Source organism: Streptomyces sp. NPDC002884 (genome assembly GCF_040295245.1).
Lineage (GTDB): Bacteria > Actinomycetota > Actinomycetes > Streptomycetales > Streptomycetaceae > Streptomyces.
The window spans coordinates 115344-573023 of sequence record NZ_JBEOVB010000003.1 but is presented as its reverse complement, the minus strand read 5'-3'; the positions used below and the strand labels follow the sequence as shown (position 1 = coordinate 573023).

398 protein-coding genes, 7 pseudogenes and 3 riboswitches (2 of these 408 running past the window's edge) are annotated in these 457680 nt (G+C 72.6%); of the genes and pseudogenes, 208 read left to right on the top strand and 197 right to left on the bottom strand.

Annotated features, from left to right (window positions below; translation table 11 throughout):
* The 3 genes from ABT070_RS09910 to ABT070_RS09900 all read left to right on the top strand — a co-directional run.
* Positions 1-333: the 3' portion of an acyl-CoA carboxylase subunit beta gene (locus tag ABT070_RS09910; protein ID WP_351757224.1), read on the top strand. Its footprint begins 1311 nt before the window's first position; only the last 333 of its 1644 coding nucleotides appear in the window; its start codon lies off the left edge, out of view; it ends in the stop codon at positions 331-333.
* Positions 334-428: 95 nt separating this feature from the next.
* Positions 429-1631: an acyl-CoA dehydrogenase family protein gene (locus ABT070_RS09905; protein ID WP_351757222.1), complete on the top strand. Its 1203-nt coding sequence runs from the start codon at positions 429-431 to the stop codon at positions 1629-1631.
* 155 nt (positions 1632-1786) lie between these two features.
* A complete protein-coding gene (locus ABT070_RS09900; protein ID WP_351757219.1) occupies positions 1787-2755 on the top strand; it encodes a zinc-binding dehydrogenase in 969 nt (322 codons plus the stop codon).
* Between the two features lie 244 nt (positions 2756-2999).
* On the opposite strand, the gene ABT070_RS09895 is transcribed toward ABT070_RS09900, so the two are convergent.
* On the bottom strand, positions 3000-3281 hold the full coding sequence (locus tag ABT070_RS09895; protein WP_351757217.1) for an SHOCT domain-containing protein: 282 nt from the start codon (positions 3279-3281) through the stop codon (positions 3000-3002).
* Between the two features lie 239 nt (positions 3282-3520).
* Here ABT070_RS09895 and ABT070_RS09890 point away from each other — a divergent pair, with 239 nt between their 5' ends.
* From ABT070_RS09890 to ABT070_RS09870, 5 genes are all read left to right on the top strand, one after another.
* Positions 3521-3952, top strand: coding sequence for a DUF7144 family membrane protein (locus ABT070_RS09890; protein ID WP_351757214.1), 432 nt, complete (start codon positions 3521-3523; stop codon positions 3950-3952).
* A 304-nt stretch (positions 3953-4256) separates the two neighbouring features.
* Positions 4257-5096, top strand: coding sequence for an SDR family oxidoreductase (locus tag ABT070_RS09885; protein ID WP_351757211.1), 840 nt, complete (start codon positions 4257-4259; stop codon positions 5094-5096).
* A gap of 111 nt (positions 5097-5207) precedes the next feature.
* On the top strand, positions 5208-6596 hold the full coding sequence (locus tag ABT070_RS09880; protein WP_351757380.1) for a cytochrome ubiquinol oxidase subunit I: 1389 nt from the start codon (positions 5208-5210) through the stop codon (positions 6594-6596).
* A complete protein-coding gene (locus ABT070_RS09875) occupies positions 6593-7642 on the top strand; it encodes a cytochrome d ubiquinol oxidase subunit II (RefSeq protein ID WP_351757210.1) in 1050 nt (349 codons plus the stop codon). Before ABT070_RS09880 ends, ABT070_RS09875 begins: the two co-directional genes overlap by 4 nt.
* Positions 7639-8232, top strand: a complete 594-nt coding sequence (locus ABT070_RS09870; RefSeq protein WP_351757207.1) for a gluconokinase — start codon at positions 7639-7641, stop codon at positions 8230-8232. Before ABT070_RS09875 ends, ABT070_RS09870 begins: the two co-directional genes overlap by 4 nt.
* 5 nt (positions 8233-8237) lie before the next feature.
* Here ABT070_RS09870 and ABT070_RS09865 read toward each other — a convergent pair whose 3' ends face one another.
* From ABT070_RS09865 to ABT070_RS09855, 3 genes are all read right to left on the bottom strand, one after another.
* Entirely contained in the window at positions 8238-9992 is a 1755-nt protein-coding gene (locus ABT070_RS09865; RefSeq protein ID WP_351757205.1) for a cation:proton antiporter, read from the bottom strand.
* 44 nt (positions 9993-10036) lie between these two features.
* Positions 10037-10492, bottom strand: a complete 456-nt coding sequence (locus ABT070_RS09860) for a DUF6325 family protein (RefSeq protein ID WP_451099532.1) — start codon at positions 10490-10492, stop codon at positions 10037-10039.
* 110 nt (positions 10493-10602) lie between these two features.
* A complete protein-coding gene (locus ABT070_RS09855; RefSeq protein WP_351757202.1) occupies positions 10603-11565 on the bottom strand; it encodes a DUF389 domain-containing protein in 963 nt (320 codons plus the stop codon).
* A gap of 100 nt (positions 11566-11665) precedes the next feature.
* Here ABT070_RS09855 and ABT070_RS09850 point away from each other — a divergent pair, with 100 nt between their 5' ends.
* From ABT070_RS09850 to ABT070_RS09840, 3 genes are all read left to right on the top strand, one after another.
* The gene (locus tag ABT070_RS09850; RefSeq protein WP_351757200.1) at positions 11666-12598 is read left to right on the top strand and encodes a cyclase family protein; all 933 of its coding nucleotides are present in this window, start codon (positions 11666-11668) and stop codon (positions 12596-12598) included.
* Between the two features lie 174 nt (positions 12599-12772).
* Entirely contained in the window at positions 12773-14368 is a 1596-nt protein-coding gene (locus ABT070_RS09845; protein ID WP_351757197.1) for a GMC oxidoreductase, read from the top strand.
* 52 nt (positions 14369-14420) lie between these two features.
* On the top strand, positions 14421-16238 hold the full coding sequence (locus ABT070_RS09840) for a glycoside hydrolase family 15 protein (RefSeq protein ID WP_351757195.1): 1818 nt from the start codon (positions 14421-14423) through the stop codon (positions 16236-16238).
* Here the strand turns inward: ABT070_RS09840 and ABT070_RS09835 are convergent.
* The 4 genes from ABT070_RS09835 to ABT070_RS09820 form a co-directional block, all read right to left on the bottom strand.
* Positions 16189-17493 carry a chloride channel protein gene (locus tag ABT070_RS09835; RefSeq protein ID WP_351757374.1) on the bottom strand — a complete coding sequence of 435 codons (1305 nt, stop codon included), beginning with the start codon at positions 17491-17493 and terminating at the stop codon, positions 16189-16191. The genes ABT070_RS09840 and ABT070_RS09835 overlap by 50 nt on opposite strands.
* A gap of 223 nt (positions 17494-17716) precedes the next feature.
* Positions 17717-18190: a hypothetical protein gene (locus tag ABT070_RS09830; RefSeq protein ID WP_351757192.1), complete on the bottom strand. Its 474-nt coding sequence runs from the start codon at positions 18188-18190 to the stop codon at positions 17717-17719.
* Positions 18191-18271: 81 nt separating this feature from the next.
* Positions 18272-18409 carry a hypothetical protein gene (locus ABT070_RS09825; RefSeq protein WP_351757189.1) on the bottom strand — a complete coding sequence of 46 codons (138 nt, stop codon included), beginning with the start codon at positions 18407-18409 and terminating at the stop codon, positions 18272-18274.
* 101 nt (positions 18410-18510) lie between these two features.
* Entirely contained in the window at positions 18511-21714 is a 3204-nt protein-coding gene (locus ABT070_RS09820; RefSeq protein ID WP_351757187.1) for an AfsR/SARP family transcriptional regulator, read from the bottom strand.
* 179 nt (positions 21715-21893) lie between these two features.
* Here ABT070_RS09820 and ABT070_RS09815 point away from each other — a divergent pair, with 179 nt between their 5' ends.
* Complete coding sequence (locus tag ABT070_RS09815) at positions 21894-24017, top strand: ATP-binding protein (protein ID WP_351757184.1); 2124 nt, start codon at positions 21894-21896, stop codon at positions 24015-24017.
* A 28-nt stretch (positions 24018-24045) separates the two neighbouring features.
* Here ABT070_RS09815 and ABT070_RS09810 read toward each other — a convergent pair whose 3' ends face one another.
* From ABT070_RS09810 to ABT070_RS09795, 4 genes are all read right to left on the bottom strand, one after another.
* Entirely contained in the window at positions 24046-24561 is a 516-nt protein-coding gene (locus ABT070_RS09810) for a hypothetical protein (protein WP_351757182.1), read from the bottom strand.
* On the bottom strand, positions 24561-25784 hold the full coding sequence (locus ABT070_RS09805; RefSeq protein ID WP_351757179.1) for a hypothetical protein: 1224 nt from the start codon (positions 25782-25784) through the stop codon (positions 24561-24563). Before ABT070_RS09805 ends, ABT070_RS09810 begins: the two co-directional genes overlap by 1 nt.
* Before the next feature lie 110 nt (positions 25785-25894).
* The gene (locus ABT070_RS09800; RefSeq protein ID WP_351757176.1) at positions 25895-26254 is read right to left on the bottom strand and encodes a hypothetical protein; all 360 of its coding nucleotides are present in this window, start codon (positions 26252-26254) and stop codon (positions 25895-25897) included.
* Positions 26255-26444: 190 nt separating this feature from the next.
* Positions 26445-27119, bottom strand: a complete 675-nt coding sequence (locus ABT070_RS09795; protein WP_351757174.1) for a TetR/AcrR family transcriptional regulator — start codon at positions 27117-27119, stop codon at positions 26445-26447.
* 40 nt (positions 27120-27159) lie between these two features.
* On the opposite strand from ABT070_RS09795, the gene ABT070_RS09790 reads away from it, so the two are divergent.
* From ABT070_RS09790 to ABT070_RS09725, 14 genes are all read left to right on the top strand, one after another.
* The gene (locus ABT070_RS09790; RefSeq protein WP_351757172.1) at positions 27160-27846 is read left to right on the top strand and encodes a class II aldolase/adducin family protein; all 687 of its coding nucleotides are present in this window, start codon (positions 27160-27162) and stop codon (positions 27844-27846) included.
* Positions 27847-27886: 40 nt separating this feature from the next.
* Positions 27887-28816: a carbohydrate kinase family protein gene (locus ABT070_RS09785; RefSeq protein ID WP_351757170.1), complete on the top strand. Its 930-nt coding sequence runs from the start codon at positions 27887-27889 to the stop codon at positions 28814-28816.
* A 280-nt stretch (positions 28817-29096) separates the two neighbouring features.
* Positions 29097-29597, top strand: a complete 501-nt coding sequence (locus ABT070_RS09780; protein ID WP_351757167.1) for a DoxX family protein — start codon at positions 29097-29099, stop codon at positions 29595-29597.
* Between the two features lie 11 nt (positions 29598-29608).
* Complete coding sequence (locus ABT070_RS09775; RefSeq protein ID WP_351757165.1) at positions 29609-30415, top strand: NAD(P)-dependent oxidoreductase; 807 nt, start codon at positions 29609-29611, stop codon at positions 30413-30415.
* Positions 30416-30848: 433 nt separating this feature from the next.
* Entirely contained in the window at positions 30849-31745 is an 897-nt protein-coding gene (locus ABT070_RS09770) for a glutathione S-transferase C-terminal domain-containing protein (protein WP_351757163.1), read from the top strand.
* Positions 31746-31811: 66 nt separating this feature from the next.
* A riboswitch (SAM riboswitch) is annotated at positions 31812-31931 on the top strand.
* A 396-nt stretch (positions 31932-32327) separates the two neighbouring features.
* Positions 32328-33308, top strand: a complete 981-nt coding sequence (locus ABT070_RS09765) for an amino acid ABC transporter permease (protein ID WP_351757161.1) — start codon at positions 32328-32330, stop codon at positions 33306-33308.
* The gene (locus ABT070_RS09760; RefSeq protein ID WP_351757159.1) at positions 33305-34108 is read left to right on the top strand and encodes an amino acid ABC transporter ATP-binding protein; all 804 of its coding nucleotides are present in this window, start codon (positions 33305-33307) and stop codon (positions 34106-34108) included. Before ABT070_RS09765 ends, ABT070_RS09760 begins: the two co-directional genes overlap by 4 nt.
* Before the next feature lie 97 nt (positions 34109-34205).
* Positions 34206-35228 carry a transporter substrate-binding domain-containing protein gene (locus ABT070_RS09755; RefSeq protein ID WP_351757157.1) on the top strand — a complete coding sequence of 341 codons (1023 nt, stop codon included), beginning with the start codon at positions 34206-34208 and terminating at the stop codon, positions 35226-35228.
* A 76-nt stretch (positions 35229-35304) separates the two neighbouring features.
* Positions 35305-36054, top strand: a complete 750-nt coding sequence (locus ABT070_RS09750) for a GNAT family N-acetyltransferase (protein WP_351757154.1) — start codon at positions 35305-35307, stop codon at positions 36052-36054.
* Between the two features lie 11 nt (positions 36055-36065).
* Complete coding sequence (locus ABT070_RS09745; protein WP_351757152.1) at positions 36066-36197, top strand: putative leader peptide; 132 nt, start codon at positions 36066-36068, stop codon at positions 36195-36197.
* A 121-nt stretch (positions 36198-36318) separates the two neighbouring features.
* A complete protein-coding gene (locus tag ABT070_RS09740) occupies positions 36319-37521 on the top strand; it encodes an LLM class flavin-dependent oxidoreductase (RefSeq protein WP_351757149.1) in 1203 nt (400 codons plus the stop codon).
* A gap of 19 nt (positions 37522-37540) precedes the next feature.
* On the top strand, positions 37541-38917 hold the full coding sequence (locus tag ABT070_RS09735) for an NtaA/DmoA family FMN-dependent monooxygenase (RefSeq protein WP_351757147.1): 1377 nt from the start codon (positions 37541-37543) through the stop codon (positions 38915-38917).
* Positions 38914-40005: an LLM class flavin-dependent oxidoreductase gene (locus tag ABT070_RS09730; RefSeq protein ID WP_351757145.1), complete on the top strand. Its 1092-nt coding sequence runs from the start codon at positions 38914-38916 to the stop codon at positions 40003-40005. The genes ABT070_RS09735 and ABT070_RS09730 overlap by 4 nt, the downstream gene beginning before the upstream one ends.
* Positions 39998-41146, top strand: a complete 1149-nt coding sequence (locus tag ABT070_RS09725) for an LLM class flavin-dependent oxidoreductase (RefSeq protein ID WP_351757144.1) — start codon at positions 39998-40000, stop codon at positions 41144-41146. The genes ABT070_RS09730 and ABT070_RS09725 overlap by 8 nt, the downstream gene beginning before the upstream one ends.
* A 110-nt stretch (positions 41147-41256) precedes the next feature.
* On the opposite strand, the gene ABT070_RS09720 is transcribed toward ABT070_RS09725, so the two are convergent.
* The 5 genes from ABT070_RS09720 to ABT070_RS09700 form a co-directional block, all read right to left on the bottom strand.
* Positions 41257-42369 (bottom strand): phosphotransferase enzyme family protein, encoded by a 1113-nt coding sequence (locus ABT070_RS09720; RefSeq protein WP_351757141.1) that lies wholly within the window; start codon positions 42367-42369, stop codon positions 41257-41259.
* Positions 42366-43139, bottom strand: a complete 774-nt coding sequence (locus tag ABT070_RS09715) for an ABC transporter ATP-binding protein (protein WP_351757138.1) — start codon at positions 43137-43139, stop codon at positions 42366-42368. The genes ABT070_RS09720 and ABT070_RS09715 overlap by 4 nt, the downstream gene beginning before the upstream one ends.
* Entirely contained in the window at positions 43136-43906 is a 771-nt protein-coding gene (locus ABT070_RS09710; RefSeq protein ID WP_351757135.1) for an ABC transporter permease, read from the bottom strand. Before ABT070_RS09710 ends, ABT070_RS09715 begins: the two co-directional genes overlap by 4 nt.
* The gene (locus tag ABT070_RS09705; RefSeq protein WP_351757132.1) at positions 43903-44955 is read right to left on the bottom strand and encodes an ABC transporter substrate-binding protein; all 1053 of its coding nucleotides are present in this window, start codon (positions 44953-44955) and stop codon (positions 43903-43905) included. The genes ABT070_RS09710 and ABT070_RS09705 overlap by 4 nt, the downstream gene beginning before the upstream one ends.
* A gap of 135 nt (positions 44956-45090) precedes the next feature.
* Positions 45091-46014 carry an ABC transporter substrate-binding protein gene (locus ABT070_RS09700; protein WP_351757130.1) on the bottom strand — a complete coding sequence of 308 codons (924 nt, stop codon included), beginning with the start codon at positions 46012-46014 and terminating at the stop codon, positions 45091-45093.
* Between the two features lie 430 nt (positions 46015-46444).
* Between ABT070_RS09700 and ABT070_RS09695 the strand changes: the two genes are divergently transcribed.
* Entirely contained in the window at positions 46445-47359 is a 915-nt protein-coding gene (locus ABT070_RS09695; protein ID WP_351757128.1) for a sulfurtransferase, read from the top strand.
* A 12-nt stretch (positions 47360-47371) separates the two neighbouring features.
* Here ABT070_RS09695 and ABT070_RS09690 read toward each other — a convergent pair whose 3' ends face one another.
* Together ABT070_RS09690 and absR1 are read right to left on the bottom strand one after the other, a co-directional pair.
* The gene (locus ABT070_RS09690) at positions 47372-48829 is read right to left on the bottom strand and encodes an MFS transporter (protein WP_351757125.1); all 1458 of its coding nucleotides are present in this window, start codon (positions 48827-48829) and stop codon (positions 47372-47374) included.
* Between the two features lie 196 nt (positions 48830-49025).
* Positions 49026-50111, bottom strand: coding sequence for a beta-glucuronidase AbsR1 (gene absR1, locus ABT070_RS09685; protein WP_351757122.1), 1086 nt, complete (start codon positions 50109-50111; stop codon positions 49026-49028).
* A 95-nt stretch (positions 50112-50206) separates the two neighbouring features.
* Here absR1 and ABT070_RS09680 point away from each other — a divergent pair, with 95 nt between their 5' ends.
* Complete coding sequence (locus ABT070_RS09680; protein ID WP_351757120.1) at positions 50207-52198, top strand: LuxR C-terminal-related transcriptional regulator; 1992 nt, start codon at positions 50207-50209, stop codon at positions 52196-52198.
* A 22-nt stretch (positions 52199-52220) separates the two neighbouring features.
* Here ABT070_RS09680 and ABT070_RS09675 read toward each other — a convergent pair whose 3' ends face one another.
* Positions 52221-54800 carry a CHAT domain-containing protein gene (locus tag ABT070_RS09675; protein WP_351757371.1) on the bottom strand — a complete coding sequence of 860 codons (2580 nt, stop codon included), beginning with the start codon at positions 54798-54800 and terminating at the stop codon, positions 52221-52223.
* A gap of 249 nt (positions 54801-55049) precedes the next feature.
* On the opposite strand from ABT070_RS09675, the gene ABT070_RS09670 reads away from it, so the two are divergent.
* From ABT070_RS09670 to ABT070_RS09660, 3 genes are all read left to right on the top strand, one after another.
* Positions 55050-56486, top strand: a complete 1437-nt coding sequence (locus ABT070_RS09670; RefSeq protein ID WP_351757118.1) for a S8/S53 family peptidase — start codon at positions 55050-55052, stop codon at positions 56484-56486.
* Positions 56487-56556: 70 nt separating this feature from the next.
* The gene (locus tag ABT070_RS09665; protein WP_351757115.1) at positions 56557-57132 is read left to right on the top strand and encodes an RNA polymerase sigma factor; all 576 of its coding nucleotides are present in this window, start codon (positions 56557-56559) and stop codon (positions 57130-57132) included.
* Positions 57133-57146: 14 nt separating this feature from the next.
* Positions 57147-57635 (top strand): hypothetical protein, encoded by a 489-nt coding sequence (locus ABT070_RS09660; RefSeq protein ID WP_351757113.1) that lies wholly within the window; start codon positions 57147-57149, stop codon positions 57633-57635.
* 528 nt (positions 57636-58163) lie between these two features.
* Here ABT070_RS09660 and ABT070_RS09655 read toward each other — a convergent pair.
* Entirely contained in the window at positions 58164-58964 is an 801-nt protein-coding gene (locus ABT070_RS09655; RefSeq protein ID WP_351757112.1) for an N-formylglutamate amidohydrolase, read from the bottom strand.
* Between the two features lie 205 nt (positions 58965-59169).
* On the bottom strand, positions 59170-61389 hold the full coding sequence (locus tag ABT070_RS09650; protein ID WP_351757109.1) for an NADP-dependent isocitrate dehydrogenase: 2220 nt from the start codon (positions 61387-61389) through the stop codon (positions 59170-59172).
* Between the two features lie 207 nt (positions 61390-61596).
* On the opposite strand from ABT070_RS09650, the gene ABT070_RS09645 reads away from it, so the two are divergent.
* Entirely contained in the window at positions 61597-63147 is a 1551-nt protein-coding gene (locus ABT070_RS09645; RefSeq protein ID WP_351757106.1) for a M1 family metallopeptidase, read from the top strand.
* A gap of 27 nt (positions 63148-63174) precedes the next feature.
* Here ABT070_RS09645 and ABT070_RS09640 read toward each other — a convergent pair whose 3' ends face one another.
* The 3 genes from ABT070_RS09640 to ABT070_RS09630 form a co-directional block, all read right to left on the bottom strand.
* On the bottom strand, positions 63175-64272 hold the full coding sequence (locus ABT070_RS09640) for a mechanosensitive ion channel family protein (protein ID WP_351757104.1): 1098 nt from the start codon (positions 64270-64272) through the stop codon (positions 63175-63177).
* A gap of 201 nt (positions 64273-64473) precedes the next feature.
* Positions 64474-66024, bottom strand: a complete 1551-nt coding sequence (locus ABT070_RS09635) for an amino acid permease (protein ID WP_351757101.1) — start codon at positions 66022-66024, stop codon at positions 64474-64476.
* A gap of 166 nt (positions 66025-66190) precedes the next feature.
* Positions 66191-67228: a hypothetical protein gene (locus ABT070_RS09630; RefSeq protein ID WP_351757098.1), complete on the bottom strand. Its 1038-nt coding sequence runs from the start codon at positions 67226-67228 to the stop codon at positions 66191-66193.
* A 310-nt stretch (positions 67229-67538) separates the two neighbouring features.
* Between ABT070_RS09630 and ABT070_RS09625 the strand changes: the two genes are divergently transcribed.
* From ABT070_RS09625 to ABT070_RS09615, 3 genes are read left to right on the top strand one after another with little or no spacing between them, the layout of a single operon-like run.
* Positions 67539-68978 carry an FGGY family carbohydrate kinase gene (locus tag ABT070_RS09625; RefSeq protein ID WP_351757095.1) on the top strand — a complete coding sequence of 480 codons (1440 nt, stop codon included), beginning with the start codon at positions 67539-67541 and terminating at the stop codon, positions 68976-68978.
* Positions 68975-70339, top strand: coding sequence for an FAD-dependent oxidoreductase (locus tag ABT070_RS09620; protein ID WP_351757092.1), 1365 nt, complete (start codon positions 68975-68977; stop codon positions 70337-70339). Before ABT070_RS09625 ends, ABT070_RS09620 begins: the two co-directional genes overlap by 4 nt.
* On the top strand, positions 70336-71595 hold the full coding sequence (locus tag ABT070_RS09615; RefSeq protein WP_351757089.1) for an NAD(P)/FAD-dependent oxidoreductase: 1260 nt from the start codon (positions 70336-70338) through the stop codon (positions 71593-71595). Before ABT070_RS09620 ends, ABT070_RS09615 begins: the two co-directional genes overlap by 4 nt.
* 24 nt (positions 71596-71619) lie before the next feature.
* Here the strand turns inward: ABT070_RS09615 and ABT070_RS09610 are convergent, their stop codons facing one another.
* Positions 71620-72543 carry a lysylphosphatidylglycerol synthase transmembrane domain-containing protein gene (locus tag ABT070_RS09610; RefSeq protein ID WP_351757087.1) on the bottom strand — a complete coding sequence of 308 codons (924 nt, stop codon included), beginning with the start codon at positions 72541-72543 and terminating at the stop codon, positions 71620-71622.
* Between the two features lie 258 nt (positions 72544-72801).
* On the opposite strand from ABT070_RS09610, the gene ABT070_RS09605 reads away from it, so the two are divergent.
* The gene (locus ABT070_RS09605) at positions 72802-74682 is read left to right on the top strand and encodes an ABC transporter ATP-binding protein (RefSeq protein ID WP_351757369.1); all 1881 of its coding nucleotides are present in this window, start codon (positions 72802-72804) and stop codon (positions 74680-74682) included.
* A 56-nt stretch (positions 74683-74738) separates the two neighbouring features.
* Here ABT070_RS09605 and ABT070_RS09600 read toward each other — a convergent pair whose 3' ends face one another.
* Both ABT070_RS09600 and ABT070_RS09595 read right to left on the bottom strand, forming a co-directional pair.
* A complete protein-coding gene (locus ABT070_RS09600; protein ID WP_351757084.1) occupies positions 74739-75608 on the bottom strand; it encodes an SCO6745 family protein in 870 nt (289 codons plus the stop codon).
* Positions 75609-75775: 167 nt separating this feature from the next.
* The gene (locus ABT070_RS09595) at positions 75776-77122 is read right to left on the bottom strand and encodes a jacalin-like lectin (RefSeq protein ID WP_351757082.1); all 1347 of its coding nucleotides are present in this window, start codon (positions 77120-77122) and stop codon (positions 75776-75778) included.
* Positions 77123-77579: 457 nt separating this feature from the next.
* Between ABT070_RS09595 and ABT070_RS09590 the strand changes: the two genes are divergently transcribed.
* The 4 genes from ABT070_RS09590 (at position 77580) to ABT070_RS09575 (ending at position 81435) form a co-directional block, all read left to right on the top strand.
* The gene (locus tag ABT070_RS09590; RefSeq protein ID WP_351757079.1) at positions 77580-78386 is read left to right on the top strand and encodes an MBL fold metallo-hydrolase; all 807 of its coding nucleotides are present in this window, start codon (positions 77580-77582) and stop codon (positions 78384-78386) included.
* 1 nt (position 78387) lies between these two features.
* Positions 78388-78798 carry a nuclear transport factor 2 family protein gene (locus tag ABT070_RS09585; RefSeq protein WP_351757076.1) on the top strand — a complete coding sequence of 137 codons (411 nt, stop codon included), beginning with the start codon at positions 78388-78390 and terminating at the stop codon, positions 78796-78798.
* Positions 78799-79076: 278 nt separating this feature from the next.
* Entirely contained in the window at positions 79077-80693 is a 1617-nt protein-coding gene (locus ABT070_RS09580) for a sulfite oxidase (RefSeq protein ID WP_351757074.1), read from the top strand.
* A gap of 82 nt (positions 80694-80775) precedes the next feature.
* On the top strand, positions 80776-81435 hold the full coding sequence (locus ABT070_RS09575) for a fasciclin domain-containing protein (protein ID WP_351757071.1): 660 nt from the start codon (positions 80776-80778) through the stop codon (positions 81433-81435).
* A gap of 125 nt (positions 81436-81560) precedes the next feature.
* On the opposite strand, the gene ABT070_RS09570 is transcribed toward ABT070_RS09575, so the two are convergent.
* The 4 genes from ABT070_RS09570 to ABT070_RS09555 all read right to left on the bottom strand — a co-directional run bounded on the left by ABT070_RS09570 (position 81561) and on the right by ABT070_RS09555 (position 86550).
* The gene (locus ABT070_RS09570) at positions 81561-82475 is read right to left on the bottom strand and encodes a YihY/virulence factor BrkB family protein (protein WP_351757366.1); all 915 of its coding nucleotides are present in this window, start codon (positions 82473-82475) and stop codon (positions 81561-81563) included.
* Between the two features lie 285 nt (positions 82476-82760).
* Entirely contained in the window at positions 82761-84182 is a 1422-nt protein-coding gene (locus tag ABT070_RS09565) for an RICIN domain-containing protein (protein ID WP_351757068.1), read from the bottom strand.
* A 107-nt stretch (positions 84183-84289) separates the two neighbouring features.
* Positions 84290-85792, bottom strand: coding sequence for a cryptochrome/photolyase family protein (locus tag ABT070_RS09560; RefSeq protein WP_351757065.1), 1503 nt, complete (start codon positions 85790-85792; stop codon positions 84290-84292).
* A gap of 296 nt (positions 85793-86088) precedes the next feature.
* Complete coding sequence (locus tag ABT070_RS09555; RefSeq protein ID WP_351757063.1) at positions 86089-86550, bottom strand: hypothetical protein; 462 nt, start codon at positions 86548-86550, stop codon at positions 86089-86091.
* A 333-nt stretch (positions 86551-86883) separates the two neighbouring features.
* On the opposite strand from ABT070_RS09555, the gene ABT070_RS09550 reads away from it, so the two are divergent.
* From ABT070_RS09550 to ABT070_RS09540, 3 genes are all read left to right on the top strand, one after another.
* Positions 86884-88803, top strand: coding sequence for an ABC transporter ATP-binding protein (locus tag ABT070_RS09550; protein ID WP_351757060.1), 1920 nt, complete (start codon positions 86884-86886; stop codon positions 88801-88803).
* A gap of 263 nt (positions 88804-89066) precedes the next feature.
* Positions 89067-89486, top strand: coding sequence for an aspartate 1-decarboxylase (gene panD, locus ABT070_RS09545; RefSeq protein WP_020127501.1), 420 nt, complete (start codon positions 89067-89069; stop codon positions 89484-89486).
* Between the two features lie 38 nt (positions 89487-89524).
* Positions 89525-89872: a GNAT family N-acetyltransferase gene (locus ABT070_RS09540; RefSeq protein WP_351757058.1), complete on the top strand. Its 348-nt coding sequence runs from the start codon at positions 89525-89527 to the stop codon at positions 89870-89872.
* Between the two features lie 474 nt (positions 89873-90346).
* Here the strand turns inward: ABT070_RS09540 and gnd are convergent, their stop codons facing one another.
* Entirely contained in the window at positions 90347-91786 is a 1440-nt protein-coding gene (gnd, locus tag ABT070_RS09535; RefSeq protein ID WP_351757056.1) for an NADP-dependent phosphogluconate dehydrogenase, read from the bottom strand.
* 198 nt (positions 91787-91984) lie between these two features.
* On the opposite strand from gnd, the gene ABT070_RS09530 reads away from it, so the two are divergent.
* Entirely contained in the window at positions 91985-93229 is a 1245-nt protein-coding gene (locus ABT070_RS09530; protein ID WP_351757054.1) for a transglycosylase family protein, read from the top strand.
* Here ABT070_RS09530 and ABT070_RS09525 read toward each other — a convergent pair.
* The gene (locus ABT070_RS09525) at positions 93219-94463 is read right to left on the bottom strand and encodes a DMT family transporter (protein ID WP_351757051.1); all 1245 of its coding nucleotides are present in this window, start codon (positions 94461-94463) and stop codon (positions 93219-93221) included. The two genes, ABT070_RS09530 and ABT070_RS09525, sit on opposite strands and share 11 nt — an antisense overlap.
* Positions 94464-94690: 227 nt before the next feature.
* Here ABT070_RS09525 and ABT070_RS09520 point away from each other — a divergent pair, with 227 nt between their 5' ends.
* The 5 genes from ABT070_RS09520 to ABT070_RS09500 all read left to right on the top strand — a co-directional run bounded on the left by ABT070_RS09520 (position 94691) and on the right by ABT070_RS09500 (position 101004).
* On the top strand, positions 94691-95467 hold the full coding sequence (locus tag ABT070_RS09520) for a (2Fe-2S)-binding protein (RefSeq protein ID WP_351757048.1): 777 nt from the start codon (positions 94691-94693) through the stop codon (positions 95465-95467).
* Between the two features lie 38 nt (positions 95468-95505).
* Positions 95506-96657, top strand: a complete 1152-nt coding sequence (gene glgA / locus ABT070_RS09515; RefSeq protein ID WP_351757045.1) for a glycogen synthase — start codon at positions 95506-95508, stop codon at positions 96655-96657.
* A 51-nt stretch (positions 96658-96708) separates the two neighbouring features.
* On the top strand, positions 96709-97929 hold the full coding sequence (gene glgC / locus ABT070_RS09510) for a glucose-1-phosphate adenylyltransferase (RefSeq protein WP_351757042.1): 1221 nt from the start codon (positions 96709-96711) through the stop codon (positions 97927-97929).
* A gap of 104 nt (positions 97930-98033) precedes the next feature.
* Positions 98034-99392 (top strand): wax ester/triacylglycerol synthase family O-acyltransferase, encoded by a 1359-nt coding sequence (locus ABT070_RS09505; protein WP_351757039.1) that lies wholly within the window; start codon positions 98034-98036, stop codon positions 99390-99392.
* 103 nt (positions 99393-99495) lie between these two features.
* On the top strand, positions 99496-101004 hold the full coding sequence (locus tag ABT070_RS09500; RefSeq protein ID WP_351757036.1) for an SDR family NAD(P)-dependent oxidoreductase: 1509 nt from the start codon (positions 99496-99498) through the stop codon (positions 101002-101004).
* On the opposite strand, the gene ABT070_RS09495 is transcribed toward ABT070_RS09500, so the two are convergent.
* Together ABT070_RS09495 and ABT070_RS09490 are read right to left on the bottom strand one after the other, a co-directional pair.
* The gene (locus tag ABT070_RS09495; RefSeq protein WP_351757034.1) at positions 100983-101801 is read right to left on the bottom strand and encodes an SDR family oxidoreductase; all 819 of its coding nucleotides are present in this window, start codon (positions 101799-101801) and stop codon (positions 100983-100985) included. The two genes, ABT070_RS09500 and ABT070_RS09495, sit on opposite strands and share 22 nt — an antisense overlap.
* 25 nt (positions 101802-101826) lie before the next feature.
* Positions 101827-102276: a hypothetical protein gene (locus ABT070_RS09490; RefSeq protein WP_351757031.1), complete on the bottom strand. Its 450-nt coding sequence runs from the start codon at positions 102274-102276 to the stop codon at positions 101827-101829.
* A 484-nt stretch (positions 102277-102760) separates the two neighbouring features.
* Between ABT070_RS09490 and ABT070_RS09485 the strand changes: the two genes are divergently transcribed.
* Positions 102761-102934, top strand: a complete 174-nt coding sequence (locus ABT070_RS09485; RefSeq protein WP_020127513.1) for a hypothetical protein — start codon at positions 102761-102763, stop codon at positions 102932-102934.
* Positions 102935-102998: 64 nt separating this feature from the next.
* On the opposite strand, the gene ABT070_RS09480 is transcribed toward ABT070_RS09485, so the two are convergent.
* Positions 102999-104342, bottom strand: coding sequence for an amidase (locus tag ABT070_RS09480; protein WP_351757027.1), 1344 nt, complete (start codon positions 104340-104342; stop codon positions 102999-103001).
* Positions 104343-104432: 90 nt separating this feature from the next.
* Entirely contained in the window at positions 104433-105149 is a 717-nt protein-coding gene (locus ABT070_RS09475) for a FadR/GntR family transcriptional regulator (protein WP_351757025.1), read from the bottom strand.
* 184 nt (positions 105150-105333) lie between these two features.
* Here ABT070_RS09475 and ABT070_RS09470 point away from each other — a divergent pair, with 184 nt between their 5' ends.
* From ABT070_RS09470 to ABT070_RS09455, 4 genes are read left to right on the top strand one after another with little or no spacing between them, the layout of a single operon-like run.
* A complete protein-coding gene (locus tag ABT070_RS09470; protein WP_351757022.1) occupies positions 105334-106089 on the top strand; it encodes an SDR family NAD(P)-dependent oxidoreductase in 756 nt (251 codons plus the stop codon).
* Positions 106086-107054: an aldo/keto reductase gene (locus ABT070_RS09465; protein WP_351757020.1), complete on the top strand. Its 969-nt coding sequence runs from the start codon at positions 106086-106088 to the stop codon at positions 107052-107054. The genes ABT070_RS09470 and ABT070_RS09465 overlap by 4 nt, the downstream gene beginning before the upstream one ends.
* Positions 107051-107365 carry an L-rhamnose mutarotase gene (locus ABT070_RS09460; protein WP_351757018.1) on the top strand — a complete coding sequence of 105 codons (315 nt, stop codon included), beginning with the start codon at positions 107051-107053 and terminating at the stop codon, positions 107363-107365. Before ABT070_RS09465 ends, ABT070_RS09460 begins: the two co-directional genes overlap by 4 nt.
* Entirely contained in the window at positions 107362-108186 is an 825-nt protein-coding gene (locus ABT070_RS09455) for an amidohydrolase family protein (protein WP_351757016.1), read from the top strand. Before ABT070_RS09460 ends, ABT070_RS09455 begins: the two co-directional genes overlap by 4 nt.
* Here the strand turns inward: ABT070_RS09455 and ABT070_RS09450 are convergent.
* A complete protein-coding gene (locus ABT070_RS09450) occupies positions 108174-109595 on the bottom strand; it encodes a lipase maturation factor family protein (protein ID WP_351757014.1) in 1422 nt (473 codons plus the stop codon). The genes ABT070_RS09455 and ABT070_RS09450 overlap by 13 nt on opposite strands.
* 141 nt (positions 109596-109736) lie before the next feature.
* Here ABT070_RS09450 and ABT070_RS09445 point away from each other — a divergent pair, with 141 nt between their 5' ends.
* The 3 genes from ABT070_RS09445 to ABT070_RS09435 all read left to right on the top strand — a co-directional run bounded on the left by ABT070_RS09445 (position 109737) and on the right by ABT070_RS09435 (position 113270).
* On the top strand, positions 109737-110225 hold the full coding sequence (locus tag ABT070_RS09445) for a hypothetical protein (protein WP_351757011.1): 489 nt from the start codon (positions 109737-109739) through the stop codon (positions 110223-110225).
* A gap of 62 nt (positions 110226-110287) precedes the next feature.
* Positions 110288-112375 carry a SpoIIE family protein phosphatase gene (locus ABT070_RS09440; RefSeq protein ID WP_351757008.1) on the top strand — a complete coding sequence of 696 codons (2088 nt, stop codon included), beginning with the start codon at positions 110288-110290 and terminating at the stop codon, positions 112373-112375.
* Positions 112376-112406: 31 nt separating this feature from the next.
* A complete protein-coding gene (locus ABT070_RS09435) occupies positions 112407-113270 on the top strand; it encodes an Fpg/Nei family DNA glycosylase (protein WP_351757007.1) in 864 nt (287 codons plus the stop codon).
* Positions 113271-113383: 113 nt separating this feature from the next.
* On the opposite strand, the gene ABT070_RS09430 is transcribed toward ABT070_RS09435, so the two are convergent.
* From ABT070_RS09430 to ABT070_RS09420, 3 genes are all read right to left on the bottom strand, one after another.
* Positions 113384-114046 carry a zf-HC2 domain-containing protein gene (locus ABT070_RS09430; RefSeq protein WP_351757004.1) on the bottom strand — a complete coding sequence of 221 codons (663 nt, stop codon included), beginning with the start codon at positions 114044-114046 and terminating at the stop codon, positions 113384-113386.
* Between the two features lie 141 nt (positions 114047-114187).
* Positions 114188-114703, bottom strand: coding sequence for a hypothetical protein (locus ABT070_RS09425; RefSeq protein ID WP_351757001.1), 516 nt, complete (start codon positions 114701-114703; stop codon positions 114188-114190).
* A 156-nt stretch (positions 114704-114859) separates the two neighbouring features.
* Positions 114860-115408: a sigma-70 family RNA polymerase sigma factor gene (locus ABT070_RS09420; RefSeq protein WP_351756999.1), complete on the bottom strand. Its 549-nt coding sequence runs from the start codon at positions 115406-115408 to the stop codon at positions 114860-114862.
* Between the two features lie 222 nt (positions 115409-115630).
* On the opposite strand from ABT070_RS09420, the gene ABT070_RS09415 reads away from it, so the two are divergent.
* Complete coding sequence (locus ABT070_RS09415) at positions 115631-116782, top strand: CapA family protein (protein ID WP_351756997.1); 1152 nt, start codon at positions 115631-115633, stop codon at positions 116780-116782.
* Positions 116783-116815: 33 nt separating this feature from the next.
* Here the strand turns inward: ABT070_RS09415 and ABT070_RS09410 are convergent, their stop codons facing one another.
* Positions 116816-117289 (bottom strand): universal stress protein, encoded by a 474-nt coding sequence (locus tag ABT070_RS09410; protein WP_351756995.1) that lies wholly within the window; start codon positions 117287-117289, stop codon positions 116816-116818.
* An 88-nt stretch (positions 117290-117377) separates the two neighbouring features.
* Here ABT070_RS09410 and lysX point away from each other — a divergent pair, with 88 nt between their 5' ends.
* Together lysX and ABT070_RS09400 are read left to right on the top strand one after the other, a co-directional pair.
* Complete coding sequence (gene lysX / locus ABT070_RS09405; RefSeq protein ID WP_351756992.1) at positions 117378-120644, top strand: bifunctional lysylphosphatidylglycerol synthetase/lysine--tRNA ligase LysX; 3267 nt, start codon at positions 117378-117380, stop codon at positions 120642-120644.
* Positions 120645-120759: 115 nt separating this feature from the next.
* A complete protein-coding gene (locus ABT070_RS09400; RefSeq protein WP_351756989.1) occupies positions 120760-121599 on the top strand; it encodes a polysaccharide deacetylase family protein in 840 nt (279 codons plus the stop codon).
* A 33-nt stretch (positions 121600-121632) separates the two neighbouring features.
* Here ABT070_RS09400 and ABT070_RS09395 read toward each other — a convergent pair whose 3' ends face one another.
* Positions 121633-122301: a class F sortase gene (locus ABT070_RS09395; RefSeq protein WP_171400940.1), complete on the bottom strand. Its 669-nt coding sequence runs from the start codon at positions 122299-122301 to the stop codon at positions 121633-121635.
* Positions 122302-122634: 333 nt separating this feature from the next.
* Here ABT070_RS09395 and ABT070_RS09390 point away from each other — a divergent pair, with 333 nt between their 5' ends.
* A complete protein-coding gene (locus ABT070_RS09390; protein ID WP_351756986.1) occupies positions 122635-123141 on the top strand; it encodes a hypothetical protein in 507 nt (168 codons plus the stop codon).
* A gap of 110 nt (positions 123142-123251) precedes the next feature.
* Here ABT070_RS09390 and ABT070_RS09385 read toward each other — a convergent pair whose 3' ends face one another.
* The 3 genes from ABT070_RS09385 to ABT070_RS09375 form a co-directional block, all read right to left on the bottom strand.
* Complete coding sequence (locus ABT070_RS09385; RefSeq protein ID WP_351756983.1) at positions 123252-123788, bottom strand: hypothetical protein; 537 nt, start codon at positions 123786-123788, stop codon at positions 123252-123254.
* A gap of 233 nt (positions 123789-124021) precedes the next feature.
* Complete coding sequence (locus tag ABT070_RS09380; RefSeq protein WP_351756981.1) at positions 124022-124786, bottom strand: bestrophin-like domain; 765 nt, start codon at positions 124784-124786, stop codon at positions 124022-124024.
* A 21-nt stretch (positions 124787-124807) separates the two neighbouring features.
* On the bottom strand, positions 124808-125449 hold the full coding sequence (locus ABT070_RS09375; RefSeq protein ID WP_351756978.1) for a hypothetical protein: 642 nt from the start codon (positions 125447-125449) through the stop codon (positions 124808-124810).
* 285 nt (positions 125450-125734) lie between these two features.
* Here ABT070_RS09375 and ABT070_RS09370 point away from each other — a divergent pair, with 285 nt between their 5' ends.
* The 3 genes from ABT070_RS09370 (at position 125735) to ABT070_RS09360 (ending at position 130124) form a co-directional block, all read left to right on the top strand.
* Entirely contained in the window at positions 125735-126712 is a 978-nt protein-coding gene (locus tag ABT070_RS09370; protein WP_351756975.1) for an SCO0930 family lipoprotein, read from the top strand.
* Positions 126713-127179: 467 nt separating this feature from the next.
* Positions 127180-127992 carry an SAM-dependent methyltransferase gene (locus ABT070_RS09365; protein ID WP_351756972.1) on the top strand — a complete coding sequence of 271 codons (813 nt, stop codon included), beginning with the start codon at positions 127180-127182 and terminating at the stop codon, positions 127990-127992.
* Entirely contained in the window at positions 127989-130124 is a 2136-nt protein-coding gene (locus ABT070_RS09360) for a putative bifunctional diguanylate cyclase/phosphodiesterase (protein ID WP_351756969.1), read from the top strand. Before ABT070_RS09365 ends, ABT070_RS09360 begins: the two co-directional genes overlap by 4 nt.
* Positions 130125-130214: 90 nt before the next feature.
* On the opposite strand, the gene ABT070_RS09355 is transcribed toward ABT070_RS09360, so the two are convergent.
* The gene (locus ABT070_RS09355; RefSeq protein ID WP_351756967.1) at positions 130215-131060 is read right to left on the bottom strand and encodes a LysR family transcriptional regulator; all 846 of its coding nucleotides are present in this window, start codon (positions 131058-131060) and stop codon (positions 130215-130217) included.
* Between the two features lie 123 nt (positions 131061-131183).
* Here ABT070_RS09355 and ABT070_RS09350 point away from each other — a divergent pair, with 123 nt between their 5' ends.
* Complete coding sequence (locus ABT070_RS09350) at positions 131184-132068, top strand: NAD(P)H-binding protein (protein ID WP_351756964.1); 885 nt, start codon at positions 131184-131186, stop codon at positions 132066-132068.
* Between the two features lie 15 nt (positions 132069-132083).
* Here ABT070_RS09350 and ABT070_RS09345 read toward each other — a convergent pair whose 3' ends face one another.
* Complete coding sequence (locus tag ABT070_RS09345) at positions 132084-133547, bottom strand: APC family permease (protein ID WP_351756962.1); 1464 nt, start codon at positions 133545-133547, stop codon at positions 132084-132086.
* A gap of 156 nt (positions 133548-133703) precedes the next feature.
* On the bottom strand, positions 133704-134588 hold the full coding sequence (locus ABT070_RS09340) for a LysR family transcriptional regulator (RefSeq protein ID WP_351756960.1): 885 nt from the start codon (positions 134586-134588) through the stop codon (positions 133704-133706).
* 131 nt (positions 134589-134719) lie between these two features.
* Here ABT070_RS09340 and ABT070_RS09335 point away from each other — a divergent pair, with 131 nt between their 5' ends.
* The 6 genes from ABT070_RS09335 (at position 134720) to ABT070_RS09310 (ending at position 141230) form a co-directional block, all read left to right on the top strand.
* A complete protein-coding gene (locus ABT070_RS09335) occupies positions 134720-135391 on the top strand; it encodes a succinate dehydrogenase (protein ID WP_351757363.1) in 672 nt (223 codons plus the stop codon).
* A gap of 2 nt (positions 135392-135393) precedes the next feature.
* On the top strand, positions 135394-137352 hold the full coding sequence (locus ABT070_RS09330) for a fumarate reductase/succinate dehydrogenase flavoprotein subunit (protein ID WP_351756958.1): 1959 nt from the start codon (positions 135394-135396) through the stop codon (positions 137350-137352).
* Positions 137349-138098, top strand: coding sequence for a succinate dehydrogenase/fumarate reductase iron-sulfur subunit (locus tag ABT070_RS09325; protein ID WP_054241185.1), 750 nt, complete (start codon positions 137349-137351; stop codon positions 138096-138098). The genes ABT070_RS09330 and ABT070_RS09325 overlap by 4 nt, the downstream gene beginning before the upstream one ends.
* Before the next feature lie 319 nt (positions 138099-138417).
* Positions 138418-139191, top strand: coding sequence for a GNAT family N-acetyltransferase (locus ABT070_RS09320; RefSeq protein WP_351756955.1), 774 nt, complete (start codon positions 138418-138420; stop codon positions 139189-139191).
* Positions 139191-140117, top strand: a complete 927-nt coding sequence (locus ABT070_RS09315) for a lysophospholipid acyltransferase family protein (protein ID WP_351756952.1) — start codon at positions 139191-139193, stop codon at positions 140115-140117. The genes ABT070_RS09320 and ABT070_RS09315 overlap by 1 nt, the downstream gene beginning before the upstream one ends.
* A gap of 45 nt (positions 140118-140162) precedes the next feature.
* A complete protein-coding gene (locus tag ABT070_RS09310; RefSeq protein WP_351756949.1) occupies positions 140163-141230 on the top strand; it encodes an NAD-dependent epimerase/dehydratase family protein in 1068 nt (355 codons plus the stop codon).
* On the opposite strand, the gene ABT070_RS09305 is transcribed toward ABT070_RS09310, so the two are convergent.
* From ABT070_RS09305 to rpmF, 3 genes are all read right to left on the bottom strand, one after another.
* Positions 141151-143625: an ATP-binding cassette domain-containing protein gene (locus ABT070_RS09305; protein WP_351756947.1), complete on the bottom strand. Its 2475-nt coding sequence runs from the start codon at positions 143623-143625 to the stop codon at positions 141151-141153. The genes ABT070_RS09310 and ABT070_RS09305 overlap by 80 nt on opposite strands.
* Positions 143626-143750: 125 nt before the next feature.
* On the bottom strand, positions 143751-144764 hold the full coding sequence (locus ABT070_RS09300; RefSeq protein ID WP_351756944.1) for an LLM class flavin-dependent oxidoreductase: 1014 nt from the start codon (positions 144762-144764) through the stop codon (positions 143751-143753).
* A gap of 82 nt (positions 144765-144846) precedes the next feature.
* Positions 144847-145017, bottom strand: coding sequence for a 50S ribosomal protein L32 (gene rpmF / locus ABT070_RS09295; protein ID WP_351756942.1), 171 nt, complete (start codon positions 145015-145017; stop codon positions 144847-144849).
* Between the two features lie 105 nt (positions 145018-145122).
* On the opposite strand from rpmF, the gene ABT070_RS09290 reads away from it, so the two are divergent.
* Complete coding sequence (locus ABT070_RS09290; protein WP_351756941.1) at positions 145123-145611, top strand: phosphatase domain-containing protein; 489 nt, start codon at positions 145123-145125, stop codon at positions 145609-145611.
* A 131-nt stretch (positions 145612-145742) separates the two neighbouring features.
* Here ABT070_RS09290 and ABT070_RS09285 read toward each other — a convergent pair whose 3' ends face one another.
* The gene (locus ABT070_RS09285; protein WP_351756939.1) at positions 145743-145958 is read right to left on the bottom strand and encodes a dodecin; all 216 of its coding nucleotides are present in this window, start codon (positions 145956-145958) and stop codon (positions 145743-145745) included.
* A 230-nt stretch (positions 145959-146188) separates the two neighbouring features.
* On the opposite strand from ABT070_RS09285, the gene ABT070_RS09280 reads away from it, so the two are divergent.
* Positions 146189-147448, top strand: a complete 1260-nt coding sequence (locus tag ABT070_RS09280) for an extracellular solute-binding protein (RefSeq protein ID WP_351756936.1) — start codon at positions 146189-146191, stop codon at positions 147446-147448.
* 81 nt (positions 147449-147529) lie between these two features.
* On the opposite strand, the gene egtD is transcribed toward ABT070_RS09280, so the two are convergent.
* The 4 genes from egtD to egtA are packed head-to-tail and all read right to left on the bottom strand — an operon-like array spanning position 147530 to position 151948.
* The gene (egtD, locus tag ABT070_RS09275) at positions 147530-148492 is read right to left on the bottom strand and encodes an L-histidine N(alpha)-methyltransferase (protein WP_351756933.1); all 963 of its coding nucleotides are present in this window, start codon (positions 148490-148492) and stop codon (positions 147530-147532) included.
* Positions 148489-149280, bottom strand: a complete 792-nt coding sequence (gene egtC, locus ABT070_RS09270) for an ergothioneine biosynthesis protein EgtC (RefSeq protein WP_351756930.1) — start codon at positions 149278-149280, stop codon at positions 148489-148491. The genes egtD and egtC overlap by 4 nt, the downstream gene beginning before the upstream one ends.
* Positions 149280-150650: an ergothioneine biosynthesis protein EgtB gene (gene egtB, locus ABT070_RS09265; RefSeq protein WP_351756927.1), complete on the bottom strand. Its 1371-nt coding sequence runs from the start codon at positions 150648-150650 to the stop codon at positions 149280-149282. The genes egtC and egtB overlap by 1 nt, the downstream gene beginning before the upstream one ends.
* Positions 150647-151948 carry an ergothioneine biosynthesis glutamate--cysteine ligase EgtA gene (gene egtA / locus ABT070_RS09260; protein ID WP_351756924.1) on the bottom strand — a complete coding sequence of 434 codons (1302 nt, stop codon included), beginning with the start codon at positions 151946-151948 and terminating at the stop codon, positions 150647-150649. The genes egtB and egtA overlap by 4 nt, the downstream gene beginning before the upstream one ends.
* 308 nt (positions 151949-152256) lie before the next feature.
* Between egtA and ABT070_RS09255 the strand changes: the two genes are divergently transcribed.
* Positions 152257-153117 (top strand): TIGR02452 family protein, encoded by an 861-nt coding sequence (locus ABT070_RS09255; protein WP_351756921.1) that lies wholly within the window; start codon positions 152257-152259, stop codon positions 153115-153117.
* Here the strand turns inward: ABT070_RS09255 and ABT070_RS09250 are convergent.
* The 4 genes from ABT070_RS09250 to ABT070_RS09235 form a co-directional block, all read right to left on the bottom strand.
* Positions 153102-153548 carry a type II toxin-antitoxin system PemK/MazF family toxin gene (locus tag ABT070_RS09250; protein WP_351756918.1) on the bottom strand — a complete coding sequence of 149 codons (447 nt, stop codon included), beginning with the start codon at positions 153546-153548 and terminating at the stop codon, positions 153102-153104. The genes ABT070_RS09255 and ABT070_RS09250 overlap by 16 nt on opposite strands.
* A gap of 44 nt (positions 153549-153592) precedes the next feature.
* Positions 153593-154975, bottom strand: a complete 1383-nt coding sequence (locus tag ABT070_RS09245; RefSeq protein WP_351756916.1) for a flotillin family protein — start codon at positions 154973-154975, stop codon at positions 153593-153595.
* A gap of 135 nt (positions 154976-155110) precedes the next feature.
* Entirely contained in the window at positions 155111-155329 is a 219-nt protein-coding gene (locus ABT070_RS09240; RefSeq protein WP_351756914.1) for an NfeD C-terminal domain-containing protein, read from the bottom strand.
* A 2-nt stretch (positions 155330-155331) separates the two neighbouring features.
* Positions 155332-156780 carry an amidase gene (locus ABT070_RS09235; protein WP_351756911.1) on the bottom strand — a complete coding sequence of 483 codons (1449 nt, stop codon included), beginning with the start codon at positions 156778-156780 and terminating at the stop codon, positions 155332-155334.
* Positions 156781-157028: 248 nt separating this feature from the next.
* On the opposite strand from ABT070_RS09235, the gene ABT070_RS09230 reads away from it, so the two are divergent.
* Positions 157029-158417, top strand: coding sequence for an AbfB domain-containing protein (locus ABT070_RS09230; protein WP_351756908.1), 1389 nt, complete (start codon positions 157029-157031; stop codon positions 158415-158417).
* A 79-nt stretch (positions 158418-158496) separates the two neighbouring features.
* On the opposite strand, the gene ABT070_RS09225 is transcribed toward ABT070_RS09230, so the two are convergent.
* The 5 genes from ABT070_RS09225 to ABT070_RS09205 all read right to left on the bottom strand — a co-directional run bounded on the left by ABT070_RS09225 (position 158497) and on the right by ABT070_RS09205 (position 163611).
* Positions 158497-159825, bottom strand: coding sequence for a DUF3500 domain-containing protein (locus tag ABT070_RS09225; RefSeq protein ID WP_351756905.1), 1329 nt, complete (start codon positions 159823-159825; stop codon positions 158497-158499).
* Between the two features lie 166 nt (positions 159826-159991).
* Positions 159992-161347, bottom strand: coding sequence for a sensor histidine kinase (locus tag ABT070_RS09220; protein ID WP_351756902.1), 1356 nt, complete (start codon positions 161345-161347; stop codon positions 159992-159994).
* 15 nt (positions 161348-161362) lie between these two features.
* Positions 161363-161674, bottom strand: a complete 312-nt coding sequence (locus tag ABT070_RS09215; protein WP_351756900.1) for a hypothetical protein — start codon at positions 161672-161674, stop codon at positions 161363-161365.
* Positions 161671-162396 carry a response regulator transcription factor gene (locus ABT070_RS09210; RefSeq protein WP_351756897.1) on the bottom strand — a complete coding sequence of 242 codons (726 nt, stop codon included), beginning with the start codon at positions 162394-162396 and terminating at the stop codon, positions 161671-161673. The genes ABT070_RS09215 and ABT070_RS09210 overlap by 4 nt, the downstream gene beginning before the upstream one ends.
* A 93-nt stretch (positions 162397-162489) precedes the next feature.
* Positions 162490-163611, bottom strand: a complete 1122-nt coding sequence (locus tag ABT070_RS09205) for a PP2C family protein-serine/threonine phosphatase (RefSeq protein WP_351756895.1) — start codon at positions 163609-163611, stop codon at positions 162490-162492.
* A gap of 317 nt (positions 163612-163928) precedes the next feature.
* Here ABT070_RS09205 and ABT070_RS09200 point away from each other — a divergent pair, with 317 nt between their 5' ends.
* Complete coding sequence (locus tag ABT070_RS09200; protein ID WP_351757361.1) at positions 163929-164348, top strand: hypothetical protein; 420 nt, start codon at positions 163929-163931, stop codon at positions 164346-164348.
* A gap of 74 nt (positions 164349-164422) precedes the next feature.
* Here the strand turns inward: ABT070_RS09200 and ABT070_RS09195 are convergent, their stop codons facing one another.
* Complete coding sequence (locus tag ABT070_RS09195; protein WP_351756892.1) at positions 164423-164878, bottom strand: MarR family winged helix-turn-helix transcriptional regulator; 456 nt, start codon at positions 164876-164878, stop codon at positions 164423-164425.
* A gap of 172 nt (positions 164879-165050) precedes the next feature.
* Between ABT070_RS09195 and ABT070_RS09190 the strand changes: the two genes are divergently transcribed.
* Positions 165051-166508 carry an MFS transporter gene (locus tag ABT070_RS09190; RefSeq protein WP_351756889.1) on the top strand — a complete coding sequence of 486 codons (1458 nt, stop codon included), beginning with the start codon at positions 165051-165053 and terminating at the stop codon, positions 166506-166508.
* A gap of 72 nt (positions 166509-166580) precedes the next feature.
* Here the strand turns inward: ABT070_RS09190 and ABT070_RS09185 are convergent, their stop codons facing one another.
* From ABT070_RS09185 to ABT070_RS09165, 5 genes are all read right to left on the bottom strand, one after another.
* Complete coding sequence (locus ABT070_RS09185) at positions 166581-167222, bottom strand: response regulator transcription factor (protein WP_351756886.1); 642 nt, start codon at positions 167220-167222, stop codon at positions 166581-166583.
* Entirely contained in the window at positions 167219-168469 is a 1251-nt protein-coding gene (locus tag ABT070_RS09180) for a sensor histidine kinase (RefSeq protein ID WP_351756884.1), read from the bottom strand. Before ABT070_RS09180 ends, ABT070_RS09185 begins: the two co-directional genes overlap by 4 nt.
* An 89-nt stretch (positions 168470-168558) precedes the next feature.
* Positions 168559-169704 carry an ABC transporter substrate-binding protein gene (locus ABT070_RS09175; RefSeq protein WP_351756881.1) on the bottom strand — a complete coding sequence of 382 codons (1146 nt, stop codon included), beginning with the start codon at positions 169702-169704 and terminating at the stop codon, positions 168559-168561.
* 221 nt (positions 169705-169925) lie between these two features.
* The gene (locus ABT070_RS09170; RefSeq protein ID WP_351756878.1) at positions 169926-170915 is read right to left on the bottom strand and encodes a helix-turn-helix domain-containing protein; all 990 of its coding nucleotides are present in this window, start codon (positions 170913-170915) and stop codon (positions 169926-169928) included.
* A 552-nt stretch (positions 170916-171467) separates the two neighbouring features.
* Positions 171468-172442, bottom strand: a complete 975-nt coding sequence (locus ABT070_RS09165) for an alpha/beta hydrolase (protein ID WP_351756875.1) — start codon at positions 172440-172442, stop codon at positions 171468-171470.
* A 242-nt stretch (positions 172443-172684) separates the two neighbouring features.
* On the opposite strand from ABT070_RS09165, the gene ABT070_RS09160 reads away from it, so the two are divergent.
* Positions 172685-173692, top strand: a complete 1008-nt coding sequence (locus ABT070_RS09160; RefSeq protein ID WP_351756872.1) for a TerC family protein — start codon at positions 172685-172687, stop codon at positions 173690-173692.
* Here ABT070_RS09160 and ABT070_RS09155 read toward each other — a convergent pair.
* The gene (locus ABT070_RS09155) at positions 173682-174629 is read right to left on the bottom strand and encodes an FkbM family methyltransferase (RefSeq protein WP_351756869.1); all 948 of its coding nucleotides are present in this window, start codon (positions 174627-174629) and stop codon (positions 173682-173684) included. The two genes, ABT070_RS09160 and ABT070_RS09155, sit on opposite strands and share 11 nt — an antisense overlap.
* A 336-nt stretch (positions 174630-174965) precedes the next feature.
* Between ABT070_RS09155 and ABT070_RS09150 the strand changes: the two genes are divergently transcribed.
* Entirely contained in the window at positions 174966-175847 is an 882-nt protein-coding gene (locus tag ABT070_RS09150; protein WP_351756866.1) for an LLM class F420-dependent oxidoreductase, read from the top strand.
* A 216-nt stretch (positions 175848-176063) separates the two neighbouring features.
* Here ABT070_RS09150 and ABT070_RS09145 read toward each other — a convergent pair whose 3' ends face one another.
* Positions 176064-176627, bottom strand: coding sequence for an NADPH-dependent FMN reductase (locus tag ABT070_RS09145; RefSeq protein WP_351756863.1), 564 nt, complete (start codon positions 176625-176627; stop codon positions 176064-176066).
* A 118-nt stretch (positions 176628-176745) separates the two neighbouring features.
* Between ABT070_RS09145 and ABT070_RS09140 the strand changes: the two genes are divergently transcribed.
* Entirely contained in the window at positions 176746-177435 is a 690-nt protein-coding gene (locus ABT070_RS09140; protein WP_351756860.1) for a TetR/AcrR family transcriptional regulator, read from the top strand.
* On the opposite strand, the gene ABT070_RS09135 is transcribed toward ABT070_RS09140, so the two are convergent.
* Both ABT070_RS09135 and ABT070_RS09130 read right to left on the bottom strand, forming a co-directional pair.
* On the bottom strand, positions 177419-178567 hold the full coding sequence (locus tag ABT070_RS09135) for an FAD-dependent oxidoreductase (RefSeq protein ID WP_351756858.1): 1149 nt from the start codon (positions 178565-178567) through the stop codon (positions 177419-177421). The genes ABT070_RS09140 and ABT070_RS09135 overlap by 17 nt on opposite strands.
* Positions 178564-179235 (bottom strand): TetR/AcrR family transcriptional regulator, encoded by a 672-nt coding sequence (locus ABT070_RS09130; RefSeq protein ID WP_351756856.1) that lies wholly within the window; start codon positions 179233-179235, stop codon positions 178564-178566. The genes ABT070_RS09135 and ABT070_RS09130 overlap by 4 nt, the downstream gene beginning before the upstream one ends.
* A gap of 116 nt (positions 179236-179351) precedes the next feature.
* On the opposite strand from ABT070_RS09130, the gene ABT070_RS09120 reads away from it, so the two are divergent.
* From ABT070_RS09120 to ABT070_RS09110, 3 genes are read left to right on the top strand one after another with little or no spacing between them, the layout of a single operon-like run.
* Complete coding sequence (locus ABT070_RS09120; protein ID WP_351756854.1) at positions 179352-180401, top strand: LacI family DNA-binding transcriptional regulator; 1050 nt, start codon at positions 179352-179354, stop codon at positions 180399-180401.
* A 25-nt stretch (positions 180402-180426) separates the two neighbouring features.
* Positions 180427-181605: a 4-hydroxybenzoate 3-monooxygenase gene (locus tag ABT070_RS09115; protein ID WP_351756852.1), complete on the top strand. Its 1179-nt coding sequence runs from the start codon at positions 180427-180429 to the stop codon at positions 181603-181605.
* A 39-nt stretch (positions 181606-181644) separates the two neighbouring features.
* Entirely contained in the window at positions 181645-183081 is a 1437-nt protein-coding gene (locus ABT070_RS09110; RefSeq protein WP_351756850.1) for an aldehyde dehydrogenase family protein, read from the top strand.
* 32 nt (positions 183082-183113) lie between these two features.
* Here the strand turns inward: ABT070_RS09110 and trxA are convergent, their stop codons facing one another.
* Positions 183114-183518, bottom strand: a complete 405-nt coding sequence (gene trxA, locus ABT070_RS09105) for a thioredoxin (protein ID WP_351756848.1) — start codon at positions 183516-183518, stop codon at positions 183114-183116.
* A gap of 143 nt (positions 183519-183661) precedes the next feature.
* Between trxA and ABT070_RS09100 the strand changes: the two genes are divergently transcribed.
* Positions 183662-185080 carry a dihydrolipoyl dehydrogenase family protein gene (locus ABT070_RS09100; RefSeq protein ID WP_351756846.1) on the top strand — a complete coding sequence of 473 codons (1419 nt, stop codon included), beginning with the start codon at positions 183662-183664 and terminating at the stop codon, positions 185078-185080.
* Positions 185081-185105: 25 nt separating this feature from the next.
* Here ABT070_RS09100 and ABT070_RS09095 read toward each other — a convergent pair whose 3' ends face one another.
* Positions 185106-185750 (bottom strand): peptide deformylase, encoded by a 645-nt coding sequence (locus ABT070_RS09095; RefSeq protein WP_351756843.1) that lies wholly within the window; start codon positions 185748-185750, stop codon positions 185106-185108.
* Positions 185751-185910: 160 nt separating this feature from the next.
* On the opposite strand from ABT070_RS09095, the gene ABT070_RS09090 reads away from it, so the two are divergent.
* The gene (locus ABT070_RS09090; RefSeq protein ID WP_351756841.1) at positions 185911-187308 is read left to right on the top strand and encodes a PepSY-associated TM helix domain-containing protein; all 1398 of its coding nucleotides are present in this window, start codon (positions 185911-185913) and stop codon (positions 187306-187308) included.
* A gap of 64 nt (positions 187309-187372) precedes the next feature.
* On the opposite strand, the gene ABT070_RS09085 is transcribed toward ABT070_RS09090, so the two are convergent.
* From ABT070_RS09085 to ABT070_RS09055, 7 genes and pseudogenes are all read right to left on the bottom strand, one after another.
* Positions 187373-187744: a tetratricopeptide repeat protein gene (locus tag ABT070_RS09085; RefSeq protein ID WP_351756839.1), complete on the bottom strand. Its 372-nt coding sequence runs from the start codon at positions 187742-187744 to the stop codon at positions 187373-187375.
* 65 nt (positions 187745-187809) lie between these two features.
* The gene (locus tag ABT070_RS09080; protein WP_351756836.1) at positions 187810-188262 is read right to left on the bottom strand and encodes a winged helix DNA-binding protein; all 453 of its coding nucleotides are present in this window, start codon (positions 188260-188262) and stop codon (positions 187810-187812) included.
* Positions 188263-188264: 2 nt separating this feature from the next.
* The gene (locus tag ABT070_RS09075) at positions 188265-188747 is read right to left on the bottom strand and encodes a MarR family winged helix-turn-helix transcriptional regulator (RefSeq protein WP_351756833.1); all 483 of its coding nucleotides are present in this window, start codon (positions 188745-188747) and stop codon (positions 188265-188267) included.
* A gap of 149 nt (positions 188748-188896) precedes the next feature.
* Positions 188897-189463 carry a universal stress protein gene (locus ABT070_RS09070; RefSeq protein ID WP_351756830.1) on the bottom strand — a complete coding sequence of 189 codons (567 nt, stop codon included), beginning with the start codon at positions 189461-189463 and terminating at the stop codon, positions 188897-188899.
* Positions 189464-189663: 200 nt separating this feature from the next.
* Positions 189664-191982 carry a 5-methyltetrahydropteroyltriglutamate--homocysteine S-methyltransferase gene (gene metE, locus ABT070_RS09065; protein WP_351756827.1) on the bottom strand — a complete coding sequence of 773 codons (2319 nt, stop codon included), beginning with the start codon at positions 191980-191982 and terminating at the stop codon, positions 189664-189666.
* Positions 191983-192147: 165 nt separating this feature from the next.
* A riboswitch (cobalamin riboswitch) is annotated at positions 192148-192384 on the bottom strand.
* A gap of 119 nt (positions 192385-192503) precedes the next feature.
* Positions 192504-192683, bottom strand: a pseudogene (locus tag ABT070_RS09060) (3-hydroxyacyl-CoA dehydrogenase family protein); the annotation flags it as partial.
* 89 nt (positions 192684-192772) lie between these two features.
* A pseudogene (locus ABT070_RS09055) lies at positions 192773-193178 on the bottom strand (STAS domain-containing protein).
* Between the two features lie 117 nt (positions 193179-193295).
* Here ABT070_RS09055 and ABT070_RS09050 point away from each other — a divergent pair.
* Complete coding sequence (locus ABT070_RS09050) at positions 193296-193817, top strand: ATP-binding protein (protein ID WP_451099576.1); 522 nt, start codon at positions 193296-193298, stop codon at positions 193815-193817.
* Between the two features lie 54 nt (positions 193818-193871).
* Here the strand turns inward: ABT070_RS09050 and ABT070_RS09045 are convergent, their stop codons facing one another.
* Entirely contained in the window at positions 193872-195245 is a 1374-nt protein-coding gene (locus ABT070_RS09045; RefSeq protein WP_351756824.1) for a M1 family metallopeptidase, read from the bottom strand.
* A gap of 232 nt (positions 195246-195477) precedes the next feature.
* Entirely contained in the window at positions 195478-196074 is a 597-nt protein-coding gene (locus ABT070_RS09040; RefSeq protein ID WP_351756821.1) for an NADPH-dependent FMN reductase, read from the bottom strand.
* Positions 196075-196186: 112 nt separating this feature from the next.
* Here ABT070_RS09040 and ABT070_RS09035 point away from each other — a divergent pair, with 112 nt between their 5' ends.
* The 3 genes from ABT070_RS09035 to ABT070_RS09025 all read left to right on the top strand — a co-directional run bounded on the left by ABT070_RS09035 (position 196187) and on the right by ABT070_RS09025 (position 201067).
* A complete protein-coding gene (locus tag ABT070_RS09035; protein WP_351756820.1) occupies positions 196187-197023 on the top strand; it encodes a helix-turn-helix domain-containing protein in 837 nt (278 codons plus the stop codon).
* Positions 197024-197268: 245 nt separating this feature from the next.
* The gene (locus ABT070_RS09030; RefSeq protein ID WP_351756818.1) at positions 197269-197784 is read left to right on the top strand and encodes a hypothetical protein; all 516 of its coding nucleotides are present in this window, start codon (positions 197269-197271) and stop codon (positions 197782-197784) included.
* On the top strand, positions 197777-201067 hold the full coding sequence (locus ABT070_RS09025; RefSeq protein WP_351756815.1) for a CHAT domain-containing tetratricopeptide repeat protein: 3291 nt from the start codon (positions 197777-197779) through the stop codon (positions 201065-201067). Before ABT070_RS09030 ends, ABT070_RS09025 begins: the two co-directional genes overlap by 8 nt.
* 9 nt (positions 201068-201076) lie before the next feature.
* Here the strand turns inward: ABT070_RS09025 and ABT070_RS09020 are convergent, their stop codons facing one another.
* Entirely contained in the window at positions 201077-202021 is a 945-nt protein-coding gene (locus ABT070_RS09020) for a hypothetical protein (RefSeq protein ID WP_351756813.1), read from the bottom strand.
* A complete protein-coding gene (locus ABT070_RS09015) occupies positions 202018-202404 on the bottom strand; it encodes a hypothetical protein (RefSeq protein WP_351756810.1) in 387 nt (128 codons plus the stop codon). Before ABT070_RS09015 ends, ABT070_RS09020 begins: the two co-directional genes overlap by 4 nt.
* Before the next feature lie 151 nt (positions 202405-202555).
* On the opposite strand from ABT070_RS09015, the gene ABT070_RS09010 reads away from it, so the two are divergent.
* Positions 202556-203119, top strand: coding sequence for a hypothetical protein (locus ABT070_RS09010; protein ID WP_351756807.1), 564 nt, complete (start codon positions 202556-202558; stop codon positions 203117-203119).
* Positions 203120-203336: 217 nt separating this feature from the next.
* On the opposite strand, the gene ABT070_RS09005 is transcribed toward ABT070_RS09010, so the two are convergent.
* The 3 genes from ABT070_RS09005 to ABT070_RS08995 form a co-directional block, all read right to left on the bottom strand.
* Positions 203337-204302 (bottom strand): pirin family protein, encoded by a 966-nt coding sequence (locus tag ABT070_RS09005; protein WP_351756804.1) that lies wholly within the window; start codon positions 204300-204302, stop codon positions 203337-203339.
* Positions 204303-204379: 77 nt separating this feature from the next.
* A complete protein-coding gene (locus ABT070_RS09000; RefSeq protein WP_351756803.1) occupies positions 204380-204868 on the bottom strand; it encodes a hypothetical protein in 489 nt (162 codons plus the stop codon).
* A 1-nt stretch (position 204869) separates the two neighbouring features.
* On the bottom strand, positions 204870-205349 hold the full coding sequence (locus ABT070_RS08995; RefSeq protein WP_351756800.1) for an ATP-binding protein: 480 nt from the start codon (positions 205347-205349) through the stop codon (positions 204870-204872).
* A gap of 129 nt (positions 205350-205478) precedes the next feature.
* On the opposite strand from ABT070_RS08995, the gene ABT070_RS08990 reads away from it, so the two are divergent.
* Both ABT070_RS08990 and ABT070_RS08985 read left to right on the top strand, forming a co-directional pair.
* Complete coding sequence (locus tag ABT070_RS08990) at positions 205479-205709, top strand: DUF397 domain-containing protein (RefSeq protein WP_307166638.1); 231 nt, start codon at positions 205479-205481, stop codon at positions 205707-205709.
* Positions 205710-205804: 95 nt separating this feature from the next.
* A complete protein-coding gene (locus ABT070_RS08985) occupies positions 205805-206731 on the top strand; it encodes a helix-turn-helix domain-containing protein (RefSeq protein ID WP_351756798.1) in 927 nt (308 codons plus the stop codon).
* A gap of 11 nt (positions 206732-206742) precedes the next feature.
* Here the strand turns inward: ABT070_RS08985 and ABT070_RS08980 are convergent, their stop codons facing one another.
* On the bottom strand, positions 206743-207561 hold the full coding sequence (locus ABT070_RS08980; RefSeq protein ID WP_351756795.1) for an SAM-dependent methyltransferase: 819 nt from the start codon (positions 207559-207561) through the stop codon (positions 206743-206745).
* Between the two features lie 174 nt (positions 207562-207735).
* Between ABT070_RS08980 and ABT070_RS08975 the strand changes: the two genes are divergently transcribed.
* The 3 genes from ABT070_RS08975 (at position 207736) to ABT070_RS08965 (ending at position 209940) form a co-directional block, all read left to right on the top strand.
* Positions 207736-208455: a helix-turn-helix transcriptional regulator gene (locus ABT070_RS08975; RefSeq protein ID WP_351756792.1), complete on the top strand. Its 720-nt coding sequence runs from the start codon at positions 207736-207738 to the stop codon at positions 208453-208455.
* Complete coding sequence (locus tag ABT070_RS08970; protein ID WP_351756789.1) at positions 208452-209426, top strand: threo-3-hydroxy-L-aspartate ammonia-lyase; 975 nt, start codon at positions 208452-208454, stop codon at positions 209424-209426. Before ABT070_RS08975 ends, ABT070_RS08970 begins: the two co-directional genes overlap by 4 nt.
* A 154-nt stretch (positions 209427-209580) precedes the next feature.
* On the top strand, positions 209581-209940 hold the full coding sequence (locus tag ABT070_RS08965; RefSeq protein WP_351756786.1) for a cupin domain-containing protein: 360 nt from the start codon (positions 209581-209583) through the stop codon (positions 209938-209940).
* Positions 209941-209971: 31 nt separating this feature from the next.
* Here the strand turns inward: ABT070_RS08965 and ABT070_RS08960 are convergent, their stop codons facing one another.
* Together ABT070_RS08960 and ABT070_RS08955 are read right to left on the bottom strand one after the other, a co-directional pair.
* Positions 209972-211324, bottom strand: a complete 1353-nt coding sequence (locus tag ABT070_RS08960) for a vWA domain-containing protein (RefSeq protein WP_351756783.1) — start codon at positions 211322-211324, stop codon at positions 209972-209974.
* Entirely contained in the window at positions 211321-212178 is an 858-nt protein-coding gene (locus tag ABT070_RS08955; protein WP_351756780.1) for an AAA family ATPase, read from the bottom strand. Before ABT070_RS08955 ends, ABT070_RS08960 begins: the two co-directional genes overlap by 4 nt.
* 123 nt (positions 212179-212301) lie before the next feature.
* Between ABT070_RS08955 and ABT070_RS08950 the strand changes: the two genes are divergently transcribed.
* Positions 212302-212880, top strand: coding sequence for a hypothetical protein (locus ABT070_RS08950; protein WP_351756777.1), 579 nt, complete (start codon positions 212302-212304; stop codon positions 212878-212880).
* Between the two features lie 2 nt (positions 212881-212882).
* Here ABT070_RS08950 and ABT070_RS08945 read toward each other — a convergent pair whose 3' ends face one another.
* On the bottom strand, positions 212883-213728 hold the full coding sequence (locus ABT070_RS08945) for an NAD(P)H-binding protein (RefSeq protein WP_351756775.1): 846 nt from the start codon (positions 213726-213728) through the stop codon (positions 212883-212885).
* Positions 213729-213831: 103 nt separating this feature from the next.
* On the opposite strand from ABT070_RS08945, the gene ABT070_RS08940 reads away from it, so the two are divergent.
* Positions 213832-214197 (top strand): winged helix-turn-helix transcriptional regulator, encoded by a 366-nt coding sequence (locus ABT070_RS08940; RefSeq protein WP_351756772.1) that lies wholly within the window; start codon positions 213832-213834, stop codon positions 214195-214197.
* A 16-nt stretch (positions 214198-214213) separates the two neighbouring features.
* On the opposite strand, the gene ABT070_RS08935 is transcribed toward ABT070_RS08940, so the two are convergent.
* From ABT070_RS08935 to rhaI, 6 genes are all read right to left on the bottom strand, one after another.
* Entirely contained in the window at positions 214214-214858 is a 645-nt protein-coding gene (locus ABT070_RS08935) for a LutC/YkgG family protein (protein ID WP_351756770.1), read from the bottom strand.
* Complete coding sequence (locus tag ABT070_RS08930; protein ID WP_351756767.1) at positions 214855-216339, bottom strand: LutB/LldF family L-lactate oxidation iron-sulfur protein; 1485 nt, start codon at positions 216337-216339, stop codon at positions 214855-214857. The genes ABT070_RS08935 and ABT070_RS08930 overlap by 4 nt, the downstream gene beginning before the upstream one ends.
* A complete protein-coding gene (locus ABT070_RS08925; RefSeq protein WP_351756764.1) occupies positions 216336-217091 on the bottom strand; it encodes a (Fe-S)-binding protein in 756 nt (251 codons plus the stop codon). Before ABT070_RS08925 ends, ABT070_RS08930 begins: the two co-directional genes overlap by 4 nt.
* Positions 217092-217164: 73 nt before the next feature.
* A complete protein-coding gene (locus ABT070_RS08920) occupies positions 217165-218601 on the bottom strand; it encodes a rhamnulokinase (RefSeq protein ID WP_351757355.1) in 1437 nt (478 codons plus the stop codon).
* A gap of 5 nt (positions 218602-218606) precedes the next feature.
* On the bottom strand, positions 218607-220646 hold the full coding sequence (locus tag ABT070_RS08915; protein WP_351756761.1) for a bifunctional aldolase/short-chain dehydrogenase: 2040 nt from the start codon (positions 220644-220646) through the stop codon (positions 218607-218609).
* Between the two features lie 142 nt (positions 220647-220788).
* Positions 220789-221949 (bottom strand): L-rhamnose isomerase, encoded by a 1161-nt coding sequence (gene rhaI / locus ABT070_RS08910; RefSeq protein WP_351756758.1) that lies wholly within the window; start codon positions 221947-221949, stop codon positions 220789-220791.
* A gap of 261 nt (positions 221950-222210) precedes the next feature.
* On the opposite strand from rhaI, the gene ABT070_RS08905 reads away from it, so the two are divergent.
* From ABT070_RS08905 to ABT070_RS08860, 10 genes are all read left to right on the top strand, one after another.
* Positions 222211-223728, top strand: a complete 1518-nt coding sequence (locus tag ABT070_RS08905) for a sugar ABC transporter ATP-binding protein (protein WP_351756756.1) — start codon at positions 222211-222213, stop codon at positions 223726-223728.
* On the top strand, positions 223725-224819 hold the full coding sequence (locus tag ABT070_RS08900) for an ABC transporter permease (RefSeq protein WP_351756753.1): 1095 nt from the start codon (positions 223725-223727) through the stop codon (positions 224817-224819). Before ABT070_RS08905 ends, ABT070_RS08900 begins: the two co-directional genes overlap by 4 nt.
* Positions 224812-225804 (top strand): ABC transporter permease, encoded by a 993-nt coding sequence (locus tag ABT070_RS08895; protein WP_327186554.1) that lies wholly within the window; start codon positions 224812-224814, stop codon positions 225802-225804. Before ABT070_RS08900 ends, ABT070_RS08895 begins: the two co-directional genes overlap by 8 nt.
* A gap of 34 nt (positions 225805-225838) precedes the next feature.
* On the top strand, positions 225839-226921 hold the full coding sequence (gene rhaS / locus ABT070_RS08890; protein ID WP_351756751.1) for a rhamnose ABC transporter substrate-binding protein: 1083 nt from the start codon (positions 225839-225841) through the stop codon (positions 226919-226921).
* A gap of 47 nt (positions 226922-226968) precedes the next feature.
* Entirely contained in the window at positions 226969-227289 is a 321-nt protein-coding gene (locus ABT070_RS08885; RefSeq protein WP_020127639.1) for an L-rhamnose mutarotase, read from the top strand.
* A 74-nt stretch (positions 227290-227363) separates the two neighbouring features.
* Positions 227364-228788, top strand: a complete 1425-nt coding sequence (locus ABT070_RS08880) for a BNR repeat-containing protein (protein WP_351756748.1) — start codon at positions 227364-227366, stop codon at positions 228786-228788.
* Positions 228789-228879: 91 nt separating this feature from the next.
* On the top strand, positions 228880-229920 hold the full coding sequence (locus ABT070_RS08875; RefSeq protein ID WP_171401049.1) for a LacI family DNA-binding transcriptional regulator: 1041 nt from the start codon (positions 228880-228882) through the stop codon (positions 229918-229920).
* A gap of 126 nt (positions 229921-230046) precedes the next feature.
* Positions 230047-231348, top strand: a complete 1302-nt coding sequence (locus ABT070_RS08870) for an alpha/beta fold hydrolase (protein WP_351756745.1) — start codon at positions 230047-230049, stop codon at positions 231346-231348.
* Positions 231349-231377: 29 nt separating this feature from the next.
* A complete protein-coding gene (locus tag ABT070_RS08865) occupies positions 231378-232121 on the top strand; it encodes a PIG-L deacetylase family protein (protein ID WP_351756742.1) in 744 nt (247 codons plus the stop codon).
* Positions 232122-232147: 26 nt separating this feature from the next.
* A complete protein-coding gene (locus ABT070_RS08860) occupies positions 232148-232999 on the top strand; it encodes a pentapeptide repeat-containing protein (protein WP_351756739.1) in 852 nt (283 codons plus the stop codon).
* Here ABT070_RS08860 and ABT070_RS08855 read toward each other — a convergent pair.
* Positions 232961-234592 carry a cytochrome P450 gene (locus ABT070_RS08855; protein ID WP_351756736.1) on the bottom strand — a complete coding sequence of 544 codons (1632 nt, stop codon included), beginning with the start codon at positions 234590-234592 and terminating at the stop codon, positions 232961-232963. The genes ABT070_RS08860 and ABT070_RS08855 overlap by 39 nt on opposite strands.
* A gap of 107 nt (positions 234593-234699) precedes the next feature.
* Here ABT070_RS08855 and ABT070_RS08850 point away from each other — a divergent pair, with 107 nt between their 5' ends.
* Entirely contained in the window at positions 234700-235314 is a 615-nt protein-coding gene (locus ABT070_RS08850) for a TetR/AcrR family transcriptional regulator (RefSeq protein WP_351756733.1), read from the top strand.
* 169 nt (positions 235315-235483) lie between these two features.
* Entirely contained in the window at positions 235484-236209 is a 726-nt protein-coding gene (locus ABT070_RS08845; protein ID WP_351756731.1) for a DUF2470 domain-containing protein, read from the top strand.
* Here ABT070_RS08845 and ABT070_RS08840 read toward each other — a convergent pair.
* Together ABT070_RS08840 and ABT070_RS08830 are read right to left on the bottom strand one after the other, a co-directional pair.
* Entirely contained in the window at positions 236177-237361 is a 1185-nt protein-coding gene (locus tag ABT070_RS08840; protein ID WP_351757352.1) for a lactonase family protein, read from the bottom strand. The genes ABT070_RS08845 and ABT070_RS08840 overlap by 33 nt on opposite strands.
* Before the next feature lie 454 nt (positions 237362-237815).
* A complete protein-coding gene (locus ABT070_RS08830; protein WP_351756729.1) occupies positions 237816-239069 on the bottom strand; it encodes an FUSC family protein in 1254 nt (417 codons plus the stop codon).
* Between the two features lie 181 nt (positions 239070-239250).
* Here ABT070_RS08830 and ABT070_RS08825 point away from each other — a divergent pair, with 181 nt between their 5' ends.
* From ABT070_RS08825 to ABT070_RS08805, 5 genes are all read left to right on the top strand, one after another.
* Positions 239251-239898, top strand: a complete 648-nt coding sequence (locus ABT070_RS08825; protein ID WP_351756726.1) for a TIGR03086 family metal-binding protein — start codon at positions 239251-239253, stop codon at positions 239896-239898.
* Between the two features lie 368 nt (positions 239899-240266).
* The gene (locus tag ABT070_RS08820; RefSeq protein WP_351756724.1) at positions 240267-240956 is read left to right on the top strand and encodes a calcium-binding protein; all 690 of its coding nucleotides are present in this window, start codon (positions 240267-240269) and stop codon (positions 240954-240956) included.
* 294 nt (positions 240957-241250) lie between these two features.
* Positions 241251-242213: a phosphotransferase family protein gene (locus tag ABT070_RS08815; RefSeq protein WP_351756723.1), complete on the top strand. Its 963-nt coding sequence runs from the start codon at positions 241251-241253 to the stop codon at positions 242211-242213.
* Positions 242214-242305: 92 nt separating this feature from the next.
* The gene (locus tag ABT070_RS08810; protein WP_351756720.1) at positions 242306-243598 is read left to right on the top strand and encodes an ROK family transcriptional regulator; all 1293 of its coding nucleotides are present in this window, start codon (positions 242306-242308) and stop codon (positions 243596-243598) included.
* Between the two features lie 184 nt (positions 243599-243782).
* Positions 243783-244046, top strand: a complete 264-nt coding sequence (locus ABT070_RS08805; RefSeq protein WP_351756718.1) for a hypothetical protein — start codon at positions 243783-243785, stop codon at positions 244044-244046.
* Between the two features lie 122 nt (positions 244047-244168).
* Here the strand turns inward: ABT070_RS08805 and ABT070_RS08800 are convergent, their stop codons facing one another.
* From ABT070_RS08800 to ABT070_RS08790, 3 genes and pseudogenes are all read right to left on the bottom strand, one after another.
* Positions 244169-245131 (bottom strand): SDR family NAD(P)-dependent oxidoreductase, encoded by a 963-nt coding sequence (locus ABT070_RS08800; protein WP_351756716.1) that lies wholly within the window; start codon positions 245129-245131, stop codon positions 244169-244171.
* Positions 245132-245480: 349 nt separating this feature from the next.
* A pseudogene (locus ABT070_RS08795) lies at positions 245481-245893 on the bottom strand (HAD family hydrolase).
* A gap of 58 nt (positions 245894-245951) precedes the next feature.
* Positions 245952-246992, bottom strand: a complete 1041-nt coding sequence (locus ABT070_RS08790; protein WP_351756714.1) for a PHP domain-containing protein — start codon at positions 246990-246992, stop codon at positions 245952-245954.
* A 96-nt stretch (positions 246993-247088) separates the two neighbouring features.
* Here ABT070_RS08790 and ABT070_RS08785 point away from each other — a divergent pair, with 96 nt between their 5' ends.
* A complete protein-coding gene (locus tag ABT070_RS08785) occupies positions 247089-247325 on the top strand; it encodes a hypothetical protein (RefSeq protein ID WP_351756711.1) in 237 nt (78 codons plus the stop codon).
* Between the two features lie 6 nt (positions 247326-247331).
* Here the strand turns inward: ABT070_RS08785 and ABT070_RS08780 are convergent, their stop codons facing one another.
* Positions 247332-247808, bottom strand: coding sequence for a VanZ family protein (locus tag ABT070_RS08780; RefSeq protein WP_351757349.1), 477 nt, complete (start codon positions 247806-247808; stop codon positions 247332-247334).
* Here ABT070_RS08780 and ABT070_RS08775 point away from each other — a divergent pair.
* A complete protein-coding gene (locus ABT070_RS08775) occupies positions 247759-248121 on the top strand; it encodes a hypothetical protein (RefSeq protein ID WP_351757383.1) in 363 nt (120 codons plus the stop codon). The genes ABT070_RS08780 and ABT070_RS08775 overlap by 50 nt on opposite strands.
* 177 nt (positions 248122-248298) lie before the next feature.
* Here the strand turns inward: ABT070_RS08775 and ABT070_RS08770 are convergent, their stop codons facing one another.
* Entirely contained in the window at positions 248299-248979 is a 681-nt protein-coding gene (locus ABT070_RS08770; RefSeq protein WP_351756708.1) for a DUF4230 domain-containing protein, read from the bottom strand.
* 429 nt (positions 248980-249408) lie between these two features.
* On the opposite strand from ABT070_RS08770, the gene ABT070_RS08765 reads away from it, so the two are divergent.
* Positions 249409-250362 carry a ribose-phosphate diphosphokinase gene (locus ABT070_RS08765; protein WP_351756706.1) on the top strand — a complete coding sequence of 318 codons (954 nt, stop codon included), beginning with the start codon at positions 249409-249411 and terminating at the stop codon, positions 250360-250362.
* A gap of 155 nt (positions 250363-250517) precedes the next feature.
* On the opposite strand, the gene ABT070_RS08760 is transcribed toward ABT070_RS08765, so the two are convergent.
* Together ABT070_RS08760 and ABT070_RS08755 are read right to left on the bottom strand one after the other, a co-directional pair.
* The gene (locus tag ABT070_RS08760) at positions 250518-250898 is read right to left on the bottom strand and encodes an anti-sigma factor antagonist (protein WP_351756703.1); all 381 of its coding nucleotides are present in this window, start codon (positions 250896-250898) and stop codon (positions 250518-250520) included.
* A gap of 191 nt (positions 250899-251089) precedes the next feature.
* The gene (locus ABT070_RS08755) at positions 251090-251554 is read right to left on the bottom strand and encodes a MarR family winged helix-turn-helix transcriptional regulator (protein WP_351756700.1); all 465 of its coding nucleotides are present in this window, start codon (positions 251552-251554) and stop codon (positions 251090-251092) included.
* A 104-nt stretch (positions 251555-251658) separates the two neighbouring features.
* On the opposite strand from ABT070_RS08755, the gene ABT070_RS08750 reads away from it, so the two are divergent.
* On the top strand, positions 251659-253113 hold the full coding sequence (locus ABT070_RS08750; protein WP_351756698.1) for an aldehyde dehydrogenase family protein: 1455 nt from the start codon (positions 251659-251661) through the stop codon (positions 253111-253113).
* A gap of 30 nt (positions 253114-253143) precedes the next feature.
* The gene (locus ABT070_RS08745) at positions 253144-254250 is read left to right on the top strand and encodes an NAD(P)-dependent alcohol dehydrogenase (RefSeq protein WP_351756695.1); all 1107 of its coding nucleotides are present in this window, start codon (positions 253144-253146) and stop codon (positions 254248-254250) included.
* A 7-nt stretch (positions 254251-254257) separates the two neighbouring features.
* Here ABT070_RS08745 and ABT070_RS08740 read toward each other — a convergent pair whose 3' ends face one another.
* The gene (locus ABT070_RS08740; RefSeq protein ID WP_351756693.1) at positions 254258-255208 is read right to left on the bottom strand and encodes an NADP-dependent oxidoreductase; all 951 of its coding nucleotides are present in this window, start codon (positions 255206-255208) and stop codon (positions 254258-254260) included.
* A 71-nt stretch (positions 255209-255279) separates the two neighbouring features.
* Here ABT070_RS08740 and ABT070_RS08735 point away from each other — a divergent pair, with 71 nt between their 5' ends.
* Together ABT070_RS08735 and ABT070_RS08730 are read left to right on the top strand one after the other, a co-directional pair.
* Complete coding sequence (locus ABT070_RS08735) at positions 255280-256236, top strand: GlxA family transcriptional regulator (RefSeq protein WP_351756690.1); 957 nt, start codon at positions 255280-255282, stop codon at positions 256234-256236.
* Between the two features lie 74 nt (positions 256237-256310).
* A complete protein-coding gene (locus ABT070_RS08730; protein WP_351756687.1) occupies positions 256311-257165 on the top strand; it encodes a hypothetical protein in 855 nt (284 codons plus the stop codon).
* A 7-nt stretch (positions 257166-257172) separates the two neighbouring features.
* Here the strand turns inward: ABT070_RS08730 and ABT070_RS08725 are convergent, their stop codons facing one another.
* Entirely contained in the window at positions 257173-257736 is a 564-nt protein-coding gene (locus tag ABT070_RS08725; protein ID WP_351756684.1) for a TetR/AcrR family transcriptional regulator, read from the bottom strand.
* The gene (locus ABT070_RS08720; RefSeq protein WP_054241086.1) at positions 257733-258095 is read right to left on the bottom strand and encodes a DUF1304 domain-containing protein; all 363 of its coding nucleotides are present in this window, start codon (positions 258093-258095) and stop codon (positions 257733-257735) included. The genes ABT070_RS08725 and ABT070_RS08720 overlap by 4 nt, the downstream gene beginning before the upstream one ends.
* A 138-nt stretch (positions 258096-258233) precedes the next feature.
* Between ABT070_RS08720 and ABT070_RS08715 the strand changes: the two genes are divergently transcribed.
* Both ABT070_RS08715 and ABT070_RS08710 read left to right on the top strand, forming a co-directional pair.
* Entirely contained in the window at positions 258234-258698 is a 465-nt protein-coding gene (locus tag ABT070_RS08715) for a pyridoxamine 5'-phosphate oxidase family protein (RefSeq protein WP_351756681.1), read from the top strand.
* A 73-nt stretch (positions 258699-258771) separates the two neighbouring features.
* The gene (locus ABT070_RS08710) at positions 258772-259164 is read left to right on the top strand and encodes a VOC family protein (RefSeq protein ID WP_351756678.1); all 393 of its coding nucleotides are present in this window, start codon (positions 258772-258774) and stop codon (positions 259162-259164) included.
* A 174-nt stretch (positions 259165-259338) separates the two neighbouring features.
* Here ABT070_RS08710 and ABT070_RS08705 read toward each other — a convergent pair whose 3' ends face one another.
* Together ABT070_RS08705 and ABT070_RS08700 are read right to left on the bottom strand one after the other, a co-directional pair.
* Positions 259339-259638 (bottom strand): DUF4235 domain-containing protein, encoded by a 300-nt coding sequence (locus ABT070_RS08705; protein ID WP_351756675.1) that lies wholly within the window; start codon positions 259636-259638, stop codon positions 259339-259341.
* Between the two features lie 110 nt (positions 259639-259748).
* Positions 259749-260193: pseudogene (locus tag ABT070_RS08700) on the bottom strand (glutathione S-transferase C-terminal domain-containing protein); the annotation flags it as partial.
* A gap of 126 nt (positions 260194-260319) precedes the next feature.
* Between ABT070_RS08700 and ABT070_RS08695 the strand changes: the two are divergent.
* A complete protein-coding gene (locus tag ABT070_RS08695) occupies positions 260320-261315 on the top strand; it encodes a cation diffusion facilitator family transporter (RefSeq protein ID WP_351756673.1) in 996 nt (331 codons plus the stop codon).
* Between the two features lie 171 nt (positions 261316-261486).
* Here the strand turns inward: ABT070_RS08695 and ABT070_RS08690 are convergent, their stop codons facing one another.
* Both ABT070_RS08690 and ABT070_RS08685 read right to left on the bottom strand, forming a co-directional pair.
* Positions 261487-261936 (bottom strand): nitroreductase family deazaflavin-dependent oxidoreductase, encoded by a 450-nt coding sequence (locus ABT070_RS08690; protein WP_351756671.1) that lies wholly within the window; start codon positions 261934-261936, stop codon positions 261487-261489.
* Positions 261937-262079: 143 nt separating this feature from the next.
* Positions 262080-262703: a LysE family transporter gene (locus tag ABT070_RS08685; RefSeq protein ID WP_351756668.1), complete on the bottom strand. Its 624-nt coding sequence runs from the start codon at positions 262701-262703 to the stop codon at positions 262080-262082.
* Between the two features lie 384 nt (positions 262704-263087).
* Between ABT070_RS08685 and ABT070_RS08680 the strand changes: the two genes are divergently transcribed.
* From ABT070_RS08680 to ABT070_RS08665, 4 genes are all read left to right on the top strand, one after another.
* Positions 263088-264320: a cytochrome P450 gene (locus tag ABT070_RS08680; protein WP_351757346.1), complete on the top strand. Its 1233-nt coding sequence runs from the start codon at positions 263088-263090 to the stop codon at positions 264318-264320.
* Positions 264321-264329: 9 nt separating this feature from the next.
* A complete protein-coding gene (locus ABT070_RS08675) occupies positions 264330-264530 on the top strand; it encodes a ferredoxin (protein ID WP_351756665.1) in 201 nt (66 codons plus the stop codon).
* A 318-nt stretch (positions 264531-264848) separates the two neighbouring features.
* Positions 264849-266825 (top strand): M20/M25/M40 family metallo-hydrolase, encoded by a 1977-nt coding sequence (locus tag ABT070_RS08670; protein WP_351756663.1) that lies wholly within the window; start codon positions 264849-264851, stop codon positions 266823-266825.
* 52 nt (positions 266826-266877) lie between these two features.
* Positions 266878-268893, top strand: a complete 2016-nt coding sequence (locus ABT070_RS08665) for a M36 family metallopeptidase (RefSeq protein ID WP_351756660.1) — start codon at positions 266878-266880, stop codon at positions 268891-268893.
* Here ABT070_RS08665 and ABT070_RS08660 read toward each other — a convergent pair.
* Positions 268863-269441: a TetR/AcrR family transcriptional regulator gene (locus tag ABT070_RS08660; protein WP_351756657.1), complete on the bottom strand. Its 579-nt coding sequence runs from the start codon at positions 269439-269441 to the stop codon at positions 268863-268865. The genes ABT070_RS08665 and ABT070_RS08660 overlap by 31 nt on opposite strands.
* Before the next feature lie 114 nt (positions 269442-269555).
* Here ABT070_RS08660 and ABT070_RS08655 point away from each other — a divergent pair, with 114 nt between their 5' ends.
* Complete coding sequence (locus tag ABT070_RS08655; RefSeq protein ID WP_351756654.1) at positions 269556-270017, top strand: nuclear transport factor 2 family protein; 462 nt, start codon at positions 269556-269558, stop codon at positions 270015-270017.
* Positions 270018-270026: 9 nt separating this feature from the next.
* Complete coding sequence (locus tag ABT070_RS08650) at positions 270027-270542, top strand: flavoprotein (protein WP_351756651.1); 516 nt, start codon at positions 270027-270029, stop codon at positions 270540-270542.
* A gap of 1 nt (position 270543) precedes the next feature.
* On the opposite strand, the gene ABT070_RS08645 is transcribed toward ABT070_RS08650, so the two are convergent.
* The 5 genes from ABT070_RS08645 to ABT070_RS08625 form a co-directional block, all read right to left on the bottom strand.
* The gene (locus ABT070_RS08645; protein ID WP_351756648.1) at positions 270544-271338 is read right to left on the bottom strand and encodes an MBL fold metallo-hydrolase; all 795 of its coding nucleotides are present in this window, start codon (positions 271336-271338) and stop codon (positions 270544-270546) included.
* Positions 271339-271394: 56 nt separating this feature from the next.
* Positions 271395-272192, bottom strand: a complete 798-nt coding sequence (locus ABT070_RS08640; RefSeq protein WP_351756645.1) for an alpha/beta hydrolase — start codon at positions 272190-272192, stop codon at positions 271395-271397.
* A gap of 54 nt (positions 272193-272246) precedes the next feature.
* Positions 272247-273059: an alpha/beta fold hydrolase gene (locus ABT070_RS08635; protein ID WP_351756642.1), complete on the bottom strand. Its 813-nt coding sequence runs from the start codon at positions 273057-273059 to the stop codon at positions 272247-272249.
* Between the two features lie 22 nt (positions 273060-273081).
* Positions 273082-273906, bottom strand: a complete 825-nt coding sequence (locus tag ABT070_RS08630) for an alpha/beta fold hydrolase (protein WP_351756639.1) — start codon at positions 273904-273906, stop codon at positions 273082-273084.
* A gap of 100 nt (positions 273907-274006) precedes the next feature.
* Positions 274007-276754 carry a helix-turn-helix transcriptional regulator gene (locus ABT070_RS08625; RefSeq protein ID WP_351756636.1) on the bottom strand — a complete coding sequence of 916 codons (2748 nt, stop codon included), beginning with the start codon at positions 276752-276754 and terminating at the stop codon, positions 274007-274009.
* A 174-nt stretch (positions 276755-276928) separates the two neighbouring features.
* Here ABT070_RS08625 and ABT070_RS08620 point away from each other — a divergent pair, with 174 nt between their 5' ends.
* On the top strand, positions 276929-277897 hold the full coding sequence (locus ABT070_RS08620) for an aldo/keto reductase (protein WP_351756633.1): 969 nt from the start codon (positions 276929-276931) through the stop codon (positions 277895-277897).
* 82 nt (positions 277898-277979) lie between these two features.
* Here the strand turns inward: ABT070_RS08620 and ABT070_RS08615 are convergent, their stop codons facing one another.
* Positions 277980-278804, bottom strand: coding sequence for a phytanoyl-CoA dioxygenase family protein (locus ABT070_RS08615; RefSeq protein ID WP_351756631.1), 825 nt, complete (start codon positions 278802-278804; stop codon positions 277980-277982).
* 69 nt (positions 278805-278873) lie between these two features.
* Here ABT070_RS08615 and ABT070_RS08610 point away from each other — a divergent pair, with 69 nt between their 5' ends.
* Both ABT070_RS08610 and ABT070_RS08605 read left to right on the top strand, forming a co-directional pair.
* Positions 278874-279833, top strand: coding sequence for an AraC family transcriptional regulator (locus ABT070_RS08610; RefSeq protein WP_351756628.1), 960 nt, complete (start codon positions 278874-278876; stop codon positions 279831-279833).
* A 302-nt stretch (positions 279834-280135) separates the two neighbouring features.
* Positions 280136-282139 (top strand): RICIN domain-containing protein, encoded by a 2004-nt coding sequence (locus ABT070_RS08605; RefSeq protein ID WP_351756625.1) that lies wholly within the window; start codon positions 280136-280138, stop codon positions 282137-282139.
* 10 nt (positions 282140-282149) lie between these two features.
* On the opposite strand, the gene ABT070_RS08600 is transcribed toward ABT070_RS08605, so the two are convergent.
* Together ABT070_RS08600 and ABT070_RS08595 are read right to left on the bottom strand one after the other, a co-directional pair.
* Positions 282150-283445, bottom strand: coding sequence for an SLC13 family permease (locus tag ABT070_RS08600; protein ID WP_351757343.1), 1296 nt, complete (start codon positions 283443-283445; stop codon positions 282150-282152).
* 72 nt (positions 283446-283517) lie between these two features.
* Positions 283518-285887 (bottom strand): SpoIIE family protein phosphatase, encoded by a 2370-nt coding sequence (locus tag ABT070_RS08595; protein WP_351756623.1) that lies wholly within the window; start codon positions 285885-285887, stop codon positions 283518-283520.
* Positions 285888-286187: 300 nt separating this feature from the next.
* Here ABT070_RS08595 and ABT070_RS08590 point away from each other — a divergent pair, with 300 nt between their 5' ends.
* The gene (locus ABT070_RS08590) at positions 286188-289274 is read left to right on the top strand and encodes a glycoside hydrolase family 2 TIM barrel-domain containing protein (RefSeq protein WP_351756620.1); all 3087 of its coding nucleotides are present in this window, start codon (positions 286188-286190) and stop codon (positions 289272-289274) included.
* Between the two features lie 321 nt (positions 289275-289595).
* Here ABT070_RS08590 and ABT070_RS08585 read toward each other — a convergent pair whose 3' ends face one another.
* Complete coding sequence (locus ABT070_RS08585) at positions 289596-290162, bottom strand: cysteine hydrolase family protein (RefSeq protein WP_351756617.1); 567 nt, start codon at positions 290160-290162, stop codon at positions 289596-289598.
* 216 nt (positions 290163-290378) lie between these two features.
* Between ABT070_RS08585 and ABT070_RS08580 the strand changes: the two genes are divergently transcribed.
* From ABT070_RS08580 to ABT070_RS08565, 4 genes are all read left to right on the top strand, one after another.
* Entirely contained in the window at positions 290379-292619 is a 2241-nt protein-coding gene (locus tag ABT070_RS08580; RefSeq protein WP_351756615.1) for a glycoside hydrolase family 9 protein, read from the top strand.
* Between the two features lie 127 nt (positions 292620-292746).
* Positions 292747-292992 carry a hypothetical protein gene (locus tag ABT070_RS08575; protein WP_171401099.1) on the top strand — a complete coding sequence of 82 codons (246 nt, stop codon included), beginning with the start codon at positions 292747-292749 and terminating at the stop codon, positions 292990-292992.
* Positions 292993-292995: 3 nt separating this feature from the next.
* A complete protein-coding gene (locus tag ABT070_RS08570) occupies positions 292996-293373 on the top strand; it encodes a hypothetical protein (protein WP_062643323.1) in 378 nt (125 codons plus the stop codon).
* A 438-nt stretch (positions 293374-293811) separates the two neighbouring features.
* Positions 293812-295443: an RICIN domain-containing protein gene (locus ABT070_RS08565; protein WP_351756610.1), complete on the top strand. Its 1632-nt coding sequence runs from the start codon at positions 293812-293814 to the stop codon at positions 295441-295443.
* A gap of 82 nt (positions 295444-295525) precedes the next feature.
* On the opposite strand, the gene ABT070_RS08560 is transcribed toward ABT070_RS08565, so the two are convergent.
* The 3 genes from ABT070_RS08560 to abmR all read right to left on the bottom strand — a co-directional run bounded on the left by ABT070_RS08560 (position 295526) and on the right by abmR (position 299191).
* A complete protein-coding gene (locus tag ABT070_RS08560; protein WP_351756607.1) occupies positions 295526-296695 on the bottom strand; it encodes a lactate 2-monooxygenase in 1170 nt (389 codons plus the stop codon).
* 91 nt (positions 296696-296786) lie between these two features.
* A complete protein-coding gene (locus tag ABT070_RS08555) occupies positions 296787-298394 on the bottom strand; it encodes a purine-cytosine permease family protein (RefSeq protein ID WP_351756604.1) in 1608 nt (535 codons plus the stop codon).
* 158 nt (positions 298395-298552) lie between these two features.
* On the bottom strand, positions 298553-299191 hold the full coding sequence (gene abmR / locus ABT070_RS08550; RefSeq protein WP_351756601.1) for an ATP-binding transcription factor AbmR: 639 nt from the start codon (positions 299189-299191) through the stop codon (positions 298553-298555).
* Between the two features lie 357 nt (positions 299192-299548).
* Between abmR and ABT070_RS08545 the strand changes: the two genes are divergently transcribed.
* A complete protein-coding gene (locus tag ABT070_RS08545; protein ID WP_351756598.1) occupies positions 299549-299983 on the top strand; it encodes a protease inhibitor in 435 nt (144 codons plus the stop codon).
* A gap of 170 nt (positions 299984-300153) precedes the next feature.
* On the opposite strand, the gene ABT070_RS08540 is transcribed toward ABT070_RS08545, so the two are convergent.
* The 9 genes from ABT070_RS08540 to ABT070_RS08500 form a co-directional block, all read right to left on the bottom strand.
* A complete protein-coding gene (locus tag ABT070_RS08540; protein WP_351756595.1) occupies positions 300154-300351 on the bottom strand; it encodes a CDGSH iron-sulfur domain-containing protein in 198 nt (65 codons plus the stop codon).
* A complete protein-coding gene (locus ABT070_RS08535) occupies positions 300332-300961 on the bottom strand; it encodes a HemK2/MTQ2 family protein methyltransferase (protein WP_451099596.1) in 630 nt (209 codons plus the stop codon). The genes ABT070_RS08540 and ABT070_RS08535 overlap by 20 nt, the downstream gene beginning before the upstream one ends.
* Positions 300962-301006: 45 nt before the next feature.
* Positions 301007-302023, bottom strand: coding sequence for an iron-containing redox enzyme family protein (locus tag ABT070_RS08530; RefSeq protein ID WP_351756592.1), 1017 nt, complete (start codon positions 302021-302023; stop codon positions 301007-301009).
* Positions 302024-302228: 205 nt separating this feature from the next.
* Positions 302229-303242 carry a Ppx/GppA family phosphatase gene (locus tag ABT070_RS08525; RefSeq protein ID WP_351756589.1) on the bottom strand — a complete coding sequence of 338 codons (1014 nt, stop codon included), beginning with the start codon at positions 303240-303242 and terminating at the stop codon, positions 302229-302231.
* Between the two features lie 181 nt (positions 303243-303423).
* Positions 303424-304926: an MFS transporter gene (locus ABT070_RS08520; RefSeq protein WP_351756586.1), complete on the bottom strand. Its 1503-nt coding sequence runs from the start codon at positions 304924-304926 to the stop codon at positions 303424-303426.
* Between the two features lie 259 nt (positions 304927-305185).
* Positions 305186-308029, bottom strand: a complete 2844-nt coding sequence (locus tag ABT070_RS08515; protein WP_351756583.1) for an NHLP bacteriocin export ABC transporter permease/ATPase subunit — start codon at positions 308027-308029, stop codon at positions 305186-305188.
* 1 nt (position 308030) lies between these two features.
* Positions 308031-310253: an NHLP family bacteriocin export ABC transporter peptidase/permease/ATPase subunit gene (locus ABT070_RS08510; protein WP_351756580.1), complete on the bottom strand. Its 2223-nt coding sequence runs from the start codon at positions 310251-310253 to the stop codon at positions 308031-308033.
* On the bottom strand, positions 310250-311056 hold the full coding sequence (locus tag ABT070_RS08505) for an HlyD family efflux transporter periplasmic adaptor subunit (RefSeq protein WP_351756577.1): 807 nt from the start codon (positions 311054-311056) through the stop codon (positions 310250-310252). Before ABT070_RS08505 ends, ABT070_RS08510 begins: the two co-directional genes overlap by 4 nt.
* 86 nt (positions 311057-311142) lie before the next feature.
* Positions 311143-311358 carry a type A2 lantipeptide gene (locus ABT070_RS08500; RefSeq protein ID WP_351756574.1) on the bottom strand — a complete coding sequence of 72 codons (216 nt, stop codon included), beginning with the start codon at positions 311356-311358 and terminating at the stop codon, positions 311143-311145.
* 1024 nt (positions 311359-312382) lie between these two features.
* Here ABT070_RS08500 and ABT070_RS08495 point away from each other — a divergent pair.
* Positions 312383-313876, top strand: coding sequence for a S1 family peptidase (locus ABT070_RS08495; RefSeq protein WP_351756571.1), 1494 nt, complete (start codon positions 312383-312385; stop codon positions 313874-313876).
* Positions 313877-313948: 72 nt separating this feature from the next.
* On the opposite strand, the gene ABT070_RS08490 is transcribed toward ABT070_RS08495, so the two are convergent.
* Positions 313949-316105, bottom strand: coding sequence for a SpoIIE family protein phosphatase (locus tag ABT070_RS08490; protein WP_351756568.1), 2157 nt, complete (start codon positions 316103-316105; stop codon positions 313949-313951).
* A 613-nt stretch (positions 316106-316718) separates the two neighbouring features.
* Here ABT070_RS08490 and ABT070_RS08485 point away from each other — a divergent pair.
* The 7 genes from ABT070_RS08485 to ABT070_RS08455 all read left to right on the top strand — a co-directional run bounded on the left by ABT070_RS08485 (position 316719) and on the right by ABT070_RS08455 (position 323593).
* Positions 316719-319229 carry a SpoIIE family protein phosphatase gene (locus ABT070_RS08485; RefSeq protein ID WP_351756565.1) on the top strand — a complete coding sequence of 837 codons (2511 nt, stop codon included), beginning with the start codon at positions 316719-316721 and terminating at the stop codon, positions 319227-319229.
* Positions 319230-319280: 51 nt separating this feature from the next.
* Positions 319281-319619 carry a DUF6479 family protein gene (locus ABT070_RS08480; protein WP_351756562.1) on the top strand — a complete coding sequence of 113 codons (339 nt, stop codon included), beginning with the start codon at positions 319281-319283 and terminating at the stop codon, positions 319617-319619.
* Entirely contained in the window at positions 319616-319798 is a 183-nt protein-coding gene (locus ABT070_RS08475) for a hypothetical protein (RefSeq protein WP_351756559.1), read from the top strand. The genes ABT070_RS08480 and ABT070_RS08475 overlap by 4 nt, the downstream gene beginning before the upstream one ends.
* Positions 319799-319865: 67 nt before the next feature.
* A complete protein-coding gene (locus ABT070_RS08470) occupies positions 319866-320933 on the top strand; it encodes a glucose-1-phosphate thymidylyltransferase (protein ID WP_351756556.1) in 1068 nt (355 codons plus the stop codon).
* Positions 320930-321898: a dTDP-glucose 4,6-dehydratase gene (gene rfbB / locus ABT070_RS08465; protein WP_351756553.1), complete on the top strand. Its 969-nt coding sequence runs from the start codon at positions 320930-320932 to the stop codon at positions 321896-321898. The genes ABT070_RS08470 and rfbB overlap by 4 nt, the downstream gene beginning before the upstream one ends.
* Positions 321895-322803 carry a dTDP-4-dehydrorhamnose reductase gene (gene rfbD, locus ABT070_RS08460; RefSeq protein ID WP_351756550.1) on the top strand — a complete coding sequence of 303 codons (909 nt, stop codon included), beginning with the start codon at positions 321895-321897 and terminating at the stop codon, positions 322801-322803. The genes rfbB and rfbD overlap by 4 nt, the downstream gene beginning before the upstream one ends.
* Positions 322790-323593 (top strand): class I SAM-dependent methyltransferase, encoded by an 804-nt coding sequence (locus ABT070_RS08455; RefSeq protein WP_351756547.1) that lies wholly within the window; start codon positions 322790-322792, stop codon positions 323591-323593. Before rfbD ends, ABT070_RS08455 begins: the two co-directional genes overlap by 14 nt.
* Here the strand turns inward: ABT070_RS08455 and rfbC are convergent.
* Together rfbC and ABT070_RS08445 are read right to left on the bottom strand one after the other, a co-directional pair.
* Entirely contained in the window at positions 323583-324182 is a 600-nt protein-coding gene (rfbC, locus tag ABT070_RS08450; protein WP_351756544.1) for a dTDP-4-dehydrorhamnose 3,5-epimerase, read from the bottom strand. The two genes, ABT070_RS08455 and rfbC, sit on opposite strands and share 11 nt — an antisense overlap.
* Before the next feature lie 4 nt (positions 324183-324186).
* The gene (locus ABT070_RS08445) at positions 324187-326118 is read right to left on the bottom strand and encodes a glycosyltransferase family 2 protein (RefSeq protein WP_351756541.1); all 1932 of its coding nucleotides are present in this window, start codon (positions 326116-326118) and stop codon (positions 324187-324189) included.
* Positions 326119-326270: 152 nt separating this feature from the next.
* On the opposite strand from ABT070_RS08445, the gene ABT070_RS08440 reads away from it, so the two are divergent.
* The gene (locus tag ABT070_RS08440; RefSeq protein ID WP_351756538.1) at positions 326271-326774 is read left to right on the top strand and encodes a metallophosphoesterase family protein; all 504 of its coding nucleotides are present in this window, start codon (positions 326271-326273) and stop codon (positions 326772-326774) included.
* Between the two features lie 153 nt (positions 326775-326927).
* Here ABT070_RS08440 and ABT070_RS08435 read toward each other — a convergent pair whose 3' ends face one another.
* Positions 326928-328052 carry an XdhC family protein gene (locus ABT070_RS08435; protein WP_351756535.1) on the bottom strand — a complete coding sequence of 375 codons (1125 nt, stop codon included), beginning with the start codon at positions 328050-328052 and terminating at the stop codon, positions 326928-326930.
* 203 nt (positions 328053-328255) lie between these two features.
* On the opposite strand from ABT070_RS08435, the gene ABT070_RS08430 reads away from it, so the two are divergent.
* Entirely contained in the window at positions 328256-330118 is a 1863-nt protein-coding gene (locus tag ABT070_RS08430; RefSeq protein WP_351756532.1) for a cellulase family glycosylhydrolase, read from the top strand.
* Between the two features lie 78 nt (positions 330119-330196).
* Here the strand turns inward: ABT070_RS08430 and ABT070_RS08425 are convergent, their stop codons facing one another.
* Entirely contained in the window at positions 330197-331453 is a 1257-nt protein-coding gene (locus ABT070_RS08425; RefSeq protein WP_351756529.1) for a YncE family protein, read from the bottom strand.
* A gap of 180 nt (positions 331454-331633) precedes the next feature.
* On the opposite strand from ABT070_RS08425, the gene ABT070_RS08420 reads away from it, so the two are divergent.
* Together ABT070_RS08420 and ABT070_RS08415 are read left to right on the top strand one after the other, a co-directional pair.
* On the top strand, positions 331634-332296 hold the full coding sequence (locus ABT070_RS08420) for a TetR/AcrR family transcriptional regulator (RefSeq protein WP_351756526.1): 663 nt from the start codon (positions 331634-331636) through the stop codon (positions 332294-332296).
* A complete protein-coding gene (locus tag ABT070_RS08415; RefSeq protein ID WP_351756523.1) occupies positions 332275-335079 on the top strand; it encodes a P-loop NTPase fold protein in 2805 nt (934 codons plus the stop codon). Before ABT070_RS08420 ends, ABT070_RS08415 begins: the two co-directional genes overlap by 22 nt.
* A gap of 11 nt (positions 335080-335090) precedes the next feature.
* Here ABT070_RS08415 and ABT070_RS08410 read toward each other — a convergent pair whose 3' ends face one another.
* Positions 335091-336326 carry a glycosyltransferase gene (locus tag ABT070_RS08410; protein WP_351756520.1) on the bottom strand — a complete coding sequence of 412 codons (1236 nt, stop codon included), beginning with the start codon at positions 336324-336326 and terminating at the stop codon, positions 335091-335093.
* A 207-nt stretch (positions 336327-336533) separates the two neighbouring features.
* Between ABT070_RS08410 and ABT070_RS08405 the strand changes: the two genes are divergently transcribed.
* Together ABT070_RS08405 and ABT070_RS08400 are read left to right on the top strand one after the other, a co-directional pair.
* On the top strand, positions 336534-338492 hold the full coding sequence (locus tag ABT070_RS08405; protein WP_351756517.1) for a ricin-type beta-trefoil lectin domain protein: 1959 nt from the start codon (positions 336534-336536) through the stop codon (positions 338490-338492).
* A 145-nt stretch (positions 338493-338637) separates the two neighbouring features.
* Positions 338638-339411 (top strand): hypothetical protein, encoded by a 774-nt coding sequence (locus tag ABT070_RS08400; protein ID WP_351756514.1) that lies wholly within the window; start codon positions 338638-338640, stop codon positions 339409-339411.
* A gap of 317 nt (positions 339412-339728) precedes the next feature.
* Here the strand turns inward: ABT070_RS08400 and ABT070_RS08395 are convergent, their stop codons facing one another.
* Positions 339729-340094, bottom strand: a complete 366-nt coding sequence (locus ABT070_RS08395; protein WP_351756511.1) for a nuclear transport factor 2 family protein — start codon at positions 340092-340094, stop codon at positions 339729-339731.
* Between the two features lie 171 nt (positions 340095-340265).
* Here ABT070_RS08395 and ABT070_RS08390 point away from each other — a divergent pair, with 171 nt between their 5' ends.
* Positions 340266-340565: a hypothetical protein gene (locus tag ABT070_RS08390; RefSeq protein ID WP_351756508.1), complete on the top strand. Its 300-nt coding sequence runs from the start codon at positions 340266-340268 to the stop codon at positions 340563-340565.
* 66 nt (positions 340566-340631) lie between these two features.
* Here ABT070_RS08390 and ABT070_RS08385 read toward each other — a convergent pair whose 3' ends face one another.
* The gene (locus ABT070_RS08385) at positions 340632-342386 is read right to left on the bottom strand and encodes an ABC transporter ATP-binding protein (RefSeq protein ID WP_351756505.1); all 1755 of its coding nucleotides are present in this window, start codon (positions 342384-342386) and stop codon (positions 340632-340634) included.
* A gap of 173 nt (positions 342387-342559) precedes the next feature.
* Here ABT070_RS08385 and ABT070_RS08380 point away from each other — a divergent pair, with 173 nt between their 5' ends.
* The 3 genes from ABT070_RS08380 to ABT070_RS08370 all read left to right on the top strand — a co-directional run bounded on the left by ABT070_RS08380 (position 342560) and on the right by ABT070_RS08370 (position 345326).
* Positions 342560-343645 carry an S-(hydroxymethyl)mycothiol dehydrogenase gene (locus ABT070_RS08380; protein WP_351756502.1) on the top strand — a complete coding sequence of 362 codons (1086 nt, stop codon included), beginning with the start codon at positions 342560-342562 and terminating at the stop codon, positions 343643-343645.
* Positions 343645-344274, top strand: coding sequence for an MBL fold metallo-hydrolase (locus ABT070_RS08375; RefSeq protein WP_351756499.1), 630 nt, complete (start codon positions 343645-343647; stop codon positions 344272-344274). Before ABT070_RS08380 ends, ABT070_RS08375 begins: the two co-directional genes overlap by 1 nt.
* 137 nt (positions 344275-344411) lie before the next feature.
* Complete coding sequence (locus ABT070_RS08370; RefSeq protein WP_351756496.1) at positions 344412-345326, top strand: SDR family oxidoreductase; 915 nt, start codon at positions 344412-344414, stop codon at positions 345324-345326.
* A 4-nt stretch (positions 345327-345330) separates the two neighbouring features.
* Here the strand turns inward: ABT070_RS08370 and ABT070_RS08365 are convergent, their stop codons facing one another.
* Positions 345331-345867: a hypothetical protein gene (locus ABT070_RS08365; protein ID WP_351756493.1), complete on the bottom strand. Its 537-nt coding sequence runs from the start codon at positions 345865-345867 to the stop codon at positions 345331-345333.
* Positions 345868-345967: 100 nt separating this feature from the next.
* Between ABT070_RS08365 and ABT070_RS08360 the strand changes: the two genes are divergently transcribed.
* Entirely contained in the window at positions 345968-347248 is a 1281-nt protein-coding gene (locus tag ABT070_RS08360) for an MFS transporter (protein ID WP_351756490.1), read from the top strand.
* Here ABT070_RS08360 and ABT070_RS08355 read toward each other — a convergent pair.
* On the bottom strand, positions 347226-348626 hold the full coding sequence (locus ABT070_RS08355) for a pyridoxal phosphate-dependent decarboxylase family protein (RefSeq protein ID WP_351756487.1): 1401 nt from the start codon (positions 348624-348626) through the stop codon (positions 347226-347228). The genes ABT070_RS08360 and ABT070_RS08355 overlap by 23 nt on opposite strands.
* A 234-nt stretch (positions 348627-348860) precedes the next feature.
* Here ABT070_RS08355 and ABT070_RS08350 point away from each other — a divergent pair, with 234 nt between their 5' ends.
* On the top strand, positions 348861-349556 hold the full coding sequence (locus tag ABT070_RS08350) for a L,D-transpeptidase family protein (RefSeq protein WP_351756484.1): 696 nt from the start codon (positions 348861-348863) through the stop codon (positions 349554-349556).
* Between the two features lie 48 nt (positions 349557-349604).
* Here the strand turns inward: ABT070_RS08350 and ABT070_RS08345 are convergent, their stop codons facing one another.
* The 4 genes from ABT070_RS08345 to ABT070_RS08330 are packed head-to-tail and all read right to left on the bottom strand — an operon-like array spanning position 349605 to position 354099.
* On the bottom strand, positions 349605-350807 hold the full coding sequence (locus ABT070_RS08345; RefSeq protein WP_351756481.1) for a Gfo/Idh/MocA family protein: 1203 nt from the start codon (positions 350805-350807) through the stop codon (positions 349605-349607).
* 14 nt (positions 350808-350821) lie between these two features.
* The gene (locus ABT070_RS08340; protein ID WP_351756478.1) at positions 350822-352168 is read right to left on the bottom strand and encodes an ABC transporter substrate-binding protein; all 1347 of its coding nucleotides are present in this window, start codon (positions 352166-352168) and stop codon (positions 350822-350824) included.
* Between the two features lie 11 nt (positions 352169-352179).
* Positions 352180-353118 carry a carbohydrate ABC transporter permease gene (locus ABT070_RS08335; RefSeq protein ID WP_351756475.1) on the bottom strand — a complete coding sequence of 313 codons (939 nt, stop codon included), beginning with the start codon at positions 353116-353118 and terminating at the stop codon, positions 352180-352182.
* Between the two features lie 15 nt (positions 353119-353133).
* Positions 353134-354099, bottom strand: coding sequence for a carbohydrate ABC transporter permease (locus ABT070_RS08330; protein WP_351756472.1), 966 nt, complete (start codon positions 354097-354099; stop codon positions 353134-353136).
* Positions 354100-354272: 173 nt separating this feature from the next.
* On the opposite strand from ABT070_RS08330, the gene ABT070_RS08325 reads away from it, so the two are divergent.
* Together ABT070_RS08325 and ABT070_RS08320 are read left to right on the top strand one after the other, a co-directional pair.
* On the top strand, positions 354273-355433 hold the full coding sequence (locus tag ABT070_RS08325) for an ROK family protein (protein ID WP_351756470.1): 1161 nt from the start codon (positions 354273-354275) through the stop codon (positions 355431-355433).
* Between the two features lie 112 nt (positions 355434-355545).
* Positions 355546-355716 carry a hypothetical protein gene (locus ABT070_RS08320; protein WP_351756467.1) on the top strand — a complete coding sequence of 57 codons (171 nt, stop codon included), beginning with the start codon at positions 355546-355548 and terminating at the stop codon, positions 355714-355716.
* A 72-nt stretch (positions 355717-355788) separates the two neighbouring features.
* Here ABT070_RS08320 and ABT070_RS08315 read toward each other — a convergent pair whose 3' ends face one another.
* The 3 genes from ABT070_RS08315 to ABT070_RS08305 all read right to left on the bottom strand — a co-directional run bounded on the left by ABT070_RS08315 (position 355789) and on the right by ABT070_RS08305 (position 358602).
* Positions 355789-357171 carry a S1 family peptidase gene (locus ABT070_RS08315; protein WP_351756464.1) on the bottom strand — a complete coding sequence of 461 codons (1383 nt, stop codon included), beginning with the start codon at positions 357169-357171 and terminating at the stop codon, positions 355789-355791.
* Between the two features lie 67 nt (positions 357172-357238).
* Positions 357239-357490, bottom strand: coding sequence for an SAM-dependent methyltransferase (locus ABT070_RS08310; RefSeq protein WP_351756461.1), 252 nt, complete (start codon positions 357488-357490; stop codon positions 357239-357241).
* A 35-nt stretch (positions 357491-357525) separates the two neighbouring features.
* Positions 357526-358602 carry a hypothetical protein gene (locus ABT070_RS08305; protein ID WP_451099610.1) on the bottom strand — a complete coding sequence of 359 codons (1077 nt, stop codon included), beginning with the start codon at positions 358600-358602 and terminating at the stop codon, positions 357526-357528.
* Between ABT070_RS08305 and ABT070_RS08300 the strand changes: the two genes are divergently transcribed.
* From ABT070_RS08300 to ABT070_RS08270, 7 genes are all read left to right on the top strand, one after another.
* On the top strand, positions 358601-359779 hold the full coding sequence (locus tag ABT070_RS08300; RefSeq protein WP_351756455.1) for a MalY/PatB family protein: 1179 nt from the start codon (positions 358601-358603) through the stop codon (positions 359777-359779). The two genes, ABT070_RS08305 and ABT070_RS08300, sit on opposite strands and share 2 nt — an antisense overlap.
* A gap of 215 nt (positions 359780-359994) precedes the next feature.
* Complete coding sequence (locus tag ABT070_RS08295) at positions 359995-361326, top strand: sugar ABC transporter substrate-binding protein (RefSeq protein WP_351756452.1); 1332 nt, start codon at positions 359995-359997, stop codon at positions 361324-361326.
* Complete coding sequence (locus ABT070_RS08290) at positions 361323-362237, top strand: carbohydrate ABC transporter permease (protein ID WP_351756449.1); 915 nt, start codon at positions 361323-361325, stop codon at positions 362235-362237. The genes ABT070_RS08295 and ABT070_RS08290 overlap by 4 nt, the downstream gene beginning before the upstream one ends.
* Entirely contained in the window at positions 362234-363178 is a 945-nt protein-coding gene (locus ABT070_RS08285; protein ID WP_351756446.1) for a carbohydrate ABC transporter permease, read from the top strand. Before ABT070_RS08290 ends, ABT070_RS08285 begins: the two co-directional genes overlap by 4 nt.
* 49 nt (positions 363179-363227) lie before the next feature.
* Entirely contained in the window at positions 363228-364136 is a 909-nt protein-coding gene (locus ABT070_RS08280; RefSeq protein WP_351756443.1) for a 5-dehydro-4-deoxyglucarate dehydratase, read from the top strand.
* Complete coding sequence (locus ABT070_RS08275; protein ID WP_351756440.1) at positions 364133-365389, top strand: glucarate dehydratase family protein; 1257 nt, start codon at positions 364133-364135, stop codon at positions 365387-365389. Before ABT070_RS08280 ends, ABT070_RS08275 begins: the two co-directional genes overlap by 4 nt.
* A 26-nt stretch (positions 365390-365415) precedes the next feature.
* Positions 365416-365796 (top strand): PPOX class F420-dependent oxidoreductase, encoded by a 381-nt coding sequence (locus ABT070_RS08270; protein WP_351756437.1) that lies wholly within the window; start codon positions 365416-365418, stop codon positions 365794-365796.
* Positions 365797-365862: 66 nt separating this feature from the next.
* Here the strand turns inward: ABT070_RS08270 and ABT070_RS08265 are convergent, their stop codons facing one another.
* The 4 genes from ABT070_RS08265 to ABT070_RS08250 form a co-directional block, all read right to left on the bottom strand.
* Positions 365863-368652 (bottom strand): alpha/beta hydrolase, encoded by a 2790-nt coding sequence (locus ABT070_RS08265; protein WP_351756434.1) that lies wholly within the window; start codon positions 368650-368652, stop codon positions 365863-365865.
* Positions 368653-368830: 178 nt separating this feature from the next.
* Positions 368831-369244 (bottom strand): Zn-ribbon domain-containing OB-fold protein, encoded by a 414-nt coding sequence (locus ABT070_RS08260; protein WP_351756431.1) that lies wholly within the window; start codon positions 369242-369244, stop codon positions 368831-368833.
* 197 nt (positions 369245-369441) lie between these two features.
* Positions 369442-370164 carry a TetR family transcriptional regulator gene (locus ABT070_RS08255; protein ID WP_351757337.1) on the bottom strand — a complete coding sequence of 241 codons (723 nt, stop codon included), beginning with the start codon at positions 370162-370164 and terminating at the stop codon, positions 369442-369444.
* A 121-nt stretch (positions 370165-370285) separates the two neighbouring features.
* Positions 370286-371134 carry a bifunctional methylenetetrahydrofolate dehydrogenase/methenyltetrahydrofolate cyclohydrolase gene (locus ABT070_RS08250; RefSeq protein WP_351756428.1) on the bottom strand — a complete coding sequence of 283 codons (849 nt, stop codon included), beginning with the start codon at positions 371132-371134 and terminating at the stop codon, positions 370286-370288.
* Positions 371135-371396: 262 nt separating this feature from the next.
* Here ABT070_RS08250 and ABT070_RS08245 point away from each other — a divergent pair, with 262 nt between their 5' ends.
* Positions 371397-372224: an ATP-grasp domain-containing protein gene (locus tag ABT070_RS08245; protein WP_351756425.1), complete on the top strand. Its 828-nt coding sequence runs from the start codon at positions 371397-371399 to the stop codon at positions 372222-372224.
* 57 nt (positions 372225-372281) lie between these two features.
* Positions 372282-373154: a peptidoglycan-binding domain-containing protein gene (locus tag ABT070_RS08240; RefSeq protein ID WP_351756421.1), complete on the top strand. Its 873-nt coding sequence runs from the start codon at positions 372282-372284 to the stop codon at positions 373152-373154.
* Between the two features lie 286 nt (positions 373155-373440).
* Here the strand turns inward: ABT070_RS08240 and ABT070_RS08235 are convergent, their stop codons facing one another.
* The 6 genes from ABT070_RS08235 to ABT070_RS08210 all read right to left on the bottom strand — a co-directional run bounded on the left by ABT070_RS08235 (position 373441) and on the right by ABT070_RS08210 (position 382433).
* On the bottom strand, positions 373441-375822 hold the full coding sequence (locus ABT070_RS08235) for a SpoIIE family protein phosphatase (protein WP_351756418.1): 2382 nt from the start codon (positions 375820-375822) through the stop codon (positions 373441-373443).
* Positions 375823-375923: 101 nt separating this feature from the next.
* Positions 375924-376304: a hypothetical protein gene (locus tag ABT070_RS08230; protein WP_310432568.1), complete on the bottom strand. Its 381-nt coding sequence runs from the start codon at positions 376302-376304 to the stop codon at positions 375924-375926.
* Between the two features lie 302 nt (positions 376305-376606).
* Positions 376607-377530: a MurR/RpiR family transcriptional regulator gene (locus tag ABT070_RS08225; protein ID WP_054241013.1), complete on the bottom strand. Its 924-nt coding sequence runs from the start codon at positions 377528-377530 to the stop codon at positions 376607-376609.
* 98 nt (positions 377531-377628) lie between these two features.
* Entirely contained in the window at positions 377629-379287 is a 1659-nt protein-coding gene (locus tag ABT070_RS08220) for a glycosyltransferase family 39 protein (RefSeq protein WP_351756413.1), read from the bottom strand.
* Between the two features lie 96 nt (positions 379288-379383).
* On the bottom strand, positions 379384-381300 hold the full coding sequence (locus tag ABT070_RS08215; RefSeq protein ID WP_351756410.1) for a phosphatase PAP2 family protein: 1917 nt from the start codon (positions 381298-381300) through the stop codon (positions 379384-379386).
* Between the two features lie 224 nt (positions 381301-381524).
* On the bottom strand, positions 381525-382433 hold the full coding sequence (locus tag ABT070_RS08210) for a BadF/BadG/BcrA/BcrD ATPase family protein (RefSeq protein WP_351756407.1): 909 nt from the start codon (positions 382431-382433) through the stop codon (positions 381525-381527).
* A gap of 308 nt (positions 382434-382741) precedes the next feature.
* Here ABT070_RS08210 and ABT070_RS08205 point away from each other — a divergent pair, with 308 nt between their 5' ends.
* The 6 genes from ABT070_RS08205 (at position 382742) to ABT070_RS08180 (ending at position 391048) form a co-directional block, all read left to right on the top strand.
* Complete coding sequence (locus ABT070_RS08205; RefSeq protein ID WP_502990160.1) at positions 382742-383887, top strand: ROK family transcriptional regulator; 1146 nt, start codon at positions 382742-382744, stop codon at positions 383885-383887.
* Between the two features lie 278 nt (positions 383888-384165).
* A complete protein-coding gene (locus ABT070_RS08200) occupies positions 384166-385494 on the top strand; it encodes an extracellular solute-binding protein (RefSeq protein WP_351756401.1) in 1329 nt (442 codons plus the stop codon).
* 116 nt (positions 385495-385610) lie between these two features.
* Entirely contained in the window at positions 385611-386522 is a 912-nt protein-coding gene (locus ABT070_RS08195; protein ID WP_351756398.1) for a carbohydrate ABC transporter permease, read from the top strand.
* Positions 386519-387421 (top strand): carbohydrate ABC transporter permease, encoded by a 903-nt coding sequence (locus ABT070_RS08190; RefSeq protein WP_267022999.1) that lies wholly within the window; start codon positions 386519-386521, stop codon positions 387419-387421. The genes ABT070_RS08195 and ABT070_RS08190 overlap by 4 nt, the downstream gene beginning before the upstream one ends.
* A 2-nt stretch (positions 387422-387423) precedes the next feature.
* Positions 387424-389142: a hypothetical protein gene (locus ABT070_RS08185; RefSeq protein ID WP_351756394.1), complete on the top strand. Its 1719-nt coding sequence runs from the start codon at positions 387424-387426 to the stop codon at positions 389140-389142.
* Between the two features lie 73 nt (positions 389143-389215).
* Positions 389216-391048: a hypothetical protein gene (locus tag ABT070_RS08180; RefSeq protein ID WP_351757334.1), complete on the top strand. Its 1833-nt coding sequence runs from the start codon at positions 389216-389218 to the stop codon at positions 391046-391048.
* An 88-nt stretch (positions 391049-391136) separates the two neighbouring features.
* Here the strand turns inward: ABT070_RS08180 and ABT070_RS08175 are convergent, their stop codons facing one another.
* Positions 391137-391778 carry a nucleoside/nucleotide kinase family protein gene (locus tag ABT070_RS08175; protein ID WP_351756391.1) on the bottom strand — a complete coding sequence of 214 codons (642 nt, stop codon included), beginning with the start codon at positions 391776-391778 and terminating at the stop codon, positions 391137-391139.
* Positions 391779-391841: 63 nt separating this feature from the next.
* Between ABT070_RS08175 and ABT070_RS08170 the strand changes: the two genes are divergently transcribed.
* The 4 genes from ABT070_RS08170 (at position 391842) to prcB (ending at position 396421) form a co-directional block, all read left to right on the top strand.
* A complete protein-coding gene (locus tag ABT070_RS08170; protein ID WP_351756388.1) occupies positions 391842-392237 on the top strand; it encodes a nuclear transport factor 2 family protein in 396 nt (131 codons plus the stop codon).
* 100 nt (positions 392238-392337) lie between these two features.
* The gene (locus ABT070_RS08165; protein ID WP_351756385.1) at positions 392338-393114 is read left to right on the top strand and encodes a beta-phosphoglucomutase family hydrolase; all 777 of its coding nucleotides are present in this window, start codon (positions 392338-392340) and stop codon (positions 393112-393114) included.
* Positions 393104-395446, top strand: coding sequence for a glycoside hydrolase family 65 protein (locus ABT070_RS08160; RefSeq protein ID WP_351756382.1), 2343 nt, complete (start codon positions 393104-393106; stop codon positions 395444-395446). Before ABT070_RS08165 ends, ABT070_RS08160 begins: the two co-directional genes overlap by 11 nt.
* Before the next feature lie 87 nt (positions 395447-395533).
* The gene (prcB, locus tag ABT070_RS08155; protein ID WP_351756379.1) at positions 395534-396421 is read left to right on the top strand and encodes a proteasome subunit beta; all 888 of its coding nucleotides are present in this window, start codon (positions 395534-395536) and stop codon (positions 396419-396421) included.
* 58 nt (positions 396422-396479) lie between these two features.
* On the opposite strand, the gene ABT070_RS08150 is transcribed toward prcB, so the two are convergent.
* Positions 396480-397439, bottom strand: a complete 960-nt coding sequence (locus tag ABT070_RS08150) for a hypothetical protein (protein WP_351756376.1) — start codon at positions 397437-397439, stop codon at positions 396480-396482.
* Between the two features lie 11 nt (positions 397440-397450).
* The gene (locus ABT070_RS08145; RefSeq protein WP_351756373.1) at positions 397451-398923 is read right to left on the bottom strand and encodes an APC family permease; all 1473 of its coding nucleotides are present in this window, start codon (positions 398921-398923) and stop codon (positions 397451-397453) included.
* 343 nt (positions 398924-399266) lie between these two features.
* Between ABT070_RS08145 and ABT070_RS08140 the strand changes: the two are divergent.
* Positions 399267-399497, top strand: a pseudogene (locus ABT070_RS08140) (DUF5709 domain-containing protein); the annotation flags it as partial.
* A gap of 54 nt (positions 399498-399551) precedes the next feature.
* Here ABT070_RS08140 and sthA read toward each other — a convergent pair.
* On the bottom strand, positions 399552-400955 hold the full coding sequence (gene sthA / locus ABT070_RS08135) for a Si-specific NAD(P)(+) transhydrogenase (protein ID WP_351756370.1): 1404 nt from the start codon (positions 400953-400955) through the stop codon (positions 399552-399554).
* 72 nt (positions 400956-401027) lie between these two features.
* Positions 401028-401234, bottom strand: coding sequence for a hypothetical protein (locus ABT070_RS08130; RefSeq protein ID WP_351756367.1), 207 nt, complete (start codon positions 401232-401234; stop codon positions 401028-401030).
* Positions 401235-401373: 139 nt separating this feature from the next.
* On the opposite strand from ABT070_RS08130, the gene ABT070_RS08125 reads away from it, so the two are divergent.
* Positions 401374-403626: an MMPL family transporter gene (locus tag ABT070_RS08125; RefSeq protein ID WP_351756364.1), complete on the top strand. Its 2253-nt coding sequence runs from the start codon at positions 401374-401376 to the stop codon at positions 403624-403626.
* On the opposite strand, the gene ABT070_RS08120 is transcribed toward ABT070_RS08125, so the two are convergent.
* On the bottom strand, positions 403583-404674 hold the full coding sequence (locus tag ABT070_RS08120) for a PP2C family protein-serine/threonine phosphatase (RefSeq protein ID WP_351756361.1): 1092 nt from the start codon (positions 404672-404674) through the stop codon (positions 403583-403585). The two genes, ABT070_RS08125 and ABT070_RS08120, sit on opposite strands and share 44 nt — an antisense overlap.
* Positions 404675-404904: 230 nt before the next feature.
* On the opposite strand from ABT070_RS08120, the gene ABT070_RS08115 reads away from it, so the two are divergent.
* Entirely contained in the window at positions 404905-405792 is an 888-nt protein-coding gene (locus ABT070_RS08115) for a GNAT family N-acetyltransferase (RefSeq protein WP_351756358.1), read from the top strand.
* 153 nt (positions 405793-405945) lie between these two features.
* On the opposite strand, the gene ABT070_RS08110 is transcribed toward ABT070_RS08115, so the two are convergent.
* The 3 genes from ABT070_RS08110 to ABT070_RS08100 form a co-directional block, all read right to left on the bottom strand.
* Positions 405946-406836, bottom strand: coding sequence for a Gfo/Idh/MocA family protein (locus tag ABT070_RS08110; protein WP_351756355.1), 891 nt, complete (start codon positions 406834-406836; stop codon positions 405946-405948).
* 123 nt (positions 406837-406959) lie between these two features.
* On the bottom strand, positions 406960-407160 hold the full coding sequence (locus tag ABT070_RS08105; RefSeq protein ID WP_351756352.1) for a hypothetical protein: 201 nt from the start codon (positions 407158-407160) through the stop codon (positions 406960-406962).
* A gap of 71 nt (positions 407161-407231) precedes the next feature.
* Positions 407232-408647 carry a type III PLP-dependent enzyme domain-containing protein gene (locus ABT070_RS08100; protein ID WP_351756349.1) on the bottom strand — a complete coding sequence of 472 codons (1416 nt, stop codon included), beginning with the start codon at positions 408645-408647 and terminating at the stop codon, positions 407232-407234.
* Between the two features lie 409 nt (positions 408648-409056).
* Here ABT070_RS08100 and bdeA point away from each other — a divergent pair, with 409 nt between their 5' ends.
* The 14 genes from bdeA to ABT070_RS08030 all read left to right on the top strand — a co-directional run bounded on the left by bdeA (position 409057) and on the right by ABT070_RS08030 (position 428263).
* Positions 409057-409977 carry a bis(hydroxyethyl) terephthalate hydrolase gene (gene bdeA / locus ABT070_RS08095; RefSeq protein ID WP_351757331.1) on the top strand — a complete coding sequence of 307 codons (921 nt, stop codon included), beginning with the start codon at positions 409057-409059 and terminating at the stop codon, positions 409975-409977.
* Positions 409978-410213: 236 nt separating this feature from the next.
* Complete coding sequence (locus ABT070_RS08090) at positions 410214-413501, top strand: helix-turn-helix transcriptional regulator (protein WP_351756346.1); 3288 nt, start codon at positions 410214-410216, stop codon at positions 413499-413501.
* A 108-nt stretch (positions 413502-413609) separates the two neighbouring features.
* On the top strand, positions 413610-415013 hold the full coding sequence (locus ABT070_RS08085) for an RsbRD N-terminal domain-containing protein (RefSeq protein WP_351756343.1): 1404 nt from the start codon (positions 413610-413612) through the stop codon (positions 415011-415013).
* Positions 415014-415344: 331 nt separating this feature from the next.
* Positions 415345-416229, top strand: a complete 885-nt coding sequence (locus ABT070_RS08080) for a hypothetical protein (protein WP_351756341.1) — start codon at positions 415345-415347, stop codon at positions 416227-416229.
* A gap of 80 nt (positions 416230-416309) precedes the next feature.
* Complete coding sequence (locus ABT070_RS08075; protein ID WP_351756338.1) at positions 416310-418511, top strand: bifunctional polysaccharide deacetylase/glycosyltransferase family 2 protein; 2202 nt, start codon at positions 416310-416312, stop codon at positions 418509-418511.
* Entirely contained in the window at positions 418508-419779 is a 1272-nt protein-coding gene (locus tag ABT070_RS08070; protein ID WP_351756336.1) for an acyltransferase family protein, read from the top strand. Before ABT070_RS08075 ends, ABT070_RS08070 begins: the two co-directional genes overlap by 4 nt.
* Positions 419780-420084: 305 nt before the next feature.
* Entirely contained in the window at positions 420085-420867 is a 783-nt protein-coding gene (locus ABT070_RS08065; protein ID WP_351756333.1) for an ABC transporter ATP-binding protein, read from the top strand.
* Entirely contained in the window at positions 420864-421814 is a 951-nt protein-coding gene (locus ABT070_RS08060) for an ABC transporter ATP-binding protein (protein WP_351756330.1), read from the top strand. Before ABT070_RS08065 ends, ABT070_RS08060 begins: the two co-directional genes overlap by 4 nt.
* Positions 421811-422707, top strand: a complete 897-nt coding sequence (locus ABT070_RS08055) for a branched-chain amino acid ABC transporter permease (RefSeq protein WP_351756328.1) — start codon at positions 421811-421813, stop codon at positions 422705-422707. Before ABT070_RS08060 ends, ABT070_RS08055 begins: the two co-directional genes overlap by 4 nt.
* Positions 422700-423812 (top strand): branched-chain amino acid ABC transporter permease, encoded by a 1113-nt coding sequence (locus tag ABT070_RS08050; RefSeq protein WP_351756325.1) that lies wholly within the window; start codon positions 422700-422702, stop codon positions 423810-423812. The genes ABT070_RS08055 and ABT070_RS08050 overlap by 8 nt, the downstream gene beginning before the upstream one ends.
* A complete protein-coding gene (locus ABT070_RS08045) occupies positions 423809-425086 on the top strand; it encodes an ABC transporter substrate-binding protein (protein ID WP_351756323.1) in 1278 nt (425 codons plus the stop codon). The genes ABT070_RS08050 and ABT070_RS08045 overlap by 4 nt, the downstream gene beginning before the upstream one ends.
* Before the next feature lie 169 nt (positions 425087-425255).
* Positions 425256-426116 (top strand): aldo/keto reductase, encoded by an 861-nt coding sequence (locus ABT070_RS08040; protein ID WP_351756320.1) that lies wholly within the window; start codon positions 425256-425258, stop codon positions 426114-426116.
* A 26-nt stretch (positions 426117-426142) separates the two neighbouring features.
* A complete protein-coding gene (locus ABT070_RS08035; protein WP_351756318.1) occupies positions 426143-427912 on the top strand; it encodes an ABC transporter ATP-binding protein in 1770 nt (589 codons plus the stop codon).
* Between the two features lie 30 nt (positions 427913-427942).
* Positions 427943-428263, top strand: coding sequence for a DUF5133 domain-containing protein (locus ABT070_RS08030; RefSeq protein WP_502990159.1), 321 nt, complete (start codon positions 427943-427945; stop codon positions 428261-428263).
* Positions 428264-428328: 65 nt separating this feature from the next.
* On the opposite strand, the gene tgmB is transcribed toward ABT070_RS08030, so the two are convergent.
* From tgmB to ABT070_RS07995, 7 genes are all read right to left on the bottom strand, one after another.
* The gene (gene tgmB, locus ABT070_RS08025) at positions 428329-429315 is read right to left on the bottom strand and encodes an ATP-grasp ribosomal peptide maturase (protein WP_351756312.1); all 987 of its coding nucleotides are present in this window, start codon (positions 429313-429315) and stop codon (positions 428329-428331) included.
* A 16-nt stretch (positions 429316-429331) separates the two neighbouring features.
* Positions 429332-429523 (bottom strand): putative ATP-grasp-modified RiPP, encoded by a 192-nt coding sequence (tgmA, locus tag ABT070_RS08020; RefSeq protein ID WP_020129087.1) that lies wholly within the window; start codon positions 429521-429523, stop codon positions 429332-429334.
* A 222-nt stretch (positions 429524-429745) separates the two neighbouring features.
* On the bottom strand, positions 429746-430033 hold the full coding sequence (locus ABT070_RS08015; protein WP_351756309.1) for a DUF1232 domain-containing protein: 288 nt from the start codon (positions 430031-430033) through the stop codon (positions 429746-429748).
* Between the two features lie 164 nt (positions 430034-430197).
* Positions 430198-432312, bottom strand: a complete 2115-nt coding sequence (locus tag ABT070_RS08010; RefSeq protein WP_351756307.1) for a xanthine dehydrogenase family protein molybdopterin-binding subunit — start codon at positions 432310-432312, stop codon at positions 430198-430200.
* Entirely contained in the window at positions 432309-433304 is a 996-nt protein-coding gene (locus ABT070_RS08005; RefSeq protein ID WP_351756305.1) for an FAD binding domain-containing protein, read from the bottom strand. The genes ABT070_RS08010 and ABT070_RS08005 overlap by 4 nt, the downstream gene beginning before the upstream one ends.
* A 51-nt stretch (positions 433305-433355) precedes the next feature.
* On the bottom strand, positions 433356-433916 hold the full coding sequence (locus tag ABT070_RS08000; RefSeq protein WP_351756303.1) for a (2Fe-2S)-binding protein: 561 nt from the start codon (positions 433914-433916) through the stop codon (positions 433356-433358).
* A 112-nt stretch (positions 433917-434028) separates the two neighbouring features.
* Positions 434029-435222, bottom strand: coding sequence for a hypothetical protein (locus ABT070_RS07995; protein ID WP_351756300.1), 1194 nt, complete (start codon positions 435220-435222; stop codon positions 434029-434031).
* A gap of 399 nt (positions 435223-435621) precedes the next feature.
* Here ABT070_RS07995 and ABT070_RS07990 point away from each other — a divergent pair, with 399 nt between their 5' ends.
* The 4 genes from ABT070_RS07990 (at position 435622) to solA (ending at position 439405) form a co-directional block, all read left to right on the top strand.
* Positions 435622-436698 (top strand): enoyl-CoA hydratase/isomerase family protein, encoded by a 1077-nt coding sequence (locus ABT070_RS07990; RefSeq protein WP_351756297.1) that lies wholly within the window; start codon positions 435622-435624, stop codon positions 436696-436698.
* Positions 436699-436768: 70 nt separating this feature from the next.
* Positions 436769-436922: riboswitch (cobalamin riboswitch) on the top strand.
* Between the two features lie 35 nt (positions 436923-436957).
* The gene (locus tag ABT070_RS07985; RefSeq protein ID WP_307166805.1) at positions 436958-437179 is read left to right on the top strand and encodes a CbtB domain-containing protein; all 222 of its coding nucleotides are present in this window, start codon (positions 436958-436960) and stop codon (positions 437177-437179) included.
* A gap of 24 nt (positions 437180-437203) precedes the next feature.
* On the top strand, positions 437204-437965 hold the full coding sequence (locus ABT070_RS07980; RefSeq protein ID WP_351756295.1) for a CbtA family protein: 762 nt from the start codon (positions 437204-437206) through the stop codon (positions 437963-437965).
* Between the two features lie 351 nt (positions 437966-438316).
* Complete coding sequence (gene solA / locus ABT070_RS07975; RefSeq protein WP_351756294.1) at positions 438317-439405, top strand: N-methyl-L-tryptophan oxidase; 1089 nt, start codon at positions 438317-438319, stop codon at positions 439403-439405.
* A gap of 117 nt (positions 439406-439522) precedes the next feature.
* Here the strand turns inward: solA and ABT070_RS46250 are convergent.
* The 4 genes and pseudogenes from ABT070_RS46250 to ABT070_RS07960 all read right to left on the bottom strand — a co-directional run.
* Positions 439523-439621: pseudogene (locus ABT070_RS46250) on the bottom strand (DNA-binding response regulator); the annotation flags it as partial.
* 59 nt (positions 439622-439680) lie between these two features.
* A pseudogene (locus tag ABT070_RS07970) lies at positions 439681-440103 on the bottom strand (MMPL family transporter); the annotation flags it as partial.
* 354 nt (positions 440104-440457) lie between these two features.
* Positions 440458-441438 carry an NADPH:quinone reductase gene (locus ABT070_RS07965; RefSeq protein WP_351756291.1) on the bottom strand — a complete coding sequence of 327 codons (981 nt, stop codon included), beginning with the start codon at positions 441436-441438 and terminating at the stop codon, positions 440458-440460.
* Positions 441435-442025: a PadR family transcriptional regulator gene (locus ABT070_RS07960; protein ID WP_351756288.1), complete on the bottom strand. Its 591-nt coding sequence runs from the start codon at positions 442023-442025 to the stop codon at positions 441435-441437. Before ABT070_RS07960 ends, ABT070_RS07965 begins: the two co-directional genes overlap by 4 nt.
* A gap of 210 nt (positions 442026-442235) precedes the next feature.
* On the opposite strand from ABT070_RS07960, the gene msrA reads away from it, so the two are divergent.
* Positions 442236-442748, top strand: a complete 513-nt coding sequence (msrA, locus tag ABT070_RS07955) for a peptide-methionine (S)-S-oxide reductase MsrA (RefSeq protein WP_351756285.1) — start codon at positions 442236-442238, stop codon at positions 442746-442748.
* A 531-nt stretch (positions 442749-443279) separates the two neighbouring features.
* A complete protein-coding gene (locus ABT070_RS07950; RefSeq protein ID WP_351756283.1) occupies positions 443280-444851 on the top strand; it encodes a protein kinase domain-containing protein in 1572 nt (523 codons plus the stop codon).
* A gap of 19 nt (positions 444852-444870) precedes the next feature.
* On the opposite strand, the gene ABT070_RS07945 is transcribed toward ABT070_RS07950, so the two are convergent.
* Positions 444871-445293, bottom strand: coding sequence for a MarR family winged helix-turn-helix transcriptional regulator (locus ABT070_RS07945; RefSeq protein WP_351756280.1), 423 nt, complete (start codon positions 445291-445293; stop codon positions 444871-444873).
* A gap of 62 nt (positions 445294-445355) precedes the next feature.
* Between ABT070_RS07945 and ABT070_RS07940 the strand changes: the two genes are divergently transcribed.
* The gene (locus tag ABT070_RS07940; RefSeq protein ID WP_351756278.1) at positions 445356-446117 is read left to right on the top strand and encodes an alpha/beta fold hydrolase; all 762 of its coding nucleotides are present in this window, start codon (positions 445356-445358) and stop codon (positions 446115-446117) included.
* Between the two features lie 15 nt (positions 446118-446132).
* Here the strand turns inward: ABT070_RS07940 and ABT070_RS07935 are convergent, their stop codons facing one another.
* Together ABT070_RS07935 and ABT070_RS07930 are read right to left on the bottom strand one after the other, a co-directional pair.
* Positions 446133-446690 carry a chloramphenicol phosphotransferase CPT family protein gene (locus tag ABT070_RS07935; protein WP_351756275.1) on the bottom strand — a complete coding sequence of 186 codons (558 nt, stop codon included), beginning with the start codon at positions 446688-446690 and terminating at the stop codon, positions 446133-446135.
* 115 nt (positions 446691-446805) lie between these two features.
* A complete protein-coding gene (locus tag ABT070_RS07930) occupies positions 446806-447168 on the bottom strand; it encodes a DoxX family protein (protein WP_351756272.1) in 363 nt (120 codons plus the stop codon).
* Positions 447169-447370: 202 nt separating this feature from the next.
* Between ABT070_RS07930 and ABT070_RS07925 the strand changes: the two genes are divergently transcribed.
* Positions 447371-448222 carry a LysR family transcriptional regulator gene (locus ABT070_RS07925; protein ID WP_351756270.1) on the top strand — a complete coding sequence of 284 codons (852 nt, stop codon included), beginning with the start codon at positions 447371-447373 and terminating at the stop codon, positions 448220-448222.
* A gap of 675 nt (positions 448223-448897) precedes the next feature.
* On the opposite strand, the gene ABT070_RS07920 is transcribed toward ABT070_RS07925, so the two are convergent.
* The 3 genes from ABT070_RS07920 to ABT070_RS07910 all read right to left on the bottom strand — a co-directional run bounded on the left by ABT070_RS07920 (position 448898) and on the right by ABT070_RS07910 (position 451473).
* Positions 448898-449914, bottom strand: a complete 1017-nt coding sequence (locus tag ABT070_RS07920; RefSeq protein WP_351756267.1) for a DNA-directed RNA polymerase subunit alpha — start codon at positions 449912-449914, stop codon at positions 448898-448900.
* A gap of 412 nt (positions 449915-450326) precedes the next feature.
* On the bottom strand, positions 450327-450665 hold the full coding sequence (locus ABT070_RS07915) for a nuclear transport factor 2 family protein (protein ID WP_351756266.1): 339 nt from the start codon (positions 450663-450665) through the stop codon (positions 450327-450329).
* A 148-nt stretch (positions 450666-450813) separates the two neighbouring features.
* Entirely contained in the window at positions 450814-451473 is a 660-nt protein-coding gene (locus ABT070_RS07910) for an MSMEG_1061 family FMN-dependent PPOX-type flavoprotein (RefSeq protein WP_351756264.1), read from the bottom strand.
* 234 nt (positions 451474-451707) lie between these two features.
* On the opposite strand from ABT070_RS07910, the gene ABT070_RS07905 reads away from it, so the two are divergent.
* The gene (locus tag ABT070_RS07905) at positions 451708-453516 is read left to right on the top strand and encodes a RecQ family ATP-dependent DNA helicase (RefSeq protein ID WP_351756262.1); all 1809 of its coding nucleotides are present in this window, start codon (positions 451708-451710) and stop codon (positions 453514-453516) included.
* A 330-nt stretch (positions 453517-453846) separates the two neighbouring features.
* Positions 453847-454332: a roadblock/LC7 domain-containing protein gene (locus ABT070_RS07900; RefSeq protein ID WP_351756260.1), complete on the top strand. Its 486-nt coding sequence runs from the start codon at positions 453847-453849 to the stop codon at positions 454330-454332.
* A 50-nt stretch (positions 454333-454382) separates the two neighbouring features.
* On the opposite strand, the gene ABT070_RS07895 is transcribed toward ABT070_RS07900, so the two are convergent.
* Positions 454383-455033: a hypothetical protein gene (locus tag ABT070_RS07895; protein WP_351756258.1), complete on the bottom strand. Its 651-nt coding sequence runs from the start codon at positions 455031-455033 to the stop codon at positions 454383-454385.
* A 188-nt stretch (positions 455034-455221) separates the two neighbouring features.
* Here ABT070_RS07895 and ABT070_RS07890 point away from each other — a divergent pair, with 188 nt between their 5' ends.
* Positions 455222-456853, top strand: coding sequence for a serine/threonine-protein kinase (locus tag ABT070_RS07890; RefSeq protein ID WP_351756256.1), 1632 nt, complete (start codon positions 455222-455224; stop codon positions 456851-456853).
* A 22-nt stretch (positions 456854-456875) separates the two neighbouring features.
* On the opposite strand, the gene ABT070_RS07885 is transcribed toward ABT070_RS07890, so the two are convergent.
* Positions 456876-457680 carry the 3' portion of a serine hydrolase gene (locus ABT070_RS07885; protein WP_351756254.1) on the bottom strand. It continues 791 nt past the right edge of the window, so the window shows 805 of its 1596 coding nt (coding positions 792-1596); its start codon lies off the right edge, out of view — the gene reads right to left on this strand; its stop codon occupies positions 456876-456878.

Here is a 457680-nt window from a genome sequence, read left to right as displayed (position 1 = left end):
TACGGCGCCATGGGCTCCAAGCACCTCGGCGCCGACGTCAACCTGTCCTGGCCGACCGCGCAGATCGCCGTGACGGGCGCGGCGGGAGCCGTCGGCATCCTCTACCGCAAGGAACTGGCGGCACTCGAGGGCGACGAACTGGCGCAACGCCGTGCCCAGTTGGTGCGTGAGTACGAGGACCAGGCCACGCCCTACGCCGCGGCCGACCGCGGTTACGTCGACGCGGTCATCCAGCCGTCGCGCACCCGGGCGCAGATCGGATGGGCGCTGCGGCTCCTGGAGACCAAGCGCGCGGAAGGGCCACCCCGCAGGCACGGGAACATCCCGCTCTGAGCGGGACGCGGCCCCGGGCGGGGACGCGAGGCAACGACGGGAAACACAGCGGGACCCGGACCCGACAGCCGACGGACCGAAAAGGGCGTACACAGATGAGTCTCCCCGAAAGCGCTACGCACTCCGAGTCGCCGAAGACACCCGATCCCCATGACTTCCTGGCCCTGGACGACGAACTGGGCCCCGCCGAGCGGGACGTGCGCGACACGGTGCGCGCCTACGCGACGACCGAGCTCCTGCCGCACGTCGCCGACTGGTACGAGCGCGGGGAGCTGCCCCGGTCGATCGCCAAGGAACTCGGCGCGCTCGGGCTGCTCGGGATGCAGTTGGACGGCTACGGCTGCGCCGGGCTCTCGGCCACCGCCTACGGCGTCGCCTGCCGCGAACTGGAGGCGGTGGACTCCGGACTGCGCAGTTTCGTGTCCGTGCAGGGCTGCCTCGCCATGTGCGCCATCCACCGCTGGGGCAGCGAGGAGCAGCGGAAGGAGTGGCTGCCCCGCATGGCCGCGGGCGAGGCGCTCGGCTGCTTCGGCCTGACCGAACCGGAGTCGGGCTCCGACCCCGGCTCGATGCGTACGTCCGCCCGTCGCGACGGGGACGACTGGGTGATCAACGGCACCAAGGCGTGGATCAACAACGGCACCCTCGCGGACGTCGCCGTGATCTGGGCACACGCGCGGGACGAGGTGCGCGCCTTCCTCGTGCCCACCGACACAGCGGGATTCACCGCCGAGGAGATCACCCGCAAGCTCGCCCTGCGGGCCTCGAACACCGCCGTCCTCACCCTGGACGAGGTGCGGGTCCCCGCTTCGGCCGCCCTTCCCGGGGCCCACGGTCTGAAGACGGCGTTCTCGTGCCTGAACGAGGCCCGCTTCGGCATCGTCTGGGGTGTGGTCGGCGCCGCTCGCACCTGCTACGCCAGCGCGCTCGACTACGCCGCCGGCCGTGAGCAGTTCGGCCGCTCGCTCGCCTCCTTCCAGCTCTCCCAGCGCAAGCTCGCGGACATGGTGGTGCACGTCAATCACGCCGGGATGACCGCGCTGCGGCTGGCCCGGCTGAAGGAGTCCGGCCGGCTGGCGCCCACGCAGCTCAGCCTCGGCAAGCTCGCCAACGTGCGCGCCGCGACCGAGGTCGCCCGCACGGCCCGCAGCATCCTCGGCGCCAACGGCATCACCCTCGAATACCCGGTGATGCGGCACATGGCCAACCTGGAGGCCGTGCTCACGGTCGAAGGGACCGAAGAGGTCCACACCCTCAGCATCGGCCGTGCGGTCACCGGCGTTCAGGCGTTCCGCTGACGGTCCCGAGCGTGACGCTGCCGTCCGGCAGCACGTGACACCCGCCCCCCCCGCGTACGACGAGGAGTTGCCATGCAGCGGCGCGACATTCCACCACCCCTTCGCCCAACGGGCCATCGCCCGCGGCGCACGAGCCGGGGCAGGAGGGCGGGAAGGTGAAGGCTGTCTACGCGGCACGTCCCGACGCCGAGGACCCGCTGGCCGCGCTGGTCGTCGGCGAGCGTCCCGATCCCGAGGTGCCCGACGGCTGGTCGCTCGTCCGGGTCAGGTCCGTCTCCCTCAACCACAAGGATCTGTGGACCCTGAGGGGTGTCGGCCTGAACCACGACAAGTATCCGCGGATCCTGGGCTGCGAGGCGGCGGGGGAGGACCCCGACGGCCGGCGCGTGGCGCTCTATCCCGTACTGGAGTCCCCGCCGGGCACCGCGGACGAGACCCTGATCCTGCCGGCCGCGCAACTCGTCGGCGCCCGGCCGGGCACGCTGGCCGAGTACATCGCCGTGCCCGCGGCCAGCCTGCTGCCGGTCCCGGACCAGCTGGCCTGGGAAGAGGCGGCCTGCCTGATCTGCACCTGGCTGCCGGCGTACCGCATGCTGTTCACCAAGGCCAGGCTGCAGCCCGGCGATTCGGTGCTCGTGCAGGGCGCCGCCGGCGGACTCTCCACCGCGCTGATCGCGCTGGGGGTGGCCGGCGGACTCCGGGTGTACGCCACCAGCCGTACTGCCGCCAAGCGAGAGCTGGCCAGGCGCCTGGGCGCCCACGAGGTGTTCGAACCCAAGGCGCAACTGCCCGAACAGGTGGACGCCGTCATCGACAGCGTCGGCCGGGCGACATGGACGCACTCCCTGCACAGCGTGCGCCCCGGCGGCACGGTCGTCGTCGCCGGCGCCACGTCCGGGGACGTCTCGCCGGCCCGGCTGCACCGGGTCTACTTCCACCAGGTCAACATCGTCGGGTCGTTCAGCGGCACCCGGGACGAATACGCGCGGATGCTGAGGCTGATGCACACCACGGGAATCCGGCCCCTCGTGGACGACGTCATGCCGCCCCAGGACGCGCGCGCGGCGTTCAAACGCCTGCTGGACGGCGACGTCCGGGGAAACCTCGTACTGAGCTGGCCGTAGGGTGCGCGGCGCGGCGCGCGGGTCGTGCGCCCGGCCGTCGCGAGGGCGCACCGCCACCCGACCCGAGACACGACACGGCACGCACGGCACGGCACGACACCGAGGCTGCCCGGCGACCGGCTCGCCGCCGGGCAGCCGGTGCGCACCGGGATCGACGTCATGCCCCACGGGGACACACACGGGGACGCCCACTGAGACGTCCACTGAGACGACCACGGGGAGGGGGACGGGGACGGGGACGGATTCAGGACTCGAGGATCCTGCGCTTCTGGTCCTCGAACTCGGCCTCGGTGAGGACACCCTGGGTCTTGAGCTCCCCGAGCTGCTTCAGCTGGTCGATCTTGCTGCTCATGTCGGCCGGCTGGGCGGGCGGGGGAGCGGCGGCCGGCGCCGGCTGCGGCGCGGCCGGCTGAGCGTCCTGCTGGGCCCAGCGCCCTTGCTGGCGGCGTGACACGCGGTTCGACACGGCGGTCGCGGTACCGGCCACTACGGCTGTGCGGGCGACCCCGCGGAGGAGACCTGGCACGGCGGTTTCCTTTCTCGCCGGAGACCTGCGAAAGGGACGGCTTTCCCCGCCGACGCGCGACGGTCGGCGCGCCGGACACCCCCATTGGACCACCGTCGGATTTCCCTCGCACGTCGGCCGGGGCGCCGAACTGCGCGCATACCGGTGTTCTGCCGGTTTGTGCTTCTCATGGCAAGCTGATAAGTGGGCGACCGAACGGCCACCTGTCAGTGGCGATATGCGTGTGGGAGGAGCCCGAAATGACCGCGACCGGAGTGCACCACGGACACGGAACGGCGAGCGGCGGCGGGGCGTGGGTGTCCGGCTGGACCGGCTTCGCCGGGGTCATGATGATCTTCGGTGGGGTGATGGCGATATTCCAGGGAATTGCCGCCATCGCCCAGGACGACGTCTTTGTCGTCACCAATGGCTACGCCTACAACTTCAACCTGACCAGCTGGGGCTGGATCCATCTCGTCCTCGGCGTTCTGGTCGCGCTCGCGGGCATCGCTCTGTTCCGTGGCGCGGTGTGGGCACGCGTCGTCGGCGTCGCGGTGGCCGGTCTGTCGATGATCGCCAATTTCATGTGGCTGCCTTACCAGCCCGTGTGGGCCATCGTGCTGATCGCCGTGGACGGTTTCGTCATCTGGGCGCTGTGCATCGGGACGGGCCGGGACGCCCGCACCGAGTAGCCCCCGCGCGCGGCCCGTCCGATCGGCCCGCCCCAACAGCCGCCTGACCAGCCCGTTCGACCAGATCGTTCGACCAGCCGGTGCGCGCCGGCCGGTCGGAGCGGCCGGTCCGAGCGGGCCGTGCGTCGCGGGCGACCGGCCGGCGCCTTCGGCGCCCGTTGGGCCGTTCGCGCGGGCAGGGACCCCGGGCGGCTGACGGGAGACGTGCCACCGTGCCGTACCGGTCCACGCGTGTTTTCGTTGTCGGGCGGATTCCTCTGAATGTCCGCCGAATGTCCGCGCCGGCACGCACAGGGAGACACGAGTGGAAACCAGCGGCAGTGACGGTCGCCAGCCCCTTGCCCCGCTGCTCCTGAAAGGGCAGAAGGCACTGGTGACGGGCGCGAATTCCGGCATCGGAAAGGCCACCGCGATCGGCCTCGGACGGGTCGGCGCCGATGTGGTCGTGAACTATGTGGCGGGGCGGGAAGCCGCGGAAGAAGTCGTGCGGGAGATCGAGGGATTCGGCGTCCGCGCCTATGCGCACGAGGCCGATGTGTCCCAGGAGGACCAGGTCGTCGACATGGTCTCCCGAATGGTCGAGGAGTTCGGGACCATCGACATCATGGTCGCCAACGCGGGACTCCAGCGAGACGCCCCCGTGACCGACATGACCATGGAGCAGTGGCACAAAGTACTGGACGTGAATCTGACCGGACAGTTCCTCTGCGCACGCGAGGCGACCAAGGAATTCATGCGGCGCGGAGTCGTCCCGGAGGTCTCCCGGTCCGCCGGGAAAATCATCTGCATGAGCTCGGTCCACCAGCTCATCCCCTGGACGGGCCATGTGAACTACGCGTCGTCCAAGGGCGGGGTGCAGATGCTCATGGCGACCCTCGCGCAGGAACTCGCCCCGCACCGGATCCGGGTGAACGCCGTCGCTCCGGGAGCGATCCGCACGCCGATCAACCGCAGCGCCTGGGACACCCCCGAAGCCGAGGCCGACCTGCTCCGGCTCGTCCCCTACCACCGCGTCGGCGACCCGGACGACATCGCGAACGTGGTGGCCGCGCTGGCCTCCGACCTCTTCGACTACGTGGTGGGGACGACGCTCTACGTCGACGGCGGAATGACGCTGTTCCCCGGGTTCGCCACGGGCGGCTGAGACCCGCCACGCCTCAGCCATCCGGGACGAGCCACCGAGGACCATGTGAACAGCGCGATCGACCACTTTCTGGCGGACGGCCCCGCACAGCTGCTGCCGGCCCGGGAGCTGATGGCCTTCACCCTGGGCTCCCACATCCTGCTCGTGCCCTTCGGCGTGGCCCTGCCCGCCATCACCCTCCTGATGCACTACCGCGGACTGCGCAAGGGCGACGCCGTCGCCCTGCTGCTCGCGCGTCGCTGGTCGGCGGTCATGGCCGTCCAGTTCGCCATCGGCATCGTGACCGGCACCGTCCTCTCCTTCGAACTCGGCCTGCTGTGGCCGGGGATGATGGGCCGGTGGGGCGATGTCTTCGGCCTCGGCTTCGGGGTCGAGGCCTGGGCGTTCTTCCTCGAGGCGATCCTCATCGCCATCTACCTGTACGGCTGGCGCCGGCTCAAGCCGTGGACGCACTTCTGGCTCGGCCTGCCCCTGCCGCTCGCCGCCCTGATGGGGGCGTTCGGCATCGTGGCCGCCAACTCCTGGATGAACACCCCGAGCGGCTTCACCCTCGACGCGTCCGGCGACCCGGTGGACGTCGACGTACGCAGGGCGATCTTCACGCCGATGTTCGGCCCGGAGTACTGGCACTTCGTGGTCGGAGTGGTGCTGACCGCCGGCTATGTCGTCGCCGGGGTGTACGCGGTCGGCTGGCTGCGGGGCCGCCGGGACCGCTACCACCGGCTCGGCTTCACCGTGCCGTTCACCGTCGCCGCGATCCTGACCCCCGTGCAGTTCGTGCTCGGGGACTCGATCGCCCGCTCCGTCTTCCACAAGCAGCCGGTGAAGTTCGCGGCCACCGAGATCGTCTGGAAGACCGACACCCATGTGCCGGAGTACATGTTCGGGCGTCTGCATTCCGACGGGACGATCACCGGCGGGATCAAGATCCCCCAACTGGACTCGATCCTCGCCGGTTTCAGCCCGAGCACCAAGGTGACGGGCCTGTCCTCGGTCCCGGCGAGCGACCGCCCGACGGCCATTCAGGCCACGATCGCGCACTGGGCGTTCGACATCATGGTGACCATCGCGAGCCTGCTCGCCCTGCTCGCGCTCTGGTACGGCTGGTGCTGGCTGCGCCGCCGTGACCTGCCCGGGTCACCGTGGTTCTTCCGGTGCGCGGCGCTGGCCGGCGGGGCCTGTCTGCTGACCGTGGAGTGCGGCTGGATCACCACCGAGGTGGGCCGTCAGCCCTGGATCGTCTACCAGAACATGCGGGTCGCGGAGGCGGTGACGGACACCCGTGCCTCGACCCTGTGGACGATGCTCGGCATCGTCATGGTGCTCTACGTCCTCGTGTTCGGCGCCTTCCTGACCGTCCTGCTGAGGATGAGCAGACGGTGGCGGCTGGCCGACGAGGGCGCCGGCACGGCAGCCGCCACCGGGGACGTGGAGGGCGACACCCCCTACGGGCCCCGGCCGTTGTCCACGACCGGGGGCAGGGACGGGGGCGGCACATGACCGAGGACGCCGTCGCCTGGGTGCTGCTGGCCGTGGTGGCCGCCTACGCGTGTGCCGGCGGCACGGACTACGGCGCCGGATTCTGGGACCTGCTCGCGGGCGGCACCGAGCGGGGCAGGCGTCCCAGGTGGCTCATCGACCACGCCATGGAACCGGTGTGGGAGACCAACAACGTCTGGCTCATCTTCGTCCTGGTCATCATGTGGACCGGCTTCCCGGTCCTCTTCCAGACGGTCTTCACGGCCATGTGGCTGCCGCTGGCGCTGGCCGCCGTGGGACTCGTCCTGCGCGGCGCCGGGTTCGCCCTGCGCAAACCCACGCAGCGCATCGCCGGGCGCAGGGTCTACGGCGCCGTCTTCGCCGTCTCCTCGCTGCTGACGCCCTTCTTCCTCGGCGCGGCGGTCGGCGGGCTGGCCACGGGCCGGGTGGCTCCCGGCACGAAGGCGACGGCCGACGCGTGGTCCAACGGGACGTCCGTGATCGCCGGCCTGCTGACCGTCGCCGCGACCGCCTTCCTGGGGGCGGTGTTCCTGACCGCCGACGCCCGCCGCTTCGACGCCGCCGACCTGGTCGGATACTTCCGGCTGCGGGCCTGGTGCAGCCTCGGCGCCCTCGCCGTCCTGGCGGTCGTCGGCCTCGTCGTCACCCGCGACGACGCGCGCTACGTCCACGACGGGCTGACCAGCGGAATCGGCCTCGTTCTCGTCCTGGTCGCGGTCGCCGCCGCGGCGGCCACCGCCGGGCTGCTGTACCGCACCGCCACGGGATGGGCGAGGATCACCGCCGTCGGCAGTGTGGCCCTCGTCGTCGTGGCGTGGGGGCTGGCCCAGCGGCCCTATCTCATCCCCACCTCGCTGACCGTGTCCGAGGCGGCCGGTGCGCCGACCACGCTGCGCTGGCTGCTGCTGGTCACGGCCATCGCCGTGGTGCTCGTCGGACCGCCTCTCGTCCTGCTCTACCGGCTGGACACCGCCGGGGCCCTCCAGCCCCTGACCGAGGCGGACCTGCGGCGGACGTCGGCCGGACGGGAGCCCGAGAGCCCGTGACCGGCGGCGGGGAGCAGAGGGGAGGGGACCCGGCGCGCGGGGAGCCGGTGCGCGGGGCCGGGCTGGGGCCGCCGATCGTGCTGGTCCTCGGCGTGTCCGGTTCCGGGAAGACCACCGTCGGCAGAGCGGTCGCCGAGCGGCTCGCGGTGACGTTCGTCGAGGGCGACGGCTTCCACAGTGCCGCCGACATCGCCAAGATGACCGCCGGTCACCCTCTGGACGACGAAGACCGCGAGCCCTGGCTGCGGGCCCTCGCCGACCGCGTCCGGCACGCCGCCGAGGCCGGGGAGGGGCTGGTCCTCGCCTGCTCGGCCCTCAAGAGGGCGTACCGCGACGAGCTCAGGGCGGCCGCCGGCGGCCGGCTCTGGTGCCTCTACCTGGCCCTGGACCGGGACACCGCACGGGACCGCGTGTCCCGGCGCACCGGCCACTTCATGCCCGCCCGGCTGGTCGATTCGCAGTTCGCGACGCTGGAGCCACTGGAACCGGACGAGCCGGGCCTGACCCTGGACGCCACAGCCGGTCCCGGGGCCGAGCTCGCCCGGGTGCGGGCCGCCGTCGCCTCCTTCGAGCGGTCCACGGGCCGCTGACGGGGTCAGCCGCTCAGCAGTACGGCGACGTCTCCCGGCTGCGGCGCCGGGCCGCCGGCCCCGGTGACGGGGAGGAGCCGGCCGTCGCCCCGCACCAGGAACAGCATCCGGGGTCCGGCCGGGAGCGGGCCGTCGCCGTCGAAGCGATGCGTCACGACGCGGGCGCCCCGGGCGTGACGCCGTGCCAGTTCGGGCCCGGTGAGGTCCGGATCGAAGAGCACCTCACCACCCGCGTAGGGCGTGATGACGCCCTGGCTGCCCGCGGACGGCCGCAGCCGGTGGACCGTGCCCTCGACGCCGTCCTCGAGACGCGTGGCCGCCAGCGCGTTGAAGTCGTCCTCGCCGGTGAGCAGCAGGACCCCGGTGAGACCCTCGAGCTCCGCGCCCTCGCCCGTGGCCGCGGCGAACAGCTCCCCGGGGGCGAGTTCGATGCCGGCGGCCCCGATGCTGTCCCGCTCCGCCTCGCGTCCCGCCCACATCACCACCTCCAGCCCGGCCGACCGCAGGGCCCGCCCCAGATCGACCACCCATGGATCCCCGCCCACGAGCAACGGCCGCGAGCGCGCCGAGCGCACCACGCCCAGCCGCCCGGCCACCCGCGCCGCGCTCAGCCCGTACAGCGTGACGGTGGCGACGATCACCACGAACGTGGCCGGCAGGATCTTCGCGGCGCCGCCGACGCCCTGGTCCACCAGCGTGGCCGAGAACGTCGAGGCGGTGGCCGCGGCCACGATCCCGCGCGGCGCCATCCACCCCAGGAAGCCCCGTTCCCCGGCCGACAGATCGGTGCGCCACGCCGACACGGCCGCCACCAGCGGGCGGACCACGAGCACCAGGACCGCCACGAGCCCCAGCGTCGGCAGCACCACATGCCGCAGCGACGCGGGGCTGACGGTGGCCGAGATCGAGATGAAGAGCAGCCCGATGACCAGGTCCACGAGGGTCTCGAAGAACGGCCTGCGCGCCGTGACGCCCGCGCCGGGCAGGTTCGCCACCGCCAGTCCCATCAGGACGGCGGCGATGAGTCCCGTGTCGTCCCGGACGACGTCACAGACGGCCGCCACGCCGACCACCGCGGCGAGCTGCACCGTGGTGGCGAGCACCTCCCCGAGCCGGAGCCTGCGCAGCGCCACCGTCAGTACGGCCGCTCCGACGACGCCTCCCACCACCCCCACCGCCGTACTGACGGCGAAGGGGCCGACCCTGCTGCCGAAGCCGCCGGGCCCGCCGGCCGTGACCGCGTGGAAGACCAGCGCGCCCAGGATGCCGCCCACGGGATCGATCAGCGACCCCTCCCAGACGAGGATCCGCCGCAGTCGCTCCGTGGGGCGGACGAAGGCGAGCAGCGGGCCGACGACCGTCGGCCCGGACACGACGAGGATCGCGCCGAGCATCACGGCCGCGCCCCATGACATCCCGAGGAACGGCATGGCCACCAGCGCCGCCGAAGCGCCGGTGAACAGCGCGCCGAACCAGATGAGCCGCACCACGACCCGGCGGGTGTGGGCTCGGAAGCTCCTCAGGTCCAGGCCGAGTCCGGCGTCGTAGAGGATCACCGCGACGGCCAGCGAGACCAGCGGGGAGAAGGTGCTGCCCAGGAGCCGCTCGGGGTCGACGTCGTCGGTCAGCGCGCCCGCGGTGAATCCGACGGGGAGCAGGACGATCAGCGCGGGGATACGCAGCCGGCTCGCCAGCACCTGGGAGCCGACGGCCAGCACGACGATCAGGCCGAGGCCGAGGAATACCTGGTCTTCCGTCACCGCGACGGGTTCTCTGCGCTACGGAGTCTCTGCGCCGCGGAGTTCTACGCCCCCGGCGGCCGGACGTCGTCCGTCTCGTCCAGCGCGGCCAGGACGGCCGGGACCGGGATCCGCCCGGAGGCGACCAGCTGCGCACCGCCGCGTCGCAGGGCGGTGGCGAACGGCGCGGCCCACAGGTTCTCGTAGACCAGGATCGCCGCGGAGTTGCCGGCGCCCAGAGCGCCGCCGGCCTCCTCGATGTCGTCCTGGCCCAGCAGGCCGGAGGACGCGCCCTCGAACACGGCCAGGTCCAGAAGTCCGTCGCCGGTGAGGTCGGCGATCTCCATGCCCACGACGGATCCGTCCTCTTCCTTCCGGACGAACAGCAGATCGAGGATCCGGATGAGGCCGCGGTCCACCAGATCGACCAGCAGGGGGAACCCCTCGCCGGTCATGCGGCTTCCGGGAAACTCGACGACGACATAGTCGATCGGTCCCATTTCGACGAATTCATCGCTCACGGCTTCACCCCTGCGTGGTCACGGCGTTCAGCGTCCCCCTGCCCTCGGACCTCATTGCAGCACCGGACGGAGGCGGCCGCACCTCGGTACGCCGCTCACCCGTGCCGCGCCTACGCGGTCCGCCCGGCCGCGCGACCGTGCCGGCGTTCGCCCACCCGCCGCCAGAGGGCCCGCTGGCACTTGAGCGTGCCGGTCCCGACCACGATCAGTACGAAGATGTTGAGCAGCAGTTGGAGCAGCGAGCCCCAGGCCTCGTCCCAGCTGGCGAACGCCACGGAGACCCCGATGTCCGCCCCCGCCGGGATCGTGGTCACCGAGATGAAGACGCCGAGCAGCGCGCTCGTCCGGGCCTCCGTGAGCGAGACGATGCCGACGACCCCGGCCAGCACCGCCACCACGGCCGAGAAGAAGTTGGGGGTGTTGATCAGGTTCGAGACGGGCCGCACCCCCAGCTCGAAGGCCTCCGGCTGGAACCCGAAGCCGCGGACGAGAAGGGCGAACAGGAACGTCGCGGCGATGGCCAGCAGGAAGCCCACCAGCAGCGCCAGGAGACCCTGCGCGATCCTCGGCCGGGAACGGTTGTCGATGCCGAGGGCGACGCTGATGATGGCCCCGTACTCGGGGCCGACCACCATGGCCGCGACGATGAGGATCTGCGAGTTGGTGATGATGCCCACCGCGCCGATGAGCCCGGCGATGACCAGGAACAGGTAGAAGCTCGGGGGATAGCTGCCCTCGGCCCGGATCCGGGCCTCCGCCTGCTCCCACACCGGGGCGCGCGGCCGCGCCCCGAGTTCCTTGGCCCAGGTCCTGGCCGCGAGATCCGAGAACGCCGTGTCCACCGGGTCGAGGATGATGGAGCCACGCCGTTCGAGGCCGAGCTCCCGCAGCCCGCGCAGCACCTCGTTCGCGACTCCGGTCAGGACGTCGCACTGGATGGCGTCACCGTCGGGGTTGCGTACGCGGCCCGGCTGAAGGTGCAGGTTCAGGACGCACGGCTCGGCGCCGAGCAGGGCCATGGCGCGTTCGGTGAGGTCCGGCGGGCACACCGCCCGGACACGGATCATGTCCATCCGGACCTCCGCGGATCGGTTCGCTCACCTATTAACGCGGCGGTCCCCGAGCCCGGCAACTCGGCGTGCGGGGGCCCCGGATCTGCCCGAGGGTGGGGGCATGCGGACGACCGGCGAGCTGAGCGAGGCCGACTTCCGGCGTCTCTACCGGCACCTGCGCGACACGTCCCCCGGCGGCGCCGCCGCCCGGGGCGCCCTGGACACGATCACCGGGGAACACGTACGGGCCGCCGTACGCGAGGTGCGGTCGGGGCGTACGGTGTCGCTCGCCGCGCCCGTGAACACCCTTGCCGGACCGGACGACGCCGACCCGGCCGAACACCGGCTCACCGCCCCGCCCGACGGTGAACCCGGTTCGAGCGGCCTGGAGTTCGCCCGGGACCGCTTCGCCATGAACGTCCACGGTGACGTGGACAGCCACCTCGACGCGCTGTGCCACGTCGTCTACGACGGCACCCTGCACGGCGGCGTGCCGGCGGCGGACGTGCTGTCGCCGGACGGAGCGAGCGCCCTGTCCGTCGACCTCGCCCGCGACGGCATCGTCGGACGCGGGGTCCTCCTCGACATCCCCCGGCTGCACGACGTCCCCTGGCTCGAACCGGGAGCGCAGGTGCGGGCCGAGGACCTCGCCGCCGCCGAGGCACGGCAGGGCGTCCGGGTCGGCCGCGGCGACATCCTGCTCGTACGGGTCGGCCACCGCCGGCGCCGCGAGGAGCTCGGTCCCTGGGACGTGGCCGCCGCCCGTGCCGGACTCCACCCGACGGCCATGGAGTTCCTGGCCGAGCGGGAGGTGGCCGTACTCGGCGGTGACGGCAACAACGACAGCGCGCCCAGCGCGGCCCGGGGCGTCGCGTTCCCGGTCCATGTGCTGGGCATCCACGCCATGGGACTGCACCTGCTGGACTACCTGCGGTTCGAGGACCTCGCGCCGCTCTGCGCTCGGGAAGGCCGCTGGTCGTTCCTCTGCGTCATCGCCCCGCTCCGGCTGCCCGCGGCCACCGGCTCTCCCGTCAATCCGCTCGCGATCCTGTGAGAGCGGCCGGTCCGCCCACGCACGCGTACCGAGACGGCGCCGCGTACCGGCCCCCCGGTTCACCCGACCGGCCCAACTCGCCGGAAACATCGCCCGGAGATACGTTGGTGGTCGGGTCCGACGGCCCATTCACCCCGCAGGACCGGCGCGCATTCTCCGAGGACGGTGGCCGGCATGACCGACGCGCGGTACTACGACGTCATCATCATCGGCACAGGGGCGGGCGGCGGCACCCTCGCCCATCGGCTGGCACCCACCGGAAAACGGATCCTCCTCCTCGAACGCGGTGGCTATCTTCCCCGGGAACGGGACAACTGGGACTCCACCGCGGTCTTCGTCAAGGGGAAGTACCGGGCCCCGGAGTTCTGGTACGACAAGGACGGGAAGGAGTTCCCGCCCGAGGTCAACTACTACGTGGGAGGCAACACCAAGTTCTACGGCGCCGCGCTCTTCCGGCTGCGTCCCGAGGACTTCGGCGAGCTCCGCCACCACGACGGCGTGTCTCCCGCCTGGCCCCTGGGCTACGAGGAGTTCGAGCCGTACTACACGCAGGCCGAACACCTCTACCTCGTCCACGGCCGGCACGGCGAGGACCCCACCGAGGGCCCCACCGGCGCCCAGTACGCCCACCCGCCGGTCCAGCACGAGCCGCGCATCCAGCAACTCAGCGACGACCTGGAGAAGCAGGGGCTGCATCCGTTCCACCTCCCGATCGGGGTGAACCTCACCCAGGACGACCAGGGCCGGGCCACCCGCGACAGCGCCTGCATCCGCTGCGACCGGGTCGACGGATTCCCCTGCCTGGTCGGCGCGAAGTCCGACGCACAGGTCATCTGTGTCGACCCCGCCCTGGAACACGCCAACGTCGAGATGGTCACCCATGCGGACGTGCGGCGGCTGGAGACGGACGCGACCGGCCGCAGCGTCACCTCGGTCGTCGCCACGGTGGGGGAGCCGGGAGACGGGGACGCGGCCACCGTGGAGTTCCGCGCCGACATCGTGGTGGTCGCCTGTGGAGCCGTCAACTCCGCAGCCCTGCTGTTGCGTTCGGCGAACGACCGGCATCCGCGGGGACTGGCCAACAGCTCGGACGTGGTCGGCCGGCACTACATGCGGCACAACAACCTGGCCCTGATGGCCGTGTCGAGGGAACCGAACGACACCAGGTTCCAGAAGACGCTGGCGCTGCACGACTGGTATCTGGGGTCCGACGACTGGGACTACCCCCTCGGCGGCATCCAGATGCTCGGCAAGTCCGACTCCGAGCAGATCCACGGCGAAGCGCCCCGCTGGGCCGGGTCCGTGGCCCCCGACATGCCCTTCGAGGTACTCGCCCACCACGCCGTCGACTTCTGGCTGTGCGGAGAGGACCTGCCCGCCGCCGGCAACCGCGTCACCCTGGACCGGGACGGCGGCATCCACCTGGCCCTGGACGAGAAGAACAACATCGCGGGACTGAACCGCCTGCGACACGAACTCCAGCGCATGCTCGGCCACTTGGGCATGAGCGAACACCATCTCCTGTCGCACAGCATCTATCTGCACAAGGGCATGCCCATCGGCGCCACCGCGCACCAGGCGGGCACGGTCCGCTTCGGCGACGACCCCGCCGGCTCCGCCCTCGACGTCCACTGCAAGGCCCACGACCTGGACAACCTCTACGTCGTCGACACGAGCTTCTTCCCGAGCATCGGGGCGGTCAACCCCTCGCTGACCGCCATCGCCAACGCCCTGCGCGTCGGCGACCACCTCGCGGAGCGGCTGCGATGACCTCCGGCCACCCGTCCGACGGCCGCGGCTGAAGCCGCCTGAGGAGAACGCCATGGACCGCTACCCGCCCATCGCCGACCACGGGCTCGTCGGGGACCTCCAGACCGCCGCGCTGGTCTCGTCCCAGGGCGTGATCGACTGGTTCGCCGCGCCGCGCTTCGACTCGCCCAGTGTCTTCGCCGCGCTGCTCGACCACGACGGCGGCGGGTACTTCCTCCTCGCGCCAGACCATCCCGAAGGGTCCTGGAAGCAGCTCTACTACCCGGACACCGCCGTCGTGGTGACCCGGTTCATGTCCCCCGACGGGGTCGGCGAGATCATCGACCACATGCCGGTCCTGCCGGGCCCGACGGCCACCGACCGGCACCGGCTGGTGCGCGTCGTACGGACCGTGCGCGGCACCGTGCACTTCCGGCTCGAATGCCGCCCGCGGTTCGACTACGCGCGGGCGTCCCACGAACTCGACCTGACACCCGACGGGGCGACGTTCCGCGCCCCGGGGGCGACCGCCCACCTCCAGGGCACCGTTCCGCTCGAACGGGACGGGAACGACGTCCGGGGCGCCATCACCCTCCAGGCCGGGGAGACGGCGGCCGTCGTGTTCACCGTGTGCGCGCCGGGCGGGGAGGCGCCCCCGCCCCCGACCACCGAGAGCGTCACCGACGGGCTCTGGGAGAACGTCGACTTCTGGCAGAAGTGGGTGCGCACCTCGCGTTACCGCGGCCGCTGGACGGAGATGGTGCACCGCTCGGCCATCACGCTCAAGCTCCTCACGTACGCCCCCTCGGGCGCACCGGTCGCCGCCGCGACGATGGGCCTGCCCGAACAGGTCGGCGGCGAACGCAACTGGGACTACCGCTACACGTGGGTGCGGGACGGCTCCCTGTCGGTGCGGGCCCTGCTCGACCTGGGCTTCGTCGAGGAGGCCACCCGCTTCACCCACTGGCTCGGCGACCGCCTCGCCGCCCGCGAGGGACCGGACGAGGAACCCCTCCAGATCATGTACCGCGTCGACGGCGACCCCCATCTGACCGAGGAGATCCTGGGACACTTCGAGGGCTACCGCGGCTCCGCCCCCGTCCGGGCGGGCAACGCGGCCTCCGACCAGTTGCAGCTCGACATCTACGGCGAGGCCCTCTACGCCCTCGCCGAGAGCCGCCAGATCGGCGAACAGGCGGGCTACCACGGCTGGAAGGGCCTGTCCCGCATGCTGGACTGGCTCGCCGACTCCTGGGACCGGCCCGACGAGGGGATCTGGGAGACCCGGGGCGGCCGCAAGGACTTCACCTACAGCCGCGTGATGTGCTGGGCCGCCTTCGACCGCGGTCTGAGGCTGGCCGCCGAATTCAGCAGGCCCGCGGACACCGCGCTCTGGACCCGGGCCCGGGACGCGATCCTCGAACAGGTCATGGAACGGGGCTGGGACGACAAGCAGCAGGCTCTCGTCCAGCACTACGGCGGTGACGTCCTGGACGCCTCCCTGCTGCTGGCCCCCCGGGTCGGATTCATGTCGCCGCGCAGCCCCGGCTGGCTCAACACCCTCGACGCGATGGACCGCGTCCTCGTCTCCGACAGCCTCGTCTACCGCTACGACCCCGAGGCGTCCCCCGACGGCCTGCGCGGCTCCGAGGGCACGTTCAGCCTCTGCACGTTCCTCTACGTCGACGCCCTCGCCCGCGCCGGGCGGCTGCCCCAGGCCCGCTACACCTTCGAGAAGATGCAGACGTACGCCAACCATGTCGGCCTGTTCGCCGAGGAGATCGGCCCCAGCGGGGAGCAACTCGGCAATTTCCCGCAGGCCTTCACGCATCTCTCCCTGATCATGGCCGCGACGACGCTGGACGAGGCCCTCGACGCGATCCCGCGGTGAAGGCGGGGATCCCCGGTCCCTGCGGCAGCAGTTCGGTGGTCACGAACGCCACCACCGCGGCGAGCACGATCACCGGCACCGACCCCGAGTGGCCCACGACGAGGACGACCAGCACCACACAGCTGACGGGCAGCCGGAGCGCGGCGGCGGACGCGGCCGCCATGCCCGCCGCCATGCCCGGCACCACACCGAGCCCCAGCAGGGGCGAGAGCAGCACACCCATCGCACCGCCCAGGAACAGCGAGGGGAAGACCGGACCGCCGCGAAGGCTGCCCAGACAGAGCGCGTACGCGAGGGCCTTGAACACCAGGACCGCCACCAGGCTGCCGATCGGCCACGCGTGCGGGTCGGCGGCGAGCTGGGCCAGGGTGGCCTGGCCGGACAGCGAGACCTCCGCGGGCGAACGGCCGGTGGCGACCGCGTAGAGCGCCGCGCAGCAGGCGGCGGCGAGGGCGCAGAGCACCGTGTTGCGCAGCGGACGCGCGGCGACGAAACCCGCCGTGATGCGGCCTCCGACGATGACCCAGTGGATGACGGCCCCGATGACGACGGCCATCAGGACCGACCACACCACGTCCCCGGTGTCGAGGACCGGGGGAGCGGGCAGTCCGATGCTGAGGCTTCCGGTCTGCAGCCCGGTCCAGTTGCCGAAACCGGTGAACACGATGGAGCCGACTCCGCTGGCCAGCAGGGCGGGCAGCATCACGGCGAACAGCTGGGGGCCGCCGACCCCGGCCACCTCCATGAGGAGCACGGCCGCGACGAGCGGGCTGCCGAAGATCGCGGAGATGGCCGCGGCGGAGCCGGCGGCACCGAGCAGCGCCGTGCCCGCCTCGGTCGCGGGGGCGCGGACGAGGTCCCTGAAGACCAGCGCCAGGCCGCCGCCGAGGGCGATCATCGGGGCCTCGGGCCCCAGCGCGGCGCCCAGCGGCAGGCTGGCCAGCGCGGCGAGCATCACACCGGGCAGGGCGGCCTTCGTCGCCCCTCCCGGGTGGAGGCCGGCCGCCGGGATGTGACCGCCCCTGCCGGGAAACCGCATGACGACCAGCGCCACGACCACACCCGACAGCAGGGCCGGCGGAAGCGGCCACCACCAGGGCGGGTCCGTCCACCCGAGATGGTGCGGCCAGTCCACCCAGAGCAGGTTCTCCAGCTCATGGAGCAGGACGAGAAACCAGAACGCTGCCAGCGACACCGGGATCCCGATCACACCGCAGAACACCAGCGCCCGCCGGTACTCGGGCCGGCGCAGCATGTCCCGCAACTGGTCGGCTTCCTGCGGCTGGTTTCCCGGAGCGGTCCCCGCGTCTTCGCGCTTCGGCTCGCTGATGGGTCTTCTCCCGGTTCGGCTCGGAGACAGTGCGGCTTGGGGCAGCGCGAGAGTACTCACCGGATCGCGCGATGCCCCTGCGAGCCACGCGGCATCGCCCGGAAACCCTCCGGGTCGGCGTAGCGGCCGCGGCCGGTCGGCGGCGTCCTCAGTCCGGTGGGGGCGGGGTGTCCGCGCCGGGATCCGCCTGGGGCGGGGCCGGGGTCGTGAAGGAGAGGCCGGAGAAGTCACGGCCCTGGAGGACCGGGCCGGTGAAGGTGCCGCCGCTGATCTCGCTGTGCACGTCGCCGGTGTGCACGTCTCCGGTGTGCAGCGAGCCGGCCAGTTCGTGCCACCGCCGCAGACCCGTCCGGAAGTCCGTGTCCCCCGCCGCCCGCACCGCGAGTGCCGTGCTCAGCGCGCGGGCCAGGGCCGCGTCGTCCGGGGCCGCGGCCAGCCGGACCAGTTCCGGTTGCGCCGAACCCGCCGCCGGGGCACCGGTGCTGCCGTCGCCGTCGCCGTCGCCGTCCCGCCGGAACGGGCGCCGCACGAGTGCGCTCAGCGCCGCCCAGGCCTGTCGGCCGGCCTCGCCGCCGGCTCCCCCCGCCAGCGCCGCCAGCAGCGCCACCGATATCGGTTCCAACCCCGCACCGCCCTCATGTGTTGGATGGGTGGGGTGGCGGCGTGTGCTGCCACCCCGGTGCGCCGACCGACCCTCAGCGGGTCACATCATGATGCACCTGTTCGTGTCGACCGCCGCGGTCGAGGCGAGCTCGGCCGCCGAAGCATTTGGCGCGGTCACGCCAAAAATAGCGACAGTGGCGAGACCGGTGACGACGGCCAGTCGACGAATTGTGCTCACGTGAACGGTACCTCTCCATGATCGATTGAACTCTTGCGGAGTGGACCGTATATGACCGTCGGCTTGTAGGGGTAATTGAACGAGGTTCACTGGTTGCGTGTTTAATTACCGCCGGGTTCGAACGTCTGTCGCGGTAAGGCCCGTGCTGCGGCGGTGCCTCCTACCGCGCGCCGTACGTCCTCCAGAGTGCTTTCCGTCCTGGCTTTCTCGTCGACGTCGTGCGTGCGCTCGGCCAGGGAAAGGGCGACCTCCAGATGTTCTTCCGCCGCATCGAACCGGCCCGCTGCGAAATGCGCCTGCCCGATGTGGCGCAGTGCCTGGATCTCCTGGTGCGCGGCGCCGATCGGACGGGCGATGTCGAGGGCCTCCAGGAAGTGCCGTACGGCCTTCTCGGCGTCCCCCGCTTTCCGGTGCGCCTCGCCCAGACCGATCAGTGTGTCGGCCTGGCTCTTACGGTCGCCGAGCGCGCGGAATTCCGCGAGAGTCTCCTGGTAAAGCGGGAGGGCCGCGGCGGTGTCACCCGATTCCGTGAGGACATCGGCCAGGCTGCCGCGCACGGTGGCGCGGTCGTAGCGGTTCCCGGAATGCTCGAGGAACGCCAGTGATTCCTCGAACGACCGGCGCGAGGATTCCAGGTCTCCGCGGCGCAGCTGCAGGTCTCCGATGTTGTTGAGCGTTTTGCCGAGCGCCGCGTGATCGCCCGCCTCGGTGAATCCGCTGAGCGTCTTCTCGAAGTGTTCGAGCGCACGGTCGTGTTCCCCGAGAAAGAGCAGCGTGACCGCCATGTTGTTGTGCAGGCGCGCACGGTCCAGGGAATCTCCGGATATCGCGGTGATGGCGAAGGACTTCTGGAAGAGGACGAGCGCCGCCTGATGGTCGCCCCTGTGCCAGTTCAGGGTGCCGAGCGTGCGCAGCACCTCGGCCTCCGCCTCCTCGTCCCCCGTCGCGCGGGCGATCCGCAGCGCCCGGTCGCCGCTCTCGGCGGCCTCCGGGTAGCGCGCGGTGTGCGCGTGCACGGCGCTGAGGTGCAGCAGGGCACGGCACAGCGCGGCCTGCTCGCCGGTCCCGGCCCAGTGCTCGACGGCCGATTCCAGGACGGCCTCGGCGTCGAGCCAGTGGCACTCCTCGTCGAGGAAACCGGCCAGGGCGTAGGCGAGTCGGGCGGCGGCGCCGGGACGGCCCTGGCCACGCGCCCGGTCCTCGGTGGCCAGCAGGTTCGGTCGCTCGGCGGCCAGCCAGGACCGCGCGGCCCCGGCGTCGGGCCAGTCCGGCAGCCGTACGCCGGGGCCGCGCTCCGGGGGCGGTGCGGGCCTGGTGCGGCGGGGGTACGCCAGCCGGTCGGCACGGTCGGCGGCGGCGACGTAGAAGTCCGTCAGGCGCCGCAGGACGCCGGCCCGGTCCTCGTCGGTGTCGTCGGCGAGGGACCTGGAGTGGCCGTACTCGCGCAGCAGGTCGTGGAACCGGTACCGGTCCGGGGCCGGCTCGCGGAGCAGATGGCAGGCCAGCAGTGACTCCAGCACGCGTTCCGCGGCGGCCGGGCGCAGGTCCAGCGAGGCGGCCGCCGAGTCCACCGTGAAGTCCGGTCCGGAGTGCAGACCGAGCCGGCGGAACGCGGCGCGCTGTTCCGGCGTGAGGGTCCGGTACGTCAGGTCGAAGGCCCGCAGCAGTTCCTGCTCGGCGTCCCTGATCTCGCCCAGCCGGCCCTCGGTACGGGTCAGGCGCTCGGCCAGGGCGCCGAGCGTCCACGCCGGATGGGCACGGAAGCGGCTCGCGACCAGCTCGATCGCGAGCGGGAGATGGCCGCACAAGCGGACGATCCGGGTGATCTCCCGGATGTCCAGGGTGCGTTCCTCGCCCGCGCACACGCGGAACAGGGCGATGGCGTCGTCGGCCGGCAGCACGTCGAGCGGGATGTGCCGGGTCTGCGGCAGGCCCGTCAGCCGGCGTCGGCTCGTGATGATCGTCAGGGAGGGCGAGCCGCTCGGCAGCAGCGGCCGGATCTGGTCGGCGCTCACCGCGTCGTCCAGGACGATCACCGCCCGCCGCCCGGCCAGCATGGTCTGCCACAGCGCGCTGCGGCCCTCCAGCTCGACCGGGATGGTCTCCGCCGGCGTGCCGAGCAGCCGCAGCAGGGTGGCCAGGGCCGCGCCGGGACCCAGCGGCTCACCGACGGGGGAGTGGCCCCGCAGGTCCACGTACAGCTGGGCGTCCGGGAACCGCTCGGCCAGCCGGTGCGCGCCGTGCACCGCCACGGCGGTCTTGCCGACCCCGGCCATACCGCTGACGGTGGTGACGGACTCCGGGCCGGCCACCCGGCCGCCGTGCTCCGCCGTCGTGTCCACCGCCGCGCCCAGGGCCCGCAGTTCGGCGAGACGGCCGATCAGCGGCGGCTGACGCGGCAGGAACCTCGGCGGACCCGGGCGGGCCGGCGGCGGGGCCGCGGCCGTGCGGGGCGTGGCCGTGCGGGGTGTGGCCGGGCGGCCCCGGACGAGATCGGCGGCCGGAGCGCGATCCAGGATCCCGCGGTGGATACGGTCCAGCTCGGCGCCCGGGCCGGAGCCGTACTGCGTCATCAGCAGCCGGCGGGTCTCCTGGTGCACCCGCAGCGCGTCGGTGTACCGGTCGCCGCCGTAGTACGCCAGCATCAGCTGACCCGCCAGCGTCTCGTCGCCCGGATACCGGTCGACCAGGGCGGACAGCTCGGCGCTCACCTCCGGGTACCGGCCCAGCCGGAGGCAGGCGCCGAGGCGGGAGACGGTGGCGTTCAGCCGCCGCTCCGTCAGCGTCCGGCGTGTGGTCTCGGCCCACAGACCGGGCAGCCCGGCCAGTGCCTCGCCCCGCCAGAGGCGCTCCGCGCGGTCGAGGAGGGCGGCCGACCGCTCGTCGTCACCGTCCGCGGCGGCGGCCCCGGCCCGCGCCACGAGCTGCTGGAACCGGTGCCAGTCGACGGACTCGCGGGCGGCCTCCAGCGTGTAGGTGTGGGCCCGGCTGACGATGCGCGGCGCACCCACGGACGACGGGCCGGCCGACCGGAGCCGTCTGCGGAGCCGCGAGACATAGCTGTGCGCGTTCTCCCGCGCGTGCGGCGGCGGTTCACCGTCCCAGAGCCGGTCCATGAGCACGCCCAGCGCCACCGGCCGTCCCACGTCCAGCACCAGCAGGCCCAGCAGGGCCCGCTCCTTGTCCGAGCCCAGCTCCACCCGTCGGCCGTTCGCGCGCAGACCCACCGGGCCCAGTACCTCGAATTCCACCAGCGCCTCCCGCTGGTCCGGCCGTTCGACGACCATGGCACCGGGAAGACGCATGCCGTGGGGCGAAGAGCATGACAGGGAGCGGGAGGGGTTCCAAGAGGGGCCGGTCGTGCTGGCCGAATCGCTTCCTTGCCGGAGCTCCGACGCCCGTGGCCTGCATCGTCGAGGGCCCACCGGGGGTAGGACCACCTTGATCGATGTAGCGGGCAACCGGTCGGAGGGGGACGAGCGGTATGAGTGCGGCACGGGAGGACGACCAGGGGAGAGCGAGCAGCAACAGCATCGGGGGATCGGCCCGGTTCTACGGACCGACCGTCCAGGCCCGTGACATCCACGGCGGCATCCAGGTCCGGACCGCCCCGCCGCAACCCCCGCCGACACCCCGTCAACTGCTGCCCGTGCCTGCGCACTTCACCGACCGGCGGGACGAGCTGGAGGCCCTGGACCGGCTGCTCACGCGGCAGGCGGACGCCGGGGCCCGGCAGCCGCTGATCGTGGTCAACGGGCCGGCCGGCATCGGGAAGACCACCCTGGTCTCCCGCTGGCTGCGCCGGCACGAATCCGCCACCCCCGACGGCCAGTTGCACGCCGATCTGCGCGGCCACGCGGCGGGCGGCCCCGCGGGCCCGGGCGAGATCCTCGGCCGGTTCCTGCGGTCGCTCGGCGCCTGGGCGGTCCCCGTCGACCTGGCGGAACAGGCGTCCCTGTGGCGGTCCGTCACCGCGGAACTCCGCGTCGCGGTGGTGCTGGACAACGCCTTCTCCGCGGCACAGATCCGGCCGTTGTTGCCGGGCGGGCCCGGCAGCCTCGTCGTCGTGACCAGTCGGCACCGGCTGACCGGACTGCGGCTGGACGGCGCGGAGTTCCACCGGCTGCGGGCGCTCGGCCCCGCCGCCGGGGTGGAGCTGTTCCTGCGCGGCGTCGGCGAGCGCCGGGTCGCCGGGGAACTGCCCGCCGTGCGCCAGGTCGTGGACCTCTGCGCGGGGCTGCCCCTCGCGGTGTGCCTCGCCTCCGCCCGGCTGGCCGCCCGCCCCGGACAGCCGGTCGCCGCACTGGCCGACGCGCTCACACCGGACGTCGGTCGGCTGGCCGCGCTGGAAGTCGAAGGGGAGGCGACCGTGCGCAAGGCCCTGGACGCGTCGTACGCGGTGCTGGGACCGGAGGCCGCCCGCCTGTACCGGGCCCTCGGACTGCTGCCCCTGCCCGACTTCGACGTCCGGACTGCCGCCGCGGCATGCGCGGAGTCCCTCGACTGGGCGGAACGCCGGCTGGACGAACTCGTCGAGGCCAACATGCTGGAGGAGGTCGGGCCGGACGCGCTCCGCTTCCACGACCTCGTCCGCGTGCACGCCCGCGACCGCGCGGTCCTGTCCGACTCCGAGGCGGACCAGGAACGCACCCTGCGGCGGGTCGCCGACCGGCACCTCCTGACCGCGACCGAGGCCCAACGCCTCATCACGCCGATCCAGTTCACCCTGCCCCGGACCTACGCGCACCCCAGCCCGCTGCCCCCGCCCTTCAGCGACGACCGCGGTGCCCTCGGCTGGCTGCACGAGCGACGCGGCCACCTCATGGCGATCCTCCGCCTGGCCGTCGAGCGCGGCTGGCACGCCACGGCCTGGCAACTCGTCGACGCCATGTGGCCGTTGTTCCTGCGACTGCGCCACTACGACCTGTGGATCGAGGCCCACCGTATCGGTCTGGAGGCCGCCCGCCGCGACGGACACCGGGAGGCCGAACGCCAGATGCTCAACTCCGGGGCCATCGGTCTGAGCGCCGCCCGCCGGCTCGACGAGGCCGTGGAGTGGTACACGGCGGCCCTGTACGCGGCACGCGACGGCGAGGACCCCCGCGACGAGGGACAGGCGCTGCTCGGCCTCGGCAACTGCCACCACGAGGCGGGGCGGCTCACCGAGGCCGTGGCGCACCTGAACCGCGCGGTGGCGACCTGGGAGGAGTGCGGCTACCCGCGCGGGGTGGCGCTCGCCCGGATCACGCTCGGCGAGGTCGCCCTCGCCGCACACGACCCCGAACGGGCCGTCACCTGCTTCGCCCGGGCCCGGCAGGGACTCCTGGAGGCGGCCGACCCGCACGACGCGGCCCGGGCCCTCGCCTTCCTCGGCCGGGCCCGCGCCCGGACCGGCGAACACGCCCTGGGCGCCGAGCAGTTGACGGAGGCGCTCGCGGTCTTCACCGCCTCGGGCGCCGTCCACTGGCAGGCCCGCACGCTGGAGATGCTCGGCGACACCGCACGCGAGCGGGGCGAGGACACGGCCGGCGACGAGTTCCACGCCCGCGCCCTCGCCCTGTACGAGACCACCAGCCCGGCGGACGCCCGCCGACTCCGGCGCGTCTAGCGACCGACGCGCCCGGGCTCCGGCCTGCTCACCCGTCGTGCGTCACGCGGATGTCCTCGATGTCCCGCAGGGTGTGTCCCGCCACCAGCCAGGCGTGCAGACAGGACGCCAGCAGGGGCTGGTCCGGGGGCACCCGGTGCGCCAGCCGCACGACCGTGCGGCTCGTCCCGTCGACGACCGCCCAGCCGCCCCCGGTCAGCGGCGCCGCGGCCAGCGCGCACCCCGGCCGGTCGGCCATGAGGTCGGCCAGCCGGCGCGCCGCCTCGGCGTACGGGCGCGGAAGCCGGTCGTGCAGCACATCGGCGCAGACCGGCCGGTGGACTCCGGGGTACGGCCCGGCGTCCGCGGCGACGTGCTCGTCCGTACCGTCCCCCGGCCCGTCCGCGCCGGGCGGGACCCCGGGCTCCGGGAGACCGACCCGGGCGCGTACGTCGTAGTCGCTCCCGGACGACCGGACGCGCAGCGACAGGTCCGCCGCCGGGTCGCTTCGCGGACCCCCGGGGCAGGGCGGCGACGCCCGCAGCCGGACGGAGACGAAGCGCATCACGCCGGCACCTCCCGCCGCCCGCGCGCCCACGCGTCCAGCGGCGGCGGCTCGGGCAGGGGGACCGTCAGCGGCTCGTGGGCCGGCCGGCCCAGACCCAGCAGGCGGTACATCAGCCGCCGCATGTTGCGGTTGAAACGGCCGGGTTCCGAGGTGATCCGCGAGGCGATCGCCGCGTACTCCTCCCGGCGGTACTCGGCGGCCGTGTACTGGAGCTGGCCGACGAGCGGGTGGGCGGGCGAGAGCGCCGGCGCGGTCACCGCGAGGGTGGCGGCGGGCGAGGCGGGGTTGATCTCCCGGGCCGGTGAACCGGCCAGCAGGATCGGCGCGCCGGTGAGCGTGCCGTACAGCGTCACCGAACCGTGGTCGCCGATGATCCAGTCCGCGGCGATCAGGACACTGCGCCAGTCCGCCTCCGGTGGCACGAGGGCGATGCCCGGCTCGGCGCAGCGCGCCAGCCACGCCCTGACCTGCCAGGAACCGTGCCCCGACCACACGTTGGGATGGACCAGGACGACGGACCGGAACCGCCCCGCCGGCAGCTCGGCGACCAGCCGGGGCAGCAGCGCCTCGAACCGGCCGAAGGAGGAACGCGCCCCCCAGGTCGAGGCGACCACCACCAGCTTCTCGCCGTCCGCCAGGCCGAGGGCCCGGCGGTACCGGGTGCGCAGCGGCAGGCTGGCCGCGATCCGGTCGTGCGCCGGGTCGCCGACCACATGGGTGAGCGGGAGCACTTCCGGGCAGTGCCGTTCCAGTTCGGCCAGTTCGGCGTGGTGGGGCACCGCCACGGCGGCGGGCAGCCGGCCGCCGGGGACGAGGTCCGCCCTGCGCAGCCCCGCCACACCCGGCTGCTCCACCGAGACCAGCCGCTTGAGGTAGTTGGCCCCGTGCGACATCGCGATCACCGGCCCGGAGATCCTCTCGACGCCCCGCGGCCCGGCGGCGAGGGCCAGGTCGAACCGCATCCGCACCGCCTCGTCCCACGGCAGCACCGCGCCTCCCAGCCCCTGGAGGTAGCGCGGGACCTCGTCGCCGAACACGTGCGGCGGCGCCGTGAACACCACCTGCACCCTGAAGTCGGCCTCCAGCAGCGACAGGACCTCGACCAGCCGCTTGCCGTAGGTCAGGGTGTGCACGACGACCAGCACCAGCTTGCGCTCGACGAGTGTCAGCCACTCGCGCCCCTCTGCCGATGCCTCCGTACTCTGCCGTAACGCCGACATGAAGACCCCCGTCGTCCGTGCGGGACCGGCGCGGTCCCGTCTGGCGGCTGTCTGCCCCCGCGGACGGACGGAAGGCCTGCCGGGACCTTGCGGAAACCTTGCGGCGGGCGTCACGGGAACACGTGCACCACCTCGATCTCGCCCACGACATGGGCGTTGAACTCGTCCAGCTCCTCGGCGGGCACCCACAGTTCGAGGATCGTCCGGCCACCCGCCTGCCGGACCGGATACCTGCGCAGGAACGCGGAGTCGACCTCGAACCGGGTGACGTAGCCGGCGCCGTCGTGCTTGACGTTCCAGTCCCGGGCGATCCTGATGGCGTAGTCCTCGTTCAGTACCGGGTAGAAGACCGGCTGCTCGGGCAGCCGGGGCGGCCAGGCCCGCCAGGCGAGCTCACGCACCAGCTCCAGCTCCACGGGGCCGGTGGGACGCCAGAGGGTCGTGGTGGCTCGGGGGTGCTGCCTGGTCATGGGATTCGCTCTCCGGTACGGCGACCGCCCGCGCGGTCGGGTGCGGGCCCCGGCGCCATGCACCGGTCCACGGGGTGCGGGCCCCGACGCCATCGACTGGTCCACGGGGGCGGCCACCGACGCTATCCACTGGTCCACGGGGGCGGCCACCGACTTTAGGCTCCCGCCGGGCCGTCCGGGCGGACGGCCGTCACGGTGACCGCCGCTCGTGGCGCGCGACGACCTCGGTGAGGTAGCAGCGCAGCATCGCCTTCGCCTCGTCGAGGAGGTCGGTGTCGCCCTCCGGGGCGCGGCGGAAGGCCTCCTGGGCGAGGGCGTCGGCGGCGAGGATCGCGGCGTGGCAGGCCCGCGCGAGCGTCTCGTCGTCGCGGGCGACGCCCAGCGCGAGCAGCACCCGGCGGATCCCGTCGGCCATCCGCCGCTTGTGCTCACGGTCCGCGGCTCGTGTCCGCTCGGTCAGCCCGCTGCCGAACCACAGCGCGCGGAAGCCGTGTTCGGTGCGGTAGACGCGGGCGAACGTGTCGATGAGCACGCCCACGGGATCGTCCCACCGCTCCCGCCCCGCCGTCCGGACCAGATCGTCCATGACGTCCTCGAGGCGGGCGAAGTAGCCCGCCGCGAGGGCGTCGATGATCGCGTCACGGTCGGGGAGGTACTGGTACAGCGAGCCGACCGACACCTTCGCCTCGGCCGCGACCCGTGTCGTGGTGAGCGCCTCGACGCCGTCGCCGACCAGGATCCGCTCGGCGGCCTCCAGCATCAGGGCCAGCCGTGCCTTGCTGCGCGCCTGCCGCGGCGTGCGGCGCAGGGGGGTGCCCCCGTCGGGACCCGTGGTCGACTGGGCCAAGGAACTGCCTCCAAACATGAACGTGACTTTGTTTCACGTTTACGCTACCTTCGCGCCCATGACCGCCTCAAGCTCGGCGCTGAGTCAGGAGCGGGCCGCTGTCGCGGACGTCTGCCGGCGCCTGGGGGCCGAAGGCCTCCTCATCGGCACGGCCGGCAACGTGAGCGTACGCGTCGGGGACCGGGTCGCGATCACCGCGACCGGAGCGGTTCTCGCCGAACTCACCCCGGAGCAGGTGACCGTGGTCGACCTGGACGGCGAGGTCGTGGCCGGAAGCCTGCGGCCGACCTCGGAGCTGGAGCTGCACCTCGGGGTCTACCGCCGCTACGGCGCCGGCGCGGTCGTCCACACCCACGCCCCGATGGCCACCGCGGTCTCCTGCGTGCTCGATGAACTGCCGTGCATCCACTACCAGTTGCTCGCGCTCGGCGGCACGGTGCGGGTCGCGCCCTACGCCACGTTCGGCACCCCCGAACTCGCCGAGTCGGTGCTCGCCGCGCTCGACGGCCGCAGCGCCGCCCTGCTGGCGAACCACGGCGCGGTCACCCACGGGACGACCCTCGACAAGGCCGTCGAGAACGCGCTGCTCCTCGAATGGGCCTGCGGCGTCTACCAGCGCGCGGCCGCCATGGGCCGGCCCCGCTTTCTCGACGAACAGCAGCAGCTCGCCGTGATCGAGGCGGCGATCGCCCGCGACTACGGCACCACGCACCCCGTACCACCCGCGCAGGAACAGAGCCGATGAAGCCGCCGAGGCCGCCGAGGCCGATGAAGGGGGAAAGCCGATGAAGGTCTTCACCATGGGCGTACACGTCCTGGACGTACTGGTGCGGCCGGTGCAGGAGATACCCGAGGGCCAGGGCGCGACGCTGGTCGACGACATCCGGATGACCGCCGCCGGGACCGCGGGCGGCACCGCCCTCACCCTCGCCAAGCTGGGCGCGCAGGTGCGCAGCGCCGGCGCCATCGGCTCCGACCCGACCGGTGACATGCTGGTGCAGCTGCTCGGCCGGGCGGGCATCGACACCGAGTTCCTCGTCCGCCGCACGGACACCGCCACCTCCGCGAGCGTCCTGCCGATCCGGCCCAACGGCGACCGTCCCTCGCTGCACCTGCTCGGCGCCAACATCACCTACGGTCTCGACGACGTGCCCTGGGACGCCCTCGCCGAGGCCGACCATCTCCACCTGGGCGGACCGGAGCTGATCGGCGTCGAGGTCGCCACGCGCATCCTGTCGTACGCCAGGGAACACGGCGTCGTGACCTCGGTGGACCTGCTCGCCCCCGGTGTCCTCGGCAGCTTCGAGCAGATCGAGGCGGCCCTGCCCCACATCGACCATCTGCTGCCCAACGAGGACCAGGTGCTCGGCTTCACCGGCGAGAGCGACCTGCTGACCGGCGCGCGCAAGCTCCTCGGCGCCGGTGCGGGCGTCGTCGCCGTCACGCGCGGCGGCGACGGCGCGCTCGTGGTCACCGCGGACGGCGCGGAGCCGGTCCCCGCCTTCGTGGTCGACGTCGTCGACACCACCGGGTGCGGCGACGCCTTCTCGGCCGGCTATCTGCGGGGCGTGAGCCTCGGCCGTACGCCGAGCGACGCCGCCGTCCTCGGCAGCGCCGCCGCCGCACTCGTCGCCCAGGGGCTCGGCAGCGACCACGGCGACTTCGACCTCGCGGCCGCCGACTCCTTCGCCGCGACGGCCAAGTCCCGCACCTGAGGGGAGACCGGCGGCGCGCGTTCCGCCGGGAGGGGGCGGGGGCGTCACCTCCCGGGGAGGCCGCCGGCCGCACAGATGGGGGCGAACCGGTCCGACAGGCGCACGGAGCTCGCTTCCATGTTCACCGGAGCCCCACGGGTGGTACGCCACGAGCAGGCGGGCGCGGGCGCGACACCGGCGCCGGCCGTACCGCTCGCGCTCACCGCCGGCACGTGCCCGCCTTCGTCGAGGAGCGCGCGTCGGGGGTGCGGGCGCTTCCGACGGAGAAGGGGACATGGCCATGAGTGGGGCTTCGGACACCGCACTGCTGCTCGTACGGGTCGTGCTGGGTGTGGTGATGGTGGCGCACGGCTGGAACCACTGGCGTGGCGGAGGCGGTATATCCGGCACCGCCGGCTGGTTCGGCGGGCTCGGACTCACCCGTCCGAGACTCCAGGCGTGGCTCAGCGTTCTCACCGAACTCGGTGCGGGCGTCCTGCTGCTGGCGGGCTTCCTCACCCCACTGGCCTGCGCGGCGGTGCTGTCCGTGATGCTGGTGGCGGGCCTGCTCGCGCACCGCCGCAACGGCTTCTTCGTGTTCAAGGAGGGCTACGAGTACGTCCTCGTCCTGGGTGTCCTCGCGGTGGCCCTGGGGGCGTGGGGGCCGGGGGACTACTCGGTGGACGAGGCCGCGGACATCGGTGTGACCGGATGGGCGGGCGCCGGTGCGGTGCTCGGGGTGGGCGTCGTCGCGACGGCCGGTCTGCTGGCGGTGTTCTGGCGCCCGCGGAACGAGAGTTGAGGAGGCCTCCCGTGCGCGTCGGCTTCATCGGACTGGGCGGCCAGGGCGCGCCCATGGCCCGCCGGATCGTCGAGGCGGGCTTCGCGACCACGCTGTGGGCCCGCAACCCCGTCGGCCTCGAACCGTTCGCCGGCACGGCCGCGGGGACCGCCGGCTCACCGGTCGAACTGGCCGCCGCCAGCGATCTGGTGTGTCTGTGCGTGGTGGCCGACGCGGATGTGGAGCAGGTCGCCTCCGGCGTACTGGAGGGGCTGCGGCCCGGCGGGGTGATCGCGGTGCACTCCACCGTCCATCCCGACACCTGCCGCCGCCTCGCCGAACGCGCCGCGACGCAGGGCGTGTCCGTGCTGGACGCTCCGGTCAGCGGCGGCGGACGGGCCGCGGAGCAGGGCACCCTGCTGGTCATGGCGGGCGGGGACCCGGAGGTGTTCGCCTCCTGCCGGCCGGTGTTCGCCACCTACGGCGATCCGGTCGTCCATCTGGGCCCCGTCGGCTCGGGGCAGGTCGCCAAACTGCTCAACAACACACTGTTCACGGCTCAGTTGGGACTGGCCGCCGACACCCTCGCGCTCGGCGAAGCCCTGGGTCTCGATCCGGTGGTCCTCGGCCGCGTCCTGCGTCGAGGCAGCGCCGCCGGCTTCGCGCTGGAGCGGGTCGCCGACGCGGGCGGCACTCTCGACCGTATCGGCGCGCACGCGGGCGCGCTGCTGGCCAAGGACGTACGCCTGCTGGGCGAGGTCGCGAACGCGGCCGGCCCGGCCGGGCGGGATGCGGTCCGGGACGCCGCCCGCGCGGCCCTGGACGCCATGGGGCGGTGAGGGGGACACCCGGCTCCCGGGGCTCCCTTCCCGGCAGCCCGGGTACCGCCCCGGTACCCGTCCCGCACCCGACCGGTACTCACCTGGTGGACGCCCTCTTGACGGAGGCCCGGGGCGGATCGACACTCGATCCGGGAATCCTAGTGAACGGGTAGGGAAACAATGGGGCGACAGGAGCCGATCACCGGCCGCGCGAGCCGCACGGCGGGGTCGTCGCCCCTTCTCACCTCCCGCCGTCACATCGACCTGAAGCGCGTCTGCAGCGCCATCAGGTTCCAGGACTGAGCCGGGCCCGTCCCCGCGCCGAACCGCACCGGCGGTGTCCCCTGGACGCGGCCGCACCCGGCACGAGCGGACGAGGTCCGCACCTCCCTCTTCGACGTCGCATCCGCCGCGCGCACGTCCCTCGTGCGTCCCGCCCCCGGGGAGAGTCATGTCCGTCACACCACTGGCCGCCCACCTGTCCGCCCGGCCCACCGCCGCCTTCCGGGGCCGGATCGGCCGGGACGCGCGCAGCGGCCACTACGCGGTGCCGCGCCGCTACCGCCTCCACCTGGCGGCGGCCGACCCCGACTGTCTGCGCATCGCCGTCACCCACAGCCTCCTCGGCCTGGACAAGGCCTGCCCCGTCACCTTCCTGCCCGCCGTCCCCGACTGCCCCGACGGAGGCCACTCGGCGCTGCGTCCGCTGTACGACGCCAGCGCGCACCGGTACACCGGACCCGCCCTCGCGCCGGTGCTCAGCGACGACTGGTCGGGGCGCATCGTCAGCAGCCACGGCCCCGACATCGCCCGCGACCTGGCCCGGCGGTTCGGCGGCGGCCGGCCCACCCTGTACCCGTGCGGCGCGGAGTCGCAGATCGAGGCCGTCGAGCGGATGTGCGCCCAGGGCATTGAGGAGGCGGCCCAGCGCGCCGGGGCGGCCGACACCGAGGAGGCGGAGCGCACCGCCGCCCTCGACACGCTGCTCACCACGCTCGGGGTGCTGGAGCGCGGGCTCGGCGCCCACGAGTACCTGATCAGCGATCAGATCACCGCCGCCGACGTCGAGTTGTGGGTCGCCCTGGTCCAACTCGACACCGTGCACCGCTACCACCTCGACGCGGCCGCCGTGCACCGCATCGCCGACCACCCCGCCCTGTGGGCCTACGCCCGCCGGCTGGCCGCTCACCCGGCCTTCGGCGCCCATCTCGACCTGGACGCCATCGCCCGCCGTCACCACGCCCGTTGCCAGGGCCTGGAGGCCGCCGGCGCCGCCGTCCAGATCCTGGACTGGGAGACCCACGCGGCGGACGGTTCGGCGGTCCGACCGCAGGTCAACCGGCCCTGACCCGGTCCATCCACCGGACCGCCGTTGACATTCGTTCGGGCAACTGTCTTACTTACGGCCCAGAACGGTCATGAGCGTCAGCGACAAGCCCTGGCTAGCTGACCGGCAACCCTCGCTCCGCGGTGGGGTGCCCCAGGTGACGACCGGACCGACGTTTCGGTAATGACGTATCGGTAAGCGCGATGGCCCCTCAGGGGCCGGAACAGTGATGGTGACGGACATGTACGCAGCTCATCGGACGGCGCCGCGTCGCCCCCGGGGCTGCGTACGGCCGTACCTCGACATCCTCGTCGCCAACCGCGCCGTCGACCTCCTGCGCGTGAACAGCGCACTGTGTACCGCACCGGGCCGTGCCCGCTGTCGGGGCTGAACGAACCCCTCGCACCGCAGCCCCGCCGCCGCGTTCCTGACGAACACCGCCCGAGCGGTGTGCCGTTGTCCGCCCCACCCCGGTCTCCTGTACGCATCCGTGCGCCATGCCCTGTTCGCGCCCCCGGAGCGGTCCCCACCGCCCCGCCGGGACGCGTCCGGCCACGCACGTCCGCCGTGACCCGGGGTGTCCGACTCCCGCCGGAGCCCCTCATGAGTGAACCCCCAGGCGCCGTGACCCTCGCCGAGGCCGCGCCCGCCATCGACGTCCCGTCCGAGAAACTGACCGCCCAGCGCGTCCAGCCGCTGCGCAGGCCCGGCCGCTGGATCGCCACCGCCGTGGTCCTGGTCCTGGTGGCGCAGTTCACGCACGGACTGATCTCCAACCCCTTCTACCAGTGGGACCGCTTCGGCTACTGGTTCCTGCGGCCGGTGATCCTCGACGGACTGCTGATCACCCTGGAAGTGGCCGCCTACAGCGCGGTCCTGGGCCTCCTCGGCGGCATCCTGCTCGCCCTCGCCCGGCTCTCGAAGAGCCCGGTGCTGCGCGCGGTCAGCTGGACCTACGTATGGGCGCTGCGCTCCATCCCGCTGATCGTGGTGCTGCTCTTCCTCTACAACTTCAGCGCCCTGTACCAGACCCTGAGCGTGGGGGTTCCCTTCGGTCCGGCGTTCTTCCGCTTCGACGAGTCCCGGCTGGCCACCGACATGGTGATCGCCGTCATCGGCCTCAGCCTCAACGAGGCGGCCTACGCCGCCGAAGTGGTCCGCGGCGGCATCCTCTCCGTCGACCAGGGCCAGCACGAGGCGGCCGCCGCGCTCGGCCTGCCCAAGCGCTACCAGTTCTGGAAGATCGTCTTCCCGCAGGCGCTGCGGTCGATCACGCCGAACTACGTCAACCAGCTGATCGGCCTGGTCAAGTCCACCTCGCTGGTCTTCTACGTGTCGCTGCTCGACCTGTTCGGCACCGCGCAGACCATGGGGGCCACCTACCCCGGCGACATCGTGCCGCTGCTGCTGGTCGTCACCGTCTGGTACCTGATCCTGACCAGCCTCGTCTCCGTCGTCCAGTTCTACGTCGAGCGGTACTACGCCCGGGGCGCCACGCGCTCCCTGCCGCCGACGCCGTTGCAGAAACTGCGGACCGGTCTCACCGACCTGCGGGGCCGCATCCGCCGGGAGGCCGCCGTATGACCACCGACACCGTGCAGAGCGCCGACACCGCCGGGATCGTGCCCGCCGCCGTCGAGGTGCACGACGTGCACAAGTGGTACGGCGCCCACCGGGTCCTGGACGGCGTGAGCCTCACCGTGCGGCCCGGCGAGGTCACCGTGATCCTCGGCCCGTCCGGCTCCGGCAAGTCCACCCTGCTGCGGGTCGTCAACCACCTGGAGAAGCCCGAGATCGGCTACGTCAGCGTCAACGGCGAGCTGATCGGCGTCCGCCGCAACGGCGACCGGCTGCGCGAACTGAGCGAACGGGCCATCCTGACCCAGCGCAGCCGGATCGGCTTCGTCTTCCAGAACTTCAACCTCTTCCCGCACCTGACCGTGCTGGACAACGTCGCCGCCGCGCCGGTCGCCACCGGGCGACTCGCCAAGTCCGCCGCCCTGGAACTGGCCCGCGAACTCCTCGACCGGGTGGGCCTCGCCGACAAGGCCGGCGCCTACCCCCGGCAGCTGTCCGGCGGCCAGCAGCAGCGCGTCGCCATCGCCCGCGCCCTCGCGCTGCGCCCCGGCGTCATCCTCTTCGACGAGCCCACCTCCGCCCTCGACCCCGAGCTCGTCGGCGAGGTCCTCGCGGTCATCAAGGACCTGGCGACCAGCGGCACCACGCTCGTCATCGTCACCCACGAGGTCGGTTTCGCCCGCGAGGTCGCCGACCGGGTCGTCTTCATCGACGAAGGGAAGATCGTCGAGCAGGGCCCGCCCAGCGAGGTCCTCGACAAACCGCAGCACGAGCGGACGCGGGACTTCCTCAGCAAGGTGCTCTGACACCGAGCTCGGCACGGCGCGCCGGCCCCGACGCGCCCCCCTGACTTCCCCCCACGCCACCACCCTCTCACCAGCACACCAGTCACAAAGGACGGCCATGTCTGCCCACTTCACCCGACGCAGCCTGATTCGCGGCATCACCGCGGCGACCGCGGTCGCCACCCTCGCCACCGGGCTCGCCGCCTGCGGAGGTGACAGCGAGGCCGCCACCACGACCGACAGCGCCGCCGGCAGCGTGACGATCGGCCGGGTGTCCAACGGCGCCGCCGAGGAGACCGCGCTGAAGGTCTCCGAGGTCAAGTCCATCAGCGCCGGACTGCCCGACGCGATCAAGAAGAGCGGCAAGCTGAACATCGGCATCGGCGCCCTGCCCTCCGGCTTCGCCCCGCTCGCCTACGTCGGCGACGACCAGAAGACCCTCACCGGTGCCGAGCCCGACCTCGGCCGTCTGGTCGCCGCGGTCCTCGGCCTGAAGTCGGAGACGAAGAACTTCACCTGGGAGAACCTCTTCGTCGGCATCGACAGCGGCAAGGTCGACGTCGGCTTCTCCAACATCACCGACACCGAGGAGCGCAAGAAGAAGTACGAGTTCGCCTCCTACCGCCAGGACAACCTCGGCTGGGAGGTCAAGAAGTCCAGCACGTGGAACTTCGACGGCAACTACGAGAACCTCGCCGGTCTGACCGTCAGCGTCGGCTCCGGAACCAACCAGGAGAAGATCCTCCTGGAGTGGAAGAAGAAGCTGGAGTCCGAGGGCAAGAAGCTCACCGTCAAGTACTACCCGGACCGCAACGGCATCTACCTGGCGCTCGCCAGCGGCAAGATCGACGCGTACTTCGGCCCCAACCCCGGCATCGCCTACAACGTCTCCCAGACCGCGGGCAAGGCCAACGCCACCCGCAACGCGGGCACGTTCTCCGGCGCCGGCGAGACGCTCCAGGGCCTGATCGCCGCCACCGCCAAGAAGGACAGCGGTCTCGCCGAGCCGGTCGCGGCGGCCATCAACTACCTGATCGAGCACGGTCAGTACGCCAAGTGGCTGGCCGCCTACAACCTCTCCAACGAGGCCGTCGCCAAGTCCGAGATCAACCCGCCCGGGCTGCCGCTGGACAACTCCTGACCGGTCGTCATGACGGTCGTGACACATGCAGGTTGAGTTAAGAACGCCAGGAACGACAGGAAGGGACTCCGCCTCCGTGGCCAGCCCGATCGACCTCCGCGGAGGCGGAGCTCCGACCGTCATCCACCCGCACCCCCTCGACAACGCCGTCTGGGCCGCGCTCGACGGCCCGCACGCCCACCTCGCCGACCGGGTCGGCCGCGCCGCGCGCTACCCGGCCGACGTCTACGACTTCGCCGCCGTCGCCGACCCCCGGGACCCCGCCGCCTGGGCCGACCTGCTCACCCTCGTCGGCCCCGGAACGGCCGTACGCATCAAGCCCGTCGACCGCGTACCCGACGGCTGGGAGGTGACCGGCGGGGGAGAGGGCGTCCAACTCGCCGCCACCGAGGCGTTCCGCACCGAACCCGAGCCCGAGGCCGTACGCCTCGGCCCCGACGACGTGCCGGAGATCCTCGACCTCGTCGCCCGCACCCGCCCCGGCCCCTTCCTGCGGCGGACCGTCGAGCTCGGCACGTACCTCGGCATCCGCCACCGGGGCCGCCTGGTCGCCCTGGCCGGCGAGCGGCTGCGACTGCCCGGCTGGACCGAGATCAGCGCCGTCTGCACCGACCCCGACCGGCGCGGCCAGGGCCTGGCCACCCGGCTGATCCGCGCGGTCGGCGCCGGCATCCGCGAGCGCGGCGACACCCCGTTCCTGCACGCCGCCGCCGGCAACACCCCCGCGATCCGCCTGTACGAGTCCCTCGGCTTCGCCCTGCGCCGCCGATCGACCATCGTCTCGGTGCGCACACCGGGAACATCCGCCGAGGCCGGGGCGTTCTGAGTCATGACGCGATGTGTCAGGCGCCGTCCGGCGCCCGGAAAGAGGGAGGTGCGGACGTGACCCACAAACGCCACGCCGTACACCTGCACTCCCGGCCCCACATCGACCTCCAGCGCGTGGCCGGCGCGCTCTGTTGCTCCTGATCCTTCCCCAGCCTTCGGCCGGGGGGACCCCCGTCTCACCGGGCCCGCCCCCCGCCCTGTGCCCGCGCAGTCCCTGCGCGCAGGCCGGCGCTCTCGTACGGACCTCCAGGAAGGCACCCTCGTGTCCCCGACCTCCTCCTCCCCGCTGCATCTCGCCGTCGCTCTGGACGGCACCGGCTGGCACCCCGCCTCCTGGCGCGAGCCCGTCGCCCGACCCCGTGAGCTGTTCACCGCCGGCTACTGGGCCGACCTGGTCGCCGAGGCCGAGCGCGGACTGCTCGACTTCGTGACGATCGAGGACGGCCTCGGCCCGCAGTCCTCCCACTTCCTCGACCCGGACGACCGCACCGACCAGGTGCGCGGCCGGCTCGACGCCGTTCTCGTCGCCTCCCGCGTCGCCCCGCTGACCCACCACATAGGCCTGGTGCCGACCGTGGTGGCCACGCACACCGAGCCGTTCCATCTCTCCAAGGCGATAGCCACCCTCGACTACGTGAGCGCCGGCCGCGCCGGCCTGCGCGTCCAGGTCAGCGCCCGTCCCGCCGACGCCGCCCACTTCGGCCGCCGCACGATCCCCCGGATCGAGGTCTACGAGGCCCCGGCCACCCAGGACCTGGTGACCGACCTGTTCGACGAGGCCGCCGACTACGTCGAGGTCGTGCGCCGCCTCTGGGACAGCTGGGAGGACGACGCGGAGATCCGGGACGTGGCGACGGGCCGCTTCGTCGACCGCGACAAACTGCACTACATCGACTTCGAGGGCCGCCACTTCAGCGTCAAGGGACCCTCCATCACCCCGCGCCCGCCGCAGGGCCAGCCCCTGGTCAGCGCCCTCGCGCACGACACGGTCCCGTACCGCCTGGTGGCCCGCGCCACCGACGTCGGGTACGTCACCCCGCACGACACCGACCAGGCCCGGGCGATCGTCGCCGAGATCCGCGCCGAACAGGAGCGGGCCGGCCGGGCCGCCGAGCCGCTGCACGTCTTCGCGGACCTGGTCGTCTTCCTCGACGACGACCCCGCCGAGGCCGCCGCCCGACGCGACCGCCTCGACGCCCTCGCCGGCGAGGAGTACCGCAGCGACGCCCGGGTGTTCGCCGGCTCGCCCGCCCAACTCGCCGATCTGCTGCAGGACTTCCAGGCGGCGGGCCTGACCGGGTTCCGGCTGCGCCCCGCCGTCGCGGGCCACGACCTTGCGGCCATCACCCGGGGCCTCGTCCCCGAACTCCAGCGCCGCGGCGCCTTCCGCCGCGCCTACGAGGCCGACACCCTGCGCGGGCTGCTGGGCCTGCCCCGCCCCGCCAACCGCTACGCCGCCGTCTGAGCGGGAGGGACACCCCACCATGAGCAAGCCCCAGAAGCAGATCCACCTCGCCGCGCACTTCCCCGGCGTCAACAACACCACCGTGTGGAGCGACCCGCGGGCCGGCAGCCATATCGAGTTCAGCTCCTTCGCCCACTTCGCGCGGACCGCCGAACGCGCCAAGTTCGACTTCCTCTTCCTCGCCGAGGGGCTGCGCCTGCGCGAACAAGGCGGCAAGATCTACGACCTGGACGTGGTCGGCCGCCCCGACACCTTCACGATCCTCGCCGCGCTCGCCGCCGTCACCGAGCGCCTCGGCCTGACCGGCACCATCAACTCCACCTTCAACGAGCCCTACGAGGTGGCCCGCCAGTTCGCCAGCCTCGACCACCTCTCCGACGGCCGCTCCGCGTGGAACGTCGTCACCTCCTGGGACGCCTTCACCGGCGAGAACTTCCGCCGTGGCGGCTACCTCCCGCAGGACGAGCGCTACGCCCGCGCCAAGGAGTTCCTCGCCACCACGGGCGAGCTCTTCGACTCCTGGCGGGGTGACGAGATCGTCGCCGACCAGAGCACCGGCACCTTCCTCCAGGACGCCAAGGCCGGTGCCTTCGTCCACGAGGGCCGGCAGTTCGACATCCAGGGCCGGTTCAACGTCCCGCGCAGCCCCCAGGGCCGCCCGGTGATCTTCCAGGCCGGGGACTCCGACGAGGGCCGCGAGTTCGCCGCCTCGTCCGCCGACGCGATCTTCAGCCGGTACGCGGCCCTCGACGCCGGGCAGGCCTTCTACACCGACGTCAAGTCACGCCTGGCCAAGTACGGCCGGCGCGCCGACCAACTGCTGATCCTGCCCGCCGCGAGCTTCGTCCTGGGCGACACCGACGCCGAGGCCGAGGAGATCGCCAAGGACGTGCGCCGCCAGCAGGTCAGCGGCGCCACCGCCCTCAAGCACCTGGAGTTCGTCTGGAACAGGGACCTGTCCGGCTACGACCCGGAGGGCCCCCTGCCCGACATCGACCCGGATCTCGGCGAGAGCCACATCGCGCGCGGCCGCGCCCAGGTCCGGATGTACCGCGACCCGCTGGCCACGGCCCGCGAATGGCGGGAGCTCGCACAGGCCAACAACTGGTCGATCCGCGACCTGGTCATCGAGACCGGCAACCGCCAGAACTTCGTCGGCTCCCCGGCCACCGTCGCCAGGACCATCAACGACTACGTGCAGGCCGACGCCGCCGACGGCTTCATCCTCGTCCCGCACATCACCCCGAGCGGCCTCGACGCGTTCGCCGACAAGGTCGTCCCGCTCCTCCAGGAACAGGGCGTCTTCCGCACCGAGTACGAGGGCACCACGCTCCGGGACCACCTCGGCCTCGCGCACCCGGACGAGACGGGCGCCGCCGAGCGGGTGGCCTCGTGAAGTTCCTCGCCATCACCCTGATCGTGCACCGCCCGGACCCGGTCACCGGCGTCCTGAAGCCGACCCGGGACCGCTTCCGCGAGGTGCTCGACAACGCCCTGCTCGCCGAGGAACTCGGCTTCGACGGCTTCGGGGTGGGGGAGCGGCACGAGCGGCCGTTCATCTCCTCCTCCCCGCCGGTGGTGCTGAGCCACATCGCCGCCCTCACCCGCCGCATCCGGCTCTTCACCGCCGTGACGACCCTCAGCCTCCTCGACCCGGTGCGCGCCTACGAGGACTACGCCACCCTCGACCACCTCTCCGACGGCCGCCTGGAACTGATCATCGGCAAGGGCAACGGCGCCGCCCAGCGCGAGCTGTTCCAGGTCACGCCCGACGACCAGTGGGAGCGCAACGCCGAGAGCTACGAGGTGTTCCGGCAGATCTGGCGCCAGGACAAGGTCACCGCGGCGACCCGTTTCCGTCCGGAGCTGACGGACGCGGAGGTGTGGCCCCGGCCGTACCAGCGGCCCGTCCGGGTCTGGCACGGCAGCGCCACCAGCAAGGAGTCCGTCGACCTGGCCGCCCGCTACGGCGACCCGCTGTTCTCGGCGAACGTCACCCACCCCATCGAGCCCTATGCCGAGCTGATCCGGTACTACCGGGAGCGCTGGGAGCACTACGGCCACGACCCGGGCGCCCTCGCGGTCGGCGCCGGCTCGGCGGGACTGTACGTGGCGCGCACCTCCCAGGAGGCCGCCGAGGCCTACCGGCCGGTCTTCGAGGGCACGCTCGCCTTCCAGAGACAGGCCGGCCTGCCCGTCGTCTTCGAGACGCTGGAGGACTTCGTCGAGCGCAGTTCCGCCCTGATCGGCAGCCCGCAGCAGGTCGTCGACAAGGTGCACCGCTACCACGAGCGGTTCGGCCACAGCGTGCTGCATGTGCACGCCGACGCCGGCGGCCTGACCGAACCCCAGCACCGCGACTCGCTGGAACTGTTCCAGTCGGAGGTGGCGCCCGTGCTCCGCAAGGACATACCGGACCCGCCGTTCGACTGGGGTCCGGTGCTTCCCACACCGTCGAACACCGAGGAGCCGGCCCGTGCCTGAGATCCCCCTCGGCGTGCTCGACCTGGTCCCGATCTCCTCGGGCTCGACGGCCGCGGACGCCCTGCGCAACTCCATCGACCTGGCCCGGCACGCGGAACGGCTCGGCTACGCCCGCTACTGGTTCGCCGAACACCACCTCAACCCCGGTGTCGCGGGCACGTCCCCGGCCGTCGTCCTGGCCCTGACAGCGGCCGCCACCTCCACCATCCGGCTCGGCTCCGGCGCCGTACAGCTCGGTCACCGCACCGCCCTGTCCACGGTGGAGGAGTTCGGTCTGATCGACGCGCTGCACCCCGGCCGCTTCGACCTGGGCCTGGGCCGCTCCGGCGGCCGTCCGCCGGGGGAGCAGGCGAGCCCGCCTGCCGCGGCCACCCCGGTCGTCGACGGCCGTGCCCCGAACGGCCTGCTGATCCCGCCGCGCTTCTCCTTCGAACGCCTCCTCGGCTCGCCCCGGATCGCCCTCCAGCGCAGGCTGCTCCTCCTGCCGGAGGCCACCTCGCAGGACTACGCCGAGCAGATCGACGACATCCTCGCCCTGCTGGCCGGTACCTATCGCTCCCCGGAGGGCGTCGAGGCACATGTCGTACCGGGCGAGGGCGCCGAGGTCGACGTATGGATCCTGGGCAGCAGCGGCGGCCAGAGCGCCGAGGTCGCGGGCGCCCGCGGTCTGCGCTTCGCCGCGAACTACCACGTCAGCCCGGCCAGCGTCCTGGAGGCGGTCGACGGCTACCGGGCCCGTTTCAAGCCCTCGGCGTCCCTCGACGCGCCCCATGTCAGTGTCTCCGCCGATGTCGTCGTCGCCGAGGACGACGCCCGTGCCCGTGAACTCGCCACCGGCTACGGCCTGTGGGTGCGCAGCATCCGCACCGCCGAGGGCGCGATCCCGTTCCCGACCCCGCAGGAAGCGCGCGCCCACATCTGGACCGACGAGGACCGCGCACTCGTCCAGGACCGGATCGACACCCAGTTCGTCGGCTCCCCGGCCCGGGTCGCCGACCACCTGGAGCAGCTCCAGGAGGCCACCGGCGCCGACGAACTGCTCGTCACCACCATCACCCACGACCACACGGACCGTGTCCGCTCCTACGAACTCCTCGCCGAGGAGTGGCGCCGCAGGGGTCACTCCGCCCCGTCGAGCTGATCCACCACCCGCGTTCCCGCCACCACCGGCGTTCCCACGCACCGCCGGTACGTGAGCCCGTCGGCGCGGCCGGCCTCGCCGCCGCCGCGCCGACGGCGCACACCCGACGCCTACCGCAGGGTGCGCGCCGCGGATCCCCCGCGCTCCACCCCGGCGGCCCCGGCCACGACGTCCAGCAGGCGTCCGCCGTCCTCGCCGGCGAACCACTCGGCGTGCCCCACGCAGTACTCGTACGCCAGCCGGGCGTTCTCCGCGGACCGGGTGACGCCGTGGAAGTAGCCCAGCTCGGACAGCGCGAACTCGGCGTGCACCAGCGGCAGCAGCTCGGGCAGCGCGGCCGACTCGGCGGGGGTGAGCGGTCGTACGGACCGGTAGCCGTCGACGAGCGCGGTCACGTCCTCCTCCCGCACCGGGTAGCCGGGCCGGAGCCACTGCACGGCGTTGCGTTCGATCGCCGTGGCCAGGTCGTGCACGGCCGTCGTGCGGTCGCTCATGCCGAAGTCCAGGACGGTGCGGACCTGTCCGTCGCCGTCCCACAGCAGGTTGGAGGCGTGCCAGTCGTTGTGGGTCCACAGGGGTTCCAGGCCGGCCAGATGGGGCGCGAGCCGTTCGTGCAGCGGCAGCAGCACCCGCCGGACGTCCTCGCGCCACGGGAACCGCCGGATTCCCGAGGCCAGTTGGGGCCGCTCGTCCAGAAAACGTGCCAGCGCGCCCCAGGGATCCTGCGCCGCGAACACCGTGAACGAGGCGACGAGCGGCTGCACCCGGCGCCGCGGCGCGTCGAACCCCCGTGCCGCCAGGTGCAGCCGGGCCAGCGCCTCGCCCGCGGCCGTGGCGTGCGCGCGGGACCGGAAGGGCGACCAGGACAGCGCGTCCCGGTACAGGTCCTGCCCGGCGCCGGCCGAGTGCACCTCGTACGTCCACGTGCCGCGGGCCGCCGAGTGCAGCACCTCCACCACCGGTGCGCCGTGCTCGCGCAGGTGCCGCAGGAAGGCGTGCTCCTCCGCCAGCCCTTCCGGGGAGCGCACGCCGACGTGGTGCCGCTTCACGAACAGCCGCCGTCCGTCCCGCTCGACGACGGCCGCCGCGGACAGCGGGCGCGGGCTGCGCCACACCACCCGGGCGCCCGCCCCGACGACGTCCGTCACCTCGTCGTCGGTCAGCGGCGCCCAGTCGGGCTCGACCGGGTCGGTGCCCAGGCCGTGGGCCAGATGCGCACTCATCCCGTACGCACCCCCGCCGGCACCGTCGGTGTGCCGCGCAGCGCCTCCAGGACCCGGCGCTCGGTGGCCGCGAACCCGGGCGCGGTGAACTCCTCCGCCCCGCGCGAGCGGGCCGGCGGCACCTCCACGCGGGCGACGACACCGGCCGGACGCGGCGACAGGACGTGCACGGTGTCCGCGAGCAGCACCGCCTCGCGGATGTCGTGGGTGACCAGCAGCACCGTCCACCGGTGGCGCTCCCACATCTGCGCCAGCCACAGCTGCATCTCGGTGCGGGTCAGCGAGTCCAGCGCCCCGAACGGCTCGTCCAGCAGCAGCACCGGACGCTCCAGGACGACCGTGCGCAGCAGCGCGGCCCGCTGCCGCATCCCGCCGCTGAGCTGCGAGGGGTACGCCTTCTGGAAGCCGTCGAGGCCGAAGTCGGCGAACAATGCGTCGGCCCGCGCCCGGGCCTCCTTCTTGCGCACGCCCTGCGCCTCCAGGCCGAGCGCGGTGTTGTCCAGCACGGTCCGCCACGGGAACAGCAGGTCCTTCTGCGGCATGTAGGCGACCTTGCCGGACTCCACCCCGGCCGGTTCGCCCTCCACCAGCACCTGTCCGGTCGTCGGCCGGTCGAGCCCCGAGACGAGGTTGAACAGCGTGCTCTTGCCGCTGCCGCTCGGCCCGATCACGGCCGCGAACTCGCCCGGCTCCACCGACAGTTCGAGGTCCCGCAGGACCTCCAGCGAGCCGAAGGACTTCCCGACCCCCTCGATACGCAGACTGCTCATGACCTCTCCTCCCGCTGCGCCCGCTCCCACGGCAGTACCAGCCGCTGCAGGAGGCAGGTCGCCCCGAACAGCGCGATGCTCAGCGCCGCCGTCACGCCCACCGCCGCGAACACCAGGTCCGTGCGGAACGCGCTCTTCTGCGCCTGCATGTAGATCCCGAGCCCGGCCTCCGCGCCGGCGTACTCCGCGAACACCGCGCCGACGACGGCGTAGGTGATGCTCACCCGCAGCCCGGCGAAGAAGTACGGCATCGCGCTCGGCACCCGCACCAGCCGGAACGTCCGCAGCCGGCCCGCGCCCAGCGAGCGCAGCAGCCGCATCGCCTCCCGGTCGGTCGCGGCGAACCCGGCGGCCAGGTTGGCGGCCAGCGGGAAGAACGTCGTCAGCGTCACCACCAGCATCTTCGGCAGCAGCCCGAAACCGAACCAGATGATGAGCAGGGGCGCCACGGCGACGATCGGGATGGTCTGCGAGGCGACCAGGAGCGGGTACAGGCCCCGGCGGGCGGCCGCCGAGAAGTCCAGGAGGACGGCGACCAGCCACGCCGCCGCGAACGAGAGCGCGAAGCCGAGCAGGGTCTCCTGGAGTGTGGGCACGGTCTGCGCCCACAGGTCCGCGCGGCTGGCCCAGCCCTGCTCCAGCACCCGCGCCGGCGACGGCAGCATCGTCGGATCGACGTCCGCGCCGGTCACGTACAGCTGCCAGCCGCCGACCACGACGGCCAGCACCAGCAACGGCGGCCACAACGACCGCAGCAGCGACCTCACTTGGCGCTCCCGGCGTCCTTCGAGGCCGGCAGGTAGGCGTTGGTGAAGAACGACCCGGCGTCCGGGGCCTCGGTCAGCCTGCGGCCGTTCGCGTCGCTCAGCAGCCCCGCCCGGTACTCGAAGTCGGCGAAGGCCTGCCAGCGCTCCTCGCTCTGGGTGCCGATCGTGCCGTCGGCGGCCCTGTAGTACTCCTTGGCGAGCAACTCCTCGCTCTTGCGCACGAGTTCGGTGTTGGTGAGCACGCTCTTGTTGGCGTCGACGAGCAGGTCCGCGGCCTGGTCGGGGTGGTCGGCCGCGTACCTGTACCCCTTGTCGACGGCGGCCAGGAACTTCTTCGCGACCGCCGGGTTCTTCTTCAGGAACCGGTCGGAGGACGCGAGGAGCGTCGAGTAGATCGCCGGGAAGCCGTAGTCGGACAACTGGAAGTTCTTCAGCGGCTTGCCGCTCAGTTCCGCCTCCAGCCCCTCCCAGGTCGGCATCGGCATCGCGAAGTCGGCCTTGCCCGCGTAGAGCGCCGCGTACGCCGAGGTGCTGAGGGTGACCTGCTTGAAGTCCCCCTTGCCGCCCGCGTTCTGGATCACCTTCTGCAGGAGCGGCTTCTCGTAGGGCGCGCCGAAACCGGCGTACGTCTCGCCGTCCAGGTCCTTCGGGGACGTGATGTCCGTACGGCCGGCGCGCACCGCGATGGTGACGTTCGTCTTCTGGGTGACGGCGTAGACGGAGGTGATGTCCTGCCCGGCGGCGCGCGCCGTGGTGACGCCCTCCTGGTACGAGACGCCGAAGTCGGCCTTGTGGCTCGCGATCAGCGTCTCGGGCGCGGTCGAACCGTAGGGCACGATCTTCAGGTCGATGCCGGCGGCCTTGAACCAGCCCTTCTGCTGGGCGACGTAGATCCCGGTGTGGTTGGTGTTCGGGGTCCAGTCCAGGGCGAGGGTGACGGTCGTGGTGCCGTCCTTGGCGGCGGCGTCGGCCGAGGGGTCCGCCGAGCAGCCGGTGGCGGCGAGGACGGCCGACGCGGCGAGGACGGACAGGGCGGTACGGCGGTGCATGAGGGTTCCTTCGGGGGCGAGGGGGGTCGGGGCGGCGTCGGCGCGGTCACGCCCGGCGACACAGCGCGCTGTCCACCCGCTTGAAGTCGACGGCCAGCCGCCGGGTCAGCCCCCGCGCCTGGCAGGACAGGACACTCATGCGGTCACGGCCGGCAGCAGCGCGTTGGTGAAGGAGCGGTCCCAGTCCCGGTCGTGCGCGAGGGCGCCGTGCTCCGCGAGCCAGTGCGCGTACGGACCCGTGCGCGTCGGATCGATCACTCCCCAACGGCCCTCCGGGTCCGTCCAGGTGGGTGCGACCAGGGCGAGGGAACGGGCTATCAAGGGGCGGGGGAAGTAGGGAATGACCCCTTCGAGCAGCTCCAGCGTCCGCTCGGTGTCCTGCGCCGCGGCCGCGTAGCCCCGGGCCGTGACGGCGAGGAAGTCCCGTACGAGAGACGGCTGTTCGGCGAGCAGGCGCTCGTTCGTGCCCAGCAGGTAGCTGTGGTAGCGGGGTGCGCCGATCTCGTCGACCGGCCAGGTCACGCGCTGCTCCTCGGGGAGGTCGCCGCGCAGCGCGTCCCAGGACCAGTAGGTGCCGAAGGTGGCGTCGGCCTCGCCCGCCGCGATGTCGTCTACGGTCAGCTCGCGTGTGCCCGCGTCGATCATGAGCACCGCGTCCGGGTCGCCGCCGTCGGCCGCCACCAGATGACGGACCATGGCCAGCCCGCGCGGGGTCGGATTGAGGGCGACGCGACGACCCGCGAGCTCACGGGGGCGGGTGATGCCGCTGGACGCGGTGGTCTGGATCGCCTCCAGACCCCGGTGGTTGACGGCGGCCACGGCGATCAGCGGCTGGCCGTGCGCGGCCCGTCTGGCCAGCAGCCGGTTGGGCGGGAAGACGCCGAAGTCCACCTCGCCGCGGGCCAGGTACTCCAGGGTGTCGCCGCGTCCCGGATCCTGGACCACGAGTTCCACGTCCAGCCCGGCCTGCGCGAACCAGCGGTGGGCACGGGCCACATAGAAACCGGAGGAATTGGGCCAGGGATGGAAATAGTCGAGCATGACCCGGATGTGCGGCATGAGGGAACTCCGAAGGCGGCGCGCGAGAACGCGGAAGAGTGGCGGGGGGGGGGAGGGAGAGCGCGGTGTGCGGGGCGGTGCGCGGTCAGACGGACCGGTGACAGCGGCATGCGCGGCAGCTGCACGTGCGACAACAACAGGAGCTGCCCGCCGGGGTGGAGGCCACCGGAGGCTTCGGCTCTACTGCTGCGGACACGTGAACTCCTACGCGGGGCGCCGGGGCGCGTTTCGTGCGGTCGGCGTCCCCATGGGGACCGCGTTCGACGAACGGATCCCAGACGCCCTCTCAGCCCGTCCGGGGAGGGGCTCCCGCGTAGATGGCCGAAACCATAACGGCAGCCGACGGTCCTCGCGCAACCTTGATCCGATATGTGAGACGGCCATGATCAGTGGGTAAGACGCCCAGCTCACGGGCGTACCATCGGCCGCCATGACCACCTCCCCGCTGCCCGGCCCCCTCGTCGACGACACCTGGCTGGCCGCCCGGCTCGACGACCCCGGGCTGGTCGTCCTCGACGCCACGGTGCTGCTCCCGTCGCCCCGGCACGACGGCGACCACCGCTGTGCGAGCGGCCGCGAGGGATGGGTCCGACGACACCTCCCCGGCTCCCGGTACGCCGACCTGACGGGGGACCTCGCCGACCCGGACGCGCCCTACCACTTCGCGGTGCCGGGCCCGGAGGCCCTGGCCGACGCGCTCGCCCGACTCGGCGTGGGGGAGGGGAGCGCGGTGGTCGTGTACGACACCGGGGGCGGGATCTGGGCGGCCCGGCTGTGGTGGATGCTGCGGGCGGTCTCCGTGCCGGCGGCCGTGCTCGACGGCGGCCTGGCGGCCTGGGAGTCGGCGGGCCGGCCGCTCGCGTCCGGCGAGGACACGGTGCCGGCTCCCGAGGTGACCCCCGTGACCCCCGTCCCGCGTCCCGGAGTGTGGACGGATGTCCACGAAGTGGGGGCCATCAGCCGGGGCGAGCGGCCCGGCACGCTGGTCTGCGCGCTGCCCGCGGGCGGCTTCGACGGATCGGTCCCCACCCGGTACAGCCGACGCGGACACATCCCCGGGAGCCGCAGTCTTCCCGGTCGCGAACTCCTGGACGCCGAGGGGCGCCTGCTGCCCGCGGCCGACCTCGCCGCGCGCGTCGGCGCCGTTCTCGACACCATCGACACGCCGGTCGTCCTGTACTGCGGCGGTGGCATCTCGGCCGCCGGGGTGGCCCTCGCCCTCACCCTGCTGGGGCGCGAGGACGTGTCCCTCTACGACGGTTCCCTGGAGGAGTGGTCGAAGGATCCGGCGCGACCGCTGGAGCCGGGCGGCGTGTCGCGGACACGTCCGGGACAGGGCGACTGACCCGCCGACGGCCTACGGCGCCCCGCTCGACGTACGGTCCGCGGCCCCCGCCCGGCCCCGCACCCGCCCCGCGCCGGACGGAACGCGCTGCAGCGCCGCACTCACCGGCAGGGCCGCCGCCAGCAGGCCAGCGCAGACGACCGACGCGAGTGCGAACGCCGTCCTCGGCGCGCCCTCCGCGCCGGCCGAACCCCGCAGGTAGATCCCGGAGACCGCGCTGAGGCACACGGCCGCCGCGATCCGCTGGGTCATCTGGAGGATGCCGCCCGCCACCCCGGCCGCCTCGGCCGGGGCGTGCTGGAGGACGCGCGCCTGGTTGGGGGAGACGGTCAGACCGGCCGCGGCCCCCGAGGCCACCTGGACCGCCGCCAGTACGAGCGGCAGCGCGCCGAGCGGCAGCGTCATCGCCGCCAGCGCGCCGCCCAGCAGGGCGAGGACGCCCACCGCAAGACCGAGGGTGACGGCATGGGCGCCGATCCGCCGCACCACCCGCCAGGCCACCGCCGACGACACCCCCATCGCGACCGCCGACGGGAGTGTCACGGCCGCCGTGGTGAGCGCCGAGAGACCGAGCCCGCTCTGCAGGAACAGGGTCAGCACCAGCCCGGCCGCCAGGGACGAGCCGAAGTTCGCCATCGCCACCAACGTGCCCAGCGTGTACGGCGCCGAACGGACCAGCGAAGGGTGCACCAGCGGCACCCGCCCCCGCCGGACCCGCCACCACTGGCCCAGCACCAGCGCGCCCGCCGCGAGCAGCGCCGCCGCCCCCCACAGCACGGCCGCGCCGCCGCTGTCCGGCGTCGTGATGAACGGCAGCATCAGGGACAGGGTCAGCGCGGCCACGCACACCAGTCCCCACAGGTCGAGACGGCCGGGCGCCGCGACCCGCCGGGGCGGCGGCAGCCGGCGTGCCGCCAGCCACAGGGTGACCGCTCCGCACGGCGCGCTCAGCAGCAGACACAGCCGCCAGCCCGTCCCGGGACCGCACAGCGCGACCAGCGCCCCGCCGAGCGCCGGACCCAGCGCCGCCGCGACCCCGCCGGTGACCGCGTACAGGCCGAGGGCGCGGGCCCGGTCCAGGCCGTGGAAGACGTCCTGGAGGGTGCCGATCACCTGGGAGTTGACCAGTCCGGCGCCCGCCCCCTGCACCAGCCGGGCCACCACCACCGTGGCCGGGTGGGTGCCGGTGGCGGCGACCAGGCCGCACAGTACGAACGTCGAAAGGCCGATCAGGAACAGGTGTTTGCGACCGCGTACGTCACCCAGGCTGCCGCCCGGTATGAGGGCGAGCCCGAAGGCCAGCGAGTAGCCGGAGACGATCCACTGCACGTCGGTGGCGCCGGCGGACAGTGACTGGCGCAGCGCGGGAACGGCGATGTTGAGGACCGACTGGTCCAGCAGGGTCGTCGCCCCGGCTGCCAGACAGACCGTCAGTACCCGCCGGGCCGCGCGATCATCTCCCGGAAGCATGCCGTCATGCTCACACCGGCCGGACGCTCCTGTCGCCGTCCCGGCCGGCCTGTTCGCACGATGGAAACACGCCGGGCGGACCCGCCCGCCGACGGCGGGCCCGGTGTGGCCGGGGACGCGTCCCCCTCCCCCGAAGGCGACGCGTCCCCGGCGCTTCCCCCGGCGCCGGACTGTGGTCTCTGGGCGGCCTGCCGGCTCACCAGCACATGACCGCCGTCTCGCCCGAACCCCAGCCGGAGTACAGGCGTACGCGGACGAAGTAGCGGCGGTCCCGGACGAGCCGGACCCTGATCGTGGCGTTGTGCGGAGCGCCTCCGTCGTCGTGCCCCGCGAGGAACCGGGGCTCGCCGTCCCGCTCCTCGAAGACCACGACCATGGAGTCGCTCTCCCCGAAGGTGGCGAAGGTGTACTCGCGGGTCTCGCGCGGCTCGACGGTGAAGTCGACCTGCTCGCCCGGACCCAGCGACAGCGGCGCCGAACGGAACGGCACCAGCGCGGGCGGCCGTGCCGCGTCGGGCGGCGGATACCAGCCGAGGACGAACTCCTTGTCCAGCGGCGACAGCCCGCCGGCCGGACGCACACCCCCGCGGAACTGCTCCGGCTCCAGGATCAGCCCCGCCGAGAAGGGGTACTCCATGACGGACTGCGAGTCCCACACCGACCCGTTCACCTCGGCCGGATCCAGCTTGCGCAGGATGTTGAACCAGGTCCGCTCCCGGCTCCAGTGGTTGGGCGGGCCCGCCAGATCGGCGTACACGGCCTCGTCGTCCCAGTGCAGACCGGCGAACGGGCTCTGGTGTTCGTGCTGCATGCCGAGCGCGTGTCCGATCTCGTGCAGGGCCGTCGCGCGCTCCCCGGGCGCGGTCAGGTCCCAGCCGAAGTTCATGGTGCGCTCGTTGAGACCGGCCGACAGCGCGTCCCGGCCCACCGCCGACCAGGAGCCGTCACCCGGCTGGAACCCGATGCGCAGCTCCGCCTCCGAGCGGTCGGCGACCTCGGCGAAGGACACCCCGATGCCCAGCTCCCGCCACTCGCGGAAGCAGTCCCGCACGACCTCCCGCTGGTTCTCGCCGCCGACCCACGACACCCAGCGGGTCCCCCCGGAGCCCGGCAGGGCGATGACCGACCCGTCGCTCTCGCCGTCGAGGAAGCAGTAGTGCAGCACCGTGCCGTTGACCCACATCCGCCGCCCGCTCATCAGCGCGCCGAGCCGCTCGGCGGCCAGCCCCGGCGCGAACGCGGGGACCGACTGCTGGGCGAGCGAGCAGTAACGGGCGGTCATGGGTTCCAGGTTGCCGTGCGGACCGCCGCCCGGCCTGAGTCGGGGGCTACTCAAGTCGCCCTGTATCAGGCGTGAGTATGCCGACTCTCCTAGGTGTGACGACGATCGGACCGCACGCCGGGACCCTGCGACTGCCGTGGCCGTTCACGGGCCGCGACGAGGAACTGGAGCTGGTCCGCCGCTCCTTGGCGGTGGGCCGGCCCGGGATGGTGATCACCGGACCGGCGGGCTGCGGCCGCACCCGGCTGGCCATGGAGGCGGTGCGCGGCACCGACTGCGCCCGGGTGGCGGGCACCCCCGGGACGCGCGACCTGCCGTTCTCCGCCTTCGCCCATCTGCTCCCCGAGACGGTCACCCTGCACAGGGCGGTCCAACTCCTCTCCGGGGTACGGCAACTGCTGGTCGACGACGCGCATCTGCTGGACGACGCCTCCGCCGCCCTGCTCCACCAGCTGGCCGTCCAGGGCCGCACCCGGCTGCTCGTCCTCGTCACCGACGGGGCCCGCCCGCCCGGCGCCGTCTGCCGGCTGTGGACCGGCGAACTGCTGCCCCGCCTCGCCCTGGAGCCACTGCCCCGCGAGGACACCGCCCCGCTCCTCGACGCCGGCGCCGACGGCCCCCTGGAGCCCCTTGCCGCCAATCGCCTGTACCGGCTGTGCGGGGGCGACCTGCGCCTCCTGCGCGACCTGCTGGACGCGCTGCGCGAGCGGAGCCTGCCGGCCAGGGACGAGGACACCGACGAGCGGACCTGGCGCGGCCCGATCCCGGTGACCCCGGCCCTGCGGGAACGCGCCGCCGCCGTGCTCGGCCGCACCTGCCCCGACGAACGCGAGATCCTCGACCGGCTCGCCTTCGCCGAACCGCTGCCGCTGGCGGCGGACTCCCTGGACCTGCGGATCCTCGAACGTCTGGAGGCGGACGGCCTCCTCGACGTCGACGACGACGAGACCGTCCGCCTGGCCCACCCCCTGCACGGCCCGGTGCTGCGCGCCGAGACCGGCCGGCTGCGCGCGAGACGGCTCACCGGCCGACGACGGTCCACCGCGTCCGCCCTCGACACCGAGGCGGCCGAGCTGACCCGCCGCATCGGGCGGGCCGACGTCCGCACGACGCCCACGCCCGTGGGGGAGTGGCTCGTCGCGGAGGGGGAACCGGTATCGGCGCGGTACGCCGCCGTCCGCGCGCGGTTCTCACGGCTGCGGGGAGAACTGCGCGAGGCGGCGGCCTGGGCGCGCGAGGGCCTGGCCACCACCCCGCAGGACCACGACTGTCGCACCGAACTCGCCCTGGCCGCCGTCCAGTCGGGCGAGACGGGCCCGCCGATCGACCTCCTCGCCGAACACCCCGGCACAGCGGCATGGCCGGCGGCCGCCCGCGGAGACCTCGACACGGCCGTGAAGAACCTCGCACACACCGCCCCGCCCCCCGGCGCGGCTGCCGCCCCCGCCGACGGCGCCGGTACCGGCATCCGCGACACCCGGGCGACCCCGGCCCCGCCGGAAGCGAGCTCCGCACGCACCGCCGACGACTCCCGCACGGGCAACACCCCCCGCGCGGCCGACGCCCCCGGCCCGGCCCCCGACCACCCGGCCCCCGACGCCTACACCGCCTACGACGCCGTACGCCTCGGCGCTCCCCGGCACGCCGTCCGGTTCCTCCCCCCGGACGGCTCCTTCGCCCGGCACGCCCGCGCGCTCGCCGGGGGCGACGGACCCGCGCTGGACCTGGCGGCCGCCGAACTGGAGGAGCGCGGATTCCTGCTCTTCGCGGCCGAGGCGTACGCGCAGGCGGTACGCGTCCACCGGGACGCCGGCGCGGCCCGCACCGCCCGTACGCGTGCCGTCGCCCTGGCCCGGCGCTGCCAGGGCGCCCGTACCCCGGCCCTGTCCGGCCTGGTCCTGGGCGAACTCACCGCCCGGCAACGGCAGATCGTCACCCTCGCCGCGGCCGGCCTCAGCAACCGGCAGATCGCCGAACGCCTCACCCTGTCCGTCCGGACCGTCGGCAACCACCTCTACGGCGCCTACACCCGGCTCGGCGCCGGCGACCGCGGCGCCCTCCCGTGGCTGGTGGACCAGCCTGCCTGAACAGGCCGGGCCCGGAGCCGTCTCACGCCGCGCCGAACGCCGTGAACGCCCAGCCCGTCGCCTGGTGCAGCGCGTCGTCCGGCAGCGCGGCGCGCGCGTCCCGCAGCGCCTCGGCCAGCGAGAGTCCCGCGCTGACGCCCTTGTGCAGAGCCAGCATCAGCGGGACGACCGCCGCGTCGTTGACGGGAGCGCTGCTCGCCAGCACACCCGCCGTGCCCAGCGGCAGCAACGCCGTCACCAGGCCCAGGAGTTCGTCCGCGCCGACCGAGGCGAGCCGGGCGGTGTCGCAGCTGGAGAGGATGATCCGGTACGGGCTGCGGGCGAGCCGCTCGAAGTCGTGGACGATCAGCGGTCCGTCCGCCATCCGCAGCGACGAGAACATCGGACTGTCGCCGCGGAACGTGCCGTGCGCGGCGATGTGCGCGAGCGCGGCACCGTCCAACTCCTGCAGCACGCGCGCCACATGGGCGTCGTCCTGCTCCAGCACGATCGGCCTGCCGTACCGCCCGGCGACCTCCGGCACCTCCGCTCCGCCGGTCGCCAGCCCCGGACCCCGTACCAGGACCTGCCGGCCGCCCGGGGGCGGTTCGGTCCCCCGCGCGCGCAGCCAGCCGCTGGCCGACGGCGACACACTGACCACGCGCTCCCGCAGCGACGGCAGCAGCGCCCACGGCACCCGGTGCAGCCGGGCCGGCGGCACCACCACCAGCGGACCCGGGCCCAGGTGCCGCGCCGCCTCGCCGAGCAGCAGTTCCTCCAGCTTTCGTCCCGCCGCCTCCACCACCGGCAGCCGGCCCTCCGCGCCGGGGTGGGCCAGCCGCCGCAGCCCGGCCTGTACGTGTTCGGCCTCCCGCTCCGCCTCGGCCAGCAGCCCGCCCGCGAACCGGCGCACCCGCCCGCCCCCGCACAGCAGCACCTGAACCCGCCCGTCCAGAACGGCCAGTTCGACCAGCCGTCCCTCCCCGAGCCGCTCCAGCAGCCGGCCCGCGTCGAACCGGTCGCCGCCGAACCGGTCGCCGCCCCAGGGCGTGACGCCGCGGATGTGCAGGGTCCGGGAACGGATCTCCCGCTCCAGACGCCGCTGTTCACGCTCCAGCGTCGGCACCGGCCGGCCGTCCATCCGGGCGGCCTCCGCGCGGGCGGCGATCACCCGGAAGGCGGTCATCCCGCTCAGCAGCGCCGGGTCGGCCGGCGGCCGGGTGGGCGGCGTCGACAGCGCCGTGGCCCGCCACCGCTCGCTCCACACCAGCAGCTGCCGTGGCCCGCCCCGCTCCAGACTGACCTCCTGGGCCAGCGCGGCGAGTTCGGCGCCCTGCGCGGTGGCCCGGGCCCGCAGCTCCGAGGCGCCCAGCGTCGTCCGGTGGTCGTCGAGGACGTCGAGCCCGCGGCGGCAGGCCTCCAGCACGCCACGGTCCGAGCCGGTGGCCCGCGCCCACAGCGCCTGGGCCGCCCAGCCCGTCATCCGGGCCAGCGGCGGCCCGCTGCGCCGGCTGCGGGCCGCGATCTGGAGATACCGTTCGGCGTCCGTGGTCCAGTTCAGGTCCAGTGCGATCCGGCCCGCGAGCAGCCAGGCCTCCGGTGAGGCCGGCGCCTGGAAGGCGGCCAGCCGTTCGGCGAGCCTCGCGGCGTCCGCGACCAGCCGCCCCGAGCCGCGTCCGGTGGCCACCCGGGCCTCGATCAGCACCAGCCGGGCGTGCGTCTCCCACCAGGTGCGCCGCTGGCCCGCGAAGAGCCGCTCGGCCACCGCCGCGCGCGCGATCGCCGTCCCCGGATCGCCCGCCAGCCGCGCCGCCCTCGCGGCTGTCAGCAGCAGCTCCGCCTTGCGGGTGGACTGGCCTCCGATACGGTCCAGGACCCCGATCGCCGCGTCCGCCTCGGCGAGCGCCTCCGGCGCGAGTCCGGCGGCCATCAGGACCTCGCAGCGCCGGATGTTGAGCATGAACGTCGGCGTGCCGAGCTTGGCGTACCGCTCCTCCGCCTCGTCGAGGAGCCGCAGCGCGGCCGGCACGTCGCCGGAACGGAAGGCGGCCAGCCCCCGGCTCTCCACCGCGTCCGCCTTGTCGTGCTCCTGGCCGGTGGTGTCCCACAGCGCCTCGGCCGCCGTGAAGTCCGCCTCCGCCCGGTCCACCGCCCCGAGCGCCAGGTGCACGGTGGCGCGCAGGGTGAGGGCGCGCGCCGTCCAGATGACGTCGTCGGCCTGACGCAGCACGGGGATCGTCCGGCGTACGTCCTCCAGTGCCTCGCGATGATGGCCGAGGACCCACAAGGAGTAGGCCCGCCGGTACATCACCCGCGCGCGGGTGTGCCCGGTCCCGCGCTCGACCCCCCGCTCGAAGGCGGCGAGCCCCTGCCGGGTGCGGCCCGCGTGCACCAGCGCCACGCCGAGCGTGCCGAGGACGTCCGCCTCCCGCTCGGCCGAGTCCGCGCGCGCCGCGAGGTCCCGGGCGCGCCGCAGATGGTCGAGGGCGAGACGCATGTCGCCCCAGTCCCGCTGCCAGATGCCGATCACCTGGTGGGCGACCGAGGCGTGCAACGGCGTCGGGTCGGTGCCGAGCACTCCTCGCGCCCGCGACAACGCGTCGCCCGGGGCGGCGAACACCATCGGCAGCAGTTCGAGAACCGAGTCGTTTCCCGCTGTCACTCCACGGATGGTAGTGCTCCGGCCTGCACGCCACACCGGTTCGGCACCGTATCCACCAGTAACAATTGGACGTCGCGTCAACGGACTCGGCACCGTGAGGGGGCGCGCGGCCGCAACCGCACCACCCCCATCTGCCGTCGCACCACCTGTATCAGACGGCCGTCCGGCGGGTCTTGCTGTCGACCACCGGCTGTAGGGGGAGGACACGCCATGGCACCACAGCGATTCCACGAGCAGTTCGACCACATCCAACGCTCGCTGCCCGACGTCCCGTTGGCGATGGGACCGGACGACTCCGCCGAGTTCATCTACGAGAAGGGCGTCGTCCTCGCACGCGACGGCGAGGAGGCCCGGGTCGTCGAGGACGCCGTCCGCTCGCACTTCACCGCGACCGAGGGCCTGGTCCCGGACCATGTGCGCCGGGCGGGCCCGGAGACCAACCGCTCGGGCATCACCCGCATCCGGGTCGGCGACGCCGGCGAGGGCGGCCTCGGCACCGACCGCACCGTCGCGGGGGCCCTGCGCGCGCTGCGGGAGACGGAGGGCCGCGCGGGCCGCCGCCTGGTCAGCCGCAACCACCTGGTGTCGATCGCCGTCAACGCCTGCCCCGGCGACGAACCGGTGCCCGCCCCGCGCAGCGCCACGCCCAACCCCTCCGCGGCACCGGCCGCCGGCGCCGCGGCGGGGGAAGAGGGCGCGGACGCCGTCGGCGTGCTCGTCGTGGACACCGGCCTGACCCACGACTACCGCTCCTACCCGCTGCTGGCCCGCACCGAGGGCGACGCCCAGGTCAGGGAGACCGACGAGGACGGGATCCTCCAGCAGTACGTCGGCCACGGCACGTTCATCGCCGGGCTCGTCGCGGCCGTCGCGCCGCACACCGACGTCACCGTACGGGGCACCCTCAACGACGCCGGCGCGATCCTGGAGTCCGAGTTCGGCGAGCGGCTCTTCGACGCCGTCGAGGACGGCTGGCCCGACATCCTCAGCCTCTCCGCGGGCACCTCCAACGGCCGGGTCGACGGCCTGCTCGGGGTGGCCGCCTTCATGGAGGAACTCCGGTCCCGGGACACCCTGTTGGTCGCGGCCGCCGGCAACAACGGCAGCGCCGCGCCGTTCTGGCCCGCCGCCTACGCCGCGCTGCCCGACTACGCCGACGCGGTGCTGTCGGTGGGCGCGCTGCGCGGCGACGGCGAGTTCGGCGCCTGCTTCAGCAACCACGGCCCCTGGGTGAAGGTCTACGCCCCCGGCGAGCGCCTCACCGGCCCCCTCAGCGGGTTCGACACCCCCGTCCCGTACGTCTACCAGCACTCCACCTACGAGGCCTGCCGCTACGGCTTCACCTACTCCTGCACCTGCCGATCCCCGCGCCACACCGGCGTGTTGAGCGAGGCGCAGCAGGTCACCCCGGGCAAGCCGGACCAGGTGATGTTCGAGGGACTGGCGTCCTGGAGCGGCACGTCCTTCGCGACCCCCCTGGTGGCCGGGCTGGTCGCGGCCCACATGACCGCACACCGGCTGACCGATCCACGGGCCGCCGCCCGCCGGCTCCTCGACACCGGTTCCGAGTTCGCGGAGGTGCGGGGCGCGCACGTACCGGCACTGCTTCCGCCCACCTGGCGACCGGCCCAGGTCGGTCCGGCGTGAGGGCGGCATGACGTCCGAGAGGGGCCCCGCCACGGCGTACGATGACAGGCCGTACACGAGGGGTGGGGCCGTGGACCGTACTGATGTCGGCGCGCTCGTCCAGTCCGCCGTCGACGGTGACACGGCGGCCTGGAAGGCGCTGGTGGACGGGCTGAGCCCGTTGGTGTGGTCGGTCGTACGCGCGCATCGGCTCTCCGACGCCGACGGGCACGAGGTGTACCAGACCGTGTGGTTCCGCTTCGCCCAGCATCTCGGGCGGATCCGCGAGCCGCACAAGGCCGGTGCGTGGCTCGCGAGCACCGCGCGCAACGAGTGCCTGAAAGTGATCAAGAGTTTAAGGCGGCTGACCCCGACCGACGATCCCCTGCTGCTCGACCGGGCCAGCGAGGAGCTGACTCCCGAGCAGTCGGTCCTCGACTCGGAGGAGGCGGCCGCGCAGAGCGAGCGGGTGCGGTTCCTGTGGCAGGAGTTCGAGGCGCTCGGCGAGCGCTGCCGGCAGCTGCTGCGGGTCCTGATCGCCTCGCCGCCGCCCAGTTATCAGGAGGTGTCGGCCGCCCTGGGCATCGCAGTCGGCAGCATCGGACCGATGCGCCAGCGATGTCTGCGCCGCCTGCGCGCCCGACTCGACGCACGGGGAGCCCTGTGAACGGCATGAACGGTATGAACGACGACGAACAGGACGACATCTTCGGCGAAGTCCCCTTCGTCGACGAGGAGTTCGACCACGACCGGCTGGAGGAGGAACTCCGCCAGGCCGCCGCCATCCTGGACCCGGTTCCCGCCGAGCTGCGGCGGGCCGCCATCGAGGCCTACGCGCTGCACGACCTGGACGCGCGGATCGCCGAGCTGACCTTCGACTCGCTGGTCGACGCCATCCCGGTGCGGGGCGCGGTGGACGTGCCACGGATGCTGACCTTCCACACGGGTGCGCTGACGGTCGACGTCGAGGTGACCGACGAGGGGCTGATGGGTCAGCTGCTGCCGCCCCAGTCGGCCTCGATCGAGGTCCTGCACGGCCCCCGGGCGGGCGCCTCGCTCACCGCCGACGACATGGGCCGCTTCGCCTGCGACACACCTCCGGGCGGCCCGTTCGCCCTGCGGCTGCGGACCGGCGCGGAGGTGGTCGTGACGGAGTGGCTGCGCGCCTGAGCCCGAAGCCGACGGGCGGGCTCTACGCCCGCCCGGGCAACGGCCTTCCGCCGCGAGGCGGCCTGCCGGGCCGCGACCGTGGGCCACAGCCCCGGCAGCAGCCCGCCGACGTGCCCACCGCCGACGTGCCCACCGGCGACGCGTCCACCGCCGGCGCGTCCACCGGCGACGCGTCCACCTGCGGCGCGGGTCCCGACGGGTCTGAGCGGCGCTCTCCTGTGCCGGTCGGCCCGGCCGCCTGCCGGCGACGCGTCCACCTGCGGCGCGGGTCTCGGCAGGCCTGAGCGGCGGTTTCCACGGTGGCCCGGCCCGGCAGTCGGCCGATGCTCGTCCACCGGTGTGCCCATCCGCCTCGGGGCCCGGCAGGGCGGCACGGCGGTCTCCACCGCCGGTCTTCACTGCCGATGTCCACGGCCGGTCGCCACGGCCGGTCGCCACGGCCGATGTCCACTGCCGGTGTCCGTGGCTGTGCCGTCCGCCGTCTCCGGGATCCGCCCGTCCGCCCGGTACGGGTGTGCGGGCCGGAGGTCAGGCGGTGACGGTGTCCACGAGGGTCGCGAGCGCCGAGGCGAGCCGGGTGAGTCCCGCCCCGGCCGGTCCGCCCGGCTCGGTCATGTACGTGTCCCGCCGGACCTCGACCATGAGCGCGCTCACCCGCGGCTCCTTCCCGTAGTGCTCCAGGGGCACATAGGCCCCGGCGAACGGGCTGTCGAGCCCGATCTCCCCCGCCGCCTCCCCGAACGCCTTCCGCGCGGCGGCGAGCAGCTCGGGCGGGGTGTGGAAGGCGTCGGTGCCCAGGCAGACCGGCGGCCGCGGCCCCTCACTGTGCAGCTCGTAGGGCAGCGGCTCGGTGGGGTAGGAGTGCACATCGACGACCACGGCCCGTCCGACGGCCGCCAGCCGCTCGGCGACGGCGTCGGTCATCGCCCGAGCGTACGGCCGGAAGTAGCGGGCGACGAGCGGCTCGGGATCGGTCTCCCGCGGTCGCAGCACCTCGCGGTGCGTGGTCCGCGTGTACACGGCCCCCATGCCGACGGCCAGCATCTCCTCGCGCTCGTCCGGGAACCGCTCCGGATCGACGACCAGCCGCGACAGCCGGTTCACGAACCGCCAGGGCGTCACCGACGCCAGCCGCGCCGCCGCCTCGGCGATCTCCGCGGTGTGCGAGTCGGTGATGTGGTCCAGCTCCCGCTCCAGCGCCCCGTCGTCCAGCACGATGCCCGCCCGCACCCCGGCCGGTATCTCCCGCGCCGAGTGCGGCACATGAAGGATCACCGGCGAGCCGGCGGCGCCGGGGAGGAGGGAGAAGGACGGTGCGGCAGGGGTCACGAGGCTGCTCCGGACGTTGTCGACGGCATGGCGAGTGATCAAGATGCCATACCGGCACCTCGGAGCGATCCGTACGGCCGCCGGGGAGGGGGCGCGGTCGCGGGGCGGGACCGGCGCGCCGGGGCACGGTCCGGGGGCGGCGTCGGACGCACGTCCGCCCCGGCCGGGAAGGCCCGGTCGGGGCGGAGGCGGGTGCTGCGGGGCGTCAGCTCAGGGACGCCAGAGCCTCGTTCCAGGTGGTCGACGGGCGCATGAACGCCGCCGCCTTCGCCGGGTCGGGCTGGTAGTAGCCGCCGATGTCGGCGGGCTTGCCCTGGACGGCGTTCAGCTCGTCGACGATGGTCTGCTCGTTCGCCGCGAGGGTCTCGGCGAGCGGGGCGAAGGCCTTCGCCAGGTCCGCGTCGTCGGTCTGCGCGGCCAGCTCCTGCGCCCAGTACAGGGACAGGAAGAAGTGGCTGCCGCGGTTGTCGATGCCGCCGACGCGACGGGTCGGGGACTTGTCCTCGTTCAGGAAGGTCGCCGTGGCGCGGTCGAGCGTGTCGGCCAGGATCTTGGCGCGGGTGTTGCCGGTGAAGTCGGCGTACTGCTCGAGGGAGGGCACGAGCGCGAAGAACTCGCCCAGCGAGTCCCAGCGCAGGTAGTTCTCCTTGACCAGCTGCTGGACGTGCTTCGGCGCGGAGCCGCCGGCGCCCGTCTCGAACAGACCGCCGCCCGCCATCAGCGGGACGACCGACAGCATCTTGGCGCTGGTGCCCAGCTCCAGGATCGGGAACAGGTCCGTCAGGTAGTCACGCAGGACGTTGCCGGTCACCGAGATGGTGTTCTCGCCGCGGCGGATGCGCTCCACCGACAGCTTGGTGGCCTCGACCGGCGCGAGGACACGGATGTCCAGGCCCTCGGTGTCGTGCTCCGGCAGGTACGCCTCGACCTTGGCGATCAGGTTCGCGTCGTGGGCGCGGGTCGCGTCCAGCCAGAAGACGGCCGGGTCGCCGGTGGCGCGGGCGCGGGTGACGGCCAGCTTCACCCAGTCCTTGATCGGCGCGTCCTTGGTCTGGCAGGCGCGGAAGATGTCGCCGGCGGAGACCGTCTGCTCGATCACCACGTCGCCGGCCCGGTCGACGAGGCGGACCGTGCCGGTGGTCGGGATCTCGAAGGTCTTGTCGTGGCTGCCGTACTCCTCGGCCTTCTGCGCCATGAGGCCGACGTTCGGGACGGAGCCCATGGTCGACGGGTCGTAGGCGCCGTTGGCGCGGCAGTCGTCGAGCACGGCCTGGTAGACGCCGGAGTACGAGGAGTCCGGCAGCACCGCGAGGGTGTCGGCCTCCTGGCCGTCCGGGCCCCACATGTGGCCGGAGGTGCGGATCATGGCCGGCATCGAGGCGTCGACGATCACGTCGGACGGCACGTGCAGGTTGGTGATGCCCTTGTCGGAGTCGACCATGGCCAGCTCCGGGCCCTCGGCGAGCTCGGCGTCGAAGGAGGCCTTGATCTCGGCGCCCTCCGGCAGGGACTCGAGGCCCTTGTAGATGCCGCCGAGACCGTCGTTCGGGGTCAGCCCGGCCGCGGCGAGCGTCCGGCCGTACTGCGCGAAGGTCTTCGGGAAGAAGGCGCGCACCACGTGACCGAAGATGATCGGGTCGGAGACCTTCATCATCGTGGCCTTGAGGTGCACGGAGAACAGCACGCCCTCGGCCTTGGCCCGGGCGATCTGCGCGGTGAGGAACTCGCGCAGCGGCGCGACGTGCAGGACGGAGGCGTCGACGACCTCGCCCGCGAGGACCGGTACCGACTCGCGCAGCACCTTGGTGGAGCCGTCGTCGCCGACCAGCTCGATCCGCAGGGAGCCGGCCTCGGAGATCACGACCGACTTCTCGGTGGAGCGGAAGTCGTTCTCGCCCATGGTCGCGACGTTGGTCTTCGACTCCGACGACCAGGCGCCCATGCGGTGCGGGTGGGTCTTCGCGTAGTTCTTGACCGACGCGGGGGCGCGGCGGTCGGAGTTGCCCTCGCGCAGGACCGGGTTCACGGCGGAGCCCTTGACCTTGTCGTAGCGGGCCTGGATGTCCCGCTCCTCGTCGGTCTTCGGGTCGTCCGGGTAGGCCGGCAGCGCGTAGCCCTGGGCCTGGAGCTCGGCGACCGCGGCCTTGAGCTGCGGGATCGACGCCGAGATGTTCGGCAGCTTGATGATGTTGGCCTCGGGCGTCTTGGCCAGCTCACCGAGCTCGCTCAGCGCGTCCGGGATGCGCTGGTCCTCGGTCAGGTACTCCGGGAACAGGGCGATGATCCGCCCGGCCAGCGAGATGTCCCGCGTCTGGACGGCGACACCCGCCTGCGAGGCGTACGCCTGGACCACCGGCAGGAAGGAATACGTCGCCAGGGCCGGGGCCTCGTCAGTGTGCGTATAGATGATGGTCGAGTCAGTCACCGGGTGCTCCGCTCCACGTCTGCAACATTGCTCGACATCAAGATATCTCGTGACCGGCGCCGGCTCGACAGGGGTCTCCTCACACCTGGCGATGTCCGGATGTCCTCCCGGTGCAACCGAAGCGGCTGTTTTCGCGGTCATGGAGGTAGATCTCGACCTCATCCGACGGCCGGACCGACCACCCGGCCGCCCGAGCGAAAGCGGACCATGAGATATCGCAGCAGAGTGACGGCCCCGGCGGCCGCGCTGATCGGCACGGCGGCAGCAGTCCTGGCCGGGGGAAACGCGGCCTACGCGGACACGGACACCGAGCCCGGTGACGCCCCGGGCCCCGAGACCCTCGGCGACCCCGTCTTCCCGGCCCTCGGCAACGACGGGTACCGCGTCGGCGCCTACCACCTCGACTTCTCGTACGACCCCTCGACCACGCTGGTCGACGCCACGGCGACCCTGGAGCTGCGCACCACCCAGGCTCTCGGCCGCTTCTCGCTGGACGCCCTGGGCCTGGACATACGCACGGTCCGCGTCGACGGCCGCACGGCCACCTTCGAACAGGTGGACGAGAAGCTGCGGATCACCCCCGCCCGGCCGCTGCCCGCCCGGGCCCGGGTCACCGTGTGCGTGACCTACACGGCTGATCCGCGCCGCGCGCTCGCGCACACCGCGTGGGTCCCGACGGCGGACGGGTTCGCGATCTGTCCCCAGCCGGACTCGGCGCACACCGTCTTCCCCTGCAACGACCACCCGTCGGACAAGGCGGACTTCACCTTCCGCATCACCGTCCCCGCCGCCCTGCGGGCCGTCGCGAGCGGCTCGCTCGTGTGCACCGAGGACCTGTCCGGCGACCGCACCGCGTACACCTACCGCTCCCGCTCGCCGATCGCCACCGAACTGGTGCAGATCACGGTCGGCGACTACGTCGTCAAGGAGCGGAGCGGCCCGCACGGACTGCCGCTGCGCGACGTCGTCCCGGCCGCGCGGGCCGAGGCCCTGGAGCCCGCCCTCGCGCTCACCCCCGGCCTGGTCGAGTGGCTCGAGGCACGGCTGGGCGCCTACCCGTTCGAGACGTACGGACTGCTGCCCTGCAACTCCGACGACCCGAACGCCTTCGACTTCACGGGCCTGGAGACCCAGACCCTCACCCTGTACAAGCCGAACTACCTGCTCCAGGCGGAGCCGAAGATCGGCTCGCACATGATGCACGAGCTGGTCCACTCCTACTTCGGCAACAGCGTCAGCCCCGCCACCTGGGCCGACCTGTGGCTCAACGAGGGCCACGCCGACTTCTACGGGCTGCTGTACCGCTACGAGCGGGGCTGGCCGGACTCCCTGGGCCTGACCACTTTCGAGGCCCGGATGAAGGACACCTACGCGCGCGGCGACCAGTGGCGCAGGACGTCCGGCCCGGTCGCCGCGCCGAACGCCGCCAACCTCTTCGACAGCCAGCGTTACCTGGGCGGCGTCCTCGTCCTGTACGCGCTGCGGCAGCTCATCGGCGAGGACGCCTTCCACGCGGTCGAGCGGGCCTTCCTGGCCCGCCACCGCAACTCCTCGGCGTCGACGGAGGACTACATCGCCCTCGCCTCGCACACCTGCGGCCAGGACGTGTCCGGCTTCCTGCGGGACTGGCTCTACGGGACGACGACCCCGAGGATGCCCGGGCATCCGGACTGGACGGTCACCCCGGTGACGCCGTCCCTCACGGCCCCGCGCCGACAGGCGGGCGTGCGCTGGCACGAGAACTCGGCCACGCTCTGACCCGGCGGCCGACGCCGTCGGCCGCCGTCAGTCGTGCAGGGCGGGCTGACCGCCCTGCACGATGTCGTCGCCGGTCCGCTGCTGCGGGATGACGACCGTGCCCGACTGCAACGCCACGGTGCGGGCCGGCGCCGGGATCCGGATGCCCTCCTCGCGGTAGCGGCGGTGCAGCCGCTTGATGAACTCGTGCTTGATCCGGTACTGGTCGCTGAACTCGCCGACGCCCAGGATCACCGTGAAGCCGATCCGCGAGTCGCCGAAGGTGTGGAAACGGATGGCGGGTTCGTGGTCCGGGAGAGCGCCGTCGACGCCCGCCATGACCTCCGCGATGACCTCGGAGGTCACCCGCTCCACCTGCTCCAGGTCGCTGTCGTAGGCCACGCCCACCTGCACCAGGATCGTCAACTGCTGCTCGGGACGCATGTAGTTGGTCATGTTCGACTTGGCGAGCTGCCCGTTGGGGATGACGACGAGGTTGTTGGAGAGGGCGCGCACGGTCGTCTGACGCCAGTTGATGTCCTCGACATAGCCCTCCTCGCCGCTGCTCAGCTTGATGTAGTCACCGCGCTGGACGGTCTTGGAGGCCAGGATGTGGATGCCCGCGAACAGGTTCGCGAGGGTGTCCTGGAGGGCCAGCGCGACGGCCAGACCGCCGACGCCCAGGGCGGTGAGCAGGGGGGCTATGGAGATGCCCAGCGTCTGGAGCACCACCAGGAAGCCGATCGCCAGGACCAGGATCCGGGTGATGTTCACGAAGATCGTGGCCGAGCCGGCGACCCCGGAGCGCGAGGAGGTCACCGACTGCACGAGCCCGGCGACGACCCGCGCCGCCGACACGGTCACCACGAAGATCAGCAGGACCGTCAGACACTGGTTGACGGTGTGCTGGACGGCCTTCGTCAGCGGCAGCGCCGCGGCTCCGGCCGCGGCGCCGGCGGCGATCATCGACCAGGGCACCACGGTGCGCAGCGCGTCCACGACGACGTCGTCGCCGCTCCACCTCGTGCGCTTGGCGTGCTTCGCCAGCCAGCGCAGCAGCGTGCGGGACAGGAAGGCGGCCAACAGGCCGGTGGCCAGGGCGATTCCGGCGATGGCTCCGTCGTCCAGGGTCAGGGCGCGGTTCACCGGTCACCTCCGGGAAGTCGATCCGCGGCACGCGGGGCCGCCGACGGCCGGATGTGAAGTCTCGTCACGATGTCACCTGTTCGCTTCCGGGATGTGCGGTCGCGCCCGCCGTTCGCGGAGCGGGCGCGACCGCTCATCCTGCCGTATCCGGCACGGGAGTTCGTACCCGAGGATCCGGTCGCGGTGGCGGGATCCCGCAGCTCAGACGATTCCCTCGGCCAGTTCGGCCTGCTCGCGGTCCGATCCGTAGGCCGCGGTGGTGGGCGTCCCGTACGAACGGCGGGCCACGAACCACCACACCGTGGCGAGGAGCAGTACGACGGCCAGGGCCACGGACGCGTAGTTCATCGTGTCCACCGTCACCGGCGACGACTGGGGCAGGCAGAACAGCACCGTCACACAGGCCACCCACGCCACGGCGACCCACCCGACCGGGCGGCTCCAGCGGCCGAGATGCCACGGCCCCGGCCGGAAACGGTCCCCGGCGCGCAGTCGCAGCAGCACCGGGATGGCGTACGCGGGGGTGATGCCGATGACGTTGATGGCGGTGACCGCGCCGTACGCCGTCGCCGAGTACAGGGACGGCAGGGCGAGCAGACCCGCGACCACCACCGACAGCCACACGGCCGCGACCGGGGTCTGGGTACGGCTGCTGACCTTGCGCCACAGATCCGAGCCCGGCAGGGCCCGGTCCCGGCTGAACGCGAAGACCATGCGGCTGGCGGCGGCGACCTCGGCGTTCCCGCAGAACAACTGGGCGGTGATCACCACGACGAGCAGCGCGCTCGCGCCGTCCGTGCCCAGCCCGTCGAGGAGGATCTGGGCGGGCGGCACGCCGGTGTCGGTGGCGCGGGTGGCGGCGTAGTCCTGGATGGCGAAGGTCAGCCCCGCCAGCAGCGCGAAGCCGGCGATCCACGACACCCAGATGGAGCGCACGATGCCCTTGGCCGCCGACACCGAGGCGTTGGAGGTCTCCTCGGAGAGATGCGCCGAGGCGTCGTAGCCGGAGAACGTGTACTGGGCCAGCAGCAGCCCGATCGCGGCCACGTACACCGGGTTGTGCCAGCCGGTGTCGTTGACGAACTCGGTGAACACGAACGACGGCGACCGATGGTGGTCGGGCACGATCCACAGGGCGCCGACGATCAGCGCCACCCCCGCCAGATGCCACCAGACGGAGACGGAGTTGAGGACGCTGACCAGGCGGACGCCGAACAGGTTCAGCACGGCGTGCAGCAGCAGGATCGCGACGAAGATGAGCATCGTCTTCTCCGGCGTCGGCTCGAAGCCCCAGCGGAGGTTGGCGAACGCGCCCGCGAACAGCGCGGCGCCGTAGTCGATGCCGGCGATCGCCCCGAGCAGGCCGAGCAGGTTCAGCCACCCGGTGTACCAGCCCCAGCGCCGGCCGCCGAGCCGGTCGGCCATGTAGTACAGGGCGCCGGACGTCGGATAGGCGCTGGTGACCTCGGCCAGCGCGAGCCCGACGCACAGCACGAACAGGCCGACGCCCGCCCAGCCCCAGAGCATCACCGCGGGGCCGCCCGCGCCCATGCCGAAGCCGTACAGGGTCATGCAGCCGGACAGGACCGAGATCACGGAGAAGCTGATCGCGAAGTTGCCGAATCCCCCCATCCGACGGGCCAGCACCGGCCGGTAACCGAGTTCGCGCAGCCGCTGTTCCTCGTCGGGACGGGGCACGGCGGGTATCGCGGGTACGGCGGGCAGAGCCGCAGGGTCGGGGACGCTGGACATGACAAACCTCCGAAGGCGGAAGGGCTGCTGGGGGAGCAGGGGGGAAGCGGGGGACACGGCGAGGAGGAAAAGAGGGGAGGGGGCGAGAGGGGACGGGACGTGAGGGGATGGGAGGAAGGGGAGGAGGGGGGAGGGGACGGTGGCGGGTGAGGGCGTCCGGACGGCCTCAGGAACCGGGCCCCCGCTCGGGCCCCCGTGCTCCGGGCCCCCGTGCTCCGGGCCCCCGTGCTCCGGGCCGGCTGCGCGTGCGGGCCTGGAGGAACACCTGCACGGCCTCCGCGTGATCGCCCGGGGCCGGGGCGCGGTACGCCCAGGGCAGCGGCGTGCAGTACGGACCGATCGCGTCGAACACCTCCGCCGCGTCGGCGAAGCGGAGCGCTCCCCACAGGGCGTGCGCCAGGTGGTTGAGGTCGAGCGGCGAGCGTTCGGCGGGACCGGCGCGGTCGAACCACCCCTCCCGCGCCCGCAGCGCCTCCCGGGTCGCGTCCTCGGCCACCCAGTGCAGGTCGAGGGCGGCGCCGCGGCCGGCACCGCGCCGGTAGCGCTCCGCCCGGACGTAGAGCGGCAGGACGTGCAGCGCGGAACCCGGCGGGGCGGTGCCCGCGACCAGGTGAGCGAAGCCCGACGCCGCCGCCAGCCGCCCGGAACCCGCCCGCGTGTACAGGAACTGGAGCATGCGGTGGTGCGCCTCGCGGTTGTGCGGGTCACGGCGGCCGGCCTCGTCCAGCAGACCCCACGGGCCCGGCGGGAGGGTCGGCTCGGGCGGCGCCGCCCGGTGCTCCTCCCACAGCAGCTCGCGGTCCAACTGGGCCAGCGCCAGCAGACACACCCACGGCACCGGGTCCGGCGGCGCGGTCCTGGCCGCGGACTGGCTCAGGTCCCAGGCCTCGATCCACAGTTCGTGCGTCCGCAGATGGCGCTCGCGTCGCGCCCGCAGCGCCCGCTCCACGGCGACCCGGGCCTGCATCACCGTCGCCGGCACGCTGTGCGGCTCCTCGGCGAGCCAGGCCCGCACCACGTCCGTCCCGGCCGCCGCCGCGGCCAGCACCTGGGTGCGCCGCGTCCACTGGCACCAGGCCGTGGTGCGCTCCAGCAGGAGGCGCATCGACAGCCAGCGGCCGGTGCGCAGCTCCTGGAGGGCGGCACGCAGATCGCCGTCGTGCCCGGCGGGGTCGTAGGCGGGCCGTGCTCCGTCTCTGGCCATCAGCCGGCCGCCCGCGGGCGGGGCACCGGCACGACGGCAGGGTGGAGTAACAACAGCCCTCCTCGGGGCGGCGGATGGGGCGGCGGGTGAGGAGATCGCGTCGGTCGGCCGTCACTATAGGGGTGCGGGAAACGCATCACACTCGTTTCCCGCTCGATCCAACTGACCTTTTGAACAACGGAATTGACTGGCCATCAGCCAGTGAACGGAAACGGGTCGCCGCTGGTCGGGGGCCTCTTGACGCGACCCGTGCGCCGACGGCAGGCTGTCGCCCCGTGATCACCCGAACCGATCACCGAGGGAGGGCACGATGACGGGTCCGGTGCTCGCCGTCGACCAGGGCACCTCCGGCACCAAGGCCCTGGTGATCTGTCCCGAACGCGGTGTGATCGGCACCGGGTTCGCCGCCGTGCACCCCCGCTACCCGTCCGGCGCCCTGGCCGAGGTGGCCCCCGACGCGCTGTACGACTCGGTCGTCGCCGCCGGCCGCCGGGCGCTGGCCGAGGCCCGCGAACCCGTCGTGGCGCTCGGCCTCGCCAACCAGGGCGAGACCGTCCTCGCCTGGGACCCGGCCACGGGCCGCCCGCTCACCGACGCCCTCGTCTGGCAGGACCGCAGGGCCGCCTCCGTGTGCGCCGGACTGGAGCCGTACGCCGACGAGTTGCGCGAGCTCACCGGGCTGCCCCTGGACCCGTACTTCGCCGCCCCCAAGATGGCCTGGATACGACGGCACCTCACCACCGAGGGCGTCGTCACCACCAGCGACGCCTGGCTCGTCCACCGCCTCACCGGCGCCTATGTCACCGACGCCGCCACCGCGGGCCGCACCCAGCTGCTCGACCTGGACCGCTCGCGGTGGTCGCCGCGCGCCCTCGACCTGTACGGGCTGTCCGGCGAACGGCTCCCGGAGATCGTCGACAACGCCGAACCGGTGGGCACGACCCGCGCGTTCGGCCCGGAGATCCCGCTCACCGGCCTCGTCGTCGACCAGCAGGCCGCCCTGCTCGCCCAACGCGTCACCACGCCCGGCATCGCCAAGTGCACGTACGGCACCGGGGCGTTCCTCCTCGCCCCCACCGGCGACACGGCCCGCCGCAGCGCCTCCGGGCTGGTCGGCTGCGTCGCCTGGCGGCTCGGCGGACGCACCGCCTACTGTCTCGACGGCCAGGTGTACACCGCCGCCTCCGCCGTCCGCTGGCTCACCGGCCTCGGGGTCATCCAGGGCGCCGGCGACCTCGACACCGTCGGCGCCACCGTGCCCGACAGCGGCGGTGTCACCTTCGTCCCCGCCCTCGCCGGACTCGCCGCCCCCTGGTGGCGCGGCGACCTGCGCGGCTCCCTGACCGGACTCGGCCTGGACACCACCCCGGGGCACCTGGTGCGCGCCCTGTGCGAGGGGCTGGCCGCACAGATCGTTCAGCTGGCCGAGGCCGCGGCGGCCGACCTCGGCGGGCCCGTGTCGACCCTGCGGGTCGACGGCGGCCTGACCCGCTCGGCCCTGCTCATGCAGACCCAGGCCGACCTGGCGCAGTGTCCCGTCGAGGTGTCCCCGCTGCCCGACGCGACGGCCCTCGGCGTGGGCGCCCTGGCCCGCCTCGGCGCCACCCCCGGTCTGAGCGTCGCCGACGCGCTGCCGGGCGGCAGGCCCTCGGCCGTGTACGAGCCCCGCATCCCGGCGGCGGAGGCGGCGCGGCGGCTGGGCGAATTCCGCGCTGCCGTGGGCGCGTTGCTCCAGCGGGAGCCTGCGTGACGGTGACCGCCGAAGGGCCGCTGCCCACGGCGCCGTACGACGTCGTGATCGTCGGCGCCGGAGTCGTCGGCTGCGCCGTCGCCCGCGAACTGGCCCGCCGGCCCCGGCTGAAGGTCGCCCTCGTCGAGGCGCAGGACGACATCGGCCAGGGCACGTCCAAGGCCAACACCGCGATCCTGCACACCGGTTTCGACGCGGTCCCCGGCTCGCTGGAGGCCCGCCTGGTCCGCGAGGGCGCCGCCCTGCTCGCCGCGTACGCCGCGGAGTCCGGCATCCCCGTCGAGCCGGTCGGCGCCCTGCTCGTGGCCTGGGACGAGGAGCAGCTCGCCGCACTGCCCCGGCTGGCGGAGAAGGCGGAACGCAACGAGTACCAGGACGCGCGTCTGATCGGGGCCGCCGAACTGTACGCGCGTGAACCGCACTTGGGGCCCGGCGCGCTCGGCGCGCTGCACGTGCCGGGCGAGAGCGTCGTCTGCCCCTGGACGACCCCGCTGGCGTACGCCACCCAGGCCGTCCGGCACGGCGTGGACCTGCACCTCGACTCCCGCGTCGAACAGGTCCGCCGACAGGACGGCACACACGTGATCGGCACCGCCCGGGGCGCCCTGCGCGCCCGTTTCCTCGTCAACGCGGCCGGTCTGCACGCCGACGCGCTCGACCGGCTGCTCGGCCACCACGACTTCACCGTCGTCCCGCGCCGCGGCCAGCTCATCGTCTTCGACAAGTTCGCCCGCGATCTCGTCCACCACATCCTGCTGCCCGTGCCCACGGCCCTCGGCAAGGGTGTGCTGGTCGCCCCCACCGTGTACGGCAACGTCCTGCTCGGCCCCACCGCCGAGGACCTGGACGACAAGCGGGCCACGCACTCCACGGCCGACGGCCTCGCGGGACTGCGCGCGCAGGGCGGCCGCATCCTGCCCGGGCTCCTCGACGAGGAGGTCACCGCCGTCTACGCGGGACTGCGCGCCGCCACCGAGCACGAGGACTACCGCATCACCGCCCACCCCGGCCGGGCCTGTGTCACCGTCGGCGGGATCCGCTCCACCGGCCTGACCGCGTCCCTCGCCATCGCCGCCCATGTCGTCGGCCTGCTCGAGACCGAGACCGGTCTCGACCCGGGGCCGGTGCGCGAACTGCGACCCGTCCGGATGGACCGGCAGGCGACCGGCCCCGAGTACGGCGTCCTCGTCTGCCACTGCGAACGTGTCTCCTTGGGCGAGATCCGGGACGCCCTGGCCCATCCGATCCCCCCGCGCACCGTCGACGGACTGCGCCGCCGCACCCGGGCCCGCGCGGGCCGCTGCCAGGGCTTCCACTGCGGGGCGGCCGTGCGGGCCCTGCTGGAGGAGGCGCGGCAATGAGCGCAGTACGCCGGGTCGACGTCCTGGTCGTCGGCGCGGGCCCCGCGGGCCTCGCGGCCGCCGCCCGGCTCGCCGCCGCCGGGGCGGGCCGGGTCGAGATCGTGGACCGGGAGACACGGGCCGGGGGAGCGCCTCGGACGTGCGCGCACGGCGGCTACGGCACCCTGCTGCATCCCCTCACCGGCCCCGCGTACGCCCGGCTGCTGGTCACCGCGACCCGGCGGGCCGGGGCGACCGTCCGCACCGGTGTGACGGCCCTCGACTGGGCCGGCCCCCTGGCCCTGCACACCCTCGGCGCCGAGGGGCCCGGGACGATCACCGCACGGGCGGTCGTCCTGGCCACCGGCGCGCGCGAACGCCCCCGGGCGGCCCGGCTGGTGCCCGGCACCCGCCCGGCCGGTGTCTACACCACCGGCGAACTCCAGCGGGCCGTGCACGTCCACGGGCAGCGGATCGGTACGCGCGCGGTGGTGGTCGGCGCGCAGGACGTCTCGTACGACGCCGCCGACACCGTTCGGGCCGCCGGCGCCACGGTCGTGGCGATGCTCACCGGCCTGCCCGGCCCGCAGACCGCCCCGGTCCGTGCCGCCGGCTCCCGGCTGCGCCACGGCACCGCGCTCCTCACCGGCACCACCGTCGTCGAACTGCTGGGCCACGGACGCCTGTCGGGCGTGCGGGTGCGGCACCGCGACGGCCGTACGGCCGTACTGCCCTGCGACACCGTCGTGTTCACCGGCGACTTCGTCCCGGACCACGAACTGGCCCGGCGCGGCGGGCTCGCCCTGGACCCCGGCACCCGCGGCCCGGCCGTCGACGGCGCCCTGCGCACCTCGCGCCCCGGTGTCTTCGCCGTCGGCAGCGTGCTGCACGCCGTGGAGAGCGCGGCGACCGCGGTCCGTGAGGGCGCCCACGCCGCCGCCGCCGTCCTCGACCACCTCGCGGACACCGATGACCCCTCCGGCGCCGGCCAACCCTCCGGCGCCGACCGGGCCGGTGCCGTCCCCCTCCTCGTGGACCCGCCCCTGCGCTGGATCGCACCGAACCGCGTCACCCCGGCCGACCGTCTCCCCTACGTCCTGCGCACCGCGACGCGACTGACGCGCCCGGTCCTGCGCGTCACCCAGAACGGGCGTGTGCTGCACCGGGAACGGGTGTGGACGGCCGTCCTGCCGAACCGCACCCTGCGCCTCTCGGCCGGCTGGACGCACCGGGTCGACCCGCGGGACGGTCCCGTCCACGTGGGTGTCCGGCCCTGAGACGCCCGATGCCCGGCGGGTGCCTCAGATGACCTTCATCCGTACCAGCGCACCGAGCGTCAGCGCCCCCGGCACCAACGGCAGCCACACCGTGATGATCCGGTAGCCGAGCACCACGGCCGTGGCCAACGCCACCGGGCCGCCCGCCGCCACCAGCGCCACGACCAGCGCCGCCTCCACCGAGCCGATCCCGCCCGGCGTCGGGACCAGCGCGACCGCCACCGTCGCCGCCAGGTACGCGACCGCCATGTGCGCCACCGGCACCGGCAGCCCCAGCGCCTGCCCCATCGCGGCCAGGCCGCTCGCCTGGAGCACCGGGAACGCCAGCGAGCCGCCCCACAGGGCCAGTGCCCGGGACGGACGGGAGTGCACCGAGCGCGCCTCGCCGAGCGCGGTGCGCAGGAAGGAGCACAGCGCCGACCGCAGCCGCCGTACGAGGGCGAGCGCGCCCGCCACCACCAGCACGGCCGCCCCGAGGACGCCCAGCAGCGGGCCGAGCGCCCCGCCGGGCAGCAGGGAGCCGAGCCGCAGCGCGTCGGGGAAGACGAGCAGCAGCACGGTCAGCAGGCCCACCCGGGCCACGCCCTCCGCCAGCAGATACAGCGCGAGGGCCGCGGAGGAGCGGGCCAGGGGCACCCCGCACACGGTCATGAACCGCAGGTTGACGGCGCTCGCGCCCAGTCCTGTCGGCAGCAGGTGGTTGGCCGCCCCCGCCGCGAACTGCGCGGCCAGCAGCCGCCGTCCGGGCAGCCGCTCCACCACCGCGCCCTGCCGGGTGACGGCCGCCGCCACCCAGGTCAGGCAGGTCGCGCCGAGCGCGGCCAGCAGCCAGGGCCACTCCGCGCCGCGCAACTGCGCGAAGCCCTCGACGAGAACGGACCGGTGCCGCACCGCGACCACGGTGACGAGCAGGAGCGGAAGCAGACACAGGAGCTGCCGCACCGGCACGCGCCGGGCCGGCCTGCCTGGAGGAAGGGGAACGGGAACCGCTGTCACACTCGGAGAGGTTCTCCGCACGGTGCCAACTGCGGGTTGCGGAAGCGGGGACGGAACATTACGTACGGTCATCGGGTCCTTCGTCTGATCCTCTGCCTGAACCGCTGTCTGATCCCTCGGCCGATCCTTTGACCGATCCCTTGTCGTCGAGGATGCGGGGAGAAAGTTGACCTCAAGGTTGCTTGAGGTCCTACGGTCGCTCCCATGAGCATGGAGAGCACCGCCTGGACGCAGCTTTACAGCGTCATGAACGCCCAGCAGGAACGCCGCCCCTTCGACCGGGTGACATTGCGCCGCATCGGCGCATTCGCCCGCCCGCACCGCCGCCGGATCGCGCTGTTCGTCCTGCTGGGGGTGGCGACCGCGCTGCTCGCGGTCGCCACCCCCGTCCTCGCCGGGCGGGTCGTCGACGCGATCGTGTCGCACGGTGACGCGGACGCGGTCGTCCGGCTGTCGCTGCTCATCGCGGTCATCGCGGTGCTGGAGGCGGCGCTCGGCATCCTGGGCAGGAGGCTCTCGGCGACGCTGGGGGAGGGCCTCATCCTCGATCTGCGTACGGCCGTGTTCGATCATGTGCAGCGGATGCCGGTCGCGTTCTTCACACGTACCCGTACGGGAGCGCTCGTCTCCCGACTCAACAACGACGTGATCGGCGCCCAGCGCGCCTTCAGCAACACCCTCTCCGGAGTGGTCTCCAACCTGGTCACCCTGATGCTCACCCTCGCCGTCATGCTCACCCTGTCCTGGCAGATCACGCTGCTCGCGCTGGCCCTGCTGCCGGTGTTCGTGCTCCCGGCCCGGCGGATGGGCAGCCGGATGGCGGGCATGCAGCGCGAGGCGGCCACGCTCAACGCGGCGATGGGCACCCGGATGACCGAGCGCTTCTCCGCGCCCGGCGCCACCCTGGTCAAACTGTTCGGCAGGCCCGAGGAGGAGTCGGCGGAGTTCGCGGCCCGGGCGGCCCACGTCCGGGACATCGGCGTGCGTACGGCCACCGCCCAGTCGGTGTTCATCACCGCCCTGACCCTCGTCTCCGCCCTGGCCCTCGCCCTCGTCTACGGCCTCGGCGGCCGTCTCGCGCTGAACGGCACCCTCGAACCGGGCGCCGTCGTCGCCCTCGCCCTGCTGCTGACCCGCCTGTACGCCCCGCTGACCTCCCTCGCCGGCGCCCGGGTGGAGGTGATGAGCGCGCTGGTCAGCTTCGAGCGGGTCTTCGAGGTGCTCGACCTGAAGCCGCTCATCGAGGAGAAGCCGGACGCCCGCGAGGTGCCGCCGGGCCCCGTCGCGGTCGAGTTCGAGGACGTCCGATTCGGCTACCCGTCCGCCGACAAGGTCTCCCTGGCCTCCCTGGAGGAGGTCGCCTCACTCGACTCCCGCGGCGGCGCCGAGGTCCTGCACGGCGTCTCCTTCCGCGCGGCTCCCGGGCAGACCGTCGCCCTCGTCGGCTCCTCGGGCGCCGGCAAGTCGACCGTCGCCCAGCTCCTGCCGCGCCTGTACGACGTCGACGCGGGCGCCGTCCGGATCGGCGGGGTCGACGTCCGTGACCTGAGCGCGGGCTCCCTGCGGGCCACCCTCGGCATGGTCACCCAGGACGGCCACCTCTTCCACGACAGCGTCCGCGCGAACCTCCTGCTGGCCCGCCCCGACGCCACCGAGGACGACCTCTGGGAGGCCCTGCGCCGCTCCCGTCTGGACGACCTCGTCCGTTCCCTCCCCGACGGGCTCGACACGGTCGTCGGGGAACGCGGCTACCGCCTCTCCGGCGGTGAGCGCCAGCGCATGACCATCGCCCGGCTGCTGCTGGCCCGCCAGCGCGTCGTCATCCTCGACGAGGCCACCGCGCACCTCGACAACACGTCCGAGGCGGCCGTCCAGGAAGCCCTCGCCGAGGCCCTCGCGGACCGTACGGCGATCGTCATCGCCCACCGGCTGTCGACCGTGCGCGCCGCCGACCTGATCCTCGTCGTCGAGTCCGGCCGGGTCGTGGAACGCGGCACGCACGAGGAGCTCCTGGCGACCGGCGGACGGTACGCGGAGCTGCACCGGACACAGTTCGACCAGCCCGGGATGACGGAGGCGGCCGCGCGCTGAGGCGGGGCCGGGGCGGCGCGCCGACGGGCCGCCCCGGCCCCGCGAGGCTCCGAAGGTCAGCGCTTGGCGAGCAGATCCGCCGGGAACGCGCCGGCGGCGAGCGCGGTGCGCACGAAGACCGTGCCGAGCTCGGTCAGCCGGGCCACACCGTCCACGCCCAGGTGCGCGTACGGGGCATGGTCCAGCCGGTCCGTCTCCCGCTCGATCTCCTGGCGCAGCGCGCGGCCCTGCTCGGTCAGTTCCCCGTCCGCCTCCAGCAGACCGCGTTCCCGCAGCCGGCCGACCGCCGCGTCCCAGTCCTCCGGGCTCCAGCCGCGGGTGTCGAGCACCCACTTCGGGGACATGCCCTTGCCGGTGGCCGTGTGGGTCACCAGGGCCTCCAGACCGTCGAGCCCGGCCGCCATCAGCACGGCGAGGTGCCCGTCGCCCCGGTGCTCGCGCAGCAGCGTGGCCGCGTGCCAGTACGCCAGGTGCGGCTCCTCGGGGACCGGCAGGTCGGCGTGGGCCGAGTACAGGGGCCGGGCGCTGCGCGAACAGGCCTCGGTGGCGCGCAGGGCGAGCCGTGCCGCCTCCGCCATCTCCGCGGACGCGACCACGTCCTCGCCCAGCTGGCGCCGCAGCGTGGTGTCGACGGCCCGTGTGCGGGCGGCCAGCACCTGTTCGGGGGAGGCCGCCTCCCACACCGCGGGCACGTGCCGGGCGACGAGCGTGTGCTTGTAGTTGTAGAACGTCGCCGTCACCGCGCCGGCCCCGACGGGCCCGAGCGCGGCCGCCCGCACGGCGAAGTTGACGGCCCGCGGGTGGGTGACGCCCAGCGCGCCCAGCTCCCGGCCCACGTCCGGCGAGAAGTAGTGCGTCGCGTGCAGCGAGTTGAGGATGCTGTGACAGTGGCGGCCCGCGCGCGGGTCCGGAGCGACGGTGGTCATGCGGGCACGATACCGACCGGTCGGTAACTTTTCCAGGAGTGGTCGGCCCGCACCCGATCCCGCTTCCGGCGGACGCGCCGGAGCCGGCGTCGAAGCACCGGGCGGCGACGCACCGGGCGGCGACGGCCCCGAGGCCGCCGCCGCAGGTCCCGTGAGCGGGGAGCGGGTCAGCGCCGGGTGTAGAGGAGGCCGAGCTTGTCGATCTCGTCGCCGGAGCGTCCGTGGAACCCGGCGAGCTGCCATCCCGACGGCGCGGTGCGCGTCACGCAGTCGGAGGTGGTGGTCCCGCCGGACAGGCTCCTGCCCAGGTTCGTGGTGAACCTGGCGTAGAAGATCCGGGTGCGGCCGTCCTTCTGGCCCTGGCACAGCTGGGCCGAGGTGACGTACTCCCCGCTGCCCAGGGTCAGGGACGACGCGGTGCCTCCGGTACCGCCGTGGGTGAGGACCCTGCCGTTGTCGAGGGTCAGGCCGACGCCGTCGACGCGGGAGCCGCTGCGCAGCGAGAGGACGACGGCACGGGCGCCCGCCGGTACGGCGTCGATGTCGGTGTAGTAGTCGCCGTGCGGTCCGCCGTACTGGTCGCTGAGCCGGAAGTCCTCGTTGCGCGACCAGGAGAAGCCGACCGCGATGGGGTCGTGGTCGGACAGCATGAGGCCGTCGTCGGTGAGGAAGGCGGCGTGTTCGTTGCGGTAGGACGTGGCGTCGAGCGACACGAGTCTGCTGCTCCGGTAGAGGACCTTGTCGACGACCTCGCAGGTGTCCGGCACGGTGGGCCCGGTCTGGTCGCAGACGAGGGCGTCGCTGCCCTTGGCCGGCGGGGTGCCGCCGCGGACGAGTTCCACCCAGGCGTCGGTGAGGCCGTTGGCGGCGGCGAACTCGGCGATGGTGTCACCGGCGCGGGTGTAGCGGGTGTTGGTGTCGCCCATGACGACGACGGCGTTGCCGGCCGAGTGGGCCTTGACGAAGGCCGTCAGCTGGGCGAGGTTGTCGGCGCGCGAGGCCAGGTCGCCGGCGTTGGTGCCCGCGTTGGTGTGCAGGTTGTAGAAGTCGACGTACACGCCTTCCGCCAGCCGCTCACGCATGAAGGTGAAGCCCTTGGGGGTCAGGCAGTCGCCGGAGTCGATCTGGCAGGAGTTCCAGCGCACCCGCTCGAAGTCGTCGGCGTCGTAGGGGAGTTTCGCGAGCGTGTTGAGCCCGCTGCCGATGCCGGCGCCGCCGCTGGTGGGGGTGCGGTAGGCGTGCGCGGTGTCGCCGGCGTAGAGGTGGGCGTGGTAGTTGAAGTCCTCCTCGACGTGCACGATGTCGTACGGCGCGATACGCCGGCCGATGGCCGTGGTGCTGGACTCGCGGGGAGTGGACGCGCTGGAGAGGATCTCCGGCAGGCCCGCGACGTTGTAGGTGAGGGTGCTGAAGGATCCGGAGGCCGGGTCCGCGGCGGCGGCGGGTGACGCGGTCGCGACGAACCCGGCGCAGGTGATGGCCGCGGCCGTGAGGCATGCGAAGAGACGGCGCATGAAGCGGAACTCCTGTGAAGTGGGGTGGGGCAGCGGGAACTTACCGCTGGTAACCCACTTCTGTCGCCGGCTCCGCCGGGGGAGATCGAAACTTGACCGCCTGGTCCGGTCCAGGGGTCTCGGTGACGGCTCACCGTCCGGCGCCGACGGGGCGAGCGGCTCGAGAAATATCTGACCAGTCAGGTATTGTTGGTCCGGTGAACCGCTCGTGCCGGGCGGGCACCGCACATCTGCCGCCGAGGTCCCCGATGACGCCTATCCACGTTCCCGACGCGTACCGCGATGGGCCGTACGGCTGCTCCCCGACGCTCCCCGACGCTCCGCGACGTGACTCGGCCGCGTCCGGAGCCCGACGCGGACGACACGGAGCGGCGCCTCACGGCGTCGGCCTCCGCCCGCTCCTCAGCCCGCTCCTCCTGACGTCCGACCGTTCCCGACCACCCCTGAAGGAACCACCATGAGCACGCTCGACTTCAAGGTCCTCGACCTGGACTTCCCGGCCGGCAGCAAGAACAAGACCGCCACCCTCGTCACCGGCGAGAACGAGGCACTGCTGGTCGACGCCGCCTTCACCCGTGCCGACGGCCACCGCCTGGCCGCCGAGATCCTCGACTCCGGCAAGCGGCTCACCACCGTCTTCGTCAGCCACGCCGACCCCGACTTCTACTTCGGCGCGGAGGTCCTCGCCGACGCCTTCCCGGCGGCGAGGTTCGTCGCGACCCCGCTCGTCATCGAGCACATCGCGCACTCCTACGAGGGCAAACTCAAGGCGTGGGCGGCCCTCGGCCCCAACCTGCCCACCCGCCTGGTGGACCTCGAGCCCCTCCTCGGCGACCTCACCCTGGAAGGCCACGTCTTCGAGCTCAGGGGCGGCCCGGCCGCGCTGCCCGACCGTCACTACCTGTGGCAGGCGGAGGAGCGAGCGGTCCTCGGCGGCGTCCTGCTCTTCCAGCGGGAGCACGTCTGGGTCGCCGACACCCCCACCCCCGGTGACCGGGCCGCGTGGATCGACCTGCTCGACGCCATGGCCGAGCTGGAGCCGCGGCTGGTCGTGCCGGGCCATCGACTGCCCGGCACGGCCGCGGACGCGTCCGCCATCACCGCCACCCGCGAGTACCTCGTCTCCTTCGAGGAGGAGCTCGGCAGGGCGGCCGACGGCGCCGCGCTGACCGACGCACTCGTCGAGCGCTACCCGGACCACGGCATGCTGATCGCCGCGCAGATCGGCGCGAAGGTCGCCAAGGGCGAGATGAAGTGGGGCTGAGATGAGCGAGTTCGCGACCTCCACCGCCCCCGCCGACGTCGTACGCCGCCAGTACCTGGCCTCCGCGGCAGGCGACCTGGAGGCCCTTCGGGCCACCCTCGCCCCGGACGTGGAGTGGACCGAGATGGCGGGCTTCCCGCTCGCCGGCACCTACCGCACCCCCGACGGCGTGACCGCCAACGTGATGGAGCGGCTCGGCCGGGACTGGAAGGGCTGGACCGCCCACGACGACACCTATGTCGTCGACGGCGAGAACGTCGTCGTCCTGGCCCGCTACACGGCCACCAACAACACCACCGCCAAGGCGATCGACGTCCGCGTGGCGCACCACTTCGTCGTACGCGGCGGACTCATCGTCCGCTTCGAACAGTTCGTCGACACCGCGCTCGTCCGCGACGCGATGACCCCCTGATCCCCCGCACCACCACCCCGCACCGCGCCACCCGTACGCCGCGGCGCACCCGCGTCGCGGCGTACGGGCCGCACCTGAAGATGCTCCCCGGACCCGGCCGGCCCGGAACGGCCCGAACCGGAACGGCCCGGAACGGCGGACGCCCGGTGTTCATGGATGGATGCCGGGGCACAAACAGGTGATCCGTTGCGCAGGCGGATGCGGATTGGTCCGGAAACACATTCCGTCCGATCGGGTGATCGACCAATCCGTTCCGCGAGTCGGCACGGATTCCCCCTGTGACGGACGGCGAGAAGGAACCTCGAAATACCCGCAGTTGGCTGCGGCCGGCGCTCGGCGCGCTCAGTGGCGCGGTCGCGGGATTCGCCGCGCTCGCCGTCGCCGAAGCGGTATCGGCGTGGGTGCGTCCGCAGGCCGGACCGGTCATCGCGGTCGGAGGCGCGGCGATCGACCGCACGCCCGCGGCCGTCAAGGACTGGGCCGTCAGGAATTTCGGCACCGACGACAAACTCGTTCTCGAGTCCGGGATCCTTGCCGTACTCGCGCTGTTCGCCCTCGCCTTGGGAATTCTCGCGCTGAAATACCGGCGCGGCGGATCGGCCGGAATGCTTTTCTTCGGTGCCGTGGGCGCGGCGGCGGCGATCGGCCGCCCGGATTCCACGGGGTTCACCGACGCGCTCCCCTCTGCCGCTGGTGCGGTCGCCGGAGCCGGTCTGCTGTTCCTCCTTGTCGGCCGCCTGGGGATCCGCGGGCCTGCGCCGAGCCGGCCCGACGCCACGGAGGACGACACGTTCCGGGGGCCGGGGTGGGACCGGCGTGGGTTCGTCCTCGCGGCGAGCGCCGCCGCCGTCGCGTCCGCCGGCGCCGGAGCGTTCGGCCGGGTCCTGAACGCGTCGAGCGGCCGTGACGCGGTCGCCTCCCGCAAGGCCCTCGTACTGCCCGCCCCGGCCTCGCCCGCCTCCGCCGTGCCCAAGGGCGCGCAGTCGCGGATCCCCGGGGTCAGTGCCTTCACGACCCCGAACAAGGACTTCTACCGGGTGGACACCGCGCTGGTGGTGCCCAAGGTGGATGCGACCGCCTGGCGGCTGCGCGTCCATGGCGAAGGGGTCGCCCGCCCGGTCACGTTGTCCTTCGACGACCTGCTGCGGCGGGAGCTGATCGAGCGTGACATCACGCTGACCTGTGTGTCGAACGAGGTCGGCGGACCGTACGTGGGCAACGCCCGCTGGATCGGCGTACGCCTGGCCGACCTGCTGGCCGAGTGCGGGGTCACGCCCCCCTCCGAGGGCGGGCGCGCCGATCAGCTGGTGGCCCGGTCGGTGGACGGTATGACGATCGGCAGCCCGGTCGAGGACGTCATGGACGGCCGCGACGCGCTGCTCGCCGTCGGCATGAACGGCGAACCGCTTCCGTTCGCGCACGGGTTCCCGGTCCGCATGGTGGTGCCCGGCCTCTACGGCTACGTCTCCGCCTGCAAGTGGATCGAGGACATCGAGCTCACCACGTTCGACGCCTACGACCCTTACTGGGTCAAGCGCGAGTGGGCCCGCAGGGCTCCGATCAAGACCCAGTCCCGCATCGACACCCCCAAGCCCTTCGCCCGCCCCACGGCCGGCACCGTCATGGTCGCCGGGGTCGCCTGGGCCCAGCACCGCGGTATCGACAGGGTCGAGGTCCGTGTCGACGACGGCCCCTGGCGCCAGGCGCACCTCGCGGCCGAGGACTCCCGTGACACCTGGCGCCAGTGGTCCTTCCCCTGGCAGGCGACCAAGGGCGGCCACACCCTCACCGTGCGCGCCACCGACCGCACCGGCGCGGTGCAGACCGAGGAACGTGCCCGCACCGTCCCCGACGGCGCCAGCGGCCGGCACTCCGTCGTCGTCACGGTCGACTGACCGCCGACCGATCCCCTCAAGCCACCTTTCACCACCCCACAGGAACGCGGCGCTCGCCGCGATGAACCACAGGAGAAACACCATGAACACCCGTATCCGCCGTGTCGCGATGACCGTGGCCGCTGCCGCCGTTCTGCCGCTGGCGCTGAGTGCCTGCTCGGACAACGGCAGCGACTCCGGCAGCGCGGACTCCACCGGCAAGGTCTCGGCCTCGGCGACCGCCTCCGACGACAGCATGGGAGGCTCCGGCAGCACCTCGACGGCGGACCAGCCGTTCGGTCCGGCCTGTTCGACGGTGCCCACGAGCGGGGCAGGCTCGTTCGACGGGATGGCCCAGGACCCGGTGGCCACCGCGGCGTCCAACAACCCGGCGCTGTCCACGCTGGTGACCGCGGTGAAGAAGGCCGGCCTGGTCGACACCCTCAACAACGCCCAGAACATCACCGTGTTCGCCCCGACCAACGACGCCTTCGCCAAGATCCCCAAGGCCACCCTGGACAAGGTCCTGGCCGACAAGGCCCAGCTGACGAAGATCCTCACCTACCACGTGGTGGGCCGGAAGCTGACCCCGAAGGACCTGGAGAACGGCTCCTTCGACACGCTGGAGAAGTCGAAGCTGACCACCTCGGGCTCGGGCGAGTCCTACACCGTCGAGGACTCCGCCAAGGTGGTCTGCGGCAACGTCAAGACCGCCAACGCCAACGTGTACATCATCGACACCGTCCTGATGCCCACCGACTGACCGAACGTCATGTGCCGGGCGCCGCCGGTGTGGCGCCCGGCGGCGGGCCGCGGGCAGCGGTCCGCGGGCAGCGGTGCCGGTGCCGGTGCCGGCACCGGGAGCGGGCCCGGGCGGCCGTACGAGGGCTACGGCGCCGGGGACGGCTTCCCCGCGCTCCGACCGTGACCGCGCGACCGGGAGAGCTCCGCGGCGAACTGTGCCCCCGTCAGCAGGGCGAGGTTGGACAGCCACAGCCAGACGAGGAAGACGACGACGCCCGCGAGCGAGCCGTAGAGCCTGCTGTACGCGTTCAGGCCGGCGGCGTACCAGGCGAAGCCCGCCGAGACCACGAGCCACAGTGCGGCCGCCAGCGCGCCGCCCGGCAGACTGTGCCGGCGCAGACGGGCCGGGGCCGGACCGGTGTGGAAGACGACCACGACCAGGAGAGCGACCAGGCACAGCAACAGCGGCCAGCGCAGCACGTTCCAGGCCAAGGTCACGGTGGTGCCCACGCCGATGATCCGGCCCGCCGCCTCGGCCAGCGGACCGGTCAGCAACAGGACGAGGGAACCGGCGAGGAGCAGTCCCAGCAGGGCGAGAGCGGTCAGCAGGATGCGGGGCGCCTTGCGCCAGGGCGAGCGCCGGTCCTCGGTCCGGTGCATGTGGTGCAGGGCCCGCCGGAAGACGGCGAGATAGCTGGAGGCCGACCACAGCGCACTGGTCGCGCCGGCCACCAGCAGCGGCCAGGCCGTACGGTCGGCGCCCAGCGCACGGGACAGCACGGCGTGCAGGTCGGCGCCGGACTCGGCCGGGGCGTAGGCGGTGACGTGGGTGACGAACTCCTCGGCCGTGTCCGGGCTGATCAGCCCGAACGCGAGGACGGTGACCATCATCGCGGGGAGCACGGCCAGGATCGCGTAGTACGTCAGCGCCGCCGCGTAGTCCGTGATGTCGTCGTTCCACAGGGACGCCGGGGTACGCCGCAGCGCCGGCCACCAGGCGGCGGGCAGCCGGGGCCGGAGGGCACGACGTGCCTCGCCGGCGTACGGGTCGGCGGACAGGGCTGCCCCGGAGAGCCCGGACGCGGGCCCGGGCGCCGGGGCGGGTGTGCGCGCGACAGGGGCGGCCGCCGGCCCCCGGCGGCGTACCGTGCCGCCGGGGGCCGACCGGGCCGCGCCCGTGATCATCCCTACGAACCGTGTGCTCATGTCCCTCCACCTCTCACCCGGATCCGCTCCCGCACACCCCGCGCCGAGCCGCGGTTTTCCCGAACCGTGACTCGGCCGTGCTCGCGGGCTCCCCTCGTCGGGCAGGTGGACGTCGTCGAGGGGCGGGCGGACCGCGCCTCAGGAATCCGCGGGATGGATGATCTGCCACTCCTGGTCGTCGGTGTTGGAGCAGGTGAAGAGCGTGAGGTGGGCTCCGCTGCCGCCGGTGCTGTATCCGGCGACGTCCAGGCACGCGTTGTTGCCGGCGTAGTTGCGGATCCAGTAGTTGCCGCTGTCCTGCTTGTCGAGCCACCACAGCTGGTTGTCGGCGGTCGTTCCGGCGCAGGCGTACTCCAGGATCGGGGACCTGATCGGCTTCGCGCCGTAGTCCGGCAGATCCACGCACAACTGGTCGTCGACGTTGCGGATCTGGAAGAGAGCCGTGCCGCCGGGGCCCAGCTTCGGGTACTTCACCTCCAGGTTCCACCGCTGGGTGCCGCCGGTGTCCTCGTCGCAGGCGGCCTGCACCACCCGGCCCGCCGAATCGGCGTCGTCGGCGGCGGGGAGGTCGGCGCACATCTTGGTCGTCGGGTTGCGCAGCATGATGTCGGACGCGGGCAGCACGCTCGGGGGCTTCGGCTTGGCCGACGGGGACGCGGCGCCGCCGCCCGCGCCGGCCTGCGCGGAGGGTGACGCGGCAGGCGGGGCCGACTCGGCGGGCGCCGCGGACGCGGCAGGTGCCGAAGGCGGTGCCTGCGGCGGTGAGGGGGAGGGCGACAGCGTGCTGACGGCGACCTCCTGCAACTCCCGGGCGGTGCTGGTGACGTTGGGTTTGTAGGCGATCCACAGCATCACGAGGGCGATCGAGAGCGCGACGAGGATCCCGAGCGTCCTGGCCAGCCAGCCGGGCAGGAAACTCCGCTGCACATAGGTGCCCTCGACCGTGAGCGGCGTCACCCCCGACCGCTTCACCGCGAGGGTGTAGGGCCGTTCCGTCCTGGACCCGAACCAGATGATCTGCCGGGGCTTCAGCGTGGCCTTCACGAACGCGGCCCGGCCGGGCTCGATCTGGAAGCTGCCCGGCTGGATGTCGTACGACAGTTGGTCGCCGTTGTCGCTGCCGCTGAGCGACCCGGTCAGCTTCGTGTTGCCGAGGTTGTCGACCGCCAGCTTCGGCCGCCCCCGGAAACGGCCCTTCACCGTCGGCGGGACGAGCTCGGCCCGAATCTCCGTGAAGGGGGCGATCGTCAGATTCCCCTCGGGAACGGTCACCGCCTCCGGATGCTCGGTCGGGGTGATCCGCACCGCGTACGGGTTCGGGCCGGCCGTCGCGTCGGGCGTACGCGGCGGCGCGAAGGTCAGCTCCACCGTCCCCGTCGTCCCCGGGTACAGCCGCAGGGTGGCCGGCTCCACCGTGGTCCAGGGCGCGATGTCACCGACGGGTTCGAAGCGGTACTCGTCGACCACGTCACCGGTGTTGCGCAGCCGCAGCCGCACGGTCGTGCTGCCACCGGGATCCACGGTGGCCGAGAAAGGTTCGAGGGAAGTCCAAATGCTCACTGCTCGACGTTACGGGGGCGGTGCGCGTCCGTCAGGAGCCGTCGGGGCAGGCCGACCTGCCCCGACGGGCACCGCCGGCCCCGCCGGCGCCCGGGTGGGAGAGGCCGTCAGGGCGGCCCGTCCCCGCGCAGCCGTTCCTGTTCCAGCAGCTCGTCGAGGTCGGTCAGACGGTCGAGCCCCCGTACGGCCTGAGACATGCGCGGGTTGCGCTCTAGCCGGGAGCGGTGGCGATGCAGGAACGCCCAGTATCCGGCGGTGTACGGGCAGGCGTCCTCGCCCGCCCGCACCGTCGGGCGGTACGCGCAGGGACCGCAGAAGTCACTCATCCGGTGCACGTACGCGCCGCCCGAGGTGTACGGCTTGGTCGTCATCCGCCCGCCGTCGGCGTACTGGGACATGCCGACGACGTTCGGCAGCATCACCCAGTCGTAGCCGTCGACGAAGCAGCGGTGGAACCAGTCGGTCACCGCCGCCGGATCCCATCCCCGCTGGAGCGCATGGCTGCCCAGCAGCATCAGCCGCGGGATGTGGTGGGTCCAGCCGCTGTCCCGTACCTGAGCCAGGACGGTGGACAGACAGCGCGCGGTGACCGCCTCCGCGTCCAGCTCCAAGAACCAGCCCGGCAGCGGGGCGTGGTGGCGCAGGGTGTTGCTGCGCCGGTAGTCCTCGCCGAAGTACCAGTACAGCTGCCATACGTACTCGCGCCAGCCCGCGATCTGGCGCACGAATCCCTCGACGCTGTTGATCGGCGCGTCACCGCGGCGCCAGGCCGCCTCGGCGAGGCCGACGCACTCCTGCGGATCCAGCAGCCCCAGGTTGAGCGACGAGGACAGCAGACTGTGGCTGAGCACGGGATCGGCGGCCAGCATGGCGTCCTCGTGCGGGCCGAACCCGGCGAGCCGGTGCTCGACGAAGCGCCGCAGGGCGTTGCGGGCCTCCCGGCGGGACGCGGGGAAGAGCCGCGGGCCGTCCCGCCCGACGAACGACACCTCTCCCGAGCGTTCCCAGCGGTCCAGGTCGTGGCGCACCTCGTCGTCGATGCCGTTCTCGCGCGGACGGTACGGCTCCGGGGCGTCGAGCGTACGGGCGCCGGTGGGCGCGGGCTCACGGTTGTCGTGGTCGTGGTTCCAGCGGCCGCCCGCCGGCTCCTCACCGTCCATCAGCAGGTCGTGGCCTCGGCGCACCCACCGGTAGAAGTCCTCCTGGCGCAGCCGCTCGCCCCCGTGACCGTCGGCCCACGCCCGGAAGTCCTCCTGCGGGACGAGGAATCCCCGGGCGGGCAGGACGCGCACACCGTCCAGCGCGCGGACGAGCCCGAGAGCGGCGCGCGAGGTGGGGTGGTGCACCGTCACCGCGCTGTCGCCGACCGCCTCACGCAGTCCCTCGCGGTAGGTGTCCGCCTTGACGTAGCGCACCCGGTCCCCGAGTTCCGCGGCCCGGTGGCGCATCGCGCAGAGCAGGAGATGGGCCTTGGCGCGGTGGAAGCGGCGCCGCCGCAGGACCGACCGCGCCTCGATCATCACGACGGGCGAGTCGCGTTCCGGTCCGTCCTCACCGGGCGTGAGGAAGTGAGGCCCGAGCTGGTCGCCGAAGAGCCAGTGGGCGGTCATACGCGCGCGTTCATGGAGTGCTCCGGTGAGGTGCGGTGCCGTGCGATGCGGTGCGATGCCTTGCGGTGCCGTTAGGTGCCGTGCGGTGCTGGGAGGTGCGAGGAGGTGCGTACTGGAGGTTTCACCGCTGACGGCGACGGTGGATGCACGGCGAACGGGTGAACCGGGGCGCACGCCGGCGCAGCGAAGCACCTCCGGTGTGCGCCGGGGACCTGTCACGGCCCCGGCGCACACCGGAGGTGCGCTGGATCGCCGGCCACCGGCCTCTTGGTGGAGGAGGCGCGATGCCCGTCCGGTCAGCAGTGTGTGATGAGCGACTTGGACGCGGCGCTGTTGTCCACGTACGGCGCGTAGGTCCACCCGGTCACGGTCAGCTCGAGTCCGTTGAAGCGGCTGTAGCGCTCGTAGAGGGTGAGGTACCAACGGTTTCCTCCGCCGAGGTCCTCGCCGGTGCTCCAGCAGGTGGCGAGAAGCTTGTCCCCGGACCAGAGATCCGGGATCCCGACCTCACCGGAGGCGAGGCTGCGGCCGTTGAAGACGGCCGCCCCGACCTCCACCGTGAGCAGCGCGGACCCGGCCACGGACGCGGACCCGGCCACGGACGCGGACCCGGCCACGGACGCGGACTCGGACGTGGCCGCGATCGTGGATCCGGCCGTGGTCGCGGCCGCGGAGGTGGTCGCCAGGATCATCCCCCCGGCACTCAGCGCCGCGACCACCGCCGCCATCGCGCCCCGGCGCCGTAACTTGCCTCTCATACCTCTCATACCTCTCATACCTCTCATACCTCTCATACCTGTGCCTCCTGATCGATGCCGACTGTGCACTGCTCCGCCAGAGAGTGCGGGGCGCAGGTGCGGCACGGCATGAGTGACCGCTACTCAACCGCCCCGCTCTCGCCGGGGATCGGCCGGAGGGCGGGAGCAGGGTCCCGCCCGGCGTCCGGCGTCCCGGCGGCGGCTCAGTACCGGGAACGTCCGCTGCGTCCGCCGAATGCCACTGTGTCCGGTTCTCGCCGGTCCGCGGTAAATGCCTGGACCTGAGACGTCCCGTGACGGGAGACTTCCGACTTCCGAACCTCCGGGAGTGTGATGGGGACTACAGACACGCGAGGTCCGACGCCGGGCCGCAGCGCGGTCGTTCTGGCACTGCGCCGCTACGGCCGAGAACTGACGCGACTACGACGGCTGGCCCTGCCCGCGCTGCTGCTGCCGGCCGTGGGCAACATCGGCACCCGCTACGTGGCCCCCCTGCTGATCGCCAAACTGGCGGGTCAGGCCGCCGACGACGACGGCCTCACCCTCACCTCGGCGCTGCCGTACGTGCTGGGCTTCGGCGTGACGCTGCTGCTCGCCGAGGCCGTGTGGCGGGTCGGGCAGCACTACCTGAACCGGGTGGACGCCCTCGGCATGGAACACCTGTACGTGAGCGGCATGGACGAACTCCTCGCGCAGGACGCGGCGTTCTTCCACGACAACTTCGCCGGCTCCCTGACCAAACGGGTGCTGAGCTTCGGCAAGCGCTTCGAGGACTTCGTCGACACGGTGACGTACCGGATCGTGGGCAGTCTCGTCCCGCTGGTCTTCGGTGCCGTGGTGCTGTGGAGCTACGAACCGATGCTCGTCGTCGGCCTGCTGGTGATGATCGCGCTGACCGTGGTGGCCGCGACACCGCTGATCCGTCGCCGGCAGCGGCTCGTCAACGACCGTGAGGCGGCGATCGCCCGCGTCTCCGGCCACGTCGCCGACAGCCTCATGAACATGGAGACGATCCGGGCGTTCGCGGCCGAGCGGCGGGAGGCCGACGAACACCGCAGCCGCGTCGCGGACTCCCGGCGTCTGACGCTGAGGTCGTGGGACTACGGCAATCTGCGCGTCGACACCCTGATCGCCCCCATGTCCGTGCTGACCAACGTGCTGGGCCTGACGGTCGCCATCGCGTTCGGCGGCCCGGGCCAGGGAGTGGAGGAGGTCGTCGTCGCCTTCACCTACTACTCCAACGCCACCCAGATCATGTTCGAGTTCAACCAGATCTACCGGCGTCTGGAAAGCTCGATGACCGAGGCCGCGCAGTTCACGGAGCTGCTGCTGGATCCGCCCACCGTGCTCGACCCGACGGAACCCGAACAGCTCGCACCGAAGGACACCGGCATCCGCTTCGAGGCGGTGACCTTCGCCCATGCCGGTGCGAAACCGATCTTCCGGGGACTCGGCCTGGACGTCCCCGCAGGCGCGCGGATCGGTCTGGTCGGCAGGTCCGGCGGCGGCAAGACCACGCTCACCCGGCTCCTGCTGCGGATGTCGGACATCGACGACGGACGCATCCTGATCGGTGGGCAGGACATCAGCCGGCTGTGCCAGACCGACCTGCGCTCACTGATCGCCTACGTCCCGCAGGAACCCGCCATGTTCCACCGCAGCCTGCGGGACAACATCGCCTTCGCCCGGCCCGGCGCCACCGACGACGAGATCCACGCGGCTGCCGCGGCCGCGCACGTCACGGAGTTCGCCCACCAACTCCCCGACGGCTTCGCCACCCTGGTGGGGGAGCGGGGAGTCAAGCTCTCGGGCGGCCAGCGCCAGCGCGTCGCCCTCGCCCGGGCCATCCTGAGGGACGCCCCGGTCCTGCTGCTCGACGAGGCGACCAGCGCGCTGGACTCGGAGAGCGAGCTCCTCGTCCAGGACGCCCTGTGGCGGCTGATGGACGGACGCACGGCCCTCGTGGTCGCTCACCGTCTCAGCACCGTCGCCGGCATGGACCGCCTCGTCGTCCTCGACCACGGAAGCGTCGTCGAGCAGGGCACCCACGAGGAGCTGCTCGCCGCGCACGGCGCCTACGCCAAGCTGTGGCAGCACCAGTCGGGCGGCTTCCTCGGCGAGAGCACCGACCCGGCCCTCGGACACCCGGCCCCGGGAGCCGGCCACGCCGGGCCGCCCGAACCGGCCGACCCGGCGCCGGACGACGACCACAGAACGCCGTCGCCCGCTCGGACGAGCACCGCGTCCACGTGACCGAGTCGGTTCCCGGACATCCGCGCTCGGCGGGCGGCGTCACGCCGCCCGCCGAACGGAGCGACGAACGGAGCTGCGGCGGACGCGCCCCCCCTGCGGCCGCGCATCGACCGGGTCGTTCGTCAAGAAGATCGGCAACGGTTCGGTGTGAGTCCTGGAACACCTGACGACAGCTGACCGCACATGCGAATCGTTGTAATCTCCGCAGGACGCCCTTGACCTGCAATGAGCGGGCAGGGAGCAGACGACTCGGGAGTGTCTCCATGCTGCGCACCATGTTCAAGTCCAAGATCCACCGTGCCACCGTCACCCAGGCCGACCTGCACTACGTGGGATCGGTGACCATCGACGCCGACCTGCTGGACGCTGCCGATCTGCTGCCGGGGGAGCTGGTCCACATCGTCGACATCACCAACGGGGCGCGGCTCGAGACGTATGTCATCGAGGGCGAGCGCGGCTCGGGTGTCGTCGGCATCAACGGGGCCGCCGCCCACCTCGTGCACCCCGGGGATCTGGTGATCATCATCAGTTACGCTCAGGTGACCGACGCCGAGGCGCGGGCCCTGGAGCCGCGGGTCGTGCACGTGGACCGTGACAACCGGATCGTGGCCCTCGGAGCGGACCCCTCGGAGCCGGTACCGGGCTCCGACCAGGAGCGCAGTCCGCAGGCGGTGTCGGTCTGACCGCAGCAGCCATCGCACGCATCGCACCGGGAGTGCCCATGAGCGACATCGAGATCCGCGACGACCGGGCGGCGGGCCGCCTCGAAGCCCTCGGCGACGGCGGTGAAGTCGTGGGTCGCATCGAGTACTTCGTCCTGGAGTCGCCCGCGCCGGCCCTGGTGCCGGTGCACACCGTCGTCGAGCCGGCCCACGAGGGCAAGGGCATCGCCGGGTCGCTGGCGCGGGAGCTGTACGCCGCCTCCGAGCGTGAGGGCATCCCGGTGGCGCCGCTCTGCCCGTACGTCGTGAAGTGGGCCGAGCGGCACCCCGAGGAGGCTCCGGCGGCCGACCCCGAGCTGCTGCGCGCCGCCAAGGACTGGCTGCGCGCGCATCCCGGCCGTTTCTGACCGGCGCGCCGGCGGCACCGTACGAGGTGCCGGCCGGTCGCGCCCACCCGGGTGAGTGGCCGGGGCCGCCCCGGGTACGCGGGGGAGGAGTCCAGAGCCACGCCTCACATCCGGCCGGAGGACACCATGACGAACCCGTACGCCGACCCCGTCCACCCGGACCCCGTGCAGCCCGATCCCGCCCGGCCCGGTCCGCCGCCGGGGCCGGACCCGGGCCCTCCGGAGCCGTTCCCGAGCCCGGTGCCCGCTCCCGAGCCGCCGCCGGGACCGGACCCGACTCCGCCGCCGCGGCCCGGCCCGCCTCCGGATCCCTTCCCGTCCCCGTCACCGGTCCCGCCGGGCCCGGAACCGGTCCCCAGCCCGGAACCGGGCCCACCCCTCACCTGACCGCACAGCGGGACGACAGGACGGCAGGAGCGCAGGACGCGGTGGGCGGCGGGGGACCGCCGCCCACCGTCATGCTCTCGAGGAGGACTACGCCTCCGTCTCCGACCGGTCGCCGCCCCACAGGGTGTGGAACGCGCCTTCGCGGTCCACCCGCCGGTAGGTGTGCGCCCCGAAGAAGTCCCGCTGTCCCTGGGTGAGCGCCGCAGGCAGCCGCTCCGCACGCAAGGCGTCGTAGTAGGCGAGCGCCGCCGCGAACCCGGGCGTCGGCACGCCCTGGAGCGTCGCGGACACCAGCACCTCGCGCCACGGGTCCTGCGCCGCCGCGATCTCCGAGGCGAAGGTCTCGTCGGAGAGCAGGCTCGGCAGGTCGGCCCGGTTGTCGTACGCGGCGCGGATCCGGTCGAGGAAGGCCGCGCGGATGATGCAGCCTCCGCGCCAGATCGAGGAGACGGCGCCGAGATCGATGTCCCAGCCGTACTCCTCGCTGCCCGCCGCGATCTCGTGGAAGCCCTGCGTGTACGACACGATCTTCGAGGCGTACAGCGCCTGCTCCACCCGGTCGGCGAAGGCCTGCGCCTCCGCCTTGCCCAGCGCGGCCGCCTTCGGTCCCGCCAGGCCGCGCGAGGCCTCGCGCAGCTCCGCGTGCCCCGACAGCGACCGCGCGAAGACGGCCTCCGCGATGCCCGACACCGGAACGCCCAGGTCGAGGGCGATCTGGACCGTCCAGCGGCCGGTGCCCTTCTGTTCCGCCTGGTCGACCACCACGTCCACGAAGGGCCGGCCGGTCGCCGCGTCCACGTGGGACAGCACCTCGGCGGTGATCTCGATCAGGTAGGAGTCGAGGCGGCCGGTGTTCCAGGTGCGGAAGATGTCCGCGATCTGCGCGGGCTCGTACCCGGCGACATCGCGCAGCAACTGGTAGGCCTCGCCGATCAGTTGCATGTCGGCGTACTCGATGCCGTTGTGGACCATCTTCACGAAGTGGCCGGCGCCGTCGGGGCCGATGTGCGTGACGCAGGGCGCCCCGTCCGCCGCCTTCGCCGAGATCTTCTCCAGCATCGGGCCCAGCGACTCGTAGGACTCGGGTGAGCCGCCCGGCATGATGCTCGGGCCGTGCAGCGCGCCCTCCTCGCCACCGGAGATGCCCGTGCCGACGAAGTGGATGTCCTGCTCGCGCAGTTCGCGTTCGCGGCGGCGGGTGTCGGCGAAGTGCGCGTTGCCGCCGTCGATGATCATGTCGCCCGGTTCGAGCAGCGGGGCGAACTCCCGGATCACGGCGTCGGTCGGCTCGCCGGCCTTCACCATGATCACCAGGCGGCGGGGCCGCTCCAGTGCCGCCACGAACTCCTTGGCGGTCTCGGCGGCGACGAACTCGCCCTCGTGGCCGAACTCCTCGACCAGGGCGTGCGTCCGGGCCGCCGTGCGGTTGTGCAGTGCGACCGTGTAGCCGTTGCGTGCGAAGTTGCGGGCGAGATTGCGGCCCATGACCGCGAGTCCCGTGACGCCGATCTGAGCTGAAGTGCTCATACGGTTGGCTCCTCCAGGGGTGTGCCCGTGCATTCGGTCAGTGTCGTCCTGTGACCATCTTGACGGGTTCCGCGGCCGGATTCCCGCCCGGGGCGTCCGATGTCGGCCCGCGCGTCGGAGCGGCCGGTTGTCGCCTTGTCATGGCCTGTTCGCCGCCCTTATTTTTGCCCCTCCTGACGCATGTCGAGGGGGATCTCCATGGCCGTACGCGGCCGGCACCGCCGGTATCAGCCGAACAGGATCAACCGGGCCTCACTCACCGTCACGGCGGGTGGTGCCGGTATGGCACTGCCGCTGATCGGCACCGGCGCAGCTCAAGCGGCCGACGTGGACACCTGGAACAAGGTTGCCGCGTGCGAGTCGACCAACGACTGGAACATCAACACCGGCAACGGTTACTACGGCGGACTCCAGTTCACCCAGTCCACCTGGGAGGCGTACGGCGGTACGCGGTACGCGCCCCGTGCGGATCTGGCCACCAAGGACCAGCAGATCGCCGTGGCCGAGAAGGTGCTGGACGGACAGGGGCCGGGCGCCTGGCCCGTCTGTTCGGTGCGGGCCGGACTGAGCCGGGGCGGCGACGCCCCCGACATCCACCCGAGCGGCACCTCGACGAAGTCCGCGGAGCCGTCCGGCAAGCGGGCGACGCCGTCCGGGTCGTCCGCCAAGTCGTCCACGTCGTCGAAGACGTCCCTGGACGACGTACGGCCCCAGAGCACACCGCAGTCCCGCGCGGGCACCGCCGAGATGTACACCGTGGTCCGCGGCGACACCCTCTCCGGCATCGCGGACACCGAGGAGGTCAAGGGCGGCTGGCGGGGGCTCTACGCCGCCAACCGGACGACCGTCGGCGGCGACCCCGACCTGATCATCCCGGGCCAGCGGCTCAGCCTGGACGGCCGGGCGGGCGCCGCGGTCAAGGCCCCGAGCAGCACCGGGTCCGGCACGAAGAAGCCGAAGACCTCCTCGGGCGCCAAGGAGAGCAAGCCGGCCAAGAGCACCAGGACCAAGGACACCGACGGCAAGGCGACGACCGGCCATTCCCTCGTGTCACCCGTCAGCGCCTCCACCGGGACGCCGTACCACGCGACGGGTTCGTCCTGGTCGAAGGGCTACCACACCGGCGTCGACTTCCCCGTCCCCACCGGCACGTCCGTCAAGGCGGTCACGTCGGGCGAGGTGGTGAGCGCGGGCTGGGCCGGTTCCTTCGGCTACCAGGTGATCATCCGGCACGCCGACGGACGCTACTCGCAGTACGCCCACCTGTCGGCGATCTCCGTACGGGACGGGCAGTCGGTGAGCGGCGGGCAGCGCATCGGCCGGTCCGGCTCCACCGGCAACAGCACGGGCCCGCATCTGCACTTCGAGGTGCGGACCGGGCCCGGTTTCGGGACGGACGTCGACCCGGTGTCGTATCTCCGGGCCGGCGGCGTCAAGATTTGACTCGCTCCCGATGCCGGTCCACGACCGGCATCGGGACGTACAGACCTCCGTACAGCGGGGTGTAGAACGACGGAGGCACGTCCCCGCCCGGCGGGTCCTCCTCGTAGCGGTCCTCGCCGTCGACGACCGTGGTCGGTGACAGGACGATCCGTTCCTCCGGCACCTGTGCGGACCGCGGCTCCGCCGGCGCCGCACCGGCGAGCCTCAGGTTCTCCCGTGCCGCTTCCGCCGGCCGCACGTCCCGCGGCAGCGGCGCGCCCGGCTGCTCGGGGAACCGCAGCCCGCCCGTCGCGCTCGCGGTCTCCTCGGCCACCGGGGCCGGGGCGATGGCCCGGTCCTTCGCCGTACCGGTGTCCGCCGGTGTCCGCGAGGCCGGGACGGCGGCCGCCGCCGTCTCCGGCCGGGCGCCCTGGAGGCGCTCCGTCGTGAGCAGGATGAGTCCGCCCGCCGCCACCACACCGCAGCCCAGGGCGAGCACGGTGCCCGTGGTGCCGTAGCGGAAGGTCTCGCCGAACATCGTGATGCCGACAGCGGCCGCCACCACCGGGTTGACCACCGTCAGCGTGGCCAGCGGGGCCTCGAGGCCCGCGCCCCGGTAGGAGGCCTGCGACAGCAGCATGCCGGCCGTGGCCAGCACGCCGATCACGGCCAGGGACGGCACGTCGGCCGTCGAGACGCCGCCGGTCCAGTCGACCGCGACGGTCTTGGTGAACACCGACGACATGCCGAACGCTATGCCCGACGCCGTCGCCAGCAGCATGCTGCGGACCGCCGGGTGCCGGTGGGCGGCCCGGCCGGCCACCATCAGGGCCACGACCGCGCCCGCGGTGACCACGGCCACGCTGACCCGCTGCGGGGTGCTCAGCGACTGCGCGTCGGAAGCCCCCACCAGGGACAGCAGACCGGCGAGACCGACCGTCGCCATGATCGCGCCCCGCCAGGCCGTCGCCCCGGCCCTGCGGCCGACGAACAGCGCGGCCATGGGCAGAGCGAACACGATGGTCAGCGCGCCGAGCGGCTGAACCAGACTGAGGGGACCGTAGGCGAGCGCCACCACGTGCAGAAGTCCGCCGAGACCGTTCAGCGCCACCGCGGCCCACCAGCCCGGACGGCGCAGCGGGGCGTACTCCTTGACGGGCGAGGACAGCGCGACCTGCTCCTGCACGATCGCCCCGGCCGCGTACGCGACAGCGGAGACGAGCGACAGGACCACGGACAACGCGAGGGCGCTCATGAGCTGCTCCTCTGCGTGAGGCGGGGGCGCGGGGCCCGGCGCGGCGAACGGTCGGCTCTCATAACCAACACGATGCCTTGTCGATCTGTTCCCGTCGTCGTACCTAAGCACGCAATAAGTCCTACTACCGATGGAGTACTGGGAGCCCGCTGTCCTCCCTCAGGCGGGTGACGGACCAGGGATCCCCCTGAGCGCGACCCCTACCCTCCTTGGTACTACTGCACTTCGTGGACCTCGACCCCGATCTCGCCGCGCTCGGCCCGCTCGGCCCGTTCTTCGCCCTGCGCACCTCACCGGGCGGCCCGGGAGAGCCGGCCGCGGCGCTGCCGACCCTCGCCCGGGCCTATACGGCGAAGGCCTGCCAGGAGGCCCCCGGGAGCGCGGGACCGGACGTCCACGGGGATCCGCTGGCCCTCCGGGTCCGCAAGGTGACCCGGGCCCTGCACGCCCCCGAGGACCGGATCGGGGCCTCGGTGGCGCAGCAGGGCCTCGCGGCCCGGCTCTGGTCGGTGGCCCTGGGCTGCGCCGTCCTGTACGGGAGCGTCCCCGACCTCGCGCCGGGGCTGCTGCGCTGGGACCCGGACGCGACCGCCCCGGACGACCTGTGGCTGACCGAGGTGCGGGCCCTGCCCGGGGACGCGGCGACCGTGGCCGCGACGATCCTCGACGGCCACCTCGAACCCCTCTCCGCCGCGCTGCGCGCCCGCCACCGGGTCGCGCCGGGCCTGCTGCGGGGCAACTCCGGATCGGCGCTGGCCGGAGCCGCCCGCCGGCTGGACCTGTGGGCCCGCGCGCAGGGCCGCCCCGACCTCGCCGCACGCGCGCGTGCCCTGACCGCCGAACTGTTCACCCACCCCCTCCTCGCGGACACCGGGACACCGCCCGGCGCCGCCTTCCGCCGCCGCAGCTGCTGTCTGTACTACCGGGTGCCCGGCGGGGGCGTCTGCGGCGACTGTTGCTTCACACGACCCCCGCGCTCTTCCCCACGCGCCCCGTCTGGGTGACCATGAAGGGAGCCGGTCGCTGAGAGTGGGGGTTCCGGGTGCGAGTGGGACTGCTGACCCGGGAGTATCCCCCGGACGTGTACGGCGGTGCGGGCGTCCATGTCGAGTTCCTCGCCCGTGAGTTGCGGCGGCTCGTCGACCTGGACGTGCACTGCTGGGGCGAGGGCCGCACCGAGGGGGTCCAGCGGCATCGCCCCTGGTCCGCGCTGGACGGCGCCAATGACGCGCTGCGCACCTTCTCCGTGGACCTCGCCATGGCGGCCGCCCTCGAAGGCCGCGAGCTCGTCCACTCCCACACCTGGTACGCCAACCTCGCCGGCCACCTCGCCAAGGAGCTGTACGGCGTTCCGCACGTGGTGACCGCGCACTCGCTGGAGCCGCTGCGGCCTTGGAAGGCCGAGCAACTCGGCGGCGGCTACGCCCTGTCGAGCTGGGCCGAGCGGACGGCGGTGGAGGCCGCCGACGCGGTGATCGCCGTCTCCACCGCGATGCGCGAGGACATCCTCGCCTGCTACCCGACACTGGCACCGGACCGGGTCCACGTCGTCCACAACGGCATCGACACCGACCTCTACCGTCCCGATCACGGCACCGACGCCCTGACCCGGATCGGCCTGGACCCGGACCGCCCGTTCGTGCTGTTCGTCGGCCGCATCACCCGGCAGAAGGGCGTGCCCCATCTGCTGCGCGCCGTACGGGACATCGACCCGGCGGCGCAGGTCGTGCTGTGCGCGGGGGCGCCCGACACCCCAGAGATCGACCAGGAGTTCCGCGACCTCTTCGCCGAGCTGAGCCGGGCCCGGGACGGCGTGCACTGGATCCCGAAGATGCTGCCGCGCCCCGAGGTGATCCAACTCCTCACGCACGCGGCCGTGTTCGTCTGCCCCTCGGTGTACGAGCCGCTGGGCATCGTCAATCTGGAAGCGATGGCCTGCGGCACTCCCGTCGTGGCCTCCCGGGTCGGCGGGATCCCGGAGGTCGTCGAGGACGGGGTGACCGGGACGCTCGTGGACGTGGACGAGGACTTCGAGGCGGGCCTCGCGCGGGCGCTGGACGCCGTTCTCGGCGACCCGGCCGCCGGGCGCCGGACGGGCGAGGCCGGACGGGCGCGCGCGGTGGGGGAGTTCGGCTGGGACGCGGTGGCCCGGCGGACGGTCCGGTTGTACGAGGAGATCGTCAAACAGGCTTAGTTCCCCCGGCCGGGGGCAACCATGGTGTCAACCAGGGTGAGGGGAGCGGCCATGCGTCGTGGTGGGCCTTCGGTGCTCGGAATCGTGCTGGCGGGCGGTGAGGGCAAACGCCTGATGCCGCTGACGGCCGACCGCGCCAAACCAGCGGTCACGTTCGGCGGCACGTACCGGCTCGTCGACTTCGTGCTGTCCAATCTCGTCAACGCCGACATCCTGCGCATCTGTGTGCTGACGCAGTACAAGTCGCACTCCCTGGACCGGCACATCACCACCACCTGGCGGATGTCGAGCCTGCTCGGCAACTACATCACGCCGGTCCCGGCCCAGCAGCGGCTCGGCCCGCGCTGGTACCTCGGCAGCGCCGACGCCATCCTCCAGTCGCTGAACCTCATCTACGACGAACGGCCCGAGTACGTGGCCGTGTTCGGCGCCGACCACGTCTACCGCATGGATCCGCGCCAGATGCTCACCCAGCACATCGACAGCGGCGCGGGCGTGACCGTGGCCGGGATCCGTGTCCCGCGCGTCGAGTCCTCCTCCTTCGGGGTGATCACCCCGGGCTCGGACGGGCTGACGGTCGAGCGCTTCCTGGAGAAGCCGGCCGACCCGCCCGGGCTCGCCGACGACCCGGAGTGCGTGTTCGCGTCGATGGGCAACTACATCTTCACCACCAAGGCGCTGATAGAGGCGCTCCAGCGGGACGCCGAGGACGAGAGCTCCGTCCACGACATGGGCGGCTCGATCCTGCCCCAGCTCACCCAGCGCGGCGAGGCCCAGCTGTACGACTTCCACGACAACCACGTGCCCGGCGAGACCACCCGGGACCAGGGCTACTGGCGGGACGTCGGCACGCTCGACGCGTACTACGACGCCCATATGGACCTGATCGCCGAGCGCCCCGCCTTCAACCTGTACAACCGCAGCTGGCCCGTCTACACCCACTCGGGCCAGCTGTCCCCGGCGCGTTTCAACGCGGGCGGCATCGCCAGCGAGTCGATCATCAGTTCGGGGTGCCTGATCCGCGGTCAGGTCACCCGCTCGGTGCTGTCGCCGGGTGTGGTGGTCGACCCGGGAGCTGTCGTGCAGGGCTCGATCCTGCACGACAACGTGCACATCGGACGGGGTGCGGTCGTGCGCGGGGCGGTCCTCGACAAGAACGTGGAGGTCCCCCCGGGTGCGACCATCGGCGTGAACCCGGAGCGGGACGCGGAGCTGTACACGGTGTCGAAGGGCGGCGTGATAGCCCTGGGAAAGGGCCAGCAGGTGCCCTGAACTTAATGCGCTGTTAACTGTGTGTAGCTTGATCGTACTTGACCGTAATCGCCCGGGCGCGCTTGACTGATGGCCTCCACTCTTAGCCGACGCGAGGCAAGCCCTTGACTGCTGATGATCTGCTGGCCCCCCTCGACCTGGCGTTCTGGAACCTCGAGTCGGCCGAGCACCCCATGCACCTGGGAGCGCTCGGCGTCTTCACGGCGCAGTCGCCCACCGCGGGCGCCCACGCCGCCGACCTGCTCGCGGCCCGCGCCGCCGCCGTCCCCGGTCTGCGCATGCGGATCCGGGACATGTGGCGGCCGTTCGACCGCTCGGAACCGTTCGACCTGCGCCGGTCGCTCGCCTTCGGCGGAGCGACCCGGGAGGCGGACCCCGACTTCGACCCCCTGCACCACGTCACGCTGCACGCGCCCGCGGCCGACTTCCAGACCGAGGCCGGGCGGCTCATGGAACGCCCTCTGGAGCGCGGCCGCCCGCCCTGGGAGGCCCACGTCCTGCCCGCCGAGGACGGCGACCGCTTCGCCGTGCTCTTCAAGTTCCACCACGCCCTCGCCGACGGCCTGCGCGCCCTGGCCCTGGCCGCGGCCGTCCTCGACCCGATGGATCTGCCCGCGCCCCGCCCCCGTCCCGCCGAACCGGCCCGCGGACGTCTGGCCGACGTGCGCAGACTGCCCGACATCCTGCGCGGAGCCGTCTCCGACGTGGGCCGCGCCCTCGACATCGGCGCCTCCGTCGCCGTGCACACCCTGGGCATGCGCCCCACCCCCGCCCTCACCGCCGCGCCCACCGGCACCCGCCGCACCGCGGGCGTCGTCATCGAGCTCGACGACGTGCACCGGATCCGCAAGGTCGCCGGCGGCACCGTCAACGACGTGCTGATCGCGGTCGTCGCCGGGGCCCTGCGCCGCTGGCTCGACGAACGCGGCGACGGCAGCGAGGGCGTCGTGCCGCGCGCGCTCATTCCCGTCTCCAAGCGCCGCCCGCGCACCGCCCATCCGCAGGGCAACCGGCTCTCCGGGTACCTGATGAGGCTTCCCGTCGACGACCCGGACCCGCTGCGCCGCCTCGACACGGTCCGCGCCGCCATGGACCGCAACAAGGACGCGGGGCCCGGCCGCGGCGCCGGCGCCGTCGCCCTGCTCGCCGACCACGTCCCGGCCCTCGGCCACCGCCTCGGCGGCCCGCTGGTCGGCCAGGCCGCCCGGCTCTGGTTCGACATCCTCGTCACCAGCGTGCCCCTGCCCAGCCTCGGTCTGAAGCTCGGCGGGAACCCGGTGACCGAGGTCTTCCCGTACGCCCCGCTCGCCCGCGGCCAGGCCCTGGCGGTCGCCGTCTCCACCTATCGCGGCCGGATCCACTACGGGCTCGTCGCCGACGCCGAGGCGGTCCCCGACCTCGACCGGTTCGCCCGCGCCCTGACCGCCGAGGTGGAGACGCTCATCACGGCCTGCGGCTCTTGACGGGAACGGGTTTGGAGGAGAGGCCCGGCGCTCCGTAAAATTCGTCCTTCGAGGGCGGACTCGGTCGGAGCGCCGCACGGGTGATCAGGGAAGCGGCAGCGCGATGACGGTGACAGAGGACGGCTCGACGGCGGTCACGGAGGAGGTCGTGGACGAGGTCGTGTACGGGCCCGGCATCGATCCGGAGCGGCTCGCCGTCTGCCTCGCCGTGCTGGACGAGCTCGACAGGCTGGACGTCGACCATCCCGACGCGATCGCCGTGCGCCGGGCCACCGCGGGCGTCTACCGCACCGTGAAGCAGCGCCGCCGCCAGGACCGCCGGGCCGCCAAGACCGCCCACGACAAGGCGGTCACCGAGGCCACCGCGACCGGCTCCGCCCAGCGCATCGACGACGAGACCGAGGGCATCCTGCCGTCCTCGGTCACCGAGGAGGGCAGGATCGCCGGGATACTCCAGCGCCCGCGCTCCTGCTACACCTGCAAGACCCGGTACGTCGAGGTCGACTACTTCTACCACCAGCTCTGCCCGGACTGCGCCGACCAGAACCGCACCCGCCGCGACGCCCGTGCCGACCTCGGCGGCAAGCGCGCGCTGCTCACCGGCGGCCGCGCCAAGATCGGCATGTACATCGCGCTGCGGCTGCTGCGGGACGGCGCCCACACCACGATCACGACGCGTTTCCCCAAGGACGCCATCCGCCGCTTCAAGGCCATGGACGACTCGGGCGACTGGATGCACCGCCTGGAGGTCGTCGGCATCGACCTGCGCGACCCGGCGCAGGTCGTGGCGCTCGCCGACCGGGTGGCCGAGGCGGGCCCGCTCGACATCCTCGTCAACAACGCGACGCAGACGGTGCGCCGGCTGCCCTCCGCCTACGCCGCCCTGGTGGGCGGCGAGAGCGCCCCGCTGCCCGCCGGCGAGCTGCCCGCCCACCACGTCATCGGCGCCTTCAACTCGGGCGCGGTCGACGGTCTCGCCCCGCTGCCGCTCGGCACCGGCGGCCCGGACGCGCAGAAGGTCGCCGACCTCGCCCTGGTCGCGGGCAACGCCAGCATCGCCCGGCACCTCGACGGCACCGCCATCGACGCGGGCGGCCTGGTCCCGGACGTCGTCGACACCAACACCTGGGTGCAGACCATCGAGCAGATCTCCCCGGTGGAGCTCCTCGAGACCCAGCTGTGCAACTACACGGCGCCGTTCATCCTGATCAGCAAGCTCCGCCCGGCCATGGCCGACGCCGCCGGGAAGGCGGCCAGCGGGCGCGCGTACATCGTCAACGTCTCGGCGATGGAGGGCGTCTTCGGCCGTGGCTACAAGGGCGCCGGGCACCCGAACACCAACGCCGCCAAGGCCGCGATGAACATGGTGACGCGGACCAGCGGCCAGGAGATGTTCCAGACCGACGGCATCCTCATGACCTCGGTCGACACCGGCTGGATCACCGACGAGCGTCCGCACTACGACAAGCTGCGCCTGGCCGAGGAGGGCTTCCACGCCCCGCTCGACCTGGTCGACGGCGCGGCCCGTGTCTACGACCCGATCGTGCGCGGCGAGCACGGCGAGGACCTGTACGGGGTGTTCCTGAAGGACTACGCGCCGGGCAAGTGGTGACGGTCCGGGGTACGGGTCGCGCGTGACCGGTCGTCCCCCGGGGACGCCGTACGCGCGGCCCGTACCCTCGTGCCGCCGTCCACCACCAGGTCCGCGCCGGTGACCCAGTCGGCCTCGTCCGACGCCAGCCACAGCACCGCCCTCGCCACGTCCGACGGCTCGCCGATCCTGCCGAGCGGCAGACCCGGCGCGATCTCCGCCTCCCCCGGCTCCCACACGAACCGGGCCATCTCGGTCCGTACCAGGCCGGGGGAGACGGAGTTCACCCGCACCCCCGGACCCAGTTCGCCCGCGAGCTGCCCGGTGAGGTGGAGGAGGGCCGCCTTGCTGGTGCCGTAGGCGCCGACGCCGGGGCCGACGTGTCCCGCGCCCTCCGTGCAGATGTTGACGACCACACCGCCGTGCTCGCGCATCCAGCCCCGCCACGCGCACTGCACCAGCCGCAGCGGCGCCTCGACGTTCACGGTGAACGCCTCCCGCCAGGCGCCGGGATCGGCGTCCATGAGGGGCCCGTAGGGCTGGTTGGTCGCCGCGTTGTTGACCAGCACGTCCAGCCGGCCGAACGCGTCCAGGCACAGCCGGGTCAGCTTCCGCGCATGTCCGGGGTCCCCGATGTCTCCGGCCAGTCCGACGCCGTCCAGCTCCCGGGCCGTGCGGCGGACCCGGTCCGGATCCCGCGCGCTGACGCACACCCGCGCCCCGGCGTCGGCGAGCGCCCGGGCCACCGCCCAGCCGATCCCGCGTGTGGCCCCCGTGACGACGGCGGCCCTGCCTTGCAACCCGTACGACGACGTCATCGGCGTACCGTCTCATGACGGTCCGTCAGTCGACAGCCCCGAGACGCGAGTTCCGTGCCGCCACGAGTTCCAGCACCGTGCGCCAGTCCTCCAGCACGCCCGCGTCGAACCCGGCCGCCCGGCCGTCCTCGTCGGCCTGGCGCAGGCTGAGCAGATCGTCGTCGGCGGTGGGCCCGTGCCAGGGGTGCAGCCGGACGAGGCGGGAGACGCGGGTGCCGAGCAGGGGGCGTACGGCGGCGGCGGCCCGTTCCGGCCGGCCGGTGGCGTCGGCGGGGCACAGCAGGTGGCCGACGGGGTGGACGAGCCCGGTGAGCTGGAGCTCCTTGTCGGCGGGGCGGCCGCGGCGCAGCAGTGCCGCCGTCCGGAGCGCGTGATCGTGCAGGTCGACGCCGGGCACACCGCGGGCCGGGGTGTCCCGCACGCCCCGGCAGGCGTACAGCAGGTCCATCAGCTCCTCGACGCTGCGCAGCTCCATGCGTCAGTCCTTCCGCGAGACCGCCGTTGCCGGACGCCAGCAGACCATGGCCTGCTTGCGACCGGACGAACGGCGCTTGAACTGCGCGGCGGACTCATGGGCGAATGTGCGGCCTCTCTGGGCCGCCACGCCCAGCAATATCCCCCGGATGGGTGAACCTAGAAGGTGCATCAGGGTGGAAAAGGGTTCAATTCACCTGCGATGACATACGGGTGACTTGCCATGGTTACCCCAAATTTTCAGCCCTATCGAGCGGCCACCCGCTCATTTGGTTAATGTGTAGCGGACGGACAGCAGTACGGAGTGCCACCCACACCCACGGTCCGTCATGGGACAGGCCGCTTCACAACGGCTCGCCCTCCAAGAAGTTGCCGGCGCCACCGCGTCCTCGACCGACTTGAGCCAGGCCCGAGGGAGCGTCAGGCGCCGGACCGCAGACTGGCCGGCACGCCCCGAGGGTGACCCGACACATAAGGAGTGCGCGGTGACACCGGAGAAGACGAATCGCGAGCAACGCCCCAAGGAACGCCCGGAGCGGGCCGGCCGCCGGCCCGGCGAGATCGGCAGCCTCGACGTGTGGGCCCGCTCCGCCCCCATCCGCCTGGCGGGCTACGAGGAGGACCTCGCCGAGCCCCACATCCTGCCCAGCGTGGACTGAACCGCTCGCGGTCGCCCGGTTCGGGTGTGCGCCAGGCACGCCCGAACCGGGCCCGCTGCTCCGCTCAGTCGAGCGGAGCCGTCCGTCGCCACGGACGCAGACTCTCCAACTGCTCGGCCAGTCGCAGCAGTTCGCCCTCGCGGCCCGGCAGTCCCACCAGCTGCACCGCGGTGGGAGCACCGGACGGCAGGGTGCCGAAGGGGACCGCCATGGCGGGCCAGCCGGTCAGGTTCCACGGCGGTGTCAGCGGCGAGTAGTTCGTGTTCACCAGGACGTTGCGCAGCCAGCCCCGCTCGTGCCACGGCGCCGACCTCGGCGACCGTCGTGCCAGCGCCGGGGTGAGCAGCACGTCGTACTCCGCGAAGAACGGCTCCAGACGTCGGCGCAGCGCGTCCCGTGCCGAGCCGCCGCGCACCCCGGACAGGAAGCGCCGGCCGACGGCCGCGTGCACCCGGGTGCGCCGGGTCAGCAGCCGGGGGTCGAGGCTCGCGGCGTCCACGGCCGTGCCCGCCGTCCAGTGCGCCAGCGAGGTGACGCCCAGCGACAGCGGATACGGCGGCTCGGCCCGTTCCACCTGGTGTCCCGCCCGGACCAGCACCCCGGCCGCGTCCCGCGCGGCGCCCGTGTACGGCTTGCTCACCGTGACCCCGGCCAGGGGGCTGCGCACGGAGACGGCGATCTTCAGCCCGCCGGGCTCGCCGGCCGGCGCGATGTCCGTGTCCGCGAGGACCGACAGCATCAGCCGCGCGTCCTCGACCGTCGTCGCCAGCGGACCGTTCTCCGACATCCCGAACCAGTCGCCCTCGCCGATCCCGGCCGGCACCACCCCGTGGCCCGGCTTGATGGTCACCAGGCCGCAGTTGGCCGCCGGGATGCGCAGCGAGCCCATGCCGTCGTTGCCGAGGGCGATCGGCACCAGGCCCGCGGCGACCGCGGCCGCGCTGCCGCCCGACGAGCCGCCCGCCGTGCGGGAGGTGTCCCAGGGGTTGCGGGCGGTGCCGTGCACGCCCTCCGTGGTGCCGAAGACACACAGCTCGGGCACGTTGGTCAGGCCCACGACCACCGCGCCGGCCGCCCGCAGCCGGGCCACCGTGACATGGTCGGCGTCGGCCGGGGTGTCCGGTGTCGCGGCCGAGCCGACCCGGGTCGACTCGCCCCGCACACCTAGGTTGTCCTTGACGGCCACCGGCACCCCGGCCAGGGGCAGTCCGGTCAGGTCGCCCCGGGCGGCCAGCGCGTCGGCCTCGGCCAGGGCCGCCCGGGCCCGCACCGTGCGGAACGCTCCGATCCGGCCGTCCAGCAGCTCGATCCGCGCGAGGTGCTCGGCCACCACCTCACGGGGCGTGACCTCCTTCGCGCGTACGGCGGCGGCGATCTCGACCGCGGTCCGGCCGGCCCAGCTGGTCACAGGCAGCTCCCTCGGTGTGCGTGCACTACTGGCGAGTACGTGGGAGAACTCTGCCCCGCCGGAGGTCCCGCGTCGAGAGGCGGCCGGGGGTCAGGGCCCCACCTGCCCCCTGAGCCACTCCTCCACCTCGCCGACGTGGGCGGCCGCCGCCGCCCGGGCGGCCTCTGGATCGCGGGCGGCCAGCGCGCGGTGGATCGCGGCGTGTTCGCGACGGGTCCGGGCGAAGGCGCCCTCCTCCTGGTAGCCGCGCCAGACGCGGGCCCGGAAGGTGCGTGAGGAGAGGCCCTCCAGGATCGCCGCCATCGTCTCGTTGCCGGCGGCCGCCGCGATCACCCGGTGGAACTCCAGGTCGTGCGCGAGGATCTCCTCCGGATCGTCCGTCGCGTTCATCGCCGCCAGGTGACCCTCCACGACCGCCAGCTGCTCCGGGGTGATGCGGGCCGCGGCCAGTGCGGTGGCCGTCGACTCCAGGATCCGGCGTACCTGGAGCAGTTCGACCAGACGCGGGCCCCGCGACAGATCGGCCACCACCCCGAACGTCTCCAGCAGGTCCCCCGCCTTCAGCGCGGTGACGTAGATCCCGGAACCGTGCCGGGCCTCCAGCACCCCCAGCACGGTGAGCGCCCGGATCGCCTCGCGCATCGAGCTGCGGGAGATGCCCAGCTGGACCGCGAGATCGCGCTCGGTCGGCAGCCGCTGGCCGGGCTCCAGCGACCCGTCGGTGATCATCGCCTTGATCCGCTCGATGGCGCGCTGGGTCACCGTGCCCTTCGGGACGGCGGTCCCCCTGCGCGGGGTGTCTTCCACGTGGCCTCTCCTGTCGCCGGTGCGCCCCGATCCCCACCGATGTGGTCGGACCACTTGGACCCGGAACTCGTCAAAAAGCTACCCGGGGGGTGTTGTGGAGCGGAAGTGGTCTGATAAATATGCGGCAGGTATCCGCCGGCGACTTCCGGGCCGCCGACCTCGCGATCCGGAAGGAGAAGGCGGCGTGAGCGACTTCGAAGGGCTGACGGCCCTGGTGACGGGGGGCGGCTCCGGCATCGGACGGGCGACCGCGGAGCTTCTGGCCGAGCGCGGCGCCCGGGTCGCCGTCCTCGACCTGGATCCGTCCGGCGTGCACGAGCCCCTTCTCGGATATCCCGCCGACGTCACCGACGACGCCTCCGTGCGGGTGGCGGTCGCGGCCGCCGTCGCCGACCTCGGAGGACTGGACATCCTGGTCAACAACGCGGGTGTCGGCGCCCAGGGCACCGTCGAGGACAACGACGACGCCGAATGGCACCGCGTCCTCGACGTCAACGTCGTCGGCATGGTCCGCACGGCCCGTGCCGTCCTGCCCCACCTGAGGCGTTCCTCGCACGCGGCGATCGTCAACACGTGCTCCATCGCCGCCACCGCCGGCCTGCCGCAGCGCGCGCTCTACAGCGCGACCAAGGGCGCGGTGTACTCGCTGACCCTCGCCATGGCCGCCGACCACGTACGCGAGGGCATCCGCGTCAACTGCGTCAACCCCGGCACCGCGGACACCCCGTGGGTCGGCCGGCTGCTCGACGCGGCCGACGACCCGGCCGCCGAACGCGCCGCCCTGGAGGCCCGCCAGCCCACCGGCCGGCTGGTCGGCGCCGACGAGGTCGCGGGCGCCATCGCCTATCTGGCGAGCCCCCTGTCCGGCGCCACCACCGGCACCTCCCTCGCCGTCGACGGCGGGATGCAGGGCCTGCGGCTGCGGCCGGTGGGCCGGTGACCACGCTCGGGCGCAGCGGCGTCCCGGTCAGCCCGCTCGCCTTCGGCGCCGCCGTCATCGGCAACCTCTTCACCGAGGTCGGCGAGGAGCAGGCGTACGAGGCGGTGGCCACCGCCTGGCAGCAGGGCATCCGCTACTTCGACACGGCACCGCACTACGGCCTCGGCCTGTCCGAGCGCCGCCTCGGCGCGGCCCTGCGCGAGCACCCCCGCTCGCAGTACACGGTCTCGACCAAGGTGGGCCGCCGTCTGGAGGCCACGGACCGGGGCGGCGACGACCTGGCCGACGGCTTCGCCGTCCCCGCCACGCACCGCCGCGTCTGGGACTTCAGCGCCGACGGCGTACGACGCACCCTGGAGGCCAGCCTGGAACGGCTCGGCCTCGACCGGGTGGACGTCGTCTATCTCCACGACCCCGACGACCACGCCGAGGAGGCCTTCCGCGAGGGCTATCCGGCGCTGGAGAAGCTGCGTTCGGAGGGCGTCGTCGGGGCGATCGGCGCCGGTATGAACCAGGCGGAGATGCTCACCCGCTTCGTCCGTGACACGGACGTCGACGTGGTCCTGTGCGCGGGCCGGTACACGCTGCTCGATCAGCGGGCCCGGGCCGAGCTGCTGCCCGCCGCCGTCGAGCGGGGTGTGTCGGTGGTCGTCGGGGGCGCTTTCAACTCCGGTCTGCTGGCCGACCCCCGGCCCGGCGCGACGTTCGACTACGCGCGGGCGCCGGCCGAGCTGCTGGACCGGGCCCGGCGCATGAAGGAGACCGCGGACCGGCACGGCATCACCCTGCGCGCCGCCGCCCTGGCGTTCTGCGCCGCCCACCCGGCCGTGGCGAGCGTCCTGGTCGGCACCCGCTCGGCGGCCGAGGTGCGGGACTGCGCCGAACAGTTCGCCACCCCCGTCCCCGCCGCCTTCTGGCAGGAGCTGCGGGACACGGGGCTGCTGCCCTCGAAGGAGCCGTCATGAGGGTCGCCCTGCACACCAGGGTCCGCGCCGACCGCGTCGCCGCGTACGAGGCCGCGCACCGCGAGGTGCCCGAGGAGCTGACGGACGCCATCCGCGCCGCCGGCGCCGGCTCCTGGACGATCTGGCGCAGCGGCGCCGACCTGTTCCACGTCCTGGAGTGCGAGGACTACGCACGCCTTCTCGCCGAGCTGGAGCGGCTGCCGGTCAACGTGGTGTGGCAGGCGCGGATGGCCGAGCTGCTCGACGTGGTGCACGACTACTCCGACGGGGGCGCCGACGCCGGCCTGCCCGTCGTGTGGGAGCTGCCGTGACCGTCGACGCGCACCACCACGTCTGGGACCTGTCGGTACGGGACCAGGACTGGATCGCCGAAGGCAGCCCGCTCCGGCGGGACTTCACCGTCGACGACCTGACACCCGAGGCCCGGGCGGCCGGAGTCGACCGTACGGTCCTCGTCCAGACGGTCACCGTGGCCGAGGAGACCCCCGAGTTCCTCGCCCTCGCGGCGGCGAACGACCTGATCGCGGGTGTCGTCGGCTGGACCGACCTGACCCGCGCGGACATCGCCGACGAACTGGCCCGGCTGCGGGAGCTCCCCGGCGGCCGGTATCTCAAGGGCGTCCGCCACCAGGTCCAGGGTGAGCCGGACCCGCGGTGGCTGCTGCGGGCGGACGTCCACCGCGGGCTCGCCGCCCTCGCCGCAGCCGGCCTCGTCCACGACCTGGTGGTGCTGCCCCACCAGCTCCCGGCCTGTGTCGAGGCGGCCGCCTCCCTGCCCGGACTCACCTTCGTCCTCGACCACCTGGGCAAGCCGCCGATCGCCTCCGCCGCGCTGGAACCCTGGGCGTCCCACGTCCGCGCCCTCGCGGCGCTGCCCAACACGGTCTGCAAGCTCTCCGGCATGGTCACCGAGGCCGATCCCGGGTCCTGGAGCGCCGAGGACCTGCGCCCGTACGCGGACACCGTGCTGGAGGCCTTCGGCCCGGCCCGGCTGATGTTCGGCTCGGACTGGCCGGTGTGCACGCCCAGCGCGTCCTACGGTGAAGTCCTGGACATCGCACGGTGGTTGACCGACCCGGGCACGCACCGCGAGATCTTCGAGACCACCGCCGTCCGGGTCTACGGGCTCTGAGCCGACCCCGCCAGCCGCGTCGGCGGCAGATACTCCCGGACGTAACTCCGATGCCAGTACGCGCCCGTCTCCCGCAGCTCCCGCCAGGTGGTGCAGCGGTAACGGAAGAGGCGGGCGCGGATGTGGCGCGGGGGCTCGTCGGGCGGGAACGGGGATCGGCGCAGCAGCTTCAGCGTGTCGCGGTCGTTCTCCAGCAGCCGTTCCACCAGGGCGGCGAACCAGGTCCCGGCATAGGCGGGGGAGAGCGCCGCGAACCACATCATCCAGTCCAGGCGCAGATGGTACGGGGCGAACTGGCGCGGCCAGTGCCGGGGATCGCCCGGCTTGCCCTTGAACTCGTACTCCCGCCAGTCGGAGGTCTCGCGCGGCACGTCGTCGAGCGTGCCCTCGATCACCACCTCGTAGCGGATCCGGCTCACGCTGCCGAACGCGCCGTAGGTGTTGACCAGATGCAGCGGATCGAAGGAGCGGTTCATCACCTGGCGGCGGGAGAGCATGTTGACCACCGGGCGGTGACTGAGGAACAGCAGCAGCGCGGCCGCGGTGAGGACCACGATCTCGTACCAGAGCGGGGCGGCGGGGTCCGGCCGGTGGCCGGCGGGCAGGCGGAGCGCGGACACGGCCAGGACGACGGTGATCCAGTTCAGCCAGGCGAAGTTGCCCGACAGCACCAGCCACAGCTGGGTCAGGATCATCAGGCAGGCGGCCGCCGTCGCGATCGGCTGCGGGGCGAACAGCAGGAACGGCACGACGAGTTGGGTGAGGTGGTTGGCCGCCGCCTCCACACGGTGCAGCGGTTTCGGCAGTCGGTGGAAGAACCAGCTCAGCGGTCCGGGCATCGGCTGGGTCTCGTGGTGGTGGTAGAGGCACGTCAGCTTCCGCCAGCAGGCGTCGCCCCGCATCTTGATCAGCCCCGCGCCGAACTCGACCCGGAACAGGATCCAGCGCATCAGGAAGAGCACGAGGACCGGCGGGGCCACCTCGTCGTTGCCGAGGAAGACGGCCAGGAAGCCCGTCTCGAGGAGCAGGGACTCCCAGCCGAACCCGTACCAGGTCTGGCCCACGTTGACGATCGACAGATACAGCGCCCACGGCACCAGCCACAGCAGCATCGCCGCCCCCAGGGGGAGCAGGCCGTCCAGACCGGCGAGCAGCGCCGCCGACACCGCGCAGCCCGTCCAGGCGCAGCCCGCGAACAGGCGGTCGGAGTAGCGCAGCTGGAACAGGCTCGGCGCCCGCCGGAAGGGCACCCGCTCGACGAAGCGGGGCACCGGCAGCATCCCCCGTTCGCCGAGCAGCGCCCGGAACTGGAGCGCGGCCGTCAGGAACGCGACCAGGTAGACACCGGCCAGGGCCCGCTGGAAGACCAGACGGCTCAGCCAGTACTCGGGTGCGGTGAACCAGTCCACGGCCGTGCGCTCCTTCTCTCCGGTCGGAACCTGTCACTGTGTGTGGCCGTTCGCTCCGGTTGCGTGACCCTGGCGGGTGAAGCAGACAATAGTGGTCGAATCACCTTCAGGTGAGGGACCGAGACGATGCGGGAGAACGTGGTGCGACTACCCACTGCCACCCTCCTCACCGCCTGCGCGCTCTCGGCGGCGCTCCTCGTCGCCGGACGCGGCGGTGCGGGAGAGAGGATCACGATGCCGGGCGCGGAGGCGGTCGTCCCGGCGGCCGAGGGGCGCGTCGTCTCCGGCCAACCCTTCACCGGCCTCTCCGCCGATCCCGCTGCCGCCGACCAGGATTCCGGCTCCTCCTCCGGCGTCGCCGATCCCGGCGCGGCGTCCGGAGCCGGAGCGGGTTCCGGTTCCGGTGCCGAGGAAGGTCTCGGTCCGGGCGAGAACCCCGGCTCCGACGAGGGCGCCGGTTCCGGCCTCGACCGCGGCCTCGACCCCGGTGAGATCGGCCCCGAGACCGTGCCGGAGGTGCCCGATCCGCCCGACGGCGGCGGGCTGATCCCCGACGGGCCCGACGAGTCCGGCGCGCAGGACCCGTCCGGCAGCATCTTCGGCAGCCCGCTCGACGTCGTCATGGGCTGACCGTGGTCCCGGGCCCAGGGTCCCCGGTCGAAGAATCGGACAAATCCTGGCAAGGTGGCCCCATGGTTGATCGGGGAGCGAGCGCCCTGTCCCTCCCGGACGACTGGCCCGCCCACCCGGATCCGATCCTGGCGCTCAACCGCATGGGCAGCTTCGACTGGGACCTGGACTCGGGGCAGTTCCACATGGACGCCCGGGCCCACGAGATCTTCGACCTGCGGCCCGACGAGTACGACGGCAACCCCGGGACCCTCGCCGTCCGGGTCCCGGCGGCCGAGGGCATCCGCCTGGACGAGCTGGTCGCCCAGGCCATCAAGGACGGCAGCGAGAACTACGGCGCCTACTTCCGCATGCGGCTGCGCGACGGCACCCTGCGCTGGACCCACACCCAGGGCTACATCCGGCGGGACGGGACCGGCCGGCCGCGTCGCATCGTGGGCATCGTGCGGGACGCGACCGACGAGCTCAGCGATCTCGCCGCCCGCCGCGACGAGGCCGCCCTCGACGACGCGCGCCGTGAGCAGACCAACGTCGTCCAGCTCACCACGGCGGCCCTGGCGCACGCCCGTACCGTGCGCGACGTCATCGACGTCCTCAAGGACACCCACGGACTCACCCACCTCGGCGCGACCAGCCTCGTCATGGGGCTGGTCGAGGCCGGCCGGATCCGGCTGATCGCCGAGGGGCCGGAGGGCAGCTTCGTGCCCGGCACGCTGGTCACCCGCCTCGACGAGCCCTACCCGATGAGCGAGGTCGTGCGCACCCTCACCCCGCGGTTCATCGAGTCGCCGCAGGAGTTCGCCGACGGTTACCCCGTGCTGTGGCCGCACCTCACCGATCTGAAGATCACCTCCGCGGCCTATCTGCCGCTGATCGTGCAGGCCCGCCCGATCGGCGCGATGGGCCTGCTCTACAGCGACCGGCGGGGCTTCACACAGGAGGACCGCAACATACTCGTCGCCCTCGGCAGCAGCATCGCGCAGAGCCTGCAGCGCGCGATGTTCTACGAGCAGGAGAAGGACATCGCGCAGGGCCTCCAGCAGGCCATGCTGCCGCGCACCATCCCCAGCGTGCCCGGCGCGGACGTCGCCGTCCGCTACCGCGCCGCCACCATCGGCGGCTCCCTGGGCCGGGACATCGGCGGCGACTGGTACGACCTGATCCCGTTGCCCGGCGGCCGGGTCGGTGCCGTCATCGGCGACGTCCAGGGCCATGACACGCACGCCGCCGCCGTCATGGGCCAGCTGCGCATCGTCCTGAAGGCCTACGCGGCCGAGGGCCACACCCCGGCCACCGTGATGGCCCGTGCCTCCGTCTTCCTGCACGAGCTCGACACCGACCGCTTCGCCACCTGCCTGTACGCGGAGGCCGACCTCTCCACGGGGGTCGTCCAGGTGGTCCGCGCCGGGCACATCGACCCCCTGCTGCGCGGCCTCGACGGGACCTGCCGGCGCGTCCCGGTGCCCGGTGGGCTGCCGCTCGGTCTGTCCGCCGAGTTCGGCAGCCTCGAGTACCCGGTCGGCACCGTCGAGCTCGACCCCGGGCACACCCTGCTGCTGTGCACCGACGGTCTGGTGGAGCAGCCGGGCGCGGACCTCGACGACGGCATGCGGGCCCTCGCCGCCCTGATCGCCGCGGGCCCCGAGGACGTCCGGAAACTGGCCGACCAGCTCATCGAGGTCGCCGAGGAGCGCGGCGGGGACGACGACGTGGCCCTGCTCCTGCTGCGCAGGCGCGGCCCGGACAGCCCCCGGGCCGGGAACCGGCTCCAGCAGCATGTCGCCCCCGGCGACCCGGAGGCCCTCAGCGAGGCCCGGCACATGATCCGCGCGGCCGTGCGCACCTGGGGCGTGTGGGACCGCGCCGACGAGGTCGAACTGGTCGCCGACGAACTGATCACCAACGCGCTCATGCACACCGAGGGCGCGGCGATCGTGACCCTGCGGGTGCTCACGGGCACCGAGCACCGGCTGCGCGTGGAGGTGGAGGACTCCTCCAGCGCCCTCCCGCGCCGTCGTGAGGCAGGCGAGTCGGGGGTCTCCGGGCGGGGCCTGCTGCTGGTGGACCTGCTCACCGACGCCTGGGGCGTGGAGGCGCGGGGCGGCGGCAAGTGCGTGTGGTGCGAGTTCGTGCTGGCGGAGCGGACCTGAGCACTCCGGTTGCGGATGGCACTCTGGACGTATGCCGGAACTCCCCGAGGTCGAAGCGCTCAAGGACTTCCTGGCCGAGCATCTCGTCGGCCACGAGATCGTCCGCGTGCTGCCCGTCGCGATCAGCGTGCTGAAGACGTACGACCCGCCCGTCACCGCCCTCGAGGGCCGGGAGGTCACGGCCGTGCACCGGCACGGCAAGTTCCTCGACCTGGCGACCGGTGACGGCCCGCACCTCGTCACGCACCTCGCCCGCGCGGGCTGGCTGCACTGGAAGGACAGGCTCCCGGACGGTCCGCCCCGCCCCGGCAAGGGGCCCCTGGCCCTGCGGGTCGCCCTGGAGACGGGAGCGGGTTTCGACCTGACGGAGGCCGGCACCCAGAAGCGGCTCGCGGTCCACGTCGTCCAGGACGCCGGGCAGGTCCCCGGCGTCGCCCGGCTCGGTCCCGACCCCCTGGCCGCCGACTTCGACGAGGCCCGCCTCGCCGCGCTGCTCGCGGGTGAACGGCGCCGGCTGAAGGGCGCGTTGCGCGACCAGGGCCTGATCGCCGGCGTCGGCAACGCCTACAGCGACGAGATCCTGCACGTGGCGAGGTTGTCCCCGTTCAAGCCGACGGCCACCCTGACGCCGGAGGAGACCCACACCCTCTACGAGGCCCTGCGGACCACGCTCACCGAGGCGGTCGAGCGCTCTCGGGGCCTGGCGGCGGGACGTCTGAAGGCCGAGAAGAAGAGCGGCCTGCGCGTCCACGGCCGCACCGGCGAACCCTGCCCGGTCTGCGGCGACACCATCCGGGAGGTGTCCTTCAGCGACTCCTCGCTCCAGTACTGCCCCACCTGCCAGACGGGCGGCAAGCCGCTGGCGGACCGGAGGATGTCGCGACTGCTGAAGTGACCCGCCGGCCGGACGGTACCGGCCTCAGCCGTCCCGTCCCCCCCCCACACACACACACACGCACCGAGGCCCGCGTCGACACCGAAGTGACCTGAACTCACTCCGTGCCGGCGTCAGTGGGCCTCGAGCGTCACCAGGTGCTCTCCGGCCGAGGTGCGCAGCTCGTAGCGGACGATCTCGTCGGGGTGCCAGGCCGCGGCGCCCTGCATGGTGTTGGGGCGGGCGTCGTGCTTGGGGACGTTCCAGCTGGTGACCGTCTGCTCGGACCCGTCGAGGCCGATGGCGATCAGCCGGCAGGAGCGGGGGCCCGCCCCGTCCTTGACCTCGAGTTCCACATGGCTGCCCCACGCCTCGTTCTCGGTGGTGACCTGCGCCCACACCCCGGACTTCTCGTCCGTCGCGGTGACCTGTACGGCGCTGTCGCCCTCGGCGCCGCCGCCGCTCGCCAGCATCGCGATCACGGGGCCGGCCAGGGCGACCACCACCGAGGCGGCCACGGCGTAGAGAACCCGCCGGCGCACGGCCCGGTGCCGGGCCGCCACCTCGCCCAGCAGCCGGTCCAGCAGCTGCGGGCCGGGCCCGGCGAAGGGGTGCACGGCGCGCGGGGTGGCGCGCCGGTAGAGCATCATCTGCCGTGCGGTGGGGCCGAACTCGGTGACCTGCGCCGCACACTGAGGACACTCCATGAGGTGGTCCTCGAAGCGGAAGGCTTCCGCTTCGTCCAGCACGCCGAGCGCGTACGCGCCGACGTCGCGATGCCTTTCCAGGGACCTCATGCCGAAACCTCGTGCCTTTGAGTGCCAGTGGGGTTACTCCTTGCTCCCACCGGTACGCACCCGGCCGTCGAATCACTCAAGCCACGTACCGAATCGTGACCCAGATGTTCGGAGCGGACCGGTCCCCGGATTGGTGTGAATCTAAAAAAGATGAATCGCCAGGTGGCCGAGGGGCAGTCCGAGCTGCCAGGCGGGTGTCCAGACCTTGGGTCCGTCGTCCTCGCCGACCACCGGCGCACCGCCGGGAACCGCGTTGAGATCGGGAGCGAGCAGCTCCGTCTCCTCCAGCCAGCGCCAGGCCGCGGCCGCCAGGTCGAGGTCGGGAGCCGGTGCGTCCGACTCGGCCGCCTCGGCCTTCAGTTGAGACATACGTTCGTCGACCCAGTTCTGCCACGGCTGGTCGTACGCCGTGAGCGAAAGCCAGGTCTCGAGTTGGGTGACGACCCGGATGCCGGGGAGTTCGCCGTCGGTGTCGGACAGGAAGATGGTGAGCGCCAGGGCGTCGCGCCCGGCGCGGAACTCGAAGGACGTCGGCGGCATCAGATCGCCGGTCCGCAGCAGTTCGTCGGCGATGTACTCGGCGTACAACCAGGCCATGGGGACGGTGAGTTCACCGCCGCCGGTGCCGTCCGTGCTCTGGTGACCTCTGTGCAGCATCCCTTCCTGCCTTCCTCCGGTGCTTGCGCTCGCCCGTTGCCGGGACGCTGGGGACCCGGTCACCGGGCCCCATCCGGAACACGGATAAGGACACCCGATTACTCAAAGGGGGTCCACGGCAAGGCGCTTTACGGAGGCTTGACCCAGTCGTGGGTTTCAGCGCAGGTCGGCCGCGTATCCCGGAAGCACCCGGCGCAGGGCGCGCAGTGCGTAGTACGCGCGGGACTTCACCGTACCGGGCGGAATTCCGAGGGCTTCGGCGGCCTCCGCCACACTGGCCCCCTGGAAATACACCAGCACCAGTACTTCACGGTGCTCCGGAGTGAGTGTCTTCACAGCCTCGCGCACATCGAGGGTGGCGGCCGCCCGCTCGGCGTGGTCGGCGCAGACGGGCGTGTTCTCCAGCACCGCGTCCCCGACCTCGGCGGGGCGTGCCTGCCGGGCCCGCCGCGCGTCGATCGCGAGCCGCCGACCGACGGTCAGCAGCCAGGGCCGCACGGAGTCGAAGGCGTCGGCGCGCAGGGCCTCGGGGTGCTGCCAGGCGCGTACCAGGGTCTCCTGGGCGAGGTCCTCGGCGCGCTGGCGGTCGCCGTCGCACAGCCTCAGCAGCAGCGCGAAGAGCGGCCTGCCGTGCTCGCGCTGGAGTGCGGCGAGCTCGTGCTCGGCGGTCGTCGTCCGGGCGTTGAGGGTGGTTCCGGCGGTCATGGGCGTATGGCACCGCAGTGCGCCGGTTCGGGACAGGGCACGCACACGGATCTGCGGCGGACGGTCGATCGCGTCGACGAACGGTTCGACGAACGGTCCGGGCTACGCCGATCGCGGGCATCGGCCCTGGACGAAGGGAGTGCCGGAGCGGACCGCCGCCTCCCATGGATTAGTACTGACCCATGCGTAAATATGACAATTCATGGGAAATGGGGTGACCCGGTGATCGCCCGCAGACATCAGGTGGCCCTGGCCCTGACGGCCCTCCTCACCTCGGCCGCCGCCTGCCAGGCCCACGACCACGGGCCGACCGAGCGGCCCGGCCGCCCGGCGCCGTCCGCCGCCCGAGGCTTCACGCTCGTCGCCTCCGGCGACATCCTCCCGCACACCACCGTCATCGACCGCGCGGGCTTCGACGCCGGGGGCACCGGCTACGACTTCCGTCCGATGCTCGCGGGCGTCGAACCCCTCGTCTCCGGCGCCGATCTGGCGCTGTGTCACATGGAGACGGTGTACGGCGCCGACGGCCTCTACACCGGCTACCCGGACTTCAGGTCCCCGCCCGAGATCGCCGCGGCCCTCGCCGCCACCGGCTACGACGGCTGCTCCACCGCCTCCAACCACAGCCTCGACGACGGCGCCCCCGGCGTGCGGCGCACCCTCGACGCGCTCGACGCCGCCGGCGTACGGCACGCGGGCACCGCCCGCACCGAGGCCGAGGGCAACTCGGTCACGCTCCTGCGCGCGGGCCCGGCGAAGGTCGCCCACCTCGCCTACACCTACGACACCAACGGCCATCCCGTCCCGCAGGGGCAGCCCTGGACCGTCAACCTCCTCGACGAGAACCGGATCCTCGCCGACGCCAAGGCCGCCCGGAAGGCGGGCGCCGACGTGGTCGTCGTCTCCGTGCACTGGGGCACCGAATGGCAGGACGCCCCGGACGACCGCCAGCTCACCCTCGCCCGCACCCTCACCGCCTCCCGCACGGGCGGCCGCCCCGACATCGACCTGATCCTCGGGACGCACGCCCACGTCCCCCAGGCGTACGAGAAGGTCAACGGGACCTGGGTCGTCTACGGCATGGGCGACCAGATCGCGGGTGAGATGTTCAACCACCAGGGAGTCCGGGACGCGCGCGGCAACCAGTCCACCGTCGCCCGTTTCACCTTCGCCCCGCCCGCCCGGTCCGGCGGACGCTGGGAGGTGCGCAAGGCCGAGTTCGTGCCGCAGCTGTTCGACATCGACGCCGGCCGGGTGGTCGACATCGACAAGGCCCTCGCCCAGGGCGCGGGCGTCGAGGGGGTGCGCGACCGGATCAGAGAGGTCGTCCTCGGCCGGGGCGCGGCGAAGGACGGGCTGGTGATGGGGAAGTGAGCCGGGAGTAGGCGCGCACGGGGTGGCCGGGGGCTACGGCACCACCGTCACCGGCCACCGGCCCGCCTTCACCAGCCGCACCGCGACGGACCCCACGATCCGGTGGCCGGCCTGTTCGGAGGCGCCCACCACCACCGCGTCCGCCTTGAGCTGGTCCGCCGCCTTCACGAGACCGCCGTAGGGGTCGCCGTGGAAGGTGTGGAACTCCCAGCGCACGTCGAATATCCCCCGGGTGCGCTCGGTGGCCTCCCGGATCTGCGCGACCAGGTCCTGGGCGATCTCGTCGGTCGTCTCCGCGACCGGCACCCCGAGCGCCGCGCCCGCCGCCAGCACCGGCTGCACGTACACCACGGCGAGCAGCGCGTGCTGCCGGCGGGCCAGTCCACCGGCGTAGGCCGCGGCCCGTAGTGAGGGGTCGGAGCCGTCGACCCCGACGAGGATGACCTTGGGTCCGTCCGTGCCCCGCTCGAACTGGTGCGCGGGCTGCTGCGAGTGCTGTTCCGTCACGGCGCAGAGGCTATCGGAAGCCGCAGGTCCGGCCGGTGCGCGGGCCGCTCGACGGGCGGTACCGGCCCGGTGTTCCTAGAGTCGGAACATGAGTGCCACCGTGGAGACCGCCACGGCCGGGGGCATCCCGGGCCCGGCGCGGCGGCCCGCAGGCCGCTTCCTGGGCCGGGTGCCCGAAGGCTTCGCGACCTTCTTCGGCGCCCTCGGCCTGCTCTGCGTCCTGCTGGCCCTGATCCCGCCGCTGCGCCGCCTGCTGCGCCCGGTCGTCCGCTTCCTGGACCTGCTGATCGTCCCGGTCAGCGCCAACCTCGCCTACGCCGTCTTCCTCTTCCTGCTGGCCGCCGCCACCGCCGCCCGCAAGAAGGTCGCCTGGTGGCTGGTCGTCGTCTACCTCGGCCTGCTCGTCCTCACCGACATCCTCGGCGTGGCCGCCGGCCTGTACGGGGAGTCCGTCCCGTCCCTGGTGGTGTGCGCGCTCGCGCTGGCCCTCCTGGTCGTCGCCCGCGGCGAGTTCTACGCCGCCTCCCGCCGCGCGGCGGTCCGGCGGGCGCTCGCCGTCCTGCTCGTCGGGCTGGTCCTGGCGATCCTCGTGGGCTGGGGCCTGGTGGAACTGTTCCCGGGCACCCTGCCGCAGAGCCAGCGCCTCGGCTGGGCCGCCAACCGGGTCCTCGGCGGTCTGGTCTCCGCCGGCTCCTTCGACGGCCGGCCGCCGCACGCCCTCTTCTTCCTCCTCGGCCTCTTCGGCGCCCTCGCCCTCCTGAACGCCGCCGCCACGCTCTTCCGCTCCCAGCGGATGGAAGCGGCCCTGCACGGCGACGAGGAATCCCGCATCCGGGGCCTGCTCAAGGCCTACGGCGACCAGGACTCCCTCGGCTACTTCGCCACCCGGCGCGACAAGGCCGTCGTCTTCTCGCCCAGCGGCAAGGCCGCCGTCACCTACCGCGTCGAGGCCGGTGTCTGCCTCGCCAGCGGCGACCCCGTCGGCGACCGCGAGGCCTGGCCGCACGCCATCGCCGCCTGGCTGGACGCGGCCCGCCTGCACGCCTGGGCGCCCGCGGTGATGGGCGCCTCCGAGGACGGCGCGAAGGCCTTCGCCCGCGCCGGACTCGGCGCCCTCCAGCTCGGCGACGAGGCGATCCTGCCGGTCGCCTCCTTCGACCTCGGCGGCCGCGAGATGCGGGTCACCCGGCAGGCCGTGAACCGGGTGCGGCGCACCGGCGCGAGCTGCCGCGTCCGCCGCCACTCCACCCTCACCGACCAGGAGATGGAGGAGGTCCTCGGCCGCGCCGACGCCTGGCGCGACACGGAGACCGAACGCGGCTTCTCCATGGCCCTGGACCGCCTCGGCGACCCCGCCGACGGCGACTGCCTCCTCGTGGAGGCACTGGACGGCGACGGCCGCCTCCTCGCCCTGCTCTCCTTCGTCCCCTGGGGCCGGGACGGCATCTCCCTGGACCTCATGCGCCGCGACCGCTCCGCCCCCAACGGCGTCATGGAGTTCATGGTCGCCGACCTGTGCGCCGCCGCTCCGAAGCTCGGCGTGCGCCGGATCTCCCTCAACTTCGCCGTCTTCCGCTCGGCCTTCGAGGAGGGCGCCCGGATCGGCGCCGGACCGGTCCTGCGGCTGTGGCGCCGGCTGCTGCTGTTCTTCTCCAAGTGGTGGCAACTGGAGGCCCTCTACCGCTCCAACGCCAAGTACCACCCCGAGTGGTACCCCCGTTTCCTCTGCTACGCCGACGCCGGCTCCCTCGCCCGGGTCGGCCTCGCCTCCGGCATCGCCGAGGGCTTCGTCTCCGTACCCTCGCTGCGCAAGCTCTGGGGCAAGAGGAACTCCGCGGGCGGGCCCCGCCCCGCCACCACCGAGAGCCTGCCGCCGTCGGCGGCGCTCGGCCTCGACGGAGGGGACGAGGCCGGGGACACCGGTCCGGACGCGGGCCTGCCCGAGCAGGTCCGCGTCCGGCACCGCAAGCTCGACCGGCTGCGCGCCGAGGGCATCGACCCCTACCCGGTGGGCGTCCCGCTCCGCACCCACACCCTCGCCCAGATCCGTACGGGGGAGACGGTCACCGTCGCCGGCCGGATCATGCGGGTACGCGACTTCGGCGGCATCGTCTTCGTGACCCTGCGCGACTGGTCGGGCGACCACCAACTCGCCCTCACCCACGAAGCCCTCGGCTCCTTCAGGGCCGACACCGACCTCGGCGACCACCTCGTCGTCACCGGCACGGCCGGGACGAGCGACCGGGGCGAGCCCACCGTCTTCGTCGCCTCCTGGCAGCTCACCGCCAAGTGCCTGCGCCCCCTGCCCGACAAGCGCCGCGGCCTCACCGACCCCGAGGCCAAGGTCCGCATGCGCTATCTCGACCTGGTCGCGAGCCCCGCCGCCCGCGATGTCGTCCGCGCCCGCTCCCACGCCGTACAGGCGCTGCGCCAGGGCCTGTTGGAGCGCGGCTACCTCGAGGTCGAGACCCCGATGCTCCAGCAGATCCACGGCGGCGCCAACGCCCGCCCCTTCACCACCCACATCAACGCCTACGACCTCGACCTCTATCTGCGCATCGCCCCCGAGCTGTATCTCAAGCGGCTGTGCGTCGGCGGCCTGGAGAAGGTCTTCGAGATGGGTCGCACCTTCCGCAACGAGGGCGTCTCCTACAAGCACAACCCCGAGTTCACGATGCTGGAGGCCTACCAGGCGTACGCCGACTACGACGTGATGCTCGACCTGGTCCGCGAGCTGATCCAGGGCGCGGCGACGGCCGCCTTCGGCTCACCGGTCGCCCGCAAGGACGGACGGGAGCACGACATCTCGGGGGAGTGGCCGGTCCGGACGGTCCACGGCGCGATCTCCGAGGCCCTCGGCGAGCAGATCGACGCCGACACCGAACTGACGGTCCTGAAGCGGCACTGCGACCGTGCCGGAGTCCCCTACACGCCGGACGACGGCCGGGGCGACGTCGTCCTGGAGATGTACGAACGCCTGGTCGAGGAGCGGACCCAACTCCCCACCTTCTACAAGGACTTCCCCACCGACGTCTCCCCGCTCACCCGGCAGCACCGTATCGACCCGCGGCTCGCCGAACGCTGGGACCTCGTCGCCTTCGGCACCGAACTCGGCACCGCCTACTCCGAGTTGACCGACCCGGTCGAACAACGCCGACGTCTCACCGAACAGTCCCTGCTCGCCGCCGGCGGAGACCCCGAGGCGATGGAACTCGACGAGGACTTCCTCGACGCCCTCGAGTACGCGATGCCTCCGACCGGCGGCCTCGGCATCGGCGTCGACCGCCTGGTCATGTTCCTCACCGGCCTCACGATCCGCGAGACCCTGCCGTTCCCGCTGGTACGACACCGCTGATCCGGACCTCTTCAACTGTTCGGACCGACCGTGACTGCGCCGGGCGGGTGGAATCGTGCCGCCGGTCCGGTGTCGGTGTGGTGGGTCGGGGCCCGGCCGGGCGACTGATGACTGCATGAAGAAGGATCAGTTGTTCACGCGCCGCCGGGCGTTGCTCGCCGGCGCCGCCGCCGTCGGAGCGGCCGGCACGGCCGGAGTGTTCCTGTGGGGCGAGGACGGCGGGCCGGTCCGGGCCGCCGCCCCCGCCGCGGGCGCCCCGGCGCAGAGCCTGCCGCTGAAGCCCTCCGCCTACCGCCTGCAGCCGCTGACCGGCTACGGCCCCCCGCGCACCGTCCCCGGCCGCACCCCGGTGCGCCGCGAACCGCTGCTGAAGATGACCGGCCGCGGCCGCACCATGGTGCTGACCTTCGACGACGGACCCGACCCCCGCTACACCCCCGGCATCCTCGACACGCTGGCCCACTACGACGTGCGCGCGATGTTCTTCGTGTGCGGGGAGATGGCCGCCTCCCACCAGGACCTGCTGGGACGGATGGCCGACGAGGGCCACGTCGTGGGCAACCACACCTGGTCCCACCCCCTGCTGACCGGCCTCACCCGCCGTCAGATCCGCTCCGAGATGTCCCGCACCAGCGACGTCATCGAGGAGGGCTACGGTGAGCGGCCCCGCTGGTTCCGCGCCCCCTACGGCGCCTGGAACCGTGCCGCCTTCCAGCTCGGCGCCGAACTGGGCATGGAGCCGCTCGCCTGGACGGTCGACACCCTCGACTGGACCGCCCCCGCCGCCGCCACCATCGTCCAGCGGGTCGAGAACGGCGCCGCCCCCGGCGTCGTGGTGCTCTCGCACGACGCCGGGGGCGACCGCTCGCAGAGTGTGCGGGCACTGCGCGCCTATCTGCCCCAACTGCTGGACTCCGGCTACCACATCACCGTCCCGCAACGGCGGTACACCTGAGGTGAGCCCCCCGCCCGCCCGGCCGGGAACCGCTCAGCGGACCTCGGCCAGGCGGGCGAAGGCGACCACGTTCCCGTCGTATCCGTTCGCCTTGGAGAAACCGCCGCCACAGGTGATGACCCGCAATTCCGGGGAGCCCTTGGAGGCGTAGACACGGTCGCCGGGGAAGTTGTTCTTCTCGAACACCTCGATGCCGTAGATCTCGAAGACCGCCGTCTTTCCGTCCCCCCGCGACACCTCGACGCGATTTCCCTTCTTCAGGGCCCCGAGACCGTAGAAGACGGCCGGTCCCAGCTTGTTGTCGACATGACCGACCACGACCGCGGTCCCCTTTTCGCCGGGCGAGACGCCCCCGGTGAACCAGCCGGCCAGATTCGGGTCCTCCGGCGGCGGCGCGCCGACCCAGCCGTCCGCGTCCAGGCCGACCGACGTGACCGGCGCGTCCACCCGGATGGCGGGGATCCGGACCCGGTCCGGCACGGCATAGGGCAGCGGTGCCGGGGTCCGGCCGAAGGCGCCGGCGGTGCGACCGTCCGCGGCCGCCGCCGACGCGGGCTGCGGCGGGCCGATGTCGAACTCTCCCGACCCGTTCCGGATGAGCGCGAGACCGGTCAGCAGAACAAGCGCTATGACGCCCCACGGGGCGCGCTTCCGCCGCCGCTCCTCTTCTTCCGCCACCTCGGACAGCTCGTACGCAGGCATTCGCCATCCCCTTTCGACGCGGCCGTCACCGCGTCCCTTCGCGCATACGAGAACGCTAAGTCCCCGGGCGGGAACCGGCGACGGGGCAGCAGCGAACGGGTGGCTCCGAGGTCTTTCGGTGCGCCATCCGAGTTGCCGACGGAAGGAATTTTCTGACGGTCCGTGACCTGCGGCAATATCCGATTGTGTGCATTTCGCTCGGCGTGTCCTCTCACCAGGACGGACCATTCCCGAAATGCGGGCGCGTGCACGGCATCTGAGGGTCGTTTCGGGAGGTGCTTTCTCGCCGACATGCCGGGGACGGGCCCCGGGGCGCCTTCCGCGGAGGATCACATGCGCATCACTCGTGTTCTGGCGGTCTCGGCGGCCTCGGTCGCCGCGGTCGCCTCTCTCGGCGTCACCGCCCCGGCCGCCGTCGCGCGCGACGGCATGGGCGCCAACCCCAGCAACATCGTGGCCCTGCCCGCCGTCATCGCCCGCGGTGGCCAGATGACGGTCACCGTCGACGGCTGCCCGGCCGGCGGCACCATGACCTCGGCGGCGTTCCCCCAGGCCAACCTGACGCCGATCAACGGCGCCAACCAGACCGCCAAGGGGACGGCCACCATCAACGACAACGCCCGGCCCGGCACCTACGACATCACCGTCAACTGCTCCGGCCGGACCCTGACCCGGCCGGCCGCCTTCACCGTCATCGGCGGTGTCCGCGGCGGTCTCGGCGGCAGCACCACCACGGGCGCCACCCCGACCGACATGGCGATCGGCGGCGGCCTCGTCGCGGCGGCCCTGGTCGGGGGTGGTCTGTTCTGGATGCGCCGCCGCGCCGAGCGCCGCGTCTGAGGTCCGCCCCGAAGGGGATCGCACGTCGCACGTGACACGGGCCTTCGCCCCGGTCCCGCCGGGATCCGGGGCGAAGGCCCGCGCACGGTACGGTCGTCGGCGGCGGGCCGTCAGCCGTCCTCGCCGGCGCGGCGCCGCGAGAAGTAGTACGCGGCGCCGACCGAGCCCACGATGAGCGCGGCGCCCAGCCCGATCTCCTCGAGGTCGAACCCGGCGACGGTGCCGCCCTCACCGGCCTGCACGCCGCGCTGGACCGGATAGGGCACCGGCGTGAGGTCGACCGGACGGCCGTCGGCGATCGTCAGCTCCTTGACGGCGCTGATCCCGCCGCAGGCGAACGTCACCCGGTACGTGGCGCCCGCCCTGGCGTCCCGGTCGACCCTGGCCACCGCGGAGGAGGACCCCCGGGGGATGACGACCGCGTCGAACACGCCCGAGGAGACCGTCACGGAGCTCCGGCAGCCACTGGCGTTGCGGTCCACCTGGAGACTGACCTGTCCACCCGCCGCGATCGTCGAGGGCAGCACGCTGTAGCCGTTGGACATGACGTAGTGGTTGTCGTCGTCGCTGGCGACGGCGGCGGGTGCGGAGAAGGTCAGGGCGGTGACGCCCAGCAGTGCGGCCGAAGCGACGCGTATCGCGCGCATGGTGGATCCTCCGGTCCCCGAGGAGCAGCTGCGGACCTTTTTCCGCTTGCGCCATAAATGCACCTCGATGACCGAAACGCTAGGAACATGTGTGCGCTCCCGCGCGCGCAGTCGCGCGAATGGGGCAAGCGTGTGGGCCGCTCAGGGGATGCCGTTCCCGCAACCGGGGGACGGTGACGGCGTGGCGGTCGTCCCCCTTCGCGGGAGCGTGCGGTGAGCGGGCGTCAGCGACGTCAGTCCTTGACGCCGGGGAACAGATGGAGGAACGGTTCCGCCGACGCGGTGACGCCCCGGCTGTAGGGCGCGTCGAAGTCCCAGATGAGGAAGAGCAGAAACGCGATCAGCGCGGAGAACAGCCCGGCCAGCACCAGTTCGCGGGGGGTGCGTCGGATCTGCAGCGCGAAGACCATGCCGATGGTGATGGCGGCCCCCGCCAGCAGCCCGAACCACACCACGCCCGGCATGGTCGCCCCGGTCGACTCGGCGCGGGCGTTGCGCGCCTGGTCCGCGGCGGCCATCTGGTCGAGCAGCGGCTGGTAGGCCTGCGCCTGGAAGTCGGACGCCGGCTCGTAGTCGGTGACATCCACCCGGACCCGCTGGAGGAGCTCGTCGCCGCGTTCCGTCACCTCGCCGTCGTCGGCCATCGTCTTCCACTCGGTGGTGACGACGTGTCCGACATAGGCGTTGACATCCTCCCGAATACGGTCACGGGCATCGGCGGGGTAGACGCGTACCCGCTCCGAGATCTCGTGGAGCGCCTGCGCCTCGGCCTGGACGTGGTCCTGGGCGACACTGCGCGCCTCCCAGACGCCGGCGATGGCCAGGCCCAGGACGATGGCGTACACCACGCCGATCCACATGGTCATGTACTCGATGACGTCCGGGGTTTCGGAGGGGTCCTCGTCCTCGGGCGCCCTGCGGTGCCGTAGGAGGGTGATGACGACCACCACCGCGCAGGCGGCGAGCATCGCGAGGGTGAGAACAAGCCATTCCGGCAAGAGATGCCTCCAGGGTCGGCACTAGCGCGGCCGCAGCGCGGCGACGGCGATCACCGCGGGCACGGTGACGAGCAGGACGTAGGTGACCGGCGACTGGCCACGGCGTACCGGTCGCTGCTGCACCGAGGCGTGGTACGCCGGGTAGCTCACCGGGGTCGCGGACGGGCGTGGCGTGGGCGTGGGCGTGGGCTTGGGCTTCGGCGTCGGCTCGGGGGCGGGTGGGGGCGGCGGAGGCGTGGGGGCCGACCGGGGGAGCGGCGGGGCGGGGCGGGGCGGAGCCGGCGCCGGTGGCGGTTCCGGGCGCGGCTTCGGCGCTTGCGGCCTGGGCTCGGGAGGCGGTGGCGGTGGGGGCGTCGGCTTCGGGGGCGGGGTGGGAGCCGGGGTGGGGGTGGGGCTCGGCGTCGGCTTGGGCGGGGGCTTCGGCTTCGGCGGGGTGGGGGGCGGGGTGGGCGTCGGTGTCGGTTCCGGGCACACCGGGGGAGTCGGCCAGGAGTGACTCCCCGCGACCGCCACCGCCTCGGTGCCGTCCGGGCCGGTCGAGGCGTACGCGCACGCGTCGGCCGCGGCCACCCCGGCCGGGACGGCCGCGAGGATCCAGACCGCGGTCACCAGGGCCAGGGTCCTGGTGACGAGGGCGGATCGGGTCGGTTCGGGTCCATGCACGACGGAGATCATGCGGCGTCTCGTACCGGCCCACGCCCACGCCCGGTGAGGATTGCCCCGAACGGGGGAAGTTCGCGTCCGCAGGTTTGCCGGGCGGTGCGTTCGCGCATGCGGCAGGCCGTGCGCGTGTGCGATCCGGCGGCCCGGTCGCGGCCGGCGTCACAGGTCGCGAAAAGAATTCTGTGCCGTGTTTGAACACAACGACCGTCACCATGCGTACTCAGTGCCGTGCGGTGGCGCAGCAGGGCGCTGCAACACTTTGTGACGATCGGGGAGTTGTTGACGATGAAGACCACCTGGCGGAGCGCCTCACTTGCGGCGAGTGCTGTGGCCGTGCTGGCGCTGACGACGGCGTGCGGTTCTGAGAGCGGCACGTCGTCGAGCCAGAACGTCGGGGCCACGGCTCCGGCCGGTGGCATCGCGGGCGTCGGCGTGGGCACGGGCGTCGGCAGTGGCGTCGGCTCCGGTGCGAGCGCCAGTGCGACCGGAGGGGCCGCCGCGCAGGGTGCCGGCGAACTGGCCATCACCGCGAACGGCGAACTCGGCAAGATCCTTACCGACGGCGGCGGCAAGACTCTCTACCGTTTCGACGCGGATACCGCGGAACCCCCGAAGTCGAACTGTGACGGCGACTGCGCGACCGCCTGGCCGCCGGTCTCCGCCGATGACATCTCCGCCGGCGACGGCATCGACAAGTCGCTGCTGGGCGAGGTCACCCGCACCGACGGCACCAAGCAGCTGACCGTTGCCGGCTGGCCCGCGTACTACTACGCCAAGGACGCCAAGGCCGGTGACACCACCGGTCAGGGCGTGGGCAACAAGTGGTTCGCGCTCACCCCCGAGGGCAAGAAGGCCAAGTCCGGCTCCGGCTCGTCCTCCGAGTCCGGCACCGAGCTGGCCGGGCTGTCCGTCCGCAAGGACGCCAACCTCGGTGAGATCGTCGTCGACAAGAACGGCATGACGGTCTACCGCTTCCTGAAGGACAAGGCCTGGCCCGAGCCGGTGTCGAACTGCAACGGCGCCTGCCTCGAGAAGTGGCCGGCCGTCGCGCCGGTCGCGTTCAACGAGACCGAGGGCATCCAGGAGAAGGGCTACATGAACTTCACCCGGTCCGACGGCACCAAGCAGCAGACGATCAACTGCTCGCCGATCTACACCTTCTCCGGTGACAAGTCGCCCGGCGACATCAACGGCCAGGGTGTGGGCGGCACGTGGTACGCCGTCGCGCCGAACGGAAAGCTGGTCGGAGCGCCGGCGCAGTAGAGGTCACCTCCCCAGGGCTGATCCCGCAGCTGCCCCATCGCGCACGACCGTTGGTCCGCCCCCTCCGCGCCGCACGGAGGGGGCGGACCGTTGTGCTTGCCCGTTCCGCCGTTTGCCGCTCCGCGTTCCGCCGTCCGCCGTTCCGCGGTGCGCCGTTCCGCCGCTCCGCGTTCCGCCGTCCGCCGTTCCGCGGTGCGCCGTTCCGCCGCTTTGTCGGTCCGCCGTGCTTGTCCGGGTGCCGCTTCCTGTGCGTAGACTTTCGCCGCCCCGCGGACCGCTCCGGAACCCTTCGGAACTCTCCGGAACGACCCGGGCACCTCAAGTAGCCCCGAGGGGGGCGTCGATTCGGCACGTGCCGCAGGCAGTGACCGGGAACGGACGGTCAATTTCCGTTTCTACTCGCCCCTTTGGCGGGCGATCAGTAGCCTCAGCTCGAACACCGGATCGCCTACGCCTTGGAGAGATAGATGGAGCGACCCGCCTGGGCCCCTCGGAGCATCGACATCTCGGTGCCGAGCGTCTCGCGGATCTACGACCACTACCTGGGCGGCTCGCACAACTTCGAGGTCGACCGGGAAGCAGCCCGCAAGGCCATGGAGTTCATGCCGGGACTTCCGAAGATCAGCCAGGCGAACCGGGCGTTCATGCGCCGCGCCGTGCGGTACGCGGCCGACGAGGGCGTCACCCAGTTCCTCGACATCGGCTCCGGCATCCCGACCTTCGGCAATGTGCACGAGGTCGCCCAGGCGGTGAGCCCCGAGGCGCGCGTGGTCTACGTCGACCACGACCCGGTGGCCGTCGCGCACAGCCAGGCGGTGCTGGCCGGCAACGCCGACGCGGATGTCGTGGCCGCCGATCTGCGCAAGCCGCAGGAGATCCTGAGCAGCCCGCAGGTGACGCGACTGATCGACCTGGACCGGCCGGTGGCGCTGCTGCTCGTCGCCGTACTGCACTTCGTGGAGGACGCGGACGACCCGTTCGCGGCGGTGAAGGAACTCACCGCCGCGCTCGCGCCCGGCAGTCTGCTCCTGCTCACCCATGCCTCGTACGAGGGAATCCCACTGCCACCGGAGCGGGCCGGGGGCGCCGTGGACGTGTACAAGGACATCCGCAACCCGCTGATCATGCGCTCGCGTGACGAGATCGCGCGGTTCTTCGAGGGGTACGACATGGTGGAACCCGGACTGGTGCCGATGCCGCACTGGCGGCCGGACACGGCGCCGGAGGACGAGGACCCATGGGCCCTCTCCGGTTTCGCCGGCGTGGGGCGTACGGCGTGACCGCCGAGCCGGACGGGCCGGAGGACAGACTGCGGCGGTTCGCGACGATCTGGAGCCGGGCCGTGTTCCCGGTGACCTCGACGTCGCTGACCCGGTCCGAACTGGAGGAGGAACTCCTGCCGCTGGCCCGGCGGTTGCGCGGGGCGCTGCTGGAGCGCGCCTTCGACGCCGACACGGGAAAGGCGGTGGGCACCGCCCTCGTCGACGCGCACTGCACCGACCCCGAGGCACTCAGCCGCTCCCTCGACTGCGTCGACGCCTATCTGGTGCTCTACTGCGGCGAGAACGGCCCCCAGGAGGATCTGCGCGCCCGCGCCTCCCGGCTCCAGCACGCCATGGCGGCCGGCTACGCGCAGGCGCTGCGTGAGCGCACGCTCGCCGAACAGGAGGCCATCGCCCAGGCCGCGCTGCGGGCCCAGGGCGTGGTCGCGCAGGCGCTGCACGCGAGCGAGGCCCGCTTCCGCGCGGTCTTCGAGGGCGCCGCGATAGGAATCGGCATCGCCGACCTGGAAGGCAACGTCCTCCAGGTCAACGGGGCGCTGCTGCGCATGTTCGGCGGCTCGGAGCAGACCCTGCGCCGCCGCAAGGTCCAGGACCTGACCCATCCCGAGGACGCGCCCCAGACCTGGAAGCTGTACGACGAGCTGGTCCGCGGCGAACGCGAGCACTACCACACGGAGAAGGCGTTCAGCCGCCCCGACGGAACGGCCCTGTGGACCAATCTGACGGTCTCCCTGCTGCGTGACGCGGACGGCGCCCCGCAGTACTCGCTGGCCCTGATGGAGGACACCACCGAGCGCCGGCTGCTCAACCTCCGGCTGCGCTACGAGGCCACCCACGACGCGCTCACCGGCCTGCCCAACCGCACCCTGTTCTTCGAACGCCTGGAGAAGGCGCTCGGCGCCGGCGAGGGACAGCGCTTCGGGCTGTGCTACCTCGACCTGGACGGCTTCAAGACCATCAACGACAGTCTCGGGCACGCGGCCGGCGACCGGCTGCTCGTCGAGGTCGCCGACCGGCTCCAGTCCTGCGCGACCGCGCCCGGTGAGATGGTCGCGCGCCTCGGCGGCGACGAGTTCGTCGCGCTGACCACCGGCCCCGACACCCGCGCCGAGGTCGACGAACTGGCCGCGCGCATCATGAACGCCCTGATCGCGCCGGTGGGCATCGACGGCCGGGAGCTCACCGTGCGCGGCAGCATCGGCATCGTCGAGGGCCCGGCGGGGGAGCGCAGCGCGGCGGAGGTGCTGCGCAGCGCCGACATCACCATGTACCGGGCCAAGTCGGCGGGCGGCAACCGCTTCGAGCTCGCCGACCCGGAGGCCGACGCCCGCGCGATCACCCGGCACGGGCTGACCACGGCGCTCCCGGCGGCCCTCGACCGGGGCGAGTTCTTCATCGAGTACCAGCCGCTCGTCCACCTCGGCGACGGCAGTGTGCGTGGCGCGGAGGCCCTGGTGCGCTGGCTGCACCCGCAGCACGGGGTGCTCGGCCCCGACCGGTTCATCCCGCTCGCCGAGCACACCGGGCTGATCGTGCCGCTGGGCCGCTGGGTCCTGGAGGAGTCGGTCCGCCAGGCCGGCGCGTGGCGGGAGCGGGGCGGCGACACGGACGCCCTCCGGATCAACGTCAACCTCTCCCCGTGCCAGCTCACCCATCCCGGTCTGGTGCAGGACACCGTCGACATCCTGGAACGCGCGGGTGTCGCTCCGGAGGCCCTGTGCCTGGAGGTGACGGAGTCGGCGCTGATCGGCGCCGACGACGACCTGCTCAAGCCGCTGCGCCGGCTGGCCGAGATGGGCGTCGACATCGCCCTGGACGACTTCGGCACCGGCTACTCCAACCTGGCCAACCTGCGGCGCCTCCCGGTGAGCGTGCTCAAGCTGGACCGCTCCTTCACCCAGGGCATGCAGCAGTTCCCGGCGGACCCCGTCGACCTCAAGATCGTCGAGGGGATCGTCTCGCTCGCCCACAGCCTGAACCTCGCGGTCACGGTGGAGGGCGTGGAGACCGGCGCGCAGGCCGAGCAACTGCGGATACTGGGCTGTGACACGGCCCAGGGCTGGTACTACGCCCGCCCGGGCCCGCCGGACCGGCTCCACGACCTGGCCCTGGTGGACGCGACGGGCTGACCGGACGAATCGGTCGCGGGCCGCGGGGGTCGCCCGTGAAGACGGACGGGTGACCCACGGGAACGACGACGCAGGGTGGGCTCGGCGGACTCAGCCCGCCTCCCGGGCCCGGGCGTCCTCGGCCACCGACACGGCCGCCCGGACGAGCGCCGCCGTCGCCGTCGAGCGGGACTGCTGGGGCCACGCGACGGCGAGGACGGCAGGGGGCGCGTCCAGGACCGGGCGGTAGACGACGCCCGGCCGGGGATAGCGGCCGGCGACGGACGCGGGCAGCAGGGCGACGACCTCGCCCAGGCCCACCAGCGTCAGGAGCTGGGCGAGATCCTGGCCCCTGCCGCGTACCTCGTCGATGTAGCGGTGCACCTCGTCCGGGCGCAGTCCCAGGTCGCCGACGCGCAACGCGGCCCGGGCGGCGAGCGGATGACCCACGGAGAGGGCGGCGACGCGCGGCTCGGCGGCCAGGTCCTCCGTGTCCAGGCCGGTGCGGTCGTACGGCTCGTAGACCAGGGCGACATCGGCCTCGCCCCGGCACAGCAGCCGGGACTGCTCGTGCCAGGCGCACAGCCGGACGGCGACCGGCAGCGCCGCGGGGTCGGAGGCGTACCGGGCGAGGATCGCCTCCAGGAGTCCGGCGTCCCCGTCGGCCTTCACCGCGAGCGCCAGCTTCGGCTCGGGGGCGGCGGCCCGCCGGGCCCGGCGGCCCGCGGCCTCCAGCGTGGCGAGCGCGAACCGGGCCTCCACCAGCAGGACCTCGCCCGCCGGGGTCAGCGCCACGCTGTGCGTGGTCCGTTCGAACAGGACCGCCCCCAGCTCCGTCTCCAGTTGGCGGATCGCCCGGGAGAGCGGCGGCGGTGAGATGCCCAGCCGCTCGGCGGCGCGGGCGAAGTTGAGCTCCTCGGCGACGGCGACGAAATAGCGCAGCGGGCGGGACTCCATGAGCGGCCCTCCGTTCGGTATTGCCCTGAGGGTAACAACCGCGAGCGGATCGGTCCTTCAGTTCGGACGCGCGGGGCAGCAGGCTCGACGTCGTACCGACCGACGCAATCCCTGGAGCTTTTCATGATCGTCGTCACCACTCCGACCGGCCAGATCGGCCGCGAGGTACTGTCCCGGCTGCTCGACGCGGGGAACGGCGCGACACCGGTCCGGGTGATCGTCCGTGACCCCGCCCGGCTCTCCCCGCGCACCCGTGGACGCGTCGAGGTCGTCCGGGGGTCCCACGCCGACCCTGCCGTCCTGAAGGAGGCGTGCGCGGGCGCCGACCGGATCTTCTGGCTGGTGCCCCCGACGCCCGGGGCCGACAGCGTCGAGGGCCACTTCCGCGCCTTCACCGAGCCGCTGTGCGAGGTGATCGCGGGCCAGGGCGTCGAACGGGTCGTGGCCGTCTCGACGCTGGGCCGGGGCGTCGCCGAGAACGCCGGGCCGATCTCGGCGTCCCTCGCCATGGACGAGGCGATCGCCGCCACGGGCGTGCACTACCGGGCGCTGTGTCCGCCGGCCCTGATGGAGAACCTGCTCCGCCAGACGGCCTCGATCCGCGACGAGGGCGTCTGGTCCGAGGCGCTCGAACGGGACCGCGTGGTGCGCACCTGCGCCACCCGCGACGTCGCCGCCGAAGCCGCCCGGCTGCTGCTCGACGACTCCTGGACGGGGTACGGCGACGTACCGCTGGTGGGCCCCGACGAGCTGACCCCCGAGGGCATGGCCCGGGTCGTCTCGGAGGTGCTGGACCGTCCCGTGCGGGTGCGGCAGATCACCGTCGCCGAGCAGAAGGCGAGGCTGACGGGCTTCGGCGCCTCGGAGGCCTGGGCGCAGGGCGTCGCCGACATGACGCACGCCCAGAACACCCAGGGTTTCTACGGCGCAACCCGGCCCAGCACCCCCGACACCGCACCCACGGACTTCCGCCGGTGGTGCGAGGAGGTGCTGAAGCCGGCGCTGTGAGGCCGGGGCGTGGGCTCAGGGCCCGCTGACGCGCGCCTCTCCGGGCTCGGCCTCCAGTGCCTCGCGATCGAAGATCAGCAGGCCGAGGAAGAAGAGCCCGCCCGCGGCGAGCAGCCCGACCACGATCAGGACGGGCACGAGCGCTTCCGCGGGCGAGGCCAGCACGAACAGTGAGGCGACCGACCACACCAGCGCGCAGATCGCGACCGGCAGTTCGAAGCGGCCGAGGTGGAAGGCCCCCTCGCGGCGGTCCAGTCCTCGGCGCACCGCCAGGTAGAGAACGATCGTCGAGCAGTAGATGAGCGCCGGCAGGATCGTCGACGCCGTGATCAGCTTCAACAGCGCGGCGCCGGGCAGCGCGACCATGAGAACGACTCCCAGGAGGAAGATCAGGACGGTCGCCGGGACGGGCGTGTGCGTGCGGGGGCTGACCCGTCGCATCAACCGGTGGGCAGGGAAGCGTGCGTCACGCGACATGGCGAAGACGATCCGCGAGCACGCGGCCATCACCACCATCCCGGCGCCGAAGAACGCGAACGAGATCGCCGCCAGAAGCACTCTCTCCATGACCGGACCGAGCTGGTCGCGCATGATCGCCGCGACCGGGGAGTCGCTGGCGGTGATCCGTGGGATGTCCTTGATCGCGACGGTGAGGGAGATCAGGAACAGCATTCCCAGCAGTCCGGCGGCCACGACGGACCCCACGATCGCGCGCGGTACGCTCCGGTAGGGGTCCTTGGCCTCCTCGGCCAGGTTCGCCGCGGCGTCGAAGCCGACGAGCGTGGCGAGACCCATGATCATCGCAGCCATCAGGCCGCCGCCCACACCGAAATAGTTGTGGGCGTGCAACGTGACCCCGCGCGAGGCGAGGTTGGCGGTCGTGCCGTCGCCCGTGACCGCCACCGCGACGATGAGCGCGATCCCCACCACGATGACCAGCACCACCTCGAGCCCCACCGCGGTGGTGTTGATCAGGCTGACGATGCGGGTCGAGGCCACGGTCAGCACGGCTTGGACGAGCAGCACCACGAGCGTGATCAGCCGCGCCGTGTCCTCGTCCGGCGTCATGCCGAAGAGCGGCATGAACGCCTGACTGGCGAGCGCGTCGTCCACCGCCACGACCGCGATCGCCAGGTAGCAGAACGTCAACCAGCCGAAGCCCCAGCCGATCTTCGGGTCGGCCAGCCGCGAGGCCCATTGGTAGGACGAGCCGCTGAGCGGGATGCGAGCGGCGAGCTGCGCGACCACCAGCGCCACCAGGGTCTGTCCCACCGCGGCGACAGGCCACAGCCACAGCCCGACCGGCCCCGCGTTCTGCAGCACGTCGTCGTACGTCCCGAAGATGCCGACCGCCACCGAGATGAACGCGAACGAGATCGCGAACACCTGAAAGGAGCCGAGCGACCGTTTCAGCTCCTGCTGATAGCCGCCGCGCTCGACGGAACTCTCGTCGGACCGACCCTCGGAGGCCTCGGCCACCTCGGTCACCTCACTTTCCGGCAGGCCCCGGTGGCCATCCGGAAACCATCTATTTCATGGCAGGTGTCGCATTCCTCTCAGGCGTGCCGTACGTCGATCCCCTATGGCGTGTTTGCGGTATTCCATCCAGATAAGTCACAAGAAAGGAAGGTGGCCTCATCGTTCCAGCAGCATCCGCTGGAGTTCGCGGGCCGCCCGGGGCGGGGCCACGTCGCTGCGGTGCGCGAGGGCGATCGCGCGGTGCAGGCCGGGCCGGGCGAGCGGAGTGACCCGCAGTCCCCGGCCCGAGCGGGCGGCCACCATCCGGGGGACGACGGCCACCCCCAGGCCTGCCCGGACGAACCCGAGCACCGCGTCCATCTCCCCGCCCTCCACCGCGAAGTCCGGCTCGAACCCCTCCGCCCGGCACGCGGCCACGGTCAGTTCCCGCAGGTCGTAGCCGTGCCGGAACATCACCAGGCGCTCGCCCTCCAGGTCGGCGATCCGCACGGTCCGCCGCCCGTTGCCCGGCCGGGAGGCTTCCGGGGAGGACACCACCACCAGGTCCTCGCGCAGCAGCTCCACCGTCGTCAGGGCCGGGGACGGGGTCGGCAGCGGCAGGACGACCAGGGCGAGGTCGAGGGCGCCGCGGGCCAGCTCCCGGACGAGGTCGTGCGAGCCGCCCTCCTCGATCAGCAGCCGGATGCCCGGATAGCGGTCGTGGAAGGCGCGCAGCACGTCCGGCAGCAGACCCGTGCACAGACTCGGCGTCGCCCCGAGCCGCACCCGCCCGCTGCGCAGCTGCACCAGCTCCTGCACCTCGTACCGCGCGGTCTCCGTGTCTGCGAGGATCCGCCGCGCGAGCGGCAGCAGCGCCTCGCCCGCGTCGGTGAGCTTGATGTTGCCGCGCGCCCGCAGGAACAGATCCGCTCCCAACTCCCGCTCCAGCGCCTTGATCTGCTGCGACAGCGAAGGCTGCGCGACATGCACGAGCTCGGCGGCCCGGGTGAAGTGCCGGGTCTCGGCGACCGCCACGAAGTACTGGAGCTGCTGGAACTGCATGCCCCCAGACTACGTCGGCGATAGCCGGAGCCTATGGAATCAAGGTCAACCATGTCTTGGACCGATGGGGTGGTCCGGCCCTAGCGTCTTGACCCATGGCTCTGGCAACGCGGACGGACCGACGGCCGTCCATGGCGCGCACCGTGTGGGACTCCTCCGTCGGCAAGAAGACGGTGATGGCCGTCAGCGGCATGATCATGCTGCTGTACCTGGTCGTCCACGTCATCGGCAATCTGAAGATCTTCTTCGGTGCGGAGGAGTTCAACCACTACGCGCACTGGCTGCGCACCGTCGGCGAACCGTTCATGCACTACGAGTGGACGCTCTGGCTCGTGCGCGTCGTGCTGGTCGTCGCGGTGGTCGCCCACGCCGTCTCCGCGTACCAGCTCAGCCGCCGCGACATCAAGGCGCGGCCCAGCAAGTACGTGCACAGGAAGCCGCGGGCGAGCTACGCCACCCGCACCATGCGATGGGGCGGCATCATCCTGGCCCTGTTCATCGTGTGGCACATCCTGGACCTGACCACCGGCACCGTGCACAGCGGCGGCTTCCAGGCGGGCCACCCGTACCAGAACGTCGTGGACACCTTCTCCACCTGGTACGGCAACGTGATCTACATCGTCGCGATGCTCGCCGTCGGCCTGCACGTCCGGCACGGCTTCTGGAGCGCCGCCCAGACCCTCGGCGTCGGCAGCCGCACCCGCGACCGCGCCCTCAAGACCTTCGCCGACGTCCTCGCGCTGCTGCTCACGGCCGGCTTCCTGGCCGTACCCGTGGGCGTCATGACCGGAGTGGTGAGCTGAACATGACTGCCTTCTCCGCCTACGCGGACTACGAGACCGGTGAGCCGGTCGTCGACACCAAGGCCCCTTCCGGCCCCGTCGCCGAGCGCTGGGACAAGCGCCGTTTCGAGGCCAAGCTGGTCAACCCGGCCAACCGGCGCAAGCACACGGTCATCGTCGTGGGCACCGGCCTCGCGGGCGGCTCGGCCGGCGCCACCCTCGCCGAACAGGGCTACCACGTCGTCCAGTTCTGCTACCAGGACTCCCCGCGCCGGGCCCACTCCATCGCCGCGCAGGGCGGCATCAACGCGGCGAAGAACTACCGCAACGACGGCGACTCCGTCCACCGCCTGTTCTACGACACCGTCAAGGGCGGCGACTTCCGGGCCCGGGAGTCCAACGTGCACCGGCTCGCGCAGATCTCGGTCGAGATCATCGACCAGTGCGTCGCCCAGGGCGTGCCCTTCGCGCGGGAGTACGGCGGGCTGCTCGACACGCGTTCCTTCGGAGGCGTGCAGGTCTCGCGGACCTTCTACGCCCGCGGCCAGACGGGCCAGCAGCTCCTGCTGGGCGCGTACCAGGCCCTCAGCAGGCAGATCGCCGCCGGCAACATCGAGATGCACCCGCGCACCGAGATGCTGGACCTGATCGTCGTGGACGGCAGGGCCCGCGGGATCGTGGCGCGCGACCTGATCACCGGCAGGATCGACACGTACTTCGCGGACGCGGTCGTCCTGGCGAGCGGCGGCTACGGAAACGTCTTCTACCTGTCGACCAACGCCATGAACTCCAACGCCACCGCGATCTGGCGGGCGCACCGGCGCGGCGCGTACTTCGCCAACCCCTGCTTCACACAGATCCACCCGACCTGCATCCCGCGCACCGGCGACCACCAGTCGAAGCTGACGCTGATGAGCGAGTCGCTGCGCAACGACGGCCGGATCTGGGTGCCGAAGACCAAGGGCGACGACCGTCCGCCCCACCGGATCCCCGAGGAGGAGCGCGACTACTACCTGGAGCGCATCTACCCCTCCTTCGGCAACCTGGTGCCGCGCGACATCGCCTCCCGCGCCGCCAAGAACGTCTGCGACGAGGGCAGGGGAGTCGGCCCCGGGGGACAGGGCGTGTACCTGGACTTCGCCGACGCCGTCGCGCGCATGGGCCGCAAGGCCGTCGAGGCCAAGTACGGCAACCTCTTCGACATGTACCAGCGGATCACCGACGAGGATCCGTACGAGGTCCCGATGCGGATCTACCCGGCCGTGCACTACACGATGGGCGGCCTGTGGGTCGACTACGACCTCCAGACCACCGTCCCCGGCCTGTTCGCGATCGGCGAGGCCAACTTCTCCGACCACGGCGCCAACCGCCTCGGCGCCTCCGCGCTGATGCAGGGACTGGCCGACGGCTACTTCGTGCTCCCGGCCACCATCAACGACTACCTCGCCCGCAACCCGCACCAGGGCGAGGTGACCCTCGAACACCCCGTCGTCCAGGAGGTGCTGGCGGAGACCCAGGACCGCCTGAACCTGCTGCTCTCGGTCGACGGCGACCGCACCCCGGACTCCTTCCACCGCGAGGTCGGCGAACTCATGTGGGAGTTCTGCGGCATGGCCCGCACCGACGCGGGTCTGCGCAAGGCCCTCGAGCGCATCCCGCAGATCCGCGAGGAGTTCTGGCGGCGCATCAAGGTGCCCGGCACCGGCGAGGAGTTCAACCAGTCCCTGGAGAAGGCCAACCGCGTCGTCGACTACCTGGAGCTCGCCGAGCTGATGTGCCTCGACGCGCTGCACCGCGCCGAGTCCTGCGGCGGCCACTTCCGCGAGGAGTCGCAGACCCCGGACGGTGAGGCGGCCCGGCGCGACGACGCGTTCGGCTACGCGGCGGCCTGGGAGTTCACCGGGACGGGCGAGGCCCCGGCCCTGCACCGGGAAGACCTGGTCTTCGAGTACGTCCATCCCACCCAGCGGAGCTACGCATGAGGCTCAACCTGCGCGTCTGGCGGCAGAAGAACGCGGACGCCGACGGCGCCATGTCCACGTACGAGGTGGACGGCATCTCACCCGACATGTCCTTCCTGGAGATGCTCGACACCCTCAACGAAGAGCTGATCCTGCGCGGCGACGACCCGGTCGCCTTCGACCACGACTGCCGCGAGGGCATCTGCGGCGCGTGCTCGCTCGTCATCAACGGCGACGCGCACGGGCCGGAGCGGACCACCACCTGTCAGCTGCACATGCGGTCCTTCCGGGACGGCGACACGATCGACGTCGAGCCGTGGCGGGCCGCCGCCTTCCCGGTCGTCAAGGACCTGGTCGTCGACCGGAGCGCCTTCGACCGGATCATCCAGGCCGGCGGGTACGTCACCGCCCCGACCGGCGCCGCCCCCGAGGCGCACGCGACGCCCGTGCCCAAGCCCGACGCCGACTTCGCCTTCGAGCACGCCGAGTGCATCGGCTGCGGAGCGTGCGTGGCCGCCTGCCCGAACGGCGCGGCGATGCTGTTCACCTCCGCCAAGGTCAACCACCTGAACGTGCTGCCGCAGGGCGCTCCCGAGCGGGAGACCCGGGTGCTGGACATGGTGGCGCAGATGGACGAGGAGGGGTTCGGCGGATGCACGCTGGCGGGCGAGTGCGCGACCGCCTGCCCGAAGGGCATCCCGCTGGTGTCCATCACCGGTATGAACAAGGAGTGGCTGCGGGCCACGCGGAAGGTCGCGAAGCGGTAGCGCCGTAGGGCGGGGCGTCGTTCCGGGGCCGCGGGTCCGTTCGGGCCGTTCGCACGGTTTCCCGCGCCCCGGGGGTCGCCCCGGCGCCCGCTTCGAGCAGAGACGTTCGCCGACAAGGTGCGGACGGGCGGGGCCGGGAGTGGTGCTCATCCCCGGCCCCGTCTCGCGTCCGGCCCCGGGCGGAGCGTCTGGCATTCAGCAGCCGCACATCCACGGGCCCCGTCCCGGTCACGCCGAGGCCAGCCGGGCGCGGAAGAAAGCAGGTGCGCAGCCCCGTGCACCGTCCCCATGCTTCTTCCGCCCGGCGCAGGAGACCTCCATGACCGCCATGCCCGTCGCACCCCCCGCTCCCGCCGTCCCGCCCGGCGGTTCCGGCTATCTCGTGTCGCTCGCCCGCGACCAGGACGACGTCCGGGCCGCGCAGCGGCTGCGCCACCAGGTGTTCGCCGGGGAGCTGGGCGCCCGGCTCGACGGCCCGGAACCGGGCCTGGACACGGACGCCTTCGACGCGTACTGCGATCACCTTCTCATCCGGGACAAGGCCACCGGCGAGGTGGTCGGCACCTACCGGCTGCTGCCGCCCGAGCGGGCCGCGGTCGCCGGACGGCTCTACTCCGAGGGCGAGTTCGACCTCGGCCCGCTCGCCGCGATCCGGCCCGGCCTGGTCGAGGTCGGCCGCTCCTGCGTGCACCCCGACCACCGCGACGGCGCCGTCATCGGGCTCATCTGGGCCGGGATAGCCCGCTACATGGTGGACCGCGGCCACGAGTGGCTGGCCGGCTGCTGCTCGGTCCCGCTGGCCGACGGCGGCACCCTGGCGACGGCGACCTGGGACCGGGTGCGCGAGAAGCACCTCGCCCCGCCGGAGTACCGGGTACGGCCGCTGCGGCCCTGGATCCCGAACGGCGCCGGCCCGGCCGCCCGCACCGAACTCCCGGCCCTGCTGCGCGGCTATCTGCGCCTCGGCGCCTGGGTGTGCGGGGAACCCGCCCACGACCCCGACTTCGGTGTCGCCGACCTGTATGTGCTGCTGCCGATGAGCCGGGTCAACCAGCGCTACCTGCGGCACTTCCTCTCGCTCGTCCCGGCCTGATGAGCGTCTGGCTGCCCAGCGCGCCCTGCACCCCGCGGGCGTGCGTGGAGGCGACGGTGTCCCTCACGGCCGTCCCGCGGGCCGTGCTGCGGCTCACGGCGGTGGTCGTGCTGGTCCTGGCCGGGGTGGTGCTGGCGCCGGTCGGCGGGTGGTTCCCGTCCCGGGTGGTGCGGTGGTGGAGCCGGACCGTGGTGCGGGCGGCGGGCGTGCGGGTCCGGGTGACCGGCGCGACCGCTCCCACCGGCACCGGGCTGCTGCTGGTCGCCAACCACATCTCCTGGCTGGACATCCCGCTGCTGGCCGCCGTCCGCCCGGCCCGGATGCTCGCCAAGGCCGAGATCCGCGGGTGGCCGGTGGCGGGCGCGATGGTGGCCCGCGGCGGCGTCCTGTTCATCGACCGTGACCGGCTGCGGGCGCTGCCCGCGACGGTCGCCACGATCGCCGACACGCTGCGTGCCGGGCGGGCGGTGGCGGTGTTCCCGGAGGGGAGCACCTGGTGCGGCCGCGCCCAGGGGCACTTCCGGCGGGCGGTGTTCCAGGCCGCCCTGGACGCCCGGGTGCCGGTGCAGCCCGTACGCATCCGCTACCGGGACCGTGCGGGAGCGGCCAGCACCGTGGCCGCGTTCGTCGGCGACGACCCGCTGCTCGCCTCGCTGTGGCGGGTCGTGTCGGCGCGCGGCCTGGTGGCGGAGGTCGAGGTCCTGCCCGCGCTCGCGCCGGGCAGCCACCCCGACCGCAGGGCGCTGGCCGCGGCCGCCGGCGCCCGGGTGCGGGGCGAGGAGCGGCGGCCCGCCGCCCCGACCGGGCGGGCCGGCCACCGCTTCGGCGGTCGCCCGCGGGTGCCCCGGAAGGCCGGAGGGCGAGCCGGTGCGCAGGCGTCCGCCGGACGAACTCCCGGTGAGCGAGGGGCTGTCGGGGCGTCCTGACTTGATGCGATCATGACGCGTCCCGACTCTGAGGGGAGCGTGCGCGTGAGCGGAAGCCCGGCCGGCCGGACGGCACTCGTGACGGGGGGCAGCGGCTTCGTGGCCGCCCATCTCGTGCAGCAGCTCCTGGAGCGCGGCTACCGCGTGCACGCCACCGTGCGGGGCACGGCGGACGCGGCCAGACGCCGGCCGCTGCACGTCCTGGGGGAGGCCCATCCCGGCCGTCTCGACCTCTTCGAGGCGGACCTGCTGACGGAGGGCTCCTTCGACGAGGCCATGAAGGGCTGCGGGGTGGTCTTCCACGTGGCCTCGCCCTTCCTGATGCCGGAGAAGATCAAGGACGGCCGGCGGGACGTGGTGGAACCGGCCCTGACGGGCACGCGCAACGTCGTGGCGTCGATCGAGCGCACCGAGTCCGTCGAGCGCCTCGTCCTCACGTCCACGGTGGGCGCGATCTTCGGCGACTACGCCGACGTGCGGGAGATGGACGATCAGACCCTGTCGGAGAAGTACTTCAACACCACCAGCACCGTGGAGAACAACCCGTACCACTACGCCAAGACGGTGGCCGAGAAGGCCGCCTGGGAGGCGGAGGCAGCGCAGAGCCGCTGGCGCATGGTCTCCGTCAACCCCGGCCTGATCCTCGGCCCCTCCCTCACCCCCGGCTCGGAATCCGGCAGCCTCTTCCTCCTGGACGAGCTCTTCAAGGGCTACTTCTTCTACGGCGCCCCGGACTTCAGCTTCACCACGGCCGACGTCCGCGATGTCGCGGCGGCCCACATCGCGGCGGCGGAACACCCCGGGGCGCACGGCCGCTACATCGTCGCGGCGCGGGAGATGACCTCCTTCCACCAGATGGCGAGAACCCTGCTGAAGCACCACCCGCGAAACCTGCGCCTCCCCCGGACCGCCCTCCCGCACTGGCCGGCGCGGATCCTCGGCCCCGCCTTCGGCCTCTCCCAGGAGTACATCCGGAACCACCTCGGCATCCGCTTCCGCGTCGACAACCGCAGGAGCACCGAGGAACTGGGCCTCACCTACCGCCCGATCGAGGAGACCCTGGTGGACCACCACCGGGCCTGGCAGGAGCAGCGGGGCCGGGCCGCGTCGTGAGCGGGCGGGTCTGCGCGGACACGGTCTGGCGGCGCGTGTCCAGCACCCGGCGCAGATACGGCGCTGTCGCGCTCTCCTCGGCATCCGCCACCTCCCGCGGCGTCCCCGTCGCCACGATCCGTCCGCCCGCGTCGCCGCCGCCGGGCCCCAGGTCGATCACCCGGTCGGCGCCCGCCACCACGGACATGTCGTGCTCGACCACGATCACCGTGTGTCCGGCGTCGACCAGGCCGTGCAGCTGCCGCATGAGGACCTCGACGTCGGCCGGGTGCAGGCCGGCCGTCGGCTCGTCGAGGAGGTAGAGCGTGCGGCCGCGGCGGCCGCGCTGCAGCTCGGCCGCCAGCTTGATGCGCTGGGCCTCGCCGCCGGAGAGTTCCGTCGCCGGCTGGCCGAGGCGCAAATAGCCGAGGCCGACGTCGAGGAGGGTGGCCAGACTGCGCGAGACGGCCGGGACGTCGGCGAAGAAGTCCGCCGCCGACTCCACCGTCAGGTCCAGCACCTGCGCGATGTTGCGGTCCCGGTAGGTCACTTCGAGTGTTCCGGGGTTGTAGCGGGCTCCGCCGCAGTTCGGGCAGGGCGCGTACGTGCTGGGCAGGAAGAGGAGTTCGACGCTCACGAAACCCTCGCCCTGACAGGTCTCGCAGCGTCCTCCGGCCACGTTGAAGGAGAACCGGCCGACGCCGTACTTCCTGTCCCGTGCCGCGTCCGTCGCCGCGAAGACCTTGCGGACCACGTCGAACAGGCCCGTGTACGTGGCCAGGTTCGACCGGGGGGTGCGGCCGATCGGCTTCTGGTCGACCGCGACCAGCCGGCCCACGCCCGGCAGGTCCTCCGTGATCTCCCCGATGAGCGTGGACTTTCCCGAGCCCGAGACGCCGGTCACCGCCGTGAACACGCCCAGCCCGAACTCCGCGGTCACCCCGCGCAGGTTGTGCCGGGTCACCGGACCGACCGTCAACCGGCCCCGGGCGGTGCGGACTTCGCGGGCGGGCGCCGGCGGGCGGCCGAACAGGAAGCGTGCCGTCGCCGACTCCGCGACCGACGCCAGCTCCGCGACCGGGCCGCTGTGCAGCACCCGGCCGCCGTGCTCGCCCGCCCTGGGGCCCACGTCCACGAGCCAGTCGGCGGCGCGCATCACGTCCAGCCGGTGTTCGACCACGAACACCGAGTTGCCCGCCGCCTTCAGCCGCTCCAGCACCGTGAGCAGCGCCTCCGTGTCCGCCGGGTGCAGTCCCGCCGACGGCTCGTCCAGCACGTACACCACGCCGAACAGCCCGGAGCGCAGCTGGGTCGCGATCCGCAGCCGTTGCAGCTCGCCCGCCGACAGGGTGGGGGTGGCGCGGTCCAGACCTAGATAGCCGAGTCCGAGTTCGAGGACGGGGGCGATCCGGGTCCTGAGGTCGTCGGTGAGGACGCGGGCCGTCTCGGACGTCCCCTCGAGGAGCTGGGCCAGTTCCGCCAGGGGCAGCGCGGACAGTTCGGCGATCGTCCGGCCCGCGAAGGTCACGGCGAGGGATTCAGGCCGCAGCCGGCCGCCACCGCACGCCGGGCAGGGGGCGGCCGTCAGAAAGCGCTCCGCCCTGGCCCGCAGGGTCTGGCTCCTGGAGTCCGCGAAGGTCTTCATCACATAGCGGTGGGCGCTCATGTAGGTGCCCTGGTAAGGGCGTTGGATGCGGTCCGCGTCCCGTACCGGGTGGACCGTCACGACCGGCTGCTCGTCCGTGAACAGGATCCACTCCCGCTGCCCGGCGGGCAGTTCGCGCCACGGGACGTCGACGTCGTGACCGAGCGCGTCGAGGATGTCCCGCAGGTTCTTGCCCTGCCAGGCGCCCGGCCAGGCCGCGATCGCACCCTCGCGGACGGACAGCGACGGGTCCGGTACGAGCGACTCCTCGGTGGTGCGGTGGACCTCGCCGAGGCCGTGGCACCCGGGGCAGGCCCCGGCCGCCGTGTTGGGGGAGAAGGCGTCCGAGTCGAGGCGCTCCGCGCCCGGCGGGTAGTCGCCCGCCCGGGAGTACAGCATCCGCAGCGAGTTCGACAGGTTGGTGACCGTGCCCACCGACGAACGCGAGGTGGGCGCCGAGCGGCGCTGCTGGAGCGAGACCGCCGGGGGCAGCCCGGTGATCTCACCGACCTTCGGCGCGCCGACCTGGTGGATCAGCCGGCGCGCGTACGGCGCGACCGACTCGAAGTAGCGGCGCTGGGCCTCCGCGTAGATCGTCCCGAACGCCAGCGACGACTTCCCGGAGCCGGACACCCCCGTGAACACGGCCACCACGTCGCGCGGGACGTCGACGTCCACGCCCCGGAGGTTGTGCTCGCGGGCCCCCCGGACCCGGATGTACCCGTCCTTCGTGGACGGCTCGTCGCCGTGCGGCTCGGGCGGGCTCGGCATGGGGGACTCCGTACGGGTCTTCGGCTGTGCGGCTGCTGCTGCCGGGCGGGACAAAACCCCAATCCTATGCGCGCAAGGCGTGCGACGCCCGGTGACCTGCGCCGGGACCGCCGCTCAGCCGCCGCTCACCCGCCGCTCCGAGCCGCGTGCACGATCCCGGCGAGCCGCCGATAGGAGTCGAGCAGCGCGGCCCGGTCGTAGGTGCTGGTGGTCACCAGGACCTCCTGCGCCCCCGTCTCCTTCAGCACCGTCTCCAGTCCGTCGGCGACCTGCTCCTCGGTGCCCGCGAGGTGGCCGGTGAGCCCGGACTCGTAGAAGCCGCGCTCCTTCGCCGTCATCGCGCGGGCCTCGGCCTCCTCGGCGGGCGGCAGCGGGGGGAAGGTGCCGTGGGTGCGCGAGTACGCCATCGACCAGGCCTCCGGGACGAGGAGCCGTCGTGCCTCCTCGGGCGTCCGCGCCACCGCGATCGTCCCGGAGACGACCACGTACGGCTCCGACGCCCAGGGGGAGGGCCGGAAGCGGGCCCGGTAGCGGTCGACGCCGCGCCGCATCCGCTCGCGGTCGCGGAGGTCGCCGATGACCATCGGCAGCCCCGCGCGGGCGGCTGTCTCCGCGCCCTCGCCCATGGCCAGCACGAACGGCGGCACGGTCAGTCCCTCCGAGGGCCGCGCGTGCACCCCCGTGGGCGAGGTGCCGAGGAACCAGCCGAGCAGTTCCTCGAGTTGCCCCGCGAAGTCGTCCGCGTCCCCCTTGTCGCGTCCCAGCGCCCTGCGCACCCCGTCGGTGAAGCCCACCGAGCGTCCCAGCCCCATGTCGACGCGCCCCGGGAAGAGGGACTCCAGGACGCCGAACTGCTCCGCCACGACCAGGGGCCGGTGGTTGGGCAGCATCACCCCGCCGGTGCCGACCCGGATCCGGTCCGTCGCGCCGGCCACGGCCGCGGCCAGCACGGTGGGCGCCGATCCGGCGACCCCGGGCACGCCGTGGTGCTCCGAGACCCAGAACCGGTGGTAGCCCAGCGCCTCCGCCTCCCGCGCCAGCCGCACGGTGTCCCGGAGCGCCTCTGCGCCGGTGTGGCCCTCGCGCGTGCGCGAGCGGTCGAGGACGCAGAAGCGGGCCGAAGCGATCGCGGAGCTCATACAGGGTTCAACACCGCGGGGCCCGCTGGATTCCGCCCGGTGCGATGCCGTGCGCGGGATCACCCGGCGAGCCCGACGCGGGTCAGTCCTCGGGGCGCAGCAGGCCGCGCTCGTACGCCTTCACCAGGTGCCGGGGGACGAGATGCCGGACGCCTTCGACGGTGACCGGTACGAGCTGCGGTGTGCTCGCCTTCCAGCGGGCTCGGCGGTGCCGGGTGTTGCTGCGGGACATCTTCCGTTTGGGGACGGCCATGGAACCTCCTCGGTGGGCTCGGGACGAGCTGCGAGGAAGCTATATGAAAATGGATCCCATGTGCAATTGCCGGTAGGGCGAGGCCGACTGTCTAGGGTGGACGGCGTGACCGACAGCAAGCGGCCCCTCGCCGTCTTCGACCTGGACAACACCCTCGCCGACACGGCCCACCGGCAGCGGTTCCTGGAGCGCAGCCCGCGCGACTGGGCCGCGTTCTTCGCGGCGGCGCCGCAGGATCCGCCGCTCCCGGAGGGCGTCGCGCTGGTACTGGCCCGCGCCGAGGAGTGCGAGATCGTCTACCTGACCGGCCGGCCCGAGCGCTGCCGGCGCGACACGCTGGAGTGGCTCGCCGCGCAGGGGCTGCCGGAGGGGCGTGTCCACATGCGGCGCGACGACGACCGCAGACCTGCCCGGCGCACCAAGCTGGAGGTTCTGCGCCGACTGGCCCGCGACCGGGAGGTGCGGGTCCTGGTGGACGACGACGAGTTGGTGTGCGGCGACGCCCGGCGGGCGGGCTTCACCGTCGTCCTGGCGCGCTGGACGGCTCCCTCGGGCGCGCTGAAGCAGGCGCAGGAGCGCGAGGGGCGCACCTGAGGGCCGGCGCGCCTCGGGGCGGCCGCACCTGAGGACGGGCCGCACGCGAAGGCCGACTCGCCCGAGGGCCGGCCGTACGGGAGGGCCGGCCGTACGGGAAGGCGCGGCCCTGTGCGGAGGGTGCCCGGCCGTCAGTCCGACTCGTCCAGGCGGAAACCGACCTTCAGGCCCACCTGCCAGTGCGCGATGTCGCCGTTCTCGATCTGGCCGCGCACCTGCGTCACCTCGAACCAGTCCAGGTTGCGCAGGGTCTGTGAGGCGCGGGTGATGCCGTTGCGGATGGCGTCGTCGACGCCGTCCGGTGAGGTGCCGACGATCTCCGTGACCCGGTAGGTGTGTTTCGACATCGGGTTGCTCCTCTCGACCGTGACGGCCTCGTCACGTGTGTCACGCGTCACTCCACCGTGCCCCAAGCTGCGGCGGAGCGCGAGGCGTCGGACCGGACGGGCTCCCTCCGCCCGGGCCCCCTTGACCCTCCGCATTGGTACATACCAAAATCCGGGACACCCGTACGAGCGCCGCGCTCGTCCCCCACGTCGGGCCTCTCGCCCTGTCCGCCGGGCAGAACAGGACCCCCGTGCGACGTCGTCTCCTCGCCCTCCTCTGCGTGTCCGCCTGCCTCCTGACCGCCTGTGGCGTGCTGCCCGGGACAGGGGGACCCGACCGCCGGACGGTCACGGTGTGGCTGATGAAGGACAGCGCGTCGCAGGAGTTCCTGGACCGGTTCACCGAGGACTTCGAACACGACCACCCGGACCTCGACCTGGACATCCGTATCCAGGAGTGGACCGGGATCGGCGGCAAGGTGGAAGCCGCGCTGGAGGCCGACGACCCGAAGGGGCCGGACGTCATCGAGGTCGGCAACACCCAGGTCCCGCAGTACGTCGACGGCCACGGACTGCTCGACCTGACCCTGGAGTCCGCCGCGAAGTGGGGCCGGGACGACTGGCTGCCCGGCCTCGCCGAGCCGGGGCAGCAGCGCTTCCACCAGTACGGCATCCCCTGGTACGCCGCGAACCGGGTCGTGATCTACCGCAAGGACCTCTTCGAGCAGGCCGGCGTCACCGCCCCGCCCACCACCCGCGCCGAGTGGCTGACCGCCACCGAGAAGCTGAACTCGGGCGGGAACCAGGGCATCTACCTGGCCGGGCAGGACTGGTACACGCTCGCCGGGTTCATCTGGGACGAGGGCGGCGACCTCGCCACCGAGGACGGCGGCCGCTGGGAGGGCGCCCTCGACACCCGGGCCGCCCTGCGCGGTATGGACTTCTACCGGCGGCTCCAGTCGCTCGGCGCCGGCCCCGTGGCGGCGGACGAGGAACACCCGCCGCAGGCAGGGGTGTTCGCCGCGGGCAAGGTGGCGCAGATCGTGGCCGTGCCCGGACTTGCCCGGGCGGTGGTGCAGCAGAATCCGTCCCTGGAGGGCGAGTTGGGCTTCTTCCCCGTGCCCGGCAAGAACGCGGGCAAGCCCGGCGCGGTCTTCACCGGCGGCTCCGACCTCGTCGTCCCGCGCAACACCGACGTCAGGGAGGGCGCGATCGCGGTGGTGGCCGCGCTGACCGGCGCGAAGTGGGACACCGAACTGGCCCGCACCATGAACTACGTGCCGAACAAGGCGAAGCTGGCGAAGTCCGTCGCCGGCGAGGAGGGGGTCGCGGCCATGGCGGCGGGGGCCGCGCAGGGCCGCGCGACCCCCAGCACACCCGAGTGGGCCGCCGTCGAGGCGGACAACCCGATCAAGGACTACATGACGAAGGTGCTCACCGGCGCCGACCCGGCGACCGAGGCCCGCCGCGCCGCCCGCCGGATCACGGAGGCGCTGACGGTGACCTTCTGACGGCCTCGGCCGCCCTGTGCCTTTCTTCGGCGGCGGTCTCCGACGGGCGGTCTTCGAGGGGCAGTCCTCAGCGGGCGGTGCTCAACGGGCGGTGCTCAGCGACAGCGCGAAGCGGCCCGCGGCGTCCGTCCACCAGTGGGTCAACTCCAGCCCGGCGGCGGCCAGTTCCGTGCGCACTCCCTCCTCCCGGAACTTCGCCGACACCTCGGTGCGCATTTCCTCGCCGGTCGCGAAGTCGACGGCGAGGTCGAGCGCGGGAACCTTCACCGTCTGCGCCGTACGGGAGCGCAGCCGCATCTCGATCCACTCGTTCTCCGCGTCCCAGAGGGCCACGTGCTCGAAGGCCCCGGGGTCGAAGTCGGCTCCCAGCTCACGGTTGACGACCGCCAGCACGTTCTTGTTGAAGGCGGCCGTCACGCCGGCCGCGTCGTCGTACGCCCGCACCAGCACCCGGTCGTCCTTGACGAGGTCGGTGCCCAGCAGCAGCGCGTCGCCCGGCGCGAGCAGGGCGCGCACCGAGGCGAGGAACAGCGCGCGCTCGGCCGGCAGCAGATTGCCGATCGTGCCGCCGAGGAACGCCACGAGCCGCGGCCCCGGGGTGTCGGGCAGCGCCAGTTCCGCCGTGAAGTCGGCGATCAGCGCGTGCACGTCCATCCCCGGCCGCTCGGCGATCAGGGCCTGCCCGGCCAGGGTGAGGGCGCTCTCGCTGACGTCGACGGGCACGTAGGTGTCCAGGTCGGTCAGCGCGTCGATCAGATAGCGGGTCTTCTCCGAGGAGCCCGAGCCGAGTTCGACGAGCGTGCGGGCACGGGCCGCCGCGGCGATCTCGCCGGCCCGGTCCACGAGGATCTCGCGCTCGGCGCGCGTCGGGTAGTACTCGGGCAGTTCGGTGATCCGCTCGAACAGCTCACTGCCGTGCGCGTCGTAGAACCACTTCGGCGGCAGCGTCTTCGGAGTGTCGGTGAGGCCGTGCTGGACGTCGGCGCGCAGGGCGGCGTCCGTGGCGTCCTCGGGGAGGGTGCGGGTGATGTGGAACGTGCTCACGTGCCGGTCTCCTCGGTCGGTGCGGACGCCGTGTCGGTGCTCGGTTCCTTGAGCGGGGTGAGCAGGACGTCGGCGCGGCTCGCCGCGAGCAGGGTGCGGTCGGGGACCTCCTGCCAGCGCGGATCGTCGTCGTACGGTTCGGAGGCCACGACCGTGCCCCGGCCGGGCTCGGCCAGGTACCAGAGGGTGTCGCCCCAGGCGGTGGCGGTGATGGACTCCCCGTCGGTGAGGAGCAGGTTGAGGCGCGAGGCGGGAGCAGCCGCGGCGACCTCGAGCACCGTGTCCGCCAGTGCCTGGCTCCCCGTGTCGCCGGCGCGCAGCCGGGCGAGGACCAGCGCCCAGACGAACGCGGAGTCGTTGCGCGCCTCCATCGACAGCAGGTCCGCGGCGGGCAGCGAACCGGTCAGCGACTCCAGTGAGCCCGGCCAGCCCGCGACCGCCCCGTTGTGGCTGAAGAGCCAGGTCCCGGCCGCGTACGGCGCCGCCGCGGCCTCCGCGTCGGCGCCGGCCAGGGTCGCGTCCCGTACCGCGGCCAGCAGCGCCCGGCTGCGCACGACCCGGGCCAGGTCGGCGAAGGACAGGTCCGCCCAGATGGGCCCGGCCCGGCGGTAACGGGCCGGCACCGGGTCCCCTTCGGCGTACCAGCCCACTCCGAAACCGTCGGCGTTGACCGTGCCGTACCGCTGCCGCCGGGGCGCCCACGACTGGCGGTACAGAGCGTGCGGGGGCTCCACGAGGAGCCGGCCCAGCGGCTCCCCGGACCCCAGATAGGCGAGATGACGGCACATCAGACGGTTCCCGAGCGGGCCGTGCGGAACCCGGAGAAGATCTGCCGCCGGATCGGGTAGTCCCAGTTGCGGAACGTGCCCCGGCAGGCCACCGGGTCCACCGCGAACGAACCGCCGCGCAGCACCTTGTGCTCGGGGCCGAAGAACACCTCCGAGTACTCCTTGTACGGGAACATCCGGAAACCGGGGTAGGGCAGGAAGTCGCTGGACGTCCACTCCCACACGTCACCGATCAACTGCCGTACCCCGAGCGGGGACTCACCGGCCGGGTAACTGCCCGCCGGGGCCGGCCGCAGATGGCGCTGGCCCAGGTTGGCGTGCTCGGGGCCGGGGTCGGCGTCGCCCCACGGGTAGCGCATCGAACCGCCGGTCGCCGGGTCGAAGCGGGCCGCCTTCTCCCACTCCGCCTCGGTGGGCAGCCGGCGTCCGGCCCAGCGGGCGTAGGCGTCGGCCTCGTACCAGCACACGTGCAGTACCGGCTCGTCGGGCGGCACGACCTCGGTGACTCCGAAGCGGCGGCGCAGCCACTGCCCGCCGTCCCGGTGCCAGAACAGCGGCGCCCTGATACCGCTGTGGCGAAGGTGCGACCAGCCCTCCTTCGTCCACCAGCGCTCGTCGTCGTAGCCGCCGTCCTCGATGAACGCCTGGTACGCGCCGTTCGTCACCGGGGTGGTGTCGATGTGGAAGGGCGCCACCTCGCGCCGGTGCGCCGGCCGTTCGTTGTCCAGCGCCCACGGCTCGCCGGAGGTGCCCATGGTGAACGGGCCGCCGGGCACGAGGACTTCGGCGGGACCGGTGAACAGCGGCACCGGATCCGGGTCGGGTGCGGTCAGGGCCTGCGGACCGGTGCGGAGCTGATGGGTGATCAGCATCGTCTCGTCGTGCTGCTGTTCGTGCTGCGCGATCATCCCGAAGGCGAAACCGGCCTCGGTCAGCCGGGTGCCGCCGAAGTCGGCGGACTCCAGCACGTCCATCACCCGGCCGCGCACCTCCGCCGCGTACCGGCGGGCCTCGCCCGGCGGCAGCAGCGGCAGGGAGGGCCGTTCGGCGCGCGAGTGCTCGAAGGCGTCGTAGAGGCCGTCGATCTCGGGGCGCATCGGCTCACGGCCGGACACCGTGCGCAGCAGCCACAGCTCCTCCTGGTTGCCGATGTGCGCGAGGTCCCACACCAGGGGGGACATCAGCGGGGAGTGCTGGGCGGTGAGGTCGGGCTCCTCGACGCAGCTCGTCAGGAGCGTGGTGCGCTCGCGGGCCGTGGTGAGGGAGGCGAGCACCCGGGCGCGGAGCGTGTCCGCGTCCAGGCCGGGGCCGGCGTCCGGGCCGGGAACGGCGTCCAGGGCCGGCCCGGTGTCCAGGGCGGGGTCGGTCATGTGCGGAGGTCCTTCCCGTACGCGCGGGTGTCCGTGCCGCGCAGGCGGTCGAGCAGGTCGTCGGCGGGAGTACGGCCCCTGAGGACGTACCGCTCCAGGTAGTCCGACACGGCGGCCGTCACCGCCTCGGTGGCGCCGAGGCGGGGCAGGGCCCGCAGAGCCGTGGTGAAGCAGGTGACGGCGACCTCGTGCAGCTCCGGGTCGGTCAGTCCGTACCGGGCCGCGTCGATCCACAGCGGATTGTGCGGGGCCGGCAGCGGCTGGGCCCGTTCGGCCAGCGGCTTCACCGCGCGATAGACGTTCTCGGCGGCCTCCGGATCGTCGAAGAGCGCCGTCGTCACGGCGAGCGGCACGATCCAGCCGTCGTCGCCGGGCTGCGCGTCGATCATGCGCAGCTCCAGGTGGCCGCGCGGTCTGACCGGGGGGAACAGCGTGGTGAGGTGGTAGTCGAGGTCCTCCCGGGTCGGTGCTCCCGTCCGGGTCCACTGCCGGAAGGTGAGCCGGTCGGGTACCTCCCACGGACCGCCGTCACGCCGGACGCACATCACCGGCGCGTCCAGCACGTGCCGGGCCCAGGCCGCGCGCGGATCGCCGTTCAGAGGGGGTCCGCCCGCGCGGCCGGCGCCGATCTCCGTCCACAGCAGCTGCCGGGTGGAACGCCAGCCGGTGGGCGCGCCGCCGAGCAGCGGGGAGTTGGCGAAGGCCGCCACCAGCACGGCGCCCAGCGTGTGCGACAGCCACCAGCGCCGCCCGTGCCCCAGGGGGCCGGGCTCCTCGTACCCGGCGTCCAGGCAGACCTGCACGGAGGCCGAGGTGCACATCATGGCGCGGCCGGCCGGACCTGTGCGGTCGAGGCACGCCTCCATCGCGTCGTAGCGGGGCTCGTGGAGGAACCGGCGGGGTGTGCGCCAGGGGTCCGTGCCGTGGCCGGAGAGGGCGAGACCCTGCTCGGCCAGGACCGCGCGGACGGCGGTCAGATCGGCGGAGACGATGCCCACGCACTCCATCAGGGAGGCTGCGGGCGGCGAGCTCAGTTCCAGCTGGCCGCCGGGTTCGACGGTGAGCGGCGAGCTCAACGGAAGGGTGCGCAGTGCGGCGTAGGCCGCTTCGAGCCGTTCGGGTGTGACGGGGAGCCGCGGCTCGCGCAGCTCGTGAACGAGCCATTCCACCTCGACCCCGACGGTGCGGGGTGGTCCGGTCTTGAAACATATGCCCCTGACCAGGGCCTCCACCTCGGCTTCGGTGAGGGCGCTGAGGGACGGGGTCTCGTCGGTACAGTCGCTGACTGAGTCGGACATGTCGGGATCCTCCTGAGATTCCACCATGCCACCGGTCCGGCCTCGGTGCGGCCGGACAGGCATCACTCGTCCCACCCAAAACCCTCGAACGGATCCGCACAAGGGTACACAACTGTACATTCCGGACCGAGTTCGACCTGTTTTCCAGGCGTTCCCGACCGGTCCGTGCTCTGTTCCCCGGCCCGGGAAACCCTGTTGCACGCCATGTCCAGGATCGCTCACGATGCGTGTATGAGCACGACGGGGGAGACGGGCGGGGCGCGGCGGCACGCGCGGCACGCGGCCATGGAGTCCACGGGGGTGGCGCCATGAGCGCGCGGCTGCGCGGCATCGCGCGGGAGACCGAGGAGATCGTCGCGGCGGGGCGCTACCGCGCGTCCGACGGCCGCGAGGTGTCGCTCTCCCGGGCGATCGAGACCGCCCGGGCAGGGACGCGGATGGCGGGACCGGGGCCGGTCGCGGCCTCGGTCGGACCGGCCGTGGACGCTCCGGCGCCCGCCTCGGGTGACACGTTGACCGAGGTCACGGGCGAGAGCAGTCTGGAGGCGGCCCGCCGGCTCGCCGGCGCCGGGCCGGTCGCCGTGCTGAACTTCGCCTCCGCCCGCAATCCCGGCGGCGGCTACCTCAACGGGGCCCAGGCGCAGGAGGAGGCCCTGTGCCGGGCCTCCGCGCTGTACACGTGCCTGCTCGAGGCGCGGGAGTTCTACGACCATCACCGCGCCCACCGCGACCCGTTCTACACGGACCGCGTCATCCACTCGCCGGGCGTGCCCGTCTTCCGCGACGACCGGGGCCGTCTGCTCGACGAGCCCTGCGCCGTCGGCTTCCTGACGGCCGCCGCGCCGAACGCGGGCGTGGTCCTGCGGACGGTCCCGGAGCGCGCGTCCGAGTTGCCGGGCGCGCTGGCCGTACGCGCCGAGCGGGTCCTGGAGACGGCCGCCGCGCACGGCTACCGGCGCCTGGTGCTGGGCGCGTGGGGCTGCGGGGTGTTCCGCAACGACCCCGCGCAGGTGGCGGGGGCGTTCCGGGCGCTCCTCGGCCCCGGCGGACGGTTCGAGCGGGCGTTCGAGCACGTGGTGTTCGGGGTGCTGGACCGGACGCCGAGGGGCGTGGTGCTGGCCGCTTTCGAGCGGGCGTTCGACCGTGAGGCCCCTCAGGTCCAGCCGTAGCGCTCGTGCAGTCGGTGCCGGACCAGGTTGAACCGCATCCGGTCCAGCGCGCAGGCCTCACGGCGCATGCCGTCCTCGTGCAGCCGCAGGACACGGTCGACGTCCACCCAGGAGTCCCGTCCGGAGCGGTCCCAGGGCCCGCTGCCGATCGGCACCCACTCGCGGTCGCCGTCGTGCCGCTTGCTCGACAGCTGTACGGCGAGGAAGGTCCCGCCCGCCTCCCGGGCGACGACGAGCACCGGGCGGTCCTTGCCCCGGCCGTCGTTCTCCTCGAACGGCACCCAGGTCCACACGATCTCACCCGGGTCCGGGTCGCCGTCGTGCGCGGGCGAGTACTCGGTGCGCACCCGGCCGACCTCGCGCGGGTCGGCCTCGGTGGTGGCGGTGGGGCCGGCGCGGCCCGGGACGTCTTCATCGGTAAACGCGGTCACGGGGGCACCTTAAACGGTGCCCCCGTGACCGCGTCGTCAGCGGGTCACTTCTCCTCGACCTGCACATGCTGCGACGGCGGGTTCGCCACCCCGTTGAGAGGTGAAGTCCCGTTCGCCGCCTGCCCGTTCTGGTTCATCGAGGAGAGCAGCTGACGGGCCAGCCCCAGCCCCGTCCCGCCCATGGTGAGCGCCTTGGCCAACATGTCGGCCACGCCGTCCGCGCCGTTGAGCACCACCATGTTGTCGACGTTGCCGAACGCGGACGCGCCCGCCTGGACGATCTCCGGCCACTTCTCCGCGAGTTGCTGGGCGACGACGGCCTCCTGGTTCTCGGCGAGAGCCGCGGCCCGCGCCTTGATGGCGTCGGCCTCGGCGAGGCCCTGGGCCCGGTTCGCCTGGGCCTTCGCGAGACCCTTCGCCTGCGTGGCGGCGGCCTCCGCCTCACCCGTGGAGCGGGTCTCCGTCGCCTTGGCCTCGGCCGCCGAGATCCGGGCGTCGCGCTCGGCCTCGGCCAGCGTCCGCTTCTCGTACGCCTTGGCGTCGGCAGGCTTGCGGACGTCGGCCTGGAGCTGCTGCTCGCGCCGCTGCGCCTCCAGTTCGGCGACCCGTGTCTCCTGGACCACCACCTCCTGGCGGGCCGCGGCGTCGGCGAGCGGCCCGGCCTGCCGCGCCTTGGCGTTGGCCTTGTCCTGTTCGGCCTGGTACCCGGCCTTGAGGATCTCGCTGTCCCGGGTGGCCTCCGCCATCCGGCCGAACGCCAGCTGCTCGGCCTCGGTGGCGAGCCGGTCCGCCTCGGCCTGCGCGATGCGCGCGTCCCGCCGCACGGCCGCCAGATGCGGGGCGGACAGGTTCTTGATGTACCCCGTCGGGTCCTCGATCTCGTGGATCTGCAGCGAGTCCACGATCAGGCCCAGCTTCTCCATCTCCGTGCCGCACGCCGCACGGGCCTGCCCGGTCAGCTTCTCCCGGTCGCGGATCATGTCCTCGACCGTCAGGCCGCCCACGATGGCCCGCAGATGACCGGCGAACACGGTGTGCACGCGCTCCGCCATCAGCTTCTGCTGGTCGAGGAAGCGGCGGGCCGCGTTGGCGATCGACACGAAGTCGTCGCCCACCTTGAAGATGACCACGCCCCGCACCTTCAGCGGGATGCCCTGGTGGGTCACGCAGTCCACGTGCAGTTCCGTCTGGTTCAGGTCGAGCGAGAGCTTGCGCACGGCCTGCATCCCGGGCGTCACGAGCGTGCCCCGCCCGGTGACGATGCGGAACCCCATCCCCTCCTCGAGGCCTTCCAGCTTGTGCTTCGAACCGGAGATGATGAGCGCCTCGTTGGGTTCCGCGACCCGCCACATCAACTTGAACGCACCGATCAGGACGAGGACGGCGCCGACTGCCGCCCCGATGATGAGACCGACTTCCATGGGCATGCACTCCCCCGGTGCAGGGTGCCCTCGGGCACCGAACGTAACGGGAGTGTGGGCCCGCGCGAGAGCCGTGTACAGACGGGGCCGAACCGCTGTTGCCCGCTTGGTACATACGGCACACGACGGGCACGTGCCGCGTCAACCACCGTACATCGCCGAGACATAGACCGTCCGCGGCGCGAGGTACTCCACCACCGTCACCATCGTCCCGCGCTCGATGCGTTCCGTGCCGGTGGCGGCGTAGGCGAGGAAGTGCTCGGCGCCCCCGCGCACGCGGACGATCACCTCGCCGACGAGCCCGGGCCCTACCGTTCCGGTGACCCGCCCCATGAGCCCGACCATCGACGTATCGTCCATGGTCACAGAGTAGGGGCGGAACGCCCTTCCACCGCAGGGCTTTCCACGGTGACCGGCTCCGGCGGCCACATCTCGTGCCAGCGCAGCTCCGCCTCGAGGCGGGCGGCGAGCGAGATCAGCAGCGGCTCGCTGTTCGCCGGGCCGAGCAGCTGCGCCCCGACCGGCAGCCCGCCGGGCGCGAAGCCCGCGGGGACGTTGACGCCGGGCCAGCCCAGCACGTTCCAGGGCCAGGCGTAGGGGCAGGCGGCGATCATCGCGCGGTCGGTGGCGAATCCGCTCAGCTGCAGCATGGCCCCGATGCGGGGCGGGGGAGCGGCCGTCGTCGGCGCGAGGATCACGTCGTACGTCTCGAAGAAGCCGCCGATCCGGCGGTGCAGGACGGCCTCCGCGCGCCGGGCCGCCCGCAGCGGGACCCCGCCCAGCAGCCGGCCCAGCCGGGCGGCGCCCTGGGTGCGCCGGTCGAGGAGTGCGGGGAACGGGGCCTCGGCGACCCGCTCGGCGATGCCCGCGGTCGCCCGGGGCACGAAGGCGAGGCCGATCTGCCCGTACGGCGGGTCGGCCTCCTCGACGGTGTGCCCCAGGCCCGCCAGCGTCTCGGCGAGTGCGAGGACGCGGGCGCGCACCTCGGGTCGCAGCTTGGCGGGCACGGCGGTGAACGGCGGCTTCAGCGACAGCGCGATCCGCAGCCGGCCGGGGTCGCGGCCCACCGCGGCCGAGGCGTCGACGGCGGGCGGCCGGTGCGGGTCGTGCGCGTGGTTGCCGCTCGCCGCGTCGAGCAGCAGCGCCGCGTCGGCGACCGTGCGGGCCAGCGTGCCGTTGACCGTGATGCCGTGGAAGGACTCGCCGCGCGGCCAGGTCGAGACGCGGCCGCGCTGCGGCTTGATGCCGACCAGGTGCGTCCAGGAGGCGGGGATGCGGACGGAGCCGGCCCCGTCCGAGCCGAGCGCGGCCGGCACCAGACCCGCGGCGACCGCGGCCGCCGAACCGCCGGAGGAGCCGCCCGGGGTGTGCTCGGTGTTCCACGGGTTGCGGGTCGCGCCGAAGGCCGGTCCCTCGGTGAACGGCCACTGGCCCAGCTCGCAGGTGTTGGTCTTGCCGACGATCACGGCCCCGGCCGCGCGCAGCCGCCGCACCGCCTCGCCGTCCTCGGCGACCGTGGGGTGCACGCCCTGGCAGCCGAAGGCGGTCGGTTCGCCCGCCACGTCCATGTCGTCCTTCACGGCGACGGGGACTCCGAGCAGGGGCCGTCCGTCGCCGGCGGCCAACCTCCGGTCGGCGGCGTCGGCTTCGGCGAGCGCCGCCTCGGCCCGGACGATCCGGAAGGCGTTGAGGGTGCCCTGGCTCGCCTCGATCCGGGCGAGGGTCCCCTCGACGAGCGTGCGGGAGGACACCTCGCCCTCGGCCAGCGCGCGGGCGGTGGCCGTCAGGCCTGCGGCACGGTCGGGCGTCATGCGGGCACCTCCGGGACGACGATGTCTACCGCACGGTAACGTCTGGCGGCCGAGTGGTGGAACGGCGCGCGGAGGGCGGGGTATTGCCCCTCCGCCACAAGGGCGGTCCCGTGCCCCGCCACAGCCGTCCCACAGGCATCGTCCGTTCCTGCGCAAAGGATTGACGTGTTCCTGCCCCGCCCCTACCTTCTGATCGACTTTCCGAACCATGTTCGGAATTTCGAACCCAGAGCCGTAGGAGAGCCGCCATGACGACCCGTCCCCCCGCCCCGTCCCGCCGTGCCCTGCTGCGCGCGATGGCCGTCCTGCCCGCCACGGCACTCGTGCTCGGCGAGGCGCCCGGCCTGCTCGGCACGGCCCTGGCCGCCGCGCCGGCCGCCGGATCGGCCACCCGCTACACGATCGTGCCGTTCCTCAACAGCAACGACGGAACGGTGAACGTCTACCAGTCCGACGACGCCACCGACTTCCGCCTGGTGCAGTCCTCCGCCTACACCCCGCCGAGCAACCGCATCCGCGACGCGAGCATCTTCAAGCACACCAACGGCTACTACTACGTCACCTACACGACTCACACCTGGCAGGACGCCAGCACCACCATCGGATTCGCCCGCAGCTCCGACCGGGTCAACTGGACGTTCCTGTACGACTACACGGTCCCGATCACCGGTCTCTCCCGCGCCTGGGCGCCGGAGTGGTTCGTCGACAGCGACGGCAGCGTCAACATCATCGTGTCCTGCTCGGTGACCAGCGACGAGTGGATCTTCACCCCGTATCTGCTGAAGGCCACCAACTCGGGCCTCACCGCCTGGAGTTCCCCGGTGGCGCTGTCCGGCATCGGGTCCAACCACATCGACACGTACATCGTGAAGGTCGGCTCGACCTACCACGCGTTCACCAAGAACGAGACGGCGAAGTACATCGAGTACGGCACGGCGTCGAGCCTGGCCGGCCCCTACACGATCACCAGGACCGGCGACTGGGCGGGCTGGGGCAGCTACCGCGAGGGCCCGTCCGTCATCCAGCTCGACAACGGCGCCTGGCGGATCTTCTTCGACGGCTACGGCGACGGCTATTACTACTACAGCGACAGCTACGACTCCTTCGCCACCTGGAGCGCGCCCAAGGCGCTGCCCGGCATCTCCGGCACGGCGCGCCACTTCACGGTCATCAAGGAGACGGTGACCGGTGGCCCCACCCTCACGAAGAACGCCACCCGCTCCCTCCAGTCGGCCAACTACACGACCCGGTACTGGCAGGAGCAGTCCGCCCTGCTCAACCTGCCCGTGGTGACCGGTTCGAGCACCACCGCCGAGAAGCAGGCGTCCACCTTCACCGTCGTGGCCGGCCTCGCCGACGCGAACGCGTACTCCTTCCGGGACGCGGCCGGCAACTACCTGCGCCACTACTCCTTCCGCGGCCGCTTCGACGCCAACGACGGCACCTCGTCCTTCGCGAAGGACGCCACCTTCATCGCCCGGACGGGCTCGGCCAGTGGTTCGGTCCGCTTCGAGTCGTACAACTACCCCGGCTACTACCTGCGTCACTACAACTACCAGCTCCGGGTGGAACAGCCGGACGGCACGGACCTGTTCCGCCAGGACAGCTCGTTCGTGGCGGCCACCGCCTGGGCCTGAGCCCGCCCGCACACCCTGGACGCACGGGTACCGGGCCGGGGATGACGGGGCCCCGGCCCGGTGGTCGTGCGGTCCGTCCTCAGCGGTGGTGCGGTGACGTCAGGTAGTGCTGCCTGAGGAGTTCCCTGCCGTAGTCGTTGCCGTTGGGGGTACGGACGACGGAGTGGACGTGCTTCTGCGTGGCGCCGCTGCCCTGGGTGGCGCCGTACGCGCCCGCGAGCGGGCCCGGAGCCTGGCAGTCGACCTCGATCCAGACGACGGGGCTGTGGACGCGGACGTAGAACGCGTCGTCGTCGCCGGTGCCGCCGGCCCAGGTGACGTAGGTGTCGTCGAGGTGCTTGCGGACCTCGGCCAGCGCCACCTTCGCCACGTCGGCCTTGGCGCGCCCGGTGAAGGCCTGCACGATGCCGAGGAGCTTGGTCTTCTGGGCGGCCGTCAGGGCGTTGCCGCGGATGCCGGTGTACGCCTGGACCGCGTTGTCGGAGAACGCGCCCGCCTTCATCGACTCGTTGGACTTGGTGGACGACTCGACGGCGACCGCCTGCTGCGCCGCGCTGAGGGAGTTGATGAACGCGAGGCCGGCCACCACCTCCTCGTGGCAGACGGTCACCGTCTCGCCGTCGATCTCCATCGAGGTCGGCTCCGAGCCCCAGAAGCAGGGGCTCATCACGACCTGGTCGCCGAGGACGAAGTAGTTGATCACCAGATGGTGGCCGTCGAACTGGAAGCCCCAGGGCTCGGTCGCCGACGGGGTGCCCATCACGGTCCAGTAGTAGGCGTCCTCGTTGAAGGAGCCGGTGTTGCCGATGGCCTCGCCGGCTGCCTGGTTGATCTTCCGGATCTTCTCGGTGGTCTCCAGGCCGTCGGCGCTGAGCGCCGACTTCAACAGGGCGGTGCCCAGAGCCTTCTGCGCGTCACTCAGGTCGGCGAGGGACACGCCCTGGCGGGCGTAGGAGTCGATGTTGCTCCACAGCCGCCACTCGGTGGAGTGGACCGTGAACTGCGTGGAGGCTTTCTGGGTGTCGCTGAGCCCGGCCAGGAAGGCGTTCGCGGCGGCGATCACCGGGGCGGTCTTCACGCCCGTGGAGTGGATCGTGAACAGGTCGTCGATCCGCTTGCCGTCGGTGGTGAGGCCGAAGAAGTCCTCGGTGATCGACTGGTTGCCGGGACCGCCCGCGCCGCCGCCCGGACCCCCGCTGGGCGCGCCGCTCGGCACCGCGCTCGGGTCGGCGGTGGCGTCGTCGGCCAGCGCGGCCCAGGCTCCGGCCCCGCCCATGGTCGCGACGGCCGTGGCGCCGCTGGCGAAGAAGACCTTGCGCATGAAGTTGCGGCGGCTCGCGTGGGCGCGGCGGCCGGCGTCGGACTGTGTCTCGTGGGCCGTCGGTTCACCGGAGTCGAGCTCGGTCATCGTCGCTGATTCCCTTCGTCAGGGGCACGTCCCCGCTGAACGGCCGCCGGGTGATCACTGTGGCGGAGCCAGCTGAGGCAGGCCTGAAGCGACGGCCGGACGACCCTCGCGATCGGTGCGTGAGCGGTGTCCGCGCAGGGTCCGAACTGCGGTTCTGTGAAAGTCCTCAGAGTTGTGGGGAAGACGGGACGGCGGAGCGGCCGGCCGTGGGGAGCGTCACCGAGAACTCGGTTCGCCCCGGTTCGCTCCGCACGTCGATCCGGCCGCCGTGCGCCTCGGTGAGGGCCGCCGCGATGGCCAGGCCCAGGCCCGTGCCACCCTGCGCTCCCGGAGTGCGGGAGCGGGAGCCGTCGGCCCGGGTGAACCGCTCGAAGATCGAGGGGAGCAGGCCGGGCGGGATGCCCGGACCGTCGTCCCGCACACGGATCACACACCGGGCGGGGCCGGGCCGCGACGGCGGTCCCTCTCCCGGCCCCTCTCCCGCCCCCGCCACCGAGGCGGACTCCTGGCCCCGCCGGCTCCCCTGAGGCCCTCGGCTCTCCAGGGGCTCCAGTGCCTCCAGCGTTGCCAGGGGCTCCAGGGGCTCCAGGGGCTCCAGGGGCTCCGGTGCCTCCAGGGTCTCCACGACGACGGTGACCTTGGTGCCGGCCGGCGTGTGCACTCGGGCGTTGGCCAGCAGGTTGGCCACCACCTGATGGAGCCGGGAGGCGTCGGCGAAGACCGTCACCGGGCCGTCGAGGCGCAGCGCGAGCTGCCAGTCGTGCCCGCCTCCCGCGGCCTGCGCGTCCCAGACGGCCTCCGCGACCAGCGTCGCGAGGTTCACCTCGGTCCGCTGGAGCGGCCGTCCCTCGTCGAGGCGGGCGAGCAGCAGCAGATCCTCCACCAGGCCGGTCATCCGGGCCGACTGGGCGGACACGCGATGCCAGGCCAGTTCCGGCGAGATCGTCCGGTCGCCGCCGTTCATGTACTCGGCGTACCCCGCGATCGAGGCGAGCGGTGTGCGCAGCTCATGGCTGGCGTCGGCGAGGAACCGGCGCATCCGTTCCTCGGTGCGTCGGCGCTCGGCGAGCGAGGACTCCACGTGGTCGATCAGCTGGTTGAGCACGACGCCGACCTGGCCGGCCTCGGTGCCGGGGTCGGTGTCCCGCGTGGCGACGCGGGCGAGCACGGCGACCTCGCCGCGGTCCAGCGGCACCCGGGCGACCTCGGCGGCGGTGGCCGCGACCCGGCCCAGCGGGCGCAGCTGCCGCCGTATGACGACGGCGGAGGCGCAGGCCGCGGTGGCCAGTCCCAGGGCGGCGATCACCGCCTCGACGCCGACCAGACGGTCGATCACCTGCTGCACGTCGGCCGTCGGGAGCCCGGCCAGGACGGGGACCCCGTCGCCGGCGAGCGCGGTCACCCGGTACGTGCCGAGGCCGGGGACGGTGCGGGTGTGCAGCGACCCGTCCGCGGTGATCCCCTTGAGGGCGGCGCGCTGAGCGCCGGTGAGGACCCGCTGACGGCCGTCCTCGGTCACCACCTCGGCGGCGATGACCTACCCGTCGGCGAACCGGGCCGCCAGGGTGCCGGCCGGCTGCCCGCGCTCGTTGAGGAACCCCAGATCCGTCGCGCCGCCCGTCCGGCGCTGCAAGCCGCCCTGGCTGCGCTCGGCGGCGTCGGTGACGCGCTGGTCCAGGTCCCCGAGCAGATAGACGCGTTGGACGAGCACGGTACTGAGCGCCATGGCCGCGCACACGGCGACCAGGGTCACGGAGACGAAGAGCACGAGGCGCACACGCAGGGAGCGCCGGCCAAGACCGGTGCCGGCCGGCCTCGCCCCGCGCCGCCGGCCCGGCAGGACCGTCATGCCCGTTCGTCCGCGGCTCTGATCGCGTACCCCGCGCCGCGGACGGTACGGATCATCGGCGCCCGCCCTTTGTCGATCTTGGCGCGCAGTCCGTAGATGTAGACCTCGACCAGGTTCCCCTCGCCGTCGAAGGAGGCGTTCCAGACGTGGTCGAGGATCTGGGCCTTGCTGAGCACCTGGTGCGGATGGCTCATCAGGAACCGGAGCAGGTCGAACTCCTTGGCGGTCAGCGGGACCGGCGCCCCGCCGCGCCGCACCTCGCGGGTGCTCTCGGCCAGCACCAGATCGCCCAGCACCCGCACGGGACCCCGGTCGGCGCTCTCGCCGGTACCGGCCCTGCGCAGCAGACCGCGCAGCCGCAGCACGACCTCCTCCAGGGAGAACGGCTTGGTCACATAGTCGTCCGCGCCGGCCGACAGTCCGTCGATCCGGTGCTCCAGCGCGTCCCGTGCGGTGAGCATCAGCACGGGCAGCCGGGCGTTCTCACCGCGCAGCCTGCGCAGTACCTCGACCCCGTCGAGATCCGGCAGCATGCCGTCGAGGACCACGACGTGCGGGGCGCAGTCCCGCGCGATGCGCAGCGCGCTGTGCCCGTCCGCCGCGGGGAAGGACCGCCACCCCGCCTCGGTCACGGCCGCGGAGAGCAGCTCGGTGAGCTCGGGCTCGTCATCGACTATCAGCACGCGAACCGTGCCTGCACGGGTACCGGGGACGCCAGACATGGCCCGACCCTCTCTCCGTTCGCCATGAGGAGCATGTGCGCGAGCTGAGCGCGCGCCATGGGCGGGATCGGCCGCCCGGCCGGCGGCGCGCGCTCAGTGCCGCGGTGACCGGCGGACGGTCAGCACGGCGACGTCGTCGTGCCGGCGGTCGTCCCCGGCGTACGCGCGGGCGTCCTCGTGCAGGGCCAGGGGCAGCTCGGTGGGGGAGAGGTCGAGGTGTTTCATCAGACGCTCGTCGACCGGGTAGAACGTGCCGTCGTGGGCGCGGGTCTCGGTGAGGCCGTCGGTGGTCAGCACCAGCGTGGAACCGGCCGGGAAGGCGAACCACTCGACCGTCGTCGGTTCGGCGGCCAGTTCGGCGAGCCCGAGCGGGACGCCGGTGTCCACCGCCGGTGTGGTGACGGCGCCGTCGTGCACCAGCCGGGGCGGGATGTGCCCGCAGTTGACGACCTGCGCCTCGGTGCCCGCGTCGACGCCGAGGACGAGGGCGGTGACGAACCGCTCGTCGTCGCCGGTCTGTTCGGCGTAGGAGTTGTGCCGGACGACCGAGGCGTCCAGGGCGTCGACGAGCGCGGTGAGCGTGGGCTCCCGGTGGGCCGCCTCACGGAAGGCGCCGATGACGGCGAACGCGGCGCCCACCGCGGCCAGCCCCTTGCCCTGCACGTCCCCGATCAGCACGCGTGTGCCGAAGGGTGAGGCGACCACGTCGTAGATGTCACCGCCGACGAGCCGGTCCTCCTGAACGGGCTCGTAGACGCCGTTGACCAGCACGTCGTCGGTGAGCAGGGGCAGGGGGTGCAGAATGTGCCGCTGCATGGCGGCGGCGGTGGAGCGCAGCCGCAGCATCTCGTGCTCGCGCGCGATGCGCCGGTGGCAGGCGTAGACGGAGGCGGCTCCCAGGGCGAGGGTGAGCAGCACCAGCAGCGCCCGGTCGAGCCACCGGCCGTTGTCGTCGGCCCGTACGAGCAGGGTGAGGGTGACGAACAGGGTGGTCCACGCGGCGACGAACTTCGTCTGCTGGACGGTGCACAGCGCCGAGGCCGTGCCCGGCAGGAAGACCAGCAGCCCGAGGAGCCACACCTCGGAGCCGGACAGGACGCCGAGCAGCTCCACCAGCACCGTCACCGACAGCACACCGACGACCGTCTCGGCGTTGCCCGGGGGCTCGATGGCTTCGAGAGCGTCGGTGGGGCGCTTGTGACGGAGACCGGTCATGGGAACTCCCGCGCAGAGGGTGATCTCTCTGTACTTTAGACAGGTCGTCGGCCCGGGCGGGCGGTGACGCCGGCCGCGGGTCACGGCGGTCCCGGACGTGAGGCCGCCCTCGCCACCGCTTCCCGGTCCCGGCCGCCGCCGGCGGCTGAACGGGCGCCGGTGTCCACCCGTACCCCTGGTCGATCGCCCGTCCCCGGGCCCGTGCGCAGGCGCGTCCACGGGAGGTGACGGGAAGAGCGCCGACCACGGAGTTGTACGTGCTTCAGCAGCCCACGGCCCGCCTCGTGCGCGGTGCCGCACTGGCAGGCAGCCTGGCCATGCTTTCCTTCGCCACCGCGTGCAGCGGCGGCGAGAACGAGGCCACCGCCGGGAAGGGCACTCCCACGCCGACCTCGGTCACCGCCGCTCCCGCGGCCGGCGTCGTGGCACCGGCGAAGGTCGAGGTGATCGCAGGCCTGACCGGCTGCACGGCCAAGATCCGTATCGACGCGGACGAGCTGCGCCAGGGCGTCTGCCATACGGAGGAGGCCGACTACCTCATCACCACCTTCCCCGAGGAGCAGTACAAGGAGACCTGGCTGGAGTCCGCCGGCATCTACGGGGGCCAGTACCTCGTGGGTTCGCGCTGGGTCGTCAGCGCGCAGCCGAAGATGCTGACGCGGTTCCGGCCCATGCTCGGCGGGACCATCCGGCAGCTGGGCGGCACGGGCCCGAGCGCGGCGCCGAGCGCGTCGTAGCACCGCCGCGCCCGGCCCGGGGCCGGCCAGGCGAGGGCGACGGACTCATCCGGTCCTGAGCGGCGGCCACGCCGTCACGGGCGTGGCCAGGGGCGGCCGCCGATGGCCTCGATGCCGTAGTTGAAGCGCCGCAGATAGCCCGCGAAGGCGGCGATGTCCTCGTCCGGCCAGTCGGTCATCACCTGGCCCAGGATGTCCACGATCCCCTCGCGCTCCGAGTCCAGCAGCCGTGTGCCCTCGTCGGTGAGCCGGAACTTGCGCGCCATCCCGCCCTCCGGGTCGGGGATCCGCTCGATGAGCCCCGCCCGCATCGCCGCCGCCGTCTGCCGGTTCAGGGTGGAGGCGTCCAGCCCGAAGGCCTCGCTGAGTTCCCCGATCGACATGGGTCCCTGGACCCGGATCCGGCTCAGCAGGATGTAGGCGCTGCGCTCCAAGAGGCTGTTCTTGCGGCGGCCGCCCCGCTGGTTCAGGAACGTGTGGCGGCTCAGCAGCATCTGCTCGTACTCGACCTCGTGCGTCGGCGTCTCCATGTGCCCGACCTCCTGCTTCCGTGCGCCCGCACCATCCTGGCACACCGCTGTGCAGAGGCCACGGCATGTGCTTGATACATACGACATGTACGATGCACATCCTTCACCCAGATCCCTCGCGCAGATCCTTCGCGCGGATCCTCCACCGCACATCCCAAGTCGAGGAGTCCCCATGGGCGCCCCCGCTCTCCAGCCCACGGCCCGCCCAGGCGCCGTGATCGCCACGCTGGCCTTCGCCGGCACCACCGCGGCGATCATGCAGACGCTGGTCACCCCGCTCATCGCCGAGCTGCCGCAGATCCTCAACACCTCGTCCTCGAACGCGGCCTGGGTGATCACGGTCACCCTGCTGGTGGCCGCCGTGTGCGTGCCGGTCGTCGGCCGCCTCGGCGATCTGCTCGGCAAGCGCAGGATGCTGCTTGCCTGTTCCGTGCCGCTCATCGTGGGCTCGGTGGTGTGCGCGTTCGCCTCCGACGTCGTGACGATGATCGTGGGCCGCGGACTCCAGGGCATGGGCATGGGCATGGTGCCCCTCGGCATCGCGCTGCTGCGCGACGTCGTACCGGCCGAGAAGCTCAGCGGCTCCATCGCCCTGGTCAGCGCCTCCATGGGCATCGGCGGCGCCATCGGCCTGCCGCTGGCCGCCGCCGTCGCCCAGTACGCGAACTGGCGGGTGCTGTTCTGGGGCTCCGCCGCCCTGGCCGCCGCCGTCGCCGTCCTGATCTTCATGCTCGTCCCGGACGTTCCCGCCGGCGCCAAGGGCCAGCGCTTCGACCTGCCCGGCGCGATCGGTCTCGGCATCGGCCTGGTCTCACTGCTGCTCGCGGTCTCCAAGGGTGCCGAGTGGGGCTGGGCCTCGGGCGCCACGCTCGGTCTGTTCGCGGCCGCCGTCGTGGCGCTCGTCGGCTGGGGAGTGTGGGAGACGCGTACCACCGACCCGCTGATCGACCTGCGCACCACGGCCCGTCCCCGGGTGCTCCTCACCAACCTCGCCTCGGTCTTCATCGGCTTCGGCATGTACGCGAGCATGCTGGTGATGCCGCAACTGCTCCAGTTCCCGGAGGCCACCGGTTACGGCCTCGGCCAGTCGATGCTCGCGGCCGGTCTGTGGATGGCGCCCGGCGGCCTGATGATGATGCTGATCTCCCCGCTCGGCGGAAAGCTCACCAACGCCCGCGGCCCGAAGTTCACGCTGGTCTGCGGCGCCCTGGTACTGGCCGCCGGTTACTTCGTCTCCCTGGCCCTGATGGGCTCCGCCTGGGGCGTCATGGTCGTCACGCTCATCACCAGCGGTGGCGTGGGCCTCGCCTACGGCGCGATGCCCGCCCTGATCATGAGCTCGGTCCCGCTCACCGAGACCGCCGCCGCCAACGGCTTCAACACCCTCATGCGTTCGCTCGGCACCTCGATCGGCTCCGCCGTCATCGGCGTGATCCTCTCCCAGATGACCACGACCGCGGGCGGCTACACCTTCGCCTCCGAGGACGGCTTCCGCACCGCGCTCCTGGTCGGCGGCGCACTCGCCCTGATCTCCGCGGCCATCGCCGCCGTCATCCCCGCCGCCCGCGCCGCGGCGGCCGGCGAGGACGCGACCGACCAGGCCGCCGCGCCCCAGCAGGCCAAGGTCTGAGACACCACATCCGGGACACCACAGAGGGGGGCGGCCGCGACAGGTCGCCCCCCTCCGCGTGCCGCCTGCGTACTACGCCAGGTCCAGCAGCCCCCTGCGCACCGCCTCGGACACCGCCGCCGCCCGGTTGTCCGCACCCAGCTTGCGGTAGACCCGCACCAGGTGCGTCTTGACGGTCGCCTCGCTCAGGAACAGAGCCCCGGCGATGGCCCGGTTGCTCAGCCCCTCCGCGAGCAGGCGTACCACCTCCACCTCCCGCCCGCTCAACTCCCGCTCGGGAGCCGGGCTCTGGGCGACCAGCTCGCCCACCACCTCCGGCGCCAGCCCGAGCGCACCGGCCGCGGCACCCCGTACCGCCCGGAACAGCTCCTCCGGCGGCCCCGCCTTCAGCACATACCCCCGGGCGCCCGCCTCCAGCGCCCGCACCACATCGGCCCGGCCCGAGTAGCTCGTCAGCATCACCACCGGGATCCCCGGCGCCTCGGCCGCCAGCCTGCGCACCGCCTCGATCCCGTCGATGCCGCCGCTCCCGAACCGCAGGTCCATCAGCACCAGGTCCGGCGCCAGCCGCGCCGCGAGCCGTACGGCGTCCTCCCCGGACCCCGCCTCGGCGGCCACCTCGAGATCCGGCTCGCCCTCCAGCAGTGCGCGCAGCCCCGCCCGTACGACGGCGTGGTCGTCCGCCACCAGCAGCCGCAACGGCACACCGCTCACCGGGCGGCCACCCGGGCCGCCGGGCGGCTCTTCGCCAGGGCCGGCACCGTCGCCCGGACACAGGTACCGCGCCCCGGCTCACTGCGTACGTCGAGTTCCCCGCCGCACTCCCGCAGCCGCGCCCGGGCGGCCGGGATGCCGAGCCCGCGGGCGGCCCGGGCGGGAACGCCGGTCCGGCCGGTCTCGAACCCCGCGCCGTCGTCGCGCACCTCGAGCTCCGTCCGGTCCGCGTAGCCGTGCAGCGTGACCAGGACGTTCACCGCGCGCGCGTGCTCGCGGACATTGGCCAGCGTGCTCTGCGCCACCCGGAACAGGGCCGCCGCCGCGGGCCCGTCCAGGACCGGCCGGCGCTCACCCAGCGAGAGGAAACGCACCCGGACGGCCGCGCCCTCCGCCTCCGCCCGCGCGCACAGCAGCCGCAGCGCACCTTCCAGACCGGCCTCGTCCACGGCGGACGGCGTCAGGTCGCGGATGATCCTGCGGGTCTCGGCGAGATCGGCGTGCAGCCCGTCGGCGACCGCCCGCATCCGGGCCCGGGCCACCTCGGGCGCCGCGTCCCAGTCGCGGTCGGCGGCCTGCAGCAGCATCACCCCGCCCGAGAGCTCCTGGGCCAGCGTGTCGTGCAGGTCCCGGGCGATCCTGGCCCGCTCGGCCAGCACCCCGGCCTGCCGCTGCTGCCGGGCCAGTACGCCCCGGGTGCTCCGCAACTCCTCGACCAGCCGCAGCCGTTCGGCCGCGTCGCGCTGCTGGGCGCGGTAGAGGGCGACGGTGCCCCACACGGCCGCCACCGGGATCAGCACCAGCTCCGGATCGAACTGCCCCGCGCTGCGGACGAGTTGACAGGCGAGGACGACCGAGAGGGCGGCCACCGCCGCCCCGGCCGCCCGCCTGCCGAGCACCCGCAGCGCCGCGCAGGCCAGCGGCAGCGCGCACCACACATAGGCGGCGGTGAGCGAGGCGGGCGCGAGGAGGACCAGCGTGGTCCACAGCGTCAGCAGCGCCGCGACCCACAGGTGCCGGCCGGTCCGGCCCAGCCGCTCGCCGGCCGCGAGTCCGCCCGCGTACACCAGCGCCAGCAGCCCGCTGACGCCCACGATGTCCCAGCACAGACCGATCCTCAGCTGCACCAGCCGGACCAGCCCGGCGCCCACGACGACGAAGAACGTGAGATGGGCGAGGAGGTCGGCGGTCGGCCGGCTTCCGCGGGCCGCCCTCACGGGGGTGTGGACGGGAGCGCGGTCGGACACGGCAGATCCCCTTGGACGATGATCCGTTCGAACAAGGGGCCCGAGTCTATCCGGCACCTGTAGGGACCGTGTGAGGACGGCCGGTCCCGTCAGGCGCCCGGACGCAGCCCGAGGAAGCCGGGTGTGGGGTCGCCCCGGACCTCGCCGAAGTACAGCGCGAACGTTTGCTTCAGCCGCTCCACCCCGGCCCGGTCGGACATGAAACGGGGGAAGCCGTCGAGGTTGGCGTTGCGGTACTCCCAGACCGGCTTCAGACCGGCCGGCGGAGTGATGTCGGTGCGCACCGACCAGCCGTTGAAGGAGTTCTGCTGGACGGCCGTGGACAGCTGCCAGTTGAGGTAGAGCTTGGCGGCCGTGGTGTTCTTCGCCGCCTTGAGGACCGCCGCCCGCTGGCCCCAGGCCATGAAGGGGGCGCTGTCCGGTACGACGAACCGCACCGGGCCGGTCGACAGGGGCGCGCCCGAACCGCCGACGCCGATCGCGTGGGTGCCGGCGCGCACCGCGTCGCCGGGGGAGTTGCTGCCGCGCGCGAACCGCACGTCCTGGGCGGCGAACCTCGCCACCCAGTCCCAGCCGTAGTGCTCGGCGTACAGCGAGTACAGGAAGAGCACCGCGTCGTCGTCGTGCGGGAACGACGAGGCGATCCTCCCCTTCCACCGTGCGTCGACCAGGTCCAGCGGGGTGCGCGGCGCGGCCGAACCGGCCGCGTCCGGCCCGTACATGAAGCTGAAGCCGATCGCCGCGATCGCGACCCATGCGCCCTGCGGGTCCTTGAACCCGTCGTGCACCTTCGAGAACCCGGCCGGCCGGTACGGGAGCAGGCGGCCCTGGGCCTTCCACCGGTCGAAGTCCTGGAGGGTCTGGAGCTGGACGACGTCGGGCACGAGGGTGCCGGTGGCGAGCTGGTTGTCGACGCGTACGTCGTGGTACTTGCTGTAGTCGACGATCAGCTTCAGGTCGATGTCCGGGAAGCGCTGCAGGAACGCCGCCTTGGTGCCGTCCTGCTGGGTCGGGGTGTCGCCGCCGGCGTAGACGACGAGCCTGCCGCCCTCCGCGAGCGCGGCCCGGTACAGCTCGTCGAGGGACCTGGTCTCCTCGGCGCCGGAGACCCGCCGGGAAGCGGCCCGCGCGGGGGACGCGGCTGCCGGGACGGAGGCGGCGCCGAGCGCGCCGATGCCGAGGGCGGCACCGGCACCGGTGGTGAGCAGGCGCCTTCTGCTGGGGAAGCTGGGCATGACGGGGAGACCTCTTTCGAACGCTGCGGGGGGTGCGGGACCGGGCGCCACGGCCGAGGTCGATTCTGCCGAGCCCGCCGGCCGGCCCGCGTCGTCCGGACGGAGCGGACGACGCGCGTGCGGTGGAATCCCCGTTCAACCGATCGGTTGAACGCCCGCCCCGAGGACCGTCGTTACGGAGGACCGTTGTTACGGAAGCCCGTCGTTACGGAGAAGCGCCGTTACGGCCGCGCCAGCCGCCGCATCGTCAGCGCGAGGTGCAGGCGCAGCCGGCCCTGGGGCGTGCGCACCGGCCACCCCAGCAGGTGCTCGGCGTGGGCCAGCCGGTCCTGGAGGGTGGAGTGGTGGACGTTCGCCTCGGCCGCCGCCGACCGCAGACTCGCGGTGGCGGTGACGGCGTGCAGGGTGGTGAGCAGCCAGGGCGCGTCCGCGGCGGCCGCCTCGACCGCGAGGACGTCCGCCGGCGGTTCGGCTCCCGGCACCAGGAGGTCGGCCAGCAGGGCGATGCCGCCCAGCTCGTCGGCGTACACGACACGGGGGCCCGGGTCCTGCGCGGTGCCGTCCGCGGTGAAGCGGAGCGCGGTGCGGGCCGCGGCCCAGGAGCGGGGCAGGTCCGGCACCGGCACGGCGGGCCCGATCCCCACCCGGCCCGCCGGAACGGCGTCCCGGGCGTCCGCGGGCAGCACCCGGGGCCGGCCGCCGGGCGTGGCCAGGGCGCGGGCCGGGGCGGCGGCGCCCAGGCCGAGGCGGCGGGCCGCGTGCAGCCGGGCCGGTTCGGCGGCCGTGGCGTCGAGAAGCGTCTCGACCAGGGCGGGATCGTCGAGCGGCGCCCGCCCGCGGGTGCGGTCGAGCACGACGCGGGCCGCGCCGGCCGCCCGTTCCAGGATCACGGCGTCCACGACGCTGGGCGTCGCGCCGGCGCGTTCCAGCCACAGCGCGGGAGGGCCGTCGGGCGTCAGCGCCGTGCACGGCCACTCCGGGTCCGGCGGCAGTTCCGTGTCCCGGCGCGTGCCGTCGGGCTCCACCCGGACCCGCACCCGCCGGTCGGCGTCGACGAGCCGGGCGGGCACCCCGGCGAGCACCGCGGCCCCGCGCACCAGCGCCTCCACCCCGGCCCGGGACTCGGCCAGCCGGTCGAAGTAGGCGATGACCCGCACGGCGGCGCCGGCGTCCGGGTCCAGTGCGGTCAGGCGCCCGGCCAGCTCTTTCATACGGCCATCATGCGCCACGCGAACGCCGACGAGGAGGGGTGCGGCCGCCGCTTCCGGCCGGGAACCGGCCTCTACGTCCGCAGACCCCGGCCGCGAAGCCGTCCGGACCGTACGCCCCGCCGGGCAGTCTCACGTCCGGTGGGTCCGGATCCACCCCGTCGAGGCCCACAGCGCCCGGCTGACCGAGCACCGGCCGCTGCCGCACGCGGACGGGACGATCGACACGAACGCGGGCGCGGTGGAGTGCGAGCGCCGCCGAGCCGCTGACCTGCTGACCTGCTGACCTGGCGACCTGCCGACCAGGCGACCTGGCGAGCGCTGAGCCGCTGAGCGCCGGGCTGCCGGGCTGCCGGGCTGCTGAGCCGCGAGCCCCTGAGCCGCGAGCGGCTGAGCGCGGGCTGCTGAGCGCTGAGCCGCCGGGCTGCCGCGTCGCGAGCCCCTGAGCGCCGAGCCGTTGAGCCGGGAGCCCCTGAGCGCCGAGCCGCCGAGCCGCCGAGCCGCCGAGCCGCCGAGCGCCGAGCCTGCGGAGCCGCTGAGGCGCCTCCGTAGGCGTTACTCGGCGAGCAGTCTGCGCAGCCAGTCCAGGTGGGCCGAGCGGGCCGACCTGGACAGCGCTGCCTGCGGCGCGAAGCCGTCGAAGCCGTGGAATCCGCCGGGCCAGACATGCAGTTCCGCGATCCCGCCGGCCTGCCAGATCCGGGAGGCGTAGGCGACCACCTCGTCCCGGAACGTCTCGGCGGAGCCCACGTCGAGAAAGGCCGGCGGCAGCCCGGACAGGTCCTCGGCACGGGCGGGCGCCGCGTACGGGGAGACGTCCGGGCCGCCGCGCCGCTCGCCGAGCAGGGCCGTCCACCCGGTCTCGTTGGCCGTGCGGTCCCAGACGCCCAGGCCCGCCATCTGGTGGCTGGAGGGGGTGTCGTTGCGGTCGTCCAGCATCGGGCACATCAGCAACTGGCCGAGCGGCCGCGGCCCTTGACGGTCGCGCAGCAGCAGGGCGAGCGCGGCACCGAGGCCGCCGCCCGCGCTGGCCCCGGCGAGCACGATCCGCTCGGGGTCGGCGCCCAGTTCCGCGGCGTGTTCCGCCGTCCACAGCAGACCCGCGTACACGTCCTCGACGGGTGCCGGATGCGGGTGCTCGGGCGCCAGCCGGTACTCCACGGACACCACGACCATGTCCAGTTCCCGCGCCCAGTCCAGGGCCACGTCCACACCGGCCCGGTTGTTGCCGAGGACCATGCCGCCGCCGTGCACGTGGTAGACGACCGGACGCGGGCGCTCCGGAGCCGGCCCGGTCGGCCGGCAGATCAGCAGCGAGATCCCGGGGGAGCCCTGGGGCCCCGGCACGGTCCGGTCCTCGGCCTCGAAGGCCCCGCCCAGGGTCACGTCCAGGTCGGCCAGCAGGGCGATCCCCGGCCCCTTGCGGACGGCTTCGATGTCCTCGGGGGCCAGCCCGGGCTGGATCATCTCCCGGATGAGTTCCAGGGCGGCGCCGAGTTCGGGGTCGAAGGGCGGCGGTGCGGACGTCATGGGCTTCTCCTCACGCGGAGCGCGGTTGCGCGGCGGCTCGTGCGGCCCATGATCGGGGCACCGGCCGCCCGCCGGGGCGCCGCCGTACGGCGGGACCTGCCCGCCGTTCGGCGGGTGACGGCCGTGCTCCTGCTCCGCGGCTTGCCAGGACATGACCTTCTGTTCACCTGTGCGGGGTGGAACGGACGAGCGAAGGTCGACAATGATTTTCACCCCCACGCAGGTACCAGGAGTGACCGCCAGTGAACGTCTCGCTCTCCGTCTGGCTGCTGACCGTCGCGGCGCTGTGCGCGCTCGTCGCCGCCGACTTCTTCATCGGCCGCAAACCGCACGACGTCTCGGTTCGCGAGGCCGGGACCTGGACGGTCGTCTGGGTCGTCCTGGCCTGTCTGTTCGGCCTCGGCGTGTTCCTCTTCGGCGGCGGCGGGCCGACGGGGGAGTTCTTCGCGGGCTACATCACCGAGAAGTCGCTGAGCGTCGACAACCTCTTCGTGTTCGTCCTGATCATGGGCAAGTTCGCGGTGCCCTCGCAGTACCAGCAACGGGTGCTGATGGTGGGCGTGCTGGTGGCCCTCGTGCTGCGCGCGCTGTTCATCGCCGCGGGCGCGGCGATCATCTCGACGTTCTCCTGGGTGTTCTACCTCTTCGGAGCCTTCCTGATCTGGACGGCGTGGAAGCTGGTCCAGGACGCCAGGAAGGGCGGACACGAGGAGGAGTTCGAGGAGAACAAGCTGCTGAAGGCCGTGGAGAAGCGGTTCGGCGTGGCCGACCGCTATCACGGCACGAAGCTGTGGATCGAGCAGAACGGCAAGCGGGTCATGACCCCGATGCTCGTCGTGATGCTCGCGATCGGCTCCACCGACGTGCTGTTCGCGCTCGACTCGATCCCCGCCATCTACGGGCTGACCGAGGACCCGTACATCGTGTTCACGGCCAACGCCTTCGCGCTGATGGGTCTGCGACAGCTCTACTTCCTCATCGGCGGACTGCTGAAGAAGCTGGTCCACCTCAGCTACGGACTGTCGATCATCCTCGGTTTCATCGGCGTCAAGCTGGTGCTGCACGCGCTGCACGAGTCCGGGGTGCACGTGCCCGAGATCGGCATCCCCTTCTCGCTCGGGTTCATCGTGCTCGTCCTCGCGGTCACGACCCTCACCAGCCTGCGGGCCTCCGCGCGGCAGGAGCGCCTCGAGCGACGGGAAGGGCAGGAAGGGCGGGAGGCGGCGGAGCGGGACGGCTCTACGGTGTAGGCGCCGCGTCCGCGCGCATCAGCACGCAGTCGAACTCGATCACCCGTCCCGTGGTCGCCTCGCGCGTCACGGGGTACATGCCGGTGATGCCGAACCCGGCGGCCTCGTACACCGCGACGGCCTCACCCATGCCGGGACTGCCCTCGTACAGCTTCAGCACCGCGACCTCGGACTGCATCCCGACGAAATCGGCGATCCGCTCCCCGGCGCCGGCGAACACCTCGAGGTCGTAGCCCTGGGTGTCCATCTTCAGGTAGGGGCGCGGCTCGGCGAGGCCGTCCAGCGCCTCGGCCATGACCTCGTCCAGCCGGCGGACGCGGATCTCCTCGGTGTCGGCCTTCGTGAACCTGCTGTAGCGGCCCTTGCCGTAGTCGCTGGCCGGCAGCAGGGAGTTCATCGTCTTCCAGCCGACGTGGATCTCGGCCGTCGTCTCCTCGCGGCCCAGTCCGCACCGGTGCACCTGCCAGTCGGGGTCGTCCGCCGCGGCCTTCTCGAGCCGGGCGAACGTCTCCGAGGTGGGCTCGAAGGACACGATCCGGCCGGTGTAGCCGAGGCCGCGCAGCCGCTTGGCGTACTGGCCGTTGTTGGCTCCGACGTCGAAGACGCAGTTCACGCCGTAGAGCTCCAGCATCGCGACCACGTGCTGGGTGCAGAGGTACTCGGCGGCCGCCAGCTGGAGTCTGCGCTCGTCCTGTCCGCCCGGGTTCTCCATCAGGAGCAGCGCGCCGGTGTCGCCGAGTCGCACGGCGCCGCCCTCGGCGAACCCGGACCGCGCGCCGTCCCGGGTCCGCCGCAGCACCCAGGTGTCCTTGTCCGCGCCGGTCACCCGGTACGGCCCGCCGCGCCGCGAGACCACCGCCGTCCCCGGACCGAGGTCGGTCACCTGGACCCCGATACGGGGCATCAGGCCGAGCAGTCGTCGAAAGAGGGTCTGCATCTGCCCAGCCCTATCAGACGCGACGGGCGGCGGTCCGCGAGTTGAACGACATTCGCCGATCGGATGACCTGACGAAGACACGGGCCGGGGTCCGGCCGCCGTCCCTTGACTTCGAGAGCGCTCCAGGGTCTAGCGTCACCGGGGCCGATGAGCGGCGAGAAGGATCGCAGGACCGCGAACCCGCGGGACCGCAGGCGCCCAGGCGCGCAGGAGCGCAGGAGCGCGAACCCGCGGGGCCGCAGGAGCACAGGAGCACGAACCCGCGAGACCGCAGACCTGTGGGACCGCAGAACCGCAGAACCGCGGGATCGAACGACCGGACGATCGGAGACGGACATGCGTGTGGGCGTGCACATCAACCAGTTCGGCGGCGCGGGGGGCGCGTCCGCGCAGGGCGCCGAGCTCGCCGCGGCCGGCGCCGCCGCGGAGGCGGCCGGGGTGAGCCGGCTGTCGGTGATGGACCACTACTTCCAGATGGAGTTCAACGGCGGCGCCGAGGCCCCGATGCTGGAGGCCTACGCGACGCTGGCGTACCTGGCGGCCCACACCTCCACGGTCCGGCTCGGCGCCCTGGTCACCGGCGTCACCTACCGGCACCCCGGACTGCTCGCCAAGATCGCGACCACGCTCGACGTGCTGTCCGGCGGACGGGCCTCGCTGGGCATCGGGGCCGCCTGGTACGACCGTGAGCACGAGGGGCTGGGCGTGCCGTACCCGTCGACGTCGGAGCGGTTCGAGCGGCTGGAGGAGGCTCTGCGGATCTGCCTGCAGATGTGGGACCCGGACGACAACGGGCCGTTCGAGGGCGAGCACTACCGGCTGGCCGAGACCCTGTGCGTGCCGGCCCCGGTCAGCTCCCCGCGCCCGGAGATCCTGATCGGCGGCGGAGGCGAGCGAAAGACGCTGCGGCTGGTGGCCCGGTACGCGGACGCCTGCAACCTCTTCGCCTCGACCCCCGAGGAGGTCCGGCACAAGCTGGACGTCCTGCGCGGGCACTGCGAGGCGGAGCGGCGCGACTACGACACCGTCCTGAAGACGATCACCTACTCCGGCGACGCCGTGACCGACGGCGACCTGGACGGCGTCCTGCGCGACCTCACCGGTTACACCAAGCTCGGCATCGACACGGTGATCCTCGCGCCGCGCCTGGCGGAGACGGCCGGCTGGATCGAGCGTTTCGTGGCACCCGCCGTGCTGCGGCTGGCCGAGCTGGACTGACCGAGCTGGACTGACCGGAGCCGGGGCCGGGCAGGCCCGGGTCGCGCCCGTCCGGGTCTCGCGCGCCGGGGGCGTGTACGCCGCGCACGCCGGGGGCGCGTACGACGAAAGGGGTCCGGAAAGCGCTCCGGACCCCTTCGACCCCCATGTCGTGCTGTCTCGCCGTTCTGCCGTACCGCCGGTCAGGCGGTCCGGGCAGTCAGGCGGTCAAGGCGGTCAGGCGGCGGCGACCTCGCCCGCGTGGCCGTGCAGACGGGCCACGACCTCGGTCAGCTGGGCGGCGACCTCGGCGTCGTCCACCGGGTGGGTCTCGGCGAAGCGGGTCAGCGAGCCCGGGATGGAGAGCTTGAGGTCCTCGATGACCTTGCCGCCGGCGATGCCCACGGCCTTGCGGGCCTCGTCCTGCGCCCACACGCCGCCGAACTGGCCGAACGCGGTGCCGACCACGGCGACGGGCTTGCCGCCGAAGGCGCCGGCGCCGTACGGGCGGGACAGCCAGTCGATGGCGTTCTTCAGGACGGCCGGGATGGTGCCGTTGTACTCGGGGGAGAAGAGCAGGAAGGCGTCGGCGGCCTGGGCGGCCGCACGCAGCTTGGCGGCGGCGGCGGGCACGTTGCCCTCGACGTCGAGGTCCTCGTTGTAGAAGGGGATCTCGGCCAGGCCCTCGAAGAGGTCGACGGTGGCGCCCTCGGGAGCGACCTTGACGGCCGCCTCGGCGAGCTGGCGGTTGGTCGAACCGGCGCGAAGGCTGCCGACGAGCGCGAGGATGCGGACAGACATGGGTACTCCCAGAGGCTGAAACATTGCTGTTACGAATCCGGACCGAGGTCCGTTTAATGTTCTAGCATCCTAACCGGACCGCGGTCCAGTTTCATTCCCCATGCTTTACGCTGAGTTCATGTCCGCTGTTCTGCCTCCCTGTCCGGAGCCCGAGGAGAGCCTGACCGAGCCCGAGCTGCTGCATCTGGGGCCGGCCGTCGACGAGCCGTGCCTGCGTGCCGACGCGGCCCGCAACCGCGCCAGGCTGCTGGACGCCGCCGCCCGGCTGATCGCCGAGCACGGCGCGGCCGGGGTCACGATGGAGGCGGTGGCGAGCGCGGCGAACGTGGGCAAGGGCACGGTGTTCCGGCGCTTCGGCGACCGCACCGGGCTGCTGACCGCGCTCCTGGACCACTCGGAGCGGAACTTCCAGGCCGCGTTCCTGAGCGGTCCCCCGCCGCTGGGCCCGGGCGCGGGGCCCGTGGAGCGACTGCGGGCGTTCGGCGTCGCCATGCTCAGGCGGGCCGTGGACGAACTGGACCTCCAGCTGGCGGCCGAGCCCGGACCGGACCGCCGGTACTCCGTGCCCCCGCGCCGGGTCCATCACAGCCACCTCGTCCTGCTGCTGCGCCAGGCCCTGCCCGACGCGGACGTCGAGCTGCTGGCCCACACGCTGATGGGGTACCTCAGCCCCGTCCTCGTCCACCACCTCACCCGGCAGTGCGGCATGCCGGCGGCGCGCCTGGAGGCCGGCTGGAGCGAACTGGTCGACCGGGTGACGAGCGGTGTTCCGGGCGGGACGCCGGCACCGGTCAGGGCTGCCCGGTGAAGAGGTCGACGACGGCCTGCGGGGCGTCCTCGGCGAACAGCGTCACGCCGCTGCGGGCGGAGTCGGCCGCGGCCGCCGCGCTGCGCGGGAACAGCTTCTCCTCGTAGGCGGCCAGCGCGGCCTCGCGCTCGCCCGGGTGGGCGGCCAGGGCCAGGCCCAGTTCGGCGCCGTCCAGCATCGCGAGGTTGGCGCCCTCGCCCGCGAACGGCGACATCAGGTGGGCGGCGTCACCGAGCAGGGTGACACCGGGGACGCGGTCCCAGCGGTGGCCGACCGGCAGGGCGTGGACCAGGCGCGGCACCAGCGGTCCGTCGGCGTCCGCGACCAGTGCGCGCAGGCTCTTGTCCCAGTCCGTGAAGTGTTCCAGCACGTGAGCCCTGGCCGCCTCGGCGGCGCCGAAGTCGACACCGTCCGCCCAGTCCTCGGTGACCCGCAGGGCGGTGTAGACGTGCAGGCTGCCGTCGGGCTCGCGGTGGGCGAGGAAACCCTTGCCGGCGCCGAGCGCGAAGAGGAACCCGTCGCCGACCACCCCGGCGCTCACCGGATGGCGTACGTCCGCCTCGAGCAGGTCCGTCTCGACGAACGACACGCCCGTGTAGGCGGGCCGGGCGTCGGAGACCAGCGGGCGGATCCGCGACCAGGCGCCGTCGGCGCCGACCAGCAGGTCCGTGGTGAAGGCGGAGCCGTCCTCGAGCCGCACCTCGTGCCGCCCGTCGCCCAGCGCACGCGCGCCGGTGACCTTCCGGCCCCAGCGGACCGTTCCCTCGGGAGTCGAGCGCAGCAGCAGGTCGCGCAGGGCGCCGCGGTCGACCTCGGGGCGCTCGCCGGTCCCGTCGTCGGCCCCTTCGAAGCGGACCACCGCGTCCTTGTCGAGGACCCGGGTGGCCTGGCCGCCGGGCATGACCAGCGTCCGGAACTCCTCGTGCAGTCCGGCGGCGCGCAGCGCCTCCTGGCCGGAGTCCTGGTGGATGTCGAGCATGCCGCCCTGGGTGCGGGCGGTGGGTGAGGCGTCCAGGTCGAAGACGGCCGCCTCGACGCCGCGCACGTGCAGTACGCGGGCGAGGGTGAGGCCGCCGAGTCCGGCGCCGATGATCGCTACGGGGTGGTGCACGGTTCCTCCTGTGGTCGTCATTCGGGTACGGCGGTCCGCTCGATGCCGCCGATCAGTGCCTGGAACCCCCAGGAGAGGCGGGCTCCGGGCGGCCCCGAGAGCAGTGGCCCGGTGAGCCCGGCGATGTGCGGGTGGGTCCGCTCCGACGCCTCGTGCACCGCGTGCCGCAGGGCGTCCCAGTCCTCCTCGGAGGCCTCGGCCGTGTGTTCGGCGGCTGTCGCGGTGGCGTGCTGGAGCAGCAGGTCCACGCCCCACGCGGCCTGCGCGGGCGGCACGCCGCCCTCGTCGAGCAGGGCCAGCAGGGCCTCGATCAGGTTGAGGTAGTGCGGGCCGCTGGGCCGGGCGGTGAGCGCGGATCGGGCGAGGTCCGGGTAGGTGAAGAGCATCGCGGTGTAGGAGGTGAGTACTCCTTCCAGCCGCTCGCGCCAGTTCCCCTCGGCCGGGGCCGGTCCGACCGTGCCGAGCAGTTCGTCGAGCACGGCCGCGTGCAGCTCTGCCGTGTTGCGGACGTACACGTACAGGGAGGCCGGTCCGGTGTCGAGCTCCTCGGCCAGCCGCCGCATGGTCAGTTTCCGCAGGCCTTCGGCGCGCAGCACCGCGAGGGCGGCGGCCACGATGCCCTCCCTGGTCAGGGCTGGCTTGGCGGGGCGCTCACGGCGACTGCGCGGGGTGTCGGGGCGTGCTGTCATGTCTCCACGGTAGCGAACATGTTCGTTGCGAACAAGTACGTCACAAACATGTTCGTTGACGGTTCATCGGATTTCGGCGTCCCCCGCCCGGAGGCCCGTTCACAGCTTCTGCCAAGATGCCGTACGTCATGGTGCAGATACCGAACACGCCCGCGCCGACGAAGTCGCCGGTGCCACGGCCCGTGCCCACGAGCGCCGACGTGGCCCGCCTGGCCGGCGTCTCGCGCGCGACCGTCTCCTACGTCCTGAACAACGCCAGCGCCGTACGTATCAGCGAGCCCACCCGGCGCCGCGTGCACGAGGCCGCCAAGGAACTCGGGTACGTGCCGCACGCGGCCGCCCGTACCCTGCGGGCCGGGCACAGCCGCATGGTCCTGATGCCCACGCTGCCCGTCCCGGCGGGCCCCCTCTACTCCCAGTTCGTGCACGACTTCCAGGGGGCGCTCAGCCGCCTCGACTACACCGTCGTCCAGTACGGCGCGACCGGTCTGGGCGGTGACGACGCCGCCCGGGCCTGGGCCGAACTGCGGCCCGTCGCCGTGCTGGTGCCCAGCCCCGGGATCGGCCCCGAGGGGGTCGCCGTGCTGAAGAGGTCCGGCGCCCGGGCCGTGGTGACCCTCGGTCCCGAGGCGGTCGAGGGCGCCCGCGCGCTGCTCCTGGACCACGCCGACGTCGGCCGCAGCGCCGCCGCGCACCTCTACGCCCGTGGCCGCCGCCGGATCGGGGTGGTCGTCCCGGCCGAGCGCGGCATGGAGATCTTCTCAGCGCCCCGTCTGGCCGGCTCCCGCGAGGCGCTGCACGGCACGGACGCCACCGTCACGGAGCTGTCCCTGGCCTACACGGAGGAGTCCGCGGCGGCCCTCGCCGCCCGCTGGCCCGCCCTCGGTCTCGACGCCGTCTTCGCCTACAACGACGAGTACGCCATGCTGCTGATGCGCGCCCTCCAGGGCGCGGGCGTACGCGTCCCCGAGGACGTCGCCGTCATCGGCGCCGACGACCTGATGCTCGGACGGCTGCTGCGGCCCCGCCTCAGTACCGTCCGGATCGCGCTGCCCGCCGGCCGCGACCTCGCCTCGCTGGTCGACCGGGCGGTGCGCAGCCCCGCGGCCGCCCCCGAGTCGCAGGAACCGTTCGGAGCCACCGTGGTGCAGCGCGACTCCAGCTGAACTACGGTCGCAGGGGAGGCGTGTCATGCGTGCGACGGTCGGCATCATCGGCGGCGGCCCCGCGGGGCTGCTCCTCGCCCGGCTGCTGCACCGCGCGGGCGTCGACTGTGTGGTCCTGGAGAGCAGGACGAGGCAGTACGTGGAGCGGCGCCAGCGTGCCGGAATGCTGGAGCAGGGCACGGTCGACGCCCTGCGGGCGGCGGACGCCGCCGACCGGCTCGACACCGAGGGCCTGGTGCACCACGGCATCGAGCTGCGCTTCGACCGTGAGCGCCACCGGCTCGACTTCCCGGTCCTCACCGGTGGCCGCACGGTCACGATCTACGCCCAGACGGAGATCGTGAAGGACCTCGTGGCCCTCCAACTCGCCGACGGGCCGCCCCTGTTGTTCGAGGCGGTGGCGCTCGCCGTGGAGAAGCCGCTGAGCGGGTCGCCCGTCGTACGGTTCCGGCACGGGGGCCGCGAACGGACCCTGACCTGCGACTGGGTCGTCGGCTGCGACGGCTCGCACGGCGTCGCCCGCGACGCCTTCCCGGCCGACGCGGGACGGACGTACGCGCACGACTACCCGTACTCCTGGCTCGGCGTCCTCGCCGAAGTGCCGCCCTCCTGCGAGGAGTTGATCTACGCACGCCACGAACGCGGCTTCGCCCTGCACAGCATGCGTTCGCCGCGGGTCTCCCGGCTCTACCTGCAGGTCCCCAACGGCACCGATGTGCAGGAGTGGCCCGACGACCGGATCTGGGACGAACTCGCCGCCCGCTTCGCCGTCGACGCCGACTGGACGCTGCGCCGCGGCCCGATCACCTCCAAGTCCGTGACGCCGATGCGCGGCCTCGTCCACGAGCCGATGCGGCACGGCAGGCTCCTGCTCGCCGGGGACGCCGCCCACATCGTCCCGCCGACCGGCGCCAAGGGGCTCAACCTCGCGGTCTCGGACGTACGGCTGCTCGCGCGGGCCTTCGCCGAACTGCGCGCCACCGGGTCCACGCGGCTGCTGGACGGGTACTCGGAACTTTGTCTGCGACGTGTGTGGCAGGCGACCCGCTTTTCCGACGACATGACTAAGATGTTGCACGCTCAACCAGATGGAGATGCGTTCGACCATCGGATGCAGCTCGCCCGGCTGCGCCGGATCACCGCATCCCGCCACGCCGCCGCCGAACTGGCGGCCAACTACACGGGACTTCCCCTCACCTTGTGAGAGCCGCGAGTCCCGCGGGTCACCGATCGGAGAGCCTTCATGCCGCTGCTCGACCCCAAGAACTGGCAGTCCCGCACCTTGTCGGGCCCCCGGTACACCGTCACCGAGCCCGCCACCGGCGACCCGCTGGGCACCGTCGACCTGGCGGGCGCCGCGGACGTCGGCCCCGCCGCCGAGGCCGCCCGCGCCGCGCAGGCCGAGTGGGCCCGCCTGCCGCACTTCGTGCGCGCCGGAGTGCTGCGCAAGGCCGGCGACCTGTTCACCGCGCACGCCGACGAACTGCGCGAGTGGATCGTCCGCGAGTCCGGCTCCATCCCCGGCAAGGCCGACTTCGAGCTGCACGTCGCCGCCCAGGAGTGCTACGAGGCCGCCGCGCTCGCCTCGCGCCCGGCCGGACAGGTCCTGCCCAGCGAGGCGCCCCGGCTGTCGTACACCCGGCGGGTGCCCGTCGGCGTGGTGGGCGTGATCTCCCCGTTCAACGCCCCGCTGATCCTGTCGATCAGGTCCGTCGCGCCCGCCCTCGCGCTCGGCAACGCGGTCGTCCTCAAGCCGGACCCGCGGACGGCGGTGTGCGGCGGTCTGGCCCTGGCCGCGGTCTTCGCGGAGGCGGGCCTGCCCGAGAACCTCCTGCACATCCTCCCGGGCGGCGCCGAGACCGGTGCGGCCCTGGTCGCCGACCCGCACGTCCCGGTGATCTCCTTCACCGGCTCCACCGGAGCGGGCCGCGCCGTCGGCGAGGCCGCCGGCCGCCACCTCAAGCGGGCCCACCTCGAACTCGGCGGCAACTCCGCCCTGATCGTGCTGGAGGACGCCGACCTGGACGCGGTGATCTCCACCGCGGCCTGGGGTTCCTTCTTCCACCAGGGCCAGATCTGCATGACCACCGGCCGCCACCTGGTGCACGCCTCCCTCTACGAGGAGTACGTGGAGCGGCTCGCGGCGAAGGCCGACGCCCTCGCCGTCGGCGACCCGCACCGCGCGCAGGTCCACCTCGGCCCGCTCATCGACGGCGGCCAACTCACCAAGGTGCACGGCCTGGTGGAGGCCAGCACCGCCGCCGGCGCCAAGCTCGCCGCGGGCGGCAGGCACGAGGACCTCTTCTACCGGCCGACCGTCCTCGCGGGCGTCGACGACGACACCCCCGCCTACGCGGAGGAGGTCTTCGGCCCGGTGGCCCCCGTACGCTCCTTCGGCACGGTCGACGAGGCGGCGGCCCTGGCCGCGCGCAGCTCCTACGGCCTCTCGCTCGGCATCGTCACCCGCGACGCCGCCCGCGGTCTCGAACTCGCCGAACGCGTCCCGACCGGCATCGTGCACATCAACGACCAGACGGTGAACGACGAGGCCGTCGCCCCCTTCGGCGGGGTCGCCGCCTCCGGCACCGGCGCCCGCTTCGGCGGCGAGGCCAACCTCGAGGCCTTCACCGACGTGCGCTGGACGACGGTGCGCGCGGACGTCGCGCCGTACCCCTTCTAGGGATCGCCGGGCGTCGGGGGGGGGCTCCGGGACTACTCGCCCCGGGCGGCCGGGGAGTCGTCGGCCCCTGCCTTGGCCTGCTCCTCCTCGACGGACTTGCGGACCTCGTCCATGTCCAGCTTGCGCGCCTGTCCGATGACGTCCGTGAGGGCGGCCTCGGGCAGGGCGCCCGGCTGCGCGAACACGGCGACCCGGTCCCGCACGATCATCAGCGTCGGGATCGACTGGATACCGAAGGCCGCGGCCAGCTCCGGCTGCGCCTCGGTGTCCACCTTGCCGAACACCAGGTCCGGGTTCTCCTGCGCGGCCTTGTCGTAGACCGGGGCGAACTGACGGCACGGGCCGCACCAGGACGCCCAGAAGTCGATCAGCACGAAGTCGTTGTCGGTGACCGTCTGGTCGAAGTTCTCCTTGGTGAGCTCCACGGTGCTGCTCATGGCGTGATTCCCTCTTCCCGGTGCTTCCTGCCAGGATCCCCTGACATGGGGTGAAGCCGTCCGCGACAACGCGGCCGGCCCGACGCGTATTCCGCGCCCCTACCCGTGTGGCCACCCGGCACACCACCCACCAGACTGAGCCCATGACGGAAACGGAAACCAACCTGTACGACGTGGTTGTGCTCGGAGCCGGGCCCGTGGGGGAGAACGTCGCCGACCGCACCCGTGCGGCCGGCCTCACCACCGCGGTCGTGGAGAGCGAGCTGGTCGGCGGTGAGTGCTCGTACTGGGCCTGCATGCCCAGCAAGGCCCTGCTGCGCCCGGTGATCGCCCGCGCGGACGCCCGCAGACTGCCCGGCCTGCGCGAGGCGGTGCAGGGCCCGCTGGACACGGCGGCGGTGCTCGCCCGCCGCAACTGGTTCACCGGCGACTGGACGGACGACGGCCAGGTCGACTGGATCAAGAGCATCGGCGCGGACCTCTACCGCGGCCACGGCAGACTGACCGGCCCGCGCACGGTGACGGTGGGGGACAAGGTGCTCACGGCCCGCCACGCGGTCGTCGTCGCCACCGGTACCCGCGCCGCGCTGCCCGACCTGCCCGGACTCGCCGAGGTCAAGCCCTGGACGAGCAGGGAGGCCACCAGCGCCCAGACCGCGCCCGGCCGGCTCGTCGTGGTCGGCGGGGGAGTCGTCGCCACCGAGATGGCCACCGCCTGGCAGGCCCTCGGCTCACAGGTCACCCTCCTCGTGCGGGGCAAGGGCCTGCTCGACCGGATGGAGCCGTTCGCGGGCGAACTGGTCGCCGAGGCGCTCACCGAGGCAGGCGCGGACGTGCGCACCGGCACCTCGGTGGCGTCGGTGACCCGCGCCGACGGCACCGTCGTGGTCGTCACCGACACCGGCGAACGCATCGAGGCCGACGAGATCCTCTTCGCCGTCGGCCGCGCCCCGCGCACCGACGACATCGGCCTGGACACGGTCGGCCTGGCACCCGGCTCCTGGCTCACCGTCGACGACAGCCTGCGCGTCACCGGCACCGACTGGCTCTACGGGGTGGGCGACGTCAACCACCGGGCGCTCCTCACCCACCAGGGCAAGTACCAGGCCCGGATCGCGGGCGCCGCCATCGCCGCCCGCGCGGCCGGCACCGATCTGCCGGAGAGCGACCCGTGGAGCGCCCACGCCGCCACGGCCGACCACGAGTCCGTCCCCCAGGTCGTCTTCACCGACCCGGAGGCGGCCGCCGTAGGCCTCTCGCTCGCCGAGGCCGAGCAGGCCGGACACCGGGTGCGGGCCGTCGACGTCGACATGTCGTCGGTGGCCGGCGCGGGCCTGTACGCCGAGGGCTACAAGGGCCGCGCGCGGATGGTCGTCGACCTGGAACAGGAGATCGTGCGCGGCGTCACCTTCGTCGGTCCGGGCGTCGGTGAACTGATCCACTCGGCGACGATCGCGGTCGCCGGCCAGGTTCCGCTGGCCCGGCTGTGGCACGCGGTCCCGTCCTACCCGACGCTCAGCGAGGTGTGGCTGCGGCTGCTGGAGGCCTACCGGGACAACTGACCGAACCGGCCGGCCCGCCCGCCGCTCAGGGGAGTTCGAACCCCAGCGCCCTCGCGGCCCGGTCCGGCGTCGGCTGCGTCCAGCGCTCGAGCACGGCCTCGTTGGCCGAGAGCGAGCGCGGTTCGGCCCGGTCGAGATAGAGCAGACCGTCGAGGTGGTCCGTCTCGTGCTGGACGATGCGGGCGGGCCAGCCGCCGAACTCCTCGTCCAGCGGCCGGCCGAGCTCGTCCGCGCCCGTGAGCCGCACCTCGGCGTGCCGGGCCACCACCGCCTGGTAGCCCGGTACGCTCAGGCAGCCCTCGAAGAAGGCGGCGCGGGCCGAACCGACCGGCTCGTACGACGGGTTGACCAGGACCCGGAACGGCTGGGGCACCCGGCCGCGGGCCAGCCGCACCTCCTCGGGCACCGGCGCCGGGTCCTCGATGACGGCGATCCGCAGCGCCACGCCGACCTGCGGGGCGGCGAGGCCGACGCCCGGCGCCGCGTGCATGGTGACGCGCAGGGCCTCGACGAACCGGGCCAGCAGTGCGGGGCCGAGCTCGCCCTCGTAGCGCGGTGTGCCCGTCCGCAGGACCGGGTCTCCGGCCGTGACGATGGGCAACGGGCCGCCGGGAGCGAGGAGTTCCTCGATCCGTTCGGCAAGGGGCGCGCGGGGACTGGGAGATGCCATCGGGCCAGCATGACACGACCGCACACCATGTGACGCACGTCACTCGGCATGGCGGGAACTCGGCACGGTCCACGGCCGACTACTGGTGCGTCACGGCCGAAAAACGTCCCCCGGACCGCTGTCCCCGCCCCACTCCTCCTGCCCCCGGAGAAGCCCCACCATGTCCACCGCTCCCTCGATCCCGACGGACGAGGCCCCGCAAGCAGCGGCCCCCGCGCCGAAGTCCCGCGGTCCGTGGGCCCCGCTGCGCCCGCTGATACTCCGTCTGCACTTCTACGCCGGCGTGTTCGTGGCGCCGTTCCTGCTGGTCGCCGCCGTCACCGGCTTTCTCTACGCCGGCGCGTTCCAGGCCGAGAAGCTCGTGTACTCCCACGAGATGACCGTGCCGGCCGGCGACGCGAAGCTGCCGATCTCCGAGCAGGTGGACGCCGCCCGCAAGGCCCACCCCGAGGGCACGGTTTCGGCCGTCCGCCCCTCGCCGGAGGACGACGCCACGACCCGGGTGATGCTGTCCGGCGTCAAGGGCGTCGACGCCACCCACACCCTCGCCGTGTTCGTCGACCCGTACACGGGCGAGGTGCGCGGCGCGCTGGAGCAGTACGGCTCCACCGGCGCGCTGCCGCTGCGGACCTGGATCGACGAGTTCCACCGCGATCTGCACCTCGGTGAGAACGGCCGCCTCTACAGCGAACTCGCCGCCAGCTGGCTGTGGGTGATCGCCGGCGGTGGCCTGGTGCTCTGGTTCTCCCGGCGGCGCGCCCTGCGCAAGGTCCGCGGCACCGCCGGACGGCGCCGCACGCTGGGTCTGCACGGCACCGTCGGCGTGTGGGCCGCCGTCGGCTTCATCTTCCTGTCCGCGACCGGACTCACCTGGTCCACGTACGCGGGCGCCAACATCGACGTGCTGCGCACCTCGCTCGGCCAGGCCACCCCGTCGGTGTCGGCGGCCGCGGGCGGCGGCGAGCACGCCGGCCACGACACGGCCTCCGGCGCGGGCGGGGACGGCGAGCACGGCGTCGGCCTCGACACGATCCTGGCCGCCGCGCGGGCCGAAGGGCTGGGCGACCCGGTCGAGATCGTCCCGCCCGCGGACGCTTCCTCCGCGTACGTGGTCAAGCAGGTGCAGCGCAGCTGGCCGGAGAAGCAGGACGCGGTGGCGATCGACCCGGCCACCGGTGAGGTCACCGACGTGCTGCGGTTCGACGACCACCCGCTGCTCGCCAAGCTGACCCGCTGGGGCATCGACCTGCACACCGGCGTTCTGTTCGGCCTGGTCAACCAGGTCGCGCTGATGCTCCTCGCGGGCTCCCTGATCCTGTTGATCGTGTGGGGCTACCGCATGTGGTGGCAGCGCGGCCGAGGTTCCGCCTTCGGCCGGCCCGTTCCGCGCGGCGCCTGGGCGCAGGTCCCGCCGTACGTCCTCGTCCCGCTGATGGCGACGGTCGCCGTGGTCGCCTACTTCGTCCCGCTCCTCGGCATCCCGCTCGCCGGCTTCCTGGTCGTGGACGTCGTCCTCGGCGAGATCGCGCACCGGCGGGGGCGGCGGACGGCCGCCTGAGCGGGCCCGCGCACGGAAGCGGCCCGGCGGTGGATGTCACCGCCGGGCCGCTCCTCGTCCGGGTTCAGGCCTCGGGGAAGTCCCCGGCCAGCGCCGAGGCGAGCCGCAGGTGCGGTCCCGCCTCCGCGTGCCGCCCCTGTCGCTCCAGGGTGCGGCCCAGCATCAGCCGGGCATACTCCTCCACCGGGTCACGCTCGACGATCAGTCGCAACTCGGTCTCGGCGCGGCGCAGTTGGGCCGAGTGGTAGTAGGCGCGGGCCAGCAGCAGCCGCGGTCCGGTCTGCTCCGGCACCTCCTCGACCAGTCCGACCAGCACCCGCGCGGCGGCGGTGTACTCCTTCGCGGCGAAGAACAGCCGCGCCCGCTCCCACCGCTCGGCCGGGGTTCCGTGGGCGTAGTAGGCGGTGTTGTCGGTCGTCTCGTATGTCGTGTCCACTCGTGCCTCCTTCGAGGCCGACAACCGGGTGCGGTGATTGAATATTCCACTACCCGGTGTGCGTGCTACCGGGACGCCCGTGTCAGCTCCGCCAGCTCCGCGTCGGCCCGCTCTGTGATACGGGCGAGGACGCGGCCGGCGGTCGCCAGGTCCCGCTCCGGGATCCCGTCATAGACGCGGGCCGAGATCTCGCCCGTCTCGGCGCCGACGGCGGCGAACAGCTCCCGCCCGGCGTCGGTGGGCCGGATCAGTGGGCCGTCGGCAGCCAGCAGCCCCTCGGTGAGCAGCGTGTCGACAGTGGCCCGTACGTCCGCCGCCTCGGCCTTGAGCGCATGGGCCACCCGCTCGACGAGCGTGCCGATTTCCAGCGGCCCGTCCGCCGCGACGGCGGTGCGCAGGGTGACCTGCTGCTGGAAGGTGGCGTTGTGCCGGGTCAGGACGTGCTCCAGGACGGCGCGGCCTGCGTAGTGCGCCAGCCCTATGACACGGCCGTCGACGGACGGTGCGGTGCGAGTCATCGTCACTCCTGCGTTTTCTCGTCGGTGGGGTCGAGCGGTACGTCGAGCAGAATCGCCAGTTCGTCGGTGAGCGCGCGTGTCCGCGGGCTGTCCAGGCCTCCGAGCGGTTCCAGCAGCCGCTCCAGCAGCCCCTGGACCACTTCGATCGCCCGCAGTGTGGCGTCGTGTCCCCGCTCGGTCAGGGCGAGTTGCATGGCGCGCGGGTCGCGGGGGTCCCGGGTGCGCTCGATCAGGCCGGCGGACTCCAGGGAGCGCGCCAGCTTGGAGACGTAGAGCGGCTCGAGTCCTGTGTGGTCGGCGAGGCGCCGCTGGCTGGGGCGTTCACCGGCGCGCTGCATGCCGTGCAGTGAGGCGATCAGCGAGTACTGGGCGTGGGTGAGGCCGAGCGGGGCCACCGCCCGGTCCACGGCCACGCGCACCTTCATCGACAGCCGCCACACCAGAAAGCCCGGCGTCGCCCGTTCAAGACCCTTGCGCTCGCTCATGACCGATACAGTACATGGCTACTATAGCCATGGCTACTCCACCCGATCGGCACGAGGGACATCGGCACGAGGGACATCGGCACGACGGGACGTCGACGCGTTGCCCCGGAAAGGACGCTCGGACTCTGTCACCACCCCCGGGCGTGGCCTCAGCAGTCGGGCGGCACGCTTTCGAACTCCCTCGCCAGGTGCCCGGTGTCCAGCTTCAGCCCCCACGCGTTCCGGCGGCGCGCGGTCGCCAGGGCGGCCTGGAGCGGTGACGGCGGCACCGCCAGCACCGGGCAGCCGGCGCGGGCGAGGCAGTAGCGGCCGGTCGACGGCCACAGCGCGCGGTGCAGCAGGCCACGCCGTCCGGCGCCGATCACGAGGAGGTCGTCCTCCCGGTCGGCGGTAGCGACCAGCGCCGGACCCGGGGCGCCGCGCGCGATGATGGCCCGGGTGCGCGACCCGTGGCCGTCGCCGCCGATGACCGCGCGCAGGGCGCCGAGCAGCCGCTCACGCGCCAGCCGCTCCCAGTCCTCGACCAGGACGGCCGCGGACGTCGACCTGCGGGCGGCGAGCTCCCCGCCCGGCGGCTCCCAGGCCAGCACCGGCCAGAGTTCGGCTCCCCGGCGCCGCGCCTCGGCGGCGGCCCGGCCCAGGGCGGTGAGACTCCCCGGCGAGCCGCTCACCCCCACGACGACACGGGCGGCCGAGGACGGGCGGGACTCGGACATCGGTTCCTCCGTTCCGCGCGCGCCGACCCGGTCCGTCCGGGCGGCGACCCTGCGCAAAACCACTTCCGTCCCGCCTACCCTGCGAGGCTCCGGACAGCCCGTGCGCGCCCCTCCTCAGCTCCTCTCCGACGGCGAGCCCCGGCCGGCCTCCCGGCGGCCGGGGCTCCCCGTGCTTCCTCCTGTGTCTGCCCGGACTGACGTCAGGACGCGGAGAGTTCCTCGCGGACCGTACGGGCGGCGGCGACCAGGTTCTCCAGCGAGGCGCGGGTCTCGGGCCAACCGCGGGTCTTCAGGCCGCAGTCGGGGTTGACCCAGAGGCGCTCGGCCGGAATGGCCCGGAGACCGGTACGGAGCAGTTCGGCGGCCTCCTCGGCGCTCGGGACGCGGGGCGAGTGGATGTCGTAGACGCCCGGTCCGGCCTCGCGCGGGTAGCCGTGCGAGGCGAGTTCGCGGGCCACCTGCATGTGCGAACGGGCGGCTTCGAGGCTGATGACGTCGGCGTCGAGGTCGTCGATGGCCTGGACGACGTCCCCGAACTCGGCGTAGCACATGTGGGTGTGGATCTGCGTGTCCGGCCGCACCCCGCCGGTGCTGAGCCGGAACGCCTCGGTGGCCCATGCCAGATAGGCCGGGCGGTCGGCGGCCCGCAGCGGCAGGGTCTCGCGCAGCGCCGGTTCGTCCACCTGGATCACCGAGGTACCGGCCGCCTCGAGGTCGTCGACCTCGTCGCGCAGGGCGAGGGCGACCTGGCGGCCGGTGTCGCCGAGGGGCTGGTCGTCGCGGACGAAGGACCAGGCGAGCATGGTGACGGGACCGGTGAGCATGCCCTTGACCGGGCGGTCGGTGAGGGACTGGGCGTACGTCGTCCAGCGCACGGTCATCGGTTCGGGGCGGGAGATGTCACCGGCCAGGATCGGCGGGCGGACGTAGCGGGTGCCGTAGGACTGCACCCAGCCGTGCTCCGTGGCCAGGTATCCGGTGAGCTGTTCGGCGAAGTACTGGACCATGTCGTTGCGTTCGGCCTCGCCGTGCACGAGGACGTCCAGGCCGGCCTTCTCCTGGAAGGAGACGACCTCCTGGATCTCGGCCTTGATGCGCTCCTCGTAGCCGCCGGTGTCGATGCGGCCGGCCCGCAGGTCGGCGCGGGCGGTGCGCAGTTCGCCGGTCTGCGGGAAGGAGCCGATGGTGGTGGTCGGCAGCAGGGGCAGGCCGAGGTGGGCGCGCTGGGCCGCGGCCCGCTCGGCGTACGGCTGGGAGCGGCGGGCGTCGGTGTCCCCGACCGCGGCGGCGCGGGCGCGGACGGCCGGGTCGTGGGTGAGGGGGGATACGGTCCGGGCGGCGAGATCGGCCCGGTTCGCGGCCAGTTCGCCCGTGATCGCGTCGGTGCCGAGGGACAGGCCCTCGGCGAGGGCGACGATCTCGGCGGTCTTCTGGCGGGCGAAGGCCAGCCAGCGCCGGGTCTGCGGCGCGATGTCCTGCTCCAGGGCCGTGTCGAGGGGCACGTGGAGCAGGGAGCAGGAGGCGGCCACGTCGACCCGGTCGGCCAGCCCGAGCAGGGTGCCGAGGGTGGCGAGGGACTTCTCCAGATCGTTGATCCACACGTTGCGGCCGTTGACGACGCCGGCGATCAGCCGCTTGCCCGGCAGACCGCCCACGGCGGCGAGGGCGTCGAGGTTGGCGGCCGCGGCGTCGGTGAAGTCCAGGGCGAGTCCGTCGACGGGAGCCTTGGCCAGGACCGGCAGGGCGTCGCCGAGCCGGTCGAAGTAGGAGGCGACCAGGAGCCGGGGCCGGTCGGTGAGCGCCCCGAGTGCACGGTAGGCGCGGGCGGCGGCGTCCAGTTCGGCCGGGGTGCGGTCCTGGACGAGGGCGGGCTCGTCCAGCTGTACCCACCCGGCGCCGGCCGCGCGCAGGTCGGCGAGGACCTCGGCGTACACCGGCAGCAGGCGGTCGAGCAGGGTGAGCGGCTCGAAGTCCGCGGGCACGCCCGGGGCGGGCTTGGCGAGCAGCAGGTAGGTGACCGGGCCGACCAGCACCGGGCGGGCGTCCAGCCCGAGGGCGAGGGCTTCCCGGAGCTCGGCGACCTGCTTGGCCGGATCGGCCGTGAAGACCGTGTCCGGGCCCAACTCGGGCACCAGATAGTGGTAGTTGGTGTCGAACCACTTCGTCATCTCGAGCGGTGCGACGTCCTGGGTGCCGCGTGCCATGGCGAAGTAGCCGTTCAGCGGGTCGGCGGCGACGGCGTCGCGGTGGCGTCCGGGGATCGCGCCGACCATGACGGTGGTGTCCAGGACGTGGTCGTAGTACGAGAAGTCGCCGGTCGGGACCTCGTCGATGCCGGCGTCGGCGAGCTGCCGCCAGTTGGCGGCGCGCAGTTCGGCGGCGGTGGTGCGGAGGGCGTCGGCGCCGACGCGGCCCTTCCAGTAGCCCTCGATGGCCTTCTTCAGTTCCCGGTTCGGGCCCTGACGGGGGTAGCCGTACACGGTGGCCCGTGCCGCCGCGGCTGCGGACTTCGCTGTCACGGAAATCTCCTTCGCGAGATATCTCCCTGGAATCCCGGGACGGGACGCGAGCGCGAAGGGGTGACGGACCGGACGGATCCGACCTCGCGCGGCACAGCGCGGTCGTCCGCCTGATATGTACGCCGACCCGCCCACGAGGTCACCGGGATCTCCGCGCACGAGTGGTTCGTGCGTGGGCAACGGGCAGGTCTTCGGACTCACGGGCACGTCTCGTCGTACGGAGTTCGTACGAGACGGGACACCTACTGACCGTCGCTTCCCAGACCCTGTTCGTGGGTCCAGTGCGTATGACGGCGGTCGTTCCCGTTCACCGCTGCGGGGCAGTCCCGGATTCCCACCGGGTTCCCTCTTGCGACGCATCCCGCCTGGCGGACGGGGCGAACCAGCTGCGCCCGCCAGCCTACGGGGCGGCTCTGCGGCGCGGCGGATCCCGCCCGGCATTCGGGTGGTGAGGTGGAACACGCGTTCGGCATGCTTGGAATACGCCGGGAGCGGGAAACGCCCCGCTCGCGCCAGGACGCTCAGCCTTGGCCGTACACGTGGAATCCCCGGCCGCTCTTGCGGCCCAGCCGCCCCGCTTCCACCATCCGTCGCAGCAGTGGGGGTGGTGCGTAGAGCGGTTCCCTGAACTCGTCGTACAGGGACTCGGCGATGGCGGCGACGGTGTCCGGGCCGATCAGGTCCGCGTGCCGCGACGCCCCTCGGCCGGCCGTTGCGGATCGACCAGAACAGCACCACGTTCGTGCCGTACCCGGTACTTCGTGTCGAGTGAGCCGACGCTGTACCGCCCTCAGGCCGGATCAGCCGTGTGACGTGATGCCGGTTCGGGGTTCAGGGCCTGCTCGGTGGTGGGGTGACAGGCGAGGAGGACGTCGACGCCGACCAGCCGCAGGACGTGCAGGACGGGCTCCTGCGCGGCGGCGATGCGCAGCCAGCCGCCGTGCGCGCCGCTCACCTGCCGGTGCGCGGCGAGGAAGACGTTGATGCCGCTTGGAGTCCATGAAGGTGACGCCGGCGAGGTCCGCCACGACCCGCAGGGGAGGCACCGCGCCGTCCTCGCACAGCAGGGCTTCGCTGAGGACGTCCTTGACGTCGTGGTCGATCTCGCCCCGCACGGTCAGGACTCGCACGCCGTCGACCACGCGATGCGCGACGGACAGGCTGCCTCGCCGGTCCGCGTTCTCGATGTCGCTCACCGTCTCCTCGACTGTGTTCGGGCCGGCCCCGGGTCCGGGCGTGCGCCGAAGATTCTGCCCCACCACCGCGGCGGCATGCACCCCGCGGCTGTGCCGAACGGCACCCCCGTGGCATGCATGGCGCGATCGCGGGTACCGGCGCACGTGAACGGGGGAGTGAGGGCGAGAAACGTGGAGGAATCCCAGTCCGGCGGTGACGGCCGTAACGGGCCGAACGGGCATCTGGTGCGCGCGGGCTTCGCCCTGGGCGCGGACGACGGCTGCATCGCGGACGCCCGCCATCACGCCATCGCCTTCCTCGACCGGGCCCATGCCCACCATCGCCTGCCCGTGCCAGCCCGCGCGAGGGACCTCACCCAGCTCGTGGTCAGCGAACTGGTCACCAACGCCCGCAAGTACGCCCCCGGGCCCGTCCTGATGGAACTGCGCCTCACCGCCCACGCGGTGGAGGTCGTCGTATGGGACAGCGATCCGACCGTTCCGGTGGCTCGGGCCGGCGATCCGGGCAGAATCGGCCAGCACGGACTGGAGATCGTCAAGGCCGTCACCGAGGACCTCTTCATCGAGCAGGAACCGGTCGGCAAACGCATCACGGCACGCATCGCCCTCGCTGACGCACTCAGCGACAGCGCCACCTGACACCGCGCCACCTGACACAGCGCCGCCTGACACAGCGCAGAGCCCTCGGCGTCGTCACCGGATGCGGTGGGTCTCCCAGAAGGGGCCGAGGTCCTCGTCCGTCATGGACTGGGCGGCCTTCTTGAAGTCGGCGGTGCTGGAGACGCCGTACCAGTGGTCCTGGGCGTACCGCTCGAGCAGCCGTGCCATGGAGTCGGCGCCGAGGGTGCGTTCCAGGTCGGCCAGGGCGCAGGGGCCGGCCGTGTAGACGAGGTGGTACTCGCCGCGGTGCTGCGACCAGTAGGCCATCGAGGCGGTCAGCGCGGTGCTGTCGTCGGGCCAATAGACGTCCGACCAGCAGTCGCGGGTCTCCCAGCCGTAGAAGCGGGCGTTGGCGTACTGGGCGAAACTCTCGTCCAGCCACGGTGAGGTGTACTCGTCGTTGCCGACCACGCCGTACCACCACTGGTGCGCCACCTCGTGGACGACGGCGCCGCCTTCCTCGGTGGTGCCGAGGAGGACGAGGCCGGGGTACTCCATGCCCCCGCCGAACCGCGGGGTCATCACGAGGTCGATCTCGCCGTACGGATAGCGGCCGAACTCCCGGCCGAACCGGTCGATCGCGGCGACGGCGTCCGTACGGTTGAGGCGCACGCCCGCGGCAGGGGTGTCGGGGGCCCAGTACGAGTTCACGCGCACGCCCCCGGGCGTGGTCTGCGTCGCCGTGCGGAACGGGCCCGCGGCCCACGCGAAGTCCCGCACCCGGTCCGCGACGCCGAGGGTGACCGTACGGCCGGGGCCGCCGGGGAGCGCTCGGGTGCGACCGGTCGCGGGCACCTTCAGGGCCGACGGGTGGTCGAGACGGACTCGGAAGTCGCTCGTCAGGGCGTAGAAGCTCTCACCGAGCGCCACGTACGGGTCGAGGTGCCAGCCCCTCGCGTCGAGCACGGCGAGCACCGGCAGCGCGTTGCCGAGGAAGCGGTAGGCGCCCTCGCGGCCGAAGCGTGCATTGCGGTCGGGCACGGCGATGGAGACATGGAAGGCGACGGACGTCCGCCCGCCGCGCGCGAGCGGCTTCGGCAGGGCGATGCGCAGGGCCGTGCAGTCCACGGTGAGACGCCCGGGTGTGCCACCTTCCACGCCCGACACGATGACAGGCGAGGGCGCACCGGGTGTGCCGCACTTGTCCTCGCCGTTGCCCCACAGCCGTAGGTACACCTCACGCAGCGGCCGATCGGACGCGTTGCGGAACGACACCCGCTGCCGCCCGGTCCAGTGGCTGCCGTCGGCGTCGGAGCGCAGAGCCACGTCGTAGCGGGCGCGGTCGGGCGTGGCCGCGGCCCTGGACCCGCCCGGTCCGGCCGCCGCGCCGGCCTCACCGGCACCGGCGCCGGCGCCGACTGCCACGAGCAGGACGAGCAGCACGACGAACAGACGACGACCGGGCATGAGCGACCATACGGCTGACGGCGACATGCCAGCCGATACTGCCACAACACGCCGACCAAGCAACCGACTTGGGCGGACCTGCTCGAACGGACCTGCTTGGGCGGACCTGCCGTTGGTGACGGTGACGGTGACGGGGCCGGGGCCGGGGCCGGGGCCGGTGGTGAGGAGAGGCTGGGTCAACCTCCGGTGGACTCGTCCGTCATCGCCTCGTCCCTCATCGCCCCGCCCGGCGTCACGCGGGGTAGGGGGCGGTCTCGCGCGCCGTGCGCAACGCGTCGGCCCACCACGCCAGTTGATCGAACAGGGTCTTGGCGTACCCGGGGATCTGGGGGTCGAGCGGACGGCCGTCCTGCCACGCGGTGTAGTAGTTCGGGAAGGCCAGGCCGTCGCGGATGGTCACCGCGTGCAACTCGGTCAGCACGTTCTCCAGGTGCAGCACCGCATGCCGGCCGCCTGCCGCGCCGCCGTAGCTGACGAAGGCGACGGGCTTGGCCGTCCACTGGGTGAAGTGCCAGTCGATGGCCGCCTTCAACGAGGCGGGGTAGCTGTGGTTGTACTCCGGGGTGACCACGATGAACGCGTCGGCGCTCTCCAGCGCCGACGTCAGCCTCGTCATCCCGGCCGGCCGGGGGTAGTCGTCGCCGGCGAACTTCGGCGACGCCGCGGGCAGGGTGAGCGGGATGTCGATCTCGGCCAGATCGACGACGTCCACGGCGAAACCGGCGTGCAGCCGCGCCTGTTCGGCGACCCACGAGGTCACGACCGGGCCGAACCGTCCCTCCCGGACGCTCCCGACGATGATCACCAGCTTGTGCTTGTCGTTGTCCATGCCCACCACGATCGGGCCGCACCGCGGCCGCAGCCAGACCGTGCTCAGGCTGGCCCCCGCAGGGCCACACTGAGCCCTGCGCGGGCGGCGGGCGGCGGCCTATCCTCTTCGCATGGGCACGCCGTTGGGGGATTTCGTCCGGGCCAAGCGCGACAGCATCCAGCCGCAGTCACTGGGGCTGCCCGATCGCGGCCGCCGCCGGTCACCGGGGCTGCGACGCCTGGATCTCGCCGCGCGGGCCGGCATCAGCGTCGAATACCTGACCCGCATCGAGCAGGGCCGTGACCGCCGCCCCTCGGTGGCGGTGGTCCACGCGCTCGCCGACGCCCTCAGCCTCGACGCATCGGAACGCGACCACCTGCGCTACCTCGCGAAGATCACCGGCGGCGAATGCTCCGCCCACCCTCGGCCCGTGCCACCGGACCGGCAGGTGCGACCGTCGGTGCGGGAGACGCTCCGCCTCCTCGAACCGGGCATCGCCATGGTCACCAACCGGCTGGGCGACGTCCTCGCCCACACCGGCGCGTTCGAGTCGGTGACCGGCGCATCGGGGCTGCTCGACACCGATGCCCCGAACCTCACCCGCTACGTCTTCACCGACGCCCGCGCCCGCACGTTCTTCGCCGACTGGGACGACATCGCCGACGAACAGGCCTTCGACCTGTGGCTCGGACCGTCCGCCGAGAACTCGGAGTGGCTCACGGCGCAACTCGCGACCCTCGCCGGAGCCGACTTCACCCGCCGCCGGAACCGCCACGTGGTTCCACGCCGTGGCGTCCTCCGACTCGACCACCCCTCCGGATGCGAACTCCGGCTGCGCCGCGAGACGCTCGAACTCCCCTCGGACGCCCAGCAACTCGTCGTCTTCCTCCCCGCGGACGACGAAACGGCCCAGGCCGTCGAGCAACTCCGCCAACGACCCCACGGCCGGCTCCGGGCCATCTCGTAACGGACTCCGCCAGAGGACCACGAGCGCATCGCAACCCTGTGCCCCCGTCCCCCCCGGTGCGTGGTCGTGACCCACTCGGTGGGTTGGCAGACCTGTGGGCGCCGACAGGGCCGATGCGAAGGATGCTCGTCCGTGCACCGGACGCGCCTGAAGTCAATCGGAAAGGAGTTCTCAACCGGATCCCTCACCTGTGAACCGGCGTCCGTCATAGTGAGCGAACGAGTCTGCCTGAAGGGGGATATGGCATGGCATTCTTCGCTTTGCTCGTGGTGCTCGGCATCGTGGGGTTCGGGTTCGTGGCGGTCCGCGCGTCCCGCGAGAACGACGCCTCGGACGCACGGCGCCCGACCGGGACCGGAACCCGGCACGAACCACGCGACATTCCGCCGCTCTTCCCGGACTTCCTCCACGGTGTCCTCTTCGCGGTCGCCAAAGATGCCACTCCGCACAACCTGCTGGCGTTGGCCGAGTATGTCTCCCAGATGATCAGCGCCAACGCCTACGGCTGGTTCAACCAGTTCGGCGACGCGGAGGCCGAGGCGCGCTTCAGCAGGCGTTTCCGTGGCGGTGGGCCCGAGGGGCAGGCGCTCGAGAGGGTCCCCGACGACATGATCGACTTCCTGTGGGCCTGGAATCCCGGGACGCACGAGGCGCTGCGTGACTGGATCCCCCGCCTGGAACAGGATCTCACCGCGCCCGGCAGCAGACTCTGGCGCTACGGCGACGAGCTGCCGTTCGGGATGTGGGAGAGAAATGACTGACGTGCACGTCGCCGCTCTCGACGCCGTGCGGACACGACTGGACGGATTCCGGGCCGGAGACGCCGCAGCCGTTCTCGCGCCGGAGGCGGAGCAGGACGCGGCGCGTGCGGTGGAGCGGCCCACCCCCGAGTCGGTGGCCGCGGTCGCCTGGCTCTATCAATACCGCGCAGCGGCCTCGGACGACCTCGGCGGCCCCGACGCCCGACTGGCGTTCGAGCTGTTCTCCAAGATCGCGAACGTAGCGCCCGACGAGCTGCCGGCGCATGTGGGGGCGTTGCTGCGGGCCGCCTCCGGGCCCGGGGACGCCCCCACCGGACGACTGCAGCAGCTGCTGACCGACGCGGAGAACGCTCTGGAGGACCCCGCGACGACGACGGATCCGGTCGCGCTCGATCAGTGGATCGACGTTCTGTACGCCTTCGGCGAGAGCGCAGCGAAGCACGGCAGGCAGCATTCCCTCCTCGACCTCCTCGGCAGGATCCTGCGCCGCCGTTTTCCGTACCACCCGGATGAGGTCTGGCGCCTGGACCGGGCCGCGGACTGCCTGCGCACCGCCGTCGACGCCGTGCCGCCGCGCGACGTCCTCGCCCATCTGCCGGCCCACAACCTCTGTGTCACCCTCCTCGACCACTTCGAGGCGACCGGCGACACGGGCAAGCTGCGTGAGGCCGCCGAGGCGTCCGAGCGGGCGTTGCACAGCATCAGCCCCGCTCACGGCCACTACCCCCGGCTGGTTGCTCAGCAGGCGGACATCCTGTGCACCCGGTCCCGCGTCGATCCCTCCGCGAGATTGATGAACGAGGCCACGGAGCTGTGCCGGGAGGCCCTTCGGCGCGTGCGTCCGGACAGTCCCGCGGCACCGTACGTCCACGCGACGGCCGCCCGCGTCCTGGGCGACCAGTACGTGGTCAGTGAGGACCTCTCCGTGCTCAGGGAAGCCCTGGCGTCGGCGGAGGCGGTGGTGGCCGATCTGCCTGAGGACGGCGAGCGTCACCTCGCGCACGGGCGGCACGGCCGATTGCTGTTCCTGCTGGGCCGGCGCACCGGCGACTCCGGCGCCCTCGCGCGCGCGGAACAGGCGCTCACCCTCGCAGCGGGGTCGCTGCCGCACGGCCACGCCCTGCGCGCCGTGTACCTCAGTGACCTCGCAGACGCGCAGTTCGAGCGTCATGTCCTCACCGGGGACGAGGATTTGCTGCGCGTGGCCCGGCAGAACGCTCTGGAGTCCGTGCAGGTGCTCCAGTCCGGGGACACGGCCAACCCGCCCATGCTCGACACCCTCGCCCGCATTCTGATCCGGTGCTACGAGGTGCACGGAGACCCGCGCGAATTGGACACGGCCGTGGAACAGTTCCAGTGTGCCGAGGAGTTGTGCCCGCCCGGCAGCCGGTCCCGTGCTCTGGCATTGCTGCACCTCGGCCACGCATTGATGTTGCGGGCGGAGGTACTGGCGGACGTGGGGGCGCGAGGCGACGCGTTCGACGAGGCCGAGCAGGTGGCAGGGCTGGCCGTCGACGCCTTTCAGCCCGGCCCCGATCGGTTGACGGCGCTCGTCAACGCCGCTGTTGTGGCACGCCGTCGCAGCAAGGACGACCCAGCGGCCATCCGCCGCGCGGCGGACATGTACCGGGAGGTTCTGCGTACGGGAGATCCCGGAATCAGCCCGGTCCAGCTGGCGACGTTCAATCTGGGAGCGGCGTTGGTCGATCTGTCCGAGATCGAGGAGAACTCCGATCTGCTCGGTGAGGCGGAAATCCTGCTGCGCGCCGCGGTGCGTGCCGCACCGCGCGGGCAGCGTCACCATGTCACGGTCACCGCGATGCTCGCCCGCTGCGTCGCCCTGCGGGCAGGAGCTCCCACGCACGAGGCTGTCAACCTGCTGCGGGCCCACATCATGGCCGGCGCGGGGACGACCGGAGCGAGCCGGGTCTCCGCCGCCGTGACGCTCGGCCGGCTGTACGCCGACGCGGGACAGTGGCGGCCTGCCCGCGACGCCTTCGCCGACGCGATCGACCTGCTGGCAGCCCAACTCGCGAACCGGGAAAGCGCCGTACGTGAACACGGGGTCGCCTCGTTCTTCGGCCTCGCTTCGCAAGCCGCCGCCGCCGCGCTGGCCGCCGGTGACCCGGTGGACGCCGTCACCTTGTTGGAGCGCGGACGGGGACTTCTCATGCCCACCGCACAGCTGCCCGACGCGGGACTGGACACCGCCGGACGGACCGTCGCGATGATCAACGTGAGCCGCTACCGGTGCGATGCCCTGCTGGTCCGCGACGGGCGGGTCACCATGGTGCCGCTGCCCGAGGTGACGCACGACGCCGTCAACCGGCAGGCCGGCACGTTCCTCTGGGGCGTTCAGCGGGGAGCCGATCCCCTGTGCCCGCCCGCGGAGCGCTACAAGGGCACGCAGGTCGCGGTGAACGGCGCGCTGCGGTGGCTGTGGAACACCACGGTCCGCCCCGTTCTGGACGAGGTGCGCCACAACCACCCTCGCGGGCTGCCGCGGATCTGGTGGTGCCCGACCGGCATGCTGTCCTTCGTCCCGCTGCACGCCGCCGGGGAGTACACCTCGTTGTACGGCGACAGGGGCGGGGAGTGTGCGGCGGACCGCGTCATCTCGTCCTACACACCCACGCTCCGCGCCCTGCGCCACGCGGCGCGCAGGGGGTCGGGCATCTCCGCGCCACCGCCCGGCGACCCGCTCGTGGTCGCTCCGCAGACCCCAGGCGAGCCCGAACTCCCGCAGGTCACAAGGGAGTTGAATGCTCTCCGTCAGCTCTACCCGGGGTGCACCGATCTGACAGGGCCGAGGGCCACGAAGGGCCGCATCCTCGCGGAACTGTCACGGCATTCCTGGCTGCATTTCGCCGGGCACGGCTCCCAGAACGTCCAGGTCGCCCGGAGCGCGCACCTTGTTCCCCACGATCACGCGCTGCACGGGGGGATCGGTGCGGACACGTTGCGTGCCCTGAACCTCGCACGCGCGGAACTGGCGTTCCTGTCCGCGTGCAGTACCGCCACCGGTCAGCTCACGCTCGCCGACGACCAGGTTCATGTGGCCGGGATGCTCCTGGGCTCGGGGTTCCGCCATGTCGTTGCCGCCCAGTGGACCGTGTACGACCAGGTGGCGGCCGAGGTCGCGACCGCGTTCCACCGTCGCGTCGCGGCCGCTCCCGCGGCAGGCGTCGAACCTGCGGTCGCGTTGCACGAGGTCGTGCGGGAAGTGCGCCGGACGCATCCGGAACCGCACGTGTGGGCCCCGTTCATGCACTACGGCCCGTGAGAGGGTTCGTCAGGAATCGGGCACGTACACCAGTGCCGGGTCGTCGGAACCCCCGAGCACCGCCGCCGTCAGGCGTTTGCCCGCAGCGACCTCCGCTGCGGCACCCGGCGGAAGCGGGTGGCGAAGCGCCCGGTACACATCCCAACGGTGGAGGTCGAACGCCGCCTTCACCAGCACGCCGAACTCCCGGCACACGCCGGGCAGCACGCCGCACCACATCACGTACACGAACGGGAGCGTGAGCAGCGCCCACGGCGTGCGGACCACGGCCGGCAGCAGGAGGAGGCCCCACAGCCCCGCCGCCGTCGCACCGTCCACACGTCGTCTGGCCGCCGCGAGGTCCTGGCGCAGCCCGTCCGGCAGGACCGCCCACAGGTGGGGCCACAGGACCATCGCGTCCAGGCCGTACTTGTCGAGGGGTTCCGTCTCCGCGGCGCGCAGAACATTCCCCACGCGCGTGGCCAGTGTGCGCCCGGCCGGGGGTATCCAGCGCAGCTTCTCTTCCAGCCGGCCGAGCCGTACCAGTTCGTCGCGGTCCAGCGGCGGACCTCCGCCCTCGGCTGCGGAAAGCCCCAGCCGGCGCCGCAACAGCGGATCCGCCTCCGTTTCGTACACGGCGGCGCGGCGCACATGACGCCTCCGCAGCCTGCGGCTCATCGGCTCCGCCCATCGGGGCCAGTACCCTTCCAGCAGCTGCAGGGCGGGCAGAGTCAGCTGCTGCATGAGCAGGCTGGAACCGGCCAGCACCACCAGGCCGATCAGGAGCAGTGCCACCTGCTCCCCGGTGTCCAGCCTGGCGAAGTCACGGAGTCGGCGGGCGGCCTCCTCCCGGGGACGGCTGGTGCCGAGCATCCACAGGACGGACAGCGCCAGCCAGTAGACCGAGGCGGCGAAGCCCGTGGCGAGCCAGCGCTCGACGAGCTTGCCGGCCGCGGCGTTCCAGAAAGCCGTCACGAGGGAGCCCGGCTGAGGAGGCGGTTGCAGGACGCGCAGTAGGGAACCTGCTGTCCGAGGTTCCTGCGGAGGAAGGTCTCGGGCGCCGCGCAACCGGACGTCCGGCAAGTGAACACGGTGGCCGCAGTGGCCCGTACGCGGCCTGGCAGCATCTGATATCTGAGGGGTGGGGACAGGTGCTCGCCCTCTCCGCCCGGCCTCTCACGTATCCACGCCACCAGGCGGGCATCGGAGGCGAGCACGCGGCGCAGCGTCTCGTCCCCCGGCGCGTCCAGCGCCTGCCGGATCTCGTGATCGATACGCGGGGCGTCCTCACCCACGAGTCGCGGCAACGACGGCAGCAGTTCCCGAGCCAGTCCCCGCAGCCCGTCGATCTCCTTCATGTGTCCCCCCACCACTGAGCGAGCGGGTCCCGAGTGTGGCACGCAGCGGCGGCGCCGAGAGAGAGAACTCACCAAGTCCGGTTCAGAACCATGCAATCGCCTTCATACTCTCCCTCATCCACCTGTGCGCCTGTGAGGAGCGACCGAGTTCATGGCTTCCCGCAAACCCGGAGACACCGGCACCGATCTGTATGTGAAGCTCTACGGCCGGCCCACAACGAATCCGCCTCCGCCCTCGTCCCCGCCCCAGGCCAGGCTCGGGGGCGGAACAGCGCCCTCCGCGCAGGTGACGTCGTACTGGGCCGAGGGGGACCGTGATCCGACAAAGAAGCGGGACATCCCGCATTTCTTCCCGTACTTCTACCATTCCGTGCTCGCCCGCAACGGGAAGCCGGTGAACGGGCAGAACATCCTGGCCCTGATCGAGTACATCGACGCCATGCTGATCTTCCAAGGCAACCTCTGGATGGCCCAGATCGAGGAGCCTCGCACCGGAGAGGTCTTCAAACAGCGATTCTGTGGCCCACTGGACGACTACGAGTTCCTCGAACACCGGCCGGACCACGTGATCGACTTTCTCTGGGCCTTCCGTACGACGATCCGCCCCGGCTTGCGGCAGTTCGTCGACGAGACCTACACAGACCTCACGAGTCCCGACAGCAGGCTTCTGGCATACGGAAGCACACTGCCCTTCGGCATCTGGCACCGCGACTGACCTGACGCGCACCGCCCGCAGTGCGCGGTGGGCTCGAGCGGGCAGGCCCGGACCCGGCGGAGGGCGGACCACGGGATCGGCCGGCGGGCGCCTGGTGGGCGCGCAGACCTGTACGGCGGTCACGATCTCGTCGGTGGTGTCACCGACCGGCATGGCGACGGAGTCCAGGCCCGGCCGGCCTCCTCGTCGAGGATCGGGCAGCCCGGCTTTCTCCGGGTCAGCGCACCCTTCCGCGCGGTTTCAGCGGTGTCGGCGGCAGTTCCGGTGCGTGCAGCGGAGGTCCGTCGTAGCCCTTCACCTCGCCGAAGCGGGCGCCCCGCGTCCAGTCCTCGCGGGCCTGGGCGATCTCTTCCTGGGACCGGCCGACGAAGTTCCACCACATGACGAGTTCCTCCTCGAACGGCTCGCCGCCGAGGAGCATCAGGCCCGCGTCGGACTCGGCCCGCAGGGGCAGTTCGGTGCGGCCGCAGCCGAGGTAGAGCATCGAGCCCGGGAGCAGGGGCACCCCGTCCACGTGCGCCTCGCCGGACATCGACAGCACGCCGTACTCGAAGTCGGGGAGCAGCGGCAGCCGGACGTCGGCACCCCGGGCGAGCGCCAGGTCCGCGCCGACGAGGGGGGTGTACGTCGTGCCGGGGGAGGCGGAGCCGTCGAGGGCGCCGAGGAGCACGGTGGCGGTGAGGCCGGTGGCGGTGACCGTGGGCAGGTCGGCGTGGTGTTCGAAGCGGGGTTCGGTGTGCCGGTGGGCGTCCGGCAGCGCGACCCAGAGCTGGGCGCCGTGCAGATACCGGGCGTGCGACCGCGGGCTCTCCTCGGAGTGGCTGATCGCCCGGCCCGAGGTCATCAGTCCGAGTTCCCTGGGCCGGATGGTCTGGAGGCTGCCCGTCGAGTCACGGTGCAGCACCTCGCCCTCGTGCAGCCAGCTCACGGTCTGCAGGCCCATGTGCGGGTGCGGCGGGACCTGCATGCCGGGCTCGTCGGCGATGTCGTCGGGGCCGTAGTGGTCGACGAATGCCCAGGCGCCGATCATGCGCCGGCCGAGGTTCGGCAGCAGCCGGCGCACCTCGGTCGACCCGCCGAGCTTCACATGCCGGGGGCTCAGCAGTTCGCGGACGGGTTCGGCGACGACGAATCCACGGCCGCCGCACACACTCGGTACGGGCGCACGGTCAAGGTTGCTCATGCGGTCAACCTAGCGGTCGGGTGCGGCGGTGCGCAGAAGGAGCGGCGCCGGGTTCGGCGTGCCCTTCGGCAGCGGGTTCAGTCGGCCAGCGCCGCGGCCAGTTCCGTGGTGGCCCGCACTATCTCGGTGTCCCGCTCGGCGAGCAGCTGACGCAGGACGTCGCGCTGGGCGTGGACGGCGTGCCGGGCCGCGCGTTCCCAGGCCACGTAGTTGTCGGGATGGTGCAGCAGCTTGGGATACGCGACGGCGGTGGTCTCCCACTGCCGGGTGTCGGCGATGCTCTTCAGCAGGCGCAGGATCTCCGCGCGGCAGGTGACCTGGGGGAGCCGGACGAGCTCCCAGAGGAAGGGCACCGTGGCCGCCGTCGCCTCATCGACGACGAAACCGAACTGGCAGATCCGGCGGCGCAGTTGGCCCAGTGCGGAGTCGGCGCTGTCGGCGTCGCCGCGGGCGAGCGTGGTGAGCAGGAAGGGGATGCCCGCCGCGGAGCCGGTGGAGTCCTTGATCTCGGGCCACGGCACGTGTCCCAGGTCCTTGAGCGATGCGGGTCTCTTCGTGGCAGTCATGTCAGGTATCGGATATCGGGTCGGGACGGGAGCGGGTCGGCAGCATCGCCCAGACGGTCTTGCCCACGGGGGAGCGCCGGGTCCAGCCCCAGTGTTCGGAGAGGGCCTCGATGATGTCCAGTCCGCGGCCGTGTTCCAGGAGCGCGTCCGTGGTGCGCGAGGGGACGGGCAGGCTGTCGCTCGGGTCGGTGACCGCGCACACCAGGTGCGCGCGGCGCAGGGTGAGCCGCAGCCGTACGTGGAACTCGTCCGTCGAGGTGTGCGGGAGCGCGTGCAGGACGGCGTTGGCGGCCAGCTCCGTGACGACGGTGACCGCGTCGTCGGTGCAGTGCTCCAGGGACCAGCAGTCCAGGGTGCGCTGGGTGAACTCCCGTGCCCGGGCGAATCCCTCGCGGCTGCCCGTGAGGTACAGGGCGGCGGTTCTGGGGGAGTCGCGGACAAGGACGGGCTCGTGGCTCCGGATCTGCGCAGGTGATGACACGGGGCATCTCCCTGAGGCGGCGTCAGGACGGGGGATTGCAAGTGCGGTTGACGGCATGGCTATTATCCACGCTGACGAGGTCCTCGTGCAATTTCACGAGAAATTGCGCGTACGAGCGAGGAGAGTTCAATGTCGTCAGTGTCGAACGGAGTGCGGGCGAGCTCGCTGGGCGTCCGCTGGATCAAGAGCAGTCACAGCAACGCCGAGGGCAACTGTGTCGAGGTCGCGGCCCTGGACGGGGGAGGCGTCGCGCTGCGCAACTCCCGCGATCCCGACGGCCCGGCGCTGGTGTACACGCCGGCCGAGGTGGCCGCGTTCGTGGCCGGGGCGAAGGGCGGGGAGTTCGACCACCTGGTCTGAGGCTGCACGGAGGCTCAATTCCCCTGCCGCGTGCGGCCGGAGGGCTTCGGATGCGATACTGCGGTCTGTCGTCTGCCGGTCCACGGGGAGTCAGGATGTCTGTCGAGTCGCCTCGAGTGTCCCGCCTCGAACCGTATCTGAACCGGGCCGAGCCCGCCCCGACCTTGCTGAAAATGCTGGTCGGCGTGCAGCTTGCGGGGATCCGGGGGGACGCCGGCTTCTCCCAGGACCAGGCCGCGCGGTCCGTCGGGTTCAGCCCTGCGAAGCTGTCGCGCATCGAGGCGGGCAAGGGCCGTAAGCCGCCCGTCGAGGCGGACGTCCGCGCGCTCCTGTCGCTGTACGAGACCGACGACCACGAGGCCTCCGTACTGCTCCGGCTGCTGCGCCAGGCCGGCGAGCCGGGCTGGTGGCAGCGCTACGACAAGCGGCTCATGCCCGAGTGGTTCGACCGGCTGGTCGGGCTCCAGGAGGCGGCGACCGCGATCCGTACCTTCGAGATCCAGTACGTGCCGGGCCTGTTGCAGACCCCCGCGTACGCCCGTGCCGTCGTCGAACGCGGGTTGCCCTCGGCCACGTCCCGGGAGGTCGAGCGCCGGGTGGAGCTGCGGACGCGGCGCACCGAACTGCTGCGGCGACCGGACGCCCCGCGGCTGTGGGCGGTCCTCGACGAGTCGGTGCTGCTGCGGGTGCTGGGCGGCCGGGAGGTGATGCGCGAGCAGCTCACCCGGCTCGTGGAGCTGGCCCGGCTGCCCCACGTCACGGTCCAGGTCGTGCCGTTGGACGTCACGCACGCCTCCGCGCCGGCCATACCGGTCACCTATCTGCGGTTCGGCGGCGTCGATCTGCCCGACGTCGTCTATCTGGAGCAGATCAGGAGCGCGACCTTCCTGGAGGACCGGGACGAGACGGAGGAGTACCGGGTCGCGCTGGACCGGCTCGCGGACGAGGCCCTCGACCCGCGTGCGTCCATGGCGCTGCTGACGGAGACGGCGGAGCGGCGCTACGGGACCGCCGCTCCGTGAGGTGAGACGGCTCAGCCCAGGCGGCCCACACCGCCGAACTCGATCCACTCCTGGGTGAGTTGACGGGGCGTGACTTCGGTGTCGGGCCGCCAGGTGGAGACCTCCACCAGCCCGGGGTCGAGGATGTCCGTGCCGTCGAAGAACCCGGCGACGTCCTTCTCCTGGCGCACCCGGCCCCAGTGGCCCTGCGTGGCCTTGTCCATGAAGTCGGTGACGAACTCCCTGACCTGGGGGTCCTCGCTGACCAGCTGGCACATCACCAGGAAGCTGCCGGGTGCGAGCCGTTCGGTCACCCTGCGGACCACGGCCTGCGGTCCGTCGGTGTCGCTGTCGGGGATGCAGTGGAAGACCGAGTTGAACAGCACGGCCACCGGCTGCGAGAAGTCGATCAGCCGCCGCGTGTCCTCGTGCGTGAAGATCGCCTCGGTCTCCCGCATGTCGGCGTGGATGACGGTGGTCCGCTCGTCCTGCTCCAGCAGCGCCCGGCCGTGCACGAGCACCATGGGGTCGTTGTCGACGTAGACGACGTGCGCGGTCGGGTCGACGCGCTGGGCGACCTGGTGCACGTTGTCCTGGGTGGGCAGGCCGGAGCCGTGGTCCAGGAACTGCCGGATCCCGAACTCCTGCGTCAGGGTCCTCACGACGCGCTGGAGGAATCGCCGGTTGTTCAGCGCGAGGGCGCGGGTGCTCGGGACGACCTTGTCGAGCTCCTCGCAGGCCGCGCGGTCGGCCGCGTAGTTGTCCTTGCCGCCCAGGTAGTGGTCGTACATGCGGGCGGCTGTGGGGACGGCCGCATCGATCGACGTGGACAGCTGCTTGCCAGGCTGCATCTCTTCCCCCAGAACGCCGCCGTGCCATGGACTGGCGCGGTCGACAACACATCCTAGGGAAACGGCAATTGGCGACACCACCCCCTTGATCGGCGGTTCCCCTGAAGGTGTCGGCACGCCTCAGCCGGTTTGGACTGCTGGTCCAGCTCCTGGACGTATGGTCTAATCGGTCTCATGGAATCCCGGGAGACCGAGCGAGACGTGATCCTGCGTGCGCTCACCCCCGTCGTCGACGGGATCGCGGCCACGTTCGGGCCGGTGTGCGAGGTGGTGCTGCACGACTACCGCCGGCCGGAGAAGTCCGTCGTCGCCGTCGCCGGATCGGTGACGGGGCGGACGGTCGGCGGGGCGATGAGCGAGATCGGCATGCGGGTCCTCGCCCGCGGCGACGACGCCGTCGACGAGCTCAACTACGTCACCCGCACCGGCGCCGGGCGGCTGGTGAAGTCGTCCACGATGGTGCTGCGCGACTCCGCCGGCACGGTCTTCGGCGCGCTCTGCGTCAACGTGGACGTCACCGAGGTCGACCGGGTGCAGGGCCTGCTGGCCGCGCTCGCGGGAGCGGCGGGCGGCCGGGCCGCGGCGCCCGTGACCACGTTCGGCGACGACATCGACTCCGTCGTCGAAGCCCTCCTCGACGACCGTCTGCGGCGTCAGGGCCAGACCTGGGCCGGCCTCGACCGGTCGCGGCGGCTGACGCTGTTCCGCAGCCTGGACGAACGCGGTGTGTTCGCCGTGCGCCGCGCGATCGAGCAGGTCGCCACCCGCCTCGGCATCTCCCGCGCCTCCGCCTACAGCTACCTCGCCCAGGCCAGAGCCACCCACGAGGCCGTGGCCGAGGACACCGACCGTACCGACAGCACCGACGGCAACCCCGAGGGAGCACACCCGTGACGACCACACCCCCGCCGATCACCCTCGACGACGTGCGCGACGCGGCCGCCCGGCTCAAGGGCGTCGCGCACCGCACGCCCGTGCTCCGCTCCCGCACCCTGGACGCGCTGGTCGGCGCCGAGGTCCTGCTGAAGTGCGAGAACTTCCAGCGCGTCGGGGCGTTCAAGTTCCGCGGCGCCTACAACGCGGCCTCCCGGCTGGCCCCCGAGCAGCTCGCCCGGGGCATCGCCGCTTACTCCTCCGGCAACCACGCCCAGGCCGTCGCCCTGGCCGCACGGGAACTCGGCACCACCGCGGTGATCGTCATGCCCGAGGACGCGCCCCGCTCCAAGCGGGCCGCGACGGAGGGCTACGGCGCCGAGATCGTGACCTACGACCGCTACACCGGCGACCGGGTGGCCATCGCCGAGGCGCTGGCCGCCGACCGGGGCCTGGCGCTGATCCCGCCCTACGAGCACCCGCACGTCATGGCGGGACAGGGCACCGCCGCGCTCGAACTCCTCGAGGAGGCGGGCGAGCTGGACGCCCTGCTGGTACCGGTCGGGGGCGGCGGACTGATCGCCGGCAGTGCGACCGCCGTCAAGGGACTGCGGCCGGGCACCCGGATCGTCGGGGTGGAGCCGGAGGCCGGGGACGACACGAAGCGATCGCTGGAGGCGGGCCGGCGGGTGGAGATCCCGGTGCCGCGCACCATCGCCGACGGCCAGGCCCTGCACACGCCCGGGGAGCTGACCTTCTCGGTGAACCGGCGGCTCGTGGACGACATCGCCCTGGTCGACGACGACGAGATCCGCGCGGCCATGCGGTTCGCCTTCGAACGCCTGAAGATCGTCGTGGAACCCAGCGGCGCCACTCCGCTCGCCGCCCTCCTCGCCGGGCGGGCCGGTGCCCTGCCCCGGCGGGTCGGCGTGATCGTCTCCGGCGGCAACATCGACACCGGCCGCTTCGCCGAGCTCTGCGGCGGCGCCTGAGGACCCGGTACGACCCGCTACCACCGATTGGCGGCCCCCGCGAGGCGGGCGGAGGATGGAGGGGTGGGGCTCGGCCCCCGACCGGCGACGCCCAGGGCCGCCGGGGAGACCGGCCCCGGGCCGTGGTGAGGCGCGGCCGGAAGGAGGCAGCGTCATGATGGAAGTGAAGGCGCTCGAGAAGCCGGACGAGCGGCGCGATTTCCCCCGTGGCCACCTGGAGGCGGTCCATATGACGGGGCTCGACTTCGCCGTGGCGACCTTCGAACCGGGATGGCGCTGGTCCGAGTCGCTGGCGTCGCTGGCGGGCACCGCGACCTGCCAGATCCACCACAACGGATACGTGGTCCAGGGCCGTATGCACATCACCATGGACGAGGGCGGCGAGGGCGAACTGGGCCCCGGCGACGTCTTCGTGGTGTCACCCGGCCATGACGCCTGGGTCGTGGGCGACGAACAGTGCGTGGTGTACGACTTCGCCGGGGCGATGGCCAAGGACTACGCGAAGGCGAAGTGAGGAGCAGGACGGCGGAACCGGCCGGACGGCGCTAGACCGGGAGCAACCGGCCCACCAGGACGCCGAGTTGGTGAGCGTTGCGGCACTCGTGCATCGCGACCGACTCGGCGTACTCGGGAGCGGCCGAGTCGCCCGTGCCCCACAGGCTGCGGGGCTCCGGGTTCAACCAGTGGACGTGACGGGCCTGTTCGGCGATCTGCCGGAGCGCGGCCAGGTTGGGGTCGCTCATGTTCGTCCGGGCGTCGCCGAGCACGAACACGGTGGTGCGAGGGCCGACCGCCGCACCGTACCGCTCGGTGAACTCGCCCAGGGCGACGCCGTAGTCGCTGCTGCCGTGGTAACCCGTCAGGTCCGCCTCGGCCCGGATGCGGGCGCCGAGCCCCTCCGGGTCGGCCGCGCCGCGTTCGAGCAGGCCGGTCACCTCGTCGATCCGGTTGACGAAGGCGAACACGCGCACCTTGCTGAACTGGTCGTGCAGCGCCTGCACCAGCAGCATCGTGAAGTCGGAGAAGCCGGACACCGACCCCGACACATCGCACAGCAGCACCAGTTCGGGCCGGGCCGGACGCCGGCGGCGCAGCACGGGCCGCATCGGGACCCCGCCCGTCGAGAGCGAGCCGCGCAGGGTCCGCCGCAGGTCGATGGTGCCGCGGGAGGCCCGGCGGCGGCGCGCGGCCATCCGGGTCGCCAGCTTGCGGGCCAACGGCTGGACCGTACGCCGCAGTTCGGCCAGCCGGTCCTTCCCCGCGTACAGGAAGTCGACCCGGTCGGCGGTCGGCGCGACCGCCCGCCGGGCGATCTCGTCCCGCCCCCGCCGCTCCGCGACCCGGCGCCGCGCCTCCCCGGCCACCAGCGCGCGGAAGGCCTCGATGCGTCGCCGGATCTCGTCCTCGAGGAGCCGGTCGGTGAACCCGGCGTCGGCGCCCCGGGCGCGGATGTCGTCCCGCACCCGTGCCAGCAGTGTCTGGGGGCGCAGACGTTGCAGCGTCTGGTACGACGACCAGCCGTCCGCGCCCGGGGAACTCCCGTACCCGCCCAGCCCGTCGACGGCCTCGATCGCCAACCGGCCCAGCAGCTCCGCGTCGCCCTCGGCGAGCGCGGCGGCCAGCCGGTCGCGCAGGTCGTCCCGGTCGCCGGGCTCGCCCTCGGGCGCGCCGACGCCGTACGGGAAGTACAGGTCGAAGACGGTGTCGAACACCCGCCGCTGGTCCGGGGAGTGCAGCAGCGTGGCGGCCAGCCCCTCGCGCAGCAGGCCACGGTCGGCGAACCCCAGTGCCGCCGCCGCCTCGGCGGCGTCCACCGTCTCGCCGGTGCCGACGCGCAGGCCGTGCGCGCGCAGCGCGGCGACGAGGCCGACCAGGCGGTCGGCGGCCTCGGCGCTCACACGGCGTCCAGGTCGAGCTTCGCGCCCGCCTTGAGGATGTCGTCCTGGTGCTTGAGGATCACGCCCAGGCTGGACCGTACGACGTTGTCGTCCAGGGTGGTGGCGCCGAGCGCGAGCAGGGTGCGCGCCCAGTCGATGGTCTCGGCCACGGAGGGCGCCTTGCGCAGGTCCATCGCGCGCAGCGCGCCGATCACCCGGACCACCGACTCGGCCAGCGCCGCTTCGATGCCGGGCACCTTCAGCCGGACGATCCGCCGCTCCAGCTCCTCCTCGGGGAAGTCGATGTGGAGGAACAGACAGCGGCGGCGCAACGCCTCCGACAGCTCACGGCTCGCGTTGGAGGTGAGGACCACGAACGGGCGGCGCGTGGCGGTGATGGTGCCGAGTTCCGGGACGGTGACCTGGAAGTCGCTGAGCACTTCGAGGAGCAGTCCCTCCACCTCGACGTCGGCCTTGTCGGTCTCGTCGATCAGCAGGACGGTCGGCTCGTCGCCGCGGATGGCGGTCAGCAGCGGGCGGGGGAGCAGGAACTCCTCGCTGAAGATGTCCGTGCGGGTCTCGTCCCAGCTCTCGTCGCGGCCCGCGCTGATGCGCAGGAGCTGCTTGGCGTGGTTCCACTCGTACAGCGCCCGGGACTCGTCGACGCCCTCGTAGCACTGGAGCCGCACCAGCCGGGCCCCCGCCACCTGGGCCACGGCCTTGGCGAGTTCCGTCTTGCCGACGCCGGCCGGGCCCTCCACCAGCAGCGGCTTGCCGAGCCGGTCGGCGAGGAAGACGGTCGTGGCGACGGCGGGGGAGGCCAGGTAGCCGCTCTCGGCGAGCCGGGCGCGGACATCGTCGACGGACGTGAACAACGGGGCCTCCGGGCGGGTCGGGAGCGGTCTCGGCGAGTGTTCGATCACCTATCTAAGCGCTTGTTCACCCTGGTTGTCATCAGCGGTCGGGGCGTTGTCGGTGGTGGGCGGTACGTTGCGATCATGGGTGTGTATCTGGTGAGCGTCGCCACGCAGGACTGGTCGGAGCCCGGCGAGGACGGGCACGGGGACGTCGCGGCCGCGCTGAACGCGGAGTTGGAGCGGCGCGGGCTGCCCCCGTACGAGCCGCGGGGGGCCGTACGGGGCGCCGCGGGCCGGTTCGAGGAGAAGCTGAGCCCGCCGATGGACGGCTTCGACGAGCTGTGCCGGACGTGGCTGACCCCCGAGGAGCGGCACACCCTCCTCGACTGGTCGGTGCTGGTCCCGTTCGCGCTGGACGAAGGCGTCCTGCTGCCCGTCGGCTCCCCGTACACGGACGAGACCCTGGTCGTCGGGGCGCCGCACGTCCTCGCGCTCGCCGAGCGGCTCGCCGGGGCCCTCGGCCTGCCGCCGGACCTGGTCCCGGCGACCTTCGGCAACCTCGAGCTGACCTTCTGGTTCCTGGAAGGCGAGGCGGAGAAGGCAGCCGCCGCCCGGCCCGGCCCCTGGGCCGAAGACCTGGCCACGGCGTTCTACACGGCGCTCTACCTGCGCGCCGCCCAGTACTCGCTGCGCCACGGCTGCCCGATGACCTACTGCTGAGCTCAGCGGAACGCGGCCGCGTTGCGCCGTGCCCACTCCTCGAAGGCGCGCGGCGCGCGGCCCAGGACGCGTTCCACGTCCGGGCTGACCAGCCGCTCGGCGGGCGTCGGGGCACCGAGGATGGCCAGGGTGGTCTCGACGACCGGCTCCGGCATGAACGCCAGCATCTGCTCGCGTGCCTCCTCCCGCGTCTGCTCGACGAAGCGGACCGGCTCGCCGATCGCCCTGCCGATGGCCTCCGCCCGGCCGCGGGGCGTCGTGGGGGCCGGCCCGGTCAGCTCGTGGACCAGGCCGTGGTGTCCCGCTTCCCGCAGGGCCACCGCGGCGACCTCCGCGATGTCGGCCGGGTCGACGGTGGGCAGACCGACGTCGCCGAAGGGGGCCGCGACGGTGCGGTGGGCGCGGACCGGCTCCGCCCAGGCGTAGGCGTTGGAGTGGAAGCCGCCGGGCCGCAGGATCGTCCACTGCGGCCCCGCCTCCCGGACGGCGTCCTCGATCGCCCCCGCGAGGCCGCCGTGCGACTCCGACTCCGGCCGGGTCGCCACCCCTTGGGACGAGAGCAGCACCACCCGGCGGACCCCGGCGGACTTGGCGACGTCGAGAAGGTCCCGCGGGCTGAGCAGACGCAGGGCGGCGCCGCCGTTCTGGAGGAACAGCGCGTCGGCCCCTTCGAGCACCGGCCGCAGGCTCTCCGCGTCGGTGAGGTCCGAGCGCACCGCCCGTACGCCGTCCGGGACGTCGGTGTGCGAGATGTTCCGGGACGTGGCGGTCACCCGCTCGCCCGCGGCCGCCAGGGAACGGACCAGTTCACGGCCGACGTTCCCGGTCGCCCCCGTCACCACGATCATGGGTAACTCCTTGTTCGGCATGGGTTGTTGACGTTGCAGAGCGACGCTAACACCGCCGATATAGTAGGTACCCAGAGGAAAGTGACTTCCCCGAGGGGTACACATGACCGGCGACCCGACCGATCCCGAACTCGCCTGCCCCATCGCCCCCGTCGTGGACATCGTCTTCAGCCGCTGGACCACACCGATCCTGTGGACGCTGCACGCCCGCGGCCGTCAGCGGTTCGGCGAGCTGGAGCGGGCGATCACGAACATCACCCCCAAGGTGCTGACCCAGCGTCTGCGTCAGCTGGAGCGCGACGGCCTGGTGGTGCGCACCTACCATCCGGAGGTGCCCCCGCGCGTCGAGTACGAGATCAGCGAACTCGGCCTCAGCCTGGCCCCGCTCTTCGCCCACCTCGCCGACTGGGCCACCGGGAACCTGCCCAAGGTGGCACAGGCCCGGGAGGGTTACGACCAGCGGGGATGAGCCGGGTGAGGGTTGCTCAGCCGACCAGGACGACCTCCAGGGTGCGCGGGCCGTGCACCCCCTCCACCCGGTCCAGCTCGATGTCACTGGTCGCCGAAGGGCCGGAGATCCACGTCAACGGGCGGGCCGGGTCGAGCCGTTCGAGAGCCTGCGGCACGGACGACACGACCTGCTCGGGGACACGCACCACACAGATGTGGTGGTCCGGGACCAGGGTGATCCGGCGCCGCCCCTGGTCGGGACCGCCGTCCAGCACGATCGTCCCGGTCTCGGCGACCGCCACCGCGCACGCCGTGACCACACTGTCCACCCGGTCGAGTTCGTGCGCGTCGCTCTCCGCCCGGTCCGTCACCCGTGCGGTGTCCGCCTCCGCCAGCCACGCCTCGTCGAGGCCGGGCGGCACGAGCACGGTCGCCGACTTCCGCTCCGCGAGCAACCGGGCCAGCACGGACGGCAGTTCGTCCGCGCCGCACCGGTGCACGACGGCCCGGTAGTCCGCCAGGTTCTCCGCCAGCAGCTCGACCGTCTCCTCGGCGGACCGGGCGCCGTGCTCGCGCAGATAGCCGCGCGCGACGGCTTCCCCGTACGACGGGTCGTCCTGCGGCACATCGGCCAGCGCCCGCCGGACCCGGCCCAGAATCCGCTCCCTGCTGCTGCTCACTTCGCCGTCCCCTCGGTGGTCCCGCCGTTCGTACGCTGCCACCAGTCGCGGAACGGCTCCGCGGGCACCGCCGGCAGATCCCGCGTACCGCTCCACGCCCGGCCGGGGCCGGGCAGCGTACGCGGATGGAGCCGGCGTGTCCGGGACGCCAGCCGCTGCCCGGCGCGCAGGGCGCCGGGCCGGGCGAACGCCCAGCGTGCCGCCCGCATCGCGGCCCGCTCGGCGGCATGGCCCTTGGCCGGCTTCAGCAGCACCTTGTTGCCCTCCCGCGTCACCGGTCCGCCCTGGACGACCCGTTCCCGCAGGTGCACCAGCACCTCCGGGATGTCGATCGCCACCGGGCACACCTCGTAGCAGGCCCCGCACAGCGACGAGGCGTACGGCAGGGAGGCGTCGATCTCGCTCCCGGTGCCGCGGAGCTGGGGGCTGAGGATCGCGCCGATCGGGCCCGGGTAGACCGAGCCGTAGGCATGGCCGCCGGCCCGCTCGTACACCGGGCACACGTTCAGACAGGCGGAACAGCGGATGCAGCGCAGGGCCTGCCGGCCGACCTCGTCGGCGAGGGTGTCGGTGCGGCCGTTGTCCAGCAGCACCAGATGGAAGGTGCCGGGGCCGTCGCCGTCCGTGGTGCCCGTCCAGGTCGACGTGTACGGGTTCATGCGCTCGGCCGTCGAGGAACGGGGGAGCGTCTGGAGGAAGACCTCCAGATCCCGCCAGGTCGGCACGATCTTCTCGATGCCGACGACGGAGATCAGCGTCTCGGGGAGAGTGAGGCACATCCGCCCGTTGCCCTCGGACTCCACGACCACCAGGGTGCCGGTCTCGGCGACCATGAAGTTGGCGCCGGACACGCCGACCTTGGCGCGCAGGAACTTCTCGCGCAGGTGCAGGCGGGCGGCGTCGGCGAGTTCGGCGGGGGTGTCGGTCAGTCCCTCGGGGGCGGGGCGGCCCCACTCGCTCATCTCGCGGGCGAAGATGTCCCGGATCTCGCCCCGGTTGCGGTGGATCGCGGGGACCAGGATGTGCGACGGCCGGTCCTTGCCCAACTGCACGATGAGCTCGGCGAGGTCGGTCTCGTAGGCGCGGATGCCCTCCGCCTCCAGCGCCTCGTTCAGTCCGATCTCCTGGGTGGCCATGGACTTGACCTTGACGACCTCCGACTCGCCGGTCTCCTTGACCAGGTCGGCCACGATCCGGTTGGCCTCGTCCGCGTCGGCGGCCCAGTGGACGATGCCGCCCGCCGCCGTCACCGACTCCTCCAACTGCACCAGGTACCGGTCGAGATGACGCAGCGTGTGGTCCTTGATCTGCTTGCCCGCCTCCCGCAGCTCCGCCCAGTCGGACACCTCGGCCACGGCGGTCGCCCGTTTGGCCCGGATGGTGTGCGTGGCGTGCCGCAGATTCGCGCGCAGGGTCTGGTTGCCGACCGCCTCGTGCGCGGCCTTCGGGAAGGCCGGCATTCCCACGAACGTCCCGCTCATGACGCCGGCTCCTGCTCCGTGCTCGCCAGGATCTCCGCGATGTGCACGGGCCGCATGCCGGTCTCCAGCCTGGTCATGGTCCCGCCGATGTGCATCAGGCAGGAGTTGTCCGCCGCGCACAGCACCTCGGCGCCCGTCGACTCGGCGTTGCGCACCTTGTCGGCGCCCATCGCCGCGGAGACGTCTGAGTTCTTCAGCGCGAAGGTGCCGCCGAAGCCGCAGCACTCGTCCGCTCCCGGCAGCTCCACCAGTTCCAGCCCCTTGACCGCCTGGAGCAGCCGCCGGGGCCGTTCCCCGAGACCCAGCCCGCGCAGCCCGTGACACGTCGGGTGATAGGTCACCTTGTGCGGGTAGTACGCGCCGACGTCCGTCACCCCGAGCACGTCCACCAGGAACTCGGTGAGCTCGTACGTCTTCGGCACCACCGGCGCCAGGGTGGCGGCGAGGGTGTCCCCGCGCCCCTCGGCCCGGGCCCGCTCGCCCATCCGCGGATACAGCTCCCGCACCATCGCCCCGCAGGACCCGGAGGGCGTCACGATCGCCTCGTACTCTCCGAATACATCGGAGAAATGCCGGGCGAGCGGCTCGGCCTCATGGCGGTAGCCGGTGTTGTAGTGGGCTTGGCCGCAGCAGGTCTGGGCCATCGGGAAATCGACCTCGACGCCCATCCTGGTCAGGAGTTTCACCACGGCGCGGCCGGTCTCCGGATAGAGCGTGTCGTTGACACAGGTCAGGAACAGTGCGACACGCATCGCGGCTCCTCGCGGTTCGGTCATCGGATGAGTGCAGACTAGTCCCGTGCAGGGGCCCGGGGGAGACCCCGGCTCACCGCGCGGCGAGCCGGGCCTCCGCCTCGCGCCACCGCTCGGCGTCGCCCTGCGGCTCGTAGCGCGTCAGGGACTGCGTACGGGCGAGCAGCCGGCGCATGTCGGCGCGGTCGCCGACCAGTCCGTGCGCCCGCGCCTGGACGAGTACGTTGCCGAGCGCGGCGGCCTCCGTCGGCCCGGCCACCACCGGCAGCCCGCACGCGTCGGCGGTGAGCTGGCACAGCAGCGTGTTGCGGGTCCCGCCACCGACGATGTGCACGACGTCGACGGGGTGGTCGGCGAGCCGCTGGGCGTCCCCGACGGCCCGCCGGTGGGCCAGGGCGAGCGAGTCGAGGATGCACCGGGTGATCTCCGCGGGCGAGACGGGCACCGGCTGCCCGGACGCGCGGCACGCCTCGGCGATCCGCTCCGGCATCCGCCCGGGAGCCAGGAAGGCGGCATCCCCCGCGTCCACCACCGAGCGCAGCGCGGGCACGGCGGCCGCCTCCCGCAGCAGCCCGCCCAGATCCGGGTCGCCCCAGGCCCGCAGGCACTCCTGGAGGAGCCACAGCCCCATGATGTTGCGCAGGTAGCGGACCGTGCCGTCCAGCCCGAGCTCGTTGGTGAAGTTGGCGGCCCGGCTCTCCTCGGTGAGCACGGGCGCCGTCAGCTCCAGGCCGGCCAGCGACCAGGTGCCGGTGCAGATGTAGGCGAACCGCTCGCCGGTCGCCGGGACGGCGGCCACGGCGGAGGCGGTGTCGTGCGAGCCGACCGTCGTCACCGGCACGGGCCCGGTCAGTCCCGTCTCCTCCAGCACCTCCGCCCGCAGCAGCCCCGCCGGGTCGCCGGGCCGCCGCAGCGGCGCGAAGAGCGTCAGGTCGATGCCCAGCCGGGCGGCGATGTCGTACGACCAGTCGCCCGTCGCGGGATCGATCAGCTGGGTGGTGGAGGCGTTGGTGAGCTCGGTGCCCTGCTCACCCGTCAGCCAGTACGCCAGCAGGTCGGGGATGAGCAACAGACGCCGGGCGTGGGCCAGTTGCCGTGTCTCGCGGGCCGCCGTCAGCTGGTAGAGGGTGTTGAAGGGCGCGTACTGGAGCCCGGTGGCCTTGTAGAGCTCGGCCGCGGGCACGGTCGCCCACACCTTCTCGGCGACCCCCTCGGTGCGGGCGTCCCGGTAGTGCACCGGGTTGCCGAGCAGGGTCCCGTCGGCGTCCAGCAGGCCGTAGTCCACGGCCCAGCTGTCGATGCCGACCGAGTCCACCTGGCCGGCCGCGCGCAGCCCGGCCAGCACCCCCGCGTACAGGGACAGCACATCCCAGCGCAGCCCCTCCGGAACCCGGACCGGCCGGTTGGGGAAGCGGTGCGCCTCCGCCAGCTCCAGCGAGTCCGGGCCCACCCGGCCGACCATGACGCGCCCGCTGGACGCGCCGAGGTCGACCGCCGCGTACGACCGCACGGCCGTCACCGGAGGAACGCGGCCGCCACACCCGCGTCGACGGGGACGTGCAGTCCGGTGGTGTGGGTGAGTTCGCCGCCGGTGAGCGCGAACACCGCGTTGGCGACGTGGTCCGGCAGCACCTCGCGCTTGAGGATGGTCCGCTGCGCGTAGAACTCGCCGAGCTTCTCCTCCTCGATGCCGTAGGTCGCGGCCCGCTGCGCGCCCCAGCCGGCCGCGAAGATGCCCGACCCGCGCACCACACCGTCCGGGTTGACGCCGTTGACGCGGATGCCGTGCTCGCCCAGCTCGGCGGCCAGCAGCCGGACCTGGTGGGCCTGGTCGGCCTTGGTGGCGGAGTAGGCGATGTTGTTCGGGCCGGCGAAGACGGCGTTCTTCGACGCGATGTAGACGATGTCGCCGCCCAGCTCCTGCGCGATCATCACCCGCGCCGCCTCGCGCGAGACGAGGAACGATCCGCGGGCCATGATGTCGTGCTGGAGGTCCCAGTCGCGTGCCGACGTCTCCAGCAGCGGCTTGGAGATGGAGATCCCGGCGTTGTTGACGACGAGGTCGACCCCGCCGAAGGCGAGCGCGGCGGCCCGGAAGGCGCCGGCGATCTGCTCCTCGGACGTCACGTCGACCGTCACGGCGACCGCCTTGTCGGCCCCGCCGAGCTCTTCGGCCACGGCGGCCGCGTTCTCGGCGTTCAGATCGGCGACGACGACACACGCGCCCTCGGCGACCAGCCGCCGGGCGATGGCCTTGCCGATCCCGCTGCCGGCACCGGTGACCAGGGCCACCCGGGTGGCCAGCGGCTTCGGCGCGGGCATCCGCTGGAGCTTGGCCTCCTCCAGGGCCCAGTACTCGATGCGGAACTTCTCCGACTCCTCGATCGGCGCGTACGAGGACACCGCCTCCGCGCCGCGCATCACGTTGATCGCGTTGACGTAGAACTCGCCGGCCACGCGCGCGGTCTGCTTGTCCTTGCCGAAGGAGAACATGCCCACGCCCGGGACCAGCACGATCGCCGGGTCGGCGCCGCGCATGGCGGGCGAGTCGGCATCGGCGTGCCGTCCGTAGTAGGCGGCGTACTCCTCGCGGTACTCGGCGTGCAGCTCCTTCAGCCGCGCGACCGCGTCCTCCACCGTGCCGGTGGGCGGCAGGTCCAGGACCAGCGGCCGCACCTTCGTCCGCAGGAAGTGGTCGGGGCAGGAGGTGCCGAGCGCGGCGAGCCGCGGGTGCTCGGCCCGGGCCACGAAGTCGAGCACCGCGTCGGAGTCGGTGAAGTGCCCCACCTGGGGCCGGTCCTGTGAGGCGATCGCCCGCACGTACGGGGCGAGCGCGGCGGCCCGCTCCCGCCGCTCGTCCTCGGGCAGCGCCCGGTAGCCGTCGAGGACCGGTCCGAACGGCTCGGCCTTCCCCTTCTCGGCGAGGAAGGCCTCGGCGGTCCGGATGATGTGCAGCGAGTTGCGCTCGCACTCCTCGGAGGTGTCGCCCCAGGCGGTGATCCCGTGCCCGCCGAGGACCACGCCGATCGCCTGCGGGTTGGCCGCCTTGATGGCGGCGATGTCCAGCCCCAGCTGGAAGCCGGGCCGCCGCCAGGGCACCCACGCGACCGCGTCCCCGAAGCACTCGGCCGTCAGCTTCTCCCCGTCGGCCGCGCAGGCGAGCGCGATCCCGGAGTCTGGGTGCAGATGATCGACGTGGGCCGCGTCGACGAGCCCGTGCATGGCGGTGTCGATCGAAGGCGCCGCCCCGCCCTTGCCGTGCAGGCAGTAGTCGAACGCGGCGACCATCTCGTCCTCGCGCTCGACGCCCGGGTAGACGTCCCGCAGAGCCCGCAGCCGGTCGAGCCGCAGCACGGCCAGTCCCGCTTCGGTCAGGGTGCCGAGATCCCCACCGGACCCCTTCACCCACATCAGCTCGACGTCCCCACCGGTCACGGGGTCGGTGTCGGTGCCCTTGGCGGAGGTGTTGCCGCCGGCGTAGTTGGTGTTGCGGGGATCAGCGCCGAGCCGGTGGGACCGGCCGAGGAGAGCGGCGGCTTCGGGGTGGGTGGTCATGCGGATTCCTTACTTCTCGAACGCGGGCGACTGAGCGTGTCCCGAAGGGGCGCGGGGCGGTATCGACATGCGGCTCCCGCCGCGCGGGCGCGACCGGCCACAAGGGGCCCGCGGTCCGCGACGGACAGGTGACGGCAGGGGCCTACGCCCCCCACCCCGCCTGCTCCCCGCCGACCCGCGAGGCGACGATCTTCGCGGCGTACCCGGACGCCCGGTACGCGGCCATCGGGTCGGGGTCCAGCCCCGTCTCCTCCCGCACCTCACGCAGCAGCGGACGCACGTCCGTGTTGTACGCGTCCATCACCACCGCGTTTGCCTCCAGCACATCACCGGACGCCTGCGCGGCGGCCAGCGCCGACCGGTCGACCAGCAGCGCCTTGGCCGTGGCCTCCTGCACGTTCATCACGGACCGGATGATCGCCGGGATCTTCGCCTCGATGTTGTGGCACTGGTCGAGCATGAACGCCACATCGGACGTGAACCCGCCGCCGCGCACGACCTCGTACATGATCCGGAACAGCTGGAACGGGTCGGCGGCGCCCACCATGAGGTCGTCGTCCGCGTAGAACCGCGAGTTGAAGTCGAACCCGCCGAGCTTCCCCTCGCGCAGCAGCGTGGCGACGATGAACTCGATGTTGGTGCCGGGCGCGTGGTGCCCGGTGTCCACCACGACCTGCGCCTTCGGTCCGAGCTTCAGGCAGTGCGCGTACGCCGTGCCCCAGTCCGGCACGTCCGTGGAGTAGAAGGCGGGCTCGAAGAACTTGTACTCCAGCAGCATCCGCTGCCCGTCGCCGAGCCGCTCGTACACCGCGGAGAGGCCCTCGGCGAGCCGGTCCTGGCGCTCCCGGAGGTCGTCCTGGCCGGGATAGTTCGTGCCGTCGGCGAACCACAGCTTCAGATCGGCCGAGCCGGTCGCGTCCATGATGTCGACGCACTCGAGCAGATGGTCGAGAGCCTTGCGCCGTACCGCCGCGTCCGGGTGGCAGATGCTGCCCAGTTTGTAGGCGTCGTCCTGGAAGGTGTTGGAGTTGATCGCCCCCAGATTCACCCCGCGGTCCTCGGCATGTTTCGCAAGTGCGGAGTAGTCCTCCACCTTGTCCCACGGGATGTGCAGGGCCACGGTCGGGGCCGCGCCGGTGAACAGATGCACCTGCGCCGCGTCGTCCAGCTTCTCCTGCGGGGTGCGCGGGACGCCCTCCTGGGCGAACACCTTGAAACGGGTGCCTGAGTTCCCGTACGCCCACGACGGCGTCTCGACGGCCTGGGTCTTCAGCGCGGCCTTCACCGCGGCGAGGTCGGTCACTTCGGGCTCCTGTGACATCGGTCCGGAACAACTCCCGGATGAAACGATTCAGAACGGGAAGCTATGAGGCTGCGGGGAGAGTGTCAAGCCCTCTGTGCTGCTTCGTTCTCCGTGACCGCCGCGTGACCTTCTACTATCGAAAACTTTTCGAGACGTACCCATTGACGTGACATGGCCCGGATGCCTAACGTCCCGGCAATCCAGTTGAAACCTTTCACGACGCCGTGAGGGCACGTCCCGGGCGTCGTCGAGGAGCCATCCATGACCCACTCGTCCGACGCGGGACCGGCCCCGGTGCTGGCGTTGAAGGACGTATCCAAGTCCTTCGGCGCCGTTCGCGCCCTGCGGGGCGTCTCCCTGGAGCTGTTCCCCGGCGAGGTGCACGCCCTCGCCGGCGAGAACGGCGCGGGCAAGTCCACGCTCATCAAGGCCCTCGCAGGAGTGCACCGACCCGATGCGGGTCGGGTGCTGCTCGACGGCGAGCCCGTCGTCTTCCACGGCCCCGGCGACGCCCGCGACGCCGGTATCGCCGTGATCTACCAGGAGCCCACGCTCTTCCCCGACCTGTCGATCGCCGAGAACATCTTCATGGGCCGCCAGCCCCGGCGCGCCCTCGGCCGCATCGACCACAAGGCCACCCACGCGGCCACCGCCGCCCTGATGCGGCGGCTGGGCGTCGAGCTCGACCCCGACCGTCCGGCGCGCGGCCTGTCCATCGCGGACCAGCAGATCGTCGAGATCGCCAAGGCGCTCTCCTTCGACGCCCGGGTCCTGATCATGGACGAGCCGACCGCCGCTCTCACCGGCAGCGAGGTCGCCCGTCTCTTCGGCGTCGTGCGCACCCTGCGTGAGCAGGGCGCGGCGGTGCTGTTCATCTCGCACCGGCTCGAGGAGATCTTCGAGATCTGCCAGCGGGTGACCACCCTGCGCGACGGCGCCTGGATCGCCAGCGAGCCGCTCGCGGACATGACCGAGGACGACCTGGTCCGCCGGATGGTCGGCCGCGACCTCGACGAGCTCTACCCCAAGCAGGACGTGACACCGGGCGAGGTCGCCCTCAGCGTCCGCCGGCTGACCCGGGAAGGTGTCTTCACCGACGTCTCCTTCGAGGTCCGCCGCGGTGAGATCGTCGGCCTCGCCGGACTCGTCGGCGCCGGGCGTACGGAGGTCGCCCGGGCGGTCTTCGGCATCGACCGCTGGGACGCCGGAGAGGTCGCCGTGGACGGCCGCACCCTGACGAACGGCGCACCCTCCACCGCGATGGCGGCCGGCCTCGCGCTGGTCCCCGAGGACCGGCGGGCCCAGGGCCTGGTGATGGACATGTCCATCGAGCGCAACATCGGCCTGACCGGCCTGCGGACGACCGTGAAGGCCGGCCTGATGGACCGCGGCGCCGAGCGCAGCCGCTCCCTCGACTGGGCGGTCAAGCTCCAGGTGAAGTACGCCCGGATCGCCGACACCGTCAACACGCTCTCCGGCGGGAACCAGCAGAAGGTCGTGCTCGCCAAGTGGCTGGCCACCGGCCCCAAGGTGCTCATCGTCGACGAGCCGACCCGCGGCATCGACGTCGGCACCAAGGCCGAGGTGCACCGGCTGCTCAGCGAGCTGGCCGCCGACGGCGTCGCCGTCCTGATGATCTCCTCCGACCTGCCCGAGATCCTCGGCATGGCCGACCGCGTGCTGGTGATGCACGAGGGCCGGCTCGCCGCCGAGATCCCCCGCACCGAAGCCACCGAGGAAACCGTGATGGCCGCAGCCACCGGGAGGGCCGCCGCATGACGGTGACCACCTCCCACGAGGCCCCCGTCGCCGAGGTGCCGAAGTCCAGCGGCACCCGGCTGGTCGACCGCGTCTTCAAGATGCGCGAACTCGCCATCCTGGTCGTCTTCCTGGTGATGATCGCCGTCACCCAGGCCGGCAACAGCGAGTTCCTGTCCGAGCAGGGCATCAAGGACCTGCTGCTGAACGCCACCATCCTGGTGCTGGTCGCCACCGGCCAGTCCCTGGTCGTCATCACCCGCAACGTCGACCTGTCGGTCGGCTCCACCCTCGGCATCAGCGCCTTCGCCGCCGGCACGTATCTGCACGGCGGCGGCAACCCGGTGATCGCGATCGTGCTGGCGGTCCTGCTGGGCGTCGGCTTCGGGCTCCTCAACGGCCTGCTGGTCAGCCTCGGCCAGGTGCCCGCCCTCGTCGTCACCCTCGGCACGCTGTACATCATCCGCGGGATCGACTCCATCTGGGTCGGCTCCCGCCAGATCACCGCCGCCGACCTGCCGAACTCGTTCGTCGACTTCGGCTCCGGCGGACTCTCGGCGGTGCCGTGGCTGGCGCTGATCGCGCTCGTCGTGCTCGTCGCCACCGCCTACTACCTCAAGCACTTCGGCAGCGGCCGCGAGCTGTACGCGCTCGGCTCCAACCCGGAGGCCGCCCGTCTCGCCGGCATCCCGGTCCGCAAGCGGATCCTCGCCGCGTACACCTTCTGCGGCGGCCTCGCCGGCCTCGCCGGAGCGATGTACCTGGCCCGGTTCGGGAACGTCGACTCCGGGACCGGCAACGGCTACGAACTCACCGTCGTCAGCGCGGTGGTGGTCGGCGGCGTCGTCTTCACCGGCGGCTCCGGCAGCGTCTACGGCGCCGCCCTCGGCGCGCTGCTGCTCACCTCCATCAACAGCGTCCTGCCCGCGCTCGGCGTCAGCTCGGTCTGGGTGCTCGCCATCAACGGCGTGCTGCTCCTGCTGGCCATCGCGGTCGACCGGGTCGTCGCCCTGCGGGTGGCGTCCGCGCTGAAGAAGAAGTCGGCCGCGGCCAGGACCACCACCGCCCCCGAGAAGACCACCGTCAAGAAGGGAGACGCCGGCCATGCCTGAGTCGCTCACCCGCGCCGTCCGCTGGGACACGGTCGTCGGCGCCCTCCTGATCGTCCTGCTGCTGTTCTCGTTCTCCTTCGTGGACGGCTTCGGCAACGCCCTCAACCTGTCGTTCCTCATCGGCAACACCCTGCCCATCGCACTCATCGCGCTGCCGATGACCCTGCTGGTCGTCTCCGGCGAGATCGACCTGTCCGTCGCCTCCACCGCCGGGCTGTCCGGCGCGGTGATGGGCGCCCTGTGGAACCAGGGCCTGACGATCGAGGCGATCATCCCGATCTGCCTGCTGCTCGGCGTGGTGTGCGGGCTCGTCAACGGCCTGCTCGTGACCCGTCTCGGGCTTCCCTCGCTCGCCGTCACCATCGGCACCATGGCCGCCTACCGGGGCATCGCGCAGATCGTGCTCGGCTCCGACGCGGTCACCGACTTCCCCACCCAGTACCTGGACTTCGCGGCCGGCCGGCTCGGGGACACCTTCCTGCCGCAGGCCTTCCTGCCCTTCGTCGTCCTGCTCGCGATCGCCGTGGTCGTCCTGCACGCCACCCCGTTCGGCCGCTCGCTGTTCGCGATCGGCGCCAGCGAGGAGGCCGCCCGGTTCGCCGGCATCCGGGTCAGGCGGCACAAGCTGATCCTGTTCACGGTGACCGGCCTGCTGGCCTCCCTCACCGGCATCTTCTGGGCCCTGCACTACGCCAGCGCCCGCTACGACAACGCCACCGGCCTCGAACTCTCCGTCATCGCGGCCGTCCTGCTCGGCGGTATCGACTTCGACGGCGGCAAGGGCACGCTCGGCGGCGCGATCGCGGGAGTCTTCCTGCTCGGCGCCGCGCAGAACGTGATGAGCCTCCAGGACGTCTCCGCACAGTCGCAGATCGTCGTCACCGGCGTCCTGCTCGTCGTCTCCGTGCTCGGCCCCCGGGTCGCACGGCAGATCTCCGTCGCACGGGCGGGCCGTAGAGCCACGGCCCCGACTCCGACGGCTTAACTCCGCCTCGCACACCTCGTAAAGGAACCCCGTGATGCGCAAGTCATCCCTCCGTCGTGCCTGTGCGGCCCTCGCCGCCGTCTCCTCCCTCGCGCTCGCCGCCACCGCCTGCGGCGGCACGACCAAGGAGGACGTGAAGAACGAGAGCACCGGCGCGGCCGCCTCGGCCGGCAAGGCCGACCCGAACGCGGCCACCAAGAAGGGCCTGACCGTCGGCTTCCTGCCCAAGCAGGTCAACAACCCGTACTTCACCAGCTCCGACAAGGGCGGCGAGGCGGCTCTGAAGGAGCTGGGCTCCAGCTACAAGGAGGTCGGCACCAGCAGCGGCACCGACACCTCCGGCCAGGTCTCCTACGTCAACACGCTCACCCAGCAGCAGGTCGACGCGATAGCCGTGTCCGCCCAGGACCCGGGCGCCCTGTGCACCGCGCTCAAGCAGGCCATGAGCAACAAGATCAAGGTCGTCACCTACGACTCGGACACCAACCCCGAGTGCCGCAACGCCTTCGTCTCGCAGGCGTCCGCCGAGGACCTGGGCCGTACCGAGGTGCAGCTGCTCGCCGAACAGATCGGCTACAAGGGCGAGATCGCGATCCTGTCCGCCGCGCAGACCGCGACGAACCAGAACACCTGGATCGACTTCATGAAGGACGAGCTGAAGGACGCCAAGTACAAGGACATCAAGCTCGTCAAGGTCGCGTACGGCGACGACGACGCCCAGAAGTCCTTCCAGCAGACCCAGGGCCTGCTCCAGGAGTACCCGAACCTGAAGGGGATCATCTCCCCGACCACCGTCGGCATCAAGGCGGCCGCCCAGTACCTGTCGGGCTCCAAGTACAAGGGCAAGGTCAAGCTGACCGGTCTCGGCACCCCGAACGACATGCGCACCTACGTCAAGAACGGCACCGTCGAGGCCTTCGAGCTGTGGGACCCGGCGAAGCTCGGCGCGCTGGCCGCCCAGACGGCGGTGGCGCTGGTCTCGGGCCAGATCACCGGCGCGGAGGGTGAGACCTTCAAGGCCGGCACCACCACGTACACCATCGGCAAGGACGGCGTGATCAGCCTCGGCAAGCCGACGGTGTTCGACGCCAAGAACATCGACCAGTTCAACTTCTAGTCGCCGGTCGCCCCACCCCCCCCCACACGCACGAGGAGCGGTACTTCATGCAGCGCGTCTGTTTCCTGCTCAAGGTCCGTCAGGACCGGCTCGCCGAGTACCGCGAACGTCATGCCGCCGTGTGGCCGGAGATGCTGGAAGCTCTCTCGGCCACCGGCTGGCACAACTACTCCCTGTTCCTGAGAGACGACGGCCTGCTCGTCGGCTATCTGGAGACCGAGGACTTCGCCGCCGCCCAGGCCGGCATGGAGGCCGCCGATGTCAACGCCCGTTGGCAGGCGGAGATGGCCCCGTTCTTCGAGTCCCTCGACGGAGCCCGGCCCGACGAGGCGATGAAGCCTCTCACCGAGGTGTTCCACCTCGCCTGACACCCCCGTCCCCCCTGGCGTTTCCCTCTGTCCCCCTCCGTTTCCCGCTCTCGCAGACGATGGAGTCCCCCGAGATGAGACGACGCACCCTGCTGGCCGGCGCTCTCCTCAGCGCCGCGGCGTCCCCCGTACTCGCCGCCGGCACCGCACGCGCCGCCGACCCCGGCCCCTCGGTCACCAAGAAGGCCACCACCCGACTCGACGCCACGGCCGTGTTCTTCGTGTCCTACGACGGCCTGGTCAACAACAACTCGTTCCAGAAGAACGGACTGTTGACCTACAAGGGCTACCAGTACGCCGCCTGGTACACCTCCACCAAGAACGCGGTCGTCGCCCGCCGCGTCCTCGGCGGCACCACCTGGTCCACGGTCACCCTCGCCCACCAGCTCAAGGCGAGCGACTCGCACAACGTCATCTCCATGGGCGTCTCGAAGACCGACGGCCGTCTGCACCTCAACATGGACTCCCACAGCGACGGCTTCTTCTACGTGAAGTCGGTTGCCGGACTCCTGGACAACCCGGCGGCCACCGCCTGGACGTCGTCCGTCTTCGGCGCCGTGCAGACCACCCTCGACGGTCTCGCGCTCACCACCCAGTTCACCTACCCGCAGTTCCTCGCCACCCCCGAGGGCAGGCTCCAGCTCAGCTACCGGGTCGGCATCTCGGGCAACGGCCGCAACGCCCTTGCGGAATACGACGGTTCGAGCTGGACGAACCTCGGTGAGTGGTCCAGCTCCACCGGCACCTACACCAGCGAGCACGGCTCCTCGACCGTGCGCAACATGTACCTGCACGGCATCGACTACGACGTCAACGGCCGGCTGCACTCCTTCTTCACCTGGCGCGAGCAGAACGGCGCCGTGATGTGCTCCAGCGGCGGCATCACCAACCACGACACCGGCTACGTCCACTCCACCGACCGCGGCCGCACCTGGCTCAACAACGCGGGCGCCGTCGTCGGCACCACGGGCGGCTCCGACAAGGTCGCCGTCACGGACGCCGGACTCGTCGTGGACGCGCTCAACCCCGACCACTCCCTGATGAACCAGGAGAGCCAGGCCACCGACTCCACCGGCCTCCCGCACGCGATCATCAGCTACGTGCCCGGCCGCTTCGGCCAGTGCACCACCGGCTACGTCGCCGACCGCACCGCCAACGGCCGCGCCTTCCATCTGCGCAAGAACTCCTCCGGGAGCTGGCAGAAGACGGAGATCCCCGTCGTCCTCGGCTCCAGCCAGCGCACCAAGCTGGTCCTGGACAAGTACGACAACGCGTACGCGATCTTCCCCTTCGGCCGGATCGCCGGCGCCTCCAAGGCCTCCGGCTACACCGACTGGACCGTGCTCTTCGACGGCAGCGGCCTCAACGCCTTCGGCGAGGTCGTGATCGACGAACTGCGCGTCAAGGCCGACAACGTGCTGTCGTTCATGTACCAGGAGAAGTCGAGCGGGACGACCCCCTCGGCGCTCCACGTCGTCGACTTCGCACTGCCCGCATGACCCGAATCCGTACTCGGACAGGGGCGCGGCGGGGTGACGGTAATGTGAAGGCCGTCCCGCCGTACCCCGTTCACCTGGAGGTCCCCGCCTGATGGCCCAGCCGGTGGGAATCAAGGACGTCGCCCGTGCCGCCGGAGTCTCCGTCGGCACGGTGTCGAACGTCATCAACCGCCCCGACACCGTCGCCACCGAGACCCGGGCGCGCGTGCTCTCGGCGATAGACCGGCTCGGCTACGTGCGCAGCGAGTCCGCCCGTCAGTTGCGCGCGGGACGCAGCCGGATCATGGGGCTGCTCGTCCTCGACATGGGCAACCCCTTCTTCGTCGACGTCGCCCGCGGCGCCGAGCGGGCCGCCCGCGACGCCGGGCTCGGTGTGATGGTCTGCAACAGCGCCGAGAGCGCCGGCGAGGAGGCCGAGTACCTGTCGCTCTTCGCCGAGCAGCGGGTGCGGGGCGTGCTGCTCACCCCGGCCGACGCGACCGGCCGCAACATCGCCTCCTTCCGCCGGCACGGCATCCCCTTCGTCCTCGTCGACCGGGTCTCCGAGGGCACCACCGAGTGCTCGGTGTCCGTGGACGACGTGGCGGGCGGCGCGCTCGCCGTCCGGCATCTGATCGACGCCGGACACCGCTCGATCGCCTATGTCAGCGGCCCGCCCGGTTTCACCCAGGTCCGCGACCGCCGCACCGGAGCCCTGAACGCGCTCGCCGAGGCGGGCCTCGGCCCGGAATGCCTGCGCGAGCTGCCCACCGAACGGCTCGACGTGGCCGCCGGGCGGGACGCGGGCGCCCGCCTGCTGGGCCTCGGCGACCGCCGCCCGACCGCCGTGTTCTGCGCCAACGACCTGCTCGCCCTCGGCGTGCTCCAGGCGATGTACTCGGCGGGGGTGAAGGTACCGGAGGACCTGGCCATCGTCGGCTACGACGACATCGAGTTCGCGGCCGCCGCGGCCGTCCCCCTCACCTCGGTCCGGCAGCCCGCCGTCACCATGGGCGCCCTGGCCGCCGAGATGCTGCTCGAGGAGACCGAAGAGGGCGGAGCGGGCGGGGCGGGCGCCGGCCGGCACGAACACCGGCGGGTGGTGCTCCAGCCGGAGCTGGTGGTGCGCAGGTCCAGCCTCTCGGCGCGCTGAGCGGCGGTTCAGTACCGCGCTGAGTGCCCGTTCAGTAGCTGTTCATGATCCCCCGGGCTCCTGCACCGTCCGGACATGTGCTGAACTGGGACGCGGCCCTTACACCGATCGTCCCGGGAGCCTCCCTTGTCCGTCAGCTACCGCCAGCCCGGCGTCGTCCTCACCGACCGTCGCTTCACCGTCCCCCTCGACCACGCCGACCCGGACGGGGAGACGATCGGGCTCTACGCCCGCGAGGTCGTCGCGAGCGAGAAGGCGGACCAGGACCTGCCCTGGCTGCTCTACCTCCAGGGCGGCCCCGGCTTCGGCGCCAACCGGTTCGTCGGCAGGCCGGCCTGGCTCGGACGCGCGCTGAAGGAGTACCGCGTCCTCCTCCTCGACCAGCGCGGCACCGGCCACTCCACCCCGGCCAACCGCCAGACGCTCCCGCTGCGCGGCGGCCCGGCCGAACAGGCCGGCTACCTGGCGCACTTCCGCGCCGACTCCATCGTCCGCGACTGCGAGCTGATCCGCCCGGAGGTCACCGGCGGCGCCCCCTGGACCGTGCTCGGCCAGAGCTTCGGCGGCTTCTGCACGGTCGCCTACCTCTCCCTCGCACCCGAGGGCCTGGCCGCCGCCCTGATCACCGGCGGTCTGCCCGCCCTCGACGCGCACGCCGACGACGTGTACCGCGCCGCCTACCCGCGCATGGAGCGCAAGGTCGCCGCGCACTACGCGCGCTACCCGCAGGACGTCGAGCGCGTCCGCCGTATCGCCGACCACCTCCTTCACCACGAGGTGACCCTCCCGAACGGCTACCGCCTCACCGTCGAGGCCTTCCAGACGCTCGGTATCCTCCTCGGCGGCGGCGAGGGCAGCCACCGCCTGCACCACCTCCTCGAAGAGGCCTTCGTCCCCACCCCGCACGGCCCGGCGCTGTCCGACGCCTTCCAGGAGGAGATGCAGGGCCAGCTCTCCTACGCCGGACACCCTCTCTACGCCCTGGTCCACGAGGCGATCTACGGCCAGGACGGCCGCCCCACCGCCTGGGCCGCCGACCGGGTGCGCGCCGAGTTCCCGCAGTTCGACGCGGCGAAGGCGCTCACCGGTGACGGACCGCTGCTGCTCACCGGCGAGACGGTCCACCCCTGGATGTTCGACACCGACCCCGCGCTGCGCCCGCTCCGCGAGACCGCCGAACTCCTCGCCGCCCGCACCGACTGGCCGCCGCTGTACGACTCCGCGCGCCTCGCCGCCAACGAGGTCCCGGTCGCGGCGGCGATCTACCACGACGACCTGTACGTCGACACCGCCCACTCCCTGCGCACCGCCCGCGCCATCCGCGGCCTGCGCACCTGGGTCACCGACGAGTTCGAGCACGACGGCGTCCGGGCCGGCGGCCCCCGTGTCCTGGACCGGCTGCTCGCCCTGGCCCGCGACGAGGTGTGACAGCCCCGTCACCGGTCTAGTCTGCGGTCATGACCGAGCCGACGATCACCCAGCTCCGGCCCATGCCCGAGGACTGGGAGCGCGCCCTGGCCGTGGTGGCGCACCCGGACGACCTCGAGTACGGGTGCTCCGCGGCGGTCGCCGCCTGGACCGACGCGGGCCGCGAGGTCGCCTATGTGCTGGCGACCCGGGGCGAGGCGGGCATCGACACCCTCGCGCCCGCCGAGTGCGGTCCGCTGCGCGAGCGGGAGCAGCGGGCCAGTGCCGCCGTGGTGGGCGTGTCGGCGGTCGAGTTCCTGGACCACCGGGACGGCGTCGTCGAGTACGGCCCCGCCCTGCGCCGCGACATCGCCGCCGCGATCCGCAGGCACCGCCCCGAGCTGGTGATCACCCTCAACCACCGCGACACCTGGGGCGGGGTCGCCTGGAACACCCCCGACCATGTCGCGGTCGGCCGCGCCACCCTCGACGCCGCCGGGGACGCGGGGAACCGCTGGATCTTCCCGGAACTTCTCGAGCGGGGCCTGGAGCCCTGGAACGGCGTGCGCTGGGTCGCGGTGGCCGGCTCCTCGACGCCCACCCACGCGGTGGACGCGACCGCGGGACTGGAGCGGGCCGTGGGCTCGCTGCTCGAACACCGCGCCTACATCGAGGCGCTGACCGACGAGGAGCCGGAGAGCTACGTACGGGGGTTCCTGACCGGGGTGGCGAAGTCGGTGGGCGAGCGGTTCGGCGGCAGGCCGGCCGTGGCGTTCGAGCTGTTCAACCGGTAGCCGGGCCGGTCAGTACGCTGGACGGCATGCAAGACGAGCCGGACGGCGTCCACGACAAGACGAGGGACAGGACCGCACTGCGCGGCGACTGCGAGAACTGTTTCGGACTGTGCTGCGTGGCCCTGCCCTTCGCCCGCTCCGCGGACTTCGCGATCGACAAGCCCGCGGGCAGGGAGTGCCCCAACCTCGGCGAGGACCATCGCTGCGGGATCCACGCGCGACTGCGGCAGAGCGGTTTCACCGGCTGCACGGTCTACGACTGCTTCGGCGCGGGGCAGAAGGTCTCGCAGCTCACCTTCGGCGGCCGGGACCGGCGTACGGCGGAGCCCGCGGACGCCCGGCGGATGTCCGAGGTGTTCCCGGTCGTCCGGCAGCTCCACGAACTCCTCTGGTATCTCACCGAGGCGCTCGGCCTCCCCGCCGCCCGCCCGATCCACGGCGATCTGCGCCGGACCCTGGCGAAGACCGAGGAACTCACCCGGCTGGCCCCGGACGAGCTGATCGCCCTCGACGTCCCGGCGCACCGGCAGGACGTCAACGTCCTGCTGCTGAGGACCAGCGAACTGGCCCGGGCGGGCATCCGCGGACGCAGGAAGGAGCGCCGGGGCGCCGACCTGATGGGCGCCCGTCTCCGGGGTGCCGACCTGCGGGGCGCGAACCTCCGCGGGGCCTGTCTGATCGCCGCCGACCTCACCGGCGCGGATCTGCGCGGGGCGGATCTGATCGGCGCGGACCTGCGCGACACCGGCCTCGCCGACGCCGACCTGACCGACGCGTTCTTCCTGACGCAGCCGCAGCTGAACGCGGCCCGGGGGAGCGCGGGGACCAGGCTGCCGGAGTCAGTCACCCGCCCCGTGCACTGGACAGCGCGGCTCTGAGGGCGCCGTCGCCGCGCGCTCCTCGCCGCCCGGCCCGCCGGACGGCGTGGGCGTCTGTGGCTGTGGCTGTGCCGGCGGCTGTGTCGGCGTCTGTGTCGGCGTCCGCCGTTCCAGGTGCATCCGCAGCCCCTCCGGCATCAGCGTCAGCCGTTCCGTGACCCGCAGCCGGTACGCCGGGTCGGGCCGCAGCTCGTAGCGGCGCAGCAGCAGCCCGAGCACCAGCGTGGCCTCGTGCAGCGCGAACTGCCGTCCGATGCAGGCCCGGGCCCCGGTGCCGAACGGCTTGAAGGTGTGCGGGGCCCGCGCGCGTACGGCGGCCGCGTCGAACCGGTCCGGGTCGAACCGGTCGGCGTCCGGCCCCCACGCCTCGGGATCCCGGTGCAGCATGGCCGTCAGGATCAGCGCCCATCCGCCCCGCCGTATCGGATGCTCCCCGCCCAGCACGGTGTCCGCCCGGGCCTCGCGGGCGAACGCGGGCGCCGTCGGCCACAGCCGCAGCGCCTCGTCGAGGACCCTGCGGACATAGCGCAGCTTCGCGACCTGCTCGTACCCCGGTACGGGCGCGTCCCCCCACACCCGGTCCACCTCGGCGCGGGCGCGGGCCGCGATGCGGGGGTTGAGGGAGAGGTAGTGCAGGGCGAAGGAGAGCGCGCCCGAGGTGGTCTCGTGGCCGGCGACCAGGAAGGTGACGACCTGGCGCCGCACGTTCTGCGCCGACAGCCGTTCGCCCGTCGTGGGGTGGGCGGTGTCGAGCATCCGGTCGAGCAGGTCGCCGTCGCCGCCGCCGCCGTCGCGGCGCGCCCGCACCAGCTCGTCGACCGTGCGGTTCAGATGGGCGATGTCGGCCTCGTTGCGGCGCGTGGCCCGCCGCAACAGGGCGGGGGAGGGCACGGTGTTGAGGCGCTGCGCATAGGTGAGGGTGCCCACCATCGCCGTCACGAAGGGGTGCGGCCGGGTCCGCTCGAAGGACGCGAAGTCGTGCCCGAAGCCGGTGCGGGCGATCGTCTCCAGGGTCAGTTTGGTCATGTCGCCGGGCACGTCCACGGCCCGGCCCGCGGCCAGCTCCCGGTCCCAGTGGCCGGTGAGCCGCTCCGCCACGTCCAGCATCATCGGGTGGTAGGCCGCCATCGCCTCGCGGCTGAACCCCGGGGCCAGGACGTCGTGCGCCAGCTGCCAGTTCGGCTCGTGGTTGTACGCCGTGAACAGGGCGTCCCCGACGACGGGCCGCAGGTTGGCGATGCCCAGCCCCACATGCTTGGCGAACCGCGTCTCGTCCGCCATGTCGGCGGCCAGGGCGGAGCCCCAGACGAACACGAACTCCCGGTTGAACGCCTTGCGGCGGAAGATCGGCCCCAGCCGCCCGGCGTACCGCAGGGAGTCCTGGAGGGGTGTGCGCCGGCTCGCGCCCAGGACGTCGCCGAGCAGGGGGACCCGGCGCGGCGGATGCGGTATGCGCTCCAGCTCGGGCCAGCCGAACTCCGCGCTGCGGAACCCCTTCGGCAGGGTGTCCGCCGTCGCGGACCCCGTCGTCTCCGACGCGGCCGGTCCGCCTGTCGTCCCCGTCGTCCCTGCAGTCCCCGTCGTCTCCGCCATGACGCGATCTCCCTTGATGCAGCGGCAGGTTGAGCATGTTGTACGTGGGTTCAATAGCGGGCTCAGTCTGGTGCCGCTGTTGAACCGACGTCAAGTAAAGTGCGGGCATGGCCGCGAACCAGGGGGAGCGCACCCGGCGCCGACTCAGCACCGAGGAGCGCAGGGAACAGCTCCTGTCGGTGGGTGCGCGGCTGTTCTCGGAGAGCCCGTACGACGACGTGTGGATCGAGCAGGTCGCCGAGATCGCCGGGGTCTCCCGCGGGCTGCTGTACCACTACTTCCCGACCAAGCGGGACTTCTTCGCGGCGGTCGTGGAGCGCGAGAGCGAGCGCATGCTGCGTATGACGGCGGCGGTTCCCGGCATCCCGGTCCGCGAGCAGCTGGCGTCCGGCCTCGACACCTATCTGGCGTACGTGGCGGCCCACGCGCACGGCTACCGGGCCTTCCACCGTGCCGACGCCTCCGGCGACCAGGCCGTGCGCCGGGTCTACCGGCGGGCGCTCGCGGCGCAGGAGCGGCAGATCCTGGCGGCGCTCGGCGCCGACCCGGAGTTCGGTCCGGTCTTCGAGGGGCGCCCCGACGTGCGGCTGGCGGTGCGCGGCTGGCTGGCGTTCACGACGGCGGTCTGCCTGGAGTGGCTGCGGGGGTCGGACCTGTCGCGGGAACAGGTGGGGGAGTTGTGCGCGCGGGCGCTGCTGGGGGTCATCGCAGGCCCGGTGTGATCATCGACGGGACGGCCATGGTCACGGCCACGGTCACGGCCACGGCCACGGTCAGGCCACGGCCGCGAGGGCCGGTGGCCGATGTCCGCATGCGACGAGACGCGCTCATGGTTGGCGAACGTCCGGATCTCCGATAGGTTAGGCAAGCCTTACCTAAGGAGGTTTTGGAATGGGTGACAGCCAAAGCTGGGCGGCCGTGCCTGCCGCTGCCGAGCGGGCCCGTTCGGTACTCGCGGCCTCATGGTCCTGCGCGGTGACCGCGGACGGCGGGCGCGAGGAGTTCGTCGGCGCGCACACCGTCGACGAGCACGGCCGGGTGATCCTGCACGTCCCCGAGGACAGCGCCCTGCTCACGGCCGCGATCTGCGCGCCCCGCGGCGAGCCGTCCGCCGTGCTGGAGTTCGCGGACGTGGCGCCCGTTCCCGTACGCGGCCGGATCCGCGCCCGGCTCTGGCTGGCCGGCTGGTTCACCCCCGAGGACGGCCATCTCGCCTTCCACGCCACCCGCGTCGTGCTCAAGGAGCCCACCGGCGCGGTCGTCGTCGACCTCGATGAGTTCGCCGGCGCCGAGCCCGACCCGCTCGCCACCGCCGAGGCACAGCTGCTCACGCATCTCGCCGACGCCCACCCCGACGCGGTGGAGCGGCTCACCCGGCTCGTCCAGCGGGACAGTCTGCACGGCGCCGTCCGGGTCCAGCCGCTCGCCGTCGACCGGCACGGGCTGACCCTGCGCATCGAGCGCGCCCGCGCCCACGGCGACGTACGCCTGCCCTTCCACGCGCCCGCCGACGACGTCGGCCAGCTCACCGAGCGCATGCACGTCCTGCTCACCCAGGCGGCGGCCGCCGCCTGCCCCCGCGCCCTACAGCGGCAGCGCACAGACGGCGACGGGTGACGCGAACGGCTCGCCCGCGAGCCGCAGTCCACCGTCGGCGCCGTCCACCCGGAACACGCTGACCGTGCCGGAGCGCTGGTTGGCGGCGAACAGCAGGCCGCCGTCCGGCGAGAGGGCGATCTGCCGGGGGAAGTCGCCTTCCACCGGCACCGTGCCGAGCAGCCGCAGCCGGGCCCCGTCCGCCTCCACCGCGTAGCGGGCGAGGGTGTTGTCCCCGCGGTTGGCGAGGAAGGCGTACGCGCCGTCCGGCGTGACCGCCAGCTGCGCCGGGTAGTTGGTGTCCGCCTTCGCGCCCGTGGACTGCGGCCTCCCGATCGTCAGCCGGCCGCTCGACGGCTCGTACCCGCAGACCGCGACCGTGTCGTCCGCCTCGTCGGCGAGGTAGGCGTACCGGCCGCCGGGATGGAACGTGAGGTGGCGCGGACCGGCGCCCGCCCGGGTGTGCGCCTGCGCGACCTCCGTGAGCGTCCCGGCCCGCTCGTCCAGCCGGTAGCTGTACACCGTGTCGGTGCCGAAGTCGACGGCGAGGACATGGCCGCCGTCCGGAGCCGTGATGAACTGGTGCGCGTGCGGCCCCTGCTGGCCCGACCGGGGCGCCGGACGGTTGTGCGTCACCTGGTCGGTGCGCTCACCGAGCGCCCCCGAGGCGTCGATCGGGTGCACGGCCACGCTGCCCGAGCCGTAGTCGGCGCTCAGCAGCCACCGGCCGCCCGGATGGACCGACAGATGGCATGTGTGCGCCCCGCCCGTCGGCCGGCTGCCCAGCACCTTCCCGTCGGACAGCCGCACGGCGGTCACGGCACCCCGCTCACGTTCGGCGACCGCGTACAGCGTTGCGCCGTCCGGATGCGCCGCGAGGTACGACGGGTCCTGGACGCCGGTGATCGTGCCCCGGCCGGTGATCCGCCCCGAGGCGGGGTCGTACGAGGCGACCCCGACGCCCTTCCCGCCGCCCTCGGCGGAGGTGTAGGTGCCCAGGTAGAGGGCCCGGGGCCCGGAGGAACCCCGCGAGGCCCCCGGGGCGGCGGACGCCGACGAGGACGGCGGCCCGGACGGCGCGGCCTGCGGTGAGTCCGGGGCCGTGGCCTGGCCGCCTTCGTCGGCACCCCCGCAGCCGGCGAGAGCCGACGCGGCGGCCGTGCCGCCGAGCATCCCGACGAAACGGCGCCTGGTCCAGCCTCCGCCGGGCTCCCGGCCCGGCCCGGGCCGGGGCGACCCCCGGCGTGCCGCTTCCGTCCCACTGCCCATGCCCGCACCTCAGGTCGTCGTATGCCTCCGCCGTGACAGCCACCTTGACCCGGACCGGCCGTCGAACGCAAAAGCGGACCCCGGCGGCGTCGGCAGCGGCACGCCACCGCGCGTCAGCCACTCGGCGGGCACTCGGCGGGCACTCGGCGGGCACGGTGCCGGTGTGGTCGGAAACCCGCCGGACGGGAACACCCCGAGGCCGGACGGCAGGTCGTGCGTGCCCCGCTCCGGCAGCCGCAGCGTCCGCATGCACCGGACCACCACCCCACCCGGCACCGGCACCGGCAGCCTCAGCGTGTCCCCGCCGATCCGTACGGTGGTGTCGGCCGTCCGCGTTCTGCCCTCGTCGTCGCGCACATCACCGGGCACGACGGGGATCGCCGGACCGCTTCCGTCGCAGCCGGGCCGGAACGCGCAGCCGCTGCCTCAGCCGGTACAGCCCCGGCCGGCGCTCACGCTCCTCACGGCTGTTGCGGTCCAGCTCCTCCAGGAGCCGGCGGGAGCGGTGCTCGGTGTCGAGCTCGTCGATGATGCGGGTGGCCTCGGTCAGCACCGCCCCGTGCAGCTGCCACTGGCGGGCGTCGTGCTGGAGCTGCTCCAGCAGCAGCTGGGCGAGCTTGTCGCGGGTGGCCGCGGCCTGCCGCAGTTCGGCGGTGAGCCGCTCCTCGGCGGCGTCCGCGTTGAGGCTGACGCTGGTGGTCACCAGCACCGCGAAGCTGACCACGGCGTCGGCGATCTCGGACAGCAGCCGCTCCACCACCTCGCCGGTCCCGGCCGGGAACAGCGGATGCGGCTCGCGCTCCTTGGCGAGATCGGTGAGGGTCCGGGCGAGCACCCGCAGCACGACGGTGCAGATCTCCAGCGTGTCCAGACCGGTGCGCAGCACCACCCGGTGCAGCAGCCCCTCCCGCACGCGCGGATTGAACCGCAGACTGTCCTCGGCCTGCCGCAGGGCCGCGTCCACCTCGACGATGTCGTGGTCCAGACGGCGCGCCTCGTGCAGCCGGGCGGCCGCCTGCTCCACCGGGGTACGGTCCGAAGCCTCCTCGCCGATGCGCAGCATCAGCCGGCGCAGCCGGCGGGCCAGACCCTCGATGGACTCGCCCGCCTCCTCCACCCACACCGGGGGCGGCAGTAGCAGATTGCAGCCGAGCCCGACGAACGCGCCGATCAGCGTCTCCACCACACGCGCCCACGCCGTGTCCCCGACGGTGGTCACGCCCAGCACCAGCATGGCGCTGATCGCGACTTCGGGGACGTACTCGTCGACCCGCACCAGATGCCCCACCGCGAGCGAGGACACGATCAGCAGCGCGAGGCTCCACCAGGTCAGGCCCACCAGGAGGCTGAACGCGATGGCCACCAGCACACCGGCGACCACCGCGTTCACCCGGCGGATCCCGTTGGTGAGCGTCGCGTACAGGGTGACCTGGACGACGAGCAGCGCGGTCAGCGGCGCGGTGAGGGGCAGCGCCTCGGGGCTCAGGCGCAGGGCGATGACATAGGCGATCGTCGCCGCGGTGGCGGACCGCACTGCCTGGACGACGACGGGTTCCCGGTGGCGCTGTACCAATCGCACGAGCGGTGCCGCTCGCTCACGTACTTCTTGCATCGACAGTCCAGTTCCCCTTACCCCCCGGCCTCGAACGTTTCTTCACCACCTCGCGGCACGCGACGGGCGACCGGCTGCGTCGATCGGCTGCATCGAGGACCGTAACTGTCCTCAAGTGAGCCTAGATTGTTCTCATCAGCCGGGGAAGACACCGGGTACATGAAGCGGAGGGGGAAGCTCCATGGCGGACAAGGCTGCCGGGGCCGAGGAGACGGCCACGGCCGACCGGGCCGACGGGGTGGGCACACCGGGCATCGAGGTCCTCACGAGGGCGCACGCCTACCTGCGTGAGGTGGTCGCGGCGGTCGGCGACGGACAGTGGGGCGCGGCGACGCCGTGCGACGCGTGGACGGTACGCCAGGTGCTCAACCACGCCCGCATCGACCAGCAGGGCTACGGCCTCGCGCTGAGCGGCGGGCAGCCCGACAGCGACCCGTTCCACCCGGCGGACGCGCTCGACGGCGACCCGGTGGCCGAGCTGGCGAAGGTGCTGGACGCGGTGGCCGAGGCGTACGCCGGGCTGCCCGCGGACACCGAGCAGGTGCCGACACCGCTGGGCCCGCTGCCACTGCCCCTCGCGATCGGCGCCGCCGCGATGGACGCGGCCGTGCACGCCTGGGACATCGCCGTGGCCACCGGCCAGGACCGCCCCCTGCCGGCCGAGACGGCCGAAGGGATCGAGCCGACGGCGGCACACCTCGTGGACCACCTGCGCGACTCGTTCAAGGTCTTCGCCCCGGCGCGCGAGACCCCGGACGGCCACGACCGGTCGGCGACGCTGCTGGCCTTCCTCGGCCGCGACCCGCGCTGGTCCCCGCGCGCGACCTGAGGGCGCGGCGGGACGGGCGGCCACGCCTCCGCCGTGACCGGCTGTCTGCGCGGGCGGCACCCGGCCGTTCTGCTCGACGCCGCCTGCCAGGACCTCGGCGCCCCCGGACGGCGGTGTGGGAAGCCGTCCGGACCGCGCTCACCCGCTCGGATGGATTCCTGCGTCCGGTGAGGGCAACGCCGCTCGTGGTGGCCGTCGGCGGGTGCGGACGGCGGAAGGCTGTCGAACATGTTCACAGCACATGTTCGACCGGCGCGGCAGCGACACGGTGACCGCCGCCGGTCTTTCCCGGCCCGGGCAACGACCTCGCCCTGGCCCGCTTCGAGGGCGGTGGCTCCCCGCCGCCACCGCCCGGAGTGGACCTGTCGGTGACGAAGTCCGGTCCCACCACGGTCAGCATCGGTGACCGGGCGACCTACACGGTACGGGTGACCAACAACAGCACCACCGCCTCCGCCACCAATGTCTCCCTGTCCGACACGCTCAGCGGCGTCGCCGCCTCGGTCGTCTCGGCGACGACCGGTTCCGGCACCTGCACCACCACCGCCACCACCGCGAGCTGTTCCCTCGGCACCCTCGCCCCGGGAGCCGCCGCCACGGTGACGGTCGCCGCCGAACCACGGGCCACCGGCACCCTCACCGACCGCGCCACGGCCGGTGCCGCCCAGACCGACCCGAACCCCGGCAACAACACCGCCACGGCGACCACCACGGTCAACAATGCGCGCGGCTGCACCCGGGTCGGCACCAGCGGCAACGACACCATCACCGGCACCTTCGGCAACGACGTGATCTGTGCCCTCGGCGGCGACGACACCGTCGACGCGGGCAACGGCAACGACACCGTCCACGGCGGGTACGGCAACGACCGCCTCGACGGCGGCTCCGGCAACGACACCCTCACCGCGGGCCCCGGCAACGACAACCTGATCGGCAACTCCGGCACCGACAACCTGAACACCGTCGACAACGTGTCCGGCAACGACACCGCCAACGGCGGCCTCCAGACGGACACCTGCACCACGGACGCGGGCGACATCCGCCTCAGCTGCCCCTGAGCCGGTGCCCGGGGCTGCCCGGGCCACGGCTCGCTCACCGACGCCCTCCGCGGCCGGCCCCCGCCGCACACCAGATGTCCCCGTCCCGGCCTCCGGGACGGGGACATCTCGTCTGCGGCGACGGTTCACGAACGGCGCCGGGTGTCCGGGAGGCGTTCCGTACCCTGTACCGGGACCGCACACCAGGGGCCGGCGGCACGGCCGTCGGGGCGTGGCCCGACGGGCTGATCGCGGACGGCCGTCACGGGGAGGACGTCTACGCTGCCGGGTGACCGGGAGGAAGGAGCGGGCGGGGTGACGGATTCGTGGGAGCGGGCCCGGGGCGTGCTGGCGGCGGCGGGCATCCCGCCCGACCGGCTGGCCCACGTGGGGCCGCTCGGCGGCGGCACGTACAACACCGTCGAGGAGCTTCGTCTGACGGACGGCGGCCACTACGTACTGAAGGTCGCGCCCACGGCGCCGGGCCTGAGCCACGAGAGCCGACTGCTGTCCGCGGAGGCGGAGTTCTGTCGCGGGGCGGCCCTGGCCGAAGTGACGGCACCGCGTGTCATCGCGCTAGGCGAGCAGTGGCTGCTGATGACGGTGTGCCCGGGGGAAACCTGGAACGGATCACTGACGCCCACCGAACAGGTCGAGCTGCGCCGGGAGTTGGGTGGTCAGGTGGCCCGGCTGCACCGGGTGAGCGGGCCGGGCTTCGGCTATCCCTCCGGCGCCTTCGGCCCGCTCGCCGCCGACTGGCGCACCGCGTTCACGACGATCTTCGACGCCGTGCTCGCCGACGCCCGCCGTTACGGCGCCCGGCTGCCCCGCCCCGCCGACGAGGTGGCCGCCGTGGCGCGGGCCGCGTACGACGCCCTCGACGAGGTGACCGTCGCCCGCCTCGTCCACTTCGACCTGTGGCCGGGCAACATCCTGGTCGACCGGGCCGGCGCGAAGCCCCGGATCGGGGGCCTCGTCGACGGCGAGCGCATGTTCTGGGGCGATCCCCTCGCCGACTTCGTCTCCCTGGCGCTGCTCCAGGACATCAGGGACGACGAGGCGTTCCTGGCGGGCTACCGGGGCGCCGGAGGGCACGCCGTGTTCGACGCGTCGGCCCGGCTCCGTCTCGCCCTCTACCGCGCGTACCTCTACCTGATCATGCTGACCGAGACGATTCCGCGGGCGGTCGGCGCGGAGCAGGAGGAGTGGGTGCAGAAGGTGGTCGCCCCGCAGCTCGTGGCGGCACTGGACGAGATCGAGTCCGCGGGCGTCTCTTAGCTCACATCGTGAACTAAGGGTTGGAGGAATGTCGCGTGCCGCCCGCCCGCGGGGGTATGTTGCAGGTCGGGCAGGGCGTGAAGGGGAGCGACATGACGGGGCGGAACGGGCGCACGGTACGCGACCTGAGGCGGGCCAACCGTACGGCTGTGCTGCAACGGCTCTACTTCGACGGACCCCTCAGCCGTTTCGAGCTGGGCCCGGCCACCGGCCTGAGCTCCGGCTCGGTGAGCAATGTCGTCGCCGACCTGGTCGCCGACGGGCTGGTCGAGGAGGCGGGCAGCGTCGACTCCGACGGCGGTCGCCCCCGCATCCTGCTGCGCGTCGTCCCCGCCAGCGGTCACATGATCGGCGTGGACGTCGGCGAGACCCGGGTGCGGATCGAGCTGTTCGACCTGACCCTGACCGAACTCGCCCGGGTGGAAAGGCCGTTGGAGCAGCGGCGGTACGAGGTCGACGGGATCGTCGGTCACATCCGGGACGGCGTCGCCGAGGTGCTGGGCGCCGCCGGCCTCGGTCCGGAACAACTGCTCGGGGTCGGTATCGGCGTCCCCGGCATCATCGAGCACACCCCCGAGCGCGGAGCCGTCGTGCACGGCCAGACCATCGGCTGGGACGCCGTCCCCCTGGAGGCCCTGCTCCGCGAGCGTTCCATCCTTCCCGAGACCGTGCCGTACTTCATCGACAACGGCGCCAAGACCCTCGGCCAGGCCGAGATGTGGTTCGGCGGCGGACGCGGTGCGCACAACGCGGTCGTCGTCCTCTTCGGCTCGGGTGTCGGCGCCTGTCTCGTCACGCCCGAGGTGGAACACGGCCGGGCCGTCGAATGGGGGCACCTGACCGTACGGGTGCGGGGCCGCCGCTGCCGGTGCGGGGCCCTCGGCTGCCTGGAGGCCTACGCGGGCGCCGAGGCGCTGCTGGAACGCTGGCGCGAGCAGGGGGGCCGGCCGCCGGAGGGCGTGGACGAGGAGACCGCGCTGACGGCGATGCTCGGCGCCGCCTACCCCCTGGAGAGCGCGGAGTCGCCCGACCCCGTGGCGCTCGAGGTGCTGGAGGAGACGGCCGAGTACCTGGGCGCCGGCCTTTCCGACCTGATCAACCTCTTCCAGCCCGAGCGCATCCTCATCGGCGGCTGGGCCGGACTGCAGCTCGGCGCCCGTTTCCTGCCCGCCGTACGCCGCCACGCGACCGCGTACGCGTTGCGTCACCCCGCGCAGAAGGTCACCGTCGAGCTGGGACGGCTCGGCCCCGACGCGGTCACCGTCGGCGCGGCGATCCTTCCGCTCGCCGACTTCTTCGCCCGTGGCGGCCGACGCCCCGAGCCCACCCCCAGCGGCCCGGCTCCCGCCTGGCGCACGGTTCTGGAGGAACGCGCCCCGCGCTGAGCCCGCGCCCTTCCGAGCCCGTGCCCCGCTGAGCCCGCGCCCCCGGCCGGGCCCGCCGCCGCGCACCCGGTCACGCCGCGAGGTTTCGGTGATCACCGTGGAGGTACCCGCCTCTCACCCGGGCGATCGCCGTCCGGCGAAGTCGTCCGCGTCAGGCGCGGTGCGACGGTGAAGGGAGGACGTCGTGGCCGCACAGCGCCCCGAAGGCCCCGGCGAGAACGGCACGCCGATCCCGCGCGATCCGCCGGACCAGCAGGCCGACGGGGGAGAGGACCCCTGGGACGTCGACGCCCCCGAGCGGCCCGGCCGCCCCGGCGAGTCCGACGGACCCGCGCAGGACGCCCCGGACGTTCCCGACACCGACGAGTCGGGCACCGGCCGGCAGGGTGCCCCCCGTGCGGGCAGCGGTCGGTCCGATCGCCCGGTGCCCGACGAGCCGTCCGCCTGAGGAGCGCCTCGGGGCACGGCCGTCGGCCCTGCCCGTGGCCCGTCCACCGTCAGCTCACCGGCACCGACCGCCTCGCGGCGCATCCGCGGACGCCCGCGGCCGGCCGCTGACCCGGTGCCCGGCTACGCGAACGCGTTCACGCCGGTCAGCCGTGCCGACAGCTCCCACAGCCGAGCCGCCTGCTCCGGGTCCGTCGCCCAGGACTTGACGCCGACCCGCTCGCCGTCCGCCGGAGCGGGCTCGGCGATGTCGCAGTCCTCCAGATAGACGCCGCCCATACCGGCCAGCTGCGGCGAGGTCGCCGCCCACACCTGGGTGGCCGCGCCCTGCTCCGGGGTCTTGAAGCCCTCGACGTCGAGTACGTTCCCGTCCTCGTCGATCCAGCCGCGGTCCACCATCTCCTGCTTGGGCAGATGCCGCTGGAGGGGCGTGAGAATGCCACCGGGGTGGAGGGAGAACGCGCGGACGCCGCGGTCCCGGGCCAGCCGGTCGAGGTGGCAGGCGAACAGCACGTTCGCGGTCTTGGCCTGCCCGTACGCCTCCCACTTGTCGTAGCCGTCGCGCCAGTGGACGTCGTCCCAGCGCATCGGCGAGAAGTGGTGGCCGCGCGAGGACACGGAGACGATCCGGGCGCCGCCGGGCTCGATCGCCGGCCAGAGACGGTTGACGAGGGCGAAGTGGCCGAGGTGGTTCGTGGCGAACTGGGCCTCCCAGCCGGGGCCGACGCGGGTCTCCGGGCAGGCCATGATCCCGGCGCTGTCGATGAGGAGGTCGATGTTCCGGCCGGAGGCGAGGAACCGGTCGGCGAAGGCGCGCACGCTCTCCAGGTCGCCGAGGTCGAGGGCGTCCGTCTCGACGCCTTCGAGGCCGGCGAGGTTCTCGCGGGCGGTGTCCGGGCGGCGCGCGGGCACGACGACATGGGCGCCGGCCTCGGCCAGTGCGCGGGTGGTCTCCAGCCCGAGGCCGGAGTAGCCGCCGGTGACGACGGCCAGCTTCCCGGTGAGGTCGATGCCCCGCAGGACGTCGTCGGCGGTGCTCGTGGCGCCGAAGCCCGAGCCGATCTTGTACTGTGCGGTGTCGCTCATGTCCGGAACGCTACGGATTGGAGTGCGCTCGAAGTCAAGCGCTCCGGTGCGGGCGGCGGAGCCGTGGGGTCCGAGCCGGGCGGACAGAGGAGAGCCCCGACCGGACGGGGGAATCACGGTCGGGGCGGTCTGAGCGTGGGCGCGGACGGCGGTCGCCTGTCGGCGAAAGGCTCCACAGGGCTTCAGCCGGACGATCGTCCCTGTGGGCGAAAGGTGAGGCCCGGGGACACTGTCCCGTCCACACCCACGAATGGTTCAACGGGTGACTTCCTATGGGTGTTCCCGGGGGCGCGGCCACGCGCGGTGATGTGTGTCACCGGCCCGGAAGGCCCGCGCGGAGCACCGTCCCTCAGGCCGGCGGGCTGTCCGGCAGGGACGCCAGGAGCTCGGCGGGGTCGGCGTGGACCGCCTCCGCACCCGCCTCCAGCAGGTCGGCGCGCGGGATTGCCGCCGCACAGGACGCCCACGCAGCGCACCCCGGCCCGGCGGCCGGCGCGCATGTCCCCCACGTTGTCCCCGACGAACACGGCTCCTTCGGTGCTCGCCCCGACCAGCTCCAGCGCGTGTTCCACGGGTTCCGCGGCGGGCTTGCCCTCCTCGACGTCGTCCGAGATCGTCGGAGCCGAGTCCGACCGCCCGGTGCACGGCGGGCATCGGGACCCGGTGGCCCGCCTGCCGGAATGCCTCCCACCAGGTGGTGACGTGCAGGTGGTCGGTGTCGACCAGGGTGCCGTCGACGTCGAACACGGCGGCGCGTGTCATCACGGGTCCCGTCTCTCGAGCCCCCTCCCGAGCCCCCTCCCGAGCTCCGGGTACCACCTCAGGCGCCCGTCACGCCCGCCGGCACCCGCCCCTCCCGCGTCCAGGCCAGCAGGTCCGCCTGCGACCAGGCGGTGACGATCCGCTCTTCCGGCACCTCGCACTCCTCGGCCCGCGCACAGCCCAGGATCTGCCAGTCCAGCTGGCCGGGCGCGTGCGCGTCGGTGTCGACCGAGAACAGCGCGCCCGCCTCCACGGCCCGGCGCAGCAGCCGGCGCGGCGGGTCGAGCCGCTCGGGCCGGCTGTTGATCTCGACCGCCGTACCGGACTCGGCGCACGCGGCGAACACCGCGTCCGCGTCGAACTCCGACTCCGGCCGTTCCCGCCCGGTGACCAGCCGCCCGGTGCAGTGACCCAGGATGTCGGCGTGCGGGTCGCGTACGGCGTTCACCATGCGGCGCGTCATCGCGCGGGACTCCATGCGCAGTTTGGAGTGCACGGACACGACCACCACGTCGAGCCGCTCCAGCAGCTCGGGCTCCTGGTCCAGCGAGCCGTCGTCGAGGATGTCGCACTCGATGCCGGTCAGCAGCCGGAACGGCGCCCAGGTCGCGTTGAGCTCCTCGACCACCTCCAGTTGCCGGCGAAGCCGCTCGGGCGACAGCCCGCGGGCCACCGTCAGACGGGGTGAGTGGTCGGTCAGGACGGCCCATTCGTGGCCGAGCGCGGCCGCCGCCCGGCCCATCTCCTCGATGGGACTGCCGCCGTCCGACCAGTCGGAGTGGACATGGCAGTCCCCGCGCAGCAGGGCCCGCAGCCCGGCCCCCGCACCGTCCGTGAGCGGTCCGCCGGCCTCGTCCTCCAGCTTCTCCAGGTAGGCCGGGACCTGCCCGGCGAGCGCCTCGCGCACCACCTGGGCGGTCTTGGGGCCCACCCCCTTGAGCGACTCCAGCGTCCCGTCGGCCGCCCGCCGCGCGACCTCCGTCGCGGGCAGCGGGGTCAGCACGCCGGCCGCGGTCCGGAAGGCGCGGACCCGGTAGGTCGGCGCCAGGGACCGCTCCAGCAGGAAGGCGATCCGGTCCAGGGCTTCGACGGGATCCATCGCCACCTCCTGGCTCCAGAGTTCCCCACCCGCGCACGGACCGCACCAGGAAATCGGATGATTCGTACCGGTGGAATCCGCTTTACCCTCTATGTCATGACCGAAATCGCGAGTCTCCGTATCTCCCACCCGCGGATCATGGTGCTCGGGGTGCAGCCGGGCCCGGCGCCGTTCCGCATCGTGGAAATCGACACCGAGGTGGTCGGCGAGGCGAGGGACGTGACCGACGTCCTCGAGATCGCCGCCGCGTTCGGGATCACGGTCCACGACCTCGACGACCCCGACGTCGTGCGATGGGTGGGCGGGGACCGGTACACCTGGACCCCGCGCTGACGGCGGTCAGGCTCCCTCGCGGGCGCCCCGCCGCAGATGCCGTTCCCGTGCGTGCACGGCACGGCTCATCCGGCGGCCCACGAGCAGATAACCGATCAGGGCGCCCGTGGTGTTGAGGATGACGTCGTCGATGTCGAAGGCGCGTCCGGTCACCACCGCGCCCTGGGCGAACTCCACCAGCAGCATGACGGTCGCGGTCAGGAGCAGCACGCGCAGGACTCCGCGCGCCCGGGGAGCGACCACCGGCACCAGGACGCCGAAGGGCACGCCGAGCAGTATGTTCCCGCCGATCTGCTTGACCGCGTCACGGAGTTCGGGCTGGTCGAGGTAGGCGCGCAGGGAGTCGCCCGGGCGCAGGTTGGAGTGCACCAGTGCCACGGAGGCGGGTGACGGCTCCAGGGTGAGCCGGGCGAGCACGACGGCGAAGGCCACCATGAACGCGAAGGCGAACAGCATCGCCAGCAGCCGGAGCGGGAGCGGCAGCGGCCGGCGTTCGGCGCGTTCCGCCTTCTTCGACGAACCGGGCTTCGGTCCCGACTTCGAGCGGGGCTTGAGGCCGGGCTTCGAGCGCGGCTTCGAGCCCGATTTCGAGCCCGATTCCGGGCCGGACTTCGGGCCGGACTTCGGGCCGGATTTCGAGCGCGGCCCGAAGGGGAAGGCGCGCTTCGGGCCCGACTTCCCGGACCCGTCCTTCGTCGGGGCGGGCTCCTTGGTCCTGCCGGCGCGTGGGCGGAACACGGCAAGCGGACTTAGGGCTGTACGGGCCATCCGGTCCTCCAGTCTGCAACTTCCCTGAGTGGTAGGGCGATTACCCCCGAACGGCCGGGGGATGCGGTCCGTCCCGCCGCGGCCCGTGTTTCCGTTCGCGCTGCCGTGGTACTCCGGGCGCCGGCCCGGGCATGCCGTCTCCCCGCGCACGACGGGCGCCCCGCTCGGCGACGCCCGAGCGGGGCGACGAGCCCCTGCATGGCGGTCAGGTGTGGTAGGTCACCTTCACCTCCTTGAAGCCGAGGGAGTGCAGCAGCCCCTGGAGCATGTCGGTGGTGTTGGTCTCGGCGCGGGCGGTCAGTTCGCTCTCCGCCGCCGCCTCGGAGATGTGCTTGACCGCCAGCTTCTGCACGGCCTGCTCGCCGCTCGGGTTGTCCGAGAAGAGGTCGCCGAGGCGGTCGAAGAGGCCGCGCTGCTTGGAGACCGCGTAGGAGCGGTCGGGGTCCAGCGCCGGCTTGCCGAGCAGGGCGTGCGGCAGCCGGAGCGTGGCCGAGGTGCGGTCCTCGTCGACCGTCACGTCCTTGTCGCCGAGCTTGCCGAGGTCGACGTAGGCGTCCACGGTGCCCGCCCCGACGTACAGGGTCCGGGTGCCGCGGATCGCGTCGGGGAGGTACTTGGCGTCCTTCTCCAGGTCGACGACGACCTGGAAGTTGCCGGAGGCGGCGTCGTAACGGCTCATGTCCTGGATGGATTCCAGCAGGGCGGGGCCCGAGCGGTCATGGGTCTCGGTGCCGAAGAAGTCGCGCAGTCCCGGCAGCAGGCTCAGCCGGATCCCGGCGAACATCACCACGAGTACGACCACGACGGCGGTGAGCACCTTGGCCCAGCCGGGCATGCGCCGGGGGAGGCGCGTGGTGGGCTTGTCGGGCTTGATGGAAGTCGTCATGCGAACGGCCCTCCTTCCTGCTGTCCGGATGCCCGCCAATTGCCCCGTCAGACCGCGCTGTTGACAACCTGTGACAAGCGGGGGGACGGACCACCGGTCGCCCGGGCGGGCGGGCCGGAGTGTGCCGCGGGGCGGTCCCGGGGGCGCCGGGTGACGGCTCCGGCTCGCCGGCCCGGTGGCCTGCGGCCGTGGTGACGACGTCCGGTGCCGCGACCGGTGCGGTCGCGGCCGCTCCACCCGGTTGGCCGCTTCGAGCGGTCCGGGGCCCGGCGGCAGACGGCGACCGGTTTCCCCGGGGCCTGAGGGACTCCGAGTCGCTTCGAGTGGCCGGGCGGGACTCCCGCGCATTTCTGAGGGTGGGCAAAACGGACCCGGTCCGTAGCATGAGAGCTCCCGCCCCAGCCGGACATGATCAGCGAGGAGCCGATCGTGCGAGACATCTCCGTGTTCAGCGGCAGTGCCCACCCCGAGCTGGCCGCCGAGGTCTGTGCCCACCTCGGCGTGCCCCTGAGCCCCACCCGACTCAGCAGGTTCGCCAATGACTGCCTGGAGGTCCAGCTCCAGGCGAACTGCCGGGAACGGGATGTCTTCCTGGTCCAGCCCCTGGTCCGGCCCGTGCAGGAGCATCTCGTCGAGCTGCTGCTGATGTGCGACGCGGCCCGCGGGGCGTCGGCGGGCCGGATCACCGTCGTCATGCCGCACTACTCCTACGCCCGCTCCGACAAGAAGGACGCGCCCCGCATCTCCCTGGGCGGACGCCTGGTCGCGGACCTGATGGCGGCGGCCGGCGTCCATCGGGTGCTCACCATGACCCTGCACTCGCCCCAGGTGCACGGCTTCTTCTCGATGCCCGTGGACCACCTGCACGCCCACCGGGAGCTGGCCGCCCACTTCCGCCGCTACGACCTCACGCGCACCACCGTGGTCTCGCCCGACCTCGGCAACGCCAAGGAGGCCGCCGCCTTCGCCCGGATGATCGGCGCCCAGGTGGCGGCCGGCGCCAAACAGCGGTACGCCGACGACCGGGTCAGTATCAGCGCCGTGATCGGCGAGGTGGCCGGGCGGGACGTCATCGTCCTCGACGACGAGATCGCCAAGGGCAGTACGGTCCTGGAACTGCTCGACCGGTTGCGGGAGTCGGAGCCGAGGTCGATACGGGTGGCGTGCACGCACGGTCTGTTCGCGGCCGGTGCTCTGAAGCGGCTCAGCGAGCAGCCCGACGTGCTGGAGATCGTGTGCACCAACACGGTGCCGGTGCCCGCCGAGGAGTACACCGACAAGCTGCGGATCCTGTCCATCGCGCCCGCCCTCGCCGAGGCCGTGCGCCGTATTCACAACGGTGAGTCCGTCAGCGCCCTGTTCGACACGGCGCGCGGCCCATAGCCGGGGACCGGAACCAGGGGGCTCGGGGACTGGGGATCAGGGGGCCGCGGGAGGGACCGCGGGGGACGGGGCCGCGGGGGGACGGGCTGCTGGACCGGGGGCCAGGGGCCGGTGGCCGGGGGGCCGAGGTGACGGGAGGAGCGCTCGGAGCGCCGTCATAACGTGCCGGAGGTGGCCTCGGGCTGTTCCAGGGCCGCGTCCAGCGTCGTGGCGGGCGGCAGCAGCCGGTACAGCCCCGTGGCCCGCAGGATCCGCAGGGTGAGCCGATGCGTGCAGACGAGGTGCAGATGTCCGCCGTGGTCGAGGACGCGTCCGCGCGCGCGGTACAGCAGGCGCAGCCCGGAGCAGTCGAAGAACTCGATCCGGCTCAGGTCGATCACGATCCGGGGTGCCGGACCGCCGGTCGCGTCGTCGAGGAGCGGGGCGATCTCGGTCGCCGCGACGATGTCGATCTCGCCGCGGAACTCCAGCACCGTGTACCCCCGGTCCTCGCGGACGCGCAGATGTGGGGTGTCCGCTGCGGGTTTCTCCAGCACGACGACATCGCCTCCAACCCGCTCCACCGGTCGGGAGCCTCCAACGGGCGGGGAGCAGACAGCCGTTCCCCGCTCCAGCAAGTTACCCCCGATCGAGTGAATTCCAGCATGTTCGATTGACATATGTCTTCGAAATGCAACCGACTCGGCCGGAGTTTTTTCGCGCCGTGAGCGAAGGGGTGCGGTGAGTGCTACGACAGTGCGTGCCACGCCTTGGAGAGCGCTGTGCGCAACTGCTCCGTCTGGTGTGCGGTGAGTTCCCGCACCATGCGCTCCTCCAGCTCCCGCACCGGCCCGGCGTGCCGGTCCAGCAGTTCGCGCCCCGGTGCGGTGAGCAGGATCAGCAGCTCGCGCCGGTTGCGGGGATTGCGTTCGCGGCGGATGAGACCGCGCGTCTCCAGGGAGCGCACCAGGTCGGCGATGGACTGGGCGGTCACGAACGAGTCCCGGGCCAGCTGGGCGGCGGACAGGCCGTCGTGCCGTTCCAGCACGGTGAGCGCCGTGTACTGCAGGGCCGTGATCCCCGACGGCCTGACCAGCTCGTCCAGGTGGGATCGCACGACCAGCTCCACCTGTTTCACCATGTAGAGCAGGGACGGGGGCGCCTTGTGGGGCTGAGGTGCGGACGCTGCCTTGGTTGTCTGGGTGCCGGCCATGAGTCCGAGCGTAGACCATTGACAGGAAACCTGTCTGTAATGAGACTGCGGACCAACAGGAATCCTGTTTGTTGAAATCTTGGCGACGATGCTGAGGAGTGGCGATGACCACCTTCGAGATCGACCCCGGTCGGCTGTTCATCGGGGGACAGTGGCGCGAGGCCGCGGACGGAGCGCGGACCGAGGTGGTCGACCCGTCCCGGGGCACGGTCGTCACCACCGTGGCGGAGGCGGGTGCCACCGACGTCGACGCCGCCGTACAGGCCGCGCGCGCGGCCTTCGACGCCGGGCAGTGGTCCGCGCTGAGCGGCCGGGAGCGCGGCCGCGTCCTGCTCCGGGTGGCGGAACTGATCCGTGCGGAGGCCGACGAGATCGCCCGGCTGGAGAGCCTGGACGTCGGCAAGCCGATCACCCTGGCGCACGCGGTCGACGTCACGAACGCGGCCAACGACTACGAGTACTTCGCCTCCCTCGCCTTCTCCCTGGACGGCGCGACCCGCGACACCCCGATGAACGCCCTCGCCTACACCAAGCGGGGCCCGATCGGTGTGGTCGCCGCGATCACCCCGTTCAACTTCCCGCTGATCCTGGCCGGTTCGAAGATCGCCCCGGCGCTCGCCGCCGGCAACACGGTCGTCCACAAACCCGCCGACGAGACCCCGCTCAGCGCCCTGTACATGGCGGGACTGTTCCAGCGGGCCGGCGTCCCCGACGGCGTGGTCAACGTCGTCACCGGCGCCGGCCCGGTCGCCGGCGAGGCGCTGCTGCGGCACCCCGGCGTGGACAAGATCGCCTTCACCGGCTCCACCGCGGTCGGCCGGCACGCGGCGAGCGTCGCCGGCGAGAACCTCACGCCGGTGACCATGGAACTCGGCGGCAACGCGGCGCACATCGTCTTCGAGGACGCCGACCTGGAGAGGGCCGTCGGCGCGGTCATCAAGGGATTCGTCTTCAACACCGGCCAGTTCTGCATGGGCGGCCCGCGTCTGCTGGTGGCCCGCCCGGTCTACCGCACCCTGCTGAACATCCTCGCCGAGGCCGTCCCCGGGGTGCCGGTCGGCGACCCCCGGCAGGCGGAGACCGTCGTCGGCCCGATGGCCGGGGAGAAGCATCTGCGCAAGGTCGAGGAGTACGTCGAACTGGCCCGCAAGGAGGGTGCCCGCATCGTCTGCGGCGGCGAACGGCTCAACCTCGACGGCGGCTACTACTACCGGCCCACCGTGATCGCCGACCTCGCGAACGACTCCCGCGTCGTCCAGGAGGAGATCTTCGGGCCGGTGCTCACCGTCCAGCCCTTCGACGACGAGGACGAGGCCGTCGCGCTGGCCAACTCCACGCCGTACGGCCTGGCTTCGGGCGTCCAGACCGGCAACCTGGCCCGCGCCCACCGGGTCGCCGACCGCCTCCAGGCAGGCATCGTCTGGGTCAACGACTGGGCGATGCTCGACCCGGCCGTCCCCTTCGGCGGTGTCAAGGACTCCGGCTTCGGCCGCGAGTACGGCCCCGAGGCGCTCAACGCGTACACCAAGGTCAAGTCCGTCGTCGTCTCGCTCGACTGAACGCGCCGCGAAGCACAGGGAGTCCGACCCATGTCCATCACCACACGCGCCGCCGTCGTCGAGTCCGGCGGCGCCCCCTTCACCCTGTCCGACGTCGTCCTCGACGACCCCGCCCCGCACGAGGCGGTCGTCCGTCTGGTGGCGGCCGGGCTGTGTCACACCGACCTCGGTGTGGCGAGCGGCGGGCTGCCCTTCCCGCTGCCCGGAGTCCTCGGTCACGAGGGCGCGGGCGTCGTGGAGTCGGTCGGCCCGGCCGTCACCGCAGTGGCGCCCGGCGACCACGTCGTGCTGTCCTTCACCTCCTGCGGCGACTGCGGCAACTGTCACGGCGGCCACCCGGCCTACTGCGCCACCTGGCTGCCGCTGAACCTCATCGGCGGCCGCCGCGCCGACGGCACCGGCACCATCAGCCGGGACGGCGAACCCCTCGGCGGCCACTTCTTCGGCCAGTCCTCCTTCGCCGAACGGGCCCTGGTCGACGAGCGCAGCCTCGTCAAGGTCGACCCCGGCGTACCGCTGGCGTCGATCGCCCCGCTGGGCTGCGGAGTCCAGACCGGCGTCGGCGCTGTCTGGAACGTGCTGAAGCCGGCCACCGGCAGCACGATCGTCGTCCTCGGTGCGGGCGCCGTCGGCCTGTCGGCGGTCATGGCGGCCGCCCTCACCCCGGCCACCACGATCATCGCGGTCGACCGGGTCGCCGAACGCCTCCAGCTGGCCAAGGAGTTGGGCGCCACGCACACCGTCGACGCGGGCGGGACCCCGCTGGGCGAGGCCGTCGCGGAGATCACCGGCGGCCGGGGCGCCGACGGCATCGTGGAGACCACGGGCAACACGGCCGTGCTGCGCCGGGGTGTCGACGCGCTCGCCGCCCGCGGCACCCTCGTCGTCGTGGGCGCACCGCCCTTCGGCAGTGAGGTCGCCCTCGACGTCAACGGGCTGCTGGGCGGCAAGCGGGTCGTCGGACTCACCCTCGGCGACAGCGAGACGCAGTCCTTCATCCCGGCCCTGGTCGAGCTGGTGAAGGAGGGGCGGCTCCCGCTGGACCGCCTGATCGGCACCTATCCGTTCGCGGACATCGACCGGGCGGTGCGGGACATGACCGCGGGCCGGACCATCAAGCCCGTGCTCATCTTCTGACGGCCTCTCAGTCGACCGTCAGGACCAGCTTCCCGGTGGTCCGGCCGGTGTCGCCGAGCGTGTGCGCCTCGGCGGCACCGGCCAGCGGGTAGGTCCCCGCGATCGTGGCGCGCAGCTTCCCCGCCTCGACCAGCTCGGCGATCGTCCGCATCCCGGCCCGGTCGGCGTCCACGAGCATCCGCAGCGCCCGGACGCCGAGCCGCTCCGCCTCCTCGTAGAACTCGTTCGACCCCACCGGCAGGATCGACACCACGATCCCGCCCGGCCGCAGCACGCGCAGGGACCGCACGGAGGTGTCCCCGCCCAGCGTGTCCAGGACCACGTCGACGTCCTTCACGGCCTCGGCGAAGTCGTTCTCCCGGTAGTCGATCACCTCGTCGGCGCCGAGCTCCCGCAGGAAGTCGTGCTTGCCCGCGCTGGCCGTGCCGATCACGTACGCGCCGCGCGCCTTGGCGATCTGCACGGCGACATGGCCCACGCCGCCCGCGGCCGCGTGGATCAGTACCCGCTGTCCTGCCTCGAGGCCGGCGTTCTCCACGAGGGCCTGCCAGGCGGTCAGCGAGACCAGCGGCAGCGCGGCAGCCTGGACGTGGTCGATCCCGGCCGGCTTGTGCCACAGGGCGCGGACCGGGGCGATGGCGTACTCGGCGTGCGAGCCGTGGCCGAAGGGGTACGGCAGCATGCCGAAGACCTCGTCGCCCGGCCGGAAGGCGGCCACGCCGATGCCGACCGCCTCGACGGTCCCGGAGAGGTCCCAGCCCAGGACGAAGGGCGGTTCGCCCAGGAATCCGCCCGTAGCGCGGTGCTTCCAGTCGGTCGGGTTGACGCCGGCGGCGCGCACCCGGACCAGCACCTGGTTCGGTCGCGGCGCGGGCAGCTCCACTACTTGTTCCTCGAGGACCTCGGGACCGCCGAGGACGTTCTGGCCGATGACGCGCATGGTGTTCACAGTGCTCATGGTGAACCAGCCTGCCGGGCCGCGCCCGAGCGGGAAATGGCAAGATTGCCAAGCCTCGATAAGATCGTGCCATGCAGGCACAGCAGCGCAAGCACCGGGTGGTCGTCCTCGCCCTCGACGGCGTCTATCCCTTCGAACTCGGCATCCCGAGCCGGATCCTCGGCGCGGCCGACGGTCACTACGAGACCTTGACCTGCTCGGTCGACGGCGGTCCCGTGCACACCAACGCCGACTTCACGATCGGCGTGCAGCACGGCCCGGAGGTGCTGGCCACGGCCGACACGGTGGTCGTCGCTCCGGTGGCGTCCGACCGGATCACCGCCGAACTGCCGGAGGGGGTCGCCGAGGCGCTCGCCCTGATCCGTCCCGACGCGCGCATCGTCTCCATCTGCACCGCCGCGTTCGTCCTCGCCGCCGCGGGTCTCCTCGACGGCCGCCGGGCCACCACCCACTGGCAGGTCGCCGAGGCGTTCGGCCGGATGTACCCGCAGGTCGACCTCGACCCGGACGTCCTCTTCGTGGACGACGGCCTTGTGCTGACCTCGGCGGGCGCCGCCTCCGGGGTCGACATCTGTCTGCATCTCGTCCGCAAGGACCACGGCAGCGAACTCGCCAACAAGGTGGCCCGCCGCTGCGTGGTCCCGCCGTTCCGCGACGGCGGCCAGGCGCAGTACATCGAACAGCCCGTTCCCGAGACCGGCCCGGCGAGCACCGCGGCCACCCGCGCCTGGGCCCTGGGGCGTCTCGACGAGTCCCTCGCCCTCGCCGACCTCGCCACGCACGCCAGGATGAGCCCGCGCACCTTCGCCCGCCGTTTCCACGACGAGGTGGGCATCAGTCCCGGCCGCTGGCTGATCCAGCAGCGCGTGGTGCACGCCCGGCACCTGCTGGAGGCCAGCGATCTCTCCGTCGACCAGATCGCGGGCCGGGTCGGCTTCGCCACCGGCGCCTCGCTGCGCCAGCATCTGCACGCGGCCATCGGGGTCTCCCCCCAGGCGTACCGCAGGACGTTCCAGACGGCCCGCTGAACGTTCCGGATCGCTGCCGCGTCACAGGAGCGGGCGCGAACGGGCGACCAGGGGACGGGAAGCGGGGGGCGGGTATGCGCGCACGGTTCGTGGCGTCGGGGCTGCTGGTGGTACTGGCGGCCGTGGGATGCGGTGCCGGGGACGAGGCGGACGTGGTCGTCGAGGGAACGCCACCGGCGACGCCGTACGCCGGTCCGCTGGACATCGCCACGAAGGAGCTGGACGAGAGCACACCGGAGGCCTTGCGCACGGTGTCCGGCGCCGCGGGGCGGGCGCTGGAGTGCGACGGGGAGATCTCCTCGGGCGGCGGGCCGGACGGTTGGAGCGAGCGCGACGGCGGTGACACCCCGGAGGAGGGACTGCGGCTCTACTTCGACCTGTTCGAGCCGACGGGTCCGCGCTCCGGCTTCCGCGTGGAGCGCGAGGAGGCGGACCGGGTGCTGTTCTCGTACGACGTTTCCGGGCGGACGAAGGTCGCGGTCGTCGTCGCGCGGGACCAGAAGGAGCGGCCGGGCTGGGGTCCGGAGACCGACGCCTCCTGCGATCCGGCCGAACTTCCCGCGAGCGTCACCGACTCCGGCGGCGAGGAGATCTGGACCGACCGGCACGGTGCGCGGGTCGCGACCACGACCCTGAGCAGCTACCCCGGTGCCGAGCACTGCGACTGGCAGACGGCGCACTTCCTGGGGATGGGCCGCGGCGAGGACTACCGGCAGTACGTCCGCGACCCCGACGGCGTGATCGGCGAGGACCTGCTGACCTCGCCGTACGACGGTGACGCCGTGCTGCCCGCCGACGCGCACGACACCGGCTACCGCTACGGCGACCGGCGGTTGTGGCTGACGGACGACGCCTCGACGGCGTACATCCGCACCTCCGACGGCGTCGAGGCGTGGCCCCGGGCGAAGGACGCGGTGGCGTGCAGATGACCGCCGGTCAGCGGCTCGCGTGCAGGGCGACCAGCAACTGCCACACCTGGTCGGCGATCTCGCCGGGGGTGCCCTCCAGGTCGCCGTGCAGCCAGTCCGCCAGCACCCCCGCGAAGGTCGCGGCGACGGCCGAGGCGACCAGGGGCGCGTCGGCCGCACCCGCCCGTTCCCGCTCCCGCAGGCTGTAGGCCCGCAGGTCCCGGTGCAGCACGCGGCCGAGCGGCCCGCCGCCGCCCGGCGCGAGCAGGGTGCGGTACAGCGCGGCGTGCGGTGTCAGCGAGCCGAAGAACTCCGGCAGCGCGGCCGGCGCCCGTACCGGGTCGGGCCGGCCCTGCCAGGCGTGCAGTGCCTCCACGGCCTCGCGCACGACGTCCGCGCAGGTGTCGACCGCGAGCGCCTCCAGGTCGGGATAGTGCACGTAGAAGGTGGCCCGGCCGACCCCGGCGCGCCGCACCAGCGCGGCGACGCCGACCTCCTCCAGCGGCCGCTCGGCGCATTCCTCGAGCAGCGCCGCACGCAGCCTCGCCCGGGTGCGGGCCGCGCGCGGGTCCTCGGGCTCGCCGCGGGTCACTGCGCGATCAGGACGGCGGCCAGGGCGAGCGCGCCGGGCAGGGCCTGGGCGACCAGGATCCGGCGGTTCGCCGTGGCCGCGCCGTACACGCCGGCCACGATCACACAGGACAGGAAGAACACCTGCGCCCGGAATCCGGTCGGGTCGGCAGCGATCAGCCCCCACACCAGGCCGGCCGCGAGAAAGCCGTTGTAGAGCCCCTGGTTGGCGGCCAGCGCGGCGGTCCGCTTCGCCATCTCGGCGTCCAGGCCGTGGAACGACATCCCCGGCTTCTTCTGCCACAGGAACATCTCCATCACCAGGATGTAGAGATGCAGTGCGGCCACCAGAACGACCAGCACGTTCGCCAGGATCTCCATGGTCTCCCTCAATTTCTTGGACAGGTGTCCACTATAGCGGGACACCTGTCCAGGAAGTCCAGTCGCGGTAGGGACGCGTGCGGCCTCGGAGGGCGGACCTCTTGGTGCGAACCGGGCGGTTACGGCCACACTGAAACCATGACGCCAGCACCCGTTCGCTCCGCGAAGCAGCGCAAGCTCGACACCCTCCACCGGCTGGAACACGACGTCGACGCCTGGGTCGCCACGGCCGCCGAGGGCGGTGCGGCCCCCTATCTGGTCCCCCTGTCCTTCGTCTGGGACGGCGCGACCCTGCTCTTCGCCACGCCCGCCACCAGCCCCACCGGCCGCAACCTGGTGGCCACCGGTGTCGCGCGCATCGCCGTCGGCCCCACCCAGGACGTCGTGATGATCGAGGGCACCGCCGCGGCCGTGCCGCCCGTCGAACTGCCGGAGGAGGATGCCGAGATCTTCGCGGGCAAGACCGGCTTCGACCCGCGCGAACTGGCCGCGCCCTACCTGTACTTCCGAGTGCTCCCCGGCCGGATCCAGGCCTGGCGGGCGGCCGACGAGATCCGGGGGCGGGAGCTGATGCGGGACGGGGCATGGCTGGTGGCCGACTGAAACGGGGGTATCCGCAAGGTCCGGGGACGGGATCGGCCCGCCCCGGTCCGGATCTCGCGGAGGAGACAACGACATGGCATTGGTGAAAGCGGGCGTCGTGGTGCTCGACTGTGCCGAGCCCGAGAAGCTCGCCGAGTTCTACAAGGGGCTGCTGGACGCCGAGGAGATCGTCGCGTCCGCCAACCGGGTGGAGATCAGGGGCGAGGACGGGACCCGCCTGGCCTTCCGGCGGGACGTGAACGCGACCCCGCCGAGCTGGCCCCGCCCCGAGGACTCGTTTCAGGCCCACCTGGACTTCCTCGTCGACGACCTCGACGAGGTGGAGCGCAGGGTCGTGGGTCTGGGGGGCCGCCCCCTGGAGACCAGGGGTGCCCCCGGTCCGCACGAGGAGCGCGGCTACTCCGACCCGTCCGGCCACTCCTTCACCATCCGCCTCGAACCCCCCACGGCGCCGAAGCAGGGCTGAAGCCGGGTACGGAAGCGGCCCGGCACTCACCCGGGCCGCACCCACCGGGGCCGCCCCCGCCCGGCCGGCGCCGGGCAGGGGGCCGGGCCCGGACCGGGCCCGGCGGTGGCCCCACGGAGCCCGCAGGGGCGCCGCGTGGTCACCGCCGGCTCCCGGAGTTCCCGGGCGGGCCGCTCAGTCCCGGCCGCCCTTGTCCTGGGCCGGCCACACTCCCGTGGACCGTTCGATCGCCTTGGCGCCGGTGCGGTCCGCGGCGCTGCGGACCGCCGCGAAGATCGCGCCCTGGACTGCCGCGGCCAGCAGGATCTCGCCCCAGCCGCGGTCCCGGTCCAGGGCGTCCGGAGCGTCGTCCTCGTGTCGGATCACCTTCCACGCCTTGCGGAACGCGAGTCCCGCCAGGGCGCCGCTCGCCCAGCTCAGCGCGAATCCGACGGGCTTGTAGGCAAGGGGGAGCTTCCTCTTCTTCTTGGCCACGTGTGTCTCACTCCTTCTTCCGGTGCTGCGTGGATGGGGGTCTCAGGGCCGTCCCCGCGCCGGAACCGCTTCGCCGGCGCGGACCGGACCGGGCGGTGTCCCGGTGCCGGATAGACGGCGTCGAAACGCACGAGTGTGGTGAACAGCCGGAAGTCCGCCTCGGTGATCGTGTCGCCCACCAGGTAGCGCTGCCCGGCCAGCCGTGACGCCAGCAGCTCCAGCCGCCGGAACACACCCGCGCACGCCTCCTCGTACGCGCCCTGCTCACTGGCGAAACCCGCCCGGTACACCCCGTTGTCGACGTCCTCGTACACGTCGGCCATGACCGAGTCGATCTCGTCGCGCAGCAGGTCGGGGTAGAGGTCGGGGGCGCCGGCCAGCTCGCCGCTGGGCACGTCCACGACGGCCGGCACGGCTGACCACCAGACGGTAGCGGCCCTCCGCCACGGGCCGGCCGTCGCGGCCGTCCGCGGTGATCCGGTCGGTGAAGTGACTCTTCGACCGCCGGAACGCCTGGTGGCCGTACGCGCTGTTGCCGTGGCCCCCGCCGCTCATGGTGCCTCCTGCCGTCGTCGTGTCCTGTCGTGCGTGTCGTGTTCGCGTGTATGTCCTGCTGAACGCGTTCCCCGATTTCCGCCGACGGCACGGTATGAGCTCGACCCGCCCGGGCAGTCGGCGAAGGTGACAAGGACACCTTCAGAGCGCCGCACCGCACGGACCGCCGAATCGAACGCCGACCGCAAGACCCGCGTCACCGTCCTGGTGGCGCTCGCCGCCAACCTGGTGATCGCCGTCGCCAAGGCGGTGGGCGGCCTGTTCGCGGGCTCGCCCGCACTGCTGTCGGAGGCGGCGCACTCCGTGGCCGACAGCCTGAACGAGGTCTTCCTCCTCGCCGCGCTGCGCCGCAGCCGACGCCCGGCCGACGCCCGGCACCCCTTCGGATACGGCAAGGAACGGTTCTTCTGGTCACTGCTGGCCGCCGTGGGGATCTTCGTCATGGGCGGCTGTTTCTCCTTCTTCCAGGGCGTCGAGGCTCTCCGGTCGGGCGTCGACGAGAAGTTCAGCGGCTATGTGGTGGGCCTGATCGTGCTCGGCGTCGCCTTCCTCGCCGAGGGCGCCTCGCTGCTGCGGGCCCTGCACCAGGTCCACAAGCAGGGCGGCGGTGTGGCGGGTATGCGCGACCCGGCCCTGCGCACGGTCGTCGCGGAGGACGGCACCGCCGTGCTCGGCGTCACCCTGGCCGCGATCGGCATGGTCCTGCACATGGTGACCGGGCAGGTCGTGTGGGAGGCCTCCGCCTCGCTGGCGATCGGCGCGCTGCTCGTCTACGTCGCCTACCGGCTCGGGCGCGAGGCCCGCGACCAGCTCATCGGCGAGGCCGCCGACCCCGAGACCGGGGCGCGGATCCGCGCGCTGCTCGACGCCCAGCCCGAGATCGACAGCGTGGAAGCGCTGTTCACGATGAAGATGGGCCTGGACGCGGCCCTGGTGGCGGCCCGCGTCGACCTCATGCCGGGCCTGGACAGCGAGCGGGTCGAGGAGGTCGCCGTACGCATCAAGCGCTCGATCGCGGCGACGGTGCCCGAGGCGGGCCAGGTCTTCCTCGATGTGACCGACCGGGGCGCGCGCGAGGCAGCGGAAAGCCCCGCCGCGACGGGGGAACGCGGCGGGGCCTGACAGTCGGGTGCCCGGTGGGAGCACCGTCATGCCTGTCCGCGACAGATTTTTCTACGCGCCGCTCGAGGAACCCTCGAACGGCGCTCGAACGATCCCCACAGGGACACCTTTCCCGGCAGGGACACCTTCCCCCGCAGGGACACCTTCCGTGCCCGGACGGAGGCCGTCGTCTCAGCTGCCGGCGGCGGCCTCCACGACGAACACCGGGATCTCCCGGTCCGTCTTCTCCTGGTAGTCGGCGTACGGCGGGAACGCGGCGACGGCGCGCTCCCACCACTCGGCCTTCTCCGTGCCGGTGACCTCACGGGCCGTCATGTCCTGCTTGTGCGGTCCGTCCTGGAGCTCCACCTGCGCATCCGCCTTGACGTTGAAGTACCAGACCGGGTGCTTCGGGGCCCCGCCCAGCGAGGCGACCAGGGCGTACCGGCCGTCGTGTTCCACCCGCATCAACGGCGTCTTGCGGAGCTTCCCGCTCTTCGCGCCCCGGGTCGTCAGCAGGATGACGGGCATTCCGGTGTCCCGCAGTGTCGTCGCCTCGGTGCCGCCGGAGCGCTCGTACTGCTCCACCTGTTCGCGCACCCACTGCGTCGGGCTGGCTTCGTACTCGCCTTCGAGAGGCATGGCATCCGTCCCCTTCGTCATCGCGCCGCGTCGTTCGCGTCACGTACGTCCCACTCGCAACTCGGTCCAACACCGGTGGCCGCGAGATTCATCCGCCCGGGGGCCGCCCGCGTCGCCACCCGGTCAACCACCCGGTCAACCACCTAGGTCACCATCCGCACGGCCAGCACCGTCATCACCGAGCTCGACACGAGCGCCGTCACCAGCCGCCCCCGGTGACCGGTCAGCACCCGGCCCAGCAGCGCGCCGCCCCCGGCGAGCGACACCTGCCAGCTCGCGGACGCGAGGAAGGCCGCCAGCACGAACACGCCCTGTTCCAGGGGCCGTACGGACTCGGTGGTGCCGGTGCCGAGCACCAGCGCGGCGAAGTAGATCACGGTCGTCGGGTTGAGGAGGGTGATGCCGAACAGACTCAGACAGGCCCGGGCCGGGCTCGGCGGCGGGGGAGCGGACCGGGTGCTGAGCCGCCGGGCCCGGTACTGGCGTACGGCCGTCGCCGCGCCGCGCGCCGCCAGCGCCAGCAGGACCAGCGCCGAAGCCCAGCGCAACGGCGTCAGCACCGGCCGCAGCACGGCGGCGACGGCGGCGCCCCCGACCGTGGCGACCAGGGCGTAGAGGCCGTCCGCGAGGGCGACGCCGAGCGCGGCGCACACACCGGTGCGCAGGGAGGTGCGGGCGGTGAGGGAGACGAGGTAGGTCGCGACCGCGCCGACGGGTACGGCGATGCCGTAGCCCGCGACCAGGCCCGCGACGAGCGCGGCCGTCACGGTCGCGCGGTATCGGGCCTCCGGGGACGGCCGGGCTGCTGCCGGCTGCGCGCCGCGAGAGCGGTGGCGGACATCGGCGGCAGGAGGGCTTCGCATGTGGACATGGCCGGATCCTGCGGGTGAGGGCCGGGTGGCGGCAACCGGTTTTCCCGCCGCCGTCCCAAGAATGACGCTTCGGAACGATCGGTTCCGGCCGAATCGCCCCATTGGTCGATCTGGCCGAACTGCGCGTCGCCCCATAGATGCCCGGGGCATCTAATGAAGATCGGCATGACGCACTCTTCGTCTGCGAGGTCACCCATGACGGACACGACGGACACGACGGACCGGAAGAACGCCACGGACCGGATGAACGCGATGGACCGGAAGAACGCGATGGACCGGATGAACGCGACGCATGCATCGGATCCGGCGGAGGGGCGGTCCGGCCCGGCTCCCGTCGCCTACCCCCAGGACCGCACCTGCCCCTACCGGCCGCCCGCCGCCTACGACCCCCTGCGCGACTCCCGTCCGCTGGCCCGCGTCACCCTCTACGACGGCCGGCTCGTCTGGCTGGTCACCGGGCACGAGACGGCCCGTGCCCTGCTCGCCGACCCCCGCCTGTCGACCGACCGCACCCGCCCCGGTTACCCGGCGACCTCGCCCCGCTTCGTGGCGCTGCGCGACCGCCGCTCCGCCCTGCTCAACGTCGACGACCCGGAGCACCACGTCCAGCGCCGACTGCTGGTCGCGAGCTTCACCCTCAAACGCGCCACCGCCCTGCGCCCGGCCATCCAGCGGATCGTCGACGAGCGCATCGACGCGATGCTCGCGCAGGGACCGCCCGCGGAACTCGTGAACGCCTTCGCGCTGCCCGTGCCGTCCACGGTGATCTGCGAACTGCTCGGCGTCCCGTACGCCGACCACGAGTTCTTCGAGGAGCAGTCGCGGCGGCTGCTGCGCAGCCGGGTGCCCGACGAGGTACGCGCGGCGCGCGACCGGCTCGACGCCTACCTCGGCGCGCTGATCGACCGGAAGCTGGCGGCGCCGTCCGGCGACGGCGTCCTCGACACGCTGGTCCACGAGCAGGTGCGCGCGGGCACGGTGGACCGGGAGGAGGCGATCGCGCTGGCCACGATCCTGCTGGTCGCGGGCCACGAGACGACCGCCAACATGATCTCGCTGGGGACCTACACCCTGCTCCGGCACCCCGAGCGGCTGGCCGAGCTGCGCGCCGCCCCGTCGCGGCTGCCGGCGGCCGTCGAGGAGCTGATGCGGATGCTGTCCATCGCGGACGGGCTGCTGCGCCAGGCCACCGAGGACATCGAGGTGGCCGGGACGACGATCCGGGCGGGGGAGGGCGTGGTCTTCGCGACCTCGGTCATCAACCGCGACGAGAACGCCTACGCCGAACCGGACACCCTCGACTGGCACCGCTCCGCCCGCCACCACGTGGCGTTCGGCTTCGGCATCCACCAGTGTCTCGGCCAGAACCTGGCCCGCGCGGAGCTGGAGATCGCCCTGGGCACCCTGCTGGCCCGGCTCCCCGGCCTGCGGTTGGCCGTGCCCGCCGACGAGGTCCGCTGGAAGCCCGGGGACACCATCCAGGGGATGCTGGAACTCCCCGTGACCTGGTAGGGGGCACCCGTGACGGACATTCACATCGACACGGACGTCTGTATCGGCGCCGGCCAGTGCGCCCTGGCCGCCCCGGGCGTCTTCACCCAGGACGACGACGGCTTCAGCACCCTCCTGCCCGGCCGGGAGGGCGGCGGTGACCCGATGGTGCGGGAGGCCGCACGGGCCTGCCCGGTCGGCGCGATCAAGGTGTCCGAGACGGCCGGGTGAGGCCTCGCCTGCCGTCGTGAGGTGATCAACTGCCGTAATTCCAGAGGCGGGTGCGGAGCACGGCGGCCGTCGGGCCGACCGTTCCCGCACCTGTATCCCTTTCAACTGTCCTATGTTGAACGGCATTCGTGTACATCCTGGGATGCGAGAACGCAACCCGAGGCGGACGATGGAAGGGGCGGGGTCCCTCTCCGGAGCGGCGTGTGTCGCCCGGGGAGACGGCGTGGGGCTGTCGGCCCCGGGGCCCCTCATCTGCGCGGCACCGGCCCCGCCCTGTCCCCTGTCGCTCCGGGGCCGGTCACTTCACGGAGGCACACCATGCCTGTGCTCTTCTTCGATATCGGGGCGACGTTGGCGGATGCCCGTCAGGAGGCCGACGGCTCGCTGACGCTGCTGCCCCGGCCGCGTGTCCTCGCCGTGCTCGACGCCTTCCGCGACGTACGCAAGGGCATCATCTCCAACCCGGGGCCCTCCGCGGCCGACGAGGAACGGGCCGCTTCGGCCCTGCGGGAGGCGTTCCCGGACCGTTTCACGGACCGGGCTCTCGTGCACTGGGGCGCCAAGGACAGCCGGGAGCCCTTCGACGGGGCGGTGGCCGGCACGGCGGGCGCGGGGACGCCTGCCTCGGCGGCCGGCGAGTGCGTCTTCGTGGGGGAGGACGCCCAGGAGCGCGCGTTCGCCCGGGAAGCCGGGATGCGCACGGCGGCCCACCCCGTGTTCACCGCCGCCGCCGTGGAGAACCGGCCCGTCCACTGGGTGCGGATCGTGCTGCCCGAGGGCCTGGGGCTGCCCGCGCTGGAGGGGGTCGCGAACGGGACCGAGGTCGTCCCCGTGCATGTCGCGTCGGCGCGGCTCGTGCTGGCCATGGCGAGCACGCTGGGCGCCGCGGTGCTCGAACAGGCCGGGTTCACGGTCGACTTGCGGGGACCGGTGGAGGAGACGGCGGCCTTCCTGATCCGCGACGACCGTCCGATCGCCGCCGCCCGGAACGCCGCGGACGCCGGGGACGGGGCGACGGCGCGCGCCACGGCGGCCTTCGGCCTCGCCGCCGACGGCCTCGCCGCGGCCGCCGACCCGCCGCTCCTCCCCCTGGGGCCCGCGCCGGGCGGCGTCTACCTCGCGGCGCCCGCCGGTGTTCCGGTGGAGGACGTGCACCTGCCGGGTGCGAAGCCGGGGCACACCGAACGGCTGCTGCCGGACCCGGCGCTGCTCTCCCGGCCCGGCGAGGCTCGGGCGGAAGGACTCGCCGGCCGCCCGGCGGAGGGCGGCGCGGAGCCGGACCCCGCCGCGACGGCGGCCATGGACGGTCACCCCTCCCCGGAGACCATCGCGGCGGTGCGCGCGGCCGTGACCCCCGAGGTACTGCGCGGCCATGTCGCGCGCCTCTCCGGTGTCGAGCCGTTGAGAGAGGGCGAGGGGCTGCTGGTACGCAGCCGGGACGCGTCCGCCGAGGACAACCCCCGAGTCGTCGAGGCGCTCGCGGACCGTTTCCAGGACCTCGATCTGCGCGTGCGGCTGCACCGGTTCCGGTGGCGGGGGAACCAGTTGTCCAACGTGGAGGCCGAGCACCGCGTCGCCGGGGCGGACTCCACGGTGCTCATCACCGCGCACCTGGATTCCACCGCTTCCAGCGGCGACTTCGTCGACGCGAACGGCGACCCCCGCCCCTACGACCCCGCCGTGGACCCCGCTCCCGGCGCCGACGACGACGGGAGCGGAACCGCCGCAGTCCTGGCCGCCGCCGAGTGCCTGCACGCGGTGCTCGCGGACGGCAGGGCACCCACCCGGAACGTGCGCTTCGTGCTCTTCAACGCCGAGGAACAGGGCCTGGTCGGCAGCAAGTTCTACGCCCGGGCCGCCGCCGCGGAGGGGGACCGGATCGCCGGCGTCTTCCAGATGGACATGATCGCGGGCCGCCGGCAGGGCAGCACCCCGACCGTGGAGATCCACGCCGGTTCCTCGGTGTCGGGCCCGGTCGTGAGCGCGTCCGACGCCCTGGGCGCCCTCGTCGCGCACACCGTCCCGGCCATCGACACCGGGGTGACGGTCCAGCAGCTCACGGGCCCCGCCGATCCGGCGATCGGGCGCAGCGACCACGCGAGCTTCCATGAGCGGGGCTGGGCGGCCGTCGCCGTCTCCGAGGACATCTTCGCCCTCGACGGCGGGCCCGGCACGGGTACCCGGCAGTACCACACCCAAGGAGACACCCTCCTCGACCAGGACCACAGCACGCGGTTCGCCGCCACGGTCGCCCGCTCCGTCACGGCGACCGCCCTGACCCTCGCGGGCCTGTGACCCGCAGGCCCGCCCCGACACGGGCCTCGCGCCCTCGGGAGGAGCATCCGTCATGACACAGCTGATCGACAAGCGAGACCTGGGGTACGACCGGCTCGCCCGGCTCCCGGGCGCCGAGGCGTTCCTCGGCGAGACCGCTCGGGTGGCGGAGTCGGTGCGCCACACCCTCATCGCCGAGGAAGGCAAGGTGAACCGCTTCACCGGCCACCTGACCGAGCTGCGGGTGGAGGGTGCACCGGCCGGTCTCGCCGACCGGGCGGGCGCCGCGTCCACCGACGGCGACTACATCGCCAGGGCCAAGGAGTACCTCTCCTCGGTCTCGGCGGCGATCGGCTTCGCCGCCGGAGAACCCGCCGAGTTCGAGGCTGATCCGAAGGTGACGGTCACGAGCGGCGGCATGCACGTGGTCAGCCTCCAGCAGACACTCAACGGCATCGACGTGTGGGGCATGGCCCCCAAGGTGTGGCTGCGCGAGGACGGCACGGTCGACCGGGTCGTCGGCGACACGGCGAGTGTGCCGGGCAACGTCCCCACCATGCCGACCGTGCCGGTCGAGTCGGCCCTGGCGGCCGGCGCCGCGAGGGCCGCCGAAGCGGTCACGCTCGACGGCCTGCTCGGTACCGACGAGCTGCCGGCCCTGGACGTCTCGGACGGCTTCCGCCGGCTGAGCTCCCAGGCGCGCAACGACCAGCCGATGACGTTCGACAAGGGTGCCTTCGACGAGGCGATCCCCGCTCGGCTGGTGTACTTCTACATGGGCGACACCGTCCGTCTCGCCTGGTCGTTCAGGTTCTCCCGCGCACAGGGGGCCGTGCAGTACCACGCGCTGGTGGAGGCCGAGGGGATGACGGCGGAGGGGGCGGCACCGCAGGTGCTGTACCTCCAGGACCTGACGAATCATGTCGTCGGAGGACTGGTGTTCCGGCAGAACCCGGTCGAGACCGGGTTCGCCCTGGCCTCCTTCCCGCTGCCGCTGAGCGACTATCCGGTCGCGCCGCGGCCGACCACGGGGCCCGGGTTCCCCGGCCCGTGGGTGGACCGGCAGAACGGAAGCGTGGCGACCGTCGGGAACAACGTGCAGGCCGTCGACGGGGACACCGGTGAAAGCTTCGAGGTCGACGTCGACGCGGCGGGCAACGGGTTGTTCACCCCGGCCCCCGACACACCGGAGCAACTCGTCACCAACATCTTCTTCTTCTGCAACTACATGCACGACATCTTCGTGATGCTCGGCTTCGACGAGGAGCACGGCAACTTCCAGACCGTCAACTTCTCGGGCCTGGGCGTGGGCGCCGACCCGGTCGTCGCACACGCCCATCCCGGGCCGGTCTTCGGCACGGCCAACATGCTCACGCGCGCCGACGGCCTGGCGGCGGAGATGAACATGGGCCTGGTCGCCGCGACCGGAAGGCACACGGCCAACGAGGCGCACGTGGTGCGTCACGAGTTCACGCACGGGGTGACCAACCGGCTGGTCGGCGGCCTGCACGACGCCAACGGTCTGCGCGAGGAACAGTCCAGGGCGATGGGCGAGGGCTGGTCGGACTTCTTCGCGCTCACCATCCCCAACTTCTCCCAGGAGCAGGAGCACACCGTCGTTGGCGACTGGGTGATCGACAACCCGGCCGGCATCCGCCAGCGGCCCTACGACGACGCGTACCCCGGTGGCTTCGGGGACATCGGGCAGCTCACGGGCGATCTCGACTACACGAAGATCCACAACGTCGGCGAGATCTGGTGCGCCGCGCTCATGGAGATGACCCGCCGGATCAGCACGGAGCTCGGCAGCAAGCAGCGCGGCTACCGGGTCACCTGGCAGGCCGTCGTCGACGGGCTGAAGCTCACTCCCAAGAACCCGTCCCTGCTCACCGCCCGCGACGCGATCCTGCGGGCCCTGAAGGACCTCAAGGGCACGTCGCTCACGGCGGCCGAGTACGCCGAGGTCCGGACGGCGGCCTGGGGAGCGTTCGCCCGGTACGGCATGGGCTTCGACGCCTTCTGCCCCAACGCGTCCTTCATCGGCTGCCAGGCCGGTGGTCAGCTGCCCCCGGCCGGGCACGAGGACTGAGTCCGGCCCAGCAGCAGCCGCGCCGCCTCGCGTGCCTCCGCCGCCGGGGCGGCGCCGCCGTCGATCCCGGCGGTCACCATCGCGCCCTCCGCCAGCAGGAACAGCGGGCCGGTGAGTGCCTCGGGCAGCCCGGCGTCGGCCACGAGCTCGCCGAGGTACTCCCGGAACGCCCGCTTGTGCTCCCGTACCCGGCGGGCGACCCGCTCCGAGGTGGCGCCCAGCTCGCCGTACGCGTTGATCCAGGCGCAGCCGCGGAAGTCCGGCTCGCCGAACCACTCCGCCAGCCGGTCGAACACGGCCAGGATGCGCTCCCGGGGGTCCTCCCGCCGGGCGACGTACTCCGCGAGCAGCCCGCGCCAGCGCACGTCCCGCCGCTCCAGGTAGGCCTCCACCAACTGCTCCTTGGCCGGGAACAGTTGGTACAGGCGCTTGAGCGACACCCCCGAGGCGCCCCGGAGGTCGTCCATCCCGACGGACTGCAGGCCGCGCCCGTAGAACAGCATCTCGGCGGCGTCGAGCGCCTGCTCACGGGCCGTTGCGCTGTCCATGGCGACCACCGCTCCTCGGGGTTCGTGGTTCCTTGACGGGAGAACGTGCGTTCTCTACTTTAGCAGTCAGGACGGAGAACGCCCGTTCTCCGCTGTCTGGAGCCAGGAGAAGCCATGTCGGACGCCCGCCCGCCCCTGCCGCCCTTCACCCGGGAGACCGCGGCCCAGAAGGTCCAGGCCGCCGAGGACGCCTGGAACACCCGTGACCCGCACAAGGTCGCCCTCGCCTACTCCGAGGACTCGGTCTGGCGCAACCGCGACACCTTCCTCACCGGCCGTGCCGAGATCGTCGAGTTCCTCACCGCCAAGTGGGCCCGCGAGCACGACTACGCGCTCCGCAAGGAGCTCTGGGCGCACGACGGCCACCGCATCGCCGTCCGCTTCCAGTACGAGTCACGCGACGCCACCGGGCAGTACCGGCGCAGCTACGGCAACGAACTGTGGGAGTTCGACGAGCGCGGACTGATGACCCGCCGCGAGGCGAGCATCGACGACGTGCCGATCGAGGAGGCGGACCGCCGTATCCACGGGCCGCGCCCCGAGGCCGAACGAGGGCTGTCCTTCCCGCTTGAGTAGGGTGCGCGGGTGACCGAACAGGACGAACAGCCGCCCTTCCTCTACGTCGTCGTCTGCGCCGCCGGCGTCGCCGCGGACGTCGGCAGGCTGATCGCCGCGGCGCAGGAACGGGAGTGGCACGTGGGCGTCATCGCGACGCCGCACGCCATGAACGGCTTCTTCGACACCGCCGCCGTCGAGGCGCAGACCGGACGCCCGATCCGCTCCGCCTGGCGGCGCCCCGGCGACCCGCGGCCGTTCCCCGGACCCGACGCGGTCGTCGTCGCCCCGGCCACCTTCAACACCGTCAACAAGTGGGCGGCCGGCATCGCCGACACCCTCGCCCTGGGCACCCTGTGCGAGGTCGCCGGGCTGGGCGTGCCCGTCGGGGTCCTGCCCTGTGTGAGCGAGACCCTCGCGGGCCACCCCGCCTACCAGGACAGCCTGATACGGCTGCGCGGCATGGGCGTCCGGTTCGGATACCCGTACGACCGTGCCCAGGGCGAGGAGTTCGACTGGGAGCGGGCGCTGGACCTGATCGAATGAGTCATACGGTGACGTCCGTCGCCGTACCCAGGGGCAGCCACCGGAACCGTTCGCGCAGCTCCCCGGAGGTGGGCTTCGCCAACTCTGCCTCGATGACGCGCCGGCCCTCCCGGAAGTGCGACCAGCCCTCGTAGTGCACCGGCAGAACGGTGTGCGGGCGCAGCGCCCGGCACAGCTCCACCGCCCGGGGCGCCGTCAGGGTGTAGCGGACGGGCCCGGTCAGCGGGAAGCCCACCCCGCCCAGGTGCAGCAGGGCCGTGCCCACGTCGAGGCGGCCGGCCACCTCGCGCACCCCGCCGGACAGGACCGTGTCCCCCGAGATCCACAGCGCTCCGTGCCGCTGCCCCTCCCAGCGCAGGGCGAAGCCGGTCACCTCGCCGACCAGCGGGTGCGACAGGGGCGGGCCGTGGCGCGCCGGGGTGGCGGTCACCTCGATCGACGGCAGGCCGGGGGAGTCCAGCCGCCAGGTCGTCCACGGGGCGAGCCCGCGTGCGTTGCCGCCGAGCCTGCGTGCTCCCGAGGGGGTCGTGAGGACGATCCCGGCTCCCGGCAGCAGGGCCCGTCCGGCGGTGTCCAGGTTGTCGGCGTGATGGTCGTGGGTGAGCAGCACGGCGTCGATCGGCGGGAGTCCGGCGGCGTCCAGGGCCGGACCCGAGGTCTTGCGGGACGAGGTGCCCCAGCCGAAGGCGTAGCGACGGCCGGGCGGGTCGAACGTCGGGTCGGTGAGCAGCCGTCGGCCTGCCACCTCGATGAGCGTGGTCGGGCCGCCGATGTGGGTGATGCGGACCTCGGTCATGCGCCGGTCCCTTCCGGCAGGTCCGGGGTGGCCGCGCGGCCACCCCGGAGTCGCGGCTACTTCGCGTGCGCCAGCGCCCAGTCGAGGGCGAAGTCCGCGACCTCCTCCCAGCCGGGGGCGGCGGGCAGCAGATGCGGGCGTCCCGCGAACTCCTTGACCTCGGTGACCGTGTTCGACCTGTAGTGCCGGGCGTTGGACTCCTGCACCTTCGGCGGCATCAGATGGTCCTTCTCGCCGGAGACGAACAGCAGCGGCGCCCGGTCGTCGTTGTGGTAGTCGACGTAGGTGCTCTGGTGGCCGGGGCGCAGGGTGGCCAGGGCGCTGTCGAAGAAGATGCTGCCGGACGCGGGCACGGCGTACCGCTCGTACAGCGCCCTCGACTCCTCCTCGGGGAAGGTGTTGGTGAAGGCGTAGTGCCACTGGTCGAAGTTCAGACCGACCGCCCGGTGCCGGTTGGCCGGGTTCTTCAGGACCGGGAAGGCGGCCTTGATCTGAGTCAGCGGCAGCACCGCGACGCCTTCCGTGGGGGCCGAGTTGATCGCCACGCCCGCCGCGCCCAGGCCGTGGTCGAGCAGCAGCTGCACGAACACACCGCCGGCCGAGTGGCCGATGAGCACCGGGGGCCGGTCCAGGCCGCGGACCAGGGTCTCCAACTTCTCGACGATTCCCGGGACGGTGACCTGTTCGATCGGTGTGGTGTCGGCGTTGAGGGACTCGACCTCCGCCTCGAAGCCGGGGTACGCGGGCGCCAGCACCCGAAGGCCGCGCTTCTCGTAGTGCGCGATCCAGTGCTCCCAACTGCGGGGTGTCACCCAGAAGCCGTGGATCAGGACGATGGTGTCCGGTGCGGACATGGCTGCTCCGTAGGTTGTCCGGTCGCCCGGGAGCCGGGCGCGAGTCGGGCGGGGTCAGCGGGTGGCGCGGTCGGCGGCGCGGATCTGCCGGACCACGGCCTGCGGGTGCGACATCATCACCACGTGCGAGGCGCCCTCGACCTCGACGGTCCGGCTGCCGGCCCGCTCCGCCATGAACCGCTGAGCGGCGGGCGGGATGACCCGGTCGGCGGTCGCGACGACGTACCAGGACGGCACGGTCTTCCAGGCCGGCACCCCGCTGGGGCCCGCCAACCCGCCGATGCTGCCGGGCCGTTGGGCGGTCGCCAGGACCCTCGTGGTGGACCGGGGCAGGTCCTGGGCGAACACGTCGTGGAACTTCGCCGGATCGATGTAGCCGTCCAGGCCGGGCTCCGCGCCGGGGATCGGATAGGGCCGGCCGACCAGGGCGGGCTCCAACCGGCTGCCGGGGAACTTCCCGGCCAGCTGGAGCGCGCTCTCGCCCTCGTCCGGCGCGAACGCCGCCGCGTACACCAGCGCCTTGACGTTCTCGTGCCCGACTCCGGCGTTGGTGATCACCTCGCCGCCGTAGGAGTGGCCGACGAGGATGACCGGCCCGGTGATCGTGGCGATCACACTGGAGACGTACGCCGAGTCGCCCGCGAGGTCGCGCAGGGGATTGGCCGGGGCGATCACCCGGTAGCCGGCGTCCAGCAGGGCCGCGGTCACGGCGCTCCAGCCGGACGCGTCGGCGAAGACGCCGTGGACGAGGACGACGGTGGGGCGGGCGCCGGTCGCGGACGCCGGGGCGCCGGAACCGAGGGTGGCCGCGCCGGCGGCGAGCATGCCGCCCAGCACGAGGCGGCGGGAGGGGACTTCGGGAACCATCGAGGAGATCTCCTTCGGGAGCTCAGGAGTTGAGGAAGTCCAGCAGGTCGGTGCTCAGTTGCTCCTTGTGCGTGTCCGTGATGCCGTGCGGGGCGCCCGGATAGACCCTGAGGGCCGCGTTCTTGATCCGGGCCGCCGACGCCTTTCCGCCCACATCGAAGGGGACGACCTGGTCGTCGTCCCCGTGGATCACCAGCGTCGGCACATCGAATGCGTCCAGGTCGGCCCGGAAGTCGGTGGCGGAGAACGCCGCGACACACTCGTAGGCACTGCGATGCGAGGCCTGGAGACCCTGGAGCCAGAACGCGTCCCGGATGCCCTGCGACACGTTCGCGCCCGGCCGGTTGTGCCCGAAGAACGGCCCGTCGGCCAGGTCCCGGTACAGCTGCGACCGGTCGGCGAGCGACCCCGCGCGGATCGCGTCGAACACCTCGGCCGGCACCCCGCCCGGGTTGTCGTCGGTCCGCAGCATGAACGGCGGCACGGCGGAGACGAGCACCAGCTGCGCGACCCGGGCGGTGCCGTGCCGGCCCACGTAGCGGGCGACCTCGCCGCCGCCCGTGGAGAACCCGACGAGGGTCACGTCGCGCAGGTCGAGGGTGTCGATCAGGGTGGCCAGGTCGTCGGCGTAGGTGTTCATCTCGTTGCCGTGCCAGGTCGGGGTGGACCGGCCGTGGCCGCGCCGGTCGTGCGCGATCACGCGGTAGCCGTGCGAGGCGAGGAACAGCGCCTGCGCCTCCCAGCTGTCGGAGTTCAGCGGCCAGCCGTGACTGAGGACGACCGGGCGGCCGGTGCCCCAGTCCTGGTGGAAGATCTCGGCGCCGTCGGCCGTGGTGACGTACGGCATGGGGGTGTTCCCTTCTGCGGGACGTGTCCGACGCGCTCGATCCTGTCCGGCGGCGGCGCGGTCCGTATCCCGTGGAACACGTAGTCATGACCGGCCCCGGTCAGAGCTCCGGCGTCCGGGCCAGCTGGCGGCGGGAGGTGACGTCGAGCTTCCGGAAGATCTTGCGGAGGTGGTAGTCGACGGTGCTCGCGCTGATGAACAGCTGGGCGGCGATCTCCGCGTTGGTCGCGCCGCTCCTGGCGAGCCGGGCGACGGTCAGTTCCTGCGGGGTGAGGGAACCGGTGGTGCCGGCCGGCCCCCGGCCGGGGCGCTCCCCGGTCGCGGCCAGCTCCTGGGCCGCCCGGGCCGCGTAACGCCGCGCGCCCATCCCGTCGAACATCTCCAGCGCGCCGCGCAACTGCTCCCGGGCGTCCTTGCGGCGTCTACGGCGGCGCAGCCACTCCCCGTACAGCAGATGTGCCACGGCCAGATCGGCTCGGGCGCCGGTGCCCGCGAGCAGCGACAGCGCCTCGCGGTAGAACGGCTCGGCCTCGTCGTCGGCCGCGAGCAGGGCCCGGCAGCGCGCCAGCAGACCCAGCGCCCACGGGGTGCCGGTGGCCCGGGCGCGGTCGGCCAGGGTGCGCAGGGTCGCCGCGGCCAGCACCCGGTCCCCGCAGCGCGCGGCCGCCTCGACCAGGTGGGGCAGGAGACGGGAGTGGTAGGCGAACTCGTCGTGCCCGACCAGCTCGCGGGTGATCGTCCGGGCGCGGGCCCAGTCGCCGCCGCCGAGGGCGAGGACCGCCATGCCGATCCGGGCGATGGACTCGACCGCGCCGTTGCCGAGCCAGGTGCCGGCCTGCATCGATCCCGTCAGGAGGGCGTCGAGGTCGTCGGCCTCGGCATGCCAGGCGAGGAGTTCGGGGTGCCGGTACATCGCCCACATCTCGTCGGTGGCGCCGATCGCGGCTCGGATCTCGTTGCCCTCCGCGTGCAGGGTGTCGGCGGCCGCGAGCTCGCCGAGATTGGTCTCGTGCATCACCGCGCAGTACAGGACGGTGTCCAGCTGCATCAGGGCGCCGCAGGCGCGGGCCGCGTCCGCCGCCCGGCGCATCACCGCCCGCTGGGCCTCCTCGTCCCACAGCATCATCGACAGGGTGACGGTGGGCATATAGGTCAGCAGCACCTCCTCGTCCGGTGTGTCCGGCGCCAGCAGCCGCGCGTAGGCCGCCCGCATATGGGGAACCGCGTGCTCGTAGCCGTCGGTGACCAGCACGGCGAACGCCCGCAGCACCAGGTCGACGCCCGTGGCGGGACCCTCGCGCGGGACCAGCTCGTCCACCGCCCGCGCGATGTCGGCCACGGTGACGTCCCGCATCAGATGCTCGGCGGTGATGGCCCGGTCCGCCGCCCTCAGCAGCGCCTCCTTGGCGGGCCCGGGAGCCTCGTCGCCGAAGGCACGCGCCGCGTACAGGCAGAGCGCGGGTGCGCGGGAGAAGGCCCCCGAGTCGCCGAGCAGGCTGATCGCGTGCGCCCGGACGAGCAGCGCCCGGCCCCGCCCGACGCCGTCGAGCAGGTCGACCTCGACCAGGTCCAGCAGCGACTCCGCCTGCAACGGCGCACCCGCCGTGAGTGCGGCCTCGGCCGCGCCGACCAGCCGTCCGGTCCGCGTCCCGGCCTCGGCGGTCAGCTCGGCCGCCCGGGTCAGGAACGCGGCGCGGGCCGCGTAGCCGCCCCGGGCGCCCGCCCGGTCGGCCGCCCGTTCCACCTCGTCGGCGACCCGGGCGTCCGGGCCGAGCGCGGCGGCGGCCCGGTGCCAGGCCCGCCGGTCGGCGTCGGCGGGACGGTCGGTGACCCGGGCCAGCACCCCGTGCGCCCGTCTTCGCTGCACGCTCGTCGCGCCGCCGTACACCGCGGAGCGCACCAGCGGGTGCCGGAACCCGGCCCGGGCCCCCAACGTCACCAGCCGGGCGGCCTCGGCCGGGCCCGACGCCTCGGGACCGAAGCCGAGCAGCCGGGCCGCATGCGTGAGATACCCCAGGTCGCCGCCCGGCTCGGCGGCGGCGAGCAGCAGCCACTCCTGGGTGGCGGCGGGCAGTTCGTGGACCTGCTGGAGGTAGTGCGCCTCCAGTCGGCTGCCCACGGGCAGCGGTTCGGGCAACGCCAGTCCGCCCGAGAGCTGCTCTGCGGACAGCTCCGAGCCGAGATCGGTCAGGGCGAGCGGATTCCCGGCCGTCGCCGCCACGATCCGCGCCGCCACGCGCGCGTCGAGCGGCCCGCCGACCGTGTCGCGCAGCAGCTCCAGTGCGAACGGTTCCGCAAGACCGGTCACGTCGGTGACGGTGATCCCCGCCGGCACCGCGAAGCCGGTGCGGGCCGCGAACAGCAGGCCGACGCCCTCCGCGTGCACCCGGCGCGCGACGAACGCGAGCGCCCCGAGGGACTCGTCGTCGACCCACTGGAGGTCGTCGACGCACACCAGCACCGGACGGCTCTTCGCGCTCTCCGCCAGCAGGGTGAGCGTGGCGAGCCCCACCAGGAACCGGTCCGCCGCGGGCCCCTCGGCCAGTCCGCAGGCGACCCGCAGCGCCGTGTGCTGCGGCACGGGCAGCGCACCGGGTTCCTTCAGGTGCCCCAGGAGCGGTACGAGCAGCCGGTGCAGCGCGGCGAACGGGAAACCGGACTCGGCCTCGACCCCCGCCACCCGGAGCACCCGCAGATCGCCGGCCTCGCGGGCCGCGTGGCCGAGGAGCGCGGTCTTGCCGATGCCGGCGTCACCGCGCAGCAGCATCGCCTCGCTCAGCCCGCCACGCACTCCGGCGACCAGGCCGTCGAGCCGCTCCCGCTCCGGTCCACGCCCTACGAGGATCACGCCAACGCCCTTCGGGAAGGCCCGGACACGAAGGCCATCGGCAGATTGTGTGAAGCACCGCCATTCAATCAAGGCAGGGCGGCCCGGACGGTGTGATCAGCCGGTCCGGCCCGGCCGGCCGGGCCGGACGTACGCTCCACTTCTGTACCTCCACCGATGTCAGGAGCGGCCGCGATGCAGTACGTGAAGCTCGGTTCGACGGGTCTGGACGTGTCCAAAATCTGTCTGGGCTGCATGACCTACGGACTCCCCGACCGGGGCGCGCACGAGTGGACCCTCGACGAGGAGGCGTCGCGCCCGCTCGTCAGGCAGGCCCTGGACGCGGGTGTCACCTTCTTCGACACCGCGAACGTCTACTCCGACGGCACCAGCGAGGAGATCGTCGGCAGGGCCCTGCGCGACTTCGCCCGCCGCGACGAGATCGTGCTCGCGACGAAGGTGAACGGCCGGATGCGGCCCGGACCCAACGGCGCCGGACTGTCCCGCAAGGCGATCCTGACCGAGATCGACCACAGTCTGCGCCGCCTCGGCACCGACCACGTCGACCTGTACCAGATCCACCGCTTCGACCCGCACACCCCGGTCGAGGAGACGATGGAGGCGCTGCACGACCTGGTGAAGGCGGGCAAGGTCCGTTACCTGGGGGCGAGTTCGATGTACGCCTGGCAGTTCTCCAAGATGCAGTACACGGCGGAACGGCACGGCTGGACCAGGTTCGTGTCGATGCAGAACCACTACAACCTCCTCTACCGCGAGGAGGAGCGCGAGATGCTGCCGCTCTGCGCGGACCAGGGCGTCGGCGTACTGCCGTGGAGCCCGCTGGCCCGCGGCCGCCTCACCCGCGACTGGGGCACCGAGACCGGCCGCAGCTCCACGGACGGCTTCGGCGGCTCCCTCTACCCGGAGGGCGACCGCGGCACCGTCGAGGCGGTCACCCGCATCGCTGCCGACCGGGGCGTCCCGCGCGCCCGGGTCGCCCTCGCCTGGCTCCTCCACCAGCCCACGGTGACCGCCCCGATCATCGGAGCCGCGAAGCCGCACCACCTCGAGGACGCGGTGGCGGCCACCGAACTGACGCTTACCGAAAAGGAGTTGGCGGAACTGGAGGAGCCCTACACCCCCCACCCGGTCTCCGGCCACTGAAGGCGCACCGGCCGGGGCGCGGGGAACCGCGCGAACGGTCCCCGCGCACCGGCGGCCGAGGGACACCCCGACGAGCGGAGCGCTAGTGCGGGCCCTGCGGTGCGAACTCGGTACCGCAGGGCCCCGCCCCCTCGCTGACCGCCAGCGGCACCCGCTCCCCGCCCATGGAGACCGTCCGGTAGTAGCGGCCGATCCGTCGCGCGGACTGCCCGGCGTAGTGCCCGATGAACGACCGCCGGAACCGGTCCTCGCTGCGGTTGGGCCCCGACCCGTGCACCAGGCTGCCGTTGAAGAACAGCACGTCACCCGGCGCCATGTCGACCGGCACCGGGACGAGCCCGGGCGGCGGCGGCACGTACTCGCGCGCGAACGACACCTCGGCGTCCGCCTCCTCAGGGCAGAACAGCCCCATCCGGTGGGTGCCGGGCACGACCTCCAGACCGCCGTTGTCCCGGTCGATCACGTCACACGCCAGCCAGGCCGCCACACACGTGCCCGGCTCGACCCGGAGATAGAAGTTGTCCTGGTGCAGCGCCTGGCCCCGGGCGCCCGGCGGCTTGAAATAGAACATGCTCTGCGCGGCCAGCACCTCCTCGCCGAGCAACTCCTCCAGCACGCGCCGCAGTCGGGCGTCCAGCAGCACCTGCCGGGCCAGGGCGCCGATCTCGTGCGGATGCATCACTCTCGGGTAGGCGTGCAGCGGGTCGGCGGCGCCGGGGCGCGGCTCGAAGTGCCCGGGCACCGGCCGCCCGGCCGCGTGCAGTTCCGCGAACTCCCCGCACAGCCGGTCGACCTCGTCGTACCCGAACAGCCCGCGTACGACGGTGAAGCCGTCCTCCCGGTACTGCCGCAGCCCCGCCGGGGTCAGCACGGGTGCTCCGGCGGCGCCGGTGTCCGTGACGGTCATACTTGCCCTCCTCGGTCCACTGGTCTCGACCCGCCACGCTAGGCCGACGCGCCCTTCGGGAGGATGCCCATGCGTGCTGACGACCTGCCCAGGACTGCCGGGCCCGCCGATCCGTCCCCGCCGCCCGGTCTGGTGGTGGTCGGCCACTTCGACGAGGGCGCCGGGTACGGCGTCAACCGGCCTCAGGGATCGGACAGTTGGCTGTTCACCTGGACGACGGGCGGGCGCGGCCGGCTGCGGCAGGGCGGGAGCGAGGTGCGGGCGGGAGCCGGAGACCTGGTGGTGCTCGCGCCGGGTGTCCCGCACGCCTACGCCGTCGAACCCGGCGCCCGGCACTGGCGGTTCTGGTGGGCCCACTGCCAGGCCCGGCCCTCCTGGACGCCCTGGCTCCGCCCGTACGCCACCGGCGACGGCGCGGACGGTCTGTACGCCGTCGTCCCCGTCCCGGCCGCCCTGCACGAACGGATGGAGGGAGCCTGGCGGCGGACGCACGCCGACGCCCGGTGGACCGGCGCGGACACGCCCTCCGGCGACCTGGGGATCGTGGTCGCCCACGGCTCCGCGGCCCGGGAACTCGCCCTGTGCGGACTGGAGGAGGCCGTCCTGCTGGCGGCGGCCTCGGCCCGGTCTCCCGCCTCCCCGGCCGGCCTCGACGACCGTGTCCGCCGGGCACAGGCGCGGATGGCGGCGGATCCCGGCGCCCCGCACACCGTCCGCTCGCTCGCCGCGGAGGTCGCGCTGTCGCCCTCGCGCTTCGCCCACCTCTTCACGGAGCAGCTCGGCCGTTCCCCGATGCGGGCCCTGCTCGAGACGCGACTGCGGCACGCCGCCCGGCTGTTGGAGGGCACCGACCTGTCCGTGGAACGCGTGGCGTCGGCCAGCGGCTTCGCGAGCGCGTTCCACTTCAGCCGCGTCTTCCGGGCCCGGCACGGCACACCGCCCGGCGCGTACCGGGACGGAATGCGCCCGGCAATTACCGTGCCGAAAGGCACGTCGAAAGGGGCACCAAAAGGGACACCGATACAGTGACCACCCCACAGGGGTTCCGCCGTTGACGTTTCGTCAAAATTATTCGGCCCGCACGCAATGCACGAAACCGCGAGATCTCTTGTTCCGCCTGGTCCGGCTGTGCAAAGGTGAGCCCTGTCGGCGCACGGACAACGATTTCCCCGGTGCGCGCGAGACACCTCCCGTTCACACCCCCCACGCTTCAAAAGAGCGGTACCCCCCGCGGACGTCAGAGGTGCCGAACCCTGTGCGAGTCGATCCCGCTTCGTGGGCGGGATCGCATACCCGTTGGTATGGACTTTATGCCGCATGCCCCGGAAGGAATGCAGACCGTGAATGACGCAGGCCTGTCGAATTCCCCTTCGGCTCGCCGCTTCGACGCGACGGACGAACAGCTGAGCTCCGAGCTGAAGAAGTGGACGGGGGCGTCACCCGCACTGCATCCCGTCGGTGAGCTCCTGGACCGCCACTGGGCGGCCGCTTTCGCCTATGCACGGCTGTGCACCGACGGCGAGCGCGCGGCGGGCATGCTCACCACGGCCGCCTTCACCCGGCTGTTCGGTGAGAGCCTGCGGCAGAACGGGCCGACCGCCGCGTGGCGCCCCCATCTGCTGGTCACCGTGCGCCGCATCGCCGGCGAATGGGACGCCGACGGCCGCCGCGACCTGCTGCACCCGGCGCTGCGCTCCGACGGCGAGGACCGCGACCGCGCCGCCGCCCGGCTGCTGCCGCCGCTGAACCGGCGCATCCTGTCCCGCGCCTTCCAGCGGCTGCCCCAGTCCGCGCGCTGCCTGCTCTGGCACATCGAGGTCGAGGCCGAGCCCCTGGCGGTCCCGGCCGGACTGCTGGGCCTCGAGGACGAGGGCGCCCGGGTCGAACTGCGCCGGGCCCGCGAGCGGCTGCGCGAGGAGTGCCTCCAGGTGCACCGCGAACTCGCCACCGACGACGAGTGCCACCGCTACGACCGGCTGCTGGACGTCACCTGCCGCCGCGGCGGCGCCGATCTCGACCCCGATCTGCGCGCCCACCTGGAGCAGTGCCGGCACTGCCTGCACACCGCCGACCAGCTACGGCAGTTCGAGGGTCTGCTCGGTGCCGCCCTGGCCGAGGGCATCCTGGGCTGGGCCGCCGCAGCCTACGTCGAGGTCAGGGTGGCCGGCGACGGCGAATCCGTCGAGACCGCCGCGGAGCAGCCCCGGAGCTACTCGGGCGAGGCCTTCACCGACGGGACCCCCGCCCCCGCGGCGCCCGGCACCGGAGCCGACACGGCCTCCCGCGTCGGGCTGCGCGCCGGGGCGATCTCCCGCATCGGATCGCGGGTCGGTGCCGCCGCACGCGCCGGGGCCGTGCCCGGAGCCGACTCCCGCCCCGGAGGGAGCCGTTCGGCCCAGAAGGCGGCCCGCCGGGCCCGCCGCCGCAACCTCGCCGCCGCCGTGCTGACCGTGAGCGGACTGGTCGTGCTGCCGCTCGGGGTGTGGGCCGCCATCGGTTCCGGGGACGGAACCGCGCCCACCGCCGGCAGCAAGGCCGCGAAGACCCCGGCCCCCGGGACCGACACGGCCACCTCCGACCCGTCCTGGATCGACGCCGGTGAGGACGCGCAGGGCACCCTGCGCGGCCGTCTGCACAACGTGGCCTCCGGGCTGTGCATCGGCATCGTCGGCACCAAGGCCGTCAGCGGCGCCGAGACCGAACTCGCCGCCTGCTCCTCCGTGGCCGGCCAGCAGTGGTCGTACGAACCGGACGGGCTGGTGCGCAGCGCCGCCAACGCCGATCTCTGCCTCGACTCCCATCTGGGCTTCTCGGTGCGGCTGGCCCCGTGCGCGGGCGCCTCCCAGCCCGACCCCAAGAACGTCCGCTACGACTTCACGCTCCAGGGCACGCTCGTCCCGCGCTCGGGCCAGAACCTCGCGCTGGCGCCCGCCGCCACCGACGGATCGGGCGCCCTCGTCCTGAAGAACCGGGTGGACAGCGCGGCCCAGCGCTGGGTGATCGACACCTCGCAGCCCGACCCGCAGATGCAGTTCGTGAACTGGGGGGCCGACAGCACCCCCTCGGACGCCCCGGCGTCGACCCCGACGCCCAAGGCCGCGAAGCCCCCGACGCCCACGGCTGCGGCGTCCGCCGCCCCGACCACCACGAGCCCGACAGGCTCCTCCTCGGGCTCGAACACCACGTCCTGCTCGTACTACCCGTACTACTACTGCTCGTGGGGCGGCCAGTCGGGCTCGTCCGACGGCTCGGGATACGGCAACGGCGGTTCCGGATACGGCAACGGATCCGGGGGATACGGCTCGGGCTCCGGGTACGGCGGAGGGCGCAACTGACCCCGAGCGGTCAGACCCCGACCACCTGGAGCGACGCCCACAGCGCCACGACGGCCGGGACCAGCGCGGCCGGCACCGTGAGCAGCCCCAGCCGGGTGAACTCCCCGAGCCCGACCCGATCCTCGCGCGCGTGCACCACGCGCCGCCACAGCAGCGTCGCCAGCGACCCCGCGTAGGTGAGGTTCGGGCCGATGTTCACCCCGAGCAGCACCGCGAGCACGGCCCCGGTCCCGGCCGGGGCGGCGAGCGGCACCAGGACCAGCACCGCGGGCAGGTTGTTGATCAGGTTGGCGAGGACGGCGGCCAGCGCGGCGACGGCGAGCAGGGCGAGCAGGCCCGAGCCGTCCGGCAGGGCGTGCCGCAGCGCGTCGGCGAGGCCGTTGTCGACGACCGCGCGCACCACGATGCCGAGCGCCAGCACGAACGCCAGGAACCCGGGCGCGGCGGCCCGCACCACGGCGACCGGTGTCACCCGCCGCCGCGCCAGCGCGCGTGCGGCCATGACCAGGGCGCCGGCGAACGCGGCCCACGCCGGTTCGATCCCGACGGCGGACGCCACCACGAACCCGACGAGTGTGCAGGCGACGGTGACCAGCGCGAACAGCGGCAGCTCCGGTGCCGGACCCTCGTCCTCGGCCGGCTCGGCGGCGGGCAGGTCGGCGGCGAAGAAGCGCCGGAAGACCAGGTACTCGGCGCCGATCGCGACCACCCAGGGCAACGCCATCAGAGCGGCGAACCGGGTGAAGCTCAGCCCGCTCGCCTCGAACGCCAGCAGGTTGGTGAGGTTGGAGACCGGCAGCAGCAGCGAAGCGGTGTTCGACAGGTGCGCGCACGCGTAGACGTGCGGTCTGGCCCGTACGCCCATCCGGGCGGCGGTGGCGAACACCACCGGTGTCAGCAGCACCACGGTCGCGTCCAGACTGAGCACGGCGGTGATCACCGAGGCCAGCGCGAACACCGCGACCAGCAGGCGCCGGGGACTGCCCGCCGAGCGCCGGGCCATCCACGCTCCGCAGGCCGTGAAGAGACCCTCGACGTCGCACAGGTGCGCCAGCACCAGCACCGCGGCGAGGAAGCCGACGACCGGTCCGAGCCGTTCGGCCTCCGCCAGCGCGTGCTCGGGCGAGACCGCCCCCAGGGCGATCACCAGGGCGGCGGCGGGGACGGCGACGAGGGCTTCGGACCGCCCGGCGGGGCGCAGCACGGCCCATCCGAGGGCGGCGGCGAGCAGGACGACGGACAGCGTTTCGGCGAGCGGGGCGTTGATGTGGATCTCCGGGAGCGGGGGGTGGTGGTCCCCGCCCATCTGACGGGTCCGGGTGTCCGTCCATGAAAACACGCGCGGGTAAAACGCCCGCCAAATGACAGGAGGGCCGCCTCACTCCTCGTCGAGCAGGCTCAGCTCCGCCCAGATCGTCTTGCCCTCGGGCGTGTGCCGGCTGCCCCACCGCTGGGTGAGCTGGGCGACCAGCAGAAGGCCCCGGCCGCCCTCGTCCCAGGTCTTCGCCCGGCGCAGATGCGGGGCGGTGTGGCTGGTGTCGGACACCTCGCAGATCAGCGTGGTCGCGTCATGGATCAGCCGGAGCCGGATGGGGTGGGAGCCGTAGCGGATGGCGTTGGTGACCAGTTCGCTCACCACCAGCTCGGTGGTGAAGGACGCCTCGCTCAGTTCCCACCGGGAGAGCTGTTCGACCGCCTGTTTGCGGATGGGCGCGACCAGCGACGGGTCGGCGGGGATGTCCCAGGTCGCGACCTGGGAGGAGGGCAGGCCCCGGGTGCGGGCGAGCAGCAGGGCCACGTCGTCGGCGGCGCCGCCGGGCGGGAGCAGGGCGTGCAGGATCCGGTCGCAGGTCTCGTCCAGCGAGTCCGAGTACGCCGCCAGCGTCTCGCTGAGCAGCCGCAGACCGCCGTCCGCGTCCCGCTCGCGGGACTCGACCAGACCGTCGGTGTAGAAGGCGAGCACACTGCCCTCGCCGAGTTCCAGCTCGGCCGACTCGAACGGCAGCCCGCCCACGCCCAGCGCGGGACCGGCCGGCAGGTCGACCCGCCGGGCCGGCCCGTTCGGCCGCAGCACCAGCGGCGGCGGGTGCCCGGCCCTGGCCAGCGTGCAGCGTCGCGACACGGGGTCGTACACCGCGTACAGACAGCTGGCGCCGACCTCGCCGGGGTTGCCCTCGCCACCGGCCTCCTCCGAGAGCCGGACGACCAGGTCGTCCAGGTGGGTGAGCAGTTCGTCGGGGGCGAGGTCGATGTCGGCGAGGGTGCGTACGGCGGTGCGCAGCCTTCCCATGGTGGCCGAGGCCTGGATGCCGTGTCCGAGGACGTCCCCGACGACCATGGCGACGCGCATCCCGGACAGCGGGATCACGTCGAACCAGTCGCCGCCGACCCCGGCGCGGGCGGCCGGCAGATAGCGGGAGGCGGCGTCGACGGCGGCGGTGCGGGGCAGGGTGCGCGGCAGCAGACTCCGCTGGAGGGCCAGGGCCGTCTCGCGCTCGCGGGAGAAGCGGCGGGCGTTGTCGATACAGACGGCGGCCCGGGCCGTGATCTCCTCGGCGAGCAGCACGTCGTCCGGGGTGAAGGGGTCCGGCCGGCGGAACCGGGTGAGGACGGCGACGCCGAGCGTCATACCGCGCGCCTGGATCGGCACGGACATCGTGGAGTGGATGCCGAGTTCCCGGACCCGGGCGCCGCGGGCCGGGTCCCAGGCGAGCCACGCGTCCAGACCGCCGCCCGCCAGGGAGCCGATGATGGTGTGCCCGGCCACCAGCGAGTCGGCCTGCGGGGACCCGGTCGGGTACTCCTGTACCTCGCCGGGCTTGGCCACCGCCTCCGGGCTGCCGGTGTTCACCGAGTGGTGTGCGGCGCGCCGCAGCCCCACCGGCGGGCTGAACCGGCTCGGCGGCTCCCCGCCGTCCTGCGGGTCGAGCAGGTCGACGCTGACGAAGTCGGCGAGCGCGGGCACGCAGACCTCCGCCAGCTCCTGAGCCGTCCGGATGACGTCGAGGGTGCTGCCGATGCGCACGCTGGCCTCGTTGACCAGTTGGAGCCGCTCGCGTGCGAGGTAGTTCTCGGTGAAGTCGTGGGCGGACAGGCACACGCCCCGGATCCGGCCGTCGGCGTCGGTGACGGGCGCCATCCGGGCCAGCCAGGCGTGGGCCCGCGACTCGCCGCCGGTGCGGATGTACGTCTGCACGTCCTGCGGCCGGCCGCTGGTGAGCACCCGCAGCATGTGCTGTTCGAGCTCCGTGCTCTGCGGTCCGCCGCCGATCTCGGCGAGTCGCAGGCCCCGGACGCGCTCCTCGGGCAGTCCGATGACCTCACGCATCGCGTCGTTGATCCGGCGCAGCCGCAGCCGCTCGTCGTAGACGGCCACCGCGCAGGGGGACTGGATCAGGCCCGCCGCGGCGAGGAGGCCGTCCGAGGAGTCGGAGCCGCCCCCGGCCAGCGGGGTGACGACGAGCCAGTGGCCCGGGTCGTCGGCGTGGGCGGGGAGGTGGTGGGCGAGCAGCCACACCCGGACCGGGCGGCCGTCGCGATGGCGCAAAGTGACCGTTCCGTCCCAGCGCACACCGGTGAAATCGGGGGTCCCGTCGGTCAGCAAGTCCATGGCGGGCCGGCCCAGGACATCGGCCGGGGTCCAGCCGAGCAGGGCCCGGGCGCCCTCGTTCCACCCGATCAGCGCGCCGGAGTCGTCGACGACCGCCCGGGCCGTCGCGGCCTCGTCGAACGGATACTCCGGACTCATCTCGGCACTCCATCGCGGACACTCACAGTGAACAGGCACGTCACTTCCGTTCCAGCCTAGTGTGTCCCGCTCCCCGGCGGACGGGAACCCCCACAGCTCGGCTGAACAGCGAGTTCCCGCCGAGGTCAAGGGCTAAAACCGGCCTATCCCGTGCGATCCCCGTGCGAGGGAGCTCCCGTGTGCCGCCGGGGCGGGCGGACACCCCCGGCCCCTTGACGGGCAGGAGTGGCCCGTCGTCAGATTCTGTTTGTTAACGATCAGTTGTGAGTACTTCTGGTTCCTGATGAGGGAGAGCCGACCATGACGGTCACTCGCAGATCGGTCCTTATCGCCTCCGCGGCCGCACCGGCCGCCGGAGCGCTCCTCGGCACACCGACGGCGCGGGCCGCCGCGGCCGCCGTGAGCGCCGCCGGCCGCCACACGGTCGCGCTGCGTGACGGCTGGCGCTTCGCACTGGCCAACCCCGGCGGGATCACCGACCCGACCGGGCAGTACGCGGACGCCGCCGACCCCGGCCACGACGACTCGACCTGGCGCGCGGTGGCGGTTCCGCACGACTGGAGCATCGAGCAGACGCCCACCACGCAGAACGGCACGACCAGCGGCACCGGCTTCTTCCCCGGCGGCCTGGGCTGGTACCGCCTCGCCCTCACCCTGCCGCCCGGCCGCGCCGGCCGGCGGATCTCGATCGAGTTCGACGGCGTCTACATGGACTCCACCGTCTACTGCAACGGCACCGAGGTCGGCCGGCACCCCTACGGCTACACCGGCTTCGCCCTCGACCTCACCGACCTGCTGCACACCGACGGCACCACCGAGAACGTGATAGCGGTCAAGGTGCAGAACCGGCTCCCGAGCAGCCGCTGGTACTCCGGCAGCGGCATCTACCGCGAGGCCCGCCTGGTCGTGACCGAGCCGGTGCACGTGGACCGCTGGGGCACGTACGTCACCACCCCCGAGGTCACCGACGCGCGGGCCGTCGTCCGGGTCGCGACCACCGTGGCGAACGCGTCCGGAGCGAGCGCGGACGTCGAGGTCGTCTCCCGGATCCTCGCCCCGAACGGCCGCACGGTCGCCCGTACCTCCTCCACGGTCGCCGTCTCCGACCGGGCCACGGAAACCCAGGAACTCACCGTGACCCACCCGCGGCGATGGGACTTCGAGACCCCGCACCGCTACACCCTGGAGACCGAGCTGCGCGTCGCCGGCCGGGTCACCGACACCTACCGCACCCCGTTCGGCATCCGCACCTTCCGCTTCGACCCGGACGAGGGTTTCCACCTCAACGGCAGGTACGCCAAGATCAAGGGCGTCGACCTGCACCACGACCTGGGCGCGCTCGGCGCCGCCATCAGCGTCGACGCCGTCCGCCGACAGATGACGATCATGAAGTCGATGGGCGTCAACGCCTTCCGCACCTCCCACAACCCGCCCTCGCCCGAGATCGTCCGGGTCTGCGAGGAACTGGGCATCGTGATGCTGGTGGAGGCCTTCGACTGCTGGAGGACCGGCAAGACCAGGTACGACTACGGGCGGTTCTTCGACGAGTGGTGCGAGCGGGACGCCACCGAGATGGTGCTCGCGGCCCGCAACTCGCCCGCCGTCCTCCTGTGGTCCATCGGCAACGAGATCACCGACTCCACCTCCACCGCCGGCCTCGCCATGGCGGACCGGATCATCGCCGCCATCAGGGCCGCGGACGACACCCGTCCGCTCATCATCGGCTCGGACAAGTACCGCACCCCGCCCGCCAAGGGCTCCGCCGCCGACCTGATGCTCGCCAAGCTGGACGGCCTCGGCCTGAACTACAACACCGCCAAATCGGTGGACGTCCTGCACACGACCTACCCGCACCTGTTCCTCTTCGAATCCGAGTCGTCCTCGGAGACCTCGACCCGCGGGACCTACCAGGAGCCCCAGCACCTCAACACCGGCGAGAACCACACCCCGGGCAGGCGGGCGACCTCGTCCTACGACAACAACCTCGCCTCCTGGACGATGAGCGGCGAGTACGGGCACAAGAAGGACCGCGACCGGAAGTGGTTCACCGGGCAGTTCCTGTGGTCCGGCATCGACTACATCGGCGAGCCCACCCCGTACAACGTCTTCCCGGTGAAGGCGTCGTTCTTCGGCGCGGTCGACACGGCCGGGTTCCCGAAGGACATGTACCACCTCTTCCGGAGCCGGTGGACCGACGAGCCGATGGTCCATCTGCTGCCGACGACCTGGAACCACGAGGCGGGCGACACGGTCGAGGTGTGGGCCTACTCCAACGTCGACACCGTGGAGCTGTACCTCGACGGAAAGTCCCTGGGAGTAAGGAAGTTCGACACCAAGAAGACCGTCGACGGCCGCGCCTACCTGGAGACCACCGAGGCCACCGGCGACGACAAGACCTTCACGACAGGCCCCTATCCCGGCAGTTACACCAGCCCGAACGGCAGCGCCGGCAAGCTGCACCTGACATGGCAGGTGCCCTACCGGCCGGGTGAGCTGAAGGCGGTGGCCCGGCGGGGCGGCAGGACGGTCGCCACCGACGTGCTGCGCACGGCCGGCGCCCCGCACGCCGTACGCCTCACCCCGGACCGCACGTCCCTTCCCGCGGACGGGCGTTCACTGGTCTTCGTCACCGCCGACGTGGTCGACGCGCACGGGACCGTGGTGCCCGACGCCGAACACCTCATCTCCTTCGAGGTGACCGGCGGCTCCCTCGCCGGCCTCGACAACGGAAGGCAGGAGAGCGCCGAGCGCTATCAGGCCAGCACGCGCACCGCCTTCCACGGCAAGGCCCTCGCCATCGTCCGCTCCGGCACCGGGGCCGGCGCCCTGAAGGTGACCGCGCGCGTGGACGGCCTGCGCAAGGGCACGGCCACCGTGCGCACCACGCGCGCCCGCTCGGGGGCGACCACCCCGGCCGCCGTGTTCGCCCCCGACCTGCCGGCGCCCGTCGGCCATCCCTGCGCGGACGCCGGTTACTCCGGTCGACCGGACACCCTGCCGGCCGCCCTGCTGGACGGCGACCCGGCCACCGGCTGGTCCAACGCCTTCGCCAAGGCGGCCACCGCCCTGCTGCCCGCCTTCGGCGGGGCCCGGCCGCGCGACTGGGTCTCGGTGGACTACGGGCGCACCCGGGACTTCGACCGGGTGGAGGTGTCCTTCACCGTCGACGCCACGCACAGCCTGCCCGCGGCGATCGAGGCGGAGGTGTGGGACGGCGAGCGCCATGTGCCGGTCACCGGGGCGGCCGTCGACTGGGCCACCGCCTCGGACGCGCCGACGGCCGTCACCTTCGACCCGGTCCGCGGCTCCAGGCTGCGCCTGACCCTGATCAGCAGCGCACCCGGCACGACCCGAGGCTCGGTCCGCATCACCAGGTGGGAAGCCTGACCGGCCTGACCGGCCTGACCGGCCTGACCGGCCTGACCCGCTGACCGGCGGGTCTTCCATGCCGCCGGGGCCGGACCTCCCGGCCCGGCCTGCACACCTCGCCGGGACAGCCACGGCCTGCCCCGTCCGGCCGGGCCCCCCGGCTCGGACGGGCTCCGGCCCGGACCGGGCGGACCGTACTGGCCCGGCCCGCTGCTCCCGCCCGGCCCACTCCCGCCCGGCCCGGACCAGGCAGCCGGACGGGCCGGGCGGCCGGACGGGCCGGGGGGTCGGACGGCCCCGGCCCCCGCCGCCGTCCGATCGGCCCGCGCCGAAGGCGCCTCAGCCCGCGTCGGCCGCCTCGAACGTCACCTTCGCGGTGTCCACCGTGCCCGCGCCGCGCCCGGGTGCGCTCTGCCACGACCAGTACAGGTTGGTGTGGGCTATCACCTGTTCCGGCGCCGGAGCGCCGTACTTGCTCAGGTCCTCCGTCGTGTGCGCGTCGCCGACCAGTGTCACGTCGTATCCCCGCACGAAGGCGCCGTGCAGCGTCGAGCGGATGCACGCGTCGGTCTGCGCCCCGGTGACGACGACCCGGCCCACCCCGCGCTCCGCGAGCACCGACTCCAGCACGGTGTCCTCGAAGGAGTCCTGGTAGTTCTTGTGGACGAGGGGCTCGGCGTCGAGGCGGACCAGTTCCTCGACGTACTCCCAGTTCTCGCTGCCCTGTTCGAGGTCGTCGTCGGAGTGCTGCACCCAGACGACCGGCACGTCCCGCGCGCGGGCCGCGTCGATCAGGGTGCGGATGTTCGTGATCACCTCGTCGCGCCGGGGCGCGCCCGCCACCACGCCCTTCTGGACGTCGATCACGAGCAGGGCGGTGTTCGGCCGGTCGGGCAGGGTGGTCATGAAGATCTCCGGTTCCTCGTCATGGGCGTGATGGGCGCTCGGACGGTCCACATTAGGAGGTCGCACCGACAACGGCTCCGAAGCCATCTCGTCAGGACCGTTGACGGGGTGTCATGAATCCAACAAGCATGTCCTGCGACCCGCTCTGGGAGCGCTCCCACGCGATGGCACCTGAATCCCGTACGGAGCGTCCCGCCCTCCCCGAGGAGCCTGGACGTGAAACGACGCAGAACCACCCTGCTGTCCCTCGCGGCCCTGCTGGGCGCGGCGCTCACCGCGCTGCCCGCGCAGCAGGCCGGTGCCGACGAGGTCGAACAGGTCAGGAACGGCGGCTTCGACACGACCGCCGACCCGTGGTGGACCAGCAACGTCACCGCCGGCCTCACCGACGGCCGGCTGTGCGCGGACGTGCCGGGCGGCACCGTCAACCGCTGGGACTCCGCCGTCGGCCAGGACGCGATCACCCTGGTGAAGGGGTCGTCGTACCGGTTCTCCTTCAGCGCCTCGGGTGTGCCCGAGGGGCATGTGGTGCGGGCGATCGTGGGCCTCGGCGTCTCCCCGTACGACACCTGGTACGAGGCGACGCCGGTGCTGGGCGAGTCGGGAGACGCCCATACGTACACGTTCACCTCGCCGGTCGACAGCACCCAGGGGCAGGTCGCCTTCCAGGTCGGCGGGAGCGCGGATCCCTGGCGGTTCTGCCTGGACGACGTGTCGCTGCTGGGCGGGGTGCCGCCGGAGGTGTACGAGCCCGACACCGGGCCACGCGTGCGCGTCAACCAGGTCGCCTACCTGCCCGCCGGACCGAAGAACGCCACCCTGGTCACCGACGCCGGCGCCAAGCTGCCCTGGCAGCTCAGGAACGCCGCCGGGGCCACGGTCGCGCACGGCTGGAGCGTGCCGCGCGGCCTCGACGTCTCCTCCGGACAGAACGTCCACTCCATCGACTTCGGCGGCTACCGCACGCGCGGGACGGGCTTCACGCTGGTCGCCGACGGCGAGACCAGCCGCCCCTTCGACATCGGCACGGCCGACTACGACCGGCTTCGGCTGGACGCGGTGAAGTACTACTACACGCAGCGCAGCGGCATCGCGATACGGGACGACCTGCGGCCCGGTTACGGCAGGGCGGCCGGCCATGTGGACGCGGCCCCCAACCAGGGCGACTCCGCGGTCCCTTGCCGGCCCGGGGTGTGCGACTACACCCTCGACGTCACCGGCGGCTGGTACGACGCCGGCGACCACGGCAAGTACGTCGTCAACGGCGGCATCGCCACCTGGGAGCTGCTGAGCACCTACGAGCGTTCCCTGCTCGCCCGCACCGGCGACCCGGCCGCCCTCGGCGACGGCACGCTCGCCCTCCCGGAGAGCGGCAACAAGGTGCCGGACATCCTCGACGAAGCCCGCTGGGAGCTCGACTTCCTGCTGAAGATGCAGGTACCGGCCGGGCAGCCGCTCGCCGGCATGGCCCACCACAAGATCCACGACGAGCAGTGGACCGGCCTGCCGCTGCTGCCGAGCGACGATCCGCAGAAGCGCGAACTGCACGCCCCGACCACCACCGCGACCCTCAACCTGGCCGCCACGGCCGCCCAGGCGGCCCGTCTGTACCGGCCCTACGACAAGGCCTTCGCGGCGAAGGCGCTCACGGCCGCGCGCAAGGCCTTCGCCGCGGCCCTCGCACATCCGGAGGTCTACGCCGACCCGAACGACGGCGTCGGCGGCGGCGCCTACAACGACGACGACGCGACCGACGAGTTCTACTGGGCGGCGGCCGAGCTGTATCTCAGCACGGGGGAGAAGCAGTTCGCCGACAAGGTGGTGAACTCTCCCGTGCACACGGCCGACATCTTCGTCCCCAACGGCTTCGACTGGTCCCGCACGGCCGCCGCCGGCCGCCTCGACCTCGCGACCGTCCCGAACCGGCTGCCCGGCCGCGACAAGGTCCGCGCGTCGGTCGTGCGGGGCGCCGACACCTATCTCGCCACACTGGCCGGACAGCCGTACGGCATGCCCTACGCGCCCGACGGCAACCGCTACGACTGGGGCTCCAGCCACCAGGTCCTCAACAACGCCGTGGTCATCGCCACGGCCTACGACCTCACCGGCGCGTCGAAGTACCGGGCCGGTGCCGTCCAGGGCATCGACTACGTCCTCGGGCGCAACGCGCTCAACCAGTCGTACGTCACCGGCTACGGCGAGGTGAACTCCCACCATCAGCACAGCCGGTGGTACGCGAGCCAGCTGGACCCCGGCCTGCCGGACCCGCCGCGGGGGACCCTGTCGGGCGGCGCGAACTCGAGCATCCAGGACCCCTACGCGCAGGGGAAGCTCCAGGGCTGCGTGGGCCAGTTCTGCTATATCGACGACATCCAGTCCTGGTCCACGAACGAAACCGCGATCAACTGGAACGCGGCGCTGGCCCGCCTGGCCTCCTTTGTGGCGGATCAAGGATAGAACCGGATCGACAATAGGCCTCACCTGATCAGGTACGTACCGGGCCGGACAGCCTTCGGTACCGCGCGGTCGTCAGTTTGACCTGGGGATATTTACGAGTAAGTACCCGCGCGGTACCGTGAAGGGCATGCCAGCCCTCAATGTGGAATTCAGCGATCGCGAGCTGGAGGACCTGCGGCAGATCGCCAAGGAACGCGGTACGTCGATGAAGGCACTCGTGCGGGAGGCGGCCGCCGCCGACATCGCGCGGCACCGGGCGCTCCAGGAGGGCGCGGAGGCCTTCCGCAGGTTCTTCGCCTCGCACGCGGACGAGTTCGCCGCCGCCTTCCCCGACGACGAACGCTCCGTGCGGGGCGAGGGGCGGGTCGCCTGACCGATGACCTCCGTCATCCACATCGACGTGCCCTGGCTGCTCCAGCGCCACGAAGAGGTTCTGCCGGAGCAGCCCACCGTCAACGACTTCTCGGCGCTGGTCGCCGCCGTCGCCCGGCACCGGGTCGATCCGCCCAAGCTCGGCGTGGACTCCGACCCGGCCTGGCGGGCCGCCGCGCTGCTGCACACCCTCACCCTGCTCAAACCCCTGCCCTCGGCCAACGCCCGCTTCGCCTGCGCGACGGCCGTGGCGTACATGTTCACCAGTGGGGTCGGCATCGATCCGCCGTACGGCGCGCTCGTCGACCTCGCCCGCGATCTGCTGGACGGCAAGACGGACGTCTACGGCGCGGCGGACCGGTTGCGGTCCTGGCAGATCTAGCCGTGCGCAAAGCGTTTCGGGCCGCCGGCCGAGGGCGGGAGGAACAAGGCCGGCGGCCGTTTCGCGCAGGAGAGCCGCCGTCCTGCGCGGGGCCTCCGAGGAAGTGGCCGGTTCCAGCCAACTACGCGGGCCGGTGCGCCGGGAGCGTGCGCGGCGCCCCACTGTGTGCGCGTGTTTCACACGGGGCGCAAGGGCGGATATCGGCCGGGCCGGCAGAGGCCTTCGAAAGGCGCGAAGCCCGATGCGCGGCGGCCCCGCCTATCGACATTTCATCAACAAGGCGCAGCTTCAGCCGTCGCCTTGTTGTGCGCGACTCAGTTGTGCAAAGGTGAACCGCCCGCGCGGGGGGTCATGGCCGGGTTCCCTGCGTTCGTCGGCGGAGGCGAATTCACGCTCCCTGCCGCACCGAGACAGGTACGTACCAAAGGAATTCGCTCAGTGCCCACCCCCCAGCCCCCTCGTCCGCCCTACCCTCCGCCGGGCGGGGGTCCCGGAGAATCCGACGAGTCGCTCGCCGCGGGAATACGCGGCGGCGCGGACGGCGAGGTCGCCCAGTCCACCGCCCTGCTGATCGCCCGGCACTGGCGGCCGGTGCACGAGTACGCGGTCATCTGCCTCGCCTCCTCCGGGAGCGTCGCGTCGATGGTCACCGCGGGCGCCTTCCACCAGGTCCTCGACCGGCTGAAGCTGGGCGAGCCGGGGACCGCGCTGCGGCCCCGACTGCTGGTGACCGTGCGGGACATGGCCGGGCTGTGGTCCGCCGACGAGGAACTGTCCGGCGTGCTGCCGGTGCTGCGCAAGCCGGCCGGCGCCCGTGGGATGCGGACCGCGAAGTCCGTGATCCCGGAGAACCGGGTGCTGGCGGAACGCTCGTTCCAGGGCCTTCCCGCGGTCGCCCGGTGCGTGCTGTGGCACGTGGAGGTCGAGGCCGAAGAGGTCACCGTCGCCGCCGGTCTGCTCGGCATGGACACCGACACCGTGGCCGCCGCGCTGGAGCAGGCCCGGGACAAGCTGCGTGAGGGTGTGGTCCGCGCCCACCGGGACCTCGCGCCGAGCAAGGACTGCCGCTTCTACAACCGGCTCCTCGACGTCCCGATCCGCCGCGGCGGCGACCTCCTGCCGGACGTGCGCAAGCACCTGGACGAGTGCCGTTACTGCCGGGCCGCCGCCGAACAGCTCGGCCACTTCGAGAGCGGCCTCGGCGTGCTGCTCGCCGAGGCGGTGCTCGGCTGGGGCGCCCGCCGCTATCACGACACCCGCCCGGGCCGCGCCAAGCAGCAGACCGTACGGCTCAAGGGCTCCGCACGGCACGGCCGTGGCACCCGCGGCAAGGGCGGCAATCTGCTCTCGCGCCTCCCCTCGCCCCGTCGGCGGTCGTCGGGGGAGCCACGCTCGCCGCGCGCGCTGTTCACCGGTGTCGGCCTGGCCTCGGCGGGTCTGCTGACCACCCTCCTCGCCGCCGGCATGTGGTCGGACGACGGCGGCGCCGACCCGGCCGCCTCCACCAGCGGCAGCGTCCCCGGCATCGACTCGCAGGCCGCCACCGCCTCGCCGACCGTCCCGGGCACCGCCCAACTGCCCACCGCGCCACGGCAGACCCGGCTGCGCAACGCCGCCGCCGACCTCTGCCTGGACGTCCGGGGCGAGGCGAGGGCGGGCGCCTCCGTCGAACTGGCGGACTGCTCCTCCGACGCGACGCAGCAGTGGTCGTACGACGACGACGGGCAGTTGCGCAGCGTCGCCGGGCCCGGCCTGTGCGTGGACTCCCACGCGGACGCCGGGGTGGTCATCCTCGGCTCGTGCGTGGACGACACCGACGACCGTGGGGACGACGTCCGCTACGACCTCACCGTGCAGGGCGAGTTGCTGCCCCGCTGGGACGACGCGCTCGCGCTCGCACCGGCCGGTGCGGAGCCGGGCGCGGACGTGGTCGTGAAGGTCCGCGACCACTCCACCGGCCAGCGCTGGCTCACCGACGTCGCCTCCGCCACCCCCGGTTCCCTCGCGGTCACCGGCACGGACGCGCCCGCGTCGGCCCAGCCGATCGACCTGGCGGACGGCACCGCCTGAGGCACGAAGGGCCACGCCCCCGGCCGGCCCGGCCGCTCGGCGGCGACCGGTGGCCGGTGGCCGTGCGGTCACCCGTCTGTCGTCACCCGGCGTCCTCGACGAGGTCCGCCGGGCCCACGGTCGCCGGGCCGGCATGGCCGGACAGCGCCAGGGTGAGGTCGAACTCGGCGAGCAGACAGCGGATCACGTGCTCGACGCCGGGCTGTCCGTCCAGGCCGAGGCCATAGGCGTAGGGACGGCCCAGCAGTACCGCCCGCGCGCCGAGTGCGAGCGCCTTGAAGACGTCGTCGCCGGTGCGGACCCCGCTGTCGAACAGCACCGTCAGCCGGTCGCCGACCGCCCGCGCCACCCGGGGGAGCGCGTCGGCGGCCGCGACCGAACCGGCGACCTGGCGGCCTCCGTGGTTGGAGACCACCACGCCGTCCATCCCCGCGTCGGCGGCCAGCCGGGCGTCGTCGGGGTGCAGCACACCCTTGAGGACGATCGGCCCGTCCCAGTTCTCCCGCAGGAACGCCAGGTCCGGCCAGGTCTTTCCGGGGTCGGCGAACAGGCTGACGAAGTGCAGGACGGCCGCGTTCGGGTCCTCGTGGACCGGCTTGGCCAACCCCGCCAGGAAGGCCGGGTCGGTGAAGTAGTTGGCGGTGCCCACGCCGTGCAGGAACGGCAGATAGGCCTGGTCGAGATCGCGGGGCCGCCACGCGAGGAGCGGGGTGTCCAGGGTGACGACGAGCACCGTGAACCCGCTCGTCCGTGCCCGCCGGAGAAAGCTGCGGGTCACCTCGCGGTCCTTGGACCAGTACAGCTGGAACCAGCGCTCGGCGTCCCCCATCGCCTCGGCCACCTGCTCGATCGGCGTGCTGGACGCCGATGACAGGATGAACGGCACCCCCTGTGCCGCCGCCGCCCGGGCCGCCGCGGACTCGGCCTCCGGATGCATGATCGACAGCACCCCGACCGGCGCGAGAGCGAGCGGCGCGGGCAGGGCACGGCCCAGCACCTCGACCGACAGATCCCGCTCGTGCACGTCCCGCAGCATGCGCGGCACGATCCGGCGACGCTCCAGCGCCGCCCGGTTCGCCCGCGCCGTGCTGCCGTTCCCCGCGCTGCCCGCCACATACCCGACCGGCCCGGGCCCGAGGCGCTGCTCGGTGAGCTCCTCGAGCCGGGTCAGGTCGGTGGGCAGCCGGGGGACCGCGCCCGTCATGCCGTTGAGATAGATCTCGTACTGGAAGTCCGCCCAGTGCTTCGCCATCCGTACGTCCCGCCTCTCGCCGTCCCGTGGTCGATCGTCGTCGCCGTAGCAGGGCGACCATACCGGCGGGTCGGTGACGGTGGCCGGGCGGTCAGACGGTTCGGTCGACGGCCGACCCGGACGGTACGGCGGCGAACTCGCCGGCGTCCGTGCCCGGACCGGTGATCGGCGGCACCGGCGCCTCCACGGTCCTGGCCAGCCGCGCCCCCTCGGGCCCGTACACCGCCCGGGGTTCGGGGAACAGCCGCAGCAACGTCAGATAGATCGCGGCGGCGACGGCCAGGGACAGCGGCAGACCGATGTCGATGCCGTTCGCGAGATCGCCGAGCGGGCCGACGAACTGGCCCGGGATGTTCGTGAACAGCACACCGAGCAGCGCCGACACCCACCAGGCGGTCATGCCGCGCCAGTTCCAGCCGTGCGCGAACCAGTAACGTCCGCCGCGCTGACGGCGGTTGAAGACCTGAAGGGCCTCGGGGTCGTACCAGCCGCGCCGGGTCCAGAAGCCCAGCATCATCACGACCATCCACGGCGTCGTGCACGTGATGATCATCGTGGCGAACGTCGAGATGGACTGGACGAGGTCCAGGCCGAACCGGCCGACGAAGATGAACACGATCGACAGCAGACCGACCAGCACGGTCGCCCGCACCCGCGACAGCCGTGGGAACACCGACGAGAAGTCCAGGCCGGTGCCGTAGAGCGAGGTGGTGCCCGTGGACATCCCGCCGATCAGGGCGAGCAGACAGACCGGCAGGAAGAACCAGGTCGGTGAGATCGCCAGCAGCCCGCCCACGAAGTCGGGGGCGGCCGGATCGACGTACTCCGGGGCCTTCGACGCGATGATGCTCGCCGTCGCGAGTCCGAAGACGAACGGCAGCAGGGTCGCGATCTGCGACAGGAACGCGGCGCCGACCACCCTGCGGCGCGGGGTCGCCGCCGGGATGTAGCGCGACCAGTCGCCGAGGAACGCTCCGAACGACACCGGGTTGGACAGCACGATCAGCGCGGCGCCGAAGAAGGACGGCCAGAACAGCGCGTCGGTGGCCGCGTCCGCGGAGTCCGTGAAGACACCCGCGTACGACGCGTCGAAGTCGCCGGCGAAGGCGATCGCGCCGAGGACGAACAGTGCCGTGGCCGAGGCGACTGCGACCTTGTTGACGAACAGCATGAACCGGAAGCCGTAGACGCAGACCGCGAGCACCAGTCCGGCGAACAGCGCGTAGGCGAGGCTGTACGTCAGATCGCCGCGGGGCAGGCCGAAGAGGCGGTGCGCGCCGCCGACCAGGGCGTCGCCGGAGCTCCACACCGAGATGGAGAAGAACGCGATCGCCGTCAGCAGGGAGAGGAACGAGCCGACCACGCGGCCGTGCACACCGAGGTGCGCGGAGGAGGAGACCGCGTTGTTGGTGCCGTTGACCGGCCCGAACACCGCCATCGGACACAGGATCAGCGCGCCCACGACGACCCCGAGAAGGGTGGCGGCGAGGCCCTGCCAGAAGGACAGGCCGAAGAGGATCGGGAAGGCGCCGAGCACGCAGGTGGAGAAGGTGTTCGCGCCGCCGAAGGCGAGCCGGAACAGGTCGAGGGGGGTCGCGGTGCGCTCGGCGTCCGGGATGCGGTCCACGCCGTGGGACTCGACCTCGGTGAGGGACGGGGGAGACGCGGACGGCGCGGGTTCGGGGGACGGCGGGGTCAAGGGGAGCTCCAGCAACTGGCGGCCGACGGTGGAGCGCGGGGTGGCGCGGCACGGTGAACGGCCGTCCCGTCGCGGGGTGGGCGACGCGGGCGGATGCCGTCACTGATCGGGGTCTGCCGAACCTACGGCGTGGGGCAAGACCCCGACCAGAGGATGAATCATCCTTCTTCCGCGTCGGGAGTGGACGAATCCACCACCCCTCCGGAGTCGGGGCCGGAGCCGGAGCTGGAGTCGGAGCCGGCGCCGGAACTGGAACTGGAGCCGGCGCCGTCGGGGTCCGTGTCCGGACCCTGGGCCCGCACCCGCTGGACCTGTTCGAGGGAGTCCCGCAGCTCGGTGAGCCAGTCGTCGGTGTGGCGCTGGACCAGCCGCACGCACCAGGCGAGCGCGTCGCTGCGGCTGCGGGCCACGCCCGCGGCGATCAGGGTGTCGAGGACCTGGCGTTCGGGCTGCCGCAGCCGGGTCATGACGGGGGCTGCCACATGGGTGAACAGAGCGCGCTCCCCGTCGCAGACCACACCCCAGGACACCTTGCGCCGGAACCGGTGCTCGGCGTCGCGGGCCACGGCGATCCGGGTCTCCCGGGTGCGCTCCCGGAACTCCTGGATCCGGGCGGTGACCGCCGCCTCCCGCTCGGCGGGCGGGGCGTCCTCGGTGAGCCGGGGCGCGGGGATGCGGCCGATCACGGTGATCTCCTCGCGGTCGACCGTCACCTCGGCCGGCTCCTCGAAGAGGTCGTCGGGCAGGCGGCCCGCGAACCAGCCCCTCAGCTTCTCTTTCTGCTCGGTCGTAATCATGTAATGACGATTACTCCGCTGGTCGATGAACACAAGGGGTCGAGAAGAAGTCCGCCGAGAGCGGAAGGGAGGGGTGTGCGCAGCGAGCGGGACGGGCGATCGGAATGTTTCAGGCCGATTAACGAAGCTATGGAAACCGGTCATCGAGCTGACCGAAGGGATCATGAAGCGCTTGCTTCCGGCGTTGGAACGTTCGAATTCCGTTACTTCTCGCCACTGATTCAATACGCAAGGTTACCGAAACCCATGGGGTCGATGTGAGATTCGGCGGCGGACTCGGCAGACTCGCGCTCGCCGCGTTCGACACCGATCGAGTCGGACCGGCACACCCCCGAATCGAGCGGAAGGATGCACACAATGCGGAACACCGCGCGCTGGGCAGCGACCCTCGGCCTCACGGCCGCCACCGTCTGCGGATCCCTCACCGGGTCCGCGCTCGCCGCCCCGGCCGCAGCGCCGACCTCCCTCTACGCCCCGTCGGCCCTCGTGCTGACCGTGGGCCACGGAGAGAACGCCGCCACCGTCAACGCGGCCCGGGCCGTCACCCTGAACTGCGCCCCGACGCCCTCCGGCACGCATCCCGCGGCCGCCCTCGCCTGCGCCGAACTGCGCGCCGCCGGCGGCGACCTCGACGCCCTGGCGGGTCCGGGTGACGCCGTCTGTACGAGGCAGTACGACCCGGTGGTCGTCACCGTCGACGGCGTATGGCAGGGCAAGCGCGTCTCCTTCGAGCGCGCCTTCTCCAACGAGTGCGTGAAGAACGCTGCCGGGAGCAGCCTCTTCGCGTTCTGAGACCGGGGTCGCGTGGTCCCCGTGGACGCCGAGAGAGGCTCGCGAGGTGGGGAGTGCGAGCCCCTGGCACGGGAGCAGCGCGATTCCGTATCCGGAGACCGGACGGGCAGTGTGGGGCTGCCCGCCGGTCTCCGGTGCATGTACGGACGGAAGGGCGCGCCGCGAGGCCGCTAGGACCGCTCCCGGTGGCTGGTGTCGCACCAGGGATAGCGGCGGCTGCGCCGGCAGGTGCACAGGGCGACCCGGAAACGGTCGGAGGCGACGGTGTTGCCGTCCTCCAGTTCCACCTCGACCGGCCCTTCCACGAGCAGGGGGCCCCGGCGCTGGACGCTGATCCGGCAGGGCCTGTCAGCAGGGGAGTTCGGCACGGACGACCACCAGTTCCTCGTTCTCGTCGTCGGCGGACAGCAGACCCCGCTCCCGCAGCCAGTCCCTGCGCTCGCGCAGGACCGGGCCGAAGGGGATGCGGCGGCGACGCGTCACGGAGGCCTTCAGGCCGGACGCGCGCAGGACCGTCAGAGTGTTCGCGGGGTCACTGAGCGTGGAGTGGACCATCAGCAGGACTCCGCCGGGCCGCAGCAGCAGGGGCGCCTCGAGGCAGATCCGGTCCAGCACGAGCCTTCCGTCACCGCCGCCGTCCCAGGCCCGGGCCGTCCCGCGGCCCGCACGGCCACCGGCCGGGGCGGGCACGTACGGCGGGTTGGTCAGGATCAGGTCGAAGGACCGGCCGTGCACCGGGGCGAAGAGGTTGCCGCGGTGCACGCGCACCGGCAGTCGTTCCCGCCAGGCGTTGAGGCGGGCGGAGTACACCGCGCGCCAGGACACGTCGACCGCGGTGACCCGCGTGCCGCGCCGTGCGGCCTCCAGCGCCAGCGCGCCGCTGCCCGTCCCCACGTCGAGGACGTCGGCGCCCGGGAGCAACGGTTCTTCGGACAGGGCCCCGGCCAGCAGGGCGGTGTCCTCCTGAGGGGCGTACACGCCCGGAAGTGCGAGAGGATTCACGCCGACCAAGTACCCCGACAATCAGGAAATATGGGATTTTTCCGGTTCGGTGAGGGGGGTACGCAGGGAGGACTCCCCCGAGTGCCAGGCGCTCAGCAGGCGGGCGGCGAGGCGGTCCTCGAGATACCCGGTGGCGTCGAGGCCGAAGGTGATGTCGGGGGCCAGGTGCGGTTCCTCTTCCAGCAGACCGCCGATGACGTCGTGGCGCACCACCTGCTCGTGCACCGCGTCGGCCTCGACGTGTTCGTCGTAGAAGTGCACGGCGGCGGGCCCGGCCTCCACCCGGCGCATCGCCTGCGCGAGCCGCCGGGAACCGGGCGAGGAGGTGATCTCGACCGCCGCGAAGTGGCCCACGAGCGCGCCCCTGAGAGCCCGGTGCAGGCCGAAGAGGGACATCAGGTTGACCGTGGCCAGCGTCTCGGCGCACGCGGCGTCCAGGTACCGGCCGTAGGCGGTGTCGAGGTCCAGGTCCGTCATCAGGTGCGCGAACAGCTGTGCGTGGACGCGGTCGGGGCGGCCGCCGCCCCACTCGTCGAACTCCACCGCCGCCATCGCCGCCTTGGCCCGGCCCCACAGCCTGGGCAGCACCCATGCGTGCGGGTCCGCCTCCTTCAGGTGGTAGAGGGACCGCTGGGCCGCGTACTCGCGCACCTGCCACAACTCGCCCTCGGCCGCGAGGAAATGACTGACGCCCGAGCCCTCGACCGGCTCGACGAGCAGCTCGGCGAGCGCGTCCTCGACGGAGTCGTGGACCGGTGTGTCCTCGCGCAGGGCGGTCAGGAAGCGGTGCTCCAGCGCGGCCCGCACCCGCAGCAGGGCGGGATCCCACTCCCGGTCCGGGGCCACGCCCGCGAAACCGCGGTAGTGCAGCTCGTAGCAGAGGTACAGGGCCAGCTGGAGGTCGTCGCCGTACGCGGCCGCGGAGGCGACCGTCTCCGCCGCCGGAAGCGGATCCGTGCCCGCCAGACAGCCGCGGACGGCCGCGGACACTGGGCCACGGGCGACCGGCAGCTGTGGTCCATGGGGGTCGTGTGCCATGGGCGCCGGGTACCCAGCCGGTGCCCGGCCACCCGCCCGGGCACGGATCACGCGGAGCGGAGCTCCCCGCCGAACAGCCGGGAGCGGCGTCCCGCCGAACCGCCCGGGCGACTCGTCCCGACCGAAGAGGACCCCGGCCGGACCATGTCCACCCACCGGCCCGTGAGGTGGTCGTGGTCGTGGTCGTGGTGGGCGTCCGGGCAGGTCAGGGGCCGTGCTGTGCGAGGCGCAGGGGTACCGGCTCCGGGGGTGCGTCCTCCTCGGTGTCGACGAGCCGGGTGACCTCGGCCCACCAGGCCGGGCCGTCCTCCATGTGGCGCAGCATGACGCCCTCGCGGATCGCCCACGGGCAGACGGTCACCGAGGTCAGCCCGGTCAGCTTCATCGCCGTGTGCCCGATCACCGCGCCGGCCAGGCTCTGCGCGGCGCGCGGCGCCGAGATGCCGGGCAGCCGGGCGCGCTCGGCGGCGGGCAGCGCGGCCAGGGTGGAGATGGCCTCGCGCAGGTCGCCGCGGCGCAGGGTGCGGTCCATGAAGGGGCCGTGCCGTCCGGGGGCGGCCCCGCACAGCCGGCCGAGCTGCTGGAAGGTGCGGGAGGTGGCCACCGCGGTACGCGGACCCTCCCAGCGGACCCGGGCGGCCACGTCCCTGAGCTGGTGGCGGATCCTGCGCCGCGCCGCACGGAGGGCCTCCGCGGGCGGCGGGTCGTGGTCCGCGAAGAAGTCGTGCGTGAGCCGGCCCGCCCCCAGCGGCAGCGAGGCCACGAAGTCCGGCAACCGGCCCCGGCCGAAGGCCACTTCGAAGGAACCGCCGCCGATGTCCAGCAGGGCGAGCGGGCCGCAGCGCCAGCCCATCCAGCGGCGGGCCCCGAGGAACGTCAGCTCGGCCTCCACCTCGCCGGGCAGGGTGCAGAGCGCCACGCCGGTCCGGGAGCGGACCTCGCGCAGCACCTCGCGCCGGTTGGGGGCCGCGCGCACCACGGCGGTCGCGAAGGCCAGCGGGCCCGCCGCACCCCACCGGTCCGCGGTCCGGGCCGCCGCGGCGACCGCGCGGACGAGGCGTTCCACGGCCTCGTCCGGGATGGGGTCGCCCGGCGCGACCTGCTCGGCCAGCCGCAACCGCCATTTGGCCGTGTGCACCGGCAGAGGGACGCCGCCCGCCGCGTCCGCCACCACCAGGCGCACGGTGTTGGACCCCACATCCAGCACGCTGATTCTCATGGACCGCGAGTACCCAGGCTTAAACATCCGGGTGCCGCGCATCTCGGTGACACGGCACGAAGGGGCCGCCGTCCCTCGCGGACGGCGGCCCCTCTCCTGGTGCGGTTCCGCGGTTCCGCGGTTCCGCAGTTCCGTGGCTTCGCGGCTCTGTGGCCCTGCGGCTCATCCGGCCGAGGGCCCGTCACATGTGGACCACCGGTGCCGCGTCGGCGTCCTGCTGCGGAACCCCGCGGCGGAAGAGCAGGAAGGCGATGACCGCGCCCGCCGCGAAGAAGCCGGCCGACCACAGGAAGGCGGTGGTGTAGCTCTCGATGGTGGCCTGCGCCTGGACCAGCTTGTCCGCCGGGTTCTTCCCCACCAGGTAGTCGGCGGCGGCGCTCGCCGCCAGCGTGTTCAGCAGGGCCGTGCCGATCGAACCGCCCACCTGCTGCATGGCGTTGACCGTGGCGGAGGCCACGCCCGCGTCCTCGGCGGCGACTCCGCCGGTGGCCATCTGCATGGCGGGCGGCATGACCAGGCCGAGACCGATACCGGTGATGACGAGCTGCGGCAGCACCGCGCTGAGGTAGTGGGAGCCGACGCCGATCCCGGTCAGCCAGGCCATGCCCACCGCGGCGATCGCGAAGCCCAGCGGGATGACCGCCTTCGGGCCCAGGCGCGGCACCAGGGCCGTGGTGCCGATCTGCGCCGCCACCATGAGCGCTCCGACCATCGGCAGGAACGCCACACCCGTCTTCGTCGGGCTGAAGCCCAGGTTCAGCTGCAGGTAGTACGTGAGGAAGAGGAACACGCCGAACATGCCGGCGCCGGAGATCAGCACGGCCAGGAACGAGGCCGCCCGGTTGCGGTCGAGGAGGATGCGCAGGGGCAGCAGCGGGTGCGCGGCCCGGGTCTGCCACCAGGTGAAGGCCGCGAGCAGGGCCCCGCCCGCGATCAGGAAGCCCCAGGTCTGCGGCGAGTCCCAGTCATGGGTCTCCGCGTTGGAGAAGCCGTACACCAGGGAGAACAGACCGGCGGCGACCAGGACCGTACCCGGCACGTCCAGCTTGGAGTTCTGGGCGTCGCGGTGGTTGGAGAGCAGCAGCCAGCCGCCCGCGAAGGCGACGACGGCGATGGCCACGTTGACGTAGAGCGTCCAGCGCCAGTCGAGCGCGTCGGTCAGGATGCCGCCGAGCAGCAGGCCCACCGCGCCGCCCGCGCCGGCGATGGCGCCGTAGACGCTGAACGCCTTGGCGCGCTCCTTGGCGTCGGTGAACGTGGTGTTGAGCAGCGACAGCGCGGCGGGCGCGAGGAGTGCGCCGAAAGCGCCCTGGAGCGCGCGGGCGGTGACCAGCATCTCGAAGTTGGTCGCGGCGCCGCCGAGCGCCGAGACGGCGGCGAAGCCGACGACGCCGATCAGGAAGGCCGTCTTACGGCCGAAGAGGTCGGCTATCCGGCCGCCGAGCAGCAGCAGGGAGGCGAACGCCAGCGCGTACGCGGTGACGATCCACTGCCGGTTGCCGTCGGAGAAGCCGAGGTCGGCCTGGGCGGAGGGCAGGGCGATGTTCACGATGGTGGCGTCCAGCACCACCATCAGCTGGGCCAGGGCGACGACCGCGAGGATCCACCACTTCTTGGCGGATGCTGCGGACGGCCCCTGGTCGGCGCCCGTGCGGGGGCCGTCCGTCAAGGTCTTCGAGGACATGGGGAACCACTCCAGGACGCGTGAGGGCAAAGAACACGTAAACGAAACGGTTTCGTACACATCGAGGCTAGACCAGTTTCAGCGAAACGGCAAAGTTTCGTTAGTGAGGGAGCTCGGACAGGCGCGGTGGCGTGCTCGGCGTGCTCGGCGTGCTCGGTGCGGACCGGGGCGGAGCTGTGGGACGGGACCCCGTGAGCCGTGAGCCGTGAGCCGTGAGCCGTGAGCTGTGAGCCGGGAGCCGTGTCCGGTCGGACGCGGCCTAGGTCAGCTGTCGCCGCACCAGTTCGTGCAGTCGTCCGCCGGTGTCCGCGAGGAGCTGGGCGGGCGGGCCCTGCTGCGCGACCTTGCCGTTCTCCATCACCACGACCCGGTCGGCGTCCATCACCGTCGACAGGCGGTGCGCGATGACGACCCGGCTGGCGTTGAGCTTGCGGGTGCTCTCGATGACCGTGCGCTGGGTCTCGTTGTCGAGGGCGCTGGTCGCCTCGTCGAAGAACAGGATGCGCGGCCTGCGGATCAGCGCCTGGGCGATCATCAGACGCTGCCGCTGGCCGCCCGAGACCGACCCGCTGCCCGAGACGATCGTGTGCAGTCCCATCGGCATGCGCTTGATGTCCTCGGCGAGGCCGGCCAGTTCGGCGGCCGCCATCGCCTCCTCCGGCGTGTAGGCCTCGGTGCCGCAGATGACGTCCAGCAGGGAGCCGGTGAACGGCTGGGCGTGCTGGAGCACCACCCCGCACTGCCGGCGTACCGCCGACTGGTCGAGGGCCGCCAGATCCTGGCCGTCGTACAGCACGCTGCCCGAGACCGGTTTGTCGAAGCCGATGAGCAGCCGGAGAAGAGTCGACTTCCCGCACCCGCTCGGGCCGACGATCGCCACGAACTCGCCCGGCCGGACCTCGAAGGAGACGTCGTCGAGGACCAGAGGGCCGTCGTCGGAGTAGCGGAAGGAGAGCCGGCGGGCCTCGACCGCGCCGGTCAGCGGGCCGGGGCGGGTGTTCGCCGTGCGGACCTCCGGCGTCGCCTCCAGCACCGGCCGGATCTCCTCGAACAGCGGCAGCGCGGCCACCGCCGAGACGAAGGCGCCGGTCAACGAGGTCACCGAGGTGAGCAGCATCGTCATCGACGTGTTGAAGGTGAGGAAGTCCGCCGCCGACAGCGCTCCCCGCGCCGGACCGGCCAGCAGCATGAACATCAGCAGGGAGCACAACGGCAGATAGACCGAACCCAGCACCGTGTTGAGGTTCTTGATCCGGCCGAGGCGCTGCTGGAGTTCCCGGCTGCGCGCGAACTGCGCGGCCCAGGCCGCGTACGCGTAGTTCTCGGCGGCCGCCACCCGCAGCTTCGGCAGGCCCCGCAGGGTCTGGAAGGCCTGGTTGTTGAGCTTGTTGGAGAGCACCACGAGCCGCCGCTGCCAGCGCACCTGCCACAGCCCGAGCGCCAGGAACACGGACGCGATGACGACCAGCATGCCGACCGCGGCGAGGGCCATCGGCACGCTGTACCAGAGCAGCAGCCCCAGGTTCATCGCGCCGATGGTGACGGACTGCGCGACCGAAGGACCGAGTCCCGCCAGCAGCCGGCGGATCGCGCTGATGCCCATGGCGGCACTCGCCAGCTCGCCCGTCGAACGCTCGGCGAAGAACTTCGTCGGCAGCCTGAGCAGCCGGTCCCACACCGCCGGCTGGAGCGTCGCCTCGATCCGGCCCTCCAGCCGCAGCATGGTCAGGTTCTGCAGCAGTGTGAACGCCGCCGCCACCACGCCGCCGACCATCACCGCCAGACACACCTGCACGATCAGCCCCTCCTGGGCCTTCGGCACGTACTCGCCGAGCACCTTGCCGGTCGCGATCGGCACCAGCGCCCCGATCACCACCGTCACCAGCCCGCTGAGCAGCAGGTTCGTCAGATCACCGCGCGTGCCCCGCATGCTGAACCGCAACAGCCCGAGGGGGCCGAGGCCCTGTTCCGGCAGCGGACGGTAGAACATGACCGCCCGCGGCTCGAACTCCTCCGCGTTGGCCCTCTCCACCGGGGTCTCCCGCCCGGTCGCGGGGTGCACGGCGACATAGCCGCCGCGCCGCCACAGCAGCGCGACCGGCGCCCCGGACAGGGCCCGGTGCCCGACCAGCGGGCCCACGTCGTCCCGCCACCAGCGGCCGTCCAGGCGTACGGCCCGGGCGCGCACCCGTGAGGCGAGGGCGACCCGCTCCACCGGGTCCAGCCGGTCGCTGTCGGCGCCCGTCTGTGCGGGTTCGGCGAGGGTGATCCCGGCGGCCCGGGCGACGAGCCTGCACGCCGCGTAGGTCGCGTCGGCGTCGGCGGCGGTCGCGCGCCTGTCCGTGCTCCTGCCGTTCCTGTCGCCTCTGCCGCTCTTGCCGATCGACGCGAGCAGCGTCCGGTCGGCCTGCGCACGGACCGCCTCGCCGGCCTTGATCCCGGCCGCCGTGCGGGTCTCGTGGGTGTGCTCCAACTGCTCGATCCAGCGGTCCAGCGTGGTCAGCAGCCGGTACTGCTGGTCGACCATGCTCTGCCACACCGCCGGGTCCATCAGCAGGTCGGCGGCCGCCTCCGCGCCGTACGACGACCCGTACTGCACGCTGCCCGGCGGCACCTGCATCCAGAAGACGTCGTCGTCCTGGACCTCCGCCGCCCGCTCGGTGGCCATCGGCGCCTGGAAGAGGATCGACAGACCGCGGCCCGCGCCGAGGGCGAGTGCGTACTCCAGGGGGCTCGAAGTCGGCGGCACGTACTGCGGGTTGCCGTACTCGTCGTAGGACCAGGTCTGGGTGTTCGCGGGCTGGTACAGCTCGCGCAGCCCGATGCGGTGCACCACGCAGTCGCGCAACGGGCGTGCGACGAGCGTGTGGTGGGGCCCGGCGACCGGACCGAGCAGCAGGGCGCCCGCCTCCAGCCGGCCCAGATGGTGCCAGTGGCCCTGCTGTTCGGCGTCCACCGCGAACAGGTCCAGCGCGCCCGACGCGACCAGCCACAGCACCTGCGGCCCCTCCAGGTCGAGGCGGCCGAAGCCCGCGCAGTCGATCCGCGCGCCCAGCTGCCCCAGCGCGGCGAGAACGACGTCGCCCTCGGATACGGCAGTCATCTCATCGCTCCCTGACCAGCGCCGCGTACGAGCCGCCGCGCGCCACCAGTTCCTCGTGCCGCCCGCGTTCCACGACCGTGCCGTGCTGGAGCACGACGATCTCGTCGCTGTCGCGCACGGTGCTGAGCCGGTGGGCGATCACCACGCACGCGCAGCCGCGCCGGCGCAGGTTGTCCATCACGACCTGCTCGGTCTCCGCGTCCAGGGCGCTGGTCACCTCGTCCAGCACGAGGATGCTGGGCCGGCGGACCAACGCCCGCGCGATCTCCAGGCGCTGGCGCTGACCGCCGGAGAAGTTGCGGCCGTCCTGCTCGACCCTGCTGTGGATGCCGCCGGGCCGCCGCACGACCGTGTCGTGCAGTGCCGCGTCCCTGAGCGCGTCGACGACGGCGTCGTCCGGGATCGACGGGTCCCACAGCGCCACGTTGTCCCGCACGGAGCCCTCGAAGAGGAACACCTCCTGGTCGACGAAGGACACCGAGGAGGCGAGCGCCCCGCGCGGAATGTCCTCCAGCCGCTGCCCGTCGACGCGGATCACGCCCTCCCAGGGCGCGTACAGGCCCGAGATCAGCCGGGACACCGTCGACTTGCCGCTGCCCGAGCCGCCGACCAGCGCCACCTGCTGCCCCGGCCCGACGGTCAGGTCGAAGCCCGTCAGCAGCGGCTTGTCCAGCGGGCTGTAGCCGAAGGTGATGTTCTGCAGCTCGACATGGCCGTGCAGCCGGCGTGTGGAGTCGGCGCCGGCGCGGCGGTCGTAGAGCGGGTCGGCGCGGAAGTTCTCCACGTCCTTCAGCCGGGCCACGTCCGCCGCGAAGTCCTGGATCCGGCCCGCGACCCCGTTGAGGCGGGTCAGCGGGGCGGTGAAGCGGGTGACCAGAGCCTGGAAAGCGACCAGCAGACCCACCGAGATATGGCCCTCGATCGCCCGCATGCCGCCGATCCACAGGATCAGCGCGCTGTTGAGCGTCGCGAGCGTCGGCGCGACCACACCCAGCCAGGCACTCGGCACCCCGAGCCGCTGCTGCTCCTCCAGCGTGGTGGCGTGCTGCCCGGCCCACTTGCGGAAGTACCCGTCCTCGCCGCCGGTCGCCTTCATCGTCTCGATCAACTGCAGGCCGGTGTACGCCGTGTTGGTGAGCCGGGCGTTGTCCGCCCGCAGCTTCGCCGTCCGGGTCGCGCGCAGCCGGATGACGATCCGCATCGCGACGATGTTCAGCAGCGCCACACCGATCCCGACGAACGTCAGCTGCGGGTCGTAGGTGTAGAGGAGGACGGCGTACAGGACGACGACGATCGCGTCCACGCCCGCCGACGCCAGGTCGCGGGCCAGCGTCTCGGCGACCGCGTCGTTCGACTGGAGCCGCTGGACGAGGTCGGCCGGGCTGCGCTGGGAGAAGAAGGTGACCGGCAGCCGCAGCAGATGACGGAGGAAACGGGCACTGGAGAGGGTCGAGGAGATGATCCGGCCGTGGTGCAGGTTGGCCTGCTGGAGCCAGGTCAGGGCCACCGTGAGGGCCACGCACGTGCCCATCGAGACGAACAGCACGCCCAGCAGCGAGGTCTGTCGCCCGATCAGGAACATGTCGATGTAGGTCCGGCTGAGCGCCGGCACGGCCGCGCCCACCACCACCAGCAGCAGACTCGCGAGCACGGCCGCCGGCAGGGTGCCCGCGGTGCCGCGCAGCCGGGCCGGCATCGCGCCCAGCACACCCGGTCTGCGTCCGCCCCGCTCGAAGTCCTCGCCCGGTTCCAGCACCAGCACGACACCGGTGAAGCTGCCGTCGAAGTCCTCGATCGGCACGAATCGCCGGCCCTTGCCGGGGTCGTTGATGTACACGCCCCGGCGGCCGAAGCGGCGCCCCAGGCCCTCGTAGACGACGTAGTGGTTGAACTCCCAGAAGAGGATCGCGGGCGACCTCACCCCGGCGAGGGCCGCCAGGTCCATCTGCATGCCCTTGGCCGTCAGGCCGTAACTCCTGGCCGCCTTCAGCAGGTTGCTGGCGCGCGAGCCGTCGCGGGAGACGCCGCACGCGATGCGCAGCTCCTCCAGCGGGATGTGCCGGCCGTAGTGCCCGAGGACCATGGCGAGCGAGGCCGCCCCGCACTCCACGGCCTCCATCTGGAGCACGGTGGGCGTACGCACGGTCTTCGTCCGGCTCTTGGGAACCGTGCGCCGGGGCGGCGCGGCACGCCGGCGGGTCCGCGGCTGCTCGGTGGTGGTCACGGGAGCAGCCAATCGACGGGACGCTGGTCGGCCAGCCGGATCGAACCCGTGGCCATGGTCATGGAGGTGAGGGCGAACGGCGGCCCGTCCGCGGACGACCACCGGTAGCCGCTCCTCGTCGACGAGGACCTGTCCAGGCGGACCAGGACTGCCACCGGGCGGCCGTCCTCGGTGAACTGCCCGCCCAGCTGGCTGTCGCCGAGGAACGCGGCGATCGCCTGCGCCGACTGGGCCGCACGGTCCACCGACTTCACATGGCCGCGCAGCACGCCGTACTCCTGCGAGGGCACGGTCTGCACGGTCAGGTCGACGGCCGCGCCCGCCGGGACGGAGGCGGCGTTCTCCGCCGGGACGTACACCGTGGCGTACAGCGGGTCGTCGGCGCCGGCGACCTTCTCCACGGCGGCGACGTTCGCGCCGGTGGAGATGATCTGCCCGATGGTGGCGGCGAGTGCGGTGATCCGGCCCGCGGCGACCGTCCGCACCACGGCGTCGCCCTCGGCCGTACGCACCTTCAGCACGGGCGAGCCGGCGGGCAGCCGCTCGCCCTCCTTCGCGAGGACCGCGGTGACCTGGCCCGCGGCGGGGCTCTGGAGGATGTAGCTGCCCTCGCCGTGGGTGAGGACGGCGGGCGCGCTCACCGTGGAGGCGACCGAACCGGTCACCGCCCACACGGACGCGGCCGCCATGACGACCACGGTCACGGACAGCACCAGCCAGCCCTGAGGGCGCGCGAAACGTACCGGCAGGTCGAGTTCCTCCGGTGACTGGAGCTTGGCGAGGGCCTGTTGGCGGAACTGCACGGGCCTACCTCGGGAGGTTCAGGGCGCCGACGAGTCCCGGAGCCGGGTGACGGCTCCGGGACTCGAAGGGATCACGAAAGGTGCGGTCAGAGACCGGCGACCAGACCGGTGACCGGCGCCGTGTTGAGGCCGGTGACACCCTCGACGGTGCCGACGGCCGTGTTGAGCAGGCCGGAGACCGGGGCAATGCCGTCCACCAGGCCGGTGACGGTGCCGACGGCGTTCAGGGACAGACCGCCGGAGACGTTGTCCAGCTCGGCGTCGGAGATCTCGACGGTCTCAACCTGGGGGGTGGAGTTCATGGTGGAACTTCCCTTCACATGGATATCTCATAAGGGGGGAGCGGCCCCCTCTGGGGACAGATGACGGCCGCGAGCACGGGCACCGGGCACCCGTTTCCGGGAGACCGCGATGACCCTGCGGTGCGATGGATCAAAGCAGGTCCGCGGTCGGCGCAGCCAATCAATCACCGCGTTCACCTGGGAACTTGTGCCACGGGAGCAGGAAACGGTGCAGGCGCGCCCACCGCTTGTCGGCGACTTCTTCACAGCATGGGCGGGAACCGCTCCGATGAGCGTCCGGCGGTCTCGCGGCGAATCCGACACTCCCGCCCCAAAGGCGTGCCGAGCGCCCAGCAGTTGTGCAGAACCCCTGCCCGCGGTGGCCCGCTTGGGCATTCGCTGTGCAGATTCTCGGCAGTGGGGATTCAGTCCCCGGCGCTGAACGGAACGTGACCGCCCGACCACGAGAAGTGCCGCCCGAGGGGTGGCCCGTTCGGGAGGCACATAGCTGGCGCACAGGTCGGCAAGCGCTTTCGGGGACCCGGCTCCCTCCGTACCGCTCGGTTCAGGACATCCGAATCGGTCACCGCCCGCCGGAACGAAGTCGGCCTGCGCGCCGTCTTCCTTCTTCCGGGATCCCTCGGACGGCCGGCACGACGATCGCGGCAACCGTGTCCGTGGCCGCCGCCGGCACCTGCCCCCAGAGCCCCCACCCTCCCGCTCCGGTATCTGTGACCAGGGAGAACTCCGAACCGGCGGCGTTCGTCGACGACTTCGGCGAACGAGCCGGGAGCCGGCTCCCGGGCGCCGGGTCGACCGAAAGGATCTTGTCGGCCACGGCGGTCGTCGTCGTCATATGGGCGATTGTTCCCGCGGTCGCGGGGTCGGCCCCCGGTCATGGCCGATTCACGTTTGAGCAAAGGAAGTTGGCAAACGCGATTGAACAGACCCCACGACCCCTGCGTACTCATGGCCAACCAGGCGCCGCTGTACGGAGCTGCCGAACCCCGGCAGCCAGACCCCGTCCCCCAGGAGGTCGAGTTTTTTGAGTCACAAGCGAGTTACGAAGCGCAAGGCCATCATCGCGGCAGGCGGTGTGGCGGCGCTCGGAGCGGCGGCCATCCTGCTTCCCCAGGCCAACGCCTCCCAGGACGGCGGTTCCAACGACGCCGCCTCGGTGAAGACCCTCAAGGCGGGCGACGCCTCGGATCTCGCGGCCCAGCTCGAGAAGCTGCTCGGTGACGCCTTCGCCGGTTCCTACTACGACAGCGAGGGCCAGCAACTCGTCGTCAACGTCATCAACGTCTCCGGCGACGAGAACAACGTCATCGTGCAGGCGAAGAAGGCGGGAGCCAAGGTCCGCGAGGTCGAGAACAGCACGGCCGAACTCGAGGCGGCGGCCAAGACGCTGAAGACCGAGGCGACCATCACGGGCACCGCGTGGGCCGTCGACCCGAAGACGAACAAGATCCTCGTCACCGCCGACTCCACGGTCACCGGCAGCAAGTGGGACCGGATCGAGTCGACCGTCAAGACCCTCGGCTCGGGCATGGCGACGATCCAGAAGTCGGCCGGTACCTTCACGACGAAGGTGGCCGGCGGCGACGCGATATTCGGCGGCGGGGCACGCTGCTCCCTCGGCTTCAACGTGACGGCGGGCGACGGCTCCCCGGCCTTCCTGACGGCCGGTCACTGCGGGGTCGCGGCCGAGCAGTGGGCCGACTCCGAGGACGGCGAGCCGATCGCCACCGTCGACCAGGCGACCTTCCCCGGGGACGGCGACTTCGCGCTCGTGAAGTACGACGACCCCGCGACCGTGGCCGCGAGCGAGGTCAACCTCGGCGACCAGACCCTCCAGATCACCCAGGCCGCCGAGGCGACGGTCGGCACGCAGGTATTCCGGATGGGCAGCACCACCGGTCTCAACGACGGTCAGGTCCTCGGCCTCGACGCCACCGTGAACTACCCCGAGGGCACCGTCACGGGCCTCATCCAGACGGACGTCTGCGCCGAGCCCGGCGACAGCGGCGGCTCGCTCTTCACCCAGGACGGCCTCGCGATCGGCCTGACCTCGGGCGGCAGCGGTGACTGCACCGTCGGCGGCGAGACGTTCTTCCAGCCGGTGACCACCGCTCTCGAGGCGGTCGGCGCGACGCTCGGCGACGGCGGCATCGGCGCCGGTGACGCGGTCGGCGGCGAGGAAGCCGGCGCGGGTGCGGTGGACGAGAACGGTGACGGTATCGACGACAACACCGGCGAGGCCATCGTCGGCGGCGGCGAAGAGGCCGGCGCGGGTGCGGTGGACGAGAACGGTGACGGTATCGACGACAACACCGGCGAGGCCATCGTCGGCGGCGGCGAGGAAGCCGGCGCGGGTGCGGTGGACGAGAACGGTGACGGTATCGACGACAACACCGGCGAGGCCATCGTCGGCGGCGCGGACGAGAACGCCGACGGCGGCGCGGACGAGAACGCGGGCGGCCACGACCAGAACGACAACGGCGCGGAGGACGGCTCGGGTGTGACCGAGTCGCACTGACCCGCATCAGCTGAACGGTCCGACCCTCCGGCGGGGGTCGGACCGTTTCACGTTCGCGTCCGGCGACGGCTCTCAGCCGTCGTCCCGCGCCCGCAGCAGCAGCAGCGCCACATCGTCCATCCGCTCGTCCGCCACCGCGTACGGCCCCACCAGTTCGTCGGCCAGCTCCGCCAGCGGACGGTCCCCGGCCTCGCCGAGCCGCCGCCCCAGGTCGGCGATCGCGTCCTCGATGTCCACCCCCGGCGTCTCGATGAGCCCGTCGGTGTACAGGGCGAGGACACAGCCGTTGGTCAGCTCGACCTCCGTCGTCGGATAGACGGCCGAGGCGTCGATGCCCAGCAGCGGGCCGCCCGCGAGATCGAGGACGCGCACCCGGCCGTCCGCCCGGCGCAGCAGCGGCGGGGGATGCCCGGCCCGGGCCATGACGGCCCGCCCCCGGGCCGGATCCAGCCGCAGGTAGAGACAGCTCGCGAACAGGTCGGAGCCGAGATCGATCAGCAGCCGGTTGGTACTGCGCATGACCTCCCCGGGCTCCTGCCCCACCGTCGTGTACGCGCGGACGGCGGTGCGGATCTGCCCCATCAGCCCGGCCGCGGTCACGTTGTGCCCCTGCACGTCCCCGATCACGGCCGCCGCGTGCGGTTGCGAGGGCACCAGGTCGTAGAAGTCCCCGCCGATCTCCATGCCCCGGGTGGCGGGCAGATAGCGGGCGGTCGCCTCGATCCCGGCCAGCGGCGGCAGCGAGTGCGGCAGCAGCGCCGCCTGCAGCCCGTGCGCCAGCTGGTGTTTGACGTCGTAGAGCAGAGCCCGGTCCAGGGCCTGCGCGATCAGCCCGGCGAGGCTGGTCAGCACCGCACGCTCGTGCGTGGAGAACGCGTGCGGTTCGGCGTAGGCGAGCACACAGGCCCCCACCGGACGGCCGGAAGCGATCAACGGCAGGAAGGCCCAGGCGGCGAAGCCGTCGGGGGAGGAGCGCCGGGACGGGTACAGGCGCTCCAGGTGCTCCCGGGAGTCGAAGAACGCCGGTACGCCGTGGGCGACCGCGTGCGCGCCCGGCGTGGGGGAGGACAGCGGCGTCCGGTCGAACCGCTCCACGAGATGCGGGTCGGGGTACCCGTGGTGTCCGAGCACGTGCAGCCGGCCGGCCCGCGCGCCGAGCAGCGCCAGCGCCTGACTGCCCACCGCGGGCGCGATCTCGTCCGCCACCAGCCCCACCACGTCCTGCACGCTCACCGTCTCGGTGAGCGCCCCGGCCATGCTCAGCGCCTGTGACATCGACACCAGCCGGGTCGGCGCGTCCTCCGAGCGGGCGTCGGTCGGGCTCATCTCCGACACCGCCCGGGCCCGGCTGATCCGCACACTGATCCCGGTGGTACTCGGGTACAGGCGGAACGACAGCCACTGCGAGGGCGGGCGCAGCGCCACGAACGAGGTGGCCTCCTGGCTGAGCAGCGCGGCCCGGTAGCGCTCCTCGTACAGGGGATCGTTCAGCCAGGGGACCGCCGCCCACAGCTGCGAGCCCAGCAGCCCGCCCACCGGGACGCCGATCAGTTCGCAGGCGGCCTGGTTCGCGAAGCCGACCCGCCCGCTCACGTCGAGCGAACACATCCCGTACGGCAGCCGCGCGACCATCCGGGCCGCCTCGATCGTGCCGAGCGTGTCGGCGGCACCGCCCAGCGGGCCCACGTCCAGCACATCGGTCTCGGCCCGCACCGAACGGTTCTTCGACGCGGCACGCTCCAGCCGCAGCGCCAGCCGCTCGCAGGACGTCGTCAGCTCCCGGCGCTCCCGGTCGGAGAGGTCCGGCGGATGCGAGCCGGGCCAGGTCACGAAGACCGCGCCGTACACCCGGTTCGCGGTCAGTACGGGCAGCGCGGCCAGGGCGAAGGGATAGGGCAGCACCACGGCGATCCGCGGATAGCGGCGGGCCATGTCCTCCACCCCGCCCACCCACACCAGCCGCCGCTCGCGCACCGCCTCGGCGACCGGGATCGGCGCGCTCAGCCCCACCCGCTCCCAGGGCGCCGCGAAGGACCGGGGCAGCCCCGCCACCACCGCCATCTCCAGCAGCGGCTCGTCGCCCGGCCGCAGGTACACGGCGCCCGAGTGCGCCCCGACCGCGTCCATCATCGACGTCAGCGCCAGGGAGAGCAGCGGCTGGCCGACCGGCGCCCATACGGCCGCAGGTGCCTGACCGGACGACATCTGCCCGTCCGACACGGCGACCACCTCCTCGCCCGGCGCCGCGCGAGCTTCGGGTCCAAATCTGCCCCCTGGCGGCCCGGTGCGCACGGCGAGCGACGCGCCCGCCGGGGGCCGCCCCGTACCCCGTCGGACCACTCCCATGCCCCCTCGGTCGAAGCGCGCGGCGGCCCCCGGGCGCTTCGCGTGCGCCCCCGCGCATCCCGATGGCCGGATCTTCGCGCTGAGAAAAGGTCCCGGAGCCGAAGAATGGGCACGCGTTCAACACCACGGACAACACGACGGAACCCGCGTACGGCAAGAGCTGAAGGGGCACAGTGATCCGGGTACTTCTGGTGCACGACGCGTGTCCGGTCAGATCGGTCCTCGCGCAATGGCTGTCCCGGGAACCCGATCTCCGGGTGGACGACGTCCCCTGGCGCAGCGCGGCGGGCCGCGTCGGGGCGGTGCGACCGGACGTGTGCGCTGCGGATCTCGACTGCTCGGACGAACACGGTCTCCCCCCGCTGGGCGACTTGTGCCTGCGGGGCGGCGGCGGCCTGGTGCCGCCGCGTCTGCTCTAGCGCGGCCGGTGCCCGTACCACTCGCCGCCCTCGCGAAACGGCCACAGGGGCTGCGCGGGGGCACCTTTGGCGCTGTAATGGCGGACGTGGTCAGTGAGGGTGCCGCGGAGCGCAGAACGGGGCCCTTGCGTGCCGAAATCGCGCTCAAAACGATCACAGCCGATCCCGCCTCCCACGAACGGGTGAGGCGCACGCTCGAACAGGCACTCGTCTTCGCGGGCGCGGCCCTCGCCGCGGTGTACACGCCCGGCGGGGACGGCGACCTGCTCCGCCTGGTCGCTTCGGCCGGCGTCCCGAGGACCCTGTACGGACTGCGCGAGAGCTACCCGCTCGACGGCCACTCGCCGGCCGTCGACGCCCACCGTGCCGGACGGCCGGTGTGGCTGGGCCCGGCGGAGCTCGCCGACTGCGCCGAGGCGCGGCGGATGCCCACCCGGGACGTCCACCTGGCCGTCCTGCCCCTGCACGGCGGCACGGGCGGCTGTCTGCTGGCCGTGAGCGAGCGCCCCGGTGGCTTCGGCGCCGACGAGCGGGTCTGCCTGGAGCTCGTCGCCGAGGCCGTGACCGTGCCCGTCCCGTCCGTGCCCGTCCCGTCCGTGCCCGTTCCCTCCGTGCCCGTCCCGGCCGTCCCCGCCCCGGCCGTCCCCGCCGAGGACGAGGAACTGCGCCCCGACGCCTTCAGCCTGGCCATGGACACCGGCCGGGTCGAGGTGGGCGACGCGATCCTGGAGCTGTTCGGGGTGAGCCGGGACCGGTTCGACGGCCGGGTCGAGACGCTCCTCGGGCTCACCGTCCCCGAGGACCTGCCCTCGCTGATGTCCGTCGTCGAGGCCGGTCACATGTCGATCGGCGAGCGCGAGCTGGAGTTCCGTGTCCTGCAGCCCGCCGGGCCGCCGAGGTGGCTCAGGCTGCGCGGCCGGCTGCTGCCCGGCAACGGCCGGCCGGCGCGGCTCGTCGGCACCGTCACCGACGCCTCCACCCTGCGCGGCGAGGTCACCGACGTCGCCCGCGTCCAGCGGCTGGCCGCCGCGCTCGCCACGGCGGGCACCGTCAGGGACGTCGGGCAGGCCGTCGTGGCCGCGCTGCGCAAGCCGCTGCGGGCCGACCGGATCGCGCTCGCCGAACTGGAGAACGACCGGCTCGTCGTCACCGTCCTCGACCCGCCCGAGCCCGAGTCCTGGCCCGAGCTGTGGCAGCTGGAGTGGCGCGCCGAGTGGCCGGACGCGCCCGTGCGCGCCATGCCCACCCTCGCCGCCGCCCTGCGCGAGGGCCGCGCCCGGATCTGGCCCGCCGGAACCGCCCTGGAACCGGCCCTCGCCGAGGTCGGCCCCGGCGGCCTCGCCGTCCTGCCGCTGTCCGCCGGAGGACGCATGGCCGGCGTCTGCCTCATCGGCTGGGACGAGCCGCACGACTTCGGCCCCGACGAACGCGCCCTGCTCACCGCCTCCGCCGGCCTCGCAGGTCAGGCCCTGACCCGCGCCCGCGCCTTCGACGCCGAGCACGAACTCGTCGGCATGCTCCAGCGGCAGCTGCTCCCGCGCCGCCTGCCGGCACTCCCCGGCGCCGTCGCCGTCGCCCGCTACCTGCCGGCCACCGCAGGCCTCGAGGTGGGCGGCGACTGGTACGACGTCATCCCGCTGTCCGACCATCACGTCGCCCTCGTCATCGGCGACGTCCAGGGACACAGCGCGGGTGCCGCCACCCTCATGGGCCAGATGCGCACGGCTCTGCGCGCCTACGCGGCCGAGGGCCACCCGCCGGACGTCGTGGTCTCCCACTCCAACCGGCTTCTGATGGAGCTGGAGACCGACCTCTTCGTCACCTGCTGCTATGTCGACGTCGACATGGAGGAGGGCACCGCCTGGTGCGTACGGGCCGGGCACCCGCCGCCCGTCCTGCGCCACCCGGACGGATCGACCGAGATCGCCGAGACGGACGGCGGCCCGCCCCTCGGGGTCGTGACCCGGGCCGAGTTCCCGATGACCCCGCTGCGGCTGCTGCCCGGCACCGTCGTCGCCCTGACCACGGACGGACTCGTGGAGTCCGCCGAGATGGACATCGACACCGGCCTGGGCCGCCTCGCCCACGAACTGGCCGTGTCCGACCCCGCCCACCTCGGCCTCGTCGCCGACGCCCTGCTCGGCAACGCCCACCGCGGCGACGACGTGGCCCTGCTCCTCATGCGCTACGACGGCATGGCCGTCAAACCCCTGCGCGAGGGCTGGACGGTCTGGCGGGTGCCCGAGGCGGCCCGGCAGGCCCGCCGCTTCACCCGGCGCACCCTGCGCACCTGGGGTGTGCCCGCCGAGGCCATGGACACCGCCCTGCTGGTCGTCTCCGAACTGGTGACCAACGCCCTGGTGCACACCGACGGCCGGGTCCGCCTCGACATCGTGCTGATCGACCGCCGGCTGCGCGTCGCCGTCACCGACGCCTCGCCCCGCACCCCCGTCAAGCCGACCAGCCTGGGCTGGGAGGCCACCGGCGGCCGGGGCATCCTCCTCGTCGAGGCCATGTCCGACGCCTGGGGGACGGTACCGGTCAGCGGCGGCAAGCAGGTGTGGAGCGAGCTGGCGCTGGAACACTGACCCGCCGACCCGCCAGGTGTCCCGGAGTACGGACGGGGTACCCGCCCGCCCATGGACACCTTCGCCTCCGCCCTTCTCGCGGCATCCGGAAAGTCCGTGCTGGCCACCGTCGTCTTCATCGCCGTCGGGATCGTGCTCGTCGGCGGTCTGATCTGGGCCTTCCGGCTCGGTGTCAAGGTCCGGGCCCGCGAGCCCGCGCCTCCGAAGCCGCACGAACAGCCGCGCAGGCCCGGCTCCGGCCCGGCCCACGAGACGCGTCGGGCCCGGGAGCCCAACGAGATGCCCCGGGCGACGGACGGGAGCGAACGCCTCTCCCCGCACGAACTGCGGCCCACCGGCACCCGGGACAGCACCGACCAGCGCCGCCCCCGTTGGGACGAGCAGTCGTGACCGGGCGCCTCGACGAGAAACCGGCGGTCCGCCGGGCCGAGACCGGCTGGGCCAGGGCCCGCCGGCTGCGCCGCGCAGCGGCCGCTCCGCGTACCTGCCTGGCGGCCGTCGCCGTCCCCGGGGCGGTCGTCGGGATGCAGTCCGGCGCGGAATGGAACATTGTCAGGGGTGAGGACTGACCGGCAGACGGTGCGTCTGCGCGAATGAATCGGTTGCGGCCGGGCGACCGGGGCTGGAGTGACGCTGATGAAGGCTCTCGTGCTGTCCGGCGGCGCCGGGACACGACTGCGGCCGATCACCCACACCTCGGCCAAGCAGCTCGTGCCGGTCGCCAACAAGGCCGTGCTCTTCTACGGCCTGGAGTCCATCGCCGCCGCCGGCGTCACCGAGGTCGGTGTGATCGTCGGTGACACCGCGCAGGAGATCCGGGAGGCCGTCGGCGACGGCTCCCGGTTCGGGCTGGACATCACCTACATCCCGCAGGACAGGCCCCTCGGGCTCGCCCACGCGGTGATCGTCGCCCGTGAGTTCCTCGGTGAGGACGACTTCGTGATGTACCTCGGCGACAACTTCATCGTCGGCGGCATCACCGACCTCGTCGACGAGTTCCGCAGAACCCGGCCCGACGCCCAGATCCTGCTCACCCGGGTCCCCGACCCCCGCGCCTTCGGCGTCGCCGAACTCGGCCCCGCGGGACAGGTCGTCGGCCTCGAGGAGAAGCCCGCGCACCCCAAGAGCGACCTGGCCCTGGTCGGCGTGTACCTCTTCACGGCCGCCATCCACGACGCCGTACGCGCCATCGAGCCGTCCCGGCGCGGCGAGCTGGAGATCACCGACGCCGTCCAGCGGCTCATCGACACGGGCGCCCGGGTGCGCTCCACGATCATCAAGGGCTACTGGAAGGACACCGGGAACGTCGTCGACATGCTGGAGGTCAACCGGACCGTGCTGGAGGGCGTCGAGCGCCGGATCGACGGCGAGGTCGACGAGGCCTCCGAGACGGTCGGCCGGGTCGTCGTCGAGGCCGGCGCCCGGGTGGTGAACTCCCGCCTGGTCGGGCCCGTCGTCCTCGGCGCCGGCAGCGAGGTCCGCGACTCCTACGTCGGCCCCTTCACCTCCGTCGGCGAGAACTGCCGGATCACCGACAGCGAGCTGGAGTTCTCCATCGTGCTGCGCGACTCCTCCATCGACGGAGTGGGCCGCATCGAGAACTCCCTGATCGGCCGGCATGTCGAGGTCACCCCGGCGACCGGCGTGTCCAGCGCCCACCGGCTGGTCCTCGGCGACCACAGCAAGGTACAGATCCACACATGAACCTCCTCGTCACCGGGGCCGCCGGATTCATCGGCTCCACGTACGTACGCGGCCTGCTGGCCCGCGACCCGGACGTGCGCGTCACCGTTCTGGACAAGCTCACCTACGCGGGCAGCCGCACCAACCTGCCGGCCGGGCACCCCCGGCTGGACTTCGTGCACGGCGACATCTGCGACGCCGGCCTCGTCGACAAGGTGACGGCCGCCGCCGACCAGGTCGTCCACTTCGCCGCCGAGTCCCACGTCGACCGTTCCATCGACGGCGCGGGCACCTTCGTCCGCACCAACGTCCTCGGCACCCAGACGCTGCTCGACGCGGCCCTGCGGCACGGCGTCGGCCCGTTCGTGCACGTCTCCACCGACGAGGTGTACGGCTCCATCGAGACCGGCGCCTGGACCGAGGACCACCCGCTGCGGCCCAACTCCCCGTACGCCGCCTCGAAGGCCTCCTCCGACCTGATCGCCCTCTCCTACCACCGCACCCACGGCCTGGACGTCCGCGTCACCCGCTGCTCCAACAACTACGGCCCCCACCAGTTCCCCGAGAAGCTGATCCCGCTGTTCGTCACCAACCTCCTGGACGGCGAACAGGTACCCCTCTACGGCGACGGTCGCAACGTCCGCGACTGGCTGCACGTCGAGGACCACTGCGAGGCCGTCGACCTCGTCCGCACGAAGGGCCGCCCCGGCGAGGTCCACAACATCGGCGGCGGCACCCAGCTGAGCAACCGCGAACTGACCGGTCTGCTCCTCGACGCCTGCGGGGCCGACTGGGACCGGGTCGAGTACGTCGAGGACCGCAAGGGCCACGACCTGCGCTACTGCGTGGACTGGACGAAGGCCCGCACCGAGCTGGGCTACCGGCCCCGCCACGACTTCGCGGCCGGTCTCGCCGAGACGGTCGCCTGGTACCGGGACCACCGCGACTGGTGGGAACCCCTGAAACGCGAAGCGCGGATGCCATGAGATGGCTCGTCACCGGCGCGGGCGGGATGCTCGGCCGGGACACGGTGGATGAACTCGCCCGGCGCGGCGAGGACGTGACCGGCCTCGACCGCACCGGCCTGGACATCACCCGGCCCGCCTCCGTGGCCCGGGCGTTCGCCGCGCACCAACCCGACCTGGTGGTCAACTGCGCCGCCTACACGGCCGTCGACGACGCCGAGACCGACGAGGCCCGCGCGCTGCTGGTCAACGGCGAGGGGCCCCGGCTGCTCGCCGCCGCCTGCGCCGCGCACGCCGCCCGTCTGGTCCACGTCTCCACGGACTACGTCTTCGACGGCACGGCCCGCGCCCCCTACCGCGAGGACCATCCGCCGTCCCCCCGCACCGCCTACGGCCGCACCAAGCTGGCCGGCGAACGCGCCGTCCTGGCCGCGCTCCCCGACGCCGGCGTGATCGTGCGCACCGCCTGGCTCTACGGCGTCCACGGCCGCAGCTTCGTCCGCACGATGCTGGAACTGGAGACCCGCCGCGACACCGTCGACGTCGTCGACGACCAGCGCGGCCAGCCCACCTGGAGCGCGGACGTCGCCGCCCGCATCGCCGACCTGGGACCGAAGGTCGGCCGCGGCGCGACGGGCGTCTTCCACGCCACCGCGGCCGGCGAGGCCACCTGGTACGACCTGGCCCGCGAGGTGTTCCGCTCGGTGGACGCCGACCCGGACCGGGTGCGCCCCACCACCGGCGACGCCTTTCCCCGGCCCGCGCCCCGGCCGGCCTACAGCGTCCTGGCGCACGACCGCTGGCAGGAGGTGGGCCTGTCACCGCCCCGGGACTGGCGCGCCGCCCTGGGGCAGGCGCTTCCACCGATCCGCAAGGCGTCCTTCGACACGGTGTCCCTCAAGGAGTCCCTTCGTGAAACGCCATGAGTTCCTGCGGGAACTGCACAAGGCCACCGCCAACCGCAACTACCTGGAGATCGGCGTCAACGACGGCCGCAGCCTGCGGCTGTCCCGGGTGCCCAGCATCGCGGTCGACCCCGCGTTCAAGGTGACCTCGGAGATCCGCTGCGACGTCCACCTGGTGAAGGCCACCAGCGACGACTTCTTCGCCCGCCGCAATCCCCTGGCCCACCTGAAGGGCGGCCGCCACCCGGTGCGCAACCTCGCCCGGGGCCGCCACCCCCTCGGCCACTGGCGCCGCACCACCCTCGACCTGTCCTTCATCGACGGCATGCACCTGTTCGAGTACGCGCTGCGCGACTTCATCAACATCGAGAAGCACTCCGACTGGTCCAGCGTGATCGTCTTCGACGACATGCTGCCGCGCAGCGTCGACGAGGCCGCCCGTGACCGGCACACCACCGCCTGGACCGGCGACGTCTACAAGATCGTCGAGATCCTGTCCCGCTACCGCCCCGACCTGGTGGCCGTCCCCGTCGACACCCAGCCGACCGGACAGCTCGTCGTCTTCGGCGCGGACCCCCGCAACCCCGTGCTGCGCGAGAAGTACCACGAGATCATCGCCGAGTTCGACGTCCCCGACCCGCAGAAGGTCCCCGAGGCGGTCCTGGAACGGGTGCGCGCGGTGCGGCCCGAGACCCTGCTGCGGGCGGGCTTCTGGAAGCCCCTCGTACGGGCCCGCAACCGGGGCCTCGACCGCTCCCGGGGCTGGGAGCCGCTGCGCGGGGCGCTGGAGCGGGCGGCGGTCAGCCGCTGATCCTCAGCTCCCGGTAGCGCTCCTGGCAGGAGGCGTACGACGGCAGCAGCCCCGACGCCTGCGCCCCGGCCAGCGACGGAGCCCGCGCGTCCTTCGGCGACAGCACGGGCTCCACGCCCCGCGGCCATTCGATGCCCAGCGCCGGGTCGAGCGGGTGCACCCCGTGCTCGTGCTCGGGCGCGTACCCGGTCGAGCAGAGGTAGACCACGGTGGCCTCGTCGGTGAGGGCCAGGAAGGCGTGGCCGAGGCCCTCGGCGAGGAACACCGCGTGCCGGGTGTCGTCGTCCAGCCGGACCGCCTCCCACCGCCCGAACCGGGGTGAGCCCACCCGCAGGTCGACGACCACGTCGAGCACCGCCCCGCGGACACAGGTGACGTACTTGGCCTGTCCCGGCGGCACGTCCGAGAAATGGACCCCGCGCAGCACGCCCCGGCGGGAGACCGAGCAGTTGGCCTGGGCGAGTTCCAGGTCGTACCCGGTGGCCGCCCGGAACTCCGGGGTCCGGTACCACTCGTGGAAGCTGCCCCGCCCGTCGGGGAAGACCTTGGGCTCCAGCACCCAGGCACCCTCGATGTCCAGTGGCCGCATGCCGTCACCTCCTCCGGGGCGTGATGCTCTGCAGTGCCCGGTACAGCGCCCGGCGCACCCTGCGGGCCAGCCGTCGCGCACCGGCGGGCTGCGGCGCCGGCACCACGACGACACCGTCCGACGCGACGTGCAGGGCGAAGGGCAGCGGGTGGAAGCGCGCCGGGTCCGCGTCCGGGGTGAGGCACACCGTCGTCAGCCAGGTCCCGCCCAGCAGGTCGCCGACCGGCAGGACGGCCGCAAGCCGGCCGCCCGGCGAGAGCGTCCCGAAGACCTCGTGGGAGCCGCCGGACTTCGCCCCCGTCAGCCGCAGCAGCACATCGGTGGCCTCGGGCACGTGCAGCGGCAGGGCCACATGGAGCCGGTCCTCCGCCAGGGAGACGTCCCCGGCCGCCACGCGGCCCAGGCCCAGCCGCTTGCCCGCGTGGCCGACGTCCAGCGCGAGGCTCGCGTACCGGTCGGTCCAGTACGGCAGCACCACGCGCCCCGCGACCACCCCGGCGGTCGGGACGGGACGGCCGTGGCGGGGCGCCGGGCCCAGCCGCAGCTCCTTCGTCCAGCCGCCCAGACCGACGCGCACGTACACGTCCCACAGCCCCTCGCCCGCCGGACCGCCGCTGAGCGCGGTGGCGGGATCGATGGTGGCGGTCGCCCGCAGGACGAGCCGCACCTGGCTGCCGTCGCCGGCCGGGACCGTCTCGCGGACCACGTCCACCGGCTGGAAGTACTGCGCCGAGCTGGCCCGCTCCCGCAGCAGCAGGTCGGGCACGGCCCGGTCGAACCGGCCCACGGTGTCCGTGCCCAGCCACCGGACCGCCTCGGCGACGTCCCGCGGCGGCCACTGCGGGGAACCCCCGGCGGACGGGAAGGTCATCGGCCCGCCGTCGTGCGTCAGCTCGGCGGCGAAGGTGAACCGCAGAACGCCGCCCTGCCAGGTGACGTCCTCCGGGTCGACGGCGAGCGCGACGCCCGCCTCCCACTCCGCGAACGCGACGACGTCGTCGTACCGGCCGTCGGCGGCCAGCGCGGCGACGACCCGCTGGCTGGGCTGGAGCGGTGCCGCGACACCGGGCCCGAACCGCTCGACGACCACCCCGTGGATCTCCTCGAACAGCTCCCTGCGGTAGTCCTCGGGCAGGCCGAGGAAGCGTCTGCCGCGCAGCCGCTCGACCATCTCCACACGCAGCCACCGCCGGAACAGCCTGTCGCGCAGCGCGCCCGGCTCGGTGTACCGCTCGACGACGTCGAGGGCCTCCCGGAGGTTCTTGAAGTACCCCACCGGTTCGAACCGCCGGAAGCCCGCGTTCGCGGCGTCGTCGCGCCGGACGTGGTAGTAGCAGACGTAGTCGCTGAGCACCGAGACGTTGTCCGCGCGCAGATAGGCCTCGGTGACGAAGACATGGTCCTCCAGCCGGCGCCGCCCCTCGGGAAAACGCAGGCCGGTGCGGTCCAGGAACGCCCGGCGGACCATCTTGTGCGGGGTGAGGCTGTCGATCAGCGGCGCGTTCTCGACGGTGGCGTGCGGGCGGTTGGTGCGGAACAGCTCCACCGGCACCGAGCGCCCCTTGCCGGCCATCTTGCCCACGACGACGTCGGCGTCGTTCGCGACCCCGTAGGCGTACATCCGCTCCAGGGCCTCGTCGCCGAGGTGGTCGTCGTTGTCGACGAACATGACGTACTCGCCCCGGGAGGCGTCGATGCCGACGTTGCGGGGCCTGCCCGCCCAGCCGGAGTTCTCCTGGTGGAGGACCCGGATCCGGGGGTCCTCGGCGGCGGCCGCGTCGAGGAGGGCGGGGGTGGCGTCGGTGGAGCCGTCGTCGACGAAGATCACTTCGTACTCGTCCGGCGGGAGCGACTGTCTCAGCAGCGAGGCGAGACAGTCCTCGATGTAGGGACCGGGGTTGTAGACGGGGACGATGACGCTGACCTTGACCGGCATCGGGCTCCTGGCCCCCTTGCTGGATCGCTCTGCCGTGCTGGATCGCTCTGCCGTGCGCGGGACGGAGGGTGCGCGTGGCCCGATGCTAACCCCGCCGCCGACGCCCCACCTGTCCGGATCGGCCCGAGTCGGGGATTTTGTACTCTGGCGCCGTGCGCCTGCTGATGATGTCCGACACCCACCTCCCCAAGCGCGCCAAGGCGCTGCCCGCCCCGCTGCTCGACGAGCTCCCGCACGCGGACGTGGTGATCCACGCCGGGGACTGGGTCGACACGGACACCCTGGACCTGCTGGAGAGCCGCAGCCGCCGGCTCGTCGGCGTGTACGGCAACAACGACGGGCCCGGGCTGCGCGCCCGGCTGCCCGAGGTCGCGTTCGCCGACCTGGGCGGACTGCGGTTCGGGGTCGTCCACGAGACGGGCCCCGCCCAGGGCCGCGAGGCCCGCTGCGCCGCGCGCTTCTCCGACCTGGACGTCCTGGTCTTCGGCCACAGCCACATCCCCTGGGACACCACCGCCCCCGGCGGACCGCGCCTGCTCAACCCGGGTTCCCCGACCGACCGACGGCGTCAGCCGTACTGCACCTACCTGACCGCCACCGCGGCCGACGGCAGGCTCACGGACCTCGTCCTGCACCGGCTGCCCCCGCGCCGCTGACAAAGAACCGGGCCGCGCCCGGCCGAGAGGGTCGGGGGCGGCCCGGAACTTGCGAGTGTGCGTTGCTTCAACGGACCTCCTTCCTTCGCGAGACGAAGGACAGAGGACATGCTTTTCTGTCCGTTATGTGCGCGTACCCGGTCCGCGGGCGCTTCACACATTCCGGACCGGACCATCTCGCCTCGCCCGATGGATCGCCCCGGCCGTCGCGGTGAGCGGAGCGCCGCTGCCGCCCCAGCGCAGCGCGACGATCTCGGCGGCCACCGACACGGCGACCTCCTCGGGTGTACGGGCCCCCAGGTCCAGCCCGACCGGTGAGCGCAGCCGGGCCAGCTCACCGTCCGTGAGCCCGGCCTCGACGAGTCGTGCCCGGCGTTCGTCGTGGGTACGGCGGCTCCCCATCGCCCCGATGTACGCGGCCGGCCGGCGCAGCGCCACCTCCAGCAGCGGCACGTCGAACCTGGGGTCGTGGGTCAGCACGCAGATCGCCGTCCGGTCGTCGGTCTCCGTGCCGCGCAGATACCGGTGCGGCCACTCCACGACCACCTCGACGCCCGGCGGGAAACGCTTCGGGGTGGCGAAGACCGGCCGGGCGTCGCAGACCGTGACCCGGTAGCCGAGGAAGTCGCCGAGCCGGGCCACGGCGGCCGCGTAGTCGATCGCGCCGAACACCAGCATGCGCGGCGGCGGCGCGAAGGAGTGCAGGAACACCGGGACGGTGTCCTCGCGCCGCTGGCCGCGCGGCCCGTAGTGCCGTACGCCGGTGACGCCGAGGGCGAGTTCGCCGCGCGCGTCGGCCGTGACGGCCGCGTCCAGCCCCTCCGTGCCCAGCGTGCCGCGGGTCCGGTCCGGCCAGACGGCGAGGGTGGCCCCGCGGGGCGCGGGGCCGTCGGTCACCGTGGCCACCGTCACCGGCTCGCCCGCGGCGACCGACTCGGCGACGGCGCCGAACGACGGGTCGAGGCCGGGGGTGACGGCGCGGACGAGCAGCGTCATCTCGCCGCCGCAGGTCAGCCCCACGGCGAAGGCGTCCTCGTCGCTGTAGCCGAAGGTCTCCAGTCGTGCCGCCCCGTCGGCCACGACCTCCCGGGCCAGCTCGAACACCGCGCCCTCGACGCAGCCCCCGGACACGCTGCCCACCACCTCGTCGCCCGGCCCCACCGCCATCGCCGCGCCCGGATCGCGCGGCGCGCTGCGGCTGACGTCGACCACGGTGGCGAGCCCGAACGGCACACCGGCCGCGTACCAGCGGTTCAGCACCGGGAGAATCTCGCGCACATCGGTTCCCTTCCGGCAGCGACGGCCGAATCGGCCGTTTCTCCTGAACGGTAATCCGCGGCCGGGTCGTCCGCCGGTCCGCACCGCGCGGGACACCTGGTGAACCGACGGAGCCGGGTTGCCAACTGGGTTGACGGGGAATGAACTTACTCGCGGGTCAGAAGGTATTGACGGTGTCCGGAAATCACCGGACTGTAGTGGACATGCCGAATATCCGGGCACGTCTGCTCGCTGTTCTGGTGGTCCTCTGCGGACTCTGTGGCTTCCTGACGGTGGCGGGCTCCCCGACCGCCGGCGCGGCCACGCTCCCCGACTCCCTCTCCTTCGACGGCACGGCGCTCACCGTGTCGGGCGGCCGCTTCGTCGACGCGGCCGGCCGCGAGGTCGTACTGCGCGGTTACAACGTCTCCGGCGAGACCAAGCTCGCGGAGAACAAGGGCCTGCCCTTCGCCTCCGTCGCCGACGCCAGGAAGTCCGCCACGGCCCTGCGCGCCCTCGGCGGCGGCAACTCCGTCCGCTTCCTGCTCTCCTGGGCCTACGCCGAACCGGCGAAGGGCCAGGTCGACACCACCTACCTGGCCGCCGCCACCGCCCAGATGCAGGCCTTCCTCGACGCCGGCATCCGTGTCTACCCCGACTTCCACCAGGACCTCTACTCCCGCTACCTGTTCAACTCGGGCAGCTGGTACACGGGCGACGGCGCCCCCGCGTGGGCGGTGGCCCTCGGCGGCTACCCCGCCGAGTCCTGCGGCATCTGCTTCCTCTGGGGACAGAACATCACCCAGAACGGCGCGGTGAAGGCCGCCCAGTACGACTTCTGGCACAACAACTACGGCGTGCAGGACTACTTCCTGGCCACCGCCCAGAAGACCATGGCGTACCTCAAGGCGAACCTCACCACCGAGCAGTTCGCCGGCGTCCTGGGCTTCGACCCCTACAACGAGCCCTACGCCGGCACCTACGACTCCGGCCAGGCCAGCCGCACGTGGGAGCGCGACGTGCTGTGGCCCTTCTACGTGAAGTTCCGGGCCCGGATGGACGCGGCCGGCTGGGCCGACAAGCCCGCCCTCGTCGAGCCGAACCTCTTCTGGAACGGCAACGTCAGCAAGGAGGAGGGCGGCCTCCTCGACGCGGGCACGCTCGGCTCCCGCTACGTCTTCAACACCCACTTCTACGACCAGAAGGCCATCTCCGGCGTCCTGATGTGGGGCAACGCGGAGGACGGTCAGTACGTCACCGACTTCGCAACGGTCCGCGACCGCGCGTCGGCGGCCGGGACGACGGCGATCGTCAGCGAGTTCGGCCACCCCCTGAACGGCTCGACCGCAGGCAAGGCGCCGACCGTCCTGAAGGCGATGTACCAGGCACTCGACTCCCGGGTGAAGGGCGCGAGTTGGTGGACCACTCCCGCCACCTCCGGTCCGGTCCTGTCCGGTTCGCAGTGGCAGTGGGACATCTACAACGGCCGCCACCGCGAGCTGATGAACGGCAACGCCGACAAGGTGCTCACCACCGGCGACGCCTGGAACGACGAGGACCTCTCCGCCGTCCGCCTCGACGACAGCGGCACGGCGACCCTGCGTCAGGACGCCCGGCTGCTCGACCGGATCTATCCGAGCGCCACCTCCGGCACGACCGTCGCCTTCACCTACGAGGACCGCTCCCGCGACGGCTCCACGACACTCACCTGGAATCCGGTTCCCAGCACCCTGCCCAACACGAAACAGCTCGTCGGCTCCGGCCAGTACGGTCTGCTCGTGTGGCGCTCGAACGGCGGCACGGCGCCCACCGATCTGCATCTGCCGGCCTCCTTCCCGACCGCGACGACGACGGTCGTCTCCGACCTCGGCACGGTGTACGGCCCGCCCGCGTACACGACGACCACGAAGATCGCCGCGGCCGCCGAACCGGGCGGCACGGGCAGCCGGCGCCTGCTGCTCAGCGCGCCGGACTCGGGTGTCGTGCACTACGCCCTGGTCACCAACGGGGCGACCGCGCCGTCCGCGACCCTGCTGGCCGCCGCCCGCACGGAGCTGTCGGCGTGGGTGAGCCAGAAGGTGGGCTAGCCCCGCAGGGCACGACGCACGACACGACACCGGGGTGGGTGACGGTCATCGCCACCCACCCCGGTGTCCGAGGAGCCGTCAGCTGCCGGTTCCGGTCCAGTTCGCCGCGACACGGCCGATCCGGACCCGCTGCGGATGGTCGCCCACCGGCACGGACACGACCTTCTGCCCGGTGGCGAAGTCGATCGCCGTGACCTGGTCGGCGCCGCTCTCGGAGATGACGCAACTCCTGCCGTCGCCGCTGACCGTGGCCCAGTAGGGCTTGGAGGCGCTGATCAGCGGGCCCTCCTGAAGGGTGGCGCGGTCGACGACCGTCGCGTAGTCGTCCATCGTGCCCGCCACGCACAGCTTGCCGCCGTCGGGGCTCATCGAGATGCCGTGGTGACGCGAGTCGTTGACGAACGTGGTGCGGTCGTCGCTGGTCGCCGGGTTCTTCGGCAGGGTCTTCGTCCGCGTGATGCGGTCCGTGGCGAGGTCGTACTCGAAGAAGCCGTTGAAGAACGAGACCTGGAAGTACAGCTTGGACTCGTCCGGTGAGAAGACCGCGGGACGCACCGCGTCCGAGTAGTCCGTGAGGCCGATCGCGTCCAGCCGCTGCCGCATGTCGATGACCCTGACCTGCTGGTATGTGGTCGCATCGACGACGGTGATCCGCCGGTCGCCCTTCGTGAAGTCCTGCCACGGGGCGTCCTGCGAGGTGTTCACGTCGCCGATCGACATGTTGTAGATGTACTTGCCGTCCTTGGTGAAGATGTTCTCGTGCGGCTTGTCGCCCGTCTTGAACGAGCCCAGCTGCCTGCCGGTGCCGATGTCCAGGACGTGCACGGTGTTCGAGATGGACGCGGAGACCGCGACCCGGGTGCCGTCGGGCGAGACGGCCATGTGATCGGAGCGGTAACCGGACACCGGGAAGCGCCAGTTGATGTTCCCGGTGGCCAGGTCGATGGAGACCACGTCGGCGAAGCTCGGCCGGGAGACGACCACCGAGCCGCCGTCCGGTGTGGTGTACATGTCGTCGACGAACTGGTCGTGGCCCTCGCCGACACCGTTGCGGATGGCCTGGAAGTAGATCCACTTGATCGGGTCGGCGTTGATCTCCGCCATCCGGGCGCTCTTGTCGGGGATCACGTTGATCCGGCCGACCTTGGCGAAATCACCGCTGGACCTGATGACGTCCGCGGTGCCCTCCCAGTTGTTGCCGACGAAGAGCACCTCGCGCAGTGCGGCGGCGGTCGAGGCGTCGGAGACGGCGGTGGCGGCGGTGGCGGGAGCGGCGACGGTCAGTACGAGGGCGGCGGCTACGGAGCAAAGGTGCCTGGATCTGGAGGCGGGCATGGCTGCTCTCTCCTCTGGGCGAAGGGTGTGGGGGCAGGGCGGACCGGGTCCGCCCACATCTGAACACGGAAGCATTCAGACTTTACTTACTGGAAAGTAAGGAAGGGGGGCCCTTCGCCACAAGACCCGGTACACGACAAAATTGGCGATGGGGGAGCACGGAGCGACGAGGGAGGGTCAGTGGCGGGCAGGCTCAGGGCGCCGACCGGCCGGTACGGCGGCAAGTCCGCCGAGCAGCGGCAGGTCGAGCGACGCGGGAGATTCCTGGATGCGGCGCTGCGGTTGTTCGGGGACGTCCCCGGCTACCGCGGCACCACGGTCGCGTCGCTGAGCGAGGCGGCCGGCCTGTCGACCCGCCAGTTCTACGAGGAGTTCCGCACCCTCGAGGACGTCCTGGCGGCGCTGCACCTCCAGGTCAACGACTGGGCCGAGGAGGCGGTCCTGGCCGCCTTCGTCGCCGCCCAGGACATGCCGCTCGTCGAGCGGGTCACCGCGATCTTCCGCGCCTACGCGGCCGACGTGACCTCCGACCCGCGCCGCATCCGGATCACCTTCGTGGAGATCGTCGGGGTCAGCCCCCGGCTGGAGGAACAGCGACTGGCCCGCCGCGCCCGCTGGGTCGATCTCATCTGCGCCGAGGCGTCGGCCGCCGCCGCCCGCGGCGAGGCGGCCCCCCGCGACTACCGCCTCGCGGCGACGGCCTTCATCGGCAGTGTCAACGGCCTCCTCCACGACTGGAGCGCCGGATGGGTGGACGCGACCCTGGACGAGGTGGTCGACGAACTGGTGCGACAACTGCTGGGGATCCTGCGGCCGCCGGGGTGGACGCGGCGGCCGTCCTGAACGGCATCGGGGACGACGGGGGGCTGGGCGAGTTGCAGGATGACGAGGACCGGGAACTGCTGGCGGCCGGCCTGTACGACGTGGGGGAACGGGCGGCCTACGCACGGGCTCTGGAGGAGAGCCTGACGGGCGCCCAGGTGGCGATCCGTCTGGACCGGCGCCCCGGCGCGTTCCGGCTGGACATCATGCGGGCGATGCGTCTGCGGGAGAACGTCGCCCGAGTGCGGCGCGCGCCTCTGTACCAGGAGGCCGCGCTGCGCTACGAGGACGCGCGCGACAGGCGAGACGAGGCCGAGGGCCGCATCCCGCCCTTGCTGCCCCGCCTGACCTGGGACGTGCCGTTGGCCGCGGCCGCCCTGTCCCCGGCGGCCCCGGTCGTCCTGTGGGCGACAGGGAGTGGCTGGTGGCCCGCTGGGCTCTGCGTCGTGCTGACCGCGCTCGGAGGGGCCCTGTGGCGACCGGAGTCGCGCGGTCGGGTGCGGGCTTTCGTCTCGTTCGTCCTCGCGCTGACGGCCAGAGCCGGATGGGAGCGGGCGGTGCGACACCGGACCGCCGAACTCACACAGGTCGCGGCGCAGGACGTGTTTCCCCCGGTGGTGCAGAACGTGGTCTCGGAACTGCTCGGTGAGGATCCCGACTGTCTGCTTGTGGCTACGGAGTACGAGGGCATCAGGGACCACCGTGACCGACGGTTCGTGGTCGACAACCAGGCCATGGCGGAGATCCGGCAGAAGCTCGACGCCCTGGTCGACGGGACCATCGCCGTGTGCGGACCGCGCGGCTCCGGGAAGTCGACTCTGCTCGCCACGTACGGCGACACGCACGATCTGAAGGTCTCCGTGCAGGCGCCCGCCTCCTACGCGCCTCTGGAGTTCCTCACCTCGCTCTTCGTTGTCCTGTGCGAGACCTACATGACGGACCACGGGTACGGCTTTCCCGAGTTCCGTCGCCTCAGCCCGCTGCGCACCGGGCTGCGCAGGCTCGGCGCGGCCGTACGGGCGCTCGCCCGAAGCTTCGTCGTCGGCCTGCTGGCTCTCGGGCTGTTCCTGGTGGGTGTCTTCGCCGCCGCGCAGGACTTCGTCGAGCACGGCTCCGCAGCGCTCGCGCGAGACGGCGCCGACGCGGCAGAGCGGCTGCGGGACGGTCTGGGGGCCGTCCTGGAGGGCAGGCGGCCCTGGCCGGCGCTGGCGGCCGTCGTCCTCGGCTTCCTGGTCTGGAAGTACGTCAGGAGGTGGCGGTTCAGCGGCTTCACCAGCGTCGTGCGTCAGGTGTTTCTCGCTCCGGTCGGCCGGCTGCTGATGGTGCTGGGGCTGGTGACCGTGTGGTCACCGAGGTCGGTGATCGCCTGGTTCGAGGACTGGCGCCACGATGAACCGGCCGTCTACTACCCCACGATGACGGTCGTGGGGGTGCTCGCCGCCATCGCTGTCTGGACGGTGGTCACGCCCTTCTGGGAATACGTGCGCGGGACCACCGCGCGGGTCGCGGCCTCGGTCTTCGTCCTCGGGCTCGGCGGGGCCTTCGTCGACGACCGGATGCGACATGAGGCCTTCGGGTGGGACCTGTCGCAACGAGTGGCCCTGATCTCCCTGGGCGCCATCATGATCAGGGTGTCCCGGTGGAGGCGCGGAAAGCGGGAACCGACCCTGGCCAGACGGTGCCGGGATCACCTCTACCGGCTCCAGACGGTCCAGAGCGTGACGTACGGCGCGAGCGGGGCTCCGGCCGGCGGGCTGCTGAACCTGGGGTCCACCTACGGCACCTCCTTGACCGCGTCCCCCCTCACCCTGCCCGAGCTCGTCCAGCAGCTGAGGCGCACCCTGGCCGAAGTCGCCGGGGAACTGCGGTCGCAGGAACGGCGCCTGGTGGTCGCCATAGACGAGATCGACCGGCTCGGGTCCACCGCCAAGGCGCTGGAGTTCCTCGGGGAGATCAAGGCCATCCTGGGTGTCACCGGCGTGCACTTCCTGATCTCGGTGTCGGAGGACGTGGGGGCGGCCTTCGTCCGGCGGGGACTGCCCGGACGCGATGTCGCCGACAGCACGTTCGACGACGTCGTCCATGTGCGGCCCTGCTCGTGGGAGGAGTCGAAGCGGATACTGGGCCAGCGCGCCGCCGGTGTCTCGGAGCCGTTCGTCGCGCTCGCCCACGCCCTGGCCGGCGGTGTGCCGCGGGACCTGATCCGGTACTCCCGCGAGATGGTGTCACTGCGGGAGAGCAGAGGCGAGGTCGAACTTCGGAACATCGCCGCCTGGCTCGTCACCCGCGCGATGCGGGAGACGGTCGACGCCTTCAGGGCCGGGGTGAAGGAGGGTGCCCTGCCCACCCGGAGCGCGGATGTGGTCTTCGGGGCGACCAGGCGGCTGGCGGAATTCCTGCACGCCGACTGCCTGTGCGAACTCAACAGAATGCGAGGGCACATCGGCCGGTTCGCGCGATGGGCGGACGGTCCCGGCGGCGCCGAACTGCGCGCGGAGCTGCCCGCCGATGCCCTGGAGCGTCTGGAGGAGGCTGCCGCCTACGCCTACTTCTGCGTCACCCTCCTCGACGTGTTCGCGGCGCCGGGCTTCGAGCGCCGCCGTGCGCAGGCGCACGTGCACAGACCGGACGGAAGCCTCGAGCGGCTGGCGGTGGTGCGGGGGGAGCTCTCCCTCTCGCCGCGCAGCGCCCGTCGGCTCCTCGACGACACCAGGGCGGCGTGGGGGCTGCCGCACGTGCCTGCTCCCGACCTGCCGGAGATCGTCGAGACCGCGCGCAGGTCCTGCCCGCACTACGCCGACTGAGGCTGCCCCGGTCACCTCTCTCCCAGCCGCCCCACGGCCGCCACCACCCGCCCCACCCCGTCCTCCTCGCGCACCCGGGTGCCCAACTCGTTCGCGCGCCGGGTGAATTCGGGATCCCGGGTGGCCCGCAGGAGCGCGGTGGCCAGGGTCTGCGCGGTCAGCCTGCGCAGCGGTACCGACTCCGGCGCCACGCCGAGGCCGACCAGGCGGTCGGCCCAGAAGGTCTCGTCGAACTGGACCGGTACCGGCACGGCGGGGACCCCGGCCCGTACGCCCGCCGCCGTCGTCCCCGCCCCGCAGTGGTGGACCACCGCGGCCGTCTCGGGGAACAGCAGCGAGTGCGGGACCTCGTCGACGGTCAGCATGTCGTCGCCCTCGGCCGCGAGGCCCGCCCAGCCGCGCTGGATCACCCCGCGCAGGCCGGCCCGCCGCAGTGCCCGGACGATCTCGGCGCTCAGCCGGCGCGGGTCGGGCACGGTCGCGCTGCCCAGGCCGACGAAGACGGGCGGCGGCCCCGCGTCGAGGAACTCCCGCAGAGCGGCCGGGAGCCGGGTCTCCCGTTCGTACGGCCACCAGTACCCGGTGACGTCCAGCTCCGCCCGCCAGTCGCGGGGCCGGGGCACCACCAGCGGGCTGAAACCGTGCAGGACCGGCCAGCCGCGCCGGGCCCGGGCCCGCAGGCCGGTGCCGGAACGGCGTACGGGGGGCAGCCCCAGCCGGGCCCGTACGGCCGGCACGGCGGGGGCGAAGACCTGTTCGACGGCCACCCCGACGCCGTGCCCGGCGAGCCGGTTGCCGACCGCGCCCCATGAGCCGCCGCCCAGCATCGGCGGCGCGAACTCCCTTGTGGGGACGACGGGTTGGAGGTAGAGACCGAGGCTCGGCAGGGACAGGCCCGCGGCGATGACGTGCCCCAGCGGCGCCACCGGGGCGGACAGCAGCAGGACGTCGCTCGCTTCGGCCGCGGTCAGGAGGTCGTCGGTCATCCGCCCCACCAGTGACCGCGCCAGCCGGGCCATCCGCAGCAGCTTGCCCGGGCCGGTGGTGCTGCGGTGCAGTCCCCGGCCCCGCTCGGACTCCAGCTCCGCCCGCGGATCCACCGGCAGGGCGTGGAAGCCCACCCCCGAGCCCGCCACCAGCGGCGCGAACCGCGCGTGGGTGACCAGGGTGACCTCGTGCCCCGCCCGCACCAGCCCATGGCCGAGTCCCGTGAAGGGGGCCACGTCACCCCGGGATCCCGCTGTCATGATCGCCACTCGCACGACGGACAGTATGGGGGCGGGCGGGTGGCCCGGGCTGAACAACCCTACGAAAGCCGCCACTTCGTCTTTTGAGAGCGGTCACATCACTTCTGTCGCAGCCGTTGACTTCACTCTCCGGCGGCTCTACTTTCGGCGCGCAACGCGTTCGGTTCGCCGACCCTTGTTCGATATTTCGAAGCTTGGAGCCGCCGTATGTTTCCTCCACCCTCCGCGCGCCCGGTCCGGCGCTGGAGATCCGCCGCCGCACGGGTCCTCGCCCTGCTGCTGACGGTGACCGCCGCCCTGCTGTTCGCCCAGCCCGGCGCGGCCCAGGCGGCGACCTCGCGGCAGATCGCCGTGTCCACCGCCCCGATGGGCTGGGCCTCCTGGAACAGCTTCGCCGCGAAGATCGACTACAGCGTCATCAAGCAGCAGGTCGACGCGTTCGTCGCCGCGGGCCTGCCGGCGGCCGGATACCAGTACATCAACATCGACGAGGGCTGGTGGCAGGGCACCCGCGACAGCGGGGGCAACATCACCGTCGACGAGTCCGAGTGGCCCGGCGGCATGAGCGCCATCGCCGACTACATCCACAGCAAGGGCCTCAAGGCCGGGATCTACACGGACGCCGGCAAGGACGGCTGCGGCTACTACTACCCGACCGGCCGGCCCGCCGCCCCGGGCAGCGGCAGCGAGGGCCACTACGACCAGGACATGCTCCAGTTCTCGCAGTGGGGCTTCGACTTCGTGAAGGTCGACTGGTGCGGCGGCGACGCCGAGGGCCTCGACGCGGCGACGGCGTACACCGCGATCAGCGGCGCCGTCACGAAGGCGACGGCCGCCACCGGCCGCCCGCTCACCCTGTCCATCTGCAACTGGGGCTACCAGAACACCTGGAACTGGGCTCCCGGCCTCGCCCCGATGTTCCGGACCAGCACCGACATCATCTACTACGGCAACAACCCGTCGATGACGAACCTGCTGTCCAACTTCGACCAGGGCCTGCACCCCACCGCCCAGCACACCGGCTACTACAACGACCCGGACATGCTGATGGTCGGCATGACCGGCTTCACCGCCGCCCAGAACCGCACCCACATGAACCTGTGGGCGGTCTCCGGCGCTCCGCTCCTCGCCGGCAACGACCTGACCACGATGACGACGGAGACGGCGAACATCCTCAAGAATCCCGAGGTCGTCGCCGTGGACCAGGACGCGCGCGGCCTCCAGGGCGTCAAGGTCGCCGAGGACGTCACCGGAGCGCAGGTGTACGGCAAGGTCCTCGCCGGCAGCGGCAAGCGTGCCGTCGTCCTGCTCAACCGCACCTCCTCCGCCCAGAACATCACCGTCCGCTGGTCCGACCTGGGTCTGACCAACGCCTCCGCCACCGTCCGTGACCTGTGGGCCCGCGCCGACGTCGGCTCGTACTCCACGAGCTACACGGCGAGCGTCCCGGCGGGCGGCTCGGTCATGCTGACCGTCACCGGCGGCACCGAGGCGTCGGGCAGCACGTACACCGGCACGTCGAGCTTCTCCGGCGTGGTCGCCGGGAACACCGGCCTGAAGGTCGTCGACGTCGCGTACACCAACACCGGCTCCACGGCCCGTACCGCGACGCTGAAGGTCAACGGCCAGACCGCGACGACGGTCTCCTTCCCGCCGACGGGCTCCGCGCAGGGCACGATCACCCTCCAGGTGGCCCTGTCGAAGGGCTCGACCAACACGCTCGCCTTCACGGGCGCCCCGACCCTCGCCGACATCACGGTCAAGCCCCTCGCCGGCGCGAACGGCGCCCTCGTCGTCGGCAAGCAGTCGGGCCGCTGCCTGGACCTGTACAACAGCACGATCACCAACGGTACCCAGGCCGAGCTGTGGGACTGCAACGGCGGCTCCAACCAGGCCTGGACGTACACCTCCCGCAAGGAACTCGTGGTGTACGGGAACAAGTGCCTGGACGCCTACAACCTCGGCACCACCAACGGCACCAAGGTCGTGATCTGGGACTGCAACGGCCAGAACAACCAGAAGTGGAACGTCAACAGCGACGGCACGATCACCAACGTCAACGCGGGGCTGTGCCTCGACGCCAACGGGGCGGGCACGGCCAACCGCACCCCGATCGTGCTCTGGACCTGCGGCACCGCCGACAACCAGAAGTGGACGCTGACCTGACCCTCTCGGCGGGGGCCCGACCCGACGGTCGGGCCCCCGCCATTTGCGGGCGGAGACGCCCGGGGGCCGGTGACGGGGAACCGGCCCGGTGTTTCCCTTGTCTGTCGACATGCCGGACCAGTCGACGCACGGGACCAGGGGGACCATGTCGGACACCAGCGAGGCCGAGCCGGTCACGAGCGGGGGCGGACGCGTCCGGCGCGTGCTGTTCCGCCTCCTCATGGCCGTCCTCGTCCTGCTGCTCGCCGGACGCACCTACCAGGAGACGGCCGTGGCGCTCGCCCGGTCGGACGGATCCCTGCACACCGCGGACGCGAGCGTGACGGAGCTGACCTCGCGCACGGTGTCCGGATACGCGGGCGGCGGGCAGGCCGGCGGCAGCGGCGCGTACTTCACCCACACCGAGTACACCGTCGGACTCGCCCTGGGCGAAGGGCGGACGAGGGTCGACAAGGTCGAGGACCGGGTCGGGCGGGACCTCTGGGAGGGCAAGCGGGTCGTGGTCGGCCTGTGGCACGGCAGGGTCGTCGAGATCGACGGCCGGGACGTCTGGCCCGGCTGGCACTTCGGGACGCTGGACGTGACGTTGATGGTGCTCGCCCCGGTGGCGACGGCCTACGCGATCTCCCTCGCGGTGTCCGCCGCCGCCCTGCTGGCGGCCCGGACGGGCCGGCCCCGGGCGGGCCGCGACGACCGCTTCGGGCCCTGCGCGCTCGGCTCGGCCGTCGGCCTGGCGGCGCTGCTCGCCCTCCTCGTCCGCGCGGCCTTCGGGCACGTCCTCGTGTACTGGCCCGCCGTTCCCGTCTGCGCCGGTACGGCGGTGGCGCTGACGAGGCTGAGCGCGGTGATCCGGCGCCTCGGGCGTACCGCCGCCGAGGCCGGCCCCGCCGACGCGGGGACCGCGCCGACGCAGACCTGACCGCCGAACGCGGCCTGGCAACGGGAAACCGGTGACCGGCAACCGGCGTACGAGGGACGGGGGTTCGGCGCGCTCGGGTGCGGCTCACCGACGCCGGCCGCACCGTGTGCGGGAGACGGGCGGTGTCGCAGGGCGTGGACGCGACCGCACCGCTCGCAGCGCCGTCCGCAGCAGGGCGACGGACAACACCCGGCGGCCCGCCGTGGAAACCGGTGCCGGCAGAGCGGACCGGGCCGGACGCGACCGCCCCCGCACCGCCCGCACCGAGAAGGTCCAGGTCAGCCGAGAAGTGACCTGGACCCCGGCGGTCTTCCTCCCTACTCGTCCCATGCCTGGATCATGGTCTGCTCGACGATCTTGCCGTCCCGCAACGTGATCATCGACTCGGCGAGTACCTGCACACCGTCCGCGTACCGGCACGACTCGCTGAAGGCGGCACGGTCGCCCTGGACGATGCACTCCTCCAGCTTGTGGGTCATGTCCCGGCTGTAGACGTCCTCCAGCATCCGGCCGATCTCGTCCCGGCCGTGCAGAACTTTGGGTTGGCTGGGCTGGGTGTTGTGGTCGATGACGCGTATCTCCGCGTCGTCGGCGTAGAGCGACAGCAAAGCCGTCGCGGTGTCGCCCTCCACGCTCCTGCGCAAGGTCTCGGTGTCGAAGGCGGATCCTGCCGCGGTGCCCATGGTGACCTCCTGCGAGGGCCGCGGCCGAGGGGAGGTCGGACCGCCCGACCCTCACCTTCGAGGCTCCTCCGGCAGGCCGGGCTCGGCAAGCGCAGCCCGCCCCCTCCGCCTGTCGGGTGAGCGCCGGCGCCCACCCGTGTCCGCGAGGGCGCCGGGGACGTTGCTGTAGACATGATCTCCACTCGACGCATCGCCGCTCTCGCCGCTCTAGCCGCCGGGGTCACGGGCCTCGCGGCGCCCATGGCGAGCGCGGCCGAAGCCCCGGCCACCGGCAAAATCAACCCGTTGACCGCGCTGGACTCGCTGGCCATGAGCCAGATTCCCGCGGAGTACCGGTCCGACCTCCCGCCGGTCTCCAGGCAGCTGAGCGAGGTCAAGAACGTCAGCCGGATCGAGCAGCTGAGCGAGCTGCACCAGATCACCGACCTCGCCGCTCCCGTGGCCGGGCTGCTGCCCGGGATCGACGTCTGAGCCTCTCGTCCCTTCCCGCGGGGCCGTCCGGACGACCGGGCGGCCCCCACGCGCGTGCGGACCCGGTCACTCGACCGTCGCCAGGAACTGCGTGGCCGCCAGCTCCGCGTAGAGCGGGTCGCCCGCCACGAGCTCGCGGTGCGTCCCCACCGCGCGGACCCGGCCCGCGTCCATGACGACGATCCGGTCGGCCGTCGTGACCGTCGACAACCGGTGCGCGACGACGAGGACGGTGGTCGTCCGGGCGACGTCGGCGACGGTGTCGCGCAGCGCCGCCTCGTTCACCGCGTCCAACTGGGAGGTCGCCTCGTCCAGGAGGAGGAGCCGCGGGCGGCGCAGCAGCGCGCGGGCGATGGCCACCCGTTGCCGCTCGCCGCCGGACAGCTTCGTCCCGCGATGTCCGACCAGGGTGTCGAGCCCCAGCGGCAGCCGCTCGACCAGGCCCTCCAGACGGGTCGTCCTCAGCACGTCCCGCACGGTGCCGTCGTCCGCCGACGGATTCCCCAGCAGCAGGTTGTCGCGCAGCGAGCCGGACAGCACGGGGGCGTCCTGCTCGACGTAGCCGATGGAGGAGCGCAGCCGGGACAGCTCCCAGTCCGCGAGGTCCCGCCCGTCGAGGGCGATCGTGCCGGACTCGGGGTCGTAGAACCGCTCGATGAGCGAGAACACCGTGGTCTTGCCCGCGCCCGAGGGGCCGACGAACGCCGTCATGCCCCGGGCCGGCACGGTGAACGTCACCCCGTGGTGGACGTACGGCAGGTCGTCGGCGTAGCGGAACCGGACGTCGGCGAAGTCCAGCGAGGCCGGTTCGGCGGCGGGCGAGGGCAGCGGCTCGGGCCGGGACGCCGGCTCGGCGGGCAGCAGCAGGGCCTCCTCGATGCGGCTCAGGGCCGCCGAACCCGTCTGGTACTGGGTGATCGCGCCGACGACCTGCTGGATCGGCGACATCAGATAGAAGACGTACAGCAGGAACGCCACCAGCGTGCCGATCTCGATGGCGCCCGTCGCGACCCGTGCCCCGCCCACCGCGAGGACGGTGATGAAGGCCGTCTGCATCGCCAGGCCGGCCGTGTTGCCCGCGGCCGCCGACCACTTGGCGGCGCGCACGCTCTGCCGCCAGGACTCCTCGGCCGCCGCGTGCAGCGTCGCCTCCTCACGGTGCTCGGCTCCCGAGGCCTTCACCGTGCGCAGCGCGCCGAGCACCCGCTCCAGCGAGGCGCCCATCACGCCGACCGCGTCCTGCGCCCGGCGGCTCGCCCGGTTGATCCGCGGCACGATCACGCCCAGGACCGTCCCCGCGCAGACGATCACGGCCAGCGTGACCCCCAGCAGCACCGGGTCCACCACGCCCATCATCACGACCGTGGCGGCCAGCGTGAGCCCGCCGGTGCCGAGGCCCACCAGCGAGTCGGTGGTCACCTCGCGCAGCAGCGTCGTGTCGGAGGTGATACGGGCCATGAGGTCGCCGGGCTCGCTCCGGTCGACGGCCGGGATCCGCAGGCGCAGCAGATACGAGGACAGCGCCCGCCGCGCGCCGAGCACCACCGACTCCGCGGTGCGCCGCAGCACGAACGAACCCAGCGCACCCACCGCCGAGTTGGCGATGACCAGGGCCGTCAGCGCGAGCAACGCGCCGCATTTCGAACGGTCGTGGCCCAGGTCGTCGATCAACTTCCTTGCCACCAGAGGCAGGAGCAGCCCGGTGGCACCGGTGACCAGCGACAGAGCCGCACCCGTCAGCAGGGACCAGCGGTGTGGCCGTACGTAGTCGAGCAACAGTCGCCACGGGGGCCGTCCGCCTGCGGTCTCTGCGATGGTCACGGGGCTCCTCGGGAGATCGGGTCGCGGGCCTCAGGCTACGTCTGCCGCCGCGCGCCGCGACCGGCGAGGGCGTGTTCGGAGCGGGCGTCGGCCCTGCCGCCGGTGCTCTTACCGATCAGTCACGCGTAGGGTCGGCAGCGGGACGGACGACCGCCGACGAAAGGGGCAGCACCATGCCGCAGGAAGTGCGCGCAGTGATCGCGCCGGGGAAGAACGAGCCGGTAAGGGTGGAGACGATCGTGATCCCCGACCCCGGTCCCGGCGAGGCCGTGGTGCAGGTGCAGGCCTGCGGGGTCTGCCACACCGACCTGCATTACAAGCAGGGCGGGATCAACGACGAGTTCCCCTTCCTGCTCGGTCACGAGGCGGCGGGCGTGGTGGAGTCGGTCGGCGAGGGCGTCACCGACGTCGCGCCCGGCGATTTCGTGATCTTGAACTGGCGTGCGGTGTGCGGGCAGTGCCGGGCGTGTCTGCGCGGTCGCCCCTGGTACTGCTTCGACACCCACAACGCGAAGCAGCGCATGACCCTGACCGACGGCACCGAGCTGTCCCCGGCGCTGGGCATCGGCGCGTTCGCCGAGAAGACCCTGGTGGCGGCCGGGCAGTGCACGAAGGTCGACGCGTCGGTGTCGGCCGCGGTGGCGGGGCTGCTGGGCTGCGGGGTGATGGCCGGCATCGGGGCGGCGATCAACACCGGCAACGTGGGCCGCGGCGACACGGTCGCGGTGATCGGCTGCGGCGGTGTCGGCGACGCGGCGATCGCCGGGTCGAACCTGGCCGGCGCCGCGAAGATCATCGCCGTCGACATCGACGACCGCAAGCTCGAGACCGCCCGGAAGATGGGCGCCACGCACACGGTCAACTCCAAGGAGGCCGACCCCGTCGAGGCGATCCGCCAGCTGACCGGCGGCTTCGGCGCGGACGTGGTGATCGAGGCCGTCGGCCGCCCGGAGACCTACAAGCAGGCCTTCTACGCCCGCGACCTCGCCGGCACCGTCGTCCTGGTCGGCGTACCGACGCCGGAGATGAAGCTCGAACTGCCCCTGCTCGACGTCTTCGGGCGCGGTGGCGCGCTGAAGTCGTCCTGGTACGGCGACTGTCTGCCCTCGCGTGACTTCCCGATGCTGATCGACCTGCATCTGCAGGGCCGCCTGGACCTGGGGGCGTTCGTGACCGAGACCATCGGACTCGACGAGGTGGAGCAGGCGTTCGAGCGCATGCATCACGGCGACGTGCTGCGCTCGGTGGTGGTGCTGTGATGGCCGCGCGCATCGAACGCCTCGTCACCTCGGGCCAGTTCAGCCTCGACGGCGGTACCTGGGACGTCGACAACAACGTGTGGATCGTCGGCGACGACCACGAGGCGATCGTCATCGACGCCGCGCACGACGCCGACGCCATCCTGGCCGCCGTGGGCGACCGCCGGCTGACGGCCATCGTGTGCACCCACGCCCACAACGACCATGTCTCCGCCGCGCCGGCCCTCGCCGACGCGACCGGCGCCACGATCTGGCTGCACCCCGACGACCTGCCGCTGTGGAAGCTCACCCACCCGGACCGCGACCCCGACGCCCACCTGGCCGACGGCCAGGTCATCGAGGCCGCCGGAGCCGACCTCACGGTCCTGCACACGCCCGGGCACGCGCCCGGCGCGGTCTGTCTCCACGACCCCGGCCTCGGGGTGCTCTTCACCGGCGACACCCTGTTCCAGGGCGGACCGGGCGCCACCGGCCGCTCCTACTCCCACTTCCCGACGATCATCACCTCCATCAAGGACCGGCTGCTCGCCCTGCCGCCCGAGACGAAGGTGCTGACCGGTCACGGCGACGCGACGACCATCGGCGCGGAGGCTCCGCACCTGGAGGAGTGGATCGCCCGCGGGCACTGAGGGCGACCGCTGCCCGCGTCCGACCGGGTGACCCGGCGGGCAAAAGGTGACAGGAGATGTCCGGCTTCCGCGCGATCCTCGTCCACGCCATCGATCCTCGATGACGACACCGACGGAACACGCGCAGGAGGTCGGACATGTCCGGTCCGCTGGAAGGCAAGGTCGCCCTGGTCGCCGGGGCGACACGGGGTGCGGGACGCGGCATCGCCGTGGAACTGGGGGCGGCCGGCGCCACCGTCTACGTGACGGGACGCACCACCCGCGCCCGGCGTTCCGAGAGCGACCGCCCCGAGACGATCGAGGACACCGCCGACCTGGTCACCGAGGCGGGCGGTCACGGCATCGCGGTGCCCACCGACCACCTCGACCCGGCTCAGGTCCGCGCCCTCGTCGACCGCGTTGCGGACGAACAGGACCGCCTCGACGTCCTCGTCAACGACATCTGGGGCGCCGAGCACCTCTTCGCATGGGACACCCCGGTCTGGGAGCACGACCTCGCCAATGGGCTCCGGCTGCTCCGGCTCGCCGTCGAGACCCACGCGATCACCAGCCATCACGCCCTGCCCCTGCTGCTGCGCCGGCCCGGCGGACTGGTCGTCGAGATGACCGACGGCACCACCGAGTACAACCGTGACACCTATCGCGTGAACTTCTTCTACGACCTCGCCAAGACGTCCGTCCTGCGCATGGCGTTCGCCCTCGGTCACGAACTCGGGCCGCGCGGGGCCACCGCCGTCGCGCTCACCCCCGGCTGGCTGCGGTCGGAGCTGATGCTCGAACACTTCGGCGTCCGCGAGGACAACTGGCGCGACGCCCTGGACCGCTTCCCCCACTTCGCCATCTCGGAGACACCCCGCTACGTCGGCCGGGCGGTCGCGGCCCTGGCCGCCGACCCCGACGTGGCCCGCTTCAACGGCCGGTCCCTGTCCAGCGGGGGCCTCGCCCCGGTGTACGGCTTCACCGACCTCGACGGCAGCCGGCCGGACGCCTGGCGCTACATGGTCGAGGTGCAGGACCCCGGGAAGGCGGCGGACACCACCGGCTACCGCTGAGGACTCAGGCGTCCGGGAGCGGAGCGGTCGACCAGCGCGCCGGGTGCCCCGGCGGCAGGGCGAGATCCTCGCGTACGGCCGTGTAGTAGCCCTCACGGCCGGCGCGCTGCCGGTCCAGCAGCGCCTGCCAGGCCTGCGGATCGTGCGTCCCCTCGCGCATGAACCGTTCCATGTCCATCACCGTGGTCACCCACACCCGGGCCCGCTCCACCACCTCTCGGCTGCCCAGCATGATCAGCGCCTCCCCGGCCGGATCGCGTCCGTCGGTCGCCTCCGCGAGCAGCGGCTCGGCCTGGGCGGGGGACAGGGGATGCGGGTGCGGATCGTTGCCGAGGTGGGAGGCGACGCGGTAGGTCAGGTTCACCGACTTCTTCAGCGCCCGCGCGTACTCGCCGTACACGCTCAGCCGCCGCTCCTCCCACCGGGCCGCCGTCTCGCGCCGGAACCGGGCTCCGTCGCTGCGCACGATCGCCAGATACGAGCCGAGGGCACCGACCACGACACCTATGAGAGCGGGGAGTTGCTGAAGGAAAGCGGACATGTCCGCACGGTCTCCGTCCTGTTGACGCGGTAGAGGCGCTTAACGGCCCGTGCAGATCTTTTCACTTGTCCTGCCCCCGGGCGTCGGGCAGCGTGCAACCGTGCAGACCTCCACCGAACCGGCCGCCTCGCCCTGGCGCGTCGGCGACTTCCGCGTCCTGTTCTCGGCCTCCGCGCTGAGCCAGCTCGGCACGAACGTGAGCTATGTCGCCGTACCCCTGGTCGCGGTGACCGCGCTCGACGCGAGTCCCGGCCAGGTCGGCGCCCTGGCCGCGCTGAGCACGGTCGCCTTCCTCTTCATCGGGCTGCCGGCCGGGGTCTGGGTGGACCGGATGCGGCACGGCCGCATCCTGATCGGCGCGGATCTGGGCCGGGCCGTGCTGTTCTCCTCGGTGCCCCTCGCGTGGTGGTGCGACGCGCTCACCCTCGCCCAGCTCTACGCGGTGGTCCTGCTCAACGGGTGCGCGACGGTGTTCTTCGACGTCGGCTCGCAGAGCGTGCTGCCCCGGCTCGTCGGCCGCGCCGCCCTGGTGCGGGCCAATACGGCCGTCGTGAGCCTCCAGGCCGTGGGCAACATCGCGGGGCGCGGTGCGGGCGGTGGACTCGTCCAACTGCTCACCGCACCCGTGGCCGTGCTGTGCGCGGCCGGCGCCTACCTGGCCTCGGCGCTCCAGCTCTGCGCACTGCGGCCGGGCGACGACCCGCCCCGCCCGGCGCCCGAGAGCCGGCTGGCCGCCCAGATCGCGGAGGGCGTACGGCACGTCCTCGGCGACCGGGAACTGCGCGCGCTCGCGCTCACCGCCGCGCTCAGCAACTTCGGCTCGCAGCTCGTCACCACCATGCTGCCGATCCTGTTCGTCCGTGAACTCCACCTCTCGGCAGGCGTGTTGGGCCTGTTCTGGGGGGCGGGCGGGCTCGGGCTGCTGCTCGGCGCGTGGTGCGCCCGGCCGCTTGCCGGACGTCTCGGACACGGCCGGGCGCTCGGCCTCACCGGGCTGGTCCTGGCACCCGCGGCGCTGCTCGTGCCCCTGATCGGCCGGGGGCCCTGGCTGTGGATCGCGGGGGCGGCCTGGGTGCTGACCCTGCTCAAGACCGGCGTGGACAACGTCCTCGGCGTGAGCCTGCGCCAGCGGATGACCCCGGACGCCCTGCTGGGCCGGATGAACGCCACCTTCCGCTTCATTCTGACCGGGGCGCTGGCCGTGGGGGCCGCCGTCTCCGGCCTCATCGGCGAACTGGCCGGAGTGCGGGCCGCCCTCTGGGTGGGCGGCGCGCTGCTGGCGGTGAACTTCCTGCCCGTCTTCCTCTCCCCGGTCCGCTCCCGCCGTGAACTCCCGCAACAACGGGACACGGCGCCGGTCAGCCGGAGAGTGCCGCGGTGAGCGCCCGCAGCACCCGCTCCCCGTCCGCCCGCGAGGTACGCCAGTTGCTGAACGCCGCCCGCAGCGCCGGCACCCCGCCGTACACCGTCGGCGTCAGGAACGCCTCCCCGGACGCGGCCACGGCCTGCGCGAGCGCGTCGACCCGCGCCTGGGTCGGATCGTCGGCGAGGGTGAAGCAGACGACGTTCAGCCGCACCGGGGCCAGCAGCCGCAGCCCGTCCAGCACGGCGACACCCGCGCCGAGCCGGGTCGCGAGGTCCACGTTCCGCTCGACGATCTCGCGGTGCCCGGCCCGCCCGTAGGCCACCAGCGAGAACCAGGCCGGCAGCGCCCGCAGCCGCCGGGAGTTCTCCGGTGTGAGATGGACGAAGTCGGGCTCGCCGGTGGGCAGCCCGAGGTACGGCGAGGCGTTGTGGAAGACCCGTACCTGGAGGTCGCGGCGGCGGGTGAACTGCACGGCCGCGTCATAGGGCACGTTGAGCCACTTGTGCAGGTCCACGCAGACCGAGTCGGCCGCGTCGAGCCCGTCGACGAGGTGCGCGTACGCGGGGGAGAGGGCCGCGAAACCACCGAACGCCGCGTCCACGTGCAGCCAGAAGTCGTACCGCTCCTTCAGGGCCGCGATCGCCCGCAGATCGTCGAAGTCGACGGTGTTGACGGTGCCCGCGTTGGCCACGACGATCGCCGGCCGCCCGTCCAGCGCGGCCAGTGCCGTCTCCAGCGCGTCGACGTCGACCGCCTCCCGGCCGTCGAGCACAGGCACCTGCCGCAGCCGGTCCCGGCCGATGCCGAGCACCGAGAGCGCCTTGGCGACGCTGGAGTGCGGGCTGCCCGAGAGCACCTCCACGGATCCCAGCGCGGCCGCGCCCTCCCGGGACACGTCCACCCCCAGCCGCTCGCCCAGCCACTCACGGGCGACGGCGAGACCGACGGTCGTGGAGACCGTGGCCCCCGTCACGAACGCCCCGCTGTGCGCCTCGCCCAGGCCGAACAGCTCACGCAGCCAGGCCACCGTCTCCCGTTCCAGCGCCGCCGCCCACGAGCCGCCCGCCCCTGAGACGTTCTGGTCGTAGGCGCCGGTCAGCCAGTCCCCGGCGACCGACGCGGGCGTCGCCCCGCCGGTGACGAAGCCGAGGTAGCGCGGCCCGGCCGAGCCGGAGAAGCCGGGCGCCCAGTGCTCGGCGAACCGCGCGAGAGCGCCCTCGGCCCCGGCCCCCTCGCCCGGAAGAGCCGCCCGGCCGGGCGCCGGGTCGGGCGCCGGGTCGAGGCGGACCACCGGCCGCTCCGCCAGGCCGGTCACCTCACGGACGGCGAAGTCACGGGCGGACTGGAGGAGTTCGGGAAGCCGGGAGAGATCGGCGGCGAGAGTGCGGTGCATACGGGGAGCCTAGGGCGGGGGCGCCGGGCGGCACCCGATCCAATTGAGGGAAACTGGACCGGGTGGCCGCGCACGGCCACCCCGTACGAATCGGACAGTCGGAACAGACGGAACATACAGGGCAGTCGGGAAGTTCACCGTTCTGTCACAGCCGGGGTCGGCCTACAACCGGCGCCCGGTCACGGCTGTCTAGGAGTAAGAGATCGCAGCAACTGTGCCAGGGAGAGGGCAGCCATGGGGGACATACGCAGACGAGGGGCCGTCGTGCTCGGGCTCACGGGCCTGGTCGCGCCGCTGACGCTGGTGCTGGGCACCGCGCCGGCGCAGGCCGCGAGCTGTACGACGCAGGCCGGGCCGTACCAGAAGCAGGTGGAGAAGTTCCTCGGCCGGCCCGTCGACGGCAAGCAGTCGACCACCGACTGCAAGGCCATCCAGGCCTTCCAGAACAAGCACGGCATCACCCCGAACATCGGTTACGCCGGGCCTGTCACCTGGGGCGTGATGGACCTCATGAACAAGCAGAAGGCGGTCGGCACCAAGCCCAACAAGGCCGGCAAGTGCCCGACCAACAAGGGCCGCATCGCCTGTGTCAACCTCACCCTCCAGATCAGCTGGATCCAGGACGGCAGCAAGCTGGTCTACGGGCCCGTCCCGGTCCGCACGGGCCGCAACGGGTACGAGACCCGCACCGGTCTGAAGAAGATCTACTGGCGGCACATCGACCACGTGTCGAGCATCTACAACGTGCCGATGCCCTACAGCCAGTTCTTCGACGGCGGTCAGGCCTTCCACTCGGTCGGTCTCAGCATGTGGAACCCGCCGGGCTCGCACGGCTGCGTCAACATGACCACCACGACCGCCAAGAAGTACTGGTCGCTGCTGAAGAACGGCGACGACGTCTTCGTGTACGGCCGCAAGCCGGGCACCTGAGCCCACCCGGGTCGCCGAGGTGGCGCGGGCGCCCGGCCGTCCCGGGCGTCACGCTCCGGGCGCGTCCCCGAAGTCCGGGATCTCCAGCCTGGCCCCGCCCTGCCGCGCGGACTCGTGCGCGACGATGCCCGGCAGGGTGTACCGGGCCGCGACCCAGGCGTTGACGGACGGCAGCGTACGGCTGCCGACCGCCGTCACGAAGTCGTCCACCAGGAAGTGGTGGCTGCCCTCGTGCCCGTTGTGCAGCTCGTCGAACTCCCGAGGCAGCCGCGCCCGGTCGTGGACGGGTGCCGAACCCGAGGTGAAGGCGGCCCGCAGATCGGGCGCGATGTGCTGGAGCGACGGGTCGTCGGGGGCCAGGGTCGGCTTGGGTTCGAGCAGCTCGCTGATGTCCTTCACGCCGTTCTTGTCCTGCCACAGCGCCACCGTCGCGAGCTGCTCCATGCTCGCCTCGGTGCCGAAGAAGCGGAAACGGGACTCGCGGATGTGGGACGGGTATCCCACCCGCCGGAACTCGTTCGTGCGGAACGAACCGCCGCCCGCCACCTCGAACAGCGCGGTGGCGTTGGAGAAGTCGTTGCCGAACCGGCTGACCTCCTTGTCGAAGACACCGTCCCCGCGCTCGTCGACGACACCGATCGCCGACACGCTCACCGCGTGCGTTCCCCAGGCGCCCAGGACGCCGCCCACCGAGTGCGTCGGATACAGCAGCGGGGGATAGCTGGCGGTCGCCTTCCAGTCCGCGCCGCCGCTGTACCGGTACGCCTCGTAGAAACCGAGGTCCATGTCGTGGACGTAGTCGCCCTCGGCGTAGAAGATCCGTCCGAAGGCGCCCTCCGCGATCTGGTTGCGGGCGTGCACGGTCGCCGGGTTGTACTGGCTGGTCTCGCCCATCATGTACGTCAGCCCGGTCGCCCGCACGGCGTCGATGATCGCCGCGATCTCCTCGGTGGTGATCGCCATGGGGACGGCGGAGTAGACGTGCTTGCCGGCCTCGAGGCCCTGGAGGACCAGGGGACCGTGGGTCCAGCGCTGGGTGAAGACGGCGACCGCGTCGACCGCCTCGGACGCCAGCATCGCCTCGTACGAGGGGAAGGTCCCGGTCAGGCCCACGTCTGCGGCGAGCCGCTCGGCGCGTTCGGGCAGCAGATCGGTGACGTACACGTCGCTGACGCCGGGGTGGGCCAGGAACAGCTTGGCGAACTGTCCCGAGAACTGTCCGGCACCGACGATGCCGAGGGAGAACGTCATGGGGGGCGTGCCCTTCACTGGTCGAGGATGAGGTTGATCTGGCTGTTGGTCCGGTCGAGACCGCTCACGGAGCTGCCGTTGCCGAAGATGTCCTGCATGGCGGGGTGCATGAGCGCGTACACGTCGGCCGCGTAGTTGGTGATCGGATAGGAGAAGGTGGCGAAGTCCTTCTTGTCGGCGACCGGTTCGGTGAACGCTCCGACGTCGATGCCCTTCTTCTCGTACGCCGCCACCGCGGCCTTCGTGCCGTCGGGCGTCGCCGGGAAGACGATCCCGTAGCTCCCCACCGTCCGCTGGCACTCGTCCGAGGCCAGGTACGCGACCCACTTCTTCGCGCCCGCCTTGTTGCGGGCGTTCCGGGTGACCGAGTCGGCGAGGCCGTTCATCATCGTGGCGCGCTTGCCGGACGGGCCGGCGGGCGTGACGGCGGTGCCGATGTCCAGGCCCTTGAAACCGTCGTACGACGAGATCATCCACGCGCCGTCGAAGGCGGCGGCCGCCTTGCCCGCGGCCACCTGGGTGTTGGCCTGGTTGGACTGGGAGTTGTAGTCGGTGAAGGGCACCATGTACCCCTTCTTCGCCAGGTCGAAGTACCACGTGACGACCGACTGGAAGGTCTTGCTGTCGTACTGGTACTTCGTGCCCCACCGCTGTCGGTCCGTGTAGCTCCAGCCGGCGGAGGCGGTGAAGGTGCTCCACTGGGTCTGGCCGTCGCCGTCCCCGCCGCCGTTGGTGGCGAGGCCGTACACCTTGACGTCGTTCTTGTCGAAGCCGGGCTCGTCTCCCCGCCTGCCCTTGTTGTCGACGGTGAGGTGCGCGACGGCCTTCTCGAACGTGCCGCCGTCCTGCGGGTTCCAGGACAGGCCGTTCAGCTGCTCGGCGGTCAGGCCCGCGTCCTTCGCCAGCTCGCGGTTGTAGAAGAGGGCGACGGTGTCCCAGTCCTTCGGGGCGCCGTAGCGCCGGCCGTCCTGGCCCATCCAGTTGGCGCCGAGTCCCGGCTGGTAGTCGGCGTCGTCGATGCCCAGGTCGTCGAGCGGTTCCAGCACCTTCAGGTCGGCGAACTGACCGAACTTCTGGATGTGGTCGGTGAACACGTCCGGCTCGGTGCCCGCGATGAAGCTCGCGGTGAGCTTGGTCCAGTAGTCGTCCCAGCCCAACTGGGTGATCTTCACCGTGAGTCCGGGGTTCTGCTTCTCGAAGTCCTTCGCGCACGCCTCGTAGGCGGGCTGCTGGTTGGCGTCCCACAGCCAGTACGTCACCGTGTCCGCCGACGACCCGGCGCCCCCCTGGGCGCAGCCGCTCACCAGGGTCAGCCCGAGCGCCCCGGCCAGTGCGGTGACCGTACGCATCCGTATCCGCATGTCCGTCCCCATTACTTGATCCCGGTGAAGCTGATGGTGCTGACGATGCGGCGGGCGAAGAACCCGAAGAGCACGAGCATGGGCAGGGCCGCGATGAGCGTCGCCGCCATCAGCCCCGACCAGTCGGTGCCGGTCTGCGGGGTCTGCGCCCGGAAGACGGCCAGTGCCACGGTGAGGACCCGCGAGCCGTCGCTGTAGGACACCATCAACGGCCAGAAGTAGTCGTTCCAGGAGGTGATGTACGTCAGCACGGCCAGGGTCAGTACCGGCGTGGACGCCATCGGCAGCAGCACCCGGAAGAAGATCCGCACCTTCCCCGCGCCGTCGAGCAGTGCCGCTTCCTCGACCTCCCGCGGAAGGTTCATGAAGAACTGCCGCAGGAAGAACACCGCGAACGGCGTCATGAACATCGTCGGCAGCGCGATCCCCAGCAGGGAGTCCACCAGGCCGAGTTCCTTGATGAGCACGAAGTTCGGCAGCAGGGTGAAGATGGTCGGCACCATCAGACCGGCGAGGAACAGGGCGAACACCTTGTCCCGGCCGCGCCAGCGAAGGCGGGCGAAGGCGTATGCGGCCATGGCGGAGAAGAAGATCTGGCAGCCGGTGACCAGGGTCGAGACGATCACCGAGTTGAGCAGATAGCGCCAGAACCTCAGCCCGCCGCCCGCACCGCCCTGGGCGATCGCCTCCTTGGTGGACTGGAGGCCGAGGGCGCGTTCGAAGCCGCCCGCCGTCGGATCGACCGGCAGCGGATCGCCCGGGCTCGCGGCGAGTCCGGAGTTGGTGGACAGCGCGGTGCGCAGGATCCAGTAGAACGGCAGCAGGGTGACGAGCACGATCACGACCATCACCGCCCAGGCCACGATCCGCCCGAAGGCCGGCCTGCGCCTCGCGGGCCGTACGGGTGTCGCCCGGGGTGATGGTGCCGTCGTCACGGTCACAGCGGACATGTCGACTCCTTCCGCTCAGCCGAGGTCGGTCTGACCGGCTCGGGTGAGCCGGTACTGGACGAAGGTGATCGCGCTGAGCACGACGAGCAGGGCCACCGACATCGCGGAGGCGTAGCCGAACTGGAAGCGGCCGAAGGCGGCGCCGTAGATGTAGTACTGGAGCACGTTGGTGGCGTCCGCCGGGCCGCCCCTGGTCGTCACGGCGACGGTGTCGAACACCTGGAACGAACCGATCACCGTCATGATCAGCACCACCGCCAGCACGGGGCGCAACAGCGGCATCGTGATGCGCCAGAACATCCGCCACTCGCTCGCGCCGTCCACCTTCGCCGCCTCGTACATGTCGCCCGGGATGGCCTGCAGGCCGGCGAAGAGCAGCAGCGCGGTGTAGCCGACGTGCCGCCACACGTTGATCAGGGCGATCGTGGGGATGGCCCAGGTCTCGTCCGCCAGGAACGGGATGCGGTCGAAACCGAGCCCCGAGACGATCTCGTTGCCGATGCCGAGCTGGGTGTCCAGGATCCAGAGCCAGACGATGCCGGCGACGACGTTCGACATCAGATACGGCGTGAGCACGATCCCGCGCAGCAGCGCCGACTGCGTCAGCCGCTGGAGCAGGACGGCGATGGCCAGCGCCGAGACCGTCTGCACCCCGATGTTGATGACCACGTACACGACCGTGACCCGCAGGGAGCTCCAGAAGATCGGGTCGTGCACCATCCGTACGTAGTTGTCGAAGCCCACCCATTCCGCGGGTGTGAGCAGGTTGAAGCGGGTGAAGCTCAGGTAGATCCCGCGCAGCGTCGGCCAGAGCAGGAAGACCACGAATCCCAGCAGGGCCGGCGCGATGAACACCGCGGCCAGCCGCCCGTCCCCCCGGCTCCCGCCCGCTCCCCGCCGGCCCGTCCTCGGTTCGGTCGCGACCCCCTCCGCGCTGCCCGGAGGCAGACGCGACGGTGGACTGCTGGAGGCGATGGTCATCGTGAGACTCCCTTGTCCGCGGCGGCTCGTCCTCGGCACTTACTTTTGCGGCGAAAGAATCCAGCCGTCAAGGGGTCGGGGAACATCTTCTCCGAAGGTCGCTCGGTACGTATCCTGACCTAGATACTTCCAAGGCGAAAAGAAACCGACCATCGTGTGGGAGTCTGACCCTCATGACCACAGGTACCGCCAGCTGGCTGCCGCTGAGCCCCGGGGAGCGCTCGGTCGCGATCGAGGTGCTCGTCCACGGCCCGCTCTCACGCACCGACCTCGCACGGCGGCTGAATCTCTCCGCCGGCAGTCTCACCCGGCTGACCAAACCGCTGATCGAGTCGGGACTGCTGGTCGAGGTGCCCGACGGCGGCATCGCGGTGGAGACGCGGCAGGGCCGCCCCTCGCAGCCGCTCGACGTGGTCGCCCAGTCCCGGTCGTTCATCGGCTTCAAGATCACCGGAGACATGGTGTACGGCGTCGTCACCACCCTGCGCAGCGACATCGTCGCCCGTCTCGACCGGCCGCTCGGCACGCACGACCCCGAGGAGGTCGTCGCCCTGCTGGGTGAGATGACCGACGAGCTGGCCCGCGCCCATCCCGGTCTCGCCGGGATCGGCATCGGGGTGGGCGGGCGGGTCGAGGACCGCGCGAGGGTCGGGGAGTCACCCTTCCTGGGGTGGCGGGACATCCCGCTGGCCGCGCTGGTCGAGGAGCGCACCGGGCTGCCCGTGGTCCTCGAGAACGACGTCGCCGCCCTGGTGGAGGCCGAGACCTGGTTCGGTGCGGGACGCGGGCTCGACCGGTTCGTCGTCCTCACCATCGGTGCGGGCATCGGCTACGGCCTGGTGCTTTCCGGCCGGCGGGTGCCCTGTGTCGAAGAGGACGGCGGCTTCGGCCGGCACTGGATCATCGACCCGAACGGTCCGCTCACCCCCGACGGGGAACGCGGCAGCGCCGTCTCGCTGCTGACCATCCCCAGCATCCGCTACCAGGTGCAGGCCGCCACCGGCCGGGAGCGGACGTACGAGGAGATCCTGGCCCTCGCCGCGGCCGGGGAGCCCATGCCCGCCCGCGTCGTCGACGAGGCGGCCCGCGCGCTGGGCACGCTGATCGCGCAGATCGCCAACTTCGTCATGCCGCAGAAGGTCCTGCTCGCCGGTGAGGGGGTCGGCCTGATGGACGTCGGCGGGGCGACGGTGGAGGCGACGATCCGCGCCCACCGGCATCCGCTGGCGGTCCCGGTGGCGCTGGAGACCAAGGTCTCGGACTTCCACGACTGGGCGCGCGGCGCCGCCGTGCTGGCCATCCAGGTGCTGGTCCTGGGGGCGGCGGAGGGATGAAGTGTGCTCCGGAGGTTGACAGATGGACGTGATCAGTGACACGTCCGCTATGTCCGATTCGTTCGTGATGGTCTCACGCGGCCTTCACTTCCGAAGCCGTAAGCTTCACGCCATGTCCACCACTGTTGAATCCCTCTCCGAGCGATCGGCCACAGAGGTCAACGAGGAGATCCGGGCCCTGTGGCTCCGGTCGGGCGGGACACTGAGCGTCGAGCAGCGTGCGGAGTACCAGCGGCTCGTCCTGGAGTGGTCCACCGCTCCGTCCTCCGTCGAAGCGGCCTGACGGCCACCCGGCCGCGGGGCCGCCCGTGAGCGGCGCCCCGCACCGGGTATTCCCGGCCGTCGCCCCCGACCCTCACCCCCATGTCGCCGAGTAGTACCGCTGGTAGGCCTTGCGGTCCTGCTCGGCGCGGATGTACCGGGTCGCGACCAGGGCGACCATACTGCCCGCGATGACCAGCAGACCGGGGCCGATGTTCCTCGGATCGGTGAGCTTGGAGGCGAGGGTCTCACTGACTCCGGTCCCCGTCGCGGGAGTGGTCGTGCCCGGTGAGACCGAGCCCGGGGAGAGCCCCGCCTGGGTGGAGGAGGCGGACGGCGCGGGATCGGCGGACGACGTGGACGCGCCGGCATTGTCGGAGGGGGCGGCCACGATCAGCTGCACGCCGAGCTGCGCCAGCGCCTTGGTCACCGGCTGGAAGAACGTCGTCCCCCCGGTGGTGCAGTCGCCGCTGCCGCCCGAGGTGACGCCGAGGGCGATGCCGTCGGAGAACATCGGGCCACCGCTGTCGCCCGGTTCCGCGCACACGCTCGTCTCGATGAGCCCGCTGACCGTGCCCTCCGGATAGTTCACCGTCGCGTCGAGGCCGGTCACCTCGCCGTCGCGCAACCCGCTGGTGCTGCCGCTGCGGAACACCCGCTGGCCGACGGCCGCGTCGCCGGTGCCCGTGATCCGCACCCCGTCGCCGTTGCCGATGGCCACCACGTCGGCGCCCGCGCCGGCCTTGCCGCTCGCGTACTGCACGAGGGAGAAGTCGCTGCCGGGGAAGTTGGAGTTGACCGTCTGGCCCACCTGCTGCTTGGCCTGGTTGTCGGCGAACCAGGTGGACCCGGTGGGCCCGCAGTGCCCTGCGGTGAGGATGAAGTCGTTCGATCCGTTGGTCACGTTGAAGCCGGCCGAACAGCGTCCGCCGGTCGACAGGATCGGCAGGGCGCCGTTGATCCGGGTGGTGAACTCGCCCGTGGTGCGCTCCATACGGACGAAGCTGCCGATGCCGGTGGCCGTGTCCGTCAGCTGTGACCAGTCGGTGGCCGACACGGTGCTGTCGGCCTGCACGACGACCTGGTTCGTGCGGTAGTCCATCACCCAGGCGGTGCCGGGCACCTTGGGCGCCGAACGCAGGGTGGCGGTGGCCGACTTGAGCTCGTTCATGCTGTGCGGGACGACCTTGGCCTCGGCGCCCGCCGCCCGGACCGTGTCGGCCGTCTCCTCGTCGGTGACGGCGACGACCGGGCGCCCGTCGTCGGCGAGCCAGGTGCCCGCCGTGCGCGAGGTGCCGAGCTTCTTGACGAGGGCCGCCCCCGGATTCGTGACGACGGACTCCGCCGCACTGCGCGGGGTCGTGCCCGGCTCGCCGGCCATGGCCGCCTGAGTGACCATGGCCCCTCCCAGGAGGAGTCCGCCGACGGCCGCCAGCCGTGTCACTCGCCGGACGGTCCGTCGTCGTACATGCCTCATGTCATGGCTCCCGAAACCCCGAACGAACGGCCTCAACACCGCGGGGCGCTCCGGTCGTTGAGTGCCCCTACCTCCATACGTGCGAGCGCTCCGCAGCGTTCACCGCGGAGTTGATCAACTCAGTGCCTGCGCGCCACCCCGCTGGACATCGCGACCTCCTCCGGTTCGGCCCCGTCCCCGAAGCCCTCCGGTCGGCCTCGTGGCTGTCCCTGCCGCCGAGCCGGTAGTTCCAGATGCGGGCGGTGTGCGGCCGGGTGGTGTCGATCCGGGCCCGCGGTGACCGGGTGGCCGCGTCGACGGCCGGCGCGTCGTGGGGCATGGGTCGGCTTCTGTCCGCAGGATGGGTGACGGGCATCACCGACCGGCAATCCGGACGGGCGAGTCGAGCGGTGCGGACCGTCCGCCCGATTCCGTCGCGGGGCCGAGCCGGGCCCAGCTCCGCTCGTCGCCCCACACGGCCGCCGCGCCGGTGTAGGGGCGCAGCAGTGCGGTGAGCGCCGGGTCGCCGCGGCCGTTGAGTTCGTCGGAGGCGATCCGGCGGGCGATGCCGGCCAGGAAGTCGGCCAGCTGCACTCGCGCGTCGTGCCGCGAGACGACGAGCCGGAATCCGGCCAGGCGGATGCCCCGCGCCCGGGCCGCTCCCTCGATCCAGGCGATCCGCTCCGGAGTGAGCATGTTCTGCCGGTCGTGCGCGAGCCGGACCGGACGCCCGCCGGCGCTCCAGTGGGCGGCCGTGTGCAGGATCGAGGGCAGCAGGGGATTCAGGACCGGGGTCAGCACGAACGGCCCGTCTTGGATTCCGGCGCGGTAGGAGAGCGCGCGGGTCCTTTCCTTCGCGAGCCGCGAGAGCGTCTCCGCGGCCGCCGTCCCCGGATGTCGCTGCCGCAGTTCTTCGAGTGTGCGGAAGAAATGCTCGACGGGCGCATCCGGTTCACCTTCGTGGCGCACCCACAGCAATTGGTTGGCCGCCTCCAGGAATTGCCGCCATTCCGCTTCGGTGAAAGTCCGCCGACCGTGCCGGAACAGCGGGACGGCCGCTCCGGGGTCGCCGAGCAGCAGGTCGGCGGTCCGGTCCACGACGAAGAAGGACTTCTCGACGAGGTGCACATGGGCGTGCCCGTACAGCGGGCCCGACGCCGAGAGCAGCCATTCCAGAACCGCCCGGTGTTTCTCCCGGAGGAGATGGTTCGCCTTGTACTCCTCGGCGGGCGAACGGATCCGGTTCCGGATCTCCTGTACATGTCCGGCGGCGGAATCGGCAGACAGCAGCACACTCGCGTGGGCGAACACGTCCGTGTTCCCGCCGGTGAGGTTCTCGCCGTCCGAACCCGACTCGTCGCAGGCGATCTCCGGGATGCCGCCCGCGTCCGCCACAGCTGTCCCGTTCACGTGATCCCAGGTCACACCACGGCCCCCTATCTTGTGCCCCATGACCAGCATCCCGCACGAGACGCCCCGTGAAGCGAACCCTTTACAGGCCCTCACGCTCGATCGGCTCCGATGTCGTACGAGCATGAAGTGGCGTACCTACCCGGCCGACGTCCTTCCGCTGTGGGTCGCGGAGATGGACGTGCCCCTCGCCGAACCGGTCGTCGGCGCGGTGACGCGGGCCCTGGCGCTCGGTGACACCGGCTATCCGGCGGGTACGGCCTACGCCGAGGCGCTGGCCGTGTTCGCCGCGAAGCGGTGGGCCTGGGACGGGCTCGCGGTGGAGCGGACGGCGATCGTGCCCGATGTGATGCTGGGCGTCGTCGAGATGCTGAAACTGGTGACGGGACCGGGCGACCCGGTGGTCGTCAACCCGCCCGTGTACCCGCCGTTCTTCCAGTTCGTGGCGCACATGGACCGGCGGATCGCCGAGGCGCCCCTCGGCGCGGACGGCCGGCTCGACCTCGCCGTGCTGGAGGACGCCTACCGGCGCGCCGTCGCCGGCGGCGGCCGCGCCGCGCACCTGCTGTGCAGCCCGCACAACCCGACCGGCACCGTGCACACCGCACGGGAACTGGCCGCGGTGGCCGCGCTCGCCCGGCGGTACGGCGTCCGGGTCGTCGTCGACGAGATCCACGCGCCGCTCACCGCCCCGGGGACCGACTTCGTGCCCTGGCTCGCCGTCCCCGGCGCGGAGAACGGTCTGTCGCTGATGTCGGCGTCCAAGGGGTGGAACCTGGCCGGGCTCAAGGCGGCCCTGGCCGTCGCGGGCCCCGAGGCGGCGGCCGACCTGGCGCTGCTGCCCGAGGAGGTGTCCCACGGGCCGAGCCACGTCGGTGTGCTGGCGCACACCGCCGCCCTGCTCGAGGGCACGGGGTGGCTGGACGCCCTGCTGGCCGGCCTCGACGACAACCGGCGCCTGCTCACCGTCCTGCTGGCCGAGCAGCTGCCCGGCGTCGGGTACCGGCCGGGTGAATCCACCTATCTCGCCTGGCTGGACTGCCGGGCACTGGGCCTCGGGGACGATCCGGCCGCGGTCTTCCTGGAGCGGGGGCGGGTGGCCCTCGGCCGCGGGCCCGACTTCGGCACGGGCGGGGCCGGGCACGTCCGGCTGAACATCGCCACCTCGCCGGAGATCCTCGCCGAAGGGGTACGGCGGATGGCGGCCGCCCTTCGTTGAGCCGCAGGTCTTCCCGTCGGACCGTCGCCCCACCGGAGCTCCTGCGGTGGGGCGACGGCGTGCCGTGCGAGGGGCGTGACAGGCGCCCCACAGCCCCCGTGTCACGGACCCGCAATCTCCCGGCCATGTCTTGACATACGGCTGAAACCGTTCGTAGCTTGGGCGCTCAATTTAGATTCGTGAAGCAAGTTCACGGATATGAACGGAGTGTGCCCATGGGGGATCGCCGACGAAGTCGCCGCCCGGCCGCCACGCTTGCCGTCGCGGGACTGCTGTTCGCAACGGCCGCCTGCGGTTCCGGTGCGGACAGCGCCGGGAGCGGCGACCCGAACACCCTGGAGGTCTGGACCCGGAGCAATCCGGATCCCGCGGCCACCTATGAGCGGGTGTTCGCCGCCTTCACCGAGAAGACCGGTATCAAGATCGACTACCAGCCGGTCATCAACTTCGACCAGCAGCTCCAGAGCCGTGCGTCCACCAAGGACCTGCCGGACGTCATGATCAACGACACGGCGCTGATGGGCAGTTACCAGAGCCAGGGCCTGCTGAAGCCCGTCGACCCGGCCGACATCGCCGGCGGCGACCGGATCGACGCCAAGACCTGGGCCTCCACCGTCGGCGTCGACGGCTCCCACTACGGGATCCCGTACTCCCGTCAGGCCATGACCCTGATGATCCGCAAGGACTGGCGCGAGAAGCTCGGCCTGCCGCAGCCGCGGACCTGGCAGGACATGCTCACCCTCGCCAGGGCCTTCGCCGACGACGACCCCGACGGGGACGGCAGGAAGAACACCTACGGGATGGTCGTCCCCGGCAGCGCCCAGAACGGCTACGCCGCCTGGTGGGGCGCCAGCTTCCTGTGGCAGGGCGGCGCGCGCATCATCGAGGCCACGAAGGACGGCGGCTATCGGCCGGTCGTCGACTCGGCCGCCGCCGTGCGCTCCGTCTCCTGGCTGAAGAAGAACCTCTTCTGCACCTCTGACAACGCTGTCATCCAGCCGGGCGCCCTCACCGCCGTCACCGGCAACGCCACCAACTTCCAGGACGGCAACGCCGGTATGTACCTCACCGGCCCCTACAACATCGCCACCTTCGACCAGACCCTCGGCAAGGACAAGTTCGAGGTGGTGCAGGCCCCGGCCGGACCCGCGGGCAACGACGTCCTCGCGGACGGCGAGAACATCTACTTCGGCGCCAGGACCGGCAAGACCGAGCAGGAACAGGCTCTCGCCGCCTTCCTCGTCTCACCCGAGGGACAGCGCCTCGCGATGACCGGCAAGAACCAGCCCGTCGTCCGGATCCCCGTCAACTCCACGCTCGACGCGGCGGCCGTGCGCGACGACCCCCGCTGGGGCGTCGTCCAGAAGGCCTACGAGGACGCCTCCGTGCAGTTCCCCAACGCGCCGGACTTCGCCCCCATCAAGCAGGACACCGCCGACGCGCTCAACGCGATCTTCACCTACTGCGGCAGCGACGTCCGCACCGGCCTGAAAGAACTCGACGACACCCTCGCCGGCGACCTCAAGGACCAGGACCTGCTGAAATGACAGCCACCACAGCCCTCGTGCGCGGCTCCCGGGTCCGCAGCGCATTCAGCAAGCGAAACGTTTTGCCATGGGTGTTCCTCGCCCCCGGCCTGCTGCTCGCCCTCGTCTTCAAGTTCCTGCCCATGGGCAAGGGCGTCTGGCTCAGCTTCTTCGAGGTGCGGCCCTTCCTGGGCGACCGGTGGGTGGGCCTGGACAACTACACCCGCGTCCTCACCGACCACCGCTTCCAGGAAGCCATCGGCCACACCCTCCTCCTCGGCCTCGGGCAGTCCCTCGGCGCCATCGCCGTCGGCTTCGCGCTCGCCCTGCTGCTGGAGGGCCAGGCCCGCTCCCTGAAGATCATGCGCACGGCCGTCTTCCTGCCGGTCGTCACCGCCACCGCCGTCGTCGGCGAGATGTGGCGGCTGCTGTACTACCCGACCTCCGACGGCATCATCAACCAGGGCCTCGGCCTCCTCGGCCTCGGACCGACCCAGTTCCTCGACAACCCGGACACCGCCCTGTGGGCGACCATGGTGATGAGCGTCTGGATGCTCGCCCCCTACAACATGGTGATCATCCTCGCCGGACTGGCCGGAGTGGACCGGACGCTGTACGAGGCCGCCGCGATGGACGGCGTGTCGCTGTGGCAGCGCCTGCGGTACGTCACCCTCCCCGCGATCCGCCCCGCCCTCGGCATCGTCCTCACCCTCGCCGCCATCCGCGGCCTGCGCGTCTTCACCGAGGTCTACGTCCTCACCGGCGGCGGCCCGGCCGGCTCCACCGAGGTCTGGATGACCCGGGCCTACACCCTCGGCTTCACCCGCAACGACATCGGCGGCGCCTCCGCGGCCTCCGTCGTGCTGCTCTGCGTGACCCTGCTGCTCACGGTCACGGTCAACCACTTCCGCAAGAGGGGAGAGGTGCGATGAGCGCACCCGCCGTCGACCCCGTCCGGGCACCCGTAGCTAGGGTCACGCCGGGCGACTCCGCCAGGGCGGCCCGGGCCACCCCCGCCCGCTTCGACACCGCCCTCGGCTGGAGCGACCGGCCGGGCGCCGCCTGGGGCCTGCGGATCCTGCTCTGCGCCATCGCCATCGGCGTCTTCGCGGCTCCGTTCCTGACCGTCCTGTCCGGCGCGTTCACCTCGCACGCCGGCGGATCCTCCCTGTCCTTCCTCCCGCACCACAGCACCTGGCAGAACTTCGAGGTGGCGGGGGAGCGGGGCATCTGGGACTACTTCACCAACTCCCTCGTCATCGCGGGCGGCGCGCTGCTGCTCCAGCTGGCGGTGTCCGTGCTGGCCGCCTACGCGCTGGCCCGGCACCGCTTCCGCGGCCAGGCCCTGGTCCTGACCCTGTTCATGCTGACGATGATGCTCCCCGAGGAGGTCATCGCGATCCCGCTCTCCCTGGTCCTCGGCCATGTCCCGGTGATCGGCCTCGACCTGAAGGGCACCGCGTGGGGCGTGATCCTCCCGCTCGGCGCCTGGGGCTTCTCCGTGATGCTCCTGACCGAGTTCATGAAGGACATCCCCACCGAGATAGAGGAGGCCGCCCGGCTCGACGGCGTCGGCGAGTTCCGCATGCTGTGGCAGATCGTCCTGCCGCTGTGCAAGCCCGCGCTCGGCGTCGCCGGCGTCCTCGGCTTCGTCATGATCTGGGACCAGTACCTGCTGCCCCTGATCGCCTCCAAGGACCCCACCGACTACACGGTCACCGTCGCCCTGTCCATCCTGCGCACCGACCCCGAGGTCGGCTCGGGAGTGGTCCTCGCCGGAGCCGTCATCGCCCTCGTCCCCAGCCTGATCGTCTATCTGCTCCTCCAGCGCTCGCTGGTCTCCGGCATCGCGGCCGGCGCCACCAAGGGCTGACGGCCCCGGCCGACCCCCCCACGCACATCCACGTAGTTACGAGGGAGACATGAAGTTCCAAGGAGTGCTGTTCTTCCCGGTCACGCCGTTCGCCGCGGACGGCTCGCTGGACGAGGAACGGCTCGGCCGGCACATCGAGGCCGGCGTCTCGGCAGGCGCGGGCGGCGTGTTCGTCGCCTGCGGCACGGGTGAGTTCCACGCCCTCGACGCGGACGAGCTCGAACGCGCCACCCGGGTCGCCGTCGAGACGACCGCCGGACGCGTTCCCGTCCTGGCGGCCGCCGGCGGGCCGGTCCCCGTCGCCCGCGACCATGCCGTACGCGTGGCCCGGGCCGGCGCTGACGGCATCCTCCTGCTGCCGCCGTACCTGGTCACCGCACCCCCGCAGGGCCTGGTCCGCTACGTCGAGGAGGTCACCGCCGTCACCGACCTCCCCGTGGTCTTCTACCAGCGCGGCACCGCCCGCCTCACCGGCCCCGCCGCCGCCGGGATCGCCGCCCTGCCCAAGGTCGTCGGCCTGAAGGACGGCATCGGCGACATCGAGCGCATGCACCGCATCGTCCGGGCGGTGCGGGCCGTTCCCGGCACCGAGGACTTCCAGTTCTTCAACGGGCTGCCCACCGCCGAGATGACCGCCCCCGCCTACCGGGGGATCGGCGTCGGCCTCTACTCCTCGGCCGTCTTCGCCTTCGCCCCCGAGATCGCGCTCGCCTTCCACCGTGCCCTGTCGGAGGGGGACGACGCCCTCGTCGCCCATCTCCTCGACGAGTTCTACGGTCCGCTCGTCGAACTCCGCGACGAGGTCCCGGGATACGCCGTCTCCCTGGTCAAGGCCGGGGTGACGATCCGCGGCCTCGACGTGGGCGGTGTACGGGCGCCGCTGCTCGATCCCACGCCGGAGCATGTCGCCCGGCTCGCCGAGCTCATCGACCGGGGACTGGAGGCCGTCGCCGTATGACCACCCCTGCCACTCGCATCCGCGAACTGATCGTCACCCCCATCGCCTTCTCCGATCCGCCGCTGCTGAATTCCAACGGCGTCCACGAACCGCTCGCGCTGCGGGTGATCCTGCGGCTCGTCCTGGAGGACGGCACGGTGGGCCTCGGCGAATCGACCGGCGGCGAGACGCGCCTCGAACGGCTGATGGTCGCCGCCAGGACCGTCGTCGGCATGGACGTCTTCGACACGACCGCCGTCGCCGCCGCGATCGACGCGACCCTGCTGCCCGGCGTGCCCGGCTCGCACGAGCGCGGCTGGACCACCTCGGCCGTCGAGGTCGCCTGTCTGGACGCCCAGGGCAAGCTGCTCGGCCGTCCCGTCCACGACCTGCTCGGCGGCCGGGTGCGCGACTCCGTGCCCTTCGCCGCGTACCTCTTCTACAAGTGGGACGGACACCCCGCGCTCGACGGCCGTCCCGCCATCGGCGACGACTGGCCCGAGGCGCTCGACCCGGCCGGGATCGTCGAGCAGGCCCGGCTGATGCAGCAGCGGTACGGCTTCAGCTCCTTCAAGCTCAAGGGCGGGGTCTTCCCGCCGGACGAGGAGATCGCCGCGATCAGGGCGCTGGCGGAGGCGTTCCCCGGCCGGCCGCTGCGTCTGGACCCCAACGCGGCCTGGACGGTGGAGACTTCGCGTTACGTCGCCCGGCAACTCGACGGCGTGCTGGAGTATCTGGAGGACCCGACCGGCACCATCGAGGGCATGGCGGCCGTCGCGCGGGACTCGCCGCTGCCGCTCGCCACCAACATGTGCGTCATCGCCTGGGAACACCTCGGTCCTGCCGTCCGGCAGAACGCGATCCAGGTACTCCTCACCGACCACCACTACTGGGGAGGACTGCGCCGCACCCGTGAACTGGCCGCCGTCTGCGAGGCGTTCGGTCTCGCGCTGTCCATGCACTCCAACTCGCACCTGGGCATCAGCCTCGCCGCGATGACCCACGTGGCCTCGGCCATCCCCAACCTCGACCACTCCTGCGACACGCACTACCCGTGGAACAGCGCCGACGACGTGATCGTCCCCGGGGTACTGGAAGTGGTGGACGGCGCGGTGAAGGTCCCGACCGGACCGGGCCTCGGCGTGGAGCTGGACACCGACGCCCTCGACCGGCTGCACCGCCGCTACCTCGACTCGGGTGTGCGGGGGCGCGACGACACCGGGTACATGCGGCGCATCCAGCCGGACTACGAGCTGAGGCTGCCGAGGTGGTGAGGCGTGCGGATGCCTAGACTGCGGGCATGGCCGACAACGCGCTCGACCGGCTGGCAGCCGGCAAGTACCTGCTGATCACCAGCTACCGCAAGAACGGAACCGGGGTCGCCACTCCGGTGTGGGTGGTGCGGGACGGGGACGCGCTCGGGGCCTGGTCGGCCGCGGACGCCTGGAAGGTGAAGCGGATCCGGGCCCGCGGCGACGTCCTGGTGGGTCCCTGTGACGTCCGCGGCAACCCCACCGGCGAGCAGGTCCCGGCCACCGCCGAGATCTGCGACGCGCAGACCACCGCCCGCTACCGCACCCTGCTCGCGCGCAAGTACGGCGTCATGGGCCGCCTCACCCTGCTCGGCAGCCGGCTGCGCCGGGGTCTGGACGGCACGGTCGGGATCCGCGTCACGCTGTGAGCCCAGAAACGGAGAAGGGGGCCCGGACCGCACGGTCCGGGCCCCCCTTCGGACAGTGCCCGCGTACTACGGCGCGTCCACGACCGTCCCGGTCAGCACCGGCCGGTCCGGCAGCGGCTCGGCGTCGTCGCCGGTCAGCGCGAGGCGCATCGACTCGGCCGGCTCGGCCACCTGGTCCTTCACCGTGGGCACGGTGAAGTCGACGTCGGTGGTCCCGGCCGGGATGTTCAGCCAGACCCACAGGTTCGCGTCCGACAGCGGACGCTCCGGGTCGGGCAGGTCACCGGAGAAGTCCAGCAGCCACTGCGGGTCCACGTCCTTGGTGGACAGCTCGGCGCCCTCGGTGACCGGCAGCACCCGGACCGGCTGCCAGAAATTCACGTCGGCGGTCTCGGAGAGGGTGATCCGCCAGCTCAGCGACCCGCCCTCGGTCACCCGGTCGGCGACCGGAGCCAGGGTCACCTCCGGCGCCGGGTCGTCGTTCTGCACCGTGACCCCGCCCCGGTAGGAGCCGACGACCGCGCCGCGCACGGCCTTCACCAGGAGGTCCTGGGTCACGTCGTAGGCGAAGCGGGTGTCGCCCTTCACCTCGATCGGCACGTCGATCGGGGTGCTGCCGGGCCGGACCGTGACCACCTTCTCCGTGGCCTCAAGGGTCTCCGGGTCGACGACGTAGAAGCGGACCCGGCCGCTGCCGTGCCCGGACACCTGGACCGGGACGTGATAGGTGCGGGTGCCGGAGTCGCCCTCCTTGGCCGTGATCCGGCCGATGTCGACGCGCGGCAGCGCGGCCGCCCGCACCGCCGGCGTGCCGGGGGCCCAGCCCCAGGCGTCCATGAACCAGGCCTGACCGGACCCCGAACGCGGAGTCAGCGACAGGGACTTGACGTGCCTGAGGTCGAGACCGGCGCGGGTGGCGGCGGTCAGCGGGACCCGCAGCTCGCGGGCCCAGTACGAGGCGGTGCGGTCGGAGCCCGGCAGGCCGTCGACCGTGACCCGGCCGAGCGCGGCGCGCCGGCCGGCCGCATCGGTGACGGACACGTCCAGCTCGGTGCCGGTGGTGTTCGGCGGCACGAAGACGCGCAGCGCCAGGCTCCGGGCACCGGACAGGGAGACCGGAGCGAGGGAGCCGATCGTCGTCGGCGTGCCCGGTGCGGACCACTTCAGCGCGACCGCGCTCTTGCCGGAGTCCTTCTCCAGATCCCACCAGCCGAAGTGCGGGGACATTCCCGTGGCGTCGGCGTCCAGGCATGCCCTGGCCGGGTCGGGGTCGGCCCAGCACACCCGGCCGCCCGTCACCTCGACGCCGCCGTCGGGCACGAAGCCGCCCGTACGGCGGGCGCCGACCGCGTGGGTCAGGACGCGGGCCGGGTCGGCGGAGGGCGCGCGCTTTCCGGTGCCGTCGAGCAGCGGGCGCACCCGGTCGTCACCGGCGACGAACAGCCGGGCCGCGGCGGCGATGTAGGTCGCGCCGGCCCGGTGCTGCTGATCGGCGGTCAGCCGGGTGGGGGCGGCGGTGGAGCAGACCGGGTCGGGCTGCTGCGCGTCCGGGTCCTCCCAGAAGTCGTCGAAGGAGGGCGCCACGGCCTTGCCCGGCGTCCACTCGGTGTTGAAGAAGTTGTGGTTGGCGCCGACCATGTAGACCGCGCTGTGCAGGGCCGTGCCATTGCTGACGCCGCGCGTCCCGTCGAGGTACGTCTCGCCCTCGAGATCGGCGACGTCGCCGTCACAGCCGGGCAGGATGGTCGCGGACGGGACGTCGGCGACCGGATTCTGGCCGAAGATCGTCGGTCCGACGAGCACGGTTCCGCGGATCTTCCAGCGGACCGGGCCCCGGTAGCCGTCCTGCGCGGCGGGCGGCGGGTACAGGCTGTCCAGCGCGGCGCGGTTGACCCCCTCGCCGCCGCGCGAGTGACCGACGAGCAGGACACGGGAGAGGTCGGCCTTCGCCGCGTCGGGCACCGACGCCGGGGCGTGGCCCGGGTGGGCGGCCCAGTCGGCCCACTGGGCGAGGTGGCGGCGCACCAGCGAGGAGCGCGCCTGCGCACCGCCGTCCTCGGCCTCCCCGTCCTGGCCGTTGATGCCGTTCGCGGAGATCGACACCGTGACGTAGCCCTGCGAGGCGAGGAGCTTCTGGTCCTGGAGGTAGCCCCGGTGGCTCGGGATCGGCTTCGAACCGGCCGGGCAGGGCCAGGAGATGTCGAAGTCGTCGCTGCCGGGCCGGTAGCAGGTGGTGTGCCGGCCGTGCAGGAAGAGCGCGAGCGGCCGTTTGCCGGTGGCCCCCTTCGGCGCCACCACGACCGCCCGCATCTCCACCGGTCGGGCGAAGCCCGGCAACCGCACCGGTGCGAGGTCGTACTCGCCGCTGACCGTGCGGTACGCGCCCGGCTTGCCGGGGTCGACGGAGTTGGCCGGGGCCGGAGCGGGGGAGTGGGCCGGGGGCTGCTCGGCGGTGCGGGAACGCCGCCCGCCCGGGGCGGAGTTCTCGGCCGCCGCGTCCAGACGGCGGCCGCCGGCCAGTACGCGCAGGTCCTTCAGGGGGGCGGCGCCGACGTCGTCGAGGGAGAGCCGGAAGGTGCGGCCGTCCTTCCCCGCCTTCGGTACGCCGAGCAGTCGGCCGCCCGAGTGGAACTCCACACGGGCGTCGCCGAAGGGCACGGGGGTGGGCGACCGCCACACCAGCTCACGTGCGCCGCCCTCGCCGCCGACCTGCCAGCCCTGCGGCAGTCCGCTGTCGGCGGTCGTGGTCAACGGTCTTGTCTCGGACGGTTGTCGGGCTTGTGCCAGTCCCGGTGTTCCCGCCAGGGCCGCGAGCGCGGCCACGGCGGTGACACCTATTCGCCGGGCACGGATCAAGGTCCACTCCTCAACACTCGGAGCGCGGGGGCCCCGTCCGTATCGGGAGCCCCTCGCGCCCCGAAGGAAGCGAAAGCACCTCTGTGGGTTGCCTGTGTCCGGGAATCAGGGTGGCGGAGCGCAAAGAACCGGACAGCGGGTCTCCGCTGTCCGGCTTCGGCCCGCTGAGGCGAAGGCTCTAGTGCCAGGCCCGGTAGGGCTCGTCGAGGAGCTGGAAGACGGGTTCGCCGCGTACCGGGTCCTTGACCGTGGACAGCCGGACGCGGTCGCCGCTGTGGATGCCGATGAGCGGACCCATGACCCGGCCGCGCACGACGAACCCCTCGGCCATCTCGACCAGCGACACATTGCGGGCGCCGGGGGTGTTGCGGTTCACCACCGTGGCGTGGCGGACCGTGCCGGCGCCCTCGCTGCGTTCGGTGCGCAGGTCGCTGCCCTGACACACCGGGCACAGGAGCCGGTGGTACATGGCGGTGGCGCACCAGGTGCAGCGCTGGAAGAGGATCGTGTCGCCGTCGGCGTTCGCGCGGTCGAGGACGCCCGCCGCGGAGCCGGCGGCCTGCTGAACGGCGTTTCCTGAGTAGTGGTACACGCGGGTCAACTCCCTGCACTCGGCCGGAATCCACGTGCGCGGCTCGCCCGTGCACGCACGTGCCCGGTCAGCCGTGCCACCGTGCACGTCCACAGCGTATGGCACTCAGTGCCACGCGTAAAGGCACTGCGTACCCACAATCTTGCGTGGGTTCGGCGGGGGTCCGGCGTGGGTCCGGCGGAGGCTCCGAGGGGGTCTCAGTCCCGTCCGAGGGTCGTCTCGATCTCCTGCACCACGCGCCACAGCGGCGCCCCGCGTCGGGACACCACCACGACGACGTCCTGCGGCGACTCGTCGGCGGGCGGCACCGGGAGCGGCGCAAGCGCCGCGAACGCGGGGCGGGTCGCGGGCGCCGGGGCCGCCGGGGGCGCGCCGAACGCCGACTGCACGTACCCCAGCGCGTGCTCCACGGTCGCGCTCGCGTCGCCCTGCCCGTCCGAACGCAGCCAGGAGCGCAGCGCGTTGTTGTGGGCGGCGACCACCGCGGCCGCGATCACGTCGGCGTGCAGGGTGCCGTCGGGCCGACCGGTGAAGCGGCCCCGGAGGTACTCGGCGAGGGCGCGCTCGTAGCGCCAGACGACCGACAGCTCGTACGCCCGCAGCCCGGGCACCTGTTTGGTGAGCCGGTAGCGCTGCACGGAGAAGGAGGGGTTCTCGGCGTACATCAGCAGGACGAGCCGGGCGGCGTCACAGACGCGTCGCACCGGCTCGTGTTCCGGGCCGCTCGCGCCGAGGAAGGCCGTCATGTCGGCGAGGCACCGCTCGTGGTCGGGGAAGACCACGTCCTCCTTGGAGGGGAAGTAGCGGAAGAAGGACCGCCGGCCGACGCCCGCCAGGGCCACGATGTCGTCGACGGTGGTCTGCTCGTAGCCCCGCTCCAGGAACAGCCGGAAGGCCGCCGCGACCAGGGCGTCCCGCATGGGCGGTTTGGCCTCCGCCTTGTGAGTGGCGCTCATGGACGCGAACGTAACACCTGATCGGCGCCGATGGCACTCAGTTCCCTCCGGCGGGGAACCGAGTGCCCGGAACCGGGTGCCGGTGTCACATCCGCTCGGCGGCCTCGACCACGTTGGTCAGCAGCATCGCCCGCGTCATCGGTCCGACCCCGCCGACCGGCGGCGAGAAGGACCCCGCGACACCGCTCACGTCGGGGTGGACGTCGCCGAGGATGCCCTCGACCGTGCGGGTCAGACCGACGGACAGCACCGTCGCGCCCGGCTTGATCCAGTCGGGCCTGACCAGGTGGGCCACGCCGGCCGCGGCCACCACCACGTCCGCCTCCCGGGCGTGCGCGGCCGTGTCCTGGGTGGCCTCGTGGCACAGGGTCACCGTGGCGTGCTCGGTGCTGCGGGTCAGCATCAGGCCGAGCGGCCTGCCCACGGTGACACCGCAACCGATGACGCAGAACTGCTGGCCCGTGATCTCCACCCGGTTGCGGCGCAGCAGATCGATGATGCCGCGCGGGGTGCAGGGCAGCGGGGCCGGGATGCCCAGCACCAGCCGGCCGAGGTTCGTCGGGTGGAGCCCGTCGGCGTCCTTGACCGGGTCGATCAGCTCCAGCACGGCATGGGTGTCGATATGGGCCGGGAGCGGGAGCTGCACGATGAAGCCGGTGCACGTCGGATCGGCGTTGAGCCGCAGCACGGCGGCCTCGACGTCGGCCTGGGAGGTGTCGGCGGGCAGTTCCACGCGGATCGAGGCGATGCCGACCTGCGCGCAGTCGCGGTGCTTGCCGCCGACGTAGGAACGGCTGCCCGGGTCGTCGCCGACGAGGATCGTGCCGAGCCCCGGGTGGATGCCGCGTTCCTTCAACGCCAGGACGCGGAGGGCGAGTTCGTTCTTGATGTCGGCCGCGGCGGCCTTGCCGTCGAGCAGTGTTGCGGTGGTCACGGGAGTCGACGAGCCCTTCGGGAGAAAAACGACGGTCCTGTCATCGTACGGCCCGTCCGCCCACTGTCCCTCGGGAGTCCCACGGCCCCTCGGGAGTCCCACCGCCCGCCGGGAGTCCCACCGCCCGTCGGGAGTTCCGCCGTCCGTCGGGAGTCCCACCGCCCCTCTTGGGTGCCGGCGGTGACGGCCGTCCCGCCCCGGACCGCCCGCACGCCGTCTGACGTAACCTTTCCGCACCGTTCGACCGTCATCAGGAGACCGCATGTCCGCCGCCCGCCCCCGTCTCCTCTACGTGACCGACCTGGCCTATCAGGCGCGCGGGCGCCGCTACTGCGACGAGGACGTCTTCCTCACCTCCCGGCTGCGCGCGGACTTCGACCTGGCCCTGTGCCACCCGCTGGACGCGGCCGCCCTGATGGAGTCCTTCGACGGCGTCGTCGTCCGCAACAGCGGCCCGGTCCTGGGCTATCGAAAGGAGTACGAGGCATTCCGCGAGCGCGCGCTCCAGGACGGCGTACGCGTCTACAACCCGCTCACCGGCCGCGCCGACATGGCGGGCAAGCAGTACCTCCTCGACCTGAGCGCCGAGGGCTACCCGGTCATCCCCACCGTCGACCGGCCCGAGGACCTGCACCGGCTGCCCGAGGCCGACCGGTACGTCGTCAAGCCCAAGCTCGGCGCCGACTCCATAGGCCTGCGGATCCTGCCGCCCGACGCGCTCCCCGCCCTGGCCGACGGCTCGGTCCTGGTCCAGCCGTGCGTCGACTTCGCCTACGAGGTGTCCTTCACCTACATCGACCACGACTTCCAGTACGCCCTGTACGCACCCCACCCCGACCGCCGCTGGCAGCTCGAGCCCTACCGGCCCACCGTGCGGGACCTCGAGTTCGCCCGGCGCTTCATCGACTGGAACGGCCTCACGCACGGCATCCAGCGCGTCGACGCCTGCCGCGCCCCCGACGGCGAACTGCTGCTGGTCGAGCTGGAGGACCTCAACCCGTACCTGTCCCTCGACGCCCTGGACGAGGCCGGACAGGACGCCTTCGTCGCCGCGACGACCCGTTCCCTGCGCCACTTCCTCGCCGGCTGAACCCGTCCGCCCGTCCGCCCGTATCTCTCCTGGGGGACCCACGGGAGGGAGACGAGCGTGCCGACACCGGAGGAACCGGGAAAGCCGCACGAACGCCCGGTCCTGGAACCCATCCGGGTCCTGCGACCGCGCAACACCGACGCCCTCGCGGAGCTGTTCCGCGAGATGACCGAACTGACCCGGGAACCGGACTCCTACGAGTCGATACCCCTGGGGTCCGACCCGGACGGGGACGAGGCGGCGACGGAGGAACTCCCGCTCCTGGACCTCGGCCCGGCGACCACGGTGATCCCGCAGTCCGGGCCGAAGCCGCACGGTGGCCGCGACTGGGCGACCGAGGGCGGCGGCCGGGACCGGGGTGCCGAGGGCGGCGGGCGGGACCGGGCGGGCGGGTCCGGCGGCCCCCGGCCCCTGACCGGCGGCGGCCCCGGTGACCGCCCGGGTGAGGCGTGGGAACGGGGTGGAGCCCGTGCCGCACGGCCGGCGGACGGGGCGGGAGTCCGCACCCGAGCCGGCTCCGGTGCCGGTGTGCGCCGCGGCGCCATCGTGGTCGGCGTGTGCGCGGCCGCCCTCCTCGGCTTCGCCGGGGCGCTGCTGCTGCCGGGCCGGGGCGGCGAGGCCGCCGCGCAGACACCCCCGCCCACGACGGCCGGCCCCACCCCGACCGCGAGCGCGTCCGCCGACCCCGACGGCGCCGGCACCCTGCGGGAGGGGGACAGCGGCTCCGAGGTGACCGACCTCCAGCAGCGCCTGCTGCGCATCCCGAACGTGTACGACAACGGCCCCACCGACGGCCGTTACGACACCGTTCTCACCGAAGCCGTGGCCCGCTTCCAGCTCTGGTACGGCATCCGCGGCGACGAGAGCGGCGTCTACGGCGACGACACCCGCCGCGATCTGGAGTCCCGTACCGCCTCGGCCGACGGATGACGGGGTGACGGGGTGACGGGGTGACGGATGAGCGGTCGGCGGACGACCGGCCGACGGATGGCCGGGTGACGGGTAAACGGCTCGGAAACAGGCCGCGGTCGGCAGTGTGCCGCGTGTCACCATGGACGGCGGGCCGGCGCGCGTTCGGCACCTCGGCCCGTCGAGCCGAAAGCCGTCCGCATGAGCGTGTCCCGCATCCCGGGCCTGGTGCTGCCCGTCGTGTTCCTGCTGGCCGTCGTGGTCGGGGCGCTGTGGTACTGGCGGCACCGCGACGACTGAGCCGTCCCTACCGCTCGGCGTCCGGCGGCACCTGGATGTCGAGCACGCACACATCGTCGCGTCCCTCGGGTTCCAGCGTCGCGCCGAGCAGCTGTTCCAGGGAGACGAGGCCGGCCCCGGTCCGGGGCACGGCGGCCCCGGCCAGCCGCTCCAGGCCGCGGTCGATGCTCTCCGTGGGCCGCTCCACCAGGCCGTCGGTGTAGAGCAGGACCTGGTCGCCGGGCTTCAGCCGAACCTCCGCCGCCTCGTAGTGAGGCGTGTCGGTCGCGCCGAGCAGCATCCCGAAGGGACGCTCGAGGTAGCGCGCCTCACCGGCCCGCACCAGCAACGGCGGCGGGTGACCGGCCTGCGCCCACTCCAGCCGCCGTTCGCGCGGGCTGTAGCGGGCCAGCACCATCGTCGCCGAGCCGTGCGGGTCGCGGGAGTGCAGCAACAGGGCGTTGAGGCGGCTGAGGGCCCCGGTCAGCGAGGAACCCGTGATGACCATGCCCTTGGCGGTGAAGCGCAGCAGGGCCATCGAGGCCACCGCGCCCACACCGTGTCCGGCCACGTCCCCCACCACGAACAGGGCGTCGCCGTCGGGGAGTTCGATGGCGCTGAACCAGTCGCCGCCGACGCTGAGGCCCGACTGCGCGGGCAGGTAGGCGATGTCCACGCGCAGCCCGGCCAGCCGGACGGGCTGCCGGGGCAGGGGCAGCAGCGCGTTCTGCAGCCGGGCGGCCATCAGACGCTCGGCCTCGAGCACTCCGTGCTGGGTGAGCATGGCCCGCTCGCTCGCGACGAGGGCGAGTTCGGCGCTGCGCTGCGCGGTGAGGTCCTGTACGAAGCCGTGCACCTCGACGGGGGTGCCGCCGGCGTCCGGGACGGCCTCGGCGACGATCCGCAGATGCCGGATGCCGGCCCGGGTGACGATCCGGAACGGGACGTCGCACGGCCGCCCGTGCCGCACCAGCTCTCCGACGGCGCGGGCCAGCGTCGGCAGATCCTCGGGGGAGGCGAGCCGCGGCAGCCCGGAAAGGGGGACGACACCCTGGGCCGTGTCCCGCTCGAAGATGCTGAAGACCTGGGAGGACCAGTTCCCTTCGCCCGTGTCCAGGTTCCAGTTGACCCAGCCGAGGTTGCCCAGCCGCTGCACGTCCGCCAGCCGCTGCTCCTGCCGGTCGGACGGATCGTGCCGGACCCAGCTGACGACCAGCCCGTCGCCCGACCGCACCACCCGCGCCGAGTAGGTGGCCAGTTCGCTCACCCCGGACACGATCTGCTGCCGGGCGAACGGCTCGCTCTCGTACGGCAGTTCGTCGGCCAGCACATGCAGGCACCCCTCCCACAGCGCATCGCGGGCGACCTCCGGCCAGCACTCCAGGAAGCGCAGGCCGACCAGCTCGCGCCCGCTGCGGCCCACGGCGTCGGACGTCACGCCGGTCGCGGCGTCGATGCGGAAGTCCTCCACGTCCCCCGACGCGGAGCGCAGCGCGGTGAGCAGCACCGCGGCGACGGGCAGCCGGTCGAGCACCGTCTGCACGGCGTCCGCGACCCCGCCCGCGGCGGGGTCCGGCCGGGTGCCGAACGTGCGCAGCGGGCCCGCGCACAACTGGGCGACGGTCAGCAGGTGTTCCCGCACCGGGGGCGGGAAGGCGCCCTCACGGTGGCGCAGGATCCCGAGCACGACGTCGGCCGACGCGCCGGTCACCACCGGCAACCAGGCCCGGGACGGCCACCGTTCGGGCGGGTCCCCGATCAGCTGGTACCGCTCGGCGTCCTCGCGGAGGTCCTCCAGCCAGCGCGGCCGCCCGGCGGCGAGGGCGTCCAGCGCGGCGATCCCGCTGACCGGCGGTACCCGGCTCCACTGCTCGGCCAGCGTCCGCTCGACGCCGGCGTGTCCGGTGAGCTCCAGACCGCCGCCGGGCCGCCGCGCGAAGATCATCACGGCGTCGGCGCCCACGTCAGGGGCGAGCCGGTCCAGCAGGCAGCGGGCGAGATCGTGCGGGGTGCCGACCCGGACGAGGGCCCGGCTGAGGCGGCCGAGGGCGGCGGCGTCGATCTCGTCGGGCGCCCGGCCCGGTGCGGTCCGCCGGGCGGGGGGTCCGGCCGCGGCCGGCTCGGCGGTGCCGCAGGGTTGTGCGGAGAGTGCGCCGAGGCTGAGCCGGCACTCCTCCAGGAGGGTCCGTTCCCTGGCCTTGGCCCGCTGCCGAAGCTCCTCCTGCGCGGTGTCCGGCGAGCAGCCGAGCTGCGCCATCACGGCGCCCTTGGCGCGCTCCAGCACGGCCGCGGTGGCCGCCAGATCCTGCAGCCGGTCGAGCTCCGCGCGCTGGCGCGCCACGACCCGGGTCAGCGCTGCCATGTCGGGCACGTCACCGGACCGAGCGGGCAGGGCGGATTCGCTCGTCACGCCTTGAGCATGGCACACCGTGGTGACTTCGATCGGGGTCTTGCGCCATCGCTCCCGTCAGGTGCGATGTCCGTCGGGGAGATGCGAACGGATCTTCCCGTTCAGCGTCCGGAGCCCTGCTCGGCCAGGGCCTGGGTGACCGCCCGGACGCTGCGCGCGATGTGCTGCAACTGCATGACCTCGGCCGCGTACATCTTGATCGTGTGTTCGATGACCGACTCGGGCAGTCCGAGCCGGGGCAGGTCGGCGCGGGCGGTCTGCAGAGCGGTGCGGGCCACCCGGACCTCGTTCTGGACCTGGATCTGCGCATGGCGGGCGAGCAGTACCGGGTGGCGCAGCAGCGCCGGGTAGCTCGCGTAACGCGCGGGCACCAGCTCGCGCAGCCACTTGGCCGCCGAGCGCTCCCAGTCGTAGCTGCCGGGAGTCTTGACCTGGCACGGCCAGTCCGAGCTGATGCGCGTCGTCGTCAGGGTCATGATCATCGCTTCCGGTGTTGGCGTCGTGACGGTGGTCCGACGGTTCGGGGTGGCCCCGGCCCAGGGGAAGACCGGGGCCACCACGGGCGCTCGCGCAAGCGATGCCCCGAACACCCTGGGCGCCGACGCGGGTAGGGGACGGCGGCTTCGGGTGCCCGTACATGAGCCCTTGGCGGGCGGATGCAGCCGTGAGCAGTATTTATATATGCCGACTGCTTTGCAAGACGTATGAAAACATTCATGCGCGAAATGCCCGCAATGATCCCTCTGTTTATTACCGGGGGAGGGGGTGGCCTGGGAAAGGCCGGTCACTCACGCAGGAAGAACTGGTGCTGCTCGGCGATCTGCTCGTACTCCTCGAGCCGCGCCTGGGTGCGCTCGGGGCCCGCGTCGGTCATCGCCTGGAGCAGCGCCGCCGCCATCACGCCCGGGGCGGCGTAGGAGTCGAAGACCAGACGGGAGCCGGTGCCGGTGGCGAAGGTGGCGTCGGCCTCGTCGGCCACCGGCCCCAGCGCCAGGTCGGTGATCAGCGCGACCTTGAGTCCGGCGCTGCGCGCGACCCGTACCGCGGTCAGCGTCTCCTGCGCGTGCCGTGGCATCGAGAACGCCAGCACCCAGGTCCCGCCCGCCTCCCGGGACTGCAGGAGCGCGTCGTAGGCGACGCTGCCGCCCCGGGTCACCAGCCGTACGTCCGGGTGGACCCGGCGGGCGGCGTAGGCGAAGTACTCGGCGAGCGAGACGGAGATCCGCAGCCCGAGGACGGTCAGCGGCGTCGACTGCGACAGCTTGCGGCCCACGTCGATGACCCGGTCCGGGTCGGCGAAGTCGCGCCGCAGGTTCTCCAGGTTCTCGATCTCCGCCTCGACCGCCGCCTGGAGTTCGTTGCTCCGGTTCACCTCGGCCGCCGCCGGACCGCCGGCCAGGGCGCCCAGCGCGATCGACTGGAGCCTCTCGCGCAACGCGGGGTACCCGCTGAAGCCGACCGCCGCGGCGAACCGGGTCACCGAGGGCTGGCTCACCCCGACGCGGTCCGCGAGGTCGGTGATCGACAGGAACGCCGCCTCGGTGATGTGCTCGATCAGATACTGGGCGATGCGCCGTTGACCCGGGGACAGATGAGGTCCGTCGAAGAGGGCCCTGAGCCGGGAGGTCGGGGACACCTCCGTCTCCGGACCGGTTCTGCCCGAGGTGATCGCGGATGCCTGTGCGCGTGCCTGTTGCGGCGATGGCACCGGTGCGCCTCCTTTGTCTTCCACGGGCTCAACATACTTCAGGGACCGGGCCCGTCAGGGTGGGCGAAGACGCCCCTCGCGCACCCGGTGATCGCGGATTACCGCCGGTACAGCGTGATCGAGTCGCCGACCTCGTCGACCGGCCGGCTGGACCGCAGCAGCACCGCCAGCCCGCCCCTGGCCTCGGCGACCGCGGAGTCCGACACGACCAGCAGCCCGTGCACCTCCGCGGGCGGCACCCGCCTGGGGTCGGAGGCGTCGATGCCGTAGTAGGCGGGCACCCCGCTGCCCTTGTACACGAGCCACACCCGCTCGCCCCGGTAGCCGCTGTGCAGCCGGTCGGCCAGCCGTCCCAGGTCCTGGCCCCAGTCCACGTTGGAGTCGTGCAGAAGCAGATGCGTCCCGGCCGGTCCGCCGAACGCCTCGTTGGAGTACGGCAGGTAGTAGGGATACGTCCGCACCGAGCTGACGGCGACGAACGCCACCAGCGCCCCCACCACCGCGGGGACCCACCGCCGGCGCACCGTCAGGACGCACCCCGCGGCCACCGCGAGGAACATCGGCAGGAAGACGGCGTACCGGGTCCCCAGGTCCCGTGCCCCGGTCATGGCCGAGGCCAGCAGCACGGCGGCCGGGACCAGCACGTACGGCGCCACGGGCCGCAGCCGTCGCACCGCGACCATCGCGACCGCCCCGGCCGCCCACAGGGCGAGCATCCCGAGCGGGGTCTTCACGACCAGGGCGACCGGCAGGTAGTACCAGCGGGCGCCGGAGTACACGTGCCCGAACAGGAAGCCCGCCCACGACCGATTCTCCAGACCGAACTGGATCCGCATGCCGTCCCGGTACGCCTCGGGGAAGGGCAGCAGCCGGACGAGGTGCCCGCGCAGGCCGTGCACGACGGGCACATGGGTCGACCCGGCATCACAGCGCAGCCGCGGATCGACCGCGAGATACGTGGCCCAGACGACGGCCACGGCGGTCACCGTCACCACCACCGCGCCCAGCAGCGCCCTGCGGACGTCGCGGGGCCGCCGGGCGCACACCGACAACGCCGCCAGGGCCGCCAGCACGGGGACCGCGGGCAGCGTGCTCATCTTCGTGGCGAGCGCCGCGCCGAGAGCGGCCCCGGCGAGCGGGAGGTACCGGCGCGCCCGGTCGTGCCGGGCCCGCCACAGCAGCCACACGGAGGTCAGCAGGAAGCCCGCCGCCGGGACGTCGAGCGTCGCCAGCGAGCCGTGCGCGACGACGTCGGGGGAGAGGGTGTACAGGGCGAGCGCCGCCAGTGCGGGGGCGGGTCCGGCGAGGTCACGGGTGAAGGCGAACACCACCAGACTGAACAGCAGGGTCAGCGCGATCACCGGCAGCCGGGCCCACAGCATCAGCTGCCAGGGGTCGTTGCCGGACCCGTACAGGAGGTGCCGGCCCGCCGCCTCCTGGGTGCCGGTGAACGCGGCGTCGACGTGCGGGCGGGCGAAGGCCACGCCGACGGCGACCACGAGCTTGCCGAGGGGCGGGTGCTCCGGGTTGAGGCTCACCCGGTGCTCGTGGAGGTAGCCGGCCGCCGTGGCGACGTACACCGGCTCGTCGATGGTCGGGGTCTGCCGCACCGCGCCGGTGACCATCGCGACGGCCATCTGGGACAGCAGGACGACCACCAGGACCGGGACGAGCAGCCGCCGGCAGGCGGGCGGCGAGGGCCGCGCCGCCTTCGCGACGGGGGTGGTCTCCAGGACCGGGTGCGGTTCGGTTGCCATCGTCCGCCCTGCGGTGACACCGGCCGGGCGGTGGCCGGAGCCGGTGCGCGGCAGCCTCGGGGGCCCGCCGCGCACCGGCTCCCGCCGCGAAGGGTGTTACCGCTTCAGGAGTCGTACCGACAGACCGTCTGCCGTGTACACGGGTACGGCGCGCAGGCGGTCGGAGTTCAGCTCGACGCGGTCGAACTGGCCGCGCAGCGCCGAGGCGTCGATCACCGGGACCGTCGTCCCCGCGGCCGGCGGCCGCTCGGCGTCCAGGCGCAGCGACAGCACGGCGCCCCGGTCCAGCCGGACCCGCCCGGACACCGTGAGCACGGGCCCGTGGTGCCCGCGCAGCGTCAGGTCCAGGACCGCGCCGGACTCCTGGGCCCACGCGCCCCGCACCCGCACCGGCGCGCCCGCGCGCAGCGTGCCGCCGGTCAGCCGTACGTCGCCCTGGCCGAGGGCGTTCGCGTGCCCGGCGACGAGCACGCCCTCCGCCAGCACGGTGCCGCCGTGGTAGCGGTTGTGCCCGGTCAGGGTGAGCGTGCCCGAGCCGCGCTTGGTGAGGCCGCCCTCGCCCTCGATGTCGTGGCGCCAGGCGTCGGCCGCGTCGAAGCCGCCCTTCGACGCGTCCAGCGTGACCGTGACGTCGGAGTCGAAGGCGCCGTACCCGTCCGCCGCGGCGAACAGGTTCAGCCGGCCCCACTGCTCGAAGCCGTCCAGCATGACGTACCCGGAGGGCAGCGCGGTCGTACGCAGCACCTCACGGCGCTGGGCGGCGGTCAGGTACGGCAGCCGGGTCTCCAGCAGCACCTCGGCGCCCTTGGGCACGACGAGGGGGGTCCTGCGGCCCTGGCGCTCGAGGACGTAGGTCAGCCGGGGCTCGTTGGCCCGCGCGTTGGCCTCCCGGTCGGCGTATGCGTCCGAGGCGTCGGAGTGCGCGTAGGCGGACAGGGTGTCGGCCGTGGTGCCGGTCTTCTCGGTGAAGTAGGCCAGGGCCTGGGCGCGGGCGGCGGCCTTGAGGTCGGCGTTGGCCGGATCGGCGAGCGCGGCGGCGGCGAGGGCGGTGGCCATGATGCGGCCGCCCAGGACGTCGACGGTGGAGTGCATGCCGGAGACGATCCGGGTGTGGCTGAGTTCGAGGGCGCGGGTGACCAGCTCCTGGAACCGCTCGGGCACGGCGTACGCGAAAGCCAGCGACGCCAGGTGGAAGGCGTTGGTGTGCCCGCTGGGGAAGCCGCCGTCGTCGGTCGCGGAGGTACCGCGCTGACGCAGCAGCTGCGGGACGACGACCACCTTCGAGTCGTACACCGGGAAGCCGAGGGCATCGGTCCTCCCGGTGTCGACGACCTCGCTGTTCTCGTTCATGCGCCACGGGCGCGGGTACTGGAAGGCGTACTTGCCCGGGTTGCCGGAGGCGAACGGGCCGCGCACGGTGTCGACGAGCTTCGCGACCTGACCGAGGTCGGAGGTGTAGGAGCCGGCGCCGATGGCGGAGCCGGCGGGCGCGTCCGCGGGCACGGCGTCACTGATCGTGGTGGCGGGAGTGGTGTCCGGCGCGCTGGTGATCGAGGTGACGGCCTTGGCGCCGGTCCGGTAGAGGTCCGTCAGGGGACCGAGTCCGGCGATCATCGCGTAGCTCTGGTGCTGGCGGTCGTAGACGAACGCCTGCCGGCCCGCGGCCTCCGTGCGGGAGCGGGTGATCGCGATGCAGTAGCGCATGTTGGCGCGCAGTATCTCGGGCCGCAGCGGGGTGCCGGTGTTCCAGGCGGCGCCGGTCTTCCACACCTGGGCGAAGCCGCCCAGGATCCGCACCACGGCGTTGGTCTCGGGGGTGAGGTTCGCCGTGGTGTTCGTCTTGTAGTCGTCGACGAACGGGAGCGGGCTCGTGGCGGCCTTGGCGTCGGCGGCGCCCAGCCAGGAGACCAGCGTCGGGGCGGCCACCAGGGCCGCCGAGCCGCCGAAGGAGACCTTCAGGAAGCGCCTTCTGTTCACGGCCGAGGGGGTGGACTGCCCGACGGGTGACGGCATGAGTGTGCCTCTCTCGAGTTCTTCGGCCGTGCGGCCGGGAAGGACGTGCGGGATACCTGCGGGAATACGTGCGGGGTACGTGTGATCGCGTGCGACTCGACCGTCCTGTGACGACGTGTGAGCCGGAAGACGCGTACGAGCGAAGATCTACGGCCGAGGTGTGTCGCTTCCGCGATGACCCGGCGACCGGTGCGTGTCCTGCGGGTGAACGCGAGGCCGGCGTCTCACAGGAGGGAGCGCGCCAACGCCACCGCGCCCTCGACCGGCGGCACGGTGAGCGGCTGTGGCCGCGCCCCCGGGACCGCGTCGGCGAGCGCGACGGCGAACGCCTCGTAGAGCGCCGGCTGGCCGAGCACGGTGCCGCCCGCCACCACCACGTCGTCGACCGGGACCCCGCGCGCGGCGAGGCGGGCGACGAGCGCGGCGAGCGCCGTACCGGCCTCGGCGATCACGGAGCGGGCGAGCGCGGAGCCGTCGGCCGCGGCCGCGAAGACGGCGGGGGCGTGCCGTCCCCACTCGGCGGAGACGTCCGAGGCGCCCTCCAGGGCCGCGCCGAGCGCCGGGACCTCGGGCACGCCGAGAGCGGCGAGGAGGCCCAGAGCCAGGGCTCCGGGTTCCTCGCCGCGGTCGTGGGCCGCCCATACGGCCCGGGCCGCCTCGCGGACCAGACCTGCGGCGCCGCCCTCGTCGCCGAGGACCGCGCCCCAGCCGCCGACCTGGACGGGGTCGCCGCCGGGCAGCCGGCCGACCGCCACCGAACCGGTGCCGGCCACGAGGCCGACACCCTTGTCCAGTCCGGCGGCGGGAACGAGCAGTTCGGCGTCGCCCACCACGCGGGCGGGCACACCGAGGGAGAGCTGAAGGGCGTCGCGGATCTCCGCGCACTGGCGTGGTGTCTCGCAGGCGTGCGCGCCCACCGCGAGTGCGGCCGGGCGCGCGCCCTCGGGCAGCGTCTCGCGGACGAGGTCGGTGAGCCGGCGTGCGGCGGCCGCGGGGTCGTGCGGCCGCCAGCCGGCGCTGGAGCGGACGTGGTCGGCCACGACGACATCGCCCGTGAGGGCACGCAGATGTGTCTTGGTGCCGCCCACGTCGACGCCGACCACGAGGGGGCCCGAAGGGGGAGAGTCCTGCACGGATCCTCTTTCGTCGTTGCTGCGCAGAGCTGCGACGGCGGGCGAACCGTGTCTGAGGGGTTGCGGATCGGTGAACTAGGGAAGCCCCGGGACGGGCTTCTGACGAGCACGGCAGGCGAGTACCGTGAAGTTCGTTAGGAAGTTAACTAACGAAGTACAGTGCGTCAAGAGTAATCGCGCACTCGACCGTCCAGGCTCCCGTCCGGGCCGCCGCGGGACGGGAACGCGCGACGTCGGAGCATCCCATCGCCGCAGCCCGCCGAGAGATCGGTCCGGGCGCGCGGCCCTGTACCCGTGTGGGGGAAACTGTGGAACTCGACGTGGCGGAAGCCCCCCGCCTGACCGAGAGCGCGAGTGCGGTGTTCGCCGTGCTGGCCCAGGCGGGCAGCGCGACCCGGCCGCGGCTCGCGAGCCTGGCGGGCCTGTCCAAGCCGACGGTGTCCGCCGCCGTGGCGGAGCTGGAGAGCGCCAGGCTCGCCACGCACTCCGGCACCGCCTCCAGCGGCACCGGCCGCTCCGCGGCCGTCTACTGCCTCGGGCCGGCCGCCGGCGCCGTGCTCGCCGTCGACCTCGGTCCCGCCCTCACCCGGGTCCGCGGCTGCGCCCTCGACGGCTCCCTGCTCGCCGAGGCGACCGCCTCCCGGACGCACGCCGCCGACGCCGTACGCGAGGCGCTCTCCGCGCTGCCCGGCGGCATTCCGCTGCGCACCATCGTCGTCGCGGTCGGCGACGTCGCGGCGCGGGACCGGCAGGGCAGCGGCATGCGCCCCGCGACCGCCAAGGCGGGCCCGGTCTTCGACGCCATGGCCGTCGCGCTGCCGCCGGGGGTGCCCGTCCACCTGGAGAACAACGTGAACTGCGCCGCGCTCGCGGAGCTGCACGAAGGGGCCGCGCGCGGCCGACACACCTTCGGCTATCTGCGGATCGGCGTGGGCATCGGCCTCGGCATCGTCGTCGGCGGCGCGGTGCTGCGCGGCTCGAACGGCGCCGCCGGTGAGCTGGCCCGGCTGCCCTACCCCTGGGACGACGGCCGTGAGCCGCGGCAGGAGGCCCTGGAGGAGTACATCGGCGCGCGTTCCCTGCTGCGCCGTGCCGCGGCGGCCTGGCGGAGCGCCGACGGCCCCTGCCCGCGCACCACCGAGCGGCTCTTCGCCCTCGCGGGGGAGGGCCACGCCCCGGCCCGTGAGGTGCTCGGCCGCCATGCCGCGGACGTGGGCCGGCTGGCCGCCGCCGTGACCGCGGTGCTGGACCCGGGCCTGATCGTGCTGGGGGGCAGCACGGGCGCCGATCCGCAGCTCCTGCCCGGTGTGCGGGCCGAGCTGGGGCGGCTGAGCTGGCCCACCGAGGTGGTCAGCAGCACGGTCGGGGACACCGGCACCGTGGCGGGTGCCGCGCGGCTCGCGGTCGCCCGGGGAGTCCAAACCGTGACCGAGGCCGCGCGGGCCAAGGATTGACGGCCCGCGACTCGGTCTGCCAATGTCCGGACAAGCGCTTTCTAAGTCGGCCGGGACGCCGACTCCGGATGAGCCTCCCGCCCGTACTCGAAGTACGGCAGCCGCACGAGGGCGTGCTTGTGCGACGACGGCCCTCAGGGCCGGGGACCCCATCCGTCAAGGCGACGCGGCCGGGCGAGGCCGACGCCATCGGAAAGCAAACCTTCCTGCAAAATGCACCCGTGCCGCTTCGGTCGGCGCCGTGCTCCGTCCCCTACGACGAAAAAAAGGGATCGAAGATGACCACTGTGGGTGTGCGGCGCTCCCGCCGACTCGGCCTCGGCGGCATAGGCCGCCTGGTTCCGCTCGCTGCCGGGGCCGCGGCAGGTGCCCTGCTGCTCTCCGCCTGCGGGTCGGGATCCGACTCGGGCGGAACCTCCAAGTCGCTGACGTTCTGGATCTCCACGGTTCCGGGGCAGGACGCGGGCTGGAAGGCGTCGGTGGCGGCGTACAAGAAGGAAACCGGCGTCAACGTCAAGCTCGTCAACATCCCGTACGACGGCTACGACGCGAAGCTGCGCAACGCCGCGCAGGCGAGCTCCCTGCCCGACGTGGCGGCGGTGCCGAAGATCGACCCGATCTGGTCGAACAAGCTGCTCGACCTCGGCTCCATCGCCAACAACAAGACCAACAAGATCAACGCCAACTTCGTCGCCAAGGACTCGTCCGGGAAGGTGCTGTCCATCCCCTCGGACGTCACCGCGTCCGGCATGTTCATCAACAAGTCGCTCTTCGACAAGGCCGGCGTCTCCTACCCGACCTCGCCCTCCAGTACCTGGACCTGGACCGAGTTCATCAAGGCGGCGAACGAGGTCCGGGAGAAGACCAAGGCCAAGTACTCCCTGACGTTCGACCAGTCGCCGTCCAGACTCCGCGCCATGGTGTACGAGATGGGCGGGCAGTACATGCACGCCGACTCCTCCGGCAAGTTCTCGGCGGACGAGGCGACCAAGAAGGCCGTGAACACCTTCGTCGGCTGGAACGACGACAAGACCATGCCGAAGTCGGTGTGGACCAGCGGCGCCGACCCGTCGGCCATGTTCCAGAGCGGTGACGTCGTCGCCTACTGGTCCGGTGTGTGGCAGGTCGCCTCCTTCGCGGAGAGCGTCACGAAGTTCGAGTGGGCGAGCGTCCCGACCCCCGCCGAGCCGGTGCAGGCCAGTGACGTCAACAGCGGCGGCATGGTCGTGGGCTTCAACAACAACGGCGACGCGGCCACCGCCGCGAACAAGTTCATCTCGTGGCTGTACGAGCCCGAGCACTACAAGGCGCTGTGCGAGGCGTCCGGGTTCCTGCCGGTCGAGAGCGGCCTGAACCCGACGTACCCCTTCAAGTCCGAGGCGGCGCAGGCGGCGTTCAAGCTCTACAACGAGTCGATTCCGCTCTACGCCCCCGTCTCCGGCTACTTCAACGTCGCGCAGACGAACTGGGCGCTGAGCGGCAAGAGCCTCACCGACGACCCGACCAAGGCGGAGATCGGCAAGGCGATCAACGGTGAGCAGTCGGCCGACAAGGCCCTGGAGAACATCGTGGCCGGCTACAACCAGCAGGTCGGCGGCGTGAAGTAGGTCCCAGGTCCGGGCGGCGGTGCGAGCCGCCGCCGCCCGGACCTGGACGTCCGCGTGATGCCGGGCTCATGGCGTGAGCCCACCGCAATCCCATCCACCAGCACGGAGTCAGGAAGATGACAAAACGAGCCTCGGACGTGTCCGTGAGCCCGCCCAGGAGCCGTAGTAAGTACACCCTTGCGCCGCTCGTCCTGATCGCGGCCAATGTCGTGCTCTTCGCGCTGTTTTTCGTCTGGCCGGCGGTGATCGGGCTCGTTTACTCCTTCACGAACTACACGGGCGTGGGGTCGTTCCAGTTCATCGGACTGGACAACTACCAGAAGCTGCTCGGGGACTCGACCTTCTACGACGCGACGACCCGGACGCTCCTGTACACCGTGCTCTTCGTTCCGCTGAACTTCGTGCTGTCGCTGCTCATCGCCAACGTGCTGGTGAGCAAGCACGCCAAGGGTGCGTCGGTCGCCCGGCTCTTCTTCTTCATCCCGTGGCTGCTGTCGCCCATCATCGTGGGTGTCCTGTGGCGATGGCTGTTCGGTGAGAACTTCGGACTGGTCAACTACCTCATCGAGAAGCTCGGCGGAAGCGCCGTTCCGTGGCAGTCGAACGCGGACCTGTCACTGATCGTGGTCGTGGTGGCGGCCTCCTGGGCCTGGACGGGCTTCTCGATGCTGCTGTTCATCGCGGCGATCAAGAACGTGCCGACGTCGTACTACGAGGCGGCGGCGCTCGACGGCGCCGGTCCGTGGCGCCAGTTCATCAGCATCACACTGCCGAGTATCGCGCCCACCTCCTTCATCGTCATCCTGCTCAACACGATCCACGCGATGAAGGAATACGCGGTGTTCGCCTCCCTCAACAGCGGCGGACCCGGAACGTCGAACAATCTGCTGGTCCAGTACATCTACCAGACGGGGTTCAAGGCAGGCCAGATCGGCTACGCGAGCGCCGCCTCGTTCGTGCTCATGCTCATCCTGATGGGCGTCGCGGTCATCCAGATGATGGTCAACCGGCGGGTGGAGAACCGATGACAACCACAGACATGCCGCGCAAGGCCGACGCCGACTCCGTACGGGCCGTCTCCAAGAAGAGGTCCCGCGGGTCGGCGACCGGCGGACTTCGGCGCGCGATCGCCCCGACGACTCTGCTGTGGGTCCTGGCGGGCCTCTACGGGATCCCGGTGCTGTGGTTCGTCCTCAGCTCCTTCAAACCGGCGGGAGACCTGTTCTCCCTTCCGCTGACGGTGCTCCCGCAGAACCCCACCGTGTCGGGTTACAAGGAAGCGTGGGCAAGCGCCAACTTCGCCCAGTACTTCATCAACACGACCCTCGTCTGTGTGATCGCGACGATCCTCACGGTGGGAGTCAGCTGCTGCACCGGGTACGCGCTGGCCAAGTACGACAACAGATGGCTCAAGGCCTTCTTCCTCTGCATCCTGGCCACCACGATGCTCCCTGCCGAGGTCATGCTCGCCCCGCTGTTTCTGGTGGTCCGCGACCTGGGCTTCTACAACTCGCTCGCCGGCATCATCCTCCCGGCCCTGCTCACCGCGACCGGGTGCTTCATGTTCCGCCAGTTCTTCCTGACGGTCCCCGACGAGCTCATCGAGGCCGCCCGCATCGACGGCGCCAAGGAGCTGTCGATCTTCCTGCGGATCATGGTGCCGCTCTCCCGGCCCATCATGCTGACGCTCGCCATCCTGTCGTTCCAGTGGCGGTGGAACGACTACATCTGGCCGCTGCTGATGCTGAACGACCCCGAGAAGTTCACCGTGCAGATCGGCATCCAGAGCCTCGTAGGGGCGCAGAACATCAACTGGTCGGTGCTGCTCGGCGGTTCGGTCATCTCCATGATCCCGCTGATCGTCGTCTTCCTGGTGTTCCAGAAGTACGTCATGAACGCCGACATCAACGCCGGACTGAAGGACTGACCTTGCCCACCCCGCTCGACCACGAGTTCGTCCGGTCGGCGGCCCGCGCCGCCGACCGGCCGGCCGTCCCGTTGGCGGCCCGCCCGGACGAGGAACCCGCCGGTGTGCCGCACCGTGGTCTGGCGAGGCGGGTGAAGACCCTGATCGCGGCATACCGTTCCCCGGACTCGGCACTGCACGGCAGCGGGCAGGCCGTCGCCGCCGCGACGACCCATCTCCGCGCCCTGCGGGCCGCGCAGACAGCCACCGGCCTCTTCGCCGGCGGCGACAACGTGCAGTCACCCCCGGACTCCGCCTTCACCGTCAACGACGTGTGCGACGCGCACGTCCTCGCCGCCGGCGCCGGGCCGGAACTGCACGAGGTCACGGCCGCGCTCGCCGAGATCGCCGGCGCCGCCTCCGGCAGTCTCCTGACCGGCGGGGTGCACACCCCGAACCACCGCTGGGAGCTGTGCGCGGCGCTGGCCCGGCTGCACCGGTCGTTCCCGGACGACCGGCTGCTCGACCGCGTCGAGGAGTGGCTCGCCGAGGGCGTCGACATCGACGCGGAGGGCCTGTACTCGGAACGCAGCGCCAACTACGCGGCCCACGTCTCCAACCCGTCGCTGCTCCTGCTCGCCGAGGTCCTCGGCCGCGCCGACCTGCTGTACGCCGTCGAACGCAACCTCGCCACCACCCTGGACCTGATCAGGCCGGACGGCACGGTGGAGACCGTCCACTCGCGCCGCCAGGACCAGAAGAGCCCCTTCCCGCTGGCGCCCTACCTGCCCCACTACCGGCTGCTCGCGATCCGCACCGGCCGCGGCGACTTCGCCCGCGCGGCCCGGTTGGCGGCGGCCGGCGGCATCGACGACCCCGATCTGCTCGCCGAGACCCTCCTCACCCCGGACCTGTGCCTGGCCCTGCCCGAGGAGGTCGCGGAGCCCCTCCCGCGCGACCGGTACCTCACCACCGCACGCCTCGCCGTCCGCGCCTCGGCCACCGCCCACACGGTGGTGTACGGCGGCTCCGACGTGCCCGAGCACCGGCGCATCCGCTCGGGCCTCGCGTGCAACCCCACCTTCCTGCGCCTGTTCGCCGGTGACGCCGTCCTCGACGCGGTCCGTCTCTCGCGCGGCTTCTTCGACCTGGGCCCGTTCCGCGCCGCCGAGATGGAACAGCCCGCCGAAAACGCCTACCGGCTCACCCAGACCCTCACGGCCGCCTACTACCAGCCGCTCCCGAAGGACGAGAGGCGGGACGACGGCGGCTACCGGCTGGTGGACGACGGACGCTTCTCCGCCTCGATGGCCTTCCCGGACCGGCCCCAGGACGAGGTCTCCCACACGACCCGCGTCGAGGTGGACCTGCGGGAGGACGGCGCGGACCTGCGGATCGACATCAGTGGACCCCGGGTGCCCTGGTCCCTCGAACTGACCTTCCGCCCGGGCGGCGAGCCGGAGGGAGCCGTCCCGCTCGGTGACGGGCGCTGGTGTCTGACGACCGGCCCGATGACCTACCGGGCCGGTGACGACGAGATCCGGGTCGAGGTCGACGTCGAGGCAGGCGAACCGCTCGCCGGGCCGGACCGCGGCGACGTACTGCGGTACGACCCGGGGCAGGACTACACCGTGGCGGGCGGCACCGACGCGACGACCGGGAACCGCGTCTGCATCGGCGGCCTCGGCCCGCACACACTGACCCTCGCACTGCGCGCCCACCGGCCCGCACCTGCCGTGTGACTCCCACGACCACCCACACCATGACCGTCTCAGGTATGAAGGGCTGATCCCCGTGCACCTCACGTCCCCTCCCGTGCACCTCACGCACCAGTGCGGACCGCTGCACGACCTGCCCGACACCCCGCAGGCGTACGACGCCGTCCTCGCCGACGTCACCGAACAGGCGCTGCGCCGCCTCACCCCGCGGGGCAGCCTGGAGCACCCCGACTGCGTCGACGACATCGGCGACACCTCGCTCGGCATCACCTCCCTGCTGGCACTGGCCTGGCAGCGCACCGAGGACCCGCGGCTGCCGGAGGCGGTCCGCCGCAGCCTCGCCTTCCACCTCCGCGAGCGGGTCTACCTCGACGACAACCCGGGCTACCCGAACCTGAGGGTGCGCGGCTGCGGACTCCCGTACGCGCGCTACACCCTGGCGGCCGGCGCGCACCCCGTCGGCGACTGGCCCAGCACGGTCTGGGCGCTGCTCCAGGCCGTGAACGTCCTCGACACGGCCGACGGCCTGGTGGCGGACGAGCAGCGCGCCGAACTGCTGGAGGTGGCGCGCGGCTACTGGAGCTGGCTGACCGAGGCGACCTTCTTCAACCCGCAGGAGGCGGGCAACCAGGCCATCGGCTGTGTGGTCGGCGGCCTGATGCTGGCCCGCCACCTTCCGCCGGAGGACGGCGAGCCGGTCCGCGCCCGGGCACTCGCGCTGTACTCCGACGAGATCCGCGCCCACCGGGTCCGTGACCGGGGCGCCCTGCTGCCCCCCGAACACGGCGGCGCCTACGACAACAACTACGGCCCGATCTCCCTCTCCTTCCTCGCCCAGGCCCACCGGGTCAGCGGCGAGGAAGTCTTCGCCGAGGACGGCGAGGCGCTCGCCCGTTACCTCGACGCCCGTCTCACCGGCGGCGGCTTCGACAACGGCGGCCCCCGCTACAGCGAGCAGCACTCCGCCTTCGAGTCCGTTCTCGGCCTGCGCTACTTCGGCGCCCGCATCGGCGCCGACCTGGGCCGTTACCGGGGCGACAGCCGCTGGGCGCGGCACGCGGTCAAGGCGGACGGCGGTGTCGACGGCCACTTCGCGTGGATGCTGGTCTGGCAGATCCAGGACGCCACGCGCTGGCACCGCGAGCCGTCCACCGCATCCGCACGGCACCAACTGCGCGCCGGCACGGTCTCGGTGGCCTTCGACGACCGGATGACCCCGGCGGTCGTCGAGGCGGCCGGGACGTACTATCTGCCCGCCGCCGTCAACCGCCAGCACGGCTTCGGTCCCGTCACCGACGGCTTCCTGCTCTGCCGGCCCATGGGCGAGGTCAGGGTCCGCGATGTCCGCGCCGACGGCCTGACCGCCAAGCTGGTCACCAAGCCGGTCGTCGGCCGCGACCACGTCCTGCGCAGCGTGCGCTCCCTGTACGTCACCGACGGCACCGCCCTGTGGACGACGGTCGCCGTGGAGCGCCTCGACGGGACGCCGTACCTGCTGGCCGGCCTGCCGTACGCCGAGGACGACGGCGACAGGGTCCGGCGCACGGCACACGGCGCCGTCTCCTCACCGGGCGGTCTGCGCCTCACGCACCCCGACGCGCAGGGCGCCGAGCACTTCGACGCGCGCGCCGAACTCACCCAGGAGCAGGCCGCGTTCGCGCTCGCCGCCGACCCGCGCGGCTACGGCAACCCCGACGAGGGCTGGCGCCACCTGGTCAGCTCGACGGCACTGGAGGCGGGACCGCTCCCGGACGCGCCGGACGACCTGCACGTGTTCGCGGTGCGCCACGGCACGGAGGAGCCGTTCGGCGTGACGGTCGAGCGGCGCGAGGAGGGCCTCACGGTACGGACAGACGTCTTCACGGCGGTCATCGGGGCCGACGACGCGCACGGCGAGCCGCGGCTCACCCTGCGGCGGGCCGGCGCCTGAGGCGCACGGACGGGCAGCCGGGCGGAACGGCCGGCCGGGTGGAACGGCCGTTCCGCCCGGTGACCGGCCGGCCGGGTGACCGGGCGGTTCACCGGGGTGCGGCCACCACCAGATCGGCCCGGTCCCTCGTCGTCGCCACCAGTTCGGCGTTGCGCTGGTCCGTCCCGCGCACCCAGGCCACGGCCGCCTCGTGCGGCTTGCCGAACTCCTCGTGCCGGGCGACCAGCCGGCGGACCCGCTCGTCCTCGTCGATCTCGAGGAACCACACCTCGTCCAGGGCGGCCCGTACCCGCGGCCACGCACCCGTGCCGACGAGGAGGTAGTTGCCCTCCGTGACGACCAGCCGGGCCGTCGGCGCCACCGGCACGGCCCCCGCGACCGGCTGTTCCAGGTCCCGCTCGAAGCCCGGCGCGTACACGGGGTCCTCGCCGTCCGCCTCCTCCCGCAACCGCCGCAGCAGGGCCGCGTAGCCGGCCGCGTCGAAGGTGTCGGGCGCTCCCTTGCGGTCCCGCCGGCCGAGGCGGTCCAGTTCGACGTCGGCGAGGTGGAAGCCGTCCATCGGGACATGCGCGACCCAGGGGTCCCCGGCGCCGTTCAGCTCCCGCACCAGCCGCTCGGCGAGCGTCGTCTTGCCCGAGCCGGGGCTGCCCGCGATGCCGAGCAGCGTCCGCCTGCCGCCGTCCCCGGCGAGAGCACGGGCGCGTACGAGCAGATCGTCGAAAGTGAGCACACAGCAGAGTGTCGCAGTCTCCTGGAAGGTGACCCGCAAGGTCGCAAGGAGAGGAGGACGACCATGTCCGACGACGAGTGGCAGATCCGCACCCTGATCACCCGCTGGGCCGACGCCGTCCACCGGGGCGACCTCGACACCGTCCTCGACCAGCACGCCGAGGACCTGGTCATGTACGACGTGCCGGCGCCCCACGAGGGCATCCGGGGCCTGGCCGCCTACCGGGCGACCTGGCCGCCCTTCTTCGTCTGGCAGGCCCAGGGAGCCTGCTTCGACATCGACACCCTCGACGTCACCGCAGGTCACGACGTCGCCTATGCCCACGCCCTGCTGCGCTGCGGCACGCCCGAGGAACTCGCCGAGTGTCCGGGCCTGCGGCTGCGGCTCACCTTCGGTCTGCGCAAGGAGCACGGCCGCTGGCTCATCGCCCACGAGCACCACTCCTTCCCGCACGACTGACCGCGCCCGGCCGCCGTACGGACGTGGCCTGCGGGGCCGGCGCGGGAATGTGTCGTGCGACACAGCGGTGAGGGACCCGATGTGGGGGAACGAGGGCGGTATGACGTCGACGCTAGGTCTCCCCGAAACGATCCAGGCCTGTCTCTTCGACCTCGACGGGGTCGTCACCCGAACGGCCGTGGTGCACGCGGCCGCCTGGAAGGAGACCTTCGACGCGTTCCTGTACGCGCACGGAGGCAAGGACTTCCGGCCGTTCGACGAGGCCCACGACTACGCCGAGTACGTCGACGGCCGCCCCCGCGCCGACGGCGTCCGCACCTTCCTCGCCTCCCGGGACATCGAGCTGCCCGAGGGCGAACCCGGTGACCCGCCCGACGCGCGGACCGTCCACGGGCTGGGCAACCGCAAGAACGAGCTGCTCCTGGAGAGGATCCGCACCGAGGGCGTCGAGCCGTACGACGGCACCCTGGGCTACATAGCGGCGGCCCGCGCGCACGGCCTGCGGACGGCGATCGTCTCCTCCAGCGCCAACACCCGCGACGTGCTGCGCTCGATCGACGCAGAGGACCTCTTCGAGGTACGGATCGACGGTGTCGTGGCGGCCGAGCGGGACCTGCCGGGCAAGCCGCGCCCCGACACGTTCCTGGCCGCCGCCCGCGACCTGGGCGTCGAGCCGTCGAGGGCGGCCGTCTTCGAGGACGCGCTGGCCGGGATGGACGCGGGCCGTGCCGGGAATTTCGGGTACGTCGTCGGCGTCGACCGGGTCGGGCAGGCCGACGCGCTGTACACGCACGGCGCGGACATCGTGGTGAAGGACCTCGCGGACCTCGCGGAGCTCGCGGGCGGCGCCGGCGGGGAGGACGGGAGTGATCACTGACCGGTCCTACGCCGTCGAGCCCTGGCATGTGCGCGAGACGCGGCTCGACCTCGACGTCCTGGCGCAGAGCGAGTCCGTGTTCGCGCTCTCCAACGGACACGTCGGCTGGCGCGGCAACCTGGACGAGGGCGAGCCGCACGGCCTGCCGGGCGCCTACCTCAACGGCGTCCACGAACTGCACCCGCTGCCGTACGCCGAGGCCGGCTACGGCTACCCGGAGTCCGGGCAGACCGTCATCAACGTCACCAACGGCAAGATCCTGCGGCTGCTGGTCGACGACGAGCCGTTCGACCTGCGCTACGGGCGGCTCGTCGCGCACGAGCGGGTGCTCGACCTGCGCCGGGGCGTCCTGGAGCGGACCTGCGAGTGGACCTCGCCCGCCGGTTCCACGGTCCGGGTGCGCTCGACCCGGCTGGTCTCCCTCACCCAGCGGGCCGTGGCCGCCGTCGCCTACGAGGTGGAGGCCGTCGGCAGCAGCTCCCGGGTGGTGATCCAGTCCGAGCTGGTCACCAACGAGAGCCTGCCCGACCCGAACGGCGACCCGCGCGCGGCCCGGGCCCTGAAGTCACCGCTGGAGCCGGAGGAGGACGTGGCCGTCGGCCGGCGGCTGCGGCTCGTCCACCGCACGAAACGCAGCGGGCTGCGGGTCGCCGTGGCCGCCGACCACGAGGTCACCGGCCCCGAGCGGACCACCGTCAGCAGCGAGAGCAACGTCGACGTCGCGCGGCTCACCGTGACCTCCGTGCTGGAGCCCGGCGAGCGGCTGCGGGTGGAGAAGCTCGTCGCCCACGGCTGGTCCGGCGCCCGCTCCCGGCCCGCGATGAGCGACCAGGTGGAGGCGGCCCTCGCGGCGGCCGGACACAGCGGCTGGGCGGGCCTCCTCGACGACCAGCGCGCCTACCTCGACGACTTCTGGTCCCGCGCGGACGTCGAGGTCGACGGCGACGAGGAGATCCAGCAGGCCGTCCGCTTCGCCCTCTTCCACGTGCTCCAGGCCGGTGCCCGCGCCGAACAACGCGCCATCCCCGCCAAGGGGCTGACCGGGTCCGGTTACGACGGCCACGCCTTCTGGGACACCGAGACCTTCGTGCTGCCCCTGCTCACCTACACCGCGCCCGGAGCCGTCGCCGAGGCCCTGCGCTGGCGGCAGAACACCCTGCCCGCCGCCCGCGAACGGGCCGTCCAACTCGGCCTGCGCGGCGCCGCGTTCCCCTGGCGGACGATCGAGGGCTCGGAGGGATCGGCGTACTGGCCGGCCGGGACCGCCGCCTTCCACGTCAACGCCGACATCGCCGATGCCGTGGTCCGGTACGTCACGGCGACCGGGGACCGGGACTTCGAAGCGGCCACCGGCGTCGAACTGCTGGTGGAGACCGCCCGGTTGTGGCGCTCGCTCGGCCACCACGACGCGCACGGCACCTTCCACATCGACGGCGTCACCGGGCCCGACGAGTACAGCGCGGTCGCCGACGACAACATCTACACCAACCTCATGGCCCGGGCGAACCTCCGCGCCGCCGCCGACGCCGTCGCACGGCACCCGGGCGAGGCCGCCCGGCTCGGTGTGGACGAGGAGGAGAGCGCGGCCTGGCGGGACGCGGCCGAAGCGGTGCACGTGCCCTACAACCACGAACTCGGCGTGCACGAACAGCACGCGGGCTTCACCCGCTACCAGCAATGGGACTTCGCGGGCACCCGCCCCGACCAGTACCCCCTGCTGCTCCACTTCCCCTACTTCGACCTCTACCGCAAACAGGTCGTCAAGCAGGCCGACCTGGTGCTGGCGATGTACACCTGCGCGGACCACTTCGACGAGGAGCAGATCGCCCGCAACTTCGCCTACTACGAGCCGCTGACCGTCCGCGACTCCTCCCTCTCGGCCTGCTGCCAGGCAGTGATCGCCGCGCAGGCCGGCCATCTGGGGCTGGCCTACGACTACACGACCGAGGCCGCGCTGATGGACCTCGCCGACCTGGAGCACAACACCCGCGACGGGCTGCACATCGCGTCCCTCGCGGGCACCTGGATGGCCCTGGTCGCCGGCTTCGGCGGGCTGCGCGGTGACAGCGAGGGCCTGCGTTTCGCCCCCCGGCTGCCGGAGAGGTTCAGCCGTCTCGCCTTCAGCGTCCAACTCCTCGGCCGCCGCCTTCGGGTGGAGATCGGCCCGGACAAGGCCACGTACACCCTCCTGTCCGGCTCACCCCTGACGATCCGTCACCACGGTGCCGAGGTGCTGGTGAACGGCGACGGCCCCGTAGCACGCCCGGTACCGCCCGCCCCGGCCCGGCCGGTACCGCGCCAGCCCCCGCACCGGGGGCCGAACACCCGCTGACACCCGGGCCGGCGTCCGGCGGTGTGTTTCCCGGCCGCCGGGCGCTGGTAGGTAGTGGGGGTGTCCGAGGCGGCGAAGGGGAGCGGCATGGCGGAGAGTGGGCACGACGGGCGGCTCGCGGACGAGTTCTTCACGGCCGGCGGCTCGTCCTTCAGCGACTTCCTGGCGGCGCACCGGCCCGAACTGCTGCCGACGAGACGCCCGTTCGCCGACGGCGTCCGGGCCGCCCCGGACAGCTTCCCGCACGGTACGACCGTGCTGGCCCTCGTCTACCGCGACGGGGTGCTGATCGCCGGCGACCGCCGGGCCACGATGGGCAACCTCATCGCCCAGCGCGACCTGGAGAAGGTGCACCCGGCGGACGACCACACCGCCGTCGCCTTCGCCGGCACCGTCGGACTCGCCGTCGACATGGTGAAGCTGTTCCAGGTCGAGCTCACGCACTTCGAGAAGGTCGAGGGCATCCCCATGACCCTCGGCGCGAAGGCGCGCAGACTGGCCACCATGATCCGGCAGAACCTCGACCAGGCCATGCAGGGCCTCGCCGTCGTCCCGCTCCTCGCGGGCTACGACACGGCGGCCGGCCCCGGCGCCGGGGGCCGCATCTTCAGCTTCGACGTGGCGGGCGGCCTGTACGAGAAGGCGTCCTTCCACGCCGAGGGCTCCGGATCCCCTTACGCCCGCGGGGCGTTGAAGAAGCTGTACCGGGCCGGCATGTCCCGGCGCGAGGCGGCCCTGGCCGCACTCCAGGCGCTGTACGACGCGGCCGACGACGACTCGGCGACCGGCGGCCCCGACATCGGACGCCGTATCTTCCCGATCGTCTCGGTCATCACCGAGGACGGCTTCGAGCGGCTGCCCGAGCCGGAGACGGAGCGGCTCAGTCACGAGATGGTCGAGCAGCGCCGCACCAGGCCGGACGGCCCGCACGCCACCGAGCCGCGCTCGTCCCAGCGGGCCCGTGGGACCGGGTGAGCCGGGCACGGCGTGCGCCTGCACGCAATCGCGGGGCCCGGCGGGGGAGTTCCCGGTCTCAGTCGCGAACCCCCCACTCCTTGCGCCGTCTTGCGATCTGCTGGACCGGATCGCCGGTGTACGACCAGGGCGTGCGGGTCACCCGGTGGCCGAGGATCCGCAGCAGCGGCGCCGCCACCTCCGCCGTGCCCGCCGAACACGCCGCGTGCGCCAGGTAGTTGACGTCGCGCAGCTCGCCCGGGGCGACGGCGTCCTCCTTGCGGCCCGTCATCCAGCGTTCCCAGGTGCGGCGGACGTCGCTGACGGCGCCGTCGTTGTTCCAGTGCTGGCCGAGGCCCACCGCGGTGGAGCGGTCCTGCGTGGCGTCGAGGGCGTGGCGGAACTCCTCCACGCGCGCGTACTGCACCAGCACCGGCAGCGGACAGCCCGGCGGGGCCGCGCCCGCCGCGTCACGGGCGAAGTCGTACATCAGCCCGTGCGAGCCGTGCCAGCGGGCGGAGTAGTAGTGCAGCACCTGGAGGTGCCCCTCCATGCTGTACGGATCCCGTTGGTGCAACTCGTCCCACCAGCGGGCCAGTTCCTGTCGGCGCACCCCGGCCGGATAGAGACGGGCGACCGAGATCAGCGAGGTCCACGGTGTCGGGTCGTCCAGGTACGCCTCGGCGGCGGACAGACACGCCAGCACCGCGCCGTCGACCCGGGTCTGGTCGATCGGCACGCCACGGCCCGCTGCGATGGCCACGTTGAACGCCCGGGCCGTCTCCGTGGCCGCCCGCAGCACCAGCGCGTCGGCGCTGTGCGGCTCGGCGGCGAGCCAGGTCTCCACCGTCGAACTTCCCGCGCAGGCCTGCGCCAGCAGCCGGACCCGGTGGCCGCGGGAGAGCCAGTCGGGGCCGGTGGCACGCAGCAGGTCCCGCAGGCCCTGCCAGCGGCCGATGACGATGTCGTGCCGGGTGGAGGAGAGGGGAGCGTCCCCGCAGTCGGGGTCGAAGTCGGGAGCGAAGCGGTCGCGCGCCATCGGGTCCCCTCTCAGAAGTCGGTGGAGAGACCCTCGTGGCCGGCGGAGTGCGTCGCCGGGCGCCCCTCGGGCACGTAGTCGGCCTCGACGGTGCGCGAGGCGTCCAGCCGGGCGGGCCGGTAGTAGTCGCTGCCCTGCCGCCAGTACCAGAGCATCGGCACCAGCCCCACGGCGAGTCCGCCGATGCCGATGGCGACCGCCGCGGGGTTCAGCTCACCGAGCGACTCCACGAAGATCCAGAACATGAACACGGCGCCGAACAGCGGCCACAGCCCGCCGAGGAGGAAGTCGGAGGGGGACTTCAGCAGCGTCTTCCGGTACGCGACGACCGCCGCGAGGCCCGCCAGCCCGTAATAGACGGCGATCTGGAGGCCGATCGCCGCGATGGCGTCGGCGAGGATGTCGCCCACCGAGCCCAGCGCGTTGGAGGCGACGAACAGCACCAGGGCCACCCCGCCCACCACCGCGATCGCCACCCAGGGCGTGTTCCAGGTGCGGTGCACCCGGCCCAGCGCGGACGGCATCGTACGGTCGCGGCCCATCGCGAACAGCGAGCGCGTGACCTGGATCAGGGTCGTCTCCAGGGTGGCGACGGTGGACAGCATCACGGCCACGATCAGCACCTTGCCGCCCCAGCCGGGCCACACCTCCTCGCCCAGCGCCGCCAGCACGTTCGCGCCGTTGTCCTCGATCCGCTGCGAGCTGAGGATGACGTTCACCGCGATGGTGAAGACCTCGAAGAGGAGAAAGACGATGCCCACCCCGATCAGCCCCGCCAGGCCCGTCGTACGGCGGCTGTCGCGGGTCTCCTCGCTGAGGTTGCTGGTCACGTCCCAGCCCCAGTAGTAGAAGGCGGCGACCAGCGCGCCCGAAGCGAAGCCGGACACCCCGTCGAAATGGCTGAATCCGAGCCAGGACCAGTCGAACGGCAGCGAGTTGTCCGTGTGGAAGAGGGCGAGCACCGCGAACAGCGCCAGGATGGCCAGCTCCACACCCGACATGATCAACTGCGCGCGTACGGTGAGCCGGGCCCCGCCCAGCACGACGGCCAGCATCACCACGAACCAGGCGGCGCCGACGACGGTCGACAGCGCCGTGTCGTCGGCGAGGCCCTCGTCGAACAGGGCGAGCGTCATCGACCCGGCCGGCAGCGAGCCCGCCACCATGAAGATGGTCGCCGAGATCACCAGCGCCCAGCCGCTGATGAAGCCCAGGAAGGGGTGGAGCGTACGCCCCACCCAGGAGTAACTGGCGCCCGCGTTGACGTCGATCCGGCTGAGTCGGCTGAAGGCCAGCGCGATGCCCAGCATGGGTATCGCGCAGTACAGCAGCGCCGCCGGTCCGGCCAGGCCCACGGCGCCTGCCAGGACCGCCGTGGTGGCGGCGATGGAGTAGGCCGGCGCGCTGCCGGCGACCGCCATCACCACCGTGTCGAAGGTGCCCAGGACGTTCGCCTGGAGGCCTCTTCCGGTGCTGTTGCTCATGGTTGCGCTGCTTTCCGTCGTGCACGCCGCCCGAGCGGGGAGGACCCGGCGGTGTATGGGGGGTGAGGGTGAAGCGTCGCCGTGCGTCGCGAGGGGGTGACCTCGGGGGACGGCGGCGGAGAGGGGCGCGGAGGGGACCGTCCCAGCACTGTGTTCGCGGACGGTCACACCGAGTGTGCGAGTGACTATAGCCCCAGCGATTGAGGTTTCAAGATTGACGGATGGGTAATGTCTACGGCCGCCCGTGCTGCCGGCATGTGCCGTGAGGGGACCGGGTCGCACGGGAAACGCGGACGGGGACACAGCAGCCCCCGACGGCGTAGGAGGAACCCAGGAGGAACCCATGGGTACGGAGTCCGAGGCGATGGGCGACGACGTCCACCGGCCCGCCGGAACGAACGGGGAACAGCAGGACACCGCCCCGCCCGACCTCCAGGACGCCGTCGGCGAACGCACCTACGACGACACCCTCGACGAGGGCTGCTCCCCGCCGGACAAGCCGCTCGGCGTGAACAGGCACGGCACCACCGCGGCCGAACAGCACGGCGGCGAAAGCCTCGACCAGGCCGCCGCGGGCGCCGGGGAGGCCGCCGTCCACATCGTCGGGGAGTGAACGCCGACGCGCCCCTCAGTCGCCGATGCGGTCCAACTGCCGTAGCCGGTTGGTGGCGTCGAGGGCGGCGACCTTGTACGACTCCGCCAGCGTCGGGTAGTTGAAGACCGCGTCGACCAGATAGTCGACGGTCCCGCCACAGCCCATCACCGACTGCCCGATATGGATCAGCTCGGTCGCTCCGGTGCCGAAGCAGTGCACCCCGAGCAGCTTCCGGTCCCCGGGCGAGACCAGCAGCTTCAGCATGCCGTGGGCGTCGCCGATGATCTGCCCGCGGGCCAGTTCGCGGTAGCGGGCTATGCCCACCTCGAACGGCACGCTCTCCTCGGTGAGCTGGTCCTCCGTCCGCCCCACGAAGCTGATCTCGGGGATCGTGTAGATGCCGATCGGCTGCAGGTGGTGCATCTGCCCGACGGGCTCGCCGCACGCGTGGTAGGCGGCTGCCCGGCCCTGTTCCATCGCCGTCGCCGCGAGCGCCGGGAAGCCGATGACGTCGCCGACGGCGTAGATGTGCGGGACGGGGGTGCGGTAGTGCTCGTCGACCTCGATCCGGCCGCGCCGGTCCGCCGCCAACCCGGCCTTGTCCAGGTCCAGATCATCGGTCAGGCCCTGCCGGCCCGCCGAGTACATCACCGCGTCCGCGGGGATCTTCTTGCCGCTCTCCAGCACGGTCAGCGTGCCCCGCGCGTGCCGTTCCACGGCGGCGACCGTCTCCCCGAAGCGGAAGGTCACCGCCAGGTCCCGCAGGTGGTACTTGAGCGACTCGATGACCTCGACGTCGCACATGTCGAGCATCCCGGCCCGCTTCTCCACCACCGTGACCCTGCTGCCGAGCGCGGCGAACATGGACGCGTACTCCATGCCGATCACACCGGCGCCGACGATCACCATGGACTGCGGAACCCGCTCGATCGTCAGGACGTTGTCGGAGTCGAGGATGGTCCGCCCGTCGAACTCCACACTGTCCGGCCGGGCCGGCCGCGTCCCGGTGGCGATCACGATGTTCTCGGCGCTGATCAGCCGTTCCTGCCCGGTGATCTCGCGCAGCGCGACGGTGTGCGGGTCGACGAACCGGCCGGTGCCGGCGAACAGGGCGACGTGGTTGCGGGACAGCTGACTGCGGATGACATCGATCTCCCGCCCGACCACGTGCTCGGTACGGGCGGTCAGATCGGCGACGGTGATGTTCTCCTTGAGGCGGTAGCTCTGTCCGTACAGGTCCCGTTGGGTGAGGCCGGTGAGATAGAGCACCGCCTCGCGCAGGGTCTTGGAGGGAATGGTGCCGGTGTGGAGGGAGACCCCGCCGACCATGTCCGGGCGGTCGACGACGGCGACCCGCCGGCCCAGTTTGGCCGCGGCGATGGCGGCCTTCTGGCCGCCGGGACCTGATCCGAGGACGAGCATGTCGAAGTCGGGCATCCTCCGGAGTCTGGCAGCCGGAGGGCCCGTCGCGAAAGGGTGAGCCCCGATTGCCCCGATTGCCGCGAACGGCTAGGGCAGCAGCTTCTCGATGGCGCTGGGTCCCTCCTCGGCGAGCTTGCGCCGCGCCCACTCGAGATTGCGCGGGGTGATGTCCCGGCCGGTGGCGAGGACCATGTCCTCCGGCGACACCTCTGTGCCGGTACGGGTGTGGAGCAGGTTGTCCGGGGTGGCGCGGTCCGGGGAGGGCTGGGCGGCGCCGGGTTCTGACGTCGGCATGATGTCTGCTCCTCGCGTCCGAAGGGAGGCTTCGGCCCGGTGCGGTCATCGGGTCCACTAACACCATTCATCCTGGAGCCGCACCCTGCAATCCGATCAGCTCCGGTCCGAGATGCCGGGAAGATCGCTCGGGCGTCTAATGGGCTCCATGGCACCCTCCACCGCCGGGAACCCGCATCGCGGGGGACTGCGCAGGCTCGGCGCCTGGTGCGCCCGTCACTTCCTGATCGTCATCATCGCGTGGCTCGTCGCCGTCGTCGCCCTCCAGGTGGTCAGCCGCTCCGTCGGCGGGACCTACGAGGACAACTTCCAGCTGCCGGGCGTGCAGTCCACGGACGGCCTGGACGTGCTCAAGGAGCACGATCCGCAGGCCGGCGGCTACAGCAGCCAGATCGTCCTGCACGACGACCAGGCCGTGAGCACGCTGAGTTCGCAGCTGTCCACGACCGTCGGCGACCTCCAGAAGCTTCCCCATGTGCTCACGGCGGTGAACCCGCTCTCCGTGACGTCGTCGAAGGTCGGCCCGGTGTCGAGCGACGGCAAGACCGCGTATGTCACCGTCCGCTTCGACGTGCAGCCCTCCACCCTCGGCGACGACTATCTGGACGGCGTCGACAAGGCCGTCCAGCCGCTGCGGGCGGCCGGCGCCGACGTCGAGTACGGCGGTTCGCTCGGTGAGCTCGCCCGGCCCGCCGCGAACGACCGGATCAGCGAGGTGATCGGCTTCGCGGTCGCCATCGTCGTCCTGCTCGTCGGCTTCGGCAGCGTCATCGCGGCCGGACTTCCCCTGGTCACCGCCCTGATCAGCGTGGTCGGCGGACTCGCCTGCCTCGGGCTGCTGGCCGCCGCCTTCACCTTCGCCACCGTCTCGCCGACCCTCGCCACCATGATCGGACTGGGCGTCGGCATCGACTACGCCCTCTTCCTGACCACCCGGCACCGGCAGAACCTGATGGACGGAGCCGATCCCGCCGAGGCCGCCGGACACGCCAACGCCACCAGCGGCCGCGCCGTGCTCGTCTCCGGCACCACCGTGATCATCGCGCTCTTCGGTCTGTACGCGTCCGGGGTGTCCTTCATCGGCAAACTCGGACTCGCCGCCGCCATCACGGTCGTCTCCGCCGTCATCGGCGCCCTCACCCTCGTGCCGGCCCTCCTCGGGCTCATCGGCAGACACATCGACCGCTACCACGTGCGCAAGCCGGTCGCCGAGACCGACGCCGAGCCGGGCGCCACCCCGCACGGCACCTGGCACCGCTACGCCAAGCGCGTCGAGCGCCGGCCCTGGCAGTACCTGGGCGCCGGTGTCGCCGTCATCGCGGTTCTCGCGATCCCGGTCTTCTCCATCCAGCTCGGCCACATCGGCGACGGCGCCGACCCGACCTCCTTCACCGACCGGCGGGCCTACGACCTGATGACCGACGCCTTCGGGCCCGGCTCCAACGGACCCCTCACCGTCGTCATCGACCAGACGTCCGTCCCGTCCGACAAGCGCTCCGACCTCTCCGCCCAGGCGCAGAAGACGCTGAGCGCGGTGTCCGGCGCCGCCACGGTCACCCCGCTGACCCCCACCAGCGACGGCGACGTCCTCCTCGCGACCGTCTACTCCCAGCAGGCCCCGCAGGACGCGAGCACCACCGAGCTGACGAACCGGCTCGTCGACGACACCCTCCCCGACGCGGTCTCCGGCTACGACGCCAAGGGCTACGTCACCGGCACCACGGCCGCCCAGGTCGACTTCCGGGACATCGTCGCCAGCCGGCTGCCCCTGATCATCGGCGTGGTCGTCCTCCTCGCCTTCCTGATCATCCTCGCCGTGTTCCGCGGCCTCCTCGTCGCGGTCAAGGCCGCCGTCCTCAACGTCCTGTCGATCACCGCCTCGTACGGCGTCGTCGTCGCCGTCTTCCAGTGGGGCTGGGGCGGGCCCGCGCTGGGCGTCCACGGCGACGTGCCCATCGAGAGCTATGTGCCGATGATGATGTTCGCGATCATCTTCGGCCTCAGCATGGACTACGAGATCTTCCTGCTGTCCCGGGTGCACGAGGCCTGGCTGCGCACCGGCGACGCCAAGGACTCCGTCGCCCACGCCCTGGAGATCACCGCCCGGGTCATCACCTGCGCGGCCCTGATCATGGTGAGCGTGTTCGCGGCGTTCATCATCAGCGACAACATCGTGGTCAAGATGCTGGGCCTCGGCCTCGCCGTCAGCGTGCTGATCGACGCCACCGTGGTGCGGCTGCTCATGGTGCCCGCCGTCATGACCCTGCTGGGCGCGCGCGCCTGGTGGACCCCGCACTGGCTGGACCGGATCCTGCCGCACATCGACGCCGAGGGCGACGCGGAGAACCTCAGCGGTCCGCCCGATCCACCGGCTCGACAACGAGCATCGTGACGTCGTCGCGGACGGCGGGGCAGTGGCGCCGGACGTCCGTCCACACCCGTTCGGCCGCCGTCGCCGGGTCGGCGCCGGCGGCGAGGGCGGGCAGCCGGTCGAGCAGGGGATAGAAGACTCCGTCGGCGTCCCTGGCCTCCGAGACGCCGTCGGAGGCCAGGAAGAGGCGGTCGCCGGGGCGCAGCGGCAGGACGTGCGCGGTGAGCGGGGCGCCCTCTGGGAGACCGAGCCCCAGGGGCGTCCACGGGACGACGTCCAGCTCCGTGGCCGTGCCCCCGCGCAGCAGCACCGGCGGCGGATGCCCGCAGACGACCACGCGCACGGCGTCCGCGTCCGGCGTGAACTCCATGAGGACCGCCGTCGCGAACAGCTCGGCGTGCCTGACCCGCGCCGAGTCCACCGTCAGCCGCCGGTCCAGGCGGGCGGCGACCCGCGCCAGGTCCGGCTGGTCGAGCACCGCCTCCCGGAACGCCCCCAGGAGCGAGGCCACCGTCGCCACCGCCGCCAGCCCGTGTCCCTGCACGTCGCCCAGCACCGCCCGCACCCCGTGCTCGCTCGTCCGGACGTCGAAGAAGTCACCGCCGACCAGCGTCCCGCGCTGCGCCGCCCGGTACAGACCCGCGCAGCGCAGCGGACCCACCCGGTCGGGGACCGGCGGCACCACGGCGTTCTGCGCGGCCTCGGCGATCGTGCGCTCGGTGTCCAGCTGGGCGTCCCGGCGACGGCGGACGAACGCCACGAACACGCTCAGCAGCGCGACGAAGGACACCGTCAGCACATCGGTCTGGCCCGGCTGGTCGAGCTGGAAAGCGGGCAGGTTGAGCATCACGACCACGGCCGCGCCGAGCAGCGCGGTCGCCGCCGGACCGTACGACAGCACCGCCAGCGGCGGGATCGCGCCCAGCATGAACCCGATGTCCAGCGGCTCGGGGCTGACCAGGGTCGCGACACAGACGCCCGCGACCAGCACCAGCGGCAGCGCCCGCACCCAGCGCGGCGGCGGCGCGCCCCGCAGCCAGCCCCGCCGCTCCCCGTCCAGTCGTCCCACACCACCACGCTCCACCGTGGCCGGGGCGGGCGCACGCCGAAAAACCGGTGGACGCGATCAAGGAGGGCCGCCTACCGTGTGACCGCACGCCCGGACACCCACGGAAGGAGGCGAGCGCCATGCGATCCGCATTCATCCCGCGCTCCCGCTCCGTGACCCCGGCGTGCCGCGTCTGACTCTCGTCCGACGCCCCGGGAGCGCACCACGCCTTACGCGACCCGGAGGAATCCGTGACCGATCTGGTCATCCGCGCTCTCGACGAGAGCGACGTCCATCTGTTCGACACCCTGCCCGACCCGCTGCGCGCCGCCGACGCCTACGGCAGGATCACCTACCGGCCCGACTGGAAGCGCGTCGCCCTGCGGGACGGCCGGGTCGTCGCCCGCGCCGTCTGGTGGGGCGGGCCCGAGGACACCGAACCGCTCGTGGTGGAGTGGTTCGACTTCGCCGACGGCGAGGAGGAGGCCGCCGCCGAACTCCTGCGCACCGCCCCCTGGCAGGTCGGCCTGGAACTGGTCATGCCAGGCGGCTGGCGCGAGGATCCCGCCATGCGGGCCGCCTCCGAGGCCCGCCACGCCGTCGCCCGCGCGGCCGGCCACACCCCGCTGGTGGAACGCTTCGTCTACCGCTGGACCCCGGAGTGCGGGCTGCCGGAGCGTCCCGGCCGGCTGCGCTTCGCCCCCGAACCGGACGACGCGGTGTTCTTCGACGCCCTGCGCCGCATCCACTCCGACACCCTCGACGCCCACGCCCGCAAGGCCATCAAGGAGGGCGGCCTCGACCAGGCCGCCCAGGAGGAGATCGACTTCTTCCGCTGGTGCCCGTCACCGCGCGAGTGGTGGCAGGTCGCCCGCACCCCTGAGGGCGAACCGGTCGGCATCCACATCCCGGCCCACAACCCCTCGGGGCCCTGCGTCGGCTTCATCGGCGTGCTCCCGGACCACCGGGGTCACGGATACGCGTACGACCTGCTCGCCGAGTGCACCCACTATCTCGCCGAGCGGGGCGCCGAGTTCATCGCCGGCGCCACCGACCAGGGGAACTTCCCCATGGCGGCGCACTTCACGAAGGCCGGCTACCCGATCGTGCGGGAGCGGGTGAACTTCGAGATCGGCTGACAGCCGACCGAGCCCCTGGGACGGGGCTCGGCGGGACTCGGCAGGGACTCGGCGGGTCCCGCCGAGTCCCTGCCGGTGCCTGCCGGTGCCTGCCGGTGCCTGCCGGTGCCGGTAGGACCTGGCGGGTTCCAGGGGCTCCGAGGGGGCGGTGCGTCAGTGTGCTCCGGCCGTCAGCAGGGCCTCGGCGTCGGCCAGGATCTCCGTGACACGCAGTCCGAACGCGGCGTCGCAGGCGTGGGGGCGGCCGTCACGGGCCGACGCGAGCAGCTCGTCCGCGGCCCGGGTGAGGGCGTCGGCCGCGTCGCCGCCACCCTGGGGCAGCCTGGTCACCCCGGCCGTGCCGCGCAGCTCCACGCCCGCGCCCGTCGCCGCGGGCGGCGCCGTCAGACTGAGCGTCAGGGTGCTCGAGGCGCCGTCCACATGGTCCAGGACCACATGGACGGTGTCCCGGGGACCCCGGGCCGCGGCCGTCACCCGGCGGACGTCGCCGAGGACCGGCAGCAGCACGGACAGCGCGTGCGGACCCACGTCCCACAGCGCGCCCTTCTCACCGCGCCAGGGCGTGGCGAAGGGGTGGTCGCCCGTCCCGTGGAACACGTCGCCCAGCCACTGGGCGTGCCCGGTGAACCATCCCCCGGCCTCCGCCTGTTCGGCGATCCAGGCACCGGCCTCGGGCCCGAACCGGGTGGTGAAGAAGACGACCGAGGCGACCCCGGCCTCCCGCGCGGCCCGGACCACGCCCCGTGCTCCCGCCACCGTCGCGGCGACGGGCTTGTCGAGCAGGAGATGACAACCGGCCCCGGCGGCCCGCACCGCGAGCCGCGCCTGGACGTCCGGCGGCAGTGCGACGGCCACCGCGTCCACATCCGTGAGCAGGGCGTCCACGTCGTCGTAGGCCCGTGTCCCGTGCCGGTCGGCGAGTTCCTTCGCCGCCTCCGGGCGCCGGCCCCAGACGCCGACGAAGTCGAGCGCGTCGTGCGCCTCCAGAACGGGGGCGTGGACCATCTGTGCCCAGGGGCCGGTGCCGAGCAGACCGATGCGCATACCGCTGACTCTCCCTGATGCCGACCGACGTGAGGGGTGACGTCCTCGCCGGGACGCCGACTCCGGACGCGAGCCTCGCACACCACCGTCGTCCGGGACACCCCGGGCGGCAGCCCCGGGCCGTCAGGCCGCCCGGACCTCCGCAGAGCGGGGGTCGTCCGCCACCGCGGCGGCGGAGGCGCCCCGGACCAGACGGAGATGCCGCCGGTGCCCGGCATGACGCCGCTTGGCCCGGACCGGCGCGAGGAGGCGGTCCTCGACCCGGTCCAGGACCGCCAGCAGCACGGACAGCAGCGGCAGCAGCAGTACGGCGACCCAGAGCACGGTTCTCTCCTCGGCAGGCGACGGGGTGCCGGGTGCTCCGGATCGGGCCGCTGATGCCTGCCGGGCGCGGATCAGGGCCGGGGCGGTGCGGCGAAACCCGTCAGCAGGGCGTCCGCCTGGGCCAGTCCGCTTTCCGCGGAGATCTCCCCGACGGTCTGCGCGGACCGGATCGTGGCGAACGCGACCCGACCGTCCTCGAGCCGGTAGCCGTACACGGCGGGCCTCGGCAGGCTGTTGTACGACCAGTGCGCCGAGAAGTAGTACCCGCCCGTGTCGTGCAGCACCACCAGGTCCCCCTCGCAGAGGGCGGGCAGCGGCCGGTCGTGCGCCACGACGTCCCCGGCGAAGCAGAGCGGCCCGGCGACGTCCTGCCGCACGAGGGGCGTCCGCTTGGGCGTGCCGTCCGGGCCGTACGCGGACACCCGCAGCGGCCAGGCCTCCGGCATGAAGACGGTGCGGGTGGCGACCTGCCCGCCGGCGTGGGTGAGCGCGACCCGGCGGCCACCGGCGTCCTTGACGTACTCGACGAGGGCCGCCGTGAAGCCGTTCTTCGCGATCAGGGAGCGGCCGAACTCGGTGACCACCTGGTAGCGGCCGTCCAGCAGCGCCGGCTCGGCGGCGGTCAGCTCGGCCACGTACTCCGCGTAGGTGGGCGTGACCGTGTCGTCGGCGAAGTTCACCGGCAGTCCGCCGCCCAGGTCGAGGCTGGTCACCTGGCGGCGGCCGACGTACGCGTCGATCTCCTCGGCGAGCCGGTGCGTCCGGGCGAGGCCCTCCGCGATCAGCGGCAGCGGGCAGCCCTGCGAGCCCACGTGCGCGTGCAGCCGGGTCAGCCACGGCCGCCGTGCGAAGGCCTCGACGACGCGGGTGCGGGCCCCCGGGTCACCCAGGGCCACTCCGAACTTGGAGTGCGCGGTCGCCGTGCTCATCGCACCGATCGACCCGCCCCCGACCTGCGGATTGACCCGCACCCCGAGCACCGACGCGCAGTCCTCGGGGCGCAGGGCGTCGATCCGGTCCAGTTCGTCGAGGTTGTCCGCGTTGAGCGCGACGCCCAGGGCGAGGGCTTCCCGGATCTCCCGGCGGGTCTTCGCCGGCGAGTCCAGCACGATGCGCGTCGGGGCGAACCCCGCGTCCAGCGCGAGGCGCAGCTCGCCGGGGCTCGCCACCTCGCAGCCCATGCCGGCGTCGGCGAGCAGCCGCAGGACGGGCACCAGCGGACAGGCCTTGGCGGCGAAGGTGTGCAGGACGTCCGGCACCCGCGCGAACGCCTCGTGCAGGGCGGCGACGCTGTCGCGCACACCCCGCTCGTCGACGAACCCGGCCAGCGGCCGGTCCTCGCCGAGCAGCCCATCCTCGACGGCCTGCCGTACGGCGAGGGCGACGGGAGAGTCGTCGTCCGGCTGATCGCCGCTTCGATCGGTCTGCCGGCCGGTCCGCTGGTCGGTGCGCCGGCCGGTCCGCTGGTTCTCGGTGGGGAGCAGCACGTGCTCGTCTCCTTCGGGCGAGGAAGGCTGTCACGCGGTCGGGTGACACTTCCAGACTCCTCCCGTGCCGGGCGCACGTCTTCGGGGACAGGCCAAAGACACGCGGAACCCTTGTGCGCGCGGACGAACCCCACGCACAGCAGCCGGGTGCCGTGCTCGTCGAGGTCCACGCCGTACCGCTCCCGGACCCGGCCCAGCCGCCTGCCGCACGGGGCCCGTCTCCCGGTTCCCCGGTGCAAAGCCACGAGACCGGGGCCCACGAACCGGGGCTTACGAGACGGGGCCACGAGACCGGTGACATCGCCGATCCCCGCGCACCGGCCCCGCCCCGACAGTGGCACCCCCAGCCCAGCGGCGGCGCCCCTCGCGGCCCGCCCGACCGAGAGGACGACTCCTCGTGCAGCATCACGTGCGCACCGGTGCGGCCCATCGCGCCTCCACCGGCTCCCCCCACCGCAGGTCCGGACAGCTCGCCCGGCTCGCGACGGCGGTCGCCGCCGTCGTCGGCCTCACCACGCTCAGCGGCCCCGGCGCGCAGGCGGCGGACAACCCCTACGAGCGGGGCCCGGCACCCACCACCGCCGGCATCGAGGCACTGCGCGGCCCGTACGCGGTCTCCCAGACCACCGTCTCCTCGCTCGCCGTCACCGGCTTCGGCGGCGGCACGATCTACTACCCGACCAGCACCGGCGACGGCACCTTCGGCGCGATCGCCGTCTCACCCGGCTACACCGGCACCCAGTCCTCCATCGCCTGGCTGGGCCCGCGGCTGGCGTCCCAGGGCTTCGTCGTCTTCACCATCGACACCCTCACCACGCTGGACCAGCCCGACTCCCGCGGCCGTCAGCTGCTCGCGGCCCTGGACCACCTCACGCAGGTCAGCTCCGTCCGGACCCGCGTCGACAGTGGGCGGCTCGGCGTCATGGGCCACTCCATGGGCGGCGGGGGCAGCCTGGAGGCCGCCAAGGCGCGGCCCTCGCTCCAGGCCGCGATCCCGCTCACCCCGTGGAACCTCGACAAGTCCTGGCCCGAGGTCAGCACCCCCACGCTGATCGTCGGCGCCGACGGCGACACGGTCGCCCCCGTCGCGAGCCACGCCGAGCCGTTCTACACCAGCCTGCCGTCCTCCCTGGACCGCGCCTATCTGGAGCTGAACAACGCCACGCACTTCACCCCGAACTCGGCGAACACGACGATCGCGAAGTACGGCATCTCGTGGCTCAAGCGCTTCATCGACAACGACACGCGCTACGAGCAGTTCCTGTGCCCGCTGCCGCAGCCGAGCACGACGATCGACGAGTACCGGGGCAACTGCCCGCACACGTCCTGAGACACCGTGAGGAGAACGGGCCGCTGTCGCTGTCCCCGCTGCCGCTGCCGTCGCCGCGCCGGCGCCTGTGCCCGTGCACGCGGCGCGGCGGCGGCCGTTGGGACCCGGCACAAGGTGTGCCACGCCCGTCGCACGCGAACCCACTGGTGACAGGCCCCGAACGGCCCGTGCCGCCCTTCTCGTCGCCCCGGTCGGACGGCTTCCACCGCCCGTTACCCGTACGTAACGTCACAGGAATGACCGGACAGACGACCGTCGGCGGCGGTGTGCGGGTGGTGACCGGTGAACCCGGTTGCGGCCGCACGGCGTTCCTGGCCCGCGCCGCCCGCTCGTGCCCGGCCGCGTCCGTGGTCGGTGTTCGGGCCGACCGGGCGGCGTCGGCCGTACCCCTCGGAGGCCTGCGCGCGCTGCTCGGCGCCCTCGGCGACCTTGGCGCCCTCGGCGCACCGGTGGGCCCGTGGTCCGTCGCCGGCCCGCCCTGCGCGGTGCTTCTCGACGCCTTACGGGCCGCCTCCGCCGGTACGCCGCTGCTGGTGTGCGTCGACGACGCGCATCTGTGGGACGCCCCCACCAGGGCCGCGGTGGGCCGTGCCGCCGAGCGGCTGCGCGGGAACGGCCGGGTGAGCGTGCTGCTGAGCGTGTCCGGACACCGCCCCATCGACCGGGAGTTCACCGCGCTGCCGGTGGTCCGCGTCGACCCGCTCTCCCCGACGGAGGCGGCCGCGCTCCTGGACGAGGCGACGGACGGGGCCCTCGACCGGGCGGTGCGCGACGACCTGGTGGACGCCGCCGAGGGCAGTCCGGCCCTGCTGCTGGCCATGGTCCGGCGGCTCTCGCCCGCCCAGATCCGCGGTCGTCGGAGGCTGCCCGGTCCGCCGGTCGACGCCGAGCTCCTGACCGGCCTGGCCGGCGGCTTCCTGACCGGGTTCACATCCGCCCAGGAGGACCTGCTGCTGACGGTCGCGGCGGCCGTACGGGACGCGGACGACACGCAGGACACCCGGATCGGCCTGGCACTCGCGCGGCGGGGAGCGGAGCATCTGCGGGGGACCACTGCAGGCGTGGCGCCCGCACCGCCCTCCGATCCGCTGCCCGAGGTGCTCGTCCTGGCCGACGGCGAGGTCGGGTTCCACAGCGATCTGCTGCGCCGCGCGGTGTACGCGGGGGCGCGGCCCGAGCGGCGCCGTGCCGCGCACCGCGCGCTGGCCCGGGTGCTGGAGGACGCGGGAGCCGCCGGTCTGCACGCCCTGCTGCACCGGGCACGGTCCACCGCCGCGCCTCTGCGCGGGACGGCGACCGAACTGGCCGCGGCTGCCGACGACCCGGCGCATCCCCGCAGCCTGCGGTGCGCGGCGTACACCCGTGCCGCCGGACTGGCCGAGGACGGCACGCGGCGCGCGCAGTGGTACACGGCCGCGGCCGAACAGGCCCTGCTCGACGGACGTACGCACCGGGCTCTGCGGCTGCTCGACAGGGCCCGGGACAGCGCGGCGCCCGCGGCGCTGCGCGGCCGCGTCGAGCTGGTGCGCGGCACCACGGTCCTGTACGACGGCCCGGTCGACGAGGCCCGCGCGTCCCTGCTGCTGGCGGCCCGTCTGCTGGCCGGGTCGTCCCCACGGCAGGCGCAGTCGGCCCTTCTGTCCGCGGTGGACGCCGCCTGGGCAGCGGGCGACGCCCAGGGATGCCGCCACCTGCTGACCACCGAAGACGACCCCCCGCCCCCCGACGCACACCCCGACCCCCCACCGCCGTCCGGGGACCAAGCGACGGACCGGCCGGGACTTGCTGGGCACGCCCCGCGTCGCCTGCCCCGGCCGGGGTCGCCGGGCGACGCTCCTGGCCGCCGGCCCCTGCTGGGTGGCGGGGACGACCGCCTGGATCCGGACGCGCGATCCGACACCTGGCCGGCCCGGGGCGTTCCGGCGATCCGGCCCGGGTTGTCTGGCGACGCCCCTGGCCGCCGGCCCCTGCTGGGCGGCGGGGGCGGTACCCCGGATCCGGACGCGTGTCCTGACATCACGCCGCCCGGAGGCCAGGCGGCGGACCCGCCGGGGTCTCCGGGCGACAACCCGGGCAGCCGGCACCGGCCGTGCGGCAGGGCGGATGCCGTGGACGGCGTGGACGGCGTGGACGCCGTGGACGGCGAGGACCGCGTGGACGCCGGCGCGCGGGTCGGCATCCGGCCGGCCCGGGACCTTCCGGCGGGCCATGCCGGGAGCCATGCCGGGGGTCAGGGCGGGTCGGCGCTCGGGCGGGGGGCGGTGAGGGCGGGCAGCGGGGCCGTGTCGTGTGGCTATCGCACCGGCCTCCGGGCCCTGCTCGAAGGGCAGTTCGCGCAGGCGGCGGGGCCTCTGCGGCGGCTGGTGGCGGACGCGGAGGCGGTGGGTGGCGCGGGCGGCGGGGCGAGCGTGGCTGCCGTCGACGAGCCGGACACGGCGCTGCGCGCGGCTGCCGCCGCCCTGCTGCTGGGCGACCTGGCGGCCGCCCGCCGTGCCGGGGCGCGGGCCCTGGCCGCCGCCCGCACCCCCGGGACCGCCGCGGCCCTCGCCCGGGCCCGGGAGTACCTCGCCTACGCCGAACTGCGCGCCGGACGGCACGTGCTGGCCAGGACCCACGCGGAGGAGGGACTGCGGGCCGCGCACCGGACCGGGCAGCGCAACACCGCCGCCCACCACCACGCGGTACTCGCCCTCGCCGCGTCGATCGAGGGCGCCCCCGAGGAGGTCGCCGCCCACGCGGATGCCGCGCTGGCCACCGCCCTGCGGCACGGCCTCGTCCAGGCCGCGACGCTGGCGGAGTGGGCGACTGCCCGCGCCGACCTCGCCCGCGGGCGCCCCCGGGAGGCCGCGGACCGGCTCGGGCCACTGGTGCGTCCGGGGCCGCGCAGGGGGCACTTCGCGGTGTGGATGCTCGCCGTGCCCTGCTTCGTGGAGGCCGCCGCCTCGACCGGGAGGGCCGACGACGGTGTCACCGAGGTCGTGGAGGAGTTCGCCCGGTGGGCCGGATTCGGCGCCGACCCCCAGGCTCCCGCCCAACTGACGCGCTGCCGTGCGCTGCTGGCCCCGGCGGACCGGCCCGACGCCCTGTACCGTCGCGCGCTCGACCTGCACGACGCGGCCGGCGGCGGCGACTTCGAACGCGCCCGCACCGAGCTGCTGCACGGCAAGTGGCTGCGCAGGCGCCGCCGGCTGAGCGAGGCGCGCGATCGTCTCGGCGCGGCCCTGGTCGGGTTCGAACGCTGCGGCGCGCGGGCCTGGGCGGACCAGGCCCGCGCCGAACTGCGGGCCGGCGGTGTGGCGCCGGGCGGCGGAATGCGGGCGGCGGGGCTGGGCGGACTGACTCCGCAGCAGCTGCGGATCGCCCGGTGCGTGGCCGAGGGCGCCACCAACCGGGAGGTGGCGCTGACCCTCTCGGTCAGCACCCGGACCGTCGACTACCACCTGCGGAAGGTCTTCGCGGCGCTGGGGGTTCGCTCCCGCGTCGAACTGGTGCGCATGGTCGAGAAGGCCGGACAGGAGGGTTGATCGGACCGAAAACAATGGTGCACACCCCTAGGGACCGACCGGACGGTATGCCATCCTTCGTGGCAGGACGAGTCGGACGGCCGACCACTGCCCCGGGGGAGGACCGCGATGCATCAGGCCCTACGGTCACGGACCGTGTTCCGTCCCGCGGCCGGCGCACCGGCCGCGCCCGGACCCCGGCCGCATCCGCAGCCCGTCCGGTCGCTGATCGACGCGGACGCCCTGCGGGTCCTGCACCGCGCCGCCCGGGTGCTCCTGGCGGACCTGCCCGACCTCACCGACCGGCTGGTGGCCGCGCTCCAGGACCAGGAGCCCGCCTACCGCGCGGCCGTGACGAGCGATCCCGCCGCCACCTGGCAGGAGGTGCACCGCTCGCTGCGGCACAGCGTGTCCTCGCTGATCGACCCGCGCGGCAGCCGGGACGCGGCCCGCCGGTGCTCCTGGAAGATCGGTGCGACCCGAGCGGAACAGGGCCTTCCGCTGGACGCCCTGCTGCACGCGTTCCGGCTGGGCGGCTCCCTGGTGTGGCAGGGCCTCATCGAGGAGACCTGCCGCACAGCCCCCGAGGACGTGCGGCTGCTCGTGCACATCGCCGCCGACGTGTGGAACTTCGTCGACGAGCACTGCACCCTCGTCGCGGACGCCTACCGGCAGGTCGAACGACAGCTCGCCTGGCGGCGCGAGAACCGGCTGCGGGTGCTGGCCGGCGCCCTGCTCGACGGCGCCAGCCGGATCGCGGACCTGCCCGAGACCGCCCAGGCGCTGGACCTCCCCGAAGAGGGCCGGTACGTCGTCGTGGCGGTGACGGCCGGCTGTCCTTCCGACGGCGCCGGGGCGCGGGCCGCCCACGGCCGGGGCAGGCGCGTGTACTGGCACACCGGGGTCGAGGTGGACTACGGCATCGTCCTGCTGGGCGAAGGCGAGAGCGGGAGCGAGGGCGAGAGCGGGAGCGAGGCCGTGGGTGCGGGCGTGGGCCGGGGCGGGAGTCAGGGCGCAGGCCTGCGGCAGTACCCACCGGCCGTCGTCCCACCGGCCGTCGTCTCCTCGACTGCCGTCCCGTCGGCCGTCGTCCCGTCGGTCTCCGGCAGCGCACGGACCGGGGTCAGCACGGCGGTGTCGGGACTGGCCGCGGTCGGGGACGCCCGCCGCCTGGCGGACATCGCGCTGGACATGTGCCCGCGGACCGGCGGCACGATCCGGCTGACCGAGCATCTCCCGGCCGCACTGGTGGTCTCCACCCCCGACCTGGGTACGGCGCTGGTCGAGCGGGTGCTCGGACCGCTGGGCGGTCTGGAACCCGCGGACGAGGCCGTGCTGCTCGACACCCTGGCCACCTGGCTCGCCTGCGACGGCTCCGCCCAGCGGGCGGGGGAGCGGCTGTACTGCCACCGCAACACGGTCCTCAACCGGCTGCGCCGCTACGAGCAGCTGACGGGCCGTTCCCTGGCCCGGCCGACCGATCTGGTGGAGATCAGCCTCGCCCTGACGGCGCGGGGACTGCGTACCCGCTGAGCGTCCACCGGCGGTGTTATGGCACGGGATATACCCGATGACCCGAATTACCGATCGGTCTTTCATGCGGCACCTGTGAATGTCGTCCGCCTTGTGAGATGGACCTACATGTATGCCGCACGGTTGTGCGAGGATTATTTTCAGTCACCGTCAGCGGACCGGCTTCTTCACACTTCTGACACAAATTTCACGCTTTCACTAGGTGAGTTATAGTCACGGTCCAAGCATCAACTATTTGGGGGGCGCTCGGACCAGGTGGGGGCTTGGTCCGGACGGCGTGTGCCTGGCATCGTCTGCGCACCCCCGCAGCAGTCTCGTGGGGGATGGGTAAGTGGAACATTGGCTGGATGACGCCCAACCTGAAGGGTCGGACGATCCATCCGGGCCCGACGGCACCGTGTTCGCCGGGCGCCGAGCCGGCATTCAGGCGAGAGCGGTACGGACCGGGAGCTTCTGGGAGGCCGCGGAGGAACCCGGTTCCGCGCGCGCCGAGGCGTCGGCCCCGCCGTCCGGCGGCACCGCGGTGTACCCGGCCTTCACGGACACCGGTGCGGCCGAGCCCCTCCACGACGCGGACGAACTGACGGTGCAGCTCGCGGGCGTCGACCCGGCGGCCGCCGCGGGCGCCTCCGGAAGCCGGCTCGAGTCCCAGGACGGCGCCGGCACGCCCGTCTTCGTCGACGAGTCGGGCCGTCGCAGCCGCCGGTTGCGCCTGCTCGGTGTGGCCGTCGGCGTCGCCTGCGCCGTGTACGCCCTCGTCATCGTCGTCACCCTGGTCTCCGGAAACTCCAGCGCGCCCTGGCTGCCCCTGCCGGGACTGGGCGGCGACACGCCCGCCGCGAAGGTCGAGCCCTCGTCCGTGCCCTCCGCCTCGGCGAGCCCCTCGGGCTCGGACAGCGCCGTGCCGAACGCCGGCTCGACGGATTCCGCGGCGTCGGTGTCGGCCACGGGCGGCGGCGCCACCGACGCGCCCGGCGCCACCGCGAGCCCCGGTCTGCCGGCGGCGTCCGCGCTGCCCGAGGCGTCCACCGGGACGACGCCCGTGAACCCCACCGCCACGGCGGTCGCGCCCAGTCCCGCCGCGTCGGAGTCCGCCGTGGCCTCGCCCGAGGCGAGTCAGCCCGACAGCGGCGCAAGCGCCTCGCCGAGCGCCGTCGACGACACCGGCGGGACGGGTGAGGTCGTCGGCGAGGCGAACTCGGCGTCGGTCGGCTGACCCCTCTTCGCCGCAGCCCCGCTCACTTCCTTCCGGTCCCTACCGGTCCTTGCCGGTCCCTTTCTGGAGCACACCTTCCGATGGCATTCCCCGCCCGCCGTCGCAGAGCCGCAGCCGCGGCCCGTGACAGCGCCGCCCGCCGCCGCCGCGTACCGATGCGCCTGATGCTGCCCAGCCTCGTCCTGGTCGCCATGATGGCGATGCTGATGGTGCGTGGTTACGTCCACAGCGAGATCCTCGCCGACCACCGCATCCAGCCCGAGGCGGCCGTCGACAAGGTGCCCGACGAGATCCTGGACGGCGGCCCGGTCATCGACAGCCGCGGCGGCCGCAGCACCAGCCGTGAGGTGCCCGACCACCGGCTGGTCCTGACCTTCGACGACGGTCCCGACCCGGTCTGGACCCCGAGGGTCCTGGACGTCCTCAAGAAGCACCACGCGCACGCCGTCTTCTTCGTCACCGGCACCATGGCCTCCCGCTACCCGGACCTGGTCCAGCGCATGGTCGACGAAGGCCACGAGGTCGGCCTGCACACCTTCAACCACCCCGACCTGTCCTTCCAGTCGAAGAAACGTATCTCCTGGGAGTTGTCCCAGAACCAGCTCGCACTGGCCGGCGCTGCGGGCATCCGCACCTCGCTGTTCCGTCCGCCGTACTCGTCCTTCGCCGACGCGATGGACAACAAGTCCTGGCCGGTCACCGAGTACATCGGCTCGCTCGGCTACCTGACCGTCGTCAACAACACCGACAGCGAGGACTGGAAGAAGCCCGGCGTCGAGGAGATCATCAGGCGCGCCACGCCCAAGGGCGGCAAGGGCGCGATCGTCCTGATGCACGACTCCGGCGGCGACCGCCACCAGACGGTCCAGGCGCTGGACCGGTTCCTGCCCGACCTGCAGTCCCGGGGCTACGAGTTCGAGAACCTCACCGACGCCCTCGGCGCGCCCAGCGCGCACACCCCGGTCACCGGCCTCGACCTGTGGAAGGGCAAGGCGTGGATCTTCCTCGTCGGGGCCGCCGAGAACGTCACCGGAGTGCTGATGGTCGGCCTCGCGGTGATCGGCGTCCTGGTCATCAGCCGGTTCGGGCTCATGCTGCTGCTGTCCGCCCTGCACGCCCGCAGGGTGCGCCGGCCCGGATTCGGCTGGGGCCCCGCGATCACCGAACCGGTGTCGGTGCTGGTTCCGGCGTACAACGAGGCCAAGTGCATCGAGAACACCGTCCGCTCGCTGATGGCGAGTGAGCACCCCATCGAGGTGCTCGTCATCGACGACGGCTCCTCCGACGGCACCGCGCGGATCGTGGAGGACATGGGGCTGCCGAACGTCCGGGTCGTCCGCCAGCTCAACGCCGGCAAGCCCGCGGCCCTCAACCGGGGCATCGCCAACGCCCGGTACGACCTGATCGTGATGATGGACGGCGACACCGTCTTCGAGCCGTCCACCGTCCGTGAACTGGTGCAGCCCTTCGGCGACCCGAAGGTCGGCGCCGTGGCCGGCAACGCCAAGGTCGGCAACCGGGACTCGCTGATCGGCGCCTGGCAGCACATCGAGTACGTGATGGGCTTCAACCTCGACCGCCGGATGTACGACGTCCTGGGCTGCATGCCCACCATCCCCGGCGCGGTCGGCGCCTTCCGCCGCTCGGCCCTGGAGCGGGTCGGCGGCATGAGCGACGACACGCTCGCCGAGGACACCGACATCACCATGGCCATGCACCGCGACAACTGGAAAGTGGTGTACGCGGAGAAGGCCCGTGCCTGGACCGAGGCCCCGGAGACCGTGCAGCAGCTGTGGTCCCAGCGCTACCGCTGGTCGTACGGCACCATGCAGGCGATCTGGAAGCACCGCCGGGCGGTCTTCGAGCGCGGCCCGTCCGGCCGGTTCGGCCGCGTGGGTCTGCCGTTCGTCTCGCTGTTCATGGTCCTGGCCCCGCTGCTGGCCCCGCTCATCGACGTCTTCCTCCTCTACGGAGTGGTCTTCGGCCCCACCCAGAAGACGATCGTGGCCTGGCTGGGCGTCCTCGCCGTCCAGGCGGTCTGCGCGGCCTACGCCTTCCGGCTCGACCGCGAACGCATGACCCACCTGATCTCGCTGCCCCTCCAGCAGATCCTCTACCGCCAGCTCATGTACGTCGTGCTCCTCCAGTCCTGGATCACCGCCCTCACCGGCGGCCGGCTGCGCTGGCAGAAGCTGCGCCGCACCGGCGCCGTCGAGGCGCCGGGCGGTCCGGTGCCGCGCGAGCGCACCGGCGGCACCAACGACCGGAGGCCTGTCGCATGACCCAGGGTTACCCGACCGGGACGAACGCGGGCGCCGAGCGGACGCCGGCCTTCGGCGTCCCGCGGCAGCGGACCGGGCCGGCCGTCCCGGATCCGTCCGCCACGGCCGCGGGCCATGCCGCCGCGAAGAAGCCGGGACGCGACCGCTACCTCGACCTGCTGCGCACGATCGCCCTGGTCCGCGTGGTCGTCTACCACCTGTTCGGCTGGGCCTGGCTCACCGTGGTCTTCCCGTCCATGGGCGTGATGTTCGCCCTGGCGGGCTCGCTGATGGCACGCTCGCTGAAGCGCCCGCCCCTGGGCGTGATCCGGGACCGCGTGCGGCGACTGCTGCCGCCGCTGTGGCTCTTCGGCGCGGTCGTCCTGACGCTGATGTTCGCGGGCGGCTGGAATGTGCTGGACGACCCCGACCACGGGGGCACTCTCGGCGTCGTCGAACTGCTCAACTACGTCGTCCCGCTCGGCGCGCCTCCGTTCCCCTGGGACATCGGTTCCAAGTCCGGCCTGCTGGAGAACACCTGGGCCATCCAGGCGGCGGGCGTGCTCTGGTACCTGCGGGCCTACCTGTGGTTCGTGCTCGCCTCGCCGCTGCTGCTGTGGGCGTTCCGCAGAGCGCCCTGGCCCACGCTGTTCGCGCCGCTGGCGCTGACGGCGGTGGTGGGCACCGGCCTGGTCTCCATACCCGGCGAGACGGGCAACGCGGTCAGCGACTTCGCCGTCTACGGCAGCTGCTGGGTGCTGGGCTTCGCCCACCAGGAAGGCGTGCTCGCACGCATACCCCGCTACGCGGCCGTCTCCTGCTCCGTACTCGTCATGGCCTTCGGCCTGTGGTGGGCCTCGGGGCACCTGGGACCGGACGGCTGGGACCTCAACGACATCCCGCTGGCCCAGGCGGCCTGGTCCTTCGGGTTCGTGGTGATCCTGCTCCAGTACTCGCCCTCGTGGCAGGAACTCCCGCGCGGGCTGGCCCGCTGGGACAGGCTGATCACGCTGTCCAACAACCGGGCCGTCACGATCTACCTGTGGCACAACCTGCTGATCATGGCCACCGTCCCGATCATCGACCTGCTGTACGGACTCCCCTTCATGGAGTCCGGCAGCGCCACGGACTTCCTCGACTCCACGTACATGCTCTGGATGTTCGTGCTGGTCTGGCCCCTCATCGCAGTGATGATCCTGGCGACCGGCTGGATCGAGGACATCGCGGCGAAGAGGAAGCCACGCCTGTGGCCCGACGGCCGCAGGAGCAAGGCGCGACGCGCCAAGTAGGAACCACGCACCGATGAGCAGGGTGCCGCCGCAGCACGCGGCGGCACCCTGCTCGCTCCCGGCCTCCGCGCCGGCGGCACCTCGGCCCTCCTGCGTCACTCTCCACCCCCAGGGCACTCCCGCCCCACCTCGTACGGGCACCCGCGGCCCGTCCCCCTGGGCACCCGCACAACCCCGCCGACCTCCCGTTGGGGTGGCGCAGCGACCCCGCGTCCGCGCCTGTACCGCCCCTCCTCCGTCGTGCTGTCGTGAGCTCCCCATCCCCCGAAACTCCGTGCCCGCCGGCACGGATCCGAGGAGCCGCGATGCCCGCAGTACCCCCGCAGGAGCGGCCCGCGCTGCACGTCGAGGGTCTCGACGTGACGTACGGGCGGGCCTTGTCAGCCCTGCGCTCCGTGTCCCTGACCGTCCCGCACGGCGCGGTCGTGGCGCTGCTGGGCGCCAACGGCGCCGGCAAGTCCACGCTGCTGCGGGCGGTGTCGGGCACCCTGCGCCTGCACCGCGGCACCGTCACGGCCGGCCTCATCCGCTACGCGGACACGGTCCTGGACGGCCGTGACCCGGTGGCGGCGGTACGGGCCGGCGTCGTCCAGGTCCCCGAGGGCCGCCGGGTCTTCGCGGGTCTGACCGTGGAGGAGAACCTGCGCACCGGTGGCCTCGGCCTCGGCCGGCGGGCGCCCGAACAGGTCCGGGAGGCCCGCGACCGTGTGTACACGCTGTTCCCCGTGCTCGCCGAACGCGGCCGGCAGGCGGCCGGTCTGCTGTCCGGGGGAGAACAGCAGATGCTCGCCATCGGCCGGGCGCTGATGGCCGCACCACGGCTGCTCCTGCTCGACGAGCCCTCCCTCGGCCTGGCCCCGCGCATGGTGTTCCGGATCGCCGAGGTGATCCGCGAGATCAACGCCCAGGGCACGGCCGTCCTGCTGGTCGAACAGAACGCGGGCATGGCGCTGTCCCTCGCCGACCACGCGTACGTCCTGGAAGTGGGCGAGGTCCGGCTGTCCGGTCCGGCCGACGACCTCGCGCGCACGGACGCGGTACGGCGCCTCTACCTCGGTGACGACGCCGGCGACCAGGGGGCCGCGTGAGCCTGCGCCCCACCACCGGTACCGCCCCGGGCCGGCTCGCGGCAGCACCCCCGGAACTGCGGGTCCGGGACGTGACCGTGCGGTTCGCCGGCCTGACCGCCCTGGACGCGGTCTCGTTCACCGTCGCCCCGGGTTCCGTGCACGCCCTGATCGGCCCCAACGGCGCCGGGAAGTCCACCTGCTTCAACGTCCTGTCGGGCCTGTACCGCCCGTCGTCCGGGCAGGTCCGGCTCGGCGACGCGTCACTCACCGGACTCGCGCCCCACCGGATCGCCGCCCTCGGGGTGGCCCGCACCTTCCAGAACATCGTCACCACCGAGGGCACCGTCGCCGACAACCTCATGCTCGGCCGGCACGTCCTCTCCCGCGCGGGCTTCGCCGCGACCGCCCTGCGTCTGCCCCGAGCGGTGCGCGAACAGCGCGCCCACCTCGCGCGGGCCCGGGAGATCGCCGAACTCACCGGGCTGGCCGCCCGCTTCGAGACGCCCGTCGCCCTGCTGTCGTACGGCGACCGCAAACGCGTGGAACTCGCCCGGGCCCTCTGTCTCGAACCGCGCGTCCTGCTGCTCGACGAGCCCGTGGCCGGCATGAACGGCGCCGAGCGCGCCCGGACGGCCGAGGTGATCGACACCGTCCGCGCCGAACTCGGCCTGTCCGTGCTGCTGGTGGAGCACGACATGGGCCTCGTGATGCGGCTCGCCGACGAGGTCACGGTGCTCGACTTCGGCCGGTGCATCGCCCACGGCACCCCCGACGAGGTCCGCCGCCATCCCGAAGTACTGCGGGCCTACCTCGGCACCCCGGGCGAGGACACCCCGGGCGAGGACGACCCAGGGGAGGACAACCCGGCGGAGCACACCGCTCCCGCACAGGACGCCACCGACACCACCCCCGCACAGGGCACCGCCCTCGAAGAGGAAACCCACTCCGAAGGGGACCCCGTATGACCGCCCTCCTCGACAGCATCCTCACCGGGCTCGCGCTCGGCTCGGTCTACGCCCTGGTCGCGCTCGGCTTCGTCGTGATCTTCAAGGCGTCGGGGGTGCTCAACTTCGCCCACGGATCGCTGCTGCTGTTCGGCGGCTACCTCGTCGCCGTCCTCCACGACGACCTCGGTTTCGCCGGCGCCCTCGCGGTGGCCGTGCTGGCGACCGCGGCGCTCGCCGGAGCCCTGGACCGGCTGCTGCTGCAACGCGGCGACCCCGACCCGCAGGCCGCCCATGTGCAGACCATCGTCACCATCGGCGTGGACATCGTGCTGCTCACCGACCTCTCCCGGCGCATCGGCGGCGACCTGCTGACCCTCGGCGACCCGTGGGGCGACTCGGTGACCCGCCTCGGCTCGGTGACCGTCGCCGACAGCCGGCTCGCCGCGATCGCCGTCTCCGCGCTCGCCATCGGCGCCGTCTTCGCCCTGTTCCGCTTCACGTCCTGGGGTCTGGCCCTGCGGGCCGCCGCGGAGGACACGGAGGCCGCCGCCCTGATGGGCGTACGGCTGAGCCGGGTGCGCATGCTCGCCTGGTGCCTGGCCGGCGCCCTGGCCGCGCTGGCCGCCGTGTTCCTCGCCGCGTTCCCCGCCCCCGGGCTGGAACGGACCACCGGCCAGATCGCCCTCAAGGCCTTTCCGGCGGCGATCCTCGGCGGCCTGACCTCCCCGCCCGGCGCCCTGGCCGGCAGCCTGCTGATCGGCCTGACCGAGGCCCTGGCCGCCGGCTACCAGACCGAACTGCACGTGCTGGGCGAGGGGTTCGGCGACGTCGCCCCCTACGCCGTGATGGTGGCCGTCCTGCTGGTACGGCCCACCGGACTGTTCGGCGCGAAGGGAGCGGCTCGTGTCTGAACGCATCCCCAAGGGCGCCGTCGTGCTCCTGGCCGCCCTCCTGCTGTGCGCGCCGCCCTTCTACCTGGACGCCTTCTGGCTGCGCATCGGCCTGTTCTCGATGGCCGCCGCCATCGGCGCCGTCGGCCTCGGCCTGCTCACCGGCACCGCCGGCCAGCTCTCCCTGGGGCACGCCTTCTTCCTCGCGGTGGGCGCCTACGGCTACACCTGGCTGGCCGGCGAACCCGGCCCCGGACTGCCGACCGCGCTCGCCGCGCTCCTGGCCGTGCTGCTCGCCGGGGCGGCGGGCGGACTGTTCAGTCCCGTCGCCGGGCGGGTGCGCGGCATCTACCTGGGCGTCGCCACGCTCGCCCTGGTCTTCCTGGGCCACCATGTGCTGCTCACCGCCGACTCCGTCACCGGCGGGTTCAACGGCCGCTCCGTGCCGCCGCTGAGCATCGGCGGGTTCTCCTTCACCGACGACGACCCGGGACTCGTCCTCCTCGGCGTGCCGTTCGGCGCCGAGGAACGCCTGTGGTTCCTCGGCCTCGCCCTGCTGGCCGGCACCTGGTGGACCGCGCGCGGTCTGCTGCGCGGACGCCCGGGGCGCGCCCTCGCGGCCCTGCGCGACAGCGAGACGGCGGCCGCGGTGATGGGCGTCGACATCGCCCGCCACCGCTCGGCGGCCTTCGTCGTGTCGTCGATGTACGCGGGCCTGGCGGGGGTGCTGCTCGCGCTGGCCTTCCGCCGGGTCGTCCCCGACTACTTCGGCCTGGCCCTCTCGGTCGACTACCTGGCGATGATCGTGATCGGCGGTCTCGGCTCGGTGGCCGGGGCAGCCGCGGGCGCCGTCTTCGTCACCGCCCTGCCCCTGCTGATGACCCGTTACGCCGACCAGCTGCCGCTGGTGACCGCCCCCGGCACCACCGACGGCGGGGTGGGCCCGACCGAGGCGGCCCGCTACCTCTACGGCGCGGCGATCGTCCTGGTCCTGCTGTACGCCCCCGACGGACTGCGCGGTGTCACCCGCCGCGTCCGCACCCGACTGCGCCCCGCCTCCCCGGCCCCGGCGCCCGCCACCCGTCCACCAGCCTCCGCCGTCCGAACCAAGGAGCCCACCCCGTGAACCGCACGCACCACGGACACCGTGTCCCCGGAACCCTCCTCGCCGCCGCGCTCGCGGCCCTGCTCGTCGCGGCCACCGGCTGCAGCTCCAAGGCGGACGGCGACAGCGGCTCCGAGAGCGCCGACGGCGTCAAGTCCGGCCCCGGAGTGACCGCGAAGACCATCAGACTCGGCGCCCTCACCGACCTGACCGGCCCCTACGCCACCCTCGGCAAGAGCATCGTGCAGGCCCAGCAGATGTGGGCCGACGAGACCAACGCGGGCGGCGGCATCTGCGACCGCAAGGTCGAGATCGTCGTCAAGGACCACGGCTACGACGTCCAGAAGGCGGTCACCGCCTACGCCGACCTCGCCCCGGACGTGGTCGCGCTGCCGCAGGTCATCGGATCCCCGGTCGTCGCCGCCCTCCTCGACGACATCGAGAGCGACCATCTGCTCACCTTCCCGCAGGCCTGGGCGGCCTCCCTGCTGGGCAAGGACTCCGTCCAGGTCATGGGCACCACCTACGACGTCGACATGCTCGCGGCCGTCGACTTCCTCACCCGCACCAAGGGACTCGCCAAGGGCGACAGCATCGGCCATGTGTACTTCGAGGGCGACTACGGCGCCAACGCCCTGGAGGGCTCGACCTGGGCGGCCGAGCAGGCCGGGCTGAAGATCGTCCCGCAGAAGATCAAGGCGACGGACACGGATCTGACGGCTCAGGTGTCGGCGTTGGGCAAGGCGGGTGTGAAGGCCGTCCTGATCAGTGCCGGCCCGGCCCAGACGGCCTCCCTGGTCGGGGTCGCCGCCTCCCGCGGACTGAAGGTGCCCGTCGTCAGCAGCGCGCCCGGCTTCGCGCCGCAGCTGTTGAAGACGCCCGCGGCACCGGCCCTGCTGGGCCTGCTGAACGTGGTCAGCGCGGCGCCCGCCGTCAGCTCGGACCTGCCCGGTGTCCAGAAGATGGTGACCGCGTACGGGAAGAAGTACCCGGCCTCCCCGGTGGACTCCGGGGTGCTCTCCGGATACAACGCCGCCCAACTCCTGGGCGCCGACCTGAAGAAGGCCTGCGCGGCCGGCAGCCTTGCCCGGGAGGACGTGGTGAAGGCGCACCGCGGGCAGAAGAGCGTCGACACCGGACTCGGCTCCCCGCAGGACTTCTCCGACGTGTCCCGGCCCGCCGCCCTGTCGACCTATGTGCTCAAGCCGGACGCGAAGGCGGTCGGCGGCCTGGTGGGCGTGGAGGAGGCGCACCGGGCGCCGGGCGTGACGGAGTACCTGGCGAGCCGCTCCTGACCCGCACCCCGGTGATTCAGCGGCCGAGCTGCTGAATGCGTTCGCTTATCTCCATTGGACCCGCGGCCGACGGCGGGGCCAGGCTGGAGGACGTCCGGTGCACCGCGATCACCTTCCGGTGCACCGGACTCACCCCTGCCCGCCCGCATCCGAAAGAGGCCGCGAGCCCATGCAGACCCGCCGTATCGGTGACCTGGACATCAGCGCGATCGGCCTCGGCGCCATGCCGATGTCGATCGAAGGACGACCCGACGAGGCCCGGTCCCTCGCCACGATCCATGCCGCGCTGGACGCCGGCATCACCCTGATCGACACCGCGGACGCCTACCACGTGCACGCCGACGAGGTCGGCCACAACGAGACCCTGATCGCCAAGGCCCTCGCCGGACACGACCGGGGACGGGACGTCCTGGTCGCGACCAAGGGCGGCCATCTGCGCCCCGGCGACGGCAGCTGGACCCTGGACGGCAGCCCCGGACACCTCAAGGCGGCCTGCGAGGCGTCACTGCGCCGGCTCGGCGTGGAGGCCATCGGCCTGTACCAGTTCCACCGCCCCGACCCGCGGGTCCCCTACGCGGAGTCGGTCGGCGCGGTGCGGGAGCTGCTGGACGAGGGCAAGATCCGCGCCGCCGGCATCTCCAACGCGAACCCCGAGCAGATCGGACAGGCGAACGACATCCTCGGCGGGCGCCTGGTCGCCGTACAGAACCAGTTCTCCCCGGCCTTCCGCTCCAGCGAGCCCGAACTGCGCCTGTGCGACGAGCTCGGCATCGCGTTCCTGCCGTGGAGCCCGCTCGGCGGTATCTCCCGGGCCCGTGGACTGGGCTCCTCCTACGCGCCGTTCGCCCATGTCGCCGAGGCCCACGGGGTCAGCCCGCAACGGGTCTGCCTGGCCTGGATGCTCGCCAAGTCGCCGGTGGTGGTGCCCATTCCCGGCGCCAGCCGCCCGGAGACCGTCCTCGACTCCCTCGCCGCGACGGACCTCGTCCTCACCGACGGTGAACTCGCGGAGCTGGACGCCGCCGTCTGACACGACCACCGGGAGGACCGCCGTCCATGGCGTCGTCGTACGAAAGACCGCTCGATCACCGGTACCGGGGCGAGCACCCGATCCGCACCCTCGCCTACCTCCTGCGCGCCGACCGGCGCAGCCTCGCCGGCGCGGTCGGTGTGTTCACGGTCAAGCACAGCCCGGTGTGGCTGCTGCCGCTGATCACCGCGTCCATCATCGACACCGTCGTCCAGCACCAGCCGATCGGCACCCTCTGGACGAGCACCGGCGTCATCCTGTTCATCCTGCTGGTCAACTACCCCCTGCACCTCCTCTACGTACGGCTGCTCTACGGCAGCGTCCGCCGCATGGGCACCAGCCTGCGGTCCGCGCTGTGCACCCGTATGCAGCAGCTGTCCATCGGCTACCACTCCCGGGTCAGCGCCGGCGTGCTCCAGGCCAAGGTGGTGCGGGACGTGGAGACCGTGGAGCAGATGGTGCAGCAGACCGCCGAGCAGGGGCTCGGCGCGCTGACCGTGCTCACCGGCGGCCTCGTCATCATCGCCGTGCGCACCCCCGAGTTCGTGCCCGTCTTCCTCGTCGTCGTGCCCGTCGCCGCCGTCCTCGTGGACCGGCTCAGGGCCCGGCTGCGCAGCCACAACGAGGACTTCCGGCACGAGGTGGAGACCCTCTCCTCACGCGTCACCGAGATGACCCGCCTGATCCCGGTCACCCGCGCCCACGGGCTCGAGGGCAAGGCGCTGCGCCGTATGGACGGCACCCTGAGCCGCCTGCTGACCTCCGGGATGCGCCTCGACCTGCTCAACGGCCGCTTCGGCTCACTGGCCTGGGTGCTGCTCAACGTGATCGGCGTGCTCGTCCTCACCGGCGCCGCGCTGATCTCGTACTACGGCGTCTGGGGCGTCACCGCCGGTGACGTCGTGATGCTGAGCGCCTTCCTGACCACCCTCACCAACTCCACCACCACCCTGACCGGCCTGGCCCCGGTCATCACCAAGGGCCTGGAGTCGGTGCGTTCGGTCGGCGAGGTCCTCCAGGCACCCGAACTGGAGGACAACGAGGGCAGGTCCGAACTCACCTCGGTACACGGCTCCGTGACCTTCGAGGACGTCGGCTACGCCTACGACAGCGGCAGCCCGGCGGTGCGCGACTTCTCCCTCTCGGTCACTCCGGGGGAGACGGTCGCCCTCGTGGGGGCGTCCGGCGCGGGCAAGTCCACGGTGCTCAGCCTCGTCATCGGCTTCATCCGGCCGACCTCGGGCCGGGTGCTGCTCGACGGGACCGACATGAACACCCTCGACCTGCGCACCTACCGGCGGTTCGTGTCGGTGGTGCCGCAGGAGTCGATCCTCTTCGACGGCACGATCCGCGAGAACGTCGCCTACGGCATGGAGGACGAGGCCGACGAGGAGACGGTCCGCGCGGCCCTGCGCGACGCCAACGCGCTGGAGTTCGTCGAACGGCTCCCGGACGGTCTGCACACCCTCGTCGGTGAACGCGGGGCACGGCTGTCGGGCGGGCAGAAGCAGCGGCTGGCCATCGCCCGCGCCCTGATCCGGGACCCGAAGGTGCTGGTCCTGGACGAGGCGACGTCCGCGCTGGACACCCGTTCCGAGGCGCTCGTCCAGCAGGCCCTCGCCCGGCTGCTGCGCGGCCGCACGACCTTCGTGGTGGCGCACCGGCTGTCCACCGTGCGCGGCGCGGACCGGATCGTGGTGATGGGGGAGGGCCGGATCCTGGAGACCGGCACGCACGACGAACTCCTGCGCCGGGGCGGTGCGTACACGGAGCTGCACAGCGGGCAGGTCGCCTGAGCGCAGGTGGCCGGATCATGACCCCGGCGGGTGACATTTCCGTCTGCCGTGCATGATTCGCCCAGGTCCGGGCACACGCAGCGCAAACAGGAGAGAGGGGCGCTCGTGATCGTTCCGGACCCTAAGGTCGCCAGGACGTTGCTGACCAGGTACGCGACGCTGAGGATCGCTCAGGCGGAGTGGGACAGGCCGCAGACGGCTCGTGAACTACAGGACGTGACGTACACCTTGTGTGTGCTGATGGACACGCCCGACGTGCGGGAGGCGGTCGCCGCGGCGGACGCCCTGCTCGAGTCCGCTGCGGTCGTGCCCGCGCAGGACCCGGAGAGCGGACTGTCCCTGGCCGTCTGAGGGCGGCCAGGAGCCGGACCCGGCGCGGCGGTGTGCCCCAGCGGCGCCCGCCGCGCCCGGACGTCTCATGAGGCGGTGGAGCCGCACCGGTCGGCCTGCCGGGCATCGTGTTCCGGGGGGTCACCGGCCAGCCACTCCGCGATGGTGCGGGCGATCGGCTGCCCGGTGTCCACCTCCACGAAGCCGAACTGGCCCGACTGGTTGCATTCGAGGAACCACCACGTCCCGTCGGCGTCCTCCGCGAAGTCGAAGGCGCCGTAGGCCAGTTCCGCCTCCCGCAGATACCTGCGCACGGCCTCGGCGAGGCGCGGGGGGACGTCGGCGGGACGCCACGGTGCGGTGGAGGGCGAGTAGCGCACGTCCACCACATCGGGGTCGCCGCCGGGGACCGTCTCCTTGCGGGCGGCCAGGATGCGGTCGCCGACGGCGGTCAGCCGTATGTCGGCCCGCTTGGCCACCCGGCGCTGGAGCAGCGTCGGACCGTAGGCGACGGCGGCGAAGTCCGCGCCCGGCGGGACCCGGGTGGTGGGCACCGCACGGGGCGGATCCTGCGGATGCGCCCCGGACACCGGCTTGACCACCAGATCCGGGTAGCGGTCCGCGAACTCGCGGGCCGCCTGCGGGAACGTTGTGACGATCGTGGCCGGTACGGGCAGCCCGCTGAGCTGCGCGAGCCGCAGCTGCCAGGGCTTGTGCCGGGCGCGCCGGGACGCGTCCGGGTGGTTCATCCAGCGCGCCCCGGTACCGCGGAGCATGCCGTACAGCGCCTGCGAGGCCTCCTCCGTGAGCCACGCGGACGGCTGGGCGGCCCGGGCCGCGGCCGTGCCGGGCCGCCGGACCCATACCGATCGCAGCCCCTCGAGGCTCACCAGCCGTCCGGCGGACGACAGGTGGCCCCGGAAGGCACCGTGCACGTACTCGCCGGAGAGCGCGACGGAGTGGGTGAGGTCGGCCGGGTCCAGCCGGACGACGGGGACGCCCGCGGCGTTCAGGTGCACGACCACCATGTCCGCCGTGACGTCCTCTTCACAGGTAAGGATGAGCACGGTCATTTTCGTCGGCCCGTGTTCAGTCGTCGAAGTGGGTCTTGGAGCCCGCCGTCGAGGTCGTGGTCCCGAGTTCTCTCAGGAGGGCGTGGTCGCGAGCGGCGATCCGGCCGTCGAGAGTTACGTTCAACTGCATTCCGGGGTCATAGGCGTACGGAGTGCTGAACTCCAACTCGGCCGCTGGGCGTGCGTAGTTGAGCGTGAACGGTTGCATCGTCTCTCCCTCGTCGGTACTGCTTCGATCAAGCGGTGCCGCTGTGCGACGTCACTCGGGCCCGCTGCTGGTGCTGGATAGGTGCGTCCTTCAGTCACTTATACGAATCGAACGGGTGGTTGGTTTCCTTACTCTCCGTGATCATCGCGCGGTCGGGCACCGAACAGGGCGCGGAGCAGGGGAGATCGGGTCGAGCGGGGGTGAAAACCTCTTCCCGGACGGTCAGTCGGGCAGGCGCCCGGGAGCGTCGTCGGGGGTGCGGCGCAGGGAACGCAGGGCCAGCAGGAGGACACCGATGTCGTCGAGGTAGACGGGGTCCGGCAGTACGTCGGTGGGAAGCACGAAGTACAGGACCGCCCCCCAGAACACCCAGCGCGGCCCGGTGGGAAGCCCTGCCCGCCTCAGGCCCCGTCGGGCCCGGACCAGACGCACGAGCACGGTCGCGGCCACGGCGAACACGGCCACGGCCGCCAGCACCGCGATGACGACGAGCGTGGTTGGCGCATCCACTGGCCCTCCCTTGTGGTCCGTCGCGCGGCGTCTGTCCTTACTCGGTTTCCCCGCCTTCGGTTTCCGGATTCCCCTTTCCGGCGGGATTACCGCATCGGACGCACACGCACGGCGGCCACGCCCGTGGGCCCCGGCACCCGGGCGGACGTCCGCCCAGCGGGTGATCAGCCGGTCGGAGCCGGGTGCCGGGGCGACTCCAGCAGGCCCGTCAGCACCCGGTCGGGGGTGAGCGGCGGTTCGCGGAAGCGGACGCCCGTGGCGTGGTGCACGGCGTTGCCGATGGCGGCCGCCGTGCCCACGATCCCGATCTCGCCGATCCCCTTTCCGCCCAGGGGATTGAGATGCGGATCGTCCTCGTCGATCCAGTGCGCCTCGATGTCCGGCACGTCGGCGTGCGCGGGCACGTGATAGGCCGCGAGATCCGACTCGGTGAAGTCGCCGAAGGCGGCGTCCAGGGTGCTGCCCTCGGTCAGCGCCATGCCCAGGCCCATGGTCATCCCGCCGACGAACTGGGAGCGCGCGGTGCGGGGGTTGAGGATGCGTCCCGCCGCGTACACGCCGAGCAGCCGGCGCACCCGCACCTCTCCGGTCACCGTGTCCACGGAGACCTCCGCGAAGTGCGCCCCGAACGCGTGCCGCGCGAAGGGGCTTTCGGCGTCGGCCGCCCCCTTGGTGTCGGCGCTCACCGCCAACCCCTCTTCGGGCAACGGGTCCTGACGTCCGGCCAGCCGGGCGGCGAGCCGTGCACAGGCCTCGTGCACCGCCCAGCCCCAGGAGGCGGTACCCGAGGAACCGCCCGCCAGCGGGGCCGTCGGCAGATCACTGCAGCCCACCCGGATCCGCACCCGCTCCAGGGGCACCTCCAGGGCGTCCGCCGCGACCTGCGCGAGGACCGTACGGGCGCCGGTGCCGATGTCCGCGGCGTTCACCTCGACGAGGAAGGACCCGTCCGGCAGGGCACGTACCGCCGCCCTCGACGGATACACCTGCGCCGGGTAGGTGGCGGCGGCCACGCCCGTCCCGAGCAGCAGCGGGCCGGCGGAGCGCGTGCGGGGGCGGGGATCCCGGTCGGACCACCCGAACCGGCGGGCGCCCTCCCGCAGACACTCCACGAGGTGCCGGCTGCTGAACGGCTTGCCGCTGTCCGGCTCGGCGTCCGGCTCGTTGCGGATCCGCAGCTCGACCGGGTCCGTCCCGAGCGCCTCGGCCAGCTCGTCCATGGCCGACTCCAGGGCGTACATGCCGGGCGCCTCCCCGGGCGCCCGCATCCACGACGGCGTCGGCACGTCGAGCCGGACCACGCGGTGCAGGCTGCGCAGATGCGGTGCGGCGTACATGACGCGCGCCGGGATGCCCGCGTACTCGACGAACTCCTTGATCCGGGACGTGTACGTGGTCACCTCGTGCACGAGCGACGTCAGCCGGCCCTCGGAGTCTGCGCCCAGACGCAGCCGGTGCAGGGTGGACGCCCGGTGGCCGACGGAGGTGGGCAGCACGCGGCGGGGGAGGACCACGGTGACCGGGCGCCCGGTGTGCCATGCGGCCATCGAGGCCAGGACCACGTCAGGCCGGGGCATGCCCTTGGACCCGAAGCCGCCGCCGACATGTTCGGCGAGCACCGTGACCCGTTCGTTCGCCAGCCCGAACATCTTGCAGAGCACGGCGCGCACCGCCGTGGTGCCCTGGCTGGAGGTGTACACCGTGAGCCGTTCACCGTCCCAGTGCGCGGTGCTGGCGTGCGGCTCCATGGGGTGGTTGTGCAGGGGCGGCACCCGGTAGCCGACGTCGACCCGCACGTCCGCGTCGGCGAACGCGCCGTCGGGATCGCCCAGTTCCCGCAGGCCCGGAAAGACGCCCCCGACCTTCTCGGGGACGTACGCCTGCGGGTGCGCGGCGGTGAGCGTGACGTCGTACGCCTCCTCGGCGCAGGCGACCCGCACGGCGGCGGCGCCGGCCCGGGCCGCCTCCGGGCTGTCGGCCACCACCAGGGCGACGAACCAGCCCCGGTTCGGCACCTCGGGACCCTGGAGCACGGCGAGGGTGGCGTCGTCCTGTGCGGCGAGGCGGGGCGCGTTGCGATGGGTGAGCACGGTGACGACGCCGGGCAGCGCCAGCGCCGCGGTGTCGTCGACGTCGGTCACCCGGCCCCGCACGATCGTCGCGAGGACGGGGCGGGCGAACAGCCTCCCGGGAAGGGGCTGTTCGGCGGCGTAGCGGGCGGTTCCGGTGACCTTCTCCCGGCCCTCCCTGCGCTCGGCGGGAGCGCCCACGGCGGTCATGAGTCCTCCTCGTGCGGTACGAGCCGCGTCAGGACGTCGACGGCGAGGTTGCGGGCCAGCGGCACCTTGTGCGCGTTGTCACGCAGCGGCCGGGCCTCGGACAGCTCCAGCTCGGCCGCGCGTTCGAAGGCCGCCCGGGTGGGAGCGGCGCCCAGCAGCGCCGCCTCGGCCCGCCGGGCCCGCCACGGGCGGTGGGCGAGCGCCCCGAAGGCGATCCCCACCCGCGCGACGACGCCGTCGGCGACCTCCAGGACCACCGCGACGGAGGCGAGCGCGAAGGCGTACGAGGCCCGGTCGCGCGCCTTGCGGTACGCGGACGGCAGCCCGGCCGCGGCGGCCGGCAGCAGGACGGCGGTGACGAGTTCACCGGGTTCGATCACGGTGTCCCGCTCCGGTTCCTCCCCGGGCAGCCGGTGGAACCCGGCCGCCGCCACCCGGCGCACCCCTGCCGTGCCGTACAGCTCGACCTCGGCGTCCAGCGCGGCCAGGGCCACGGCCATGTCCGACGGGTGGGTGGCGATGCAGTGCGCGGAGTGCCCGAGCACCGCGTGGTCGCGGTGCACGCCGTCCCGGGCGGCGCAGCCGCTGCCCGGTTCCCGCTTGTTGCACGGCTTGGAGACGTCCTGGAAGTAGGGGCAACGGGTGCGCTGGAGCAGGTTCCCGCCGGTCGTGGCGGCGTTGCGCAGCTGCCCCGAGGCGCCCGCGAGCACCGCCTGGGAGAGCACGGGGTAGCGCTCGCGCACCCGTGGATGCGCCGCCAGGTCGCTGTTGCGCACCAGGGCGCCGATCCGCAGCGATCCGTCCGGCAGCTCCGTCACCTCGTTCAGCGGGAGCCGGGTGACGTCGACGAGGGCGGTCGGCCGTTCCACACCGAGCTTCATCAGGTCGACGAGGTTGGTGCCGCCGCCCAGATAGCGTGCGCCGGGATGCGCGGCGAAGGCCTCGGCGGCCTCCGCGAGACTGCCGGCCCGTACGTAGGCGAAGGTGTCCACCGGATCACGTCCTCTGGTTGCCCCGGTCGTGCCCTTGAGCCGCCGGCCCGGTCATGTGCTGCCCGCCCCGGTCACGTCCTCGACGGCGTCGACGATGCGCGGATACGCGCCGCAGCGGCAGAGATTGCCGCTGAGCCGCTCGCGGATCTCGTCCCGGTCCAGCGCCACGGGCCGTCCGGAAGGGGTCGCCGGGTCCGTGACGTGCGAGGGGTGGCCCGACTCCGCCTCGGCGAGCGCGCCGACCGCCGAACAGATCTGGCCGGGCGTGCAGTACCCGCACTGGAAGGCGTCGCGGTCCAGGAAGGCCCGCTGGAGCGGATGCGGCTCCTCACCGTCGCCGGACAGGCCCTCGACGGTCGTGATGTCGCTGCCGTCCAGGGCGACGGCGAGCAGCAGACAGCTGTTGACGCGCCGCCCGTCGACGAGGACCGTGCACGCGCCGCACTGACCGTGGTCGCAGCCCTTCTTCGCTCCGGTGAGGTCCAGATCCTCCCGCAGCACGTCCAGCAGGACGCGCCGGTGGTCGACGGTGAGGGTGTGCGGCTTGCCGTTGACGCGCAGCGTCGTGTCGGATCGGTGGGGCGATGACCGGGGGCCGTGCTCGCTGCCCATGTCCTGGTCCCTTCCGGGGCGGTCCGTGGTGCCGTGGGGACCGCGTATCCAGAGTGAGGCGTGTGACACGTCCCGGTACGAGGCAATTCGTCCACGGCCGCCGGCCGGCCGCCTACCGGTCGGTCGCCTCGGACCCGTCTGCGCCCGTGGCGCCGGTGCCGTGGTCCTGTTGCGGCGACTCGACCCGGTCCGCCGGAGCGGCCGACGTCACCGGGCGCAGGCCCTTGGTCGTCTCCTTGAACCGCTCCAGGGTCCGGCCCAGCTGCAGGAACGGCGAGCCGCTCTTCCTGGCCGGAGCCGACCGCGGCTCCCCGGCCTCGGCGGCCGCCTCACGGTACGCGGCCAGCGCCTCGTGGGCGTGCTCGGCGGCCTCCCGGTACAGGTCCCGGGACTCCGTCATCGCCTCCAGGGCCTCCTTGTACATCACCACGAGCTTGCGCTCCCGCGCCAGCTCCTCCTCCGGGGTCAGCAGCTGCCACTCCTCCCGCAGCGCGGTGAGCGCTGCGTCGGCGCCCTCCGGCAGCGGCCTGGGCAGCGCCGCGAAGCGCCTTACCGCGTCCAGCAGCTCGGTGGGATGCGTACCGTCCAGGAAAACGCTGCGCACCGAGTGGTCGGCGGGGTCGTAGTCGGCCGGAGCGGGCACGCCGGGCAGCACCAGCGCCCCGCCGCGCGGCACCTCCACCCCGGACTCCTTGAGGGCCCAGTTCACGGTGCGCAGCTGGTGCGGGGCCGCGCGGTGCTCGATGACCCGGTGGTGCAGGCCGGGCGGCAGCAGCGGGACCAGCGACCGCCGGCCGCGCTCGTCGGGCGTCATGGCCTCGTGCACGACGAGATGGACGGTCCAGGTGTCCCGCAGGGCGCCCCGGAGCGTGCGCCGCAGCTCCTTCTCGTCCGCCGGAAGCGGGTTGGTGGTGAGGAACCGCTCACCGGTGACGGTCTCGTTGCCCCACGGGGCGTCCGCCTCCCAGGACCAGAACATCCCGGCGGGCGACGGCCACCGCTGGTCCCACGGCCGCTCCGCCTCCGCCGTCAGCGTCCACTCCTGGCCCGGACCCGACCACTCGGCGAGCCTCAGCCGGGCACGGACAGTCACCTCTTCCGCGACCGGCCACCGGGCCTCGAAGGCCGTCTCCCCCTCGGGGGTGTCGGCGTCGGGCAGCTCCGTGAAGTCCTGGACGGTCCCGGCGTCCTTGAGTGCCTGAAGGTGCTTGCGCAGGACGTCCGGAGCGGTGGGGCCGGTGTGACGGCCACGGGTCTGCCACACCGTGGAGGGCGTCGTGGGCGGAACGGTCGCGGCGATGAGCATGAGTCCATTCGTGAGGGCGGGTGACGACGTGGCGACGACGTGCGAAGGCCAGTATCACTCGCCACGGGCGGTGCGCGATCAAGCGGGTCGGCGGCGCGGACGCCGGGAGGCGCCCCCGCCGGGATGCACCTTCCCCGGCGCGACACAGGTCACGCGTCCGGATCCGGTCCGTCGGCCGCCGGCCGGTGCGGGGGTGCGCGCCACTCGTACGGGGTGTGCGCCGTTCACCACGGCCGGTGACCCCGCACTCATGGGCCCGCCGGCCTCCGGGAACCGAGAATCGGAGCCGGTGGACAGGGCTCGCCCACCATCCGCGTCGGGGCGGGCCCTGTCCGCGCATGTTCCCCCCACGGGGGGCCGGGGCTTCCTCAGGGAGCACGGCATGGAGAAGATCGTCGTATGAGCGACATCGAGGATCCCGTCCTGCTGCACACCGCCGGCCGAGCCGCCCACATCACGCTCAACCGGCCGAGGGCCATCAACGCCCTCAACCACACGATGGTGCGCCGGATCGACGACGCGCTGAGCGCGTGGGAGCGCGACCCGGCCGTCGAGACCGTCGTCATCTCCGGGGCGGGGGAGCGCGGGCTGTGCGCGGGCGGCGACATCCGCGCCGTCCACGACGACGCCCGCGACGCCGACGGCGCCGCCTCGGCCGCCTTCTGGCGCGACGAGTACCGCCTCAACGCCCGCATCGCCCGCTACCCCAAGCCCTACGTCGCCGTGATGGACGGCATCGTGATGGGCGGCGGGGTCGGCGTCTCCGCGCACGGCGGTGTCCGGGTGGTCACCGAGCGGTCGAGGATCGCGATGCCCGAGACCGGCATCGGTTTCGTGCCGGACGTCGGCGGCACTCACCTGCTCGCCCGCGCCCCGGGCGCACTGGGCACCCATCTCGCCCTGACGGGCGCCCGGATCGGCGCCGGGGACGCGGTGCTGTGCGGGCTCGCCGACCACTACGTACCGTCCGTGTCGCTCCGTCGGTTCGTCGACGACCTCTCCGGTCTGCCCGTCCAGGCAGCCCTGGACCGTCATGTACGGCCCTTGCCGGCCGGGGAGCTGGCGGGCCACCGGGCGTGGATCGACAGCTGCTGCGCGGCCGACACCGTCGAGGAGATCGTCCGACGGCTGTTCGCCCACGGCGACCCGGCGGCGAAGGAGACCGCGGAGACCCTGCTGGCCAAGTCGCCCACCGCGCTCAAGGTCACCCTGGCCGCCGTGCGCCGCGCCGGGCGGCTCGGCGTGCTGGAGCGGGTGCTGGAGCAGGAGTACCGCGTCTCCTGCGCGGCCCTGACCACGCCCGACCTGGTCGAGGGCATCAGGGCCCAGGTCATCGACAAGGACCGCGACCCGCGTTGGTCGCCGGCCACTCTCGCCGAGGTCACGGCGGCCGATGTGGAGCGTTTCTTCACCCCGCTCGGCGAGCGTGAACTCCGGCTTCCCGGGCCCGATATGGCCACGGAGGCGGCCCGGTGACCGCAACCGGGGCGGTGATCCGGGCCACTTGGCCGTGGAGAGGGCAATCACGCCAGGTGGGGCGGTATTGGCCAGCGGCCCGACACGCGGTACCGTCGCTCTGATATTTGACGACGGCGAGACGGAAGCCGGTGAGAATCCGGCACGGTCGCGCCACTGTGGACGGTGTACCCCGAAGGGGCGCACCGCGAGTCAGACCCGTGGCCGTCGTCATGTGCACCACCGAGATGGGACGCGAACTCCCAGAGGAGGTCTTGCCATGGCGCAGCATGTCGCCCAGCCGACTACCAGCACGCCCGTCGTACCCGCCAAGTTGCCGCTGAAGGACATCGCCCCCTGGGCCGTCTTCTTCGGCGTCCTGATGCTGGTCCTGCTCTACTTCGTCGGCGCGGAGCAAGGCGCGACCGCCGTCGTCTCCGGCGAGGACGTTCACGAGTGGGTGCACGACGCCCGCCACCTGCTCGGCTTCCCCTGCCACTGACCCGAGGGGAACCCCAGCACACCCATGAACTCCGCAACGGTAAGAAACCTGCTCGTGCGGGGCATGCTCGCCGGCCTCGGCGCCGGCGTGCTCGCCCTGATCGTCGCCTACTTCCTCGGTGAGCCGAACGTCGACAGCGCGATCGGCTTCGAGGAGTCCCATGCCGCGGGCCACGAGCACCACGAGGTGGAACTCGTCTCCCGCAGCCTCCAGTCCACCGCCGGCCTCGCCACCGGCGTGCTGATCTACGGGGTGGCCTTCGGCGGCATCGCCGCCCTCGCCTTCTGCTTCGCCCTCGGCCGCGTCGGCCGGTTCACCCCGCGGGCCACGGCCCTTCTGCTGTCGGGGACCGCCCTGCTCGCCGTGTACGTCGTGCCGTTCCTGAAGTACCCGGCCAATCCGCCCGCGGTCGGCGACGGCGACACCATCGGCAAGCGGACCACCCTGTACTTCCTGATGATGGTGCTCGGCGTGCTGCTCGCGGTCGCCGCGGTGATCCTGGGCAAGCGGCTCGCACCGAGGCTGGGCACCTGGAACGCCACCGTCGCAGCCGTCCTCGGCTTCGTGCTCGTCATCGGGCTGGCCTACGAGTTCCTGCCGACCGTCAACGAGGTGCCGAGCGACTTCCCCGCGACCCTGCTGTGGCGGTTCCGCCTGTCCGCCCTCGCCATGCAGCTCACGCTCTGGGCGGGCTTCGGCCTCGTCTTCGGCGAACTGGCCGAACGGCTGCTGCACCCCAAGCCCGCCACGGTGACCGCGGGCACGCCGGTGGCCGCCCCGCAGTGACCTGACCGGCATCACGACCCGACGAGAGGGCCCACGGAACCGTTCCGGGGGCCCTCCCGCGTTCGCGAGCCCGCCGGACCGGCGGCCGGTGAAACTGCCGGGACGAACATCCGACCGGCCGCCGGTACACGGCAACTGCCTCCGGCCCCGCCGTCACTCCCGCCGGTACACGGCAGCCGCCCCCGGCCTCGCCGTCACTCCCCGCCGGTTCGCGCCGCTCGCCGCCGACCCCGTCGCGTCGGGGGTCCCGGTCCTCCTGACATCCGAGGACCCGGTCGCCCGTACGATCGAGTCCGCCGGCATGGCCCGCGTTCCGCTCGTGGGCACCGGCCGGATCCCCGGGGAGGGACTGTGATCGCCGTAGTCGGCGCCGGACTCATGGGCGCGGCCACCGCCTGGCAACTGGCCCGCAGGGGCCACGAGGTCACGCTCGTCGAGGCGTACGACGTCGGCCACCGGCACGGCAGCTCGCACGGGAGCTCACGGATCTTCCGGAGGGCGTACGCCGACCCCTTCTACGTACGGCTGACCGGACAGGCGTACGAGCAGTGGCGGGAGCTGGAGGACGACAGCTCGACCCCCTTGCTGCGCACGACCGGTGGGCTCGACATGGGCGAGGACCACGACCCGAAGGTGATCGCCGGTCTCCTCGCCGCGGCCGGAGTGCCGCACGAACTCCTCGGCGCGGAAGCCGCCGCGGAGCGCTGGCCGTACATCCGCATCACCGGTCCGGTGCTCCACCACCCCGACGCGGGCGTGGTCCACGCCGACGAGACCGTCGGGGCCTGCGTACGGCGGGCGATCGAGCACGGGGCGCGGGCGATCATCGGCACCCGCGTCACCGGCATCGACGTCCGGGGGAGCGGGAAGGCGCGGCTGCACACCGACGACGGCCGCGAGATCGTCGCCGACACGGTGGTGGTCGCGGCCGGCGCGTGGCTGCCCGAGCTCGGACTGCCCGTCGCCCTGCCACCGCTGCGGGTGACCCAGCAGCAGGTCTTCCACTTCCGGCAGCGGGACCCGTCCGTCATGTGGCCGACCCTGATCTGGGACGGGGAGCTGCACCTCTACGGCCTGCCGTCCGGGAGCGACGGGGGCCCGTTCCCGGCGGTCAAGGTCGCCGAGCACGACCGCGGTACCCCGGCCACCGCCCGCACCCGCAGCAAGGTCGTGGATCCCTCGTCGCGGACCCGGGTGAGCGGCTTCGTCCGCGACCGCCTCCCGGGTCTCGAGCCCGACCCGGTCGCCGAGGCGACCTGCCTCTACACGACCACCCCGGACGAGGACTTCGTGCTGGACCGCCACGGCCCGCTCGTCGTCGTCTCCCCGTGCTCCGGACACGGCGCGAAGTTCGCGCCGCTCATCGGCGCGATGGCGGCCGACCTCGCCACCGGCCGCGCCGAGCCGCATCCCCGCTTCCGCCTGGGACGCACGGCGTAGGTCCGGGGAGCGAGCGGCGCGGCCGGAGAGGGTCGCGCCGCCACCGCTGACGTCGGCGAGGCCGGCGGCCCTGTGCCGGGTTCCGCCGGGCGGTCCGGGCGGGTGATCCGCAGCGGATCACGCCGGCCGTACGAGTCCGGTGTCGTAGGCGAAGATCACGGCCTGCACGCGGTCGCGGGCGTCGATCTTGGTGAGGATCCGGCCGATGTGGGATTTGAACCGAAGGTGATCACCAGGGCGACCGCGGCCACCGCGAGACCGATGAGCTCGGCCGCCTTGCTCGCCGCCTTGTCCTCGACGGCGTCACCGCCCATGCTGACCGTCGGTCCGGCCTTCTCGCCCTCCTCGGCGACCTTGTGCAGGGCGTCGTGCGCGGCACCGCCGACGTCGGACTTGGCGACCTCGTAGGTCACCTGCGTGTAGGCGATGCCGCCGTCCTTGCTGACCAGGCCGGCGGAGAACGGGTCGGAGACGCCGGCCACCTGCGGCGCGGTCCTCAACTCGGCGAGCAGGGACTCGATCTCGGACCTGTCGGCCCCGGAGTTCAGCTTCCGGCCGGCGGGGGCCTCGAAGACGACCCGGGCGGTGGCGCCGGCGGCGGAGGCCTGCGGGAACTCCTTGTCCAGCAGGTCGATGGCTTTCTGGGACTGGGTGCCGGGCAGCGTGAAGCTGTCCGAGGTGGAGCCGGTGGAACTCATGGCGCCGATACCGACGGCGGCCGGCACGGCGATCCACAGCATCAGGACGATGCGTCGTCGCCGGAAGGCGAGCCGTCCCAGTCGATAGAGGAAGGTGGCCACGGATTACTCCCACCGGAAGAAGAGATCGTTACCTGCGAGGGGGCCCGATCGGCCCTCGATCTCAAGCTAGGGGCGGGTTTTCGCCGTTCCCGCCTCCTGCGGGACCGAATCCGCGCGCGGCGACCGGTACCGCAGTACTAGTGCCTGACCGGCACCTACGGCGGTACCGGCACCTACCGCGGCGGTGGTGCCTTCCGCGGTACGGATTGCCTTCCTCGGCACGGATGTTCCGCAGGACCGCTGCCGCTCCGGTCAGCCGGGGACGGTGACCAGCACCCGGCCGCGACCGCCCGCGTCCACCCGGTCGTGCGCCTCGGCGATGTCCGCCAGCGGGAAGCGGTCTCCGATGTCGACGGTGAGGGCACCGACCGCGGCCGCCGCCGTGAGATCGCGGGCGGCCTGCCGCTTCGCCGCGGCCGGGAAGTCGTCGCTGCCCAACAGGCGCAGGGTGACGTTGTGGAACAGCAGGGGCCAGAAAGGCAGTTCGGTGCGGTCGGCATGGGTTCCGTAGGCGGCGACGACGGCGTCGAGCGCGGTGACCGCGTTGTCCAGGTCCGCGTTGGCCGACAGGGACACCTCGACGACCCGGTGCACACCGTCGGGCGCGTGGGCGCGGATCGCCGAGGCGGGGTCGCCGCAGTCCAGGGCGACGGTGTGCGGGACGACGGCCGGGTCGACCCGGTCCAGGTCACCGCCGCGCCGTACCGTGCCGATGACGGTGGCGCCGCCCCAGTGGGCGAGCTGGGCGGCCAGCGAACCGACGCCGCCGAGCACCCCGTGCACCAGCACGATCCTCCCGTCGACCGGCCCGTCGGCGAAGACGGCGCGGTGTGCGGTGATACCGGGGATGCCCAGACTCGCGCCCAGTTCGTCGCCGAGATGGTCGGGCAGGGGGACGGCCTGCTGATCGGGTACGACGGTGTACTGGGCGGCGGTCCCGAAGGCCCGGTAGGACTGGGCGCCGTACACCCAGACCCGCTGCCCCACGCGGCGGGCGTCGACCCCGCTTCCGACGGCGTCGACGACTCCGGCGGCGTCACTGTGCGGGATCACCCGGGGGTAGGGCATCGAGGAGCCGAGCCAGCCACCCCGCTTCTTGGTGTCGCCCGGGTTGACGCCGGAGACGGTCACGCGGACGCGGACCTCGCCGGGGCCGGGCCGGGGGTCGGGCAGCTCGCCTCCCCGCAGGACGTCGGCGGCCGGTCCCTGTCCGTCGTACCAGGACGCGATCATGTGGAATCTCCCGTAGTCGTTCGGGCGCCGGGGCGGGCGGAGTCGCCGGGGGAGGCGGGACCGCTCTCGAGCGGCTCCTCGCCGAGGACCTCCCGCAGCCAGGCACGCTCGGTGCGGCTGACGGCGCGGGCGGTGAGCAGTACGCCGCGCCGGTACGGATCGTCGACCTCTTCGGCGCGCAGCGGTTTCCCGCCGTCGTGGAAGAAGCTCGCCGGTTCCTCCAGGAAGGCCAGACGGCGCCGCAGCACGGCGTGCTGTTCCGCCACGTCGGGGAGCTTGGACAGGAAGGCCAGGAGGGTGAAGAAGCGGGTGAAGTCGGTGATCTCGTGGTCTGCCGGTGTGCGCAGGCGCTCCAGCATGTCGGCGTGTCCGGCCCCGGTCAGGCTGAGCAGGAAGCGGCCGGCGCCGGCCCGGGGGTCCGCCCGACGCACCAGGAGTCCCGCTTTCGCGAGCCGGTTGATGGCCGGATAGAGGCTGCCGTCGCTGACGGGTCGCGTGTACCCGATCAGCTGGGAGACCTTGCGACGCAGCTCATGACCCGGGAGGGGGCCTTCGGCGAGGAAGCCCAGTATCGCGAGTTCCAGCATGGGGCCATCGTCTCATGGTTCACATCGATTCGATATGCGCATCGAATCGATGTACTGCGCCTCCCCATGGAAACCCACTACGGCCGCGGAGGCTCCGCACGGAATTGTTCAGGCCCCTCACGTGCTGTTGTATCCACAGAGGCTGGGACGTCGACGGTGTGCGAGCGAGCAGCGCACGTGGCCGAGGCGAGAGATACGGAAGGTGCTGAGATGGCAGCGCAGACACAGAGGGCCGTACTTGCGGGCGGATGCTTCTGGGGGATGCAGGACTTGATCCGCAAGCTCCCGGGTGTGACGGAGACCCGGGTCGGATACTCCGGGGGTGACGTAGCGAACGCCACGTACCGCAACCACGGCACGCACGCGGAGGCCATCGAGATCCTCTACGACCCCGAGAAGACCGACTTCCGCACGCTCCTGGAGTTCTTCTTCCAGATCCACGACCCGAGCACCAAGAACCGCCAGGGCAACGACATCGGCCTCAGCTACCGCTCGGCGATCTACTACGTGGACGACGAGCAGAAGCGGATCGCCGAGGACACCATCGCGGACGTGGACGCCTCCGGACTGTGGCCGGGCAAGGCCGTCACCGAGGTCGAGCCGGTGGGCCCCTTCTGGGAGGCCGAGCCCGAGCACCAGGACTACCTGGAGCGTTACCCCGAGGGCTACACCTGCCACTTCCCCCGCCCCGGCTGGCGGCTCGCGGCCCGCACCCAGGGCTGAACCACCCCGCCGTCGGCACCGGCAGAGGCGTCGTCCTGTGCCGGTACGGCAGCCCGGCAGGCTCCGGACACAGTCCGGGGCCTGCCGTTCGGCGTCCAGGGGGCATCACCGGGACGTCACCGGGAAGCCTGAGGGATGAAGTCCGGGTCCGGAAGGGCAGGAAGAGGGAAACTCCCGGGCACAAGGGCGGACGCCCGGTGCGGTGTGGGTGGCGGGCGGGCGTTCTGCCGAGCCTGCGGTATCCGGAATCCGGTGCTCTCCACGGGGCGGCAGCGGGCCGGCACGCTCGCGTCGCCGTGTGGAAATCAGCCGGATTCATGGCTTCTGCGGATTCCCGCGGCCGGGTTGACGGTTTCGGGAACGCCTCGCGCGGGCGCAACTTCTGTTCGGTGTCGTCGAGTTGGCCGGAAACGGGAAGGGCGGGCCCGTCCGGCATACTTGCCTGCGCGGACCACTGTGCTCACCAGCACGCAAGCCAAGGCCCAGCGCGTGGGTTCGAGCGCTGACGCACACCTCCGGGGAACAGTCGCCATGAACAACCTTCAGCCTTCGGATCCGACGTCCATAGGCGGCTATCCGCTGCTCAGCAGGCTCGGTGCGGGCGGCATGGGGCAGGTGTTCCTCTCCCGCACGGGTTCGGGCCGGCTGCTCGCGCTGAAGACGATCCGCGACGATCTCAGCTCCGAGCCGGGGTTCGAGGAGCGGTTCGCCCGCGAGATACGCAACAGCGACCGGGTCCGTTCGCCGTGGACCGTGACCGTCGTGGACTACAGCGCCCCGGGCCAGCGCCCGCAGTGGCTGGCCACCGAGTACGTGCCCGCGCCGTCGCTCGCCGAATGGGTCGCGGCCCATGGTCCGCTGCCGCGGACCGCACTGCTCTCGCTCGCCGCCGAACTGTGCGGCGCCCTGCAGGCCGTGCACCAGGCCGGTCTCGCGCACCGGGACGTCAAGCCCGGGAACATCCTGCTGGCACGCGACCGTCCACGGCTGATCGACTTCGGTGTCGCACGGGCCGCCGACGACAGCCGGCACACCCACCTCGGCGTCTCCGTGGGATCCCCCGGCTTTCTCGCACCGGACCAGGCCGTCGGCGGTGTCGCCGCCGAACCCGCCGACGTGTTCTCGCTGGCCGCCGCGCTGGTGTACGCCGCCATCGGACGCGGCCCCTTCTCCCGTGCGGGTGAACAGATCCCCGTGGCCAGCCTGATGTATCGGGTGGTCCACGAGGAACCCGACCTCGCGGGCGTCCCGCCGGAGCTGGTGCCGCTGCTCACCGCGTGCCTGGCCAAGGACCCGGCGGCGCGTCCGACGGCGGCCCGGCTGGGCGAATGGCTGGAGGAGAGGGGTGGCCGGATCGGGCGGTGGCCCGAGGAGCGCCCCACGGTTCTCGCCGGAGAGCTGACCGAGGCCGAGCATTCGGCGCGCACCCTGGTCGACCTCGCACACCACTCCACCACCACGGCCCCCGCCGGTCAGGAACCGGCCCCGGGTGCGGCGAGGTCCGACACCGTCCTCGCCGCCCCGCCGGCCCCCGGTCGACGCCTCCGGCCCGCCTGGTTGCTGACCATGGCCGTTGCGGCGGTCGCGGTCGTGGTGGCCGTGGTGGCCGCCGTCCACTTCGGTACGCAGCGTTCCTCGGCCGACTCCTCCCCGTCCGCGCAGGGACGGCCGTCCGGCTCGGCCGCCCCGGGGACCGCGGGCAGGACGCCGTCGGCCTCGGCCCAGGAGTCCCAGGAGCCCCGGAGAACCCCGGAGCCTCAGGAGGGGGACGCGGCACTCAAGGTCGTACAGGCCACCTTCGACCTGGCCGCCGGAGAGTCCGTGGCGGCCGGGGCCAGGACTCTGGTCATGCAGCAGGACGGCAACCTCGTGATCTACGACCAGGACGGCAAGGCGCGCTGGGCCGCGGTGACCAGCGGCGAGGGCAACTCCGCACGCTTCCAGGCGGACGGCAACCTGGTCGTCTACAACAGCGGCGGGCAGCCGCTGTGGGCCTCGCGGACCAGCGGCCACGAAGGGGCGGTCCTTGTGTTCCAGGTCGACGGAAACGTTCTGATCAAGTCCGGGGACGCCGTGCTGTGGGCGGCGGGAACGGAGGGCTGACCCGGTCCTGAGGGCCGCTTCAGCCTTCGGCGGGTCGCTCCTCGATCTTCCGCAGCAGTTCCAGCAGCGCCTTCCGCTCCGTCTCCGCCAGGCCCTCGAAGCACTCCGCGAGCACCGCGTCCGCCACCTCGTGGCCCGCCTTCAGCACCCGCTCCCCCTCGGGGGTGAGGTGGTGCTCGAGACGCCGGCCGTGCCCGGGACGCCGGTCCACCAGCCCCTGCGCCACCAGCCGTCCGGCGAGCGTGCCGAACGCCTGCTCGCTCTGGAACGTCGCCGCCGCCAGCTCCCGTGCGCTGACGCCCGGCGTGCGGCCGATCGCCCGTAGCGCGTCCCACTGCGCGAGCGTGCTGCCCACGGACGCGAGCCGGCTGTCGAGCGTTCGGTGCTGGCGGTACTGGACGGCCTTCACGGCCCTTCCGAGGATCTGCAGTTCAACGGGCATGCCCATCAGGCTAGCACCTGACTAAACTTGCTTATATAAACATCCTTAGTTAGTGTCCGGTCATGACTTCGGAACTGACACTCACTCGATCCGGCCCCGCCGTCGGCCGCCCCGTGCTCGTCCTGCACGGCGGTGGTGGTCCCGCCACGGTCGCCCCGATCGCCGAGCACTTCGCCGCGACCGCCCCCACCCTGCTGCCCACCCACCCGGGCTGGAACGGCACCCCGCGGCCCGACGACCTCACCGCCGTGGCCGACCTCGCCGCCGCCTACCTCCGCCTCCTGCGCGACCGCGACCTGTCCGACGTCCTGGTCGTCGGCTCCTCGCTCGGCGGCTGGATCGCCGCCGAGCTGGCCGCCGCCGACACGCAGGGCCTGATCAGCGGCATCGTGCTGATGGACTCGGTCGGCATCGAGGTGGACGGCGAACCGATCCGGGACTTCTTCGCCCTCGACCCGCGAGGCGTCGCCGAGTACGCCTACCACGACTCCGATCGCTTCTACGTCGACCCGGCCACCGTCCCGGCCGAGCGGCTCGCCGCTCTCCGGGGCAACATGGCGGCCCTGCGCGTCTTCTCCGGCGGCCCCGCCATGAGCGACCCCACCCTGCGCCCCCGCCTCGCGGCCGTCACCGTCCCCGCCCTCGTCCTGTGGGGCGAGAGCGACCGCATCGCGACCCCGGCATACGGCAAGGAGTACGCCGCGTCGTTCGCGAACGCCCGCTTCGAAGTCGTCGCGGAAGCGGGCCACTTGCCCCATCTCGAACAGCCCGCACGCACCTTCGCCCTGCTCGACGGCTTCGCCGCGGAGACCGGGCGCCGCTGAGGGGCGTGCGGCGGGTCACGGGCGAGGCGGCCGACCGGCAGGGGGGTTCGCCTTCAGCCTTTCGAACGCGGTGGGGGTCGGACGGCGCGGTATGAAGTCCCTGATCCGCAGAGCGCAGTCGGCCGGACTGCCGGTGCTCGTGTCGCACTCGACGTCGTAGAGGCCATGGGCGTGCACCTGGGCGATCTGGCGTGCGGCCAGCCCCGGTGGGCGGTCCCCGCGCTCGCGCTCGCGCCGCTCCAGTTCCGGCAGGGGGCAGTGCACCCCGACCAGGACCACGTCCTCGGGGGCGAAGAGGGCGATGCAGTCGAGCAGGCGCCACGGTTCGCTCAGGACGTGATCCACCACGATGTTGTTGCCGCCCGCGGCCATGCCGGCCACCGCACGGTGGAAGCCCATCCAGGTGCGCCTCAGTACCGAGGGCAGTGCGTCCGGTGCGATGTCCCGCCGTGACCGCATGGCGTGGAAGGCGTCCACCGGCATGTGGAAGTACGTGTCGTCCAGGACGGTGAGGAGCGACTCGGCGATGCTCGACTTCCCGGAACTCGAGGTGCCGTTCAGGAAGATGATCATTCCGCCGGGTGTCCGCGGAGTGCTCACGGGACTCGTGACCTGCTGCTGTCGAGCCTCTGCCCGAGCCGCCATCGTCTTCCTCCGCTTCGTGCGCCGTCTGTATCCGATCATGCGATCACAGCCAGGTGCCGGCCGGCCAGAGGAGCACGGCCGCCGTGGCGATCAGCCCGACGTTGAGTGCGATCCGACGGTCTTCGCCGGTCAGGTGGACGGCGATCGCACCGATCTGCAGGAGCAGGAACCCGACGGCCGCGGCCGGTGCCAGCCAGGGCGCGATGCCGGTCAGGGGCGGCAGGATCAGCCCGGCCGCGCCGAGTACTTCCACCGTCCCCAGGGCCTTCACGGCGGACAGGGGCAGGCGATCGACCCAGGCCATCATCGGGCGGAGCCGATCTCGGTCACGGACAACCTTCATCGCGCCCGCGTAGAGGTAGAAGAGGGCGAGCGGTGCGGCGATGGTCCAGTACGCGATGTTCATGATTCCCGTCCACCGTCGAGGGCGCGTAGGCGCGTGGTGCCGACGGCGGTCGTTTCGCCGTCGCCGGGACCGACCGCCGCCACGGCGGAGCCGGCCTGTGTGGCCTTCGCTTCTTCGGTCCCGCTCCGAGTGCACCGCCAGGGCCCCGCGACTGTCCAAGACCCGTTCCGCGCCGCCGATACCTGTTGGGTATCGTTGCAGCGTGGAGCTACGTACCCTGCGCTACTTCGTGGCGGTCGCCGAGGAACTCCACTTCGGCCGGGCCGCCGCTCGCCTGCACATGAGCCAGCCGCCGCTGAGCCGGGCGATCAAGCGGCTGGAGACCGAGGTCGGTGCCCTGCTGTTCACCCGCTCGCCTGCCGGCGTCACGCTCACCTCCGTGGGCGCGGTGCTGCTCGACGAGGCGCGGACCCTGCTCGACCGGGCCGACCGCCTCCGCGTACGTGTGAGCGCGGCGGCCCGCGTCGCGACCATCACCGTCGGCATCCTGGGCGACAGCACCGACCCGGGAGCGACCAGGCTGGCCGCCGCCTACCGTCGAAGCCACCCCGGCATCGACATCCGCATCCGCGACACCGACCTGACCGACCCGACCTGCGGACTGCGCGCCGGACTGGTCGACGTCGCCCTGACCCGGGCGCCGTTCGACGAGACCGCTCTGACGGTGCGTGAGCTGCGTGCCGATCCGGTGGGCGTGGTGCTGCGCGCCGACGATCCGCTGGCCCGCCGCGGCCGGCTGCGGCTGGCCGACCTCGGCGACCGCCGCTGGTTCCGGTTCCCGCAGGGAACCGACCCGGTCTGGCAGTCGTACTGGAACGGCGGCGAGCCGCGCGAGGGCGCGGTGGTGCGCGTCGTGCAGGAATGCCTGCAGGCCGTGCTGTGGAACGGCACGGTCGGCCTGGCCCCGCTCGGGCACGACCTGCCCGCGGAGCTGGCCGTGGTGCCGCTGACCGACATGGCGCCGAGCCGAGTGGTGGTGGTGTGGAACGAGGGTGACACCAACCCGTTGATCCGGTCGTTCATCGAGATCGCGACAGCCGCGTACAGCCGCTGAGTGTCTGGCAGGCGGTGCTGTCGCAGCTCGCCCACGGCCGGTCCTCCGGTGCGGCTGCCGGGCCGGACGCGGTGTCCTGCGTGCTCCAGGCGTGCGGCGCGGGCACGTCGCTGACGCCGATCGCGTGTTCCGGGCGGCCGGATCGGTACCGGTCCGGCGCCGAGGCGAGCGCGCCCGGCCGGGACAGGTGCCGAACACGGGCGTCGGCGTCGGCCCGCGGGACCTTTCCCGCGGGGTGAGACGGCGGCCGCCGTCGGCAGTCGCGCGTCGGCAGTCGGGCGTCGGCAGTCGCCGGGCGGGCGTGGGTCACGCCGGCCCGGCGAAAGCAAGAACCACGACGGGTGGCGGTGCTCGCCGTGTCGTGACCCGGAGTGCGGCTGCCGGACGCGGCGGACGTGCGCCTGTCCGGGGCCCGGCGCCTGACGTGCGCCGCCGTACGGGTGGACGCCGGCCGGGGTCGCGTGGAGCCCCGGGCGGGTCGACGGGTACAGCGGGCAGGGCCGGAGGCCGGCGGCCCCCGGCGGGTCGTACGTCAGGAGTCGAGCCGCGCCGCCCGGCCGTCGGCTGCCCTCGCCAGGTCTTGTCGCGCGCGGACCTGCCGAGGACGCCCGGCGGGCAGGGAACGGTGGGGAGGTTCTCCTGCCCTCGTGGGCGCGGTGTCGCCGTGACCGGCGGTCAGTACTGCTCGGTCTCCACGAACCCGGCGTCCGCGTCGTCGTCGGCTTCGACGGCGGCGGTGGTCGGGTCGAATCCGGGCGGGCTGTCCTTGAGACCCAGCCCCAGGCCGGCCAGCTTCGCCTTGACCTCGTCGATGGACTTCGCACCGAAGTTGCGGATGTCCAGCAGGTCGGCCTCGGAACGAGCCACGAGCTCACCCACGGAGTGGACGCCCTCGCGCTTGAGGCAGTTGTACGACCGGACGGTGAGGTCGAGGTCCTCGATCGGCAGTACCAGGTCGGCGGCAAGGGCGGCGTCCACCGGGGACGGGCCCATGTCGATGCCCTCGGCGTCGATGTTCAGCTCGCGGGCGAGACCGAACAGCTCGACCAGCGTCTTGCCCGCGGAGGCCATGGCGTCACGGGGACGCATCGCCTGCTTGGTCTCGACGTCGACGATCAGCTTGTCGAAGTCGGTGCGCTGCTCGACACGCGTCGCCTCGACCTTGTACGTGACCTTCAGTACCGGCGAGTAGATGGAGTCGACCGGAACCCGGCCGATCTCCTGGCCCAGCTGCTTGTTCTGCACGGCGGAGACGTAACCGCGACCGCGCTCGACGGTCAGCTCCATCTCCAGCTTGCCCTTGCCGTTGAGCGTGGCGAGGACGAGGTCGGGGTTGTGCACCTCGACACCGGCCGGAGGCGCGATGTCGGCGGCGGTGACCAGCCCCGGGCCCTGCTTGCGCAGGTACATCACGACCGGCTCGTCCTGCTCGCTGCTCACGACCAGCTGCTTGATGTTGAGGATCAGGTCGGTGACGTCCTCCTTGACGCCCGGCACGGTGGTGAACTCGTGCAGCACGCCGTCGATGCGGATGGACGTGACCGCCGCACCCGGGATCGAGGACAGGAGAGTCCGACGGAGGGAGTTGCCGAGGGTGTAACCGAAGCCCGGCTCCAGCGGCTCGATCACGAACCGGGAGCGGAACTCGTCGACGACCTCTTCGGTCAGGGACGGACGCTGAGCAATCAGCACGTGGTGTTGCCTCCAGTGGTTTGGCGCCGGCTGTGCGACGCCGTAGACACCATGAAGGGTACGGGCGATACGGCTGGTCAGCCTCCGAAGGGGCCGAACCGCCCGGCGCCGACCCTCCGAGGGAGGCTTCGGCCCACCCTTCCGGCCGCCGCCCCCACGGCCGTTTCCGCTGTGTCCGAGTCCGGATTCCGGGCGCACAGGACGCCTGGCAGGCATGCGCGGGCACGGGCGCGTCACGTGGCGCACGGCCGGCGGCAGGCACACGGACTGCTGCCCGGCACGTAGGGACACGCACCGCGTCCCCCGGCGCGAGGCCGGCCGGTACGGGGCGGCCGTCGCCGGTGCCCGCGATCCGGCCGCGCGGCTCGCCGCCGCTCAGGGGGCTGCCTCGCGCGCCGGGGCGAGTCGCTCGTCACACCTTGCCGCCGAAGAAGACCTGTACCTCCCGGATGAGTCCGTGCCGGACAGTGATCGCCTCGATGTTGCGGTACCTGTCGCCCGTCGTCAGCTCGTACTCGTAGTGGACGAGGACGAGCTCTTCGTCCGCCGGGGTGACGTGCAGCGACCGCTGCTCCCTGAACCGGTCGGCGGTCGGGAAGCACCGCTCGAAGAACGCCGCCTTGTCGATGTGATCGTCCTGCGGACTCGTGAACGTGAAATCGTCGGCGTAGAGAGGGAAGGCCGCCTCGCGGTCCTGGGACCTGTAGTACTGGAACGCCGCTTCCACGATGGCCGTCGGGCTGTTGATCATTCGGGCTCCTCGGTCGGACGACTGGCCCTGTTCCGTCACCGTATAGCCGGATTTCGCGGTACTCCGGCGGCGAGGCCGCACGGGACCCGTCGAAAGTCGACGGCCGCGCATCGGGCCGCCGGTGGTCCGGTCATCGCAGACCGGCCCGTCACTCGTACCGGTACTTCAGCGAGTCCGCCTCCGTCTGCTCGATGTCGGCGAGCGTCAGCTCCGGCATCCGCAGTTGGGCCAGCGTCACCTCGGCCGAGGCCGGCTGGGCGTCCGCCGACAGCCACTCCTGCGGCTTCCAGGCCCCGCCGCGCAGCAGCGACTTGGGGCAGTGCGGGTAGACCTCCTCGATCCCCAGCACCAGCGCGCTGGCCGGCGGCTTGCCCACGGCGGTCAGCTGCGTCAGCAGATCCGGGCGGGTGGAGACGACAGCCCGGCCGTTCACCCGCAGGGTGGTGGTCCGTCCGGGGATGACGAACAGCAGCCCGGCCCGTCCGGTGGCGATGACGTTCTGCAGGGTGTCCAGCCGCTTGTTGCCGGTCGCGTCCGGTATCGCCACCGTCCGTGCGTCCAGGACGGCGACGAACCCGGCGGGGCCGCCGCGCGGGGAGACGTCACAGTTGCCCTCGGCATCCGCGCTGGCGATCAGGACCAGCGACGAACAGCCGATCAACCGCCTGGTCTGCTCGGTGAGTTCGCTCATCTGCTTCCGTATTGCCGCTTCGCCGGGGAGCTCGTAGACCCGGCGCAACGCTTCCCGGTCGGGTACGGCGTCGAGGCGGAGCGAGTCGAAGGCACTGCCGGCAAGGGGGGTCGTCATGCCTCCGCACCCTAGGGCCTGTCCGGCCGATCTTGGCGGTGGGTGCGGGGACACGGAGACGGCCTCACGCGGTGGCGCCCGCGCCGGCGGTGCACCGGCCGCCGCCCCGGGAGCGGGTGGCGGCGGGCCGTTGGGGATCTTTTCGTTCGCGACCGAATCGTGAGGCGATATCCCGGCGAGGCGGGGTAACCGCCAGACACACGGCGGTTGGACGCCAACCCTTCAAGGAGAACCATGTTCGCACTCACGTCCCGTCGTCTGCGCGGCGTCGCCCGTCGGGTCTTCGGCTGGCAGCAGTTGCGTCCGGCCCAACTGGCCGCGATGAAGGCCGTGATGAAGGGACGTGACGTACTCGCCGTCATGCCGACCGGCGCGGGCAAGTCCGCCGTGTACCAGGTGCCCGCGGTCCTGCTCGGCGGTCCGGTCGTCGTCGTCTCGCCGCTGATCGCGCTTCAGCGGGACCAGATGCAGAGCCTGCTCGGATCCGGCGCGCTGCGTGCCGCCGCCATCAACTCCGCGCAGCGCCGAAGCGACAACGAGACGGCGTGGGCCCGCATCAGCGCCTCCTCGGTCGACGTGGTCTTCCTCGCCCCCGAGCAGCTCGCCAAGCCGGACGTCACGGACCGGCTCGCCGCCGTCCGGCCCCGGCTGCTGGTGGTGGACGAGGCGCACTGCGTGTCGTCCTGGGGGCACGATTTCCGGCCGGACTACCTGCGGCTGCGCCACGCGCGCGAGCGGCTCGGCAACCCGCCGGTGCTCGCCCTGACCGCGAACGCGGCGGCCCCGGTGCGCCGGGACATCGCCGAACGTCTCGGCATGAACGACCCGGTGGAGACAGTGGCCGGCTTCGACCGTCCCAACATCCACCTGGACGTGTCGACCTTTCAGGACGGAGCCGCCAAGGAGCGGTTCGTCGTGGAGCGGGCGGCCGTCGAGGAGAAGCCGGGAATCGTGTACGCGGGGACGCGGCGGGCCGCGGACAGCTACGCCGAGCAGTTGAGCGACCTCGGACTGTCCGCCGCGAGCTACCACGCGGGCCGGTCAGCCGCCGAACGCGGCCGGACCCAGGACCGCTTCAGCTCCGGTGAACTCGACGTGGTCGTGGCGACCTCGGCGTTCGGGATGGGCATCGACAAGGCGAACGTACGGTTCGTGCTGCACGCCTCCGTCCCCGGCTCGCTCGACGCCTACTACCAGGAGATCGGCCGGGCCGGCCGCGACGGGGCGCCGGCCAGGGCGATCCTCGCCTACCGTCCGCAGGACCTGGGCCTGCAGCGCTTCTTCGCCGCCGGCGCTCCCGACGCCGACGCGCTGCGCCGCGTCGCCGAGCGGCTGCGCGGCGAGGACGGCGCCGTGGGCGCGACCCGGCTCCGCGCCGACTGCGGACTCGGCGCGACGGCACTGTCCGCCGTGCTGAACCTGCTGGAGGAGGCCGGGGCCGTCCGTGGCGGACGGGACGGCAGCCGCTTCACCGGCGCGGCCGGCACCGACGGCGCCTCCGCGGAGGACGACGTCGACGCCGCCGTGCAGAGCGCCCTCGCCGTCCACGCCACGCATCGCAAGCTCGAACAGTCCCGGGTCGACATGATGCGCGGCTACGCCGAGACGACCGACTGCCGGCGGCGGTTCCTCCTCGGGTACTTCGGCGAGTCCGTCCCCGTCCCCTGCGGGGCCTGTGGCACCTGCACGGGCCCCGTGGCCGGGCCCGCGACCGGGCGGCTGAGGCGCGAGCGGTCCGAGGACGCCGGACGGCCGTACGGGGCGGCCGCGCGACGGCGCCGGTGGAGCCGGGCCGGTGCGCGTGCGGGAGCCTCCGCGGGTGCCGTCCGGGCGGCGGAGGCGGTCGCGCCGTCCGCGGCGGACGGCCACCCCTATCTGCCGGGCGTCGGCGTGCGCCATGACCAGTGGGGCCAGGGAGAGGTCATGAGCGAGGGCGACGGCAGGATCACCGTCCTGTTCGAGTCGGTCGGCTATCGCACCCTGTCGCTGGCCGTGGTGACGGACAAGCAGTTGCTCGCCACGTTGCCCGACACACCGCGCTGACGCCGGACCGGCGAGCGTGGACGCCGCGAGCCACCCGGTCGGCTCGGTGCGGGGCCGGTTCCATCGGGGACAGGGGGGCCTGGAGGGGGCCCGGATGGGGCCCGGATGGGGGGCCTGGAGGGGGCCTCGGAACGGATCTCGACCTGCGGCGATGCGGGCGGGCCCCCTTGCCGGGCGGTGGCCCCCGGTTCGATGGCATGTTCCAAAGGAAAATGCCGGAGCCATGGCATCCGGACGCCGCTTTCCGTAGCCTCAGGAGTATCCGAACCACCGCCCGCCGCACCGCACTTGATGCGCATCAGTCGACAACGTGCCGAAGGGACAACGGTCATGGCCGTCGAGACCGAGGTTCTGAACGAACTGCGCCGGTTGCGTGCCCGGGTGCCGGAGCTGACGGGAGCGTTGGCGGCCGGCGCCGACGGCCTCGTCCTCGCCGAGGACATGCCGGACGTGCAGCCGGAAGGGCTGGCCGCGCTCACCGCGGCGGCGCTCGGGGTCGGGCGCCGGATGGTCGATCTCGCGGCCCGCGGCGAGTTCCGCGAGCTGTTGGTGCGCGGGGCGGGGGGCTACCTCGCGACGTACGCGGCGGGGCCGTCCGCCGTCCTGACGTTGCTCGCCGACGACCGGACCAACATCGGCCGGCTGCACCTGGAGGGGCGGCGCAGCGGCGCGCGCATCGCCGAGCTGCTGGCGGCGCGGTCCATGGACGACGGGCCCGTCGTCCATGGCGGTCAGCCGCCGGCTCCGCTGTTCCGCGGCCGGATCCTCGGCGCCCTGCCCATCCGTATCCCGCCGCAGTCCCGGTACGAGCCCTGACGGACGCCGGCGGACTCCGGCGGATTTCGGCGGACTTCGAACGGGAGTCCCTACGAGCCGGTGGTCCGTCCGCGTCGTCCGCCGACCCCGCGCCGTCGGCCGCCGACCCGTTCCGGCCCCGCACCGGTTCCCGACGAGGGGGCGCTGAACCCGCCGGGGACGAGCCGCGGTGGCCCCACGGTCGGCGTCGCCGGCCCGGAGGGAGCCGGGCGGTCCTGGGCCTCCCGCCCTCCACCCGCACCCGCACCCGGACTCGCGGCACGGCCCGGTTCGAGACCCGTGCCCGGCGCCGGGTCCGGAACGCGGGGCGAGGGTGGCGCCGCGCGGCTCAGCACGCGTGCGTGGGGCAGCAACGCGGCGCAGGCGGCGCAGACTTCGCTGAGGGTCCACACCTGACCGACCACCGGGTCGTGCCGCAGGACGAGGACGACCGAACCTGCGCAGGCGACCCGGGCGCCCTCGTGCAGCGCGCACCCCTGGCGACGGCACCAGCAGGCGGCGTCGTGGTGCACCGCAGCCGCTCTGGCGTGCGCGGCCGCGTGGGCCACCGCGAAGCGGCGCAGGGCCGTGAGGTCCCGGGAGCGCGGCGGCATCGCGCACGGCGAGGAGCAGGTGACCGACGCGGTGCGGTCCCGGTGCCCGACCACACGGATCGTCCAGCAGCGGCCCGGACGGCGGGCCGAAGGGGCGTCAGGGTACATAAGAGCCAAAGCACATGTCCTTAGTGGGGGAGGGCGATGAGCGAGTGGGGGAGCGGTCCGGGAAGGGTCCCGCACGGCCCGGCGGAAGTGACCTCGCTCACAGCATGCCCGTGGCCCCCGCGGACCATTCGCGCTGTGCCCCTCCGGCCGACGCACCGCCTGTCGGTCCGTACCCCTAAGCTCCCTCCATGAGCACAGCGGAACCCCACAGACGCGTCGTCGACGGCCGTTTCGAGCTGGTCGGACGACTCGGCGGCGGAGGCATGGGCCTGGTGTGGCGGGCGCACGACCTGGCGCTGCGCCGGGACGTGGCCGTGAAGGAGGTGCGGCCCCCGGACCCGGACCTCGCCGAGTACGACCCCGAGGGCGCCCGGACGCTGCGTGAGCGCGTCCTGCGGGAGGCCCGCGCGCTGGCCCGCGTGCACCACCCCAACGTGGTCACGATCCACCACATCGTCGACGGCGGCGAGAACACGTATCCGTGGATCGTGATGGAGCTGGTCGAGGGCGGCTCCCTCCAGGACCGGCTCGACCGGGGCGTGATGACACCGGCCGAGGCCGCCGGCCTGGGCCGCGAGGTGCTTTCCGCGCTGCGCGCCGCGCACGCCGTCGGCATCGAGCACCGCGACGTGAAACCCGCCAACGTCCTGCTCCGCCCCGACGGGCGGCCCGTGCTCACCGACTTCGGTATCGCCGCCGTCCGGGAGTCCGCCAGTCTCACCGCCACCGGCGCCGTCATCGGCTCGCCCGACTTCATGGCGCCGGAACGGGTCAGCGGCAAGGAGGGCGGTCCCGCCGCCGACCTCTGGTCGCTGGGGATGCTGCTGTACGTCGCCGTGGAGGGCCACCATCCGCTGCGCAGGGCGAGCACGCTCGCCACGCTGGCCGCCGTGCTCGGCGAGGACGTGCCCGAGCCGCGCCGGGCCGGACCGCTGACGGGTGTCCTCAAGGCACTGCTCGTCCGGGACCCGCAGGCCCGCCCCGACGCGGCGGAGGTCGACCGGATGCTCGCGGCCGTGACCGGGGGCGCACCCGATCCGTCGCGGTCGGCGCCGGCACCCGTCCCGCACGCCCCGCAGACCTCATACCCCCTCGCCCCGCCCGCGGCCGCCGACGTCCCGCCCGCCCCGCCGCACACCACCGCCCCGACCCGGGCGCGCAGCGTCCGGGGCAGGGCCGTCTCCGGAGCCGTCCTCGGCATGGCACTGACCGGCGTTCTGGTGTGGACCCTGCTCCCGAACACGGACGACGGCGGCACCGAAGGCGCGGCCACACCGACGCCGTCCGTGTCGCGGAGTGCCCGGCAGACGTCCTCCGGCGGTTCGTCCGGCGGCTCCTCCGGCGGGGTCGCCGCCGCGGAGAAGGTCGACCTGCTCAGCGAGAAGGGCCTCAAGACGGCCGTGGCGAAGCTGACCGCCGCCATGGACGGGGCGAAGGTCACCAGCCTCGTGGTGTACGGGGAGTACGCCATCGCCGACGCCTCCGTCGCCGGCCACCCGAAGCTCTACGACCGGTACATGTACCGGGGCGGCGACGTGGCGGTGAAGGACGGGCCGGGCGGCACCGTCATGACCGGCGCGATCCCCGTCGACCTGGACGTCTACGACTGGGATGCCGTGCCCGCTCTGCTGGCCAGGGCCACGAAGCTGCTCAATGTCGACGAGCCGACGAGCCGTTACCTGATAGTCAACCCGGGCTCCACCGTCTTCGACAGCGAACCGACGATGAGCGTCTACCTGTCCGACGACTACGGCAGCGCCTACCTCCGGGCCGATACGCAGGGCAGGGTGATCGAGACCCACCCGCGCGACGACGGCTGACTCCCGGGCGCCCGTTCGCGGCCTATTCGCGGGTGAAGGTGCCCAGGCCCGTCTCGTCGAACGCCTCCACGGTGACCCGGGTCGCCTTGCCGTCCCGGTCGCCGTGGAAGGTGACGCCGGACAGTCCGACGGCGTTCTCGCCGACGGTCCGGAAGCTGAACGTGTCCCCGTCGTAGTGGGTCAGCCGGAACGTCGTGGGCCTCGGACCCAGCCGCATGGTGAGTTCGCCGCCGGACGCGGAGACGGTCAGCGGACCGTAGAAGCTGTTGGCGTACGTCCCGGTGTACGCGGCGTCGGGGCGGGCGGCTGCCGCGTCCGCGGGCGGCTCGGCGTAGTCGGTGGGCGAGATGCCCGCCTGTTCCTGCTGGGTGTAGATCTTCCCGATCAGGTCGAGCCAGTCGGCCGTGGCCTTCCCGTGCTCGGCGGTGTCGAAGAAGCTCTCCGCGATGGCGTCCGGGAGCCCGAGCGGCTTGCCGTTGGTGAGGACCACGATGCCCAGCTGTTCCGCGGGAAGCATGGTGACGTTGGTGTTCGCGCCGAGGGCGAAGGCGCCCGAGTGGCTCAGGCGCAGGCGGCCCAGGTCGTCGTAACTCACGTTCCAGCCGAGGCCGTAGAAGCCGGTGCGGCCGGCCGGCGTCTGCGGGGGATTGGAGACGATCGCGGGGAGGTGGGTGCGCTCGAGCGGCTCGGCCGGGATGATCTGCTCGCCGTCGAGTTTGCCGTTCGCCAGCTGGAGGCGCAGCCAGCGGGACATGTCACGGGCCGAGGAGCTGGCGCCGCCCGCCGGGGCCTGGGCGTCGGCGTCGCGCACGTACTGGGCCCGCCAG

What these genes read in the sequence shown, in the direction of transcription:
- ABT070_RS09905 (WP_351757222.1), top strand. Translation starts at nt 429, where the DNA reads ATGAGTCTCCCCGAAAGCGCTACGCACTCCGAGTCGCCGAAGACACCC.
- ABT070_RS09890 (WP_351757214.1), top strand. Translation starts at nt 3,521, where the DNA reads ATGACCGCGACCGGAGTGCACCACGGACACGGAACGGCGAGCGGCGGC.
- ABT070_RS09880 (WP_351757380.1), top strand. Translation starts at nt 5,208, where the DNA reads ATGGCCTTCACCCTGGGCTCCCACATCCTGCTCGTGCCCTTCGGCGTG.
- ABT070_RS09875 (WP_351757210.1), top strand. Translation starts at nt 6,593, where the DNA reads ATGACCGAGGACGCCGTCGCCTGGGTGCTGCTGGCCGTGGTGGCCGCC.
- ABT070_RS09855 (WP_351757202.1), bottom strand. Translation starts at nt 11,565, where the DNA reads ATGGACATGATCCGTGTCCGGGCGGTGTGCCCGCCGGACCTCACCGAA.
- ABT070_RS09850 (WP_351757200.1), top strand. Translation starts at nt 11,666, where the DNA reads ATGCGGACGACCGGCGAGCTGAGCGAGGCCGACTTCCGGCGTCTCTAC.
- ABT070_RS09845 (WP_351757197.1), top strand. Translation starts at nt 12,773, where the DNA reads ATGACCGACGCGCGGTACTACGACGTCATCATCATCGGCACAGGGGCG.
- ABT070_RS09840 (WP_351757195.1), top strand. Translation starts at nt 14,421, where the DNA reads ATGGACCGCTACCCGCCCATCGCCGACCACGGGCTCGTCGGGGACCTC.
- ABT070_RS09835 (WP_351757374.1), bottom strand. Translation starts at nt 17,493, where the DNA reads ATGCTGCGCCGGCCCGAGTACCGGCGGGCGCTGGTGTTCTGCGGTGTG.
- ABT070_RS09820 (WP_351757187.1), bottom strand. Translation starts at nt 21,714, where the DNA reads ATGCGTCTTCCCGGTGCCATGGTCGTCGAACGGCCGGACCAGCGGGAG.
- ABT070_RS09815 (WP_351757184.1), top strand. Translation starts at nt 21,894, where the DNA reads ATGAGTGCGGCACGGGAGGACGACCAGGGGAGAGCGAGCAGCAACAGC.
- ABT070_RS09810 (WP_351757182.1), bottom strand. Translation starts at nt 24,561, where the DNA reads ATGCGCTTCGTCTCCGTCCGGCTGCGGGCGTCGCCGCCCTGCCCCGGG.
- ABT070_RS09805 (WP_351757179.1), bottom strand. Translation starts at nt 25,784, where the DNA reads ATGTCGGCGTTACGGCAGAGTACGGAGGCATCGGCAGAGGGGCGCGAG.
- ABT070_RS09800 (WP_351757176.1), bottom strand. Translation starts at nt 26,254, where the DNA reads ATGACCAGGCAGCACCCCCGAGCCACCACGACCCTCTGGCGTCCCACC.
- ABT070_RS09795 (WP_351757174.1), bottom strand. Translation starts at nt 27,119, where the DNA reads ATGTTTGGAGGCAGTTCCTTGGCCCAGTCGACCACGGGTCCCGACGGG.
- ABT070_RS09790 (WP_351757172.1), top strand. Translation starts at nt 27,160, where the DNA reads ATGACCGCCTCAAGCTCGGCGCTGAGTCAGGAGCGGGCCGCTGTCGCG.
- ABT070_RS09785 (WP_351757170.1), top strand. Translation starts at nt 27,887, where the DNA reads ATGAAGGTCTTCACCATGGGCGTACACGTCCTGGACGTACTGGTGCGG.
- ABT070_RS09780 (WP_351757167.1), top strand. Translation starts at nt 29,097, where the DNA reads ATGAGTGGGGCTTCGGACACCGCACTGCTGCTCGTACGGGTCGTGCTG.
- ABT070_RS09770 (WP_351757163.1), top strand. Translation starts at nt 30,849, where the DNA reads ATGTCCGTCACACCACTGGCCGCCCACCTGTCCGCCCGGCCCACCGCC.
- ABT070_RS09765 (WP_351757161.1), top strand. Translation starts at nt 32,328, where the DNA reads ATGAGTGAACCCCCAGGCGCCGTGACCCTCGCCGAGGCCGCGCCCGCC.
- ABT070_RS09760 (WP_351757159.1), top strand. Translation starts at nt 33,305, where the DNA reads ATGACCACCGACACCGTGCAGAGCGCCGACACCGCCGGGATCGTGCCC.
- ABT070_RS09755 (WP_351757157.1), top strand. Translation starts at nt 34,206, where the DNA reads ATGTCTGCCCACTTCACCCGACGCAGCCTGATTCGCGGCATCACCGCG.
- ABT070_RS09745 (WP_351757152.1), top strand. Translation starts at nt 36,066, where the DNA reads ATGTGTCAGGCGCCGTCCGGCGCCCGGAAAGAGGGAGGTGCGGACGTG.
- ABT070_RS09735 (WP_351757147.1), top strand. Translation starts at nt 37,541, where the DNA reads ATGAGCAAGCCCCAGAAGCAGATCCACCTCGCCGCGCACTTCCCCGGC.
- ABT070_RS09720 (WP_351757141.1), bottom strand. Translation starts at nt 42,369, where the DNA reads ATGAGTGCGCATCTGGCCCACGGCCTGGGCACCGACCCGGTCGAGCCC.
- ABT070_RS09715 (WP_351757138.1), bottom strand. Translation starts at nt 43,139, where the DNA reads ATGAGCAGTCTGCGTATCGAGGGGGTCGGGAAGTCCTTCGGCTCGCTG.
- ABT070_RS09705 (WP_351757132.1), bottom strand. Translation starts at nt 44,955, where the DNA reads ATGCACCGCCGTACCGCCCTGTCCGTCCTCGCCGCGTCGGCCGTCCTC.
- ABT070_RS09700 (WP_351757130.1), bottom strand. Translation starts at nt 46,014, where the DNA reads ATGCCGCACATCCGGGTCATGCTCGACTATTTCCATCCCTGGCCCAAT.
- ABT070_RS09695 (WP_351757128.1), top strand. Translation starts at nt 46,445, where the DNA reads ATGACCACCTCCCCGCTGCCCGGCCCCCTCGTCGACGACACCTGGCTG.
- ABT070_RS09690 (WP_351757125.1), bottom strand. Translation starts at nt 48,829, where the DNA reads ATGCTTCCGGGAGATGATCGCGCGGCCCGGCGGGTACTGACGGTCTGT.
- absR1 (WP_351757122.1), bottom strand. Translation starts at nt 50,111, where the DNA reads ATGACCGCCCGTTACTGCTCGCTCGCCCAGCAGTCGGTCCCCGCGTTC.
- ABT070_RS09675 (WP_351757371.1), bottom strand. Translation starts at nt 54,800, where the DNA reads ATGGTGTTCGCCGCCCCGGGCGACGCGTTGTCGCGGGCGCGAGGAGTG.
- ABT070_RS09670 (WP_351757118.1), top strand. Translation starts at nt 55,050, where the DNA reads ATGGCACCACAGCGATTCCACGAGCAGTTCGACCACATCCAACGCTCG.
- ABT070_RS09660 (WP_351757113.1), top strand. Translation starts at nt 57,147, where the DNA reads ATGAACGACGACGAACAGGACGACATCTTCGGCGAAGTCCCCTTCGTC.
- ABT070_RS09645 (WP_351757106.1), top strand. Translation starts at nt 61,597, where the DNA reads ATGAGATATCGCAGCAGAGTGACGGCCCCGGCGGCCGCGCTGATCGGC.
- ABT070_RS09635 (WP_351757101.1), bottom strand. Translation starts at nt 66,024, where the DNA reads ATGTCCAGCGTCCCCGACCCTGCGGCTCTGCCCGCCGTACCCGCGATA.
- ABT070_RS09630 (WP_351757098.1), bottom strand. Translation starts at nt 67,228, where the DNA reads ATGGCCAGAGACGGAGCACGGCCCGCCTACGACCCCGCCGGGCACGAC.
- ABT070_RS09625 (WP_351757095.1), top strand. Translation starts at nt 67,539, where the DNA reads ATGACGGGTCCGGTGCTCGCCGTCGACCAGGGCACCTCCGGCACCAAG.
- ABT070_RS09615 (WP_351757089.1), top strand. Translation starts at nt 70,336, where the DNA reads ATGAGCGCAGTACGCCGGGTCGACGTCCTGGTCGTCGGCGCGGGCCCC.
- ABT070_RS09605 (WP_351757369.1), top strand. Translation starts at nt 72,802, where the DNA reads ATGGAGAGCACCGCCTGGACGCAGCTTTACAGCGTCATGAACGCCCAG.
- ABT070_RS09600 (WP_351757084.1), bottom strand. Translation starts at nt 75,608, where the DNA reads ATGACCACCGTCGCTCCGGACCCGCGCGCGGGCCGCCACTGTCACAGC.
- ABT070_RS09595 (WP_351757082.1), bottom strand. Translation starts at nt 77,122, where the DNA reads ATGCGCCGTCTCTTCGCATGCCTCACGGCCGCGGCCATCACCTGCGCC.
- ABT070_RS09590 (WP_351757079.1), top strand. Translation starts at nt 77,580, where the DNA reads ATGAGCACGCTCGACTTCAAGGTCCTCGACCTGGACTTCCCGGCCGGC.
- ABT070_RS09585 (WP_351757076.1), top strand. Translation starts at nt 78,388, where the DNA reads ATGAGCGAGTTCGCGACCTCCACCGCCCCCGCCGACGTCGTACGCCGC.
- ABT070_RS09575 (WP_351757071.1), top strand. Translation starts at nt 80,776, where the DNA reads ATGAACACCCGTATCCGCCGTGTCGCGATGACCGTGGCCGCTGCCGCC.
- ABT070_RS09560 (WP_351757065.1), bottom strand. Translation starts at nt 85,792, where the DNA reads ATGACCGCCCACTGGCTCTTCGGCGACCAGCTCGGGCCTCACTTCCTC.
- ABT070_RS09555 (WP_351757063.1), bottom strand. Translation starts at nt 86,550, where the DNA reads ATGAGAGGCAAGTTACGGCGCCGGGGCGCGATGGCGGCGGTGGTCGCG.
- ABT070_RS09550 (WP_351757060.1), top strand. Translation starts at nt 86,884, where the DNA reads ATGGGGACTACAGACACGCGAGGTCCGACGCCGGGCCGCAGCGCGGTC.
- panD (WP_020127501.1), top strand. Translation starts at nt 89,067, where the DNA reads ATGCTGCGCACCATGTTCAAGTCCAAGATCCACCGTGCCACCGTCACC.
- ABT070_RS09540 (WP_351757058.1), top strand. Translation starts at nt 89,525, where the DNA reads ATGAGCGACATCGAGATCCGCGACGACCGGGCGGCGGGCCGCCTCGAA.
- gnd (WP_351757056.1), bottom strand. Translation starts at nt 91,786, where the DNA reads ATGAGCACTTCAGCTCAGATCGGCGTCACGGGACTCGCGGTCATGGGC.
- ABT070_RS09530 (WP_351757054.1), top strand. Translation starts at nt 91,985, where the DNA reads ATGGCCGTACGCGGCCGGCACCGCCGGTATCAGCCGAACAGGATCAAC.
- ABT070_RS09525 (WP_351757051.1), bottom strand. Translation starts at nt 94,463, where the DNA reads ATGAGCGCCCTCGCGTTGTCCGTGGTCCTGTCGCTCGTCTCCGCTGTC.
- glgC (WP_351757042.1), top strand. Translation starts at nt 96,709, where the DNA reads ATGCGTCGTGGTGGGCCTTCGGTGCTCGGAATCGTGCTGGCGGGCGGT.
- ABT070_RS09500 (WP_351757036.1), top strand. Translation starts at nt 99,496, where the DNA reads ATGACGGTGACAGAGGACGGCTCGACGGCGGTCACGGAGGAGGTCGTG.
- ABT070_RS09495 (WP_351757034.1), bottom strand. Translation starts at nt 101,801, where the DNA reads ATGACGTCGTCGTACGGGTTGCAAGGCAGGGCCGCCGTCGTCACGGGG.
- ABT070_RS09490 (WP_351757031.1), bottom strand. Translation starts at nt 102,276, where the DNA reads ATGGAGCTGCGCAGCGTCGAGGAGCTGATGGACCTGCTGTACGCCTGC.
- ABT070_RS09460 (WP_351757018.1), top strand. Translation starts at nt 107,051, where the DNA reads ATGAGGGTCGCCCTGCACACCAGGGTCCGCGCCGACCGCGTCGCCGCG.
- ABT070_RS09440 (WP_351757008.1), top strand. Translation starts at nt 110,288, where the DNA reads ATGGTTGATCGGGGAGCGAGCGCCCTGTCCCTCCCGGACGACTGGCCC.
- ABT070_RS09435 (WP_351757007.1), top strand. Translation starts at nt 112,407, where the DNA reads ATGCCGGAACTCCCCGAGGTCGAAGCGCTCAAGGACTTCCTGGCCGAG.
- ABT070_RS09430 (WP_351757004.1), bottom strand. Translation starts at nt 114,046, where the DNA reads ATGAGGTCCCTGGAAAGGCATCGCGACGTCGGCGCGTACGCGCTCGGC.
- ABT070_RS09425 (WP_351757001.1), bottom strand. Translation starts at nt 114,703, where the DNA reads ATGCTGCACAGAGGTCACCAGAGCACGGACGGCACCGGCGGCGGTGAA.
- ABT070_RS09420 (WP_351756999.1), bottom strand. Translation starts at nt 115,408, where the DNA reads ATGACCGCCGGAACCACCCTCAACGCCCGGACGACGACCGCCGAGCAC.
- lysX (WP_351756992.1), top strand. Translation starts at nt 117,378, where the DNA reads ATGAGTGCCACCGTGGAGACCGCCACGGCCGGGGGCATCCCGGGCCCG.
- ABT070_RS09400 (WP_351756989.1), top strand. Translation starts at nt 120,760, where the DNA reads ATGAAGAAGGATCAGTTGTTCACGCGCCGCCGGGCGTTGCTCGCCGGC.
- ABT070_RS09395 (WP_171400940.1), bottom strand. Translation starts at nt 122,301, where the DNA reads ATGCCTGCGTACGAGCTGTCCGAGGTGGCGGAAGAAGAGGAGCGGCGG.
- ABT070_RS09390 (WP_351756986.1), top strand. Translation starts at nt 122,635, where the DNA reads ATGCGCATCACTCGTGTTCTGGCGGTCTCGGCGGCCTCGGTCGCCGCG.
- ABT070_RS09385 (WP_351756983.1), bottom strand. Translation starts at nt 123,788, where the DNA reads ATGCGCGCGATACGCGTCGCTTCGGCCGCACTGCTGGGCGTCACCGCC.
- ABT070_RS09370 (WP_351756975.1), top strand. Translation starts at nt 125,735, where the DNA reads ATGAAGACCACCTGGCGGAGCGCCTCACTTGCGGCGAGTGCTGTGGCC.
- ABT070_RS09365 (WP_351756972.1), top strand. Translation starts at nt 127,180, where the DNA reads ATGGAGCGACCCGCCTGGGCCCCTCGGAGCATCGACATCTCGGTGCCG.
- ABT070_RS09355 (WP_351756967.1), bottom strand. Translation starts at nt 131,060, where the DNA reads ATGGAGTCCCGCCCGCTGCGCTATTTCGTCGCCGTCGCCGAGGAGCTC.
- ABT070_RS09350 (WP_351756964.1), top strand. Translation starts at nt 131,184, where the DNA reads ATGATCGTCGTCACCACTCCGACCGGCCAGATCGGCCGCGAGGTACTG.
- ABT070_RS09340 (WP_351756960.1), bottom strand. Translation starts at nt 134,588, where the DNA reads ATGCAGTTCCAGCAGCTCCAGTACTTCGTGGCGGTCGCCGAGACCCGG.
- ABT070_RS09335 (WP_351757363.1), top strand. Translation starts at nt 134,720, where the DNA reads ATGGCGCGCACCGTGTGGGACTCCTCCGTCGGCAAGAAGACGGTGATG.
- ABT070_RS09330 (WP_351756958.1), top strand. Translation starts at nt 135,394, where the DNA reads ATGACTGCCTTCTCCGCCTACGCGGACTACGAGACCGGTGAGCCGGTC.
- ABT070_RS09325 (WP_054241185.1), top strand. Translation starts at nt 137,349, where the DNA reads ATGAGGCTCAACCTGCGCGTCTGGCGGCAGAAGAACGCGGACGCCGAC.
- ABT070_RS09320 (WP_351756955.1), top strand. Translation starts at nt 138,418, where the DNA reads ATGACCGCCATGCCCGTCGCACCCCCCGCTCCCGCCGTCCCGCCCGGC.
- ABT070_RS09315 (WP_351756952.1), top strand. Translation starts at nt 139,191, where the DNA reads ATGAGCGTCTGGCTGCCCAGCGCGCCCTGCACCCCGCGGGCGTGCGTG.
- ABT070_RS09305 (WP_351756947.1), bottom strand. Translation starts at nt 143,625, where the DNA reads ATGCCGAGCCCGCCCGAGCCGCACGGCGACGAGCCGTCCACGAAGGAC.
- ABT070_RS09300 (WP_351756944.1), bottom strand. Translation starts at nt 144,764, where the DNA reads ATGAGCTCCGCGATCGCTTCGGCCCGCTTCTGCGTCCTCGACCGCTCG.
- rpmF (WP_351756942.1), bottom strand. Translation starts at nt 145,017, where the DNA reads ATGGCCGTCCCCAAACGGAAGATGTCCCGCAGCAACACCCGGCACCGC.
- ABT070_RS09285 (WP_351756939.1), bottom strand. Translation starts at nt 145,958, where the DNA reads ATGTCGAAACACACCTACCGGGTCACGGAGATCGTCGGCACCTCACCG.
- egtC (WP_351756930.1), bottom strand. Translation starts at nt 149,280, where the DNA reads ATGTGCCGTCATCTCGCCTATCTGGGGTCCGGGGAGCCGCTGGGCCGG.
- egtB (WP_351756927.1), bottom strand. Translation starts at nt 150,650, where the DNA reads ATGACCGACCCCGCCCTGGACACCGGGCCGGCCCTGGACGCCGTTCCC.
- egtA (WP_351756924.1), bottom strand. Translation starts at nt 151,948, where the DNA reads ATGTCCGACTCAGTCAGCGACTGTACCGACGAGACCCCGTCCCTCAGC.
- ABT070_RS09255 (WP_351756921.1), top strand. Translation starts at nt 152,257, where the DNA reads ATGAGCGCGCGGCTGCGCGGCATCGCGCGGGAGACCGAGGAGATCGTC.
- ABT070_RS09245 (WP_351756916.1), bottom strand. Translation starts at nt 154,975, where the DNA reads ATGCCCATGGAAGTCGGTCTCATCATCGGGGCGGCAGTCGGCGCCGTC.
- ABT070_RS09240 (WP_351756914.1), bottom strand. Translation starts at nt 155,329, where the DNA reads ATGGACGATACGTCGATGGTCGGGCTCATGGGGCGGGTCACCGGAACG.
- ABT070_RS09235 (WP_351756911.1), bottom strand. Translation starts at nt 156,780, where the DNA reads ATGACGCCCGACCGTGCCGCAGGCCTGACGGCCACCGCCCGCGCGCTG.
- ABT070_RS09230 (WP_351756908.1), top strand. Translation starts at nt 157,029, where the DNA reads ATGACGACCCGTCCCCCCGCCCCGTCCCGCCGTGCCCTGCTGCGCGCG.
- ABT070_RS09225 (WP_351756905.1), bottom strand. Translation starts at nt 159,825, where the DNA reads ATGACCGAGCTCGACTCCGGTGAACCGACGGCCCACGAGACACAGTCC.
- ABT070_RS09215 (WP_351756900.1), bottom strand. Translation starts at nt 161,674, where the DNA reads ATGACGGTCCTGCCGGGCCGGCGGCGCGGGGCGAGGCCGGCCGGCACC.
- ABT070_RS09210 (WP_351756897.1), bottom strand. Translation starts at nt 162,396, where the DNA reads ATGTCTGGCGTCCCCGGTACCCGTGCAGGCACGGTTCGCGTGCTGATA.
- ABT070_RS09205 (WP_351756895.1), bottom strand. Translation starts at nt 163,611, where the DNA reads ATGACCGGTCTCCGTCACAAGCGCCCCACCGACGCTCTCGAAGCCATC.
- ABT070_RS09200 (WP_351757361.1), top strand. Translation starts at nt 163,929, where the DNA reads ATGCTTTCCTTCGCCACCGCGTGCAGCGGCGGCGAGAACGAGGCCACC.
- ABT070_RS09195 (WP_351756892.1), bottom strand. Translation starts at nt 164,878, where the DNA reads ATGGAGACGCCGACGCACGAGGTCGAGTACGAGCAGATGCTGCTGAGC.
- ABT070_RS09190 (WP_351756889.1), top strand. Translation starts at nt 165,051, where the DNA reads ATGGGCGCCCCCGCTCTCCAGCCCACGGCCCGCCCAGGCGCCGTGATC.
- ABT070_RS09175 (WP_351756881.1), bottom strand. Translation starts at nt 169,704, where the DNA reads ATGCCCAGCTTCCCCAGCAGAAGGCGCCTGCTCACCACCGGTGCCGGT.
- ABT070_RS09170 (WP_351756878.1), bottom strand. Translation starts at nt 170,915, where the DNA reads ATGAAAGAGCTGGCCGGGCGCCTGACCGCACTGGACCCGGACGCCGGC.
- ABT070_RS09165 (WP_351756875.1), bottom strand. Translation starts at nt 172,442, where the DNA reads ATGACGTCCGCACCGCCGCCCTTCGACCCCGAACTCGGCGCCGCCCTG.
- ABT070_RS09155 (WP_351756869.1), bottom strand. Translation starts at nt 174,629, where the DNA reads ATGCAGACCCTCTTTCGACGACTGCTCGGCCTGATGCCCCGTATCGGG.
- ABT070_RS09150 (WP_351756866.1), top strand. Translation starts at nt 174,966, where the DNA reads ATGCGTGTGGGCGTGCACATCAACCAGTTCGGCGGCGCGGGGGGCGCG.
- ABT070_RS09145 (WP_351756863.1), bottom strand. Translation starts at nt 176,627, where the DNA reads ATGTCTGTCCGCATCCTCGCGCTCGTCGGCAGCCTTCGCGCCGGTTCG.
- ABT070_RS09140 (WP_351756860.1), top strand. Translation starts at nt 176,746, where the DNA reads ATGTCCGCTGTTCTGCCTCCCTGTCCGGAGCCCGAGGAGAGCCTGACC.
- ABT070_RS09135 (WP_351756858.1), bottom strand. Translation starts at nt 178,567, where the DNA reads ATGACGACCACAGGAGGAACCGTGCACCACCCCGTAGCGATCATCGGC.
- ABT070_RS09130 (WP_351756856.1), bottom strand. Translation starts at nt 179,235, where the DNA reads ATGACAGCACGCCCCGACACCCCGCGCAGTCGCCGTGAGCGCCCCGCC.
- ABT070_RS09120 (WP_351756854.1), top strand. Translation starts at nt 179,352, where the DNA reads ATGCCGTACGTCATGGTGCAGATACCGAACACGCCCGCGCCGACGAAG.
- ABT070_RS09115 (WP_351756852.1), top strand. Translation starts at nt 180,427, where the DNA reads ATGCGTGCGACGGTCGGCATCATCGGCGGCGGCCCCGCGGGGCTGCTC.
- ABT070_RS09110 (WP_351756850.1), top strand. Translation starts at nt 181,645, where the DNA reads ATGCCGCTGCTCGACCCCAAGAACTGGCAGTCCCGCACCTTGTCGGGC.
- trxA (WP_351756848.1), bottom strand. Translation starts at nt 183,518, where the DNA reads ATGAGCAGCACCGTGGAGCTCACCAAGGAGAACTTCGACCAGACGGTC.
- ABT070_RS09100 (WP_351756846.1), top strand. Translation starts at nt 183,662, where the DNA reads ATGACGGAAACGGAAACCAACCTGTACGACGTGGTTGTGCTCGGAGCC.
- ABT070_RS09095 (WP_351756843.1), bottom strand. Translation starts at nt 185,750, where the DNA reads ATGGCATCTCCCAGTCCCCGCGCGCCCCTTGCCGAACGGATCGAGGAA.
- ABT070_RS09090 (WP_351756841.1), top strand. Translation starts at nt 185,911, where the DNA reads ATGTCCACCGCTCCCTCGATCCCGACGGACGAGGCCCCGCAAGCAGCG.
- ABT070_RS09080 (WP_351756836.1), bottom strand. Translation starts at nt 188,262, where the DNA reads ATGACTCGCACCGCACCGTCCGTCGACGGCCGTGTCATAGGGCTGGCG.
- ABT070_RS09075 (WP_351756833.1), bottom strand. Translation starts at nt 188,747, where the DNA reads ATGAGCGAGCGCAAGGGTCTTGAACGGGCGACGCCGGGCTTTCTGGTG.
- ABT070_RS09070 (WP_351756830.1), bottom strand. Translation starts at nt 189,463, where the DNA reads ATGTCCGAGTCCCGCCCGTCCTCGGCCGCCCGTGTCGTCGTGGGGGTG.
- ABT070_RS09050 (WP_451099576.1), top strand. Translation starts at nt 193,296, where the DNA reads ATGGCGCGATCGCGGGTACCGGCGCACGTGAACGGGGGAGTGAGGGCG.
- ABT070_RS09045 (WP_351756824.1), bottom strand. Translation starts at nt 195,245, where the DNA reads ATGCCCGGTCGTCGTCTGTTCGTCGTGCTGCTCGTCCTGCTCGTGGCA.
- ABT070_RS09040 (WP_351756821.1), bottom strand. Translation starts at nt 196,074, where the DNA reads ATGGACAACGACAAGCACAAGCTGGTGATCATCGTCGGGAGCGTCCGG.
- ABT070_RS09035 (WP_351756820.1), top strand. Translation starts at nt 196,187, where the DNA reads ATGGGCACGCCGTTGGGGGATTTCGTCCGGGCCAAGCGCGACAGCATC.
- ABT070_RS09030 (WP_351756818.1), top strand. Translation starts at nt 197,269, where the DNA reads ATGGCATTCTTCGCTTTGCTCGTGGTGCTCGGCATCGTGGGGTTCGGG.
- ABT070_RS09025 (WP_351756815.1), top strand. Translation starts at nt 197,777, where the DNA reads ATGACTGACGTGCACGTCGCCGCTCTCGACGCCGTGCGGACACGACTG.
- ABT070_RS09015 (WP_351756810.1), bottom strand. Translation starts at nt 202,404, where the DNA reads ATGAAGGAGATCGACGGGCTGCGGGGACTGGCTCGGGAACTGCTGCCG.
- ABT070_RS09010 (WP_351756807.1), top strand. Translation starts at nt 202,556, where the DNA reads ATGGCTTCCCGCAAACCCGGAGACACCGGCACCGATCTGTATGTGAAG.
- ABT070_RS09005 (WP_351756804.1), bottom strand. Translation starts at nt 204,302, where the DNA reads ATGAGCAACCTTGACCGTGCGCCCGTACCGAGTGTGTGCGGCGGCCGT.
- ABT070_RS09000 (WP_351756803.1), bottom strand. Translation starts at nt 204,868, where the DNA reads ATGACTGCCACGAAGAGACCCGCATCGCTCAAGGACCTGGGACACGTG.
- ABT070_RS08990 (WP_307166638.1), top strand. Translation starts at nt 205,479, where the DNA reads ATGTCGTCAGTGTCGAACGGAGTGCGGGCGAGCTCGCTGGGCGTCCGC.
- ABT070_RS08985 (WP_351756798.1), top strand. Translation starts at nt 205,805, where the DNA reads ATGTCTGTCGAGTCGCCTCGAGTGTCCCGCCTCGAACCGTATCTGAAC.
- ABT070_RS08980 (WP_351756795.1), bottom strand. Translation starts at nt 207,561, where the DNA reads ATGCAGCCTGGCAAGCAGCTGTCCACGTCGATCGATGCGGCCGTCCCC.
- ABT070_RS08975 (WP_351756792.1), top strand. Translation starts at nt 207,736, where the DNA reads ATGGAATCCCGGGAGACCGAGCGAGACGTGATCCTGCGTGCGCTCACC.
- ABT070_RS08965 (WP_351756786.1), top strand. Translation starts at nt 209,581, where the DNA reads ATGATGGAAGTGAAGGCGCTCGAGAAGCCGGACGAGCGGCGCGATTTC.
- ABT070_RS08950 (WP_351756777.1), top strand. Translation starts at nt 212,302, where the DNA reads ATGGGTGTGTATCTGGTGAGCGTCGCCACGCAGGACTGGTCGGAGCCC.
- ABT070_RS08945 (WP_351756775.1), bottom strand. Translation starts at nt 213,728, where the DNA reads ATGATCGTGGTGACGGGGGCGACCGGGAACGTCGGCCGTGAACTGGTC.
- ABT070_RS08940 (WP_351756772.1), top strand. Translation starts at nt 213,832, where the DNA reads ATGACCGGCGACCCGACCGATCCCGAACTCGCCTGCCCCATCGCCCCC.
- ABT070_RS08930 (WP_351756767.1), bottom strand. Translation starts at nt 216,339, where the DNA reads ATGAGCGGGACGTTCGTGGGAATGCCGGCCTTCCCGAAGGCCGCGCAC.
- ABT070_RS08925 (WP_351756764.1), bottom strand. Translation starts at nt 217,091, where the DNA reads ATGCGTGTCGCACTGTTCCTGACCTGTGTCAACGACACGCTCTATCCG.
- ABT070_RS08915 (WP_351756761.1), bottom strand. Translation starts at nt 220,646, where the DNA reads ATGACCACCCACCCCGAAGCCGCCGCTCTCCTCGGCCGGTCCCACCGG.
- ABT070_RS08905 (WP_351756756.1), top strand. Translation starts at nt 222,211, where the DNA reads ATGACCCACTCGTCCGACGCGGGACCGGCCCCGGTGCTGGCGTTGAAG.
- ABT070_RS08900 (WP_351756753.1), top strand. Translation starts at nt 223,725, where the DNA reads ATGACGGTGACCACCTCCCACGAGGCCCCCGTCGCCGAGGTGCCGAAG.
- ABT070_RS08895 (WP_327186554.1), top strand. Translation starts at nt 224,812, where the DNA reads ATGCCTGAGTCGCTCACCCGCGCCGTCCGCTGGGACACGGTCGTCGGC.
- rhaS (WP_351756751.1), top strand. Translation starts at nt 225,839, where the DNA reads ATGCGCAAGTCATCCCTCCGTCGTGCCTGTGCGGCCCTCGCCGCCGTC.
- ABT070_RS08885 (WP_020127639.1), top strand. Translation starts at nt 226,969, where the DNA reads ATGCAGCGCGTCTGTTTCCTGCTCAAGGTCCGTCAGGACCGGCTCGCC.
- ABT070_RS08880 (WP_351756748.1), top strand. Translation starts at nt 227,364, where the DNA reads ATGAGACGACGCACCCTGCTGGCCGGCGCTCTCCTCAGCGCCGCGGCG.
- ABT070_RS08875 (WP_171401049.1), top strand. Translation starts at nt 228,880, where the DNA reads ATGGCCCAGCCGGTGGGAATCAAGGACGTCGCCCGTGCCGCCGGAGTC.
- ABT070_RS08865 (WP_351756742.1), top strand. Translation starts at nt 231,378, where the DNA reads ATGACCGAGCCGACGATCACCCAGCTCCGGCCCATGCCCGAGGACTGG.
- ABT070_RS08860 (WP_351756739.1), top strand. Translation starts at nt 232,148, where the DNA reads ATGCAAGACGAGCCGGACGGCGTCCACGACAAGACGAGGGACAGGACC.
- ABT070_RS08855 (WP_351756736.1), bottom strand. Translation starts at nt 234,592, where the DNA reads ATGGCGGAGACGACGGGGACTGCAGGGACGACGGGGACGACAGGCGGA.
- ABT070_RS08850 (WP_351756733.1), top strand. Translation starts at nt 234,700, where the DNA reads ATGGCCGCGAACCAGGGGGAGCGCACCCGGCGCCGACTCAGCACCGAG.
- ABT070_RS08845 (WP_351756731.1), top strand. Translation starts at nt 235,484, where the DNA reads ATGGGTGACAGCCAAAGCTGGGCGGCCGTGCCTGCCGCTGCCGAGCGG.
- ABT070_RS08840 (WP_351757352.1), bottom strand. Translation starts at nt 237,361, where the DNA reads ATGCTCGGCGGCACGGCCGCCGCGTCGGCTCTCGCCGGCTGCGGGGGT.
- ABT070_RS08830 (WP_351756729.1), bottom strand. Translation starts at nt 239,069, where the DNA reads ATGCAAGAAGTACGTGAGCGAGCGGCACCGCTCGTGCGATTGGTACAG.
- ABT070_RS08825 (WP_351756726.1), top strand. Translation starts at nt 239,251, where the DNA reads ATGGCGGACAAGGCTGCCGGGGCCGAGGAGACGGCCACGGCCGACCGG.
- ABT070_RS08810 (WP_351756720.1), top strand. Translation starts at nt 242,306, where the DNA reads ATGACGGGGCGGAACGGGCGCACGGTACGCGACCTGAGGCGGGCCAAC.
- ABT070_RS08800 (WP_351756716.1), bottom strand. Translation starts at nt 245,131, where the DNA reads ATGAGCGACACCGCACAGTACAAGATCGGCTCGGGCTTCGGCGCCACG.
- ABT070_RS08790 (WP_351756714.1), bottom strand. Translation starts at nt 246,992, where the DNA reads ATGGATCCCGTCGAAGCCCTGGACCGGATCGCCTTCCTGCTGGAGCGG.
- ABT070_RS08785 (WP_351756711.1), top strand. Translation starts at nt 247,089, where the DNA reads ATGACCGAAATCGCGAGTCTCCGTATCTCCCACCCGCGGATCATGGTG.
- ABT070_RS08775 (WP_351757383.1), top strand. Translation starts at nt 247,759, where the DNA reads ATGAACGCGAAGGCGAACAGCATCGCCAGCAGCCGGAGCGGGAGCGGC.
- ABT070_RS08770 (WP_351756708.1), bottom strand. Translation starts at nt 248,979, where the DNA reads ATGACGACTTCCATCAAGCCCGACAAGCCCACCACGCGCCTCCCCCGG.
- ABT070_RS08755 (WP_351756700.1), bottom strand. Translation starts at nt 251,554, where the DNA reads ATGGCCGGCACCCAGACAACCAAGGCAGCGTCCGCACCTCAGCCCCAC.
- ABT070_RS08750 (WP_351756698.1), top strand. Translation starts at nt 251,659, where the DNA reads ATGACCACCTTCGAGATCGACCCCGGTCGGCTGTTCATCGGGGGACAG.
- ABT070_RS08745 (WP_351756695.1), top strand. Translation starts at nt 253,144, where the DNA reads ATGTCCATCACCACACGCGCCGCCGTCGTCGAGTCCGGCGGCGCCCCC.
- ABT070_RS08740 (WP_351756693.1), bottom strand. Translation starts at nt 255,208, where the DNA reads ATGAGCACTGTGAACACCATGCGCGTCATCGGCCAGAACGTCCTCGGC.
- ABT070_RS08735 (WP_351756690.1), top strand. Translation starts at nt 255,280, where the DNA reads ATGCAGGCACAGCAGCGCAAGCACCGGGTGGTCGTCCTCGCCCTCGAC.
- ABT070_RS08730 (WP_351756687.1), top strand. Translation starts at nt 256,311, where the DNA reads ATGCGCGCACGGTTCGTGGCGTCGGGGCTGCTGGTGGTACTGGCGGCC.
- ABT070_RS08720 (WP_054241086.1), bottom strand. Translation starts at nt 258,095, where the DNA reads ATGGAGATCCTGGCGAACGTGCTGGTCGTTCTGGTGGCCGCACTGCAT.
- ABT070_RS08715 (WP_351756681.1), top strand. Translation starts at nt 258,234, where the DNA reads ATGACGCCAGCACCCGTTCGCTCCGCGAAGCAGCGCAAGCTCGACACC.
- ABT070_RS08710 (WP_351756678.1), top strand. Translation starts at nt 258,772, where the DNA reads ATGGCATTGGTGAAAGCGGGCGTCGTGGTGCTCGACTGTGCCGAGCCC.
- ABT070_RS08690 (WP_351756671.1), bottom strand. Translation starts at nt 261,936, where the DNA reads ATGCCTCTCGAAGGCGAGTACGAAGCCAGCCCGACGCAGTGGGTGCGC.
- ABT070_RS08680 (WP_351757346.1), top strand. Translation starts at nt 263,088, where the DNA reads ATGAACGCGACGCATGCATCGGATCCGGCGGAGGGGCGGTCCGGCCCG.
- ABT070_RS08670 (WP_351756663.1), top strand. Translation starts at nt 264,849, where the DNA reads ATGCCTGTGCTCTTCTTCGATATCGGGGCGACGTTGGCGGATGCCCGT.
- ABT070_RS08665 (WP_351756660.1), top strand. Translation starts at nt 266,878, where the DNA reads ATGACACAGCTGATCGACAAGCGAGACCTGGGGTACGACCGGCTCGCC.
- ABT070_RS08660 (WP_351756657.1), bottom strand. Translation starts at nt 269,441, where the DNA reads ATGGACAGCGCAACGGCCCGTGAGCAGGCGCTCGACGCCGCCGAGATG.
- ABT070_RS08655 (WP_351756654.1), top strand. Translation starts at nt 269,556, where the DNA reads ATGTCGGACGCCCGCCCGCCCCTGCCGCCCTTCACCCGGGAGACCGCG.
- ABT070_RS08645 (WP_351756648.1), bottom strand. Translation starts at nt 271,338, where the DNA reads ATGACCGAGGTCCGCATCACCCACATCGGCGGCCCGACCACGCTCATC.
- ABT070_RS08640 (WP_351756645.1), bottom strand. Translation starts at nt 272,192, where the DNA reads ATGTCCGCACCGGACACCATCGTCCTGATCCACGGCTTCTGGGTGACA.
- ABT070_RS08635 (WP_351756642.1), bottom strand. Translation starts at nt 273,059, where the DNA reads ATGGTTCCCGAAGTCCCCTCCCGCCGCCTCGTGCTGGGCGGCATGCTC.
- ABT070_RS08630 (WP_351756639.1), bottom strand. Translation starts at nt 273,906, where the DNA reads ATGCCGTACGTCACCACGGCCGACGGCGCCGAGATCTTCCACCAGGAC.
- ABT070_RS08620 (WP_351756633.1), top strand. Translation starts at nt 276,929, where the DNA reads ATGCAGTACGTGAAGCTCGGTTCGACGGGTCTGGACGTGTCCAAAATC.
- ABT070_RS08615 (WP_351756631.1), bottom strand. Translation starts at nt 278,804, where the DNA reads ATGACCGTCACGGACACCGGCGCCGCCGGAGCACCCGTGCTGACCCCG.
- ABT070_RS08610 (WP_351756628.1), top strand. Translation starts at nt 278,874, where the DNA reads ATGCGTGCTGACGACCTGCCCAGGACTGCCGGGCCCGCCGATCCGTCC.
- ABT070_RS08605 (WP_351756625.1), top strand. Translation starts at nt 280,136, where the DNA reads ATGCAGACCGTGAATGACGCAGGCCTGTCGAATTCCCCTTCGGCTCGC.
- ABT070_RS08600 (WP_351757343.1), bottom strand. Translation starts at nt 283,445, where the DNA reads ATGGGCGGGGACCACCACCCCCCGCTCCCGGAGATCCACATCAACGCC.
- ABT070_RS08595 (WP_351756623.1), bottom strand. Translation starts at nt 285,887, where the DNA reads ATGAGTCCGGAGTATCCGTTCGACGAGGCCGCGACGGCCCGGGCGGTC.
- ABT070_RS08590 (WP_351756620.1), top strand. Translation starts at nt 286,188, where the DNA reads ATGACGGTCACTCGCAGATCGGTCCTTATCGCCTCCGCGGCCGCACCG.
- ABT070_RS08585 (WP_351756617.1), bottom strand. Translation starts at nt 290,162, where the DNA reads ATGACCACCCTGCCCGACCGGCCGAACACCGCCCTGCTCGTGATCGAC.
- ABT070_RS08575 (WP_171401099.1), top strand. Translation starts at nt 292,747, where the DNA reads ATGCCAGCCCTCAATGTGGAATTCAGCGATCGCGAGCTGGAGGACCTG.
- ABT070_RS08570 (WP_062643323.1), top strand. Translation starts at nt 292,996, where the DNA reads ATGACCTCCGTCATCCACATCGACGTGCCCTGGCTGCTCCAGCGCCAC.
- ABT070_RS08560 (WP_351756607.1), bottom strand. Translation starts at nt 296,695, where the DNA reads ATGGCGAAGCACTGGGCGGACTTCCAGTACGAGATCTATCTCAACGGC.
- abmR (WP_351756601.1), bottom strand. Translation starts at nt 299,191, where the DNA reads ATGATTACGACCGAGCAGAAAGAGAAGCTGAGGGGCTGGTTCGCGGGC.
- ABT070_RS08545 (WP_351756598.1), top strand. Translation starts at nt 299,549, where the DNA reads ATGCGGAACACCGCGCGCTGGGCAGCGACCCTCGGCCTCACGGCCGCC.
- ABT070_RS08530 (WP_351756592.1), bottom strand. Translation starts at nt 302,023, where the DNA reads ATGGCACACGACCCCCATGGACCACAGCTGCCGGTCGCCCGTGGCCCA.
- ABT070_RS08525 (WP_351756589.1), bottom strand. Translation starts at nt 303,242, where the DNA reads ATGAGAATCAGCGTGCTGGATGTGGGGTCCAACACCGTGCGCCTGGTG.
- ABT070_RS08520 (WP_351756586.1), bottom strand. Translation starts at nt 304,926, where the DNA reads ATGTCCTCGAAGACCTTGACGGACGGCCCCCGCACGGGCGCCGACCAG.
- ABT070_RS08515 (WP_351756583.1), bottom strand. Translation starts at nt 308,029, where the DNA reads ATGACTGCCGTATCCGAGGGCGACGTCGTTCTCGCCGCGCTGGGGCAG.
- ABT070_RS08500 (WP_351756574.1), bottom strand. Translation starts at nt 311,358, where the DNA reads ATGAACTCCACCCCCCAGGTTGAGACCGTCGAGATCTCCGACGCCGAG.
- ABT070_RS08485 (WP_351756565.1), top strand. Translation starts at nt 316,719, where the DNA reads ATGGCGGACGTGGTCAGTGAGGGTGCCGCGGAGCGCAGAACGGGGCCC.
- ABT070_RS08480 (WP_351756562.1), top strand. Translation starts at nt 319,281, where the DNA reads ATGGACACCTTCGCCTCCGCCCTTCTCGCGGCATCCGGAAAGTCCGTG.
- ABT070_RS08470 (WP_351756556.1), top strand. Translation starts at nt 319,866, where the DNA reads ATGAAGGCTCTCGTGCTGTCCGGCGGCGCCGGGACACGACTGCGGCCG.
- rfbB (WP_351756553.1), top strand. Translation starts at nt 320,930, where the DNA reads ATGAACCTCCTCGTCACCGGGGCCGCCGGATTCATCGGCTCCACGTAC.
- rfbD (WP_351756550.1), top strand. Translation starts at nt 321,895, where the DNA reads ATGAGATGGCTCGTCACCGGCGCGGGCGGGATGCTCGGCCGGGACACG.
- rfbC (WP_351756544.1), bottom strand. Translation starts at nt 324,182, where the DNA reads ATGCGGCCACTGGACATCGAGGGTGCCTGGGTGCTGGAGCCCAAGGTC.
- ABT070_RS08445 (WP_351756541.1), bottom strand. Translation starts at nt 326,118, where the DNA reads ATGCCGGTCAAGGTCAGCGTCATCGTCCCCGTCTACAACCCCGGTCCC.
- ABT070_RS08430 (WP_351756532.1), top strand. Translation starts at nt 328,256, where the DNA reads ATGCCGAATATCCGGGCACGTCTGCTCGCTGTTCTGGTGGTCCTCTGC.
- ABT070_RS08425 (WP_351756529.1), bottom strand. Translation starts at nt 331,453, where the DNA reads ATGCCCGCCTCCAGATCCAGGCACCTTTGCTCCGTAGCCGCCGCCCTC.
- ABT070_RS08410 (WP_351756520.1), bottom strand. Translation starts at nt 336,326, where the DNA reads ATGACAGCGGGATCCCGGGGTGACGTGGCCCCCTTCACGGGACTCGGC.
- ABT070_RS08405 (WP_351756517.1), top strand. Translation starts at nt 336,534, where the DNA reads ATGTTTCCTCCACCCTCCGCGCGCCCGGTCCGGCGCTGGAGATCCGCC.
- ABT070_RS08400 (WP_351756514.1), top strand. Translation starts at nt 338,638, where the DNA reads ATGTCGGACACCAGCGAGGCCGAGCCGGTCACGAGCGGGGGCGGACGC.
- ABT070_RS08395 (WP_351756511.1), bottom strand. Translation starts at nt 340,094, where the DNA reads ATGGGCACCGCGGCAGGATCCGCCTTCGACACCGAGACCTTGCGCAGG.
- ABT070_RS08390 (WP_351756508.1), top strand. Translation starts at nt 340,266, where the DNA reads ATGATCTCCACTCGACGCATCGCCGCTCTCGCCGCTCTAGCCGCCGGG.
- ABT070_RS08380 (WP_351756502.1), top strand. Translation starts at nt 342,560, where the DNA reads ATGCCGCAGGAAGTGCGCGCAGTGATCGCGCCGGGGAAGAACGAGCCG.
- ABT070_RS08375 (WP_351756499.1), top strand. Translation starts at nt 343,645, where the DNA reads ATGGCCGCGCGCATCGAACGCCTCGTCACCTCGGGCCAGTTCAGCCTC.
- ABT070_RS08370 (WP_351756496.1), top strand. Translation starts at nt 344,412, where the DNA reads ATGTCCGGTCCGCTGGAAGGCAAGGTCGCCCTGGTCGCCGGGGCGACA.
- ABT070_RS08365 (WP_351756493.1), bottom strand. Translation starts at nt 345,867, where the DNA reads ATGTCCGCTTTCCTTCAGCAACTCCCCGCTCTCATAGGTGTCGTGGTC.
- ABT070_RS08355 (WP_351756487.1), bottom strand. Translation starts at nt 348,626, where the DNA reads ATGCACCGCACTCTCGCCGCCGATCTCTCCCGGCTTCCCGAACTCCTC.
- ABT070_RS08350 (WP_351756484.1), top strand. Translation starts at nt 348,861, where the DNA reads ATGGGGGACATACGCAGACGAGGGGCCGTCGTGCTCGGGCTCACGGGC.
- ABT070_RS08345 (WP_351756481.1), bottom strand. Translation starts at nt 350,807, where the DNA reads ATGACGTTCTCCCTCGGCATCGTCGGTGCCGGACAGTTCTCGGGACAG.
- ABT070_RS08340 (WP_351756478.1), bottom strand. Translation starts at nt 352,168, where the DNA reads ATGCGGATACGGATGCGTACGGTCACCGCACTGGCCGGGGCGCTCGGG.
- ABT070_RS08335 (WP_351756475.1), bottom strand. Translation starts at nt 353,118, where the DNA reads ATGTCCGCTGTGACCGTGACGACGGCACCATCACCCCGGGCGACACCC.
- ABT070_RS08330 (WP_351756472.1), bottom strand. Translation starts at nt 354,099, where the DNA reads ATGACCATCGCCTCCAGCAGTCCACCGTCGCGTCTGCCTCCGGGCAGC.
- ABT070_RS08325 (WP_351756470.1), top strand. Translation starts at nt 354,273, where the DNA reads ATGACCACAGGTACCGCCAGCTGGCTGCCGCTGAGCCCCGGGGAGCGC.
- ABT070_RS08320 (WP_351756467.1), top strand. Translation starts at nt 355,546, where the DNA reads ATGTCCACCACTGTTGAATCCCTCTCCGAGCGATCGGCCACAGAGGTC.
- ABT070_RS08315 (WP_351756464.1), bottom strand. Translation starts at nt 357,171, where the DNA reads ATGAGGCATGTACGACGACGGACCGTCCGGCGAGTGACACGGCTGGCG.
- ABT070_RS08310 (WP_351756461.1), bottom strand. Translation starts at nt 357,490, where the DNA reads ATGCCCCACGACGCGCCGGCCGTCGACGCGGCCACCCGGTCACCGCGG.
- ABT070_RS08300 (WP_351756455.1), top strand. Translation starts at nt 358,601, where the DNA reads ATGACCAGCATCCCGCACGAGACGCCCCGTGAAGCGAACCCTTTACAG.
- ABT070_RS08305 (WP_451099610.1), bottom strand. Translation starts at nt 358,602, where the DNA reads ATGGGGCACAAGATAGGGGGCCGTGGTGTGACCTGGGATCACGTGAAC.
- ABT070_RS08295 (WP_351756452.1), top strand. Translation starts at nt 359,995, where the DNA reads ATGGGGGATCGCCGACGAAGTCGCCGCCCGGCCGCCACGCTTGCCGTC.
- ABT070_RS08290 (WP_351756449.1), top strand. Translation starts at nt 361,323, where the DNA reads ATGACAGCCACCACAGCCCTCGTGCGCGGCTCCCGGGTCCGCAGCGCA.
- ABT070_RS08285 (WP_351756446.1), top strand. Translation starts at nt 362,234, where the DNA reads ATGAGCGCACCCGCCGTCGACCCCGTCCGGGCACCCGTAGCTAGGGTC.
- ABT070_RS08280 (WP_351756443.1), top strand. Translation starts at nt 363,228, where the DNA reads ATGAAGTTCCAAGGAGTGCTGTTCTTCCCGGTCACGCCGTTCGCCGCG.
- ABT070_RS08275 (WP_351756440.1), top strand. Translation starts at nt 364,133, where the DNA reads ATGACCACCCCTGCCACTCGCATCCGCGAACTGATCGTCACCCCCATC.
- ABT070_RS08270 (WP_351756437.1), top strand. Translation starts at nt 365,416, where the DNA reads ATGGCCGACAACGCGCTCGACCGGCTGGCAGCCGGCAAGTACCTGCTG.
- ABT070_RS08255 (WP_351757337.1), bottom strand. Translation starts at nt 370,164, where the DNA reads ATGCGGGACGCCCTGGTCGCGGCGGCCTTCCGGCTGTTCCTGGAGCGG.
- ABT070_RS08245 (WP_351756425.1), top strand. Translation starts at nt 371,397, where the DNA reads ATGTCCGCCGCCCGCCCCCGTCTCCTCTACGTGACCGACCTGGCCTAT.
- ABT070_RS08230 (WP_310432568.1), bottom strand. Translation starts at nt 376,304, where the DNA reads ATGATCATGACCCTGACGACGACGCGCATCAGCTCGGACTGGCCGTGC.
- ABT070_RS08220 (WP_351756413.1), bottom strand. Translation starts at nt 379,287, where the DNA reads ATGGCAACCGAACCGCACCCGGTCCTGGAGACCACCCCCGTCGCGAAG.
- ABT070_RS08215 (WP_351756410.1), bottom strand. Translation starts at nt 381,300, where the DNA reads ATGCCGTCACCCGTCGGGCAGTCCACCCCCTCGGCCGTGAACAGAAGG.
- ABT070_RS08200 (WP_351756401.1), top strand. Translation starts at nt 384,166, where the DNA reads ATGACCACTGTGGGTGTGCGGCGCTCCCGCCGACTCGGCCTCGGCGGC.
- ABT070_RS08195 (WP_351756398.1), top strand. Translation starts at nt 385,611, where the DNA reads ATGACAAAACGAGCCTCGGACGTGTCCGTGAGCCCGCCCAGGAGCCGT.
- ABT070_RS08190 (WP_267022999.1), top strand. Translation starts at nt 386,519, where the DNA reads ATGACAACCACAGACATGCCGCGCAAGGCCGACGCCGACTCCGTACGG.
- ABT070_RS08170 (WP_351756388.1), top strand. Translation starts at nt 391,842, where the DNA reads ATGTCCGACGACGAGTGGCAGATCCGCACCCTGATCACCCGCTGGGCC.
- ABT070_RS08165 (WP_351756385.1), top strand. Translation starts at nt 392,338, where the DNA reads ATGACGTCGACGCTAGGTCTCCCCGAAACGATCCAGGCCTGTCTCTTC.
- prcB (WP_351756379.1), top strand. Translation starts at nt 395,534, where the DNA reads ATGGCGGAGAGTGGGCACGACGGGCGGCTCGCGGACGAGTTCTTCACG.
- ABT070_RS08150 (WP_351756376.1), bottom strand. Translation starts at nt 397,439, where the DNA reads ATGGCGCGCGACCGCTTCGCTCCCGACTTCGACCCCGACTGCGGGGAC.
- ABT070_RS08145 (WP_351756373.1), bottom strand. Translation starts at nt 398,923, where the DNA reads ATGAGCAACAGCACCGGAAGAGGCCTCCAGGCGAACGTCCTGGGCACC.
- sthA (WP_351756370.1), bottom strand. Translation starts at nt 400,955, where the DNA reads ATGCCCGACTTCGACATGCTCGTCCTCGGATCAGGTCCCGGCGGCCAG.
- ABT070_RS08130 (WP_351756367.1), bottom strand. Translation starts at nt 401,234, where the DNA reads ATGCCGACGTCAGAACCCGGCGCCGCCCAGCCCTCCCCGGACCGCGCC.
- ABT070_RS08125 (WP_351756364.1), top strand. Translation starts at nt 401,374, where the DNA reads ATGGGCTCCATGGCACCCTCCACCGCCGGGAACCCGCATCGCGGGGGA.
- ABT070_RS08110 (WP_351756355.1), bottom strand. Translation starts at nt 406,836, where the DNA reads ATGCGCATCGGTCTGCTCGGCACCGGCCCCTGGGCACAGATGGTCCAC.
- ABT070_RS08090 (WP_351756346.1), top strand. Translation starts at nt 410,214, where the DNA reads ATGACCGGACAGACGACCGTCGGCGGCGGTGTGCGGGTGGTGACCGGT.
- ABT070_RS08085 (WP_351756343.1), top strand. Translation starts at nt 413,610, where the DNA reads ATGCATCAGGCCCTACGGTCACGGACCGTGTTCCGTCCCGCGGCCGGC.
- ABT070_RS08075 (WP_351756338.1), top strand. Translation starts at nt 416,310, where the DNA reads ATGGCATTCCCCGCCCGCCGTCGCAGAGCCGCAGCCGCGGCCCGTGAC.
- ABT070_RS08070 (WP_351756336.1), top strand. Translation starts at nt 418,508, where the DNA reads ATGACCCAGGGTTACCCGACCGGGACGAACGCGGGCGCCGAGCGGACG.
- ABT070_RS08065 (WP_351756333.1), top strand. Translation starts at nt 420,085, where the DNA reads ATGCCCGCAGTACCCCCGCAGGAGCGGCCCGCGCTGCACGTCGAGGGT.
- ABT070_RS08055 (WP_351756328.1), top strand. Translation starts at nt 421,811, where the DNA reads ATGACCGCCCTCCTCGACAGCATCCTCACCGGGCTCGCGCTCGGCTCG.
- ABT070_RS08040 (WP_351756320.1), top strand. Translation starts at nt 425,256, where the DNA reads ATGCAGACCCGCCGTATCGGTGACCTGGACATCAGCGCGATCGGCCTC.
- ABT070_RS08035 (WP_351756318.1), top strand. Translation starts at nt 426,143, where the DNA reads ATGGCGTCGTCGTACGAAAGACCGCTCGATCACCGGTACCGGGGCGAG.
- tgmB (WP_351756312.1), bottom strand. Translation starts at nt 429,315, where the DNA reads ATGACCGTGCTCATCCTTACCTGTGAAGAGGACGTCACGGCGGACATG.
- tgmA (WP_020129087.1), bottom strand. Translation starts at nt 429,523, where the DNA reads ATGCAACCGTTCACGCTCAACTACGCACGCCCAGCGGCCGAGTTGGAG.
- ABT070_RS08010 (WP_351756307.1), bottom strand. Translation starts at nt 432,312, where the DNA reads ATGACCGCCGTGGGCGCTCCCGCCGAGCGCAGGGAGGGCCGGGAGAAG.
- ABT070_RS08000 (WP_351756303.1), bottom strand. Translation starts at nt 433,916, where the DNA reads ATGGGCAGCGAGCACGGCCCCCGGTCATCGCCCCACCGATCCGACACG.
- ABT070_RS07995 (WP_351756300.1), bottom strand. Translation starts at nt 435,222, where the DNA reads ATGCTCATCGCCGCGACCGTTCCGCCCACGACGCCCTCCACGGTGTGG.
- ABT070_RS07990 (WP_351756297.1), top strand. Translation starts at nt 435,622, where the DNA reads ATGAGCGACATCGAGGATCCCGTCCTGCTGCACACCGCCGGCCGAGCC.
- ABT070_RS07985 (WP_307166805.1), top strand. Translation starts at nt 436,958, where the DNA reads ATGGCGCAGCATGTCGCCCAGCCGACTACCAGCACGCCCGTCGTACCC.
- ABT070_RS07980 (WP_351756295.1), top strand. Translation starts at nt 437,204, where the DNA reads ATGAACTCCGCAACGGTAAGAAACCTGCTCGTGCGGGGCATGCTCGCC.
- ABT070_RS07965 (WP_351756291.1), bottom strand. Translation starts at nt 441,438, where the DNA reads ATGATCGCGTCCTGGTACGACGGACAGGGACCGGCCGCCGACGTCCTG.
- ABT070_RS07960 (WP_351756288.1), bottom strand. Translation starts at nt 442,025, where the DNA reads ATGCTGGAACTCGCGATACTGGGCTTCCTCGCCGAAGGCCCCCTCCCG.
- msrA (WP_351756285.1), top strand. Translation starts at nt 442,236, where the DNA reads ATGGCAGCGCAGACACAGAGGGCCGTACTTGCGGGCGGATGCTTCTGG.
- ABT070_RS07950 (WP_351756283.1), top strand. Translation starts at nt 443,280, where the DNA reads ATGAACAACCTTCAGCCTTCGGATCCGACGTCCATAGGCGGCTATCCG.
- ABT070_RS07945 (WP_351756280.1), bottom strand. Translation starts at nt 445,293, where the DNA reads ATGCCCGTTGAACTGCAGATCCTCGGAAGGGCCGTGAAGGCCGTCCAG.
- ABT070_RS07940 (WP_351756278.1), top strand. Translation starts at nt 445,356, where the DNA reads ATGACTTCGGAACTGACACTCACTCGATCCGGCCCCGCCGTCGGCCGC.
- ABT070_RS07935 (WP_351756275.1), bottom strand. Translation starts at nt 446,690, where the DNA reads ATGATCATCTTCCTGAACGGCACCTCGAGTTCCGGGAAGTCGAGCATC.
- ABT070_RS07930 (WP_351756272.1), bottom strand. Translation starts at nt 447,168, where the DNA reads ATGAACATCGCGTACTGGACCATCGCCGCACCGCTCGCCCTCTTCTAC.
- ABT070_RS07915 (WP_351756266.1), bottom strand. Translation starts at nt 450,665, where the DNA reads ATGATCAACAGCCCGACGGCCATCGTGGAAGCGGCGTTCCAGTACTAC.
- ABT070_RS07910 (WP_351756264.1), bottom strand. Translation starts at nt 451,473, where the DNA reads ATGACGACCCCCCTTGCCGGCAGTGCCTTCGACTCGCTCCGCCTCGAC.
- ABT070_RS07905 (WP_351756262.1), top strand. Translation starts at nt 451,708, where the DNA reads ATGTTCGCACTCACGTCCCGTCGTCTGCGCGGCGTCGCCCGTCGGGTC.
- ABT070_RS07900 (WP_351756260.1), top strand. Translation starts at nt 453,847, where the DNA reads ATGGCCGTCGAGACCGAGGTTCTGAACGAACTGCGCCGGTTGCGTGCC.
- ABT070_RS07895 (WP_351756258.1), bottom strand. Translation starts at nt 455,033, where the DNA reads ATGTACCCTGACGCCCCTTCGGCCCGCCGTCCGGGCCGCTGCTGGACG.
- ABT070_RS07890 (WP_351756256.1), top strand. Translation starts at nt 455,222, where the DNA reads ATGAGCACAGCGGAACCCCACAGACGCGTCGTCGACGGCCGTTTCGAG.